Origin of the sequence: Psychrobacter sp. SWN149, assembly GCF_015864565.1 — a bacterium.
GTDB lineage: Bacteria > Pseudomonadota > Gammaproteobacteria > Pseudomonadales > Moraxellaceae > Psychrobacter.
This window is the reverse complement of sequence record NZ_JADYWX010000003.1, coordinates 115344-469082: the sequence shown is the minus strand read 5'-3', so window position 1 is coordinate 469082 and position 353739 is coordinate 115344. Positions and strand designations below refer to the sequence as shown.

Here is a 353739-nt window from a genome sequence, read left to right as displayed (position 1 = left end):
TGAGATGGGCGTAGAGCTTATCCACCCAATCGCTATGGACAAAGGTCTTCGCTTCGCTATTCGTGAAGGCGGCCGTACTGTAGGCGCTGGTGTTGTTGCTAACGTACTAAACTAATCTATCGGTCTCAGTAATGAGCTGTTAAGTTAGTCATAAAAAGGCCACCCTGTTTTGGGTGGCTTTTTTTTGTGTAATGCTAGAACCGATTGAAGTGAGTGTTGTCTTAAACTTCAATAGTCCCTCATAGCTTTAATTGATAAAATCAGCAATTTATTTATGGTATATCGTATTGTAATCTGTGGCATAGCTTGATATATTAGCGCTGCACTTATTGCGAGTCGCTAACCTCAGCGATAGTAGGGGAGTTGTAAACACTACAGCCTTTCTAAATAAGTGTAAAGTCAGGTAAAAATGATAATTTTACCGTCAAAGGCTTGCATTTTATGCTGAATATTGTATAATGCTGTCCTTTACACCCATAGGCGATTGGCTCAATTGGTAGAGCATCGGTCTCCAAAACCGAGGGTTGTAGGTTCGAGTCCTACATCGCCTGCCATCTTCTTATCTCATCTTTGTTGTACCCCACCATCTCCGAAGCGAGTTCTTTATGAGCAATAATCAGGATAGCCTCGAGACTAAGTTATCTGATGCCAAGGCGGTTGCTGGTGGAATGCTGTCTAAAGATAAGCATATCTCAGCGAGCGGTACTTCTGCTGTTGAAGTTGCTAAGACTGGCTCAATAAAAGATGTGATTTTGTGGCTACTTGCTGCAGCTGTTTTAATCGGTGCGACTCTAGTTAATCAATACTTACCAGGCTATTGGCAACCTGCCAACGATGTTTGGGTACGTATTGGTATTATTGTCGCATTTATTGTATTTGCATTAGTATGCTTGGCATTAACGCATCAAGGCCGTGCTTTTAAGATTTTGTTAAAAGATGCCACTGTTGAGTTACGCCGAGTCACATGGCCAAGTAAAGATGAAACCTTTCAATACACATGGCAAGTTATTGTTGTGATTGCGATTGCTGGGTTTTTTGTTTGGTTGTTAGATAACTTTTTTAATTGGTTTGTTGGTATCTTTATCGGTTAATAGCACGTATTAGTGACTAGTAATTTGATATTTTCTGACAACAATTTAATTTATAACGATCAGGAGCGTGATATGCGTTGGTATATTGTCCAAGCGTTTTCAGGATATGAAAAACAAGTACAACGTTCATTAACTGACCGTATCAATCGTAGTGATTTCACTGAGTCATTTGGTGATGTATTGGTCCCTACTGAAGAAGTCGTCGAAATGAGAGACGGCAAAAAGCGTAAGAGTGAGCGTAAATTCTTTCCAGGATACGTATTGATCCAAATGGAAATGAATGACAATACTTGGCATATCGTTAAAGAGTGTCCACGTATTATGGGCTTTATCGGTGGTACGCCTGAGATGCCTGCACCGATTACGCAAGTAGAAGCTGACCGTATTCTAAACCGTTTGAATCAGACTGAAACTGATCCTCGTCCTAAGACTCTATTTGAGCCAGGCGAAGAGTTGTTGGTTATCGACGGTCCATTCACTGACTTTAAGGGAATGGTTGAAAAAGTCGATTACGAGAAATCTAAACTACATCTGACTGTAAACGTATTTAACAGGCCAACTCAGGTTGAGCTTGAGTTTAGTAAAGTTGAGAAGCTAGACTAAACGCACAATAAATTTATCAACCGGGGAGCTGTTAGTTAATCAGATATTTATATATCAGTTTGATTCAGCGTTATTACCCATTTAGGAGAGTATCATGGCTAAGAAGATTGATGGTTACATCAAACTGCAAGTGCCTGCAGGCAAAGCAAATCCTTCACCACCTATTGGTCCAGCTTTGGGTCAAAAAGGCGTTAACATCATGGCGTTCTGTAAAGAATTTAACGCTGCGACCTCAAACCAAGAGCCGGGTCTACCGATTCCTACTGAGATCACTGTATATAGCGATAAGTCTTTTACCTTCATCATGAAATCACCACCAGCTGCGTACTTACTACGTAAAGCTGCTGGCATTGCTAAAGGTTCTGGTACACCGAACACTGCTAAAGTCGGTAAAGTTGACCGTGCACAACTAGAAGATATCGTTAAGACCAAAACTGCAGATTTAACTGCTGCTGATCTTGACGCTGCTGTCCGTACCATCGCTGGTACTGCACGTTCAATGGGTATTACCGTGGAGGGTGTGTAAATGAGCAAGCTAACCAAACGTCAAAAAGAGATTCAAAGCCGTATTGATAACGAAAAACAATACACTCTTGAAGAAGCGGTTCAAATCCTTAACGATTTACCAGCGCTTAAATTCAAAGAGTCTATTGATATCGCAGTAAACTTGGGCGTTGACCCACGTAAATCTGATCAAGTAGTTCGTGGCGCAACCAACCTACCTGCTGGTACTGGTAAAACCAAACGCGTTGCTGTATTCGCTCAAGGCGCTGCTGCTGAAGCCGCTAAAGAAGCTGGTGCAGACATCGTTGGTTTCGAAGACCTAGCAGAGTCAATCAAAGCCGGTAACATGGACTTTGATGTTGTGATCGCAGCTCCTGATGCTATGCGTGTTGTTGGTCAGTTGGGTACTATCCTAGGTCCACGTGGCCTAATGCCTAACCCAAAGGTTGGTACAGTTACACCAAACGTTGCTGAAGCTGTGACTAATGCGAAAGCTGGTCAAGCACAGTACCGTGTTGATAAAGCTGGTATCATCCATGCGACTATCGGTCAAGTTGGTTTCACTGCTGAGCAAGTTATGCAAAATGCTCAAGCACTAATCACAGATCTAAAACGTGCTAAGCCTGCTACGTCTAAAGGTACTTTCATCAAGAAAATCACCTTGTCTAGCACGATGGGTCCAGGTCTGACGATCGATGCAGTTCCTTACCGTACTGCAAAATAATTAAGTACCCACTCTTCAAATATTTTGAATGATGAGTACAAACTATATTTAACAAATTAGGTCAGCGTAGTATTTACTACGCTGTCTAAGACCGTAGGTAGAGAGTGGTTCAGAGTCATAAATAACGATTTTAGAATGGTTAATTATGAGAACGAGTTATTCTTGTTAATCGACGACAGATGAAAATCTTAGTTGTCCTACGCAGACGGTGATCCACCCAGTTGTTGATAAGAGCCGATAGTTCAATCTATCACTTGATGTCATTCTGATAACGGTGCCGTAATCAGTCGTTACTAATAAAATCTATTGCTATAGAGTTTAGAAGTAACGTGTCGTATCAAGTCAATCTAAGTCAGTCGCTTGATCGTTGAGAACTTCGGTTTTTAGTCATTAAGACACTGAGCAGATTGATAAGATTAAAGGAGTCAACTTATGGCATTAACGCTAGAGCAAAAACAACAAGTTGTGGCTGAAGTGTCTGAAGTTGCTGCTAATGCTTACTCAGCAGTAGCTGCCGAATATCACGGTATTGGTGTTGCAAAGCTTACTAAGCTGCGCGAACAAGCCCGTGAAAAAGGCGTTGTTTTGAAAGTGGTAAAAAATACACTAGCAAAACGCGCTTTTGAAGGCACTAAGTTTGAGAGCATGTCAGACCGTATGACTGGTCCACTACTTTTGGCTTTCTCTATGGAAGACTTGGGATCTGCAGCAAGAGTCGTTTTCGACTTTAGCAAAGATAACAAAGCTTTAGAGACCAAATTAGTATCAGTCGGTGGTGTTGTTTATGGTCCAGAAGAGCTAGAGCGCGTATCGAAGCTACCAACTCGCGACGAAGCACTCTCTATCTTGATGGCTACTATGAATGCACCAGTGACCAAGCTTGTCCAGACTATGAACGCTGTTCCTGGCAAGTTAGTTCGCACTGTAGCGGCAATCAAAGACGCAAAAGAAGCTGCTTAATTGCTTGTTTTAACGTAACTTTAACATCGCTATTCTTGGTTGCAATTCATTGCCAACACTACTTAAAACTGTGGCAAGCAATCAAAGCGATATTAGAATCAATTAATTTTTATCAGATAACGGAGAGTTCTCATGGCACTATCTAAAGATGACGTGTTAAACGCAATTGCTGAAATGTCAGTAATGGATATCGTTGAATTAATCAGCGCTATGGAAGAAAAATTCGGCGTAACAGCTGCTGTTGCTGCTGCACCTGCTGCTGCTGGCCCTGCTGCTGCTGCTGCTGAAGAAAAAGACGAGTTTGACGTAGTTCTTGCCAGCTTTGGCGAGAAGAAAGTTGGCGTAATCAAAGCCGTACGTGAAGCTACTGGTCTTGGCTTGAAAGAAGCGAAAGATTTGGTTGAAAGCGCTCCAGCTCCAATCAAAGAAGGCGTTAACAAAGCTGAAGCTGAAGAGTTGAAAAAGAAACTTGAAGAAGCTGGTGCAACTGTTGAACTGAAATAAGTTTAACGCTGTACTAAAAAAAGCTGGTAATGCCTTGCATTGCCAGCTTTTTTTTATTATAATTCGTAGCTTGACCTTTTGTGTCTGCCAACAGTCGTATGCAACAACACGGTGGATACCCATCAAAAGGACACACGATATACATGCAAGTACACATACCAGTTTTTGAAATCAGTTAATATGAGCTAAACGTCCGTAGATGTTTGGCATTTCTTTGTGTCTGCATGCTTTCCTATTAACACTATAGTTTATACTGATTCTAGAAGTTATAGTTACCCCGATTATTATTAATTCTGAAAAGCTTTTGACCTTAGGTTGCTCGCTGAATGTAAATTCACTGTCAGTGATTGGATTGATAGACAGTACATATTTGTAGCGGCTTTGGTTTGATAGTAAATAGTTTAGATGGCAAGTAGCCTAGATGCAATCCTAATAGACGTTATTTTTTATTAGCGTATTTATAAAGTAGGCCTGATAGGCCATGAATTATCGATCAATGTGATATTGAATTTTGTGGTTGCAACAGTCATATAGACTGATTCACCAACCATAAACTTTGGCATTACCGACAAGATTAAGTGAAGTGTGCTAAGCAAGCACTGGTGAGTAAAGTAGTAAGTGACAGAAAAGACAGAACTGAACACGAAGACCCGTTTTATATTATCGTTTACGTCGCCACGTTTGCATCGTATTTATGCATACTGGCCACGCTTTTAATTTGTTTCCACGTTTACTGTAAGGACTCTCGATGGCATATTCTTATACTGAAAAAAAGCGTATTCGCAAAAGTTTTGCTGAATTGCCCACTGTAATGGACATTCCCTATTTACTGTCTATTCAAGTAGATTCTTACGAGCAATTTTTGCAAGAGCACAAAAAGCCAAAAGCTCGTGAGAATACTGGTTTGCAAGCTGCGTATTCCTCTATTTTCCCAATTGAGAGTCACTCTGGTAATGCAGAGCTACAATTTGTTGAGTACTATTTAGGTACGCCTGAATTTGATGAGCGTGAGTGTATCTTACGTGGTTCAACCTTTGCTGCGCCTATGCGTGTCAAAATCCGTTTGATCATCAAAGACAAAGACAGCAAAGACAAAGACAGCAAAGCTGCGATCAAAGATATCCGTGAGCAAAGCGTTTACATGGGCGAGATGCCTTTGATGACGGCTAACGGTACATTCATTATCAATGGTACTGAGCGTGTTATCGTATCTCAGTTACATCGTTCACCTGGTGTGTTCTTTGACCATGATAAAGGTAAGTCGCATTCAAGTGGTAAAGTGCTTTATAACGCCCGTATCATTCCTTACCGTGGTTCATGGTTAGACTTTGAATTTGATGCAAAAGACTTAGTCTTTGCTCGTATTGACCGTCGCCGTAAGCTGTTGGCTTCTATCATTCTACGTGCACTTGGTCTAACGACTTCTGAAATCTTAGATTTATTCTTTGATAAAGTAGCCGTATACAAAGCTGAAGAGACGTTTGAGATTGATCTGGTTGCTGATCGTCTACGTGGCGAGATGGCTCAGTTCGATATCGTATCACCTGAAGGTGATGTGATTGTAGAGCAGGGTAAACGCATCAACGCACGCCGTATCCGTCAGCTTGAAGAAGCTGGTATGACGAAGATTGCTGTGCCTGATGAATACTTATATGAGCGCATTCTAGCCGAAGACATCATTGTTAATGATGAAGTTATCGCTCGTGCTAATACGCCAATCGACCATGAATTATTGGTTAAATTGAGCGCGTTTGAAGCCAGTGAGTCTATCAAAGAATTCAGCATTCTATTCACCAACGATATCGATCAGGGTAGTTATATTGCTGACACGCTACGTGCTGATAGTACCTCAAGCCGTGAAGAAGCATTGATCGAAATCTATAAAGTGATGCGTCCAGGTGAGCCACCAACGGTTGAGACTGCTGAAAAACTGTTTGAAAGCATGTTCTTCAACGCAGATCGTTATGACTTATCAAACGTCGGTCGTATGAAATTCAACCGTCGTCTTGGTTTAGAATTTGACAACACTGATGATCCAGATATCCAACGTGAACGCAGCGTATTGACCAATGATGATATCGTTAACGTTCTAAAAGAGCTTATCGAGATTCGTAACGGTCGCGGTGAAGTTGATGATATCGATCACTTAGGTAACCGCCGTATTCGTTCAGTGGGCGAGATGGCAGAAAACCAATTCCGTGTTGGCTTAGTACGTGTTGAGCGTGCGGTCAAAGAGCGTTTGAGCTCAGCAGAATCTGATAACTTGTCACCACAAGATTTGATTAACTCTAAGCCAGTAGCAGCTGCGGTGAAAGAATTCTTTGGTTCAAGCCAGTTGTCACAGTTTATGGATCAGAACAACCCATTGTCTGAAGTGACTCACAAACGCCGTGTATCAGCGTTAGGACCTGGTGGTCTGACTCGTGAACGTGCAGGCTTTGAAGTACGTGACGTACATGACACCCATTATGGCCGTGTATGCCCGATTGAGACTCCTGAAGGTCCAAACATTGGTCTGATCAACTCATTAGCAACCTTTGCTAAAACCAACAGCTTTGGTTTCCTAGAGACGCCGTATCGCCGTGTGGTTGATGGTAAAGTTACTGACGTTATTGAGTATCTATCAGCGATCGAAGAAGTCGGTACAGTTATTGCTCAGGCTGATTCACCAGTAACCGCAGAAGGCGCGTTATCTGATGAGATGGTCAGTGTGCGTAGCTATGGTGAATTCGTCCGTATGCCGCCAGAGAAAGTGACGCATATGGATGTGTCGCCAAGTCAGGTTGTATCAGTTGCAGCTGGCCTAATTCCGTTCCTAGAGCATGATGATGCTAACCGTGCCTTGATGGGCTCGAACATGCAGCGTCAGGCTGTTCCTACGCTACGTGCTGATAAGCCGTTAGTAGGTACTGGTATGGAGCGTCACGTTGCTCGTGACTCTGGTGTTTGTGTAATCGCTAAGCGTGGCGGTGTGATTGAAGATGTAGATGCCTCACGCATCGTTGTTCGTGTAAACGAAGAAGAAATGGTCGCTGGTGAAGCGGGTATTGATATCTACAACTTGGTCAAATACACGCGCTCTAACCAAAACACTTGTATCAACCAACGCATTATTGTTAACCAAGGTGACGAGATTGCTTTGGGTGATATCTTGGCTGATGGTCCATCGACGGATCTTGGTGAGCTTGCCCTAGGTCAGAACATTCGCATTGCATTTATGCCGTGGAATGGTTACAACTTCGAAGATTCAATCTTGCTGTCTGAAAAAGTGGTTAAAGAAGATCGTTTCACTACGATTCATATTCAAGAATTGACTTGTGTGGCTCGTGATACCAAATTGGGTACAGAAGAAATCACTGCTGATATTCCAAACGTTGGTGAAGCAGCACTATCAAGTCTTGATGAAGCAGGTATCGTCTATATCGGTGCTGAAGTTGACGCTGGTGATATCTTAGTTGGTAAAGTCACACCAAAAGGTGAGACGCAACTAACGCCAGAAGAGAAACTACTCCGGGCTATCTTTGGTGAAAAAGCTGCTGATGTAAAAGACACGTCATTACGTGTTCCAACATCAAGCAAAGGTACGGTCATCGACGTACAAGTATTTACCCGTGATGGCGTTGAAAAAGATGCCCGTGCACGTGCCATCGAAAAGTCGCAACTTGACAGCTATCGTAAAGATTTAAAAGAAGAGCTACGTATCTTTGAAGACGCAGCACGTGGTCGTATTGGTAATCTATTAGATGGCCAAAAAGTCAGTGGCGGTTCTGGTCTGAAAGCTGGTACGGTTATGGCATTGGCTGATATGAAAGATATGAGCCTTGAGACCTTGCTTGATATCCAGCCAGTTGAAGAAGAAATCTCTGAGCGTCTGACGCAAATCGCTGAATACTTGGTTGATAAGCAAAAAGACATCGACGTGAAATTTGCTGAGAAAAAACGCAAACTAACGGCAGGTGATGACTTACAACATGGCGTACAAAAAATCGTTAAAGTATATCTAGCGGTTAAGCGTCGTATTCAGCCTGGTGATAAAATGGCTGGTCGTCATGGTAACAAAGGTGTGGTATCACGCATTATGCCAGTTGAAGACATGCCTTATGATGAAAATGGTAATACCGTTGACATCGTATTGAACCCGCTTGGTGTACCATCTCGTATGAACATCGGTCAGGTTCTAGAGACGCATTTGGGTATGGCAGCCAAAGGTTTGGGTGAGAAGATCGATGGTATGCTCAAATCTCAAGCAGCGATCAAAGAGCTACGTGGTTTCTTAGACAAAATCTATAACCAAGTAGGCGGCGAGCAAGTTGATCTTGATAGCTTGAGTGATGATGACATCATGGCGTTATCAGACAACTTACGCGGCGGTGTACCGATGGGTACCGCAGTGTTTGATGGTGCAAGAGAGAGCCAAGTTAAAGACTTGCTAGAGCTTGCTGGTATGGACCGTGATGGTCAGCAGACATTGTATGATGGTCGTACTGGTCAGAAGTTTGATCGTAAAGTAACGGTCGGTTATATGTACATGCTCAAACTTAACCATTTGGTTGATGACAAAATGCATGCACGTTCTACGGGTTCTTACTCACTAGTGACGCAGCAGCCACTCGGCGGTAAAGCGCAGTTCGGTGGTCAGCGCTTCGGTGAGATGGAAGTCTGGGCACTAGAAGCTTATGGCGCGACTTATACGTTGCAAGAAATGCTGACTGTGAAGTCGGATGACGTTGAAGGTCGTACGCGTATGTACAAAAACATCGTTGATGGTGAGCAGTATATGGATCCAGGCATGCCTGAATCGTTTAACGTACTGACCAAAGAAATCAAATCATTGGGTATTAATATTGAGTTAAAACAAACCCATTAAGCACGGCGGACTGAAGCCACTTTAACATGGCTTCAGTCTATTATTATCCTTAGTGGTCAACCTAAAAGCAGTACGCGCATCGCTGCTGCTTTTAGTGATTTGTCTCAACCCTATTCATTGCCTTCATTCATCTTATTTGCGTCAATAATACGCTATCAGATGATTATAAAGATAACGGAGAAGCAACTTGAAAGATTTACTCGATATCATGCAAAGCCCTACCGGCAACGGTAACCAAGAGTTTGATAGCATCCAAATTACCTTAGCCTCACCTGACGTCATCAAGTCATGGTCACATGGCGAAGTAAAAAAGCCTGAAACCATTAACTATCGTACGTTTAAGCCTGAGCGTGATGGTCTATTTTGTGCCAAAATTTTTGGCCCAGTAAAAGATTTCGAATGTTTATGTGGTAAGTACAAGCGCCGTAAGTTCCAAGGCGTTATCTGTGAAAAATGTGGCGTAGAAGTGACGACCGCTAAAGTTCGTCGTGATCGCATGGGTCACATCGACTTAGCCAGTCCAGTTGCGCATATCTGGTTCCTAAAATCGTTACCAAGCCGCATCGGTCTATTGCTAGACATGACGCTACGTGATATCGAACGTGTTCTATATTTTGAAAGCTACATCGTTACCGAGCCAGGTCTGACTTCTTTAGAGAAGTACCAATTGCTTGATGATGAAGATTATTTCAAAGCCCTTGAAGAATTTGGTGATGAATTCACAGCCAAAATGGGTGCTGAGGCCGTTCAAGATCTATTGAAAGATATCGATATCGATCTTGAAGTTGATGAATTGCGTGAAGCGATTCCACAAACAGGTTCTGAGACTAAGCTTAAAAAGATGTCTAAGCGTCTTAAATTGTTAGAAGCATTCCGTGATTCTAATAATAAGCCTGAGTGGATGGTAATGAACATATTGCCAGTACTACCACCAGATTTGCGTCCGCTAGTACCACTAGAAGGCGGCCGTTTTGCGACGTCAGATCTAAACGATTTGTATCGCCGCGTGATCAACCGTAACAATCGTCTTAAGCGCCTGCTTGAGCTGAGCGCCCCTGATATCATCGTACGTAACGAAAAACGTATGTTGCAAGAATCAGTGGATGCATTGCTTGATAATGGTCGTCGCGGTCGTGCAATCACTGGTAGTAACAAGCGTCCATTGAAATCTTTGGCAGATATGATCAAAGGTAAGCAAGGTCGTTTCCGTCAAAACTTACTTGGTAAGCGTGTCGATTACTCTGGTCGTTCGGTTATCGTTGTAGGTCCAACACTACGTCTACATCAGTGTGGCCTACCTAAGAAAATGGCACTAGAATTATTCAAGCCATTTACTTATAACAAGCTATTGTCTCATGGTTTGGCGACGACAATTAAAGCCGCCAAAAAAATGGTAGAGCGTGAAGAGCCACAAGTGTGGGATATGCTGGCCATGGTTATCCGTGAGCATCCAGTGCTTCTTAACCGTGCACCAACGCTTCACCGTTTGGGCTTGCAAGCATTTGAGCCAGTACTAATCGAAGGTAAAGCAATCCAATTGCATCCGCTCGTTTGTACCGCTTTCAACGCCGATTTTGATGGTGACCAAATGGCCGTTCACGTGCCATTGACGCTAGAAGCTCAGCTTGAATCACGTGCGCTAATGATGTCTACCAACAACATCTTGTCACCTGCGAACGGTGATCCAATCATCGTACCATCACAGGATGTTGTATTGGGCTTGTACTACATCAGTCGCTCGTCTATCAATGCTAAAGGCGAGAGCATGGTTTTTGCTACCGTCAACGAAGCATTGCGTGCGATTGGTTCAAATGATCTACATGTCAACGCCAAGATCAAAGTACGTGTCACTGAGACCCATATTGACGAAGAGGGTAACGAAACCAAAGAAATCAGTATCAAGGATACGGTTGCTGGTCGTTTGCTTATCTGGAACATCATGCCTAAAGGTATGACGTTTGATGAATGTAACCAAGAAATGACGAAGAAAAACATCTCTCGTTTAATCAACTCTTGCTACCGTAAAGTAGGCGTAAAAGAGAGTGTTATGTTTGCTGACCAATTGATGTATCTTGGTTTTGCTCAAGCAACCTTGTCTGGTGTGTCTATCGGTATCGATGACATGGTCATTCCACCACTGAAAAAGCAAATCATCGAAGTGGCAGAAGGCGAAGTTCGCGAAATCGAAGATCAATTCGAGCAAGGTTTTGTGACGGCTGGTGAGCGTTATAACAAAGTGGTTGATATCTGGTCACGTACCAATGACAAAGTCGCTAAGGCGATGATGGATAACTTGGCAACGGATAAGATCTTGAATGCCAAAGGTGAGGAAGAAGAGCAGAAATCATTCAACTCTATCTTTATCATGTCAGATTCTGGTGCTCGTGGTAGTGCGGCACAGATTCGTCAGTTGGCAGGTATGCGTGGTTTGATGGCTAAGCCAGATGGCTCAATCATTGAAACGCCAATTAAAGCCAACTTCCGTGAAGGTTTGACGGTACTACAGTATTTCATCTCAACTCACGGTGCACGTAAAGGTCTAGCGGATACAGCATTGAAGACGGCTAACTCAGGTTACCTGACGCGCCGTTTGGTTGATGTGGCACAGGATTTGGTTATCACTACTGATGACTGTGGTACTGAGCAAGGCTTGCTCATGAAACCACATATCCAAGGTGGCGAGATCATTGAGAAGCTAGGTGAGCTAGTACTTGGTCGTGTGACTGCACGTGATGTTACTTACAATGATGATGCTGATAAAGTATTGGTTCCAGCTGGTACTTTGATCGATGAGTACTGGGTTAACGTCCTTGACAGCAACGCAATTGATGATATCTGGGTACGTTCAGTTATTACTTGTAATGTTGAGCATGGCGTGTGTTCACAGTGTTATGGTCGTGACCTTGCTCGTGGTCATAAAGTGAATATCGGCGAGTCAGTCGGTGTCATGGCTGCACAGTCTATCGGTGAGCCAGGTACTCAGTTAACCATGCGTACGTTCCACGTGGGCGGGGCAGCAAGCTCAGCCTCTGTAGACAATAGCATCTCTGTACGTAATGCTGGTCAAGCGCATTTCGAAAACATGAAAACCGTTCAACATACTGATGGTCACTTAGTCATCGTATCGCGTTCAGCTGAAATCGCATTGACTGATGAACTTGGCCGTGAGCGTGAGCGTTATAAAGTACCTTATGGTTCTAGCGTTCTTGTGAAAAGCGAAGATTATGTTGAAGGCGGCCAGACCATCGCTAAATGGGATCCGCACACGCATCCTATCATCACAGAATTCGCTGGTACAGCACGCTTCAGTGATATCACTGATGGCTTGACAGCTACCGTGAAGGTTGATGACGCGACTGGTATGAGCTCGTTTGAGATTCTTGCGACTCGTGACCGTTCAAGCTCAGCAAAAGATTTACGTCCTGCAATTATCTTGAACACGGACGAAGGTAAAGAAGTGGTTTACTTCTTACCAGCTGAAACCATCATTCGCGTTAGCGATGGTGAAAAAGTAGCAGCCGGTTCGATCCTAGGCCGTGTACCACAAGCATCTTCTGGTACTAAAGATATCACCGGTGGTCTACCACGTGTTGCTGATCTATTCGAAGCACGTCGTCCGAAAGATCACGCCATCATGGCAGAAATGTCTGGTGTGGTGAGCTTTGGTAAAGAGACCAAAGGTAAAAACCGCTTTATTATTACCAATGAAGATGGCGAGATCCATGAAGAGCTAATCCCGAAATGGCGTCAAATCAACGTCTTTGAAAACGAGACGGTAGCTCGTGGTGAAGTGATCGCTGATGGTCCACAGAACCCACATGATATCTTGCGTTTGAAAGGTCAGACTGCACTTGCTGATTATATTGTCAACGAAGTACAGGACGTTTATCGTCTGCAGGGTGTAAAAATCAACGATAAGCACATCGAAGTAATTATTCGTCAGATGCTGCGTAAAGTTGAAATCACCGACGGTGGCGATTCAAACCACTTTAAAGGTGATCAGGTCGAGTATGCTGATATCAAAGCATTGAATGCTAAGCTAGAAGCGGAAGACAAGTTCCCAGTACAGTTTGAGCGTCAGTTGTTAGGTATCACCAAAGCAAGTCTGGCAACAGAAAGCTTTATCTCAGCGGCTTCTTTCCAGGAAACAACCCGCGTCCTAACTGCTGCTGCCGTTACTGGTAAAGTGGATGAGTTACGTGGCCTGAAAGAAAACGTGGTCGTTGGTCGCTTGATTCCTGCAGGTACGGGTCTTGCTTATCATAAAGCACGTAAAGACAAAGCAGATAAGAAGCTACAAGATAAAGATCTTAATGCAGCGTTTGATATGACAGCGAGCACTGATAGTAAAGACTTTGCAAGCTTTGATGAAGCCTTTGCTCAAGAATTAAATCAAGACAACTAAGAGCAGTCAGCGTCTTTGATTCATTTTTAACTTGATAAAAAAGCCAGCCTAAGTTGCTGGCTTTTTTGTGTGTAAAAAAACGGAGAAAGGCATGGTGCTACTATCAAAAAAAATAGTACACTGGAAAATACGCTCAGATTCACTATTTATAAAAGGATAATTAGCAAATGGCAGGTAAAACACGTGTCGCCAAGTATCAAGCAGATCGAACCAATCAAAAACTGTATTTTTGTCGTTTATCCTGCCAAGCAGCAGGAAGTGCCAACGATAAGCAGTTATACCAAGCCCATTGTGAAACGGCTATCTTTCATTTGCATGGTGCATTGCTGGCATTTATCCAAGAACTGGGACATTTTTATAGTTTAAATATGACGGCACCCACGTTGCTAGATATCGAACAAGCATTGAGCGAGCGCACACAGGTATCTCCTGAAATTCAACGCTTGCAGCAATTGCAGCAGCAAGGTTTTGTTGCCAATATAGATCGCGCTTATCAACGCTGTCTCTATGCTGTACCACCAGATACCGTCGTAGACGAGATGCCAAGTAATCCGTCAGCCTCGCCAGATCTCATTGTGAATGTTGTCACTTTATCGAACCAATGGCTGCCTGATGAGGCCACTATACGTGAGTGGCGTCAGCAGCTTTTGGAGCTGATTGAGCAACTCCGTGCTGGAATGGTCGAATTTTAGATATATAGTCAGCGAACTATTAAACCGTTACGGTGTTACCCTCCCTAGAGGTGCGATATGTACAATCTGCGGTCGACTGCCTTGTAGCTATTTTAGAGTTCTTTAACTATAGATAGGTGTCATGTTCATTGTCTAATAAATAGAAGACAAGCTAGTTATAGTGCTTTAGTCAAAGCAAAAGAAAGGCTTATTCGGCGATTGCTGAATAAGCCTTTTTTATTAGATATTGATTATGGCGATGAATCAGGTGTGCCATGATAAGCAGATTACTCTGGCAACGGAGGCATACGCTCAACAGGTGTGACGGATAGTGGATTTTGCGGTACGCTATCATCACTGCGTTTATTGCTAGATATCTGAGGCTCTGAGTTTTTCACATTTTCAGGGGACTTAGGAGTGGGAGCCTGACGCTGCTGAGTTTGGGTTTTGACTGGCTTTGCCGCTTTGCTATTGTCAGCAACATCGTCATCATTAGCGATAAGTCCATCATCAGTCATTTCGATTATTTCTTGCTGCTGTTTCTTAGACTTTGAGCGGTTGTTAATCGATACCCACTGACTCGGCGTATCTTTGAGCTGCGCTTTCATAAAGTCCATCCAAACGGGTAGGGCAGCCACACCGCCGTACTCACGGCGACCCATGGTGGCTGGTTGATCAAATCCCATCCATACGACAGTTGCATTGGTAGGATGAAATCCTGCGAACCAAGCATCTTTAGCCTGGTTGGTTGTGCCTGTTTTACCGCCGATATCGTTACGACCTAATGCTTTTGCTCGTATAGCTGTACCATGCTGTACCACATCACGCAAAATATCTGCCATCTCAAATGCCACTCTAGGTTGCAGTATTCGTGGTGCCTGTTTGGCCACTGCGTATTGTACAGCAGGTGCTTTCAAGCGATCTGACTGAGGGCCAGCATTATAGACAGTCAAATCAGTGCTTTGTTCGGTGTTTTCCTCAGCTTTTAGCACCGATGCATCAGTGTCTGTTTTATCAGTACCTGTTTTATCAATACTATTGCTATCGTTTTCGAGTGACTTATTATATGCCTCGATTGATTGCTTATTACGTTGCTCAAGTTGTTTGTTAAAGCATAGCGCACAAGCTTGACGTGGATTTGCTTGGAACAATAGATCGTTTTTATAATTGTATATTTGTTCAATAAAGTAAGGTTGTACGCGATGACCACCATTGGCAAAGGTTGAATATGCTGTTGCCATTTGTAGTGGCGTGGCTTGTCCTGCGCCAAGTGCTAACGACAATGTGGTGGGCAGCTTTTCTTTGTCTAAACCGAACTCTTCTAATAGATTGCGTGTACTAGAGATCCCGATGGCTTGTAGTAAACGAATAGAAACCAAGTTTCTAGACAAGTAAAGCCCGCGGCGCAAGGTAATATCACCTAAGAAGCGCTCATCAGAGTTTTTGGGTTTCCAGTCACCTACCTGAATCGGTCTATCGGAGACGATGGTGTCTGGACGATAGCCTTTTTCTAGCGCTGCTGTATAAACAAGCGGTTTAATCGTTGAGCCTGGTTGGCGCCAGCCTTGTAATGCACGGTTGAATTTGCTGTGGTTAAAATCAAACCCACCGACCAAGGCATTAACCGCGCCAGTCTCTGGATTTAAGGAAACCAAGCTTCCTTGTATTTTAGGTATTTGACCCAGTTGCCAATTGCCGTTCGCCGTTGGCATAACACGGACAATGTCATTCTTTTTGACAATTTGGCTGGCATTACTCGGATAGTAACCGATACGATCGGCAGAAATGTATTTGCGCGCCCAGCTCATGCCAGACCAGTTAACGGTAATGCTCTCACCAGACTGTAGGGTGGCTTCAAAACTACGCGAATTGACCTTGGTAATTTTGGCAGGAGACATACTGCTATAACGTTGAAAGTTTTCTAGCGGTTCATCATTTGCTTCAGCACCGCGCCAACCGTGACGATGCTCATAGGCAACCAAACCCGTTAGTATGGCCGCCTCTGCATCTATCTGTGCCTGACTGTCTACTGTCAGGCGTACGCGCCAACCACCATGCATAACCTGCTCACCATAGCGTTCCACCAAGGTAGCACGAGTCATTTCTGCCAAATAAGGCATATTGACATCAAGCTTTTCTTTATAAAGGTTGATGCCCACTGGTGCAGCAATGGCTTCGTCTTTTTGCGCTTTGGTGATATAACCAAGCTCATGCATACGCCCGATAATCCAGTTACGACGGGTCAATGCACGCTCAGGATTGGCAACAGGATTATATTTAGAAGGGGCTTTTGGTAAGCCTGCTAGCATTGCCATCTCAGCGATGCTTAAGCTGTCTAGCGACTTACTATAATATTTTTTGGCAGCAGCGCGGATACCGTAAGCACCTTCACCCAAATAAATCTTATTGACATAAAGCGTTAGAATATCGTTTTTGCTGAGTTCATCTTCGATTTTACGTGCTAAAAATAACTCTGTCAGTTTGCGGTTTAGCGTTCTCTCTGAGCTCAAGAAATAGTTTTTGGCAACCTGCATGGTGATGGTCGACCCACCTGTTTGACCGTCATCATCGGTCACGGCCTCAGTAACGGCGCGACCAAGTCCTTTAATACTGATACCACTATGCTGAAAGAACGAGGCATCTTCTGCTGCTAAAAAAGCATGGGTTAAATCTTCAGGAATGTCCTCAAAACTGACTGGTAAAGATAAACGATTGCCATATTGGCCAATCAGTTTGTCATCGCTACTATAAATCTGTAATGGCATCTCTAAACTGGCAGTCTTAATTTCTTGAGTGCTTGGTAAGGTCGGCGATAAATACATTGCCATACCATAAAAACCAATCGGTACAGCAAGCGCTAAAACAACCGCCAATGCTAGGCATGCGATAAAAACACCCACTAAAAAATGAATGAGGCGAGCAGTAGCATTTTTTTTGGCCATAATAAGACTTATTAGTTAGAATTTGTAGCGAACAATATATTATACCTCGAACAAAATCGGCAGGTCATAATAAATGTGTAAGTGTGCTTTAATATATTTTTAAATGCTTGAAACTATCAATTAAGTAAAGTATTGTATCTGATTATTACAAATAACTATCAAATTGTACATTCAATATAAGGTATAGAGTTTGTGAGGCTATTTACTTCTAAAAGTCGACATTTGATTGGTGTGGATATTTGTGCCACCTCAGTAAAGTTGGTTGACATACAGCGCCAACATGGCATGTTTCACCTAAAATCTTATGGTATCGAAAGACTTCCGGAAGGTGTAGTCGTCGACAAACTCTTGGTAGATACAGAAACAGTAGGTACTATCATAACCAGCCTCGCCAGACGCTGCCAAGTATCGGGCAGCAATGTCGCTACAGCAGTTTCGGGCTCTGCTGTTATAACCAAAATCATTGACATGGATATGGCGTTAAATGACGTTGAGCGTGAAGCCCAAATTCGTTTAGATGCGGATCAGTATGTGCCTTACCCGTTAGAAGATGTCAATTTAGACTTTGAAGTTTTGGGTCCCTCTTTGGCGAGCGATAATATGGTGCAGGTATTGCTGGCGGCTTCTCGCTCGGAAAATGTCGACCAACGCGTCGATGCGTTAGCTTTTGGTGGCATGCAAACCAAAGTCATGGATATTGAATCACATGCCATAGAGCGTGCTTTTAAACTGATGGTCGATTATCTGCCAAATATGCCAGAATTGGTTGCTTTAGTGGATATTGGTCATAATCAAACCACTTTATATATCGCCAAAAATGGTGAGTTTATTTATAGTCGTGAGCAATTGTTTGGCGGTGTGCAGTTGACCGAGGCGATACAAAATCGTTACGGATTATCAGCAGAAGAGGCCACATTGAGCAAACGTGAGCGTACCTTACCTGATGACTATTATCCTGAGATATTGACGCCCTTCATAGAAAACACCATTCAGCAAATCACGCGCTCCCTACAGTTTTATTTCTCATCTAGCCAGTATAGCAGTATAGACCACGTGGTGTTAGCAGGTGGTAGCAGCTCGATTGCGGGTCTCTCTGGTATGGCACAGCAAAAACTGGGTGTCCCTGTTAGTGTGGCCAACCCGTTTGCTAATATGACTATCGCACCAAATATTGACAATGAGCAATTGGCTGTTGATGCACCAAGCTTAATGGCTGCATGCGGTCTTGCGTTAAGGAGCTTTGACTGATGGCTCGTATTAACCTTTTACCTTGGCGCCAAGAAGAGCGCGAACGTCGCAATAAAGAATTCTTAACATTGGTGGTTGCTGTCACTTTGCTGACGCTATTGGCTGCATTTGCCTCATGGAGCTATTTCAATAATGAGCTTGCTGACCAGCTCGATGCCAATTCGTTGATCGAACAAGAAAATAAACGCTTAGATACCGCATTGACCGAAATCGATAGTTTAGAGCAGCGCCGTGAAGATATTATATCGCGTATGCAAGTGATTCAAGACTTGCAGGGTCGCCGTCCTGTGCCTGTACGTTTGTGGGATGATTTGGCTAGAGCCATTCCGCCAGCGCTTTATTTAAACAATCTTAAGCGTGAAGGGGATGTCTTAACTTTAACCGGTCTGGCTGATAATCCAAACATTGTGTCGAGTTTGATTCGCAATCTAGACAGTAGTAAGTGGATGGGTAATTCAGCAGTGAGTAATATTCAACAGAATATTAGCGCTTATGAAACGGCACCTGCTCTTAACAATACGGTAACGACTGGTGAGCAGCCTCGCCCTGTGTATCCAGAAGACAGTTATGTACAGTTTGTGGTAACGACGAGAGTACAATCAGAGACGCCTGCCGCTACGGATGCTGTGTTGGGAGGTGAGTTATGAAACTTGTCCGCAAAAAAAGCCTAATCAAGACCAAAAAGAATAACTTAAAACCCAAAAAGCAGTTTGATCTAAACGAATTTCGCCGCAGTTTTGAATCATTAGATTCTGATAACTATGGTAGCTGGCCATTGCCAGTAAAGGTAACTGTGATTGGTCTTATTATTACCTTTATCGCTGCGCTATCATGGGCACTGCCAATCAGTAGCAAAATCGATGAGATCAATGCGGCTGAAAGTCAGCAACAAACATTACTGGACAGTTACCGTGAAAAAGAATCACGTGCGCGTCACCTAAAAGCCTATCAAGAACAAGTCGTCCAGATGGAGACAGAGTTCAATACTTTGCTAGACCAATTGCCAAAAGACACGCGTGTCTCAGAGCTGGTAGAAGGCATCAATATGACAGGGGTGGGTAGTAACATACGCTTCCAAGATATCTCAGTAGAACCTGAAATCGAAAATGAATTCTTCATTGAGCAGCCTATCCGTATAGCTGCTTTGGGTGATTACCATCAGTTTGGTAGCTTTATCAGTGGTCTGGCAGCACTACCTCGGATCATCACGATGCACGATTTTGAAGTCAGTAATCCACAGCCTACTTTGGATGTGTTACCAGAGCTTAATTTGGTTTTACAGACCAAAACGTATCGATCTAAAGAAGCGGCTCCTGAAGGTGATGAAGCGGTTGCCTCAACTGACGCTGCAGCTACAGCAGGAGGCAACTAATGACTATTCAAAGACTGCCGATATTACTTGTTTTGAGCATGGCAACGTTATCGATGACAGGTTGTACAGATCGTATTGGTATGGCAGAGCAATCAATGGCTGACATACGTAATCAGCCTGCCCAACCTATCGAACCACCGCCTAAGGCTGAGCTGGTAGAGGACTTCGTCTATAGTGCCAGTGCCCAGCGCAGTCCGTTTTTGCCGCCAAGTTTGGTCAATGTACAGGGCCCTACAACCTCAATCGATGGTGTGCGACCTGACATTACCAGAACGAAAGAACCGCTTGAGCAGTATGAGCTGTCACAGTTGATTTTCAGAGGTGTTGTGGTTGCTCCAGAAGGCCAGCAGTATGCGTTGATACAACGTCCGGATGGCTCGGTTGCTAGTGTGAAAGTAGGTAATTATCTTGGATTAAATGACGGCCGTATCGTTGAAATCACGCCGACTCAGGTTAACTTGATTGAAATTGTGCCAGACAGTCGTGCCGGGTTCGTTGAAAAACCCCAGTCACTGGTATCCCCTATAAGCTAAGTTGGCAGATTTTTTGAGGAATAAATAATGACAGTACGCAACAACAAGGTGATGATAATGAGCAGTCGTGTGTCTTCCGCTTTTGCCATTTCAGCATTGGCCGTCAGCATGATAGCCGTGAGCAATAGCGCATATGCTGCACAGCGCATCAACAATGTCTCTGTAGTACAAACGGCACCAGCCGTGACTCAAATGCGCTTGGGGTTCACAGGAACGCCAGTATTACCAGCAGCATATCAACTGGATGATCCTAGTCGCTTGGTGTTAGATTTTGAGCAAGTACAAAACGGACTTGCCAGTCGCTTCAATGAATATAATATTGGTGTCGTCAATGATGTCACTACACTGAGCAGCGACAGTACCACGCGTCTTATTGTTGGCCTAAAAGAGTCGGGCAGTTATACGACCGCGATTGAGGGCAACGAGTTATTGCTGACCATCACTGATCCGAGTCGTCCTGTGATTACCAGTGATCCGGTACAGGATGTGCTCAATAACAATAGTAATAACAACATCACGACGACGGCAATTGTTACGCCAATTGTTGAGACCAGTAGTGTTCCAGTTGCTGCTGTTCGTACGAACACGCCTTCTTTGAAACAAGAAGTACCAGCAGATACGATGGTGGTCAGAGTCAATCCACTGCTCAACCCACAGCTTGCTGCCTCACAAGTGAGTAAACAGTATAGTTACGACGGTCTCAGTGCGGTGAATTTTTCGGCAGGCAATGATGGTGGTGGTAATATCAGCGTTGTACTGGCTAATGAAGCTATTCCAGTAGATGTACAGCGTCAAGGCAATCAGTTGGTGGTGCGTTTGACTGGTAGTACAGTGCCAAGAAACTTGCTACGTCGATTGAATATTAATAGCGGTCTTGTCAGTAGTATCGATACTAAAAACCAAGGTCAAAATGGTGTCATCACCATAAACCTGACAGATGATTATGAGTATCAAGCGTATCAGTCTGGTAATCAGTTGAATATCGGTATCAAAAAACCTGAACTACTACGTGAGCCAACGCTTGAAGAAAAAGTCTATAGCGGTGAACCACTGTCTATGGAGTTTCAAGACGTCGAGATTCGTAGTGTATTGGATATTTTGGCACAGTTTACCGAGATGAACATCGTTGCTAACGATTCAGTCGCTGGTAACATCACTCTGCGTCTGATCAATGTGCCTTGGGATCAGGCACTCGATATTATCTTAAAGAGCAAAAATCTAGACAAGCGTGAAAACGGCAATATTATTTTGGTCGCGCCTGCTACAGAGCTTGCTGAGCAAGAAGCACGTGAGCTTGAAGCACAGCAAGCCGTGAAGTCTTATGCACCATTACGGACTGAGTATATCCGTTTGAGCTATGCTATAGCGCAAGATGTATTGACGCTTATCTCTCAAGGTAGCGGTTCATCTGGTGGTGGCACCTCAAGCCGAGCCGATGAAAACAATACGTTGTTGTCTAATCGTGGTACAGTGACCGTTGATGATCGTACCAATACTTTGATCATTAAAGACGTGGCTGAGAGTATCGAAAATATTCACAAATTAATCAGCAAAATTGATATCCCCGTTCGTCAGGTCATGATTGAAGCGCGTATCGTTAGTGCCACAGATAGCTTTAGTAAAGAAATCGGCGTTCGCTGGGGCATCCTATCAAATGGCGCGGCAAACAACCGTAGCTTGTTGGTTGGTGGTAGTAATCAGACATTGGCAGATCTCAAAGACTTTGACATAGAGACCACCACAGTCAATGGTCAAACGGTCTCGTATCCGTCGTATGACATTACCAGTCCTGATAATTTAAACGTTGATTTAGGCGTTTCTAACCCAGCGGGCAGTATTGCCTTTGGCTTACTCAGTATGTCTGATGTGATGCTTGATCTTGAGCTGTCAGCATTACAAGCCGACAATCGCGGTGAAGTCATCTCAACACCAAAGATTTTGACAGCAGACAAGCAAACGGCAAAAGTCTCTTCTGGTACGCAGATTCCTTATCAAGAAGCATCAGCCAGTGGTGCTACAACGACCAGCTTTAGAGAAGCAGCACTGAGCTTAGAAGCCACACCGAATATCACACCTGATGGCAAAATAGGTCTAAAATTGGTCATTACCAATGGTACACCGACTATCATCAACAATCAGGTGGCTATTTCTGAGGACTCTATCTCGACCAATGTTATTATCGAAGATGGGCAGACAGTTGTACTAGGCGGTGTGTTTAAAAACCGTACCAGTAACGGCGTAGATAAAGTACCTTTCTTAGGAGACCTGCCTTATATTGGCCGTGCATTCCGCCGAGATGTACGTAGCAATACTAAGGAAGAGTTACTTATTTTTGTCACGCCAAAACTGATCAATGATGGCACAAGCCGTTTGAATTAATGGGCAGTTGGTTTTTATTAAAAAAAGCAAGCCAACGTGCTTGCTTTTTTATGTGCTAAATTTTACTCACAATAATCATGGCTCATTACTAGCCAGAATATCAATGACGTTGTATCATACCTAATTTAGCTGAGTAAGTACTATGGTGCAGGAATTGCCGTCGGTGTTTTTAGTGGGACCGATGGGAGCAGGGAAGACGACAATCGGTAAATTACTGGCCAAACAATTGGGCCGCACTTTTGTAGATAGTGATTGGTATGTCGAATCGCAAACCGGTGCCGATATTGCTTGGATCTTCGCAAAAGAAGGCGAAGCGGGCTTTCGTGAGCGTGAAACACGTGCTATCGACGAGTTGACCCAAAACCCTCAAATCGTACTGGCAACGGGCGGCGGTGCAGTGATGTGCGCTGAAAACCGCGAGTTTTTACATCAGCGTGGTATCGTCGTTTACCTTAATGCTCCTGTAGATGTGCAAATGGCTCGTACTGCCAAGGACAAATCTCGACCATTATTACAGCAGCCAAATCCTAGAAAAATACTGCAGGATTTGTACAGTGCTCGAGACCCTTTGTATCGGCAGGTGGCACATATCATCATGCCGACGGGCCATACGTATCCACGGCATATGGTCAACCAACTGTTACAGCAGTTAGAAACCTTTTCTGACGCTACCACGGTGACACCAGCCTCAGCCCCTAAAAATGAACAATAGCAGATCGAGCAGCACGGTTGCTGTTTAGATCTGCTTTTTATCTTATTATCAATCTTTAAGGACTCTTTCATGACAATGCCAGTGTTTTATGATGCTCTAACGGTTCACACACAAAGTCATGATTATCCAATTGTCATTACTGAAAACGCCGCGATAGAAAATAGCAGTATGGCACAGCAAGTAGCGCCTTATATTGGTGGTCAGCAGGTATTGATTGTCACCAATGAGACGGTCGCACCTTTGTACTTGAAAGCCTTGGAAGACGAGCTGTCCGTACAATTTACGGTAAGAGTCTGTGTGTTGCCAGATGGTGAGCAATACAAAAACCAAACCAGTATCGATCAAATCTATGATGCCCTAATGGCGGAGCACTTTAATCGTGATGTCACGCTCATCGCGCTCGGCGGCGGTGTGGTCGGTGATATGACAGGGTTTGCCGCAGCTAGCTTTATGCGCGGGGTAAATTTTATCCAAATTCCAACGACGCTGTTATCGCAAGTGGATTCAAGCGTGGGTGGCAAAACAGGTATCAATCATGCACAAGGCAAAAATATGATTGGGGCGTTTTGGCAACCGCAAATGGTCCTTGCCGATATGAGTACTCTTAAGACATTACCGGCACGTGAGCTATCAGCTGGCATCGCTGAAATTATTAAATATGCCCTCATCATGGACGAAACATTTTTGACATGGCTTGAGGCCAATCTGCCTGCGATGATGGCATTGGATTTGGCAGTACTTGGGGAAGCGGTGAAGCGCTGCTGTCAGTATAAGGCTGATGTTGTGGCACAAGACGAAAGAGAGTCAGGTGTGCGAGCACTACTCAACTTCGGTCATACCTTTGGTCATGTGATTGAGACAAATGAAGGCTATGGCAATTGGTTGCATGGTGAGGCAGTAGCAGCTGGCATGGTGCAAGCAGCTGAGCTGTCCCAAAAGATTGGCTGGCTAACCCATGATGAGGTTGCGCGTATTAAGCGTGTCTTAATCCTAGGTAATCTGCCTATCACACCGCCAGTTATCGAGGTAGAGACTGCTTTGAACCTGATGGGGCATGATAAAAAAGTGAAACACGGACAAATCCGCCTGATTTTGTTAAAATCAATAGGCGATGCTGTGTTGACCAATGACTTTGATCACGAGTTGTTGTCTGAAGTATTGTCACAATATAGCGCGTAGCTCATTAAGATCGTGTGCAACTTATCAAAGTTTTAGTAAATGTATAGGGATACCTATACGCTTTAGTGCACTCAAATATGTTTTTATCAAGGACACTCTCATGGCAGCATCAAAACCGACGACACGTACGGCTAGCCAATCATACAGTCGTCAGGCCTTGATTTGGCTGGTAGTGACATTGCTATTGGGCGTTGTCACCGCATTGGTATGGATGCTGAGTCAAACGCCAGCAATGGGTGCCAAGATCGAAAATGCGCCAGTATCCGCACCGCAAATGCTGGCTGATGAGTTTGAACAGCCATTAAAGATAGAGTCGTTGCATGAGCTTGATACGGATGTGCAACCCATTAACTTTGATGCCACGGTTCGTGATTTGCGTGATTATCCTGACGAATTCAAAGACAAGCGTTATCTACTGGCCAATAAAGGCAAGTGGACTGTGCAAGTGATGAATGTGGCCGAAAACGATGTGATCGTTAGCTACTTAGAAAGCCGCAAAGATCGCGAGAAATTTGCTTATTTTCGGTATCTTGATGACGAAAATCAAGTTCGTTATATGTTGACCTATGGGCTGATGAGTAGTCCACAAGAAGCGGTAGGGGCTGCCAAACTGATTGATTTTAAATTGCCTACGGATGTTCGTGTATTGCCAGAAGAGATCAATCGATATGTTGGTATTATTGACAATTATGAGCGCCCTGACCCAGTAAAAGACTTGAGTACAAAGCGTACCCGTGCGGTTAGCTTGAAACCAACCAAACGTGAAATACCTGTTCGCCAAAAAGCGGAGGCGGCGGCGAACGATCAAGCAGCTACTGACAACAGTAGTCGTAATGCTCAAGATACTGCTAGCAGTAAATCTGAGCCAAGTATTCGCCAATCAGCTGATACGTCTGAAACCCTCTCTGTGAGTGAAGAGCGCACGATTGGTAATGACGTACCCTCATCTGAAACCTCGCCCAAAAATGAAGAAAATACAAGCAAGCCGGTGTCTGAGACTAAAAAGCCTGCATCATCAGAAGCGGATAAAACCACCACCAAAAAGCCACCAGTGGTGCCAGCGCCTAAACCGCCGAGCACTACTTCGAACACCAATAACAAGAGTGCCAATGCTAAGAGTGCTAACAACAATGCGCCAAAAGAAAGCAGTGATAGCATAAAAACGTTGATAGAAGATAAGAGCAATTAGTTTTTGCAGATAGCCTCGCTTGCCTGAAGTTCTATTGAGGTTTTATGATGGCACTAACGACCGCTTTGTAAATACTCAATACGACTTAATCAAACCCACTAATGAACTTGTTAGTGGGTTTTTTATGGCTCAAGTGTTTTTTGGCTAAAAAGACAATGAGAAGACAGCGATCAAAATCAGTCGATTACCATAGGCCTACCCAACTATAGTCAGCGAACTACTAAACCGCTACGGTGTTACCCTCCCTAGAGGTACTATATGTACAATCTGCGGTCGGCTGCCTTGTAGCTGTTTTAGACTTCTTTGACTATATGTCACAGATGAGCCGCTCATATTCGAATTTTAATATGATTATTGATTGTCCTATAACCAATAGTAATAAATACTATTACAAATTATGGCTGATGAATCGATAGAAAAGACTAGATTTTTTGTCAATCATTAACTAATATAACTGTGGGCGACGTTCTGTATAGTTATCGTAAAAATGTTTATTTAACAATGACTTAATAGTATATATACTGTTTTTTTGGCGCTTTGCCAGACATTGTTGTCTCAAGCGTGGCACTAATTGATTGCTAGGAAGTGATGGTAAGTGCCACAATTTCTCTTATTGTCACTTTTTTAGGGTGAGTACATCACTTGAATACAGAGCGTCAGATATTCAAGATGAATCAAATGCATTGTTATTAATCTGTCATAGATAAACGTTTACAGCTGAAATATGACAATCAACATAACAATTGATGCTTAAGCAAAAGACATAAGATATCAATAAGCGCGTGACTGGTATTTTGGGAGAGGTTTTAACCCATTACCAAGGGCCGATACTCACAAGCTATTGATACACGAACCACATGTCGAGACTTCACCTAACGATTAAGAAAACCACGGTTTTTCTGTGTTTTAGGGTATAACGTCCAAGCCTTGCACCATTTACTAATTCTAAGACCCGAATATCCTTTATCAGCCCGTTCTGCCTACGGGTACCAGCTTACACTCCGCATTGGAGATATAAGCTGCCCGTCTACTTAAAAGGACAAGCTATGTCGATGATTTCCTCGCAAACAAACCTGGCCACGCCAGATGATTTTTCTGATAATTGCGGTTTTGGTCTGATTGCTCACATTGAGGGTCAAGCCAGCCATGACTTGGTAAGAACTGCCATTCATAGTTTGAGTTGTATGACTCACCGCGGCGGCGTTGCTGCTGATGGTAGAACTGGTGACGGGTGTGGTTTATTATTAGCGACGCCTACTGAGTTTTTCAAACAGATTGCCACTGAGCAACAATTGGTACTGACCGACAACTTTGCGGTCGGTATGGTGTTTGTCAATTTGGATAATGATAAGTCTAAGCATAGTCAGCAAGTGCTCAGCGATGAGATTAAAGCGCAAGGGTTAGCAGTCGCAGGCTGGCGTGATGTGCCGCTTGACTTGAGTATCGTCGGTGAGATTGGCCGTGAGACATTACCAGATTTTAAGCAGATGTTCGTCAATGCACCAGATGAGTTGGCTGCAGATGACTTTAATCGTAAATTGTTTGTCGCACGTAAAAAAGCAGAGCAGCGCCTGACAGATGATGAGCTGTTTTATGTGTGCTCACTCAGCTGTCAGACCATTATTTACAAAGGTCTGGTAATGCCATCAGACTTGCCGGCATTCTTTTTGGATCTACAAGATGAGCGTTTGGCCTCACATATCGTCGTGTTCCATCAGCGTTTTTCTACCAATACATTACCGCGCTGGCCACTGGCACAGCCGTTTCGTTATCTTGCTCACAATGGTGAATTGAACACCATCACGGGTAACCGCAACTGGTCTAAGGCGCGCACGCCAAAATTAAAATCAGACAAGTTGCCAAACTTGAATGAATTGACACCGCTGGTGAACAGTACAGGTTCTGACTCATCAAGCCTAGATAACATGCTTGAAGTACTGATGTCAGGCGGTATGAACCTGTTCCATGCGATGTCGATTTTGGTGCCACCTGCATGGCAGAATGTCGATAGCATGGATATGGATCTGCGTGCGTTTTATGAATTCTATTCGCAGCATATGGAAGCGTGGGATGGCCCTGCTGGTCTCGTCATTCAAGATGGACGCTATGCCGTCTGTATGCTTGATAGAAACGGTCTGCGCCCGTCGCGTTGGGTGACGACTAAGAACGGTTATATCACCGTTGCATCAGAGGTTGGTGTTTGGGATTATGAACCAACCGATGTATTGGCAAAAGGCCGCGTTGGCCCAGGTCAAATGCTGGTCATTGATACATTGACGGGTAAAGTTTTAGATACCACTGCTATCGCAACATTACTTAAAACGGCGCATCCATACCGTAAATGGCTGCGTGAAGAAGCGACACGTATACGTGATGATGAGCGTTTAGAAGAAACCTTAGCAACGCAAGCGTGCCGCGGTGATAAGCTAAAAACCCTACAAAAGATGTATCACATCACCAATGAAGAGCGTACAGAAATCATTCGTCCCAATGCGGAGAATGGTCAAGAGCCAGTCGGCTCGATGGGTGATGATACGCCAATGGCAGTGCTGTCACAGCAAATTCGCCATGTGGGTGACTTTTTCCGTCAGCAGTTCGCACAGGTAACCAATCCGCCAATCGATCCACTACGTGAATCGATTGTGATGTCATTACAGACCTGCTTAGGTGCTGAAACGAACGTATTTGCGCCATCAGCGAGAGATGCACATCGTATTATTTTATCATCGCCTGTGTTGTCAGCCAGCAAAATGCAGCAGCTTGAAACTTTAGATGATCCTGCGTTCAAGATGGCACGCATTGATTTGAACTATGACCGTACTTTAGAGTTATCTGATGCTATCGTCGCTATCTGTGAGCAAGTGGCAGATAACATCCGCTCGGGTAATACACTGATTGTCTTGTCTGATAAAGACATCGATGCAGACAAAGTACCAGCCAATGCCATCATGGTGACGGGTGCTGTGCATCATTATCTTATCGAGCAAGGCATTCGTACCGATGCCAATCTAGTGGTTGAAACGGGTCTGGCTCGTGACTCACATCAAATAGCAGTATTGATTGGCTTTGGTGCGACCTGCGTCTATCCATATTTGGCATATGATGTCATCGATGATTTGGTGGCGACTGGTGAGCTGCTGGGCGATCCGATTCAAGCACGTGTCAATTTCCGCAAAGGCTTGGATAAAGGGTTGTTAAAGATCCTATCAAAGATGGGTATCTCTACCATTGTGTCGTATCGCGGCGCGCAGTTGTTTGAAGCAGTGGGCCTCTCAGAAGAAGTCGTGAGCCTGTGCTTCAAAGGCGTACAAAGCCGTATTAAAGGCGCTACCTTTGCCGATCTTGCTGCTGATCAAGCGCAATTGGCTGCCAACGCATTTAAGCGCCGTGCACCTCTAGATCAAGGTGGTCTGCTGAAGTTCGTCTTCAACAAAGAGTATCATGCCTTTAACCCTGACGTGATCAACAGCCTGCATACAGCTGTACGTACAGGCGATTATGATAACTATCTCAATTATGCCAACCTAGTAAATAGCCGTCCAGTCGCGACTTTACGCGACTTGTTACAGCTAAAAACAGACAACAGCATCGACGTCAATGAGGTGGAAGATATCTCTGAGATCTTAACGCGTTTTGACTCAGCGGGTATGTCGCTAGGTGCGCTGTCTCCAGAAGCACACGAATCAATCGCCATGGCAATGAATACCATCGGTGGTCGCTCAAACTCTGGTGAGGGCGGTGAAGATCCTGCGCGTTATGGCACATTGCGCAATTCAAAGATCAAGCAAGTGGCCTCTGGTCGTTTTGGGGTGACACCTGCGTATCTACGCTCAGCTGAAGTCATGCAGATCAAAGTGGCTCAAGGTGCTAAGCCAGGTGAGGGTGGACAGCTACCAGGTGGTAAGGTCAATGCACTGATTGCACGCTTGCGTTATTCAGTACCGGGTGTGACTTTGATTTCACCGCCGCCGCATCATGATATTTATTCTATCGAAGATTTGGCACAGCTGATTTTTGATTTGAAACAAGTCAATCCAGACGCACTGGTATCCGTTAAATTGGTATCGCGTCCAGGTGTTGGAACGATCGCAACGGGCGTCGCAAAAGCCTATGCCGATTTGATTACTATTTCAGGTTATGATGGCGGTACAGCAGCGTCTCCGCTATCGTCTATCCATCATGCAGGCTCGCCATGGGAGCTAGGTCTGGCTGAAACCCATCAGTCTCTACGAGTAAATGGATTACGTGATAAGGTACGTGTTCAGACCGATGGTGGTTTGAAGACAGGGCTAGATGTAGTCAAGGCAGCCATTCTTGGTGCAGAAAGCTTTGGCTTTGGTACCACGCCGATGATTGCGGTTGGGTGTAAATACCTACGTATCTGCCATTTAAACAACTGTCCAACAGGGGTTGCGACTCAAAAAGCTAAGCTACGTGATGAGCATTTCATTGGCGAAGCAGAGATGTTGATTAACTTCTTCAAGTTTGTGGCGACTGAAACGCGCGAATGGTTAGCGGCACTTGGCGTTCGTAGTATGGAAGATCTGGTCGGCCGTACTGACTTGCTTAATATTTTAGAAGGTAATACTGATAAGCAGCGTCATCTTGATCTAACGCCATTGTTATTTAGTCATCCAGCCAGCGTTGGCAAAGCACAAACCTGTCAGGTAGAGCGCAATGAGCCGTTTGATAAAGGCTTGCTTGCTGAGCAAATGATTAGTGATATGCTGGTGAATATTCGTCAAGGCTCAGGCGGTGATTATAGCTATTTCGTTGGTAACTGTGACCGGTCTATCGGTGCTCGTATCTCAGGTGAGATTGCGCAAGTATGGGGCAACCTTGGCATGAGTGACATGCCAATTAAACTGCGTCTAACGGGTACGGCAGGGCAGAGCTTAGGTGTTTGGAATGCCGGCGGCTTAAACATTGAGCTTGAAGGCGATGCCAATGACTATGTAGGCAAAGGCATGGCAGGCGGTGAGATTGTGATTTATCCCCCAAAAGGCTCAAACTTTATTGCACAAGAGACCGCCATTATCGGTAACACTTGCCTATATGGCGCAACGGGTGGCAAGTTATATGCTGCTGGTACAGCAGGTGAGCGTTTTGGGGTGCGTAACTCCGGTACACATGCCGTCATCGAAGGCACAGGCGATCATTGCTGTGAGTATATGACAGGTGGTATCGTCACGATCCTTGGACGTACGGGTCTCAACTTTGGCGCGGGTATGACTGGCGGCTTCGCTTATGTACTCGATATGGAAGGTGACTTCTTTGATCGCTGCAACCATGAACTGATTGACCTTAACCGCATCTCAAGCGAGCAAACAGAAGAGCATCGTATTCATTTGCAACAAGTGATTGAGACTCATGTAGAGAAAACAGGCAGCGCATGGGGCCAGACGATACTGGATGACTTTGAGCACTATGTTCGTAAGTTCTATTTGGTGAAGCCAAAAGCGGCAAACATTGCAAGCCTTCTTAAAACGACCATGGCCGATCCACAATAGCCGATCTATAACGCTGACTCATCGCTTTATAGTGAGTGATTGAGTCGGTGTTGATTGATGACCATTGAATTAGAGTAGCCAGCGTTCCGTTTTTAGAGACGTTTTAACTCACAGGTTTTTAGCAGGTAAGTGACAGCAGCACGTGATAGCGCTCAGCATTGACCCAAATTGGGTATCAAATAAGCGAGACTCGCTGACTGTCACCACCCACTACAAAAAAACCTCAGATAAAAGAGATAGCACCATGGCAAAACGCTTAGAAAATAATTTTCAGTTTTTAGATGTACCTCGTTTTGACCCAAGCAAAAAAGACATTGCCACACGCTCAACTGAGTTTGTTGAAATTTATAAGCCATTTGAAAATGAAGCCGTCGCACAACAAGCGCATCGCTGTCTTGAGTGCGGTAATCCTTACTGCGAGTGGAAATGCCCCGTACACAACTACATTCCTAACTGGCTAAAAATGGCCACTGAAGGACAAATATTTCAAGCAGCTGAATTGTGTCATCGTACCAATACTTTGCCTGAAGTCTGCGGCCGAGTGTGTCCACAAGATCGTCTGTGTGAAGGCGCTTGTACATTGAATGATGGCTTTGGCGCAGTGACTATCGGCAATGTCGAAAAATACATCAACGATACCGCTTTTGCTCTAGGTTGGCGTCCAGACATGTCTGAAGTTGTTTGGACAGACAAAAAAGTCGCAATTATCGGTGCAGGGCCAGCGGGTCTTGGCTGTGCAGATATTTTGGTTAGAAATGGCGTCAAACCGGTCGTCTTTGACAAACGCCCTGAGATCGGCGGCTTACTGACTTTCGGTATCCCTGAGTTCAAAATGGAAAAAGACGTCATGCGCAATCGCCGCGTGATTTTTGAAGATATGGGTATGGAGTTCCGTCTAGAAACAGAGATTGGTACAGACGTCACCATTGATGAGCTATTGGCTGAATACGATGCCGTGTTCATGGGTATGGGCACATACACCTATATGCGCGGCGGGTTTGCTGGTGAAGAACTGACAGGCGTCTATGATGCACTAGATTACCTGATTGCCAACGTGAACCGTTGTAATGATTGGGAAAAGAATCCCGAAGAATATATCGACTTCAAAGGCAAAAGAGTGGTCGTACTAGGTGGCGGCGATACAGCAATGGACTGTAACCGTACTAGTATTCGTCAAGGTGCTGAGCAAGTGGTCTGTGCCTATCGCCGTGATGAAGAAAATATGCCAGGCTCACGCCGTGAAGTGGTCAATGCTCGTGAAGAAGGCGTTGAGTTTTTATTCAATCGCCAGCCTACTGAGATCATTGGTCTGAACGGTAAGGTCAATGGGGTAAAAGTCGTCACTACTCACTTAGGTGCACCGGACAACCGTGGTCGTCAGCGCCCTGAGCCGATTCCTAATTCAGAAGAGATCATCCCCTGTGATGCAGTGATTATGGCCTTTGGTTTTAGACCGAGTCCTGCTGACTGGTTTGAGTCTCAGCAAGTGGCGATGGACAGCTCTGGCCGCGTGTTGGCCGCAGAGAAGCAAACCTTTAAATTCCAGACCAAAAACCCTAAAATATTTGCCGGTGGTGATATGGTTCGCGGATCTGATTTGGTCGTAACTGCTATTTGGGAAGGTCGTGAAGCCGCTGAAGGTATATTAGATTTCTTGGAAGTATAACGAGATTCGTATAAACCTAGCGATTGATACGCAGGCTTTACCTCAAACGTCTTTTGTCCTTTTATGGGCAAAAGGCGTTTTTTTGATGGTTACTTTGTAAATAGAGGCTCGACTGATAGCCTGTTTATGAGTAACCTGTGCTTTTTATTATCTATCTCGATTATTATTTATCTCACTTATCCACTAAAAAGAGTAGTCTTGCGTGAAACCAACCCTTTACCAACGTGTTACTGCGCCATTTATTGAGCCTTATGTTCGCTATCAGCACGCGGATATTTTGCATGCCATACGTTTGGGTGTGGCGGTGATACTCGCTTTGTTACTCAACGGGGTCACCAATTTTCCACATGGCGAATGGACGACCATCACTGTATTTATTATTTTGGGCTTATTACAGTATCAAGGGGCTATTTATACCAAGGCAAAAGAGCGCGTGCTTGGTACACTATTAGGCATTGGGATTGCTCTTGGGGTATTATGGTTCAACCAAAATGCAGGTGCATGGCTGTGGGTCGATTATGCCTTGATTGGCTTGCTCAGTGGCATCATTGGCTATTTGGCGGTGAGAAATCTTGGCTACACAGGGCTACTGACGGGCATCACCATGTTGATGATTGTCTCTGATTTGGGCAATAACAGCATCGGTCAGGACGGTATTTATCGTGTGCTAAATATTTTGTTAGGTACTGGAGTCGCGGTAGCAGTAACGCTGATTTTACCGCTGAAATCGACCCTAATGTGGCGATTTTTATTGAGTAGTAATCTCGATGCTTGTAGTAGTCTCTATGCTGGCGTGGGTCATCATATTGATGCAACGGATGGCGGAGCAGATGGGATGACCGATGACACTGTCAAGCAGTCAAACACGGTGGCTTTTGCGGTTAATGAGGTGCCTGTTAATAGGACATTGGTAACAGCATTACAGCAGATTAATAAACGCCTGCTGGCCGTGCGTCCACATCTGGCGGCGACAGCAAGTGAATCAGGTATTGAAAAGGAAACGCTAGAGACGATTCAGCGCACACATCGTAATATTATCGGCACAATTGATTTATTGTTAAGTGCAGCCCCGCGTCTGGCGAATATCGATATTGATGAAGAGAATCATGTACTGTTGATACATTATCAGAATGAGCTAACCCAAGCGATGCAGCACATGGCCGCAGTGTTGCGCAGTCCAAGTGATGAAGTGTTTAGGCCTATTACTCGTATCGCGGTTTCAGACTATCCAAGCGTACAGCACTTAGCCTTTGAGTGGCAAGGGTATTTTTGGTTGACACAAACGCTGCAAACCCAGCTTCAGCAATTGAGTGACTTATTGCAAATCTCCAAACCGTATTGGTTTGCTGCCTCTGGTCTGGGTTATCAGCGCCGTGAGCAGCGCCGAATAAAAGAGCAGGGCGGCGAAACGGATTTACATTTGTAACACACAAAAAAACGCTGACCATTTAGGATCAGCGTTTTTATTTTGAAAGACTACTTTATTCTTAAAGTGCTAAATCAAAACCATTAACGCCCAGTCTTTAGCTTGTCCCAATACTGCTGATACACTTGCAACGCCTCATCGCCCACATCTTCTTGGAATTCAGCTTTTGCCAGTACGTCTTTGGCAGGATAAATTGTTGGGTTGTTGCGGACGCTTTCGTCCATCAGCTCACGTGCTGCTATATTTGGTGACGCGTAGCCAATCTCTTCACTCACGATTTTGGCGTTCTCAGGACGCAATAAGTAATCAATAAATTTGTGTGCCGCATCAACTTGCTTGGCGTTTTTTGGAATGACAAAGTTGTCCATCCATAAGATAGCGCCTTCGCTTGGATATTTATAAACCAAGCTGGTCAGACCTTCGTCATTGGCCATGACTGCCTCGCCATTCCATGTCATGCCGAGCGATGTTTCACCTTCGATATACGGCATACGTGTGGCATCAGAATTAAAAGTTTTGACGTTTGGCATCAATGTAGTGAGCTTATCGTAAGCGGCTTTGATTTCGTCAGGATTACTACTGTTACCTGAGTAGCCAAGGGTCAGTAGTGCCATACCAAATACTTCACGCACATCATTGGTGAGCATTACCTGACCTTTATATTTAGGATCCCATAGGTCATTCCAACTATTGACAGTTTTCGGATCGACACTATCGCCATTAATCGCCAGACCAGTGCTGCCCCACATATAAGGGATAGAGTATTTGTTTTCAGGGTCGACTTTGGTATTGGTAAATGAGATATCAAGGTTTTTAAAATTGCTTAATTTAGACTTATCTAACTCTTGCAGTAGTCCTTCTTTCGCCATCTTTTCGACATAATAAGTCGATGGAATGGCTAAATCATATTGGCTAGAGTCATCCAGCAGTTTGAGCTTGGCATACATCGCTTCGTTAGAGTCAAACGTGGTGTAATTAACAGAGATACCAGTCTCTTCTTCAAAACCATCTAGAATCTCTTGCGGCATATATTCTGACCAGTTATACAGGTTCAGTGTCACATTGCTCGCCGCCGCACTACCGTCAGCCGCATTGTCAGAGTTGCTACAACTGGCAAGCACCAAGCCGACAGCCGCTGCTAATAATGCTTTTGGTACTATACGACCAATACTAGCCGAGGTGTTAGTAGTTGGATGGGACGATGATAAATGGGTCAAAATATCTCTCCTAAATAAAGATAGTGCAAATCAGAAAAATTCAATAAAAAGCCAAAAAGATAAAAGCCTGACATGGCCAATAAAACTATTATGGTCATTACTTTGTGCAATTTAAAGGGTTGTTATCAAGGCAATGCTTAGTAATACTAATAAAAGGAGCTGGCTTGGCTAATCAAATGAATAGCGAAAATAACTTAAAGGCAGGTAATTTTGGGTAGAACTGTCAGTGAGTGACATTGGCTCGAGAAAAGATAATATATAACCATGCTATGATTAGCGCAGGCTCAAGCGCCAAATAGCGACAAGCCTTTGGCCTCTAAAATGTTAATTAACCATACCATAATAATAAAGGATGCAACACAATGACTCAAAGCACAATGAATCAAAGTATTTCGACTCATAGCACCTCAACTATTCCAGCACTGCTGACCAATAAAGTCGCCATCGTCACCGGCGCCAGTCGTGGACTGGGTGCAGAGATTGCTCAGCAAATGGCAGCAGCAGGTGCGATCGTCTGCGTCAACTATCTCAATAGTAAAGAGGCAGCTGACACGGTGGTTGCAGATATCGTAGCCGTAGGCGGACAAGCATTTGCATATCAGTCAGATGTCACCGAGCTTGAGCAAGTAAAGGCAATGGCCACTGAAGTTGTTAGCCGTTACGGCCGTATCGATATCTTGGTCAATAATGCTTTACCGAGCTATCAATTTAACCCAAGTGCGGAGTACACCAGTATCGAGACGGTTAAGTGGGCACATTTTTCGCAGCAGATGGATGGTATCGTCAAAGGGGCGGTCAACACTGTACAGGCCGTATTGCCACAGATGAAAGCGCAACAGATGGGCAAAATCATCAATATCTCAACCAATCTTGTCTACAATCCAGTGGTCACTTATTATGATTACACCACGGCTAAATCTGCCTTGATAGGGCTGACACGCAATCTCGCGAACGAGCTTGGTCAATATGGTATTCGGGTCAATTTACTGGCAGGCGGATTACTAAAGACCACCGATGCAAGTAGCCTGACCACTGAAGAGGTATTCGATTATATCGCGACTACAACACCTCTGCGTCAAGCAACATCAGTCGCTGACTTTGCCAATTCAGTACTGCTCATGGCCTCTGATTTGAGCATGGCTATTACTGGTCAGTCCATTGCTGTGGATGGTGGTTTGACGATGCCTTAATGAATATCTAAAACACACGCAAGTTTAGATATTACTTTACGGATGAGGTGGCATAGAACGGTTCAAGCACTGCTTGTATGCCACACTCTTCAATCGTCCCAGTGACGAAATCAGCACGTGCAATCAGCGCGGGCTGAGCGTCTCCCATTGCTACGGCAAACCCAACCAAGTCAAACATCTCTAAATCATTCATACCATCACCAAACGCCATGCACTCGCTTGCGTCTACCGCATAATAGTCGCACACGTCTTTGATACCACGAGCTTTGGACGCATTGGCTGGCAATATATCTGCGCCAATTTGATGCCAGTGCACCAGCTTTAAATCGTGCTGAGCAAAGTCGATGTTCTGCATTTTTTCTTGTTGATTATTAAAAAACACCGAGCATTGATAAACGGTGTTTGACTGGTAGTAGTCAGGGTCAACGATAGAGTTTGGCGTGATGGCATTAAATTCGCGCAGACGCTCGTTTTCACCAGACCATGCGATATGAGTGGCTGAGTCAAACTTATGAATCAACTCGCTCTGTTGGCACAGCTTTACGATCTTATCCGTTTGCTCGGCGGTCAGTGGATAATGGCTGATTTGACCGCTATTATCAAAGCTATACTGTCCATTCATACAAATAATGGCATCGAGCACATTTGCCTCTAGCAACGCTAGGACATCCTCAGGCAGTATGGCTTTTGAGCGTCCGGTCGAAATGACTAGCTTGATATCGGTGTCTGCCAGCTGTTCCAGCATTGCTTTGTTGTGTTCTGCAATAATACCGTTACGGCTCAAGGTATCATCGATGTCAAAAAAAATGATTTTTGGAATAGGCATTTTGGTAGCCAGACTTTCTTTAGCGATTTTATTTTCGATAAACATGATGATCCTATTATTGTAGTCATTTCAATACTGATGACTTCGATACTACTACAACACAGCCAATCAGATAAATACCTATCGCGTAACCTGTGTCTCTATAAACATATCCCTAGCTACTCAGCCAAAGAAGTAACAAAAATCCTAAACGATAGGATTAACCAAGTATGGGTTATTTACTATAAAGTTATGACTAATTATTCAGATCAGTCAATAAGATCAAATCGATTTTTGCCTTCACCAATCTGCCATCCAAAGGAACCATGATGAAAATCTTTACCCTAAAATCAGTGACCGCTTTGACCGCCTTAGTGTTATCTGCCAATGCTTTTGCCATGGATGTTACATTTGACGATGCAGCTTGGAATGGTAAAAAAATCCCTGAAGGGCAGCAGTGTCTAAACTATGAGGGAAAAAGCCCAGCCACACCAAGCATGACGGTCTCAAACATTCCAGCCGGTGCGGAGAGCTTGGTATTCGTTTATAACGATGTGAGTAACAAACGTATGCAACATGGTGGACATGGCATGGTAGAGTTTGCGCTGCCAAAGGGTGCTACGAGTGCTGAGATTCCACGCGTGTTTGGGCATACTTATGAAGTACCAGTCGGTATTGAGATGGTGGCAGAATACCGTAGCCGCAAAGGTGAAGTAGGCGGTGCGTACAAGCCGCCTTGTTCAGGTGGCAAAAATCATTTATATACGGTAGATGTACAGGCATGGCAGGGGGATATGGTACTTTCTGAAACCACGGTTGAGATGGGTCGGTATTAATCAATCAAGCATTTTAGACAGTGTAAACAGCCGTCTATGCAGTATATAGGCGGCTTTTTAGTGAGCGTGAGTTAGGTTCACCTCTCTATAAAATATGCGAGCTTAGTGAATAGGCAATGCTTTGATTGATGTTTGTAACCCTTGAGCACTGAGTAAACACGGGTAAATCGTATGGTATAATTGAGACAGTGCTATAGGAAAATACAGATTAGACTTGTTAATTATTAGAATAATGATATCACAGTAATTATGCCAATTTTTATAGTACAATTGTACTCTGAGAAGTATTGGCATCCTATCTCATCAAACTTCTAAAGCGTATTTTTAGAAATACAATGATGCTAAATAACAAAAAATCATTAAGAAACAAAATGTTATTGATTATACTTTATCTTAAAGTGTATCTTAAATTAGATTAGGTTCTCACAAATAAGGTTTCTTATGACTACAATGACAAGCCAACCTTCAGAAGATAGAAAAAGGCATGGCGAGCATATTCTGATCAACATGACATATATCGCCAAAAATGTCGACTTGGACTCTGGAATTGAGCTGACTCGTGCACTTGAGTACTGGCGCAGATATTTTGAAGAAAACGATATCGTTTCAGCGTTAGTCATTAGTGAAGGCTACTTCGTTCAAAGTTTTCAAGGAACAAGGCCTGCTATCAGTACTGCCTTAGCAAAGATACTTGACGAGCATTCAACCATTTTCCCCAATATTGTCAATATAGGGGAAATAGAATCGCGTCAGTGGAATGGGTTTTTAATCAAACATCTAACCTCAAGCGTTGAAGATGAAGAGTATGCCCTAAAAAGCTTTTCAGCAGGTTCTGACTATAATCCCTATCTAATGACAAGTGCTCAGATTGAAGGCTTTTTGGCAGCAATTTTTGAAGAAGTCGAATCTAGTAAATCTTAAAAGGGTAGTATCCGCTCTCTATAATGGGTGTCTATTCTAACTCGCGTAAAAAAGCCGTCTGTACAATGTGTATAGGCGGCTTTTTGATGAAAGCAAGTTGCCAGTATCGGTATAGGGTGTATTCTTAGCAATTGGACAAAATATTGGTTGATGTTCATAAGTAACTCTCACAATATTTGACTACTAGAAATGCCTTAGTGATTCCTGTTTGTGGATCGAAAATTGGTATATCGGCACATACAGATGAGAATTTCTAACAATTAGAATGATGCTATCACACTGCCTGAGTTACTTTTTGTTGTGTTATTTTAAGGTAGTAAATGATAAGAACTTGGTCAATTTTCAAGAGTTTAATTGATTATACTTTATGATAAAGTGTATATTAATTTATATACCTATTATATAAATGGATTTTCTTATGCATACAATGGCAGGTCAAATTTCAGAAAATAGGAAAAGACATGGCGAGCATCTTCTGATTAGCCTAACGTATATCGGTAAAAACATTGAATTAAAAACAGGTATAGAATTAACCCGTGCTCTTGAACAGTGGCGAAGATACTTTGAGGAAAGTGGGTTGGTCGCAGCGCTTGTGATCAATGACGGTTACTTTGTTCAAAACATTCAAGGCTCAAGACCAGCTGTCAATGCTGCTCTAACGAAGATAATTGATGAGCATTTTAAGATTATCCCTAATGTTGTCAAGGTAGAAGAAATAGAAGTACTTCGATGGGATGGGTTCGTAACCAAACACCTGACGGAAAGTGCTGAAGATGAGGAATATGCCTTGAAAAGTTTCTCAGCAGGTTTTGATTTCAATCCTTATTTAATGAAAAGCACTCAGATTGAAAGCTTTTTGACAACGATATTTGAAGGTGCTGAATCCGATAAATTTTAGATGAATAGCATTTATATATCATAAGCGTTATCTATTTTAATTGGCATAAAAAAGCCGCCTATACATTGTGTATAAGCGGCTTTTTATTAAAAACGTTGTGAGCTTGAGCGATTAGTGCGCAAAGCATAGCTATAACCAACTGCTCAGCCTACCTCAACACTTGTCACATTCTGAAAGCCTCTTGGTAGCTGACCACCGCGATTGCCGCGAACACCCGTATAGTTAGCTAAATCATTTGGCTTGAGTGTCACATGGCGTTTGCCAGCGGTAATAACAAGGCTGTCTTGCTGACTGAGTGGCGTGATAGTAAGTACCTCTTCGCCCTCTTTTAACTTGATAAGTTTATTGCCTTTACCGCGCGCCTGTTCAGGCAAATCATCGAGAGCAAATATCAGTAAATATCCTGCATTGGTCGCGACGGCGACATGGTCAGGAGCTACCTTCGTATTGGTATTTTCACCGTCAGCATTAGCAGTCGCCTCTACTGGCGCATCGATACGTGCGACAGGAAGTAATTGACTATCGGTAGCTAGATTGATGATGTTTTTACCCGCTTTTTGATTACTATCTAGATTACCAATGGTATTGATAAAACCATAACCTGCGGAGCTGGCAAGGATAATACGTTGATCGTCAGCACCCGTTAGTAGCTGCTCAAAGCTAGCACCTGCTGGCGGCTTCAACACACTAGTCAGTGGGTCGCCCTGACCACGCGCAGACGCTAAGTTATGCGCGTCAATGCTGTAGCTGCGGCCAGTGCTGTCGAGCACGTAGATTTTCTCATTGGATTTACCGCGCACGTGTGCTTGATAGCTGTCACCTGAGCGATAACTCATGCCTGCTGCATCGACATCATGACCCTTAGCAGCACGAATCCAGCCCGCTTTCGATAGGATAGCGGTAACAGGCTCGCTCGGTACGAGGTCAGACTCTTTTAATGCTTGCGCTTCTTCACGTTCTGCTAATGGTGATACGCGCTCGTTGCCGTGTTCTTTCATATCGGCTGTCAGCTCGTCAATCATTAGATTGGTCAGACTGTCTGGATTGTCTAAGTACTCTTGAATAATGGCACGTTCGGCAGCCAGTTCGTCTTGCTCGCGGCGCAGCTCAATCTCTTCTAATTTTGCCAACTGACGCAAACGTATATCCAAGATAGCATTGGCCTGAATATCAGTCAGGTCATAGTCTTGCATCAATGTTGCTTTTGGATCGTCCTCTTCACGAATGATGCGAATCACTTCATCAATATTAAGATAAGCAATCAGTAAACCTGCCAAGATGTGCAAGCGCTTATCGATTTTATCGAGACGATATTGCAAGCGACGTGTGACCACCGAGCGGCGACAGACGAGCCATTCTTCCAAGATTTCTTTTAGGTTTTTGACCTGCGGCTTACCGTTTAGGCCAATCATATTCATATTGACGCGGTAATTGCTCTCAAGCTCCGTACTGGCAAACAGATGGCTCATGACGCGAGCGACATCGACTCGAGTTGATTTTAGCTCAAGCACGATACGGCAGGCATTTTCGTGATCTGACTCATCATGGATATCGGTAATCCAAGGCAGCTTTTTATCGGTCATGAGCTTGGCGATTTGCTCTTGGATTTTGTTGCCTGATACTTGGTAAGGCAGCGCATCGATGATGACGAGGTTTTTCTCTTTAGGGTCAACATGGAACGTCGCACGCATTTTATAGCTGCCACGACCAGTCTCGTACATCGCTTGCAAATCTTTTTTACTGGTGATGATTTCAGCTGGCGTTGGCAGATCAGGTGCTGGTATCGATTGGGTAAGCTGCTTGACCGACAGTTCAGGATTTTTGAGCAAACGAATCGCCGCACGTACCACTTCATTTAAATTATGTGGCGGAATATCTGTTGCCATACCGACCGCAATACCTGTCGTGCCGTTGAGTAAAATATTAGGTAGGCGGGCAGGTAGAGTGGTTGGCTCTTGCATCGTGCCATCAAAGTTATCTTGCCAATCGACCGTGCCTTGTCCGAGTTCTGCGAGCAAGGTATTGGCATAAGCAGACATTTTGGCTTCGGTATAGCGCATCGCCGCAAAAGATTTTGGATCATCAGGGCTACCCCAGTTACCTTGACCTGTGATGAGCGGATAGCGATAGCTGAACGGCTGCGCCATCAGTACCATCGCTTCATAACAAGCGCTGTCACCATGCGGATGGTATTTACCTAAGACGTCACCGACGGTACGTGCAGATTTTTTGGCTTTGGCAGTCGATTTTAGCCCCAGTTCACTCATGGCATAGACGATGCGGCGCTGTACTGGTTTTAGACCATCAGCGATATTTGGCAGCGCCCGATCCATGATGACGTACATGGCATAGTTGAGATAGGCCTGCTCAGTGAACTCTGCGACTGAGCGAGTATCCATCGGTTCAGTGGGAATGATTGGGGCAATCGTATTATCAATAACATCAGACATAAAATAGGATTCACTTATCAGTTTTAATAGGTATAGATAATTGGTTCAAGCGTGCAAATAGGATAGTGCTATCGTAAAGGATATTGAGGCAATTAAAAAGACGTATGTCAGAATATACGACAGCTCGTGACGTGCTTGGTAAAGGTGGATTGGTGATTGTATGATTTGAAGTCAAATCTCTCAATGAAGCCTTTTTATACAGTGATCAATATCATAAAGCAGAAAACCAATATAAAAAGCCGCGATGAAGAGTCATTAACTGTGTCAACATTGTTACAGAATATTCAAAATCAACCTCGATAAATATCGATGACTGAATGAAAAATCCAATATAACATTTTGATATTTAATAATTTTTTAGGCGTCAAGGTGATTTGAGAACTCATGCAGCAATCTTTTATATTGAGTAGTTTGTACAAAGTGTGTATGTTAATGAACAAAGGGCTATTTACTGCTATATCGTTCACTCAGCACCATACGATTCAGTCATAGACTTGTTTGCTACCGTTATGTGGCAAGCAATCTCGGATTTTGGTATGTTTATCACACTGTGGTTTGCTTGGGTTGGCGATAATGTACTATTACTAGGAGAACAAAGATTATGGAAAATCAAGTAAACTTAACCCGTCGTGATGATAAGGTTTGGCTAAAAACGTATGAAGAGCTTGGGCTAGAATACGACATTGAACTACCGGCTAATGACACCTCACTCATTGATATTTTTGAGCAAAGCTTTGCTAAAAATAGTGATAAGACGGCCTACATTTGCATGGGTTCATCGTTGAGCTTCCAAGAAGTAGACCTATACAGTCGTCAAATGGCCGCTTACCTACAGTCATTAGGACTGGTCAAAGGTGACAAAGTTGCGGTCATGATGCCCAATATTTTGCAATTGCCAATCTCGGTCATTGCAGTCCTGCGGGCAGGATATACCTTAGTTAACGTCAATCCATTATATACGACCAGAGAGCTTGAGCATCAACTGACTGACTCACAAGCCAAAGTATTGATTATGGTCGAAAACTTTGCCAAGACCTATCAAGATATTGGTCGCAATGTGGTCGATAAGGTCGTGATTACTGGTATGGGCGACTTGATGGGTACGCTCAAAGGCTTTATGGTCAATACGGTCGTGCGCCATGTCAAAAAAATGGTACCAGATTACAGTATTAGCAACAGCATTCCTTTTAAGAGTGCCCTAAAGCAAGTCGCTGCTAGCAAATATAAGCGCCCAACCGATATCACACTTGATGATATTGCCGTCTTACAATATACAGGTGGTACGACAGGTGTGGCAAAAGGCGCGATGCTGACACACAAAAACTTGGTCGCAAACTTAATTCAATCTAATACCTTTTTGGGCACCGCCTTTGATGATTTTGATCAAAGAGGTGAGCAGCCTGTCATTATGACAGCATTGCCGATGTATCATATTTTCTCATTCACTGTCTGCGGTATGTTTGGTCTATATCGCGGTTGTGTGGTGCTACTGGTACCAAACCCACGTGATCTTGATAGCTTGTTAAAGGCATACAAAGCCAATCCACCAGCGTTCTTCCCAGCGGTTAATACATTGTTCAATGCGCTTGCCAATAACGAAGAATTTATCGCGATGGATCATAGCAAGCTGCGTCAATCAATGGGCGGCGGCATGGCAGTACTGAGCCCGACCGCTGAAAAATGGCGTCAAGTAACAGGCAATATCATTATCCAAGGGTATGGCTTGTCAGAAACTGCACCGGTTGCAACCTCGAACCCTAGCAATAGTAAAACATTTACGGGCACCATTGGTGTACCGATGCCAGCGACTGATGTGGCCATCTTAGATGATGCTGGTAACGAAGTGGCACTTGGTGAGCGCGGCGAGATTAGTGTCCGTGGACCACAGGTCATGAAAGGCTACTGGAACCGCGAAGAAGCGACTGCTGAAGTGATGACAGCGGATGGTTTCTTCCGTACGGGCGATATCGGTATCATGGCTGACAACGGATACGTGACGATCGTTGATCGCAAAAAAGATATGATTTTGGTGTCTGGATTTAACGTTTATCCTAACGAAGTCGAAGAGGTCATGGCCGGCCATCCTAAGATTTTAGAGTGCGGTGTCATCGGTATCGAAGACGAGAAGAGCGGTGAGATTCCTAAGATTTACGTCGTACGTAACGATCCTAGTCTGACCACCGAAGAAGTGCTTGAGTACGGTAAAGAGCATTTAACAGGCTATAAGCGTCCTCGCCGTGTTGAGTTTATTGATGAGCTACCAAAGTCTAATGTGGGTAAAATCCTACGTAAAGATCTACGTGTACTCGAAGAGAAAAATCACGGTTGATACGGTGTTTAATATAGGTACGCTCAAGGTAAGCTGAAGTAGAATGCTTGAGCTCTATGAGTGTACTGATGAAGGATAAGCACAGCTGAAACATGAATCAAGATAGGCTGTGATAATCCAAAATGATAAGACTGCAACTATGCTGTCTTATCATTTTTTTGTCTTGATGGTTTTGGGCAGTCTCAAGGTGGATATGACACAGCGACTATTAATAGAGAATGTTTAGCAAAACTGCTATAGTGCCCATCGATGTATTTTTGTATATACCTGAAAAATTGATGATTTTGGTCTGTATGGCTGACACATTATTATGATATATCTAATTCGTGATTTGGTTTTATGTAGGGCGGCCTATCTGGTATGAATCTCACACACCTCTTTGATTAACACTCTGTGAATGATACGCCGGTTTTATTCAACGGCTTCTCATTCACAAGATGTTGCCATCATTGATGAATCATAAAAAATAATGGTGTTTTTATTAAAGTATTCTATGTTTTTAACGGTAACGTTTAGGGAAAATTATGACGGACAATATCAATAAAGAGACGACAGAAAATAATGCAGCGACTGATGGCAAAGCTGATGCAGCCAGCAATGCTTATCAAAGCAATGCATTTCCCACGATGCCAACTATCGCAAGCGACAGTCCGTGGCTGAGTGCTTATGAGCGTTATGACATCGATGCTACTATTGAGATGCCCGAGGATAGTACGTCTTTACTTGATGTGTTCGAGCGTAACTTTAGTCGTTATGGACAAAAAACAGCCTATATCTGTATGGGCGCGTCTATTAGCTTTAAGCAATTAGATCTGTACAGTCGTCAGATTGCCAGCTATCTGCAGTCATTAGGGTTGGTCAAAGGCGATAAAGTTGGGGTCATGATGCCCAACCTTTTGCAGTATCCAATAGTGGCATTGGGGGTTATTCGTGCCGGTATGATACTGGTCAACGTCAATCCGTTGTATACCAGTCGCGAATTGTCACATCAACTGCATGACAGTGGTGCCAAAGCATTGTTCATCGTTGAGAACTTTGCAAAAACGTATCAAGATGCGGAAGACAAAGGTCAAGTTGAGCATGTCATCGTCTGTAAAATTGGCGACATGCTAGGAACGATCAAGGGAGCCGTGGTCAACCTCGTTGCTCGTCATGTCAAAAAAATGATTCCTGCTTATCGCTTACCAAACAGTGTGAGTTTTAAAGACGCATTAAACGAAGCCTCAGCCAGCAAATACCAGCGCCCTGAATTGAATCTAAGCGACGTGGCATTGCTACAATACACAGGCGGTACGACAGGCGTGGCTAAAGGCGCGATGCTGTCTCATGGTAATCTAGTCGCCAACATGCTACAGGTCAGCGCGTTGATGAACAGTGCCTTTGATGATGATATCGATGGCAGAGACGTTATTTTGACTGCATTGCCGCTATATCATGTTTTCTCGTTTATGGTGTGTGGTATGTGCAGCATGTATCAAGGCTATGCAGGGTTGCTCATTCCAAACCCGCGCGATCTTGATGGGCTTATCAAAGAAATGGGCAAATACAAACCTGCTTTTATTCCAGCCGTGAATACCTTGTTCAATGGTTTGGTGCACAAAGACAGTTTTGCCGATTTGGATTTCTCTAATCTAAAAGCGTCTATCGGCGGTGGTATGTCAGTGCTACCTAGCGTGGCAAAAGAGTGGCATAAAATCACTGGTCTGCCAATCGTTGAAGGCTATGGTTTATCTGAAACTTCACCTGTTGTGACCTTTAACCCAATGACCATTGCAGAGTTTACTGGAAAAATCGGTATTCCTGCGCCTAGTACTGACATTGTGCTCATCGATGAAGACGAAAATGTAGTGGCGATGGGCGATCGTGGTGAGATCTGCGTAAAAGGTCCACAGGTCATGATTGGTTACCAAAACCGTCCAGAAGAAACAGCTGAGTCTTTTACAGCTAGCGGTTATCTAAAAACCGGTGACATCGGTATCATGGACGAAAAAGGCTTTATCAAAATTGTCGATCGCAAAAAAGACATGATTTTAGTTTCTGGGTTCAATGTGTATCCAAATGAGATCGAAGAAGCGATGAGCGAGCATCCAGCGGTCGTTGAGTGCGGTGCAATTGGTATTCCTAATGATGATCGCGGTGAAGAGCCAAAATTGTTTGTGGTCAAAAAGGGCGACGTCACAGAACAAGAGCTGCTCGATTATGGCAAAAAACAATTGACTGGCTATAAACGCCCGCGCCATATACAGTTCGTTGACGAATTACCAAAATCGAACGTGGGTAAAATCTTACGTAAAGAATTGCGTAAGATGGAAGGGTTAGAATAAATTTAGTATCAAACTTGACCAACGCAGCGGCGTAATAGCGTGAGTGAATCTTGCTATTGCGCCGCTGTCACGTTAGGATATCTTAAGATTTTAGTCTACTAAATGCCTATTGGTTAATCCTCGGATGAAAAATAGTGTGTTTTTTGACATGGCTTTTATAACACCGTACTAGGAATTTTTATGCGTATTGACAATCGTGAGCTTGACCAACTTCGCTCGATCAGCTTTGAGCGCCATTATACCAAGCATGCTGAAGGTTCAGTATTGGTCAGTTTTGGCGACACCAAAGTGCTATGTACGGCCAGTGTCGAGTCGGGTGTACCACGCTGGCTCAAGGGCAAAGGTAAAGGTTGGATCACTGCCGAATATGGTATGTTGCCACGTGCGACCAATACCCGTAACCAACGTGAAGCGGCCCGTGGTAAGCAGTCCGGCCGTACCCAAGAAATTCAGCGTCTGATCGGGCGTAGTCTGCGTGCCATGATTGACTTGAGTAAGCTTGGCGAAAACACCATCTATCTTGATTGCGATGTCTTGCAAGCGGATGGCGGTACTCGTACTGCGAGTATCACTGGTGCGGCAATTGCGCTGATTGATGCGTTAGAAACCATCCAAAAAAGCAAAAAGCTTAAAGCCGATCCTCTCATTGGATTGGTAGCTGCGGTTTCTGTCGGTATGAAAGATGGCGAGGCGTATTTAGATCTGAACTACGAAGAAGACTCTAGCTGTGATACAGATTTGAACGTAGTCATGACCCAAAAAGGCGAGTTCATTGAGCTTCAGGGTACTGCTGAAGAAAAACCATTTACGCGTGCTCAAGCAGACGCTATGCTCTCAATGGCCGAAAAAGGCATTGCAGAACTCATTAAGATGCAACAAACTGCACTTGGCTGGTAGTCAGTTTTCATTGCACACCGTACTTTGTTTTCAGTTTTAATAACTGCCTGTTGGTTCCTGATAGGCAGTTTTTTCACAGACAATTATCCTCACATCTCGTAATAGGTAAGAATGCATGCTCAAGCTGACTGATGATGGCGCAAAAATCACCTTACAGAGTCAGCCAAACGCTGGTGATAACGGGATGTTTTGGTTTGGGTCTGCCTTATTGATAGGAGCAGTGGCAGTTGCTATGGCCATGAGCCTATTGTCTGAACGTTTGGCCCTTGGTGCCCTTGCGCTTCTTATTATTGGCAGCTTTATTTTTAATAAACAGCGTCAGAAACACAAAAAAGCCATGAGCGGTATGATCAGTAATGGCACATTATGGGTACGGGCAGGTGAGCTGGTGCATGACAATCTGGGCAAACGCGATCACATTTATTTGGCTGATGGTGACAAGGTAGTGCTGATAGGCGATCAATTACAGATTGTCGATAGCAGCGACGTACGTAAATATCATATCAATGGTTTTGAGAGTGCTCAAGAAGCAAAAGCCACCAAAGCAATTCTAGAAGGGCAAGCGCTTAGCAAACGTCATGTCAATATTAAAATGAATAGCGGTCAGTAAGTTCCTCATTCACAGGTTAACATCCAACAGTTAGTGCTATGAAAAATCACATCAACCAATTCATTAACCTGCTCTAATATCCCCAATATTTTCCTGCAAGTCTCCCATATCCTCTATTTGCTTTTACCATTCATCAGTATTTTTATGCCAGTTATCGCCTACATTGGGTGAATAATACTTGCAGATTTGTGCTTAAATGGTTTATAAGTAACAGTGCAACACTTAATCCTCATTATTATTTACACCGTCAGTGAACGTTCATTGACCGGGAGTCAGTCATGTCGCGTTTGCCTATGTCTATGTCTAAATTTATGCCATCAATTGCCGCATCCTGCAGTTTATTATTACTTACTTGTAGCGCGGCAAGCCAAGCCCACGCAGACAGCATGAGCGCACTCATTGCTCAGAAGTCGGCTCAATCTACGATCAGTACTACTTATCGCTATCCGGAGGTACAACGTCAGTATGCATCAGTATTGCCTGCGTTTTTATCAGGGAATTATGACAATGTTGATAGTGAATATCTGCCGCTACTGAGCAGTGCGGAGACACAAAGTAGTCAGGCTGCACGTGAAGTGGTGAGTATGGCGCGTAAAATGGCGCTCAACGAGCGCACCATCATCAAAGGTGGCTGTTGGGACTATCTAAACGCGGTGTTCAATCGGGCGGGGGTATCGCGCGATACCATCCATAAAGGCACCTATGGTCAAGGCCCTTATGCCAATAGTGGCGAGATTGAAGTGGGAGATTGGCTCTATTATATCAATCATGGCTACAATGGTGTCGAGCACAGTGGACTGTTTGTGGGCTGGGTCGATGAACGTGCCAAGCAAGCACTGATACTCAGTTATGCTGGTGAAAACCGCCGTGAGCCAGCTCGTTATCGCGTGTATGATTTGAGCAATGTCTATCAAATCATGCGTCCTAGTGTCTAAGCATCCCCAGCACCCCATAGTGTGATAAAAAAAGCGTCCGTCACTGATAAAGTGGCGGACGCTTTTGCTTTGTAAGTATTAATTATCTTTCTAGCTCTATCGCTAGGTTTAGAAAGGTTTTACCACGACTAAAATGACGATAATCACCAAGGCAAAGACTGGCACTTCATTGAACCAACGCCAAAACTTATGCGATTTATAGTGTGGATTATCAATCAGTTTTTTGCGATACAATCCGCAAGCGCCATGATAGCCGGATAGCAATATCACTAGTAAAAGCTTAACGTGTAGCCAGCCTTGGGTTTTATACACATCCCAACCTAGTCCAACCATCCATAGACCAAATATCCATGTCGCTATCATCGCTGGCGTCATGATACCGCGATATAGCTTACGCTCCATAATGGTAAAGCGCTCTTGGCTGATGGTATCATCACTCATCGCATGATAAACAAACAGACGCGGCAAATAAAATATCGCCGCAAACCAGCAGACCATTGAAATAATATGCGCTGCTTTAATCCAGTTAAAATAATCTGCCATGACTTAATCTCTTGTTATTAGCCCTTTGATATTAGGCTTACTTTCATATGCTTTTTATAAGGGTTAAATGTTGACCAATCAAATGCAGATGATGAATAACTAGTCGCGGCACATCGTCAAACTAGTCAGCCAGTACCACTTGTGTTTGATGACCACTCATCGCGTCCATGACAGGCAATACTTTTGGCGCTCGTGGTGCGGCAAACTGCTTGGTTAAGCCAAGCTCACGCATAAGTCTATCGTCGCCTGACTGGCTTGAGTTTCCAGTTGTCAGCAGTTTATCACCATAGAAGAACGAGTTGGCACCTGCCATAAATGCTAAGGCTTGCTCAGAGTCTGATAGGCTCTCGCGACCAGCAGACAGACGCACATAACTGGTTGGGCAGCAGATACGCGACACGGCAATGGTGCGAATCCATTCAAGTACAGACAGTTGACCTTCGGCCAATACTTTGTCACCAATCGGTGTGCCTTTAATCGGCACGAGCAAATTGACTGGGATAGACTCTGGCGCTTTTGGCATTTTGAGCAGTTCATGTACCCAATCGATGCGGTCATCACGGCTTTCGCCCATACCTACGATGTTACCGCTACAGACATTGATGCCTGAGTCGCGCACGTTTTCTATCGTATCTAAGCGCTCATCATAGCTGCGTGTGCTGACGACTTGTTCATAATAGCTGCGCGAGGTATCTAGATTATGATTGTAATAGTCCAACCCGGCATCCGCCAACTGCGTTGCTTGATTGGTATCTAACATACCAAGCGTCATACAGGTCTCAAGCCCTAGTGCCTTGACTTCTTTGATCAGCTCAACCACATAAGGCATGTCTTTTGCGCTTGGATGTTTCCATGCCGCACCCATGCAGAAGCGTGACGAGCCACTATTCTTGGCACGTTTGGCAGCGGCAATGACTTTGTCTACTTCGATGCGTTTTTCTGCTTGTAGTTTGGTGGTGTCGCGATGGTGACCTGATTGTGAGCAGTAGCCACAATCTTCAGGGCAGTTACCCGTTTTAATCGACAACAACGTACTAATCTGTACTTCATTGGCTGTGAAATGCTCACGGTGAACAGTCTGTGCTTGCAACAACAAATCCATCAATGGCAAATCAAACAGTGCGGCGATTTCTTCGCGGCTATGCTTGTGCGGAGTTGGTTGGTTGGCATCGGTTAAACTGGCCAAAAAATCATCGTTACTGTTTTGATGATTGAGTGTCTGAGCGTGGCTATCGGCATTGGGTTCTGAGATGTTAAGTAATCCTGCCATGAGATAAATCCTTTTATAACGGTATTGGGTACATCTAAATGTTTTTGTGTTTTTAAAATAATAAAAAAGGCTGCGATATAGTATACCGTAACCTTTTTAGAAAATCAGAACACTGCTGGAGAGTATGTGTAAATATCACAGTGGCGTATATAAGTAGTAACTATCCATCTATTGTATCAATGACTACTGATTAACGCACCTCTTGATTCCATTTAATACACCTCTCATCTATAGCGAATTATTTACCCAGTTTATGCTTAGCAACACCAACCCAATGCTCAGCGAATTTCTGTGCTTTATATGCATAAGGCTTGGCTTTATCCAGATACGGTTTGCATTCTTCTGGAATAGTCGGCACGATATGTTTGGCCAATTTATTGAACCACATCATGAGGCTATAATCACCCTCAATGCTTAATTTGCCTTCTTGTACTGCAGTCATAAATGCTGGCAAACTGCCTTTGGTCAACAGCTTGACGCCAGTCATAGAGTCTTTAAAAGTAATCGTAAGGTCTGCTTTTTTTGCATGACCGCTTTGCTGACTAAACTGACCATTATCAAAAATAAAATGACGAGCAATCTCAGATTCAGTGCTGGCAAATTCGATCGTGACTGCACGATCAGCGAATAGCTTTTGGACAGCTTCATCGTTGCTATCAGCTAGCATTGATAAGCGATAGCCAACCACTGCCAATAAAGCGTCTAATGGATCAGATTTGATGTCTAACACAGGAACTGTAAACATAGTAAAACTCCTAAAAAATGACGCATAAAAATAAGGCGTACTTTATACCAATTCTTATGACAAATATATAACCCTATTATAAACCATGCAGTAACCTGAACTCTTTAGGAGTTAAGTAGAGAGTGTTAAGCATCTTGTAACATTTAATATTGTTATGACATGACTCGTTGCTAAGCGTGATATCTCAGCAACGGTATTATAGTGATAGCAGCTATAAAGATAATATGGTGATAAAAGCAATATCGAAAGCAGGATCAGGCAGGATTAATGAAATCGCGGTTTGTAATCGTCGTCATAAACAGGCGTATGCTCAATATAGCGTGCGGCCTCTAGCGCACGCTGCTGCTGCACGGATTGACTCACGTCATCATAGCGTAATGCTCGGTACAGTACCCAGCCCGCTAGCGGTAGCCAGCTCACACCCATCGCGATGACATAGCGATGCCACTCTGACAGCTCAGAGAACATAGTGCTACCTGACAAAACGTTTTGAACGACTTCGACAGCCAACCAGTAGGCCATACCGCCAAACAGATAGAGCAATAGCCAACGCTGCGATGATAGCACGAGCGCGATTATCAATCCTGCCAGCAATCCATAGCCGAGCCATGTTATAACGCCCCACGCCTCAACACCAACAAAAGAAAATATAGTTAATAACATCATTCATCTCGCTATTCATAAGGTGAATTCCAATAGAGTTATTATGAGAGGTTGTTGGACAAAGCTAAAGAGGGGAGAGGCGACTTTGCGACAACCGTTGACGTTTGGTTTTTTGGCTGGTTTTTGCGATTTTTAATGGCTAGGGGATAGGCTAAGCGCCGTAGAGAACGACGCTTACTTTAGAGGGCAGAAGGAGTTTGATTGGGTTTGACAAGATAGTGTCAACTAACAGGAAAAGGCGACAGGTTTGCTGAAGATTTAGACTCGATTGGCACGATTGCCCCACCAAGATAATAACGATACTAAAATCGCCCCGAGTAGCATGAGTCCGATGGTCGTTAGCCAGTGTGCACCAGTAGGATACTGCCATGGCATGACATTATTAATCGCCTCATTATCTAGAGCGCCTAAGGCATCTACTTTCCATGGCCATACCTTTATCAAGGAGCCAGCGATAAAGCCTGTCAGTAAAGCCAAAGTGGCTTGATAGTAACGCGACAGTAACCACTTTAGGGCACGTGTGAATAACAACAGCCCAGTGACCATCCCTGCCATAACGGTAAGAACAATACTCAAATTCATGGTATGGACAGCTTCTAAAACCGTATCATAAGCACCTAACAGCAATAGAATAAATGAGCCTGATATACCGGGTAGAATCATCGCACAAATGGCAATCGCCCCTGCAAAAAACAAATAGGGCAAGCTGGGTGTGGTCGTGAGTAATGGCAAACTGCTAATCACCACTGCAGCGCCCAATCCAGTAGCAAACAATACTGCACGGCCTATAGTCCAGCGCTCAATCTCACTGAGTAAAATAAATACTGTAGCAACCACCAATCCAAAAAAGAACGACCAAATGAGCAGTGGCTCATTGTCCAGTAAGTGCTTAATGATGCCGGCTAAAGTAGCAAAGCTGGTTGCAATACCCAGTACCAAACATAACAAAAAGGTCGCATCAACCTGTCGCCAAACGGCGAGCAAACCTTTGATACCCCCTTCTTGTCGAAATATCTGCCAAAGATTGGGGCCAATACTGCCAAGCGCATTAATCAGACGCTCGTAGATACCAGCAATCAGGGCAATGGTACCACCAGAGACGCCAGGCACGATATCAGCAGCGCCCATGGCCATCCCTTTGACATAAATCCCCAAGAGCTGTTTTGGACTGTCAGTACGAGTCGGAGTAGTGCTCAGGTTTGACGACTGTGACGGATACGATGGTTGCGGAACTGACGGCTGGTTTGGCCGTGGAGATTGTGGTGCCGTCATAAACATTCCTTTATCGTTTAAGAATCTGTGTTATCTAAAAGTGGATTTTATGCATCATGATAAAATATCAAAGCAGTATCACAATGGTAAGACTGCCATACAAAAGCAATATAAAACCATATAAAGCACAAAAGCCAGATCAATGACAAAGCATTAACCCAGCTTATGAGATCGTTTAATGTGGTTAGCAATTACTCAGCATCAGGCTTGATGTCAGACTCAGTATTAGACTCAGTATTAGACTTGCTATCAGACAGCGCAGGATAGCCAAGTGCATAGAGCGTGCCTTCAAGTCCCGTCACGTTGATAGCGGCATCGGCACGTGCTTGTACGATAGGCTTGGCATGATAAGCGACGCCTAGATCGGCAATGGCCATCATTGGCAAGTCATTGGCGCCATCACCAATGCAGACCACTTGTGACATCTCGATACCCAAGCGCTCAGCGGTGTGCTTGACGATGGCGGCTTTTTTGTCACCATTGACGATAGGCCACTGTACATGACCGGTGACTTCACCTTCGTCGATATCTAAGGCGTTGGCATGTACTTCATCAATCCCCAACTGCTCAGCGATATAACGGGCAAAATACGTAAAGCCGCCGGATACTAGCACGGTATGATATCCCAATGCCTTTAGCGCACTGATGGTGGTGCGCGCACCTACCGAGACGGTCAGGCGGCTACAGATATCATCCAGTACGTCAATTGGTGTGCCTTTCAATAATGCCACGCGCTGAGCGAATGACTCATCAAAATCAATTTCACCGCGCATGGCGGCCTCAGTAATGGCTTCGACTTCTTCACCAATGCCTGCGGTTTTTGCCAGCTCTACGATGACTTCTTGTTCAATTAAGGTTGAATCCATATCAAAGCAGGCAAGCTTATGAGTACGTAGCATATGGCCGACAGATAAGATATGGCAGTCAACGACGTTTATGTTGCCGGTGCTGTCTGTACTGCGTGTATTGTTGTACTCTTCAGTCAAATCACGACGCAAGCGTGTGGTTAGCTGATCATCAATGATGTGCGCGGCAGCGGTCTTTTTGCCAGGATGCATCAGCGTGTCATTGACAGGGACTAGCAGGTAACGGAATACTTGAGCATGGGTAAAGGGTAGGCGCTGTGCACCGTCGGCCGTTGGCTCTGTATCAGAAACTGTGATATTGACAAAACTGGCGTCCGTGTCTTCAGCGACCGTCACCAAATGCCAGTTGGGCTGTTCATCGACCCATGACTGAACATATTGATGAATATCTAGCGTAGATACGTGAGTCGGCAATACAACGATGAGCGCAAAAACAGGCAGCGACTGTAGCGCATCAAAATCTTGCAAATTAGTATCTTCAGGTAATAATGCCGCAATAGAGTCGACGGCTTGCTGCCATGCTTTGCTGTCTTTTGGTAACGAATAAGATGTATTTTTTGGCATGGCTCAATTGTCCCTTGTATGCTCGTATAAGATTGGGAATAATAACAGTTTTACTGGGCAGCGCCTATAGATGACACGCAAAGTATCAATGGCGTAAAAAAACCACAATCATGGCGCAAATGACCAGAAAAAAACCATCGCGTCATTGTGATAAATTTATAAAGTGACTCACGCCATCAGGCTTGTTATGGTGATATAGTGGACAAGATAAAAAGTCACGCTTCTATATCCCTTGTACTATAGAAAAATGATTGCGTTGACCTCGCTTTATAGATATCTGATCTATGCAAATTAGCTTTATCAAACCAGCCAAAAAATGAGCGAATGCCTCGTTTTTTAATTTCTTCTCTCCAAAAAAGTTTACTATATCATGACGTATTTAGCGCCGCGGCAAGGGTTGTTTGCCATCATTATTTTGGTTAGTTTTTGTTTGCAGACGCTGCTATTGGTCATCAGTACCGACCAGCAGCTGAGCAACAGTCGTGCGTTGAAAGGCGAGCAGATGGTCGCCCAGCTGATTGATGAAGCAAGGCTATCGTTAGAAAACAAAGATCGTGTCAGTCTTAGTGTCATTGCCAATCGCTATACCAGTGAGCAAGACGTGACACGGATACTGATTAAAGACAATAACGATGAGATATTGGTGCCCGTCGGTAATGCACCGATGCAGCAAGGCGATACCATTAGTCAAATCGCGACCAATGGCGATGCGGTAATCGGTAGCGTGGCATTGACATTGAAAGATATCAGTAAAGGCGAGATTATCGCCATGCAATGGCCGTTTGTTATAGGCACCATGCTGCTGCATTTATTGCTTTGGCTGCTGTATGGCTACTTGGCACGCCCTACCAAAGAGCAGATCAATGCGCTGAGCCATGATATCCAGGAGTTATATATTGAGCAATATACACAAGTCGATCAGCGTGGCTATAATCGAGATGTCGAACGCTCATCTGATGACGCAGCGAATAATCATCCACCTGCTGCTAGTGAGAGCGAAATCGATGACATGGTCACCAGTGCGCGTAAGTTTAATGTACAAAACGAGGTAAACGACTACCTAAGAACGCAGCAAAATACGGAAATCACAGATGCGACTGGCGGCTCGGTAGATGCTGATGCAGATAGTCTATCAGGTGAGGGTAATACCACTGAGACCGATAGTGCAGGGACTGGCCACCAATCATCCAAACTATCAGCGACACGCTCTGTAGATAAAGTGAGAGTACAGATTGTCTTTCATGATGAGTTCAATATGCTTGAGCGTCTTGCACCTGCCCAGCGTTTGCCATATTTGGCGCTATGTACACAGCTCTTTAATCAAGCGGTGACAGAATTGCTCAAACAACCTTTGCTGCTCGGTGTTAGTGCCATGAATGAGGCGCAGTTTGCAGACAATGGTGCTAGTGTGGTGCTAAAAGCTGACAATAGCCATGCTAAAGTGGCGCTGGCAGGGGTGATGCTTGCCAAATTGTACTTGATGCTCAACAAAATCATTCATGATAAGCATATCGAGCTGTCGCGCTTTGCCTTGCCGGCAAAAGCAGGCGTGAGCGATGACGCGCAGTCAGAGGCTATGACTCACTTATTACAGAGCATTGGTAAAAAAGAGCAGTTACTGATTCTATTGCCAAACAATGGCCTCAAACAGATAAGTAATCATATACAAGTACATAGCATCATGCGACCCACCACCGTCTATGAGCGTGAGTGTGCGATATTTGATGGTGGTAATGATTCGATGATTCAGCGTTTGGCAGACGTCCGTAATGCGGTACTGATGATCGAAGAAGATGAGTAGTAGACTAAATATATACTGATCCTTAGACGTATTTTGCGCTCGCTTATTTACAGTACAATTGTCTGCTATATGAGTCATATTGCAGACCCAGTCTGAAAAATGAGATGGGTCATATTGAGAAAAAGGATTGACAACATTCAGTAGAGACTTTATAAGGCATATATATATTACTGTATGTTTAATACCCTTGCCTAAAAATGATAGGAGTTTGTCATGAGTGACGCTGATATTGACGACGATTTTGATGATGATTTTGTCGACGATGATGATGCAAAGATGGTCGAAGAAGCCGAGACGAGTGTACGTACACGTCTAAGCAGTCTCGAAAAGCGCCGACTGATTGATAATTTGTTAGAAGAAAAGCGTCTGGCCAAAGAGTTGAAAGACGATTTGGATGATATCGACAACTTCGATGAAGATGGCGATGATTGGGATGACGACGATTTCTAATTTTTAGACATCATTCGTTTAAGCTGACTAAAGTGCTTTAATCATCGGTGCTCATCTACCCAATCGGATAGACTGGCTTTTGACAGTTGTTTTGAGCGGTTACGATACGAGCGAGCGTTAAAAGCTCATCGGTTCGATGACACTGGATCTAATAGCTTGTTTGGTTTTGGTTATTCAAGCAGCCTTTATGCTCAGATTATCTGCTATCGTGCATTAACCGATCGTTTTTGACGATTGACATACTCTATACTTCAAGGATAACCGAACCATGAGTAATCAACTAAGTTTTGATGAATTACTAGACTATTTGGACAATCAAGAGAGCCAGTTTGTGCTCGATAGCGTCGCCGCTCATGGGTTTTTGACTGCGACAGTCATCGGTCGTCCCTTGCCTAACTGGCTCGACGCCCTGTTTGAAGGTCACGTGAGCGAGATTCCAGAAAACGTCATCGATGGCATCAAGCGCTGGCGCGACTCTATCATGGCAGAGCTAAAAAACGAGACGCCTATTGAGCTGCCATTTAGCGAAGATGCAGGAGACGAAGAGGTCGCTGTTGATTTCTCTGACGAGTCAGATATCGTCGCTTGGTCAATTGGCTTTGTAGATGCCATGTATGGCGATGAAGCAAGCGACTGGTTTGAAGATGAAGATACCGCAGAAGATGTCGCTGTATTGACGCTACCGATGATCGTCCTAAGCGGTATCGATGATGAAGATCCAGAGCTTGCTCAGATGCGTGCTGACGAAGATAAAATGGTACAAATGGCCAATAGCATCGAAGGCAATTTGACTGAGCTGTTTCTGCTATTTCATACCAACGACTAATTGTTTCGTACCAATAATTAGTAACTTCGTACCAATGACTGGCCACGCTCAACACTCGTGATTCTAAAAGACAGTGCTGCCAGTACTGTCTTTTATTTAAGTGGCTGTCACACAGCCTTGCTCATTCTATCAGCTACTCTATAAATCACCGATAAGGTCATACCATGACTGTGCAACTCTCTAATCTTGAACACTTACCTAATTATCAAATTACTGAGCGCTTAGATGTGGTTTATGGCAGTACCGTACGCTCAAAACATGTCGGCAAAGACTTGTTTGCTGGGCTAAAAAACATTGTCGGTGGTGAGCTGACCGCGTATACCGAACTGCTAGAAGAGTCGCGCCAAGAAGCGATAGATCGCATGATTGTCAAGGCTGAAGCGCTCGGCGCTGACGCAGTTGTCGGTCTGCGTTTTTCGACCTCGAGTATCGCCCAAGGTGCCTCTGAGCTTTTTGTTTATGGGACTGCGGTCAAGGTTGCACCGATATCTCAGCAGCCGTATCAAGCCCCACCAAATGGCGGTTACGATCACTCCAATCAAAACACCAGTCAAAACACAAATCCTCAAACCCAAGTCGCACCCGATGATTTACCGCGTTTCAATCCTTTTGGCTAATCCTATAAGCACCAATGCTTTTTATGATGAGAAACGTGCTATGAATGATTCACTCACGCAAATGCTCATCAATTATGGGCCGTTTGTTTTCTTATTCGTCGTTGGTTGGTTTTTTGGGTCGCGTCATGAGCGTCAGCACTTAACGCAGCTACGCGTGGCAGAGCAGGATCTGGGCGATATTACAGTCTCCAGCGAACGTTTATACCGTCCTAAGTTGGCAGCTGGAAGTGAAGGTGAGCTGGTACTTGGTAGCGTGGTGATTGCTCAAGATTACTTTAAAATGATTATCGCTCGTGTACTCAGTATCTTTGGCAAAAACCTAACCACCTACGAGACACTGCTAGATCGCGCTCGCCGTGAAGCCATCGTTCGTATGCGCGCTGATGCAAAAGCCAAAGGCTACACGCATATTTATGGGTTACGCCTTGAAGTCACCAACATCAATCAATTGGGCAGCATGGTAGAAGCCATCGCTTACGGTACTGCCGTCATCAGTATTGACCACCCTCACACTACCTCTGCTATTAATCATCAAACCTCTCTTTAAATTGTTTTGACCTTGTCTTCAAGTATAAAAATCCATAGTTGACTGACGAGTAGTCAAAAAAATCAAATACATACACTTTTACAGCGATATACTAAATTTTGCCGTTCCGTTATTATTTCGGTTCGTATAAACCAGTATCATCAAAGAATTGTCGTTCTAAAACACGATTTTGCGAAAGACGTATCATATAAAAAGCTGACAACGTCGGTGGCTTTTACCCAAGATATCAGCAGGATTGGCTGATTGAGCATTACGAAGTTGTTATAAACTTGCCCGTGTAAGGGCGCTATCTACAAGGATGTAGTTATGGAAGGTGTGGAGTTAGTCACGTTTGTAAATTCAAAAGTCATTCCTATTAGTATCTTTTTGATTATGATGGGAATGGGGCTGTCCTTAGTTACCAATGATTTTAAGAGAGTCATCAAATACCCTAAAGCAGTCGCCATAGGACTAACCAATCAGCTAATATTTTTACCCTTGGTCGGTTTCGCCTTGGCAACCTCCATGTCCCTAGAGCCTGAGTATGCCGTCGGGGTTATGTTACTGGTACTGTGTCCTGGTGGCACGACATCAAATCTATTTACTTATCTGGCCAAAGGCGACGTCGCACTTTCAGTCACGATGACTGCTATTGCCAGTGTCATTACTGTCTTTACCATTCCTATCGTCCTCAGCTTTTCGCTCGTGTACTTCATGGGCGCGGGCAGTGAGTTTCAGTTGCCAGTGGTCAAGACTATGGTTAGCTTGATTGCTCTGACTATTCTGCCCGTTAGTATTGGTATGCTGATCAAACGCTATGCCGCCAATTTTGCAGATAAGGCGCAGGTTATGGTGTCTCGTTTTGGCGTGATATTTTTGAGCTTCTTGGTACTTTTCTTAAGCTATGTGCAACGAGATATTATCGTCGAAGCATTGATCGCGACTGGTCCTGTCTCTTTGATATTGAACGTATCGACGATGGCACTTGGTTATTACACCAGTAAATGGTTCGGCCTAAACCCAGCTCAAAGAAGATCCATTACCATGGAAGTGGGCCTGCAAAACAGTACACTGTCGATGTTTATGGCATTGACCCTATTAGCCAACTACAAAATGTCGTTGACCCCAGCTATTTACACGTTAATTATGTTCTTGACCGCAGGTATTATGGTCAGAGTATTTACCGCTATGCACAATAAAGCCAAAAGAACTGAAGTTGAAAGCAGAGTGTTGGCAGCGCGTAGAATGTAATACACTCAATATATGAGTAGTGCGTTGCTAAAAAAAGCCCATAACACCCTTTAACTGATGAAGGTTGTTGAGGGCTTTTGCGTTTAGCGCTGTTTTTAGCCATTTTCAATCCATTTAGATTACCATCGATTGAATTGAAGACACGCTCTAGAATCGACGCCTATCCAATTTTGCTCTTGCCTCAGCGGCTTGTTCTTTCACTTTTTCAATTTCAAACAAGAAGGTGCGGTTCTTCAGTACTGCGACAAACACCACGCCACCGACCGTATTACCCACTAACACCACTGCTAAAAACACCAAATAGCGCCATAGGCTGACGGTGTTGCCGTACAGTAATGCTGAAAATACCTCGATATTGCCCACGATACTGTGGTGTAAGCCTAAAAATCCGATACTACCAGTAATGATTGTGACTAAGACAATGCGGCTCAGTGTATCGCGTGCTGAGGTCACCAGCCATGCGGCCACGCCCATCATCCAACCTGCCAGTACCGCGCTACCAAATATCACCCACCATTCAAAGCCCAAAATATGCTCGGCATAGACATCGATGGCATGGTCCGTAAACAGATGCATATGTAACCCTAAGCCTACCATTAACGCGGCAAACAGACAGCCGCCAACGATATTGCCCGCAATCACAATGCCCCATAGCCGCAGGAGTTTGTGCAGCGGTTCAATTTTATTTAAGACAGGTAAGCTCAAGAGGGAAGTCTGCTCGGTGAATAATAACGACTGACCAATCACCACGATGATAAAGCCGATCGGATACAGCAGAGATGACAGCACCATGGCGTAGTGACTTGGTATCACCTCATTTAAGAGGGCAAACGCGGATAAAATCATAAAGAAGCTAATACCAATCTCTAGCCCAGCGGTAAAGGCGCTGGTAAATAACGAGCCAAGTGAGCGCTCAAACGTTTCTTTGGCGTGGATGACTTGCTCGACTAAGATACTGGCGTAGCTTTTTGCTTGGCTTAGATTGTCATCACTGGCAACCTTTTTGATGGTTTCCTTATCTTCGTCGCTGATTTCTTCTGGTAGGTCATCGTTTTCTAGCTCTTCGGTGGCCTTGATAGGTTGGTCTTCGTCGCTATCTGAAGTTTCGTTTGCATGACTGTCTGTAGTGTCGTCTGCCTCCTTTTCTACGTCCTTGTCTATTTCACCGCTTTTAGAGGGACTGTCGTTTGCTTCTGGTTTCTCGTTATTTTCATACGCAGGAGTGACGGTATTCGCGCTCAGACGCTCGCTGTCTGATAGATTAGCCTGAGAATCATGGGTATGCTCGTTATCTTGGGACACGGTCAGCTCGCTGGTTATAGGCTAATGGTTTTGCTATATAGGATATGTCTAACGTAGAGACAGAAGCTATATTCTATCGTACGACGATCGCTGATTATGTTTAGCATTGAGCCGATTGCTGTTGTTAATTGTTTAATAATTTGCTCAAAAACTGTCTTCAGGCTTTATAAATTGCCTTACCATCTAACAAAATCTGCCTATCTGCGTTAAAATCACTCTATTCATGATTTTCCTAATTTTTATATTCGCTTTAATTCAATTAACTTTGATCACATTCAATCAATAAAAGATAATGCCATTATGAGTAACCACAACCTAACCGCCTCTATCCAAGCGGCCTTAAGCCAACTTGAAAACGCCTATAATCCTGCGGAAGTCGAAGCAGGCATGTATCAAGGCTGGGAAGAAAGCGGCTATTTTCAGCCGACGTTTGATAAAGATGAGTCGTTCTCTATCGCGCTACCACCACCGAACGTCACTGGCTCGCTGCACATGGGACATGGTTTTAACAACGCAATCATGGATGCGCTCACACGTTACCACCGCATGGATGGTGATAACACGCTGTGGCAGCCAGGTACGGATCATGCAGGTATCGCCACTCAAATGGTTGTTGAGCGTCGCTTAGAAGCACAAGGTATCAAACGCCGTGATATGACGCGTGAAGATTTCATCGATAAAGTGTGGGAATGGAAAGAAGAGTCGGGCGGCAATATCACTAGCCAAATTCGCCGTTTGGGCAGCTCGGTTGACTGGTCACGTGAGCGCTTTACCATGGATGACGGTCTGTCCAATGCGGTAAAAGAAGTGTTCGTTCGTCTGTTCGATGATGGTTTGATTTATCGTGGCAAACGTCTAGTGAATTGGGATCCAAAATTCCAAACCGCATTATCTGACCTAGAAGTAGAAAACCATGATGAAAAAGGCAGCTTGTGGCATTTCCGCTATCATTTCACGGATAAAGATTTAACGACTCAAGATGGCAAAAACTATCTGGTCGTCGCCACCACACGTCCTGAGACTTTGCTTGGTGATACCGCTGTTGCGGTCAATCCTAGCGATGAGCGTTATGCGCACTTAGTCGGCAAAACCATTACCTTGCCAATCACTGGTCGCGTCGTGCCTATCGTCGCTGATGATTATGTCGAAAAAGATTTCGGTACGGGCTGCGTAAAAATTACTCCAGCGCATGATTTTAATGATTATGAGCTAGGTCGTCGTCATAGCTTGCCATTGATTAATATCCTTGATGAGCGCGCCAATATCTTGCCAGCGATGGAAGTTTATCCTGACTTGCAAACACGTGAGCCAGAATTAGAGACCACGCCAAGCGAATATGCAGGACTTGAGCGTTTTGCCGCTCGTAAATTCCTTGTAGAGCAAGCAGGCGAGCAGGGCTGGCTAGAAGATATCGAAGACTACGCACTAAAAGCTCCGCGTGCTGAGCGTGGCGGTACGATCGTTGAGCCGTGGTTGACCGATCAGTGGTATGTCGCTGTCAAAGAGCTTGCCAAGCCTGCGATTGACGCGGTAGAAGACGGCAGCATCGAATTCGTCCCTGCGCAGTACAAAAACATGTATATGTCGTGGATGACTGATCTACAAGATTGGTGTATCAGTCGTCAGTTGTGGTGGGGACATCGTATCCCTGCATGGTATGACGATGCAACGGGTGAAATCTATGTCGCTCGTGACGAAGCGGAAGTACGTAGCAAGTACAATCTAAGCGACGATATCGTATTGCGCCAAGATAATGACGTGCTCGATACGTGGTTCAGCTCTGGTCTGTGGACGTTCAGTACGCTTGACTGGGCAGACGTCAACGCTGATCCACGCGTGATGGATACCTTTCACCCGACCAGCGTGTTGGTGACAGGTTTTGACATTATTTTCTTTTGGGTTGCCCGCATGATAATGATGACCATGCACTTCGTGAAAAACGAAGACGGCACGCCGCAAGTACCATTTAAGACTGTCTATGTGCATGGTCTGGTACGTGATGGCAATGGTCAAAAAATGTCAAAATCGAAAGGTAACGTCTTAGATCCAATTGACCTGATCGACGGTATTGATCTAGAAGCACTGGTAGAAAAACGCACCAGTAATATGATGAATCCAAAAGACGCGGCCAAAATCGAAAAGCAAACGCGTAAAGAGTTCCCAGAAGGCATCCCAGCCTTTGGTACGGATGCACTGCGCTTTACCTTTACCTCCCTTGCCAGTACCGGTCGCGATATCAACTTTGATCTAAAGCGTGTCGAGGGCTATCGTAACTTCTGTAATAAAATCTGGAACGCCAGCCGTTTTGTACTGATGAACTGTGTCGATAGCGAAGGTGCTGCCAAGCCTATCGACCAAGCCGCGAATCCTGATGTATGGGAATTACCAGAAAAATGGATCATGAGTCGCCTGAACTCTACCGTTGCCGATATCCATCAGCATTTCGCCCAGTATCGTCTCGATATGGTCAGCCAAGATATCTATGAGTTCATCTGGAATGAGTACTGTGATTGGTATGTTGAGCTTGCTAAAGCCAGTCTAAATGATGATTCGGTATCGGACGAACGCAAAGCGCAAATCCGCTATGTATTGCTGCACGTGCTAGAGACGGCGCTACGCTTTAGCCATCCAATCATGCCGTATCTGACCGAGCAAATCTGGCAGACGGTTGCGCCGCTATTGAGTCGTAAAAACACGGACAGCATCGTGGTCGCTGACTATCCAAAAACGGATACCGCACAAATCAGTGAGCAGGTAGAGGCGGATATGGCGTGGCTACAGGAGCTAATCGCTAGCGTCCGTAACATCCGTGGTGAGATGAAACTGGGTAACGCGGTACGTCTGCCAGTGCTACTACAAAATATCTCTAGCGATGAAGATGCGCGTCTATCACGTATCAAAAACCAGTTCAAAGCGCTTGCCAAAGTTGAGAGCTTAGAGATCGTCAAAGAAGGCGATGAAGTACCACTATCGTCCTCAAGTATGGTCGGTCAGCTACGTGTACTTGTACCGATGAAAGGTCTGATTGATCCAACGGCTGAGCTGGCGCGTTTAGGTAAGTCATATGATAAGTTGAAGGGTCAATCCGAAGGTATCGCCCGCAAACTAGGCAATGAAGGCTTTGTCAGTAAAGCACCTGTGGAAGTGGTAGAGGCAGAGAAAGCGAAATTGGCTGAGCTAGAAGGGCAGTTGACCGCGATGACAGCGCAGATGGAGCAATTAAAGGCGTTGTAATTGGGTAATTTTATTGCAAATAAACGTACTAAATATATTTGCATAATACCTTTGGGGTAGCTATAATAAATTTACAACTCACCCTTAGTAACTAAAATTAAGTTTTTAGATTGCCTAGGGCAAAAAAACCGTTACAGTGCTATGCTGTAGCGGTTTTTTTATGTCAATAAAATAACTGGGTGGATAAACTTGAAAACCAATGTATATATAGATGGTTATAACCTATTTTATGGCTGTCTAAAGCACAGTAATGATAAATGGCTAGACTTATACCATCTGTTTGCTAAGCGTATTATTCATGGACAAAACCCAAGCGCTGTAGTCAACACTGTATATTTTTTCACTGCAGATATAAAGTCGAAAATATCAACGCAAGGAGAAGCCGCTCAAAACGCTCAGCAGTCCTATCATAGGGCGTTGCTAAAAATGTATCCCGACAATATAGTCATTATAAAAGGATATTATGCGCTAGAGAAGGGTAATTTGCTCAGATACAAACAGCCACCTGATAAAGGTGACCGTGTTGAAGTGTGGCGTCTAGAAGAAAAACAAACTGATGTTAATATCACATTGACTGCTTACCGAGATGCAATACAGAACAAGGCACAGCAAGTTGTATTTGTCACCAATGATACCGATATTGAGCCAGCGCTTAAAGCACTCAGAGAAGATATGGGAGATACCATTGTCATTGGCATCATCATTCCCATACGTTCTAATAGTCGTCGCCCACAGAATGAGAAGCTAAGCAAATATGCAGATTGGACGCGCTCGTATATTACTGATGATGAGCTGGTAGATAGTCACTTGCCTGATAAAGTCCCTACCAAAAAGAAACCAATATTGAAGCCTGAGTATTGGTGAAATAAATTCTGTGATTTTTATAAGTTATTCCATACTTAAAAAAATTGCAAGCTAGGTAATGAAAGTTTTATTAGTAAAGCATCTTCGGAAGTGGTCGATGCTGGAAAGGTTAAACTACCTAAGTTAGAGAGGCAGTTGACGGTGCAGATGGAGCAGATGGAGCAGTTGAGAGCATTGTAACAGCTGGATTTTTGAATGATAAGAAAAGAGACGCTATATAGTGTCTCTTTTTTTATGGAAATCTAGCCAACTATATTTGACTATATTTTTAAAATTGTTACTATATTAATTCTAATGTAAATGATATGTAATAAAACCTAAGTGAGAGCCCATGTATTTTTTTGATAAATCTTCTATAGTCAAGATGATAAGTCTCGTTATTTTATCAACTACAGCACATTCGGCTTTAGCTAAGCCACCTTTAAAAGAAAAGTATGACGTTCTAAAAAAAGCTAGTGGTTATGCACAATCTGTGGCATGTTCTACGACCTTCTCAAAGGATTCATAGCAAAACTTCTTTGCTTTTTAAGTCGTGTTAACTGTATTTGGAAAACCGCTTCCGCACTGGCTTTAGCGGTTTTTTAATGTCAGTAATTAGTCTATTATCTTTAAAAGAATAAAGCTCTCATGTAAGGAACACCATGAACCATCTCACCGTCGGACAACGCGCGCCTTTAAGCAACCTTTCTATTGACGACACCGCACCAATCACGCTCAAGTTCACTCGCCAAAGTCCGATAGAGATGGATATCAGCTGCTTTGCCTTAGATGCAGCGGGCAAACTGATCAATGATGATTACATGGTGTTTTATAATCAGCCAACCTCACCGTGCGGGCAAATCAAGCTCACCCATTACGAGTCACAGCCAACGGCCAGTAAAGGCATCCAAGCCGAGTTTGAGGTTAATTTATCCAAACTGGCGGATAATATAGACAGCTTGTTTTTTGTGTTATCAGCCGACACGCCGCTGAATCAAATTCAATCGTTAGAGATTGGCATTTGGCAGCAATCACAAAAAGCGCAGGCAGCGTATCAAGCAGTAGACTTTGCCCAGCAGCAAGCCAGTATGTTGATGCAGCTGTATCGCAAGGGTGGCGTTTGGCGAGTATCCAACGTCGCACAAGGCTTTAATGGTGGACTGGCCGCCATCGTACAGCATTTTGGTGGTGACGTAGAAGAGGGCAGCCCACAAGCAGCGGATGTAACCGCCACACCAGTGCAAGCAAAACCGTCGTTAGAGAAGGTCATGCTAGACAAAGCGCCAAAACTGGTCAATCTGGCCAAAAAAGCCACCATATCGCTTGAGAAACGCCAATTGCAGCAACTAACCGCAAAAGTGGCGTTGGTGTTAGATGCCTCAGGATCAATGAACAGACAGTACAAAAAAGGCCGCGTGCAAGAAGTGGTCAACCGTATATTGCCATTGGCAGTGAGCTTCGATGATGACCAAGCGTTAGACTGCTGGGCGTTTGCCCGAGATCCGCAGTATTTGGGTGAGATTGGGCTGAGCAACTATGACGGTTTCATTGACAACGCTCATGGTGGCTGGCGCAAATGGGCACTTGGCCCGCGTATCAACAATGAAGCAGAGGTCATGAAAGCCGTGACGGAGTTTTATCAAAAAGACGGCTTGGATGTGCCTGTCTACGTGCTATTTATCAGTGATGGCGGGGTGAATGACAATCGCGGTATCACCAGAGTCATGACGGAAGCGGCGAAACTGCCGATATTTTGGCAGTTTGTGGGCTTGGGTGGTCGTGGTTATGGCATCCTAAAAAAGCTAGACGACATGGCAGGGCGCGTGATTGATAATTGCGACTTTTTTGAACTCGATGACTTAGATGACATTAGCGAAGAAGCCTTGTATGAAAACATGCTAGAAGAGTTTCCAATGTGGCTAAAAGAAGCCAAGCAGCTCGGTATCGTGCAGCAATAACCTATTATTCTAATATCGTTGACTAATTACCACTGACTAAAAAACCGCCATAGCAAACACTATGGCGGTTTTTTATGGTTCAAAATATCTTAACTTCTGAAATGTCTACAGCGCCCACAGCGATTGATACTGCTCATCAGTCAACGTCACGATATCGATCTCTGCCAGCATCTCGCGCAGTTCTTCCCACTTACTTGCATCAGGCTTGATGGGTGTGACCAATCTGCCCAGCGTATTATCAATGATGGCATCCATCAACGCATCTGCTTCGGTCTTGCTATAGTCGTAATACATACGGTGGGCTGTGGCTGGCTCATTTTTGCACAGTTCTGTCATCTGGTTGGTCACTTGAATAAAGGTATCTATCGCGTCTTTTTTCGCGCTATAGATCTCATCAGTCGTGAGGATTTCTAACGCCGAAAAATTCGGATAAGGTGACAGATGCTGATCGATAAATTCAAACTCTAAACCCTCATGAGTTGCTTCAACGCCCTCAAAGTTATAAAAGCACAGCCATGCGCCATCTAGGCTTGAGTCTTCTTGCAGATTTTTTATATGATAAAAGTCTTTTTGCACAAAGCTCACATTATCACGGCTGATACTAAAGCCGTTTTTCTTGGCATAGCGAGTCAATATCTCAAAGCCAATGCGATTGGTTTTTTCTTCAGCAGCAGGGGTACAGATGCGAATCGGTTGATTGTTTTTTAGCTTATCCATGCTAGCGCGCTGCATCAATATGCCACCATCGGTCTCAAAAAAGCAGCCTAGCGCACGTAAGTTCGGCGCGTAATGTTCAAACAGATGGATAGGCTCATTGACATGCAGGTCGATACTTTGGTTCTGTAATTCGGCAAAGCCATCATAGTGGTCGTCCGGCTCGATAATAGTGATATCAAGCCCTGCTTGCTCATATGCGCCCGTGTTCACACCAGCGATAAAGGGCAAGTGATCAGGGTTTAAAAACCATTCGAGGGTCAGAATAAGTTTGGTAGTTGGCTGCATTGTTGTTTCCTTTTTTGAATGTGGGAAACAATCAGACTGATACTATTAAGGTAAAACAAGAAAGGCCAAATAAGAAAGGCGAGGTCTCGATACTAACTTTCAGATGCTTGGCGTTTGATATGGTTATCACCAGTACATCCTCTATAGACTGCTCTTATTTATAGACCTCTGAGGGCGTGTCACGCTTGTTTCCTACGTCAGTGCTAACTGCTTCAGGTTCACGGGTGTGTCTCAGCGATGATGTGGGCTGTATTTACAGCATTAAATCAAAGCACCCCGACAAGATTGATAGGTATTGCATTATTTTTGATTGATACTCGCCATCATAGATTACATATAAGTCATGACGCAAGTCTGTTGATAGTAAGCGCCAACATTTACCCAATGACTAACCAAACATACCTATCAATAGCAAAAACCTCATATAAATAGTCTTGTACAATTTTCGATGATATTGCATGCTTAGCTACTTAAACAGGTAGCTGTTGTATACAGCGTTCAAGGCTACTTACCTCAACCACTGTATCGTCCAACGACATCACCTATATGACTAATAATAAAAAAGCGTTTTATCACAGACCCAAGACCAATCAATCAAAAAGCCCAATGCTGCGTTGGACGTTTTTGACGCTTGGCTGGATATTTTTTATATTAGGGATTATCGGTATATTATTACCCGTGATGCCTACGGCGCCTTTCATTTTATTGGCAGCAGGTTGCTGGGCGCGTAGCTCTCGGCGCTTTCATTTTTGGTTGATCAATCATAAATACTTTGGCAAATTCGTCCGTGATTGGGAAAACAATCATGCCGTTCCGCTATATGCCAAGTGTTTGGCAACCATAATGATGGCAGCATCGACAATTATGTTGTTTTATCGTTTGCCTGCCGATACGATGTGGGTGGCATGGCTGGTAGCCGCTGTCTGTAGTGGGGTAGCGGTGTATTTGTTCCGTTTACCGAATGCCTAAAATCGTTGCAATTTGCGCCAAAATCGGTCAATAAATGGCTTCTGTTACACGAAAAGTCAGATAAGACTTGCGATACTAGGATGTACCCCTTATAATACGCCCAAGCTTAAGAGCAGTTCTGCACCAAATCATTACCTCGTAGTATTAGTTATAATCCTTCGTTTTAATATTTATCGTTCAGTAGCTATTTGCAAGCGTTACCGGTCACTAGGCCATTAATAAATTTAAAAGTAGGATTATCAATATGTCAGATACTCAAAAAGGTACAGTTAAGTGGTTCAACGAAGCTAAAGGCTTTGGTTTTATCGCTCCAGAAACTGGCGCAGACGTTTTTGCTCATTACAGCGAAATCACTGGTTCAGGTTTCAAAACTTTGGCTGAAGGCCAAGAAGTTGAGTTCACTGTAACTCAAGGCCAAAAAGGCCCACAAGCACATAACATTGTTGCTATCTAATTTGTCTTTATAGACAGATAGATTAATAGATGTAAAAAAGCGAACCTTCGGGTTCGTTTTTTTTCGTCTGCGATTTAGTATTTAAGACATTGGTATTAGAATTAGTGACAGCCTTATATAAAAGGCTTAAGCCAATCATACTAGTCAAAATGACAGATAAAAAAACACCTCCGACTATTTGTATAGCCGGAGGTATTTTTTTTATTAAGTAGTGATGTAAGCAGCTAAAAAGGGACAGTCGGTTTATTATATAAAGCTAATGCCAATATTGATCAGACCGCCGCCCAGTATCAACCAACCAAACATAATAGCACCCAAGATAAGCGGTCTAACACCAGCTTGTTTGATCGCGCTTAGATGAGTGGTCAGACCTAGCGCAAACATGGCCATCGTCAGTAACACATCATCCAGCATAACCATACTGTGTACGATACTCTCAGACATCGGCACCCAAGTATGTATCAACACAATGCCGATGAATATAAACGCGAACCATGGCACTTTGACTTGTTTGACGCGGGTCATAAATGAGGCTACATCGCTCTTATTGCTCTCGTCTTCTATAGCGGCATTATTTACGGTGCGATCTTTGGTTAGCGCAAAAGATAACACGAGCAGGAAAGGCGCGAGCATCATGACGCGTATCATCTTGGTCACGACAGCGGTATCGCCAATCTCAGTATTGATTGCATTACCTGCGACTACGACTTGCGCCACTTCATGTACAGTTGAGCCAGTATACATGCCGTACTGCTGGGCGCTTAGCCAAGGCTGTAACCAACCGAGATGATAGAGAAAAGGATATAGCAGCATCGCGATAGTGCCAAACACCACCACGGTTGCCACTGCGATAGTGACTTTATGAGCTTGCGCATTGACGACTGGCTCTGCGGCGATGACGGCAGCAGCACCGCAAATACTTGCCCCTGAGCCAATCAAAATAACCGTTTCTTTATCGACTTTTAACCATCTAGTACCTAACCAATAAGTCAGCATAAAGGTCGATGTCAGTACCAGTGCATCCGTCATAATCGCTGGCATACCGACACTTGCAACTTGAGTCATGGTCAGCTTAAACCCATAAAACATAATCGCAAGTCGCAATATCTGACCCTTTGCAAAGCAAACGCCACCGTTTAAGCGTGCAGCGAATTTGGGATAAATGGTATTGCCCAAGATCATGCCTAGCAAAATCGCTAGCGTTAAAGAGGATAGTCCAACGATACGGCCGTTTGACCATACATCCAGACTACTGTCCAACCATAAGCAAAACAAACTACCAATCAGAACAACTACCAATCCCGCCAAGTGACGGTGATTGGGGGTGTAGTTATGAACGGAGTTGCTGACTGATTGGACGAATGTGTGCATGATGCGGCATCCTATTACTTATATTAAGATAAGCATAAGCTTATGAATAGACAGTATATGCCCGCTACATTTATAATAAAAACAGATTAATAAGATATAAGCTATCGATTTTTTAGGTTAAAATTTATGATAGAAGTCGACATACCGCGTATGAGCATCGAAAAAAAACATGTATAGCGAATAAGACAGGCTAAAAACTGACATAAGGTATTATCGATAACATGAAAAAATCTGTGCAGACAGTGCCAAAGATTACGCTTAAGCAGCTCGCTGTTTTTGTCAGTATTTATCAGACAGGTAGCACCAGTCGCGCCAGTGAGGAGCTGCATTTATCACAATCAGCGGTTAGTAGTGCACTGACAGAGCTAGAGTCTAGACTACAGATGCCGCTATTTGAGCGCGTCGGTCGCAGGCTCAATCAACACCCCAATGCTCATCCTATTTATATACAAGCACAGGCTATCTTGGGGCAGTCGCTCACGCTTGAGCATTATCATCAGTATCAAGCAGGTCAGATTCATATCGGCGCCAGTACCACTATCGGCAACTACGTGCTGCCGTCATTGCTTGGCAAGCTATATGAGGCGCTGCCTGATGCCAATGTCGATATGTATATTGCCAATACGCAAGAAGTGGTGAGCGAGGTTGAGCAATTAAATATTGATATCGCGCTGGTAGAAGGAATGCCGCGTCCGATAGATATGAAAGTTATTGAGCAGCGCGAATGGCGCACTGATACGCTAATGATATTTGCCAAGCGTGATAGCAAGTGGCTAAAGAATGTGGCTACCTATAGCCAAGATAAGGACTGCTATCAGCTGACCATTCATCAACTATCGCAGTTGCCGTTACTGGTGCGTGAAGCAGGGTCGGGCACACGGCAGATTATCGATGAGCAATTGCTTAAGTATCTACCCAATGCAGAAGTGGTAAAGGCGATACATCAGTCCGAGGCCATCAAGCATATGGTGAGTGCAGATATTGGTCTTGGTTGTCTATCACAGCATGTGATTGAGACAGAACTCGCGACAGGGACGTTGGTACAAGTGAACGTGGCGGGAATTGATCTATCGCGTACATGGTGGCTGGTCTGGCATAAAGCCCGTCACCAAAGCCCAATTTGGCAAACCTTTATAGATATTATTCAACAAGGTTAAACGATGAGATTGTATGAACCTAAAGTCTATTAGCCATAAAAAAGCGCAGCGTTGAAATTTACGCTGCGCTTTCTTGTTTAAGACATGCTTGATATCAGATAAGACAATCAAAGCATATTGTTATGCTGAAACAGGTTTATCCAGTCTCACTACAAAGCTATCGCAAGGTACATTGGGCAAGATATTATCCGCAGTTGCGCCACTGATCCATGCAGCGATACCAGTACGTTTATGACGACCGATGACCAATAGGTCGACATCGTGTTTATGACAGTAGCTGACGATACCTTCACTACTAGAGATGGCAGTGGTGACTTCTGACGTTGCTGCATTTAGCTGATTGCGTTCAAGGAATTGCGCCAGCTTTGCACGTGCTTCTTGGCAGCGTTCATCATCAATCTCATCGTATAAGCTGGAGGCTGGCACCAGCTCATAGCCAAAGCCAACCATGGTGTCTTTGACAATATGCAAAACGGATAGCTTAGAGCCTGGACGGTTTTCGACGATGCGCTTGGCCTTTTGTGCGACTATATCTGCATCAGAGAGTAAGTCGGTGACCAGTAAAATATGTTCGTAACTCATAGCGTCTTCCTCATGTCAGATAGTATTTACTATAGCACTACTCTAGGGCGCTGTTAAGTAAAGCTTGTCGTCTTTAGCAGCGGATGAGAGCGATACCAATTATTTTGATACAGGCCGATCAAGCTTAACCACTAAGCTGTCGCAAGGAGCATTTGGCAGGATACTATCAGCAGTCGCACCTACTAACCACGCGGCAATGCCATGGCGCTCATGGCGTCCAATGATAAGTAAATCGACCTCTTTTTCACGGCAATAGTTAATGATACCTTTACTATTAGAGATGGCAGCGGTTACCTCAGAGTTCATTGCTTCTAGATCGTTACGTGCGAGGAATTGCGCCAGTCTAGCCCGTGCTTCTTGCCACTTTTCACTATCGACATCACCCGAGAGACTAGAGGCAGGCACGAGCTCATAACCGAAGCGTACCATATCATCTTCAACAATATGCAAGACGGACAGTCTGGCTTCAGGAGAGCCTGCGAGGATACGCTTGGTTTTTAGCGCCACTGTGTCCGCATCGGATAGTAAGTCAGTGACCAGTAAAACGTGTTGGTAGCTCATAAGGTGTTCCACTCCTGTTAGTAGTTAACTTTATAGTAACAGTGCAAATCACCTTTGTTAAGCGATAAATCCATAATAAAATTGTGGATATAGATGAATTTGTAACTATAAGGCTTTAATGGCTACCCGCGTAGATTACTGTGTGGTGGATTATTACATGGTTGCTGCCTTGACTTATCCATGCCGCAGCCCCACTAATAGCGCTAAGCCAACTCTTTTTTAGCCAATTTATTACTCTATTTTCCCTGATAGTCAGGGCACTATACGCATGATAAGCGATAAGGATAACTATGACGGACACGCCATTTACTGCTGATTTAACGCTGCATCCAGCATTTGAGCTGATTGAGCATCGCCATATTGAGGCGCTATCGATGGATGTGCTGATCAGTCAGCATGTAAAAACAGGAGCGATGCATTATCATCTGGCACACCCAAGTGATGAAAATGCGTTTTTAGTCGGCTTCCGCACCCAGCCAATGGATTCAAAAGGCGAGGCGCATGTCTTAGAGCACGTGGCGTTATGTGGCTCGAACAAGTTTCCAGTACGTGATCCGTTCTTTTCGATGATTAAACGGTCATTAAACACGTTTATGAATGCGATGACTGCAGCCGATTGGACTGCCTATCCGTATGCGACTCAAAACAAAAACGACTATTTCAACTTGCTCGCTGTATATCTAGATGCGTCGTTTTTCCCAAATATTCATCCGCTCGATTTCGCCCAAGAAGGCATTCGTGTTGAGTTAGATGAAAATGATAAGCCGCAGTTTAAAGGTATTGTTTTTAATGAGATGAAAGGTGCAATGAGTGGCGAGATTGACCAGCTATATCATACCGTTGCTCATCATCTGTTCCCAACGACGACCTATCATTATAATTCAGGCGGCGATCCTGTCGATATTCCTGACTTGACGCACACTGAGCTGACCGAGTTTCACCAGAGCCATTATCATCCGTCGAACAGTGTCATCATGAGCTTCGGTAATATTCCTGTTGCTGAGACGCAAGTCAAAATTCATGAAGATGCTTTGGTTCAGTTTGAAGCAGGCAAGAAGCATGTATCGCGTCCAGAACAGCGTTTGTCTGCACCAATCAGCGCAGTCGATACTTATACTGCTGATGAAGCGGGCCCAGATCAGACGCATCATGTGCTTGCTTGGTTATTGCCATCGATTACCGATCCTAAGCAGCGCTTAGCATTACGTTTGTTAGAGGGCGTGTTGATTGAGCATGCAGGCTCGCCATTGCGTGCTTATCTTGACAGTCATCCACTGGGTAAAGCGCCAAGTCCGCTATTGGGTCTTGATGACAGTCATTATGAGATGGTTTTTTATACGGGACTGCGTGGCTCCAACCCTGAACATGCCGAAGCGGTCGAGCAGGGCATTATTGATTTGCTGACTGACGTGGCAAATTCACCAGTCGACGATGAGACAATCGAAACCATCCTACATCAGATTGAGATTGATCAGCGTCACATCGGCGGCGATAGCATTCCTTATGGTCTAAACCTCATGCTAGAGGGCTTTAGTACCGCCATTCATGATGGTAATCCTATCGACGTGTGGGAAGTAGACGAGCATCTACAGTGGCTACGTGAGCAAGTCGTCGATCCGCAGTGGCTACCGAACTTGATTAAAACGCATCTACTGGACAATCAGCATCGTGTACGCGTAACGATGACCCCTGATAGCGAAAAAACAGCACGTTTGGCAGCAGCTGAGCAGACACGTTTAGATACCATCGCAATGGATTTGACTGCTGATGACAAAGCTATTTTGAAGCAACAAGCTTTAGATTTGGCTGCACGTCAAGCTGCGCCAGATGATTTAAGCTTGTTGCCAAAAGTAGGTCTAGAAGATGTCCCAACGGATATTAGCTTTAAAGAAGGCACGCAAAAGCAGGTGCGTTTGAGCGGGCAAGACAGCACGCTATTTGAGTATGAAGCTGGCACCAATGGCATTTATTACTATCAAGTCATCATACCGCTGACTGATGCGATTGGTAATGCGAACGCAGATGCGCTACCAGTCAATGATGTGATCAATCATCCATTGTTGCCTATTTATTTAAGCCTACTGTCTGAGCTAGGTACTGACTCGCTCAGCGCTCATGAGATGCAGGCTAAGCAGGCCGCGCATTCTTCTGGTGTGACCGCTCGTATCAGCCAGCGTACCAACGTCGATGACAGTCAAGCGATTAGCAGTTATTTTGTCGTGGCAACGCGTGCGCTGAATCGCAAGCCTGAAGCGATTGATTTGCTCAAAGAAGTGATGGAGCATAGTATCTTCTCTGAGCATGACCGTATCAAAGAAATTTTGCAACAGCGTCAAGCGGGTTGGCAGTCAAACCTAGCGGGCTCAGGGCATTCTTATGCGATGCAAACGGCTAGTCGTGGTATGAGTCGCCAAGCGCAGCTAGAGTATGTGCGCAGCGGTTTACCAGCATTGAACGCGCTTAAAGACTTCTTAACGCATGCCAGTACAGATGATGCCCAGTGGGATCAATTGGCTACGAGCTTGATGGACTTACATCAACGTCTGATCACCTTGCCTAAGCATGCGGTTATTATCTGTGAAGCAGAGCAAACCGAACGCTTGAGCAGCTTAATCGTTGATAGCTGGAAAGACAGCCAAGTAGCAAAGTCTGCTAGTAACTTAACGAACGCGGAAGCAAATGTCCCAAGTGAATTTGCCAATCTGCAATTAGATACTGCGTTAAACGGTGCGACTGATGCAGTTAAGGCGTTAGAGAGTGGCGATGATGTTAAAAACGACGTGCTCGATGTTGCAGATCTGGCATGGCTAGTACCAACCAACGTCTATCACAATGCCAGTGCTTATACCGTGCCTGCTGCTGATCATCCTGATACCGCTGCACTCATGGTATTAGCGCCTTACTTACGTAACGGCTATTTGCACAGTGCTATTCGTGAGCGCGGCGGTGCCTATGGTGGCGGCGCAGGTTACGATGCCAATGCTTGTGCCTTTAAGTTCTTTAGCTATCGTGATCCACAGTGTGCTGAGACCTTTGCGCACTTTGATGCCAGTATCGAGTGGGTATTGAACGAACCACAAACTGATGAGCAGTTGGAAGAAGCTATCTTAGGTATTATCTCAGGTATGGATAAGCCAGGCTCTCCTGCAGGTGAGGCGATCAAAGCGTGCTTTGCAAATCTGCATCATCGCGGTGTCGACTGGCAGCGTAAAATGCGTGCGTCAATATTGGCCGTGACAATCGATGACTTGCAGCGTGTTGCCAAACAATATCTGCAAGGGCAGGATCACGTACGTGCGGTACTAGCGCCTTACGATAAAGAAGAGGCAGTAAAAGCGTTAGGCTTTGAAGTTTGTAGAATTAAGAGCTAAGACCATTAGATTTGTTTTTGATTAAAAGTTGAACACAAAAAAGCCAAGCATTATGCTTGGCTTTTTGCGGTTAAGTAATTGGCTAATATCGCTTGATACTCAAATCTTTGCCAATTTTATCCTGATGAATCGGGAAGTCAGACAATTCATCAAACTGCTTACGATCAGCAAAATAGCTTTTCAAAGTACGGCGAATGGCTTCAAAGGCCAGCTTGTCCCATGGGATATCTTCTTCACTAAATAGGGCGCATTCGAGGCTTTCTGAGCCAGTACCATAAGCGCCATCTTTTAGATTAGCCAGATAGATAGAGTAGATCTGTCCGATATCTGGTAAGTCATAAATGCAGTACAAGTGCGGGTTTATCACGGTAGCATCGGCTTCTTCGTAGCTCTCGCGTGCGGCACCTTCAGCCATGGTCTCTCCGTTTTCCATAAAGCCTGCAGGTATGGTCCATAGACCGTATTGAGGCTCGATAGCACGGCGGCACAGCAGTACTCTATCCTCGTGTACAACTAACGAACCACAGATAACTTTTGGATTTTCGTAGTGGATATAGTGGCAATTTGGGCACACCAAGCGCGGCATATTGTCTGTAGGTGGGATTTTTCGTTCTGCTTCATGACCGCATTGGAGACAATAGCTCATATCGACTACCTTATTAGAAAAGTGATTATGCATGGTGATTTTTGTAGGCTATAAAGCCCATACTTTGAGATGCTGCTATAGTCAAATCCATATAAATCCGCTACATCGTCATCCTCGCTAAGCATACTAATGTATAACTTGCACTCGGTTTCCTTGTATCGAAATTATACGAACTCAACTATCTATAAGAGATTATTCTAAGAAACAGTTGTAGTCTTAAGATACCACATATTATTGGCATACAGAATCAGGATAACAGTAACGTATCATTATCACTGATAAACTAAATAGGGTCTGTTATAAATAACACTATCCAGCATGGCCAAGTAGTGAGTCAGTCACATAAATAACATGCAGCTAGCATGAGATTACGCTAGTCTAGTGAGACAGGGGCAGCACTCAACTGCCTTGGAGTACTCTTAGACTTCCTTGACTATATACTCATAATAAACAGCCCAAATAAGAGAAAAGGGTGGCCAACCATCTTACTTAGTGTGCGTATATTGGATGAAGGAAAAGCTGTCATCCAAAACTAGATCCGCAAACAGTACTTTTGATAACGCTTGATAACGCTTGATAACGCTTGATAACGCTTGATAACGCTTGATAACGCTTGATAATGACAAAGATATAGGGCAATTACAATGTTACTCCTTCCAGAGGCTGTAAGCTTCGATAACCTATCAGTCGCTGTACCCACTTTTATTCGCCATCCTACGCTCAGAAAATTGGCTGAGCGAGTGCAACATGAAACCTTAAATGCGCTGACGAGTCCTGCGATGTACGAGACCAGTGATACCTCGTACAGCACGCGTATCCTAGATAGTCTGTATCAGACACCGATTGCTGATGCCTCAATACTGGTCGCGATTACCAATGAACGCAGGCCGAAGCTGCTATTGACACGGCGCGCAGCTCACATGAACAGTCATGCTGGTGAAGTCTCTTGTGCAGGCGGTAAGCATGAGGTTGGCGATGGCAATAACGTCGTTACTGCGTTACGTGAAGCTTGTGAGGAGACAGCACTACCACCCAATAAAGTTCAGCTTCTTGGGCAGCTGCCGATTCAAACCTCTAAGAGTGGCATGAGCGTACGCCCAATCGTCGCACTCATTGCCCCAGATCTGGTATTAGTTCCAGAGGCAGGAGAGATATCGCGTATATTTTGGGCAGATTTTGAGTCATTGGTGACGCAGCCAACGGTTGAGTATGAAATTGAATACACAATGCAGGATCAGGCAGCCACCATCTTTACACCGAGCTGGCAAGTCGATGGTGAGACAGTGTGGGGACTAACAGGACGTGTGATTGCTAACCTATTAGAAACAGGGTTTGACCGACAGCTAGAGTGGTACTACCGCGTAGAAAACAAACGCTGATAGATTTTATCTACTTATAATAATCATCGTTCTTTTTCAGCCACCAGTTCATATTGTCTTGGCGCTGAGCACGAAAGGCTTCTAGTTTTTCAGCAATAGTTTTATTGTGCTGCCGTGCGGTATCTAGTGCAAATAAAATAGGCACAGAAGACAGCACGCCAAATCGTATCTTCGATTTTGGCAAATCCAACCCATCACCAATGTCATCACCGACCAAAGTCCGAGTGACACTCGCGTTGACCATCTCGACGAAACGTCCACGCCGATTGTCTTCACCCATCAGTTGACGTGGTAAGTCATGCAAGGCTTTTGCCAGTGGTTGCCCCATCTTAAAATCTAGCTGCTGAATGGATAGGTACGTATATAGCCACTCCCAGCATGCCGCTTCATCTTTTGGCAGACGATCTAAATCAACGCCCATCCAATAACTGGCCAGATTCCAGAGATGCAAGATACCTTCGGCTTCTTCTGTGCTAATACGTGCGCCCAGAAGTCGTAAGCCGCGCATAATCAATAAGGAGAACTGTAAGTGGGTGGCAATCATATCGGTCTGATTAATAGGCACACCCCAATAGTCAGTATTCCAGCTGCCATCAGGATTGTGATGCTGATCAGCGCTTGGTATCACGCCTGTCGCTGCATTACCTTTACCTTTGAGTAAATTCTGCCGTACTAGAGTATGTATCTGACGTACTTTGATGGATTGTCGCCAGCCTTCAGAGCCAATGGCCAATACTTGATCGATAGATTTGCGCTGATTACGCGTGCCCATATCTGAGCGTGTATGCTCAGACACCGCCAATATATAAGCATAAGTACGCATAAGCCGTGGTAGCGCATCGTGCATCAGTGCCCCTGTCTGAATGAGTGGCAGTGACAGGGCAGGGATGCTATAACCGGCCATCAGCGCGACATTACGCAGTAGCCAAATCAGCATGAGTGGATAGCGCCGATAAGCGACTGCACCAATCTGGGCAAGTCTGGGGTCGAACCAATCAGGATGACCGCTAAATTGCTCAGTTAATGCATTAAATGAGGAGTTGTTTGCGAGATCGTTATTTAGACCATCGCCGCTGATGACTTGCTGTAAGGGCTTTGAAAAACGGATATTTTCAGCGGCCAACGCATCTGCGAGCGGGTCACCGATATCGTAGCCTGCGACCATCTCTTCTAGCAGTGCAGGTGAAATAGCAAAGTCTTTTGGCAGCAAATAACGTTTAATCCGCCTCAAAACCTGTAGATCACTGTGGTCATCTATAGCCGTGGTGCGTCCGTGACGCTGATAAGAAGCCAGTAATGGAGGATGGTTATTGCCCGTGGAGGTACTTGCTGTATTGGTGATTTTCTTATCCATCTTATCAAGTACCTTTTTAATTAAACACCTTTATGCTTAGACGCTAGGACAGTATCCGTACTGTGGCTGGGATTTATACTAATTACTGATACGAGCGAATAGATGAATCCAATTGATTTTGAGTAGATTGGATGCGCCGCTTCGTCTGACGAATCTCCTCAGAGAGTGAGAGCAGTCTGGCACGGGCTTCTTTTTCATTAGCGAAGTCTAGCATCGCGCCACCTTCCAGCTTATCAAATTCTGATTGATAAGTGTCTAACAGGCGTTTGTCTTCATCCAATTGACTGTCCAGCTTATAGTAATCGAGACCTTGCTGATTGGCTTGTTGTAGCACATGGGCGTTAGTGACAGGACAGACAGTGTTTAACTGACGGCCTCGCCTGCCAACGTTATAAGCATTATTAACAGTACAGTATTGCTTAAGCCCACTCTGACGACCACGCTCCCATGCTTGATAATCAGGGGCAACGCCGGCTTTGGCACACGCTTTGGTATGAGAGGCCAGACGGTCTGAATGGTAACCTGCGACACCATCGTTGTAGCCAATGGTTTGCCAGTCACCGACCATACATTCTTGTTTAGAGAGCGTGGCACAGCCTGACAGTAGATAGACACTGCTAATAATAGACAGTCCTAAGGCAAGCTGACGTATGACATGATGTACAGAGCGGTACATAGCGATTCCCTATGGCCAATATTATCAATGAATACCAATCAATTTACGCTGATGGTCTGTTCTGATTAAGCTAAGCCTATATTGCCGACCAAATAACTCAGCAGTATTTTTGTAGGTAATAAAAAGCGACTTATAAGCGTCGTGCTCATAAGTCGCTCGTTTTGATATTAATGAGAGCGGGTCAAGTCAACCGATGTGCCACTGGCATTATCTTTCAAGCTCACCTTGAGCATGATGTAACCGGCGATACCTGAAACAATTGAACCCATGATGATACCTAAGCGCTCATCAAACATGGTCGCCTCGCCAGCGAACGCTAAGCCACCAATGAACAAGCTCATGGTAAAACCAACCCCGCACAATAGCGCTGCGCCATATATTTGCTTGTAGTCCATGCCTTTTGGCATGGTTGAGATACCAAGCTTAAAGATTAACCAGCACATGAACATCACGCCCAACTGCTTACCGATGAACAGACCTGCAGCGATACCTAGCGGCACTGAGTGGAATAGCTCAGCCATGCCTGCACCCTCTAAAGAGATGCCCGAGTTGGCAAAGGCAAATAGAGGCAAAATACCAAACGCCACCGAGTTGTGTAAATCGTGCTCTAGCTCCTCAAGCGGAGAGTGCTCAGGATCAGTACGGTCAAACATCGGTATAAACAGCGCTAGCACCACACCGGCTAAGGTGGCATGTATGCCTGACTTGAGCACGGCAATCCACATAATCAGACCAATTAAGAGATAAGGCGTGATATTGGTGACGTTACGGCGATTCAGAACATATAAGAACGGCAAACATAGGCCAGCCACGGCTAATGACTCTAATGACAGCTCGCTGGTATAAAACAAAGCGATGATCAAAATGGCGCCTATATCATCAAAAATCGCAATAGAGACCAAAAATACTTTTAGAGAATTTGGTACACGATTACCGAGTAAGCTTAAGATACCGAGGGCAAAAGCAATGTCCGTTGCGGCAGGGATGGCCCACCCTTTCCAAAACTCGGGCTCATTGTAGTTAAACAGTAGATAAACGACTGCTGGCATGATCATACCGCCGAGTGCTGCACCGGCTGGCAAGATGATTTGTTTGACGTTAGACAGCTCGCCAATCAGCACTTCGCGCTTGAGCTCTAGCCCGACCAAGAAAAAGAAAACGGCCATCAGACCGTCATTGATCCAGTGATGAGCATCTTTGGCAATCGCGAACTCACCGATTTGAATGGAGACAGGCGCGTGAATAAAACCTTCGTACCATACGTTGAGAGGGGAGTTGGCAATGATCATTGCAGCAATGGCAGCCAAGGCTAAAACGATACCACCCGCTGCTTCAAACTCAAAAAACGCCTTAATCCTTCGTATTGCCATATCATCCCCGTTTGCTAAATATAATTCACTAAATCATTCAATAACTTCAAATGTCTATCCCGCTGTTTGTATCACGATAGCAGATAGACCCTAACAGTTTCTCATACTCTTATTAATATAAACAACAAAATACGTTGAGCGAAGACCATCCGCTCGCTTTTTTATATCAATAACAGCAATATTATAAAGGGGATATGAAGGTCAATACAGTTGTAAGTCGTTAAATCTTTTTAAAAAAATATTTTTTGTGCACAAGTGTTAGTATCCTGCTCGATAAATCTGGCAAACTTTATGATGTTTTTGACGCTTTTGTCTTTATAATGACCGAGGCTTGATGCCGTTATATAGTCAAAGAAGTCTAAAATTGGTACAAGGCAGCCGACTGCAGATTGTACAAGTAGTACATCTAAGGAGGGGAACGCCGTAGCGGTTTAGCAGTTCGCTGACTATAGTGGACGTACTGGGCGCTATTTTTTGAGTCTACAACAATTATAATCTGGTCTGAGCAGCATCCTATAATCCAATCAAAAATACCATCGTAGCTTTTTTTCTTATTCTTTTTTTTATCACAACATCTTGCAGGTCAGGGTCATGGACTTATCATTTTCGTTAGAAGTTATTTTAATGCTCACTGCGGTGGCGGCATTGGCAGGGTTTATTGATGCGATTGCTGGCGGCGGCGGATTATTGACCATACCAGCCATGCTATTGGCCAACATCCCGCCCGTATTGACATTGGGTACCAACAAGCTCCAAGCAGCTTCAGGGGCATTAGCGGCATCTATCACTATGATTAGAAAAGGTGTCGTCAAACCGCAACGTATAAAGGTGGCCATTATTGCGGCTTTTATTGGTTCAGTCATAGGTACGATTGCGGTGCAGATGTCGCCACCAGATTTGCTCGAAAGACTGATTCCATTTTTGATCGCAGCGATTGGTCTCTATACGTTATTTGCCCCTAGGCTTGGTGAAGTAGAAGCAGCACCGCGCATCTCAGAGAGCAAGTGGCAAAAAGTAGTGGCACCTTTAATTGGTTTTTATGATGGTTATATTGGCCCAGGTACTGGTATGTTTTTTGCGCTTGGTAATGTGGCATTGCGTGGTCGCCAGATCATTGAAGCGACAGGCGCGGCAAAGGTATTGAACCTATCCACCAATATTGGCTCACTGATATTCTTTATTTTGGGTGGCAATGTACTGTGGAAAGTGGGGCTGGCGATGATGGTGGGACAAACCATCGGTGCATATTTTGGCTCGCATATGGTGGTCAAAGGTGGCAGTAAACTGATTCGTCCAATGATTGTATTGGTGTGTTTTGCCATGCTGACCAAATACGTATTTGGTTAATATAGTCAGCGAACTACGAAAATATTGAAACCCTTGAATACAGACTATATAAATATAAATCATAAAAAATCCCAGTCTTATAAAGTAGACTGGGATTTTTTATGGAACAATGCTACGGATAGACCGTTAGTCATTATTAGTCTTTTTTAACATCATCGTATTCGCTACCCATGATGCCATCACTAAAGACTTCAGAGAACTCACGCTCGTTGTCTTCATCGATATGACCGTCGAACACATCCTTTGCACCAGCATTAGGATCGTTATAAATAGCCAAATCCATTTTGCCTTCTGATTTTGCCACGATAGCAGTCACAGCAGCATCACCACCAACGTTCACAGCAGTACGTAACATATCAAGAATACGATCCACACCTAGGATTAAGCCAATACCTTCGATTGGCAAACCAACTTGAGCAAATACCATCGATAGCATAATCAAGCCAACACCTGGTACACCAGCGGTACCGACAGAGGCCAATACTGACATCAAGATAACGGTTAGGTATTCGGTGATACCCAAATCAATGCCATAGATATTGGCAATGAAGATGGTCGCAGTACCTTGCATGATTGCCGTACCATCCATGTTGATGGTGGCACCAAAAGGAACGGTGAACGAGGCAACAGAGTTATTGACACCCATACGCTTGGTAACGGTACGTAAGGTGATAGGAATCGTCGCGTTCGAGCTTGAAGTACTGAATGCAAAAATCTGTACTTCACGCATTTTTGCCAAAAAGGTTTTGATTGATAAGCCTGAACCGAGTTTTAGGACAATCATCATGGTGATAAAGAAATGGAACGCCAATGAGCCGACCAATACAGCCACATAACCCAACAATGACCAAATCAAATCTAAGCCAAGCTCTGCCATGGCTTTAGTCAATAGTGCAAAGACACCGTAAGGGGCTAGGTTCATAATGATGGTCACCATCTTTAAGATGACTTCATTGATAAGCTCTAAACTTTTAACCAAGCCTTTAGCGGGCTTGCCAACCATCAATATACTAACGCCAATCAAAATCGCAAAGAAAATGATTGATAACATATCGCCGTTTGCCATCGCACTGATGGGGTTCGATGGAATGATGTTAGAAAACACGTCAAGAAGTGGTGGCGCTGACGCGGCTTCAAAGGTCGCATCAGTACCGATGTCCATACCTTTACCGATACCAAACAGAACACCAAGTCCAATCGCTGTCGCAATTGCCAATGCCGTGGTGAACATATAGATCATAAAGGTTTTGGTACCAATACGACCAAGCAGACGAATATCACCAATACCGCAAACACCGCAAATTAATGAGATAAGTACGAGTGGTACGACCAGCATTTTGAGTGAGTTAACAAATAGCTTGCCAATAATGGCGAGGAAGCCGTTTGTAATATAGGTATTAACAAAACTGCCTTCGCCATTCAATCCGGAATAGTTTAAAAACAAACCCAGTATGATACCGAGCGCCATGGCAACCATGATCTTGCCCGTCAGTCCCATATTTTTCCACATAACCTCTATCCTTTTGTGTACAACGTCCAATAGCAGGTATGATAGTAAATCAATGCGTAAATGATTGCTGTTTCTACACCCGATCTTGCTACGTCTGTAAATTTTGATTGGTCACTTTATGTCAGGTTCTCAAACAATATAAAATAATTGTTAAGGTTACTGCAACATTTTTTTATGATTCAGCCAAGATAAACCCAATAATAAATCGGCTTATCAGGCTACCCACGATTTTAAGAGAGCAGATAATACTGCTTTTTTCCACTAATGATAAGCAAAAGTTTTTGTTTGTAACCAAAAAAAAGACTGCCCAAGTTGGACAGTCTTTTTAAATTAAACAATAGTCATGCGGTAGTTGAGACTTTTATATCTCGAATACGGTCACATTTATGTATTGCCGTGTTTACACGTTATCGCTTTTATCGCGACGCAGACCATCTCGCCACTTGCTATCGGATGCAGAGGGTTTTTCTACATTATCTGCTCTTTGTGCGTTTTCAGCACTATCCAGATAATTGGATTTTTGTACACTCTCATTCACGGCTGACAAATTATCAGATTTGTCAGTGTTAGCCACGCTATCAGAACTTTCAGCATGGTCTTTATTGAGACGATGGTTATTACTCATGCGTTCGCTCAAATGTGACTCTGCATCACGGTAACGAGGATCAAGTGCTTCTGTCTCAGGGTCAGAGTCTTCAAAGTCGGTCTGCGCCTGTACCTCTGCTACAGTATCTTGCTCAGCAACCATCTCGACATCACCGTCGATCTCATAACCATGATTGGGGTTGGCATCACCGGTTGGTTCATCGGTATTGGTAGAAATATTATCATTAGTAGGAACGTCATCACTAGCAGAAACATTGTCACTAGCAGGAACATTAGAATCATCAACTAAGGGTTCGCTATCAGTCGCAATACCATGTCTCGCTTGAGCGGCATTTTTTAGTTGCGCATAGTCAGTCAGCTGCTGTACAGCATTGTCGAGGCTGTGTGGATTGGCGCGTTCTTGAACCTGCAATAGATGTTCATCGAATACATCGGTCAATAACGAGTCAAAGCGTATGGCATTATATTGAATAAGCACTTCGGCTTCTTCTTCGGTGATACCGCCATTTTGGCTGGCATGCACGACATGATCTTCAAAGGTCAGACCTTCAAAACTGTCTTGGTGCTCAGCCTTCTTAAACTTCTGCCATAACGGTTCGATGCTGGTCAAGGTCTGATACGCATGCTCCATACGGCCGGTTACGTCATCTGCATCGGTATTGTAATAGACCATAGTTTTAAGATAATCGCGGAATGGATTGGCTGCAAAATCATCCATAAAGGTATCACCCAATTGGCGTTTGAGCTCATCACTGGCAGGCGTAAAGATACGACCACTTGGGAAAGTCACAAAGCTCACGACGTTGGCTGCCAGACGGTTAGGGAAGTTGGCAAAGAAGGAAACAAAGGCTTCTTGAATGGTGTACAAGCTGTTCTGTAGGGCGACTTCGGCATGTAAACGCTCAGACGCTGATTTACTGCCATGTTCATAAAACTGCAAAATAGCCGTCGCAATAAACAAGTGACTATGAATATCTGATAAGCGACCAGAAAGCATCTCTTTACGTTTTAAGTCACCTGCTAGTAGTCCTAGCGCCATATCGGCGGTCAAGGCAAAGCCCGCACTTAAGCGGTTAATGTGTTTGTAGTAGGGACGGGTAAAGCTGTCTGCAAAGCTTGGTGCATTATTACTGCCACCAACATAGCCTGCAATAAATGCTTTGGCACCGCGATTAAAGGTATAACCTAGATGCTTAAAGAACAGAACATCAAACTCTTTGGTGGCTGCTTCCTTGTCTTCGCTTTGTAATAGCTGTAGCTCATCAAATAGATAAGGGTGACAACGCATCGCGCCTTGACCAAAGATCATCAGCGAGCGGGTCAGTATGTTTGCACCCTCGACCGTGATAGACACAGGAATCGCTTGATACGGCGTTGCCAAAAAGTTGCGTGGCCCCATCTGTACCGCTCGACCACCAACCACATCCATACCATCGTTAATCACACTACGCATGGTCTCAGTGGCGTAGTATTTTGCCATCGCCGTCATTACTGATGGTGTGCCGCCTTGGTTCAGTCCACACGTGACAAGATGACGAAATGCTTCTAGCATATAAGTGTTACTGGCCATACGACTGGTCGCGTCTTGTACCCCTTCAAACTTACCAACTGAGATTTTGAATTGTTCACGAACCTTGGCAAATGCCCCAACAGACAGATAAGTCATCTCACTGGCGGACGTGGACAGTGCTGGTAGCGAGATACCGCGACCGACGCCCAAGCATTCCATCAGCATGCGCCAACCGCGGCCTGCGTTTTCGACCCCGCCGATGATGTAATCTAAGGGAATAAAGACATCTTTGCCATCGACCGTACCATTCATGAATGGCGAGCCGATTGGATTGTGGCGTGGGCCTGTCACGACACCCTCATGATTGGCAGGAACCAATGCACAGGTGATGCCATAATCGGTTTTTTTAGGATCGCCTAATAAGCTTTCTGGGTCATGCATTTTAAATGCCAAACCCACAACCGTAGCAACAGGTGCCAAGGTAATCCAACGCTTAGAAAAATTCATGCGTAGACCGAGTACTTGCGCGCCTTCGTGCATACCGTAGCAGACCACACCTGTATCAGGAATCGCGCCTGCATCAGAGCCCGCTTCTGGTCCAGTCAGACCAAAGCAAGGCACTTCCTCGCCTCTGGCCAAACCAGGTAACCAGCGCTGTTTTTGTGCGTCTGTGCCATAGTGCATCAGTAGCTCACCAGGGCCTAGTGAGTTTGGCACCATACAGGTCACAGCAGCAGTGGGTGAGCGCGAGGCAATTTTGCTCATGATACGGCTTTGCGCATATGAGCTAAAATCCAATCCACCAAACTCTTTAGGAATAATCAGACCTAAAAAGCCATTTGCTTTAATGAATTGCCATGCCTCAGGGGATAAGTCTTTATCTTCATGCTGTATTTTCCATTCATCGAGCATGGCGCACAGCACTTCTACTTCATTGTCGATGAAGCTCTGTTCTTCTTCTGATAGCTGTGGATAGGGATAATTGGCAAAGGTCTCCCAGTTAGGCGCACCCATAAATAGCTCTTTTTCCCACCAGCTAGTGCCCGCATCTAATGCTTCGCGTTCAGTATCACTCATACTTGGCATCGCACCGCCTAGCACTTTGTAGACAGGCTTAGTAATTAATGACTGGCGAACAGAGGAGATGAGTAATACTAAGCAGAGCAAGGCCATTGGCAAGCCTAAGATCAGTGACCATGGGCTAATAACTGCGGTGATGACCACAGTGACAAGGGCAGCGATACTGCCAGTCACTCGCGACAGCGACAGCAAAAAAATGGCCAAGACCATGGCTAATTGAATGATGACTGCCAGAATAAACAAGCCAATTGCCATGACTATCTCCTTTATGACGCTCAATAAAAAGCATGAAAAATATGTGAGTAAAACGGTTTAAAAACGATAATTATTATATTTTTTAGGGGTTCACAAAGCATCTAGTGACCAACCAAGTTTTACATTTTAAGGGCTTTGATGCGGTAGTTTATACCCTATCGATGCATCGATAGTGACTGCATGTACAATACAATCCGCTTGCAAAATGAATGACAAAGCCATCCACTAATATGAAACGATTGTTGATAACTATCAATAGCCAAAATGCTACGCTGTGTCGACAATATGTATCAAATAGCATGAATAATGAGGGTATGGAGTAATTACTAGCTATTAAGCCCATGATAATTTATATATTTGACTAATGTACATAACCTTAGCCAAAAGGGCTAAGACCACTTTCGGCATAAGATAAGGTATCGTTACGTCCGACGATGATATGATCAACCAGCGAGATATCCAACAAATCACACGCTTTTTTTAGCTCATGAGTCAGTAGATTGTCTGCGCCTGATGGTGTCGCATCGGTATGAGGGTGATTGTGCGTGATAATGAGCTGGCTAGCAGCATGGCTCAATGCATGTCTGAGGACGTGTTTGATACAGACGGAGCAGGACGAGAGTCCACCAGTAAATAGTATCTCAAAGTTCAACAGATTCAGCGCATTGTCTAAACACAGTACGGCAAACACTTCTCGATGTTCACCGCGCAACTGGGTACTGATATAGTCTTTGACCACTTGTGAGCGCCCAAGTGCTTGACCCATTTTAAGTTTGCTGTCCAGATAGCGGGTACCCATCTCAAGCGATGCCAATATCTGCGCGTACTTGGCAGGGCCGATACCGTGACAGGCAAGCACGGTCTGTTGAGGGGCTGAGAGTAACTCTGCTAAACTGCCAAATTGGTCGATTAGATGGCGAGCCAACTCAATAGCGGACTGTGATTTTGTGCCAGTACGCAAAAATATGGCCAATATCTCAGCATCAGACAAATGAGACGCGCCAAATTTCAATAGTTTTTCTCGTGGTCGGTCATCTTCGTGCCAGTCTTTGATCGCCATCATCACTCCTTGAAAATGGATCGGTAGCTGTTGTGTGAGGTAAATACGGAAAACCTTACCCAATTTATCTCATAGTTGTTACTATAAGCGCAATTTTATCTTTTAATTTTTTGTTGATGATACGCTTATGTCCAATATTGTGCTTGCTATTACTGGCGGTATCGCCGCTTATAAATCTGCTATATTTGCCCGCTTATTGATTAAAGCAGGTTTTGATGTGCGTGTGATCATGACGACAGGTGCACAGGCATTTATCACACCACTGACGCTGCAAGCGCTGACGGGTAATGAGGTGCATATCTCATTACTCGATGAGCGTGCTGAAGCAGGGATGGGGCATATTGAACTGGCAAAATGGGCAGACTTAGTCGTTATTGCGCCAGCCTCTGCCAATACGCTTGCGCGTCTGGCCATGGGTATGGCCGATGATTTGCTGACCACCGTTTGTCTTGCCACCACGGCACCTGTCATCATTGCACCAGCGATGAATCAGCAGATGTGGGCGCACCCAGCAGTCAACCTAAACGTACAGACACTACGTGATATGAACTATCAGATTATTCAACCAGCCAGCGGTGAGCAGGCGTGCGGTGATGTGGGGGCAGGCCGATTACCTGAGCCTGAGCAATTGCTAGAGGAAGTGCTATTGTTTCAAGCGATGCATGTGACGCCGCAGCTACTCTCAGGCAAAAGAGTGGTCATTACAGCTGGTCCAACCGTAGAAGCGATTGATCCGGTACGATATCTGTCCAATCACTCTACCGGTAAGATGGGCTTTGCATTAGCACGAGCTTGTGTGGCAGCTGGTGCAGAGGTGATTTTGATTGCTGGTGGCAAAATAGCTCTGCCGACACCGCTTAATGTCACGCGGATTGATGTCCTATCAGCCAAAGATATGCTCGTTGCAGCGCAGCAATGTGTAGAGGGTACGCATAGCGCGCTTCAGTGGGTCTTGGAAGATGAGCATGACCACGACCACGATCATCATCATGACCATGACCACTCACACGAACATGGTGATTGCGATTGTGGAGACGAGCATGATGTTGTGACGACTAGCACCGATAACAGTGTAAGAGTTGCTGATATCTTTATTGCCACGGCAGCGGTCGCGGACTATCGTACGGAAGAAGCTGCTCCGCAAAAAATCAAAAAAACCCAAGATGCTATGGCGCTAAATTTGGTTAAAAACCCTGATATTCTGGCAACGATTTCTTTGGCTCACCCAGAATTGTTTGTGGTTGGTTTCGCGGCTGAAACGCAAGACGTTGAGCACTATGCACGTGGAAAATTGGTCGCTAAGGGTCTAGACCTCATCGCTTGTAATGATGTCTCACGTGCAGATATTGGGTTTGCAAGTGATGACAATGCCATGCAAGTGTTTTTCTCTGAGCGTCATCAGCGTGAAGCGATCACGCTCGAAAAAACAAGCAAAGATAAAATTGCCGAGCAGCTTGCCAGTATTATTGGTGAGACAATCGTTCAACGTCAAAGTTTCTAATATCAAAATTGCTAACGTTAAAACAGCGCATATGCTAGTTACTAGGTATCGGGCATGGTGTACAAAAAAGTGTGTAAACGATGACGAATATAGTGGATAACGATAGCACGCAGATGCTAGTGCTGATGGCTGTTTTTGCACTGGCATCACTGCTGCATGGTATTAGCGGACTTGGCGCAACGCTCGTGACGACCACCGCGCTTGCTAGTATGTATCCATTGCCACATGCCATTGTGTTAGTAATTTTCCCCTCGCTAGTCGTTAATGCCATGACATGGCTAGCAGGTGGGGAGCGCACCATTTGGCAAAATTTTATCTATTACGGCAGACGCTATTGGCTACTGGCACTGACCAGTTTGCTCGGTAGTATTTTGGGTGCCAAGCTACTACTGTGGGTCGATAGCGCTTATATATTGTTATTGTTAGCGGCTGTGATTGGTTTTTATGTTGTCAGTAGCTTACTGGGCAAGCAGATTCGTCTGCCAGATACCAAGCCTGTATTAATTGCGGTTGGATTTGGCGCGGGGGTTATTGGTGGCTCGACCAATGCCATGTCGACTGTGTTGATGATGTATCTGTTGTCTGCCAGCGACGATAAAAACACCATCGCCAAAGTGGGTAACATGTGCTATTTTTTGGGTAAAATTGCCCAAATCGTCGTATTACGTGAGCCGATTATGGCACTCAGTAGCAGTGAGTGGCAGCTGGTTGCGTGGTTAAGTGTGATATCTGTTGTTACCCTGTTGATTGGGATTCGTCTGCGTCGTTATTTACCGCAATCACGTTTTCGTCAGCTTATTTTAGTGATATTAACTGTGCTTGGCATACGCGTTGGCTGGCAAGGCATTGCTGCGTTATTGTAAACATGTGACGCCCTTTACGCTATTTCACCAAAATAAATCTGCTGTGCCACGCGAAAGGTATTGCAGTGTGCTTCGACCACATCGTCGATGTCTTCTGAATAGCCACCTCCCATCACAATGGCAACCGGTATATTGGCAGCTTTTGCTTGATGCAGCACGTACTCATCACGCGCCTTGCAACCTGCTTGCGTCAATCCAAGCTTGCCCAATTTGTCCGTAGCTAGTACGTCAACCGCCGACTGATAAAAAATCATATCTGGTGCAAAGTCCGCAATCAAATGCGGCAGTGTCTCTTCTAATATCTGTAGATATTCTGCATCACCCGTATCATTGTCCAGCTCGATATCTAGGTCTGATACTTGCTTACGAAATGGATAATTCTTGGCACCATGCATGCTAAAGACAAAGACGCGTGGCTCATCCGCCATGATACTAGCATTACCATTGCCTTGATGAACGTCTAAATCAATGATTAAAATCTTTTGTGCCTGTCCGCGATTTAACAATAGATTGCTGGCGATGCAGACATCATTGAACACGCAAAACCCTTCTCCGTGATCGGCAAACGAGTGATGGGTGCCACCTGCGACATTCATGGCCACGCCGTATTGCTGCGCATACAGCGCGCACTCATAAGTGGCATGCGCAATATAGCGACCACGCTCAACCAACTGCGGCGTCATCTCAAACCCGATGGCGCGCGCCGCCTTGCGCGGTAGTGTTTGGGTTTTTAGTTGATACCAGTACTCTGCGGTATGCGTGGTCAAAATCTCATCTTCACTCAGGCATTCAGGGGCAAAGAAGTTATCTTGGCTGATCGTTCCTTCTGCTAATAAGCGCTCAGGAATCATAATATATTTTTGCATGGGAAAGCGGTGCTTTTCTGGCACGGAATAGCGAAAGACGTCAGAGTAGGCAATTTTTAGCATAAGAATTCTAGCTTAGTATTTTTAGCATCATATTGATGGTGTGGTGGACGAGCGGGCTAAGGTCACGGTGAGAGCGAACGCTAGTCATCACTTTCTGGATAAACTGATTTATCAAAAAGCCGCATGAATAAAAATCGGCTTACTGAACAAACTGAGTCGGCAAGAAGAACGTGCGCGCATCCGATTGTTGACGTAGGTCTGCCAGTAACGACTGCATGTCTTCAGCGGGGTCTTGATTATTAATCAAATTACCAAACAGCTCGCCCGCGACTGTGGTCATTGATACCACGCTTTGTAATAAATGCTCAATAATATCGTTATCGATACCGACCGCTTCGACATCGATCGCATTTTTGTAGCGTATCTCGCCATCATTGACATCCATTTCTAGATTGCCAATCAGCATGTCGTAGTTGATTTGGGTGATGAGTAGCATCGCGGCGCTCTGATGACTCTCGGGTATCAAAAATGGCAAAATGCCATAAATGGCCAGCAGCTTATTTTGTTCTTGAACCCGAAACAGATATCCGAAGTTTAATTGCTTATGCCGCATTCTTAAGGATAAATGATGAGACTGTGGACGGTCATTGGTGCGGTCTTTGGCTTTGGGTCGATAATGCGTATAGTGCCATTGTTTATTATTAAAATACTGCTTTAAACAATCAACGATAGGCGTGTCACTATGGTCTTGTGCTTCAGTGCGTCGCGTGTCTGTATGTAGGTCAGACAGATCTGTTTGCGATTGCTCGCTATTATGACTGCTACTTTGCTCAGAATCGGTAGGTGTATTACGAATGAGATGACTGTCAGGCAGCTGAGTCGAGGGTTTTATAGCGTTATCAAATTCGCTATTAGTGGCATCAACAGATGAGGAGTGTACTGGTGTACTGATCCCATTATGATCAACCACTGACTGCGGTGCTGACGCAGTCAGAAATCGTTTTATTTTTTGCCATAAGCTGAGTTTGTTGCGTTGACTCATAATATTATGCTGACAAGTAAGGGTTATAAGTTAATTTTGATTGAGCGCTAGGCCTTCTTGGATACTCGGCTGCGTATAAAACGCTTCTAGCATCTCACGAATATGAGCGGTCAACCACGGCGTCTCAATCGAATCGTACACGATAGGCAGCAGAGCAGTAATACATTGTTTCATGGCCGCCTCGTCAATGTGCAAACTTGCGGCAATGGTCGCCATCGTGTCAGACTGATGATTGGCATACCAAGTGTCAATGCTCGCTGATACCAAGCTGTGTAGATAAGGTGACAGTCGCAGACGGTTATAGCTTTGCTGAATACTGGCTTCGATATGGTCGATACTGCTATTACCTGGCTCATCGCTCAGATACGTCTGCAGCTCGCTGATAGGCTGATCTTTGATACGATCCCAGCCCATGACCATCAGACGCGCTACTTCTTCATTAGACAGATGTGCTTGGGCATTGGCTTCGGCTTTGCGCGTCAAATCTTTGATATTGCGGTGCAAATAGGTTTGCAGTTTTTCATCAAGATTTCTGTTGGTAGCTTTTTCAAAAGAGCTACGCCCCAGTTTCATCAATTTACCAACGCCACCCGCCTTGTCTAGCGTACTTTCCATAAAGTCGTTGATAGCGTGATGGAGCGTTTGGGTCAATAAATCCGCAAAAGTTTCGTTGCCGACGAGGGTGTGAATCAGGATATTGCGCTGCTGCTCATGACTACCGATATAATTGGCAAGCGTCTTGACTTGGGTATCATCGACCAGCTCAGACAGCGGTACACTATCATTGACGGGATGATAAATAAGGGTGTGCAAAATATCGCGGATATCGGTGCGCATCACCTCAGTCATCGGCTGATTTAACAGCCAGTCTTTCAGCAAATGCTGTAAATGCTCACGGCTGATGTATTTGCTGAATGGCTGTGCACCAAACCATTGCCAAGCTTCCATCGCTAGTGGCTCAGCTTGCTCGTGCAGCCACTGCTGCATAAAACCAACTTGCGCATCGATCAAGCTGTCTATCGTGAAACGACGGGTTGATGGCTCTTTTAACAAGCTGGTGTCATTGGTCATGTTGTTTTGGCTATCTGTTAAAGTCTGCATAGATTTTGAGGTCATATATTTGAAGTTATAGTTTTTAGGTCAATAGTTTTCAGATTACAGTAATCGACAATTTGTTATACTGTGCGGTTGTGTCAGAGATAAGGTATTATGCCACGAACATTGTCTGTATTTGTGATGAATATTGACTGCCGCTTTATAAATAACCAGAGGTTATGATGACGGTTCTAGAGACGTCTATACTTGAACTTGCCGACTTGACGGTTCAACGCGGCGAGATACCGCTGTGCGAAGCGGTCAGCTTGCAGCTACCTGCCGGTAGCATTTGTCATCTGATTGGTGCCAATGGTACGGGGAAGACCACGCTATTGATGCAGCTGGCAGGGTTATTGCCTGTTATGACAGGCACGGTCTCATATCAAGGGCAGGCAGGTTTGCCCATTCAGCCTTTGTATGTCTCACACCAGTTAGGCATTCATCCAGATCTAACGGTAGCACAAAACCTGATATTTTTATTAAATTTATACGGTATCAGCCCAAGCGCTAGCGATATCGATGATGCGCTCACTTGGGTAGGGTTACAAGGATTTGAGACAATCAGTTCAAGTCATCTGTCCGCTGGGCAGACGCGGCGTATCACGCTGGCACGATTGTACTTACTTACCCCTGATGTGACACCGCTGTGGCTACTTGATGAGCCTTTTACGGCGCTAGATGTCGATATGGTGGCACGAATGGAGAGGCGGTTACACGACTTTGCTCATGCAGGCGGTGCAATATTGACGACCAGTCATCAGGCAGTGGGCGTGGCCAATCAAGTACTCGATTTGTCAGATTACATGGTATAAGTTTAATAGGCGCTCATACAATCGGTATAGGTGAAAGGACCAATAATGACAGACAGTCCGATGCAAACCCGCCCAATAGCTGCTGCGGATAATAAACCACGCGTTATCGCAACGATGCCGCGAGCGATTGGGTTTATGCAGCTGTGGCGCCGTGAATGGCAAGTGAAGCAGCAAGGGGCAGTACAATGGCTTTATCCATTGGTATTGTTCTTGGTCATTATTACGCTATTTCCACTCGCTGTGGGTAGCGAGCCTGCACTGTTGCAGCGTCTAGGTGTATCAGCGGTGTGGATTGCCGCATTGCTGTCACTGGTGATGGGTATCGATGGCTTGTTTAAGCCTGCACTTGATAATGGTACGCTTGCGCAATTGGTCGTTGCAAAGGCATCATTACCACTGTGGGTGCTGATTAGGTTGGTGATTCACTGGATATTTAGTAGTGGGATTGTGGCGGCACTCAGCTTACTTGCGGTGCCCTTATTTCAGCTTAGCTGGTTTGAGGCATGGATATTGATGGCATCTATTGTGACAGGCAGTCCAATGTTATTGATGCTATCGGCAGTGGCTAGTAGCTTGACATTGTCGCTAAAAAACGGCGCTGTGCTCGTGCCATTGATTGCTTTGCCGATGCAACTACCTGTATTGATATTTGCCACTGGAGCGGTTGATTTATTTGCGACTGGGCTTAATGGTTTGCCTATTTTGGCGTTATTACTGGCAGGGAGCATACTCTCCGTTTTAGTGATGCCATGGGTGATTGCCTTGACCCTAAAAATGTCATGGTTGAACTAAAACGCGGTCGTCCAAACCCATTGCATTAACATCATGGTGAAAACTGGCAATTTTGCTATAATAGCCCCTCAAATACGTAAACCGCGCATTGTAAATTTTATCCAGTGTTTAACGCCAGTCGGTACGCTGATTTAAGAGCCGCTGTATGCTCTGTCGGTTATCACCAGTAAGCTGTGTAATAGGTTCATTCCCATGCCCAATCTGAACAACGTCTCATCTCCTAGCTTGTGGCAGCGCATTTGGCAGGGCTTCTTGACCACTGTGGGTACCAAGCAGTTTTTTCGAATTTTTAGCCCTTGGGTTAAGTGGCTTGCGATATTGGCCAGTATCTTCTTGCTCATCGGTAGCGTGTGGGGTCTTGCTTTTGCACCGCCTGACTATCTTCAGGGTAATAGCTACCGTATTATTTTTATCCATGTGCCAGCTGCCAGTCTTGCCATCTCTATCTACTTCTCCCTTGCTGTATTGGGGGTGATTTATTTGGTCTGGAAAATCAAGACCGCCAACCTCGTTGCACAGGCGCTTGCCCCAATGGGGTTTTTGCTATGTGTGATCAGTCTGCTGACGGGGTCTATTTGGGCAAAGCCGACGTGGGGTACTTACTGGGTGTGGGATGCGCGTCTCACCTCCATGCTTATTTTGGCGTTTCTGTACGCTGGTGTGATGGCATTGTTTGCCGCATTTGAGCACACGGCCAATCGCGGCAAAGCGGCCGCTATTCTATCTATCGTGGGCGCGGTGAACTTACCTATTATCAAGTACTCCGTGCAATGGTGGAATACCTTGCACCAAGGCTCGACCTTTAGTCTGACAGCCGCACCAAAGATGTCAGCAGACATGTGGCTGCCACTGTTATTGATGATTATTGGCAGTTATTTATTGGTCGCGACCTTGGCAATTTATCGTACCAATACCTTAATTCTGTATCGTGATCAAGGCAAAGCATGGGTCAAAGAATACATTCGTGGTCAACAAAAATAACGACTAGGAACCTATTATGCAGCCTTATTTTTATAGCGTATCTGAGTTCATTGCCATGGGTAAGCATGGGGTGTTTGTGTGGTCGTGTTGGGCGATTACGGTCGGCGTGATGCTGGCTTTTGTTATTTATAGCCGTAGACAAAGGCAAGCTTTGATCAAGCAGCTGACTATCCAGCAAGCACGTCAGGCACAGCGCACGACCAAAACCACGACACCCGCAACCAAGCGCCTCGATTAAAGACTATGCCACCATCAAAATTTTGATTTATCAGATAACACTTATTTAAGGGTAAATGAGTGTTTTCATTTCATGCTTTTATCACTAAGCGATTACAGATTGATTTATCCAAAAAATGCTATCATATAGACATTAGAAGAGTACGATTAGAACGATGTTTTTAAAACGTTTTTCTAATGGTAGTTTCTTTAATATTTTCTATTTTATAGCGTGTGATAGCCTGTTTACGATAATGTATATAAGAGCGGCTAGAGTCTATAAAATAGTGACTCATCAATGAGGTAGTGGTATGAATGCAGTTCGTCGCAAAAAGCTGATGTGGGTTATGTTTACGCTTGCAGGGGCTGCGATAGCCGTGGTGTTGGTTCTTTATGCAATTGGGCAGCAGACTGATTACTACTTTGATGCAACTGCCATCGCTAAAGGTGAAGCGCCGCAAGACAAGCGTATCCGTGCCGGTGGTATGGTCGTCGCTGGCAGTGTGCAGCGTGCCGCAGACAACCCTTTAAATGTAGAGTTTGCGATTACTGATTTTCAATCGACAGTACCAGTGACTTATCAAGGTATCTTGCCAGATTTGTTTGCCGAAAATTCTGGCGTCGTCGCCACGGGTAAGATGCAGGGAGATACTTTTGTGGCTGGTGAAGTGTTGGCAAAGCATGATGAAAACTACATGCCGCCAGAGGTTGCCAAATCAATGAAAGAAAACAATCGTAATAGTGCCACTCCTTCTTCTGAGCAGTACAATCCTGCCCAAAAGATTCATGAGACCGACACGTTACAACAATAGAAACTATGAGTTTTCATACCATATAAAAAAGCCACCGATTATCGGTGGCTTTTTTAGTGGGCTATGTTTAGCTAATCAACTAATCGTTAATGCTATTAGTCATCCCAAACAGGGCTATAGTCAGGATGTGCAATCTTGCGACCATCTGAGCGTGCTAGCTTACCGATTTGTTCTAGCTCATCCGCACTCAGTTTTACATCAATCGCGTCTAAGTTGCCTTGCAAATGATCAGGGTTAGATGTTTTTGGAATCGCGACACGATGTTTGTCCGATAGAATCCATGCCAATGAAATCTGCGCTGGCGTGACGTTATGTGCTTCTGCAATGCCTTTAATGATATCGTTATCAAACACATCACCACGCGCGAGCGGTGAATAGGCTTCTAGCAAAATATGATGATTGCTCAAAAAAGTCTGCAATGTATTTTGCTTGATAAACGGATGAAATTCGACTTGGTTGACCACGATTGGCACATCTGCGTATTTTTCGGCTTCGATAATATTGGCGATATTAAAGTTAGACACACCGATATGACGCGTCAAGCCCTGTTTCTGTAGCTCACAAAGCGCAGGGATAGTCTCGGACAATGGCACACGATCATCAGGCCAATGGAGTAGCAACAGGTCGACATAATCTGTCCCCAAGTCTTCCAAAGAACGTTTCGCTGCTGCCGCCAGTTTTTCTGGCTCAAACTTCATATCATCAGGAAATATCTTAGTAGTCAAAAAGAACTTATCACGAGCCACACCTGACTGTCTGATACCTTCACCAACTTCTTTTTCGTTGCCATAAGCTTGAGCGGTATCGATATGCTCATAACCCATTTGCAACGCTTTTTTGACGACATCTACGCAGTCTTGTCCGGTAGATTGCCACGTACCCAAGCCTAAGATAGGGATATTTGCTTGTTCAGCGGTACGAATATTGTAGTTTTTAGCACTCATATTATTATCCTTGTTACTTATATCTTATAGTTATTCATTCATTTTAAATGTCAGCAATAGCGAGATTTAGCTAGTAAGCCACTATCAATTCATTAACAATTCGCTATCGAGCTTGTCCACTATAAGAAAAACGAAGGCTAAGGGGAAGGGGGAGTGACGGTTTCCTACAAAGTACAAACAGGCTGTAACGTGATTTTGAAGATGAGAGAGGTTTGTACTCGATATTCAAATTGCCTCAATTACCTTAAAACTGAGACCATAAAAAACGCCCATCACTTAGCGCGATGGGCGTCTCTATAATCACAATACCCTTATATTCAGGTATTCATCATTTACAGAAAGTCTTACTGAGCAGCTGCTACAGGCTCGGCAGTCTCAGCTTTAACAGCGGTATCCGTATGCGCGCCTTGATCACCGCCCCAGATTTTTGGATATTTGTAGCCAGGGAACGTCTCATGAGCATACTTTTTAAACGCTTCTGAGTTATAAGCATTGGTTACATCTTCAACCCATTTTTTACCAGTATCGGCAGATTTGATGGCTGACCAGTTCACATAAGAGAAGCTTGGCTCTTGGAATAGAGCTTCAGTCAATTCGATACCAGCGTCAGTGGCGTAGTTACCGTTGATCACAGCAAAGTCAACTTCATCACGGGCGCGTGGTAACTGAGCGGCTTCTAACTCAACGATTTCGATATCGTATTTGCTGTTATCAGCGATATCTGATTTTGATGCTGTCAATGGATCGATGTTGTCTTTTAATTTAATCCAACCAAGATCATTCATCATAACCAAAGCACGTGCAAAGTTACTAGGATCGTTTGGTGCAGAGACACTCATGCCTTTGAACGCCGCATCAAGACTGGTCTTTTTACCTGAGTAAATGCCAAGCGGGGCCGTTGGTACTTGGAATGCTTCTACTAGATCAAGATTGTTTTCTTTTTTGAAATTATCAAGATAAGGCTTGTGCTGGAAGATGTTGATGTCTAAGTCGCCTTCAGCCAATGCAAGGTTAGGACGGACATAATCGGTAAAGGCAATTAGCTCAACTTCGTACCCTTGGGCTTCAAGTGTGCCTTTTACTTGGTTACGTACCATATCAGCGAAATCGCCTTCGGTTGTACCGATGATGATTTTGGTATGGTCAGGATCGATATCGCTAGCGGCAGTTTCTGCAGTTGCGCCTTCGGTTACTGGCTCTTTGGTCGCTTCTGGTGCTGATGAATTGCTGCAACCTACCAAAACTAGGCCTGATACACCAACTGCGGCAAATGCAGTGGCTAACTGACGGCTGATATCTGTTAATTTCATGGAACTTCCTTATTAAGGGTGATGGAACGAAAATGTTTGACCAATAAAAAAGCAACATTAGGGATAGTAATGCTGCTAAGTTAACGGTTGGTTATTTGGTGTCAAAATTAAAGGGTCTCAGTAACAAAGTCAAGCATTTTACTTATGATGAATTGGCGCTAAGATCTACCTATTATTCATATCCTATTAGCAGCGGACTGCTTGCTATGCCATGATGTTCTTAGCGTTTGTCCAAACGGTTGGCGAGCCAATTACCAGAGGCTTGAATCGAGATGACCATGATCGATAGTACAATCACAATAAAAATCATGACCTCAGTTTGATAACGGTAATAGCCATAACGAATGGCCAAGTCACCTAGACCACCGCCGCCAATCATACCAGCGGCTGCCGAGTAAGAAAGCAAGCTAATACAGAGGATGGTCACAGACAACACCAGCCCTGAGCGTGCTTCGTTCAGCAGGACCTTGATAATCGTAAAAGGCCGTGCACCCATCGACTCAGTCGCTTCAATGATACCACGCGGTACTTCACGTAAGTTTTGCTCGACCAGACGGGCAAAATAAAACGAACCCGCGATAGCGAGTACTAATGATGCGGCAATAGGGCCAATACCTGTACCAACGATGGCCTTGGTAAACGGGCTCATGGCAATCATCAAAATGACAAAAGGGAAGGCACGCATAAAGTTGGTAATGCCACCAAGTACACCATATAGGGTCTTGTTCTGTAAAAACTGTCGGTCACTCGATAAAAATAAGAACACGCCAAACAGCCCGCCGATGATGATGGCTACTGTCGTTGAGATGCCAAGCATGATAAACGTATCAATAAAGGCGTTGATAATCTCTTTGCGCAAGACAAACAGTTTATCTATCGAGGCGGATAATCCACTATCAGTTAACATATTTATTTCTCCTGCCTCATTAGTCTTCTTGCACTAAGCCTTGGCCAATCGGGGTATTTGCCTGAATCAGACCATCTCTTACATCAGCAACTTCTAATAGTTGTCCTTGATGCAATAGTGCTGCACGATCACAAAGTCTACGAATAACGCTCATTTCATGGGTCACGATAACGATAGTCACGCCCAGTTTTTCATTGATGTCACGTAAACAGGTGAGTAAGCTGCGCGTGGTTGCAGGATCAAGCGCACTGGTTGGTTCGTCAGCCAGTAGCACTTTGGGACTTGGCGCAATGGCTCGCGCAATACCGACGCGCTGTTTTTGTCCCCCTGATAATTGGGCAGGGTAGTGACCAACGCGATCCGTTAAATCAACAATCTCTAAACACTCCATGACTCGCTTATGAATATCACGACTTGGATAGCCTGCGACTTTGAGATTAAAGGCAACGTTGTCAAAAACGGTCTGATTGGACATCAGATTGAATTGCTGAAAAATCATACCGATATTATGACGGGCAATACGTAGCTCACTGGCTGATAAAGTGGTCAAATCTGTACCGTCTATGACTACTTGTCCCGAATCTGGGCGCTCAAGCATATTGATGAGGCGCAGTAAGGTAGATTTACCCGCACCTGAATAACCCATCAGACCAAAGATTTCGCCTTGCTTAATCGCGAGCGACGTGGGTTCAACAGCTGTAAACCAATGCGGTTTGCCGTTTTTGTCTTTGATTGATCGGTCGCTTAAAAAACTTTTGGTCACATCGTTTAAGACAATCATGTCATTCATGGAGGGCTCAAGATTCAATAATTTTTTTGATGGTCATAAACGTGCTGTTAAGCGCTTACTGCTAGTGGTTAAACTGCGACCAATAGTCAGTGGCCTATTAAACACAACCGTCGATAACCCTATTATAAGGGGCGGTAATATAGCATATTATCCAGCACTTTGGATATGCACATACGTGAAGGGCTTATGATGAATCGTGATTAAGTGAGCGAGGCTTGCGCGGATAGATTAACAGTCACAGAGTATGACGGGTCTAATTTAAAAAATGCCGTGCTGTTAGTCTAAGGACTCATAAACTATTTACTATCATCTAGCGGGAAAAGCACCAAAAACCTTGCCTACGTTTTATCATAAGTGTCGCTGTAAGTATCGCTAGGCCCTATTCATGATAGTTGTAATGAGGGTCGTGTTTGACAGGTATGGTAACCAAAAATCGTGTATGACCGTTGAGCGTATCAGTGATAATACGTCCTTGATGGGCGGTGACAATTTGAGAAACCAAAGACAAACCCAAACCTGAGCCTTTATTCTTCTGCTGCAGGCGCACAAACGGACTAAATACTTCTTCGCGCTTACCCTCAGGAATGCCTGTACCTTCGTCAATCACTGCTAGTACAACATATTTTGGTAATGGTGGCGTGGCATCGTTTTTGGATTTTTTCATGTGCTTAGCAAATAAGCCTTCTTTGCGTGATGTACCTGAGCTGTCACCTTCTGTGGCATTGTTTTTACTAGTAGTATTGTCAGTCGTTGGTTTCGGCGTTTTTTGTGCCATATCGACTGTAGGGATAGGCATGTCCTGATTAACGGCAATGTCTGATGATTCTATCGCTACGCCATCAGTTTTTGAGGTAACTGTAACGTCAGGAACAACACGCCACATGACTTTTTTAATTTTGTCAGCGAGCTCACTGGTATAGTTTTGATAGTTGGCAAACAATGAAGCATCTTTTGCTTTATCTGTGAGCGTACTGTCCAATAGGCTGTGATTGCCTGTCGAGTGTTTGATATTATCTGAGTTTTTATTATTGCTGGTATCATGACCAGACAGAGGTACTGCTAATAAACCCTCATTTGACTCAGAATTACCAACATTATCTAAGCCAGTCTCAATATCCATATCCGTATTAAAAAGGATATTTTCGCCATTCTTGTAAATCGATGGCGCTAATAGCTCTTGATCAGCCGCTATTGATTCCGCTTTGTTTTGATCAGCCAGTGATTGAGATGTATGTGGTTCAGAGAGAGAGGCTAGATTTTTATTGGTATCGATGTCAGTTTGCTCATCATAGGAATCAAAATCCAAGCTGTTGTAATCAGCAAAGCTGCTAGATAGCACAGTCTGCAACAAATAGTCAGGGACAGTCCCTGCCTCATCAAGGGTTTGAATCCCATATAGCAAGACCGTCACAGGCGGTTTACCATGGAGCATCGCATTGGTGAGCAAGTTTCGAATGAGGTGGGTCAACATCGAGGACTGTCCATCTATAACGATGTGCTCCCCAATTAAAGTAGCCTCAGGATAATGTTGGCGCTCTTGATTGACGAGGTCATATAGATCTAGGGTTTCAACTTGCTGCAGCGCGTGACCTGCGTCCATACGGCTGACCAACAATATGCTCTCTACCAAATCATTGAGTCCTGACAGGTCTCGAGTGATGGCGTGCGCGCGTTTGTCGAACTTTGCCTTGGTATCAGAGGGTAACGCAGCAGCCAACATGTCCATCATCTCAATCTGCAAGCGAATACGAGTGATGGGCGTACGTAGCTCATGAGAGGCGTGAGCCAGCAGTAAATTATTGGCATCAACAAGGTGCTCAATCTTTTGGGCAGCTTGGTTAAACCCACGCGCGAGCGAGGCAATTTCGTCATTACCACGAGCATTGACTCGCACTGTGAAATCTCCATCACCCAACTGTGCCATCTGCTGACTCATTTGATCGATACGCCATGTCATCGTGCGAGCGATCAGCCATAAGACGCCTGCCATGATAACGAGTAATAGCAGCGTACCAGTAAACAGATTGAGCGCGGCAGAGAGTACTGGTTTTTTGGGCGTCAGACGAGATTCGTACAGCAAGGTATAACCGGTGCTGCTAGACACTTGAGCTTGTTTGGTCGGTGAGGTCTCTGCAAAAGAAGGGAAAACGCGTGAGAATAAAGAAGGGGTAGGCGGTAGGGCTAATGGTAAATCACTGTTGTCCGTTTGCATGAGCAACCGACCTTCGCTGTCATACAAGCCCATTTTTGCCTGTAGGGACTCATCAAAGATGTCAAAGCTTTTTTTGACAACAGCAAGCATAAACCGTGACTGTAACCGATTGTCTTTGCCAATAGAGATATTGAGCTCATGCAGAAATGGGTCAATTTGTCCCAAGATTTGTGTGGCGAGTATCTCTGATCGTATGCCTGCATCCTTGTCATGGACAAGTTGAGTCAGGAGCACCATGGCAACTGCAAACAAGATAAGTGCCAGCATGACACTGGCAAATAACTTGGCAAAAACGGAACGAAAACCCAATTGCTGCATTAAATAATCTCTATGACCCTATTATTGAATGCTGATATCGACGCATACAATTGGAGTTTACGTAGTTTTTATGCATTATTCCATCATTTAATACGGTTAGACTTGGTCAGTGGCAAACTGATAACCCACACCGCGTACTGTGATGATGCGTTTTGGTTGACGTGGGTTGTCTTCAATCAAAGCGCGCAGACGCGAAATATGGACATCGATAGCACGGTCAATATTGTCTGAGCTGTCGTCATTTGGCATTGCTTGCCATAATTGTTCGCGATTGAGCACTTTGCCAGAATGGGTAGCAAAATAATGCAATAGCTGAAATTGATGCGTCGTCAAGCGCACAGCCTCATCATCGATGGTGACCTCATGGCTATCAGGGAAGACGCTCAAACGCCCAAAAGTTAGGCTATCCGACTGACTGTCTGCTTGATTTGGCTGCTCATGACGACGGATTACAGCGCGAATACGCGCCAATAGCTCACGTGGTTCAAAAGGTTTAGAAATATAATCATCTGCACCCATCTCTAGACCGAGCACGCGATCGGTGGTATCACCTTTTGCTGTCAGCATGATAATCGGTACTTTATTGGTCATGTTGTTCTTGTTGCCACGAATTTTTTGGCACACTTGCATGCCATCCATGTCAGGCAGCATCAGGTCGAGAACGACCAAATCAATACCACGCTCTTTGGTATCTAGTAGTTCAAGACCTTCTTGACCCAGTCCTGCATGATGCACATCATAGTAGTTCATCGTGAGGTAATCACTGATCAACTCTGCCAAATCCGGATCATCTTCAATCAATAAAATTTGCTTACTCATGGGATACCCTCTAGTTGTTGTTATGGTTTGCTAAGGATAGAACGTGCCGTAATATCTAACTATCGGTAAATATACCGAAGAATTGGATGCTTTTAGCCATTAAATCCTTAAGCCTCTATGTTTTCAAATACGTTTTCAAACCTATAAAATATGAAACACGATTGGCTTATCAATAGGAACCGCTCGAAAAAACATAAATCGTTTAAAATACTCGGTTATTGTTATATATGATACCGCCATATTGCCTAATTACGCTGTTACAAAACAAGATAGGCTTTGTTAATGTTTCTACGCAATGTAACTGTCATTATCAATCGCTATGAGACGATGACTTTTTTACCTTTAGAATCAAGGGGTAAGTCAGCCAAGCAAATTAAGCTGTCATTGCTCACACCAGCGATTAAATATTGTTTCGTTGTAGGATCGTACTCGACTACTTCAATGGGTTGGCGTGTCAAAAGTTGATCTTGTCCTATAACCCACACATTTGCGGTAAGCGGACTTAGGGGCATATACGGCGGTGATTGTAATTCTGTCAAATCGACATCATGCAACGCGTGTTTAGGCACGATAGTACCCACCTCTATCTGACCATAATTGATTCGTCCTGTCACCTTCATATTGGGCTGTAATTTATCACGGCTCATCTCATTATCGATGACATTGACATAGACCAAAAGTTTTTTTGGCTGACGGGTGGCTGTCAGTTTGCTCACTTGTCCAGTGAACTGACCTGACAAGCCTTCGGTAGTAAAATTGACTGTCTGACCAACCGACAGTTGCGGCTTTGCTTGAATAGGAAGCGTCGCCATAAAATGCAATTTGGTTTCGTCACTCAGTTGCAGCAGTGTGGTACGAGGGTCTAGCTGGTCATCTTTTTTAACATATAGATTTTCGATACGGCCTGAGAAGCTGGCATGAACGGTGATCAAGTCAAATGAGGGGGAGGATTTTTTGGCATCGTCGATACTGCGAGCAGCATCAGCATCAGCTGTCTTTGGTTTTAATATGATTTTACTGTCAGCAGTCGTGTTTTTGGGAGCAGTGATGTCGCTATCAGGAGCAGCGTTTTGGTTGACACCAATCTTTTGCGGGCTATTAGATGTCACGTCATTACTGTCATTAGTCGCTAAATCTTTCTGAGTCGACGTTTTTACAGTCGCACTGTCATTGGTGGTTTTGTCCACTGCACTCAGTCGTTTGACAATAAATAGGGGCGTTCCTTTTTCTACCCATTGTTCTTTTTTGACCAGCACTTCTTCTACTTTAAGCGGATGTGCAGCAACAAAGCTGGTTTGTCTGATAGGTTCGATATGGCCTTGCAATCCAAGACTTGGCTGATAGCGGGTAGGCTTGATACTCAATATCTGTTCTGATGTCATCGTGACGCTCTCACTCGTAATGACAAGTGGCGTCTCTACGATGGCTTCGTTTTCGATGGTTGAGGGCACATCTTTAGGTGGTGATGGCTGACATGCTGTCAGCAGCAAAGCGATGAATACGCAGAGGCTTTTTCTTTTATTTATATAAGTTCTTATATATGTAGAAGCTGTCATCGCAGTCACCATTATAGTCATCGTTTTATTATATAGTGAATTGAGGTATGACGAAATGTTTATGCACTAGTGCTACAGTCAAGAGAGCTAAAAGCTGATATCAAATAATTGAAACAAACAGTGGTTTTTCCAATAAAGACAGTTATTTATGGTACTTACGAGTTTGAACATTAATTTACTAATAGCTGGAAAATAGACAATAACTGTGCTAAAACAACATAATGAAATACACCACTACATTTTTATTACAAAAGAAAATTATACAGCAAGGTATATATTGGTTCTATATAATGTAAAAACAATAAAAAATAGTATGCCATGCTCACGTTTAGTGCACTGAAAGCAATAGTCTTTGTTTGAATACGGCAAATATTGACCACCAATAAAGGGCATGAATAGCTACAGAGCGCGCACTTATTAAGCTGAATGATGGCAAAGTAGGGGTATAACTGATATTTGTGATTCGTTTGACAGCAATTGCTGATAAACAAGATATTCGCTGTCATAACACTTTATAATACAAACTCAACCGTTCGTATCGATCCAATAATAAGTGATGTCACAAACTAAGATGACTGTTAAAACTTTGTATTGACAGATAGTGTTACGAATAAATAGTCGTTAATAGGACAATGATAATGGAAAATAATTTTGCTGGTTTGAAAGTAATGATTATCGATGACTCAAAAACCATACGCCGTACTGCAGAAACCTTATTACAAAAAGCGGGTTGTGAGGTAGTCACTGCCATAGATGGTTTTGATGCGTTAGCAAAAATTGTCGATAATAACCCAGATATTATTTTCGTCGATATTATGATGCCACGTTTAGATGGTTATCAGACGTGTGCATTGATAAAGAATAACCCTGATTATGCTGGCAAACCAGTGATCATGTTGTCGTCAAAAGACGGTTTATTTGATAAAGCCCGTGGTCGTATTGTCGGGTCTGATGAGTACTTGACCAAGCCATTTAGTAAAGATGAGCTTTTTGATGCCATCAATCAGTACCGTTAGTCGAGTATATATAGCAATCTGTCGATTAATTCATACAATTGATGACGAGTTTTAACTAACGAATGTTAGGGAGCTCATCGTATCAGTCAGTTTTGAGATACTACTTTCAATTGTACTGTCCCAATAATATATGAATATATCCTTATGGATATCTGAAAACAAAGGAAATTTCTATGACTACTGTTTTAGTCATTGACGACTCGCCATCAGAAATGGCGAAATTTCGCGATATGCTTGCCAAGAATCATTTCAAAGTATTGGAAGCCACTAATGGTGAGCAAGGCTGCCAGATGGCGGTTGATCACTTGCCAGATGTTATCTTAATGGATGTGGTTATGCCTGAAATGAATGGTTTTCAGGCAACGCGAAAAATCACCCGAGGCAAAACCACCGCTCATATTCCAGTCATTATGATTAGTACTAAAAATCAAGAGACAGATAGAGTATGGGGCAAGCGTCAAGGTGCCAAAGAATACATGAACAAACCAGTTGATGAAAATAGATTGGTCAATATGATTCGTACAGTGATGGAGTAATTCGTGGCTTCTAGAGGGTTTATTGAGCTTCTGCGTTCAGCAGATTTGGCGCGCGCGCGCAAAGGCGGCCGCCGCGGTGGACAAGCGTTTGATTGGCAAGGCGTGGTGTTTGAGATCGGTGGACAACGACTGGTTGCGCCTATGGGTCAAGTATCAGAAGTCTTGAGCATGCCAGAATATACAAGCTTACCTCTAGTCAAGTCCTGGATGCTCGGTATTGCCAATATCCGAGGTCGTCTATTACCACTCACGGATTTGGCCGATTTTTTGCAGGTTCCGAGCCTAGTGCCACAAATGAGCCAACGCAAAGTGATTGTTGTTGAATATAACAATGTTTTGTCAGGATTGTTGGTTGATCAAGTGCTGGGTATCGAACAGTTCACTCGTGAACAATACCGTGCAGAGGCCATCGATTACGATTCGCCGTTTGCGCCTTACAATCATGGTAAATTTCTTAAAGCAGAACAAGAGTGGTATGTCTTTATGCCAAGCTTGCTCGCACAAGATATACAGTATGCAGATGCAGCAATATAATCATAGACAATAGAATATTTGTCTGCTGAGCAGTGACAGAATAATAGCGACTGATATAAAGCAGTGGCATGTCAGCATTTATACAGGCTTTGCTAATCATTGTTTCGATAACAATAAGATTGTCAAAGTCAGACACGATAAGACTTTGATGATGGTTTGAAAGGAATATGCAAGATGAGTGATGTTATAAGAAAACCTGTAAATGGCATGGCCAACACAGCGGCAGATAACAAAAATTCTGATAATACGTGGAAGCTATTATTGGGTTTTTTTGCCATATTGAGTGTGGCTTGTCTGATTTGGCTGATTAACTCGTTATCATCAGTGAGTCAGTATTTTGGCAACTTTAGCCAATCGGTTATTTTACCAGTTGCTATTTTTACCGTCAGTGCGTTGGGTATTTTGTTTGCCTCATACCGGTTGCTCAGACAACGTGATGGCTCAGAGCGCTTACTGATTGAAAAAGAAACCTTACGCCGCCGTCAAGAAGCCGAAGCAGAGTCTGAGCGTGCTCGTCAGATTCAAGAAGAAAACGAACGTAACCAGATCGCAATCTTACGTCTGCTTGATGAGTTGGGTGATTTGGCAGAAGGTGATTTGACGGTTAATGCGACCGTATCAGAGGACTTTACAGGGGCGATCGCTGACTCGGTAAACTTTGCAATTGACCAATTGCGCCAATTGGTACTAGTTATTAACAGCACGGCCAACCAAGTATCACAGTCCTCAGATCAGACTCAGATGAATGCGGTTGAGCTGGCTGAAGCATCTGAGCATCAAGCACAAGAAATTGCTGGTGTGTCAGCGGCGATCAATGAGATGACGATATCAATTGACCAAGTTTCAAACAATGCGTCAGAGTCTGCAACGGTTGCACAGCGTTCAGTTGCGATCTCTCATAATGGTGCTGAGGTTGTACAGCGTTCTATCGAAGGTATGAACGTGATTCGTGACCAGATTCAAGAAACCTCAAAACGTATTAAACGCTTGGGTGAGTCTTCGCAAGAAATTGGTGACATCGTCGGTTTGATTAACGATATTGCTGATCAGACCAACGTTTTGGCATTGAATGCTGCGATTCAGGCCTCTATGGCAGGTGAAGCAGGGCGAGGCTTTGCGGTTGTTGCTGATGAAGTTCAGCGTCTGGCTGAGCGTTCAGCGAACGCCACCAAACAGATTGAAACACTGGTAAAAACAATTCAGGCAGATACCAACGAAGCCGTCATGTCAATGGAATCAACGACTTCTGAGGTGGTACGCGGAGCCCGTCTAGCAAAAGATGCAGGGGAAGCACTAGAGGAAGTACAGAGTGTTTCTAACACTTTGGCAGACTTGATTCAAAACATCTCAAATGCAGCAATGCAGCAGGCTGAGTCTGCGGGTCATATCTCTCATACGATGAATATTATCCAAGATATTACCTCACAGACATCCTCTGGTACGATGGCAACCGCGCGTTCTATCGGTGAGCTGAGTGAGATGGCTGCAGCACTACAAGAATCAGTGACTGGTTTTAAAGTAACTAATGATGATGATATGTTGGCGCATGATATGCTAGCAGCTGAGAGTGCAATGTCAGCAAGTGTTTAATACAGACAGCAAATCTCCAACAAGTATTTTTGATTTTGAAATTATCTTGATAAATCGTACTGTTTTTTGCTCTTGAAGTCATGATGAGTGTCATAGTTGGTATTAGATAGGCACTCGATTAAGACAGTCGATCTTTCCTTGGATGATACTGTAATGGAAAACGACAGTTTTAATGTAAAACAGTGGCAACGCTATATAGAGCGAGAGATCGGCTTTATCCTGCCGAATATACAGCAGCAGTGGTTCAAAAATGCGATTGAGCATACCGCAGTATCGCATGCATTAACGACCGCGCAGCTGTGGTGCCAATTGTCAGAGAACCATGAACTGCGCCAACACTTGCTAGACAAAGTTTTGATTCATGAAAGCCGTTTTTTTCGTCACAAGCCTTCTATCGATTTTGTTGAAAAATGCGCCTTGCAACATCAAGCGAGTGCCAAGGACACTGACGACGTATTTCGTATTTGGAGTGTTGGTTGTGCAAGTGGTCAAGAGGTTTGGTCTGTGGCCATGAGTTTGGCAGCAGTCCAGCTGCCAAACTATGAAATATTAGGGACGGATGTCAGTGAAGAGGCCATCAGAAACGCCCGCTTGGGTCAATATGATAAAAGGCAGCAGTCTTTAATTCCAGCAGATTGTCAGCAATTTATCCAGCCGTTAGCCGTTGAGAGTGCGATAGAGCGTTCAAATACCAATCACTCATCTACTGTGTCAATGATGGATAATATGCAGCCGCATTGGCAAATTGCCTCTACTTTACAATCACATGTTAGTTTTACTTTGCATAATATTATCGAACACCGACCACCCACAGCGTATCTGCAAAACGTGATTATCTGCCAAAATATGTTGTTGTATTTTAGAAAATTTGATCAGCGTGATATTTTGGTGCGTCTATCAGAGCAGTGTGCGCTAGAGGGGTATATTATATTGGCTCCAGGTGAGGCGCTGTTTTGGCGTCCTTCAAATATGCGCCGTATTGCGCACCCACAGGTTAATGTGTGGCAAAAAATTAGTGCCTAAATAAGTGCTTAGACGAGTTAGGATGACCCTATGAAAAACCAGCCCAATGACATAGTGACGCTTGAGTGGCTACTGCCATTGTTCAATCAGCAATTATCACAGGTATCTAATGGCTGGCAAGTAGATGCTGTCAATGCCAATTATGAGCAGATGGCAGCGAGTTACCATGAGGTTAGTGGTGCACTGACCATGATAAAACTGTCTTCTTTAGCGAGCCTTGCTAACAAGTTGAGTTTGTTAGCAGGATTGGCGTCTAATACCGATTTATCTGTCAAAGACCGCCGCATGGGGCAACATTCTCATAGAGTATTGCAGCATGAGCTCAACCAACATGCACGCATTGGTAGCCATCATATCGCAACAGTAGATAGCGCTGAGGATGAGTTGGTTCAAGCATTGTCCAAACGAGGTCTCTCAGTAGCGTCGTCTATTAGCACCCGTAATGCCCAGCAAGAACATATATATACTGACACCAGTCATGACGCAAGCCTGAGCATTGTCAGCAGCATGGACACGGTCATACCAACCAATGTCGCTGTCACCCATTTAGAGAGTCATCAATATCAGCAGCTGTTATTGGTTTGGCGACAGCAAGTGCAAGCGTTGCTAGTGGCTAATGTCAATACATCGTCTGTGCTAACGATCTTACAAAAAGTCAGCCACTACCTCTGGCAAACGGCAGAAGAGATGGATCTTCAGCGCCTTTGGTATCTCACCGAGCTATGGCTAAATGATCTTGCTGATAACGATACGCCATTGCCGGAATATTATGCACCCTTATTAAGTCAGCTAGATCATGCCATAGAAGCCAGTGCTCAGACAGAAATCTCATTGTCGTCAGAGGATGTACAAGACCTCATCACAGCTGTCTATATTGAACTAAGTTACTTAGCAAATAGCAGTGACCGTACACAGTTAATCTTAGATGAGGTATCAAAGAGCAACACTGCAGCGCCACGCTTTTTGCTTCGATTGTTGAACGAGCTTGATACCCTTATCTTTGAGCTGGATCAGCCAGATACTCTTATCACGCCGTTGCAGCAAATAAAGCATCAGTTTGAGAGTCGTGGCTGGCGCTATTATGAGTCACAAGTTGAATCTATTCTGGCAGATTTGCAGCAGGCACTGTCCTCAGACACAGGGTTTGCACAAGAGCAGTGGCAGATTGAGCGAAAACTCCAAGAGTTGTATAACAGCATCCATAGTACCGAGCAAATCATATCACTCAAGATTGGTGAGTCAGCTTCTTTTTCTACCGTGCCTGATGTGTCTGAGAGCAATGACAGACAAGATGGCGCTATACAGCAGACGATTGCTACTGACCATGACTTGCGTGAGCTACGTATTGCGGTAGAAGAGATAAAGCAAGGCTTCGATGGATATACACAGCGCCAAGATATAAAGCTGTTGCCCGCGGCAGCCGCTTTTTCTCGTCTCGAAGATGCTTTTAATGATATGGGGCTTGCCAGTGTTCGCCAAACTATCAACGATATAGCCAGTGTCTTTGCAACATTGACGATGCATCAGGTGGCAGTATTGAGCTGGGATATGACCCAAGCGTTGGCTGAAAGCTTAACATCGATTGAACTGTTTCTTGATAGGCTAGCACAGCAGGTTTTCGACCAGCAGTTACTCACCTTGGCTAATGAACATACGGCTAGAGCAAACCAGCTCTTGGATATGTATCTTGACTCGCCAGAAGTGCCACATGATACGTGGCTTGTCCAACAAGCCATTACGACTCATAACGTGACGCGCTATGATGATAGTGGCGAGATTGCGCCTGCTATAGGAGTAGACTCTACTATTGATTCAGCAGAAAGTGATGCCCTGAGGCATGCCCGTACACAAGTCAAACCTGACAGCTTTGAAGTGGACGCAGATATTCATAATACTTTCATCAAAGAGGCGACGGAAGTTCTCTCTGATCTAGGGGATTTCTTGCCTATTTGGGAGCAGGACTCACAGGATCTGACGCCACTGACTGAAGTACGTAGAGGTTTCCATACGCTAAAAGGGTCAGGCCGTATGGTCGGTGCTTTTAGTATCAGTGAGATAGCGTGGTCAATCGAACACTTGCTCAATCGTTTGCTAAATAAGGCGTTACCTATCACAGATGACGTCGTAAACTTTGTGATAGAGACGACGAAACGTTTATCGGTACTGGTATTAGATTTTGAGGCGCAGCAACCTGCACGCTTTGACCCTGCGATTACTATCGTGCAAAGTAACAATCTCATGGCGCAGCAGCCTATCAATACTGGATTGACGATATCGGAGTCTGACAACAATGACATCTCAGATGAATCGTTAGAGAGTGCTTTAAGCGAATCACTGACCACCACTGATGATGCCGAACTGTCTTTACCTGATGATGATAAAGCGAGTAACACAGCGGAATTTTTAACCAAGTTAGAGATACCAGAGATATTGCTACCCTTTATTCATGAGTCTGAGCAGTTATCAGCCGATACTAATGATGCAGATCCCGATATTAAAGAGATATTCATAGAAGAGGCCAACGACGTATTAATCGAAATCGTACCTCTGTATGAGCGCTGGCAGCTGTCAGCGACTGACCTAGATGGGTTAAAAGATATCCGCCGTGGCTTTCATACGTTGAAAGGGTCTGGCCGTATGGTAGGGGCTAACTATAGCGCCGAGCTAGCATGGGCCATAGAAAACATGCTGAACCGTGTCCTAGACCGTAGTGTTGAGATGTCGGCTGACATGTATCAGCTGATTACGGATGTGTTGGCAGCATATCCTGCGATACTAACGGCGTTTGAGAGCAACAGCCAAGAGTACCCAGCTATGATGCCCTTATGGGTCATCTGTGCCAATGCGTATAGCAAAAAGTGCGGCGATGAATTCAGCTATGCTGAGTTGTATACGCAAGCAATCTATGAGCTTGAGCCTGCGGCAGTTCAGGATGTACCGCTGCTATCCGATAGTGACGAGACCAATAACGCTGGTGAAAGTAATAGTGAAGAGATAGATACGACGCTGCAAACGATTCATTCTGTGAACGAAAGAATGGCAGAAGCGACTATCGTCCTAACGCCTCAAACTGAAGAAGAAAAAGAGTTTTGTGAGATATTCATTGAGGAAGCAGAGGCGCTTTTAGGTAATATCGACCAGTTTGTCAAAGACAATCAAAACCGCTCATCTATCGAAGTGACAGATGATATTGTACGCGCCTTTCATACCTTGCGAGCTGCATCCGGTTCAAGCGCTCTTGCGGCTATCAGTGATGTTAGCGCAACGATAGAACATAGCTTGGCACTGTTACAGAAGCAAGACACGGCGATGAATACCCAACACTTAGAGGCATTGGCTCAATCGACCAAGCTAATGGAAGGCTATTTAAGCAATTATAAACAAAGTTTGCCGCAGCATAATGGTTCGGTAGAAGATGCACAAAGCCAAAAAGACATCGAGTCGTTGCAAGCGATGTTGGGTGAGCAGTATGTGTCTCAGAATACTAATGTCGACTCTGACCACAAACCAACGATAGAGCAATTATTAGACAATCATATTGACGAATTGTTAGATGCTGAGTGGGACTTAGATGATGCGCTTAATCATGCTGATCCAGCACAGATCAAACATTATGTAGAGCAACAAGTCTCACAAATCGCTGGACTGGCGGCTAAGGCGCAAGCATTTCCAAAATTCACGACCATTCTTAGTGAGCTGGGTAATGCTTATGTCTATCTAAGTGACAATATAGATCAGGCAAGAGACAAAGAAGTTCAATCTATACTACTGGCGGGTCATGCTCAATTGGTTGGATTGTTTGATGCATTGGCTGGTAGCACGTCATTGAAGATAGACCACAACGTCATCGACGAGCTACAAAGTATTTATCAAGCAAAAACTCCTGATGATATTGACTTTACCGTTCGAGCAGTCGCATCACCTGAGCTAAAGCTTGAATCCATTGACACTGATGATGAACTATTAGAGATATTTTTAGAAGAGGCGCAAGAGCTTGATACGGCGCTAGATGAAAGCTTCAATAAGTGGCGCGATGACATTACCAATATGAATGCGCTAAAAGTGTTGCAACGTCATTTGCATACCATTAAAGGTGGTGCGCGAATGGCTGGTATTCGCAGTATTGGCGATTTGACTCATGAAGCCGAAAGCGTTTATGAGTCATTTGTAGAGAGTCGCCGCCTGCCAACACCGCAGTGGCTAGAAGTCATGCAAATGGTGCAGGACACGATGTCATTGCAAATCATGCATATTGTGAGTCATAAAAAATCATTCTTTACGCCAGAACTGATTGAGCAATTAAGAGTACTCGAAAAAGCTAAGATATTGCCAAAGACAATAGAGCTTATTATACCAGCGCCGAAGAAGTATTTTGAGCCAACACCTCAAAGCCCAGCTATTGAGACAATTGAGCATAGAACTGATGGGTTAGATGCGCCACGCTTAGAGGACATGATCAAGCAATCATGGGCAAATGGACTACCTGATCTTGATATCTTGGCTGTGTTCTTAGAAGAAGCAGAAGAGCTGACCAACCGTAATAAATACCTGCATGTGTTCTTAAAAGACACAGCAAACACCACCGCACTACAAGCGCTGCAGCGTGACATGCATACCATCAAAGGTGGTGCGAGAATGGTAGCAGCAACGGGTACTGCTAATCTGGCTCATGCCATGGAGGCTGTGTATACCGACTTTGTGAGTCATCATCGTACAGCAACCAAAAAAGCATTGGAGCTATTGGTCGCCGGTCATGATTGGCTTGCCGATGCGGTATTTATTTTACAACAGCATATCAACCCGCCTACGCCTACATTACTGATTGAGGCATTGGAGCAGTTTAGCAAAAATTCTGATAGCTTAAAGCAAATCCCTAAAGAGTCTCTACAAGCACAGCGCGAAGCCATTTTAATTGCTAAAGAAAATCAAGGCGCTCGTTATCTTGAAAAAGACATCAGCGACATGCCTTCTATGCTCAGAGACACCAATGAGGGAGATCAAAGCGCTAATAGCAATGAGATGATCCGTATCTCTGGTGGTTTGATTGAGCATATGATTAACCTCTCAGGTGAGTCAGCGATTAACCGTGCACGTATCGACATGGGCATCAGTAGCTTAACCAATAGTATTGAAGAGATGGGTACGACGGTACAGCGACTCGCCGATCAGTTACGTCGTATGGAAATTGAGCTTGAAGCCCAGATTCTATCGCAGATAGATGAAGATCTGATCGATAACGAAGACTTTGACCCTCTAGAGATGGATCAATACTCTTCTTTGAATCAGCTGTCCAAGTCTCTGACTGAATCAGCATCGGATTTGGTTGATATCAATCAAACGCTATTGGAAAAAACCCGTGACAGTGAGAGTCTGTTATTGCAGCTATCACGGACCCAAACAGAACTGCAAGATGGTCTGATGAACTCGCGTATGGTGCCATTTACGCGCCTGACACCTCGACTTGAACGTATTGTTCGTCAGACAGCCAATGAGCTTAATAAGTCGGTAGAGTTGACCATCATTAATGCTGATGATGAAATGGATAGAACCATTCTAGAGCGGATAACCTCACCGCTTGAGCATATGCTACGTAACGCTGTCGATCATGGTATTGAAACCACGTCGACACGCTTAAAAGCAGGTAAAGAGCGTAGTGGGCACATTACTCTTGAAGTACAGCGTGAAGGTAGTGAAATTGTCATTCAATTGACAGATGATGGGCGCGGCATCGATGTAGAGGCGGTTCGTCAGCAATCTATCTCTCAAGGCCTTATTGATGTCGACGATGACAGTCTGACCGATCTTGACATCATGCAGTATATTTTCAATGCCGGTTTGAGTACCAGTAAACAGGTGACTCAGATATCTGGACGCGGCGTTGGTATGGATGTCGTTATTAGCGAGATTCGTCAATTAGGTGGTACTGTCTCGGTTGTCTCAGAGCTTGGTAAAGGCTCGCGTTTCACCATGCGATTACCACTGACGGTCGCGGTGTCCGATGCGCTCGTTGTGCGTGCAGCAGATCGTTACTATGCCATACCATTGGTACAGATCGAGCGTGTGGTACGTGTCAGCCCAGAAAAGCTCTATGATTATTATCAATCAAATGATGCGACAATAAACTTTGAAGACACGGATTATCGTGTACGCTATTTAAATGAGATTTTATCGGGCAGTAAGTTAAACGAGCTGGTCGTTAATACCAATACTAGCCTACCGCTGATTATCATTAAAAATCGTACTGGGCAAAATATTGCTTTGCAAGTTGATCAAATTGCAGGATCACGGATTGAAGTGGTTGTAAAACCGTTAGGACATCAGCTATCAAATATTCCAGGGGTTTCAGCGGCCACTATTATGGGTGATGGCTCAGTCATGCTCATTTTGGATCTGATTGCTTTGATGCGTAATGCGCAGTTGGTCAAAAATACTGCCAAAGCGACGAATGTGAGAAAAGGGCGCATTGAATCTAAGTCTACTATCTTGGTTGTCGATGACTCGGTCACAGTACGTAAAGTCACGTCACGTTTCTTAGAGCGTCACGGATTCAACGTTGCACTGGCAAAAGACGGTATCGATGCAATTGAGATATTGCAGGATATGACACCTGATATGATATTGCTAGATATAGAAATGCCTCGTATGGATGGTTTCGAGGTTGCCACGCAAGTCAGATATAATAATCGTTTACATAATATTCCAATCATTATGATTACCTCACGTACTGGTGAAAAACATCGTGAGCGTGCCCTAGACATTGGGGTAAATGACTATATGGGCAAACCATTCCAAGAAAAAGAGTTGCTTGAGAAAATCCAAAAACTACTGGGTAAAGGGGTCAGTCTGACTGATGAAGGATAATGCACGTGTTTTAGCGCTGCGAAAAAAGAGTAAGAGTGACATTAATGTGCTGGTGGTGGCAGAAGACCACCGCCAGCGTATGGCTTTTTCAGACACAGTACGTAGCTGCGGCTTTACTCTGGTTGACTGCGTCTCAAGAGCACAGTGGCAAGAAAAGAGTGAGCTGGCCAATACCACTGTCGATATTTGGTTAATAGACAGTGACTACGATGATGGCATGATAACAGCGACGACCGCCTCTAAGCCAGCAGCTGTGTTGGTCGGTTTCAGTCAAGCACCTTATCTCAATGAATCTCAGCAATATGCCAAATGGCAGCGTAAGTTGCAGCGTAAGTTTGCAGAACTGCTTGCCTTGCCGACATTGGTAAATGCTGCTGCTTACAAGAAAAGTGAGCATGAGACAGACTGGCACTATGTGGTTTTTTTGGGTGCTTCTATGGGTGGGCCTAGTGCGGTAAAGGAGTTTTTAGATAACCTGTCACCCACGCTACCAGTCTGTGTTCTACTGGCGCATCATTTTAATCATACGATGATTGAGACATTGCCGCGTATACTCAATCGCCATAATAAGTGGCGCTGTGAAATTATCGCGTCCTCACAGCGGTTGCGAGCAGGGCATTGCCTGATCGCGCCTATAGATAAGCAAGTTGTGTGTGATTCGACAGGTCGAGTAATACTACTGGATCAAGCTTGGATTGGTGAATACAAGCCTGATATTGGTCATCTTCTCAAAAACACCAGTGATGTGCATGGTAGCGAGCTTATCAATATTATATTTTCAGGCATGGGTAATGATGGCTCTCAGTATCTGGATTTAATTCAAGACAATCATAGTCAACTATGGGCGCAAGACCCGAGCACGAGTGCGTGCCCCAGTCAGCCTCAGGCTATTATTGATTCAGGCTATTGCGATTTTATTGGCAGCCCTACAGATTTGGCACAAAAATTGACTAACTATATCGGTGAAAGGGCGGCAAGCCATTCACGCTAACTTATTGTGAGCGACGTATGAAACAAATTTTGAAGCATTCGTTTGAGGCTGTCAGTCTATTGACCACCACTAATGGTATGTTAGATATCACGATTGTTCCAGCATTTGATCAGCCTGATTGGGTCATTCCCACCGGTCTGATTCTAAGCGTAGACAATCATCAAGAACGTGTATCTACCTATCATTGGCATCAGCAAGACGTGGCTGTATTTCACTTGTTACCACAAGATCAGATACCAGAGAAAATCATCGTATTGGAAGGCAATACGACAGACCATCGATTTGCCCTACAAACGGCAGGTGACTTACGTCAAATGCAAGTACGTATTTCTGACGTCAAAGATGTTGATTTACCTGAACGGTTTGGCAGCACCGATATCGATGCAAGCAATGAGTATTTGGACAAAAATGAGATAGCTTCTTATATCTACCAAGCAGTCATGATTGATGATGTGATATACATGGTCGCAGATTTGGATAAGATTGCTCATCACTTGATTGATTTGGATGACTAGCTTCTAGTCTAGGTTTGGAGTATTCTTCACTTTATAGATACCGACCCAGTAATACTTATGATTTTTACGGTTGCATGAGTCGCTATTTTTTCTATAAAATTGATTGAAAATAACTTCGCACACAGATAATAGAGCCCTTCATGAACAATACTCGCTCGCATGTAGCAAAATGGCCTATCAGTAGCCGTATTTTTCACTGGATTAGCGCCGCTCTACTGCTAGTCACATGGTCAATGATCCTATTGTATGAATACTTAGGTAGCAACTCATACATTGGCTATCACAAAGCATTTGGCATCAGCTTGCTGTGCTGGATGATTGCGCGTGTGATAAATCGCATATTTACTAAGGCGCCACCACCGATACCAATGCCAAAATGGCAGTCACTGGCATCGAAGCTGTCGCACTTCGCTCTGTACGCCATCCTCATTGCAATGCCGATGGCGGGTCTATTAATGTCTGTATATGGTGGTCGACCAGTCGATATTTTTGGCTTGTTCCAAATCCCTGTATTCGTTACGCCTGATCGCACCTTAGCGCGTTTTTATAATGATTTGCATGTGGATATCATTTGGACAATGATTATAGGCTTTACCGTATTACATATCGTAGCCGCGCTATACCATCAGTTCGTTAAAAAAGACAATTTAATAGCACGTATGAAATAGGCAGTTATTGATAAAAACCTTGCTATAATGCCTTTATATGCTATACCAACAGACACATACAAAAAAGCCCTAAGTAATATACTTAGGGCTTTTTTAGGTGAGACCTAAAAGTGTTTATTGATAATATGAGTGTTTACCCATTTACTTTTTATGTTCAGGCAAATTGATATTCATCTCTAACACATCCAAACTGTCCTCAGAACGATGATTGATGTTGACATCATCAATCTGTACACCATTGACGTATTTATTAACCACTTCTAAGATTTCACGCTTCATTTTCTCGATACGATCAGCCGTTAGTCGGTTGTTTAAGCGGTTTTCGCTAGCAACGATAACCTTAAGTCGCTCAGTCGCTAGATTAGCGCTGCCTGTATTATTGTTATCGTCAGTACCAAATAGGCTACTCCAAAATCCTTTTTTCTTAGTCATTATTAACCCCCAAACCAGCGCTGTAGTAGACTCTTTTTCTTCACATCAATGTGACGTAGTGGACGCTCTTCACCTAAAAAACGAGCGACGATATCATCATAGCATTGGCCGGCAACAGAATCGGTATAATGAATAACAGGCTCACCGTGGTTAGAAGCCTCAAGAACAGAATGACTTTCAGGAACAACACCAAGCAATGGTACTTTCAAAATATCATTAGAGATGGTATCAATATCCATCATCTCATTTGCAGCAGCACGTTCAGGATTATAACGAGTGATGATCAGATGCTCACGTACCGTGCCCTGATTCTCTGCCACTTTCTTGGTTTGGCTCTGCAAAATACCGATAATGCGATCCGAGTCACGTACTGATGAAATCTCGGGGTTAGTAACGATAATGGCCTCATCAGCATGATACATCGCCAACTGCGCACCGCGTTCGATACCAGCAGGTGAGTCGCAAATGATATAGTCAAACTGCTTAGAGAGCTCATCCATCACTTCTGATACGCCCTCGTCAGTCAGTGCGTCTTTATCACGGGTTTGACTGGCAGGTAGGATAAACAAGTTTTCAAGCTGTTTGTCTTTGACCAGTGCTTGCGATAAGCGTGCGTTACCAGTAATAACATCCACAAAGTCATACACAATTCGATTTTCACAACCCATGATCAAGTCTAAATTACGTAGACCAACATCAAAATCGATAACAACCGTTTTATAGCCACGTAATGCTAAACCAGCGGCAAAAGACGCACTTGTTGTGGTTTTACCCACACCGCCTTTACCTGAAGTGATTACAACTATCTTCGCCACAATGGCACACTCCTATGAATCAATGGGATATCTTTTATATGAACAGCATAATTGCAGGATATTAGCCTACTAAATTATACTATCTGCGAAGCTAGCCTAGCATAAATAAACAAAGATTTATAGCCAGTCTATACAAAAGCAGAAAAACAACTTATAGACAAGCTATGAAGCCTTTATACTTGATCTTAATAGGCTGATATTAATGATTTTGACGCAATAATAAAGGCACCTATACCTCTTAAATTTTGACAAAAACCAGCCTGTCTTATCGAACAGTCTCTTAATTGAACCGACTCACTACCTGGATAAGGCCATCAGCCTATTAAAGCAGGGCAGTCTTATTCATTATAGGTTCGACGGTCATGCAGTGTAGCCAGTTTGTTTTTCACAAAAATCACCTGATCGTGTATTCTTTTTAATAAGGTGACGGTTCCTCTACATTTAATGGATGGTACGGCATCATCTATGGCTTATTATCTGTATGCCACTATGCCACTATGCCACTATGCCACTATGCTTCATCCATCACCGTAAACACCAAACCTTCGCCTTCGACGAACCTAACCTGAACTGACTTGTCGATGACATGTGGAGGTAAGTTGTCTCGCAAGCAATAAGTCCCTGCAACGGACACCAATGAGGGGTTGAAAACTTGGCAAAAAATTCGAGCATCTTTGTCACCTGTTGCGCCTGCAACCAAACGACCTTGGGCACGGCCATACACGTGTAAGCTATTATCAGTAATGGCTTCAGCACCGCTATTGATACTACTGGTCAAAATCAAGTCACCACCGACGTGATTCAGGCTCTGTCCTGAGCGTAGCATCTGATCGTAGATGAGACTGGTGATGTGCTGAGCGTTCAGCAACATCTCTGTTGGGGCACTAGACAGGGTTGTTTCAGTCTGAGAGGTGCTAGCGGCAGCATCAGCGCTATCGTTATCACTGACACCGTTACTTGATGTGGCTTCTACAATGGGCTTAGCAGCGCTCAAGGGTTTTTTGCTAGGGATAATACGCTCAATACGCTTGCCATCTGCTGGAAAGATAGCCAGACGTTGCTCAATGGCTTGTGAGTCGAGTAAGCCCGTCACCACCCCGATCGGCTGTAACCCCCATGACCACAGAAGCTCTATCAATACGGATAAATCTTGCTCTACCTCACTATCGATCAGAATAGGGATGTTGCTTACTTTATTGCTTAGTGTTTCAGCGAGCTGTGCTTCGATAGCGCCGAGCTCATTTGTACTGAGCTGCAAGCGTGAAAAGGTCAGCATCTTGCCATAGAATGCCAAAGCGGGCGCGGTGCTTTCGGTCTGGGTATCGTTGTTTGAAACTGTCATATATAAACTCTCAAAAATAATGCTGTCGGCTACAGTCACGGTCGTATTTTTATGGTCAAATCAGGGTGTTTGGTAGTCGTGTCACGGATTTAATCCGTTATAGATTTAACATGTCTTGGTGTTTCCACTGCTGCACTTTTACCTGTGCTTCAAACTCAGTCAAACTGTCTTCAATGATACTCGAAATTAAGGCATCTAGTGCTGGAACATTGGTATTTATTTGAGCCACACCGCTGGCAATGGCCACCATCAATGAATCAAGGAGCTTTGGATCGAGTAGGCGCGTGTTCAGCGCATATACTACGTTTTCGCCTATATTGTGCCCAACGTATTGCAGTTGAGACTCAATTAAACTGCCCGCAATAGGTATCATGCGTAGGTAACGGCGTAGCTCAGGTGTGTTTGCCAAACCCTCTTCAATCGCATTGCCGACTTCAGTGGCCAATATACTGCCACCGCCTGACGCTGTGGTTAGCTCTTGTAGCTTGGGCACCAGCTCTGCACGTAATACAGATAATAACGCCGCTTCAATTTCAACACGGTTTTTTGCAATGGTCGACTCGATGAAGGATTTATGAGTGTCTGAATTGGTGAGTTCTTGTCGAAAGTTCTGTATCGTGGTCAAAATAACACGATCCGAAAGCTCTTCTAACAGTAGATCAATATAGAACTTGATACGATTGATCCACGTTTGCGGTAACACTTGATAACCCAGCTGGTATAGACGACGTCCAATAACCACTGCGCGCAGTAACCGCAAGGCGCGTAGCTGCGGAAAACAGCCCAATACTTCATACCAATGTACAAAAGGAAAAAAGAACCAGCGATAGTAGACTTTATCCTTAATAGAGATAGCCCAGCGTAACAACAGCTCAAATACTAAAAATAGCGTAAAAAAGCCGCCAACAGTGCGTAGTGGATCATGCAACGTTGTTTGATACCAGATAAGTGCGTCGCTCATCGTCAGCCACTGCGCAGCATTGGCACTAAAGTTGCTCATCAAAATAGCATCCAGACTGATTAATAATAAATCAATACTGATGGCAATAAGCATGACGATGTCATAAGTCAGTTTTAGGCGGCTTGGTTTTGGGTGGTTTGGCTTCAGTGGCTCACCTTCTGCTAGATGAGGCGAGACAGGCGCTGTTGCTAGAGGCGTGCTAGTAGAGGAGGTGGGCACAGTCATACCTTATAATGATAAATGGCACAAAGCGTAAATGGATTTTGATGGTCGATACAGGTGTCAACGCGCACATATTGCCGTCAATACCGTAACAATCCTCAAAAAACGATGACTAGTGACATTATCAATGAATAAGGCTAAAAAACAACCCATCTCTTACTAAAATATACGTATGGCTTTAACCATTACGATAGCGTGTGCCCTCTGTATAATAGTTAGCTACATAAGAGTTAGCTGCGTAAAGGAATCAAGCATGACTATGGCTTAGGGTTTTCGGAAAAATCTGCGAGCATCTCTGTGATGCGTTGGTCTTTTTGACGCCAGACTTGTTCGACCCAATCAAACATTTGCGCTTTGATGTCTTCATCATATTCGTAGCCGCCTTGCTTGATACCAGCAAACAGAGCGTCTGGTATGTCGATATATCTCAAATCAACGCCCAAACGTTTGATATTGCCTTTCCATAGATCGCCATAGCTTGGCACACCATCAGGGTACACGATCGTCATATCTAATATGCCATCGATATCATCACCTAATGCGCTGATAGCCAATGACAGTCCGCCTGCGCGTGGTTTTAGCAAATGAGTATAAGGAGATTGCTGCTTGGCATGCTTGCCTTTAGTAAATCGCGTGCCTTCTAAATAATTCAACAAGGTAAAGGGTTTGTCCTTTAAGAGCGCGCAGGCACGTTTTGCCTCTTCTATATCTTTACCCTTTAATGCAGGATTTTTTGCGATGGCTTCTTTGGAGTGCCTACGCATCATGGGAAAGTCTAAAAAGTAAAAAGCTTGACCGACAATAGGAATATAAATCAGCTCAAACTTGGTAAAAAATCGCGTCAGTGGTAAGCGCTTTTCACCAATGTATTGCACGATACTGGTGTCTACCCAAGACTGGTGATTGCTGACAAGCAAGTATTTACCATTGATATGCACATCATCAGGTAATGTGATTCGCCAGTCTTTACGTGGCAGCATGTCATCGATCAAAGCACTGTTACTGCTGATCCAATAAGTAGCGATTTTAATTACAGCTTTGTCTGCGATGGGAGCGCCCGTGATAACTTTGCCAACACCCATCAGCCATAATGGAATACTACCGCCAAAGCTATTGGCCGCGATAACGCCTGTGGCTGTGGCAAGTGAGATGGCCTTACTGAGTGTTGGGGCACGCTTGTGCATTTTTCGAATGGCAGAAGTCAATCGCATGCTCAATCCTTTTTGTTCAATCTTATTAAATTGTGTCAGTTGCCGATAGATTTTAGCAAATATTTCATCTAATCTTCATTAGAGCAAGCCTTATTTGGCGGTATAATTTTAGCAGAATTGGGGCAGGCGAGATGAGGGTAAACGTGACTTGTGATAGCAGAAAATACAGAATATCTGTTAAGTCGATAGCGAGTGTCAGTAATATAATCTGCACTTCTCATACATAGGCATGACAAAATATTACACACGTTTAGATTGCAGTTGCCATAATAATGGCGATAAGTACTTAAAAGATTAATGGATAATCTTTATAAAAAAGCACGATTTATATAACTTTTGCACACAAATTTGATACTTGAGAGGAAATATTATGCGTAATACATTAATGATTGCAGCAGTAGCATCAGGTCTAGTTCTTAGCGGTTGTACTACTACTGCTGATGGACAACAACGTCTGAATAAAACCGCTATTGGTAGCTTAGCTGGTGCAGTTGGTGGCGCCGCTATTTCTAAAGCAACTGGTGGCGACAAAACTGGTCGTGACGCAGCGATTGGTGCAGCACTAGGCGCTGGCGTTGGTTACTACATGGAGCGTCAAGCTAAGCAGCTTGAGCAACAGATGGCTGGTACTGGCGTGACTGTTGAGCAGAACCCAACGACTGGTAACATTGATCTTGTTATGCCAGGTAGCATCACGTTCTCATTCAATGATGCAACGCTTAGCCAATCATTCAAGCCTACGCTTGATAAGCTAGCGACTACCATGAACCAGTATAACCAAAACACCATTACTATTGCTGGTCACACTGATAGTGTAGGTTCAGCATCTTATAACATGGGTCTGTCACGTGACCGTGCTTACTCAGTTGCTAACTATTTAACAGCTCGCGGTGTTGCTTCTAACCGTGTTAACGTCGTCGCTTACGGCGAGTCACGTCCAGTTGCAGATAACAACAGTGATTACGGTCGTCAGCAAAACCGCCGTGTTGAGCTAACAGTTAACGCTCCACAGAGCGTAAACTAATCTATATTTTCTTACAGATATCGAGTACGTATCGTCTAGATTGAGATAGATACTCCTAAAAGAGTCAGCAATATGCTGGCTCTTTTTTTTGTGTTTAAGTTGGTGATAGCAGTGGATTTTCGTAGATTAAGTTAATATAAAATTAAATATTGATAATGATTATCAATAACACTATAATTTACCAGTGTTTTTTATCATCACGATATTATAAGTCTTGCTCGCGTCTCATAAATAACGATGGCGTATGGATAAGGCAGCTAACTGTAATTATGGCTTGATTATCAGAATAATTGAGGCTACTTAACCAAAACAAATTTTTGCTATATTTTTGAGGATATGTATGACGATTACCACAGTAAAGAGCCGTAAGATTCTACCAACTACTTTAGCTGTTGCACTGGCAGGACTATTGATGGTGTCGGGCTGTACCAAACAAGCCGATGAGAAAACGACTGCGAGCACAGAAGCGCAGGCAGACGTAGCAAGCACTGAGTCAAGTGATGGCACAGAGATTTCAGCGGCTGAAAAAGCACACATTGATAGATTGGTTATCAGCTATGCAAATATGGCACATGCTGCTTATAAAGACTCGCTCGACACTGCTAAAGCCTTGCAAACGGCAGTAAACACATACGTAACCACGCCAACACAAGAAAATCTAGACGCTGCTAAAGCAGCCTATAAAGCTGCACGTCAGCCGTATTCACAAACCGAAATTTTCCGTTTTGATGAAGGCTTTGTGACAGCAAATGATAAGCGCGCTATCAATAGTATCGATAGCTGGGAAGGTCAGATCAATGCTTGGCCACTGGATGAAGCACTGATTGATTATGTCAGTGATGACTATGAAGGCGAATATAATAGCAAAGACAACATCATCAATAGTGATAGTATCGCTGTGGGTAGTGTCAAGCAAGATACTACTACCATTACGCCTGAGCTACTTGCAGAAATGAACGAGATCGGTGGTAGCGAAGCCAACGTCACGACGGGCTATCATGCCATTGAGTTCATGCTATGGGGTCAAGACACCAACGGCGTCAAAGAAGGTGCTGGCAATCGTCCAGTCACTGATTATGCGACTGAAGCTGGTCAGTGTACCAGTGGCGACACAGTCAACGAAGATGCCAGTATTTGTGAGCGCCGTGGTGAGTTTTTAAAGGCAGCAACTCAATTGCTAGTGGATGATTTGACCGCGATGGAAGCCCAGTGGCAGCCTGAAACTGACAATACCTTGCGTAGTGATCTGATGGCACGTAAGTATGATAATGGTTTGCGCCAAATTATGTATCAAATGGGTAGCCTAGCCTTAGGTGAGCTTGCCTCTGAGCGTATGCAGGTTGCCTTTGTGACAGGCTCTACCGAAGACGAGCATGAGTGCTTTAGTGATTTGACGCATCTAAGCTATGCCAATAATGCCCGCGGTATTCAGAATGTCTTTAATGGTAACTATAAAACCGTCGCTGGCAAAACAGTGGGCGGTTATGGTATCAAAGACTATCTCACGGATAACGGACATACAGAGGCTGCTGATAAATTGGCTGCTGACTTTAACAAAGTAGAAGGTGCATTCAATGTCATCGTAGAAAAAGGCGAAAAAGACGGCATCAAAATTGATCAGATGATCGCAACTGTCGGTCAAGCAAGTAAAGAAGGCATCTCTGCTGAAGAGCAAAATACGCGCCGTGGATGGGTTGAAGCGGGTATCAACAGCTTGCAAGAGCTGACCGCTGGTATCGAAAACGCGGCCAAGGCTGTCGGAATTGATAATCTAGATGCGGACGCGGGTTCACAGTTTTAGGCTCAGCTGTGATGAGTAGAGGCTGTTCATGCTATTTATGATATTGCATCAGTGATGACAATTGAATGAGCATTGGCCTTTATACAGGTAAATTGGATATAGTACATACGTTGTCGACTAGGGTTGGCAACGTATTTTTACGAGCTTTTAGATGATTATGCCTAGGACGAATAAGGGCGTGACTGCTCGAAATTTTCATGGTTCTACTCCAAAACCAAGGCGCTTAATTTTTATGAAAGCCATTTATACCAAATCTTCTGCTTCTCTTTTCCCTTCTAAACGGTCAAATAACCTCCCATCCAAACTTGTGCTCATGATGATGGGTACGATTGCATTGATTGCCTGTCAGCCAGCAGACAACGCCTCTGACAAGGCTTCAGACAATAAAGACAGTGCAAATACTCAACTGCTCACCTCTGAGCATGACAAAAATATCGAAGCATTGGCGGGTGTGCCGATGCAGCAATTGGTCAGTTTTGATCCTCAAGAGATCAAGCAAGGCGGCGACTCTGGTATCAGTATCAGTAGTGCAGAGAGCTACTCTAAACCTTCATCGAACATAGCGGCGTCACGCAAGGGGTCGTTTTTCATCGGCAATGCATTCTTTAAGCAGCCATGGGTCGTGGCCCCTGCCAGTACTGACAGTCGTGATGGACTGGGTGCATTGTTCAATGTGGCAGCTTGTCAGTCCTGTCATGTGAAAGACGGACGAGGCCACGCGCCGATGACCGCCGATGACGATGCAGACAGTTTGTTGATTCGTCTGTCTATGCCTGCGACCACGGACGAGCAACGAGAGCAACTAAAGAACTCGCTCATCGAAAAAGTCGTCCACCCGATGTATGGGGGGCAGCTGCAAGATCGTGGTATTCAAGGTGTGCCTGCTGAGGCGAGAATAGCTGTGCAGTGGACGGATAAGCCTGTGACTTTTGCTGATGGATACGTCGAGACGCTGCGTGCGCCAACGTTTAACTTAACCAATCTAGGTTATGGTGCTTTTGATGATGCGATGATGGTATCACCGCGTGTGGCGCTACCAATGATTGGACTGGGATTACTCGAGCAAATACCTGATAACGATATCAAAAAACAAGCCGTTAATCAGGATAAAAGTGACATCAGTGGCAAGTTCAATTGGGTCATGGATCCGCAAACTGGCAAACAAGCGCTTGGGCGTTTTGGTTGGAAAGCTGGTCAAACTAAACTTATTACTCAGAACCAAAGTGCCTTTAACGAAGACATGGGTCTGACGTCGAACATCCGTCCTAACGAGTCATGTATGCCAACGCAGACCGCTTGCCTAAATGCAGCGACAGGTGCTGATGAGCAGGGTAATGGTAAATCACCTGTCGAAGTGAATGATGAGGTGGCTAAGTTTGTGGAGTTTTATACTCGTAATCTAGCAGTGCCGCATCGCCGTAACGCTGATGATGCGCTCGTACTCGCTGGTAAAAAACGCTTTTATGACATGGGTTGTCAAAGCTGCCATACGCCAAGATATCAGTTGCCAAAAACCGACGATGATCATCTTGAGCAGCATGGACAAGTGATTTATCCTTACACAGATTTGTTATTGCATGACATGGGTGATGATCTTGCCGATCGTACGATCGCAGGTAAATTACCACCGAAAGATTTCCAAGTTGAGTTCTTAGCCAGCTCTTATGAGTGGCGCACACCTGCACTTTGGGGCGTGGGACTGGCTCAAACGGTTGACCCACAAGCGACTTTTTTGCACGATGGTCGTGCTCGTACGCTAATGGAAGCTGTACTGTGGCATGGCGGAGAAGCCAAAAAACAGCAGCAGGAAGTATTGAAATTAGATAAGAAAGGTCGCACTGAGCTAAATGCGTTCTTAAAATCATTATAAAAACAACACGGCCAAATACGGTGTGTGAGCTTTTTTTGATAATGATGTACATACGATATAACTGACTACTTATAATATTACCGAGAAACTTATGAAAATAAACCACGCTTTGGCAATGGCACTATCTGCATTGAGCGCCGGATTGCTTATTAGCTGTGTCAAACCCGCTGACGATAATAAAACGGCAGAGGTGGACAGTCAAAAAGTCGTTCAAGACAGCCCAGCAGACGTTGACGGTGCGAGCGCTGAAAAAATCGTCGCTGTCGATATCAGTCCTGAGACCCAAACGACCTACTTGACGCATGTGGCAGACGAGATTGTGATTCCAGCCTATGCCGATGTGGCCAAGCAAAGTGACCTGCTGAACGAGTTGGCGCAAAAACACTGTCAGCAAGCGCCTGTCAGCGGTGACGAGCTACAGTCACTACGCGCGCAGTGGTTGGTACTAGCACAAGCTTGGGCGAGTGCTGAGATGGTCAATTTTGGCCCTGCGACTGCCAGCATGAGCAATTTATACATCAACTACTACCCCGATGAGCGCGGCTTGGTGCATAGCGGTGTGGCAGATTTGATTGCTGCCAATCCAAAGCTAACGCCAGAGCAGCTCGCTGACGAAAGTGCGATTGTACAAGGCGTGCCAGGATTAGAAGAAGCTCTATATGCCAATGACAGCTTGGACGCAGGCCAATGTGCTTATGTGCTTAGCGCAACGAGTGCGCTTAGCACCCGTCTAAAAGCTATTGAGAAAAACTGGCAACAGAACGCGACCGAATTATTGGCGATTGATAAAACAGCTGAGAGCGATCGAGGCCTAAACCAATGGGTCAACTCTTTGCTATCATTGATTGAGACTATGAAGTCTAACGCGATCGATCAGCCACTTGGTCTGACGGGCAAAGCAAAAGGCCATCTGCCAGCTGCTACTGCTGGTCAAAGCCGCGCTATTATCAATGCCAAATTAGACACTATCAATAAAGCCATGACCGACCCTGTATTGACGGCTATTCTCAACAGCAATGGCGAGAGTAAAGTCACTGACAATCTGTCAACTGCCTTGGCTGATACAACCACGTTGCTGGCGCAGATGCCAGAAGATCTGGCAAAAGCGGACAAAGCTGATCAAAAAGCGCTATATGACCATCTCACGACAGTCACGCGCTTAATCAAGCGTCAATTGATCCCAGCACTTGGCATCCGTGTGGGTTTCAATAGTACTGATGGCGATTAGACAATGTCTATCATCGAAGCGAATGCAGCAGTGCAAGTGCCCACCAACCGTCAATCATCGTCTGGGGTACAGTCAAGAGCACTAAGTTATGAGCTACTGACAACCTCGATGCTGACAGCACTTGGTACAGTAGCTCTAGTCGGCATACATCACCGTTATCGTAAACAGCAGCATCCAGATGCCAGTTTGCAAGACTATGTCAATGGTATTCGTACGCAGTGGCAGACATTACGATCTGTCCCTGATTCTACGCCGACGCTCGCGCGCTTGCGTTATGCTTATCAGCAAGCATCGGCAACGTGGCAGCAGGCTTATCAGCATGATATAGGTAATGATAAGCCTGCTGCACCTGACTTTACTGCTATGCACACGACGACGATGTTGGCGCGACCAGTCAGCTGGGTCAGCGGTGTGGCATCTATGCCAAAAGACCAAACGTCACTGAATCATAATGAGCATGATTTTGGTGTGGTTGGTATCGATGCTGATCGCCAAATCGTCTGGCAGACGACTATGCCAGAGCGTGTCCATGATATCGTTGTACAGCCCCTGTCCAAGCCTAACCGTGAACCTAAGCCTGATGCTCACGATGAGTCTGATGTTCAAGATAAGTCAACTTATGCTACCCAAAAACGCGATGTCGTCGTGATGGGACGACGCCCAAGCGAAAAATTTTGGGTGCTAAAGACCTCTAATGGACAAGTACAATATGCGATAAAATCTGATGAGAATCGACATTTTTATGGTCATGCTTGCTATAGCTTAGATGGCAAATGGCTCTATGTGACTGAGAATGATACAGTCAGTCTGGCAGGTAAAATTGGTATCTATGATGCCAACGATGCTTATAAAAAAATAGCAGAGTTCGACTCGCATGGTATTGGCCCGCATGAGCTGATTATGCATCCTGATGGTCAAACGCTAGTGATTGCAAATGGCGGTATCAAAACTGAGCAAGCATCACGCGAGGAGCTAAATCTAGATACCATGCGCCCATCATTGGTGTATCTGAATCGCCATGATGGCACACTGCTTGAGCAAGTGACTCCCGAGCACAACCAGATGAGTGTGCGCCACTTAGCCATGCACGATGATGGCACTGTCATGATTGGTATTCAGTTCCAAGGTGAAAAGCACGTCAATGTGCCTTTGGTATTGACTCATCAGCGTGGTGATGTCAGTTTGACACCGCTCACGATGCCAAACAATCAATGGCAACGCTTTCATCAGTATATCGCTAGCGTGGCCGTCGATAGTGAGCGCAATCTACTCTGCGTAACCACGCCGATTGGTGGTTGTGCGGCGATCTATGATTTGACGACTCGAGATTTAATCGATGATGTCAGTCTGCCAGACTGTGCAGGGGCTTCGATTTTAGCTAACTCTGATGCATCAGCTTCAGCTAGTAACATCGACGACCGTACTGAGCCTTCAGGATTTATCGTCAGTAATGGGCAAGGACAATTAACAGCGTTAAGGGTAAATGCTTTGCCAAAGGTAACACTGGACGCAAATGATGCTGAACATTCTGAACGTATTATCAAAAGCAGCACGCCACATAAAATGTCTTTTGACAACCATTTGCAAGCATTATGATATGTGACATTTAGCGAGAGCAACAGCTGAATAGGCATGGCGATTAATAATGACTATTACTAGAATCTTAGTAATAGTCATTCAAGGAGATAGGGTATTAGCGTAGACATCAGTTTAGATACTGTCAGGCAGCAGCTTATGCAGGCTGGTATCGAGCTGCATGTTAGCAAAAAGCGTGTCAAAAATATCAACTTTCGCCTAAAACCTTATTCACTGATGGTCTCTGTGCCGATGACTATCAGTGAAGCACAGCTAGTACAGTTTGTGGCCAAGCGCATACCTTGGGCCATGATGCATCACCCGCAAGTATTAGCGCAATACAGACGTAGACAGAGCAAGTCATCAAACTCTTCAACTGCTAATAGTTCAGTCCTACTATGGGGTAAAGAGCAATCAGTTACGCTCAGTCCCGATAAAAAAATCACATACTATCGGCAGCAACTCTCTGATGTTGCACCATCGCTATTCGACAAGTGGCAACCAATCGTTGGCGCTCATGCTAATGAGATTCGTCTGAAAAAAATGCACACACGCTGGGGCAGCTGCAACACTCGTGCAAAGCGAATTTGGCTGTCCGTTTATCTGCCTGCTTATCCTATCGAATGCACAGAATACGTCATTGTCCACGAGCTGTGCCATTTACATCATGCCAATCACAGTCATGCATTTTGGCAGACAGTGGCGACAGCCATGCCAGATTATAAGCAATGGCATAATATGCTGGCGGGCAAAACAGGTCAGTTGGATTAAAGGTATCACCTAACTATCTATTTAACTAACTAACTATCTACCTAATCACCTAACTATCTAGATGGGCCTAGTAAATGCCCTGAGATTATCTACGCTACTGTCCTTGTTTAATGGCAATCTACTGCATTGTCATCATCACTTTTAAAGTGACGACACGCCTTAATAAGCCTGCTATGATAAGAAATAATGGTACGAATCGTGTCGTTTAACTATCGTGTTTGTATACAAGGATGTCATATGGAAAATGTCAGTGAAGCGGATTTTTGGCAGCAGCGCTATGAGAGGGACAGCATCGGCTGGGATATGGGTCAAGTGTCACCGCCGCTCAAAGCTTATATCGATCAGTTACCTGAGGGGGCAAAAGATCAAGCGATATTGGTAGCGGGTGCGGGTAATGCTTATGAGGTGGGTTACTTATATGAGCAAGGGTTTACCAATGTGACGTTGGTTGATTTTGCGCCTGCGCCGATTGAAGCCTTTGCCAAACGCTATCCTGACTTTCCGGCTGAGCATTTAGTCTGCGCAGACTTTTTTGGCTTATCGGATGAGCAGTATCAGTTTGATTGGATACTTGAGCAGACGTTTTTTTGTGCGATCAATCCATCGAGACGTGATGAATACGTGCAACAAATGGCAAAGTTATTAAAGCCACAAGGTAAGCTGATCGGATTGTTGTTTGATACGGATTTTGGACGGGATGAACCACCATTCGGCGGCAGCAAGGACGAGTACCAGCAGCGTTTTGACACTCATTTTGACATCGATATTATGGAGCGCAGTTATAATTCACATCCAGCACGGCAGGGTAGCGAGCTATTTATAAAGCTGCGAGCAAAGTAGCGAATGAATTTCGCTTTTGATGTTATCACGAGCCTGATTTTCTAACAGCTCATAATAATAGTCAGTCAGATACAGTCTTGGGTGCGCCAGTAGTCCCTCCAGTACGGCAGTGCGACCGTCGCGGTACTGTGTATCTAAAACATGCGCATACTCCTGACGTATGGCGTTTGCATACTGCTGATAGGTAAACCACGGCGTACCCAAAACACTTAAATCCATATCTAACAAATACGCTGCATCGTTATATTTGTCACTGTCTATCAACGTATCTATCTGATGATTAGCGGTCATCATGATGAGTGCATAGATATGCTTGCATTGCTCATCGCTTAGATAAGAAGTTAATGCATCGACTGCGTACTCTGCACTTCTCAACTCATTGTCTGAGCGGGTTGGGTCATATATTACATCATGGTAATACACTGCCAACGCAATGATATGTGGCTCAGACAGAACGTGCTGAATACTCTCACACTGTATGAATAACTGCTCAATATGCTCGAGGGTATGATAGGCGCGTTTTGGTTCGCTATAATGCGCTGCGATATCTTGCCAAAGTGCTTGTGCCTGCTCTGGCGTGATATCGCTATTGATAGCAGATAAGTGCAAGTAAAAACGATTGCCCAGCTCAGTATTTATTGGTGACCATTCGCTCATACTCATCCTTGATTGCTTACAACTATTTTGTATCAGCCGCATCTTTGAACGCTTGGTTAAATACGTCTCCAAGCAGACTGACATCGTCAACACGCGCATAGTTCAGACGAGTGACAAAAGCAATATGGCGATGCGGGCCTTCTTCAGCCAATGGAATAGCAACGGCGTTTTGGTTTTGTAGATGCAGCTGATCGAGTGCCATTTCAGGGACTAGTGTCGTACCCATGTTGGCAAGTGCCATCTGAATTAAAGTATTCAGACTGGCATCTGAAAAGCTCGACTTCATTTGAGCACGGTCAAAATGACAGACAGACAGCGTCTGATCGGTCAGGCAATGTCCTTCACCGAGCAGCATCAGATTGGCAGTGGCAAGCTCTTCAGAGTTGATGGTTTCAAGCTTGGCATGGACATCGTCTTTTGGAAATACAGCAAAAAAGTCCTCACTCCAAAACTCAAAACTGTGCAGCCCATCGACCGCATAGGGCAATGCAATGATAGCAGTGTCAATATGACCGTAACGCACTTGTTCGAGCAGACGCTCGGTTTGCTGCTCAACGATATTCATACGGAACTCAGGATATTGAGCACGCAGTGCAGGCAATACTTTTGGCAGCAAATACGGTGCAATCGTTGGAATGATGCCCACGGTCATGGGGTACGCCAGCGGCGTCTGATGGCTGTGCGCGCGCGTGGTCAAATCACTGACCTCAGAAAACACTCGCTGCGCCCGTGTGAGAATGTCCTGACCGATAGGGGTAATCAGTACTTGTTTGTTATTACGCTCAAAAATCTGGGTGTCCAGCTGTTTTTCTAATTCAGCGATACCCAAGCTTAGGGCAGATTGTGAGATATTGCAGTCTTCTGCGGCGCGTTTAAAATGACGATGTTTGGCGACGGCTAGAGCAAACTCAAGTTGTCGTAAAGTAATCATAAAACCTCTCTTTTAGTGGGTTTTTCCTGCAATTTATTATGCTTAGTTAACCTTTATAAGGCAGTAAATTACCAATTGTGAACGGGTGATAAAGTGTAGAGAGAATAGTTTAACAAGTTTAATAAAACAAAACATCACATTAAAAACTTTTAACTGGATTAACCATAGAATTCGCGTATAGTTTGTCGGGTAGCCCAGATTTGTTAAGGGTTAATCTGAAAAACCATATAAATAATTTTCAATTTACTTCACTATAAAGGATCCAATCATGGCGTCTATCATTAACCAAGAAATCCCAGAATTTTCAGCAGATGCGTACGTAAACGGTGAGTTCAAAACCATCACCTCTGACGACGTAAAAGGTAACTGGGCAATTTTCTTATTCTACCCAGCTGATTTTACTTTTGTTTGCCCAACTGAGCTTGAAGACATGGCCGCTCATTACGACGAGCTTAAAGGCCTTGGTGTTGAAGTATACTCAGTATCAACTGACACGCATTTCACGCACAAAGCATGGCATGATTCTTCAGAAGCCATTGGTAAAGTACAATATCCAATGATCGGCGATCCTACTGGTCGTATCACTCGCGGCTTTAACGTGATGATCGAAGAAGCAGGCTTGGCTGAACGCGGTACGTTCCTAGTAGATCCTGATGGCTTGATTCAAGTAGCTGAGATTCATGCTGGTGGTATTGGCCGTAGTGCAAAAGACATGCTACGCAAAGTAAAAGCGGCACAGTATGTTCGTGAAAACGACGGCGAAGTTTGCCCAGCAGCTTGGGAACAAGGCGGCGAGACATTGAAGCCAAGTCTTGACCTAGTTGGTAAAATCTAAGTAGGTATTTCACTGCTTAAGTAAATATAGTATTGGTCGATACCGTTAGGTCAAACCAGTACAACTAAAAAGACCCTATCAGCGATTGTTGATGGGGTCTTTTTTTTGCTTGTATGCTATGTAGTTATATATTTTATAAGTATCAGACTTAACCTGCTTGGTTGGCATCTATGGTTCTATAGATCTCATCTTTGAGATGCAACTTCCGTCGTTTCATTTGTTCTATTTCTTCGTCACGACTGGCATGCTTTACCAAATCTTTTTCGAGATAATTGATCTTTTGATCAAGCTCAGTATGCTCATCGAAAATATTCGCAAAATGACTGTCTTTGAGCTTTAGCTCGGCAATAATATCTTTATTGTCGTGGAAGGTATCTGTTTTTCTCATGTGTTCATCCTTGTCATGAAACGCAAGCTTGTCATAAGCAGTTGCGTATTGTTGTAAAAGGCGGCGTAACGTAAGAACTATTCTCGATTGTAGCGAAAAAACCCTTTAGAAACCACGTCTATTATCTGTCAGTGTATTTATATTTAATCTATTAAATTAAATAATGATTAGTTTTATAAAACATAAGGTTTGAGTTTCTCAGCTTGCCGAATGCACTCAAACACCTGATAATAGGGACATCAAAGGGTACAAGCCCACTACATATTACGTTCTATACAATATTATTAATCCCAGCTATTTTATATTCAGACGCGCAGCATGACAGTTGCCGTTACATATTCAGTCATAATGAGGAACAAACATGATAGACCAGAATTTATTAGATGCCGTTAAGAGCTACAGCAAAAATATGACCCGCCCAATTACCTTCGTATTGGGTACGGGTACACACACAAAGCGTGCAGAATTGGTGGATTTTTTGACCAAGATTGCGGGTACAACGGATAAAATCAATTTCGATGCAGCAGCAACTGATGATAGCCTACCTAGTGCGATTAGTTTCAAAGTAGTGAGTCATGTTGAAGGTGTGTCAGCTGATACTGGTATTGTATTCAGCGGTATCCCAGGTGGTCACGAGTTTACTTCATTAATTTTGGCAATCTTGCAAGCTGGTGGTCATACGCTAAAATTGGATGAAGGTATCCAAAAGCTGGTCAAGCGTTTTAATAAGCCATTACAGTTCCAGACCTATGTGTCGTTGTCATGCCACAGCTGTCCAGAAGTCGTTCAAGCATTGAACCAATTTGCATTACTGAACGATGGTATCAGCAATGAAATGATCGATGGCGCCTTGTTCCAAGAGCAAGTAGAAGCGAACAAAATCCAAGGCGTACCAGCAGTATTTTTAAACGGTAAACCATTCGCTAATGGCTTAATCGATACGGCTAAGTTGATCGGAAAATTACAAGAACAGTTCCCAGACCTACTGTCAGAAGTAGAAGACGATGCTGAGCAATTAGAGCAGCAAGACGTTACTATCATTGGTGCTGGTCCTGCAGGCGTGGCAGCTGCCATCTATACAGCACGTAAAGGTCTGAAAGTAACCATGGTCGCTGATCGTATCGGTGGACAGGTGAAAGACACACAAGATATCGAAAACTTAATCTCTGTACCGCTAACGAATGGCACCGACTTATCGACCAATTTCGTCAAGCATTTGGCCGAATACAACATCACACTGAAAGAGCATGTGAGCGTTAAAGACATCGGTGAGACTGAAGAAGAGAACTACCGTATTCAGTTAAACACGGGCGAGACGTTTGAGACTCGCAGTATCATCCTAGCGACTGGTGCTCAGTGGCGCAAGTTGGGTGTACCGGGCGAAGAAGAAAACATCGGTAAAGGCGTGGCATTCTGTGCGCATTGTGATGGCCCCTTCTTTAAGGGTAAAGACATCTCAGTCATCGGCGGTGGTAACTCAGGTGTCGAGGCAGCACTAGATTTGGCAGGTATTGTCAATCACGTTACTGTGCTTGAGTTCGCTGATGATCTAAAAGCCGATCAGGTACTCATCAACAAAGCCAAAGAAAAAACCAACATTGAGTTCATCACAGGGGTAGCTACCCAAGAGATCAAAGCGACTGACGGTAAAGTGTCATCAATCGTCTATCAAGATCGCAGTACTGGTGAGAACCATGAGCGTGATTTATCAGGAGTATTCGTACAGATTGGTCTGGTACCAAACACTGGATTCATCAAAGGCTTTGTAGATTTAAACCGCTTTGGTGAGATTGAAATTGATGAGCGCTGTCGTACCGATCGCAAAGGTATCTTTGCTTGCGGTGATGTAACGACTGTCCCATTTAAGCAGATTAACATCGCGATGGGTGAGGGTAGTAAAGCGGCATTGTCAGCGTTTGAATATTTGGTTATGCAGTAAGCTGTTTCGGTCTACGCTATGCAGCAGTAAAGTTAGTCTGAGAAGCCACCTCAATTGAGGTGGTTTTTTTGCGCTTGTGTAGGAATTTTTCTATAGAATAGCGCCTAAAGTTTAGAAACCAGTCATTTGGATGAGTGAACAAAGCAATTTCTCTTGAAAAATATTATCATTTACGTTACAAATGCGCCATTTTCGTTACAAATACGGGTCTTAGATGCGATAATAAGCCCAATAAAACCTATCATAGCGTCATGAACTATAAGGAAAATAGCCATGGAATATATAGAATCTTTTTTTGCCCTAGTCGGGGATCTAACGTGGGGCTGGGCACTCGTGCCTATGTTAATTATTTTTGGTTTGTTATTTACCATTGTGGGCAGGTTCGCCCAGTTTACATATTTTAAACGTATGTTCCGTGTGTTTAAGACGGATGAAGTAGGGGATGACGGCATTTCTGCCCGTCAGGCGTTGCTCGTTTCGATCGGTGGGCGTGTTGGCGGTGGTAATATTGCTGGTGTGGCAGTTGCGATCTCTTTAGGTGGCCCCGGTGCGGTCTTCTGGATGTGGGTTGTAGCCTTAGTTGGGATGATGACTAGTATTGTTGAGTGTAGCTTGGCGCAGCTCTACAAGCGCAGAGACAGTGATGGCAATTTTCGCGGCGGCCCTGCAACCTATATCTTACATGGTTTAGGTAAAGATTATCGCTGGCTTGCCGTCATTTATGCTGTTGCTTTACTACTGTCTTTCTCCATTGGGTTTATCGCGTTCCAAGGTAATACAGTGGCAGGTTCTGCGCTTGAAAGTTTCGGCATTGATCGCTGGATATCAGGTGCGGTACTAGTGGTTGCGGGTGGGTTTATCGTCTTTGGCGGTATTCAGCGCATTGCAAAAGTAGCCGACGTTATCATTCCTGTGATGGCATTAATCTATATTGGTATGGCGCTTATTGTTATATTGCTCAATGTCACAGAGCTGCCTGCACTGATGGTGATGATTGTTAAAAATGCATTTGGTATTGAATCTGTCGTGGGCGGTGGTATTGGTGTGGCGATTGAGCAAGGCATGAAGCGTGGCTTATTCTCTAACGAGGCAGGTTTGGGTTCTGCGCCTAACATTGCCGCCACTGCTTATGCCACGCATCCTGTGAGTCAAGGTATCTCACAGTCACTGTCTGTGTTTATTGATACGATAATTGTGTGTAGTGCCACAGCATTCATGATTTTGCTGAGCGGCGTATATCAACCAGGTGCTGAAGTCGATGGTATTGTACTGGCCCAGCAGGCGCTCACGACTCAGCTTGGGAATTGGGCACAGTATGTGTTAACCATATCGCTATTGCTGTTTACACTAAGCTCTATCATGTATAACTACTACATGGGCGAAAACGCCATTAATTTCTTGATCAAAAAGAATATCAAGACGGCGACTTTGGTGTTACGAATTGTCGTGATGGCGATATTGTTCTTGGGAGCAGTAGCACCTACGGCAACTGCAGTGTTCTTCTTTGCTGACCCGTTAATGGGTGTGCTAGCGCTAGCAAACTTATTGGCCTTGATTATGTTATTTCCACGAGCCAAACGTCTACTTGATGACTTTGCAAGTCAATTAAAAGCAGGGGTTAAAGAGCCGTTATTCGATGCAAAAGAGTATGAAAAATTGGATCTCGATCTGAGCGCATGGGGTAAAAAAGCCGTAAAAGAGGCATTAGAGCAAAAGCAGTAAAACGTTATGCTTGAAGTCTTATCAATTAAAAAAAACCACTTTAACATCAGTTAAAGTGGTTTTTTTTAATTGGCTAGTACTCCAACGATAGACAGTATCTCACCCGCCTCATCTTCTTCAATGATACGAGTCTCTGCTAGTGCTGACTGTTGCCACGCTTGTATATGCAGGTTATTCATTATGGTTTGGCAATACTGCTTGGTCAGTGGCTTGAGTTCGATATCAGAGGCATCGGCATAGGTCTGTAATCGCAGTACCACTGGAGCAAAGAAGACATCAGCTGCTGTGACATCTCCAAATAAGAAACTGTTTTTTGAGCGTCCTTTTAAACAATCAGCAAAAATACTCTCAATACGAGCAATATCAGCCAAGCACGCGTCGCTTGGTTGTATCTTAGCGGTTGCTCTGATATTCATAGGCATCTCATTACGAATACCTGTCAATCCTGAATGCATCTCCGCCACGATGCTTTGGCAATAGGCGCTATTTATTCTACTTTGACTGTCATGCTGTGCGCTAGCGTTAGACTTCTTCATGCCTGTCCAAATATCACTATCCGTAAAGTACTCATTAATATGTATCGCAATGGCCAGCGTATCCCAGACGGTTACTTGCTTATCGCCCTCACTATAGACCAGAATGGGTACTTTGTCCGTTGGCGAATGCGCCTCAAGCGTTGGACGTGCTGATGGATGGAACAGCTCGATAAGTTGTTCATCAAAGTCAACATTGAACGCTTTGAGCAATAGCCAAGCTCGTAGCGACCAAGATGAGTAGTTTTTATTGCCAATGATAAGTAGCGGTTTTTGCATCATGCAGTCCTATGAGTCAGGTCAATTTTTTATTATAGTCAAGCCTATATAAATCCGCTACATCGTCATCCTCGCTAAGCATACTAATGTATAACTTGCACTCGGTTTCCTTGTATCGAAATTATATTGAACTGACTATATGTACTCAATATTGAAAGTCTACCAGTCTATAATTTGAGCGATATTTTTGTCATTTATTAAGTGCTATTTCTATCATTTCAATAGATCCTAATATTCCAAGAAAAGCCCGTCCAAAATCTGGACGGGCTTTTCTTGATGTCGACTATAATCAGTTTTTATTTCTGATCAATGCAATAACAGGAATAGCAACCACATACATCAGCACGCCATACAGGGCAGCAGGTAGGGCGATGGCAGGCAGACCTGCTGCCGTTCCCATGATGATGGGTGCTAGGGTGATGGCAGTGGTACTGTTTTGAATACTGGTTTCTATCGACACGGTCTTGGTATCAAACCAACTGAGCTTTAACAGCTTAGACGTCAACATACTCAAAGCAAATAATATGACAATAATAAAGACAAGCTCTAGCCCAATAGCAGTCGCTTGTGATTTGAGTAATGCCCAGTTAGAAGCGACCGCAGCGAAGACAATCAGCACAAAGAAGATACTGGCGATACCATTTAAAATGCTGCTTTTGCTGACCATAAAGTTAGTGAACTTGCGGCGAGCGAGCATACCAAGCGTCACAGGCAACGTGGTCAATAAAAACATCACTAGACCAATCTTTACCGCGCTAATAGAGCCCGCTTGGTCTTTCATGAAATGATCAAACGCTAAGGTGATAAATATTGGCAAGGTGATGACCGATAGCAGACTGACCACGCCGGTCAATGCGACAGACAGGGCGACATTGCCTTTGGCATAAAAGGTCAGCATATTGCTGGTCACGCCGCCTGGGCAAAAACTAATCAGCATAATACCAAAAGCAATGGTTGGCGGCGGTGTGGTGATAAGTACTACTGCTAAGGCCACTAAAGGCACAAAAATAACTTGATTGACGAGACCGACAAAGAAAGCTTTTGGATTATTGGCAATGACTTTGAAATCACTGAGCTTTAAACCTGCTCCTAGGGTAAACATGATGTAGGCAAGTGCCAGTGGGAGTAATGCTAACGCAGTGTTGTTCATCAAACATTCCTTGTAAAACTACAGTGCCATATCAAGATGGCTTTTAAAAAAGAAACAGTAGTAGGCTCATACGCGTATCGCGCAGCTGCTCACAGTCCATGTGTGAAATTTTTTAAGTATCTAATTCTCTAAGTTTCTAAGTATTTGGGGAGTCAACCGTCTACCTATAGTACATCTAAACGGTGAATCCTATTAGAGAGATCACGTGCTTTGATTAATCATAGTGGTATTAAGTGCGTTTGGTAACCCACTGGGTGTGACTATGGAGGTTTTTACCGTGTACATCGGTAGTGAGATTCTACTCATGATAAAAAGCCCACAAGGTGCTGTGGGCCAAACTTTTTGATTATCTAAACAGTTAAGCAGTTCTATTTATCCAAACTAGTCATCTAACAAGTCCATTTGCTTGGCGGCTTCATAGATACCATTTGAGCGGTTACCAGTACGGCAGAATATAAGCATTGGCTGCTCAGCTTGATTAAAGAAATCTGCAAATGCTTCGACGTGGGTTTGATTAAGCTCGTTACCAGCAAATGATATTTCTTTGTACGCCAGTCCTGCTTCTTTAGCTGCCGCTTCAATGTCTGCGCTGGTTGGTTGATTTGGCTCTTCACCATCTGGACGGTTATTGATGATGGTTTTGAAACCATTTTCGGCAATCATTGGTACTTGATCAGGGGTGATTTGGCCGGTAAAGCTAACTTCATGGCTCATGGGAGCTCCTTATTATTGTCTATATAAAGTGGTGTATTGGTTATTTGCATACAGTGCTCAGCCTAATCTGAATCAGAGAATTTCTAAAGACGAGCTATGTAAACATTGAAACGGTTATGTTTTTCATTCACGGTTCTAGGCTGATTATAGTAGACCTTGCATCAAGGCACTTTGATACAGCAGTTTGGCACGTGCGCCAGTACCACAAAACATCAGTATAGGCTTTGGCATTGAGTGATAAAAATCAGCAAACTGCTCTACGGTAAACAGACTCAAGCGCTCATCATCAAAGGGTAGATGATGGTAGGCTAGGTTTGCTGCCTTGGTCGCCGTCGCCAAGTCACAACTATTAGGCTGTGTCTCAATCTCAGCGTCTGGGCGTATGTTGAGTACAGAGCGATAGCCAAGCTCAGCAATCTTCATGCATTGGCTTGGGTATATTTGCTTATAAATCGTTAATTCATCGGTCATAAATGGGATCAATTGTGTTTGTTAAGGGGTTTTTTTTATTAAAATTTATCAAATCGTGTGAGCATACTATTCTGAGCATAACGTGCACCTACTCAGTTGGTCTAGGATAACACAGGCGCTATCATAGCGATATTGTGTTGTAGACGACAATAACATTTGAGGAGTAGCCACTAACATAATATTAGTACTAGATTTTCTTTAAGGCATCGACGGCATCTAACGTACTTAGATAAACCTGCCCTGATAACTCAGTCACCAACGGAGTATGACCGATGATGTCCATGACAGGGCCTTTGATGAAGCTAAAATGTAAGCGCTTATTCTGTAGTGTTAATTCGTGGTTTAAGGTACAAAGCATCTCTTGAGCAGTCAGGTCAATGTGATTGACAGCGGCCATGATGAGAACAATCTCGTGCGCCTGTGGATGCTGCTGCATGGCATTTAGAATACGATGATGTACGGACTCACTATTGCCAAAAAACAAACTCTCATCGATACGTAGCATCAATAAATTATCAAACGTCACAACGTCGTGGCGATTGATATTGCGAAAGTGTCCCGTATTGCCTAACTGCCCAACGATGGCAACGTGGGGTTTACTTGACTGCCAAATTAAACTGGCGAATGACACCATCAGACCGATGACCAGTCCGGTGTTTAGCCCAAATATGAGCACCCCGATGAACGCTGCCAAAAAACTGGCACCATCCAAGCGATCACGCTGCCAAGCTGACTTTAAGGTGGCGATATCTATCAATCCAATGATAGAGGCCATGATGGTGGCACCCAATAGCGCGTAGGGTAGCGGGGCAAGCGCATCGCTAAAGGCGACCAGTGCGGCAATCATGATCAGCACAGTCACGAGGCTGGCAAGCGGTGTCTTTGCGCCTGAGTCGACATTGATAGCGGTACGTGAGAAGCCACCGGCAACGGCAAAACTCTGAAACAGTCCACCAGATAAATTGGCGAGCCCTAGCCCAGTCAGCTCACGATTGGCATCAAATTTTTCGCCACGTAGCCGTGCATAAGTGCTGGCCACTGAGCTGCTCGATACAAAGATAATAAGCGCCATCAGACCCGCTGTTGGTAAGAGCTTGAGCGCTTCTTGTAAGTCTGTCACATGTGGCAGCGTAAAGCTTGGTAACCCACGCGGTATACTACCAATGGTCGCAACGCCACGTAAATCCCAATGTAGCGCCATACTCAGAACGATGGACAAACCTAATAAGATAAGTGGAAATAGGCGTTCAGCCCATTTAGCATAGGACGATGACAGCCACGTCTGCCATACCCACCCGCTCGCGTAGCGGTTGGCAACCAACAGTACAAAAGCTACAACACCGATCAGTAGCGTCAGTGGATGTAGCTGACTCACGTACAATTGCATGGTAGATAAGTAGCCAATTAAGCTACTGCCAGTGATGGGAATCGCCATTAGGTACTTAAGCTGGCTTATAAAAATCAGCACCGCAGCCCCGCTCACAAACCCAGCTGAGACCCCGCGACTGATAAACTGCATAATCCAGCCAAGCTTCAACCGTCCAGCAATCCACAGTAATGCGCCTACCATCAGTGCTAGCAGACTCGCCATCAGGGCATATTGCTCAGTGCCCTGCTCAGCATAAGGCAGTAGCCCACTGGCCGTCATAATCGCGGTGATCGCAACAGGGCCCACGGCTTGTACGTTACTTGAGCCAAGCCAAGCGTAGACGAGCACAGGGACAATGGCTGCATAGAGCCCATACACAGGCGGCAATCCTGCAAGTACGGCATAGCCTAAGCTCTGCGGTATGACCAATACGCCCACCACAAGCCCTGCGACAAGATCGGTCGGTAACGCTGTAAGCTGGTATTGGCGCAGCCAACTGGGAATCAGACGAGCAGCGATAGAAGACATATTAATACATCACCAATATAGAAAGCAGCATAAAATAGTTAGGCGAGTACGGCGTTATTCGGTTTTGGCACAAAATCTCTGATAAAGCAGCTCTAGTACGGCTAACGCATCATCACTTGCGATACTATAGTAGATTTGCTTACCTTCGCGGCGTGTCGTAACCAGCGCATCTTTACGTAAGATACCTAGCTGCTGTGACAAGCTTGGTTGCCCAACACCGACCAAACTCTCAAGTTCACCAACGCAGTACTCACCTTGTGTCAACTGACAGAGCAACAGCAAGCGATCAGGATGTGATAGCGACTTTAGCAATTGGCTGGCTTGCATCGATGCTTGCTGCATTTGTTTGGCCAGATCCATAGGGGCAAAGTCGGCACTATCTGATGACGCATCATCATTAGCGCTGTGGGTAGATATATCTACTGCTGAAGTAGAAGTAGCCAGAATAAGCTCCTTGTATAAACAGGACGATAGACATCGCCGTACTGCTGAACAATATATAGTTGATTATCAAGGATATCAGGCAACATATCAAGTTATCATTATTTACATTATATAAATTGATAAACTATAGAGCGGTTGCTATATTAGATATAACAAATAAATCGTCAACACAAATGTATATTATATACGACTGCCTATCACACTTAAGGTTAATTAGAAATAAAAACTCCTATGGTATGAATGGTCATATATAAATGAAGAGGTAGCCATGCAAATTCATTCTTTTTTAGACAGTGACACAGAAACCTATACCCATGTACTCGCCGATGTTGAGCAGCAGTTATGCGCCATCATTGATCCAGTATTAAACTTTGATGCCAAATCAGGCAGAACGAATACCAGTAGTGTCGATGAAGTCATTGAATTTGTACGCGAGCGAGGCTGGTCGCTTCAGTACATCATTGAGACCCATGCCCACGCAGATCATCTATCGGCTGCGATCCATGTCAAAGAAAGTCTGGGCGGACAATTGGTCATCGGTCAGCACATCACCGAAGTACAAAAAATCTTTAAGCAAATCTTTAACTTTGACACCAGCTTTCGCACCGATGCCAGTCAGTTTGATATTTTGACAGATGAGGGTCAGACACTAGCGCTTGGCAGTATTACCATCACTGCGATGTACGTGCCCGGTCATACCCGTGCTGATATGGCTTATCTGGCTCATGATGATGAGAAGACAGTAGTGTTCGTGGGCGATACCTTGTTTGCCCCAGATGTGGGTACAGCACGCTGTGATTTCCCTGGCGGTGATGCCAAAACTCTGTATCAATCTATCCAAAAGCTACTGGCACTTCCCGAAGATACGACTATGTATCTGTGTCATGACTATCCAGGCGAAGGACGCAAACATTGCCCAACCACGACGGTCGCAGCGCAAAAGCTAGAAAACATCCATGTCAAAGACAGCATCAATGAGGCTGAGTTTGTACAGATGCGTGAGCGCCGTGATGCCACGCTGGATATGCCGCGCTTGATTATTCCAGCAGTGCAAATCAATATCGATGCAGGAAACTTTCCAGAGCCAGAAGACAACGGTACGCGTTATCTAAAAGTACCGATTAATGTACTCGGTGGATAAGTTGAATATAGTGGGTTCAATATAATTTGGATACAAGGAAGCCGAGTGAAAGTACTACAAGTAGTAGACTGAGCGAGATTGACACCGTATCCAATTTATAGAGGATTGACTATAGTGCAATAAGTTAAACTTGTTACCCGATGCAGCTCTACGCAAGTATCGTATGATTAATATCTATAAGAATGCTAATCTATAGACTGTCCGTTTTATAGATGCTGTGTATGACCAACTGCAAGCGCTAAGTGCGGCAATAACTGGAGAGAGCAATGAATCCGTATGAGCGTTATGTATTGCCAAAGCTGATAGATATCACTTGTAGTACAGGTTATGTGATGAAAGCGCGATCTCAAATCGTCCCTCAGGCACTAGGTGAGGTGTTGGAAATTGGCATTGGCAGTGGTCTAAATTTGCAGTTTTATGATGCCAAAAAAGTCTCCTCTATTATCGGTGTCGATCCAGCGGCTCAGATGCAGTCGCTTGCACGCAAACGAGCCGCTGACATTAGCATTCCAGTCGAAGTAATAGCCGTCGATATACAAGGTATTCATGCTGATACGGATCAATTTGATACCATTGTCATGACTTTTACCTTGTGCAGCATTGATGACCCAGTAGCCGCGCTTCGAGAAATGGCGCGCGTATTAAAACCTAACGGACGCTTACTATTTTGTGAACATGGACTGGCACCAGACTCTTCTGTTGAGCGTTGGCAACATCGATTGACGCCATTTTGGAAACCGATGGCGGGCGGTTGTCATCTCAATCGTGATATTCCATCGATTATTAGAGAAGCTGGTTTTGTCATCGATGAGTTGAGCGAAGCATATTTGCCAGGTCCACGACCGATGAGCTACGTATATAGCGGCATTGCGCATTCAGCAGTATAGAGTACTAAGATGAACAATCATGCTAAAATTATTCGTGTAGCCAATCAATGCAAATAGCTTTTAGAGCAAAGCATTAGAGTATTTAAGATAACAAAACGATTAGAATAATTAAAATAGGAATCAAGTAATGAGCGAACAAAGTTTTCATTTAGTGTGCCCACATTGTCAAGCAACCAATCGTATACCTGCTACACGTCTCAGTGCTGATCCGAAATGCGGTAAATGCAGTCAAGCATTGCTGACAGCTAGCCCACGTGAGCTGAATGCGCAGACAGCTAATAAAGTCATTCAAAAAAATGAGGTATTGACCATTGTAGACTTTTGGGCAAGCTGGTGTCAGCCATGTCTCATGATGGCACCAGAGTTTAAGGTTGCTGCCAGTCAACTGCCTCAGGTGGTCTTTGCCAAAATCCAAACCGACAAATACGAGCAAGCAGCAGCGCCCTATAATATTCGCAGCTTACCGACGATGGTCGCTTTTAGGAACGGTAGGGAGGTGGCACGGCAATCAGGCGCATTGCCAAGTCATCAAATCATTCAGTGGGTGCAAAGTTTGCAGTAGTTATGATTGAGTTACATGCTCTTTAATAAGTCTGACTTTATTACATCCAACAAAAAGCCAATACGTTTATCGCGTATTGGCTTTTTTATGGTGTCATAACGATGGCTTTATGATACTAAGTACCAATAGCATATTTTCTATTTAATACTATTCACCATAAATCTTAATGCCATTGGCGAAGCTACAGCGTTGAATACGAGCTGATTGAACGATTGCATCGTTCTCACCATAAAGCCTCGATAGTTTTGCATCGCGCGCTTTGGTATCGTTGCTTTTACCCACCCCAAAGCTGATATTAGGCGAGATGCCCCAACGTCCTGCAGATATACCCACACCCACGCCTGACGCTGACAAAGTAGATTGCTCATTGCGTGCAGCTTCCACGTAGCGGTTGACGCGATTGTATTCTTGGCTGAGTGCTTGGCAATCATAGCTCTGATAAGTGCTAGGAGGCACATACTGCGGTGTTATAGTGCCAGTAGAGGCGCAGCCTGCAAGACCAAACATGCCAACTGTTGCCAGTAGGGTCGCTGTCGTAAACGTTTTCATAATGGCTCCAACGGGCTAAGTGATTGTATATTATCTATTTAAGATAGCAAAAATAGCATCATTAAGATATCGAAAAAATATTACCAGCCGACCGTGCTTTTGTTTTATTCATAGACTGATTAAAGCCGTCAGTCCATCAGTAGTGATCGAGAACGGATGCTATTTAGCAGTTAAATGAATACGATAAGGTACTCTAAAACAAGTTATCCGGCTTGGCAAAGGCAAGAATCACGATACCAATATAACCAACGGCGGCAATAAGAATACCAGTCTTTCGTTGTATTGGGGTCGCATCTGGCTTGAACGCTTTTATGCTAGAACTGATCGCAGCGATGAGTAAGATTATTTTGGCAAATACCCACTGTATCGGTGCATTAGCACCCATTAGTTGCATCAGCATGGTCGCACCCGACACAATAAGTAGGGCATAAATAATATGGGTAGCTATCTTGATTGCACGTGGCGCTTGTCTGTTTGCGCTCAGTACCAAATAGCTCTGGTACAAAAACAGCACAACCGTTAGCAAGGCCATTAGCATATGGAGATGTTTCATCGAATATCGCTTCCTATAGAGTTGTAGTATGTAGACACACGTAGAGCGGGTAGCGGTCTACTTGTTTTGACCAGCACACAATGGACTGTCAGGACTTTGGCCTTGCCATTCTACCGGAGTATAAGCATGGATAGCCAAAGCGTGTACTTGGCCACCTTGTGATGTCAGTAATGAATTGATTAATCCATATACCAGCTGATGGCGAGCGACCAAGCGCTTGCCTTCAAAGACTTTACTAACGATCGTTAGCTTAAAATGGCTTTCTTTGCCTTTAAAATAACCAGCATGATTCATCGACTCATTGACCAGCTCAATATGCTGAGGGTCTAAAGCTTGTAATTCACTGTTAAGCGCATTGGCAGAGGGTGTGGTACTCATAATAATCCTTCAGTATATTGTGCTCAATTTTTCTGAGTCATCTGTAATCTGCTTGTCTGAGTAATCAACAGATAGTATTAACGATTGATTATAACAGACACCGCCAGTGAGACAGAATGCTAAGAGAATCTGATAACTGACTCACCATAAAAAAAGCAAAGCACAATAAATGGTATGTACTTTGCTTTTTTAGAGTCTAAACCATCAACGTAGCGATGCCAGTGTGCAAGAACCGACTAACGGCGTGCCTTTTGATAAAGTGGGGTCACTTTTGGCATCAGTGACTGTAACTCTGCGATACGGCTGCTACTCGTTGGGTGAGTACTGAGGAATTGTGGTGGCTCACCTTGGCTCGCTTTTTGCATTTTTTGCCAAAGCGTAACAGCCGCCTGCGGGTTATAACCTGCACGTGCCATCAGCTCAAGACCGATCTGATCGGCTTCGCTTTCTTGAGTGCGACTGTGAGGTAGGCTCAAGCCTAAATTACCCGCAGTACCTGCTAACTCAGCCTGTCCTTGTGATAAGCCAAATATACTGGCAGCCAGACCAATACCCGTTTGGGTTGCATACTCGCGTGACAGACGCTCGCGTGAATGTTCACGTAATGCATGAGAGATTTCATGACCCATGATGGCAGCAATCTCATCATCAGTGAGGTTCAGACGATCGATGATGCCCGAATAAAACATAATCTTACCACCCGGCACCACAAATGCATTCAGATCGTTAGACTTGATGGTGTGTACTTCCCACTGCCACTTCGCTGCATCTGCACGGTAGACGCCAACTTGACCAACCAAGCGGTTCGCAATATTTTTTAAACGGTTTAGCTGAGCGGTATTGGTATCTAGTACACCTTTTGATTTTGCGTCTTGTAGTGTTTTGGCATAGCTTTGGGCAGATAATGCCAATACTTGCTCACTAGACACCAATAACAACTGCTGACGATCAACACCAACCGCGCCAGTACTGGTCGTACTGGTACAGCCAGTCAAGGTCAGGGCTGACAATGAAGCGGCCATTACCGTCGTACTCAATAATTTTTTCATGAAAAATATCCTCTCTATAAAGTGGAAAAACCTACAAACGAACAAAGGGTAAAGCAGTGTTGTAGATGGCAAAGGGGGCCTTATTGACCTCTTATTAGGGCTTACTCATCTACTCTAATGGTAAAATTCTACCTGAACTGCAATCAGACATAAGTATAATAATGTTAACCAAGCAAAACCAAGAGTGAAAAAGTAACAATAGAATGGTTGATTGTAAATGAATTAAATCAGTCAAACGCATGGCAGCATGGCATTACTCTGCCAAATAAAGAGAGGTTACATGTGATTTATATATCATCTGTCGTATAACAATGAGAACAGCGCTGCAAATTATCCTTCTGACGAAAAAATAACTTATAATTTTTATAAAATTAATTATTTTTTAAATCAATTGCTTATATCTATTTGAGTCATAAAAACAGGCTTAGGCCAAAAATATTGGTCATAAATATTAAAAAAGATGTTGACACACTCAGGATATTTGATAGAATAGCCAGCCTATCGAGACGGAGTTGTTGTTAACAACACTACAATTCGATAATCAGCGGGAATAGCTCAGTGGTAGAGCATAACCTTGCCAAGGTTGGGGTCGAGAGTTCGAATCTCTTTTCCCGCTCCAAATATGGCTTGCAAAAGCACTAAACCCTCACTTCTTATCATAAGAAGTGAGGGTTTTTTTATGCAAAATATCTTCCAAATTAGACAGAACGATAGATATAAACCACTTATAGGGTCTACTCGTTAGCATACCCATACCGCTACAGCGTCTGTCTTGCTAGCCTTACGAATGTATCGTTTGTACTCCATTATTTATATCGGCATTGTTTCGTATTGACGGTATGTTAGTTTCGTTAAAGCTTGATTAGAACTGATCCCAATAGGGCTCGTCACCGAATCGCTCTGCAATAAAATCAATTAGGTAACGGCAGCGCTGAGATAAAAAACGGTTTTTTGGATATACCGCATAAGCATTCAATGTGGTCAATTGATACTGTTGCAAGATAGGCAGCAGCTCACCGCGCGCCAGTTTTTTGTAGGCAAGAAAGGTCGGGATAGCGATGATGCCGTGACCTTTGACAGCGAGATCAATCAAAAATTCCCCATTAGTAGCCTTAATTTTGGCATTCATCACGTGATAATGATGCTGACCATGCGCATCTACTAGCTCTATCTTACCTGTCTGACCAAGACTGTATTCCAAAAAATCATGTCCTGCTAACGCTCCTATTGTCTCAGGCGTGCCCATTTTCTTCAGATAGTCAGGACTGGCGCAAATCACACAACGAATCAACGCCAGCTGCTTGGCTTGATAGCTCGAATCGCGCAGCTCTCCAATCCGAATGGCCAATTCATAGCCTTCTTCAATCAAATCGATACGCCGATCAGAAAAGTCCAGCTCAAATCGTAAGCTAGGATGCTGCTTGGCATATTCATCAATCACATCGGTCAGGTGCATGATGCCAAATGATAGAGGTGCGGTCATCTTGAGCGTGCCTTCAACACGGGTTGGCGCGTCGCTGGTGTCCTCATTGAGCGCATCGACGGCACTCAAGATATGGGTCACTTGTTGATAGTAATGTTCACCGGCCTGTGTCAGTTTTGATTGGCGCGTGGTACGACTGATTAATTGACTGCCTAGACGCGTCTCTAATTCTTTGAGACGGCGGCTGACGGCTGATTTTGCAATGTTGAGTTGCTCTGCAGCTTTGGTGATACTGCCTGCATCGACAACGCGTACAAACATTGCCATGTCTTCTAACTGTCCCATTATCGACACCTTCTGATTGTTCCCATAACGAGAACTAATGATTTTAATTGTTGCTGATTGTAATTGCTACGAGTTTTATAGCACAAGTTAAGGTAGATACTCACATCATTCTATGGATATTTTAATGACAGTTTAATGACAGTTTAATGACGGTATTGAGGTCTTATTGTTCTGATAAGAAGAATAGTTATTTGCATTTATCCTTATTTATCTAGTTATAGTCAACAATTATAATAGGGTTATTGTTTAAACGGGTTAATCGATAATAAGTATATAGAGGATTAATCTGTTGATACCTAAGGATAAATTATGAAAACGATCTATCATGCAGCAGATTCTCGTGGTGATGCCAATCACGGCTGGCTCAAAAGTCGTCATACCTTTAGTTTTGCCAATTACCATAATCCCGAGCGTATGGGCTTTGGAGCCTTACGCGTTATCAACGATGATTTTGTCATTGGTGGTCGCGGGTTTGGTAAACACTCTCACCGCGATATGGAGATTATCAGTATTCCCCTAGCAGGCAAGCTCGCTCATGGTGATAGCATTGGTAATGAAGGTGTGATTGAGACGGGTGAGATTCAAGTCATGTCAGCGGGTACAGGTATTACCCATAGTGAGATGAATGGTGACAACGAAGAGGCCATGAAGTTTTTACAAATTTGGGTCATGCCAAACAAAATGAACGTCACCCCTCGCTATCAGCAAGTAGATATGAACGCACTCATACAGCCTAATGAGTTTAGCCAAGTGTTGTCACTTAATGCCGATGATGCTGGCGTTTGGATTCATCAAAATGCTTGGTTTAGCATGGGTGATTTTGACGAAGGTATATCGCAAACTTATCAGTTAAATGATTCTAACAATGGTGTCTACGTATTTGTCATCAGCGGTGAAGTCGTGATAGAGAGCAATACTTTATCTACTCGTGATGGTCTCGGTATCTGGGATACTAAGAGTTTTACTATGAATGTAGAAGCAGCTACCAGAGTACTGGTGATGGAAGTGCCGCTGTTTATATAGTCATTGGATAGCAAAGAAGTCCATCAATTAGAATGTTTATACTAACAATTACTCATATTAAAAATTATTTTTATTAACAACGATTTTACCAACAACGTGGAGAAACACTATGTCAGACCTAACAACCCTACAGCAGCTTGCAGAAAAACGTCGTTCTATCTATGCGCTAAGCGACCAGCTACCAGTATCTAATGACGAAGTCGTGAAACTGGTTGAGCATGCCATTTTGCACACGCCATCATCATTTAACTCGCAATCAACGCGCATCGTTGTATTGTTCGGTGATGACCATCGTAAGCTATGGGATATGACTAAAGACGCATTGCGCGAAATCGTCGGTGATGAAGAAAAATTCCAAGCGACCAAGGATAAGATTGGTGGGTTCCGCCGCGGTGCTGGTACGGTACTGTTCTTTGAAGATCAGGCAGTCGTGAGAGGCATGCAAGCAGCAGCGCCACTATACGCTGACAATTTCCCAATCTGGGCAACACAGACCAGTGCCATGCATCAATACGTCATCTGGACAGCATTGGCCAGTATCAATGTTGGCGCAAACTTACAGCACTACAATCCAGTAATCGATCAAAAAGTGGCCAGTACTTGGAACATCGATCAGGACTGGGCCCTAAATGCACAGATGGTATTTGGTAAGATTGAGCAGCCAGCAGGGGACAAAGCATTCAAGCCAGTTGATGAGCGTATGAAAGTTTTTGGTGCATAACGCTATACTTCATAAGAAGGCAATGTAAAAAAGTCTGTGTAAAAAAGCCACCTGATGGATCATCAGGTGGCTTTTTATGTATTTAAAAGAACAAGTTTTGATCGGGCGGGGTATTCTAAGTATTTTGCAATTTTGTGACGCTTGTGCGCAAAAATCCTAATAACTACTTACGCTGCATCAAACTGTTGGCCACCCATGCTGGACCGATTAATAAGAACTGTAAGTCTTTAAGAAATGAGGGCTTTTCCCCTTCGATTTTATGACCGATGAATTGTCCAATCCAAGCGACGATAAAGACCGCTGCCCATGCTTTAAATCCCCATGGCATGACGGCCATCACTGACAAACAGATAAGAATAAACATGCCCATCGCTAAAAACAGTGGCGTCGATAAGCGTATATAGAACAACAACACCAAGGCGCTAAGCACCAAGGTAAACCACACAGATAACGACATGCCCATACCCAGCAGACTGACAAAAATAGTCGGCACACATAGCCAATGTATTTTTTTATTCACTAAGTTCTGGTGACTGACAGCGTACTCACTGAGCCACTGCTCTAGCGTACGTTTGGACATTTTTGGTTGACGACGAGACATATTAACCTCCCTGTTAGTAATGAACATCAGTAGCAGATATTCGATAATGCTCTAAGTATTCATAGTATGCTTAGTATCAGTTGTAGCATTAATTGCGCCAGTCCACCATGTCATCTGATAGACGGCTCAGTCAGATACTGTTGTATTACTAGCACTATATCCGCAAGGTTTTATTCAAAATTCGCAAGGGACTTTTTCTATAAGAGATGCGTTATCCTTGTTCGCTACGATGCCATTCATAAAGACCGATAAAGGCGTTTACTTGATACACCATGGTCTGGATAGCAAAAATATAGTTACCAGACATGAGGTTCACGATGAGCCAAACAAAGTTAACGATAATCCATAACCACCAGTTAAATGAATAACGCAGAATCATTGCCGCCTGAGCTGTGATGGATAGTACAAACGCAATCACGTTGATCCAAAAGAAAGAAATAAACCCTAAAAACAGACTGTTATCATCTGCTACCACTGCGTAGCCATAGCTTGTGAGCAAGTCATTTACCGTTGGAAAAAGGGCAAGACCAATGGCAATAAATGCAGCGGTAATCAACCAAACCGCTTTGCTCGCTGACTTGGGGATCATATCGCCATCAGGATCGGTGTGCTTTGACCAATAGAAGATGCCGTAGACGTGGGTAAAAAAGTTAAAAAGTGGTGCAAGCATTAAGCCTACTGCGCCAGACGTTGCCTGTACGATGACTTCGCCTGCGGTTGCCCCCATACCAAAGCCATTGCCCATGACGTTTTTGCGGAATGACAGTGACACTACGCAAACCAAGCCAATAAACGAGACCGCCAAATAAAACCAATCAAGCGTAGTATGGTCTGTCGTGAGCCAAAAACCTGCGGACAAAGCAATAACACCGCAAATAAACCAAATGACAATCCATTGCATTGCCCATTTTCCGGTGATGTTGTCCAATAGCTGAATACGCATTGCTTTTCCCCTAAAGTAAATACTGATATCAATATAGTGCTAACTGTCATGTGCTAGTTGAATAACATGTGCTAGCTGAATAAATTGTTATTATAAATATGCTCAGTGCACGTTATGATTTTTTGCCATAGATATATCGATTAATCAATAGTAACGCTTGTTGATAGCGAGCGTCATAGTCAGGCTGATCAATCATATGCGGCGCAATATCGTGACGTGCAAAAATATCTATCAAACGCTGCTCAAAGCGTCCGCGTGCCTCAGGCGTCCCTAAAGAGCGCATACCATCATCAACCCATGGCGTATTGTTATCTAGCATGATGGTATGGTCTAAACGGAACTCATCAATACAAGCAGCCACAAAAGGCTGCGTACGACCCTCATACTCTTCACAAAAGGCTTGCGTAGTCACAAAGTCAGTATCAACGATAGTGATAGGGGCAGTCGCGCGGGCTTTGGCTTCTCGGATTGCCTCAGCATGGTCGAGACAAATAGGACCATAATCACTGTACTGTAATCCGACCTCGCTACCACCCAAATCGGTGCTGACATATAGGCGTCCCATCTCTAGGGCAAAGCTGGCACCGTAGTAATTAGCAAGCTTATGTACTAGCGTTGTCTTGCCTGAGCTTTCTCCGCCGACGATAGCGACGGTCTTGGTATAATCGGCGCGTGCTTGTGGATGAATCGCTGACCAATGCGCTACCGGATCACGAGCAATCGCATAAGAGTCAAACTCAGGCTGTAGCGGTGTCGTGACCACACGCAAAAGTAACTGGTCTTGTACATCATTTTGCGTGAGTGGATGGTCGTCAGCCATAAACAATACAGTCTCTGCTGATAGTGATAAAGCGTCTATTAAACGTTGCAACTTGGTATTGCTAGCAGCGATATCGATACTGACATACTCACTGGCGCTGACATCCTCATTCGCATTGTAGAGGTGTTCATGAAGCGGCAGCTCGATCTCATGAGTGGTGTGAATATGAATAAAGGGCAAATCTGCACAGGCCATTTGTAGCCAGCGCGCTTTGTCTTGTAAGGTGATAGTAAAGTCTGGATGCGGTGATGGATGCGCCATAATGACGATATGTAAGGTTTTGGCTTGTCCTGCTGCATCCAATATACTGCGCATCTGTCCCAAGTGTAGGGGCTCAAAATGCCCAATCATCAATCCAGTGTCGTACATAGTCATCCTTGTTATTGTTTTATATTTATCTCAGGTTTGATGATAAGTCAGCTAAAACCTAAGCTGTTCATCAGCATGGTATAAAGGTTTTAAGGGATTTACAGGTAGGTTATTGTAAATCTTACTTTTCTACAGATTATTATATTTTCATCAGCAATCTTTCTGCGCATCTAGAAGTAACACGCTAACAGTGATTTTTTGGTAATTAGAGATTTTTAACAGTCATCATCGCTATCAAAATGCCACTTATCTCTTTGATTAAATTAAAAAATAATTAGTTACATAAAGAGCAGTTGTAAGAATTTAGCAACAAAGCTAGTTTTGAAACATTTTGAAATAACTATTTAAAATCAGGGGTTTGCAGGGTGGTACGACAGGTTCGGGCAAGCTTAGGTATCATAAACTCACAAAGTACGTCTATACCTTCAACAGATTAATATCTAATAGTTGATATACTGAATCGTAAGTTAGCAGAGCAAGATTACTTTTAGTTCGAATAAGCAAGATAAGCAGAAAAATAGAATAAATAATAAATAATAAATAATAAACGAGAATAGAAAATAGAGAGGTATTTGATTTGGCTAAGTTAGCAAAATTACATCGCTCGCAAAACAATCGTATGATCGCGGGTGTGATGGGCGGTATCGCAGAGTACGCAGGTTGGTCGCCGACATGGGTGAGATTATTGTTCGTTATCATCTCATCACTGAGCGCAGCAGTACCCGGTATCTTAATCTATATTGTTTTATGGATAGTGATGCCAAAAGCCAACAGTCAGTCTTATCAGTAAAGTTATCCTGATAACTGTCTGTAAAAAGTAGATAAAGAATCGAAGTTGCATTGAAAGAAACGAAACTAAAAAAGCTACGTTAAAAGTAATCAACCGAAAAGCAGTCCTCCAAAAAATAAAAAGCCTGAATAATCAGGATGCCCAAGACACAATTTTCCTCCTGCCCGAATGCTAACGCATTTGGGTATTTTTTTATTTATCATACCAGCACTTTTTCTATGGCGATTTGCTCACAAATCACTCGTATAACTGAGTATTTGTGTCAGCTATGCAAATTTAGTTGACGTAAATATGGATAAAATAGTCAATTTTTAGTAAGGTGAGCAGGCAAATAGAGTCGTTGCCAAATAGGCAGACGAGTGCTATCAGAGATTTATTTAATTATCCTCATTTCACAGTGACTTTACTATGAAAACCGAAACTACAACATCCCAAGCGACAACCTCGATGACACAAGATAAAGATGCTCAACCGATGACGTTTCAAGATTTAATCCTAACCCTACAGAATTATTGGGCTGATAAGGGCTGCGTGATATTGCAGCCTTATGATATGGAGGTCGGTGCAGGTACCTTTCACACCGCGACGTTCTTGCGTTCGCTAGGCCCTGAGCGCTGGAATGCTGCCTATGTTCAGCCATCTCGCCGTCCTACGGATGGGCGTTATGGTGACAATCCAAACCGCTTACAGCATTATTATCAGTTCCAAGTTGTACTAAAACCGAATCCACCTAATATCCAAGAGCTATATTTAGACTCACTACGAGCCATTGGTATTGATCCATTGGTGCATGATGTGCGCTTTGTAGAAGACAACTGGGAGTCGCCAACGCTTGGTGCGTGGGGACTTGGTTGGGAGATTTGGCTAAACGGTATGGAAGTGACGCAGTTTACGTACTTCCAGCAAGTCGGTGGTATAGAGTGTTTCCCAGTCACTGGTGAAATAACATACGGTCTTGAGCGCTTGGCGATGTATGTACAAGGCGTCGATAGCGTCTATGATTTGGTCTGGGCAGATGGTGAGTTTGGCCGTGTCACGTACGGTGATGTCTTCCATCAAAACGAAGTCGAGCAGTCTACCTATAATTTTGAGCACGCTGATGTGCCAATGATGGGGCAGATGTTTGATTTTTATGAGCAACAAGCCGACAAGTTGGTTGAGGCAGGATTGCCACTACCAGCCTATGAGATGGTATTAAAAGCATCTCATGCGTTTAACTTGCTTGATGCACGCGGCGCTATTTCAGTGACTGAGCGTCAGCGTTTTATCCTACGTGTACGTACCCTTGCTCGTAAAGTTGCTTTTGGTTATGTCGAAGCACGCGCCAAATTGGGCTTTCCATTGGCAGATGAAGAACATCGTCAAGCGGCGCTCGATAAGTATTTGCCAAAAGAAGACGTGGCAGCAGAAAGCTTAGCGGTAGACAGCATAGCAAAAGAAAGTACTGACACTAAACAATCTACTAACGATAAATAGGAGCATCCCATGAGTACTATTCTATTTGAACTGGGGTGTGAAGAGCTACCTCCAAAGAGCTTAAAACCATTACGTGATGCGCTACAAACCAGCGTCACCGAGCAGTTGACGGCAGCAGATATTACCTTTGATAGCATTAAAGCATTTGCTGCTCCGCGTCGTTTGGCGATTCAGATTCAAGGTATTAGCGACAAACAGCCAGATCGCACTGAGCAAAAACGTGGCCCTGCGATTAAAGCAGCATTCGATGCAGAGGGTAATCCAACCCGCGCGGCCATAGGTTTCGCTAAAGGTTTGGGTATTGAAGCCAGTGAGCTGACGACTATTAACACTGATAAAGGCGATTATGTTGGCTTTGAACAAACTATTCAGGGTCAAGCAACTACTGAGCTACTGCCTGCTATTTTCCAGATGGCGTTAGATAATTTGCCGATAGCCAAACGTATGCGTTCAGGTGCGAGTCGCAATGAATTTGTGCGTCCCGTCCAGTGGGCGGTATTGATGCAAGATAGTACTGTCATTGATGCGAGCATTCAAGGACACCAGACAGGCACACAAACCCGTGGTCATCGCTTCCATAGCCCTGACTACCATAGTATTGCTCATGCCAACGACTATGAGCAACTGCTCGATGGTCTAAAGGTAGTAGTGGATTTTGATAAGCGTCAAATGCTGATCAAGAACCAAGTCAAAGCATTAGCAGATGAAGTCAATTCAGATGCCATCGTACCGCAGAATTTATTGGATGAAGTCACCGCATTGGTTGATTTCCCCATTGCGCTACGAGCAAGCTTTGAAGCACGCTTTTTACAAGTACCGCAAGAAGCACTTATCTCGACCATGCAAGCGGATCAAAAGTATTTTTGCTTAACCGATAAGGCTGGCAAGTTGCAGCCGTACTTTATTTTTATTACCAATATTGAGTCAAAAGATCCTAATCAGATTATTGAAGGTAATGAAAAAGTCGTGCGTCCACGTTTGGCTGATGCAGAGTTTTTCTTCTTACAAGATCAAAAACAGCCATTATTTGCGTTGACTGAGAGCCTGAAAAATCGTGTATTCCAAGACAAATTGGGTACAATCTGGGAGAAGTCTGAGCGTATTGCTAAGCTTGCAGCGTTCGTTGCTACCTTGATGCAGCAGCAAGGTATTGATATTAATATTGATGAAACCGTACGTGCGGGTATCTTATCCAAAGCAGATTTGGCCAGCTCACTGGTTGGTGAGTATCCTGAATTGCAAGGTATCGCTGGTACGTATTATGCGCGTTTGAATAACGAGCCAGAAGCGGTCGCAGCCAGTTTAGAAGAGCAATATCTGCCGAAATTCAGCGGTGATGTATTACCACAAACACCAATTGGTATTTGCCTAGCATTGGCTGACCGCTTGGACACGCTGGTTGGTATTTTTGCGATTGACCAAGCACCGACGGGTTCAAAAGATCCGTTCAGCCTACGTCGTTCTGCTATCGGTATCTTGCGTATTTTGATTGAAAAGCAGTTGCCAATTAATCTGGTAGCGCTCGTTGAGCAAGCGATTAAAGGCTATAGCGATGCTGAAGGTAGCAAGATTGAAAAAATGGGCGATACTTTTACCCAAGTCATGGCATTCTTGAACTCGCGCTATCGTGCGATGTATACAGAGCAAGGCGTTAGCGTCGATACGATTCAGGCAGTACAAGCGATTAACCCGCATATGCCACTTGATTTTGATCAGCGTATCCGTGCCGTGCAAGCATTTAGCGAGCTGTCACAAGCATCGATGTTGGCTGACTCAAACAAACGTGTTGCCAATATATTGGCCAAATCAGAAGTGAGCGTGGCTGATACAGTCGACGAAGCGCTACTATCTGAGACTGCTGAGCAAAATTTGTATGCGAATGTGAAGCAAGCACAGACAGTGGTACAACCATTACTTGAGCAGGCTGACTATACGCAAGTATTGCAAACGCTTGCTAGCTTAGATGAGCCGTTGACACAGTTCTTTGATCAAGTAATGGTCAATAGTGAAGACGCTGCACTTAAAAGCAATCGCTTGGCATTGCTAAAGCAGGTTCGTGCGTTGTTCTTGACTGTGGCTGATATCAGCGAGCTACAACTGTAGTTCTGCTAAAAGCTGATTGTTATTTTAACCTGATTATTGTTTTTAAAGAAAAACCTGGCTTATCATGGCCAGGTTTTTCTTTTATAAAGCAGCGTCATTAGTTGGTACGGTCATTTATGAGCACAGCCATTTTTTAGAAGTGTCATTCAGTGAATTTATTCGACAATTCAGTGTCATCAGCAATTAAACGGTAAAGGCATTGTATTATCGCTATTATTGACGGTAAAATTTATCTTATTAAAACGTCACGAATAATCAGTTGCTGAGCCGTTTCTATTATTTCTCACGTTTAACCCTCATTGAAGGAGCACTGCCGTGTTTGCCGTTATGATTGTTATCCTCATTATTTGGGCATCGATGTGGGCTTTTTATAAGTTTATGTACCCACGCGCACCCAAAAGCATGATGCCAAAAGAAGGTGATGTGACCACACCGCGCCAGTGTAATTTTTGTTGCAACAACTTGGCTGAATATCGCGGTGTACTCGAAACCGGTAGCGTGGCGATAGATAGCGATAGTAATACTGAAGCTGATGTTAAAAGCAGTCAGGAGTTGTTCTTTTGCAACTATGAACATCAAGCAGACTTTCACGCGGGCAAGACTTACAAACCTTATGCTTAAGTAGATAAGTGACTGACATAAAAAAGCGCTTAGCTTTATTGGCTAGGCGCTTATTGGCTTAATAAAGTACGATGCGTTTACAGAATAGAGTGTGCGTCTTTCATGATTTTATTGAGTAATGCTTCAGATTGTTTGCTTTGCTGCATACGATCTTCGTCACTTCTTTGATTGGCATGGATTTTTTCATACAAATTCAAGCAGCACAGTACCAATAGACTCTCCTGACTGAGGCTAGGCGCTTCTTTTTTTAGATCAAGGGCGTGATTATTGATATAAGAGACCGCTGACATTAGCTCTTCTTGCTCGTGTACTGGGCAATAGATGGGGTAGGTCACACCTGCAATCGCGATATCGACCTTTTTGATTTGTGGCTCAACAGGCTTAGTCGGTTTGATTGTTGCTTGAGATACTGTGCTGGCTGTGCCTGCTCCGGTAGAGTTGGTTTTTTGAGATTGCGCCCTTATATCTTGCGCTTGGTTATTGTTTGGCTGTTTTTCTATCAGTTTTTTTTGGTCATCAGTCATGATTAATCCTAGCGTATGTGGTCAATGAAATAAGTGATATAGTCAAATCTATATAAATCCGCTACGTCGTCATCCTCGCTAAGCATACTAATGTATAACTTGCACTCGGTTCCTTTGTATCGAAATTATATTGAACCGACTATACGAGTATGACAGGTCGTGCTGAGTAGCTAGATGAACGGTTTGTTTGTATCATCCGTTATCGCTAACGATTAACCTTCCGCTTGGTCAATCAGCGTGAGACGTTGTAGCACCACTTGTGTACGTTCAGCTGCCAGCTGGTTTTTCTTTTGCAGCTCACTGTTCTGTTGTTTGATATCACTGTATTGCTGTTTGAGTTCGTTATTATGCTTTTGCAGGTCGCTATTTTGTTGTTGCAATTGGCTGATTTCTTTTTGTTGTTTGTCTTGATCTTCACCAATCATATGATGCGCTTCTGCTAGGCTTTGATAGCGCTTGTCGAGATCATTCAATTGTTTTTTAGCAGCATCACGTTCGCTGTGACTGGTATCAAGCTTGGTTTTTAGGGCGGTGAACTCTTTTGAATCAGTAACAGGATGTTGTTTTAGGCTGCTAAGTTCAGCACTGACAAGCTGATACTGTTTTTTGATGTCGAGTACCATTTTTTCTAATATTCTAAGTTGGTCATACATAGTCAGTTTTTATCCTTAACAAGTAAGCGTGAATGAGTTTTGTTCGCTGCATTTAATAATGCCATAGGTGACCGCATAATATCTATATCAACAAAGTAATTACAAGCATGAGGCTTGGTATTTTTACTTTTATTCGTGGGTGATTTGTCTAAGACATCTTACAGCGACTGTTTTTATTTTATAAGCAAATCAATTACTAGGATCTCTATTATGAATGATAATATCTCTGGCTGGAACACTTGGTTGACTGCGTTTGACGATTGGACCGATGTGTCTATCAGTGAGGTGCATGGCATGATGACAGGGCTGATGACGGCTTGCAATGCCCCTGATGAGGCCGTCTGGGCTAAGGTGTTTGAAGAGCTGAGCTTTTCATCGCTACCTGACGAAGCCTTGACCTTGTTGACAGAAGAAGCTGAAGACACTGTATTCCAGCTCAAAGATAAGGATGATGCGTATTCTTATACACCGCTGGTGCCAGATGATGAACATGACTTATACGAGCGCGTGATGGCATTGAAACAGTGGGCGAACGGCTTTATGACCGGTTTTGGTATCACCGACTGTGGCCTCACCAAAGAAGAAAATGAGATGCTGTCTGATTTGGCCAAAATCGGTGGCATTCGCTTAGAAGACGACGAAGATTTTGAAGGTGGCGAAGAGTCTTATCTTTATATCTATGAATTTGCGCGCATGGTACCAGTCAGTTTTGCCACACGTAAGCGCAAGGCCGTCAAAGACATCGCGCTGATCGCTGGACTGTCTATCGATGCAAAAACCACCAAAGAGCGACAAGCAGAAGGAAAGTTGCCAAAGCCAATGCCACCAGTGGTTGATGCGATGAATCAAAATAATCCATCGTAAGGCGAATTTGACACCTCATAATAAGGATGTTTTATGACTAAGAATGTTAATAGTAATGATGTTCAGCCGAACAGTACGGTGTATCCCAAGCAAAGTCTCGATTGGCTGACGCGCCTTATCGCCTTTGATACGGTCAGTCGCCACTCAAACTTAGCACTCATTGAAGACGTGAAAGCGTATTGTGAGCAATTGGGTTTGACAGTCGATTTGACCTTTAACGATGCTAAAACCAAGGCCAATTTGTTTGTTACAGTACCTGCGGGCAAAAACGCTGATATCGTGAATAATGGTCTGGTCTTGTCTGGTCATACCGACGTTGTACCCGTCGATGGTCAAGACTGGGCGTCAGATCCATTCATTGCGACGATTCGTGGTGACAAGCTATATGGCCGCGGGTCTTGTGACATGAAAGGCTTTATCGCTTGTGCGCTGAGTCTATTGCCACAGGCAGTGCAGCTGTCAAATAGCGGTCAACTGCGTCGCCCGCTGCATTTGGCTTTGTCGTTCGACGAAGAGGTTGGCTGTTTGGGTGCGCCATTGATATTGGCTGACCTAAAGGCACGTGGTATCACGCCTGACTATTGTATCGTGGGTGAGCCGACCAATATGGCAATGGTGGTGGCGCACAAAGGCATCTCCATTTATCGTTGCCGCGTGCATGGCAAGTCAGCACATTCATCGTTGACAGCGCAAGGGGTCAATGCCATTAGCTATGCCAGTCGCTTGGTTGGTTATGTGGATGAATTGGCAGAAACGCTTAGCGCTCGTGATGATGGTGATACGCTGTTCACGGTGCCTTATTCAACATTATCAGTCGGTACGATACAAGGCGGCACAGCGACAAACATCGTGCCCAATTTGTGTGAGTTTACCTTTGATTATCGTAACCTGCCGCACATGACACAAGACGATATCCTAGAGCCAATTCAAATAAAGGTGGCAGAGCTAACGGCACAGATGCAAGCACGCGCGCCAGAGACGGGTATTGAGCTATTACAAGAAGTCAGTGTACCGGCAATGACCGATAACGACAGCGCTGAGTTGCAATTATTGATAGCGGCACTGACAGGGGATGACGAACGCCAAAAAGTGGCTTATGCGACAGAAGGTGGTCAGTTTACCAATGCGGGCATTCCAACGATTATCTGTGGCCCTGGCAGTATTGAGCAGGCTCACAAAGCAGATGAATATGTTGAGCTAAGTGAGATGACACGCTGTGATGCCTTTTTGCAGAAATTGCTAGACAGCTGCACCATTAAATAATGTATTAAAATACTAGGGCATGTCCTCAATTCAATCGACAGTCATCTAAATGGGTTAAAAATGGCTAAATCTTGCCAAACGGCGTCAAATAGCTGACTAATATCTGCGCTATTTTCCTTGTTTGACTACAATTTATCTCATTTTTATCACCATTTTTAAAATGAGGACACGCCCTAGACATAAGTATATAATATGAGTAAGTATAAATAATACCGCCTAAATGGCGGTATTGTTTTTTGGTAATGTAGCAGCTCGTGAGAGAGCTGCTGATATATACATAGTAGGGGTTTGTTGTGACTTGGCATCTGTTTGCATTATTTTTCGCCAGTACGTTTTTTATCTCGGCGACCCCCGGTCCGAACATGCTGCTAGCATTTCAGTACGGTATGAACTATGGCGTCAAGCGAACACTGTGGACGCTAGCAGGGTTAAGTCTTGGGCTATTTATATTACTCCTCTCGACGCTACTTGGACTCGATGTAATCAGTCGCCAGTCACCTTGGCTACTGACGATTATCAAAGCAGTTGGCGCGGCGTATCTAATCTATCTAGGTATCAGCTCATGGCGTGATGCGGGTGATGGCAGTTTAATGAAAGACGCTCGCGAAATGAGTGAAGAAGTCGCAGCGGAATACTCTGCGGTTGACAGTGAAAGTGAAAGCACGGCTAATACACCGCAGCCACGATCGCTCTCTAGCGCGGCAGTCAAAGTATCACCAAGTAATACGACTTTATTTCGTACGGGTGTGTGGGTATCGCTATCCAATCCAAAAGCCATCTTGTTCTTCGCAGCCTTCTTCCCCAAGTTTATAAATTTTAGTGCGCCATTATGGCCGCAGTATGTCTTATTAACTATAGGATTGTTTTTAAGCGAGACAATTTGGCAAATCATTTATACGTTGGGTGGCAAAAAGCTGGCAAGTTGGCTAGATGTTGGTAATCGCCTAGCTTGGCTCAATCGTGGTTGCGGAGTGATATTTATCGTCATTGCTGCGGCTCTATTGGCTGAAGTTATAAACAGCTTTATGGTTTAAATATTTCTAAGTACTATATTTAAAGTGATATTCTCAAAGTAATAATTTAAATTAATAGTTTAGATGAGATGTAATTTTTATAGTATTCTCTATTTAAATAAAATTAATTATTGACTTTATTTTTTAAATCGTTATTATTGCCACATTGATTTATTAGCTTCTATGAAAGCGATAAGTTATTCCAATAATTCTGCTACTATTGTCTACAATAATTAGCCACAACCTATGGAGGAATCATCGTGTCCTATTTAACTATCAAGACGTTTTTAAAGATTGAATGTGTAAACTACCTGACAGCAATGATGACTTCGAACAGGTTTGGCTGAATCTATATACAAGCTATTGAGTGATATCCTATTGAGTGATATCAACGCATAGCCTTCTGTATCTAATCGCTCTATCCTTCTTTTAAGTCTACTGTGCCAAAATTGCTCTGCGATTGTGCTAAGCCATATTGCGCTTGCTGTTACCTGTCTACCTAATATTTTTCTTTACCGTTATTGCTAATGAGGCGATTCACGCTATTGTTTAGCGTATGCCTTTCTGCGCGTATAATATTTATGCTCTCAATTTTGGTATGGTAAAAGCTTTCTTTAAAACGTCCATCATAAATTAACTATGCATTTTTATTGATTTTTTAATTAATAAAAATACGGTATTTTATTGTCTTTATTTTATGATCTATTAACTTATGTGCTTATTAAACGTATCGTTTAATGGAGACGGGTAAGTAATGTCTAAAAATTAGTAAATTAAAAAATATGTATGGTTATAAAAATAATAAAACGGAAATAATAAATCATGAGCATTAAATTAATATTAAACGAAAATCGTAAGCACGGCGTACCCGTCAAGATTTACACCTCAGATGTTGAGCAAGGTGCAATGCAGCAATTGCGCAATCTAGCCCAGCTAGAGTTTGTACACTCACACATTGCGGTGATGCCGGATGTGCACGTTGGAAAAGGCGCCACAGTCGGTAGTGTGATTCCGACCAAGTCCGCCATCATTCCTGCCGCAGTCGGTGTGGATATTGGCTGCGGTATGAATGCGGTACGTCTGTCCCTGACGGCGAGTGATTTGCCTGACAGCTTAAAATCACTGCGATCGATCGTTGAGCAGCAAGTGCCTGTTGGTTTCAACATGCACAAACAAATCCAAGCCAAGAACTCAACGCTTGATCCACTAGGAAAACGCCTAAAACTGATTACTGATAAGCATCCAGGTTTACTCAAAATGCTCAAAGGTTTTGAGCGTACTTGGGCAAAGCAGCTAGGAACACTAGGCGGTGGCAATCATTTCATTGAGCTTTGCTTGGATGAAAACAAAGATGTCTGGGTGATGTTGCACTCTGGTAGCCGCGGCATCGGTAACTGTATCGGCCAGTACTTTATCAATTTAGCCAAAAAAGAACGTCAATCGCGCTTCGGTCATGTGCCAGATCGAGATTTGTCGTACTTTGCTGAAGGGTCTAATAGCTTTGCTGATTATGTTGAAGCAGTGGGCTGGGCGCAGGATTACGCGCTTGAAAACCGCCGTGAGATGATGCGTCTCGTCATTAAGTCATTGCAGTCGCCACAAGTGGGGTTGCCACGATTTCAGCTGACCAAAGAAGCCATTAATTGTCATCATAACTATGTCAATGAAGAGGTGCATTTCGGTGAGCAAGTCTATGTGACGCGTAAAGGTGCTATTAGTGCTTATGCTGGCGAGCTCGGCATTATCCCAGGCTCTATGGGCGCAAAATCCTTTATCGTACGCGGTCTGGGCGCAGCGGAATCGTTTTGCTCATGTTCACATGGGGCAGGGCGACAGATGAGCCGAGGTAAGGCCATGCGAGCATTTACCATCGATGAGCTAAAGGCGCAGACTGATGGCGTCGAGTGTCGCAAAGACAAAGGCGTCATCGATGAGATACCAGGCGCTTATAAAGACATCGATGAAGTGATGGCAAATCAAACGGATTTGGTTGAGGTGGTGCATACGCTGAAGCAGGTCATGTGTATTAAAGGCTAATGAGTAAAAACATAGAGAGTCACGACGTTGTCAATCGAGCTTAATGTACTAAGTGTACTATTTGCGCTCGATTTCCTAGCCGTGGCCTCACTATGCTGTCACTCGAATATATAAAACAGATTTAGAGTTATTGAAAATATAGGTAACAATATGAGCTTAAAAGAAACCTTAAAAAAGGCCAAACAGATTGAACGACAGTTAGAACAGCAAGCTGAGACAGGTGTGCAACACCCGCTAGGCACTGTCAAGCCGCGCAACTATTTAGCACTGGATCCACTATTAAGAAAAGGTGGTATTCACGAAAAAGAAGATATCGATATCGTCCGCAAAAAACGTCGCCGTGAGACCAAGCAGCAGTTACGGAAGACAGATTGGTTATCAGAATAATGAGGATTAACATTCACGCCCAAAAAAGCCGTTCGCTATTATAGTGAACGGCTTTTTTTATTTTTACTTAAACTTATAACTTAACCGTTATGCCAATATTTCGATTAGCTCACCTTTCACCATGTGTGGGCTGACGAAATCAGTAATACGTACGCTTACGAGTTTACCTAACATTTCATCCATTTTCTCGACATCATGAGGGAACATAACGGTACGGGTGTTATCTGCAGTACCGATTAAACAGTCAGGATGACGGTTGGCAACTTGTTCAACCAAGACGCGAGTCGTGGTACCGACCATCTCATGCGTTTTCGCAAGCGTTGAGTCAATGATGACTTTTTGGAATTCAGCCAAGCGTTCTTTTTTAGTTTTGAAACTCACATCATCTGGCAACTCTGCCGCTGGTGTGCCTGGACGTTTAGAGTAGATAAAGCTGTAAGAGTGATCGAAGTTCAATTCTTTTGCTAAGTTCAATGTATCTTGGAAATCTTGATCCGTTTCACCAGGGAAGCCAATGATAAAGTCACTCGACAAGTGAATATCAGGACGAATGGCTTTAAGTTTATTAATCTGATTGATATACACATCAATCGTGTGATTGCGTTTCATCGCTGCCAAGATAGCATTCGAGCCACTCTGAACCGGTAGATGTAAGTGTGATACCAGCTCTGGCAATTGTGCATACGCATCAATGATGTCATCAGTGAATTCAAGCGGATGGCTGGTCGTATAGCGAATACGCTCGACACCATCGACATGCGAGACATAATGTAACAGCTCAGCGAAACGGCAAATACTGCCATCATCTTTTTCGCCGCGATAGCCGTTGACGTTTTGACCCAAGAGGTTGATTTCACGTACGCCTTGCGCTGCCAAGCTATCAATCTCTGCCAATACATCATCGAGTGGACGGGATAACTCTTCGCCGCGAGTATAAGGTACCACGCAGAATGAGCAATATTTTGAGCAGCCTTCCATGATAGAGACAAAGGCTTTAAAGCCTTCTACTCTTGGCTCAGGTAAAAAGTCGAACTTTTCAATACTTGGGAAAGAGACGTCAACTGTGCCGATACGGTTTTTAGGCGCGATTTCACGTTGTTCGTTTGATTGATCATACAATTCTGGCAGACGGTGCAAGGTTTGCGGGCCAAAAACCATATCGACGTAAGGCGCACGTTTTTGAATGTTATCGCCTTCTTGTGAGGCCACGCAACCACCAACACCAATGACAAGGTCAGGGCGTTTTTCTTTGAGCTTGCGCCAGCGCCCCAATTCTGAAAATACTTTTTCTTGCGCTTTTTCGCGGATAGAGCAGGTATTCATTAGCAATACATCGGCCTCATCGATATCATGTGTGACTTCCATGCCATGAGAATCACCGAGCACGTCGAGCATCTTGCCAGAGTCATAGACATTCATCTGACAGCCTTGGGTAGTCACAAAGACTTTTTTGGTGGCTGGTTTGTCGACTGGCGATTGGGCTGAACTTGCTTCTTTGAGTGCAGTGACAGCAGGCGCGCTTGCGGTTGTTTCAGCAGCAGCGTCATGATTGCGGGGATTGAATACAGTAACACTCATAAGGATAAGTCCATGATTGACTAAAAATATAGCGGGGTAGACGATTAACAGGTGGCGTATTTTATCACAACCCTCTACCAATGTGAAAAATTAGCACAGGCTATCTATCCGTCATATTATAAATAATTCATAGTAGTATCAATTATTTACTATCATTGGTCTCTATTTTTATAAAAAACAAGCATCACTATCATTTCTATGTTACACCGTACTGTCCTATTTATTGACAAAAGGTAAAGTGGATGGTTGAAAGCGTGATGAGTATAGTATGATAAGCGCAATAACCTCGGCGATGTTTGGTCAATCGTTGTTCACATATTTGTAGAGACATAATAAAGAGAGTCAATATGACAAAGTTGCGTGTTACTCGTAACATCAAGGATGAAGCGTCTATCAGTCAAAAACACGCGTCAAAGCGAATCACAGTAGGTACGCTACGGATGAGTGCACTGAGCGTCGCAACAGCGGTGAGTGCGCTTGGCATATCGCAAGTGGCCTGTGCAGAGCTGACATGGGGCGATGATGAGAGCTACCAGCAAGAAAGCAATTATCAGCAAGACAGCAGTATTGATTCGTTTATGGGCGCTGCTATCGCTGCTGATCGCGGTGATGTCAGTGCGCTCTATAATTATGAGCAAACGATGAGTGGCAGTTTGTTTGCGATGTATCCTACTTACTGGCGCATGAATCTGGATCTTGATTCACAGAGCTCAGCGGCTGTGTCGCAGTTTGTGCGCCAATATCCAGACACAGTGATGGCTGAGAAGTTAGTGGCTGACTTTGCTGAAACCAAGGCGAGTTCTAATGATTATGCGTCGGTCAGACAGGTGGCTAATCTGATCACCAATGCAGATGCCAGTGAGCGCTGTGCGGTGGCTTTAGGGTTTAATAATGGCGGCGATACCATGCGAGCTATGGCAGCCAAATCTGATGTTTGGTTGAATACCCTAAAACAGCCTGCGCTATGTGATCAGCTAGCGATGGAGATGAATAACAACGCACTGATCAGTAATCAGGATCGTGCCTCGCGCCTCAAGCGTATGCTTCGTAAAGGTAAGACAGGCGATATCATGGCATTGTCATCTCGTTTAGGTACGCCAATTAATTATTCAGCATTGAGTGAGGTTCAGCTCAATCCGTCCGAGTTTTTTAGTCGTTTTGGTCGTGAGCCTGCCAGTCAAACTAATCAACATCTGTATTTATATGCTATTGGTCGCCTAGCTGATAAGTCTTATCGTGAAGCGCAGCAGCAGCTGGATTTTGATATTAGCCAAGACAATCAGCGCTCAGTAAAACTGCTGAATGATGATACCCGTCGTTATGCATATCGTACCCTTGGGGTAAAGCGTATGAATCATAATACTGATGATGGTTTCAATGCTGAAGCAGTGGACTGGTTCCGTAATAGTTTAGATGATGATTTTAACTTCGAAGAAGCAGAAGACTATGCTATGGCGGCGATTCGTTTTGGTCGCTGGGATGATGTGGTCGAAGCCATCTCAAAAATGGAAGCTGAAACCCAAAAAGGCAATCAGTGGCAGTATTGGTTGGCGCGTGCTTATGAGCAATCAAGCAGTAGTAGTAAGCGCAGCACGGCCAAAAAAATGTATCAAAATATTGCAAAGAGTAACGACTACTACGGTTTGATGGCAAAAGACAAAATAGGCCAGCGTTTTGATGCCCGTCAACTGGGCGGTAGTAACTTGCCTAATGTCAGCACCGCTGATCGTGCCCGTGTCATGCAGGATGGTAACTTTGCACGTGCTTTTGCGCTGTATAATTCTGATGCCAGCCGCGCTTATGCCAATCGTGAGTGGAACTGGGCCGTCAAGCAGGCACGTGATAAGCGTGATGATAATCTAATCATCGCTGCAGCTCGCCAAGCGTATGATATGGGCTGGCTCGACCGTGCTATTTATGCTGTCGACAATACAGACAGAGTTGATAGCGTCGCGCTCTCACATCCAATGCCGCACCAAGATGCCGTGGTTCGTTATAGCCAGTCAGCAGGGATCGATCCAGCATGGGCTTATGGTATCATGCGTCAAGAGAGCCGCTTTGTGACATCGGCGCGCTCAAACGTTGGTGCCAGTGGACTGATGCAAGTCATGCCTGACACCGCAAAATATATCGCTCGCAATTTGGGTGAAACTTATAGCGCCAGTCGTGCCAACACGGGTGATACCAATATTCGTTATGGTACATGGTACATGGGTGATATTTTGGGCAAGCTCAATCGTCAGCCTGTCGTTGCCACAGCAGGCTACAATGCTGGACCTAATAATGCCAAGCGTTGGCAGCCTGTGTATGGTTCACTCGAGGCAGATCAGTACGTCGAGTCAATCGCATTTCCTGAGACGCGCAACTATGTTAAACACGTGATGGAAAACGCTACTATCTATAGCAGTCTTTTGGGCGCTCATCAGCCGATCAGTCAGCGTATGGGCACAGTACCTGCTGTCTTTTAATCTGCTTGGTTTTTTATCTGTACCTAGTTTTAGATGCGGCAGCGTATCAATTAGAGTATTAGAGACATAGCCTAATTAAATAGACCACTAACACATCATTGTTAGTGGTCTATTGTTATCAGCTTATAGATTGACCAAGACTTGTCAATTTGTCTAGGGCGTGTGGCGTGTCCTCATTTTAAAAATGGTGATAGAAATGAGATAAGTTGCCGTCAAACAAGGAAAATAGCGCAGATAATATCGAGATATTAGTCAGCAATTTGACACCGTTTGGCAAGATTTAGCCATTTTTAACCCATTTAGATGATTATCGATTGAATTGAGGGCATGCCCTAATAAAGTGTTTGTTTTTACAACATTTCTTGACCATTAAGACAAAGTTTACGTTTTTGCTATAGATTAAAAAAAACGTTTTGTTACCATTAGCTTAACTAGTACCCAAGTTTTTTTAGCTTATAAGTAGAAGGTTATCTCTCCTATACTTGAATACAGCATCTTAAACTATCGCCTATCTTTTATCATTGCTAACGAACTGTCCTCAGCCCTATGATTAAAAAAGCCAAAATAAGTGTAAATACACCGTCACTTCGTTGCTTATACCCATTAGGTACAAGAGTGCTGAACAGTCATGTCACGGGTAAAGTCAATACGGCAGTGGGTTTTGGTGCCTTGCTAATCATGCAAGGCATTATGATGTTATCTGCACAGGCTGCAAATACCGTCAAAACAGGTCAGCGTGTGTTGATGATTGAGATGACGCCAGCACTGTGTAGTCTGCAACCAACGCGCGCACGTATGCGTCAATGCCTAGAAGGATATTCGCTGACGGTATCAGGCTTGGACATGGGATACGGTGAGCGCTGCGGCCGTGGTAGTGAACCACGATTGACCCCATTACAACTAAAAGTGGTCAATCGCATCATGCCAGATACCACGGTACGTAGCCAAACATGGCAACGCTATGGTGCTTGTAGTCCGCTAAGTGCGAGCAGCTACTTTCGTCAAATTACTAACTATGCTGGTGCATTAAAGCTGCCCAATGAGCTCAATACTGGCAACAGTTATACCGTCGCCAAATCGCGATTTATCAGTCAAATGACACGTCTAAACAGTGGTATGTCTACTGCTAGTGTCGATCTTATTTGCCAAGAGGGAAGTCGTCGTCAGTCCATACTGACCGACATACATGTCTGCTATGAAGGCAGCGAGTTTGGCTCCTGCTATGGCAAAACCGACAACTGTGGTAGCAAGTTTATTATCTCAGGTGGTCGTTAGTTTTTAATCAAAACCCTCCATATATCGTCTCTTTAATGATGACTTTCCTGTCATTTATTTCTATTTTTTAGCGAACATAGTCCAATTCTAGCGTCAAATAATGGCTCTCTATCCTGCTATCTTATCTTCTATAAAGCGCTCAAGCGTATAGCCCAAAAGGATTTAAGTGCTATAAGTGTCAGCTTGTATAAAATGTAACAATATAATCTTCAGTAGGTCTCTTGCGGTATCTAGACGGTCAATGTGATGAAGTGCTACACTAGCTCTCGGTTTATAGATGCTGCTACGCAGCTCACCACTCGATATATAAAACGATAATCATCCATTAGCGTTATGAATTATCTAATAATCAATTAGGGAGTATTCCATGTCAATGAAACAGCCTTTACGTGTTGCCGTCACTGGTGCCGCTGGTAATATCAGCTACGCGATGCTATTTCGTATTGCATCTGGCGAGATGCTAGGTAAAGATCAGCCAGTTATTTTGCAATTACTTGAAATCACGCCAGCACTTGACGCCCTAAAGGGTGTGGTCATGGAACTAGAAGATTGCGCATTCCCATTGTTGGCGGGTATCGTTCAAACTGATGATGCTAACGTTGCATTCAAAGATATCGACTATGCTTTGCTAGTTGGCGCACGTCCTCGTGGCCCAGGCATGGAACGTAAAGACTTGCTAGAAGCCAATGCTGCGATTTTCTCAGCGCAAGGTAAAGCATTGAATGACGTTGCTAGCCGTGACGTTAAAGTATTGGTAGTCGGTAACCCTGCTAACACCAATGCCTTGATCGCTCAGCGTAATGCACCAGATCTTGATCCACGCAACTTCACTGCAATGACTCGTCTAGACCACAACCGTGCTATGGCACAGTTGGCTGGTAAGACTGACAGCACTGTCAATGACGTGAAAAAAATGATCATCTGGGGCAACCATTCATCAACTCAGTATCCAGATCTAACGGCTTGTACTGTAAACGGTAAGCCAGCTCTAGATCTAGTTGATCGTACTTGGTACGAAGGCACTTATATCCCAGAAGTACAACAGCGCGGTGCAGCGATTATTAAAGCTCGCGGTGCATCATCTGCGGCTTCTGCTGCCAACGCTGCTATCGCACACATGCGTACATGGGCATTGGGTACTGATGAGAACGATTGGGTATCAATGGGCGTTTACTCAAACGGCGAATACGGTATTGCTGAAGGTTTGATTTACTCATTCCCATGTACTTGTACTAATGGCGACTGGTCTATCGTAGACGGCGTTGATGTATCATCTGATTTCTCAAAAGAGAAAATGGCTGCGACTGAGCAAGAGCTTAGCGAAGAGCGTGATGCAGTAGCACACTTACTACCATAAGTAGATATTTTACTTAAGTGGTAATACCAAAAGTAGCACATAAAAAAGCCCTCTGAAATATGAGGGCTTTTTTGTGTCTGTCTGAACCAGTTTCATGATGTTTTATCGTGAATTAGCTGAATGGATAAAAACGCGCCATTAACACAATTGATAACGTTAGATAAACGTTGATTAACAGCTTTTTAGAGAAAGCTTGCTACAATAATTAAGTCAATTTGAATAATAACTAATTCACAATATTTAAGGAAAAATTATGTTGGGTGAACCAGAATATAATATGAATGAGCTATTTGCTCAATTAGGTCTTGATAACACTGATGAAGCGATTGATAACTTTGTCGAAAACAATCCACTATCAAGCGAAGAAAAGTTAACTGAAGCAAGCGTTTGGACGGACAACCAGCGCATGTTTTTGCAAGAAGAATGGCAAAAAGACGCAGCATGGGTTGAAGTCATCGACGACTTGAACGTGCGTATGCATCCCGATGCCTAAATACGTATAACCAATAACATATAGCTAATAAAAAGCCCCACGATATTGATATTATCGTGGGGCTTTTTTGTGCAGATGATGTGAGGTTAGCTAAACCTTAATCTTGCTCTTTACGCCACTCAAGTAAATCAGTGACATCTTGATGAATACCAGCCTTTAACGCCTCCAAGCCTTCGTAACGGCGCTCGCCATGCAAAAAATGTAAGAAGCGTACTTGCAAATTCAATCCATACAAATCAGCTTGCAGCTCTGGGAAATGGACTTCAAGGCGCCAGTCACTACCTTTATTTACTGAAGGTCTGATACCGACACTGGCAGTGCCAAACAAACTATGTGCTCGCAGCCCTGCTATACCTATCTGGTCATCGGTTGCATGCTTGCTCAAACCATCCGCTATGACATTTCCATCGTCGTCTAGGCTGACCACATCGACGGCAAAGATACCATGCAAAGCCGGTTTTATTCGCTGCAAATCGATATTGGCGGTAGGGAAGTTCATGGTGCGACCTATCTGATCGCCGCGGACAACCACTCCTGTGATGGCATAGTCACGACCAAGCAAGGCATTGGCAGCTTGAATGTCGCCTGCCAATAATAAATCACGAACGCGAGTAGAGCTGATACGTGCAGCGTCGTTATCGATAGTATCGATACTGCCGCTATCAATGCCATCGTTATTAGTATCGCCATCAGTGACTGTATGCAGATTGGTCACATCCAAGCCATAGTGACGCAAAAATTGGCTGTCACCAGTACGGTCATGACCAAAGCGAAAGTCGTCACCCAGCACCAGTGCTTTTACATTCAAACGCTTGGCCAAAATATCTGCAAATGCCTGTGCAGATAGCGAGCGAAAATCGCTATCAAACCCTGCCACGATTAAGGTCTCAACCCCATACTCTGCTAGCAATGCTTGCTTTTCTGCCAAATTGGTCAAACGGGCAGGTGCTTTATCAGGGGCAAAAAACTCACGCGGCTGTGGCTCAAATATCATGACAGCGGCCCCAAGGTTTTGGGCGCGTGCAATGTCACGAACTTGGGTGAGCATTGCTTGATGGCCCAAGTGAACACCATCAAAGTTGCCAATCGTCAGCACGCAGGGCGATAGCGCTACTGGACTGGTGGTTTCAGACAGCGCGCTTGGTGATGCGATCAGTTGCTCAAGAAAATAGGTTTTCATAAATTTCAGCTATGACAAGACCAAATAAAAAAACGAAAAAACACATCTATACTTAACATTGATGTGTCTCAAATCAGCCATTATAAAGTAAAATAGCCACACTAACATCCTATAGTCTGTGTGCAATGATTGTATGACTCATAGGACGGTTATTCTTTATTATCAACGATGCTAATCACAATCCCAACAACGATGGAGATCTTATGACCGATGCTGCCTTGAATACCAACCCAACCGAATTATCGACATATCAGCTCAGCGATCAGTTCTTTGTGCAGCATGCGAGTAAAGAAGATTTAGCAGGCGTTTTAGACGTCTATAACCAAAGCATACCTGGTAAACAGGCAACTGCCAATCTGGCATTGGTCACCATAGATGAGCGTATGGCTTGGTTTGAGGAGCATATAAACAGTACCACGCGTCCCATCTATGTGGTCAAAAAAGTAATAGCGAATAGCGACAGCACAGAGCAGACAGTATCACAGGTAGTGGCGTGGGGCAGCTTTAGCGATTTGTACGCGCGCACCGCCTATCATATCAGTACAGAGATCAGCGTTTATCTAAGTCAAGACTATCATGGGCAAGGACTTGGCAGCTCATTGACACGCTGGATGCTGACCCAAGCGCCACGCTTAGGGATACGCAATATCATCGCGCTAGTATTCGCTCACAATCAGCCAAGCTTAGGACTGTTCCGTAAGCTTGACTTTGAGCAGTGGGGATATATGCCAGAGGTATGCGACATGGATGGATTCATCGCTGATGTCGTGATGCTCGGTAAGGCCGTGACCTCAGATAATACTTCAGAACAAGAGACTGAGATGCGTTAACCCAAGACATCTTAAACTAAGAAGCGTTAGCCTAAGAGATTTAACCTAAGAAGCGTTAGCCTGAGAAAATTCTACCTAAGAAACCTCAACCCAGAATCTTCCATTGATCTTTTATTTTCTGCAGCTGATAGGTCAATGGTGCAGGTTCACTCTGTCCTTTGAGCATCAACTCGCCGGTAATGGTGGCACGGGTTTTGTCATCATTATAGGTGGTATCGGTAATAGTAACGCCTTCGACTGTCTGCTGAAATGCCGACTGAGTGTTGGCAAGTTCTGCTTCAAAATTTGCCATATCTACTTGATAGTAAGCTACCGCGTCTTTTACATCGCCATAATACAAACTGTTTAGCGCTTGCTTTACTGTATCTTCTGGTGTGCCAGCTTGCGTTGGATTGGTCACTAGGCTCTTTTGTTCGGTCGCAGGGGTCACTGGATTGATATTATCACTATCAATCGTTGTCTTATCTTCAGCACCGTCTGTGACTTTGCCTGTTTCGCCACTACTATCAGTGGTCTCTTCTTGATCGGCCATATCATTGTTTAATGTGAAGTCTTCTGAGGTCTCAACGGTCGCTGCGGTATCTTCACTATCGGTGGTAGCTTGAGTGTCCGCAGATTCATTATTGCTGCAACCGCTAAGCAGTAGTCCGGTACTCAGGACACCCGCCGATAGTAGGGTCGGTAGGCGCTGGAAGATTGGCTGTTTTATTGTCATATCAAACCTCAAATTTCATGTATTCATTAGTGGTTCATTATGACAACTATCAGGGGCGAGCATTGTCAATTCTCATAACAGGCTTGTTTTGGTTTCGTAAGCCTATATCTGCCGGTATTGCAGTCTATCCATGCTTGAGCTGGCGAGGACGGAATCCTGTCGCGAGTAATACCACACCATACACAATGGCGCCTACGGCACACATGATAACGAGTGCGATGATACGTTGCCACTGGGCATCATCGGTAGGGAAGTAAGGTAGCATGGCATACAGTATGCCAATCATTGAGCCAGTTGCTATCGCAAATTGTATGAACAGTTTTTTCCAATGAGGGCCAAAACGGAAGATATCGCGCTTGTGTAAGAAGTAATATAACAAACCTGCATTGACGAAAGATGCCCCTGTCGTTGCCAACGCCAAACCACCGTGTAGCGGTATCTCTAAGAAATAAAATATACCAATAAATATCAAACTAAAAACCATATTGGCAATGACGGAGATGATACCAATCTTTACGGGTGTTCTCATGTCTTGACGGGCAAAAAAAGCAGGCGCAAAAATCTTAATGAGCATGAACCCTAGGATACCACCTGCCATACTGCGTAGTGCCAGCGAGCTCATCTGTGCATCACGTAAGGTAAACTCACCACGTAAAAACAGCGCTTGCATCAGTACATCGGCCAATACAAATAGCGCGGCTGAGGCAGGGACACCGACCAAAATAATCAGACGTGCCGCCCAGTCAATGGTCTTTCTAAAACTGACATCGTCTTTTTGAGCATCACTTTTTGACAGACTCGGTAAGATAACCGTACCAATCGCCACACCAATCAGACCCAATGGTAGCTCGCTCATACGTTCAGCCGCATAGAGCCAAGACACCGAACCGCCAATCATCAATGAGGCAAATATCGTATTCAACAATAAATTAATCTGCGTCACAGAGACACCGAAAATAGCAGGGAGCATGAGCTTTAAAATACGACGAACGCCTTCATGCTGAAAGTCAATCTTGGGCGCGACCAACAGTTTCTGTTGCCATAGCTGCGGCAGTTGTATCAAAAACTGTAGTAAGCCTGCGATAGCAACTGCATAGCCAAGCGCCATGATAGGGGTGCCAAACATAGGGGCAAATATCAGCGCCCCACCGATCATACATAGGTTTAATAATACTGGCGCAAAGGCGGGCGCCGCAAACCGACCATAGCTTTGCAGAATACCACTGGCAAAAGCGGTCATGGAAATAAACAGCAAATAGGGAAAGGTCAGGCGTAGCAGCTCAGCGGTAATGGCAAACTTGTCAGGCTGATCGGCAAATCCAGGGGCAAATAGTGTGACCACCCAAGGCGCGATTAAAATGACAACCACCGTCAGCATCGACAAGACCAGTAATAGTGCACCTGAGGTACGGCTGACTAAAATTTGCACTTGCTGTAAGCTGTATTTTTCTTTGTACTCTGACAGTACCGGAACGAATGCTTGGCTAAAAGCACCCTCAGCAAATAGACGTCGCAAAAAGTTTGGGATTTTGAAGGCGACCAAAAAGGCATCCATCAAACCACCAGCCCCAAAAACCCCTAACAATACGACATCACGTACCAGACCTAAAATACGCGACAACATGGTCATACTACTGACGACCATGGTTGAACGAAATAACCGACTTTTTGCCATGAGAACCTATCTTGCTGAGTAATATACTGAGTTGTTTAATAAATGGTTGGCGTAAAAAAACTGACGAATTATAGCACTTTCACAATCGAGATAAATGGATTGGGTGTGGAAATCGCTTTTGCTATGACAATGTGTGATCTGATGATTTTTTGGAGATTAGCTGCCGCAGCTTTGACCACTCAAAATAATCACCAGGGTCGGTCTTCCGTCCTGGTGCGATATCACTATGACCGGTTAAATGACGCCGCGTTTTGGGATAGGCTGTGTATATAGCAGCGACTATTTCTGCCAGTGTCTCATATTGAGAGGCGGTAAAGGACACAAAATCTGACCCTTCAAGTTCGATGCCAATGCTATAATCATTACACTCAGGCCGTCCCAAATAGCTTGACCGACCTGCATGCCATGCGCGCTCATTGAAATTGACAAACTGAGTGATAGCGCCATCACGCTCGATAAATAAATGTGCTGATACCTCTGCACCTTTGATGGTCTGAAAATACGGATGAGCATCCCAGTCTAATTGATTGGTGAATAACGCCTTTACATAATGAGTGCCATCAATGCCGCATGCACCAAATTCATTCGGTGGTAGACTGATATTGTGAATGATAATCGCGTCAATACTCACATGATTCGGTCGTACATTATAGTTTGGTGAGGCAAGCCACGTGGCTGCTGAGAGTAAGCCGTCTGTGATAGTCATCGATGATGTAGAGGACGATAGGGGCAACGAGCTTGATGAAGATGTGGGCATAGTCCTCTCTTTTTATGATAGCGGTGATACGAGTAATGATTATAGTAGTAGTGATAGAGACTCTATCAAAGTAGTTATATGATAATGCACTTTTTATAGTAGTTGATTTTTTGATTCAGCAGACCTTGATAGCGCTGATAGCGTATGAATAATAACGTGCGAGATTTTACCTCATGTCTATGAAACTGACGTCTATATCTATAGATGCTACCTTAGCAAAAATCGGCCCACGAGCATGTTTGTCAGTGGCTGTTGCCGGATTGCTATTCTCTGTACCGGCTTATGCATTCTTACCGACGCCACTCTCAGTCATTGAGCCTGACACCTCATCTGCATCGCCATCTACATCGCTCGCGGAATCACTATCGTCTGAATCATCAACCGACCTATCACCTGCTGATTTTGATTCAGTTGCGTTATCTGAGTCAAATAATAGTCATAGCACGGAACAAAATACTCAAGACAGTCCTGCGGTAGCGTCAAGCATCACTAAAGATAAGTTGCTGTTAAAATGGCGCAAGCAGGTGAGTGCAGACAATCTAGCAAAGCATACAACGTGGCGGCGCTTATTATATTTTTACGATGATAAAAATAATGTATTTGGTAAAAAGAAAACGGAGAGTTTGGTCGATGATTCACGCTTCTTTTTGAGTGAGAACGGCCAGTACGATTCAGGTGCAGAGCTCGATGCCATGCTAGTAGCGCTCGCAAAAGAGCTGACACTACCGCCGACTACCAACAACCAACAGCTTGATGCCCACCCGAACAGTAACGACTCTGTACTATGCCGTTTTCCAGCACGTGCTGCATGGTTAACCCAGCAGTTAAACATCGGTGATGTAAGTCTATCAACTGAGTGCCCAAAGCTCGACGAATGGATGTCGACATTGGCACCTGAGCAGCTATCTATTGTATTTGCTCAAGAGTATTTGGACAATCCGCTCTCAGCGTTCGCTCATACTCTGCTGCGTATCGATTCAAAAGAAAGTGTGGCTGACCCTAGCCGAATCCAGCACGCTCATGCACTCAATTATACGGTAGACGGCGATCCAGACGATAGCTTTCCGATATACTCCGTCAAATCAATGATTGGTGCTTACGGCAGTCTTATTGAGATTGATCCTTATCCAGAAAAGCTGGCAAAGTATCTACAAGATGACGAGCGTGACACGTGGACATATCGATTGAATCTGACCCCAAGTGAGGTGCAGCAGATTATGCGACATGTTTGGGAGACTAAGTCGCTCAAAATGCCGTATTACTTCACCACGGACAATTGTGCCTCTGAGATTCTACGACTTATCGATGTTGTTCGTCCGCAGCAAAGTTTATTAAGCAAATTACCTTATGCCGTCATCCCCTCTGATGTGATTCAGCTATTAAGCAGTAAAAACCTTTTGGCAAGTACTGCTTATACCCCTGCCGATAACACGTTACGTCAAGCTCAGCTGAATGAGATTAAGCAACAGCGTCAGCAGTTGGGTTATCACAATAGCGCCAAGCAGACCGTTAGCGAGATAAAGTCTGCACAGCTCAATCCTATATCTAGCCTGTCAGCCGATAGCCAGACATTACTTAAGCGTCAAATAAACGTATCGGATAATAATCCAACAGACAGGCACCCACTACAGCTAGGGACTATAGGTATAGGGCAGCGCGGTGATAATGACTATATAGATATTGGGGTAAGAGCAGGGTTTCATGATACGCTTGACCACGCTTCAGGATATCCGCAGTTTTTTAACCTAGAAGGTTTGGCTGCGACCCTGCGTCTGTATGACACAGATGATAATAAGCCCAATCAACCAGACAGCGTAGTATTACAGAACCTCACTGTGATTCGTGGTCGCTCTTTCAACCCTGTCAACTCTGCCAAAAAAGGCAAAACGTGGGGCGCAAGTATCGAAGCGACGCGTGTCAATGATGGTTCGCAAAAAGACGGCACAGACCATTTAGTGGGTAGCGTAGGTTATGAGACGGGTTGGTCATGGGCATTTGGAACCCCTAATGCAGGTACGGGTGAGATGCCACCACAACTTTGCTATACCTTTTTGGCAGGCACGACTCAAGCGGGTCGCGGTATCAATAAAGGCTTTCGTGTTGGTGCAGGTGTCAATGCAGGCTGTCGTTATCAGATTAACAATCAGTTACGCGCGCAGGCTGAATTGCAACTGCCATATTGGTATCATGGCAGCAGCGATGAGTCGAACGTCCGTGGTCACTATTGGCAACCGATATCGACGCTAGGTCTGCAATACGATATCGATAAAAAACAAGCACTACGTATCAATGCCAACTATGACTGGCAAGAGCGCGTTGATACCAACGATGACATACAGCTGTCATACAGGCGTTATTTTTAAGCACATCATTTATAGATTTGGTTATTTTTTGGCGTTGTAGTAATTGTATTAAAGGAAAGAGCTTTATGAGTATGCAAAATTTACTGATTATTGGCCAAGGGGATATCGGCCTGCCACTCACCAATAAGCTGGCCTCTGAAGGTTATGATGTGACGGGACTTGCTCGTAGTGAGCGCCATCAGTATGATTTAGTAAACGACGCTAACTTCCTACAAGCGGATGCGTTAACTTTGACAGCAGAGCAGCTGCAACCGTTTACTCATATTGCCATTATCGTGACGCCTGATGAGTATTCGACCAGCGGTTATCACAACAGTTATCTAGCCATTAGCCAGCATTTGGCAACGCTTGCTCCACAGCTCACCAAACTTGAGCGTGTGGTATTCATTTCTTCTACTGGTGTTTACGGTCAGGACAATGGTGAGTGGATTGATGAGCATGCTGCACCTGTGACACCTGCACGCGCTGCGTCAAAGGTCATATTACAAGCAGAACAAGCATTGCAACAAGGCTTTGGCAAAAAAGCCATTATCATTCGTCCGAGCGGCATTTATGGGCGCGAGCGTCTGATGCAATTACGCAAAGCCCGCGAGCCACAAAAAGAACCAGTGGCAGCTAGCCACTGGAGCAATCGTATTATGGATCGTGACTTAGTGACGATTATTGCCAATGTTCTGACCACAGAGACACCCAAGTCTCTTTATATTGCGACAGATTATAGACCGGTTACCACGCTTGAGCTTGGTGTTTGGCTCAGTGAGCAAGTAGGTGAAGCACCGCCAGCTATTGATGATAAAAAAACCTCAGTGACAGGAAAACGCTTACACAGCAATATTCCGTTAGCTTGGCTTGATTATGCTGATTGGCAAGTAGGTTACCGTGATATTTTGGATTATCAGGCTTCGGGTCATTAAAATCCGGGTCATTAAGCCGTGGCTTCTCAGGCTTAGAATCATTAACAGCAAGATGGCTGTTTGGTTTTATCGCTCTCATTCGTTTTATGTTTTATAGTAACCGCTTCTGGAGATTTCATGACTCAGCCTTCAACTTCTGATGACCACCTATCTAATACCAAGCAGGTAGCAGAAGGCGATGACAATGCAGAAGTTCAGGGCAGAGATAAGGCTGAGCAATCCTCTGCCTTGCCCGTCAGTCAACAGCCTGCGATTGTACATCCTAATTTTGATCCAATGCAGTCACCCCTTGACCCTGCACGGTCATTGAGTGATATTCCAGAGCCTGCTCGGCGCTTAAATGGCCAATTACAGCGACTTTATGGTCACTCCTCGCGCTTTTATCAGCCTACTGAAGCCAGCTCGTCGAAATGGTCACTGATGGCATCAGATACTTTGGGTGAGCACTTGTCACTTCTCAGCGCTGCACAGTTAATTGAACTACCCGATAGCTTTTATCAGACGCATAGTGAGCCGCCCTTATTGTCTCCTTTAGCGGATATGATATTGTTAGATATGTCGGACATTCAGCAAGCCATTCGTGCCTATCCACAACTGAGCCGTTATGGATTTGAGGCGATTGATCATCCAGCTGCTATCGAGCCTAGAAATGATAAGGCTGCGCATAAAAGTGCAAATGAATCGGCAGCGTCTTTGCAAGTATTGACCAAGCGTTATAATCCTGACGAACTACTCAGCAGTGTCTACGCTGATGACTGGCAAGTGACATTACAACCGCAGCAATTTGAGACTGGTGAGGGCAGTTTGGCGACGGATATTCTGGCTTGTAGTGTGGCTGTCCATGCGCTAAAACAATGCAGCACTCGCAAAAGTATCAATCATAGTTATAGTGCCACCCAAATCTGTCAACATATCCGCAGTTATTTGCTCAGTCAGATTGTTCGTGAGCCGAGTCAGCGGCATGCCTATCGTCAAATGCGCATATTCAGTGGCCATGTCATCGTGGCGGCATATCATTTGGGCTGGCAAGTGCAGCAGCGAGAAGATGGTCAGAGCTATTTTAATCTCTCATCACGCAGTGGTTTATTGACTCGCTATGCCAATATGCAAGAGTACGATATCAATGGCTGGTTGAGTTAATGATTGGTCAAGTGGATCAATAATACGTACAATAACGCAAATTTTCTGCCCCTCCTTTTGCCGATAGGAATGCCATCATGTCTCAAGTACAACGCGCTCAAGATTCATCATTTTCATCTCATCAGTTCATTCAACTGGCCTTAGACAATCAAGTGCTTAAATTTGGCGAATTCGTCCTAAAATCTGGTCGAATCAGTCCGTACTTTTTTAATGCAGGGCTGCTTGCGACAGGTGAAATGCTATCGTTGCTCGCGCGCGGTTATGCAGATGCTTTAGCTGAACAGATGGCTGAACAAATGGCAGCCGCAAATGATGGCGCTGATCAGCAAGAGCTGGTCATATTTGGTGCCGCTTATAAAGGTATTCCATTTGTGGCAGCGACGGCGCAGGCGTTATGGCATCATCATGGTATCAATGCCCAATGGGGTTATAACCGCAAAGAAGCCAAAACCCATGGTGAAGGCGGCAATTTGGTCGGTGCTGATGTGAGTGGCAAGGCAGTGTGGGTGCTAGATGATGTCATTACCGCTGGTACAGCCATGCGTGAAGTGGTGGAGATTTTAGAGCAAGCAGGTGCCAGTGTGGCAGGTATTATCGTGGCGCTTGATCGCAAAGAAAAAGGCCAAGCAGAGCACTCTGCTATCCAAGAGCTGGCGTCGACACTACAAGTACCTGTACGTGCTCTGGTCGATATCGATGATTTGATCAGCTATTTGGCAGAGCAAGATAGCCAGTATAAAGATGCGACTCAGCTAGCCAAGATGCAGCATTACCGTGAACAATATGGCGTATAGTTGCGCACTAAATTTTCATACCGCTTGAATCTGTTTTATATTAATAAAATAACATAAGTGAGCTTTATTATGAGCCAAGAAAAATCGTTAAAAATACTTGTTATCATGGACCCCATCGAGCGCGTCAATTATAAAAAAGACACTAGCCTCGCTATGATGTGGGCTGCTCAAGATCGTGGGCATCAGCTTGGCTATTGTCAGATTCATGACTTATGGTTAAACCGTGGTCAGTTGATGGTTGATACTCAGCCGCTCACGGTTAAGCGTGATCCAGCAGATTTTTATACCTTGGGTGATAAAGTCACTGGTTCAGTCAGTGATTATGACGTGATTTTAATGCGTAAAGATCCTCCTTTTGATATGCGCTTTATTTATGCCACTTATATGCTTGACCATGCAAAGGCGGCAGGCGTACTAGTGGTCAATGACCCACAAGCGATCCGTGACTGTAATGAAAAATTATTTGCGACATGGTTCAGTGATTATATGAGCCCAACGATTGTGACTAGCAAACAGGCACATATCCGTCAGTTTATCGCTGAGCAACAAGACGTGATCGTCAAGCCATTAGACGGTATGGGCGGTACTGGTATCTTTCGTTTGACCACTGATAGCCCAAATATTGGGGTGACACTAGAAGTATTAACTGAGCTTGAGACTTTGCCAATCATGGCGCAGCGTTACCTACCAGAGATTAAAGAAGGCGATAAGCGTGTGTTAATCGTTGATGGCACCGTGGTAGATTATAGCTTGGCCCGTATTCCAACCAAAGGTGAGACCCGTGGTAATCTAGCGGCCGGCGGTAGCGGCGTCGCCATGGCATTGACTGACATTGAGCGTCAAGTAGCAGAAGTAGTGGCACCGATCGTCAAAGAAAAAGGCCTCATGTTCGTAGGTTTAGATTTAATCGGTGGCCGCATCACTGAGATCAACGTCACCAGTCCGACTTGTGTACGTGAGATTGATGATCAATGTGGTACAGATATCGCGACAGATTTTATCATCGCAATTGAGTTCAAATTTTCGGCATAAAGATGGCTATGTTTATCCGTATTTTGACGAGGTGAACCAGCTGTTTTAAGATATCGTTAACCATGGCACTGTTTTATGTACCATCAGTGCCGCACAAGACCAAGTCGTAACCAATTTGAGATCAAGTACGGCTTGGAAATTTGTGTCTTTCGCTGCATAAAGTACTGTATATAAGACAATGATTTACTCTATACTATGCGGACTTTTGCCGTGTCATTATTTTTCATCAGTGGCATCATAGCGGTAGGATAAACCTTTCATACCAATAAAATAAAAGATAGGCAGGCGTTCATGAAAACACCGCATATATTGATGATGGCAGCTGGTACGGGCGGGCATGTTTTTCCAGCGCTTGCCGTGAGCGACGAGCTGACCCAGCGCGGTGCGGTCATCCATTGGTTGGGAACGCCAAATGGTATGGAGAACGGTCTGGTTGAGCCGACTGGCTATTCTTTTCATGCTATTAATATGCAGGGGCTGCGTGGTAAAGGGGTAGGGCGATTATTGAAGCTGCCTGTGACTTTGCTATCAGCGACGATGGCTGCCGTAAAGGTGATTCGTAGCAATCAGATTGATGTGGTCGTCGGGTTCGGTGGCTATGTGTCTGCGCCTGGTGGTATCGCTGCCCGTCTGACCAATACACCATTGATTATCCATGAACAAAACGCCATCGCTGGTATGAGCAACCGCTATTTGTCCAAGCTCTCTACCAAGACACTACAGGCATTCGAGAATACTTTTGCCAATAGCGCGCAAGATGCCAAGCTTGAGACCGTGGGTAATCCTGTGCGTAATGCTATCACTGGTGTCGCAGCGCCAATGGTACGCTACGATATGAATGATAGCTCACCGCTGAAGCTACTAGTAGTGGGCGGCTCACTTGGCGCTCAAGTGTTAAATGACACCGTGCCAAAAGCATTGGCCTTACTCGATCAGCCATTTGAAGTCATGCACCAGTGTGGCCGCAATAATGAAGTCGCGACCCAAGCGGCTTATGGCGAACAGACATTAGATAAGCATCAGTTCACCGTACAGCCGTTTATTAATGATATGGCGGCAGCTTATAATTGGGCAGATATCATCGTTTGCCGCGCAGGTGCATTGACAGTGACCGAAATTCAAAATGTCGGAATAGCTGCTATTTTTGTACCGCTACCGCATGCGGTTGATGACCATCAAACGGCTAATGCACGTACATTGACGTCACATGATGCCGCCATATTGTTACCGCAGTCTGAGCTGACAGCCCAGCGTTTAAGTGATGAGCTTAAGGTGCTTGATCGAGAGAAGTGCCTAGCGATGGCTAAAAAAGGCCACGCCCTTGCCAACCGTAGTGCGACTAAGCAAGTTGCTGATATTGTTTGGCAGGCATTGTAGTCTGCACGGTTACTACCGCTCGTTTTTATTCATCAAATTTTACTGTCTTTTAATTTTATTGACCTCTAATAAAGAGAAATTCTTATGCCTAATTCTGCAAAAGCTCTACCTAAGCGTTTAATTGAAATACCAGAGATGCGCCGTATTCAGCATTTGCATTTTGTTGGTATTGGCGGTTCAGGCATGTGCGGTATTGCGGAAGTGATGAACAATCAAGGCTATCAAGTCAGCGGTTCTGACATCGCAGAAAGTCTGGTCACTAAGCGTCTACAGCAGATTGGCATCGAGATATCGATCGGTCATGACTCTAAAAACATCGCCAATGCTGATGTTATCGTTGTATCCTCAGCGATTGATCGCAGTAACCCTGAAGTTAAAGCGGCGCTTGAAGCTCGCCTGCCAGTGGTACGCCGTGCCGATATGCTTGGTGAATTGATGCGCTATCGTCATGGTATTGCGGTTGCGGGTGCGCATGGCAAGACGACCACGACCAGTTTGCTCACCACGATGATGGCCGAAGGACAATTAGATCCAACGTATGTGATCGGCGGTAAGCTAAATGCGTCGGGTAAAAACGCGGCACTCGGCAGCAGCCGTTTCTTGGTAGCAGAAGCCGATGAGTCTGACGCGTCGTTTTTATCCTTGCATCCAATGGCCGCGATTGTGACCAATATCGATCAAGACCATATGGAAACCTATGAAAACAGTTTTGACAAATTAAAAGCGGCCTACATTCAGTTTCTACAAAACATGCCGTTTTATGGTCTAGCAGTGGTCTGCGGTGATGATCCTGAACTGTATGCGATGATTGATGATATTGGTCGTCCTGTATTGACCTTTGGTCTTGAGCCTTTTAACGACGTACAAGCCATTGATTTGGTCACCGAAGGGACTAAAACCCACTTTACGGTATTGCGCCGTGACCGTGAGCCGTTACGTCTGACGTTGAACATTCCTGGTACGCACAATGTCTATAATGCACTAGCTGCTATTACGATGGCGACCGATGAAGGCGTAGATGATGCCGCGATCGTACGTGCCCTACAGAAATTTGAAGGCGTGGGTCGTCGTTTTGAGCAGCATGCCTCGGTCGATATCGATGATGGCAATGTCTTATTGATTGACGATTACGGTCATCATCCAAAAGAAGTCGATGCAACCATCAAAGCTGCTCGTCAGAGCTTTCCAGATCGCCGCTTAGTGATGTTATTCCAGCCGCATCGTTATAGCCGTACCCGTGATTGCTATGATGATTTTGTGGAGGTGCTATCAAGCGTTGATGAGCTACTACTATTGGATGTATATTCAGCAGGTGAGAGTCCAATCACTGGGGCTGATACCAAGTCGCTAGCCCGCAGTATTCGTTTGCGCGGTGAAGTTGAACCGACCATTATTGACAAAGACAATCTTGCACCTGTCATGCAGCGTTTATTGAAAGCCAATGATATGTTGATTACCCAAGGCGCTGGTAATGTGGGACAGATCGCGGTCGATTTGGCTGCCAATAACCTTTATATTAAGTAAAATAACAATACTAAATAAGCCAAAACTCAGGGATTATCTTCATGACGACCAATAATAAAGACAACATAAGCACTCAGGATGCTGCTGTTAGTGATGTGTCTGTAGACACCATGACTACTCACACAAAAGATGCCAGTCAGTTTGGTAAAGTAGCGGTTATCTATGGCGGCACCAGCAATGAGCGTAGTGTCTCTCTAGACAGTGGTGCTGCTGTGTTGCAAGCGCTACAAAATCAAGGCGTCGATGCCACACATTTTGACCCAAAGCACCAAGATATTACTGAGCTACGTGAGTATGATCGCGTGTTTAATGTCTTGCATGGTCGCGGCGGCGAAGACGGTTTATTACAAGGTGTGCTGCAGTGGTTTGATATCCCGCAAACAGGCTCAGGTATTTTGGCATCGGCGCTGGGTATGGATAAAGTACGCACCAAGCAGCTATGGCAAGGTTGCGGCTTGGCCACCGCACCATTTTCATTATTGACCGCTGAGACCGATTGGCAGCAAGTCGTGAATACATTAGGATTGCCGCTGATTATTAAGCCCGTTCATGAAGGCTCAAGCATTGGTATGACCAAGGTCAATACGCTTGATGAATTGCCAGCAGCCTATGCTACTGCTGTAGAGTGCGGTGATGCAGTGATGGCTGAGCGCTGGATTACTGGCCGTGAGTTTACGATTGTCATCATTGACGACGAAGCCTATCCTATCATTCGCCTTGAGCCTGCTGATATTACCAACTTCTATGATTTTGAGGCCAAGTATAATCGTAATGATACCAGCTACTATATTCCTTGTGGATTGAGTGCTGCTGAAGAGACGCATCTACAAGAATTGAGTCTGGCAGCCTTTCGTGCCGTCGATGCAAAAGGCTGGGGCCGTATCGATGCCATGCAAGATGAAGCAGGCAATTTTTGGTTGCTTGAAATCAATACCGTACCAGGTATGACCAGTCATAGTTTGGTACCGATGGCCGCAAAAGCGAAAGGAATGGACTTTGATTCATTGTGCTGGCACATACTAGCACAGACGTTGTAGCCCGCTATTAAGGCTATTGAATGTATCACTAGAGCTGCTATAGCACAACTTCATGTAAACTTGTGTAAATTCCTTGCTCCTAGTAGGTGTTAGGCTATTGTTTAATCATAAAATACGTTAATATTGTAATAATAGGTCTGTTTCAGTAATATTTATGTTTTTTTATGAATATTCATGATAAGTGATTCATAAATTAAGAAAAATGTTACGTTTAAATGAGACGAATCGCTGCATATACATAGTTTTCTTGACAGACTTTGATAATATAGCGAATTACCAAGCATCTGCAAAACATATGCAGAGAGACATCAATAAATAGCATGATCAGTTTTATGCAAATATAGGGACACAGGTCGTTATGGCTCAAACTGTCAACGAGGTAACTGACTTGATGAGTGATACAGCTGGTCGCCCAAAATCTAAAATCCAATTACCGCCTTTTGTCAAGTACCTCTTTATGGTGTTGGTATTAGGATTATTGGTGCTGATATTGGTGATGGGTGGTAAAGCATTACGTGATGCACCGCCTGCTGAGATCCATGTTAGTAATAAAGATTTGTCCGTTGGTCAATACCATGCCTTACAAGACGTGATGGATCAGCAGCAGGTAAGCAGCTTTTTTACCTCTGATTTGCAGGCACTAAGAGATATTACGATGGGTCTGGCTTGGGTCGACCAAGTGAGCATCTCTCGTGATTGGCAACGCGGTATTGTTGTGACGGCATTGCCCAAACAAGCTGTTGCCAATTTTGGCACAGAGCGTTTGGTTGATGCAAAAGGCTCAGTATTCGTCCCTGTTGATAGTCAAGATTTGACGCAGCAGCGCTTTGCGACCTTACAAGGTGAGATGAATCAAGCACCCGTTATTATGCAGCAAATGCAGCAAGTCAATGACTGGTACGCACCTCTTGGTATGCAGGTTGATGATATTATCCTATCACCTAGAATGACATGGTTGATACGGTTTGATAATGGGCTGCGTGTGATTGTCGATAATGAGAACACGGCACAAAAACTATTGAACCTCAGTCAGTTGCTTGGTCATCAGTTAAGTACCCGCCGAGATGAGATGCAGTCTGTAGACTTGCGCTACAAGAATGGTTTTACGATCGCTTGGAACGTAACAGCACCTGCTGATGAGTCAAAATAAAGAATATATGTAAAACATCATAGCGTTTTGATAACGCTTTTTTTAATGAATGAATAGGGGAGTGTTACGATCTCTCCTGTTTCGCGATAATTTGTCTGGTACCATGAAAAATAATGAAAATCTGGTTGTTGTCCATTTAAGTGCCACGGCGGTTTACGTCGTCATTGGCAATGTTGTCTCTGCAAGAGACATTCGCATTTTGGGTGTGGGACAAGCAAAGAACAGCGATTTTTATCAAGGCCGAATAAAGCATCGTGAACGCTTGCAGGGTGCGATTAAACAAGCTATCCAAGAAGCAGAAGACATGGCTAACTGCCGTGTACACAGTGTTTGGCTAACGCTGGCAACCCCTGAGCTTTCTAGTAAAAACAGCGCTGGGGACGTTAAGGTAGAAGATGACGTCGTTCGTGCCAAAGACATGGTGCAAGCATTGGCCAACGCCAAATCGCGAGATTTATCATCAGATTATTATTTGATGCATTGCTGTCAGCAAGGTATCTATGTCGATGACCAAGAGCATATGGTTGACGATGTTATTGAGATGATGGCGCATAACATTACGGTCATGTATCACATGATGATGATGCCCGTGGCCAGTCGCCAAAACATTCAGAAACTACTACAAAGTTGTGATGTTGGTATTGATCATATCGTGTTTGATGCGGTCACCAGTGCCGAATACAGCTTGATGAGTGATGAGCGTCAGCAAGGCGTTTGCTTGGTAGACATTGGTGCCAGTACCACTAGCATTTGTGTGTATAAAGAAAACAAACTCATCTTTACCCATTGTATTGCCACTGGCAGCCATGAAGTAACGATGGATATTTCAGCTGATTTTGGTATCTCCATGATTGAAGCTGAAAAGCTCAAAAAGAGTCATGGTACCGCTGATGTCAATAGTGTGGATCCAAGCTCGTTTTTCTTGTTCAAACCGCAAGGATCAGGCGATGAGATGAATATTGGCATTTATAACTTAGCCCGTATTGTCGAGGCTCGTTATGTGCAAATATTCACTGAAGTGGCTCGTCAATTACACGAAGCAGGTTTGATCGGTTATATTGACAAAGGTATCGTGTTGACGGGTGGCGGTAGTACCATTAAAGGTATGGTACCTTTTGCTAAAAAACTGCTCAAAATGCCAGTGGTAATGACAAACACGCATCCAGCCATTAGTGCTTACAACCATTTTGATAACGATGAGTCATTTAAGCAGCTCAATAGCCAAGTAAATAGTCGTCATTATCAAACGGCTTTTGGCACACTATTATATAGTCAGAGCGAGCAGTTTCGCCGTAGCGAAAAAAGTGAACCTGAAGCGATTCAAAAAAATCGAATGACGGGTGTTTTTCAAAGTGCAGGACAGCGTTTTGCTAATGTATTGAAAAAAATACTGTAGCGCTGTTTGCTGAAAAAATCAAAACATGCCATTTGCCCATATAATTTTCGAATTATTCAAGGATATAAAATGAGCGATGTTAAAAAACATATTTTAAGTAATAATAGCAACACTCTAAGCGATAGACATATTACTGTCTAGCTAGACTATTTACACCATACTCTGTCTTATTTAAATACATTTATATATAGTATGTCGATAGCGCGCCATATGAGTGCGTTACTTCGTATCGACCTACACGCTATCTGCAACTGGAGAATCTTTTTTATGTCAAAATACACCATGCCAGATGATAATCAGCTTCAAAATAACGGCCAAGCGAGCTTCACTGTATTCGGTGTTGGCGGCGGCGGCGGTAATGCAGTTGAACATATGGTACAACAAGGTATTAGAGGTGTAACGTTTGTCTGTGCTAATACAGATAAGCAAGCGCTTGATCGTCTAACTGCCCCTCATAAACTGCAACTTGGCGCAAAGACGAACCGTGGCCTTGGTGCAGGTGCAAATCCAGAAGTGGGCCGTGAAGCAGCAGAAAGCGAAGAAGAAGCCATCCGTGCATTGCTTGAGCATGCAGATATGGTATTCATTACCGCTGGAATGGGCGGTGGTACAGGCACGGGCGCTGCACCTGTTGTAGCACGTATCGCTAAAGAGATGGAAGTGCTGACCGTGGCTGTTGTGACCACACCATTTAAGTTCGAAGGCGGCAAGCGTATCAAAGCGGCTAAAGCAGGTATTGAGCAGCTAACTAACTTTGTTGATTCAATTATCACCATTCCAAATGATAAATTGATGAGTGTATACGGCAATATCTCTATGCAAGATGCCTTTAAAAAGGCAGATGATGTGCTATTGCATGCTGTGCAAGGTATTGCTGAGACCATCGCTAGCGAAGGTATGATCAATATCGATTTCAACGATATCCGTACTGCTATGACTGCTAAAGGTCATGCGATGATGGGTATTGGTCGCGCCAGCGGTGATGATCGTGCGCGTCAAGCCACTGAAAAAGCCATCAGATCACCACTACTCGATGACTTGCGTCTAGAGAATGCCAAAGGTCTATTGGTCAATGTGATCTCTTCTGAGTCACTATCATTGGACGAGATGAGCAAAATCAGCGCCATCGTTGAAGAAATCACTGACATCGATGACGCTCATATTTTCTATGGTTCTGTCATCGATGAAAAAATGGGTGAAGACTTGCACGTGACCGTTATTGCAACGGGTCTAACGTTAGACGAAAATGCAGGACAAGAGCCAGAAGTGGTAGAGCAGCCAGTACCTTCTGTTAATAGCACACAGCCTGTTGATCCTAATGTACATACCAGTGCATTAAATAGCCAAAAGCAGTCACAAGCGAAAATGCAGCAAGACAATGTGGTACGTCCAAGTGCTTCTCAAGAGAAGCCACAGACCAAAACAAACAGTATTCAAGATTACCTGAAGCGTCAACAAAACAAATAATTTTCGATATGTTTTGAGCTTAGGTACTTCTTAGAAAAAGCCAGCGTCCATCGCTGGCTTTTTTGTGTTTGACAGTAAAGTATTCTGTCGATGTAAAAGCACTCAGGTAAAAGAAGTATGAATAAAAGTGTTACAAATGATGGGTCAACTCGGTCTGATAGTAGCCGTCAAACACGCCATATAAGCGCAAAAGTAACCGATGAGTCAAGTACGATAAGTGTTATCAATCAAGGAGATAAGGAAATTAGCCATTTTTATCTATAGCGAATAAGGGCTAGGTAATGGTACACTGTGTCAATTGTAACAAAATATGTGAGAAGACAGCCATGAACCAAAGAACCATAAAAACAGCAATAGCCGTTACGGGTACTGGTCTCCATAGTGGTCAGCCTGTGGATTTAGAGTTTCACCCGCAGCCGATTGACACAGGTATTGTTTTTGAGCGCTCTGATATTGTAGGTAGTAAGCCAATCCCAGCGAGTGCTTTTTTAGTGCAAGATACGATGATGTCATCAAACCTAGTATTTGGTGGTACGAGAGTCGGCACGGTTGAGCATTTACTCAGTGCCATTGCTGGACTTGGTGTGGATAACCTTTTGGTTCGAGTCTCTGCATCAGAGATACCTATTATGGATGGTAGTGCAGCTCCTTTTGTGGCGCTGTTACTTGATGCAGGATTTTGTGAGCAAGAAGCCGCCAAAAAATTCATTAAAATTATACGTCCAGTACGAGTAAAAATAGAAGACAAGTGGGCAGAACTGCGTCCTTACGACGGATATGAATTAAACTTTGAGATCGATTTTGACCATCCTGCTATCGACAAAAACTTTCAACATGCACAGCTGCAGTTTTCTACTCAAAACTTCATTGAGCAATTGAGTACTGCGCGTACTTTTGGGTTTTTACGTGACATAGAGGCATTACGTCAAAACAATCTAGCGTTGGGTGGCAGTATGGACAATGCTATCGTAATTGATGATGTTAATATCTTAAATGTAGAAGGATTACGTTTTAACGATGAGTTCGTCCGTCATAAGATTTTGGATGCTCTAGGGGATTTATATTTGATAGGTTATCCGATTTTGGGTCGTTTTAATGCCTATAAGTCTGGTCATGCATTAAACAATTTGCTGGTGCGTGAGATATTATCTGATGATGATAACTTTGAAATTGTAACTTTTGATGACAATGTAACGTGTCCTATCGAATATTTGCCATTGAATAGCATGGTCGTTGAAGGATAAATACAGGAACACACACGAAGTATCGAAACATTTACGCAATATTACATAGAATGGTCATAATTACATTTATATAATATTTGATATTTTGAATATACGTTCGATATTTAATGGTTGGTTTTTCTGTAGGATAGAGTGTACAAAAGCTGAGAGTGTTTTTTATATCATTTAATGGTCGTATTCTGATTATGAATATAACCATTGAATGATTTTTTTTGTTTGTGGTATTACAAAAATACAGCGTCGACACCGTTATTTTACTTCTATGCTTACACAACTTTACATTTAAGGGATGAGATTTTTAGTCATTTATCAGTCGCAAAAGCGCATTTTTGAGGTTTTTATCAGTGGTGACATGCTCTGCGGCCTGTGATATAGTCCTTTTTGTGTTTTGGCTAAGCGTCTGATTTTCATTGGCTTTATAAGACTTTGATGAAGTTGCTGATGATGACTGAGATAGCTTACGATCAGCAGATGTTTTGGCCACAATGACGCGGATTTGTTTGAGTTGTTTAAATGTAATCGACTGCTCTGTTAATACCTGTAGATAAGCACTCTGTAAATAGCGAATGTGATTTGCAGCGGTCATCGAGCCGACACTGAGTACTAGTTGCTCAGAGGTTAGGCCGACAACCCAGCAGGTATCTAGGATTTCCTCAGGTAGACAGTCTATTAATAGCTCTTTTATCTCATTGGTTACTTCTATATATAGCCGCATATTAGTTGCAAGGGTTTGTGGTAGTGCGCTACCAGCAAAAGCTTGATGGTCTATAAGCTGGGCAAGCCGATTAGGCTGTTTCTTTGACATCGTAATGACTCATCTAATAGGTGACAAACTCGATACTCACAGCAGATATGCTCAACGCAATATATAGCAATTGATTCATGAAGTAGTTGACTGGACTGGCCGTAAAACTGGCATTGGTCACTACTTAAAAAAAGCGAACTGTTCTAATAGGGATTTTATCACGTCTATTTGCTGATTATATCCTCTAAATTAATTGATGCTTCGTCACGGATGACGAGCAGACTTGTATTAACAATAGGTAGTAAATTTATGAAACAAGCTTTATTAATTTTGTCAGTCTTGGGAATGGGTATCGCACAGACGAGTGGTGCTGCTGAAACAACCTTTCAACCAAATAATACCTTGAGTCATACCATCACAAATATCTCTACTTCTGCGAACTACGGTTCTAGTCGTAATATCTATAGCACTAGTAGTGGCGCTCATGTCTATAGTAACGATGAAATTAGTCAAGCGATTGACAACCTAAGCGCTCATGCTCAGCAAAAAGAATACAAGCTCGCTTCATTGACCAGTCGTTTGTCATATGAGCAGCGTCAACAGCAAGCCAGCCGTGTCCCTGATCGCAACTCAGCTCCTGCGATTGCAGCAGCAAATGCGTCACGCGTGGCCTTATCTAGAAGCTCTGGATACTGTGCTCGCTATGTGCGTAAAGCGCTACAATCAGCAGGTTACGAATTTACGCCTAATGCTTCAGCTTATCAGTACGCCTCTCGTGGCACGCTGGCTCAAGCAGGCTTTACTAAGATCAGTAACGACATGTCGCCACAAGTCGGTGATGTCGTGGTCTACAATCGCACTTCAAGTCGTCCACACGGCCACATTCAGATCTTTGATGGCAATGACTGGGTATCTGATTTCCGTCAAAACAGCATTAGCCCATATAGCGGCAATTATAGCTATACGACATGGCGCGATTCGCAGTATGTTGATGATGCATCAGACCGTGGTATTTACCTTGCAATGGCTGACAAATAAATATCAGTTAGATATTGCCTGAGCGATAATAAGTATTCTCCAAAACCAGTAATGTTATCTATAACATTACTGGTTTTTTCGATTAAAATATCGCAGGCTAAAGGCTAAAGGCTAAAGGCTAAAGGCTAAAGGCTAAAGGCTAAAGGCTAAAGGCTAAAGGCTAAAGGCTAAAGGCTAAAGGCTAAAGGCTAAATGTAGACCAGTGCTGGCGATTATGAAAATCAGCTGGTGACGCATGACTTGAGGCAAAATACAAAGCAGTCTCACCAAATTGTAAGATGACACAAGGATGTATCTGCTCGATTGGCAGGTTTTGGATGGCGTATTGCTGATTGGACAGTTGATTCAAATGTATAGTAAAAATTCGCTCATAATCACAATGCTCGTTCATGACGGTCGACGCGTTATTTGAGGCCTCTTTGAATGACATCATTAACGGTTCTGTATGATCAACCCAATCAATAGATACAGGTGTGCATCCATCGTCTTTATATAAGGGGATTGGTGGTAATGTGGCAGGGTTACGATAGCTTTTAAAATTGTAAAGCGCATAACGACCATCAGGGCTGGCATTGATTTCTATATAAGGGACTGTTTGCTGAATCTCTGTCGTGTGTCTGTCAATCAGCGAATCACCAGCAATGAAGCATTCTAGGCAAGTCTCTTCCCACAAGTAATCAGAAAATCCCGCTCGCTTTGACTGCCATACTGGCCAATGTAGCTTATGTACCAATATTTGGTTGGGCACAGTGATTTGATAGGTCAGTTGCAAGCACAATGCAGGCTGCTGGATAACCTGAGCACTGACGTTAATACCAATATGTTTTAAGTCGTCTACGCTGACGCCCAGTTGCTTTACATCGTTTGCGATATTGTCTGTGGACAGACAGAGGTCAAAGGTCTGCTTCATGGTTTAGCCAGCTCCACAATCAAGATAAAAAAGTCGTAATGGGTAAAAGACAGTGCGTTACACGTCTCGCTAAATCACTATTTTAGATAAATAACATACTCTAAATAGCATAAAAGCCGCGAGCAAGATGCATCGCGGCTTTTATGTTCTACCGTCGTCATCACTTGGTTATTGTATCAATGGATACGGCATCTCATTGCTCAAACCAAGCTTGTCCTCACATTTACTGTGCATGACGAGATAGGTTAGAAAGCTTAGGGTTAGCATTTGGGTTTTTACGCAATAACAATGCCATGCGGCCAATTGAATGAACTAAAGATGCCTTGGCTGCTTTAGCAAGCTGCTCTCCAATAACATCACGTTCTTCTTTTGTGCCAGCAGGCAGTTTTACTTTAATAAGCTCATGATCTGATAGAGCGCGATCAATCTCTTCGCTAATAGTCGGGGTGATACCTTTGTTGCCAATCATAACGATAGGCTTTAGCTCGTGACCGATGCCTCTTAGGCGTTTGATGGTAGCGTTATCGAGTTGCATAGAATTCCTAGGTGTTGGTAAAAATAAAAAAGGTGCTGTCAAAAACAGTTATGGATCATTATAGATAATCTGTGACTATCTTGCATGAGATCAGCAGGATTTTGCACGATTTTACGTGACGAAAATGTTAAACTAAATGTTTGGTCACATTATAAACGCTACTGCCTTATAAAACAGTGTTTTAACCAAGAGAATTTGGTCAGTTGAATGATCAATCACGAATAAATAGCATTATTAAAGGCACTCTCTAGTAATCGCCACATAATTGAGTTCAATTCGTAAGTAATCGAAGAGATTGTATGTAGTTTTTGTAAAGTAATAGGAGCAGGTATTTTGGCCACACGTATTGAAAACAACAAACTGTCAAAGAGTAGTAGTGCTTGGATGAAAGAGCACATTGACGATCATTATGTGAAAAAGGCTCAACAAGATGGCTATCGTGCCCGTGCTGCTTATAAGTTATTAGAAATCAACGAAAAAACCAGTCTTATTAAAAAAGGTATGACGGTTGTCGATTTGGGTAGTGCACCCGGTAGTTGGTCACAAGTAGCAGGTCAACTGGTCGGCGAAAAAGGTATCTTGATTGCCTCTGATATTTTGCCGATGGATACCTTACCTGATGTCACCTTTATCCAAGGCGATTTTCGGGAAGCTGAAGTGTTTGACGCCATCATGGCAGAAGTAGGTGATAGGCAAGTCGACGTCGTATTGTCTGATATGGCACCCAATACTGCGGGTAATAGTGCTATCGATCAGCCGCGTATGATGTACTTGTGCGAGTTGGCAGTGGAATTTGCACTTGCAACCTTACCAGAAGGTGGCGCACTTATTATGAAAGTGTTTCAAGGCGAGGGTACACAAGAATTACGCAAGCAGATGCAGCAGGATTTTAGTAAGATTCGTAGTATCAAGCCAGGTGCATCACGACCACGCTCAAAAGAGATGTTTTGGATAGCGATTAAATAGTTTTAATATCAATGGGTTGTTGGTATTGCAAGTAAGACAATGAGTCACCATAAAATGTCATTATCAAAATATAAAAACCACTACAATCGTTAACTGAATAATCGTGAAACCTGCTTGAATTATGCGGGTTAGCACCACATATCATGGTATATTACCTTTGTTTTTAGCATACGTTTTAGGCAAAGTCGTCTGGGAATAAATGTTTTATCAGCTTAATAACAATGGATTTGTGTTTATCTGATACTGATTGCTTATAAAAACAGCCTTTATGCTATCTGTTGATCATAGAAGTCTGAGCGAGAAGTTTTTGATATTAGGAAATCCACCAAAAATGAGCAATACATTTATAGACGTCACGTGTTTAGTAAACACACCAATAAGTAAGGGATGGGAATAACTAGTGAGCGACATGGTAAAAAATACCTTATTGTGGCTGGTGGTAATCGGCGTTTTGGTACTGGTGTTTAGCGGCTTTGATCAATCATCTGAGCCGGATAACCTTAACTACTCTGAGTTTGTGACCGCCGTGTCAGAGAGTCAGGTAGCCAGTGTCGAAATCGACGGCGAACAGATCACCGGCGAAAAGAAAAATGGCTCATCTTTTGAGACTATTAGACCAGCTGTGTCCGATGACCAGTTAATGCCAATGCTACGTGAGAACCAAGTCGAAGTTCAAGGAACGGCACCAAAGCGCCAAAGCGTATTGATGCAATTACTAATAGCCAGTTTCCCAATCTTACTGATTATTGGTTTATTCTTATTCTTTATGCGTAATATGCAAGGCGGTGCTGGCGGCAAAGGCGGCGGTCCTATGAGCTTTGGTAAATCTAAAGCCAAAATGCTGACCGAAGACCAAATCAACGTGAACTTTGAAGATGTGGCTGGTTGTGAAGAAGCCAAAGAAGAAGTGGTTGAAGTGGTTGAGTTCTTACGTGATCCTGATAAATTTACTAAGCTCGGTGCGACGATTCCTCGTGGTATCTTGATGGTAGGGCCGCCAGGTACGGGTAAGACGCTACTAGCAAGAGCCATTGCTGGTGAAGCTAAAGTACCGTTCTTCTCTATCTCAGGTTCTGATTTCGTTGAGATGTTTGTCGGTGTCGGTGCATCTCGTGTCCGTGATATGTTCGAACAAGCGAAGAAAAGTGCTCCTTGTATCATCTTTATCGATGAGATTGATGCAGTCGGTCGTCATCGTGGCTCTGGTATGGGCGGCGGCAACGACGAGCGCGAGCAGACACTGAACCAGTTATTGGTTGAGATGGATGGGTTTGAGGGCAATGAAGGCGTTATCGTTATTGCTGCAACCAACCGTGCTGATGTACTTGATAAAGCATTACTGCGTCCAGGTCGTTTTGACCGTCAGGTACAAGTAGGCTTGCCGGATATCAAAGGTCGCGAGCAAATCTTAAAAGTGCATTTGAAGAAACTGCCAAACACGATCAGTGTAGACGCAAGTTCTCTTGCTCGTGGTACACCAGGTTTCAGTGGTGCACAGCTTGCTAACCTTGTAAACGAAGCGGCACTATTTGCAGCACGTCGTAACAAGACCAGCGTCGATATGAATGACTTTGAAGATGCCAAAGACAAGCTGTATATGGGTCCTGAACGTAAGTCCATGGTGATACGTGAAGAAGAACGCCGTGCGACTGCGTATCATGAAGCAGGTCATGCGTTAGTAGCTGAGCTATTACCAGGTACCGATCCTGTACATAAGGTCACTATTATGCCTCGTGGTTTTGCCCTCGGTGTGACTTGGCAGCTACCAGAACACGACCAGACCAGTATGTATAAGTCGAAAATGCTGAGCGATATTGCTATTTTGTTCGGTGGTCGTATCGCCGAAGAAGTCTTTATCAATCAAATGTCGACGGGTGCTTCAAACGACTTTGAACGTGCTACCAAAATGGCACGGGCGATGGTAACGAAATACGGTATGTCTGATGCACTTGGTATCATGGTGTACGAAGATGACGACAACTCTCAAGGGTATTTCGGCGGAGGTGGTCGTACTATCTCTGAAGCCACTCAGCAAAAGGTCGATGAAGAAGTACGCCGCATGCTAGAGGAGCAGTATGATATCGCTCGTGAATTGATTGAAGGTAATCAAGAGAAAATGCATGCCATGGTTGACGCTCTCATGAAATGGGAAACCATTGACCGTGATCAATTGCAAGATATTCTAGCAGGTGAGGCCCCGCGTCCACCAAGAGTGTATCAGTATAACGAAGTTAATTTGTCAAAAAACGACATCAAAACAACGGGTACTACGCCGCCACCATTACCAGCGATGTAGGCTCTAACTGATTCATGTTTAATAAGAAGCCCTTTATAATAAAGGGCTTTTTTATTGTCATCATTTTATACAGGGCTTAGGATAGCCTAAGATTTACTGGTATCATAAGCATAGACAATAAGAATAAACGCTATATTACAAATTTTAATTATGATGGATTGCTCATGTCATTATTTCAACCTTTACCCAATTATAAAATATCTAGCCGTGATAAAACCTTGGATTTATCTCAGCCGCATATCATGGGCATTCTTAATGTGACACCTGACTCGTTTTCAGATGGTGGGCAATTTAGCGAAGTGGATAAAGCGGTCGCTCATTGTCAGCAAATGATAAATGAAGGCGCCACTATTATTGATATTGGCGGTGAATCTACTCGCCCAAACGCTGATACTGTGGCGACTGCCGAAGAGTTACAGCGTGTGGTGCCAGTCGTACAAGCCATACGTCAGCATTGCGGTGATGATATCTGGTTATCTATTGATACCAGCAATCCAGAGGTCATGCAGGCAGCATTTGATGCAGGTGCTGATATTTGGAATGATGTTCGAGCACTAAAACGTACGGGTGCAGCAGAATTGGCTGCTAGGTTGGACATACCAGTCATGCTGATGCACATGCGCGGTGAGCCAACCACGATGAACAATCTGGCTCAGTATGAGGATGTGGTTAATGACGTGATCACAGAGTTGACGACGCGTATTGAGGAAGTAACGCAGCTTGGTGTTAAACGAGATAAAATAATTCTAGACCCAGGCTTTGGTTTTGCAAAAAACCATGAGCATCATTGTGCCCTATTAAGTCAGTTTGATAAGTTACAAGCATTGGATTTACCCTTGATGTTTGGTATTTCACGTAAGCGTTTTTTAGCAGAAGTATTGACCAATAGTGGCGTACAAACGGTGAAGATAACGCAAGCAGTAGAGCGAGATGCAGTGGGTACTGCTGCCGGGTTGTTTGCACTACAGCAGGGCGCCAGTATCATACGTACGCATAATGTGGCGATGATGCAGCAAGCAGTTGCGTTATGGCATCAGCTGTCTGAATATAACCAGTGTTAGGCGCACACACACTATAGTCAGAGAACTAATAAACGGCTACAGCGTTACTCTCCCTAGATGTACTATTTGTACAGTCTTCAGTCGGCTGACTTGACCCCATTTTAGATTTCTTCGGCTATACCTATAATATGAAAAACCCTCTTAATCAATAAAGGTAGCATTATGACCATTCAGCCAGAACCAACCAATGAGCAGCGCCGTATTATTTATCAAGCACGTCGCGGACTAAAAGAGTTAGATTTTTATATTGATCCTTATATTAAAGAGCTGTATCTGACAGCAAGCGCTGAAGAGCAAGCGGCCTTTGCTGAAATGCTCACTCATGAGGATCCTGATTTATTGGATTATTTTACCAATCAAAATCGTCCAGAATCAGAGGCTATATGGGCGTTGGTCAATAAGATAAAGACATGGCGTCATACCAAAGATTTGGCCTAGTCTCTAACGCTTATTTTGGTATTCATATATGGCACTATTAACTTCTTTGCGTATTGATACGGCCATTCAGTCTATGAGCTATATACGCGTGTTGCTATATATTAGTGTGATGAGTGCTATGCTGATATTGGCATATTTTGCCTCTTTAGCTTTGTGGCAGTATGGACTGATCTTAGTCGTCTTGGTGGCCACTGATATTTATGTAGCGATGTCACGACCGAGTCTATTGCATCTGAGCCAACCACCACTTAACCAACGCGTGGATAAACAGTGGCAATTGTTGATGCGGCTGGGTCGCGGTGAGCAATTGTGGCAAGCTCATTTGAAGGCTGTCCACCGATACCAATGGGCCATACACTTTGAGTTCAATGTGATTGAGCCTTACCATCGTTCCTTATCAGCAACGGTCTTTCGCGATCAAGTGAGCGCTGAGCAATGGCGAGAGTTGAGTATTTTGGCCAATATGATGAATCATTAGGTGTAAGAGAAAAGTACGGTTCTTGGTTTTGCCTTTGTAAAAAGGCTTACGAATACCTACATGTCTCAACAAAATAGGTATCTTGATGATGACAAAAATTTGCTATATTAATGGATGCTATTACGAGGTCTTATTCTGCAAGTTTATTGTTTAGAGGGGTGTTTTCAGGATAAGACAGTCGTTATTCATAATGAATAAGATGACAACAATAGGAATAGACTATGAGCTTATTAGGGAATTTAATCAGTCAGGTCGCACGTAGCGCAATGAATCCAGAGGACGCTCAGCGTAATCCAGTCAATCAACGTACCGACACACGGCAGACGGGTGGACTAGGGGATATATTAGGTAGCGTATTGGGCGGCAATGGTCAGGCAGGTGGTTATAATCCACAGCAACAGAACCGTCAAGCAGATAATGGGTTTGGCTTGGATGATATCATTGGTGGGTTGACAGGCGGTGGTCTTACAGGTGGCAATCAACGTGGGGGCGTGAGCTCAGGCACTGGCGGCCTGGGAGACATCTTAGGCAGTGTATTAGGTGGTCAGCGTGCTGGTAGTAGTTTCGGTGGTAAAGGCATGCTAATCGCTGCATTGATGCCGATGGTACTGAGCTGGATCAAACGCAATGGCGGCCTAAGCAGTGCATTATCGAAAATTACTGGCATGGGTCATGGCGACAAAGCACGCTCTTGGATGAGTAGCGATGAGGCCAACGACAATTTAGATCCAAACGAGATAAGCCGTCTATTTGACGAAAGCGAAATTCAGCAAGTGGCAGCGCATACTGGTGCTAATGAGACGGAAGTACGTCAAGGACTTGCTGAGCTTTTACCTGAGGTGATGAATCAATTAACTCCTCATGGCAATCTAGATGATGAGAATGAGGCCAATACAGAGATTGATGACATTATTAATCAGCTGTCTAGCCGTCTTGATACTTTAAAGTAATTCAGTATTTTAGATGAGTTAAGCTGGAATGACTGCAAGTATTAACTAAGGAGCACATTAAGTAACGTGCTCTTTTTTATATTTGTCGCAATAGTATAATCTATTGATAGGGTCTCTTTTTCTGCGAACCTATTTTAGCTCCGTATATTATGAAGTGTACTAACCATGAGAAAATAAGATAAGGAACAGCAACAGCTAGAAAATAACCGAGACCCATAGCAATTAGAATTAGAGTATCATCTTCAAAATATGTCTCACCTTTTTTAATAACATTATTGAACGTTGCTTCATCTTCTGAATTAATAAACTCCATTCGCCCATTTGAGGTAATGAAGGAAAGAAGAGGGGTTTCACATACAAGGTCTCTTTCTTCCAAAATACAACCATTCATTTCTAATGTTTTACCATTTACTAAACTGCTCACATCTAGCATCGCACCGTTATCAATATTCTCAAAATAGACATTAATTGGAACATCAAGGTCATATAACCCTAAAGTGTGATCTGAGGATAAGGCGTTGTATCTTATAAAGAATTTATCTTTAACTACATCATTAAGTCCACTAGTTGTTAATCGCATAAGGTAGCAATCACCTCTACTTATACTACATTGTACAAGTTGCTTCCTTGGATTATCAAAGTCCTGTTGCGGTAGCCAAAAACTAATAACTAGAGCTGGAATTGCTAAGACTATTGATAACCTAATATACTGTTGTTTATTCAAATTAACCTCGTTGATATTATTGTATTTATCACTAAACAAGGAACAGTAAGCGTTTATTTCAAACGTCTTGATATTGGCAGCGACAGTAAGGCCTTAAAATCGCTCATCTAACGTCTCTGGTGTGTAGTTAAGCGCGGCAAAACAGATGTCCGTATTAAACCCTCTATATTGCAAAAACCGTAACTGGCGTGCTTTGTCTTTTTGTTCGATAGGTATGCCATCGCCGTACTTCTTAGTGCGTGCTACCACAGCCAATTTTAGCCAGTCTACGCCATCGACCAGATTGTCTGCACTATCATCTACAAACTCGCTAAATTCATCAGACTCTGCATTTGCCATATCAATCAGCTCATCAACATTACTGGGCATGGCAACCTTTTTGCGATAGAACTCTTGCTTGATACGTCCGCGTCCACGGCCTTTGCGGATATTTTCACGTATGAGCATCAAAGTCGTTCGGTAATCACTTTGATAGCCTTTTTCTTCAAACTCATCGAGCAGCGCATCAACTTTATCTGGATCTTGCTCTTTATCAATGAGCTTTTGCTTGAGCTCTGCTTTGCCATATTCGCGGCGTGATAAATAATAAAAAGCCAACCACCGTAATCGGCTTTCGGCCTTGATAGCATCTACCTCAGCTTGTCTTTGTTCAGGCGTGCGTAGATAAGCTTTAAGGGCAGCAGGAAGGTTGTCAGTTTGGTTGTTTTGTGCATGATCACTGGATGTCATTGGCGCAGATATTGGTTCTGACGTCTCAGTATAATGCTCAATATTATCGTCAGTAGTAGCGCTTCTATCGTCTTCATTATGATGAACATTGTGCTTTACCTCTGCGAGCATCTCTTTAATGCTCTGTGCTCTTGGTTGCTCATAAGCAGGCACATCGCTAGGTTCAGGTTTGAAATTGGCCGCTGGATGAAAACGTTTTTCACGTTTCTGACGCTTTTTGGGTTTGTTTTTTTTTGAGTTAACAGAGGAGGGTGAGTCAGTCGACTCTATATCAGTTATAGCACCACTAGTAGCTGAGTCGCTATGTGGCGAACGATTATTTGTTGGTCTATGATTCTCTGATGAACTGATTTCTGATGTATTGGTTTTTAAGTGGCTTCTATCTGAAGGTATAAAGCGTTTGCCAGTTTTTCTGGGCTTTTTTGATGTGTCTTTATATGAGTGTTTATAGATTTTTTTTGGTTTGGCATCAGCAATACTGGCTGAGTCGGATTCCGACTCAGCCAGTATTTCAGCCAACGTTTTAATTTCCATTATAAGTCATGATTGCAAATATGAATGATAAACCCATTATTGTACCGGTTCAGGTGCTGTGCCTTTATTAGCCACTTCTTTTTCTTCAGCTTTGGCTTCTTTTTTAGACCCGAGCTTTTCGTCACGAATCTTATCTTCGATTTCTTGAGCAATAGCAGGGTTCTCTTTTAAGAACAGCACTGAATTGGCTTTACCTTGACCGATTTTTTCGTCGCCATAGCTGTACCAAGAGCCTGCTTTGCCAACGGCTCCAATCTCAACGCCTAAGTCGATAACTTCGGCTAAATGGTTAGTACCTTCACCATAAGTAATTTCGAACTCAGCTTGGCGGAAAGGTGGTGCCATTTTATTTTTGATGACTTTAACACGGGTTTGGTTACCGATGATTTCATCACCGTTTTTGACCGCACCGATACGGCGAATATCCATACGTACCGAGGCATAGAACTTCAGCGCATTACCACCAGTGGTGGTTTCAGGACTACCGAACATAACACCGATTTTCATACGGATTTGGTTAATAAACACCACCATACAGTTAGAGCGTTTGGCATTACCTGTGATTTTACGCAATGCTTGGCTCATCAGACGTGCTTGTAGACCCATATGAGAGTCACCCATCTCACCCTCAATCTCAGCACGCGGTGTCAAAGCAGCGACTGAGTCAATGACGATCATATCGATAGCACCTGAGCGTACCAACATATCGGTGATTTCTAGCGCTTGTTCACCGTTGTCAGGCTGTGAGAGTAGTAGCTCATCAGTATTTACACCCAGTTTGCGTGCATAGACTGGATCAAGTGCATGCTCAGCATCGATAAAAGCACAGGTACCGCCTTGCTTTTGGCATTCTGCAATGGCTTGCAGAGTCATCGTCGTCTTACCTGAGCTCTCTGGGCCATAAATTTCAACGATACGGCCCTTTGGTAGACCGCCAATACCAAGCGCAATGTCCAACCCAAGAGAGCCTGTAGAGACCACATCGACATCCATAATGGCCGAGTCATCGCCTAGATGCATGATGGTATTTTTACCAAACTGCTTTTCGATTTGGCCTAGTGCCGCTTTGAGGGCTTTGGCTTTGTTGTCGTCCATATTGGATTCCTTGATTATGATGATTAAATTGATGCTACAAGTACAATATTTATAACGTTGGAGTTTTTGGCAAACGCATATTGACTGTTATTAAGCAGATAATTCTTGTTTGACTATTTTATTTAAAAATAGGTTGTCACATAAAGGGTATCGGTAGTAGTATCGAAGATATCGCTTTACTATACAGTAAAATTAAATAGCGAGAGCAGTAAAAATAAGTTCGTTATTAGCTATAGTGATAGGTTTCTCAGGTCATATTATGGGTGCTAGTTATTTAGCACGGCTTATTAAGATGGCTGATTTGATAGAGTAATTATAACAAAATCTAAGTGTTAAATTAGGGTCATAAACACACTAAGCGACACTAGATGTCGTATGATATAAAGCTGAAATTTACAAAGATGGCGACTAATGTGGATATGATTTAAGACCTGATAATGACTACGTTTGTCAATAGATTCAGGAGTTGTCCACAACAAATAATGTGTTTAATTTTATGGTTTGTGAAACATTATCGATACCCAAATTATTTTAAAAAATATTTAAAATAATTTCTTATGGTTATGTATTTAAGGTAAGTAATTGATTTTGAAGGTTTTTTAAATTGTACAAAAAATGAACGATTTTACCTTAACCTTTAAGTTACCTAGTCATATAGTTGTCAAGTGCTGACTTATACACAGGGTTATCCACAGCTTATGGGGAGAACTCTGCAAGCCCTTATAGTACCTATGTTTGCGCGGACAAGCGATATACTAGAAGCCTCTCATACTGTGTGTTTAATACTGATAAAGACAATATTTAATCAATAAATGCGGCTATGAGAGCGATGTTTCACATAATGATAATTTAGACTATTCCACGTATTACCATACTATAGACCTTTAAAGTCAGGGGTATGACCACAGAATGGTGATTAAAATCTCGTTAAGCATATTAATAGGTGCAATAGCAAGACTATATATAGATATAAAAAATAAGCACAAAAAAGCGGCTATATCAGATAGCCGCTTTATCAAAATTATCGAGAGTTAAAGAGTCTCTATCAGTCTTTAATATAGATTAAGTCCCAAACGCCATGACCACGGTCGAGACCACGACGCTCAAACTTAGTCATTGGACGAAAGTCAGGACGGTCAGTGAAATTGCCAGCGCCCGCTTTGTTGGTCAATCCAGCAAAACTATCTAATACGTCAACCATCCAAAATGCATAATGCTCCCAGTCAGTCGCCGCATGGAACCAACCGCCTTGTTTTAGACTACGCGTCAAGATAGTCATACGCTCAGGACTGACAAAGCGACGTTTGTAGTGACGTTTTTTCTGCCATGGATCAGGGAAATAAAGCTGAATACGGTCAATATGGTTTTCTGGCAATTGTTTGAGCAATTGAATGGCATCACCATTGATGATTTTGACATTGCTTAATTCTTGTGTACCCGCCATATAAGCGCATTTGCCAATACCAGGTTCATGCACTTCGACCCCGACAAAGTTACGGCTAGGCTCAGCGGCTGCCATCTCAATAAATGAAACGCCTAAGCCAAAACCAATCTCTAAAGTAAGTGGGGCCTCAGAGCCGTTAGGGCTATCAGCGAACAGTACGCGCAGATCGTCAATACCACTAAGGTCGCCATCACCGAAACTATTATTGACCAGATACTCAGAGAACTCTGGCGCAGTCAGTGCCAGCTCAGCGTTTTTGTTCATGTGTGTACGGCGCTTCATAAACGTATTGACGATGCGAATGTGCTTGTCAGAGTTAGGCTCTATCTCTTGGCTCTCGCTGGTGTCCGTATCGATAGGCTCATTAGCGCTATTGAGAGTGTGCTCATCAGTAGTGTTAGTACTATTGATGCTGTCATTGATATCAGTAGGTTGACTCATAGGATTCGTAAGGCTTAATTAGGTGAGTGATGTTTGCTTATTATAAGTTAAATCCATACAACTGTGAATGTACAATCCGCTTTTAGCGTGTTTGCTGGTTAGTGTGATGGTTTCTGTATACTACACATGAGTTTTGGCGTTATCATATAACGATATAGTCAATCCTCTATAAATGAGTGACAGTTTTAACCTCACTTGACGTATCACATATGCGTCTGTGCTCGGTTGCCTTGACCCTCTTTTAAACTGAATTAACTATAGTTTATAGATACTTTTTTAAGAATCAGTAGAGCGTATTGCCATGCTATTTATTGAGACGGACTCACCGCCACCTTTTTATCAAGAATCATTAACGCCTGCCAAGCGTCAGCAGCTGGATGAATGGTTCATCGGTAATCGTACCCAACGTTATTATCTTAAACGCTTTGAGCAGTTTGATCGGCAGGGATACCTATCACCGAAATGGCACTGGGCAGCATTTTTTATCACTTTTCCTTGGTTGTTATACCGCAAGCGCTATATGGATGCCATTGTCTATAGTGTCGCAGGGTGGTCATTCATCCAGCTAAATATCGCGCTGGTGCTCGTAGCTTTTGAGTTTGTCGCGATGTCCTATGTGCCAGATGCTTATCAGATGGCCACCCGTATCGGCATCGCTGCTATGATTTGGCTATTTTGGTCTGCTATGGTGGCACGCTGGACGGATGCGTATTATTATCGAATGGCGCGACGTGAGATCGCTGATGCTATCAATGACCATCCGCGAGACGAGGCAAAACAGAAGTCGCATCTGCAAAGAGAGGGCGGCGTCAGCTTATTTGGATTGGCATTAGGGTTTGGACTCTTTGCTTTTTCGCTATTGGTCATCAAGGTGCAGTTTTTACCTATCATTGCCAAGCCAAAAGAAAATGCAGTACTGTTCGATACTTATGATATTGCCAAAAACGCACAAAACCGAGTGGTACTCATCTATCAGCAGACAGGGCAGTGCCCAGTAAATCTACCCCTTAGTACCGAACAGCAGCAACTACGTATGTATGTCGATACCCAAGCTGCTGGGGTGGTCAACACCGACTGTGCGGTGGTGGCAACGATTCAAAATGTGACGTTCCCCATACGTTATCTAAACGATCAGACGCTTGTTTTTTATCACATTCCAGACAGTGATGACTGGCGCTGTACAAGCTCGCTGAACAAGAAACAAGCGCCCCCAAACTGTATCGCTGACTGAGGGCTGTAGCTACTTATTTTTTGCTAGGGCGTGTCCTCAGTTAAAGGACTATCGTTTGAATTGAGGACATGCCCTAATGTTTAGCATCTTTTGCGGTGCTATCAGGCTCATCCACTGGTGTTGCCTGACTCTTTAATGCCTCATAAAAATCGGTCAAATCCATTTTACGTGCCTTACCAATATCCTCGTCAAACAAGCTTTCAAGCTCTGCCATCGCGGACTGTGCGGACTCAATCATACTGGCTTCGTCATCATAAATAGCTTGCTGACGCTCGATCAAATCATCATCATAATCACGGAAAGTTTGCACCGTTTCGCGTGCTTTTTCAGGAGAGATACCGAGCAGTTGTAGCGACTCACGTGACATATCTAAAGAGGACAAATACGTCTCACGCCAAATATGACGGACCCCAACTTCGCGCAGACGATAGTAATGTTGACGATCCCGTGCTCTTGCCAATACAATCAACTCAGGATAGTTTTTACGTAAGTACTGAGCAGTAGTGATGGAGCGCTCTAAATCATCGATGGCGAGAATAAACACCCGTGCCTTCTGAATGCCTGCCGCTCGTAAAATCTCAGGGTTTTTCGGATCGCCATAATAGACTTGGTTACCAAATTTACGTACAAAATCTACTCGGTTTGCAGAGCGTTCGATGGCGGTAAATTCGATATTATGCATGCGCAGTACACGGCCGATAATCTGACCGACACGGCCAAAGCCCGCGATAATCACCTGATGCTCGTGGTCGGGAATTGTATCGTATTCTCGGCTCGGTTTGCTCTTAGCAAATAACGGCTCACCCACTTTTTCTAGCAACAAGAATGCTAGTGGTGTCAGTGCCATCGAGATGGTAACGACTAAGTTAAGGGTATTGGCAAGCTCAGGACGTAAGACATTTTGGGCAGTGGCGACACTGAATAGGACAAAGGCAAACTCACCACCTTGGGCTAAGGTTACGCCCAATCTGATACTGGTCGGCCAGCGATTGCCTGATACTTTTGCGATACCTGCAATCACTGCAAACTTGATAAACATCAAGGCGAGGGCGCAGCCAATAATAAAGATGGGCTCTGCCAAAATGAGTTTGACGTCAGTGAGCATACCGACCGACATAAAGAATAGACCTAATAGTAAGCCTTTAAATGGCTCGATACTGGCTTCTAACTCGTGGCGATACTCGGAATCTGCTAACAATACACCTGTTAAGAATGCGCCTAATGCCATCGATAGACCGATTTGCCCCATCAAGATAGATACACCCATCACGATAAATAGCGCCACGGCGGTCAGCAACTCTGACGCACCACTTGAAGCCACAAACTTAAAGAACGGCCTAACCACGTAGCGACTGGCAAAAATAAGTCCAGCAAAAACGGCAAATACTTTACCAAAATAAATCAAATCGTAGCTTTGTTCACGCACCCCTGACAAGAACGGAATGACGGCCAGTAAAGGAATAACGGCAATATCTTGAAATAACAGGATAGTAAATGCTTCTCGACCATGCGTGCTTGAAAGCTGCTGTTTTTCGGTCAGTATCTGTAGCACAAACGCAGTAGAGGAGAGCGCCAAACCAAAACCCACGATAAAAGCGGTATCTAGTTGTAAGGAGAAAAACTGATGCAACAGCCACATGAGCAGCGTACCAGTCAGACCAACTTGCAAACCGCCCAATACAAATATAGAGCGGCGCAGCGCCCAAAGCCGTGAAGGTTGCAGTTCAAGCCCGATAATGAACAGCAGCATGACCACGCCAAACTCTGAAAAATGCAATAGGCTCTCTGCGTCGCCTGCCACATCCAATCCACTTGGACCCAATATGAGGCCGGTGATGAGATAGCCCAAGACGGTTGCAATACCAAAGCGTTTGCCAAGGGGGACGAAGAGCAGCGCTGCTCCCAAAAAGATAGTGGCTTGCAACATGAGATTTGGTGAGCCAGCGGCAGCAGCAAACATTTGGGCTCCTTAAAAATTGAAATAAAGTAAACAATATAAAATAGAGAGTACTAAAAACAGTAGGTCTGAAAAATATCGTGCTAATAGTTATTATTTTTTGCGATAAATTTTCCAAACACCATTGTCCGCAAGTGGGTTGTTATAGGCGTCATTACGACGTTTACGCGGTGTCTGCCTGCTATCGACAATCTTAAAGTCAGGCAGCGCATGTACGATGAGTCCAGTACGATAGAAACGTACGCGCTCAGGCTCTAACATCTCACCCTTAGTATCACGACAAAAAACGTAAGCACGCAAATCGATAAACTCACGATGAGCCACCAAACGCGCCTCATCATCGTTATCGAGTACCGCTGTCATGCGCGCAATCTCGTCATCAGTATAGTGGCCACACTTATCAGTCAATGCACCTACTGAGCCAAAGCTTTTGGATTCTTTGGCGTGCGTTTTTGTCAGATGCAAACGCTGAACATGATAGATAAACTGTGGTATCTCTAGGCTGGCTGGCAGTGGTAGATACTCAGGTGGCAGATTGGCCGCTGGGTAAAAGGTGTTTGCACGCTCAAGCAGGCTATTCCACTGCTGCTGATAGGTCTGCACTTCAGCCAGATTGCCCTCATAGATTGGCATATCGCGAACCTGCCGTAGGATATCAGGCGGGAATTGCTCATTACGAAAATTGGCAATGTCTTCTTGCAAGGTTGATAGCAACGCTTTGGCATATTTTTTGCCAGCTGTCGACGTAGGGTCATCGTTACCATCAATATGGCTGGGGGCAACAAAGGGAGCTGAGCGTCTAGACATAGTAGGAATTCATTAAGTAAACGTTAATAAGTTATTTAAATATACAGCAATTATCGTGACAATATGCCAGTCGCGCTGACTTTTTCGATATTTTAACATGCTAGAACAGCGTTCGTGTTTAGGGCGTGTTTGATAATTGACAAATAGGCACTGCAATATCTGCTTAATGTGAGTGCCCCATATGGCCACCTGCTGTTTTTGTTGGGCGCTCTGATATGTCACAAACTAAAGTATCGCTATGAAGGTTGTTTTGTGGATGCGATGAGCTTTCAACTTGGATGGTGGCATGATGAATGCCTAATTTTAATAGGCTTTTTTCAAGATTGGTAATCAGAATACTTGACTCATGAATACTCATTTCACCATCCACTACCACGTGACAAGAGAGGGCATTGAGTCCGCTAGTAATACTCCAGACATGGAGGTCATGTACTTTTTGTACTTGAGAGTCTTCGAGTAATTTTTGCTCCACATCGACTAGCGATAGATTGGCAGGCGTGCCTTCCATCAATATATGCACAGAATCACGTACGACACGGTAGCCGCTAACTAAAATAAGCACGGCAACGATGACAGAGGCTGATGCATCTGCCCATACCCAACCAAACCCTATCATCAGTAAAGCTGCGATAATGGCAGCAACAGAACCTAATAAGTCACTCAATACATGCAAGTAAGCACTTTGCATATTGAGATTGACAGGCTCTTTATTCTTGACAGATTTGGCATCATCCGTACCATCACTGTGCTCGTGTGACTCTCCGTCTTTGCTGCCTCGGTGCATAAGCCATGCGACCAAGATATTAACCAACATGCCGACAGTGGCAACGATTAGCATACCTTGGGTCGCAATGTCTGGCGGCGCGTTGAAGCGTTTGATCGCTTCATAAAAAATCATCAGAGCGATAATGACAAGTGTCGCACCATTGAGCATAGCGACCAGTATCTCAAAACGCTTGTAGCCAAAGGTTTTCTGATGGGTGGCGGCTTTTTCGCCAATTTTAAATGCAATGAGAGTTGCGCCAAGCGCTATCGCATCGCTGAGCATATGTCCTGCATCTGACAGCAGTGCCAAGCTTCCTGTTAGCCAGCCACCAATCGCCTCGATGAACATATAACCTGTGATGATGACGAAGCTAAATAGTAAGGTGCGTTGATACCCTCTGGTATCTTGCGCTGCTATCGTCTGCTCTAAATGCTCATCGTGATTGTCGTGGTTGTCTTGAGCATTAGGGGTGTAATGATGCTCAGTATTATCTTTTAGATGTTCAGGCATAGCAGTGCCCTTATTCTGATGAGTATGAGAATGCGCTTTGGCGTTTGAGTTTTTTCGATTCATAACGACACTCAAGTCTGCTGATTGATGTGCTGATTAACCAATACTCAAAAAAGTGTAGGGGATTTATCATGTAATATTTGGCTACAGCTATAAATTTAACATAGCCAAGTATCATACGCTGTAACGACGAAGTAAATATGCAGGTGATATCGGCTATTTGATGTATGTATTCGATTTATATATCAGAGCTACCAACCGATAGGATCGATGTCCAAGGTCAGTTTGAGATACTTAGCACTTGGTAAGGCCAAAACGGGTTGCCACCATTGACTCAATACATGGTGCAGCTGCCGCCGGTCTTTGGCTAAGAGCAATAGCTGGGCATGATAGCGGCTGTTCTTCTTGCTCATTGGTGCATCAATAGGACCGAGGACAGCGAGATTATGGGCATTTGGCAAATGAGCAATGGCATCTTTGAGTGCTTGCGTGGTGGCTGCTAATGTTTTGCCTTCACAGCGTATGAGTGCCGCATGGCTATGAGGCGGTAAACCCATCATTTTGCGCTCTTGCAACAGCTCGCGAGCAAATGACAAATAACCGTCTTTGACCAGTTTTAACAGCAGCTCGTTATCAGGCTGCAGGGTCTGGATTAAGACGCGCCCAGCTTTGTCACCGCGTCCTGCACGGCCTGCTACCTGAATCATGAGCTGCGCGGTATGCTCTGGTGAGCGAAAGTCTGCTGATAAAAATCCGCGATCGGCATTGGGCAGGCAAACCAACGTAACATTGGGAAAATGATGACCTTTAGCGACCATTTGTGTGCCGACCAATATGGCAGGATTGCCTCGGTTAATTTGCTGATAGATATTCTCCCAGCTGTGTTTACGCCTTGTGGTATCACGGTCGATTTGAATAATCGGGTAGAGCTCTTTGCTGGTTTGGGGATTGGCAAAGATGGCATGCAGGTTTTCGCTGAGCCTTGTGGTTCCCATGCCCTTAGCATCTAAGTTTTGACTGCCGCAGTCAGAGCAAACGGTAGGAATGTAGGCTTGCCAATCGCAGTGATGGCATTTCAAATAAGAGTTGGCTGAATAGTTGCTGTGCTGAGATCCGCTGTTGTAGTGGACGGTCAGATGAGCGTCGCAGCGCGGGCAATCTGCCTGCCAGCCGCACGCTTCGCACAATAAGACAGGCGCATAGCCACGACGATTCAAAAATATTAATACCTGATCGCCTGCTTCTAGCGTTTGCTTAATTGCCCCAATCAAGGCGTCTGTCAGTCCTGTATCGTAGCGCGCACCATCATCTTGTGCTTGCTGGTGAGTGCTTTGCAAGCGCGCATCGATCAGTTGCATGGGCGCAGGCTTGGCATTGCCGGGGCGAGTCAGCAGTTGACACTCTACCAGCTTGCCATCATCGACCAGTTTTAAGTGTTCTAAAGAGGGCGTTGCCGTACCCAGCACGACTGGGATTTTGTACTGTAGGCCACGATAAAGTGCGACATCAGCGGCATGGTAACGCAGTGTGTCTTGCTGCTTATACGAGCCATCATGGGCTTCATCCACGACGATGAGTCCCAGATTAGCAAAGGGATATAGCACCGCTGAGCGCGTACCAATAACGATTTGAGCATGTCCCGTACGGCAGTCCTGCCAACCTTGCAAGCGATGGGTGTTGGTCATCCCAGAATGTAATAAGACAATATGGGCGGCGAAGCGACTAGCGAACCGTGCACGCGTTTGCGGTGTCAGCCCAATCTCTGGTACCAAAATCAGCACCTGTTTGCCAGCTTCTAGTACCGCTTGCATCGCCTGCAGATAGACCTCAGTTTTGCCACTGCCAGTGATGCCATTTAGCAGAAAGCCAGTATAATTATCGGATTCATGTGCAGCAATAATCGCGTCGACAGCAAGCTTTTGCTCATCATTGAGATCAAGTGGCATTTTTGCCAGTTTAACGGGAGCAGGTGCTTGTTTGTGTTCGATATAGCGCTCGATAAGACCTTTGTCTTCGAGCGTCTTTAGGAAGGTTCGCTGCATACCTTCTAGTAGCAGGACATCTTCACTCGCGCCATGCTGACCATGTAGTTTTAGCATATCGAACTGCTGCTTTTGCTTTTTTGCGTTGGCACGAAAATCATCATCAGTGATATGAGGCAAAATGCGCCAATGCGTAATCAGCAAGTCTAATGGTTTGCCTTGACGAACAAGGCTCGGCAGAATAACGGATAAGACATCACCAAGCGGATAGTGATAGTAACGCGCCAGCCAATAGGCAAGCTTTAGCATGCTAGGCTCTAGTATAGGCTCAGCATCTAGACAGGTATTAATGGGTTTTATTTTATTGATGGGTACGCTGCTGTCTTTTTGATCGACATGAGCGATTACGATGCCAATCAATGTCTGACGACCAAATGAAACCTCAACACGGCTACCAATCTGTGGTAGTGAGGCATTTGGCAAACCCTTCATATTGGCCGGTAGGCTATAGTCAAATACTCGATAAAGGGGAACAGGCAGGGCAACTTGTACCAACATAAACGGCTTCACAGGTTTATTAGAGTAATCTTGTTTTAAAATAAAAGGGTAGAGAGCAATAAGCTTAGCATGATGCTAAGCTTATGATGGATCGACTTATAGAATAGTACTGACTATCGGTCTTATTCAATATATAGGATAGACTCGATTTCGACCACACCGCCTTTAGGGAGAGCAGCTACTTGTACAGCAGCGCGGGCAGGGTATGGCTCGCTCAAATTGGCAACGAATACTTCGTTTAATACCGCAAAATCACTTAAGTCAGTCAAAGACACATTGAACTTAACCACGTCATTTAGACTGCCACCAGCGGCTTCACAGATTGCTTTGATGTTTTCAAATACTTGCTCAGCTTGTGCTTTAAATCCTTCTCTCAATTCCATGGTCTCAGGATCAAAACCTAGCTGACCTGAAATATAAACAGTATTACCGACTTTAACGGCTTGAGAGTAAGTACCGACTGCTGCAGGTGCTTTATCCGTTTGGATGGTTTGACGAGTCATATGATGTCCTTTTGGTATTTTATTGGTTGGTTTGCTACTGAAAGATAGCAATGATAGGTATCAGTACTGCCGAGAATATCAATATCTCGACAGTATGTATTTTGGTCTGACGAAGTAAGTACCTTGTAGTTAATCTCGCTAGACAGACAATATTATAATTGATATAGCCGTATGATGTTAGGGAACCCTAACAATGAACGTAGTTCACGAATACCTTGCGCCAAATGATTGCGGCTACGGACAATGATATGCAGAATGGTATCCGTGCTGCGTACATCGACGGTTTCTACCCCCATATTCAACTGGCGTAAATGATAGATAACCTCACTGATTTGCTCGTCGCTAAGCGCGATAGACAGCTTAAGATAAGCTGGAAAGCGAATTTTACCACTGTTTTTTATATCGAGCTCACTGATATCACCTTGCTTCACAGCATTGTCGCTACGCCAGCGGAGTTGGATAACTTGATAAGGGTTGTCTTTACGAATGTCATCTAGCGAGAAGCATTTGTGTCGATGGACGACCAGACCATGGCGTGATAAATGTCCAACGATCGGATCACCATAAATCGGATGACAGCAATTGGCAAAATCAAGCTCAACCCCAGAGGCATTGGCAATCAACTGCTGCGGCTGTGTCATGTCATCGCTATATACTTTTGCATTTAGATCACTGACTTCATCATTAAATAATCGCGTGACGACCAGTTGCGGCAAGAGTGTGCCCGAGCTTATCTGTTCAAACAACGCGTCTTTTTCAGTCAATCCGCGCCATTCGGTCAGGTCTTTCCAATCGCTGTCTGTTAAGACATCGAGACTTTTTTGATAGGTTTTGAGTGCCCGATCCAATGCTTGACGTCCATGATGCTGTTTGTCAGCAGCAGATAGGTCTTTGAACCAACGCAAAATCTCTTCCCGCGCTTTATTGGTGACCACAAACCCTAACCATTCCGCTTTTGGTTCCGAATGGCTATTGACCTCAATCTCGACCGTTTGGCCATTTTGGACTACTGTACCGAGCTTTGCAGGCTTGTCATCGATATTGGCACCGACGGCGACGTTGCCAATCATAGGCCCAACGGCATAAGCGAAGTCTAACGCTGTGGCACCTTGTGGTAGCTCATAAGCGCGACCTTTTGGGCTATAACAAATAATTTTGCTAGAGTGCAGATAGTCCATCAGCTCATTGATAGTAGAAACTGCTGCCGAAAAATCAGGGTTATTCTGATTTAAATTGTCTTCATCGACCAAGTCTTTCATATTACGTAGCGATGCTTGGATAACGGATTGACTGACATCGGAGGCATGTTCTGCACCAATGACACCCAGTCTCGCAGCACTCTGCATTTGCTTGGTCAAGATAGTCACTTTGACAACATCATTGTCACGCTCATAAATCAGCGTCAGTGATTGATTGCCACCTGGCAGTGGCCTGCGGATATTATCCGCGATGTGCGTATCAGCAATTTGATACTTTTTAATCAGGTAATACGCAAGCTTGTCACACGACTCGATATTATCAAGGACAATCTCAAACGCATAATGGCGCAGTAAGGTGTTTATTTCACCGCGGTTTCGAAAAAACTGGCGATAGATAACAACCTGATTGTCTAGGACTTTGACCAGTCCATTGAGATCCAAATTATTAAGGACAATGCTCAAATAACGATGAATAGACTCTCTTTGAAAGTTGCGCCCAAGTCCATGCTGTAGCAACTTATCAGATAGCTTGCTATACATCTCAGAATCAAGGTTGCGGTAGCAAAGCACTTCGATATAATCAGCGATATCGTTCAGACCCATGAGACGGGCAAAGGGCACATAAAAGTCCAAGGTCTCCTGAGCAGTGGTACGCTGTTTTTCAGGACGTACCGCATCAAGCGTCGACATATTATGCAGGCGATCAGCCAGTTTGATAATCAAGACACGCGGATCAGCCAGTGTGGCGGTCAGAATCTTATGAAAAGTAGCGGCTTTGTTTTGCTGTTTATTGTGTGCCGAAGATTTTAATTTGGTCACACCATCGACCAGTCTTGCGACGATTTTGCCATAGCGCTGCTCGATTTGCTCGTCACTGACATCAGTGTCTTCGACCGTGTCATGCAAAATGGCAGCGATAATAGTGTTTCGATCCAAGCGAAAGCCAGCCAGTATCTCAGCAACTGCAATCGGATGCGTGATATAAGGTTCCCCTGACTTACGCTTGTCTTTGATATGCGCAATATCGCCGAACTCACAGGCATCAACAATATCACGGCGTTCAGCAGCAGTCAGATAGCCCACCGAGCGTAGCAGATTATATTGAGCATCATCGACAAGGTGATGACTGAGTTTGGGTAAGGTTTGACTCATAAAGTGATGATCCTGTTTCCACTACCTACTTAGCTTAATCATTTATCAACGTAAATGATGACGGACTGCTGGCCTACCAGACAAAACCTAAAAACAAATAGGCTATTCTCTAATTAATCGCAAATTGTTGTCAATGTCAACTGATAAGCGAGCGTGCGCTATAAAAATATAAAAATTCTAACACAATGGGCTATATTGTACGGCAAGCGGTTGCCGTAATAGCCAATGCAATACAGACACAACCAAAAAACCACAGCTTATGCTGTGGTCTCTATGGTCGATCAAGGCTTGTGTCCATTTTATAGAGCTATTGTTCACTCTATAGCCTGCACAAAATTTACCTTATCAAAACAGCTTTTTAGAAGCTGTGATCGCCTGACAATGCTAAATCTAATGAGCTGGTCGCAAAATTATGCTCTGGCTGATTTAGAATGTCGCGTGTGATTTTGCCAGCGGCAATTTCACGTAGTGCTAATACGGTAGGCTTGTCGTTATCAACATCAACCAACGGCTCAGCAATGCCTTTTGCCAATTGACGCGCGCGCTTGCTTGCGACCAAAATTAGCTCAAAGCGATTATCAACATTATCCAAACAATCTTCAATCGTCACTCGTGCCATAAATAGCTACCTCGGTTGTTTTTATTAGTGATGGACTTTGCCCGCCACTCAATAAAAATAATATCAAAAATATAAAGGGGGATAGCTAAATATTATAGCATTTTTTGCTAACTCGCGTAGTTGCTTTTTATATCTACTTATCAGATAAGCGACATTGTCCAGTTTACTCCTCTACTTGATCATTTAGCAAGTTACTAATCGTGCGACGATAACGCTGCTGCTGGCGAGCGAGTGTCTGTCTATCTGCCACGATAATCGCCTTTAGCTCAGTCAGCGCCACTTCAAAGTTGTCATTGATAATTACAAAGTCAGCATGCACATACTGTGACATCTCATTCACTGACCCTGCTAGACGCTGCTCGATCACTTCTAAGCTGTCTTGTGCACGAGTCGATAAGCGCTGACGTAAGGTGGCGAGGCTAGGCGGCAAGATAAAAACCATCGTCGCTTCAGTAAATATTTTTTTCACTTGCAACGCGCCTTGCCAATCAATCTCTAAGATGACATCAACGCCTGCCTCTAGCTGCGTACGCACGCTTTGCTCTGACGTCCCATAATAGTTGCCAAATACTTCTGCATGTTCTAGGAACTTGTTTTCGTCGATGGCTTTAGTGAAGCTATCCACGTCGGTGAAATGATAATGATGACCATCGAGCTCGCCAGGGCGCGGAGTGCGTGTGGTATGAGACACACTGACCGTCAAGTCGTTGGTGGTAGCAAGCAGTTGCTTAACCAGTGAGGTTTTGCCCGTACCTGAGGCGGCAGTGATAATAAATAATGAACCTGTCATACAGTCTGTCCTAGTAAGATATGTGCTAGTAAAGTATGTCCGAATAAAACACCAAAAGATGTGGTCTTGGTTGTCTAAAACTGGAAAAAAGAAAAAATGCCATCATGTATGGCGATAGAAATCATAATTGATGCCTCATTATAAACTGCTATGTACGTTGAAGCAGGTTTTGTACGACAATTTAGCGTATTTTTATTGATGCTTTCAAATGAATGTCTCTGAAATGAGGCCACGTGCTCGTAGCAAAATTATTAAAGATTGTGCTGAGCATGTCGCTATTTTCAAGGGCAATAAAAGCAAATTATGCTAAAGTAGCAGAATGAATTCATCTCAATATTTGAATTGACGCTTTTAAAATAAGCGTTAACTATAAATTATCCAATGATAGGCCTTCTTATGCAAATTTATCTTGCCAATCCACGCGGTTTTTGTGCTGGTGTAGACCGCGCGATTGCGATTGTTAACGAAGCATTGACACGTTTTGAGCCACCTATTTATGTCCGTCACGAAGTCGTACATAACAAGTTTGTGGTGTCAGACTTGGCCAATCGCGGTGCGGTATTTGTCGAGGAGTTGCATGAAGTACCTGATGGTTCTATTGTTATCTTCTCCGCGCATGGCGTCTCAAAAGCCGTCGAAGATGAGGCTGAGCGTCGTGATTTGACCGTGTTTGATGCTACGTGTCCTTTGGTGACCAAAGTACATATCGAAGTGGCTAAGTTTGCACAAGATGGCATGGATGCGGTGTTAATCGGACATGCAGGACATCCAGAAGTAGAAGGCACCATGGGGCGCTTTAATCGTCGCCATGGTGGGCAGATTCATCTGGTCGAAGATGAGAGTGATGTGGCCGCATTGAGTGTGCAAGATGCTGAGCGTTTGGCGTTTGTGACTCAAACTACTTTATCGATGGATGACACCGCTCGTGTGATCGATGCGCTACGTGAAAAGTTCCCTAGTATCCAAGGCCCACGCAAAGACGACATTTGCTATGCCACCCAAAACCGCCAAGATGCGGTCAAAGATTTGGCCAGTCGCTGTGAGGTTGTGCTAGTCGTTGGCTCACCAAATTCATCAAACTCTAACCGCTTGCGTGAGCTAGCAGAGCGCATGGACTGCCGTGCCTACTTAATTGACAATGCCGGTGAGATGAACAGCAGTTGGTTTGAGGGTGTGCAGAGTATTGGGGTGACGGCGGGCGCGTCAGCCCCCGAAGTGCTTATCCAAGAAGTATTGCAACAGCTGCAAGACTGGGGTGGGGATTTGCCAAGTGAGCTGTCAGGTATTGAGGAAAACGTGACATTTAGCCTACCAAAAGCCCTGCGAATTCCAGTGACCCAAGTGGGCAAATAACACCTATTTATATGAGCAGGTTAGGATGAAAAAGCAAAACAGTAAATTTGTATTGGCAAGTGCCACGCTCGCTGAGGTTAATACACAGCTAAAGCTCAATATGTTTGCGACGGTGGCCGTGGTATTTGTACTGATTATGAATATCATGAAGTTTATGGCGGACAAAACGGCTTTGTATGCCGTACTGACCATGGTCATGATTGTGTTATTATTTTTTATCAGAAAGACTCGTGCCATTCTCATGCTAAGAAAACACGAGCTGACTCAATAAATAAACCGTACAACATATAGGACAGTCATGACCGCTTATTACAAGTTTATCAAACGCGAACAGCCATCAGAGGGCGTCAGTGTGGCGCACTACCAGCCAACCTTTCATGCACAGGGTGCTTGGAATGAGCATGAGCAGCACATGGCACCAGCTACCGGTTTGCTGACTGCTGAGCTAAGTGGTTTTGCCCCGCAAGCCAATATGCGTATTGCACGAGTGAGTTTGGATATCTTGGGGCTCATACCGCTTGGTGATTTTACGATTACCACGCGCTGTATTCGTCCAGGCAAAACCATTGAGCTTATTGAGTCAGTCATGAGTAGCCGTGGCCGTGATGCGATTATTGCGAGAGCGTGGCGTCTGATGACCCAAGACACGAGTGAGATTGCAGGTCTTGAAGACCAAACCGCACAGCACAAGCCTGAAGACTTGCCTGTCTGGGATGATATGAAAGGCTGGCCAGGCGGTTTTATCAAAAGCGTGCGTCTGGTGGCTGAACCCGATCGTCGCCCTGGCCGCGGTATGGTATGGATTACCAATGATGTCGACATGATAGAAGGCGTACCAACAGATGACGTCGTGCATCTACTGGGAATGGTGGATACTGCCAATGGTGTCGTACCAAGATTGGGTCTGGGATTATCCAAACTAGAGTGGATGTTCCCTAATACGGACTTGCAGATTCACATGCACCGCGCGCCAAAAGGTCGTTGGCTGGGTCTTGAAGCAGTACAGCAATACGGTGATGATGGCATAGGGCTGACCAGTGCGGTATTGCACGATGTGTATGGGCCTTTTGGACGTAGTGAGCAAATCCTCACCATTCGTCCGATGCCGCGCTAACCATTAATTGCAATAACCAATAAGTATTTAGGTGTTGCACGAACCAGAGTTAACCATATTGTTTTGCAAAACAAAACAATATGGTTAAATTAATTAATTATACGAATGACTGGTAATGGGGTTTAATAGTAATCAACAAGATAAAGTAGATTGATTTAGAAGTTTGCTGATGTATTGGAGAATACTATGAAATCAAAAGTTACTATGAAAACGGACAGCCATTTTTCAAGTAAGTTGACGACCATTTGGGATTTATTGATAGAAGCTTACTCAGAATAAAGTTTAATATAGTCAGTTCAATATAATTTCGATACAAGGAAACCGAGTGCAAGTTATACATTAGTATGCTTAGTGAGGATGACGATGTAGCGGATTTATATAGACTTGACTATATGCCTTTTTAAATGATTATGTGAGTATATGGCTCACAAAAAACACCGCCTTAGCGAACTAAGGCGGTGTTTTTTATGGAATAACCCTTTTGCGCTTGAAATTTTCTTTGCTGCCCCTATTAGTATAGACAGTTTAACGATATTACATCCGGCAAGTCTTCTCATATTAAGAGGGCTGTCTTGGCAAATGTATCGTTATCTGATAATAGGTCTTTCATAGAATTTAAAGGAGTTTTTATGAGTGAAGCAACTCAAGCTGAAGGTCTGAATCCAGAACTAAAAAAACATACGTTTGAAGCAGAAGTGGCGCAATTGCTGCATTTGGTCACGCATTCGCTATATTCTAATGCTGATATTTTTGTCCGTGAGCTAGTATCTAACGCCTCTGATGCTTGTGATAAATTGCGTTTTGAAGGTACCAATGATGACAGTCTTTATGAAGATGATGGTGAGCTAAAAATTCGCATTGCCGTCGATGAAGATGCTAAGACCATTACCTTTACCGATAATGGTATTGGTATGAATGAAGCGGATGCCATCGAAAACTTAGGAACGATTGCTAAGTCTGGCACCAAAGCATTTTTGGACAAATTGTCTGAATCACAAAAGCAAGAAGGCCAATTAATTGGTCAGTTTGGGGTGGGTTTTTACTCAGGCTTTATCGTGGCTGACACGATCAGTGTCGAATCACGCAAAGCGGGCGAACCTGCGGATACAGGCGTACGCTGGGTATCGGATGGCACAGGTAGCTTTACCGTTGAGCCTATCACGAAAGCCACGCGCGGCACGGCCATCACTTTGCATCTCAAAGAAGAGTATTCTGAAGGCGAAGACAGCTATCTAGACCGCGCTAAAATCAAGCAATTGGTCAATAAGTACTCAGATCACATCAGTTTGCCGATTCAGATGCGTAAAGAAATCTGGCAGGAAGACGTAGCTGAAGACGACAATGCTGATGAACAAGCGCCAGTAGGCGGTGAAATGGTGCTGACTGATGAGTGGGAAACCATCAATAAAGCCAGTGCCTTGTGGACGCGCTCAGGCTCTGAGATTGAAGATGATGAGTATGTCGACTTTTATAAAAATATCTCATATGACATGGATGCGCCGCTGACTTGGACGCATAACCGCGTTGAGGGCCGTGTACAGTACACGCAGCTGCTATACATCCCTAAAAAAGCACCAGTAGACTTATATACTCGCGATCAGCAGCACGGTCTAAAGCTGTATGTGAAGCGCGTCTTTATTATGGATGAAGCGGAGCAATTGCTACCGATGTATCTGCGTTTTGTGAAAGGGGTGATTGACTCAGCCGACTTGCCACTCAACGTCAGCCGTGAGCTATTACAAGAGTCACGTGATGTAAAATCTATCCGTGATGGTAACGCACGCCGTATCTTGACGTTGCTGGCTAGTCTTGCCAACAGCGAAGACGCTGACAAGCAAGAAAAATTTGCTCAGTTCTATGCAGAGTTTGGTGACGTTATCAAAGAAGGTGTGGGCGAAGATGCGGGCAATAAAGAACGTATTGCCAAGCTACTACGCTATGCAACCAGCACACAAGATGGACTGGTTACCAGCTTTGAAGACTATAAAGCACGTATGAAGGAAGGCCAAAAAGCCATCTATTATCTCACTGCCGATAATCTAGCAGCGGCAAAAAACAGTCCACAACTTGAGCTATTCAAGAAAAAAGGCATCGAAGTTATTTTGATGACTGGTCGTGTTGATGAGTGGGCGATGAACTTCTTAACTTCATTTGATGAGACGCCACTACAAAACATCGCAAAAGGCGCTGTAGATTTAGGCGACTTGCAGGATGAAGCAGAAAAAGCGGAAGCAGAGAAAGCACAAGCAACGCTAAAGCCGATAGTCGATAAGCTAAAAGTGGCACTTGGCGAGCGTGCTAAAGATGTCAAAGTATCAACACGTTTGGTTGATAGTCCAGCTTGCTTGGTGGTTGGTGAAGGGGAGCTGTCACCACAAATGATTCAGATGCTACAGCAAATGGGTCAGGATGTGCCCGCGAGCAAGCCAACGTTAGAGGTGAACCCTGATCATCCGCTCATCAAAAAGCTTGAGACTAGCGAGCAATTTGATGATTTGGCGCAAGTGATTTTTGATCAAGCATTATTGGCAGACGGCGGTCAATTAGAAGATCCAGCCGCTTACCTAAAACGCGTCAATGAGCTATTGATGAGATAATGTTTGGTAATTGATGTAAGAGGAGGTCTTGTACGCAAGACCTCCTTTTTTTATTCGAATTTTTGAGCGAATTTTACAAATCAGCCTTATCCTCTTAACCGACAATCCGTTACAATCGCGATAGATTAGCGCGCTAAAATATTAAGGGTAGCTAGTAGTCTTCTATAAATATTCCATCGTGAATTCAATATAAATAGATGTCTATAAAGCCATGCACAATATTACAAGTCGATTGCTGCAAACGGTGGTTATATTAGGACAGTTATCATTGGGTTATTTTATTTTTCTCGACTGGCTAGAGGTCTAAGTCTTTGTCACTTACGTCGTTAAAAACCGTGTCACTTCAGCGCTTTTCGCTCAATTTCGCTGCCAATATTATTGCAACCTTATGGATGCTGGTTGGCTCCACACGTGCCTTTTCTTGGGTCAAACCCACTTTTATACAGTTTGCCGTATTTGCGCTATTGGCTCTCGGTAGCAATGTCTTGTTTTCTTGGTTGGCTGCTGAAACGGGCAGTATGTTTAATGAGCAGGGTCTGGTCAGTTATCTGATTTGGCCGATGATTATTTTATTGAGCGGTATCATTTTGGCTCGGCGAGCCAGCAATCAAACGTTGGTATTTGTACCTGTTGTGCTGTGGCTAGTGGCTGATACATTATCAGCGCTACTACAGAGCTTGGTGCAGTTCTTTGGTAGCTATGGGTGGTTACCAGAGTGGAGTTACTCGTTTTTGCCAGTACTGTTTTTGGTATTGTTCTTATGGCAAACGCTGGCGCTATTATGGATTTTTTCGCGCCGTCTACGGATACCATGGTGGGAGCGCGTTATTATATTGGTTGGTGCTGTGGCACTATTGACTATCTGGCAACGCAATGTCGCTGATCAACCGATATTTAAGCAAATACCAGTAGAGCCTGTCTTAGAGGAAGCTGCATTATACGAGCAGCCGCGTTTATTGCAGCAAGCATTAAATAGTATAGACCCTAGTATCGATGGCAAGACCGACTGGTACTTCATGGGCGTGGCTGGGTTTTCTGATCAAAACGTCTTTCGTTCTGAGATTAATAAAGTACGTGAGCTGTTCGATGTGCGCTTTGGCACCAGTGGGCATTCACTGTCATTGATTAATAATACCTATAGCTGGCTAGATGAGCCGATTGCGACCAAAACCAGCATCTTGCGCGGCCTAAAGAAGATTGGTCAGCAGATGAATCCTGATGAAGACGTGTTGTTTTTGACACTGTCCTCCCACGGCAATGAAGATATCGTACAGCTAGAAAATCCACCGCTTGCGATGGACAATATCGAGGCGTCATGGTTGCGTGAAGCACTTGATGCTTCGGGGATTCGCTGGCGTGTCATCGTTGTTTCTGCCTGCTATTCAGGCTCATTCATTGACGATTTGGCATCGCCGACCACCGTGGTGATTACCGCATCTGCTGCTGATAAAGCCTCATTTGGCTGTACCAACAGCGCTGAGATGACATATTTTGGTCAAGCATTTTTTGCCGAAAGCCTACGTGAAAACACCAGCTTTGAGGCCGCATTTAAGGATGCGTCATATCGAGTACAAGAGCGTGAGCTGTATATGGGCTTTGAGCCATCAGAGCCGCAAATGGCAGTAGGTAGTTTAATGGAGACAGCGTTGCCTGCATTTGAGCAAGTGTTGTTTGACAAAGCCCGTCCATCGGTTGCCAGTATCACAAGCGATGGCGTCTCTACGACCAATGCGTCATCTGACAATTCGGATAATAGGACTGATGTATCACTAAACAGTATAGAGGTAGTTGCTCCATAGAATGTATGTGAGTCTTACAAGCAGTGCTTTAGGTAATAGAGCTATCAATAAACACTATCAGTAACAGCTATCAATAACCGCTGATCTTATTTTGGATAAAGAGGACATCATTCATGCATACATCTTATAGTCATAGTTTGATTACCAATAAACAGCTTACACAAAAAAGTGTGAATCGCTGCTTTAACGGCGAGCAGCATTATTATAGTCATGAGTCGACATCGACCAAGACATCAATGACGTTTAGTATTTATCTACCTGATGAAGCATTGGCTGGGCGACGCTGTCCTGCGATATTATATCTTTCGGGTTTGACCTGTAACGCTGACAACGTCACTCACAAGGCGCATTTCCAGCAAAAATGTAGCGAGCTTGGCATGATATTGATCGCACCTGATACCTCGCCTCGCAGCAGTGAAGAAAACGATCTTCCAAACGACGATCGCTATTTTGTTGGTCAAGGTGCCAGCTATTACGTCGATGCGACCCAAGCACCTTGGTCGGATAATTTTAATATGCAAAGCTATATCGTTGATGAGCTATATGACTTATTGCGCTCGGAGTTTCCTATCCACAGCATTGGTGTCACAGGGCACTCGATGGGTGGTCATGGTGCGTTATTACTTGGATTTAAATTCCCAAGTAAATTCGTCAGCGTATCCGCGTTATCGCCTGTGTGTGCGGCCAGTGAGTCGGCATGGGGGCAAGCCGCTTATACCGAGTATTTCGGTGATGATGAGTCGCTATGGGCGCAAGCAGACGCCTCAAAGATGATTGAAAAGGTTGGCCAGCAGTACTCAAGTATATTGGTGGATCAAGGCGGCGCTGATAATTTCTTGGCAGAAGGTCAGCTGCAGACATCCAAACTACAAGAGGCTTGTACAAAAGCCAATCAGCCCCTAACATTACGTTATCAGGCGGGTCATGATCACAGCTATTACTTTATTCAAACAGTGATTAATGATCATATCGAACATCATTGGCACATGGCTCAATTGAGCTAAGCTGCTAAATAGACAACCGTAATACGTGTTTTCGATATCCTATTTCATGCTCAAAAGGTGATTTTTATGGCAAGTTATCAAGATTTGACAGCTTCTAATTCAAAGAATAAGTCAGCAGATACTAGTTCTACAAAAGCGACTATGCAAGCTGATATGGATGCAGCGCTAAAAGACAAACAGCGTAATAATGCTGCTAGCAGCAGCGACGCATTGCCTCAGCCCAAGTCAGATGAGTTTATTGCAAAAACGTTCGACGATGCGGGTGATAGAGTGCTTGATGAGACACAAATATCGCGCGTGATAGAGATGGCGTGGGAAGACAGAACGCCATTTGGTGCGATAGAGCATAGCTACGGTCTCGATGAGACGAGTGTCATTAAGCTCATGCGTCAGACGCTAAAGCCATCGTCTTTTCGCTTATGGCGTCAGCGCGTGAGCAATCGTGCGACCAAGCACGAGTCAAAGCGCTCCTTTGAGGTAGGTCGCGCCTATTGTAAGACCCAGTACAAGCAGCGTTAGTCAGTCAAAATTTTTAATTTATCAATATTTTATATAAACATGAATTAGGTAGCTCAATTATGATCAGTCCTGCTAAGCCTTATCTTATTGCACCATCAATCCTTTCAGCTGATTTCGCGCGGTTGGGCGAAGAAGTTGAGAAAGTATTAGAGTCGGGTGCCGATGTGATTCATTTTGATGTGATGGACAACCATTACGTACCCAATTTGACGTTTGGTAGCATGATTTGTAAAGCGCTGCGTGATTATGGGGTTGACGCGCCAATCGATGTACATCTAATGGTCTCACCTGTTGATAGTATGATTGAGCAGTTTTTGGAAGCGGGTGCGAGTATCATTACCTTTCATCCAGAGGCCAGCGCTCATATCGATCGCTCCCTTCAACTGATCAAAGATGGTGGTGCAGAGTGCGGTCTAGTACTGAACCCAGCGACGCCGCTACATTATCTAGACTATGTCATGGATAAAGTGGATCAAATTCTACTCATGAGTGTCAACCCAGGCTACGGTGGCCAGTCATTCATAGAGGGTACTTTAGATAAAGTTCGCCAAGTCCGTCAGCGTATCATTACCAGTGGCCGCGATATTAGATTAGAAGTCGATGGCGGTATCAAAGCCAGCAACATCCGCGCCATTGCTGAAGCGGGTGCTGATATGTTCGTTGCTGGTTCTGCGATATTTAACCAACCAGATTATAAAGCGGCCATTGATGCCATGCGTGCAGAGCTAGCATTGGCTAATAACTGTTAATAATTGCTAATAGCTGTCAATCACTGCCATATGGTGTAATAACAAAACAGCCCCAATGCTATTAGATCAAAAAAGTCTTAAAATGTGCTGTATAACTTATAACGATGCTTAACAGCAAGTTACGTAAAGGTAGGTAGAATATGGACACGCAAAAATTGACCAAATCATCAATACCGTCTGACCCTGTGATAGGCAACGAGCAGCAGTCGTCAGCCAACGGTGAAGAAAAACATCGCAGCTTGGTACCTAGAGGGATTACGATTGGGCTAGCTACATTTGCGCTTGTACTTAGTCTAGCAGGCTACGGCTTTCGTCTGATGGTAGGGGATGATATGGGTATGGTGCTGCGGCATGCTGCGGTTATCGTGCCTGCCTTTATGTTAGGTATTCCGCTTTTCTTTTGGGTGGGTTCTCGTATACTCAATAAGGTTAAAGGCTTGCATATCGAGAGTTGGAATGCCATCAGCTTGGGCTATTTGACGTCTTGTATCTCAATGCTATGGTTGATGGGCACTTATAGTTAACTGCTTTTGCTGTAAATAGAGTGCGCCTTCATACATATAGCGTTGTAGTGTTTTTTATATAAATTTTTAATCATTAAGCCATGCTTGATAAGTATGGCTGGAATTTCATATGCGAATCGTACCGGCCAGTATTGCCAACATTATTTACCCAAAAGACTTACCAAATGGTTTGTTTACCAGCTTAATCATCGCTTGCTTACTCATGGGACTGGCTTCACTTCGCCATGGCACCGACCTGCAAGGTTGGTTAAATGTCATTGAAAACTGGCTACTGATGCTGTTGATACTACCTACCGCGACGGCCACTGTAGCATTACCCTTTAAGTATCGGGATCCAACTCTTGAGCTAAAGCTGGTTTATTACCTTGGGATGTTTGTGGCTTTCTTATTTACGTTAGGAAAGTTACGTTATTGGCACTAATTTCATGCCAGTTACATCGGATTCAAGCTTTGATTGTGTCAAAGACTTATATCACAGCCCTTGAATTACCATGTCAAAGCGTCCATTGTATGAGTAAGACAGATTTACCCGCGTTACTGTAAGATGATAGGTTTGCCAAATGCAATTTCTATAATGAATAGCTTCTTTGCAATGACTGGTTTGTTTGCACGTGATGAACGGGACAATAAGGAATACATTAATGCCATATGATATCGATAACGAGATAGAAGTAGACAACGAGAATAGCGATCAATTTGCAGGATTTGCCAAAGAGACCACATTAGAGCTGGTGGAAGCGGATGACGGTAGATTGCTACTGCGTGACGCTGAGCAAGACGAAGCACCACTGATGACCATTGATTTTTCTGAAAAGCTGAAAGAGCTACTTGGCAGTGATACGCAGGCGATTGGTCAGCATATGATTCATGCCGCTATTCAGGTCATTATGCAAAAGCAGATGAGCCAGTGGCATGCGCATGTCTATGATAAAGAACCAACACATTATAGCTAGTCTCAAATACTGCTATTTTTAGATATTTTGGGGCTTGTTAGTACAAGCTATAAATATTCAGATAATGACAGCCACAAAAAAAGGGTTTATCAATTGATAAACCCTTTTTTTGTTCAAATAAAACCATTGGTTAAAATGGTAATTACTTGATTTTAGCTTCTTTAAAGATCACATGCTGGCGTACTTTTGGATCAAACTTTTTGATTTCCATTTTACCAGGCATAGTGCGCTTGTTTTTGGTAGTGGTGTAATAATAGCCAGTACCAGCTGTTGATACTAATTTAATTTTATCTCTCATGATAGCTTTCCTGTAAATGAGGGGTCTTCAAACGATAGGTATGTGTCTAAAAGAGCAAGTTGCTACAGTGAATGTAGCAAAACAGCAGCCAAAACGATGAGAGTCATCACTCAGCTGCTATTCTTAACTTAAACTTTTTGACCTTGTGCGCGCATATCTGCTAGCACTTTATCGATACCAAGTTTGTCAATGGTGCGCATACCTTTGGTAGACACACGTAGACGTACAAAGCGGTTTTCAGACTCTACCCAAAAACGATGGTGGTGAAGGTTTGGTAGAAAGCGACGACGGGTTTTGTTGTTTGCATGCGAAACATTATTACCCACCATAGGGCGCTTTCCAGTCACTTGGCAAACTCGAGACATGGCGAACTCCTAATCTATGAGGTATGAGTTTTTCTCATACCAGTCTGGGCAAATTGCACGTTTTTGCGGCATGGACACAGCAAGCGGCAGCTTTGCACCAAACAAAACTATATGAAGGTTGAGCTGGTATTACTGTTATCTAAAGGCAAATAACAGGCTGACCAATTCAGAAAATTTTAAAGCCGACATTTATACCATAAAACAGATGAATACTCAAATATTTTTATAATTATTGTCGATTTAAAGGAGAGCTATTATACCCTGAAATGAACGCTCTATGTTGTTGATTGTTTAATAGTAAAGATTAATTTTTAGTTGTAACTTATAACAAAAGTCAGTAAAGTTGCTGTTATATATTTAATACAATCTGTTAATACATCTAGCATTAATGTAAATCTATGTATCATTATCAGTCTCCCTTGATTCTGTGTAATGGTTTTTGCCTATTTGCTCGAATAAATTACTGCTCATGCGGAGTTAAAAAATGTCATATAGCTCACTACCCCTTACTTCTAAGTTTTTTCAACTTACTTCTTTGACTTGCGCACTAGCATTAGCAGGTTGCGGCGGTGGTGGCGATAGTGACACCGTAGATTCTATTGCACCAGCACCTGATTTGGGTGTTACCCAGCCGGGGACAGATGATAGTGATAATGGTGGCGAACAAGTACCCGAGGTTGAGGCTGATTTCTTTTTACAGAAACTTAGCACAGCGCCTACCATTATCGAGCTATCTGACGAGCAAGCGACTTTTACAGTCACTGTAAAAGCAGCTGAAGTAAGCTCTGGCGGTGCAATGGTTGGCAAAGCAGTTACGTTAAAGGTAGTGGGTTCTGAAACTAATGGTGTCACTATCGAAGGTCAGAGTACTCAAACGACCAATGATGATGGTAATGCAACCTATAATTTGAAGCTCAATCCGCAAGCCGTTGTTGATAAAGATGCATTAATCGCAAATGGCTTTACATTAATAGCCACTGCTAATAAAGCAGATGGTACAGCTGTTGCACCGCAAGAATTGAAAGTCTCCGTTAGTAGAGAAGGTAGTGGCGATGGTACTCAAGTTGTCGAGAGTGAGCTTGATATCGTATCTCTACTAAGTACAGGTTCGGTCTCCAATAATGTTTTAAACCCTTACGGTGATACTGCTCAATTGACTGTCACTGCTAAAAATAGCAATGGTGCTCGTGTTCAGAATGTAAAAGTTGGATTGGGTATTGCTAGTATTAAAGGTATCTCCATTGTAGGCGGTAATAGTAAAGACACAAATGCAGATGGCATCGCAATTTTCAATATCAACATAGATGAAAACCTTTCAAAAGCTGAGCGTGATGCTTTATTAAAAGGTGAAGGTATCGCATATGCTATTAGCATCCAAGAGCAAAGTGGTGCTACTAAGCAGGAGACTGGAAATCTATCTATAGAGTTGCCTGTCTCTGATTATGTATTGGATGTAAAAGGTAGGGATGAAGTACTCAATGCTTATGGAGATGAGCAACCGCTAACTGTTACAGCTACTGCCAAAAACTCTAAAGTGCCGACGAATATCGACGGTGCGAAAGCCACTATCAAACTTAACAATTCGATAGCTGGAGTCAAGCTTAGTACAGAGGCTCTTACCTTTGATGCGACTGGCAAAGCAGTGGTCAATCTAATCATAGCCTCTACATTGACTGCAGATCAGCGTAAAGAAATTGTAGAGAAAGGTGTGAGTTACACTGTGGTTCTATCAGAGCCTAACCGCGCAGTAACTGCGGATACCTATGGTAATGAAGCGTATATCCCTGATTCCCAGTATCAAATACAGTTTGCGACAAAAAATAAAAATAGAATCTCTAGTTTTGGCAGCGAAGCTGTTATTAGCTTCCGTGTCAATGACAAAAATGGTGGAGCAATTGCCAATCAAAAAGTAAACGCCAGCCTGCCTCAAGAGCTTGTGAATACTGGTCTGTTAATTTTAGACAGTGCTGCTGCCCAAGTAACTGATAGCAAGGGTGTGGTTAGTTACAATGTCAGTGTGCCAGCCAATTTAAGTGCTGCACAAAGAACCAAGCTGGAAGGTATTGGTGGCTTTATCTTAACAGCCAAAGTTACTGAGACATCAGGAGCCAGTAGCAGTATCAACAGTGAGCGTATCCAAGTAACGGCTGAAAGTGAAACGATCCTAACTGTGAAAAATATTCCTAGTGCGGTCAATATATTGAAGGATCAATTCCAAATACAAGTTGCAGGTAAGCGTCCGGATGGTAGTGCTGCATCTGAGAAAGAAGTGAAGTTGACAATCACCAATGTAGCGGGTGTGAGTATTCAAGGTAACCAGCAGACTACAGATGCATCAGGCAATGTAGTATTCACCGTTAATTTAAGCCAAGATCTAACAACAGCCCAGCGCGAAGCGTTAGTGAAGTCTGGTATTCCTTATACGATCACGTTAACAGATGAAGATGGCGTAGCCACCGAGCAATACAAAGCACCAGTTATTATTCCAGTGGCTGAATATAAGTTAAACTTTGGAAGCAGTAGTAGTGAAAAACTGTTGAGCACTGGTGGTGTCACCACTTTAAGCTTCCGCGTTAATGATAAAAATGGTGGCGTCATTGCTAACCAAACCGTAACAGCCAGTCTACCTAGTAGCTTGACGCAAAAGGGTTTGATAACGCTTGAGAGTGCTGCAAGTCAAGTAACTGATGCTCAGGGTAACGTAAGTTACATGGTGCGCATTCCTGCAGGTCTGTCTGCCACACAAAGAGCAGAGCTCGAAAAAGCAGGTGAGTTTGTACTAACTGCTCGTCTGGTTGAGTCATCAGGTGCCAGTATCAATACTAGCAGTAATCGCGTCTCAGTGACTGCTGACCCTAGTAAGAGCAAGACTATCCTGACAGCAAAAACCACACCTAGCGTCGTAAACGTTTTAAAAGACCAGTTTACGATTCAGGTGTCTGCCAAGCGTCCAGACGGTAGTGCGGCCGCCAGTAAAACCGTGAAGCTTGCCATTAATAATGTAAAAGGCATTAGTATTGAAGGTGGGGAACAAACCACGAACAGTGCTGGTAATGCAGTCTTTACTGTGAATATAGACCAAGCATTGACCTTAGATCAGCGCAAAGCACTTGCAAAAACAGGTATTGCTTATACAGCTACATTGACTGATGACGATGGTATTGCCACTGAAAACTACAGTGTAAAAGCCTCTGTCCCGAGTGCCGAGTACCAAATCAACTTTGGCAGTAATAGTAATACACAACTATCAAGCTCAGGTGGTAGTACTATTGTGAGCTTCCGAGTGAATGATAAAGACGGCGGCGTTATAAGTAATCAAAAAGTCACAGTCAGTCTACCAAAATATTTAGTTGACTCTGGGTTATTGACTTTAGATAGTGCGGCCGCGCAGACAACAGATGACAAAGGTATCGTAAGTTATACCATTCGTATCCCTACTGGATTAGAGGCTACACAAAAAGCAGCTTTAGAAAAAGCCAGTGGATTTTTCCTGACAGCCAACTTAGTTGAGACTTCAGGCGCTAGTACTAGTGCTCTTAGTACGCCTATCAGTATAAGTAACAAAGTTCAGTCAAGTTTGACGGTCTTAACTTCAGAGACCAATTCTAAGGTAGTGAATGTTCTAAAAGACCAGTTCACGATCAGCGTATCAGGTAAGCGTAAAGATGGCAGCGCTGCAGCTGATAAAGTCGTTAAGCTAGCGCTTAATAACGTATCAGGCATGACTATTAAAGATAACGAACAAAAAACAGATGCGTCAGGCAATGTGACATTCACTGTAGAGATAAGTCAAGATTTGACTCAAGCTCAACGTGAAGCATTGGTGAAGTCAGGTATCAATTATACAGTGAGCTTGACGGATACTGATGGTGTAGTGACCAGTGGATACAATGCCTCTGTCATTATTCCAGCAGCACAGTATCAGATCAACTTTGGTACTAGTGATAAAGTTCAGTTATCAAGCTCAGGTGGCAGCGCTATCATTAGCTTCCGTGTCAATGACAAAAACGGTGGTGCTATTACAGGTCAAAAAGTAACAGCAAGCTTACCTAGTGCTTTAACCCAACAAGGTCTACTGAGTATCGAAGGCAGCTCTGAGCAAGTGACTGATAGTAAAGGTATGGTGAGCTATACCGTTCGGGTTCCAGCAGGCTTGACGCAGAAACAAAAAGACGCGCTAGAAGTGATCAAAGATTTTGTACTAACTGCTAAGGCAATCGAAGATTCAGGTGCGAGCAGCAGTATTAGCAGCTCACTTGTAAAAATTACCTCGGCTGTAGAAAAGAGCGATATTAAATTGACGTCTATCAGTTCACCTAAAGTGGTCACTGTCACAGACAAGCAGTTTACGATTCAAGTATCTGCGAAACTGACTAACGGTAGTGTTGCAGCTGGCAAAAACGTCAAGCTTGTGATTAAGGATGTGGCAGGCGTTAGTATTCAAGGTAATGAACAAACAACCAATGAAGCTGGCAATGCTGTATTCACCGTAAATCTAAGCCAAGATCTCAATGAGGACGAGCGTGCGTCGTTGGTGGCGTCGGATATTGCTTATACCGCTACCTTGACGGATAGCGATGGTACAGAAGCAAAAATTGAAAACAAAATTGATGTCGTACAGCCGGTTACTAGCTTAGAATTTAGCGAGATCATCACGCCTTCTATTAGTGAGCTTGGTGGTCAAGGCACTATTAGCATTAAGCTATCAAATAAAGCCAATCAAACAGCAGTTAAAGGGCAAGCAGTTGCTATTCAATTGGGTAAAGCCGCACTCGATTATGGCGTTACAGTCAATCAAACGACAGCGACTACTGATTTTAGTGGTGAGACGACATTTATCGTTACTATTCCAAAAGGGCTAACCGCAGCAGAGCGTACCGAACTGAAGCGTGTAGGTATTAACTACCAGCTGTCGTATGTCGAAAAAGAGGAAACTTATACTTCTACTATCACAAAAGTAGATGTACTAACGCCAGCAGTTGATCTGACAGTACTAAATCCACCAAACCTTATTAATAATCGTCCTTTTTATACATTGAATGGGGAAGGTGATACGGCTGTGGTGAACGCTGGATTAAGTACTCGGAATACCAATATAAGCATCAGTGGTCAGCCTATCCAGTTAGAATTTGCGAATAAAGAGTTAGCAGCATTATTAACTGTAAATGGTAAGCCAGGTGTAAATAACAATATCGTCGAAACCGGCGCTACGGGTGCAGCAAGTTTTACGGTTATTGTGCCAAGCAACTTAACTACAGAGCAAAAAGCGACACTCAAAAACCAAAAGTTAACGGCTACCTTGACTGAGACATTGACGGGTAAAAAACAAGATATTCAGTTCAATATACAGTCAACCAAAGCGGCTATTGATTTAATAGCTATCACACCAAATGCACTAAATCTAAATGGTGGTGAGACTCAGGTTGAGGTAATAGCCCAAGACAGCAAGGACAATGTTATTGCGGATAAACAGGTTTATTTAGCGCTTCCTGCTGCTGTTGCAGCTCAAGGGGTTAGGTTGGTAACCAGTGGTACGCAAACCACGAATGATTCAGGTAAAGCGAGCTTCACACTTGCTGTGCCAGCTGGCCTAACGGATGCGCAAAAATCAGCCATTGGTAGTAGCTTCAAAGTCGTATTTTCAGCTACTGATGAGAATGATAATATTGCTACAAAAACCAGTACTGTTAAGACACTAACTCCTGATCCAAGCGGTACACAAGAAAACATTACTGTTGGTGCAAACAAAGTCGTCAATACCAAAGGAGATACTTTCAAAGTATTCGTGCGCGTTGCTAATGCTGACAGTAGTATTGCAAGCCGTACCGTAACGTTGAAAGTGAACGATCCAATTGGTACTGGCGTGACAGTCAGTCAAGGTACTGCTACTACCAACAGTGATGGCGTGGCTACCTTTAACCTAACCCTCGAAGATGGTGCTAATGTTAATCAAGCAATTCTAGAAGCGGGTATTCGATTAACAGCGACCACGACCACTGCTGAAAATGTCAAGTTGGAGCAAAACTATATCGTCGCAGTAGATACTGCTACGATTGATAGCTATCAGATATTGGCATCATCTGATAAGCCAACATTGACCACTGGTGGTGATCAAACCAATGCTACATTCCGAGTCACAGATAGTAATGGCGGTGTATTAACAGGGGTGCCAGTACAATTAAGCATCGAAAACCTAGAAGCCAGTGGCGCCGCACTAACCACAGCAAGCACTGTCACAACGGATGCAAGTGGCAAGGTGGATGTTGGTATTTTATTGGCAGCTAATAGCATCAATGCCCGACTGAACCATAGCATTGTCGTTAATGCTAAAATCGTCACGCCGCAATATGATGCAAATGGTAATGTCAGTATGCAAGTGCGTGAAGAGAAGTCTCTAAGCTTGTCAGCGACAGGTACAGAGATCACGCTTGCGGCCTCAGAGACTAACTTGAAAGATGGCGAAACGACCACTATCACGTCAACGCTGATAGATGGTACAGGGCGCGCTATCGCGAATGCCAATCTAGAGTTAGTAGATGCTGAAGGCAATCTTATTACCACCAATGCCAGTACAACTACCGATGCAGATGGTAACGCAAGCTTTGCTATTAGTGAAAGCGACTTAACCTTTGATAATAACGGTAATTTACGTATTTTTGCCAGAGCCACTGGTGAGCGTGCACTAGTTGCGCAGCGTAGTACCAGCAGTCTTGATTTGGTTAAAGTATCACAAGCGGGTATTAGCTTCATTGATATTGAAGATGTTTACGATGTTAATGTGGCACAGAATATCAATGTACAAATTCGTACCGATTCTCCAGCACAAGCTACCGCACTCATTGGTAAGGTAGTAGAAGTACAAACGACGATTGGTACGTTTGCCAACAATAATGTGATTGTTACTCAAGCAATCACTGCAGGCAATATTCAAGGCAACATTGTTACTGTCCCAGTAGTACTAACGTCTACGCTTGCTGGTACAACGGTATTGCAGGCAACAGTGCTGGGTGAAATGACGAATGGCACGCTAAAGTATCAAACCACAGTTGATACCCGTTTTAGAGCGACTACACCTGCGAAGATGCTGTTCCAAGCAGTGAACTCAGTTATCACACCAGGCAGTAGTACAGAAGTTGTTGCCACAGTTAAAGACAAGAACGATGTACCAGTAGAAGGGCAAACGGTTGTATTCAGTCGTGCTGCAGATTCATCAGCAGGCCGCTTATCTGCTGCTACCGCAGTGACAAACAGCAAAGGCGAGGCGCGTGTGGTGTATCAAGCCAATGCCAGCTCACCTATAGGTGGCGTGGTTATTAATGCCCGCTTATTAAACGACAATGCAAGCATTGGTACCAAAATGACCAATATTACAGTATCAAAAGAAGCGGTTTATACGACCTTAGCGTTTAGTAATGTCTTATCTACTGATGATATTTATTACACGGTTCGCGGTTCAATATCTGTCATGGATGGCTCAGGGCGCGCGGTACCAAATAAAGAAGTATCGATCAAGTCTTATGCTATTGAATATGCGCAAGGTAAGGTTTGTCTGCTTGATAGCAATGTGACTTATCAAGCGGCCAATACTACAGATATAGATGGCAATGTAAATACACCTGAACCTATAACTTTTGCAGAATTGGTTCCTGTATTGCAAAAGACAGATTGGATCATTAGTGAAGACAGTCCTGAATACAACTATACTTTAGATAGTGATGAAGATGTGAATAGCAACAATAGTCTTGATGCTATCAATCCGGTTGCCATTATTGGTGGCACACTATCTGATGACGGTTATTCATTCGTGACTGATGAAGAAGGTCGTGCAGACTTCGAGATTCGCTATCCGATTCGTTATTCAAGCTGGGTGAAAGTGCGTTTTGAGGCTTCTACTTTCTTGAATGGCAGTGAAAATACTCAAAGTATTAACTATTCACTACCATATTTGGCAAGTGATTTGAGAGTAGAAGATCCAAACTTATTCTCTCCTTGGATTGGTGATACCAGCCCGTTTGGCGATGCTGGTGTGGTATGTGTAAACAGTTTGAGTGTTAATATTAATGCAGAGAAAAACACATCTAAAGTAGTGTTATCTCCTTATCAAGCCAGTTACTCTGTGTCTATTAACGGCATAAGTCCAACGACAACAGCCCAAGGCTATAACAGCTTTATTGTAGACTTCAATCAAGCATTTGATTTGGGTTCTACCGTAGGTGTTAACAGTAACGGTTCAGGATTCTCTAGAAACATTACAGTTGAATAAACCACACCCAAGTAGGTAATTTACTCAGTCACGTACTACTAGAGCGCAAAAACCCCCACCCCTACGTTGGGGGTTTTTGCGTCAGCCTTCTAAACAACCAAATCAGCCGAAATAACCAAAAACAACCAACTCGCTCAGCAAAATATCGTAAAAAAGATTAAAATAACCGGTTTACTATGCTGTCAGCATTTTTTCAGCAACCAGTCATCATTTAATACCGGGCGAATTATGTCAGACAATATCAGAACCTCTCCATCATCTACCGCTTCTCAAAGCAAACAGCTCCCTAGCACTATTGATACTGCCACGCTTTCGATCAAATGCAAGGATCAGGCAGGTATTGTACAAGCCGTGTCAGAATTTATTCACCGCTATGGCGCTAATATCATCACCCTTGACCAATACTCAACGGCTCACGAAGGTGGTCAATACTTCATGCGTTTAGAGTTTGCTTTAGCAGATCTGAGCGATATTATTGATAACTTTGAGGCGAGTTTCGCCCATACAGTAGCCAAACGTCACAATATGGCTTGGCATCTACACAACAATGCAACCAAGACCAAAGTTGGTATTTTGGTTTCAAAGTTTGATCATGCGTTGCTCGACTTGTTATGGCGCCATCAGCGTGGCTTGCTTGATTGCGAGATTACCTGTGTGGTCAGCAATCATAATGATCTGCGTCAAGCGGTAGAAAACTTTGGTATCACCTTTCATCACGTACCAGTGACCAAGGACAACAAAGTAGAGGCAGAAGAGCAGATTCATAAGATTATGGCGGGCAATGACTTACTGGTATTGGCGCGCTATATGCAGATTCTGTCGTCTGATTTTGTTAAACGTTGGCCGATGCAAATAATTAATATTCACCACTCATTTTTGCCGGCGTTTGTTGGTGCAGATCCTTATCGTCAAGCTTATGACAAAGGCGTAAAGCTAATCGGCGCAACCGCGCATTATGTCACCGCTGATTTGGATCAAGGGCCTATCATTGAGCAGGATGTGCATCGTGTGACGCATCGTCAGGGTGTGGTAGAACTACGTGCTATTGGCCGTGACATCGAGCGTAACGTACTGGCACGTGCTGTGAACTGGCATGTACAAAACCGTGTGATCGTGGCAGGTAATAAGACCGTAGTCTTTAACTAAAAAAGTCAGTAGAAAGTTAAACAAAAAATGCGGTCGGTAACTATTGCTACCGACCGCATTTTTATGATGTTGTATCTAGCTTAGATGGGATTGACTATAGCAGCATCTCTAGCACAAACTTGCTACCCACAAAACCAATGGCCAGTAGGATAAAAGCATAAATGGTGATATTAGCGGCACGTTTGCCGCGCCATCCAGCACGCCAGTTGCCAAGTAATAGCGCGCCGAATAATAGCCACGACAGCAGACTAAACACTGTCTTATGAACGATATGCTGTGTCATCAAGTCATCTACATAAATGAAGCCAATGCCCAGTGCGACACTCAGCAAGACAAAACCTACCAAGATCATATCGAACAACAGACCTTCCATGCTCTGCAATGACGGTAGTTTATTGACCCAAAATCGATGGATGGTATGATGTTTAAGCTCACGGATCTGTAGACGCAAAAACAGCGCTTGTACGGCAGCCATTAGCAAGACGCAATAGGCCGCCAGTGACAGCAGAATATGGGTTTCAAGCCCGATACTGATATTGGTAATTGGCTGATAAGGGGCGCGGCCGATATAACCGATGGTCATACCTATGAGTGCGGTCGGTGCTGCTAAGATGCCGAGGCTAATGATAGGGCGGTATAAACTAAACAACACGTAAAACAATAAGAAGAATAAGCTGATCAGGCTAATCACATTGAACAGATTGAAGTTCAGACCATATAGCGTAACGACATAGGGATACAATAAGGCGGCATGTGCGAGCATCCCTACCAGTAACAAGCCCAAACTGCCGCTTTTGTAGATAGGTTTATCCCGAACGAGCGCCCAACCAATGTAAACGCTGACTAATATGTAAATCAGGCTAGCAAGTAAGAATGTAAGGTGCACAGGTATAAAACCTCATCTTTACGGAGCGCAAAATAGCCGCTCAATGTAACGCTAAAGTGGTATTATCGGAATGATTAGAATAATTGTCCAATTTATCATAAAATGGGTATCAATTGAGTGTCATCTTACGTATTCCTGATAAATGCTTGACGCGTGTAATCTAGAAAAAATCTATAACGTGCGCGTGTTATCGATAAAAAAGCGCAAATAAATCCAACGCCTTTTATCAAACGACTATCAATTTTGAATCGCGATAATGCTATAGTGTTGATAACACGATGTTTATCATCATCTATAGACGCGCAATCTACTACTTCATCACATACCCAATACTATATATAAGCCATTTAACTGGTTTAGCTAAGAATTATTTTAACCAAGAATTATTTTAACTGAGAGCTATCTATGTTTGACACCTTAACAGAACGCTTATCGTCGAGCCTGCGTAATATCGTGGGGAGCGGGCAACTGACTGAAGACAATATCAAAGATACCCTGCGTGAAGTACGTATGGCGCTACTAGAAGCCGATGTAGCACTACCGGTCACTCGCGACTTTGTAAAGCGCGTTAAAGAGCAAGCGCTTGGTGCTGAAGTGCTCAAAGAGTTGGCACCAGGCCAAGCGTTTGTCAAAATCGTCCATGACGAGCTGACCGAAATGATGGGCAGTGCCAACCAGCAGTTGGAAATGACAGGTAAGCCGCCAGTGGTTTATCTATTGGCAGGTTTGCAAGGGGCGGGTAAAACCACCACAGCGGGTAAGCTAGCAAAATTTTTACAAGAGCGTCATAAGAAAAAAGTCATGCTGGTATCTGCTGACGTTTATCGTCCAGCGGCCATCAAGCAGCTTGAGCAAGTAGCCGGTCAAGTGAATGCCAAGTTTGTGAATTCTAGCGCTGACGAAAACCCGATTGATATCGCGCGCCGTGCCATCGAAGAGGCCAAAATTCAGTATCAAGACATCTTGATTATTGATACGGCAGGTCGTTTGCATATTGACGATGCCATGATGGATGAGATCAAAGCGCTAACGGCTGCGGTCAATCCATCTGAGACGCTGTTTGTCGTCGATGCGATGACAGGTCAAGATGCGGCCAATACCGCAAAAGCCTTCAATGATGCCTTGCCATTAACAGGTGTCATCCTGACCAAAACAGACGGCGATGCTCGTGGCGGTGCGGCGCTGTCTGTACGTGCCATCACTGGTAAGCCCATTAAGTTCTTGGGTCGCGGTGAAAAACTAGACGAGTTAGAGCTGTTCCACCCTGAGCGTATCGCCCAGCGCATCCTTGGTATGGGTGACGTACTGAGTTTGGTGGAAGAAGTCGAGCAAAAGATTGACCGTGATAAAGCCGAGAAAATGGCGAAGAAGATGCAAAAAGGCGGTGAGTTCGACCTTGAGGATCTCTTGACGCAGTTCCAGCAAATGAAAAGCATGGGCGGCATGGCAGGTTTCTTGGATAAGATGCCAGGTATGGGCGGCTCTGACATGCAAAAAGCTGTCGAAGATGCCAAGCCAGAAGAAAAAGTACGTGAAATGGAAGCGTTGATCAATTCAATGACACCATTTGAGCGTAAAAACCCTGACAAGATCAACCCAAGCCGTAAGCGCCGTATCGCTGCAGGTTCTGGTCGTGATATTCAAGACGTCAACCGTTTGCTCAAGCAGCACAAGCAAATGGCAAAAATGATGAAAATGATCTCAAAACCTGAAGGCATCAGTAAGATGATGAAGTCTATGCAAGGGTTGATGGGCGGTGGCGGCGGTGCAGGTGGTGGCGGTCCTTTATTCGGTGGCGGTGGTCAAAAAGGCAACCCAAAAGATGTGAACCCACAGCAAATGGCGAAGCAAATGGGACTTGACCCAAACAACATGCCGAGCACCGAAGAGATGCAAAAGCAAATGCAAGAGATGCAAAACCAAGCACCAAAAAAGTTTAAAACACGCTTTTAAGCAATAGTAGATCGACAGTCGTAGATTGGGTGGCCTATTACTTTTTGATATGAACTTGTTGATCGTCACTTTTTAAGAAAAACCTCAAAACTGATATGGTTTTGAGGTTTTTTTATATGGCCTGTTACCCTAAGCGCTCATGGATAAAGTATGAAAAAAGTAGAAAGTGATAAAATCTGTTTATCCTAAATGCTATGATAGGCGCTGTTTTATGCTGCTGGTATTTTTTGTCATACCAACCATTTTTAGCATACCCAGACGATAAGACGAGGTTATGATGTTTTTAGCTATGGATACTGTGTTTGACCAGTGCTCGATTGCCATTTTGGATTCGAGTGGTCAGGTATTATCGAGTCATACTGAGACAGGTAAACGTCAGCAAACGCAGCAGATACTGCCAATGATTGATGCCGCGTTGTCAGAGGCCGGAATACGCCTGACTGATATAAGTGCACTCATATTTAATCGAGGGCCTGGTGCTTTTAGTGGTATCAGAATCAACACGGCGGTGGTACAGGCATTGTCTGTGGCGCATGACATTCCTTGTGTGGACGTCTCAAGCTTGCAAGCAATTGCGCAGTGCGCGTATCAGAAATACGGCCTGACGCAAGTATATAGTGCACTAGATGCCCGTATGCAGCAGGTGTATTTTGGACAGTATGCAGTAATCGATAGTGAATCAGCCATTATGCAGCCAGTGCTGATTGCTGATAGTGATAGCACTGAGCAACTGCTCGATTATGACAGCCAAACTGAGTCGGATTTTCCAATTGTCGGTAATGGCGCAAGCTTGTTAACTTTAAACGAAGGACAAGTCTGCCATGATGATGTTTGGCCAGATGCTGTTGTTATAGGGCAGATCGGCATTGCTCAGTTTATGGCCATAGGCGGGACAGAAGCGGCGCAGGCTTTACCAAAATACTTGCGTAATCAAGCGTGGAAAACGCTTAAGGAGCAAGGTAAAGCCTAGGGTATGTGGTCACTCAATCGATATTCCTTTAAATATACTAGCCGTTCGAGTCATTCGTAGCATCATATAACACATAACAATATACGAAGACCTGTATCAATCAACAGGTCTGTGTTTAGGAAAACCATCGTGGATATTATCTTATTAATTCAAGCTGTTATCATGGGTATCGTTGAAGGTATCACTGAGTTTTTGCCTATTTCTAGTACCGGTTACTTAATTCTATCAGCAGATATGATGGGTTTTTGGACCAAAGAAAAAGTGGATTTGTTTGTGGTGGTGGTGCAGCTTGGCGCGATTTTGGCCGTTATCTATGACTATTGGGGTAGATTGTGGCAAGCTCTAATGGGCCTGCTAACGGGCAAAGCAGAAGGTATGAGTAATCCAAGACAGCTCGGGCTGAGTTTAATTGTGTCTACTATCCCTGTGATGATCGTGGGCTTTACTTTTGCTGATGAGATTAAAAATTACTTGTTTAACCCTATCGTTGTAGCGATTATGCTCATCATCGGTGGTCTGCTGATATTTTATGTCGAGAGCCGACCTAAAACGGTCGTCGCTGAAGAGGCAGAGGATGTTAGCTTAAAGACAGCATTGATGATTGGTTTGTTTCAATGTTTAGCCTTAATACCAGGCACCTCACGCTCAGGCGCGACTATCATCGGTGCATTATGGCTTGGGGTCTCGCGTAAAGCGTCTGCGGAGTTTTCATTCTTTTTAGGTATTCCTGTCATTGTGGGCGCGGCACTATTAGATCTAATCAAACATGGTGATGTCCTGACCAATAGCGAGGATTGGTTGGTACTTGGCGTTGGTACTGTCGTCTCATTTATCGTCGCCTTACTTTGTATTCGCTTGCTGGTGGCATGGGTGAGTCGCCGTGACTTTACGATCTTTGCTTGGTTGCGTATTATTACAGGCGTTGTTGTATTGATAGCCGCTTGGGGCTTTGGTTATCAAATGGCGGGTTAAGCTGCAATCATGTTAAAAATATTCTGAAGTACAAAGGTTATTAAGCCTATCTAAATTTGACCATAGATACTAAAGGGCATGTCAGTGACGAGTAATTTGCCTCCAGCATCTAAAGAGAGTATTAACACTATGCATGACCTTACACACTGTCAGCTGATCTACGTCAATGAGTCGCAGCAGCATCAAGTAGAGTCGTTGCAAGCGCTGATAGAGAAAAATCAATTGTCAATCGTGTTAAATGCTGAGTTATCGGTAGATAAATTAACGCAAAAATATCGTCAAAATCTGAGTCAGACAGCGTCTCAACCAGTGTTATTATTGGATGGTAAAGACAAGCTATCGTGGCTCAGTGATGGTCTGAGCGTGGCGCCAGAATGGGATAAACTGCAACGCCGAGTGGTGAGTGCTGGCCGTAAGTCAGAGCTGCTATTGCAAGCTGCCAAGATTACAGCCGATAGCAGCGTCATAGATGCGACCGCGGGTTTCGGTCATGACAGTCTCATATTAGGCAGCACCGGCGCTCAGGTCATCATGCTAGAGCAACAACCAATCATGGCGCTGCTATTACTGGTAGAGCAGCTGCGTATGAGCGCATTGCCAAATTGGCAAAAGCTGATGGCACGTTTGCATATTATCAATATCGATGCGCTGAGTTATTTTGAAAGGCGTATAGCGGAGTCAGCAACCAGTGACAGTCGCGCTATTGATGTCGTGTATCTGGACCCTATGTTTCCAGAGGACAGCTATCAAGACAGTAAGACTGGCAAGGGTGCTAAAGTCGGCAAGCATATGCAAGCGTTGCATCAACTTGCAAGACCGCCAACGTTGGACGAGGAAGGCCAATTGCTAACCTCTGCACAAACTGTCGTCAGCAAAAATGCACTGCACTCTGGGCGCGTGGTCGTGAAGCGTCCGCAGCATGCGCCGACATTGGCAAACCAGCAACCTACTGAGAGCTGGCATAATGAAGCCGTGCGCTTCGATGGGTATTTTGCCTAATAACCATGATTACCAGCTGGTTAGGATAACTATGCTAATGAACCATGCCAATGCTATTGGGTATATGAGATCCATGCAGCTTATTGCCAAATCCATTCAATATAAAAAATTCTATCAGTGATAATGGCAGTGTTATGACATTTAAAGACAAACTACAAGCTTACATCCAACTGACACGCTTTGACAAACCTGTGGGCATTGAGCTGCTCCTATGGCCAACCCTGTGGGGCGTGTTACTGGCCGCAATGGGTCAAGCACAGCAGCAAGGACTGACGGCCGCGCTGCCCAGTCTCCAGATATTTGTGCTATTTGCACTCGGGGCCATCTTCATGCGTGCCGCAGGTTGTGCCATTAACGACTTCGCGGATCGTAAGGTTGATGGTCATGTCACCCGCACCAAAGGACGTCCACTAGCCGATGGGCGCTTATCAGGTAAGGAGGCGGTTGTAGCATTTTTAGTGCTGGTGTTATTAAGTGCCAGTCTGCTGTTTTTCTTACCCATTGCTGTGTTTTATTGGTCGCTTGGCGCTGTGATGCTGGCATTCATTTATCCCTTTATGAAGCGTTATACCCATCTGCCACAAGTGTTTTTGGCAGCGGCTTTTGGCTGGGCGATACCGATGGCTTATGTGGCCATACAGGGCACACCGGATATCTGGTGCTGGCTGTTATTTATCGCTTATATGTGCTGGACAGTAGCCTACGATACCCAGTACGCCATGGCTGACCGCGATGATGATATCAAGATTGGCGTCAAATCAACGGCGATGCTGTTTGGTCGTTATGATGTGATTATCATCTCAATATTACAAATGCTATTCTTGCTTATTATGGGCGCGGTTATGTGGCATTATTTTGCCCCGACTGCCGTAGGCGTGACGCCCGTATTTGGCTTGGCATTGGTGGCGATGATGTTTGCCAAGCAAAACAGTGCTTGTGCCAGTCGTGACCCATTGGCTTGCTTTCAGGCATTCTTGGCCAATATCTGGGTCGGACGTTATGTCTTTGTGCTCATCGCTATCGCCTGTATATGGACGACGCTCAATGGATAAGCTTAATAAGCTATGGAATCGAAAGGTAAAGGGTGCTTCTGATACTGATGGGTCTGTCATCGACTATCAAGCAAGAATGGCTGAACACGGCCTGACGCGCGAGCAAGTTATCGCCACCGAGCGTAAGCTGGCCAAGTTTGCCAATACCATGGATTCGCTCGTACGGATACCCTTTACCAAACAGGGTATGGGTGCTGATGCCGCGCTGTCGACCATTCCGCTAGCAGGTGATTTGGCAGGCTTGGCATTGACCAGTTATGCGTTTATATTGGGTCGTCAACTGGGTGTACCAGCTCATAAAATGACGCCTGCTGTCAGATTGGCACTGATTGATATGGTCGTGGGTATCGTGCCGGGCATTGGGACGTTATTAGATATCTTTATTCGTCCCAGTCGCAAAACACTGGGTATCGTGCATGAGCATCTACAAGATGAGTATGGTATTACCGATACCATGCATATTGATCGACCGTTTTTGCATCAGTCACTAGAGGACAAGCAGCGAAGCAGTCGTTTTGGTTTCTTTTGGCGAAACCCCATTGTAGAGTGGCTATACTTGCATATTCCTGACATGCTAGGGCTGATTGTTCTAGTAGTTATTGGATGGGGTTTATGGTCATTGATTGGCTGGCTAGTGGGCTTATTTGGTAATACAACAGGCTTTAGCTGAGTAATAGGGTGTTGCTAAATGCCAGTTTAGCTAACAAGCGATTGGATCAAACAGCACGAGAGAAAAGTAATAAAAAAGGTCAGCAACGATAGTATCGTTGCTGACCTTTTTGTGGCTGACAATAATAAGGGACTATATTTAAACTTTATTCGGTGACGACTTCCGCTTCTGCGCTGACCGCATCAAAGCTGGTGACTTTGTTGTTTTGAATCAGATCGATAGTGCCACCACCTGCATGACTGACCAGTTGGATAGCGCCATTATTTGATTGATAAGTGGGGTTATTACCTTGGCCTTCTGGTGCACTGAGGGTCATTTTTGGTTTGTTTGGCAACGTGACAATGGCGTTGAGCATGCCTGCTGCTGACGTTTCAAAGACGACGGATAATGACTCGCCTGTGGCGCTTTTATAGCGGACATCCGTGATTTGTGCGCCTTTGATCGCTTGGTGTGGGTCAGGTGTCACCGCTTTAGTGTTTGCCATCTCCTTGGTGCTGCCCAGATTATCGTCTAACTGACTTAAGCTAACATCGTGCTCTGAGTCGGTTTGTGCAGTGCTGTTCGCCTCATTGTTTGCAGCGTCATCAGCAGCATTGGTATTTATATTGGAAGTGACTGGGGTTGTCTGATTCGCAGTCTCAGCAGATGTCTCACTGGCAATTTCAGGATCTGGGTCTTTCTGACAAGCAGTCAGCAGCAACATGCTAAGAAAAATGGCAGAAGCTTTAAGGTGGTAGGGCTTAGATTTTGCAAAGCTTGGTGGTTTTGAGGCAGAGATGGGCATCATCAGGTCATCCAATAAAAATATTTTGTATAAGCGAAAAAACACAGGTGTTAGTTTTACGATTGAGTACCGACTGCAGTGAATGCTGTACTCATAATACATAGCAGAGGGAAGGTTTGGTAATAAGTGATAAAACGCTCATTTTATCTTTAAACTATCGGCTGTCACACCGTTCTCTTTACCGCTCTCTCTATAGACATCATCTAAATATCGGCGGCTAGCCAGTAGTTTGTTCACAACACCACTTTGGCTTTGTGTATTGAGCTTTTGTGAAAAATCTAAAATCGAGTTCAATTGCTCCAACACGATGTCATAACTGCTGTTTTGTTTATCGATATCAATCACGACGGTTTTTGCATAGTGTTGATCGAGGCTCAAATAATCGGTAATCAATTCGGGTATACGTGTGGTAATGAGTTTGTTCAACGTGAAGAGCTGCGACTCAGTGATTTGAGCGTGATGCGTGGACTCGTACTGCTGCCCGATACTATCCATCGTCACTCGGAATGCTTTGGGTACGTGCTCGTCATACAGCCATTGAACGAATGGATGCTGAGCGGAAAAATGAATCACGCTGAGTCCTGTCATCGGTTCATTGCTTGTCTTATCTGTCGCTACCTGCTTTATTTGAGACTGTCTTGCCGCACGATCTGCCGCTGCTAGATAGGCTTGATGCTGCTGTATCGACGCGCGCTGCGTGTGTTTAGACTTCTCTTTCATCATAAAAAAGATCGGTACGATAATGATGAGGCTGAGTAAAATAAGCAAGGTATAAAAAGACATGTCGGACTCTGTCCTTAAGGCATGTATGGCAAAAATAATTTTGTATTACAATATAACATGCTTGTGTTATGTTAAAGCAAAATAGCGTTCGATAAAAATTGTCTCTCGCTACTGAATATTTGGCTATATTTAATTAAGGATGATGATGAATAATGACATGATTACCAAAAGTCAGCTGGCAGCTTACAAACCGACCACCGCTTATGTAGGCACTTCTTGGGCAGTCATGCTGGTGGGTGTGCTGGCCTATTTACTGGGACTATGGAATGCGCAAAGCATGTTGCTAAACGAGAAAGGCTACTATATAGCAGTGTTGGCGCTTGGTTTGTATTCAGCGATTAGTCTACAAAAGACGCTCCGTGATCGCAGCGAAGGTATTCCAACGACCAATATGTATTATCTGATTAGCTGGGCGGCTTTAGGGTTATCTATTGTGCTGATTGCACTCGGTCTTATGAACGCAGAAGAATTAAGCCTAAGTGAAAAAGGTTTTTATATGATGGCATTTACCATGAGCTTATTCGCTGCTGTGACTATCCAAAAAAACACCCGTGATGAAGCACAAATTCGAGCATTGACCGTACCGATGATTACGGAGAATACAGATCACGCCAAACTGGATCATCACGCAACAGGCGAGGCTGATACGGGAAAATCGCTCTTTGGCACCGTCAAATCTAGAATGGAGCGCGACGATTAAGACATTTACTCATCCATTTATTTTTGATCATTGATCATATGGTAAGTAAGCGTATGTCTAGGTGAGCGGGGTCTGCAAACGTGTGCGATTGGGTGATAGACGTGCGAGCATGGCCTCTGACAATGGTAAAAATGACCCTAGCATCATATCGGCTAATGCTTCAGCACAAATAGGCGCCAACGCATAGCCTTTTGCGCCCATCGCACTCATCACCCACAGTCGTTTACTATCTGCTAGCTGTCCTACGATTGGATGATAGTCAGGCGTCTGGGTACGAATACCTGCGCGTCCTTGCCACGAGCTTGTATCTATTGGAATCACTGATGCCATCTCAGGGATAGCCATCATCAACTTGTCACGGCTGATCTGATGCTCTTCCACTCTAACATCCGTACTGATGTCATTACGTATAAAACTGGCACCCAGCAATAAATAAGGCGTATTTGCCGTGACGGTATTAATCGTCTCATCATCTGCTTGAGCAGTGAACGGCGCACAGTAACCGCTATATTTAAGCGGTATTTTGGGTAAATTTGCGCGTTGCTCTGTAGTGGGCGTAAACCACGAGAGCTGACCACGAATTTTACGACAATCAAAAATACGGGTGTCTAGCTGATGACTCTCAAAAGCGGCACAAATCACCACGTTATCAGCAGTCATAGAGACAACATCCTGATTCTGATTACGGCCTTTTACACACACATGCTGATCTGTCTCGTCAATACTATCAACGTCTAATGGCTGAAAGTGGATCAGCGGATGTGACAGTATGATGGCTTTTAATGCTTGCGGATTGACCAGTCCTGACTGCGGTAGATAGAGATTTTCTGATAAATCCTGCTCTAGTAGTCCACTGCTGCTTTTTGCCTGTGTGTCCGATAGCGTGGTTGCCATCTCATTAGGGTACTCTGCGATTTGCTCGGTACCAATATTGGCTTTTATGAGCAAATCAAGCGCACCAGTAATCTCTAGTACGGGAGGCATATTGAGTAATGAGGTGTGCTGATTAAGCGCTCGGTACAACCTGCTGCTATACAAGTAGCCAATAGTATGTAGATGCTCATCGACGTGGTGAATCGGGGTCATTTTGGGTGCTAGCAATGCACGCGGGTTACCTGATGCACCCGCTAAAGGGGCTGATTTATCTAGCATCGTGACTGTGATACCGCGATTGGCAAGCGACCAAGCCGTTAATAAGCCTGAGACCCCTGCACCTATGACGATAGTATGGTCGACAGTGCTAGAGTGCGCTTCAGGATTTTGATTAGTTTTCTCATCATGCTTTTCATGACCGTTACTAATATCACGATTCTCTGCACCTGTCATGACAGCCGTTAGCATTTGGCGTTTCATGCCAAACCCTCTGACCTTTTTAATCTCAAAACCATACTCTGGTAGTATGCGCTTAACCGTACCGGCACTGCTATAGGTAGCAGCAGTTGTTTTTGGATGAGATAAGCGCTGCACTTGTGCAAAGATGTCTCTGGACCATAATGTCTCGTTGCAAGACGGCGCAAAGCCGTCTAAAAACCAAGCATCAACGTGGGGCGCAGGTTGGTTAACATGCTCTAATGCAAGCTTAGACAAGCTCTCAGCAGCATCGCCAAACCACATATCCACGGTCAAATTATCGTCAGAAAAATTCAGACGATGACAGCCTGCGATGAGGGGTGGATATTCGGCTAACAATGACTTGATAGGTGCTGTCAGCTCAGGCGCGCGCTGTGACCACAATGTCAATATATGAGTCAAATCCGCCAGTGGTATGGGAAATTTTTCAGTCGTAATAAAATGCAGACGAGCATCTCTCAAATGCGGATGCGTATCGCGCAGCTGTCGCCATAACTGCCAAGTCGCCAATAAATTAAGCCCCGTACCAAAACCTAATTCAGCGATGGTAAAACACTGTGTTGGGGCAAGGTCTGCCAAGCGCTCTGGTAGTTGATTGTGCGTCAAAAACACATGGCGTGACTCAGCCAAACCATCCGCATGAGAGAAGTAAACATCCCCAAAATGCCCTGATACTGGCACGCTATTGCCAGTATCATCCATTTGCCAATCAATTTTAGCTGGCGTAATGATGTTTGAGGGTTTGGCACTTTTATTTTGGGTAATAGACATGTGGTTGTTTCTTAGGTGCAGGTTTATTCAGCGAATGGTTTTTCAGCGTAAAGAAAGGCTCTTCGGTGCACAGCTCTTAAATGCATGGCTCTTAAAAGTAAGACTTTTAAGCGAATCAACAGCTACTGTCAGTATTATGGATGCTCGATTGAGCAAAAGCGACCTGAAGACAATCTACCAGCGCTCGCGGCGCACAAACACCAGCCAAGAGATAAAGATACCGACCAATAGACTGATCAATACCGTAAATGCCCCATACAAGAAAATCTGACCTTTGCTCTCATAGACTAGGACATTGGCTTGGGTTTGCAAATCATTCACTTGACGCTGCAACTGTGCATTACGGCTGAGCAGTTGTTGATTGGCATCTGACAGCGCCTTACTAGAGGGCTGCAATTGCGCCGCTAAGGTACTATTGATATCTAGTGCTGAGTTTTTTGTTGCAGCAGATACAGGTGCAGGAGCGCCAGTCGCCAGTGGCGCTGCTACTGGGGCAGCACCATCGACAGCCGTGACTAGAGGTGCTGCGTTCACTGAGACTGCCATCATTAGCATGAGGCTAGCTGCTAGGCTGTTTTTATACCGCCCGGTATTTAAAAAGTAGAAACGCTGACTCACGATGCAGCTACTTTATCAGTGTTGTCCGTTGGCGCTGGCAATGCTTGAATAAATGGCTTGATATCTACATGGCTATAGACGCCATCACGTAGGTAAGGCTCATCGTTCGCCCATGCCTGTGCGGCTGCAATAGAGTCAAACTCCGCAATGATTAAGCTGCCTGACATATCGGTCTTGCCATGTTCGATGGGCGTTGGACCTGCGATGACGAGTCGCTGCTCATTGTTCAATACTTTAAGGCGTTCAAGATGTTCGATACGGGTAATCTGACGTTGGGCGCTACTATTGGCCACGTCATGACCGATTATGACAAATAAAGACATGAGACTTCCTTAATTGATAATAAAGCGTGATGATTGATGTAAGGGTATTTCATAATGCTGATGCTTTATCGCTATAATAAAATAGCGATAGGATAACAAATATTATTTAGTGGCTTTATCTGTCAGCGCAGGGTTTAGATGTTTTTTTAGTACAGCAAACTGAGCCACCACAAAGACCAGCATAATCGGAATCCAGCCATAAGTTTTGAAGTTGATCCATGCCTCATCTGACATCGTAAATGCTGTGATATAATGTAGGACGGCCATCAAAGCAAAAAACAATGCCCATACAACGGTGAGCTTTTTCCAGCCACTGAGCGTTAGGGTAAAGACATCTTTCATGGCAAGTTGCATCAAAGGTTTATTGATAACCGCGCTGACGAGTAATGTCAAAGCAAAAATACCGTTGATAATCGGTGATTTCCAGCGCAGATAGATATCATCACGCAGCAGTAGTGTGCCACCGCAGAACAAAATGGTTAATAATAAGACAACCCATTGCTGCTTATCGAACTTGCCTTTTTGACGAATAAAATGAATGGCATAAACGATGATAGTGGCGATGAGTAGAGCACCTGCCGCTGCCAAAATACCACTGTAACGAGCAGTCAGAAAAAAGGCGATTAACGGGATAAAGTCTAATAATGCTTTCATAGCAAGTGTGATGTCCAACAAAAAACGTATGGGGTAGTTTACACGTCTACTGCCCCAAAAAAAAGCAATCAACACGATAATCCTATGATATAGCTAATCCATCTCAAAAAGCGTATAAGCTTGCTGGAATGGATATCGCGATACTTCTGCCATACTCCCAAATAGTCAGTAAAACCAATTGATATCATTCAAATATAGCCATTGAACCAAATATAACCACTTAACATAGCTGCTTAGTATGGTCGCGGCATTCAGTCATTAAAAACGACAGGAAACCGCGACCAAAATGCTATTACCTTTATACTCATTTTATCTAAACACAGCTTATCTAAATACAGCTTATCTAAACACATTAAGGCACATTTTATGAAAATAGACCTACATTGTCACAGCACTTTTTCAGATGGCACCTACGCACCCACTGAGGTGGTAGCACGCGCTCACGCAGCAGGTATCAATGTACTTGCGTTGACAGATCATGACACGATGGCTGGCATCGATGAGGCAAGGGCTGCTGCCAATATCCATGATATGCAAATCATTAACGGCGTGGAAATCAGCTGTGAGCATACATTGAGTGGCGGTTATGGCAAAAATAAGTCTGCCAATAAAATCATCCATGTGCTTGGACTGGACTTTACGGATCGTGAAAAAATGCACGCCACTCTCAAGCAATTGCAGGATAGCCGTGCTACACGTGGCCAGCGCATCACCGAAAAACTCAGTGAATTACTCAATATCAGCTATGATGAGCTATGGCAAGCTGTCCTTGTGAAAGCAGGCGGCAATCCACAAGCCGTTGGCCGTGCTCATATTGGGCAAGTATTGTTTGAGCGCGGCGACGTCAAAACCGTTCAAAAGGCCTTTGATAAATACTTAGCGGATAATAAACCTGCCTACGTGGCGATTGAGGCATTGACGATGCAGCATGGCATTGAATTGATTCATGCTTGCGGCGGTAAGGCGGTGCTCGCACATCCAACACGCTATCAATTATCAGCGACCCGCGTGCGCAAACTGATCGAAGAGTTTGCTCTGTTGGGCGGTGATGCTTGTGAGTTGCCAGCCACTAGCGAGCCTATTAGCACTCGTAAAATGGTTGATCGCAGTATCGCTGAGCACAACCTAGTGACCTCAATTGGTAGTGATTTTCATGGGAGTAATATGCCATGGCGACGTTTGGGTGATGTGCCTGTATTGACGGCTGAGCAAAAAGGCATTTGGGAGTCTTTTAAAGCGCTTGCTTAGTTTAAAACAGCGTATTTATACCATGACAGCATGCCTAGTAGAATATGGTCTTGGTATGCAAAAAGTCTTGTTGTATCAAAACAATTATTGATAAATAAATGTGGAAAACAGATTGCTAGTTCAGGTATAAATTGCCACACTGAATAGACCCTAATCGTGGCTCACGGTTCACTATTTTAACTCTATAAATTTGACTATCTGCGGTAGCACATTATGGCTGTATATAAGTTCTATCTAGGCCACAGAGAGCTTTCTAAAGCGGTTTTTGAGTGGGAGGCTGCTGATAGGACGGCCCTACTAGCAGCATTTATGGTGATGGAGGTTTTTTCACATTGGTTATGGTGCTTATTTGTTTGGTATCACCGCGATACTTATAGTGCTTACGTTGATATAAATCTGCTCTATTCATTATGGATTAGCGTGACCATGGTCGGTGTTTTTTTACTATGGGTGTCCAGTCGTTTTTCACCAGTTAGAAGCGCCCATAGCAATCTGAATATATGGCAAGCTCTACTCATCACTGTTTATAGTGTCTATATTACCTTTGTTGTCGCCATATTAGGGCATAGTAGTCTGGTAACGGGTGTATCACTCGTGGGCGGTGCGATGCTATGCATGATGCTCATTAACCGGAAGTATGTTTGGCGAGCATTTATAGGGCAAATTATTGCGATCTTAGCAGTATCGTTGCTCCCTTATTTCGGTATTACGATACCCAATCTACGCCAACTTACAGCCACCACGCTGCCTTCTACTATTCATAGTTATATGACTCATAGTGATATGATTGTCATGAAAAATGAGGCGTTGACTTGGGAGGGTCTTAATCACCTGCGCCAATCTTCCAATATTTTGTGGCGCTCTACCCATATTTATATGTCGCTACCAAAAGCTATTTTTATCATTTATATGTTTCGTATTTTGTTAGTGTCATTAGATGACAGTCGGAGAGAAACCCTACAACATGCCAATCAAGATGAATTGACCCAGCTGAAAAACCGTCGTTATGGTCTGAAAAAGATGAAGTATGCGCTATCACAGGTACAAGAAGATCAAGACCTGAGTGTGATACTGTTGGATTTGGATTGGTTCAAGGACATCAATGACACTTATGGTCATGATGTGGGTGATCAGGTGCTGATAAAGGTGTCACAGACGCTATCGCAATCATTATCAGATGAGACCGTCATCAGCCGCTATGGTGGTGAGGAGTTTTTGATCGTGCTACCACATACGAAACACGATAGCGCTATGGTGATTGCTGAGCACCTGCGCTCAAGCATTGCTGAACAGGTTATCACGGTTGAGGGTATGTTAGATTTCAATGTGACAGCGAGCTTTGGACTGTATACATTGACACAGAATGAACGAGACTGTATTGCGCAAAAGTATAAAACTATTTTGCAGAAAAGATCGCCGATACAATCCAAGTCACAGCCCTTTATCAAACCAATTGCCTCCCAGCGGGCCGAGAGCCAGATGGCTTCGGCACAAGAGCTGCCCAGTGATATCTGTCAACGTTTGATCACCACAGCAGACAAAGCCTTATATGAAGCCAAGCACCGTGGTCGCAATCAGGTCGTGAGTGCGAATGAGATGATGGCAGCCGAAACAACGGGCGCTCAGTCACTTTATAACAGTTAGCACTTATTATTTAATACTGACTACTGGATGATTCCAACCTAACCATAAATAACTAAGATTCGTCGATGTTATTTTCTAAGATGTTATTTTCTAAGTGCGCTATGCATGATTTAACTGCTGTACTACGCTTGCCAATACACTGGTGGCAAAGCTGCCCGTGGTCAAGGTGAAGCTCAAAACCAGTGTGCAATCGTCTGACCACTCCCAATGCATCTCTTCAATAGGCAGACGTAGCGCTCGCCGTTGTGCCTTGATATCACGCTGTTCTAAACCAGTCGCTAACTGCGTTAATAGTGGGCTATGTTGTACAACATTGCTTTCAATAGCTGCCGCGGTACTGCTGACTTTATCGTTGCCTGTGCCCCACATCACGGCCGTTGGATGGATATCACCGCTATCAAGACGAGCGCGCAAGGTGTCGTCTAGGGTTTCACTGGTAAATATAGACCCTGAACCATCCAGATTAAACACTTCACCTGACAAACCTGTATTCCAGCTGTCATCGCGTACACGTGCTGCCAATATCTCATTGAATATCAAGCTACGGGCGGCAGACAACTCCATCGTATTTTGCTCTCGCGGTGCACGCTTGCTTTTGCTTTTCTTAGACGATGGGCGAGGCGCTCGCGGTGGACGGGCAAACAGTGACAGTGCCTCTCTGACGTTATTGCCTTGACGGCCAAAGCGCTGTGGACCAAAGTAATTGGGCACGCCAGTTTGACCAATACTCGCTAGGTGCTGTTCGACAGACTGTTTGGTAGATAACGACGGCTCAGATGGTTTAACATCAGAATTATCATCGGCAAACTGCACATCACGCAAGGTGATGATAAATTGATTGGCTCGGTGCGTACCACGATTGAGCTTTTTGTTATGCCAATGCTGAGCGAGAATAGTGACTGACTCTGTCTCTCCTATATCTATCGGTGCAAACTCAGTTTCCGGTAACTGCTTCTTTGGTATTCGTAGGCTAAACCACTGTGTCGTTAGCGCATGACGGTCTTTCAGTCCTGAATAGCCAACATCACGTAACGGAATCTCTGCCCACTCTGACAGCAGATTTGCCAAGTAAGCCGTATTCATGCCTAGCTTTTCGATGTGCAACCACAAATGCTCCCCTTCACCCGTAAAATCCAGCGGCAATAATTCATTAACGATGAAATCAGTTGCATGAGCTTTATAAGTGGCTTGCTGTATTGGCGGCAGGCTAGGCTGCGGTAGTTTTGCAGTGTCGGTGATGGCAGTGACATCTACACTATTTATATCAAAGTGGGCAGTATCTAAATCGTGCATCTCGCCATTTGATACAGGTGACGTCAGCGGCGTGATCGTAGCATCAATAGCCGTGTTTTTTTGAGACATATTTTCGTGAGAAGTCATAAAAGGGTCTTTTATTTTGTTATTAAAGATAAAGATAAGTGCTGAGTGTTATTAAGGATAGATGAGAAGGACCGCGCAGACAAAATTGATGAAAGCGCCGAAACCACGCTGCAATTACGTTTTGCAACGCAGCAAACATACAAAACAACATTGCATGTGAAGCCGTCTTGCTACTATCAATATAGAGTCTATTTGAAAATTTAAAAAACAGCGTAAGTTGAAAGTGCTAGGTTTATGGTGGTCATTTTCAACCTGCTGCTATCAGGATATTATTATAACGGTTAAGGACGCATTATGACTAAGGCAATGATCAATACAGTGACTATTAGTAAAGCTGACATCCCAAATGGCGGCATGAAATCATATAAGCAAGAAGACGATAGTATCATTTTAATCACTCGTGATGACGACGAGTTTCACGCGTTTGATGGTAAGTGTCCGCATGCGGGCGCAGATTTGGGCAATGGGTTACGCTGTGGTCATCGAGTGGTCTGCCCCTGGCATCATGCGACTTTTGACAGTCGTGATGGCACATTGTTAGAGCCGATAGCGATAGAGGGTTTGACACAGTATGAGCTTACCGATGATGGCGACGATGTAACGGTCGACATTTCAGCTAAAATAAACGCTGCTATCGAAAAAGATAAATTGACTGACACCCATACCATCATTGTGGGCGGCGGCGCTGCTGGTTTTATGACGGCCAATCAATTGCGTCATACCGGCTATGGTGGCAAGATTACTTTGATCAGTGCGGATGATAAAGCTCCTTACAACCGTCCATTGGTATCCAAAGCCTTTTTGGCAGGTAATATGGGCGAGGATAAACTGCTGTTAGGCGGTAGCGACTGGGCGGACAACAACGATATCGAGCTGCGTCTCAATCAGACAGTGAGCGAAATATTGCCCAATGAGGCGACCGTTGTCATAGAGGATAATGGTGGCAACAGTGAGCGACAGACTGCTGACTTCTTAGTGGTAGCGACGGGTGCTGAGCCAAATATTCCGCCAATTAAAGGGGCAGACTTGGATGGCGTATATACGCTACGTAGTATGGATGATGCCAAGCTGATCAAGGCAGCCAGTCATGATCAGAGGGTAGTGATTATTGGTACAGGATTTATTGGTATGGAGGTGGCTTCAGCCTTGGCACAGGCAGGCACGACAGCTTCGATTACGGTAATTGGACAAGACCAGCGGGTGATGGGCAATATCGTCTCAGTAACCGTAAGCAATGCATTGATTAAACTGCATAAAGACAATGGCATTAACTTTGTATTTGATGCCACGGTCAATGCAATCACTGAAGTTAAGAGGGTTGTTAATCCGTCTGAGAATGAAGAACAGAACCAAACCTTTTCACAAGTGGGCGGTGTAACGCTTGATAATGGCGAGCACATCGATGCTGATATTGTAATTTTAGGGACGGGCGTCTCACCGCGTACAGCGTTATTGAATGAGGTCAATGACCCAGATGGCGTGCAAGTCGATGATCATCTACAGCTGCGCGATGGGGTCTATGCATTGGGTGATATTGCAAAGGCATCTGGGCAGATGGGACGCATGCGTATCGAACATTGGCGTGTGGCTATGCAACACGGCATGGTCACGGCAGCTGCGATATTGAATGACGACAGTGTCGACTCACTAGAAGCGCGGATTCCTTTTTTCTGGACGATGCAGTATGGCAAGAGCCTACGCTATAGTGGTCATGCAGCAACACCCGAGCACAGTGTTCTATTTGGGACTCCCGACACGCTGAATTATATCGAGTACTATTTCGATGACACAGGTGAGGACAGTCGTGCCACTGCTGCTAGCACACTTGGACGTGACAAGGAGTTGGTCGCTTTCTCTGAGCTACTTCGCCGTGGTCATGCCCCGACGCGTGCACAGCTTGATGCAGGTTTTGATATTATTAAACAAGCGCAAGCATTGTCGCGCTAGTACTATCAAGCAATAAGTATTAGTATCTTGGGCATGTCATCAATTAGCACATTAATACATTTAGTGGTCTTAAAATGGCTAAATTTTGATAAATATCGTCAGAAGTTTTGTCAATATATTTATACTAACGGCAATTTCTTCCTCATTTATTTACAATTTTTCTCATTTTAAGCCTCACAATCTAATTGATGACATGCCCTAGGCTGGCTTAGGGATCTAAGCCAGTTTTTTTATACATGAACAAAAAGGAAAATTATAATATGAGCGAAAATACTATAAATAAGAGTACTATAAATGAAAACTATTTGAGTAAAGAGTCGGTGTTTCTACGTGAAGCGACATTAGACGATATTAGCGCACTTGAGCAGCTATTGAATTGCTGCTATCGCGAGACGGCAGGTTGGACCAATGAGGCCGATTTGATAGGTGGTATTCGAACCACTTCAGCAGAGCTTGCTGCCGTGATTAATGACCCGAATCACTATTACTTTGTCTATCCGAAAACCACAACGGGCGATCGTGATGGAGAAGAAACAGGTGAGATACTAGGCTGTATCGCTGTCGATATTAAAACTGATGCTGACTCAAATAAAAAAGCCTATATCGGCATGTTTGCAGTACATCCTATACTGCAAGGGCAGGGAGTTGGTAATGTGATACTACAAGCGGCTGAGACTTTTGCAGATCGTCACTTACAGTCACAGAATCAGCCGAGCCGTCTGACCATGTCTATCTTGAGTCATCGTCCTGAGCTATTGGCTTATTATGAGCGCCGTGGCTATCAGCTGAATGGTAATAAAATGCCGTTTCCAAATGATGGCAATAATGGCGAGCCAAAGCGTGAAGACTTAGAGCTATTAGAGTTAGAAAAAATGGTTGGCTAATAATGTAGGTCTAGTAAAAAGACACTCAGAACGACACTGTCTAATTTAACCCCAAAAATGCCCAAAAGTCATAAACAGACCCACACTCAATAATAAAAATGCCACAATAATTAAGCGCTTGAACCAGTTAAATGCTAGCAAGCGCGTGGCATTATCATCAGACATCAAGTAAGCAAACAAACAGAGCAAACTCGCTGCCAAGGTCATTATCCCAAGACCAATCGGTAATATAAAAAGGTACACCTGCCACACAGTCATCTCTCAACGGTCATTATTAAATGCATGATAGCAGCATCGTGATTGCGCTGTCTGTATGACTGTTTATATCAGGGATTGCTTAAGTGACTCTGACGGTTATGACGAGCGCTTCTCATGTCATGATTGTGATACGCTCTAATAGCTGCTTCTCCTTTTCTATAGTTTTTGGCGCTAAGGATATCTATATGAATACTGCTCTTATACCTAGCAAGAGACGTAAATCAATCGCATTACTAGCTGTACTGCTAGTTTCACAATTATTGTCCTATTCAGCCTTAGCGCAAACCTATCAAATCCAAGATTTTTCGGACGATTACTATGCAACTATTGAGACCGTAAATAATGAGGATGGCACGTTAAGCACTGAAGCAAGCAATGAGACAAATAGCGTCATAAAGATTATAGAGTCAAAGACTAAAAAAGCCCTTATCAGTCAGCCATCTGATATCGATATTGACTATGAGCTGGATAACAGTGAAGAGCATCAATTAGGTGGAAAAATCAGTGCCAATATCGTCAATCTTCCCTATGGCGAGCATAGTGTATTGATTTATGATGATTTTAATTTTGATGGACAAAAAGACGTGGCACTACGCGATGGCAACTATAGCTGCTATGGAGGGCCGTCTTATCAAGTCTATTTAAAGAAAGGTAATGCCTTTGTGCATAGCGATGCGTTTACTGAGTTGGCACAAAACTACTGCGGATTTTTTGGGTTTAATAAAACCACCACAACCTTAGATACCATGAGTAAGAGTGGCGCAGGGTGGCATCAGTATTCAGAGTATAAAGTGATCGATAATAAACCGGTGGCGGTACATGTGGTTATAGAGGAATATAATTCAAAAGGATTTATTTCTATTACCGAGAGCACAAGAGTGAATGGCAAAATGGTAGAAGATAGCTATGAGATGCTACCTGAGTACGATGACGAAAACCATGATGGTACATTGCCTTTCATTTATAAGTTAGATTTAGAAAACGGTAAAAAAATGGTTTTAAATAAGACTTATAACGAGGAAGGTGAGCAGCTGTATTATGCCTTTGCCGATAGAAATGACAGAATTGAGCTGTATTATGATGGGCCATTTGTCTATGACACGGCTAAAAAAACACTTAGCTTTTTCAATAAGCCTGTGGTTTATCAGATCAATCAGCAAGGTATTACAGTGAAGCAATCTAACAAGAACGTCTTAATCAAGTCAGTGTCACAGAGCGAGCAGGGAAGTCTGGAAGATCTGGCGCAGTTTAACAATGTGAGCGTTAGATAAAAACATTTATTCTAGGACGAGACATTCCAAACGAAAAGGCCACTCGATTAAGAGTGGCCTTTTACTTTTAACTAAGATAATAAGTTTAGCGCATTGCCAACTAACGCATCGTCACAAACTCTTCTGAGCCCGTTGGGTGAATGGCGACGGTATTATCAAAGTCCGCTTTAGTCGCACCCATTTTAATCGCAACGGCAAAGCCTTGAATCATCTCATCGACACCAAAGCCAATACCGTGCAGGCCAATGACTTTTTCGTCATCACCTAAGCATACTAGCTTCATGGTGCATTTTTGGCGATGTTGAGTGACCGCACTATACATATCGGTAAACGTTGAGGTATAGCACTTGATGTTTTCTTTACCATGAAGATTGATCGCGTCGATTTCAGACAACCCAATCGTGCCGATAGCCGGATGGGTAAAAATCACCGTCGGTATCAGCGTATAGTCTAAATGCTCATTGGGCTTATTGTTAAACAGACGCTCAGATAAGCGGCGACCAGCGGCAATCGCTACAGGCGTTAGATCTACGCTGTTTTCGATAATATCGCCAACTGCATAAATACCATCGACATTGGTATTTTGGAACTGATCGACTTTGATTTTACCCGTCTCGGTTGTCTCGACCCCTGTCACTTGCAGATTGATTCCATCAGTCGATGGCGCGCGACCAATCGCCCAGATCAAGCAGTCAACAGTATCGATACAGTCTTCACCGCCATCATTGGTGGTTAAATCGAGACTGTCATCGTCATTTTTATTGACTTCATTGATCACCGTGTTAGTGTGTAATTTGATGCCAGCTTGTTCCATCTCTATCAGCAAAGTCTCTACGATAGTATGGTCAAACGTACGTAGTGGTGAGTGTTTGCGCACATACAAATGCACCTCTGCACCCAGACTGTTCAGTACGCCTGCGATTTCGACAGCGATATAGCCTGCGCCCACAATTGCCACACGTTTTGGCAGATGGTTTAAGGCAAAGAAACCATCAGAATCAATACCGTATTCTGCGCCTTTGATATCAGGCTGAATCGGGTGACCACCTGTGGCAATCAAAATATGGTCCGCGGTAATATGTTCGCCATTCACTTCGACCGTATTAGTATCGACGAATTTGGCAAAGCCTTTAATCACTTCGACGCCATTTTTGGCCAAGTTATTGTCATAGGCGCGGTGAATGTTTTCGATGTATTGTTGACGGCTCTGTACCAGCTTTTGGAAGTCAAAACTTTTTAACTCAACATCAAAACCATAATCTGGCGCGTATTTATGGATGGCTTCAGCGACTTGCGCGCCATACCACATGACCTTTTTAGGTACGCAGCCCAAATTCACACAAGTACCACCCAACTGGTTGGCTTCGATAATGGCGCATTTTTTGCCATAGTTTGCTGCACGGTTGAGTGAAGCAATGCCGCCGCTACCGCCACCAATGGCGATATAATCATAATGTTTGGTCATATTAAGTCTCTTTATTGAATTGTTATGGGTGCTATTTCCGACTCTACTGTAATGGGTCTTATCGTCCATCTTACAAGTTTTTTATGGTTAAGATGTGTTGAATCGCTTGAGTATCGACAGGGCATGGTTAAGAATGGCTGCGCATTTAGATATTTAAGATCATCTATACAATAGGACGACGTCTATAAAATAACAGCCCCGGAATGGACAAACCGAGCACCAATCCTGAGGTGACAAACAACGCTTCGAACAAGTACACCATCATTTGGCTAAATAACTCATCTGAAAAGCCAAAATAACCAATCTGCACCATACTGACCATCGCCTTATAAGCAGCGATACCAGGCATCATACAGATAACACTGGGTGAGATGAGGGCTTTGGGCGGCAGGGTATATTTTTTAGAAAAATACACACCCAAAAAGCTGGCAAGCATCGCCCCAAAAAAGCTGGCAACCACAATATGTATGTTCTGATGGACAAGAGCAGTCTTTAATCCAAAGCCAAAAGCGGTCATCAGCAAACACGGCAAGATATAGCGTTTGGGTACGCTAAACATCAGTGTCCAACCGAGGGTAATGATACAAGCCAGCACGACGGTTTCAATAAACCACATTTTAAAACCCCCAGTGCTGTATGCGAAGTAAAACCAGCGCCATCACGATACCAACGCACGCAGATAAGGTCAGCATATAGGTAAAAACAGCACGCCCAACCCCAATATTGACATAGCCCTTTAGGATATCTGAGAACGAGTTAATCAAAGGAAAGCTCGGCACCAGTAGCAACACACTAGAGGCCACGGCAATATCAGCATTGTTACCAATATCAAAATAATAGGTCGTCGCCCCAATAAGCGAGGCAATAAAAGCCGTCACAATGACAGTGATAAAGGGATTGAAATGATGCTTGGATAGATAAATACGAGTGAGCATCGCAACCATACCAGCGATGAAGGTCACCGCTGTAATCGACCAACTACCGCCATTCAGATATGCAAACGCCGCACAAGACGCACCCACAAATAGACTGACGAGCCACGTTGGATATACAGTCTTATCCAACTCATCAAAGGCAAGGGTGGTGCGGTCAATCAAATCGGTACTGTCGACAGTGGCTTCAGTTTTATTGATGATTTGTTGGATCTGCACCAGCAGATTGACATTGATGCTTTGATTAATCGTGTCTCTGGTGGTTGTAATACAGCGCTCGTCACAGATAGTCGTCAGGGTAATGGCATTAAAGTTCAGTGAACATTCGACGCTGTTCATCCCCAAGGCAAGCCCCAAGCGTTTGGATAAGTCCACCACCACGGCAGACTCAGCGCCATACTGCATAAGGAGTAATCCGCAGCGCACGCATAGTCGGGTAATGCGCTGCTGCTTTACGTAGCTGATAGAGGTCATGAGTTAGATACGCGTGTTGGTTGATATTGATACGCTATTATAAAGGGTCTGGATGCTGACGCGCAGAGATTATCAGACATTATCGGATATTATATTTGCTACTATTATAAAGCGTAAACCCTTATCGCAAGGAGCATAAAATGCATATCGCTATTTTGACACTGACGTTTTCATTACCCGGCTGTGGCTCGTTGAAAGAGAAACGCCACCGTATGGGCGGCTTGCACGCGCGCTTTGGAAATACGCCAAGCGTCGCGGTATGTGAGAGCGGTGAGCGTGATCGGCATGATGCTAGCGAGTGGACGTTTGTGATCGTTTGCCTGTCTAAACGTGAGGTCGAGTCGCAGTGCAGCCAAATTGAGGAGAGGCTAGAGCGTACGGTGGATGCGCGGGTGATGAATGTTGAGAGGGAATTTGTTTAGTTGAGGAAAGTTTATTACAGGGGGCCAATCCCACTTTCCGCTCTAATAGCCAACCAAGGACAACAGCTGTAATCAGGGCTAAATTGCATCATAAATTAGCTATTCAGTATTACTGTCAAATATTCTCTAAATTATTCGTAAGTTCTAAAAGATGTTCGACAGCTGCGCTACTGTTTGGTTTTTCTGAAACTCTCTCTTGAAGTAACTCTAGAGTCCATCGCTTAACTTCATTCAATTTTTTTTCAACAATAAATGGTTGATAAGGAGAAGGGCGTTTTGGAGTATCTATAAGTTTTTTATAATGCCAAAATGCTGCATCAATTCTGTCTCCATTGTTAAACTTAGCAATATCTATATTGAAAGCAGGGTGTTCTAGCAATTCCCGAATATATCTAATTCTATCTATTCCATCAAGCGGTTGCCAAAAAATAGAGCTAAACTTTTCTTTATTAATATTTTGTATAGCTTCAAAAAAATTCTTACTAACGTTTCCACGTTTACAAAATCGCATAAAAACTGCGGACATAGCGCTAGCGTCAGCATTTAAAGCTAATACCTTCTTTTGGTTACTAATGGTCTGTACAAGGAAATCATAAAAAATATCAGGATTTACTGGAGTTCTAAGATAATAGTCTCCTATAAGCCACTCTTCTGGTCCTTTCCTAATTCTCTCTTCTATATATTGTTTCACTAGCTCTTCAAATTTTTTGGCTAAATCAGGAGAGTCATTCTTTTCGAGTATATTATAATAGAAACTTAAATTAGGGAATGCTTCTCTGTCTATCCTATCCTTAACATTGTCAAACAGTCTCTGATTGAAGCTTTGATCTGAGTTTAAATTACGATATTCAGCCATTAAGCCTTTCTTTTCTCTATCACTTTCCAAAGCTTCTTCATTGATTAAGTCTTGGTTTAGCAGTCTTTCAAATTTTTCACTATCTATATCAATATTCGTAATCAGTTCGATAACAACTATACTCCAACCATGCATACGGAAGTTAGGATAGAATTTTGAAAGCTTTTCCTCTACGAATTCTTTCTTAGTTCTCACAGTTGCTTTTAACGCGTCATCATCACTTTTTAAAAAGATATCTAATCGGTCATCGAGACCATCTTCGGAAAAATACATTTCTAACTCTTTCATATCGACATAAAGAACTTTAGGAATGTCATTAACAAGCTTGATAATAAGAATTTGTCTTAGGATTTCTTCCTTGCTCAGATTTGATAAAGATGATGAGTGTTTTATTATCTCCTGATAGATTCTCTGAACGCGCTGATAAAATCTAAGATTTCTAACACCCATAGTTTGATAGAATTTTTCGTAGATAGGAAATGTCTCAATGTCACTAATTTTATCTTTAATAATTGACAATGATTCGTCTAAAATCAGGACTTCATCAAACACTTTTTCTTTATGCTTATCAAAATATTCTTTATCGTCTGATTCTTCATCATGCATTATCATTAATACTTGGCACTTGCGTTCATTTTTAAGGTAATTTACTAATCCCATGATCTCCGACATCGGTAAGCCATTTGATTTTCTTTCTATATCATCTAAGCAAACTAATGTATTTTTGAGATGTGAAAAAACAATACTCGTAATAAGGTTATTACCAAGATTCAGTCCTATGCGGACATCAGAAGTAGTTCCAATGTTGCTACCTGTCAGGGAAGATAGAAACTTTTTAATAGGTTTGAGGATATCTTTTTTCCATATACTGTCGTTAACCCCAACTGATTTATGAACTTCTATAGCAATTGCAGATTTTAGGCTTGCTAATGAATCCAAACCGAACAAAGAAACGTAGGCATACTTTTTACCAGAAAACACTTCTTCATTTTTATCACGAAGTTCGTCCCATAGATGTGTCTTGCCAACACCCCATTCGCCTGTGAGGGCAATAGCAAAAGCATCCTCATTTCCGACAGTTTCTAAAATTCGCTGTTCAAGATTTTCTACATTTGCCATCGCTTATTGCCTTACATATGTTCTTAAAATAACCATTATATTAACACCAAAATAAAACTCCCAACCAACAAAAAAGGCCACTCCTTAAAGAGTGGCCTTTTATCACCGATTATCTAAAAAATACCAATTATTGCGGACGGCCTTGACCATGTCCTTCAGGTTTTTTATACCCTTTAGCCGTCATACAGGCTTCTAGTTTTTTCATATCACTTTGGCTTGGACGACTTTCTTTAGACATTTTCACGCCAGCTCGTTGAGCACAATCATCCATGGCTTGTTTCATATCAGCGGACATCGCAGGTCTTTGATGATTGCGATCGCTTGTGCCATTTGATGTGCCGCTTGATGCGCAGGCGCTAACGCCAACAGTAGATGCCAAGATAATGAACAGTAATTTTTTCATAAAAACTCCTTAGGAGTGTTGGTGGTATAGGGGTAAGCAGTGTAAATTCGTACGTGCTATCACTTGCTGCAAGGTTGTTAACCAGTTATTTCTATATCGTATGCGTCTACGTATCATATCTAACTACTTAAATATTAATACATTCAATGTTTAAGTATCTTTAATAAATATTAAGAAAGGTAACACAACGCGCTATAAGTCTTGATATATATCAATCAAGACCTACAGTGTGCAGGCCGGACATAGCCTTATTCCGCTCAATAAAAAAGGCCACCCTATAAAGAGTGGCCTTTTATCAATCATGACTAATAGTATTAGCTAACTTCTTTCATGCCTTGCTCTAGCATCGGCTTTAAGAATATACCCGTGTAGGATTCTTTGACTTCGGCTACTTGTTCAGGCGTGCCTTCAGCGATGATTAGTCCGCCACCTTTACCACCTTCAGGGCCCAGATCAATCACCCAGTCTGCCGTTTTGATGACATCCAAGTTATGCTCGATGACCACGATGGTATTACCTTTATCACGTAGGGCATGCAAGATAGTAAGCAGCTTATCGATATCATGGAAATGCAAACCAGTGGTTGGCTCATCCAAGATGTAGAGCGTCTGTCCCGTATCACGCTTGGCAAGCTCACGCGCCAGTTTGACACGTTGCGCTTCACCGCCAGATAGCGTTGGTGCAGACTGACCCAAACGAATATAGCCAAGACCCACATCCATCAATGCTTGTAGACGACGATAGATCGCAGGTATCGCTGAGAAGAACTCAGTCGCGTCCTCGACTGTCATATCAAGCACATCAGCAATGCTCTTGCCTTTATAGTGAATCTCTAAAGTCTCGCGGTTATAGCGCTTGCCCTCACAGGTATCACACGGCACATACATATCAGGCAAGAAATGCATCTCAACTTTGATAAGGCCATCACCTTGGCACATCTCACAGCGTCCGCCTTTGACGTTGAAGCTAAAACGACCCGGCTTATAACCACGAGCACGCGCTTCTTGCGTCTGTGCAAACATCTCACGCACAGGGGTAAACACACCCGTATAAGTCGCAGGGTTTGAACGCGGTGTACGACCAATTGGGCTTTGATCGATATCGACCATTTTGTCCAGATGCTCAAGACCACTGATGCTTTCAAACTTATCGGCAATCAGGGTAGAGGCATTATTTAACTGAGTCGCGGCTAATGGCATAAGGGTACGGTTAATCAAAGTTGATTTGCCTGAACCTGAGACGCCCGTGATACAAGTCATGATACCAACGGGAATGGTCAAATCCACATCATGCAGGTTATTGCCTGATGCGCCTTTTAGCTCGATCGTCATCGGAACTTTCTTAGGTTTGGCCTTACCTGTGACTTCGACGTCCATAGTCTTGGCAGTATGACGCACTTTTGGAATCTCGATTCTTTTCTTACCAGACATATATTGTCCAGTCAGTGATTCTTTGTTTGCCATGATGTCATCAACCGTACCCTGAGCGATGACATGGCCGCCATGCACACCGGCACCGATACCGATATCGATCACGTGATCCGCTTGGCGAATCGCATCTTCATCATGCTCAACGACCAGTACCGTATTGCCCAAATCACGTAAGCGCGTTAGGGTTTTTAGCAGACGGTCATTGTCACGCTGATGCAGACCGATTGACGGCTCATCAAGTACATACATGACGCCCATTAGACCTGCACCGATTTGGCTGGCCAGACGAATACGCTGCGCTTCACCGCCCGATAACGTCTCGGCAGAGCGGGCGAGTGTTAGATAATCAAGCCCGACGCTCACGAGGAAGTTTAAGCGCTCATTAATCTCTTTAAAGATTTTTTCCGCGACTTCACCTTTGTGACCGCCAATCTTTAGCGTTTTATAATAGTCAGCAGCGTCACCGATAGAGAGCTTAACGATTTGAGCGATGGTTTGGTCATCGACACGGACATTGCGTGAGATTTCATTCAAACGCGCGCCATCACAGACATTACAAGTGGTATCTGCTAGGTATTTAGCTAGCTCGTCACGAACGAGGTTACTTTGCGTCTTAGCATAACGACGCTCTAAATAAGGCAATACGCCTTCGAACGGTACTGTCTTATTAGTTTTACGACCGCGCTCATCGGTAAAGTTAAAGGTAAGTTTTTCTTTGCCAGAGCCTTGCATGATGAGGTCTTGCTGTACTTTGGTCAGATCTTGCCACGGTGCATCCATATCGATTTTAAAATGCTTACAAACAGTGCTGAGCAAACCGAAATAATACGCATGACGCTTGTCCCAACCATTGATTGCGCCTTGATTAAGCGATTTCTCATGATGGGTAATCAGTTTTTCAGCGGCGAAATATTGGCGTTTACCGAGACCGTCACAGCTTGGGCACGCGCCATATGGGTTGTTAAAACTGAACATACGTGGTTCAAGCTCAGGCACCGCGCGATCACAGACAGGGCATGAGTGCTTGGCTGACATGACTTGATTGTCATCACCGCCTTCTTTTGGATTGCCATCCATAAAGTGTAGCGTGACCAGCCCTTGACCCAGACGTAACGCTGTCTCTAAGCTCTCAGCGACACGGTTGCCCAAGTCGTCACGAACTTTAAAGCGATCGACCACCACTTCGATGGTGTGCTTTTTCTTCTTATCTAGCGTTGGTAGCTCGTCAGTGTCATATACATCACCATCGACGCGCACACGGACAAACCCTTGACCGATGAGCTGCTCAAGCAAAACGGTATGCTCACCTTTACGCTCACGAATCACCGGTGCCAAGATCATAATCTTGGTGTCGTCTGGCAATGCCATGACTTGATCGACCATTTCGGTGACCGACTGTGCAACCATCGGCTCACCATGCTCAGGGCAAAACGGCGTACCAATGCGTGCATAGAGCAGACGCAGATAGTCATAAATCTCGGTAATCGTACCGACGGTCGAGCGTGGGTTATGGTTGGTGGACTTTTGCTCGATAGCAATCGCAGGGGATAGACCCTCGATACTATCGACGTCAGGTTTTTCCATCTGTGAGAGGAACTGACGCGCATAAGCGGACAAGCTCTCGACATAACGACGTTGTCCTTCGGCATACAGCGTGTCAAATGCCAATGAAGATTTACCAGAGCCAGATAGACCAGTGATGACCACGAATTTATCTCGTGGAATGTCTATGTCGACGTTTTTTAGATTGTGTGTACGTGCGCCGCGTATTGCGATATGGTCATGTGCCATCGGTTACAGGTTTCCTATTTGCTAAAAGGGGATTGAAAAATATCTCAATGTAAAAGGTAAATATGAATCAATTAAATGGTCGGTTAAACGGGAATGATTTATAAATTTATAGTGTGGTTATATTTATATACAGTGTGGTTATAAATCGCTTTCTTATATCTAGCGCTATATTGTTTGGTTTTCTTACGACTGTTTTTACAAGACTATGTTTTATACGACTAAGCAAATCTAAATCAAATCAATGTTAAGTAACAGGTATGGTTTGTTATGGTTTTGACCAAAAGTGTCATGTTGTGGTGATAGTGATAAGCGGAATTGTTATTTGAGCGGTCACTCGATCTCATCAGTAATAGTGCTGATAACGTTTTACTTTATTGTCATGGTGACGGCATTATTCAAGGTGTAATAGCGCATCAGATGTACTTGGTAACAAAATAATCGCGTAATATGAATGGCTTGGGTTGAGGCGGCATTCAACACTGGGCCAGTAAGACAAAAGTCTCGGCAACCAAAGAGTGAATGTCTTATACTAGAGGGCTTGATTTATAGGCTAATGCCTTGATAAAGCAGTAGTGAAAATCATGGTACAGCGCGGCGTGTTAGCAGTGAAAAACCAGTAATGATCAACCAGTGAGGCAAGTATGAATAGCGTAGAAAAACGGGCAATCCTCGGGGTCGGTGGCATCTTTGCCTTGCGTATGATTGGCTTGTTTATGATCGTGCCTGTGTTCTCTGTCTACGGTAATGATTATACACACGCGACGCCGTTTTTGATTGGTCTGGCAGTGGGCGTCTATGGGCTTGGGCAGGCGATATTTCAGATACCTATGAGTCTGGCTGCTGACAAATTCCCGCGCAAACCCATCATATTTTTGGGCTTGATACTGTTTGCCATCGGCGGCATGATTGCGGCCAATGCGACGGATATCTATGAAGTTATCATTGGTCGGGCGCTGGCGGGGAGTGGTGCGGTCTCTGCAGTGCTCATGGCGCTATTGGCAGATGTGACGCGTGAGGAAATGCGGACTAAGGCCATGGCGACGATGGGTCTGACCATTGCGACCTCTATTATGCTTGCGTTTGCTTTTGGTCCATTGTTAGTCGGCTCGCTGGGTATCTCTGGGCTGTTTTGGTTGACATCAGGGTTCGCTATTTTAGCGATGCTGCTACTGGTGTTTGTACCAACGCCTCTGCGCGTGCTCAAGCACAATCTCGATAATAAGACCATTGGTCAGCAACTGGCAACGGTCCTCAAGATTGGCGACCTTAACCGCTTGCATATCGGTATCTTTGCTTTGCATTTGACTATGACGGCGATATTTGTGATTCTACCGCATCAGCTCTCAGATGTTATGGACTTGTCGGTACGCCAGCAGGGTATGGTGTATTTGCCATTGCTATTTATTGGTTTTGCCGTGGCCATTCCTTTTATTATCATTGCCGAAAAGAAACGCAAAATGCGTCAAGTTTTCTTAGGCGCAATCGCATTGATGACGGCATCCTTAGCGGTGTTGGCACTGGGTAGTAATTATGGTGTCGGTATCATTCTAGGGTTGTTGCTGTATTTTATGGGCTTTAACTTGATTGAAGCGACGATTCCTTCATGGATATCCAAGCGCGCGCCAGTGGCCAATAAAGCAACAGCCATGGGGATAAGCTCATCTAGCCAGTTTTTTGGTGCGTTCGTCGGTGGGGCAATGGGCGGGCTGTTATTGAGTCAGCCTAGCCTCTTGGCATGGGGTATATTGGCGGTCATTATGGGCATCGCTTTGCTGCTTATTATACCGATTGCGCAGCCGCCTTATCTATCGAGTACCACGGTGACCATCCCTAAAGACATTGATATCCAAGACTGGTCACGCCAAATGCTGGCAGTAGACGGCGTGGATGAACTGGTCGTAATGGCAAAAGAGCAAGTCGCCTATCTCAAACTAGACAAGACACAACTGACAGATGACTCGCGGCTGCAGCTATCGAGTTTGGCACAGAGCCCACTAGATATTTAACGGATGGTATAGACAACGACTAGATAGACCGCCATTATTAATAAATAAAAATTAACGATTTATCTCTATTTAAAAGGAATTGATATGAGTAAATTTAAGATATTATCTGGTGATATTAGGAAAAATATTGCGCCTCGAGTAATGGCCAAGCTGGCAGTAGGCGCTGGTCTATCAGCCATGTTGCTATTATCAGGCTGCGCCACACAAAATATTCAGACCTATCAGAACAGCACACCGACGCTCGATATGCATGAGTTCTTCTCAGGTCAAATCGATGGCTGGGGTATGTTCCAAGGTCGAAATGGCGAGGTCAAAAAACGTTTTTATGTCGATATCGATGCTACTCACGAAGGCGATAATGTCATCGTCTTAGATGAAAAGTTCTCATGGGCAGATGGGTCAAAATCTCAGCGTATCTGGCGATTGACCAAGCAAGCAGACGGTAGTTGGAAAGGCACGGCAGGCGATGTCATCGGTGAGGCTACTGGAGAAGTGGTTGGCAATACCTTACATTGGAACTATCTACTAGAATTGCCAGTTGAGGGCAAAACTTATAACGTTAAGTTTGACGACTGGATGTATCTGGTTGATAAAGATGTCATGCTCAATCGCTCAGTCATGAAAAAGTTTGGCGTAGAGCTGGGTAGCGTCACTTTAAGCATGCATCGCAATGGTACTGATGCCCAGTAGCATGACAAATGACAATGTTGTTCTGATGGTTAATGAAAGCTTGCGGTGTTCATCGGCTTATTATAATGGCAAAATAGCAGCACCTTTATCTATTAAACTTTAAAATATCGACCGATATACTAAGATAGACTATCTAAGCGACATAGAATGACGTGCGGCATCGGTCGCCTGTAGATATTTTGATAAAAATTGGTTAAAGTAAAATTATACAATTGATAGTGCCAAATGACGCTATCAGATAACGATTAAAACTGTTTGTTAAATTATTCATAAGTAAAAGGACGGTATCATGCGCGGAGTTAATAAAGTTATCATCATTGGTAACCTTGGAGCAGACCCTGAGGCACGTCAATTCAATAATGGCGGGAGCGTGACCAATATCTCGGTTGCGACATCAGAGCAGTGGACAGACAAACAAAGTGGTGAAAAAAGAGAAGCGACGGAATGGCATCGTATTTCGCTGTTTAACCGCTTGGGTGAAATCGCGGCACAGTATCTGCGTAAAGGCAGTAAAGTCTATATTGAAGGCAGTCTGCGCACGCGTAAATATCAAGATCCCAATGGGCAAGATCGTTATATCACCGAGATTCGTGCTGAGCAGATGCAGATGCTAGATGGCCAAACTGGCGGTGGTCAAGGTGGAGATAGCTTTGGTGGTCAGAACCAAGGCAATAGCGGTAGTTATGGCAATCAAGGTGGCTCAAATCAGGGTTATAACAATCAGAATGGCCAAAACAACTTTGGTCAGCAAGGCAATAATCAGCCAGCCCAACAAGGTGGCTACAACAATCAACCAAGTGGTGGTCAGAACAGCTTTAACAATCAGAATGCTCCTGCACCGCAAAATCAGTTCAATCCATCAGCACAAAAACCTGCACAGTCTAAGCCTACAGCCATGCCAGATGGCCCAGTAGATGACGATATTCCATTTTGATGAATACGTAATCCAATAGTGTTGATTAAGTTAGATAGAGCCCTGCTAATTGTGGGGCTTTTTAATGCCCAATTGTAAATCAATGAGTGTAAGAGAGATGAGTATTGAAAGTAATCTAATTTCAATATTCATAAACTTTTAGCATGCCATTAAATCAATTATTAAGTACGAGTATATTTAATATAAGTGAATTTTTGTTTATATTAAATATGGCTGTATATTTTTATTATTATCGCTTCTATACGCTCAACAGTTTAACGCTATTAAATAAAAAAACCTTTCATACTCTGTATTGACCGTTCATACTATCTGAATTAGTTAACGATGACAGTTATATTAATAAGTTGATATAATATTATTAATATAACTGTTATTGAAGTATCAGATATTGTCATCAAGGCCTGTGCCTATGATTATAAACATACTCATGATTGATAATAATGCTTTCCCAGTCATTAACGGTATGGTTTACGCACCTATGCCCATTGGCTTCAATGTGCTTCTAAATTGAATCAGTTGTATATTTTGCACCAAGAGCTATTTTTGATATATAACGACGTGAAAAATTTTTGATAGCATCACGAAAAGCTGTTTAATAGAAATTTTGTTTAGTTTTCTATTAAATGTTTAAGTTTATGATTATTGTAATAAATAGCGATATATTCAATACCTGTTATTATTGATTGGTTTTAATAGTATAAGATATAATAAATTAACCTATCTATAGTCATTCCACTATAAAATTATTACTGCGTTAACTTCGCTTGAAGTATTTAATATACATCTACGCTCGGTTGCCTTGTACTACTTTTAAATTGAATCGACTATAATAATAAATGATTAGTTTACCCACGTTCATAATGAACACTAATACCTCTATAGAGGTGATACTTTCATCACACAATTGGATCGACTATGAGTAAAAATAACGCAATTGATTTAGAAAACCTAAATGTAGACGAGTTACGTGCCATCACTGAAAATGCTCAGCAACTGATTGAGAAAAAGCAACATCAGCGCCTGTATGATGCCTACATGCAGTTCGAAAAAATTGCAGAAGACAGCAATGCAAGCATCGAAGAGATTTTGAAAGCGGGTGAAACGCTAGAGAAAAAACGCAATATCAAATATCGTAACACTGATGATAACAACGAAACGTGGACTGGCCGTGGCCGCAAACCTACTTGGTTAGTAGAAGCGCTTGCTGCAGGACGCAATATTGAAGATTTTGCTATCTAATAAGATAGATTGTTGTAGCACAGCCACAGCACGCGACACCGCTCATCAACTTTATGATAATGGTTAATTTACAATCATTTAGCGATAAACGATGACGATGGTCAGCCAATCAAAGCCAGTATCTATATTGCCAATATTTTGGTAAAAAGATACTGGCTTTTTTTCTGTCATCTATAGGCCATTGTTTGTTATGATAATGACGTTTTTGACTTATATAAGAGTTGTGCCACCGTGCCCCAAGTATCTGAGTTGTCTCATAAACGCCCTCGCAAGCTCTGGTGGCTAATAGGGTTTGTATTGTTTGCGCTATTTGCACTATTGCAGATGCCAGCAGCATGGCTACTTGAGAAATATGCACCCAACACGCCCTATGTACAGCATGTGTCTGGTAATGTATGGCAAGGCTCAGCCATCTGGCAGCTTCCTGTATCGTCGACGCCGCTCACGGGGATGGCTGAATGGACGTGGCAGCCATGGCAGCTGCTCACAGGTAAGCTTGGCGCAGATGTCAATATTAACTCTGAACAAACTAGGTTAGAGGGACAAGTAAAACTGGGGCTTAGCTCGTGGCAAGTGGATAATATGAGCGGCAAAATCGCACCTGAGACGCTAGCGAATGTGGTTGATTGGCAATTGCCCAATACACCCATTCAGGTCAATGCCGTGTCACTAAAACGTCAGTCTGGCGACAATGAAGCGGCTAATAGTGATTCTGCCAAAACAACAGCAGGCTTCAGTGATGTCGATGGTCAGCTGACATGGGTAGGTGGGGAAGTGGGTTATCCTAGTGGTGGTAAGGTTTTTTATATCACCATGCCTGCGCTGCGCGCTGAGTTGAGTGCTGAGCAAAAGAACAATAAAAACCTGCTACATATTAATTTGCTAAACAATCAAGACAAGCGTTTGGGTGATTTGTATCTCGATGGTGACAATATGCTCGATGTTAGCCTGACCCAGCGCCTACTAGAGAATATGCCTGAGTATAAAGGTCAAGCGCCGCAAGATACCCCAGTGGTGAGTGTGCGTCAGCCACTGCTCACTGGGTTGGGGGTGAACTAGATGGCTGATATCACCGCAAGTTTAAAGCCTATTGTCAATACTCTCAATCGTTTCTCAGGTTGGCTGCTATTATTAGCCATTGCTTGGCTCTGCTGGACTGCTGCGCGATTATTATGGTTATTGCTAGCAGCACCACTAGCTCCGACACTGCCACTAGCACCTTTGCAAAACAATATAAAATCAACCAACGATTCTAGCGGCTTGTTTGCAATATTTGCCGACCCTGATCCGATTGCAGCGGCAGTACAGCCTCCGCCCAATGTAGAGCTTAAAGGCGTGCTACTAGCAATGCCTGAGAGCATGTCCTCAGCCTTATTGAATATTAATGGTGAGGTAAAAAACTATCGAATTGGTGACGGTCTCAAAGACACAGGCTATATATTGGTCGCGGTCGATTGGAATTCAGTTATTATCGCTGATGCTAATGACAAAGAAATGGTCATAAAAATGCCAGATGCTATGGTACTAGACCAAAGCGATATGATGATGGGTGCTATTAGCAATCAGCGTTTGCCAAACAATAGCATGCTACCCGCAGCGCCTCAGCCAGTACAGGATACACCACCTGAAGCAACAGAGCCGACTGGTGAGACAAGCCCGCAGTCTGCTATCGAAAAAGCGGTCACCGCGTTGCAAGAAAACCCTGCCAGCTATCTAAGTAGAATGGGGGTGATGGCATCCGGTGAAAGCTATCAAGTCACGGCGGCAATGCCCTCAAAGCTGCGTAACCGTCTAGGGCTTGAGCCAGGTGACAAAGTGCTGACCGTTAACGGGCAAAGCGTGGGTAATAACCCTGCTCAAGATGCAGGTGTCTTACAGCAAGTGCAACAAGCGGGCGAGGCACAAATAGAGGTTCAGCGCGGTGATCAGGTCATTACGATTCGCCAGCAGTTTTAAAAAATGGATTTTTAGCAACGTGTGCTCGTCAATCACTCAGTTGCTACTAAGCTCATTAAATACTAAGCTCCGTACACATCAGACTCAGCACATACTAAGCAATATCACTGTAGGTAATCATCAATATGGTAAGTGTTCATAAGTTTTCAGCCACGCCTTTACACCTTGTCATACAGCGCCTCATGCGCTTGTGCCGTCCTCTTTGCCTAGCGATACCCTTGTGGGCGGCCAGTACAGGCCTTGCGAGTGCTGAGAGCTGGAAGGTCAACTTACAAGATGCTGATATTAAAGCCTTCATCAACGAAGTGGCCACCATCACTGACCAGAACTTTGTACTTGATCCACGTATCAACGGCAATGTAACGGTCATCTCTAACAAAGCTTTATCTCGTGATGAGATTTATCAGCTGTTTTTGAGTGTGATGCAGGTCAACGGTATCGCTGCGATTGAGTCGGGGACGACGACTAAACTGGTTCCAGACAATGTGGCCAAGCAGTCTGGCGTGGCAGTCGATCTGCGCGGTGATAGTGTCGGTGAGGCCCTAGCAACTCGAGTTATCTATCTGACCAATACCCAAGCAGCAGAAGTGTTGGGTGTCATCAGACCACTGATGCCGCAGTCTGCTCATGCAGCGGCTGTGCCTGGGGTCAACGCGCTGGTATTGTCTGATCGCGCTGATAGCCTCAATCAATTGACCGCCCTCATCCGTGATTTGGACAGCAATGTCAATGACAGCTTGCAAGTGATTCCCTTACGTCACGTCGATGCTGAACGTATGATGGAGTTGATCAGCGCATTGGTTGCAAGTGCTGGTAGCGGACAAGCACAAGGTGGCAATAATCAACTCAAAGTCATCGCTGACACATCGAGCGACAGACTGCTGGTCAAAGGCAGTCCTGAGATGATTGCTAAAGTTCAGGAGATGGTCAACCAGTTAGACACGACGCCAACGAGACGTTTGAGTGGTTTGAGAGTGTTTCGATTGAAATATGCGAGCGCCAGTCATATTGCCGATATGCTACGAGGATTATTGGCTAATCAATCTATTAATAGTGCGGGCGCAACGTCAACGTTAGAGACCGCTTCGTTAAATAATGCCAGTAGTACAGCCGCTCCGATCAGTAATACGGCGAGTAGCAGTGTCGGCAGTGCCAGTACGGCAACGGTACCAGCCAGTAGTACTGGTGGTTCAAGCACAGGTATTGGCGGACGCCCGTTTAGCATCATCGCGGATGAGACGCAAAACTCAGTCATCGTCAATGCTGCGCCTGAATTGATGTTTGAGATTGAAGATGCTGTCAATCAATTGGACAACCGCCGTGCCCAAGTATTGATTCAAGCTGCTATCGTCGAAGTCTCAGGTGATGATGCCACGCAGCTTGGTGTGCAGTGGGCACTTGGTAATGCCAACAGTGGCTATGGCGTGGTGAATTTTAATAATGTGGGTACCAGTGCGACAACGATTGCCGCCGCTGCCTTAGCCGGTAGTAGTACAGGGATTAGCGCTGCTGCCAGCTCTATTGCTGGTGCGTTGATTGGCATCGGTGACAGCCGAAAAGATAGCCAAGGCAACACTGCGTTTTATGGTGCTATCTTGCAGGCGCTTGATTCGTCGACCAGTGCCAACCTGTTATCTATGCCGTCTATTTTGACCTTGGATAATGAAAAAGCGAGCATTTTGGTGGGTCAAAACGTACCGTTTGTCACAGGCTCATTTACGACCAGCGGCAATGATTCTAGCAATCCGTTTCAGACCATTGATCGTCAGGACATTGGTATCAATCTAAACGTGATTCCGCATATTGGTGACAATGGCACGGTACGTCTAGAGGTGTCACAAGAGGTATCGTCAGTGGTACCGGGTAGTACTGGCAATGCAAGTGGCTTAATTACCAATAAGAGCCTCATCAATACGACTATCTTGGCTGATGATCAGCAGACCATTGCGTTGGGCGGCTTGATGCGCGATAACAGCACGACAATCCAACAAAAAGTCCCAGGGCTTGGTAATGTTCCGCTGATCGGTAGGTTGTTTCGCTCTGATAATGACAGCACCCAAAAGAGCAACTTGATCATATTTTTGCAGCCGACTATTTTGCGCGATGGCGGTGCGGTCGCAAGCATCACTGAACGTAAATTCAATCAAATGCGGGTATTGCAATTGGTTATTGATAAAAACGGCACAATCAAACAATTGCCACTGAGCGGTACAGAAGGTTGGAACGGCGATGTCAGCGCAGATTATGAATTGATGCCGCTCAACCCGCTGGTTCCTAAGCGTAACCAAGTCCCAAAACCTGCTACTCAAGGTTTTACGAAAGTACAGAGTCCAGATAGTAGTATCACTACCTATCCTCTGAATCGTTAGAATATCGATGGTTTGGTATTCCCATTCATTAATAGTTCATATTCTAAGTAAGTCAATGTACGAGGTAATAAAAATTACTTCGTACATTAGCTTGCGTATTCATAACACAGATAAACACAGTGGTAGTTATATTGACGTATATTGGGCATTACTGGACTATAATAGGGTAGTAATGCCCAATATACGTTAAGCCGAGTCAAAAAATGACAAATCAAATGATAACTCGTAAGTATTCGCGTAAATGGCTCGTTTTGAGTGCAGTTGCCACCGCTTTATTAATCATACCGAGACGCAGTAGCCGAAAATCTGGTACCTCTATGCCCAATAATCAGATATCTAATAATCATATACCCGATAAACAGGGCATAAAAATAGACGATGTCGATACGGATGGTTCGGTTGAGAGTAGTGATATGAGTGATCACAGCAAACCTAGTGAAAACAGAGCTATTATTGATTGAAGACAGCAACCGAGGTTTTCGATACATCACAAGTTTTTTAGATACCTACTTTTTTAACCGTTATAGGGTTAATTTATAGATTGCTGAGTAGCATAAGAGCAACAAACGTATGAACGAGAAATTGTTGTAAGCACCGATTTTGGAGTAGATTTATGGCTGATATTAATTCGTCCCTTGAGATCAAGCAACTCGTAAAGGCCGAAAAAGAACAGATCAATAGTCATGCTTTTATCGATACCCATACCCACTTTGACGCACCTGTATTTGATATCGACCGAGCACAGCAAGTGCAGCAGGCATATATGCAGGGTGTGCGTCATCTAGTGCTGGTCGGTTATCTATATCGATATTTTGAGCGGATGTATGACACCAAACAAGCAATCAGTCAGCTTTTTAGTACTAAGTTTGAAAGCCAAGACAATGACAATGACAATGACAATGACAATGACAATGCTTATCTTCACACCCATATTGCATTAGGTCTACATCCTTTTTATATTGACCAGCATACAGAGGAGCATCTAACCCAGTTAGAACAGCTGATTGTTGAGCGTCGACCATTGGCCATTGGTGAGATTGGATTGGATACCTTTAATCATGAGATGAAAGCGCCTGACATATTTGCCAAGCAAAAGCGATTTTTTGAGGCGCAGCTAGACATGGCAGTGCGCCATCAGCTACCCGTGATGCTACATATTCGTAAGGCACACGCTGAGGCATTGGCTATATTGAAAGCAAATGTCTATGATGCCCATAAACTAGGCGGTATTGCGCACAGTTTTAGTGGTGGTACGCAAGAAGCCAAGGCTTTTGTGAAGCTGGGATTTAAGCTTGGTGTGACGGGTCAAATCACCAACCCCAATGCCAAAAAGCTACGTCGTGCTATTGCAGCAGCGGTTAATAGTTATGGTATTGAGTGCTTGGTAATAGAGACTGATTGTCCAGATATGACGCCGATTATGTGTCAAACTCCAGACCACTCTTATGACCTATCGGAACGAAACTTAGGCGTTAAGTCTGATCACGGGGTGACACATGATCGGAATGTACCAGCCAATTTACCCTGGGTATTGTCCAGCTTAAGTGAGCTATTAGGGATATCCCATGCTAGACTTGTCAGACAATTATGGCAAAACAGCTGTGATGCTCTAAAGGTCGAATGGAGCTATCCAATTAATAGCCCAGAGTAAGTGTTTAAAATGACAGTCCAGAGCAATGGTTATCTTTTAATTCTCTATAATGACTCTCTAAGACCATGGTCTAAGCAGTTGATTACCTAGATACTCAGCCGTTTTGATATCTTATACTTAGCCAGATACATACAGCAACACCAGTCGCCACGAGCCTATTTAAAATCTGAAAAGAGCACTTGATGCATTATGAATGAAACCACACAATTTGAGTCGTTAGTGATTGACGACACTGATACGGTAAAAGATGAGTCAAATCAAAACAGTGAGCAATTCGACCGCCGTTTTCAAGGAACACGAACGCTCTATGGGTCAGAGTCTGTAGATGTGTTTGCTGCCGCTCACGTCTATATTATCGGGGTGGGCGGTGTTGGTTCTTGGGCAGCTGAGGCATTGGCTCGTACTGCAGTAGGGACCATCACCTTAGTGGACTTGGATGTATTGGTCGCCTCCAATGTCAATCGGCAACTGCCTGCATTGGACAGTACTTTTGGTCAAAGCAAAATCGAGGCGATGGCGGATCGTATGGCTGAGATTAATCCCACCCTCACCTTAAATCTAATTGATGACTTTTTGACCGTAGATAACGTGGCAACGCTACTACCCAGTCGCGATGAGGCTAAAGCTGCTGCTGATCAAGGTAGACCAATTGTTATCTTAGATTGTGTCGATGATATGAATGCCAAGTTAGCAATTGCCTTGCATTGCCGATTTAACAAATTGAAGCTAATCTGTGCAGGCGGGGCAGGTGGCAAAACAGACCCCAGCCAAATCAGAGTCAGTGACTTACGCGACAGCTATCAAGATCCATTGCTTGCTAAATTGCGTAACAAGCTGCGTCACGAAAAAGGGATTAATAGTGCCCTCAAAGACAAGTTCGGTATCAAGTGTGTTTACTCTACAGAGCCACCCAAGGTAGACAAAAGCTGCCAAGCAGGCGGGTTACAGTGCGGTGGTTATGGTTCAGCAGTTGTTGTCACATCGGTCGTCGCGATGGTGATGGTGAGTGAAGCGTTACAATTATTGATAAAGCAGGCGATGCGTAAACCAATCGCCTGATATTATTTAATGGAGTCTACTTTGTCTATATCTAATGCACCCAAGCACAGCTATCCAGTGACGGCAGATGAACCAGAACGTGTCCATAAACTGAGAAAATATGATGTGCTCAACAATAATGAAGAGCCTGCATTTGAGCGCCTCATTGATCTTGCCAAGCTGTTTTTTGATGTGCCAGTCGTCACGATCAGCTTTATGGATGAGGAGACACAGTATCTAAAATCAGGCCGTGAACCCGATAGCGTGTTTGGTGATACCTGTCAAACGCCACGTCATATTGCCTTTTGTAATTATACGGTACTGACAAATGATGTCTTCGTCGTACCAAATGCATCAGAAGACAGCCGCTTTAGTCAAAACCCACTTGTCATAGAGCCTCCTTATATACGGTTTTATGCAGGCGCGCCCATTATTTTGTATGAAGACAATAAAAGCTATCGACTGGGTTCCTTATGTTTGATGGATATCAAGCCTAACTATGATTTTGATGAGCAGCAGGCAGAAGTATTGGCTCAGTTTGCGATGATGGCGGCAGATGCTTTGCAGCTACAAGATAAGCAGCGTGATGCAAAATATGCCAACGAGATGAAATCGAGCTTTTTGGCCAATATGAGTCATGAGATTCGTACACCGATGAATGGCATCATTGGGATGGTTGAGATGCTAGGTGACACGGATCTCAGTCACGAGCAAAAAGAGTATGTGGAGAATATCAAAATCTCTAATGAGCATTTGATGGTCATCATCAATGGGATTTTGGACTTGTCAAAGGTTGAGTCTGGGAAAATGACCATCGACTCTATTCCATTGAATCTATCTACCTTATGTAATGAGGTGGTCAGTCTTTTTGCGATCAAAGCCCGTCAACGAGGATTGGCGTTAGATTATCATTACACCGAAGCGTTATCACCGTATGTGAAAGGCGATCCGGTACGCTTAAAGCAAATCATTGCTAACCTTGTCAATAATGCGGTCAAGTTCACCAGAGAAGGTGGCCGCGTTATGATTGATGTGAAGCACATGAATAACTGCTATTGTCCTGATAGCTTTGATAGTAGTAAACATGAAATCGCTCAAAAAACTGACCAAAGCCATCATTCAGTTCATGAATCTGAACAAAACATGACGTTGTGTATAGAGGTGAGAGATACTGGGGTCGGTATTAGAGCAGAGTCATTAGAGGCGATATTTGACGCCTATGATCAGGCGAATAAATTCACGCATCGTCTGTATGGTGGGACAGGGTTAGGGCTTTCTGTATGCAAGTCTTTGGTGAGTTTGATGGGTGGTCATATCCATGTGAGTAGTGAAGTGGGTGTTGGTACGACGTTTAGCGTTTTATTACCGCTCGCCACTATCGAAGAAGAGCAGTATGAGGCCTGGCAACAATCTAATGATATGTCCATGATTGAGCCTAGTCATGAGCTGGTTGGGCACATATTGTTGGTCGAAGACGATACTGTCAATGCGATTATCGCCAAAAAAGCACTGACCAAAAGTGGCCATATGGTCACACATGTCTCTGATGGACAGCAAGCAATCGAGGTTTTTGCGTTATCTCCTGAACGCTATGATGTTATCTTAATGGATCATCACATGCCAATTTTGGATGGTGTACAGGCGACCATCAAGCTGCATGAGCTCTATGAGCCTCAAAGACTGCCTCCTATTATTGCGCTCACGGCCAATGCCATGGACGGAGAACGCGAAAAGTATTTAAAAGTGGGTATGCAAGACTATTGTACCAAGCCTTTTAAGCAAGAGCAGCTCAATGCGTTGGTACAATATTGGTTGATACAAGAGCAATCGCCAGAAGAAGAGTAGATGAAGAGATGACATAATGTGGCCACCAGATATGCCATGTCACTGAGCATATCCATAGCGTTGTAGACACAAAAAAAGCTTAACCATTGAGATAATGGTTAAGCTTTTTGTTTGATACTAGCAAGATCTGATATGGGCAAGGTTTGATATTACCAAGACAGTAATCAGCCATCAGCACTATTATCGGTTAATAGTGCTGATTGGTGAACATGCCTATCAGCCAACACTACTATGCATCAACACTGTTATGCATCAACATTACTATGCGCTAACGCGAGTTTGATAGTCACCTGTGCGCGTATCAACACGAACGATTTCGTTTTGTTGTACAAACAGGGGTACACGTACGACAGCACCAGTCTCTAGTTTTGCAGGTTTGCCACCACCGCCTGAAGTATCACCGCGTACACCAGGATCTGTTTCTACGATTTCTAACTCAACGAAGTTAGGCGGCGTGACTGACAGAGGGGCACCGTTAAATAAGGTAATGGTACATAGTGCATTGCTGTTTTCTTTTAACCACTTGATTGAGTCACCCATTGCGTTTTTGTCCGCTTGAATCTGCTCAAAACTCTCTGGATGCATAAAGTGCCAAAACTCACCATCGTTATAGAGATAGTTCATTTCTGTATCCATGACGTCAGCTGCTTCTAAGCTATCGCCTGATTTAAAGGTTTGCTCCAACACTTTGCCACTACGAAGATTGCGTAGTTTGACGCGATTGAAAGCTTGGCCTTTGCCTGGTTTAACAAACTCATTTTCTAGGATGGCACAAGGGTTGCCATCGAGCATGACTTTTAAACCAGCTTTAAATTCATTAGTAGAAAAATTTGCCACAAGAAACTCCTAAAAGTTATAAATATGATAATACATAGTGAGATATAGGGCTGACTGTACCAAAATTTGCTGTTATGCCAAGTATAGTCAAAGCATTGGTAAGTTATTACGGCATTACCCACGCGCTCTGTATATCGTGATTTATCCTTTATATGTTGTACAAGGATGATATCGGCACTCAGATGCCTCGCACCAACGTTACGCTGCATAGACATATGTACGGATTAACGGATATACTTTGATAGGGTAGACGCTAAGGGCGTATAATATCGGATTTTGAGCACAGGTAATAGGTTGTCATGATAAACCATTTAATCACACAAAAAAACTGGCAAACGCAATTATCGGAGGCCATTACCTCGGTTGATGAGTTACTCAGCATCCTAAAGCTTGAATCATTACGCGCAACTGTCTATATCCCTGAGCATTTTGAGCTACGTGTGCCGCGTGATTTTGTGGCAAAAATGACCATTGGTGACAGCAATGACCCTTTATTAAGACAAGTATTACCAGACCAACAGGAACAAGTGAGTGTCACAGGTTACGTGACTGACCCCTTGAGCGAAAATACCCAAAACCCGATTAAAGGTTTGCTCCATAAGTACCAATCAAGAGTGTTATTGACGATTACGGGCGCCTGTGCCATCCATTGTCGTTACTGCTTTCGCCAGCATTTTGATTATAGTGCCAACATGCCTACGGCAGATGCAAAAGAACATATCATCCATTATATCAGTGAGCATCCTGAGATTAATGAGGTGATTTTGAGCGGAGGTGATCCACTGAACGTCACTAATAGGCGTCTGTTTGCTTGGTTGGACACGCTCGAATCTATCCCGCAATTGACCACCATACGTCTGCATACTCGTCTACCGGTGGTGATGCCGGCGCGTTTGGATACTGATCTACTAGAGAGGCTGTCTCAGAGCCGCTGCCGCATCGTCATGGTGATTCATTGTAACCATGCCAATGAGATTGATGCCACCACTGCGGAGTATCTGCAACGTGCTCGAGCAGCAGGGGTCACACTGCTAAACCAAGCAGTACTCTTAAAAGGCATCAATGATGATGTCGAGACCCAAGTACAATTGAGCGAGCATTTGTTTGCTAGTGGCGTGTTGCCTTACTATTTACATGTACTGGATAAAGTGGCTGGCGCGGCACATTTTGACCATGACTTACAGGCATCCATTCGCCTTTATTGGTCATTATTGGCACAATTGCCAGGATATTTGGTCCCAAAACTGGTGAGAGAATTGCCAGATAAGCCTTTTAAAATGCCAATTGATATTTACAATAATGCGTAATATAGGCACTATGTTACTTTGAATAATTAGTAAACAAATAGTGGCTGTTAATAAGTAAATATTGACAGTAAATAAATATTAATAGTAAGTGGCGACTGATGAGTAGGTAGGCTGACTGCTCATAACAGATATTATCAACCCTTTATAACGGTTTTTGATGTGTATTTTTTGCCTGATATTACGCAGTCGCCTATTTTCTTTGCGTTAATTTAATCAATAGTGAGTAGCAATACTGATGATAACTTTATCGATGTTTCAAGAGTACCTGTCTTCTACAGCAGCACTGCCAACATCCTCAAGTCGATTAGTGAATGGTCAAGAGCGCTATTTGCTTAAATCACTAGGCACGCTAACGTCACAAACCCAAGAGCAGCAAGCGGAGTATCTAGAAACCGTTCTGATCGCATTGCGTGATGCCAATATAGAGGAGTCGCAACGCCTCAAATTATCGATGACAGTGATTGAAGCCTCAGACCGGTTAATTGCTACTTTTCGGCAGCACTACATCTATGAGACAGGGGCGCTTAGTGAAGAACAAATTGGCTATGTGGCGCAGATAAAATCGCTCAATTACCTCATTATTATGCTCTATGATAGAGTCATACGTCATGAAAGCTCACTATTAGATGATAAAGTAGAAAAGCCTTTAATTAAACGGTGGCAGCGTTATTTTGGTGTGGACAGCCAACCCTCACCCACACTTGCTGTTGCGATTTTCCAGTCGTTATTGAGGTATCAAAAGCTATTGGATGAAGATGCGCTTTGCTATCAGAAACCATCGAGATATTTTTGGTCTCAAATCAATCAATTGTATTATCTTGCACAGCAGCAGCGCATTGCTGAGCTTGATGTGAGTAATCACACAGTCGTACCGTATGCCAGTAATCTTCATCAGATATATGGCCAAATTTGTTTGCATCATTTATTAAATGTACGTGCCATGCGTCGTCCGAATATTTTGCTGGTGCAGCGCCTGTTACCCGAATGGGCAAATCACATCGTTGCAACGGTAGAGCCAACCACTGAGACGAGAGTATTCGTTGATCTGCAGAGCAGTAATCCGCCAAGTTACCTGACAGCCAACTCTAACATCAATCCATATGAAGAAGGACGCGCTTGTTTATTTATTGAGCTGACACCGCTGGTTCAGTACTTTGACTCACGCAAGCAGGCTTTTGTCGTGGATGGTAGTATAGGTATGGAATATAGCCTGCTGAGTAATATAGCGATGATCATTCGCTATCGCTATTTGCAGCCGCCGCTCACGCCACTTACCCAATATAGTAATCGTCAAAAAGCAGTGCTGATAACCAGCTATAACAAGATTCACTATCGCGTGAGTCATTCACAGAGTTTTAGCAATTTAATTGCGATTCACAACCTATCAGAGGAAGAGAGGCCGCTATATGACACCTTTGGTAAAGAGAAAAGCCGTCATTATGAATTAGAGATTGAGACTTTTGATAATAATGATAGCTTTGATAGTCAGGGTAGGGCATCGATATTTCATACCCTAAGACGGCCGTCACAAAAAAATGATAGTGCGCTCATCAGCAAAGAGCAGTCTCATGGACAAGAGAGTCGCATTGGCGACACTTTTATAAATGATAAGGACAGCATCCAAGATAAAAACCCTTTGAAGATAAAAATAAACAAGCAAGAAGGTATCGATATAGAGACGCAGGATATTGATTTGTCGACCACTGCGCCGCCAAGATTACACATCATGAGCCTACTACTGGTCTGTTATCCTACAATAGATGGGCAATCTGATTGGGCAATGGGCATCGCGCGTTGGCGCAATTTTGACACTGAAAATCCAGAAGTTGAGTGGCAGCTGCTTGGACGCAGGTTGGTGGCCTGTGGTCTACGTTTGGAAGGTGACGCAACCCGAGGACGTCATTTTGTGCCGGCATTTATCCTTGGTAAGGACAGTCAATTACAAACGACTAGTACCTTGATTGTGCCGTCCTCTTATTTTCAGACCAATGATAGAGTGGTCATGCGTATTAATAGTAAACAAACTGCTTTGCGTTTAGGGAATAGAGTGCTGATGACTGATGAATTTAGTCAGTATGAAGTGATACAGTTATAGTTTTTATTAATTATTACAAGACAGATAGAGGGTGTGTAGCAGAAAATAGGTGAGGGTTTTTGGGTAATATATTAATCAATAGCCTACTTAAGTTAATCTGCAGTTGGTAAAGTTATTGTCTATAATGACAGATATTGTTACTCTGACTTATAAAGTGCCTTTACTGTCTAAATACAACCCCAACAAGTATCCTAGTCGAATATTCCACACGCCCTAACGCTATTAAAATAAAAGACAACACACGACTATAAGGTTCAAAGGCTTCCTATGCGTACTCAGTCCATCTTAAACTTATTGGTAATCAACGACGATCAGCTGTATGCCGAACGTCTTGTACAGTTGCTCAATAGTTATTACGACACAATAAATTTGGGCTTTTTGGATGATAAAGAAGAGCTGCTAAAATCGCTGCGCCAGCCGTGGGATGCTTTAGTGTTTGGTACGGCTTATGACATGAGTTTTACGGATGTGGTCGGTATCGTACAAGAGCAAGACATTGACTTACCCATCATTTGCCTGACGAATACAGAGATAGCAGCCACTGCCTGTAATGAGGATGGGTTGCCGATGGTTATCAGTGGCACTATGGTAAAAGCACTGGATGCCGATCAAGACATGGCTGCAGTGATGGCTATTCGCCTGCAGCATGATAGTTTGGTCTGTCGTCGTGAGCTAAAGGACTTGCGTCAAATTCTGTTGGACGCAGAGCAACGTGCCAATGTATTGATCAAAAACTCAAAGAGTGCTGTTGCTTATATAGATGAAGGGGTGCACATATTTGCCAATGACCCTTATCTTCAGCTATTTGGCTTTAAGTCGATGAATGACGCCATTGGCGTACCGATCATCGATCTGATTTCAGGCGTTGATGACGTCAAGGGTTTTAAGCAGTTTTTGCGTCAGTTTGATAAAGGCAATCGCCAAGAAGTTGAGTTCAACTTTGAGAGCGTACGTACAGATGGTAGTACGTTTGCCGCAAAATTACAGCTTGCCTCTGCGACATTAGAGGGTGAGCCTGTTACCCAAATCATTATCCAACAGAATAATAATAGTAGTAATAGTGCAGAGGTGGCAAAACGCTTGGCCAGAGCTGAGCGTACAGACAACTTGACAGGGCTTGATAACCGCCGCGGATTTGAAGAGCAAATGGCGCTAGTACACCAACAAGCGACTCAAGGTGAGCTAAAAGCAGGGCTGTTATATGTCCAGCTCGATAACGTTGGAAAAATCAGAAGCAGCTTGGGATTACAAGGGATAGATGAGACTGTCAAGCAGATTGCCAATACCTTGAATGAGCTGGCAGCTGATGCCCATGTGAGCCGTTTTAGCGATACGGCGTTTATGATATTGGTAAAAGACAAAACGACCGCAGCGCTAAAAACGCTCGCCGAACATATCGGCTCCCGTGTCAAAGATATGTTTATTGAAGTGGAAAATCGTACGACAAATACCACTGTCAGTATTGCTATCGTCAAAATTGAAAAAAATTCAGCAGAGCCTGCCGTTATATTAGAGCGGGCGATGGATGCAATCAGTCAAATCATGGTACAAACCTCCAATCAGGGCGGCACGTATCATCTGTATGATCCAAGTGAACATGCTAATGATGATGATCATGCACTGGCAGAGTCGTTGGTTAATGCCATTACCAACAATCGCTTTGAGCTGTCATTCCAGCCTATCTATGATATCAGTCAAGACCGCAGTGATTTTTTTGAGGTATATCTACGACTGCCATTGGCAGATGCTGACAATACCGTATTGACGCCTGATCAATTTATGACCGTTGCCAGAACCCATAAATTACTCGAAAAAATAGATCGCTGGGTACTCATTAATGCCTGTAAAAAAATAAATGATGTGCGTAAGTCTCACCCTGACGCGAGATTGCTGGTGCAATTGACCAGTGCGTCATTGATTGATAAGAAGTTGCCCAACGTGGCAAGCCAGTTAATCAAAGCCGTAGGCGGAGCTGCTGGCGTGTTGACGCTACAGTTCAATGAAAAAGACGTATCAGAACACTTAACCGTGGCAAAGTCTCAGTTTTCAGCGCTCAGCGCAGTCAACTGTCAAATGGGTATCAATAATTTTGGATCTTCTGCTAAATCGGTTGAAATTGCTAATTTTGTGCAGCCTGACATGGTGCGCTTGCCTCATAGCTACATAAAAGACATCCATTCAGCAGATAATTTAGACACGGTTAAATCAATTATCCTGCGTACCAATGATCTGAAAGTCGATGTGCTCATGCCTTATATTGAAGATGCCGCCACCATGTCTGTCGCATGGAGCGTGGGTGCACGCTACTTACAAGGCTATTATTTAGAAGAGCCTAGCCAAACGATAAAAATTGCCGTTTAATGGGTTAAGATGTTTTGAGTATTGGTGTACGCTATCGCTTTAATAAGAGTATGATTTGCTCTTTTAAAAGTAACTTGCGCCTTGCTTGTAGGCCTACTCACCAATACGTAGCGATTCGTTCTGCGAGTCCATATAATGTCATTGCAGTGGTAATGACGCCTCTTACTTGTCGCTGATACGCTTCAGCTAAAGATTGCCAAAATGTCTATCATCACTAAATATAAAATGAGCAGTCTACTCACTGCTGCTCTATTGCTCACTGCCTGTAACCATACGCCGCCTGATTATCGTGAGACTGTGACACTGCCACCATATACCGAAGGCGACGCGGATAACGGTTCAATCATTTATAAAGATGCCTGCGGACAATGTCATCAGCTCAATCCAGGTCTCAACAAAAAAGGCCCGCAATTGATGAACATCTATGGCGCATCTGCTGCAACGTTGAAAGATTACACTTACAGTAAAGGGCTAACGGCATCGGGATGGGTGTGGGATGCAAAAACGCTTGACCCGTATATTGCGGATGCACAAAAAGCCATACCAGATTCTAAAATGCTATCAGACCCGATGCCAGACGCCAAAGAGCGTGCTGATATCATTGCCTATCTATCGACACTGCGTGCTGATGCACCAACACCATCAGATGACAAAAAATAATGTCTGATTACTGATTTTCCTAAGCCAAAACCTGAGCCAACAACTGACTATGACCCATACTGCTAACGATATATCCTCCTCTATACATCAGAAAACAGCGAATACGCTCAGCCAACTCATGCCTAGCGCTGCCGATTTTCAAGACAATCAGCAGAAAATTGCACAGCTGATGGCGCAGTTGAACCAAATCGTATTGGATAAGCCGCAAGCCATTAAGTTAGCACTCAGTGGCATACTGGCAGGCGGGCATTTATTGCTACAGGACTTGCCTGGCATGGGTAAAACAACGCTGGCTCAAGGGTTAGCTGAGCTGTTAGGGTTGAGCTTTAGCCGAGTGCAGTTCACCAATGACATGCTGCCAGCGGATATCTTAGGGATGAGTATCTACGACCAGAGTAAGCAGCAATTTGAGTTTCGTCCTGGTCCTATTTTTACTCAGTTATTACTCGCAGATGAAATCAATCGCTCTAGTCCCAAAACGCAAAGCGCGTTGCTAGAAGCGATGGAAGAACGACAAGTCACTCAAGACGGTCAAACTTACCCTTTGCCGCAGCCATTCTTTGTTATCGCCACCCAAAACCCACTACAACAAGCAGGTGTCTATCCGCTCCCTGAATCACAGCTCGATAGATTTTTGCTGTGTCTGTCGTTGGGCTACCCGTCACCGGCGGCAGAGCGTGAGCTACTAAAAGGGCAGGATCGTCGCGAGTTGCTAAAGGGAATGAATGCGGTGCTCGATACGGCTGCAGTACTACTCGCTCAGCAAGGTGTCAAACAGGTCTATGTGGCAGACGTGGTACTGGATTATCTACAAAGACTGGTTGCAAAAACTCGCGCGAGCCAAGAGTATCATGGTCTGTCACCGCGTGGTGTGTTATCACTACAGCGTGCCGCTCAGGCTCATGCTTATGTGTCAGGTCATATGGAGGTGACGCCTGAAGATATCCAAGCTGTGTTTGCTGCAGTCACTGATCATCGTCTTGGTCAACGCTTTGTGCCTGCGCATGTGACTGGTGGACAGGCAACAAAAACTATCGCACAGCGTATCTTATCAGACGTACCAGTCACCCTTTAGTTGTCATTTTCGTAGTTTAAAGCGTGGTCTCATATAAAGGTATATTACCGAACCGGTTAATCGAATATAGTCAGTTCAATATAATTTCGATACAAGGAAACCGAGTGCAAGTTATACATTAGTATGCTTAGCGAGGATGACGATGTAGCGGATTTATATAGACTTACTATACCGATCGCACAGTCAATCATATGGCAAGAATAGGGTAGTCATGAGCTTTTTACCAAAGGCCTTAACCGTACCAATCAGGTCAGCACTTAGCCGTTGGTTTGCCTCGCGTGCGCCCAGAAATGACAGTGCCACTCTCAATTTGCGTAACGTCTATATTTTTTTTAGTCGTGAAGGCATGCTATTCGCAGTGTTATTAGTGATTACTTTTATCGCGGGTATCAACTATGGCAATAATCTGGTACTTGGCCTGTGTTTTTATTTGGTCAGTGTCTGGCTGATTAGTTTTCATGTGACTTTTGCACATATATCTGGCCTGCAAGTGCGTCTATTAGAGGTCACGATGGCAGAGGCAGGCGCACCGCTTTGGGTGACGCTACAACTGAACAATGAGGGTCGTCAACCACGGCGACAGTTGCTGGTTGAGTTTGAGCAACCAATTGCGCACAAGGGTAATGCTGGCACGAATGGACAAAACGCCATACTCGTCACGAGATTACAAAACGAGCAAATCATACGACTACCTGTCGAGACTTACAATCGTGGTCAACTTGAGCTGCCACGGCTAAAAATAAAAACGGTTTATCCTCTAGGTATCATGCGTGCATGGTCTTACGTCTATTTTGCGCGAAAGGCGTGGGTGTATCCCAAGCCTGACACATTTGATTGGCAAGCGCAGTATTCAGTGGCAAGCTTGGAGGATTTACCGATAGGTGGCCAGTATCGCCAAGGTCAAGATGATTTTGAGCGGCTAGATAACTATGTCGAAGGTGAGTCATTGGCACGGGTCTCTTGGGGCCATGTGGCACGAGGACAAGGGATGCTGACCAAGCACTTTGCCGATCCTGTCGGTCATGAGCAAACGCTCGACTATGCAGATATGCCAGCTGGTCATCATGAGCAGAAGCTTGCGCAGTTGGCTCACGGCGCATTAATACTGGGTCAACTTGGGGTACCGTTTCAAATGCGCTTGCCTAGTGATCATCCTGCTGCCCCAATCATAGGTGAGGGTGATACCTTTGCGCAAGCGTGCTTGCTAAGACTGGCAAAAGCCCCATGACTGAATTCAAATACTCCTCGACAATCGATGCGCCAAAAACAGCTGGCTTTGAACAGCTGGCTTTAGGTCAAAAAGTGACAGTTCGCACTGAGCGTAATACGTCTAAGTGGTATCGCAAGCTACTGGCATTGCCAGCGTACTATTGGGTCATGATGGCTCAAGTAGTCGTCGTGTTGCCGCATGCTGCTCATCTACCACTGTGGTTGATGGGATTCGCTGTGGTTAGTATCATCGCTCAATTGCCAAGCGTTAAGTCGCGATTCAAAAAACAGTCGCACTTAAAGCGTGTCTATCAAGGCATGCAAATGCTTGGGTTTTTATTTGGTCTGCTCGGTCTGTGGCTGACTTATAACACAGCGTTTGGGCTGGATATGGGCGTGGCGTTTTTGGTGCTATGTCTGGTGAGTAAGCTTTGGGAGATGTACAAGCGCCGAGATGCTTATGTAGTGCTAAACTTGTCATTGTTTGTATTGGCCGCGCTGTTTTTGATGGATCAAGGCTTAGTCACGACGCTGGAGGTTATCGTAGGTGCGGTAGTGGTACTGCTGGCTTTCATCGCGCTCAATGATGACAGTAACGCTCGCGGTGATGGGCGTCTGCGTACATTGGGTGTGCTAGGGGTTGGCGCATTACCGTTATTAGTAGTGCTATTTTTATTCTTCCCGAGACTGCCGCCGTTATGGTCAGTGCAGCTGTCTGGTCAGCAGGTGACTACGGGTGTCTCTGATAGCATGTCTCCTGGTGATTTTGCCAATTTAGGTCAGTCCACTGAGCTTGCTTTTCGGGTGGAGTTTGCAGAGGGTCAGCCGCCGCAGCAAGACCTATATTGGCGCGGCTTGGTATTTAGTGATTTTGATGGCGTCACATGGCGTCCAAGTCCCAAAAAAAGCCAATGGGTAGCCGGGTCACCACTACCTGCTTGGGTTCAAAACGCCTTTGCTACCGTTCCTGACGATGTGAGGTCTGCACCCAATAACTATCGAATGATCCTAGAGCCAACGCAGCAAAACTGGTTGTTTGGACTCGATTATCCTTTTTCGCAGCAGCACGATATCACGACCACATCAGATTTCACGTTATTAAACAATCAGCCTGTCACCCAGCAGCTAAGCTATGAGGTGGCGCAGTTTTCGCCAATGAATATCGATCCTGTTTTGACAGAAGCTTCTCGGCGCGAGAATTTGGCCTTGCCAAATGAGGGCAATCCCCAATCACGCGCGCTGGCCAAACAGCTATTTGCACAGTCAGGATCAGACCCAGTCCGCTACATCGCGGCCATTGAGGACTGGATCAATCAGACAGATTTTCGCTATACCTTGTCACCACCGCGATTGAACAACAACCGTATCGATGAGTTTTTATTCAATACCAAAGCGGGATTTTGTGAGCATTACGCGTCGAGTTTTACCTTTATGTTGCGGGCAGCGGGTATCCCTGCACGAGTGGTTGCAGGCTATCAGGGCGGGAAGCCCAGTCGCAATGGCAATGTATGGGAAGTGCGCCAGATGGATGCGCATGCATGGACTGAGGTGTGGCTTGAGGGTCAAGGCTGGGTACGTGTGGATCCCACGGCTTTTGTAGCGCCTGAACGGGTAGAGCAAGGCATGAATGCGATGACGCAGCAGCAAGGCTCAGCGATGTTTGGCGATGGCGCAAGTGCGCAAATCAGCTATCAGCAGTATCAAATGCTCCAAACGCTACGTCGCCTCTCTGACCAAGCGAGCTACTATTGGCAAAAAGATGTGGTCGGCTATGATCAGGACACACAGGCAGACTCGCTACTAAAATGGTTCAATATCCGCTCCATCATGCAGCAGATTATTTGGTTGGCCGCCAGTACGGTTATCGTCATGGCTTTTTTGATATTCATCATTTGGCAGCGTCGCCGCAAGCATTGGCATCCTGTAGACTTGCCATTGGTACAGCTCTCACAGCGTATTGGTAAGCGTGATAAATTATTAGCCCGCGATGATAATGAAGGGCAATTGGCATGGCTTGAGCGTTTGGCATCCGCTATTGATAGCCGCCATGAAGATGATACTCGTCATACAGCAAGTCAGTTGACAGACAGTGATGATCCGGTAGCAATTCATGCAAAGCTTCTTGAAATCAGGCAAGACTACCGTCAGTTACGTTATGGACGCTTGAGTACGTTTAATCATAACCACTTAGAATATAAAGCGCGGCTACATCAACTCAAAAAGAATGTGCGCGAACTATTGTGAAGGTTTCCTTCAGATATCATCTCATTAATTGTGGTTAGGGTGCGTCTGATAACAACCATAAGAGACTGTGTTGAGCGTGGCGGTAAATGAAACTGAGGGGCTAAGATATGGCAATATATGTAGATTTTGTGCAGATAAAATTCAAAGGCTATAAATGGTGCCATATGTTGGCGGACAGTTTAGAGGAGCTGCATGATTTTGCGGCACTGATTGAGGTAGATGCGCGCTTATTCCACCGTGATGCTAGCTATCCTCATTATGATGTCACAGTACAAATGAGAGAGACGGCGATTGAGTATGGCGCCATACCTGCGGATCGCAAAAAAATCATCGAATGTGCAAAGAAGCTCAAAGTAGAGCTACATTATCAAATGGCGTTGTCTGATAGTTCTGTATGAAAATTTTATAAATCACGGTTTTAAATATATAAAAAAGTGGGTGATGCTTTTGCTACCCACTTTTTTTTTTGCTCAGATCATGCTTTTCTAGTTTGGTATTATTTGGCAACCGCCGCTGTACTGACAGCATTCAGTGCTTTTGAGATATTATCAATGACGGTATCACAACCTTTGATATTATGACGGGTTTTTAGGTACTCAGGATTGTTGTAAGACAGCCATACTTTTTTATCAGCATCTTCGCTGATTAGAATCTTTTGCGGCAAATCAATCGCGACGGTTTGTTCACAGTTCATCAAGGGTGTGCCTGCTTTTGGGTTACCAAACATAATGACTTGCGTTGGACGCAATGACAAATCGACACTTTGTGCATTTTTTTGATGATCGACACGCGCAAATACTTTCATGCCTTTACTTTCGATCACTGAGACCAGTTTATCGGCAGTGTCTTGCACGGAATGATTGCTCTGCATAGTCACCAAGCCTTTGTCAGCATTGATAGACGTCATGGTTTTGCTCATTGAGCCTGTGTTATCGGTTTTGGTCAAAAGCGTGTCGATACTGGCGCAGGATGACACGGCCAATGCTAGTGCCGCGACAGAGACAAGTTTTATCATAATCATATCCTTTGATTGTTTGTGATAGTTGGTAATATCGAATACTCATTGTGCGTAATCAGGCTGGTTATTGCAATATATCGGAATAGATTGCTACACCAAATGCTCAGACAAATAATCTACCAAAAGCCGAATCTTCGGTGAGAGATGACGGTTGTGAGGGTAGATGGCCCAGATGCTTTCTTCAGGCTCTCTATAATCATCGAGCAAACTGACCAGCTCACCTGACGTGAGGTACTTTTGCACATAATAATCAGGCAATTGCACGATGCCTAAGCCTTTGAGAGCGGCGTCGACTAGACTGTAGCCACTGTTGTATTGAATGCTCCCAGAGACACGTAGGTTTCTTTCGACACTGGATTTCTGGCCAGTTGCTTTACCACTAATATTAGGGTTTTCTTTTATTTTACCAACATCTATAAAATGCCAATAGTCGCGAGTGCCAAGCAAACAGTTGTGTTGACCCAGCTCGCCAAGGTTTTGCGGGGTGCCGTGTATGTCTAGATAAGAGGGCGCTGCACAAATAAAGTTGGTACGCTGACTGAGCTTTTTTGCCATCATCGTCGAGTCGCTCAACTTGCCGATACGAATGGCCAAATCATAGCCACCTTCAATTAGGTCAATCTTTTGATTACTCAAAAACGCCGTCACTTCGATATCATGATATTGCCCCATAAAATCATTAATTAGCGGCAACAGTTGCTGCTCGCCATAGGTCACAGGGGCGGTCAGTTTGATTCGGCCTTGGGGTTTGGATTGTAAATTGCTCACGGCTTGTTCAGCTGCATCCAAGCCATCGAGTACACTGCGGCAGTGCTGATAAAACACGCGGCCCTCCTCAGTCAGTGAGACCTTGCGGGTGGTGCGATAGAGCAGTTTGATGTTCAATCGCTTCTCAAGCGCGCTTATCTGGCGACTGACTTGAGCCGTCGAGATACCAAGCACCTTTGCCCCTCTGGTGAAGCTCTCAGATTCTGCCACACTGACAAACTCGCTAATCCCTTCCCAGCGCATGATTATTACCAATATGTAAAAGATATTTGCAAATATAGCATATTGTTATCAGATCAGAAATAAATATAATGGTTGGTATCGATTCAAATAAACAACACGCTACGATCATTGAAACTTGCCTACGGTGAATAAGCAAGATAAGCTCAGTTTGTATCGATATGTTTTTGCCACGAGTATGAATACAAACGGACAGACAGCGTTCAATTGAAAATGACTGGGCTTTTACTTATAACGAAAGACGTTGTATCAGATCCTTGAGATAACAATCAATTAAAAAGAGAGATAACTATGTCAGACAAATTTATCAAATCAAAAGCCGCCATCGCATGGGGCCCGAACGAGCCATTATCTATCGAAGAAGTGGATGTCATGCTGCCGCGTAAAGGCGAAGTATTGGTAAAAATCGTCGCCAGTGGCGTTTGTCATACCGATGCATTTACTTTATCTGGTGAAGACCCAGAAGGCGTGTTCCCTGCGATTTTGGGTCATGAAGGCGGCGGTATCGTTGAGCAAGTTGGCGAAGGCGTAACTAGCGTTCAGGTCGGCGACCATGTCATTCCGCTATATACCGCAGAGTGCGGTGTTTGCAAAATGTGTACCTCTGGCAAGACCAACCTGTGCTCGGCAGTACGTGAGACCCAAGGTAAAGGCTTGATGCCAGATGGCACCACGCGTTTTTATAAAGACGGCGAGCCTATTTATCATTACATGGGCTGTTCGACTTTTTCTGAATATACCGTGTTGCCAGAGATTTCTTTGGCAAAAGTCAATAAAGAAGCCCCACTAGAAGAAGTCTGCTTACTTGGTTGCGGCGTGACCACAGGTATGGGCGCAGTCATGAATACTGCAAAAGTCGAAGAGGGCGCGACTGTTGCTATCTTTGGTCTGGGCGGTATTGGTCTGTCAGCAGTGATTGGTGCTGCCATGGCAAAAGCCAGTCGTATCATTGCCATCGATATCAATGAGAGCAAGTTTGAACTGGCCAAAAAATTGGGCGCAACCGACTGCATCAATCCGAAAGACTACGACAAACCTATTCAAGAAGTCATCGTTGAATTAACGGATGGCGGTGTTGATTATTCGTTTGAATGTATCGGTAACGTCGATGTCATGCGTTCAGCACTAGAGTGCTGTCATAAAGGCTGGGGCGAATCGGTCATCATCGGTGTCGCTGGTGCTGGACAAGAAATCTCTACTCGTCCATTCCAGCTAGTGACTGGTCGAGTCTGGCGTGGATCGGCATTCGGCGGTGTTAAAGGTCGTAGCGAGTTGCCAGGTTATGTTGAGCGTTATTTGGCAGGCGAGATTCCATTGCAGGATTTCATTACTCACACCATGCCACTAGAAGACATCAACGAAGCGTTTGACTTGATGCACAAGGGCGAAAGTATCCGTACGGTCATTCATTTCTAAGAAATATCGTGCAAAAGCAATATCTGACGGTAACGTTAGAATGATTGTTTTAAAAATACTGTTCTAACAATACTTTTTTAAAAAAGAAAAGGCTGCTTCGATATCGAAGCAGCCTTTTTTAACGTTATTTTTACACATAGCTTAGTGATTGAAAGTCTCAAGCACCTTTTTTGCTAATGATTAGATCCGCTAGTGTCGATAAATCTGATGCGGTCAAATCTGGTACTGGCACATTGCGCGCGCTCAACATCGCATTATACGGTCGCGTGAGAAAAGCCGCGCGACAACCTGCCGCTTGTGCGCCTATAGTATCCCAGAGATGACAGGCAACAAGGCATAAGTCTGACGTATCAACGGCTAGCGTATCAGCCACCAGTTGATAGGTTTCAGGCGCCGGCTTGAATTTTTCGACTGTCTCAACGCTAAAATGCTGTTCAAAAAACTGGCTGAGACCTGCTTTTTCTAGTGGCGTTGGAGACGCACTGCTTGCTGAATTGGTCAGTGTGACCAGTCGAAACCCTGCATCGCGCAAACGAGTCAGTGCTGGCACGGCGTCAGGATGAGCAGGCAACGCACTCATTCTTTCTTTGAACTCAGTGATATCATGCTCTGTCAAAGTTACTTGTCTGATATCAGCAACCATTTGCAATGCCCCAACCCCAAGCTCACCAAAAGGTGTATAAAGGCCAGACAACGTCATGGTTTGCGAGTACAGTACTAGCTGAGCGAACCATTCTCTTAGCACTCTTTGCTTACCAAAGACGCGCGTAAAGAAAGGCGTGAGTGTGTCGATATCAAGTAATGTCTCATTGACATCGAACACAATAATCGAAGGAAAACGTTCAGAAGACATAAAGTGTCCTTTTATAGAATGACATTTTTATAATGACAAAGGGTTTACTCAGTCATATTAGCCAACTGCTCTAAAATACTGATGTAATTCTCGACCCCTTGCGCACCGCTGACAAGATGACGCTCATTGAAGATAATCGCTGGTACACTTTGGATGCCTTGCTGTTGCCAATGCTGCTCTTCTGTTCGTACTTCTTTCGCAAAAAACTGACCTTCCAACACCGCCAATGCTTCACTACGATCAAGCCCAATCTCCGCTGCAATATCAGCAAGTACGTTGATATCTGAGATATCTCTGTTGTTGGTAAAATGCGCGGCAAACAACGCTTGTTTTAAGTCATGCATACGGCCTTGCTGATCAGCGAAATGTAGCAGCTGATGCAAATTAAAGGTGTTGTGCATGCGCGTGTCATCATTAAAATTAAACTCAAAGCCAACCTCAGAGCCCGCTTCAGTCATTCTGATTCGACTAGCATCTGACTCTTGCTTGGTAGAGCCGTACTTTTCAATGATGTGCTCACGTAAGTTTTGACCCTCGCTTGGCATGTTTGGGTTTAGCTCAAACGGGTGCCAATGGATAGTGTGAGCCGTGTTGGTTTGCTCAAGTGCTGCTGCCAATTGGCGATAGCCAATGACGCACCAAGGGCATACGACGTCTGAAACGATGTCTATTCGGAGTGGTTTTTCTGATGTGCTCATATTTCCTCGCAGGAATTGTTATTTGTATTTTATTTAAGGCTTCTAATTGCTCATATATCTCATCTAAATGTGTTCGCTTAGATATAGTCATCGACCAAGAAGCCTCACTAATAATCATGCTTTAAACATTAAGCGTTAATGAACATTCAAAGCATAATCAGTTGAATACAATGCGCTCTGAGTGACTCATTTACTCGCTAGATTGCTATTGTTCATAGCTGCTTTTTTGCGATAAGGCAGTCAAAAATCAACCTCTGATAACAAAACGTATGAATATTTAACCAATCTGTCATGGCTATGAAATGGGATTTTCTCTACAGTAGCTTTGCCGACATGGGTAGTCATAACTTATAACCCACGCTAACACCAAGTATTTAGCAAATAATAAAAACTTAATATTCGATACAGGATACAAAAATGAAAATTATTACTGAAGCGATGAACTGGCGTTACAGCACAAAAGCATTTGATACCAATAAAAAAATCTCAGCAGAAGATTTCCAGAGCCTAAAAGATATCTTGCGTCTCAGTCCTTCGAGCACCAATATCCAACCTTGGCATTTTGTGATTGCTGATGATGAGGCCGGTAAAGCTCGTATCGCTAAAGGCACAGATGGCATGTATGAATTTAATACTGCAAAAGTAAAAGACGCCTCACATGTCATCGTATTTTGTAGTCGTGTCTATGCTGATGATGAGTTCTTGAATGAAATACTAGACAAAGAGGACGCTGATGGTCGTTTTGCCGAACCAAAATTTAAAGAGCAGATGCATCAAGTGCGTAAGATGTTTTTGGACATTCGCCGTTATGAGCAAAAAGACGAGCCGCACTGGTTGATAGAGCAGCTATATCTCAATATGGGCGCTTTGCTACTAGGAGCTGCAACCTTGGGTATTGATGCTGTGCCGATGGAAGGGGCGGATTTGAAAGCACTTGATGAAGAGTTTGACTTACGTAGCAAGGGCTACACGGCTGTTGCGGTCGTATCGCTTGGTTATCGTAGTGAGGATGACTTTAACGCTGAGTTACCAAAATCACGCTTTGATGAACAGACAATCATCACGAAAGCCTAATTAAGCAATTGCTAAGAAGACTTTAGTAAGTTCTAATGCGTGGTTACTATATTTAAAGCATTTATAAAAAAGCCCCATAGACATTCGTCTGTGGGGCTTTTTTACATTAAAAACTTATCTACCGTACTTGTAAGGAGACTTGATCTGATAAGTGACTATGTCAAGTTATAGTCAAATTATAGAAATGGTCTTGAAGAATTTACGGGATAAATTCGGTAGTTATCAGCTAAAGGCGAGTGGTGAGGCTTGCTAACGTAAATGATTATCAATTACTCTACAGCTATTGGTAGCACTCACTTTCAGATACTGTCTTGGATTAAAAACTACACTGCAATCACTACAAAGTAAAAACAAAACAACCGTTTTCATCCGTCATAATAAATTTATTGACGCTGTATTTACGAGGCGTTTTCATCACCCCATTATATTCATCTGCCAGCGAGAAGCCAGCATGTCTACTTTGACGTTAATAATCAATAAGCAGGATTATCAGCTCGAGAATCTTGACGCCCGTACGACACTGCTCGACGTCTGCCGTCAGCACTTACAAATCACCGGACCCAAAAAAGGCTGCGACCATGGCCAATGCGGGGCATGTACCATGCTTATTAATGGACGACGGGTTAATTCTTGTTTGACACTCGCCGTTATGCATGATGGTGATGACATCACAACAATTGAAGGCATCGGAATGCCAGACTCATTATCGGCATTGCAGCAAGCTTTTAAGGACAATGACGCTTTTCAGTGCGGATATTGTACACCTGGTCAGATTTGCTCAGCAACTGCATTGATAGAAGAAGTAAAGCAGAATTGGCCAAGCCATGTGAGCATAGATTTGCAAAATCCTGATGGTCGCCTTGTACAAGAAATTGCTGAGCGTATGAGCGGTAACATCTGCCGCTGCTCAGCTTATCCAAATATCATCAAAGCAATTTCACAAGTGCTTGAGAGCCAGGTTTCAGATAGTCAAGTATCGGACTCTAGTACTCAAACACCTGACAACGCAGTGCAAAGCTCAAGCGTGACAGGTATCTGGTCTCCACCACCGAGCGAGGCGCAACTCGGCAAAGCCTCAGCAAATAATAAGATAGCAACTGCTACGACAGGAGGCCGCTCATGAAACGCTTTGAATATAGTCGTGCTGATGCACCAGAGCAAGCGGCAATATCCGCCAGTACCAAAGATTCATCTTTCATCGCAGGTGGTACTAACTTACTAGACTTAATGAAATTGGAGATTGAGACCCCAATTAAATTGGTCGATATCACTCGTCTTGACTTAGAACAAGTCGAAACCACTGCTGATGGTGGTCTACGTATTGGCACGCTTGTGACCAATAGTGATTTGGCAGCGCATCCTGAAGTTATTGCCAATTACCCAGTATTATCCCGAGCGATTTTGGCAGGGGCGACTGGCCAGCTGCGTAATAAAGCAACGACTGGCGGTAACTTCTTACAGCGTACTCGTTGTTACTATTTTTATCAGACAGACAGCGCCTGCAATAAGCGCGAACCGGGCACAGGTTGTCCTGCTATCAATGGTGAAAACCGTACGCTGGCTATTCTAGGTACGAGCGACGCGTGTATTGCTCAGCATCCCTCTGATATGGCAGTGGCAATGCGCTTGCTGGATGCCACTATCGAGACAGTTAAGGCGGATGGCTCGACTCGCGCTATCGATGTGAAAGATTTTTATTGCTTACCCAAAGATACGCCGCATATCGAAAACGTATTAGAGGCAGGCGAGTTAATCACTCATGTTGTATTACCTGCGCCTATCAAAGGTATGCACACCTATGACAAAGTGCGTGATCGCGCCTCTTATGCATTTGCGCTTGTGTCCTGTGCCGCAGTGATAGACGCTGATGATAGTGGCAATCTGAGAACGGTACGATTGGCATTTGGTGGTATCGGTACTGAGCCATGGCGTAATGAAGCGGTTGAGGCACTATTAACGGATACCGATGGCAATAATGACGTTATCACGCAAGCCGCTGATCTGTTATTGAATGATGCTAAAGGTAATGGTCAGAACGACTTTAAGATACCGCTCACGCGTCGCCTACTAAAACAAGTCATTCAGCGCGCACTAGCGGGCGAGGGAGCATAATCATGTCATTATTTGAATCAATCACTCAGTCAGAACCGACCAAAAAAATGACTATGGATGAACCTGTTGAGTCTTTGTTTAGCACAACAGCGAGCAAACTGGTTGGTAAGCCAATCAACCGTGTTGACGGCTCGCTCAAGGTTAGCGGTCAAGCGCCTTACAGTGCCGAAATCCATTTAGACAATAAAGCTTACGGTGTCTTAGTCGGTGCGACCATTGCTAAAGGACAAGTCGAAAAGATCGATAGTAGTTCTTTAGATGGCATTCCTAATATCATCAAGGTCGTGACAGATCCCAAGCACTTTTTGCGTAATTCTCAGCAAGGTGGATTAAAAAAAGCGCCAAAGCAGGGAGCGACTGAGATTTTTTATCATGGTCAGCCTATTGCGGTGGTCATCGCTGAAACCTTTGAAGCAGCAACAGAGGGCGCAAAGGCGCTCAAAGTTACTTATAAAAATGAGACTGACCAGGCGGCATTGGACTTTACCAAAGAGTTGTCTAACGCCCATGAAGTTGATGAGAAAAAAGGCTCTGATAAAAATTATGTCCAAGGCAATCCTGAGCAAGGTCTAACTGATGCTGAGGTAACACTTGATCGCTTTTATCATACGCCCAGTCAAAACAGCTCGGCGATGGAGCCACATGCGACATTGGCACATTGGGAAGGTGACAAGCTCGTTCTTTATACGGCCAATCAAATGCTTGCGTCTTGCAAGCAGCAAGTGATGGATGCGCTAGACTTAAACAAAGATCAAGTTCAATTAATCGCGCACTATGTGGGTGGTGGATTTGGTAGCAAGCTCGGTATTGCGCCTGAATCTATTGCCGCTGCGATTGCTGCAAAAGAGCTTGGTCGTCCGGTATTAATTACGATGACGCGTCCACAAGTAATGGAAGCGACAGTCAGACGCTCAAATACTCGTCAGCGCATTGCGATTGGCTGTGATAAGGATGGCGTTATCGATACGTTAATTCACGATACCGTTTCTAGTAATTTGCCAGATGAAGCGTTCTTTGAGCCAACTGCCTTGTCTACCCATTACTTATATCGCGGTAAAAACCGCCGTGTAAATTATGAAATGGTTGACATGAACCAAGTGCTATCAGGCTCGATGCGGGCACCTGGTGAAGCAGTTGGTATGATTGCCGTTGAATGTGCAATGGATGAATTGGCTACACAATTAGATATTGATCCTATCGAGCTGCGCCGCCGTAATGAACCTGAGAAAGACCCTAGCAAAGATATTCCATTTTCGACGCGCCAGTTAATTGCCTGTATGGAGCAAGGTGCTGAGCAGTTTGGTTGGAGTAAGCGAAACGCAAAGCCTGCTAGTCAATTAGAAGGCGACTGGTGGATAGGAACGGGCATGGCTGCTGCGGCACGTGGTAACCAACTTCAGTCTTCTGAAGCACGTGCAACTCTGCAAATCGATAATTCAAAAGAACTCGGTGTGAAAGCGGTCATTGAGACAGATATGACGGATATCGGTACTGGATCTTATACTGTATTTTCTCAAGTAGCAGCAGATTTATTAGGACTACCTATCGACCATATCGAGATGAAATTAGGTGATAGTGCTTTGCCGCCTGCATCAGGTTCTGGTGGTAGCTGGGGCGCAGCGAGTGCAGGTAGTGGCGTCTACCTCGCTTGTGAGCAGTTGCGTGAGATGCTAGCAGAAAAAGTGGGTCTATACCCTGATACGATTCAGCTAGATAATGGTCAAATTAAGCAAGTAGGTAAGCATGATCTGACTGCGGTAGAGGCAGCCAAAGAGAACGGTCAAGCGTTCGCTGATAGTACTATTGATAAAATATCTGAAACTACAGGAGTCTCATTTTCAGAGAATGTATTAGAAGAACAGACGGCATCAGAAAAATATGATTTTGACAATACAGACTCATATGCGCTTGCTGACGTGATCGCTGGATATGATGAGCAAAAGCTCAGCGCCAAAGGTCAGATAAAACCAGGTAAAAACGGCAAGAAATATCGTCAATCTTCTTTTGGTGCGAATTTCGCTGAAGTAGCCGTACATAAATTTACGGGCGAGATTCGAGTGAAACGTATGACAGGCGCATTTGCCGCTGGCCGCATTCTCAACCACAAAACAGCAACTTCGCAGTGCTATGGCGGCATGGTGTTTGGTATTGGCTCAGCGTTGATGGAAGAGGTTATCCATGATAAACGTGATGGTCGCCTATGCAATCATGACCTTGCTGAGTACCATGTTCCCGTCAATGCAGATGTCCCGCAGTTGGATGTGATATTGGTCGAAGAGGATGATCCTTATACCAACCCGATGCATATTAAAGGTATTGGTGAGACGGCTATTGCCGGTGCTGCTGCTGCGATTGCTAATGCTGTCTATAATGCCGTCGGCGTACGTGTTTATGATTTTCCAATTACGCTCGATAAGCTGCTCTACGAGATGCCAGAGTAATTTTTTAAGCCATATGTACGACAGGAACCCGCTTAATGAGCGGGTTTTTATAACTCAATCAGCAGTATATTTCGTCATTATCAAGAAAATAAATACCAAATAAGAGGTGTTATGAATCAGGTAGCTGACATTCTTAAGCTGGCAAGCAAAGCTCAGCAACAAGGTATTGATGCTGTATTGGCAACGGTCGTACGTACTGAAGGCTCGGCGTATCGCCGTGCTGGCGCGATGATGCTTATCTGTGAGGATGGTCACTCAGTTGGGATGATTAGTGGTGGTTGCTTGGAGCCGCATATTATCAAACGTGCCTTTTGGCTTACTCGTAATGGTGCCAATGTACAAGTCTATCAGACGGGTGATGACATTAAATATGCTGACGATGGCCAAGTGCAAGCAGGTGTTAAGCAAACTAAGTCTGATATACATAATGAGCCAGATAGCGATTTAGATGACGCAGACTTTGATGAATTAAATTTCGGATTAGGCTGTAATGGGCGAGTGCATGTATTATTTGAGCGGTTGGCAACGGCTGAAACATTGTTAGAGGTAATCTGTAATGTTCGACGTACTCAGCAGCCGATCACAGTGGCGACTTTGATTCGTGCTAACGGTTATCAGAATGCTGAGCTTCAAATAGGCATGCGCATCAATTTAGATGAATATCATAATTCGGGAGACTTACCAGAACAAGAGACAACAGATTCTTCGAATATAATTGCCGATACCGTAGAAGAGTTAGCACAATATAAGCTGTCTGATAAACATGCCGAATATGTGATAGTGGAAAACGGTGAGGTAAATACAGAGTGGCTTGTGCAACGATTGCAACCACAAGTGCGTTTATTGATTTGCGGGGCGGGTAACGATGTGATGCCACTGGTGACCATGGCCAAGCTACAGGACTGGCATGTGACAGTTATAGATAGTCGCGCGCAATATGCGACGCGCATGCGTTTTCCTCAAGCGGATGCTGTGATGTCGCTACCTTTAAATGACAGTGGGGCTTTGCTTGAGCTAAGCAATAACGCAGCAGTCGCTCTGATGTCACACAGCTTGAGTCAAGATCGTGCTCGTCTAGCAATACTGCTCGAGCATGCAAACAATTATAAATACTTAGGGCAATTGGGGCCGCGCTATCGTACTGAAAGCTTGATTGATGAAATCAGCATGAATATTAGCAATTCTACTATTTTAAAAGCTGGTATCCGTAAATTGCATTATCCGATTGGTTATAAGCTTGGTGGAGACGGTCCTGAAGCATTGGCACTTGGTATCATGGCACAGATAAATGCGGTCATGCACAGTCAAACTGCATTATTAGGTGGCTCACAAAATAACTTTCCAAGTATCCTAGCGATGAGTAGTGATACGGATGCCAATACTGTCCAGAGTGGCGTATGAGTAAGCGTGCATTTACAGAAGGTACTGAACATACAGAAAGTACTGAAAAGCAGAGCCAAAATCATACGGTCATCATCTTGGCAAGTGGCCTCAGTCAGCGTCTCGGTCAACCAAAACAACTACTCGTTAAGAATGGCGAGCCGTTGATTACTTATATGACCCGACTGGCATTGACCACCAATCCGCAAGCCATCGTCGTTGTCATTCCTGATAGTCATTGTTTGATTGCTAGTGCGATTACAGAGTTGGCTAATCAATATCCAACGGTTCAAATAGTAGTGAACCCGAAACCTGAAACGGGTATGGCGCATAGTTTACATTTGGGTATTGAGACAATTGCTGCTTTTGAATTGATTTCAATCGATCGAGTGCTCATCATGGGAGTGGATCAAGTATTATTAGATGAGCCACATTTAACGGCTTTGTTAGCGGGCAAGCAGACGGTAGTGGCCAGTCGCTATCACAGTTGGCAAGGTTTAGAGAAACACCAAAATCGAGATGAAATGGCACTTAATATCATAGGTCTGCCTTTAGCAATTAACTATAAAATGCTTAGACATTGGCAGTCAGAATTGATAGGCGACAAAGGGTTTCGTCACCTAATTAGAGGACTGCCTGCCGAACAAATAGGTAGGGTTGATAATGACCAACTTAGCTACGACATTGATACGCCTGAGCAGCTAACATTTGCCATAAGACAGGGTTGGCTTGATAGCTAGCCTGATTAACCTGATTTATTTTGAATAGTATTCATTTTGAACAACGAAATGCGAGAGAATAAAATCATAAATATAATAGAAACAGAACGCTTATATCTTAGACAGTGGCGAGCAAGTGATTTTGCGATATTCGCTGAAATGAATGCTGATCTTGACGTGATGAAATATTTCCCTAAGCCGTTATCACCAAAAGTGAGCGATGCGATAGCTAATAAATGCTCGCAGCTCATTGAAGATAAAGGTTGGGGGTTTTGGGCGGTCAGTCTAAAAGAGACAGACACCTTTATCGGTATGGTTGGCTTAAATGAAGCGCATGCGGATATGCCATTTGCACCTGCTTTTGAGATTGCTTGGCGACTACACAAAGATTATTGGGGACAAGGTTATGCCACAGAAGCTGCGCGTGCATCACTGCACTATGCCTTCACTGAGCTGGCGCTTGAAGAGGTGGTTTCATTTACAGCGGTTATCAATAAACGATCGCAACTGATCATGCAGCGTATTGGCATGACTGATACAGGCAAGAATTTTTATCACCCAATGCTTGAGGCTGACCATCGGCTTGCCGAGCACGTGTTATATAAAATAACTCGGCAGCAGTGGCAAGATATCAATGGTGGTTAGAGTTACCATACTGAGGACCTAAATGGACTGTACGAGACGGCTGACATATTTTGCTTCATCACACACTAAATGATAGAGGCTTTTTGAGTGTGAATAAATAAAGAATCACTATGTCGTTTCACGCCATTGTCCTTGAACCATAATGCCTTGGATAGGGTTTAGCCCCATCTGATAAGCCAAATCCGCAGGACGGGTGATATCCCATAGCGCTAAATCAGCATCAAAGCCCACTTCTACTTTTCCTTTATTAGGTAATCCTAAAGCTTGTGCTGCATAGAGGGTCGCGCCTGCCAGTACTTCTTCTGGGGTCAGGTAAAACAACGTACAGCCCATGTTCATCGTTAACAAAAGCGACGTTAACGGTGAGGTGCCAGGATTACAGTCGGTTGAAATAGCCATAGGGACGTGATGTTTGCGCAGTGCATCAATCGGTGGCAGCTTAGTGTCACGTAGCGTATAAAAAGCCCCTGGCAATATCACGGCAACGGTATTGCTAGCCGCCATTTTTTTGATGTCTGCTTCTGACAAGTGCTCTAGATGGTCGCTCGATAGCCCTTTATATTCAGCAACTAAAGCACTACCACCTATATCAGATAATTGCTCAGAGTGCAGTTTGACTGGTAGATCTAATGAGCGAGCCACTTCAAACACTCGTCTAATTTGCTCAGTACTAAAAGCGATATTTTCGCAAAAGCCATCTACTGCATCAACTAAGCCTTCTGAATGCAGAATTGGCAGCCACTCGCAAACTTGCTCAATATAGTCGTCCGCATGGTCCTGCATGTGAGACTTGTATTCAGGGGGTAAGGCGTGCGCCGCGAGGTAGGTGGTACTTACATGGATTCCGTGCTTTTCACCAAGCTGGCGGGCGACGGTAAGCATTTTGCGTTCAGTGTCTAAATCCAAGCCATAGCCAGACTTGATTTCGATACTGGTGACACCTTCTTTCATAAGTGCGATTAAGCGTTTTTCACTTTGTGTAAATAGCGATTCAATACTGGCGGCACGGGTAGCACTGACCGTCGCGACAATACCGCCGCCTTGTGCAGCAATCTCTTGATAACTAACGCCTTGCAATCGCGCTTCGAACTCATTGCTGCGGTTGCCGCCATAGACAATGTGCGTATGACAATCGATAAGCCCTGGGGTTATCCATTTACCATCTACATCTGTGATTTGGCTAGCTTGATATTTAGGCAGATGAGCAGTGATTTGATCCTGTGTACCAACCCAAGCGACTTTGCCACTTTTAATACCGATAGCCGCGTTTAGTAGTTGTCCGTATGGGATGCTATCAGCGTGTTCATTTCCATCATCACTTGTCTCAATATCAAATCCGTATTGCGCTGAAAAAGTGGCGATATTGGCGTTAGTAATGATGTGGTCAAATGATGTCATAGTAGATTCGTCGAGCGTCTGTTCTGTAGGGTTTTTCAATACGGAGTTCTTTGATTCATTCATAATATGCTCCTGATTATTGTGAAGTCGGTGATCTTTGTTGGTAAGAACTAGGCGACAAGTAAATGCTGCTCTACAATAGTGGCTAGTAGTCTAGCAGCGACTTTGCAGCTACGACTGTCAATATCAAAAGTAGGACTGATCTCAGCAATATCTGCCATTTTTACTTTGCCTGATGCCATGATGGTTTTGACCATACGCTCAACGAAACCCAGTTCAATGCCGAAGGCAGCAGGTGCGCTCACTCCTGGAACGACACTAGATGGCAAGCAGTCCATATCGATGGTTAAATACACGATATCGACTTGATCTACAAAGATTTTGACCCGCTTAGCAAGTGTGTCCCAAGGCTGATAATGGCAGTCTTCATCACTAATAACCTGTACGCCCAATTGCTCAGCGCGATCAAAGAGCGCCGCCGTATTAGAGAATCGACTGACGCCGATACAGCAATAATGAAAGGGTTGATTGTGTGAATCAAGGTGCTCGGCAATTTGGCGAAAAGGTGTACCAGAGGTTGCTACATTAGACTGACGAATATCAAGATGAGCATCAAAATTAATAATCCCGATAGTAGGCGCTGTGTTTGTGCTGATAGTTGCTTCGCTTGTATTCTCTAATGCCTGCCATAATCCTAAAAAGCTACCATAAGCAATGGCATGACCACCGCCAAGCCCGATGGGTAATCCACCTTGCTTGACGATAGCGCTCACTTCATCAGCATATTTAATCTGAGCTTGCTCAAGAGTGCTCTCGGCAAAGCCATCATTATCATCACAATGAATGTCACCAGCATCACCCAATAAGGTTGATAATTGACCATCAAAACGTTGTTGCAATTCAGCGATGACTGGCAGCGTACCAAATGCTCGACGAATCAATGGCGGGGCGGCTCTAGCACCCACGCGGCCCTGATTGCGTCTAACACCTTGATCACAGGCAAAGCCAACTAGCCCAATATATTGATTCTCGTAAGGCTGAGCAAGCTGATACCAATAGCGGGCACGCGCAGTCTCAAAAGGCTCAGCACGGCCTGTCCACTGGGTCATATCAGCAGGTGTATGGCTAATGTGAGTGGTAGTCGTTGCTGTTGTTCTCGCTATTGTCATCGCTGCTCTCCGCACATTAATATTTATTTAGACTCGTACCAATCGCTGCGTAGTGACTGCCAATGTTCAGCAAGCGTACCGTCTAATACCAACTGCTTAGCTGCTTCAATATCAGGGGCGAGGTAGCGATCTTTGTCATAGAAAGTCACTTGCTCACGTAGTTTTTTATGTGCCACAGTCAACGGCTCTGACGTATCTAGTCCACGATGGAAGTCGACACCTTGACCAGCAGCCAATAGCTCAATACCTATGATAGTCGCAGTGTTTTGCGCCATCTCATATAGGCGGCGTGCGCAATAGGTAGCCATTGAGACATGATCTTCTTGGTTGGCAGAAGTTGGAATACTATCGACGCTACCAGGATGGGCGATAGATTTGTTTTCTGACGCCAGTGCTGCGGCGGTCACATGAGCAATCATAAAGCCTGAGTTTACCCCAGCATTATCAACTAAGAATGGCGGTAGACCACCTGATAGCGTCGCATCGATTAGCAAAGCGACACGGCGCTCAGACATAGAGCCAATCTCGGCGATTGCCAAGGCTAAAATATCAGCGGCAAAAGCAACTGGCTCAGCATGGAAGTTGCCACCTGATATGGCGACAGGGCCATCCTCGTTATTAAAAATAAGTGGGTTGTCGGTCACCGCATTGGATTCGATTAATAAGGTTTTGCCTGCTTGGTTGATGATATCAAGACAGGCACCCATGACCTGTGGCTGGCAGCGTAAGCAGTAAGGATCTTGAACTCTGTCATCTTGCTCACCGTCATGTGAGGCACGAATGGCACTGCCTTTGATTAATTGACGGTGTGCTTTGGCAATTTCAATCTGGCCGTGATGACCACGCACTTCGTGAATACGCGCATCAAATGGTGAGTCTGATCCTTTGGCAGCATCAATCGACATCGAGCCGACAATGGTCGCAGTCTCAAGTAAATCACGCGCTAAGAAATAACCACGTAATGCCAATGCAGTTGATACTTGCGTACCGTTGATAAGCGCAAGGCCTTCTTTGGCTGCAAGAGTAATTGGTTCAAGTCCATGCTGGGCTAGCGCATCAGCGGCAAGGACTTTTTTGCCATCGACATAGACGTGACCTTCGCCCATCATGGCTAGTGTCATATGTGATAAAGGGGCTAAGTCACCAGAGGCACCAACAGAGCCTTTGGCCGGAATGTTTGGCGTGATTTGATTATTGATTAAGGCAAGTAAGCTGTCTACTACTTCGCGGCGTACGCCAGAGACACCTTGTGCTAGGCTGGCCACTTTCATGACCATAATCAGTCGTACCACGCCAGCAGGAAGTGCGTCACCAGTGCCTACTGAGTGAGAAACGATCAAGTTGTGCTGAAGTAGCTCAAGTTGGTCGTCACTGATACGCGTCTTTGCCAATAGGCCAAAACCAGTATTGATGCCATAAGCGCTTTTATCTCGTGCAATGATGGTTCGTACATCTTCGTGCGAGGCATCTATCGCCTCATAAGCACTCTCAGGTAGTGTCAATATGACAGGTTGCTCATAGATATCACGTAGCATTTTAAAGCTAAGTTGGCGAGGATGTAGGGTTAGTTGTTTGATGTCGTTCATAGGGGTCATCCTAGTTGCATAGTTATCTGGCTATTTATTTTTATAAAGTAAAATGATTTCGAATTATTTAACCATCGGCAGATTCAGACCATAATCTTTCGCTGTTTTAATCGCCAGCTCATAACCTGCATCAGCATGACGCATAACGCCTGAGCCGCAGTCATTGACCAGTACTCGCGATAAGCGTTTGGCAGCCGCATCGGTACCATCTGCGACGATGACCATGCCTGAATGCTGCGAGTAACCCATGCCAACGCCGCCGCCATGATGAAGTGATACCCAAGTCGCACCGCCCGCCACGTTGAGCATACCGTTCAATAGTGCCCAATCAGATACCGCGTCTGAACCATCTTTCATGCTCTCTGTTTCGCGGTTTGGACTGGCGACAGAACCCGTGTCTAAGTGGTCACGACCAATGACGATTGGGCCTTTTAGCTCGCCGTTTTTGACCATTTCATTAAATGCCAAACCTGCTTTATCACGCTCACCAAGACCTAGCCAGCAGATACGAGCAGGCAAGCCTTGGAACTGAATACGCTCTTTTGCCATATCTAACCAGCGATGGATGTGGGTGTTTTCTGGGAACAGCTCTTTGATTTTTTGATCGGTTTTGTAGATATCTTCTGGATCGCCTGATAGTGCTACCCAGCGGAAAGGGCCTTTACCTTGGCAAAATAGCGGACGAATATACGCAGGGACAAAACCTGGGAAATTAAAGGCATCTTTGACCCCTTCATCAAAAGCGACCTGACGGATATTGTTGCCATAATCGGTCGTTGGAATATCCATCTCTTGTAGATCTAGCATCGCCTGTACGTGTACGGAGCAAGATTTAGCGGCTGCTTTGGTCAATGCTGCATGTTGCTCTGAATCTTCTTGGGCAGCTTTCCATTCTTCTACGGTCCAGCCACTTGGCAGATAGCCATTAATCAAATCATGCGCCGAGGTTTGATCGGTGACTAAGTCAGGCTTCATGCCACCAGCATTAGCACGCTTGACCATCTCAGGTAGGATATCTGCGGCATTGCCAAGTAGGGCGATAGAGACCGCTTCGCCCGCATCGGTATGTTGTTTGATTAGCTCATAAGCATGGTCGAGATCATCTGCTTGCTTGTCGACATAACCCGTGCGCAAACGGAAGTCGATACTAGACTGCTGACACTCGATGTTTAATGAAGTTGCACCTGCAAAAGTTGCGGCTAGTGGCTGTGCGCCGCCCATACCACCAAGACCAGCGGTCAAAATCCAACGACCTGCCCAGCTGCCATCATAATGCTGACGACCTGCTTCGACGAAAGTTTCATACGTACCTTGGACGATGCCTTGAGTACCGATATAGATCCAACTGCCAGCAGTCATTTGACCGTACATCATTAGATCTTTACGATCCAGCTCGTTGAAGTGCTCCCACGTTGCCCAGCGTGGCACAAGGTTTGAGTTGGCAATCAAAACGCGCGGGGCATTTTCATGTGTCTGAAACACGCCCACAGGTTTGCCAGATTGCACGAGCAACGTCTCATCGTCTTCTAACTCTTTTAGCGATTCTAGGATTTGATCATAGCTTTCCCAGTTGCGTGCTGCGCGTCCAATACCACCGTACACGACTAGGCTTTTTGGGTTTTCCGCGACATCTGGGTGCAAGTTGTTTTGCAGCATGCGATAAGGGGCTTCGGTCAGCCAGCTTTTGCAATGTAGCCTAGAACCAGTAGGTGCAGCGATATTACGGCTTTCGTCACGGCGGCTAGGTTTGTTGCTATTGATATCAGTAGTCATGGTCAAATCCTTGTGAAATATTTTGAGGCGATTGGGCAATTAAAATAAGTGGTTTACGTTCAGTTTAAGCGTTCACCTAGCTGCTTGCTAAATGTGCTGAATTATTAATACTGTCGTAAAGTTGTATATACAAATTATCAAAGATACTTTTTTCATGCAAGGTTTTTTTTCATGAGCTGATCATTTTTATTATTAACTCAGCCGATTTAGATAGCATCGAGTGAGTTGAAAAACGCCTTAGTCAATACTGAACGCTCAGACATTTTGACTAAGGCTTGTATGATGGTCTCGTGATATTATGTGGTCATTCTTATTAGTAAAAATGATGGTTAAAGACGGATATGACAAAGACGATTCCGGCGTATCAACGCATAAAAAACGCCATACTAGACAATATTCATTCTGGTAAATGGCAAGCGGGTAACGCGATTTCGACAGAGATGGCATTGGCTGAAGAATTTGGCGTGTCACGAATGACGGTCAATCGCGCGCTAAAAGAGCTGAGCGAGGAGCGGGTATTAGAGCGTCGGCAGGGGTCAGGCACATTTGTGGCGCAGCAGCAGTTCAATCATACCTTTGTTGAGGTGCGCAACATCGCTGAGGATTTAAAGTCTGCCAATCGTGATTATGAGGCACAAGTCGTGAGTAAGCGTGCTATTACGGCTGATATGCTCGATGATGAATTGCGTCGTAAGTTTGGCATTGATGAAGGGTCTGCACCTATACTCGCTCATGCAAACGATAGTGATACAGCTGTCCTATATGAAGTAAAAATTATTCACTTTGCCGATGGTCAGCCAATACAGTTTGAAGAACGTTGGGTCGATGCCAAAAAAGTGCCGAAGTTTATCGATCAGGATTTTAGTGTAGTCAATACCAGTGATTATCTCATTGCCAAAAGCCCGCTCGAGCGTGGTAGCTATACTATTCGAGCCTTGGCAGCCCCTGATGAGATTGCTAGATTTTTGCAAATTGCGCCGCAGTCACCAACGCTCGTACTGCGTCGACAGACCTACTCAGCCGGTCAGGTCGTTACCTTCGTAAAAATGTGGCATGCGGGTGATCGTTATCAGTTCTCAGGTGAGTTGTAGCAGATATAGTCAAGCCTATATAAATCCGCTACATCGTCATCCTCGCTAAGCATACTAATGTATAACTTGCACTCAGTTTCCTTGTATCGAAATTATATTGAACTGACTATACCTTACGTATGCTCACTGATTGTGTACGTTTTTTCTGTCTAAAGTGAGATATTATATCCATAAGCTGCTATCTAATGGACAGCAATTGTCATTGACTGAATGCGCTATAATAATTGAACAATCGTTAAAAATTAAAATATAATATAGAAACAGTATTGAAAAATAGCTCAAATAGCCTCAAATCGGGCAACCAAAGCCGAACATCGCAGGGCAGTTATTAACTACTGCCTTCACATGTCGGCTTTTCCCTATTTATTGGCATTATACGTTTTATTAGTATTCATCATTTTCACTCTATTCATTTACTCTTATAAGGACGTCTTATGAAACGTCGTACGCTTTTAGCCCTTGCCGCTAGCACTATGTTTCTTGCCGCTTGTGGCCAATCTACTACCAATGAAGCCGATACTGGTGCGACTGACAGCGCTGCCACAGGCGGTTCTGATTTGCTACAACGTATCAATAATGGCGGTACTATCAACGTCGGTACAGAGGGTACTTATCCTCCGTTCACGTATCATGATGAGAGTGGCAAGCTGACAGGTTACGATGTCGAAGTCACGCGTGCAGTGGCGGATAAGTTAGGCGTAGACGTTGAGTTCAAAGAAACCCAGTGGGATGCGATGCTGGCAGGTTTGGATTCAAAACGCTTTGATATGGTGGCCAACCAAGTTAGCTTGACCACGCCTGAGCGTCAAGCGAAATACGACAAAGCCACGGCTTATAGCTGGTCAGGTGCAGTGGCGTTGGCATCAACTGATGACAATCGTTATAGCTCTTGGGATAACTTAAAAGGTCTACGTACCGCACAATCACTCAGCAGTAACTATGGTGAGTTGGCAGAGCGTTATGGCGCAGAAATCGTCCCTGTTGATGGTATGGCACAAGCGATTCAGCTAGTGAAGCAAGACCGTGCTGACTTTACAATGAACGATAATCTGGCGGTACTTGATTACCTTAAGAAGTTCCCAGATTCTGATCTTGAGATCAAACTGACAGCCCCTGCGAGTGAACAAACTGGTTCAGGTCTAGTGCTCATCAAAGGTGATGACGCTGTGTTGGCAAAACTGAATGAAGCGATGGCGGCATTGGCTGCTGACGGCACACTCACCAAGCTTAGCGAAGAGTTCTTTGGTGCTGATATAAGTCAGCAAAAATAATGTTAGCCTCTATAACCTCAATGCTGGCTGAATTATTGGCAATACTGCCATTTATGAGTCCTGATCGGGCGCAGATCGTCATCTCGTCGTTTTGGCCAATGCTCAAAGGCGGTATCTATTATTCGATACCGCTGGCACTGATCTCGTTTGTGATTGGTATGGCCATTGCGTTAGCGGTAGCATTGATTCGTATCATTCCGCGTGCCAGTTGGTACCATGAGGTCATTTATAGATTAGCCCGTGTCTATGTCTCTGCGATTCGCGGTACACCGATGCTGGTGCAGTTGTTTATTATCTTCTATGGTCTGCCAAGTGTTGGGCTCAAGCTTGATCCCTTTCCCTCAGCGATTATTGCATTTTCACTGAACATCGGTGCGTATGCATCGGAGACGGTGCGTGCCTCGATTTTATCGATTCCAAAAGGGCAGTGGGAAGCAGGCTCAACGGTTGGCTTGACGTATCTACAGACTTTTCGTCATGTGATTTTGCCGCAGGCGCTTAGAGTGTCGGTGCCGCCGTTGTCTAATACCTTTATCAGTCTGGTAAAAGATACCTCACTGGCGTCACTGGTACTCGTCACTGAGCTATTTAAACAAGCACAGATCATCACGGCTCGTAACTATGAATTTATGCTGGTATATACTGAAGCCGCGATTATCTATTGGGGTATCTGTCTGTTCTTGACCTTTATCCAAGGCAAGCTTGAAACTAGGCTTGATCGTTATGTGGCAAAATAGACCGTTGCTATTGGCACAACAGGCATCAGCACAACTAAGACTAGAAATACAGAGACCAGCACAACAGGAATTTTTATGATCAGAGTCACTAATATTCATAAAGCTTTTGGTGGCAACCAAGTGCTCAAAGGCATCGACTTGACCATTAATAAAGGCAAAGTGGTGGTAATATTAGGGCCTTCAGGATCTGGTAAAACCACGTTTTTGCGTTGTCTTAATGCGCTAGAGATTCCTGATCAAGGTGTGATTGCTTTTGATGATGACAGCTTGAGCGTCGACTTTGCGACCAAGCCCAATAAAAAAACGTTATTGGCCTTACAGCGTAAATCAGGCATGGTATTTCAGTCTTATAATTTGTTTCCGCACAAGACGGCTATCGAAAATCTAATGCTTGGACCGACAGTGGTACAAGGTCAAACCAAAGCGCAAGCCCGTGAACAGGCTTTAGTTTTACTAGAGAAAGTGGGTTTGTCAGATAAAGCGGATCTCTATCCGTTTCAGCTATCTGGTGGTCAGCAGCAGCGTATCGGTATTGCCCGTGCGCTTGCTATCGAGCCGTCGCTGTTACTATTTGATGAGCCAACCTCTGCGCTTGATCCAGAGCTGGTGCAAGACGTATTGGAAACCATGAAGCAGTTGGCATCTGAAGGCTGGACCATGGTCGTTGTGACGCACGAAATTAATTTTGCTCGTGATGTCGCAGACCATGTCGTCTTAATCGAAGATGGTCATGTGGTCGAAGAAGGCAGCGCTAAGCAGATGTTTGAGCTATCAACGCATCCACGTACGCAGGCATTTTTACAGCGTATCGAGAAGCAATAAAGCTGAGAGATGTGCTTCTATTGTAAATTGAAGGTCTGAGCCATATAAAGCCCTAAGCAATACATAGCTCTGAGTGTTAAAAAGCCCCAATCATGTTGTCATGGTTGGGGCTTTTTTTATAAAAATATCAAGAGTTTTATCCATTACAACAGAGTTTTATATCTTTTGCCGTTTTTTTCGCCAGCGTGGTACGCGAGTCGCAGTACCGTTTAACATGGCATTAAATAAAGCAGCCAATAGAATAAGTACTACGCCCACATACTGAATCAATGACAGGGATTGATGTAGCAATATGGTCGCAAGGGCAATGGCTGTCAAGGGCTCAAAAATCGTAAATACGGAGGCGCGAGAGGCAGGCAGCTTTTCTAATGCTTTCATATATAGCGCAAATGGTACGACGGTTCCTAGCAATGACAGCCCTAATACATAGCCCCAAGTCATTAGCGGTAGGGTTAGCAGTTTTTCATATGTATGATAAGTCTCAGGTAAGAGTAGCAGAACACCTGCACTGATGATAATAGAGGTAAAAAACACCAAAGGAGCAGGGTGAGCATCGTGCATCGCACGTTTGCCTAACACGCCATACAATGAGTAGCACATTCCCGCTAATAGCCCTAATAGAATGCCCCAGTTGACTTGAGCCTGCTCACCTAACATCGTCAATCCAACGCCAAACACCGCCATTAGTGCCAGTAGGGCTGATTGACGAGTAATAGATTCATTGAGCAAGAGTGCCGAAAATAATAAGCTAAATACTGGCGCAGTATAGAGCAGAGCGACAGCGGGGCCTGCACCCACGTAAGCCACCGCAAAAAAATAGCATAACGACATACCAAGCACACCTACCAAAGACTGGAATGCCAGTCCAAGCCATTGCTTGGGTCGCAATTTAACAAGATGTGGCCATAGTTTTGGGAGCATGGCTAGAATAATAAAAGCAGCCGTGACGATCCGTAATATGGTCACTTGCCAGCCGCTAAAGCCGATTTGATTGAGATAGGTAGAAAATATACCCAACGTGCCCCAGCAGATAGCTGCCGTAATGATTTGAATGATGCCTATCCATGACTTTGGTGATGGCACTGCGGTATCCATGTTCGCCATATCGTTTTCTTATTATTATCTGAATGATACAATCTTTTGCAAGATTACCCGTGGTTCAAACGCGCTAAGCAATACTGAACAAACAAAAGACAGCCTTATTATAGGCTGTCTTTTGTTTGTTATTTGAGTCTATCATGAAAATATGACTGAGTCGCTTAAAAATGCTCAGTCGTGTTGAAAATAGGCGATAGGATATGTTGAAAGTATGCGATAGGCAAGACTGATATAGGCTTTAGCAGAATAACGCATCTAGATCGTAAAGTTTAAAAAAGTCTAGGACACGGCCTAATCAATCCACAAAAACCATGCTTGCTCTCGGGTATCGTTTTGCTGGATAAAGCACACTTTTTCAGCTTGGGTTCTGGGCTGATGTGAGACATCTGCGCCGCAGTCTCTTGAGCGCTGCTTTATCCACGCTTGCTGCTCTAGCTTTAAGTCGTCTGCCATCTGTTTACCATAGAGGCGTCTGACTTCCTGCCGTGTATTATTGTAGCCACTATTTAACGTTTGGTCGGAGGTTTTATACATCGTATCAATCAGTTTGGCTTGCGAGGCCAATGGCAAATACGTGCTGTTTTCTGTGTAGAGAAAAGTATCGCTATCGGTTGTCCAGTTACTGGTTATGTATAGCTCATTATTTAAGGCATCTATAAATCCATTGAAGTCTTTACCCTTGAACGTATAGCCCTGAAACCCACAAGGGGTCACGCCATCGTTACACACACTGTGCTTGGTTTCGGCAGGATAAAGCTTGACGGGATAAGGCGTGTTACCGAGTCTTTTGCCCGCCAGCTTTGTTTGAAGTAATAGCCCTACGTCGGGTGCGACCAGTAGCATATTGTCACAAGTCACGCTGCCTTCTGCACAGTCTTCATAGAGATTCAGGCGCTGACCTTGAACGTCCATCCCCAATATAAAATTTGCCTCGATAGGTGCCACTGCTGAGCTCATAACAGCTACTAGCATCAGGCTAGCAAACACCGTCATACGTGTGACTGAGCGCTTTATATCTGGGAGTGTGATAAACATGATGGGCTTATACCTGTTTTATACCTGCAACAAGAAGTTAGTGAGCAAACGCTTGGCGCCTTCGGTAGCAAATGACTCTGGATGAAACTGTACGCCTTGAATCGGGTAGTCCTTATGCTGTAGTCCCATGATTTCATCGCCTGCTAGCGCTGATTCCGTTAGGCTATGCTCACTATGTTGCTCGTTATCCACGACGGCAGTGACAGCCAAGCAATCAGGTAGTGTATCGGCTTTCACCATTAATGAATGATAGCGCATGATTTCAATGGCTTGTGGCAATCCTTGATAGACACCCGCACCATCGTGACGAATCGCTGAGACTTTGCCATGCATTGGAACATTGGCACGTATCACATCACCACCAAATACATGAGCAATGCCTTGCATACCTAGGCAAACACCCAATAGCGGCGTCGTCTTGCCCATTACTTCGATGACCTCTGCACAAATACCGAAGTAGGCAGGATCATCAGGTGCACCAGGGCCTGGTGATATAATGATTCGGTCAAGATTCATCGCTTGCACGTCAGCCAGCGTAATTTCATTGTTACGCTTAACGATGACGTTTGCTTCTTCATCACCGTCCATGGTTTGCAAAATCTCACCAATATATTGGTAGAGATTAAAGGTAAACGAGTCGTAGTTATCGATAATTAAAACATTCATGGGTCATAAACTCTTTTGTAAAATATGGTCAATGTACGAGTTACGGTTAGTACAAATTACGTCTGGTACAAATTAGGACTGCATAAAGCTGCCTAACACGACTTTCATCGCAGACAGTTTGCGCTGAATTTCTAAGTATTCATCTGCTGGATTGGAGTCATATACGTTGCCACCACAGGTTTGCGAATAGGCTGCCTCGCCATTCATAAACAAGCTGCGAATAGGAATGGCAAAGATACAGTCACCATTGAAATTAAACGATCCTAGCGCGCCGCCATAAGCGCCGCGCCCATCAGGCTCTAGCTCATTGATGACTTTGATGGCTTCGACTTTTGGTGCGCCTGACAGTGTGCCAGCGGGGAAGTTGCTGGCAAGGGCACTAAACATATCTTCATTGGGATGTAAGATACCGACGATTTCAGAGGATATGTGTTGTACGTGTGAGAAGCGTTTGATGTCCATTAGGCTACGTACTTTTACGGTACCAAACCGTGCGACGCGGCCAATATCGTTACGATGCAAGTCGACCAACATGTTATGTTCGGCAATCTCTTTATGGTCATTGAGCAGTGCGCGGGCCAGCTTACGATCCTCTATCACGTCAGCGCCGCGTTTGGCTGTGCCTGCAAGTGGATAGGTTTCCATCTCACCCTGACGCAAGCGAAACAGCAGCTCAGGTGAGGCACCGATAATGCACTGCTGAGCAAATTTCATAAAGTACATATGCGGTGAAGGATTGACGCTACGTAGCTTTTCATAAATGGGCATCTTGTCACCAGCGATACGATACTTAGATTTAAACCCTACCTCACACTGAAAGATACGCCCAGAGATGATGTCTTCTTTGACTTGCATAACTGTCTTAGCATGTTCCTCTTGGCTCATGCCATCACCCAAAAACTCAACCGTCGGTGCCTTATAGGTCGGAGTCGGTGTGTCAAGTAAGGCTTTGATTTGCTCGATACGGTTTTCTTGCTGATCGGTTGGATAATAAAAATAGAAAATCTCACCCGTCATTTTATCAAGTGTTAACCCATCTAAATACACGCCAAATTTAAACGGTTCAAAATCGTCGCTAGATTTGGCATTTAGACTTGGCTCAAAGAAATTCACACTGTCATAGCCCAAATAGCCGACCAGACCACCACTTTGATCGCGAGCGATGACATGCTGCGGTGTAATCTCACGTAATAACTGATAGGGGTTTTCAGTTTGATATTGCTGAGTTTTAGCCGTTTTATTATCAGTGATGGCAAGGGTAGTGCGGTCGATGGCAGTGATGGTCATGGTTGGGTCAAACCCAATGGCATGATGGCGTGAGATATGGCTGTCTTCACCCAAAGATTCGAGTAAGTAGCACGTATCGAACGCATTTTCGATACGCTTAAATAACGCAAAAAAATCAATATCCTGCGTAAGTTTGATACGTTTTGGTTTACTGGGAATATCAATAGGCGTAGGTAAGTTAGGCTGTAGCGTAAGAGATGTCATAACGAGGTCCGAAATAGTTCAAATAGGTATTTTTTAAAAATAAAAGTTGATAGTGTTGTTTAATCAATTAATCATCTTGTCTAAGTGTCGCTAGCAGCGCACTGACATCATGACTTTGTATGGCTTTAGCACCGCGAGAGACAGTTGCGATACCAACACCTAGCTTCTCAGATATTTCACGTTGGGTGATACCACGATCTAAAGCGTCAAAGATACGAATACGATTGGCGATGTCGTGCTGCTCTTTATCGGTCAGCAGGGCACTGAGTAGCTTTTCGATATCTGCGCCATTAGTACAGTTCGTCAAATGTTTCACTAAGCTCTGATAAGGATCGGTAGTCATAATAGGTAATCTTAGCCAAAGAAAGTAGATAAGTCGCTCATCGAGCAATTTTTCGCTGAGAATTATCTTGTTTCAGTATTCTAGTACAGTAGTACAAGAAAAACAAGTACCAGACGTCATCACTATTATTTATCAAAATATTTTCTATTTTCTTTCTTTAATCAAATCTAAGCTGGTCGTCGTTTTAACGGTCAAGAACCCCGTATTGACAGTCACCAAGATGCTTCATTTTATATTGACGGTTAGCCTGCAGCACTCGTGCAATTTTTTTATATTAATTATTGCCAAATTGTTAATACTTCGTTATGATGCCTCACTAATTAAATGCTAATCATTATCATTAACATTAATAATGTTATTCGCGTAGCGGGCTTGGACATATCAAAACCAAGTCGCTTAAAGGGTAGTGTTATAAGAGACCGTTTATCGACGGCTTTAAAAATTCTAATAGTAAATAAAGTGAGTGTGTTATGCGCGAAGTAAAGTTATCTAGTCAGTTGACCGTATTGTCTCTAGGGGTAGCCGCCGTATTGTGGACGCAGGCTGCCAGTGCTGCGACGGCAGCAGATATGCCAAATGCAACGTTGCAGACCATTACTGTGACTGCTAATAGCTCTGTACGTAATAATGTACAAGAAGATTCTGTCTATATAGATGACTATACGCCAGCGGCTCAAGCGAGCCATTTGAGTGACTTTTTAAACGTGGTACCAGGCGTAGGTGTGGGCGGTACGTCATCGGTCAATCAACGCATCCGTGTGCGTGGACTTGATGATACCAACCTAAAAGTAACGATTGATGGTGCCCGTCAAGAAGGCGCGTTGTTCTACCATATGGGTGATGTCACTATTGATCCCGACCTGCTAAAACAAGCTGAAGTATCAGTGGGTAATAATTCAGTGACGCTAGGCAACGATGCCATCGGCGGCGCGGTTGCTTTTGAAACGGTCGATGCAGCTGATTTACTCAAGCCGGGTCAAAAAGTAGGTGCCAAGCTGCATACAGGTTATGCTAGCAACAATGATGAACTGCTAACCTCAGCCACTGTCTATGGCGCACCGGCAGAAAATGTGGATCTATTGGCTTATTATAGCAAGCGTGATGCCAATGCTGGCGAAGATGGCAAAGGCCGTGATATTCAAACACAAGATAGTGAAGGCGAAAACTTCCTATTGAAAGCGGGCGCTTATATAGCTGATGACCATCATGTAGGCGCAAGCTTTAGCCGTACTGAAAACAAAGGGTTATTCCCACTACGTCCAGATTTCCCAGCAGATGCTGGCTGGAACCCAATCATTCCGCAGGAAGTTAAACGCGATACTTACGCGCTTGACTATAGTTACAAACCTACCAACCAGTTGGTCAATGTAGATGCCAATGTCTATCAGACAAGCACGCAGATTTTGCGTAACTCTGATGGTGTACCTGGGTTTGAGTTTGATGCAGAAGTCAAAACCACAGGCGGTAAAGTACAAAACACCAGTGTTATCGATAGCAGCATCATTAATGGCGTATCAGGCAGCCATAAGCTAATCGCTGGCGTTGAGCATTACAAAAAAGAATCTGAGATGACGCGTGACTTTGGTGCGACCAGTACCGATGAGGCAACCAATACCTCAGTCTATCTAGAAGACCAATGGCAAATGGGCAAGCTTAGCTTAACGCCGGGCGTTCGTTATGACCGCTACGAGTCTCCTGAGTATGTGTCAGCGGGCAAAACGTATGACAATGTCGTTGGCGCACTAGCGGCCAGCTATGAGATTGCACCGCGCACCCAATTATTTGCAAGCTATACGCAACTGTTTAATGGTCCAGATCTTAGCCAAACTATCTTTAATACCGATGGCGCTGGTACGTATGTCAATGACGACCTAAAAGCAGAAGAAGGTGACAACGCTGAAGTGGGTATTGCCACAACGCTGCGCGGTCTGACCATGGCAGACGACTCTCTTAAGTTAAGCGGTAAGTACTTTGAAACCAATATCGAAAACTACATTGAGTTTGTCCGTGCCGGTAGTGGCCGAGTCGGTTTGGATTGTGCAACAGGAGAGCTCAATGGCAGCTGTCAGGGTGTCATTAATAATGACGAAGATTTCAAGATTAAAGGTATAGAGCTGTCAGCTGATTATCGAGCAGATAAGTTTAACATGGGTCTAAGCTATGCTCGTGCACGTAGCAAAGGCGAAGACACGGGCTATAACATATCTTCAGTTAGTGGTAGTAGCTCTGAGTCTGGTGACAAGTATATGGTCAACCTTGGCTATGCGCCAACTGAAACCACGGAACTTGGCTGGCGCAGTACTTATGTGGCCGCTGTGACACCGAATACCGCTAGTGATGACAACGAAAAACCAAGTTATGATGTGCATGATGTCTTTATGACCTACACGCCAACGCAAGTTGAAGGTATAAAAGCCACGCTAGGTGTATACAATATCTTTGATGAGACGTATGCGAGCCATGCGTCACGCAACTCTATTGATGATGCCTATACTGATTTTGAAATGGGACGTAATATCAAAACGTCTTTAACTTATCAGTTCTAATTTAGCTTATCTAGTTTAAGTCTAATCGTATTTATAAAGTCAGCTGTCTTTACATGAGAGCTGGCTTTTTATTGCCTATTAGCTTTTAAAGTGGCTATAACAACGATGAAATGCCAACGTATAAGCACCTACTAAAACAACATATGACAAAGAACCAAGACTAATGATTTCATTCAATCCTCGTCAAACCTGCCTATGGATTCACCGTTATACAGGGCTTGCTATGGCAGCCTTTTTAATCATTGCCAGTATTACAGGTACTTTACTGGCTTTTCATGATGAACTCGATGATATGTTCAATCATAAGCTGGCCCATATAGAATCACAAAACACGCCGGTACTCTCCATCGCTGAGCTTCATGACAAGGTGATGACGACCTATCCAGAGCACAAGTTCTCAAGTATGCCAACGTCGATCGTAGCGGATAAATCCGTTGTGTTTTCGGTTGACCGAAGTCGAGGCGATGATAAGAATACCGCCAAACCATCCTTTCAAGAGGTGTATGTCAATCCCCATACCAGTGCCATCATCGGTACTCGTGATAAGGAAGCGTGGGCATGGCACAACACGATGTGGAAAGTATTTTGGTTACATCGTGAGTTATTGCTCGGGGATATTGGTAAATGGATATTGGGCATTGTTTCAGTGGTCTGGACGATCAATTGTTTCATTGGCTTTTATCTAACCTTCCCGCGAGCAGTCAAACTAAATAAAACCAAGATAGCCTCTGGTAAAAAGCGCGCCTCGTTTTTGAAGCGTTGGCAGCCTGCATGGAAAATCCGCCGCACAACCAATCTCTTTAAGCTCAACTATGATCTGCATCATGCCTTTGGGCTATGGTTATGGCTCATACTGTTTGTCATTGCGTGGTCGAGTGTCGGGTTTAACTTGCAAGCGGTCTATCAGCCAGTGATGCAAGCGGTGGTCGGACTGACACCAAGAGAGGGAAAACCTGCCAAACCTGAGTCAGATAACGCTTCAAAACGAGAAGGTCGAGCAGATAGGACGGCCCATTCAAATGTGCCCGCTAATGACCGCTCAAATGATGCAGATGTAAGTACTCAAGTAGTCAATAAAACCAATAGCATTGCCTATCTAAGCGCGCAAGCCGATAATGCTGCACAGCAGAATGGCGTGTCGGTGCAGCAGCTATTGGGTATCCGCTGGGTCGAAGAAGACAAGCAATGGCAGATGCGTTTCAAAACAAACAGAGATATTGGCAAAAAAGGCGGTGCTTCTTCTATCACTGTTGATGCGGCAACAGGCACTGTCGAGCGGGTTAATTTTGGTCATCAAGCTGGCTTTGGTAATAAAGCAGACCAATGGCTCTCCACCTTGCATATGGGGCATATCAGCCAAGGGTTGGGGCATCGTTTGTATCAAATATTTTTAGCAATGATTGGACTGGCGGTGGCGGTACTATCAGGGACGGGCGTCTATCTATGGTGGAAAGGTCGACAGCAGCGTTTAAAGGCGTTGCAAAAGGGCAGGTGATATAGCCGTATTCTTAGGGTGTGTTTTCATTTAAATATAGTCATTCCACTATAACAGTATTACTGCGTTAACCTTGCTTGAAGTATTTGATATACATCTACACTCGGTTGCCTTGTACTACTTTTAAGTTGAATCGACTATGGCTATCTACTGAATTAAAAGCATGCCCTAGCTATAAATTTAATTGCAAAAATAGGCTGTAGGCTATACCAACGGTAAGGAGCAAGGAGGCAAATAGCTCACCTAGCATGACATTTCTATGCCAGCTATTATTTTCGTCATAGTTTTTTGTATAATCTACTGAAGCAATATCTTGAGTAAAATCCATAGGAATAACGACTAATCTTAGAGCATACAAATTGAAACCTAACCAAGTTAGGGTATTTGCTATGTCTTTATCTACAGCAGAAGACAGGCACAGACAAAAGCTCACGATTAAAAACAATATCGATAGATTTTTGTAGTTTATCCATCGATGATTCAATAGAATTTTATGCATCAAAAATTCCTTTTTTCGTTTGCGAAATTCTGTACTTAAACCGCATCAACAATCACAGGGCGGCCTTGATGACTTAGGACAGTGACATCGACGTTGTACAGATCTTTCATTGTCTCTTTAGTGATGACATCAGCAGGACGACCTACAGCGGTCACTTCTCCTGCTTTCATCGTGACCACTGTATCCGCAAACTGTGCCGCTTGGTTGATATCATGCAGGACTATCACCACGGTTTTTTGCTGACTATGGCTGAGCTCTCGTAGCTCACGCATCAGTCGACCAGCATGATACATATCTAGATTGTTCAGTGGTTCATCGAGCAATAGATAGGGCGTATCTTGGCAGACAATCATAGCGATCAGCACGCGTTGACGCTGTCCACCTGATAGCGTTGATAAGAAACGCTCAGCAAGTGGTTCAAGCTCAAAGCGTTCGAGGATTTCTTGTACTTTTTGCTGATCGTCTGCCGTTGGTTGCCCTTGATGATAAGGATAACGCCCAAACATCAGCAGCTCATGTACGCGCAGTCGCCCTTGTACTTGGTTGTCTTGTCCGAGCATAGCGACCGTCTTGGCGAGCGTGCGCGCTTGACAGCTGACAATATCACGCTCCTCATTATCTACAGCGAAGCTCACTTGCCCAGATTGTAGCGGCTGCAGGCGAGCCATGACTGAAAACAACGTGGATTTGCCCGCACCATTAGGCCCAATCAACGCAATCACTTGGGCAGGTGGCAGAGACAATGTGATGTCATGCAAGATTTTTTGTTTACCAATATGATGCGAGATGTTGTTCAATGTAATCATAGGGAGTCTTATCTCAAAAGTCTGATCTTAAAAATCTTATAAATGACGCAAAGCAGCTTTCATCTAAGCGATAGTTTTTTTAGCAGTGACACTCAGTTATAAAGAGCGACGTTGAGACATAAAAATCAATACCAAGAACATCAATCCGCCTGCTAACTCTATCACCACGGACAGTACACCTGCCATGTCGAGCACTTGCTCAAAGATCGTCTGACCGAGCACTAAGCAGATCATAGCGACCAAGCTGACCAATATCAGTCGTTCACTATGATACATATGGCGAGCCATACGATTGGTCAAGGCGCAGACCAATAGACCAAAGAAGGTTACTGGCCCAACCAATGCAGTGGCCGTAGCGACCAACACCGCAATAACGGTCAATAAGCCAAATGCCAGTCGCTGATAGTTAATGCCAAGGTTGATCGCTTGCGCTTGACCGAGCATCAATACATCGCACTGGTAACGCCAGCGCCACACAAATATCGCAGTGATAGCACAGATAAATAAGCTGATGCCTAGCAGCTGCGGGTTGACTGTGTTGAACTGTGCGTAGCTGGCAGATTGCACCACCACAAAATCATCAGGATTAATCAGCCGTGCAATGAGTGCGGATAAACTGCGAAACAGCACGCCAAAGATCACACCTACCAGTATCAAGCGCGTCAAATCCTGACTGCTTTTAGAAAATAGTAGCTTAAACAATAATAGAGATGCCCCAAACATTAAGGCAATCTCTAGCGTGAATTTGGCAATAGGATCGAGACTGGTAAAGCTAATCGCACCCAAGAAGAAAACCAGTAAGCTCTGCAACAGAACATAGAGCGAATCAAACCCAAGTAAGGAGGGGGTGAGAATCGGGTTGTGAGTCAACGTCTGAAACAGTAAGGTCGATACACCAATTGCATAGCCAACCACCATCAGTGCCAGCAGTTTTTTGCCGCGCAGTGGCAGCGCAAAGTCCCAATAACCATTGACGTTGAGTGTCAAAAACAAGGTCATCGAGATAAGTAGAATGATGGCTGCGATAGATTTTGGATGATTAGCGATGAATGACCACAGTTTTGCTAGGCGACTCTGAGCAGCGGTTGAATATTGGCTATCTGGCGAAGATGAGTTACCTATCGCTGTGCTGGTTTTGGGAGCACCAGATTTTGTGGCAATAAGCTTAGTTGATGAGAACATACAAAAATCCTATGGTGCCAAGCTTATCTAATAAGGCAAAAAATGAACGACGGTACATGAGTACCAAAAGTGATCACATAGTTGGTGAACATAGTGCTACTGCTCAGAGGGCGCTCGCAATAACAGCCATAAAAACAGCACCGTACCGACCACGCCAAAGACCGTGGCGACAGGCACTTCAAAGGGGTAGCGAATCGAGCGACCAATGATATCGCAGAGTAGGACGGCCGATGCGCCCAGTAGTGCGACTGCAGGCAAGCTACGGCGTAACTTATCCCCCATCAGTCGGCTCACGATATTGGGCACGACCAAACCGATAAAAGGAATCATGCCAACAGTCACAACCACGACCGCACTCATCATAGCGACCATTCCTACGCCAATCCAAGTGACCTGACGCTTACTGATACCTAGGTTCAATGCGATATTGTCACCTAATCCGACGATGGTCAGCTTGTCGGCAATGATATAGGCCAATACGCACAGCGCGCCCGTCAGCCATAACAGCTCATAGCGCCCTGCCAATACGCCCGAAAAATCCCCAAACTGCCAAACACTCAGCATCTGCAGTGATTCAGTTTGATAGGCGATAAAGGTAGTGACTGCTTCGATAATGCCGCCAAAAACAATGCCAATCAGTGGAATCATCAAAAAATCAGTAGGCGGTATGCGGTGAATCAGTAGCATAAATAGCATCATACCGAACACGGCAGCGATGGTTGCCACGCCCATTTTAACAATGAGCGCACTGGCAGGAAACAGCAGACTGACCACCAGCAAACCAAGTGCAGCGCTTTGAGTCGCACCAACCATGGATGGCTCTACAAAGCGGTTTTTGAGTACCACCTGAATAATCATCCCAGCTACTGCCATCGCAATGCCAGTTAGGATAATAGCGATGGTGCGCGGTATGCGGCTAACCAATAGCAATGAGCTATCGGAATTGGCACTCTGAGTCAGAAGGCTCTGCAGGATACCTGACCATGAAAAGTCAGCCACACCAATAGATAAACTCAATAACACCAAAAGCCCCATAAGAATGAGGCTTGCTGTATTAATGAACCACGGTGGTATGACAGTACATCGATATTTATGGTCTAGAGACTTGCTGGGGTTGATCCCAGCATGAGCACGGTGTGAAAATAACGACATAATCTCTACTGGCTTAAAAATGAGCAGTGTTAAAGGTAGTAATATTTACTAGTGTAACAATCGACTGTATAGCAAACGACATTATTTAGCGTTAGTAAATGCGCCCTTAATCGTTGTCAAATCCTGCATCCATTGATAGTAGCCGCCAAATGCTAAGTAAGAGTCTGGGCTAAGATAAACCACTTGCTGCTTGCTCCATGCATTGGTCTGAGCAACCAATGGATTGTCTAATACTGCTTTGGCACCGATACCGTCTTCACCAATCGCGGCACTGCGGTCAATGACAAATAACCAATCCGGATTTGCTTTTTGGATGTACTCAAAAGAGATCGGCTGACCATGAGGCGCATCGGCAATTTTGTCATCTGCCATTGGTACGCCCAGCACAGTATGGATAAAGCCATAGCGAGACTTGTCACCATAGGCTGACATTTTATTGCCATTGACCATGACGACTAGGCCAGTACCTTTATTGTCTTTCGTCAGACTTTTGGTTTCAGTGATGAGTCCATCAATATTCTGTTGTAGCTTAGCTGCTTGATCGCTTTTACCGAACAGCGCACCTAGGTCATGCAAACGCTGTTTACTTGACTCATAGATGTTTGCCGTATCAATGCTCATGTCTAATGTCGGGGCGATACTTGATAGCTCATTGTATTTTTCTGCCATACGCGAACCGACCAAGATAGCTTGTGGCTGCATGGCATTCAACGCTTCAAGATCTGGCTCAAACACAGTACCTACTTCTTTCGGATCAGGCTGTGTTTCTGAGTGTAGATTCTTTAGTAGTAGGCCACCAGGCATGCCATCGACCGCCACATCAAGCGCTGCCAAATCTTGCATCAAGCTCATATCATAAACCACGAGTGGCGATGGATTGATTGCGAGATCGACATCTCCTTTTACTGTATCAATCGTGATTTTTTCAGCAGAGACGGCATCGTTATTAGCCACGTTCACGGACTCATTAGCCGTTGGATTTTCGGTTTTGGCGTCTGCTGGCTCAGAGTCATTAGAAGCAGGAGCGCTACAGCCTGCCAAGCCGGCAGTTGCTATCATCGCTGTCATAACAACAGTCAATAATGGGCGTTTGAAAAAAGGCGTAGTAGGTTGGCTAGATGATAGGGTAGTAGGCATAGTAAACTCGGTGTATCGAAAAATGTGTGAGCAATATTTTATGGCGTGTCTTCAATTTGAAAATAGTCATAAAAATGGCAATTAACTTTGGATTTTTTATGCTGCGTATTTTTAGCAGAACCGCATGAGCAGATCAGACAGCCGTCATGATAAAGTAGTTGAGACTCATTATCAATATAAATGATAATGGTTTTTATTAACAGTACTTGTTATATTGAGCACAACGTATCATTTGATGAAAAAATAAGGTTTATAGTAGTGAAATATAAAAGTAGGTAACGTCCATAGAAATGAGCGTTGCGATAGACAAAACTACTAAGCAATATCACTTGTCAGAGGTGTATTAAGTAGAGAAATATTATAAATTATTATTGATAATAATTATCGTTTGCATTATTATCTACGCCATTCTACTCTGAGTAATAAACATTAGGCTGTTATGAGTTCAACGGATTTAGACGCGCCACCACTTAGCTCAATACTGCTCGCTGTGATAGTCGTCATAGGACTACATGTGCTTACAGCGGTTGCCTTGGTGGCGATCAAAACACCTAAGCCAATACCTGAACCCCCAAAAAATACGCCACCTGTTGAGATACAGTTTGTGACGCTACCTGCTAAGACTGAGTCGCCTAAAGCCCAAGTACAGGTAGAAAAACTACCAGCACCTGCCAAAAAAGAAGCACCACCACCGGTAAAGTCTCAACCAAAACAGCCACAAAAAACAGAGCCCGAACCTAAAAAACCTACTAAGACGCCCAAGACACTAGAAAAACCGGCAGAGTCTGTCGTAAAAAAACCAAAACCTAAAACGCTGCCTGTAATAGCCAAAGAACAGACACCGTCTGAAACCAAGCAAAAACCAATATTGCCCAAACCAGAGGCCGATACGTCAGCCGCTGATGAGCAGCGCAGACTCACTGAGGCACAAGCCAGAAAATCAGAACTAGAAGCGCATGCGAAAGCCGCTCAAGAAGCGAAAAGAGTGGCGGATGCCAAAGCAGAAGCAGAAGCAGAAGCCCAAGCTAAAGCTGCTAGAGAAGCAGCGGCATCCAAGGCGAAAAAAGAAGCTGCGGTAGCCGCACAGGCTAAAGCCGCCGCTGAGGCAGCAGCGCAAAGTGACGAGCCAGTAAGTTTCACTGCCACTTCGGCCAACTGGGCCTCTGCGCCAAACCTTAGCTTCCCTGATCGTGCTGCCCGTCGTGCACGCTCAGGTGATACGCTCAACGTGGTATTGGTATTACGAGTCAACAAGCAAGGCGGTATCGATAGTGTGCGAATGGCCACCTCTTCGGGTAATCCATTACTAGATAAAGAAGCCCAGCGTCAAGTGCGGTCAGGCAAGTTCAAACCTTTTACTAATAAGAATGGTGCACCTGTGGTAGGCAACGTGACCCTGCCTATCAGCTATACCGTTCCTTAAGTAGTTATATTTTATAACAACGTATGTACCAATAATCTTTCATAATCAGTCTAGACATGATGCTCGCTACGGTAGCATTTGATTGTACAAAACATTAAGGAGTCTGAAATGGACTTTATGCAATACTGGCAGATCAGCGACATGGTGACAAAAACGTTGTTCTTTTTGTTGCTTGCGTTATCTATTCTATCTTGGGTGACAGGTATCGTCCGCGTATTGCAAAGCCGTAAACTGGCGGCTAACGTGGCAGATGATTTAAGACATCAGCTGCAGGCTAGACAGCAGGATTTGATAGGTTCTGATGCGGCCACTCGTCGTTTGGTGACTGAGCAGACTTTACTCAAGCACATCGGTCGCTATCGTTTTGCTAGTGAGCGCGGTCTGCCAATTCTTGGTACGACGGCCGCGATTGCACCGTTCATCGGCTTGTTTGGTACGGTATGGGGTATTTTCCATGCCTTGCACAACATCGGTATGAGTGGTCAGGCAGGTTTGGGGCAGGTTGCAGGGCCAGTCGGTGAAGCATTGATTATGACCGGACTCGGTATTGCTGTTGCCATTCCAGCCGTGGTTTTTTATAACCTCGCTGTACGTATCAACCGCCGCATCATGTATCAAGCCAATGACAGAGCGCACGATTTGCTCGCTCAATCGACTGGCCTAGCGGGCACAGCACCATCTGCGGTCAATAATTCTGCTAACGCTGCACCAGTATCTGCTGCAAAATCTATGAGCTCATCGGCGACAGATACTCAAAACACGAGCCATTATAGTAACGCCGTATCAAAGCAGCTGTAACAAGCACTGATAAGTATAGCTACACGCGCTAAAGTAGTGAATCGATAGATAAGCCAATGTATCAGTCAGCGTATGAGTATAACTGAGCTATTTTGGCTATATAAAAAGAACCAACAGCATTGAGAGTAATTATGGCATTTCAACTGGGCGATGATGATGTACGCAGCATGGATGAGATGAATCTCATTCCGCTGATCGATATCATGTTGGTATTGATGATTATCTTTTTATTGACAGCAACCGTGCTGAATCCAACAGTACCTTTAGATCTGCCAGAGACCAGTGCGTCGGTGAACGAGACACCGCCAGAAGCCATTCAGATCAGTATTGATAAAGATGCAGGGATATTTTGGGACAGTGATCCCATCAGTATGGAGGAGCTTGAGACGCGCTTGCAACAGCAAGGGGCTGCTGGCAAAGACCCTTCTGTACAACTGCGTGCGGATAAAGAAGGTAAGTACGACACGGTGGCTCAAGTGTTGGCAGCAGCCAGTCAAGCGGGACTGAGCAAGATAGCCTTTGTCAATGAGTAGCCTTTGTCAATGAGTAATACGGCTCTATAAAAGGTATGGTTTTTGACATGATTGCCATCAGGCAGTTGCTAGATAGCCAACCACCGAGATGGTAGCTAATATAACGATAAAATAAAAACAATAAAATATTTTTATAGCCTCACTGAGTACTTAAACCTCAAATTAAGTACTCAGTGGGGTTTTCTTTTTACCAGCCATATCGATATGGACGATAGCCCAAACCTAGGTGCCCGTAGCCAAAGGGGTAAGGCGAGCGCAAGTAATCGAGATCGCGCTGACGGATATAATAGTAGCGTCCTTGAGAGTACGCTTCTTCTAATCTCTCGATACCTTCTAGTGGGCAAACAGGCTGCCATTCATATCCTTCACGGCCTATTTTATAGGCATTGAGCTCGGTGCAGTAGTTTTTGAGCCCTAGCTGACGACCTTGTTCCCACTGGATGCGATTGGGTGTTGCACCGCCTATACTAGCGCAGCTGTTGGCATAGTGACCAAAATACGCGCCTGAGCGACCGATACTACCATCTGCATGACCGACTTCTTGCCAGTTACTACTTTGACACTGCTGCGGAGTGAGGCTTTGAGTAGTAGCACAGCCCGAGATTGCCAGCACGATTAAGCCCATTAATGACAGACTTAAGCTGGATTTACTCATGAGCTTGCTTGTTAGCTTGCGAGCGTTATGATTGCTCGATGAGTTTGGCTTGGTAAGATAATTCATAATAAACCTGCGCGCGTTTAAAATTATGGTTTATCATAGCATTTTTTTGAGTAGACAAGTTTTTGTCAGCTTTTATCACAGGGTTGCTTATATGCGTTAACTATATGATTTAACAGTATAACGAATGAGTTTATAGTGAGTCGCAGCGCCAGTTATTGGGTGCTTATTAATAAGGACTGCTTGATTTTTAAAGGTTTGCGCTCATTATAAGTCTTTATGGATATAGAGGCGGCAGTTATAAGTCGCGACATTGTATAGTCAATCCTCTATAAAAGAGTAACAGCGTTAACCTCGGTCGAAGTATCACAGTTACCTCTGCACTCGGTTGACCTGACGCTCTTTTAAACTGAGTTAACCATATTTGTGCTGTGTAGCATCATTTTCATTTCGTCAAAAGGTCAGACCGTTATGGGCACGTTGATTGGCATTATCATTGTACTATTTGTATTAGGGAGTATGATGGCGCTCAAACCTAACGGTATCGATCAGCGTTTGGATAAGCTGCGTATGACCGCGCGCCGTCTACAGCTCAATCCAAAGCTGGTCGGTTGTCCTGATTGGATAAAAGGTCGGGACAATGAATATGGCCGCGGCATGCTGGGTCAGTATTGCCTCGTGTTGGATGATATCAAACTGCCGCACACACGTTATCAGGTCATCGATGGCCAATGGCGACCGGACAGCAGTTTTGTGGATACAAGCTCAGAGGACAAGACGCTAACCATTCCAAGCGCCATTCGCTCAAGTCATATCACTACCACAGCAGCGATCAATAAGACCCAATTTATCTTGGATAAAACCCCTCTTGATCTGCCTGTGAGTATTGAGCCATTTGTCAAAGGCATGTTGACCAAGGCCAATAGCATTATTATTTATTGGGAAGACATCGCTTATGTTCGCCCACTGAGCAACCCTGCCTATCATCATACATTGATTGAAAGGGATCTACTGGCGCTAAAAGCCAATTTGGAAAAATGGGCGTTAGAGATGCAGCAGCAATCATAACGTTGCCCATGCATTTTCTATCTGCATTGAACGGCAATAACTCAGCGCTTGGTCATATGTTAATTATTTAAAGTTGACATTTTCACGCTTAGCAGTGTAACTTCTTTATAACTATATCTTTATTTTATGGTTATTATTTGTTTTATAACCTTTTTTATCAGTAACTATTACTACTATAAATCACTGAACCAAGAGTATCAGTATTCATAAATTGCCACATTGCTCTATTTTTAATTTACTTATATCTTTTAATCTACTTATATTATGGTGTCGTCAACTATGGCAAAAACCACAACCAAAAAAAGTCCAGCAGCAGCTGTTGACAGCCCAAAGGGCAAGTCTTTGGTGATTGTAGAATCACCAGCCAAGGCAAAAACGATTAATAAATACCTTGGTGATGACTTTATTGTACGCTCAAGTATTGGTCATGTCCGTGACCTACCGGTCAGTGCGAGCAAAAGCGCAAAGAAAGCAACGAATGCTAAAAAAGATGAGACCCTGAGCAAAGAAGAAAAGGCTCAGCAGGCATTGGTGCGCCGCATGGGCGTGGATCCAGAGCATGACTGGGCGGCAGTCTATGAAGTACTGCCAAATAAAACCAAAGTCATCAAAGAACTTAAAGCTTTAGCAAAAGACGCTGACAAAATCTATCTGGCAACGGATATGGATAGAGAAGGGGAAGCGATTGCTTGGCATTTAAAAGAAGTCATTGGCGGCGCCGATAGTAAGTATGAGCGTGTGGTCTTTAACGAAATCACCAAATCCGCCATTCAAAATGCCTTCAAGCAGCCATCAAAGCTCGATATCGACCGAGTCAATGCCCAGCAAGCCCGTCGTTTTTTGGATCGCGTGGTTGGCTTTATGGTATCGCCATTATTGTGGCAAAAGATTGCCCGTGGACTGTCTGCAGGTCGCGTGCAGTCGGTTGCTATGCGATTGGTAGTCGAGCGTGAGCATGAAATCCGTGCCTTTATCCCAGAAGAGTACTGGCAGATTCATGCAGACACGCATATCGCCACTAGCCAAAAAGACGCTGAGCAAATCGGCATCCGTCTAGAGGCGACCAAACAAGGCGGTAAAACCCTCAAGCTGGTCAATAAAGAACAGACTGATAAAGTCTTAGAGATACTGAATACCAGCGATTTTATCGTCAAAGAGCGTGAAGAAAAGCCAACGCAATCACGCCCAAGCGCGCCGTTTATTACCTCGACTTTGCAGCAGGCTGCTAGTACGCGTTTAGGCTTTTCTGTCAAGAAAACCATGATTTTGGCGCAGCGTTTATATGAAGCCGGTCATATTACTTATATGCGTACCGACTCGACGTTTTTGTCTGGTGACGCGCTTGCGGCAGTTCGTGGTCACATCGAAGACAGCTATGGCGCAAAATATGTACCAGAAAAGCCAAACTTCTATGGCAATAAGCAAGGCGCGCAAGAGGCGCATGAAGCCATTCGTCCATCTAATGTCACTATGAAGTCAACCCAGCTGAAAGGGGTTGAGCGTGATGCGATACGTCTGTATGAGCTGATCTGGCGTCAATTCGTGGCCTGTCAGATGCTGCCTGCCAAATACTTATCCGTGAACCTATTCGTTGGTGCCAATGATGTAGAGCTAAAAGCCCGTGGTCGTACCTTGGTGTTTGATGGCTATACCAGAGTGATGCCACCTGCCAAGACCGACGATACATTGTTGCCCGATGTCAAAAAGGGCGACCAGCTAATTTTAGACAAGCTAGATCCAAGCCAGCATTTTACCAAGCCTGCACCTCGTTTCACCGAAGCCAGTCTGGTCAAGGAGCTTGAGAAAAAAGGTATCGGCCGTCCATCGACCTATGCCTCTATCATCTCAACTATTCAAGATCGTGGTTATGTGAAGCTTGAGAACAAGCGTTTATTTGCTGAAAAAATGGGTGATATTGTCACCGACAGACTGACTGCCAGTTTCCCAGATTTGATGGATTATACCTTTACCGCGGCGCTCGAGGACAAGCTCGATCACGTGGCAGAGGGTGAGCAGAACTGGAAAGATGTGCTCGATGACTTTTATGGTGAGTTCAAGACCACTCTAGATCGTGCTAAAGAAAAAGACGGCATGCGTCCGAATGATCCAACTGATGTGCCAGATGTCCATTGCGATATTTGCGATCGTCCGATGCAGTTACGTACTGGCTCAACCGGTGTGTTCCTCGGCTGTACTGGCTATAACTTACCACCGAAAGAGCGCTGTAAAGGCACTAAAAATCTAATGCCAGTCGAAGCGTTTGCCAATCTGGATGATCCAGAAGGCGATGACGAAGCGGCAGAAGTCAAAGATTTGATGGAGAAAAAGCGCTGTCCGAAATGTGGTACAGCGATGAACGGCTATATCGTGGATGGTGGTCTGAAGCTGCACATCTGCGGTAACAACCCTGACTGCGACGGCTATATCCTAGAAGAAGGTAAGTTCGAAGTACCGGGTTCAGATGCACCTACCATTGATTGTAATAAGTGTGATGGGCAGATGGAGCTGAAGACGGGACGTTTCGGTCCTTACTTCGCTTGTCAAAAATGTGACAACACTCGCAAAGTACTAAAAACAGGCGAAGCAGCACCACCGCGCATGGATCCTATTCACTTGCCAGAGCTAAAATCGGTCAAGCATGAAGACTATTTCATCTTGCGTGAAGGCGCGGCTGGCATGTTCTTGGCAGCGTCTAAGTTCCCGAAAGTACGTGAGACACGTCCGCCAAAGCTGGCTGAACTGCGAGAAATCAAAGATAAAATGGAAGACAAGTTCCAGTATCTGTTTGCAGGGCCAGATGAAGATCCTGAGGGCAATGCAACGATTTTGCGCTGGTCTCGTAAGAAAAAAGAGCAATATATCGGCTCTGAGAAAAACGGCAAAGCCACACGTTGGGGTGTGTACTGGCGTAAAGGCGAGTGGGTAGAAGAATAAATGTTTTTCTATCGATAATAAAAAACCTCTTAACCATATACAATAGTTAAGAGGTTTTTTTTGATATCAATAATAGCCAAGTTCAGACACTATTAAATCTTTTCGATGATACCGCAAGCAACACGGTCGCCTGCATTGCCCGCTGGCTGACTGGTGTAGTCATCAGTACCACCATGTACGATAAATGCTAAACGGTTCACGCTGTATTTACCTGCTTCATCAGCAGAGATTTTCTTGTTTACATAGTTGATGGTCGCTACGCCGTTTTCATTGGCGGTTAGGTTAGGCAAGTCACCTGCATGACCATTTATATCGTCTGGGTTAGAATGTGGCTTATTGTCTGGGTTAAAGTGACCACCTGCTGCTTTACCCATATCGGCACAGCTGCCTGTTTCATGAATATGCAATGCCACTGTTTGACCTGGCTGTAGATTCATCAGCTTACCGTATACTTGTACGCCGTCATCCACTGGGCGTAAGAATACTTGACCAACTTCTTTTTTATCACCACTGACGGTGTGTATCGTTGATTTAAGAGCAGGCTGGTTTAGTGGATTGCCTGTCTGCATTTGGCCTTCTACCGTCTGGCAACCAGTTATTACTAACGCTGAACCACATAATAGGGCACTTGCAAGCATTGTCTTATTCATTATTTTCTCACTTATATTTGATTGTTATGATAAATTTGTTTTTAGGTGTTATCTGGTTCTATCTAATGTCAGAGTTAGTATAGCCAAGTGCCGAAATAGTTATTCACCAAAAGCGCAACAATCCGTTAATAAATGTAAGTATCGTATGATTTTGAAAATTGGTATAAATACGTGTTTGGTTGAATTAAGAACATAGAAAAGCCGCCCATCATATGATGAGCGGCTTTTTAGCATTTGTCAGATTTAGCTAACAACAGAACACTTATTAACTGTGCAATGCTTTACCTTTGGTTTTATCGACCGTCACTTTAGTAGGCTTGATTGGAATTGGCATACTGACCAACGCAACTTTCAATATCTCTTCAATCGTGGCGACTGGTTGAATGGTTAGACCTTCTTTCACGTTATCAGGGATATCGGCCAAATCACGCTCATTGGTCGCTGGAATCAAGACATGCTTGATACCACCGCGATGCGCTGCGAGTAGCTTCTCTTTAAGACCACCGATGCGTAGGATTTTGCCGCGTAAGGTAATCTCACCTGTCATCGCGATATCTGGACGAATGGCAATACCCGTTAATGCAGAGACTAGCGCTGTGGTCAGTGCACCACCAGCTGATGGGCCATCTTTTGGCGTGGCACCTTCAGGCATATGCACATGGACATCTGTTGTTTTAAACGTCTCATAGTCGATGCCCAAGCTATCACCGCGAGCACGAACCACACTCATCGCCGCGCGAATTGACTCTTTCATCACATCACCAAGTGATCCTGTAAAGCTAAGCTCACCTTTGCCCTTCATTGCGACTGCTTCGATGGTCAGTAACTCACCACCGACTTGTGTCCAAGCCAGACCAGTGATACGACCAATTTCAGGCTCTTCTTCAGCCAGACCGTAGTCATACTGATGCACACCTAGATAGTCATCGATGTTTTTGTCATCGACTGTCACTAGCTGGCGTTCAGCTTTTTTCGGAGCACGTGCGCCATGAGTTTCAACCGAACCGCGTACCACTTTACGGCAGATTTTATTCACTTCACGCTCAAGGTTACGCACACCTGCTTCACGCGTATAGCTACGCACGATGCTGTGCAACGCCGCTTCAACAATCTCAATCTCGCCTTCTTTGAGACCGTTATTTTTGATCGCTTTTGGCACCAGATACTTCTGTGCGATATTCACTTTTTCTTCTTCGGTATAACCCGGTAAGCGAATAACTTCCATCCGATCAAGGAGGGCCGCTGGAATATCCATGCTGTTTGCCGTACAGATAAACATCACTTGCGATAAGTCTAAGTCCATATCTAAATAATGGTCGTTAAACGTGTCGTTCTGTGAGGGATCTAACACTTCAAGCAATGCTGATGCTGGATCACCGCGGAAATCTTGCGCCATCTTATCGATTTCATCCAATAAGAATAGCGGGTTTTTGACTTCGACTTTGGCCAATGATTGAACGATTTTACCCGGCATCGCACCGATATAGGTACGGCGATGACCACGAATCTCCGCTTCATCACGCACGCCGCCAAGCGCCATACGTACAAACTTGCGACCAGTGGCACGGGCAATCGATTCGCCTAATGAGGTTTTACCGACACCTGGAGGACCGACGAGACATAAAATCGGACCACGAAGTTTTTTCACACGTGATTGCACGGCGAGGTATTCTAAGATGCGGTCTTTTACATCTTGCAGGCCATAATGATCTTCGTCTAATACGGTTTTAGCTTTGTCTAAATTGATAGATACTTTAGTCGTCGCATTCCACGGCGTGTCCAAAATCCATTCAATATAGTTGCGTACAACTGACGATTCACTCGATGCAGGCGGCATCATCTTGAGCTTTTTGAATTCTTGCTCCGCTTTTTTGCGGACATCTTCTGGCAGGTCAGCATCTTCTAAGCGCTGCTCTAGCTCAGCCACATCATCTTCACCATCAAACGCACCGTCATTCATATCTGACAGCTCGTTTTTGATGGCTTTCATTTTTTCATTCAAGAAATATTCGCGCTGATTGTCTTCCATCTGCTGACGAACCGCTTCTTGGATATCTTGTTCGATATTTTGCTCAGCACTTTGCTTGACCAGATACTCAGTCAAGGTATTGATGTGCGTTTTGATATCGTCTTTTTCTAAGAAAGATTGTTTGATATCAAGGTCCATCGACACACGAGTTGAGATGAAATACACAAGCTCAAGCAAGTCATCAATACGCTTGGCCACACGAGTCAGCTCACGAGCATTGCGCAGGCGCGCATCTGCATAGCTTTCGAATAGAGCTGTTAACGCTTGAATCGTGTTTTTCTGTTGACTCTCATCCATGCTGACATCAAGATCAGCACGCTCAAATCTCGCCATCAATAGCTCGTCATGACTTTCGATATTATCGACACGGGCACGGTACTGACCTTCGATTAATACTTTGATGCAGTTCTCATCACTGTCATGCGGCATGGTGCTGACGATTCGGCACACCGTACCGTACTGATACAAGTTGTCTTGATCAATGTCTTCGGTCAGTGAGTCTTTTTGAGCGACGACCAGTACTTTATTGCCATACTCAGCCTGTGCCAGCTCAACGGCTTTTACCGATGGCGCGCGTCCCACAAACAATGCAATTTGCATGTGTGGATAGACGACGACGTCGCGTAATGCCAGCAGTGGTAAATAGCTTTCATCTTCGTCATCTTTGACAGTGTCAGACGAGGCAGTCAGTTCATCCGTGGATGAGCTCTCTGTCTCATTATCCGCGTCAGCACTGATATTAGCGTCAGTGCCAGTCGTTGTGTCAGTTTCAACGTTAAGGGCAGATGATACATCGATGTCGATGTTGTCTTTATCAATATTATGTTCACTCATGTATTTTTCCTCGTTCCCCAGACTTGTAAAGTCAAGTTCGTGGTTCATCTTTAGATAAATGGTGTTCACACAAAAAATTGCAAGGCTGATTGGTAAAGTCGCCTGCTTATCTTTGTTAAATAGTTATCTGCGTGTCCAGTTGCTAATGCCATTAATCTCATCAATGATGTGTCTTCAGTGATGGCATTGGTCTATGAAGGATACGACAGTCAGCAAATATAAAGAGGATTTGGTCGATGTAGATGAAACTTGCTTGTGTGGATATCTACTCGGTTCTATACGTAGGCTTTATACCTAAAATAAGGTAAACTGGCGCGCGTCTAAAACAGGCTCTGATATTGAGAGGTTTTAGACAATCGAGCGCTATTCATCAGTTGCAATATTCATAGGTCTCAATAAGACCAAAGTATAAAGAACAAGGGGCAACACATGGCCATCAATGCAGTATTGCTAGCCGTTATTATTATGCTAGGGCTGTCACTTTCGCGAGTGCACGTGGTGCTCAGTTTATTAATCGGGGCGCTGGCAGGTGGACTGCTAGCCGGTCTCGGTATTACCGATACGCTAAATGCCTTTCAAGAAGGCATTCGTAATGGCGCAGAGATTGCACTGTCGTATGCACTGCTTGGGGCGTTTGCGGTCGCGATTGCCCATTCGGGTTTGCCGCAATCATTGGCAGGTGCTGTGATTAGGCGTATAGATACTGCTGGCACGAGTGGCATGATTAAGTACATGCTGTTTGCAGGCCTCATCACCATGAGCTGCTTTAGCCAGAACTTAATCCCTATTCATATCGCTTTTATCCCGCTACTGGTACCGCCACTATTATTGGCATTTAATCGCATGCACATCGATAGACGCCTGATTGCCTGTTTGATTACTTTTGGACTGGTCACCACCTATATGTTTATTCCTTATGGGTTTGGTGATATCTACCTCAATCAGATTATGCTAAAAAACGTGGGTGAAGCGGGCATTGATGTTAGTAATATCTCTGTGGTGCAAGCCATGGCGATTCCTGCATTAGGTATGCTAATTGGTTTGCTGGTTGCTGTATTTATCAGCTACCGTAAGCCACGCGCATATCAGCAGATTGCGATAGATCAGCAAGCGCATGATGCTGTAGTAGAAGGCGATGCATTAAGCAAAACTGCCGCTGGTGCACAGTCGCAAAGCAAGTTAAAGACGCTGGTTGCACTGGCTGCTATTGTTACGGCTTTTGTGGTGCAGCTATATACTGATTCGCTACTACTTGGCTCGATGTTTGGCTTTGGTGTGTTTATGGCGACCGGCGTGGTCAAGTGGCGTGATGCTGATGGCGTCTTTAATGACGGTATCAAGCTGATGGCGATGATTGGCTTTATTATGATTACCGCGCAGGGCTTCGCGGAAGTCATGAAAGCGACTGAGCAGATTCAGCCATTGGTCGATGGGGCAGCGTCACTGTTCGCTGGTAACAAAGCAATGGCCGCATTTATCATGCTATTGATTGGTTTGATTGTGACCATGGGTATCGGCTCGTCATTCTCAACCATTCCTATTTTGGCCGCGATTTATGTACCGCTATGTATCTCGTTAGGGTTTTCTCCATTAGCAACTGTAGCGATTATCGGTACGGCAGGCGCTCTGGGTGATGCGGGTTCGCCTGCGTCAGATTCGACATTGGGGCCAACTTCTGGTCTAAACATCGATGGTCAGCATGACCATATCAAAGACAGTGTGATACCCACTTTTATTCACTATAATATTCCTTTGTTAGTGTTTGGTTGGATTGCCGCGATGGTGTTGTAGGTTTTGATATTTGTAAAATGCTCAGTAGCTTTGTAAGGTGTGCCGTGCGCACCTTACAGCTTCTATTAGTATTTAATTGATGCTAACCTTTAAACAATCTAATCTATTATATGCAGGCTAGACATCATGGACAGTCAAGGTTTTAGTCAAAATGAAGTAGAGTTATTGTTAAAAGGGCTTAGAGTTTTATTATCTGAAAAAGCAAAGAGCGATCCTGAATTAATACAATGGTCGTATGTGAGGAGTGATCCTTACATGGAAGTATTTGCTGTAGATAAGGCGAAATATGAAGAAGACCGCAATCATATAATAGATTTAATTCGTAAATTAGAAAAAGGCTAGCTCAGTAATAAAGTGATATTAAATTAACTAGTAAATCACTCATCAAAATCTCTTATCTCACCGTTCAAACTACTCAAAAACGCATCGCTTTGGGCCATCAGTTTATTTAGACGCTCTTCATTGACTAGCCTTGTCATCTCCTCAGAGCTAAAAGGCTGCTCTTGACTGTAGTAACGTAGTTCTCTAGCGTCCTCATTGCCTAATGTCTGCAAATACTCATCCACACTGTCTGCACTGGAATCAGCAGCGCTAGAGTCTTTTTCAAACTGTTTATCGTCTTTCATTAAAACCACCTTATGCCGCTTGGCGTAATTAAGCCATCTAATGGCACATCCCACGGTTGCCGCGCCAATTGTTCAACCACTTGAAAATCATAGCACCAGCCTATTTTTAATGGATTTTTCGCACCTGACCGATAGATTTTCCCAAGCGTCGTATCATAGAACCCACCACCCATGCCCATACGGTTGCCGTTTAGGTCGACCGCCACCAGCGGACAGATAATGACATCCAATTCTCGCGCCCAAAGTAGCCAACGATGATGGTTTTGCTTCATACCTAACCGATGGATACGTGTCGGTATGTTGAGTAGTTTTGAATGATAAACAGGTACGAATCGTAGATGTTTATCATCATTGCCATTGCTAGCATGACCAAGCGAGCCGACGACTGGTAAATAAGGTAAATAGCCTAAGCGTTGACACCAGTCCAATATTGGCTGAGTGGGTAGCTCACCAAAGCCATCGTAATATAAACCAATACGCGCATGTGCTGGCAATCGCTGCTGTAACTTCGTCAAATGCACACTCGCTGCTTGTCCCATATTCCTACGCGCGCCATCACTTAACTGTCGACGCTGGCGAGTAAAGTGTCGTCTAGGTGGGTTACTAACTTGTGATTCCTCTGACGCTACGTTTTTTGGTTCAGGATACATATCTATACTATCCGATAATTTATTAAGTTGATGGTGACTGGTG

288 protein-coding genes, 2 tRNA genes, 5 pseudogenes and 1 riboswitch are annotated in these 353739 nt (G+C 44.2%); of the genes and pseudogenes, 179 read left to right on the top strand and 116 right to left on the bottom strand.

Annotated elements, in window-relative coordinates; genetic code table 11:
• The 11 genes and pseudogenes from I6E86_RS07450 to I6E86_RS07400 form a co-directional block, all read left to right on the top strand.
• Positions 1–115: pseudogene (locus I6E86_RS07450) on the top strand (elongation factor Tu); the annotation flags it as partial.
• A 363-nt stretch (positions 116–478) separates the two neighbouring features.
• Positions 479–554, top strand: a tRNA-Trp gene (locus I6E86_RS07445).
• Positions 555–605: 51 nt separating this feature from the next.
• Positions 606–1091 carry a preprotein translocase subunit SecE gene (secE, locus tag I6E86_RS07440; RefSeq protein ID WP_194364537.1) on the top strand — a complete coding sequence of 162 codons (486 nt, stop codon included), beginning with the start codon at positions 606–608 and terminating at the stop codon, positions 1089–1091.
• Positions 1092–1163: 72 nt separating this feature from the next.
• Positions 1164–1694, top strand: coding sequence for a transcription termination/antitermination protein NusG (gene nusG, locus I6E86_RS07435; RefSeq protein WP_194364538.1), 531 nt, complete (start codon positions 1164–1166; stop codon positions 1692–1694).
• 94 nt (positions 1695–1788) lie between these two features.
• Positions 1789–2220, top strand: coding sequence for a 50S ribosomal protein L11 (rplK, locus tag I6E86_RS07430; protein ID WP_194364539.1), 432 nt, complete (start codon positions 1789–1791; stop codon positions 2218–2220).
• Positions 2221–2922: a 50S ribosomal protein L1 gene (gene rplA / locus I6E86_RS07425; protein ID WP_194364540.1), complete on the top strand. Its 702-nt coding sequence runs from the start codon at positions 2221–2223 to the stop codon at positions 2920–2922.
• A gap of 432 nt (positions 2923–3354) precedes the next feature.
• Positions 3355–3882, top strand: coding sequence for a 50S ribosomal protein L10 (gene rplJ, locus I6E86_RS07420; protein ID WP_194364541.1), 528 nt, complete (start codon positions 3355–3357; stop codon positions 3880–3882).
• A 132-nt stretch (positions 3883–4014) separates the two neighbouring features.
• Entirely contained in the window at positions 4015–4386 is a 372-nt protein-coding gene (rplL, locus tag I6E86_RS07415) for a 50S ribosomal protein L7/L12 (protein WP_011514491.1), read from the top strand.
• Between the two features lie 748 nt (positions 4387–5134).
• A complete protein-coding gene (gene rpoB / locus I6E86_RS07410; protein WP_194364542.1) occupies positions 5135–9253 on the top strand; it encodes a DNA-directed RNA polymerase subunit beta in 4119 nt (1372 codons plus the stop codon).
• Between the two features lie 187 nt (positions 9254–9440).
• Positions 9441–13658, top strand: a complete 4218-nt coding sequence (rpoC, locus tag I6E86_RS07405; protein WP_197176574.1) for a DNA-directed RNA polymerase subunit beta' — start codon at positions 9441–9443, stop codon at positions 13656–13658.
• Between the two features lie 167 nt (positions 13659–13825).
• Positions 13826–14350: a DUF6586 family protein gene (locus I6E86_RS07400; protein ID WP_197176573.1), complete on the top strand. Its 525-nt coding sequence runs from the start codon at positions 13826–13828 to the stop codon at positions 14348–14350.
• 266 nt (positions 14351–14616) lie between these two features.
• Here the strand turns inward: I6E86_RS07400 and I6E86_RS07395 are convergent, their stop codons facing one another.
• A complete protein-coding gene (locus tag I6E86_RS07395) occupies positions 14617–17271 on the bottom strand; it encodes a penicillin-binding protein 1A (RefSeq protein ID WP_197176572.1) in 2655 nt (884 codons plus the stop codon).
• A gap of 192 nt (positions 17272–17463) precedes the next feature.
• Here I6E86_RS07395 and pilM point away from each other — a divergent pair, with 192 nt between their 5' ends.
• From pilM to I6E86_RS07340, 11 genes are all read left to right on the top strand, one after another.
• Positions 17464–18519 (top strand): type IV pilus assembly protein PilM, encoded by a 1056-nt coding sequence (gene pilM, locus I6E86_RS07390; RefSeq protein WP_194364546.1) that lies wholly within the window; start codon positions 17464–17466, stop codon positions 18517–18519.
• Entirely contained in the window at positions 18519–19166 is a 648-nt protein-coding gene (locus tag I6E86_RS07385; protein WP_197176571.1) for a PilN domain-containing protein, read from the top strand. The genes pilM and I6E86_RS07385 overlap by 1 nt, the downstream gene beginning before the upstream one ends.
• Complete coding sequence (locus I6E86_RS07380) at positions 19163–19891, top strand: type 4a pilus biogenesis protein PilO (RefSeq protein WP_194364548.1); 729 nt, start codon at positions 19163–19165, stop codon at positions 19889–19891. Before I6E86_RS07385 ends, I6E86_RS07380 begins: the two co-directional genes overlap by 4 nt.
• Complete coding sequence (locus tag I6E86_RS07375) at positions 19891–20424, top strand: pilus assembly protein PilP (protein WP_197176570.1); 534 nt, start codon at positions 19891–19893, stop codon at positions 20422–20424. Before I6E86_RS07380 ends, I6E86_RS07375 begins: the two co-directional genes overlap by 1 nt.
• A gap of 27 nt (positions 20425–20451) precedes the next feature.
• Positions 20452–22803 (top strand): type IV pilus secretin PilQ, encoded by a 2352-nt coding sequence (gene pilQ, locus I6E86_RS07370; protein WP_197176569.1) that lies wholly within the window; start codon positions 20452–20454, stop codon positions 22801–22803.
• Between the two features lie 142 nt (positions 22804–22945).
• Positions 22946–23515, top strand: coding sequence for a shikimate kinase AroK (aroK, locus tag I6E86_RS07365; protein ID WP_197176567.1), 570 nt, complete (start codon positions 22946–22948; stop codon positions 23513–23515).
• Positions 23516–23584: 69 nt separating this feature from the next.
• Positions 23585–24694 carry a 3-dehydroquinate synthase gene (aroB, locus tag I6E86_RS07360; protein ID WP_197176558.1) on the top strand — a complete coding sequence of 370 codons (1110 nt, stop codon included), beginning with the start codon at positions 23585–23587 and terminating at the stop codon, positions 24692–24694.
• Positions 24695–24794: 100 nt separating this feature from the next.
• Positions 24795–25883, top strand: a complete 1089-nt coding sequence (locus I6E86_RS07355; RefSeq protein ID WP_197176548.1) for a hypothetical protein — start codon at positions 24795–24797, stop codon at positions 25881–25883.
• A gap of 1046 nt (positions 25884–26929) precedes the next feature.
• On the top strand, positions 26930–31393 hold the full coding sequence (gene gltB, locus I6E86_RS07350; protein ID WP_197176546.1) for a glutamate synthase large subunit: 4464 nt from the start codon (positions 26930–26932) through the stop codon (positions 31391–31393).
• A 244-nt stretch (positions 31394–31637) separates the two neighbouring features.
• Entirely contained in the window at positions 31638–33059 is a 1422-nt protein-coding gene (locus I6E86_RS07345) for an FAD-dependent oxidoreductase (protein ID WP_194364555.1), read from the top strand.
• A gap of 202 nt (positions 33060–33261) precedes the next feature.
• On the top strand, positions 33262–34485 hold the full coding sequence (locus I6E86_RS07340) for an FUSC family protein (protein ID WP_197176544.1): 1224 nt from the start codon (positions 33262–33264) through the stop codon (positions 34483–34485).
• Between the two features lie 83 nt (positions 34486–34568).
• On the opposite strand, the gene I6E86_RS07335 is transcribed toward I6E86_RS07340, so the two are convergent.
• Entirely contained in the window at positions 34569–35702 is a 1134-nt protein-coding gene (locus I6E86_RS07335) for an ABC transporter substrate-binding protein (RefSeq protein ID WP_197176540.1), read from the bottom strand.
• Between the two features lie 362 nt (positions 35703–36064).
• Between I6E86_RS07335 and I6E86_RS07330 the strand changes: the two genes are divergently transcribed.
• Positions 36065–36892, top strand: a complete 828-nt coding sequence (locus I6E86_RS07330; protein WP_265090677.1) for a 3-oxoacyl-ACP reductase — start codon at positions 36065–36067, stop codon at positions 36890–36892.
• A 31-nt stretch (positions 36893–36923) separates the two neighbouring features.
• Here the strand turns inward: I6E86_RS07330 and I6E86_RS07325 are convergent, their stop codons facing one another.
• Positions 36924–37763: an HAD family hydrolase gene (locus tag I6E86_RS07325; protein WP_197176538.1), complete on the bottom strand. Its 840-nt coding sequence runs from the start codon at positions 37761–37763 to the stop codon at positions 36924–36926.
• Between the two features lie 263 nt (positions 37764–38026).
• Here I6E86_RS07325 and I6E86_RS07320 point away from each other — a divergent pair, with 263 nt between their 5' ends.
• The 3 genes and pseudogenes from I6E86_RS07320 to I6E86_RS07310 all read left to right on the top strand — a co-directional run bounded on the left by I6E86_RS07320 (position 38027) and on the right by I6E86_RS07310 (position 40352).
• On the top strand, positions 38027–38533 hold the full coding sequence (locus I6E86_RS07320; protein ID WP_197176536.1) for a hypothetical protein: 507 nt from the start codon (positions 38027–38029) through the stop codon (positions 38531–38533).
• A 441-nt stretch (positions 38534–38974) separates the two neighbouring features.
• Positions 38975–39283 (top strand): annotated as a pseudogene (locus I6E86_RS13885) (BLUF domain-containing protein); the annotation flags it as partial.
• A 589-nt stretch (positions 39284–39872) separates the two neighbouring features.
• Positions 39873–40352 (top strand): hypothetical protein, encoded by a 480-nt coding sequence (locus I6E86_RS07310; protein ID WP_197176532.1) that lies wholly within the window; start codon positions 39873–39875, stop codon positions 40350–40352.
• 143 nt (positions 40353–40495) lie between these two features.
• Here I6E86_RS07310 and parC read toward each other — a convergent pair whose 3' ends face one another.
• Entirely contained in the window at positions 40496–42802 is a 2307-nt protein-coding gene (gene parC / locus I6E86_RS07305; protein ID WP_197176530.1) for a DNA topoisomerase IV subunit A, read from the bottom strand.
• A gap of 601 nt (positions 42803–43403) precedes the next feature.
• Between parC and I6E86_RS07300 the strand changes: the two genes are divergently transcribed.
• From I6E86_RS07300 to I6E86_RS07280, 5 genes are all read left to right on the top strand, one after another.
• Positions 43404–45131 (top strand): AMP-binding protein, encoded by a 1728-nt coding sequence (locus tag I6E86_RS07300; RefSeq protein WP_197176529.1) that lies wholly within the window; start codon positions 43404–43406, stop codon positions 45129–45131.
• Between the two features lie 524 nt (positions 45132–45655).
• Positions 45656–47455: an AMP-binding protein gene (locus tag I6E86_RS07295; protein WP_197176527.1), complete on the top strand. Its 1800-nt coding sequence runs from the start codon at positions 45656–45658 to the stop codon at positions 47453–47455.
• Between the two features lie 180 nt (positions 47456–47635).
• Positions 47636–48352: a ribonuclease PH gene (gene rph, locus I6E86_RS07290; protein WP_194364566.1), complete on the top strand. Its 717-nt coding sequence runs from the start codon at positions 47636–47638 to the stop codon at positions 48350–48352.
• A gap of 115 nt (positions 48353–48467) precedes the next feature.
• A complete protein-coding gene (locus tag I6E86_RS07285) occupies positions 48468–48962 on the top strand; it encodes a hypothetical protein (protein WP_197176525.1) in 495 nt (164 codons plus the stop codon).
• 278 nt (positions 48963–49240) lie between these two features.
• Complete coding sequence (locus tag I6E86_RS07280; protein ID WP_197176523.1) at positions 49241–49897, top strand: hypothetical protein; 657 nt, start codon at positions 49241–49243, stop codon at positions 49895–49897.
• Between the two features lie 108 nt (positions 49898–50005).
• Here the strand turns inward: I6E86_RS07280 and hemJ are convergent, their stop codons facing one another.
• The 6 genes from hemJ to serB form a co-directional block, all read right to left on the bottom strand.
• Complete coding sequence (hemJ, locus tag I6E86_RS07275; protein ID WP_197176521.1) at positions 50006–50440, bottom strand: protoporphyrinogen oxidase HemJ; 435 nt, start codon at positions 50438–50440, stop codon at positions 50006–50008.
• A gap of 121 nt (positions 50441–50561) precedes the next feature.
• The gene (bioB, locus tag I6E86_RS07270) at positions 50562–51710 is read right to left on the bottom strand and encodes a biotin synthase BioB (RefSeq protein WP_197176519.1); all 1149 of its coding nucleotides are present in this window, start codon (positions 51708–51710) and stop codon (positions 50562–50564) included.
• A 238-nt stretch (positions 51711–51948) separates the two neighbouring features.
• On the bottom strand, positions 51949–52455 hold the full coding sequence (locus I6E86_RS07265) for an SCP2 sterol-binding domain-containing protein (RefSeq protein WP_197176517.1): 507 nt from the start codon (positions 52453–52455) through the stop codon (positions 51949–51951).
• Positions 52456–52719: 264 nt separating this feature from the next.
• Positions 52720–53121 (bottom strand): AciT family ciprofloxacin tolerance protein, encoded by a 402-nt coding sequence (gene aciT, locus I6E86_RS07260; protein WP_227680576.1) that lies wholly within the window; start codon positions 53119–53121, stop codon positions 52720–52722.
• Positions 53122–53376: 255 nt separating this feature from the next.
• Positions 53377–54390 carry a DUF368 domain-containing protein gene (locus tag I6E86_RS07255; RefSeq protein WP_197176515.1) on the bottom strand — a complete coding sequence of 338 codons (1014 nt, stop codon included), beginning with the start codon at positions 54388–54390 and terminating at the stop codon, positions 53377–53379.
• Between the two features lie 191 nt (positions 54391–54581).
• A complete protein-coding gene (gene serB / locus I6E86_RS07250) occupies positions 54582–55820 on the bottom strand; it encodes a phosphoserine phosphatase SerB (RefSeq protein WP_197176513.1) in 1239 nt (412 codons plus the stop codon).
• Between the two features lie 370 nt (positions 55821–56190).
• Here serB and I6E86_RS07245 point away from each other — a divergent pair, with 370 nt between their 5' ends.
• The 6 genes from I6E86_RS07245 (at position 56191) to I6E86_RS07220 (ending at position 61291) form a co-directional block, all read left to right on the top strand.
• Positions 56191–57621 carry a hypothetical protein gene (locus I6E86_RS07245; RefSeq protein ID WP_197176511.1) on the top strand — a complete coding sequence of 477 codons (1431 nt, stop codon included), beginning with the start codon at positions 56191–56193 and terminating at the stop codon, positions 57619–57621.
• A 213-nt stretch (positions 57622–57834) separates the two neighbouring features.
• On the top strand, positions 57835–58071 hold the full coding sequence (locus I6E86_RS07240; RefSeq protein ID WP_057761656.1) for a PA3496 family putative envelope integrity protein: 237 nt from the start codon (positions 57835–57837) through the stop codon (positions 58069–58071).
• Positions 58072–58339: 268 nt separating this feature from the next.
• Entirely contained in the window at positions 58340–58897 is a 558-nt protein-coding gene (locus tag I6E86_RS07235; protein WP_194364575.1) for a UPF0149 family protein, read from the top strand.
• A gap of 164 nt (positions 58898–59061) precedes the next feature.
• Complete coding sequence (locus I6E86_RS07230) at positions 59062–59514, top strand: YbjQ family protein (RefSeq protein WP_197176510.1); 453 nt, start codon at positions 59062–59064, stop codon at positions 59512–59514.
• Between the two features lie 40 nt (positions 59515–59554).
• Complete coding sequence (locus I6E86_RS07225; RefSeq protein ID WP_197176509.1) at positions 59555–60061, top strand: YbjQ family protein; 507 nt, start codon at positions 59555–59557, stop codon at positions 60059–60061.
• A gap of 306 nt (positions 60062–60367) precedes the next feature.
• A complete protein-coding gene (locus I6E86_RS07220) occupies positions 60368–61291 on the top strand; it encodes a bile acid:sodium symporter family protein (protein WP_197176508.1) in 924 nt (307 codons plus the stop codon).
• 147 nt (positions 61292–61438) lie between these two features.
• On the opposite strand, the gene I6E86_RS07215 is transcribed toward I6E86_RS07220, so the two are convergent.
• Positions 61439–62593: a formate/nitrite transporter family protein gene (locus I6E86_RS07215; protein WP_320158525.1), complete on the bottom strand. Its 1155-nt coding sequence runs from the start codon at positions 62591–62593 to the stop codon at positions 61439–61441.
• 300 nt (positions 62594–62893) lie between these two features.
• On the opposite strand from I6E86_RS07215, the gene I6E86_RS07210 reads away from it, so the two are divergent.
• The 4 genes and pseudogenes from I6E86_RS07210 (at position 62894) to I6E86_RS07195 (ending at position 68628) form a co-directional block, all read left to right on the top strand.
• Positions 62894–65827: a valine--tRNA ligase gene (locus I6E86_RS07210; RefSeq protein WP_197176507.1), complete on the top strand. Its 2934-nt coding sequence runs from the start codon at positions 62894–62896 to the stop codon at positions 65825–65827.
• Between the two features lie 189 nt (positions 65828–66016).
• On the top strand, positions 66017–66691 hold the full coding sequence (locus tag I6E86_RS07205; protein ID WP_197176503.1) for an NYN domain-containing protein: 675 nt from the start codon (positions 66017–66019) through the stop codon (positions 66689–66691).
• A gap of 57 nt (positions 66692–66748) precedes the next feature.
• A pseudogene (locus I6E86_RS13880) lies at positions 66749–66871 on the top strand (hypothetical protein); the annotation flags it as partial.
• Between the two features lie 461 nt (positions 66872–67332).
• Positions 67333–68628: a VWA domain-containing protein gene (locus I6E86_RS07195; protein WP_197176501.1), complete on the top strand. Its 1296-nt coding sequence runs from the start codon at positions 67333–67335 to the stop codon at positions 68626–68628.
• Positions 68629–68733: 105 nt separating this feature from the next.
• Here the strand turns inward: I6E86_RS07195 and I6E86_RS07190 are convergent, their stop codons facing one another.
• Entirely contained in the window at positions 68734–69630 is an 897-nt protein-coding gene (locus I6E86_RS07190; RefSeq protein WP_197176500.1) for an ABC transporter substrate-binding protein, read from the bottom strand.
• A 172-nt stretch (positions 69631–69802) separates the two neighbouring features.
• Positions 69803–69919: riboswitch (TPP riboswitch) on the bottom strand.
• Positions 69920–70176: 257 nt separating this feature from the next.
• On the opposite strand from I6E86_RS07190, the gene I6E86_RS07185 reads away from it, so the two are divergent.
• Positions 70177–70599, top strand: a complete 423-nt coding sequence (locus I6E86_RS07185) for a YbaN family protein (RefSeq protein ID WP_197176498.1) — start codon at positions 70177–70179, stop codon at positions 70597–70599.
• Positions 70600–70843: 244 nt separating this feature from the next.
• On the top strand, positions 70844–71053 hold the full coding sequence (locus I6E86_RS07180) for a cold-shock protein (RefSeq protein ID WP_010201661.1): 210 nt from the start codon (positions 70844–70846) through the stop codon (positions 71051–71053).
• Positions 71054–71299: 246 nt separating this feature from the next.
• Here the strand turns inward: I6E86_RS07180 and I6E86_RS07175 are convergent, their stop codons facing one another.
• Positions 71300–72424 (bottom strand): YeiH family protein, encoded by a 1125-nt coding sequence (locus I6E86_RS07175; protein ID WP_197176496.1) that lies wholly within the window; start codon positions 72422–72424, stop codon positions 71300–71302.
• A gap of 221 nt (positions 72425–72645) precedes the next feature.
• Here I6E86_RS07175 and I6E86_RS07170 point away from each other — a divergent pair, with 221 nt between their 5' ends.
• A complete protein-coding gene (locus I6E86_RS07170) occupies positions 72646–73581 on the top strand; it encodes a LysR substrate-binding domain-containing protein (RefSeq protein WP_197176495.1) in 936 nt (311 codons plus the stop codon).
• A 120-nt stretch (positions 73582–73701) separates the two neighbouring features.
• Here the strand turns inward: I6E86_RS07170 and I6E86_RS07165 are convergent, their stop codons facing one another.
• Both I6E86_RS07165 and I6E86_RS07160 read right to left on the bottom strand, forming a co-directional pair.
• Positions 73702–74163 (bottom strand): universal stress protein, encoded by a 462-nt coding sequence (locus I6E86_RS07165; RefSeq protein ID WP_057761630.1) that lies wholly within the window; start codon positions 74161–74163, stop codon positions 73702–73704.
• A gap of 99 nt (positions 74164–74262) precedes the next feature.
• The gene (locus tag I6E86_RS07160; RefSeq protein ID WP_197176493.1) at positions 74263–74724 is read right to left on the bottom strand and encodes a universal stress protein; all 462 of its coding nucleotides are present in this window, start codon (positions 74722–74724) and stop codon (positions 74263–74265) included.
• A gap of 290 nt (positions 74725–75014) precedes the next feature.
• Here I6E86_RS07160 and I6E86_RS07155 point away from each other — a divergent pair, with 290 nt between their 5' ends.
• Positions 75015–78095: an insulinase family protein gene (locus tag I6E86_RS07155; protein ID WP_197176491.1), complete on the top strand. Its 3081-nt coding sequence runs from the start codon at positions 75015–75017 to the stop codon at positions 78093–78095.
• 82 nt (positions 78096–78177) lie between these two features.
• Here I6E86_RS07155 and I6E86_RS07150 read toward each other — a convergent pair whose 3' ends face one another.
• The gene (locus I6E86_RS07150; RefSeq protein ID WP_197176489.1) at positions 78178–78741 is read right to left on the bottom strand and encodes an NUDIX hydrolase; all 564 of its coding nucleotides are present in this window, start codon (positions 78739–78741) and stop codon (positions 78178–78180) included.
• A 779-nt stretch (positions 78742–79520) separates the two neighbouring features.
• Here I6E86_RS07150 and I6E86_RS07145 point away from each other — a divergent pair.
• Entirely contained in the window at positions 79521–80120 is a 600-nt protein-coding gene (locus I6E86_RS07145; protein WP_413786993.1) for an NUDIX hydrolase, read from the top strand.
• Positions 80121–80130: 10 nt separating this feature from the next.
• Here the strand turns inward: I6E86_RS07145 and I6E86_RS07140 are convergent, their stop codons facing one another.
• The 3 genes from I6E86_RS07140 to nhaA form a co-directional block, all read right to left on the bottom strand.
• Positions 80131–81474 carry an oxygenase MpaB family protein gene (locus I6E86_RS07140; protein ID WP_197176485.1) on the bottom strand — a complete coding sequence of 448 codons (1344 nt, stop codon included), beginning with the start codon at positions 81472–81474 and terminating at the stop codon, positions 80131–80133.
• Positions 81475–81556: 82 nt separating this feature from the next.
• Positions 81557–82150: a DUF2799 domain-containing protein gene (locus I6E86_RS07135; protein ID WP_197176483.1), complete on the bottom strand. Its 594-nt coding sequence runs from the start codon at positions 82148–82150 to the stop codon at positions 81557–81559.
• 167 nt (positions 82151–82317) lie between these two features.
• A complete protein-coding gene (gene nhaA / locus I6E86_RS07130; protein WP_194364592.1) occupies positions 82318–83520 on the bottom strand; it encodes a Na+/H+ antiporter NhaA in 1203 nt (400 codons plus the stop codon).
• Positions 83521–84111: 591 nt separating this feature from the next.
• On the opposite strand from nhaA, the gene I6E86_RS07125 reads away from it, so the two are divergent.
• On the top strand, positions 84112–84867 hold the full coding sequence (locus I6E86_RS07125) for a TSUP family transporter (protein ID WP_197176481.1): 756 nt from the start codon (positions 84112–84114) through the stop codon (positions 84865–84867).
• Positions 84868–85003: 136 nt separating this feature from the next.
• Here I6E86_RS07125 and I6E86_RS07120 read toward each other — a convergent pair whose 3' ends face one another.
• From I6E86_RS07120 to radC, 3 genes and pseudogenes are all read right to left on the bottom strand, one after another.
• Complete coding sequence (locus tag I6E86_RS07120) at positions 85004–86377, bottom strand: dicarboxylate/amino acid:cation symporter (protein ID WP_197176472.1); 1374 nt, start codon at positions 86375–86377, stop codon at positions 85004–85006.
• A gap of 588 nt (positions 86378–86965) precedes the next feature.
• Positions 86966–89828: pseudogene (locus I6E86_RS07115) on the bottom strand (acyl-CoA dehydrogenase); the annotation flags it as partial.
• Between the two features lie 376 nt (positions 89829–90204).
• Positions 90205–90888, bottom strand: coding sequence for a RadC family protein (radC, locus tag I6E86_RS07110; RefSeq protein WP_197176470.1), 684 nt, complete (start codon positions 90886–90888; stop codon positions 90205–90207).
• Positions 90889–91015: 127 nt separating this feature from the next.
• On the opposite strand from radC, the gene coaBC reads away from it, so the two are divergent.
• Positions 91016–92389 (top strand): bifunctional phosphopantothenoylcysteine decarboxylase/phosphopantothenate--cysteine ligase CoaBC, encoded by a 1374-nt coding sequence (gene coaBC, locus I6E86_RS07105; RefSeq protein ID WP_197176468.1) that lies wholly within the window; start codon positions 91016–91018, stop codon positions 92387–92389.
• Positions 92390–92469: 80 nt separating this feature from the next.
• Entirely contained in the window at positions 92470–93252 is a 783-nt protein-coding gene (locus I6E86_RS07100) for a sulfite exporter TauE/SafE family protein (protein WP_197176465.1), read from the top strand.
• Positions 93253–93266: 14 nt separating this feature from the next.
• Here the strand turns inward: I6E86_RS07100 and I6E86_RS07095 are convergent, their stop codons facing one another.
• The 3 genes from I6E86_RS07095 to I6E86_RS07085 all read right to left on the bottom strand — a co-directional run bounded on the left by I6E86_RS07095 (position 93267) and on the right by I6E86_RS07085 (position 96264).
• Positions 93267–94181, bottom strand: a complete 915-nt coding sequence (locus tag I6E86_RS07095) for a histone deacetylase (protein WP_197176463.1) — start codon at positions 94179–94181, stop codon at positions 93267–93269.
• Between the two features lie 139 nt (positions 94182–94320).
• The gene (locus tag I6E86_RS07090) at positions 94321–95163 is read right to left on the bottom strand and encodes a YbjN domain-containing protein (RefSeq protein ID WP_197176462.1); all 843 of its coding nucleotides are present in this window, start codon (positions 95161–95163) and stop codon (positions 94321–94323) included.
• A 30-nt stretch (positions 95164–95193) separates the two neighbouring features.
• Positions 95194–96264 carry a hypothetical protein gene (locus I6E86_RS07085; protein WP_227680575.1) on the bottom strand — a complete coding sequence of 357 codons (1071 nt, stop codon included), beginning with the start codon at positions 96262–96264 and terminating at the stop codon, positions 95194–95196.
• Between the two features lie 176 nt (positions 96265–96440).
• On the opposite strand from I6E86_RS07085, the gene ccmA reads away from it, so the two are divergent.
• From ccmA to ccmE, 5 genes are all read left to right on the top strand, one after another.
• Complete coding sequence (gene ccmA, locus I6E86_RS07080; RefSeq protein ID WP_197176632.1) at positions 96441–97070, top strand: heme ABC exporter ATP-binding protein CcmA; 630 nt, start codon at positions 96441–96443, stop codon at positions 97068–97070.
• Positions 97071–97184: 114 nt separating this feature from the next.
• Positions 97185–97862 carry a heme exporter protein CcmB gene (locus I6E86_RS07075; RefSeq protein ID WP_197176630.1) on the top strand — a complete coding sequence of 226 codons (678 nt, stop codon included), beginning with the start codon at positions 97185–97187 and terminating at the stop codon, positions 97860–97862.
• Between the two features lie 192 nt (positions 97863–98054).
• Complete coding sequence (gene ccmC, locus I6E86_RS07070) at positions 98055–98843, top strand: heme ABC transporter permease CcmC (RefSeq protein ID WP_197176460.1); 789 nt, start codon at positions 98055–98057, stop codon at positions 98841–98843.
• A 16-nt stretch (positions 98844–98859) separates the two neighbouring features.
• On the top strand, positions 98860–99081 hold the full coding sequence (gene ccmD / locus I6E86_RS07065) for a heme exporter protein CcmD (RefSeq protein ID WP_197176455.1): 222 nt from the start codon (positions 98860–98862) through the stop codon (positions 99079–99081).
• A 289-nt stretch (positions 99082–99370) separates the two neighbouring features.
• Positions 99371–99871 (top strand): cytochrome c maturation protein CcmE, encoded by a 501-nt coding sequence (ccmE, locus tag I6E86_RS07060; RefSeq protein WP_197176454.1) that lies wholly within the window; start codon positions 99371–99373, stop codon positions 99869–99871.
• A 95-nt stretch (positions 99872–99966) separates the two neighbouring features.
• On the opposite strand, the gene I6E86_RS07055 is transcribed toward ccmE, so the two are convergent.
• The 7 genes from I6E86_RS07055 to I6E86_RS07025 form a co-directional block, all read right to left on the bottom strand.
• Positions 99967–100815 carry an aldo/keto reductase gene (locus tag I6E86_RS07055; RefSeq protein ID WP_197176453.1) on the bottom strand — a complete coding sequence of 283 codons (849 nt, stop codon included), beginning with the start codon at positions 100813–100815 and terminating at the stop codon, positions 99967–99969.
• A 344-nt stretch (positions 100816–101159) separates the two neighbouring features.
• Positions 101160–102125 (bottom strand): MetQ/NlpA family ABC transporter substrate-binding protein, encoded by a 966-nt coding sequence (locus I6E86_RS07050; protein WP_197176449.1) that lies wholly within the window; start codon positions 102123–102125, stop codon positions 101160–101162.
• A 220-nt stretch (positions 102126–102345) separates the two neighbouring features.
• Positions 102346–103032 carry a methionine ABC transporter permease gene (locus tag I6E86_RS07045; RefSeq protein ID WP_197176447.1) on the bottom strand — a complete coding sequence of 229 codons (687 nt, stop codon included), beginning with the start codon at positions 103030–103032 and terminating at the stop codon, positions 102346–102348.
• 19 nt (positions 103033–103051) lie between these two features.
• Positions 103052–103822: a methionine ABC transporter ATP-binding protein gene (locus I6E86_RS07040; RefSeq protein ID WP_197176445.1), complete on the bottom strand. Its 771-nt coding sequence runs from the start codon at positions 103820–103822 to the stop codon at positions 103052–103054.
• 379 nt (positions 103823–104201) lie between these two features.
• On the bottom strand, positions 104202–106352 hold the full coding sequence (locus I6E86_RS07035; RefSeq protein ID WP_197176443.1) for a sensor histidine kinase: 2151 nt from the start codon (positions 106350–106352) through the stop codon (positions 104202–104204).
• Between the two features lie 96 nt (positions 106353–106448).
• On the bottom strand, positions 106449–107171 hold the full coding sequence (locus tag I6E86_RS07030) for a response regulator transcription factor (RefSeq protein WP_194364609.1): 723 nt from the start codon (positions 107169–107171) through the stop codon (positions 106449–106451).
• Positions 107172–107488: 317 nt separating this feature from the next.
• Positions 107489–108727 carry an efflux RND transporter periplasmic adaptor subunit gene (locus I6E86_RS07025; RefSeq protein ID WP_227680574.1) on the bottom strand — a complete coding sequence of 413 codons (1239 nt, stop codon included), beginning with the start codon at positions 108725–108727 and terminating at the stop codon, positions 107489–107491.
• 638 nt (positions 108728–109365) lie between these two features.
• Between I6E86_RS07025 and pilG the strand changes: the two genes are divergently transcribed.
• The 9 genes and pseudogenes from pilG to I6E86_RS06980 all read left to right on the top strand — a co-directional run bounded on the left by pilG (position 109366) and on the right by I6E86_RS06980 (position 122461).
• Positions 109366–109743: a twitching motility response regulator PilG gene (pilG, locus tag I6E86_RS07020; protein ID WP_194364611.1), complete on the top strand. Its 378-nt coding sequence runs from the start codon at positions 109366–109368 to the stop codon at positions 109741–109743.
• A gap of 173 nt (positions 109744–109916) precedes the next feature.
• The gene (locus tag I6E86_RS07015) at positions 109917–110279 is read left to right on the top strand and encodes a response regulator (RefSeq protein WP_194364612.1); all 363 of its coding nucleotides are present in this window, start codon (positions 109917–109919) and stop codon (positions 110277–110279) included.
• 3 nt (positions 110280–110282) lie between these two features.
• Entirely contained in the window at positions 110283–110813 is a 531-nt protein-coding gene (locus I6E86_RS07010) for a chemotaxis protein CheW (protein WP_197176441.1), read from the top strand.
• Positions 110814–111329: 516 nt separating this feature from the next.
• Positions 111330–112403: pseudogene (locus I6E86_RS07005) on the top strand (methyl-accepting chemotaxis protein); the annotation flags it as partial.
• A gap of 153 nt (positions 112404–112556) precedes the next feature.
• Positions 112557–113426 carry a CheR family methyltransferase gene (locus tag I6E86_RS07000; protein ID WP_197176437.1) on the top strand — a complete coding sequence of 290 codons (870 nt, stop codon included), beginning with the start codon at positions 112557–112559 and terminating at the stop codon, positions 113424–113426.
• 30 nt (positions 113427–113456) lie between these two features.
• The gene (locus I6E86_RS06995) at positions 113457–120287 is read left to right on the top strand and encodes an Hpt domain-containing protein (RefSeq protein ID WP_197176435.1); all 6831 of its coding nucleotides are present in this window, start codon (positions 113457–113459) and stop codon (positions 120285–120287) included.
• Positions 120277–121278, top strand: a complete 1002-nt coding sequence (locus tag I6E86_RS06990; RefSeq protein ID WP_197176426.1) for a chemotaxis protein CheB — start codon at positions 120277–120279, stop codon at positions 121276–121278. The genes I6E86_RS06995 and I6E86_RS06990 overlap by 11 nt, the downstream gene beginning before the upstream one ends.
• 17 nt (positions 121279–121295) lie before the next feature.
• The gene (locus I6E86_RS06985; protein ID WP_197176424.1) at positions 121296–121793 is read left to right on the top strand and encodes a hypothetical protein; all 498 of its coding nucleotides are present in this window, start codon (positions 121296–121298) and stop codon (positions 121791–121793) included.
• 140 nt (positions 121794–121933) lie between these two features.
• On the top strand, positions 121934–122461 hold the full coding sequence (locus I6E86_RS06980) for a cytochrome b (protein ID WP_197176422.1): 528 nt from the start codon (positions 121934–121936) through the stop codon (positions 122459–122461).
• Between the two features lie 141 nt (positions 122462–122602).
• On the opposite strand, the gene minE is transcribed toward I6E86_RS06980, so the two are convergent.
• The 5 genes from minE to I6E86_RS06955 all read right to left on the bottom strand — a co-directional run bounded on the left by minE (position 122603) and on the right by I6E86_RS06955 (position 127444).
• Positions 122603–122893: a cell division topological specificity factor MinE gene (gene minE / locus I6E86_RS06975; protein WP_194364620.1), complete on the bottom strand. Its 291-nt coding sequence runs from the start codon at positions 122891–122893 to the stop codon at positions 122603–122605.
• Positions 122894–122895: 2 nt separating this feature from the next.
• Positions 122896–123708 (bottom strand): septum site-determining protein MinD, encoded by an 813-nt coding sequence (minD, locus tag I6E86_RS06970; RefSeq protein WP_194364621.1) that lies wholly within the window; start codon positions 123706–123708, stop codon positions 122896–122898.
• A gap of 511 nt (positions 123709–124219) precedes the next feature.
• Entirely contained in the window at positions 124220–125050 is an 831-nt protein-coding gene (minC, locus tag I6E86_RS06965) for a septum site-determining protein MinC (protein ID WP_197176421.1), read from the bottom strand.
• A 97-nt stretch (positions 125051–125147) separates the two neighbouring features.
• Positions 125148–126236, bottom strand: a complete 1089-nt coding sequence (locus I6E86_RS06960; RefSeq protein ID WP_197176419.1) for a hypothetical protein — start codon at positions 126234–126236, stop codon at positions 125148–125150.
• Between the two features lie 254 nt (positions 126237–126490).
• Entirely contained in the window at positions 126491–127444 is a 954-nt protein-coding gene (locus I6E86_RS06955) for an acyltransferase (RefSeq protein ID WP_197176418.1), read from the bottom strand.
• A gap of 370 nt (positions 127445–127814) precedes the next feature.
• On the opposite strand from I6E86_RS06955, the gene I6E86_RS06950 reads away from it, so the two are divergent.
• The 7 genes from I6E86_RS06950 (at position 127815) to I6E86_RS06920 (ending at position 136553) form a co-directional block, all read left to right on the top strand.
• The gene (locus tag I6E86_RS06950) at positions 127815–128468 is read left to right on the top strand and encodes an OmpA family protein (RefSeq protein WP_194364625.1); all 654 of its coding nucleotides are present in this window, start codon (positions 127815–127817) and stop codon (positions 128466–128468) included.
• Positions 128469–128808: 340 nt separating this feature from the next.
• The gene (locus tag I6E86_RS06945) at positions 128809–130269 is read left to right on the top strand and encodes an imelysin family protein (RefSeq protein ID WP_197176417.1); all 1461 of its coding nucleotides are present in this window, start codon (positions 128809–128811) and stop codon (positions 130267–130269) included.
• Positions 130270–130582: 313 nt separating this feature from the next.
• Positions 130583–132139 carry a di-heme oxidoredictase family protein gene (locus tag I6E86_RS06940; protein ID WP_197176626.1) on the top strand — a complete coding sequence of 519 codons (1557 nt, stop codon included), beginning with the start codon at positions 130583–130585 and terminating at the stop codon, positions 132137–132139.
• Between the two features lie 91 nt (positions 132140–132230).
• Positions 132231–133367, top strand: coding sequence for an imelysin family protein (locus I6E86_RS06935; protein ID WP_197176416.1), 1137 nt, complete (start codon positions 132231–132233; stop codon positions 133365–133367).
• 3 nt (positions 133368–133370) lie between these two features.
• Positions 133371–134963 carry a DUF1513 domain-containing protein gene (locus I6E86_RS06930; protein WP_197176415.1) on the top strand — a complete coding sequence of 531 codons (1593 nt, stop codon included), beginning with the start codon at positions 133371–133373 and terminating at the stop codon, positions 134961–134963.
• 138 nt (positions 134964–135101) lie between these two features.
• On the top strand, positions 135102–135713 hold the full coding sequence (locus tag I6E86_RS06925; protein WP_197176414.1) for a M48 family metallopeptidase: 612 nt from the start codon (positions 135102–135104) through the stop codon (positions 135711–135713).
• A gap of 237 nt (positions 135714–135950) precedes the next feature.
• Positions 135951–136553: a methyltransferase domain-containing protein gene (locus I6E86_RS06920; protein WP_197176413.1), complete on the top strand. Its 603-nt coding sequence runs from the start codon at positions 135951–135953 to the stop codon at positions 136551–136553.
• Here the strand turns inward: I6E86_RS06920 and I6E86_RS06915 are convergent.
• Together I6E86_RS06915 and I6E86_RS06910 are read right to left on the bottom strand one after the other, a co-directional pair.
• Positions 136527–137210 (bottom strand): hypothetical protein, encoded by a 684-nt coding sequence (locus tag I6E86_RS06915; RefSeq protein ID WP_197176412.1) that lies wholly within the window; start codon positions 137208–137210, stop codon positions 136527–136529. The two genes, I6E86_RS06920 and I6E86_RS06915, sit on opposite strands and share 27 nt — an antisense overlap.
• Positions 137211–137232: 22 nt before the next feature.
• Entirely contained in the window at positions 137233–138141 is a 909-nt protein-coding gene (locus I6E86_RS06910) for a hydrogen peroxide-inducible genes activator (protein WP_197176411.1), read from the bottom strand.
• A gap of 268 nt (positions 138142–138409) precedes the next feature.
• Here I6E86_RS06910 and ahpC point away from each other — a divergent pair, with 268 nt between their 5' ends.
• Positions 138410–138976: an alkyl hydroperoxide reductase subunit C gene (gene ahpC, locus I6E86_RS06905; protein WP_194364633.1), complete on the top strand. Its 567-nt coding sequence runs from the start codon at positions 138410–138412 to the stop codon at positions 138974–138976.
• 148 nt (positions 138977–139124) lie between these two features.
• Here ahpC and I6E86_RS06900 read toward each other — a convergent pair whose 3' ends face one another.
• Positions 139125–139364: a YdcH family protein gene (locus tag I6E86_RS06900; protein ID WP_197176410.1), complete on the bottom strand. Its 240-nt coding sequence runs from the start codon at positions 139362–139364 to the stop codon at positions 139125–139127.
• A 361-nt stretch (positions 139365–139725) separates the two neighbouring features.
• On the opposite strand from I6E86_RS06900, the gene ahpF reads away from it, so the two are divergent.
• Positions 139726–141303, top strand: a complete 1578-nt coding sequence (gene ahpF, locus I6E86_RS06895; RefSeq protein WP_197176407.1) for an alkyl hydroperoxide reductase subunit F — start codon at positions 139726–139728, stop codon at positions 141301–141303.
• Between the two features lie 273 nt (positions 141304–141576).
• Positions 141577–143025, top strand: a complete 1449-nt coding sequence (locus I6E86_RS06890) for an alanine/glycine:cation symporter family protein (RefSeq protein ID WP_197176405.1) — start codon at positions 141577–141579, stop codon at positions 143023–143025.
• 65 nt (positions 143026–143090) lie between these two features.
• Here I6E86_RS06890 and I6E86_RS06885 read toward each other — a convergent pair whose 3' ends face one another.
• From I6E86_RS06885 to I6E86_RS06860, 6 genes are all read right to left on the bottom strand, one after another.
• Positions 143091–143837 carry a glutathione S-transferase family protein gene (locus I6E86_RS06885; RefSeq protein ID WP_197176403.1) on the bottom strand — a complete coding sequence of 249 codons (747 nt, stop codon included), beginning with the start codon at positions 143835–143837 and terminating at the stop codon, positions 143091–143093.
• 289 nt (positions 143838–144126) lie between these two features.
• Positions 144127–144987 (bottom strand): bile acid:sodium symporter family protein, encoded by an 861-nt coding sequence (locus I6E86_RS06880; protein ID WP_197176400.1) that lies wholly within the window; start codon positions 144985–144987, stop codon positions 144127–144129.
• Between the two features lie 381 nt (positions 144988–145368).
• Entirely contained in the window at positions 145369–145701 is a 333-nt protein-coding gene (locus I6E86_RS06875; protein ID WP_194364639.1) for a TIGR01244 family sulfur transferase, read from the bottom strand.
• 144 nt (positions 145702–145845) lie between these two features.
• The gene (locus I6E86_RS06870; protein ID WP_194364640.1) at positions 145846–146172 is read right to left on the bottom strand and encodes a beta-lactamase hydrolase domain-containing protein; all 327 of its coding nucleotides are present in this window, start codon (positions 146170–146172) and stop codon (positions 145846–145848) included.
• Between the two features lie 187 nt (positions 146173–146359).
• On the bottom strand, positions 146360–148069 hold the full coding sequence (locus I6E86_RS06865) for a SulP family inorganic anion transporter (RefSeq protein WP_197176398.1): 1710 nt from the start codon (positions 148067–148069) through the stop codon (positions 146360–146362).
• A gap of 54 nt (positions 148070–148123) precedes the next feature.
• Positions 148124–148429, bottom strand: coding sequence for an ArsR/SmtB family transcription factor (locus tag I6E86_RS06860; RefSeq protein ID WP_265087587.1), 306 nt, complete (start codon positions 148427–148429; stop codon positions 148124–148126).
• Between the two features lie 352 nt (positions 148430–148781).
• On the opposite strand from I6E86_RS06860, the gene I6E86_RS06855 reads away from it, so the two are divergent.
• From I6E86_RS06855 to trxC, 3 genes are all read left to right on the top strand, one after another.
• Positions 148782–149654 (top strand): MBL fold metallo-hydrolase, encoded by an 873-nt coding sequence (locus tag I6E86_RS06855; protein ID WP_197176396.1) that lies wholly within the window; start codon positions 148782–148784, stop codon positions 149652–149654.
• A 266-nt stretch (positions 149655–149920) separates the two neighbouring features.
• Positions 149921–150541 (top strand): class I SAM-dependent methyltransferase, encoded by a 621-nt coding sequence (locus I6E86_RS06850; RefSeq protein ID WP_197176395.1) that lies wholly within the window; start codon positions 149921–149923, stop codon positions 150539–150541.
• Positions 150542–150668: 127 nt separating this feature from the next.
• The gene (gene trxC / locus I6E86_RS06845; protein ID WP_197176394.1) at positions 150669–151103 is read left to right on the top strand and encodes a thioredoxin TrxC; all 435 of its coding nucleotides are present in this window, start codon (positions 150669–150671) and stop codon (positions 151101–151103) included.
• 147 nt (positions 151104–151250) lie between these two features.
• Here the strand turns inward: trxC and I6E86_RS06840 are convergent, their stop codons facing one another.
• The 4 genes from I6E86_RS06840 to I6E86_RS06825 form a co-directional block, all read right to left on the bottom strand.
• Entirely contained in the window at positions 151251–151652 is a 402-nt protein-coding gene (locus tag I6E86_RS06840; RefSeq protein ID WP_197176393.1) for a hypothetical protein, read from the bottom strand.
• 193 nt (positions 151653–151845) lie between these two features.
• Positions 151846–152205 (bottom strand): SirB2 family protein, encoded by a 360-nt coding sequence (locus tag I6E86_RS06835; RefSeq protein WP_197176392.1) that lies wholly within the window; start codon positions 152203–152205, stop codon positions 151846–151848.
• 57 nt (positions 152206–152262) lie between these two features.
• Positions 152263–152583 (bottom strand): BolA family protein, encoded by a 321-nt coding sequence (locus I6E86_RS06830; protein ID WP_197176391.1) that lies wholly within the window; start codon positions 152581–152583, stop codon positions 152263–152265.
• Between the two features lie 236 nt (positions 152584–152819).
• Complete coding sequence (locus I6E86_RS06825; protein ID WP_197176390.1) at positions 152820–153632, bottom strand: M48 family metallopeptidase; 813 nt, start codon at positions 153630–153632, stop codon at positions 152820–152822.
• Positions 153633–154176: 544 nt separating this feature from the next.
• Here I6E86_RS06825 and I6E86_RS06820 point away from each other — a divergent pair.
• A tRNA-Gly gene (locus I6E86_RS06820) sits at positions 154177–154251 on the top strand.
• Between the two features lie 243 nt (positions 154252–154494).
• On the opposite strand, the gene I6E86_RS06815 is transcribed toward I6E86_RS06820, so the two are convergent.
• Entirely contained in the window at positions 154495–155400 is a 906-nt protein-coding gene (locus tag I6E86_RS06815) for a LysR family transcriptional regulator (RefSeq protein ID WP_197176388.1), read from the bottom strand.
• Between the two features lie 309 nt (positions 155401–155709).
• Between I6E86_RS06815 and I6E86_RS06810 the strand changes: the two genes are divergently transcribed.
• Complete coding sequence (locus tag I6E86_RS06810) at positions 155710–156423, top strand: pirin family protein (RefSeq protein ID WP_197176386.1); 714 nt, start codon at positions 155710–155712, stop codon at positions 156421–156423.
• 109 nt (positions 156424–156532) lie between these two features.
• Positions 156533–157144, top strand: coding sequence for a nitroreductase family protein (locus I6E86_RS06805; protein WP_197176385.1), 612 nt, complete (start codon positions 156533–156535; stop codon positions 157142–157144).
• Positions 157145–157307: 163 nt separating this feature from the next.
• Here I6E86_RS06805 and I6E86_RS06800 read toward each other — a convergent pair whose 3' ends face one another.
• From I6E86_RS06800 to nadR, 3 genes are all read right to left on the bottom strand, one after another.
• On the bottom strand, positions 157308–157745 hold the full coding sequence (locus I6E86_RS06800) for a DUF962 domain-containing protein (protein WP_197176384.1): 438 nt from the start codon (positions 157743–157745) through the stop codon (positions 157308–157310).
• A 211-nt stretch (positions 157746–157956) separates the two neighbouring features.
• Entirely contained in the window at positions 157957–158688 is a 732-nt protein-coding gene (gene pnuC / locus I6E86_RS06795; protein WP_197176383.1) for a nicotinamide riboside transporter PnuC, read from the bottom strand.
• Between the two features lie 112 nt (positions 158689–158800).
• Positions 158801–159877, bottom strand: coding sequence for a multifunctional transcriptional regulator/nicotinamide-nucleotide adenylyltransferase/ribosylnicotinamide kinase NadR (gene nadR, locus I6E86_RS06790; RefSeq protein WP_197176382.1), 1077 nt, complete (start codon positions 159875–159877; stop codon positions 158801–158803).
• 577 nt (positions 159878–160454) lie between these two features.
• Between nadR and I6E86_RS06785 the strand changes: the two genes are divergently transcribed.
• The 4 genes from I6E86_RS06785 (at position 160455) to I6E86_RS06770 (ending at position 164867) form a co-directional block, all read left to right on the top strand.
• Positions 160455–160667, top strand: a complete 213-nt coding sequence (locus I6E86_RS06785) for a PspC domain-containing protein (RefSeq protein WP_194364655.1) — start codon at positions 160455–160457, stop codon at positions 160665–160667.
• Between the two features lie 474 nt (positions 160668–161141).
• Positions 161142–162143, top strand: a complete 1002-nt coding sequence (gene glyQ, locus I6E86_RS06780; protein ID WP_197176624.1) for a glycine--tRNA ligase subunit alpha — start codon at positions 161142–161144, stop codon at positions 162141–162143.
• A gap of 9 nt (positions 162144–162152) precedes the next feature.
• Positions 162153–164246, top strand: a complete 2094-nt coding sequence (glyS, locus tag I6E86_RS06775; protein ID WP_197176381.1) for a glycine--tRNA ligase subunit beta — start codon at positions 162153–162155, stop codon at positions 164244–164246.
• Between the two features lie 357 nt (positions 164247–164603).
• Complete coding sequence (locus I6E86_RS06770; RefSeq protein ID WP_197176622.1) at positions 164604–164867, top strand: hypothetical protein; 264 nt, start codon at positions 164604–164606, stop codon at positions 164865–164867.
• Positions 164868–164944: 77 nt separating this feature from the next.
• Here the strand turns inward: I6E86_RS06770 and I6E86_RS06765 are convergent, their stop codons facing one another.
• A complete protein-coding gene (locus I6E86_RS06765) occupies positions 164945–165391 on the bottom strand; it encodes a cell division protein ZapA (protein WP_197176380.1) in 447 nt (148 codons plus the stop codon).
• 212 nt (positions 165392–165603) lie between these two features.
• Positions 165604–166044: a hypothetical protein gene (locus tag I6E86_RS06760; RefSeq protein ID WP_194364658.1), complete on the bottom strand. Its 441-nt coding sequence runs from the start codon at positions 166042–166044 to the stop codon at positions 165604–165606.
• Between the two features lie 210 nt (positions 166045–166254).
• Here I6E86_RS06760 and I6E86_RS06755 point away from each other — a divergent pair, with 210 nt between their 5' ends.
• From I6E86_RS06755 to I6E86_RS06735, 5 genes are all read left to right on the top strand, one after another.
• Positions 166255–166908, top strand: coding sequence for a UPF0149 family protein (locus I6E86_RS06755; RefSeq protein ID WP_197176379.1), 654 nt, complete (start codon positions 166255–166257; stop codon positions 166906–166908).
• A gap of 33 nt (positions 166909–166941) precedes the next feature.
• The gene (gene argE / locus I6E86_RS06750) at positions 166942–168171 is read left to right on the top strand and encodes an acetylornithine deacetylase (RefSeq protein ID WP_197176377.1); all 1230 of its coding nucleotides are present in this window, start codon (positions 166942–166944) and stop codon (positions 168169–168171) included.
• A gap of 293 nt (positions 168172–168464) precedes the next feature.
• A complete protein-coding gene (locus I6E86_RS06745; protein ID WP_197176375.1) occupies positions 168465–169205 on the top strand; it encodes a LysE family translocator in 741 nt (246 codons plus the stop codon).
• Between the two features lie 801 nt (positions 169206–170006).
• Complete coding sequence (locus I6E86_RS06740) at positions 170007–171221, top strand: RtcB family protein (protein ID WP_197176373.1); 1215 nt, start codon at positions 170007–170009, stop codon at positions 171219–171221.
• A gap of 150 nt (positions 171222–171371) precedes the next feature.
• Positions 171372–171608: a hypothetical protein gene (locus tag I6E86_RS06735; RefSeq protein ID WP_197176642.1), complete on the top strand. Its 237-nt coding sequence runs from the start codon at positions 171372–171374 to the stop codon at positions 171606–171608.
• A gap of 87 nt (positions 171609–171695) precedes the next feature.
• On the opposite strand, the gene miaB is transcribed toward I6E86_RS06735, so the two are convergent.
• On the bottom strand, positions 171696–173186 hold the full coding sequence (miaB, locus tag I6E86_RS06730; RefSeq protein WP_197176370.1) for a tRNA (N6-isopentenyl adenosine(37)-C2)-methylthiotransferase MiaB: 1491 nt from the start codon (positions 173184–173186) through the stop codon (positions 171696–171698).
• Between the two features lie 440 nt (positions 173187–173626).
• On the opposite strand from miaB, the gene I6E86_RS06725 reads away from it, so the two are divergent.
• The 4 genes from I6E86_RS06725 to I6E86_RS06710 all read left to right on the top strand — a co-directional run bounded on the left by I6E86_RS06725 (position 173627) and on the right by I6E86_RS06710 (position 178779).
• Entirely contained in the window at positions 173627–175654 is a 2028-nt protein-coding gene (locus I6E86_RS06725; RefSeq protein WP_413786992.1) for a transglycosylase SLT domain-containing protein, read from the top strand.
• A gap of 615 nt (positions 175655–176269) precedes the next feature.
• Positions 176270–176929 carry a hypothetical protein gene (locus tag I6E86_RS06720; protein ID WP_194364665.1) on the top strand — a complete coding sequence of 220 codons (660 nt, stop codon included), beginning with the start codon at positions 176270–176272 and terminating at the stop codon, positions 176927–176929.
• Between the two features lie 373 nt (positions 176930–177302).
• The gene (locus I6E86_RS06715; protein WP_240215757.1) at positions 177303–178286 is read left to right on the top strand and encodes a malate dehydrogenase; all 984 of its coding nucleotides are present in this window, start codon (positions 177303–177305) and stop codon (positions 178284–178286) included.
• A 253-nt stretch (positions 178287–178539) separates the two neighbouring features.
• On the top strand, positions 178540–178779 hold the full coding sequence (locus I6E86_RS06710) for a DUF2789 family protein (protein WP_101205760.1): 240 nt from the start codon (positions 178540–178542) through the stop codon (positions 178777–178779).
• Between the two features lie 97 nt (positions 178780–178876).
• Here I6E86_RS06710 and ribF read toward each other — a convergent pair whose 3' ends face one another.
• The gene (ribF, locus tag I6E86_RS06705; protein ID WP_197176366.1) at positions 178877–179959 is read right to left on the bottom strand and encodes a riboflavin biosynthesis protein RibF; all 1083 of its coding nucleotides are present in this window, start codon (positions 179957–179959) and stop codon (positions 178877–178879) included.
• Positions 179960–180162: 203 nt separating this feature from the next.
• Between ribF and I6E86_RS06700 the strand changes: the two genes are divergently transcribed.
• On the top strand, positions 180163–180789 hold the full coding sequence (locus tag I6E86_RS06700; RefSeq protein WP_197176364.1) for a GNAT family N-acetyltransferase: 627 nt from the start codon (positions 180163–180165) through the stop codon (positions 180787–180789).
• 85 nt (positions 180790–180874) lie between these two features.
• Here the strand turns inward: I6E86_RS06700 and I6E86_RS06695 are convergent, their stop codons facing one another.
• The 3 genes from I6E86_RS06695 to ampD form a co-directional block, all read right to left on the bottom strand.
• Entirely contained in the window at positions 180875–181504 is a 630-nt protein-coding gene (locus I6E86_RS06695; protein WP_197176363.1) for a hypothetical protein, read from the bottom strand.
• A gap of 124 nt (positions 181505–181628) precedes the next feature.
• Positions 181629–183179, bottom strand: coding sequence for a murein biosynthesis integral membrane protein MurJ (gene murJ, locus I6E86_RS06690; RefSeq protein ID WP_197176360.1), 1551 nt, complete (start codon positions 183177–183179; stop codon positions 181629–181631).
• 121 nt (positions 183180–183300) lie between these two features.
• Complete coding sequence (ampD, locus tag I6E86_RS06685; protein ID WP_197176358.1) at positions 183301–183936, bottom strand: 1,6-anhydro-N-acetylmuramyl-L-alanine amidase AmpD; 636 nt, start codon at positions 183934–183936, stop codon at positions 183301–183303.
• Positions 183937–184109: 173 nt separating this feature from the next.
• On the opposite strand from ampD, the gene I6E86_RS06680 reads away from it, so the two are divergent.
• From I6E86_RS06680 to lpxC, 12 genes are all read left to right on the top strand, one after another.
• Positions 184110–186299 carry a DUF4105 domain-containing protein gene (locus I6E86_RS06680; protein WP_227680573.1) on the top strand — a complete coding sequence of 730 codons (2190 nt, stop codon included), beginning with the start codon at positions 184110–184112 and terminating at the stop codon, positions 186297–186299.
• 65 nt (positions 186300–186364) lie between these two features.
• Positions 186365–187213: an SDR family oxidoreductase gene (locus tag I6E86_RS06675; RefSeq protein ID WP_197176356.1), complete on the top strand. Its 849-nt coding sequence runs from the start codon at positions 186365–186367 to the stop codon at positions 187211–187213.
• A 117-nt stretch (positions 187214–187330) separates the two neighbouring features.
• Entirely contained in the window at positions 187331–188353 is a 1023-nt protein-coding gene (locus I6E86_RS06670) for a hypothetical protein (RefSeq protein WP_197176354.1), read from the top strand.
• A 77-nt stretch (positions 188354–188430) separates the two neighbouring features.
• Entirely contained in the window at positions 188431–189147 is a 717-nt protein-coding gene (gene pyrE / locus I6E86_RS06665; protein WP_197176351.1) for an orotate phosphoribosyltransferase, read from the top strand.
• Between the two features lie 69 nt (positions 189148–189216).
• Positions 189217–190179 (top strand): glutathione synthase, encoded by a 963-nt coding sequence (gshB, locus tag I6E86_RS06660; protein ID WP_197176350.1) that lies wholly within the window; start codon positions 189217–189219, stop codon positions 190177–190179.
• A gap of 291 nt (positions 190180–190470) precedes the next feature.
• Positions 190471–191556: an undecaprenyldiphospho-muramoylpentapeptide beta-N-acetylglucosaminyltransferase gene (gene murG / locus I6E86_RS06655; protein WP_197176348.1), complete on the top strand. Its 1086-nt coding sequence runs from the start codon at positions 190471–190473 to the stop codon at positions 191554–191556.
• Between the two features lie 84 nt (positions 191557–191640).
• Entirely contained in the window at positions 191641–193080 is a 1440-nt protein-coding gene (gene murC / locus I6E86_RS06650) for a UDP-N-acetylmuramate--L-alanine ligase (protein WP_197176346.1), read from the top strand.
• Positions 193081–193190: 110 nt separating this feature from the next.
• Positions 193191–194117: a D-alanine--D-alanine ligase gene (locus tag I6E86_RS06645; protein ID WP_197176618.1), complete on the top strand. Its 927-nt coding sequence runs from the start codon at positions 193191–193193 to the stop codon at positions 194115–194117.
• A 358-nt stretch (positions 194118–194475) separates the two neighbouring features.
• A complete protein-coding gene (locus I6E86_RS06640) occupies positions 194476–195267 on the top strand; it encodes a cell division protein FtsQ/DivIB (RefSeq protein WP_197176344.1) in 792 nt (263 codons plus the stop codon).
• A 103-nt stretch (positions 195268–195370) separates the two neighbouring features.
• Positions 195371–196663: a cell division protein FtsA gene (ftsA, locus tag I6E86_RS06635; RefSeq protein ID WP_197176342.1), complete on the top strand. Its 1293-nt coding sequence runs from the start codon at positions 195371–195373 to the stop codon at positions 196661–196663.
• A gap of 267 nt (positions 196664–196930) precedes the next feature.
• On the top strand, positions 196931–198130 hold the full coding sequence (ftsZ, locus tag I6E86_RS06630; protein WP_194364690.1) for a cell division protein FtsZ: 1200 nt from the start codon (positions 196931–196933) through the stop codon (positions 198128–198130).
• 326 nt (positions 198131–198456) lie between these two features.
• Positions 198457–199374 carry a UDP-3-O-acyl-N-acetylglucosamine deacetylase gene (gene lpxC / locus I6E86_RS06625; protein WP_197176340.1) on the top strand — a complete coding sequence of 306 codons (918 nt, stop codon included), beginning with the start codon at positions 198457–198459 and terminating at the stop codon, positions 199372–199374.
• Positions 199375–199672: 298 nt separating this feature from the next.
• Here the strand turns inward: lpxC and I6E86_RS06620 are convergent, their stop codons facing one another.
• Positions 199673–200179: a hypothetical protein gene (locus tag I6E86_RS06620; protein ID WP_194364693.1), complete on the bottom strand. Its 507-nt coding sequence runs from the start codon at positions 200177–200179 to the stop codon at positions 199673–199675.
• A gap of 249 nt (positions 200180–200428) precedes the next feature.
• On the opposite strand from I6E86_RS06620, the gene I6E86_RS06615 reads away from it, so the two are divergent.
• Entirely contained in the window at positions 200429–201157 is a 729-nt protein-coding gene (locus I6E86_RS06615; RefSeq protein WP_194364695.1) for a CHAP domain-containing protein, read from the top strand.
• Between the two features lie 181 nt (positions 201158–201338).
• Here I6E86_RS06615 and I6E86_RS06610 read toward each other — a convergent pair whose 3' ends face one another.
• Both I6E86_RS06610 and I6E86_RS06605 read right to left on the bottom strand, forming a co-directional pair.
• Entirely contained in the window at positions 201339–202067 is a 729-nt protein-coding gene (locus I6E86_RS06610) for a hypothetical protein (protein ID WP_197176338.1), read from the bottom strand.
• A 223-nt stretch (positions 202068–202290) separates the two neighbouring features.
• Positions 202291–202602, bottom strand: coding sequence for a YhbY family RNA-binding protein (locus I6E86_RS06605; RefSeq protein ID WP_194364699.1), 312 nt, complete (start codon positions 202600–202602; stop codon positions 202291–202293).
• A 333-nt stretch (positions 202603–202935) separates the two neighbouring features.
• Here I6E86_RS06605 and I6E86_RS06600 point away from each other — a divergent pair, with 333 nt between their 5' ends.
• The 6 genes from I6E86_RS06600 to I6E86_RS06575 all read left to right on the top strand — a co-directional run bounded on the left by I6E86_RS06600 (position 202936) and on the right by I6E86_RS06575 (position 208791).
• Positions 202936–203568 carry an RlmE family RNA methyltransferase gene (locus I6E86_RS06600; RefSeq protein ID WP_197176336.1) on the top strand — a complete coding sequence of 211 codons (633 nt, stop codon included), beginning with the start codon at positions 202936–202938 and terminating at the stop codon, positions 203566–203568.
• 400 nt (positions 203569–203968) lie between these two features.
• Entirely contained in the window at positions 203969–205864 is a 1896-nt protein-coding gene (gene ftsH, locus I6E86_RS06595) for an ATP-dependent zinc metalloprotease FtsH (RefSeq protein ID WP_320158523.1), read from the top strand.
• Between the two features lie 164 nt (positions 205865–206028).
• Positions 206029–206925 (top strand): dihydropteroate synthase, encoded by an 897-nt coding sequence (gene folP, locus I6E86_RS06590; protein WP_197176334.1) that lies wholly within the window; start codon positions 206029–206031, stop codon positions 206923–206925.
• A 162-nt stretch (positions 206926–207087) separates the two neighbouring features.
• Positions 207088–207363, top strand: coding sequence for a succinate dehydrogenase assembly factor 2 (locus I6E86_RS06585; RefSeq protein WP_194364706.1), 276 nt, complete (start codon positions 207088–207090; stop codon positions 207361–207363).
• 28 nt (positions 207364–207391) lie between these two features.
• Entirely contained in the window at positions 207392–207841 is a 450-nt protein-coding gene (locus I6E86_RS06580) for a hypothetical protein (RefSeq protein WP_197176332.1), read from the top strand.
• Between the two features lie 221 nt (positions 207842–208062).
• Positions 208063–208791 (top strand): YidB family protein, encoded by a 729-nt coding sequence (locus I6E86_RS06575; protein ID WP_197176330.1) that lies wholly within the window; start codon positions 208063–208065, stop codon positions 208789–208791.
• A gap of 100 nt (positions 208792–208891) precedes the next feature.
• Here the strand turns inward: I6E86_RS06575 and I6E86_RS06570 are convergent, their stop codons facing one another.
• The 4 genes from I6E86_RS06570 to trmB all read right to left on the bottom strand — a co-directional run bounded on the left by I6E86_RS06570 (position 208892) and on the right by trmB (position 213758).
• Positions 208892–209515 carry a hypothetical protein gene (locus I6E86_RS06570; RefSeq protein ID WP_197176328.1) on the bottom strand — a complete coding sequence of 208 codons (624 nt, stop codon included), beginning with the start codon at positions 209513–209515 and terminating at the stop codon, positions 208892–208894.
• A 93-nt stretch (positions 209516–209608) separates the two neighbouring features.
• Positions 209609–210778 carry a regulatory protein RecX gene (locus I6E86_RS06565; protein WP_197176326.1) on the bottom strand — a complete coding sequence of 390 codons (1170 nt, stop codon included), beginning with the start codon at positions 210776–210778 and terminating at the stop codon, positions 209609–209611.
• 36 nt (positions 210779–210814) lie between these two features.
• Positions 210815–211873: a recombinase RecA gene (gene recA / locus I6E86_RS06560; RefSeq protein ID WP_194364715.1), complete on the bottom strand. Its 1059-nt coding sequence runs from the start codon at positions 211871–211873 to the stop codon at positions 210815–210817.
• A 1045-nt stretch (positions 211874–212918) separates the two neighbouring features.
• Entirely contained in the window at positions 212919–213758 is an 840-nt protein-coding gene (gene trmB, locus I6E86_RS06555) for a tRNA (guanosine(46)-N7)-methyltransferase TrmB (protein WP_197176324.1), read from the bottom strand.
• Between the two features lie 301 nt (positions 213759–214059).
• On the opposite strand from trmB, the gene I6E86_RS06550 reads away from it, so the two are divergent.
• Entirely contained in the window at positions 214060–214989 is a 930-nt protein-coding gene (locus I6E86_RS06550; protein WP_197176322.1) for a DUF2628 domain-containing protein, read from the top strand.
• A gap of 73 nt (positions 214990–215062) precedes the next feature.
• Here the strand turns inward: I6E86_RS06550 and I6E86_RS06545 are convergent, their stop codons facing one another.
• From I6E86_RS06545 to gmk, 8 genes are all read right to left on the bottom strand, one after another.
• Positions 215063–216949, bottom strand: a complete 1887-nt coding sequence (locus I6E86_RS06545; protein ID WP_197176320.1) for a monovalent cation:proton antiporter-2 (CPA2) family protein — start codon at positions 216947–216949, stop codon at positions 215063–215065.
• A gap of 90 nt (positions 216950–217039) precedes the next feature.
• The gene (locus I6E86_RS06540; RefSeq protein ID WP_197176316.1) at positions 217040–217753 is read right to left on the bottom strand and encodes a hypothetical protein; all 714 of its coding nucleotides are present in this window, start codon (positions 217751–217753) and stop codon (positions 217040–217042) included.
• Positions 217754–217916: 163 nt separating this feature from the next.
• Positions 217917–219092 carry a cation diffusion facilitator family transporter gene (locus I6E86_RS06535; RefSeq protein WP_227680572.1) on the bottom strand — a complete coding sequence of 392 codons (1176 nt, stop codon included), beginning with the start codon at positions 219090–219092 and terminating at the stop codon, positions 217917–217919.
• Between the two features lie 188 nt (positions 219093–219280).
• The gene (locus I6E86_RS06530) at positions 219281–221569 is read right to left on the bottom strand and encodes a primosomal protein N' (RefSeq protein WP_197176315.1); all 2289 of its coding nucleotides are present in this window, start codon (positions 221567–221569) and stop codon (positions 219281–219283) included.
• A gap of 122 nt (positions 221570–221691) precedes the next feature.
• The gene (locus I6E86_RS06525; RefSeq protein WP_010201437.1) at positions 221692–222072 is read right to left on the bottom strand and encodes a RidA family protein; all 381 of its coding nucleotides are present in this window, start codon (positions 222070–222072) and stop codon (positions 221692–221694) included.
• Positions 222073–222224: 152 nt separating this feature from the next.
• Positions 222225–224423, bottom strand: coding sequence for a RelA/SpoT family protein (locus tag I6E86_RS06520; protein ID WP_197176313.1), 2199 nt, complete (start codon positions 224421–224423; stop codon positions 222225–222227).
• Between the two features lie 358 nt (positions 224424–224781).
• The gene (rpoZ, locus tag I6E86_RS06515; protein WP_057761396.1) at positions 224782–225042 is read right to left on the bottom strand and encodes a DNA-directed RNA polymerase subunit omega; all 261 of its coding nucleotides are present in this window, start codon (positions 225040–225042) and stop codon (positions 224782–224784) included.
• Positions 225043–225205: 163 nt separating this feature from the next.
• Complete coding sequence (gene gmk, locus I6E86_RS06510) at positions 225206–225832, bottom strand: guanylate kinase (protein WP_197176311.1); 627 nt, start codon at positions 225830–225832, stop codon at positions 225206–225208.
• A 396-nt stretch (positions 225833–226228) separates the two neighbouring features.
• Here gmk and ispH point away from each other — a divergent pair, with 396 nt between their 5' ends.
• The 11 genes from ispH to I6E86_RS06455 all read left to right on the top strand — a co-directional run bounded on the left by ispH (position 226229) and on the right by I6E86_RS06455 (position 236444).
• A complete protein-coding gene (gene ispH / locus I6E86_RS06505) occupies positions 226229–227185 on the top strand; it encodes a 4-hydroxy-3-methylbut-2-enyl diphosphate reductase (RefSeq protein WP_197176309.1) in 957 nt (318 codons plus the stop codon).
• A 25-nt stretch (positions 227186–227210) separates the two neighbouring features.
• Positions 227211–227456: a hypothetical protein gene (locus I6E86_RS06500; RefSeq protein WP_194364732.1), complete on the top strand. Its 246-nt coding sequence runs from the start codon at positions 227211–227213 to the stop codon at positions 227454–227456.
• A gap of 27 nt (positions 227457–227483) precedes the next feature.
• A complete protein-coding gene (locus I6E86_RS06495) occupies positions 227484–228299 on the top strand; it encodes a thioesterase family protein (RefSeq protein ID WP_197176307.1) in 816 nt (271 codons plus the stop codon).
• A 629-nt stretch (positions 228300–228928) separates the two neighbouring features.
• Positions 228929–230896: a molecular chaperone HtpG gene (gene htpG, locus I6E86_RS06490; protein ID WP_197176305.1), complete on the top strand. Its 1968-nt coding sequence runs from the start codon at positions 228929–228931 to the stop codon at positions 230894–230896.
• 311 nt (positions 230897–231207) lie between these two features.
• Positions 231208–232695 (top strand): C13 family peptidase, encoded by a 1488-nt coding sequence (locus I6E86_RS06485; RefSeq protein WP_227680571.1) that lies wholly within the window; start codon positions 231208–231210, stop codon positions 232693–232695.
• A 113-nt stretch (positions 232696–232808) separates the two neighbouring features.
• Positions 232809–233699: an S-formylglutathione hydrolase gene (fghA, locus tag I6E86_RS06480; RefSeq protein WP_197176303.1), complete on the top strand. Its 891-nt coding sequence runs from the start codon at positions 232809–232811 to the stop codon at positions 233697–233699.
• Positions 233700–233969: 270 nt separating this feature from the next.
• On the top strand, positions 233970–234218 hold the full coding sequence (locus I6E86_RS13830; protein ID WP_320158526.1) for a TIGR03643 family protein: 249 nt from the start codon (positions 233970–233972) through the stop codon (positions 234216–234218).
• Between the two features lie 59 nt (positions 234219–234277).
• A complete protein-coding gene (rpe, locus tag I6E86_RS06470; RefSeq protein WP_194364739.1) occupies positions 234278–234967 on the top strand; it encodes a ribulose-phosphate 3-epimerase in 690 nt (229 codons plus the stop codon).
• Positions 234968–235107: 140 nt separating this feature from the next.
• Complete coding sequence (locus I6E86_RS06465) at positions 235108–235491, top strand: hypothetical protein (RefSeq protein ID WP_227680570.1); 384 nt, start codon at positions 235108–235110, stop codon at positions 235489–235491.
• A 109-nt stretch (positions 235492–235600) separates the two neighbouring features.
• Complete coding sequence (locus tag I6E86_RS06460) at positions 235601–235912, top strand: hypothetical protein (protein WP_197176300.1); 312 nt, start codon at positions 235601–235603, stop codon at positions 235910–235912.
• 220 nt (positions 235913–236132) lie between these two features.
• Positions 236133–236444, top strand: coding sequence for a hypothetical protein (locus I6E86_RS06455; RefSeq protein ID WP_197176298.1), 312 nt, complete (start codon positions 236133–236135; stop codon positions 236442–236444).
• A gap of 142 nt (positions 236445–236586) precedes the next feature.
• On the opposite strand, the gene rpmG is transcribed toward I6E86_RS06455, so the two are convergent.
• Both rpmG and rpmB read right to left on the bottom strand, forming a co-directional pair.
• On the bottom strand, positions 236587–236742 hold the full coding sequence (gene rpmG / locus I6E86_RS06450; RefSeq protein WP_010201403.1) for a 50S ribosomal protein L33: 156 nt from the start codon (positions 236740–236742) through the stop codon (positions 236587–236589).
• Positions 236743–236870: 128 nt separating this feature from the next.
• Entirely contained in the window at positions 236871–237107 is a 237-nt protein-coding gene (rpmB, locus tag I6E86_RS06445) for a 50S ribosomal protein L28 (protein WP_194364745.1), read from the bottom strand.
• 484 nt (positions 237108–237591) lie between these two features.
• Here rpmB and I6E86_RS06440 point away from each other — a divergent pair, with 484 nt between their 5' ends.
• Positions 237592–245370, top strand: a complete 7779-nt coding sequence (locus I6E86_RS06440; RefSeq protein WP_197176296.1) for a beta strand repeat-containing protein — start codon at positions 237592–237594, stop codon at positions 245368–245370.
• 228 nt (positions 245371–245598) lie between these two features.
• Positions 245599–246516, top strand: a complete 918-nt coding sequence (purU, locus tag I6E86_RS06435; protein WP_197176294.1) for a formyltetrahydrofolate deformylase — start codon at positions 245599–245601, stop codon at positions 246514–246516.
• Between the two features lie 94 nt (positions 246517–246610).
• Here purU and I6E86_RS06430 read toward each other — a convergent pair whose 3' ends face one another.
• Entirely contained in the window at positions 246611–247402 is a 792-nt protein-coding gene (locus tag I6E86_RS06430; protein ID WP_194364754.1) for an inner membrane protein YpjD, read from the bottom strand.
• A 405-nt stretch (positions 247403–247807) separates the two neighbouring features.
• Between I6E86_RS06430 and ffh the strand changes: the two genes are divergently transcribed.
• The 6 genes from ffh to I6E86_RS06400 all read left to right on the top strand — a co-directional run bounded on the left by ffh (position 247808) and on the right by I6E86_RS06400 (position 254018).
• A complete protein-coding gene (gene ffh / locus I6E86_RS06425) occupies positions 247808–249355 on the top strand; it encodes a signal recognition particle protein (RefSeq protein ID WP_197176290.1) in 1548 nt (515 codons plus the stop codon).
• A 277-nt stretch (positions 249356–249632) separates the two neighbouring features.
• Positions 249633–250325, top strand: coding sequence for a tRNA (adenosine(37)-N6)-threonylcarbamoyltransferase complex dimerization subunit type 1 TsaB (gene tsaB, locus I6E86_RS06420; RefSeq protein ID WP_197176612.1), 693 nt, complete (start codon positions 249633–249635; stop codon positions 250323–250325).
• A gap of 129 nt (positions 250326–250454) precedes the next feature.
• On the top strand, positions 250455–251297 hold the full coding sequence (locus I6E86_RS06415; protein WP_194364758.1) for an undecaprenyl-diphosphate phosphatase: 843 nt from the start codon (positions 250455–250457) through the stop codon (positions 251295–251297).
• A gap of 129 nt (positions 251298–251426) precedes the next feature.
• Entirely contained in the window at positions 251427–252296 is an 870-nt protein-coding gene (locus I6E86_RS06410) for a class I SAM-dependent methyltransferase (RefSeq protein ID WP_197176288.1), read from the top strand.
• Positions 252297–252430: 134 nt separating this feature from the next.
• Positions 252431–253348, top strand: coding sequence for a 4-hydroxybenzoate octaprenyltransferase (ubiA, locus tag I6E86_RS06405; protein ID WP_227680569.1), 918 nt, complete (start codon positions 252431–252433; stop codon positions 253346–253348).
• Entirely contained in the window at positions 253341–254018 is a 678-nt protein-coding gene (locus tag I6E86_RS06400; protein WP_197176287.1) for a DUF4112 domain-containing protein, read from the top strand. The genes ubiA and I6E86_RS06400 overlap by 8 nt, the downstream gene beginning before the upstream one ends.
• Before the next feature lie 145 nt (positions 254019–254163).
• On the opposite strand, the gene I6E86_RS06395 is transcribed toward I6E86_RS06400, so the two are convergent.
• On the bottom strand, positions 254164–254805 hold the full coding sequence (locus I6E86_RS06395) for a hypothetical protein (RefSeq protein ID WP_227680568.1): 642 nt from the start codon (positions 254803–254805) through the stop codon (positions 254164–254166).
• A 135-nt stretch (positions 254806–254940) separates the two neighbouring features.
• Positions 254941–255585, bottom strand: coding sequence for a hypothetical protein (locus I6E86_RS06390; protein WP_197176286.1), 645 nt, complete (start codon positions 255583–255585; stop codon positions 254941–254943).
• A 145-nt stretch (positions 255586–255730) separates the two neighbouring features.
• Between I6E86_RS06390 and yiaA the strand changes: the two genes are divergently transcribed.
• Positions 255731–256285, top strand: coding sequence for an inner membrane protein YiaA (yiaA, locus tag I6E86_RS06385; RefSeq protein ID WP_227680567.1), 555 nt, complete (start codon positions 255731–255733; stop codon positions 256283–256285).
• A 57-nt stretch (positions 256286–256342) separates the two neighbouring features.
• Here yiaA and mnmC read toward each other — a convergent pair whose 3' ends face one another.
• The 4 genes from mnmC to ispZ all read right to left on the bottom strand — a co-directional run bounded on the left by mnmC (position 256343) and on the right by ispZ (position 260001).
• Positions 256343–258406 (bottom strand): FAD-dependent 5-carboxymethylaminomethyl-2-thiouridine(34) oxidoreductase MnmC, encoded by a 2064-nt coding sequence (gene mnmC, locus I6E86_RS06380; RefSeq protein WP_197176285.1) that lies wholly within the window; start codon positions 258404–258406, stop codon positions 256343–256345.
• Positions 258407–258580: 174 nt separating this feature from the next.
• A complete protein-coding gene (locus I6E86_RS06375) occupies positions 258581–258961 on the bottom strand; it encodes a hypothetical protein (protein WP_227680566.1) in 381 nt (126 codons plus the stop codon).
• A gap of 59 nt (positions 258962–259020) precedes the next feature.
• The gene (locus I6E86_RS06370) at positions 259021–259347 is read right to left on the bottom strand and encodes a YciI family protein (RefSeq protein WP_197176280.1); all 327 of its coding nucleotides are present in this window, start codon (positions 259345–259347) and stop codon (positions 259021–259023) included.
• Between the two features lie 102 nt (positions 259348–259449).
• Positions 259450–260001 (bottom strand): septation protein IspZ, encoded by a 552-nt coding sequence (gene ispZ, locus I6E86_RS06365; RefSeq protein ID WP_197176279.1) that lies wholly within the window; start codon positions 259999–260001, stop codon positions 259450–259452.
• Positions 260002–260367: 366 nt separating this feature from the next.
• Between ispZ and I6E86_RS06360 the strand changes: the two genes are divergently transcribed.
• The gene (locus tag I6E86_RS06360; protein WP_197176278.1) at positions 260368–261249 is read left to right on the top strand and encodes a PHP domain-containing protein; all 882 of its coding nucleotides are present in this window, start codon (positions 260368–260370) and stop codon (positions 261247–261249) included.
• Positions 261250–261462: 213 nt separating this feature from the next.
• A complete protein-coding gene (locus tag I6E86_RS06355) occupies positions 261463–262893 on the top strand; it encodes a sensor domain-containing diguanylate cyclase (protein ID WP_227680565.1) in 1431 nt (476 codons plus the stop codon).
• A 99-nt stretch (positions 262894–262992) separates the two neighbouring features.
• On the opposite strand, the gene truD is transcribed toward I6E86_RS06355, so the two are convergent.
• Positions 262993–264186 (bottom strand): tRNA pseudouridine(13) synthase TruD, encoded by a 1194-nt coding sequence (truD, locus tag I6E86_RS06350; RefSeq protein WP_227680586.1) that lies wholly within the window; start codon positions 264184–264186, stop codon positions 262993–262995.
• A gap of 381 nt (positions 264187–264567) precedes the next feature.
• Here truD and I6E86_RS06345 point away from each other — a divergent pair, with 381 nt between their 5' ends.
• Complete coding sequence (locus I6E86_RS06345; protein WP_197176277.1) at positions 264568–266220, top strand: FAD-dependent oxidoreductase; 1653 nt, start codon at positions 264568–264570, stop codon at positions 266218–266220.
• A gap of 260 nt (positions 266221–266480) precedes the next feature.
• Positions 266481–267104 (top strand): GNAT family N-acetyltransferase, encoded by a 624-nt coding sequence (locus I6E86_RS06340; RefSeq protein WP_197176268.1) that lies wholly within the window; start codon positions 266481–266483, stop codon positions 267102–267104.
• A 45-nt stretch (positions 267105–267149) separates the two neighbouring features.
• On the opposite strand, the gene I6E86_RS06335 is transcribed toward I6E86_RS06340, so the two are convergent.
• Positions 267150–267311, bottom strand: a complete 162-nt coding sequence (locus tag I6E86_RS06335; protein WP_227680564.1) for a hypothetical protein — start codon at positions 267309–267311, stop codon at positions 267150–267152.
• A 236-nt stretch (positions 267312–267547) separates the two neighbouring features.
• Between I6E86_RS06335 and I6E86_RS06330 the strand changes: the two genes are divergently transcribed.
• Positions 267548–268633: an XAC2610-related protein gene (locus I6E86_RS06330; protein WP_197176262.1), complete on the top strand. Its 1086-nt coding sequence runs from the start codon at positions 267548–267550 to the stop codon at positions 268631–268633.
• A 100-nt stretch (positions 268634–268733) separates the two neighbouring features.
• On the opposite strand, the gene gorA is transcribed toward I6E86_RS06330, so the two are convergent.
• The 3 genes from gorA to I6E86_RS06315 form a co-directional block, all read right to left on the bottom strand.
• A complete protein-coding gene (gene gorA / locus I6E86_RS06325; protein ID WP_197176261.1) occupies positions 268734–270098 on the bottom strand; it encodes a glutathione-disulfide reductase in 1365 nt (454 codons plus the stop codon).
• Between the two features lie 163 nt (positions 270099–270261).
• Positions 270262–270714, bottom strand: a complete 453-nt coding sequence (locus I6E86_RS06320; RefSeq protein WP_197176260.1) for a threonine/serine exporter family protein — start codon at positions 270712–270714, stop codon at positions 270262–270264.
• 1 nt (position 270715) lies between these two features.
• On the bottom strand, positions 270716–271504 hold the full coding sequence (locus I6E86_RS06315) for a threonine/serine ThrE exporter family protein (RefSeq protein ID WP_197176252.1): 789 nt from the start codon (positions 271502–271504) through the stop codon (positions 270716–270718).
• Positions 271505–271644: 140 nt separating this feature from the next.
• On the opposite strand from I6E86_RS06315, the gene I6E86_RS06310 reads away from it, so the two are divergent.
• Complete coding sequence (locus I6E86_RS06310) at positions 271645–271926, top strand: DUF503 domain-containing protein (RefSeq protein ID WP_197176251.1); 282 nt, start codon at positions 271645–271647, stop codon at positions 271924–271926.
• A gap of 115 nt (positions 271927–272041) precedes the next feature.
• Here I6E86_RS06310 and I6E86_RS06305 read toward each other — a convergent pair whose 3' ends face one another.
• From I6E86_RS06305 to uvrA, 3 genes are all read right to left on the bottom strand, one after another.
• Complete coding sequence (locus tag I6E86_RS06305; RefSeq protein ID WP_197176250.1) at positions 272042–273901, bottom strand: P-loop NTPase fold protein; 1860 nt, start codon at positions 273899–273901, stop codon at positions 272042–272044.
• A 127-nt stretch (positions 273902–274028) separates the two neighbouring features.
• Complete coding sequence (locus tag I6E86_RS06300; protein WP_194364791.1) at positions 274029–274304, bottom strand: hypothetical protein; 276 nt, start codon at positions 274302–274304, stop codon at positions 274029–274031.
• A gap of 314 nt (positions 274305–274618) precedes the next feature.
• On the bottom strand, positions 274619–277525 hold the full coding sequence (gene uvrA, locus I6E86_RS06295; RefSeq protein ID WP_197176249.1) for an excinuclease ABC subunit UvrA: 2907 nt from the start codon (positions 277523–277525) through the stop codon (positions 274619–274621).
• A gap of 641 nt (positions 277526–278166) precedes the next feature.
• On the opposite strand from uvrA, the gene I6E86_RS06290 reads away from it, so the two are divergent.
• From I6E86_RS06290 to I6E86_RS06240, 11 genes are all read left to right on the top strand, one after another.
• Complete coding sequence (locus tag I6E86_RS06290) at positions 278167–279531, top strand: MFS transporter (RefSeq protein WP_197176239.1); 1365 nt, start codon at positions 278167–278169, stop codon at positions 279529–279531.
• A gap of 84 nt (positions 279532–279615) precedes the next feature.
• Positions 279616–280221 carry a DUF3833 domain-containing protein gene (locus tag I6E86_RS06285; protein WP_197176237.1) on the top strand — a complete coding sequence of 202 codons (606 nt, stop codon included), beginning with the start codon at positions 279616–279618 and terminating at the stop codon, positions 280219–280221.
• Positions 280222–280510: 289 nt separating this feature from the next.
• Positions 280511–281155 carry a single-stranded DNA-binding protein gene (gene ssb, locus I6E86_RS06280; protein WP_197176235.1) on the top strand — a complete coding sequence of 215 codons (645 nt, stop codon included), beginning with the start codon at positions 280511–280513 and terminating at the stop codon, positions 281153–281155.
• A gap of 915 nt (positions 281156–282070) precedes the next feature.
• Positions 282071–282394: an H-NS family nucleoid-associated regulatory protein gene (locus tag I6E86_RS06275; protein WP_197176233.1), complete on the top strand. Its 324-nt coding sequence runs from the start codon at positions 282071–282073 to the stop codon at positions 282392–282394.
• 231 nt (positions 282395–282625) lie between these two features.
• On the top strand, positions 282626–283453 hold the full coding sequence (gene gspN, locus I6E86_RS06270; RefSeq protein WP_197176231.1) for a type II secretion system protein N: 828 nt from the start codon (positions 282626–282628) through the stop codon (positions 283451–283453).
• Complete coding sequence (locus I6E86_RS06265; RefSeq protein WP_197176222.1) at positions 283454–284350, top strand: type II secretion system protein N; 897 nt, start codon at positions 283454–283456, stop codon at positions 284348–284350.
• Between the two features lie 125 nt (positions 284351–284475).
• Positions 284476–286719 (top strand): type II secretion system secretin GspD, encoded by a 2244-nt coding sequence (gene gspD, locus I6E86_RS06260; RefSeq protein WP_197176220.1) that lies wholly within the window; start codon positions 284476–284478, stop codon positions 286717–286719.
• A 215-nt stretch (positions 286720–286934) separates the two neighbouring features.
• A complete protein-coding gene (locus I6E86_RS06255; RefSeq protein WP_194364806.1) occupies positions 286935–287180 on the top strand; it encodes a hypothetical protein in 246 nt (81 codons plus the stop codon).
• Positions 287181–287332: 152 nt separating this feature from the next.
• The gene (locus I6E86_RS06250; RefSeq protein WP_197176210.1) at positions 287333–288370 is read left to right on the top strand and encodes a TatD family hydrolase; all 1038 of its coding nucleotides are present in this window, start codon (positions 287333–287335) and stop codon (positions 288368–288370) included.
• A 189-nt stretch (positions 288371–288559) separates the two neighbouring features.
• Positions 288560–289429, top strand: a complete 870-nt coding sequence (locus I6E86_RS06245) for a ThiF family adenylyltransferase (protein ID WP_197176208.1) — start codon at positions 288560–288562, stop codon at positions 289427–289429.
• A 21-nt stretch (positions 289430–289450) separates the two neighbouring features.
• Positions 289451–291253 (top strand): ATP-binding protein, encoded by a 1803-nt coding sequence (locus I6E86_RS06240; RefSeq protein ID WP_227680563.1) that lies wholly within the window; start codon positions 289451–289453, stop codon positions 291251–291253.
• Between the two features lie 261 nt (positions 291254–291514).
• Here I6E86_RS06240 and efp read toward each other — a convergent pair whose 3' ends face one another.
• Positions 291515–292090, bottom strand: coding sequence for an elongation factor P (gene efp / locus I6E86_RS06235; protein ID WP_194364811.1), 576 nt, complete (start codon positions 292088–292090; stop codon positions 291515–291517).
• A gap of 299 nt (positions 292091–292389) precedes the next feature.
• Between efp and epmB the strand changes: the two genes are divergently transcribed.
• The 8 genes from epmB (at position 292390) to I6E86_RS06195 (ending at position 303439) form a co-directional block, all read left to right on the top strand.
• A complete protein-coding gene (gene epmB, locus I6E86_RS06230; RefSeq protein ID WP_197176205.1) occupies positions 292390–293397 on the top strand; it encodes an EF-P beta-lysylation protein EpmB in 1008 nt (335 codons plus the stop codon).
• 235 nt (positions 293398–293632) lie between these two features.
• Positions 293633–295492: a hypothetical protein gene (locus I6E86_RS06225; RefSeq protein ID WP_197176204.1), complete on the top strand. Its 1860-nt coding sequence runs from the start codon at positions 293633–293635 to the stop codon at positions 295490–295492.
• 267 nt (positions 295493–295759) lie between these two features.
• Positions 295760–297853 carry an EAL domain-containing protein gene (locus tag I6E86_RS06220; RefSeq protein ID WP_197176202.1) on the top strand — a complete coding sequence of 698 codons (2094 nt, stop codon included), beginning with the start codon at positions 295760–295762 and terminating at the stop codon, positions 297851–297853.
• Positions 297854–298054: 201 nt separating this feature from the next.
• Entirely contained in the window at positions 298055–298513 is a 459-nt protein-coding gene (locus tag I6E86_RS06215) for a c-type cytochrome (protein ID WP_197176201.1), read from the top strand.
• 118 nt (positions 298514–298631) lie between these two features.
• Positions 298632–299588: an AAA family ATPase gene (locus I6E86_RS06210; protein WP_197176602.1), complete on the top strand. Its 957-nt coding sequence runs from the start codon at positions 298632–298634 to the stop codon at positions 299586–299588.
• Positions 299589–299799: 211 nt separating this feature from the next.
• The gene (locus I6E86_RS06205) at positions 299800–300816 is read left to right on the top strand and encodes a DUF58 domain-containing protein (protein ID WP_197176199.1); all 1017 of its coding nucleotides are present in this window, start codon (positions 299800–299802) and stop codon (positions 300814–300816) included.
• Positions 300813–303041, top strand: a complete 2229-nt coding sequence (locus I6E86_RS06200) for a transglutaminaseTgpA domain-containing protein (RefSeq protein ID WP_197176190.1) — start codon at positions 300813–300815, stop codon at positions 303039–303041. The genes I6E86_RS06205 and I6E86_RS06200 overlap by 4 nt, the downstream gene beginning before the upstream one ends.
• Positions 303042–303148: 107 nt before the next feature.
• Entirely contained in the window at positions 303149–303439 is a 291-nt protein-coding gene (locus tag I6E86_RS06195) for a DUF4031 domain-containing protein (protein WP_197176188.1), read from the top strand.
• Between the two features lie 98 nt (positions 303440–303537).
• On the opposite strand, the gene I6E86_RS06190 is transcribed toward I6E86_RS06195, so the two are convergent.
• Complete coding sequence (locus I6E86_RS06190; RefSeq protein WP_197176186.1) at positions 303538–304056, bottom strand: DUF302 domain-containing protein; 519 nt, start codon at positions 304054–304056, stop codon at positions 303538–303540.
• 93 nt (positions 304057–304149) lie between these two features.
• A complete protein-coding gene (locus I6E86_RS06185; RefSeq protein ID WP_227680562.1) occupies positions 304150–305070 on the bottom strand; it encodes a LysR family transcriptional regulator in 921 nt (306 codons plus the stop codon).
• A 288-nt stretch (positions 305071–305358) separates the two neighbouring features.
• On the opposite strand from I6E86_RS06185, the gene I6E86_RS06180 reads away from it, so the two are divergent.
• On the top strand, positions 305359–306483 hold the full coding sequence (locus I6E86_RS06180) for an S-(hydroxymethyl)glutathione dehydrogenase/class III alcohol dehydrogenase (protein WP_197176184.1): 1125 nt from the start codon (positions 305359–305361) through the stop codon (positions 306481–306483).
• Positions 306484–306640: 157 nt separating this feature from the next.
• On the opposite strand, the gene I6E86_RS06175 is transcribed toward I6E86_RS06180, so the two are convergent.
• Complete coding sequence (locus I6E86_RS06175) at positions 306641–307336, bottom strand: haloacid dehalogenase type II (RefSeq protein ID WP_197176182.1); 696 nt, start codon at positions 307334–307336, stop codon at positions 306641–306643.
• 44 nt (positions 307337–307380) lie between these two features.
• Positions 307381–308034 carry a DsbA family protein gene (locus tag I6E86_RS06170; RefSeq protein ID WP_197176175.1) on the bottom strand — a complete coding sequence of 218 codons (654 nt, stop codon included), beginning with the start codon at positions 308032–308034 and terminating at the stop codon, positions 307381–307383.
• 417 nt (positions 308035–308451) lie between these two features.
• Between I6E86_RS06170 and nfsB the strand changes: the two genes are divergently transcribed.
• The 7 genes from nfsB (at position 308452) to I6E86_RS06135 (ending at position 316405) form a co-directional block, all read left to right on the top strand.
• Positions 308452–309108 (top strand): oxygen-insensitive NAD(P)H nitroreductase, encoded by a 657-nt coding sequence (nfsB, locus tag I6E86_RS06165; RefSeq protein ID WP_197176173.1) that lies wholly within the window; start codon positions 308452–308454, stop codon positions 309106–309108.
• Between the two features lie 451 nt (positions 309109–309559).
• Positions 309560–310231: a 2Fe-2S iron-sulfur cluster-binding protein gene (locus I6E86_RS06160; RefSeq protein ID WP_197176171.1), complete on the top strand. Its 672-nt coding sequence runs from the start codon at positions 309560–309562 to the stop codon at positions 310229–310231.
• Positions 310228–311220 carry an FAD binding domain-containing protein gene (locus I6E86_RS06155; protein WP_197176168.1) on the top strand — a complete coding sequence of 331 codons (993 nt, stop codon included), beginning with the start codon at positions 310228–310230 and terminating at the stop codon, positions 311218–311220. The genes I6E86_RS06160 and I6E86_RS06155 overlap by 4 nt, the downstream gene beginning before the upstream one ends.
• A 2-nt stretch (positions 311221–311222) precedes the next feature.
• Positions 311223–313661 (top strand): xanthine dehydrogenase family protein molybdopterin-binding subunit, encoded by a 2439-nt coding sequence (locus I6E86_RS06150; RefSeq protein WP_197176167.1) that lies wholly within the window; start codon positions 311223–311225, stop codon positions 313659–313661.
• A 111-nt stretch (positions 313662–313772) separates the two neighbouring features.
• Complete coding sequence (locus I6E86_RS06145; protein ID WP_197176164.1) at positions 313773–315062, top strand: XdhC family protein; 1290 nt, start codon at positions 313773–313775, stop codon at positions 315060–315062.
• Positions 315059–315781: a nucleotidyltransferase family protein gene (locus tag I6E86_RS06140; RefSeq protein ID WP_197176162.1), complete on the top strand. Its 723-nt coding sequence runs from the start codon at positions 315059–315061 to the stop codon at positions 315779–315781. Before I6E86_RS06145 ends, I6E86_RS06140 begins: the two co-directional genes overlap by 4 nt.
• Before the next feature lie 48 nt (positions 315782–315829).
• The gene (locus I6E86_RS06135; RefSeq protein ID WP_197176160.1) at positions 315830–316405 is read left to right on the top strand and encodes a GNAT family N-acetyltransferase; all 576 of its coding nucleotides are present in this window, start codon (positions 315830–315832) and stop codon (positions 316403–316405) included.
• Between the two features lie 108 nt (positions 316406–316513).
• On the opposite strand, the gene hutI is transcribed toward I6E86_RS06135, so the two are convergent.
• From hutI to hutU, 4 genes are all read right to left on the bottom strand, one after another.
• A complete protein-coding gene (gene hutI / locus I6E86_RS06130; protein ID WP_413786991.1) occupies positions 316514–317803 on the bottom strand; it encodes an imidazolonepropionase in 1290 nt (429 codons plus the stop codon).
• 110 nt (positions 317804–317913) lie between these two features.
• Positions 317914–318972: a formimidoylglutamase gene (gene hutG / locus I6E86_RS06125; protein ID WP_197176158.1), complete on the bottom strand. Its 1059-nt coding sequence runs from the start codon at positions 318970–318972 to the stop codon at positions 317914–317916.
• Positions 318973–318995: 23 nt separating this feature from the next.
• On the bottom strand, positions 318996–320558 hold the full coding sequence (gene hutH / locus I6E86_RS06120; RefSeq protein WP_197176157.1) for a histidine ammonia-lyase: 1563 nt from the start codon (positions 320556–320558) through the stop codon (positions 318996–318998).
• A 63-nt stretch (positions 320559–320621) separates the two neighbouring features.
• Positions 320622–322331 (bottom strand): urocanate hydratase, encoded by a 1710-nt coding sequence (gene hutU / locus I6E86_RS06115; protein ID WP_197176156.1) that lies wholly within the window; start codon positions 322329–322331, stop codon positions 320622–320624.
• 341 nt (positions 322332–322672) lie between these two features.
• Between hutU and I6E86_RS06110 the strand changes: the two genes are divergently transcribed.
• The 4 genes from I6E86_RS06110 to I6E86_RS06095 all read left to right on the top strand — a co-directional run bounded on the left by I6E86_RS06110 (position 322673) and on the right by I6E86_RS06095 (position 326252).
• Entirely contained in the window at positions 322673–323422 is a 750-nt protein-coding gene (locus tag I6E86_RS06110) for a UTRA domain-containing protein (protein ID WP_197176155.1), read from the top strand.
• Between the two features lie 434 nt (positions 323423–323856).
• On the top strand, positions 323857–324693 hold the full coding sequence (locus I6E86_RS06105) for an amino acid ABC transporter substrate-binding protein (protein WP_197176154.1): 837 nt from the start codon (positions 323857–323859) through the stop codon (positions 324691–324693).
• Positions 324694–324746: 53 nt separating this feature from the next.
• Positions 324747–325430, top strand: a complete 684-nt coding sequence (locus tag I6E86_RS06100; protein ID WP_197176596.1) for an amino acid ABC transporter permease — start codon at positions 324747–324749, stop codon at positions 325428–325430.
• 75 nt (positions 325431–325505) lie between these two features.
• The gene (locus I6E86_RS06095; RefSeq protein WP_197176153.1) at positions 325506–326252 is read left to right on the top strand and encodes an amino acid ABC transporter ATP-binding protein; all 747 of its coding nucleotides are present in this window, start codon (positions 325506–325508) and stop codon (positions 326250–326252) included.
• Between the two features lie 156 nt (positions 326253–326408).
• Here the strand turns inward: I6E86_RS06095 and I6E86_RS06090 are convergent, their stop codons facing one another.
• The 5 genes from I6E86_RS06090 to I6E86_RS06070 form a co-directional block, all read right to left on the bottom strand.
• Positions 326409–327356, bottom strand: a complete 948-nt coding sequence (locus tag I6E86_RS06090) for a DMT family transporter (protein ID WP_197176152.1) — start codon at positions 327354–327356, stop codon at positions 326409–326411.
• 285 nt (positions 327357–327641) lie between these two features.
• Complete coding sequence (locus I6E86_RS06085; protein ID WP_197176151.1) at positions 327642–328385, bottom strand: lysozyme inhibitor LprI family protein; 744 nt, start codon at positions 328383–328385, stop codon at positions 327642–327644.
• An 18-nt stretch (positions 328386–328403) separates the two neighbouring features.
• Positions 328404–329051, bottom strand: a complete 648-nt coding sequence (locus I6E86_RS06080; RefSeq protein WP_197176149.1) for an anthranilate synthase component II — start codon at positions 329049–329051, stop codon at positions 328404–328406.
• Positions 329052–329123: 72 nt separating this feature from the next.
• Positions 329124–330542 carry an anthranilate synthase component I family protein gene (locus I6E86_RS06075; protein ID WP_197176148.1) on the bottom strand — a complete coding sequence of 473 codons (1419 nt, stop codon included), beginning with the start codon at positions 330540–330542 and terminating at the stop codon, positions 329124–329126.
• Between the two features lie 67 nt (positions 330543–330609).
• A complete protein-coding gene (locus I6E86_RS06070; RefSeq protein WP_197176146.1) occupies positions 330610–330885 on the bottom strand; it encodes a Trp family transcriptional regulator in 276 nt (91 codons plus the stop codon).
• 470 nt (positions 330886–331355) lie between these two features.
• Between I6E86_RS06070 and I6E86_RS06065 the strand changes: the two genes are divergently transcribed.
• Together I6E86_RS06065 and I6E86_RS06060 are read left to right on the top strand one after the other, a co-directional pair.
• A complete protein-coding gene (locus tag I6E86_RS06065) occupies positions 331356–333431 on the top strand; it encodes a TonB-dependent receptor domain-containing protein (protein WP_197176145.1) in 2076 nt (691 codons plus the stop codon).
• Between the two features lie 163 nt (positions 333432–333594).
• Positions 333595–334926 carry a PepSY-associated TM helix domain-containing protein gene (locus tag I6E86_RS06060; protein ID WP_197176144.1) on the top strand — a complete coding sequence of 444 codons (1332 nt, stop codon included), beginning with the start codon at positions 333595–333597 and terminating at the stop codon, positions 334924–334926.
• Positions 334927–335460: 534 nt separating this feature from the next.
• On the opposite strand, the gene I6E86_RS06055 is transcribed toward I6E86_RS06060, so the two are convergent.
• From I6E86_RS06055 to I6E86_RS06040, 4 genes are all read right to left on the bottom strand, one after another.
• A complete protein-coding gene (locus I6E86_RS06055; protein ID WP_197176143.1) occupies positions 335461–336231 on the bottom strand; it encodes an ABC transporter ATP-binding protein in 771 nt (256 codons plus the stop codon).
• Between the two features lie 96 nt (positions 336232–336327).
• On the bottom strand, positions 336328–337413 hold the full coding sequence (locus I6E86_RS06050; protein ID WP_197176141.1) for an iron chelate uptake ABC transporter family permease subunit: 1086 nt from the start codon (positions 337411–337413) through the stop codon (positions 336328–336330).
• Positions 337414–337509: 96 nt separating this feature from the next.
• Positions 337510–338565, bottom strand: a complete 1056-nt coding sequence (locus I6E86_RS06045) for an ABC transporter permease (RefSeq protein ID WP_265090674.1) — start codon at positions 338563–338565, stop codon at positions 337510–337512.
• Between the two features lie 81 nt (positions 338566–338646).
• Positions 338647–339702, bottom strand: coding sequence for a siderophore ABC transporter substrate-binding protein (locus I6E86_RS06040; protein ID WP_197176140.1), 1056 nt, complete (start codon positions 339700–339702; stop codon positions 338647–338649).
• Positions 339703–340141: 439 nt separating this feature from the next.
• Here I6E86_RS06040 and I6E86_RS06035 point away from each other — a divergent pair, with 439 nt between their 5' ends.
• The 3 genes from I6E86_RS06035 (at position 340142) to I6E86_RS06025 (ending at position 342456) form a co-directional block, all read left to right on the top strand.
• Positions 340142–341125 (top strand): energy transducer TonB, encoded by a 984-nt coding sequence (locus I6E86_RS06035; RefSeq protein ID WP_197176139.1) that lies wholly within the window; start codon positions 340142–340144, stop codon positions 341123–341125.
• Between the two features lie 108 nt (positions 341126–341233).
• On the top strand, positions 341234–341923 hold the full coding sequence (locus I6E86_RS06030; RefSeq protein WP_197176138.1) for a MotA/TolQ/ExbB proton channel family protein: 690 nt from the start codon (positions 341234–341236) through the stop codon (positions 341921–341923).
• A gap of 131 nt (positions 341924–342054) precedes the next feature.
• Positions 342055–342456 carry an ExbD/TolR family protein gene (locus tag I6E86_RS06025; protein ID WP_197176137.1) on the top strand — a complete coding sequence of 134 codons (402 nt, stop codon included), beginning with the start codon at positions 342055–342057 and terminating at the stop codon, positions 342454–342456.
• A 187-nt stretch (positions 342457–342643) separates the two neighbouring features.
• Here I6E86_RS06025 and I6E86_RS06020 read toward each other — a convergent pair whose 3' ends face one another.
• Entirely contained in the window at positions 342644–343177 is a 534-nt protein-coding gene (locus I6E86_RS06020; RefSeq protein ID WP_227680560.1) for a DUF2799 domain-containing protein, read from the bottom strand.
• A 408-nt stretch (positions 343178–343585) separates the two neighbouring features.
• Between I6E86_RS06020 and I6E86_RS06015 the strand changes: the two genes are divergently transcribed.
• Complete coding sequence (locus tag I6E86_RS06015; protein ID WP_197176136.1) at positions 343586–344182, top strand: hypothetical protein; 597 nt, start codon at positions 343586–343588, stop codon at positions 344180–344182.
• Positions 344183–344461: 279 nt separating this feature from the next.
• The gene (topA, locus tag I6E86_RS06010; protein ID WP_197176134.1) at positions 344462–347116 is read left to right on the top strand and encodes a type I DNA topoisomerase; all 2655 of its coding nucleotides are present in this window, start codon (positions 344462–344464) and stop codon (positions 347114–347116) included.
• A gap of 92 nt (positions 347117–347208) precedes the next feature.
• On the opposite strand, the gene I6E86_RS06005 is transcribed toward topA, so the two are convergent.
• On the bottom strand, positions 347209–347766 hold the full coding sequence (locus I6E86_RS06005; RefSeq protein WP_197176132.1) for a superoxide dismutase family protein: 558 nt from the start codon (positions 347764–347766) through the stop codon (positions 347209–347211).
• A 265-nt stretch (positions 347767–348031) separates the two neighbouring features.
• A complete protein-coding gene (gene lon / locus I6E86_RS06000) occupies positions 348032–350629 on the bottom strand; it encodes an endopeptidase La (protein WP_227680559.1) in 2598 nt (865 codons plus the stop codon).
• A 429-nt stretch (positions 350630–351058) separates the two neighbouring features.
• Here lon and I6E86_RS05995 point away from each other — a divergent pair, with 429 nt between their 5' ends.
• Positions 351059–352420 carry a Na+/H+ antiporter family protein gene (locus I6E86_RS05995; RefSeq protein WP_227680558.1) on the top strand — a complete coding sequence of 454 codons (1362 nt, stop codon included), beginning with the start codon at positions 351059–351061 and terminating at the stop codon, positions 352418–352420.
• A 126-nt stretch (positions 352421–352546) separates the two neighbouring features.
• Positions 352547–352762 carry a hypothetical protein gene (locus I6E86_RS05990; protein ID WP_197176127.1) on the top strand — a complete coding sequence of 72 codons (216 nt, stop codon included), beginning with the start codon at positions 352547–352549 and terminating at the stop codon, positions 352760–352762.
• A gap of 35 nt (positions 352763–352797) precedes the next feature.
• Here the strand turns inward: I6E86_RS05990 and I6E86_RS05985 are convergent, their stop codons facing one another.
• Positions 352798–353046, bottom strand: a complete 249-nt coding sequence (locus I6E86_RS05985) for a hypothetical protein (RefSeq protein WP_197176126.1) — start codon at positions 353044–353046, stop codon at positions 352798–352800.
• Positions 353046–353696: a 5-formyltetrahydrofolate cyclo-ligase gene (locus I6E86_RS05980; RefSeq protein ID WP_197176125.1), complete on the bottom strand. Its 651-nt coding sequence runs from the start codon at positions 353694–353696 to the stop codon at positions 353046–353048. The genes I6E86_RS05985 and I6E86_RS05980 overlap by 1 nt, the downstream gene beginning before the upstream one ends.
• Positions 353697–353739 lie beyond the last annotated feature (43 nt).

What these genes read in the sequence shown, in the direction of transcription:
- I6E86_RS06050 (WP_197176141.1), bottom strand. Translation starts at nt 337,413, where the DNA reads ATGTTCTCATCAACTAAGCTTATTGCCACAAAATCTGGTGCTCCCAAA.
- ahpC (WP_194364633.1), top strand. Translation starts at nt 138,410, where the DNA reads ATGGCGTCTATCATTAACCAAGAAATCCCAGAATTTTCAGCAGATGCG.
- I6E86_RS07095 (WP_197176463.1), bottom strand. Translation starts at nt 94,181, where the DNA reads ATGCTAAAAATTGCCTACTCTGACGTCTTTCGCTATTCCGTGCCAGAA.
- I6E86_RS06160 (WP_197176171.1), top strand. Translation starts at nt 309,560, where the DNA reads ATGTCTACTTTGACGTTAATAATCAATAAGCAGGATTATCAGCTCGAG.
- pilG (WP_194364611.1), top strand. Translation starts at nt 109,366, where the DNA reads ATGGAAAATAATTTTGCTGGTTTGAAAGTAATGATTATCGATGACTCA.
- rpe (WP_194364739.1), top strand. Translation starts at nt 234,278, where the DNA reads ATGATCAGTCCTGCTAAGCCTTATCTTATTGCACCATCAATCCTTTCA.
- I6E86_RS07385 (WP_197176571.1), top strand. Translation starts at nt 18,519, where the DNA reads ATGGCTCGTATTAACCTTTTACCTTGGCGCCAAGAAGAGCGCGAACGT.
- I6E86_RS06185 (WP_227680562.1), bottom strand. Translation starts at nt 305,070, where the DNA reads ATGCGCTGGGAAGGGATTAGCGAGTTTGTCAGTGTGGCAGAATCTGAG.
- I6E86_RS07310 (WP_197176532.1), top strand. Translation starts at nt 39,873, where the DNA reads ATGCATACAATGGCAGGTCAAATTTCAGAAAATAGGAAAAGACATGGC.
- I6E86_RS06055 (WP_197176143.1), bottom strand. Translation starts at nt 336,231, where the DNA reads ATGATTACATTGAACAACATCTCGCATCATATTGGTAAACAAAAAATC.
- I6E86_RS06320 (WP_197176260.1), bottom strand. Translation starts at nt 270,714, where the DNA reads ATGTGGTTTATTGAAACCGTCGTGCTGGCTTGTATCATTACCCTCGGT.
- I6E86_RS06915 (WP_197176412.1), bottom strand. Translation starts at nt 137,210, where the DNA reads ATGAGCGAATGGTCACCAATAAATACTGAGCTGGGCAATCGTTTTTAC.
- I6E86_RS06290 (WP_197176239.1), top strand. Translation starts at nt 278,167, where the DNA reads ATGAATAGCGTAGAAAAACGGGCAATCCTCGGGGTCGGTGGCATCTTT.
- ssb (WP_197176235.1), top strand. Translation starts at nt 280,511, where the DNA reads ATGCGCGGAGTTAATAAAGTTATCATCATTGGTAACCTTGGAGCAGAC.
- I6E86_RS06930 (WP_197176415.1), top strand. Translation starts at nt 133,371, where the DNA reads ATGTCTATCATCGAAGCGAATGCAGCAGTGCAAGTGCCCACCAACCGT.
- I6E86_RS06675 (WP_197176356.1), top strand. Translation starts at nt 186,365, where the DNA reads ATGAGTATGCAAAATTTACTGATTATTGGCCAAGGGGATATCGGCCTG.
- I6E86_RS06220 (WP_197176202.1), top strand. Translation starts at nt 295,760, where the DNA reads ATGCGTACTCAGTCCATCTTAAACTTATTGGTAATCAACGACGATCAG.
- I6E86_RS07075 (WP_197176630.1), top strand. Translation starts at nt 97,185, where the DNA reads ATGCCGCGAGCGATTGGGTTTATGCAGCTGTGGCGCCGTGAATGGCAA.
- I6E86_RS06395 (WP_227680568.1), bottom strand. Translation starts at nt 254,805, where the DNA reads ATGATGCCCATCTCTGCCTCAAAACCACCAAGCTTTGCAAAATCTAAG.
- I6E86_RS06245 (WP_197176208.1), top strand. Translation starts at nt 288,560, where the DNA reads ATGAATGAAACCACACAATTTGAGTCGTTAGTGATTGACGACACTGAT.
- I6E86_RS06715 (WP_240215757.1), top strand. Translation starts at nt 177,303, where the DNA reads ATGAAACAGCCTTTACGTGTTGCCGTCACTGGTGCCGCTGGTAATATC.
- I6E86_RS06440 (WP_197176296.1), top strand. Translation starts at nt 237,592, where the DNA reads ATGTCATATAGCTCACTACCCCTTACTTCTAAGTTTTTTCAACTTACT.
- I6E86_RS06465 (WP_227680570.1), top strand. Translation starts at nt 235,108, where the DNA reads ATGGACACGCAAAAATTGACCAAATCATCAATACCGTCTGACCCTGTG.
- I6E86_RS07295 (WP_197176527.1), top strand. Translation starts at nt 45,656, where the DNA reads ATGACGGACAATATCAATAAAGAGACGACAGAAAATAATGCAGCGACT.
- gspD (WP_197176220.1), top strand. Translation starts at nt 284,476, where the DNA reads ATGGTAAGTGTTCATAAGTTTTCAGCCACGCCTTTACACCTTGTCATA.
- I6E86_RS06920 (WP_197176413.1), top strand. Translation starts at nt 135,951, where the DNA reads ATGGAAAATGTCAGTGAAGCGGATTTTTGGCAGCAGCGCTATGAGAGG.
- I6E86_RS06100 (WP_197176596.1), top strand. Translation starts at nt 324,747, where the DNA reads ATGAGTCCTGATCGGGCGCAGATCGTCATCTCGTCGTTTTGGCCAATG.
- I6E86_RS06340 (WP_197176268.1), top strand. Translation starts at nt 266,481, where the DNA reads ATGAGCGAAAATACTATAAATAAGAGTACTATAAATGAAAACTATTTG.
- I6E86_RS06940 (WP_197176626.1), top strand. Translation starts at nt 130,583, where the DNA reads ATGATGATGGGTACGATTGCATTGATTGCCTGTCAGCCAGCAGACAAC.
- I6E86_RS07160 (WP_197176493.1), bottom strand. Translation starts at nt 74,724, where the DNA reads ATGAGCTACCAACACGTTTTACTGGTCACTGACTTACTATCCGATGCG.
- I6E86_RS06215 (WP_197176201.1), top strand. Translation starts at nt 298,055, where the DNA reads ATGTCTATCATCACTAAATATAAAATGAGCAGTCTACTCACTGCTGCT.
- ccmE (WP_197176454.1), top strand. Translation starts at nt 99,371, where the DNA reads ATGAATGCAGTTCGTCGCAAAAAGCTGATGTGGGTTATGTTTACGCTT.
- trmB (WP_197176324.1), bottom strand. Translation starts at nt 213,758, where the DNA reads ATGAGTCAACCTACTGATATCAATGACAGCATCAATAGTACTAACACT.
- I6E86_RS06735 (WP_197176642.1), top strand. Translation starts at nt 171,372, where the DNA reads ATGAGCTTAAAAGAAACCTTAAAAAAGGCCAAACAGATTGAACGACAG.
- I6E86_RS06645 (WP_197176618.1), top strand. Translation starts at nt 193,191, where the DNA reads ATGACTACTCACACAAAAGATGCCAGTCAGTTTGGTAAAGTAGCGGTT.
- I6E86_RS06890 (WP_197176405.1), top strand. Translation starts at nt 141,577, where the DNA reads ATGGAATATATAGAATCTTTTTTTGCCCTAGTCGGGGATCTAACGTGG.
- I6E86_RS06085 (WP_197176151.1), bottom strand. Translation starts at nt 328,385, where the DNA reads ATGTTTATCACACTCCCAGATATAAAGCGCTCAGTCACACGTATGACG.
- pnuC (WP_197176383.1), bottom strand. Translation starts at nt 158,688, where the DNA reads ATGCGTATTCAGCTATTGGACAACATCACCGGAAAATGGGCAATGCAA.
- ccmD (WP_197176455.1), top strand. Translation starts at nt 98,860, where the DNA reads ATGCAGCCTTATTTTTATAGCGTATCTGAGTTCATTGCCATGGGTAAG.
- ispZ (WP_197176279.1), bottom strand. Translation starts at nt 260,001, where the DNA reads ATGAAAGCATTATTAGACTTTATCCCGTTAATCGCCTTTTTTCTGACT.
- I6E86_RS07180 (WP_010201661.1), top strand. Translation starts at nt 70,844, where the DNA reads ATGTCAGATACTCAAAAAGGTACAGTTAAGTGGTTCAACGAAGCTAAA.
- parC (WP_197176530.1), bottom strand. Translation starts at nt 42,802, where the DNA reads ATGTCTGATGTTATTGATAATACGATTGCCCCAATCATTCCCACTGAA.
- I6E86_RS06045 (WP_265090674.1), bottom strand. Translation starts at nt 338,565, where the DNA reads ATGTCGTTATTTTCACACCGTGCTCATGCTGGGATCAACCCCAGCAAG.
- htpG (WP_197176305.1), top strand. Translation starts at nt 228,929, where the DNA reads ATGAGTGAAGCAACTCAAGCTGAAGGTCTGAATCCAGAACTAAAAAAA.
- I6E86_RS07015 (WP_194364612.1), top strand. Translation starts at nt 109,917, where the DNA reads ATGACTACTGTTTTAGTCATTGACGACTCGCCATCAGAAATGGCGAAA.
- I6E86_RS07320 (WP_197176536.1), top strand. Translation starts at nt 38,027, where the DNA reads ATGAAAATCTTTACCCTAAAATCAGTGACCGCTTTGACCGCCTTAGTG.
- I6E86_RS06695 (WP_197176363.1), bottom strand. Translation starts at nt 181,504, where the DNA reads ATGACAATAAAACAGCCAATCTTCCAGCGCCTACCGACCCTACTATCG.
- I6E86_RS06265 (WP_197176222.1), top strand. Translation starts at nt 283,454, where the DNA reads ATGGCTGATATCACCGCAAGTTTAAAGCCTATTGTCAATACTCTCAAT.
- I6E86_RS07030 (WP_194364609.1), bottom strand. Translation starts at nt 107,171, where the DNA reads ATGAGTAAGCAAATTTTATTGATTGAAGATGATCCGGATTTGGCAGAG.
- I6E86_RS06985 (WP_197176424.1), top strand. Translation starts at nt 121,296, where the DNA reads ATGAAACAAATTTTGAAGCATTCGTTTGAGGCTGTCAGTCTATTGACC.
- I6E86_RS06980 (WP_197176422.1), top strand. Translation starts at nt 121,934, where the DNA reads ATGAACAATACTCGCTCGCATGTAGCAAAATGGCCTATCAGTAGCCGT.
- I6E86_RS06410 (WP_197176288.1), top strand. Translation starts at nt 251,427, where the DNA reads ATGCATGACCTTACACACTGTCAGCTGATCTACGTCAATGAGTCGCAG.
- I6E86_RS06345 (WP_197176277.1), top strand. Translation starts at nt 264,568, where the DNA reads ATGACTAAGGCAATGATCAATACAGTGACTATTAGTAAAGCTGACATC.
- rpoZ (WP_057761396.1), bottom strand. Translation starts at nt 225,042, where the DNA reads ATGGCACGAGTGACGATTGAAGATTGTTTGGATAATGTTGATAATCGC.
- I6E86_RS06455 (WP_197176298.1), top strand. Translation starts at nt 236,133, where the DNA reads ATGCCATATGATATCGATAACGAGATAGAAGTAGACAACGAGAATAGC.
- purU (WP_197176294.1), top strand. Translation starts at nt 245,599, where the DNA reads ATGTCAGACAATATCAGAACCTCTCCATCATCTACCGCTTCTCAAAGC.
- rplA (WP_194364540.1), top strand. Translation starts at nt 2,221, where the DNA reads ATGAGCAAGCTAACCAAACGTCAAAAAGAGATTCAAAGCCGTATTGAT.
- I6E86_RS05995 (WP_227680558.1), top strand. Translation starts at nt 351,059, where the DNA reads ATGGCCATCAATGCAGTATTGCTAGCCGTTATTATTATGCTAGGGCTG.
- I6E86_RS07090 (WP_197176462.1), bottom strand. Translation starts at nt 95,163, where the DNA reads ATGAGTCAACGCAACAAACTCAGCTTATGGCAAAAAATAAAACGATTT.
- rplK (WP_194364539.1), top strand. Translation starts at nt 1,789, where the DNA reads ATGGCTAAGAAGATTGATGGTTACATCAAACTGCAAGTGCCTGCAGGC.
- mnmC (WP_197176285.1), bottom strand. Translation starts at nt 258,406, where the DNA reads ATGTCTATTACCCAAAATAAAAGTGCCAAACCCTCAAACATCATTACG.
- secE (WP_194364537.1), top strand. Translation starts at nt 606, where the DNA reads ATGAGCAATAATCAGGATAGCCTCGAGACTAAGTTATCTGATGCCAAG.
- tsaB (WP_197176612.1), top strand. Translation starts at nt 249,633, where the DNA reads ATGTTTTTAGCTATGGATACTGTGTTTGACCAGTGCTCGATTGCCATT.
- I6E86_RS05980 (WP_197176125.1), bottom strand. Translation starts at nt 353,696, where the DNA reads ATGTATCCTGAACCAAAAAACGTAGCGTCAGAGGAATCACAAGTTAGT.
- I6E86_RS07345 (WP_194364555.1), top strand. Translation starts at nt 31,638, where the DNA reads ATGGCAAAACGCTTAGAAAATAATTTTCAGTTTTTAGATGTACCTCGT.
- I6E86_RS06950 (WP_194364625.1), top strand. Translation starts at nt 127,815, where the DNA reads ATGCGTAATACATTAATGATTGCAGCAGTAGCATCAGGTCTAGTTCTT.
- I6E86_RS07035 (WP_197176443.1), bottom strand. Translation starts at nt 106,352, where the DNA reads ATGCAGCAATTGGGTTTTCGTTCCGTTTTTGCCAAGTTATTTGCCAGT.
- nhaA (WP_194364592.1), bottom strand. Translation starts at nt 83,520, where the DNA reads ATGGCAATACGAAGGATTAAGGCGTTTTTTGAGTTTGAAGCAGCGGGT.
- yiaA (WP_227680567.1), top strand. Translation starts at nt 255,731, where the DNA reads ATGAATAATGACATGATTACCAAAAGTCAGCTGGCAGCTTACAAACCG.
- nusG (WP_194364538.1), top strand. Translation starts at nt 1,164, where the DNA reads ATGCGTTGGTATATTGTCCAAGCGTTTTCAGGATATGAAAAACAAGTA.
- serB (WP_197176513.1), bottom strand. Translation starts at nt 55,820, where the DNA reads ATGCCAAAAAATACATCTTATTCGTTACCAAAAGACAGCAAAGCATGG.
- I6E86_RS06065 (WP_197176145.1), top strand. Translation starts at nt 331,356, where the DNA reads ATGCGCGAAGTAAAGTTATCTAGTCAGTTGACCGTATTGTCTCTAGGG.
- I6E86_RS06205 (WP_197176199.1), top strand. Translation starts at nt 299,800, where the DNA reads ATGAGCTTTTTACCAAAGGCCTTAACCGTACCAATCAGGTCAGCACTT.
- I6E86_RS06310 (WP_197176251.1), top strand. Translation starts at nt 271,645, where the DNA reads ATGCATATCGCTATTTTGACACTGACGTTTTCATTACCCGGCTGTGGC.
- recA (WP_194364715.1), bottom strand. Translation starts at nt 211,873, where the DNA reads ATGGACGACAACAAAGCCAAAGCCCTCAAAGCGGCACTAGGCCAAATC.
- I6E86_RS06700 (WP_197176364.1), top strand. Translation starts at nt 180,163, where the DNA reads ATGACCGATGCTGCCTTGAATACCAACCCAACCGAATTATCGACATAT.
- I6E86_RS07225 (WP_197176509.1), top strand. Translation starts at nt 59,555, where the DNA reads ATGAATGATTCACTCACGCAAATGCTCATCAATTATGGGCCGTTTGTT.
- I6E86_RS07145 (WP_413786993.1), top strand. Translation starts at nt 79,521, where the DNA reads ATGTACGAGACCAGTGATACCTCGTACAGCACGCGTATCCTAGATAGT.
- I6E86_RS06060 (WP_197176144.1), top strand. Translation starts at nt 333,595, where the DNA reads ATGATTTCATTCAATCCTCGTCAAACCTGCCTATGGATTCACCGTTAT.
- I6E86_RS06140 (WP_197176162.1), top strand. Translation starts at nt 315,059, where the DNA reads ATGAGTAAGCGTGCATTTACAGAAGGTACTGAACATACAGAAAGTACT.
- gmk (WP_197176311.1), bottom strand. Translation starts at nt 225,832, where the DNA reads ATGACAGGTTCATTATTTATTATCACTGCCGCCTCAGGTACGGGCAAA.
- I6E86_RS06810 (WP_197176386.1), top strand. Translation starts at nt 155,710, where the DNA reads ATGAAAACGATCTATCATGCAGCAGATTCTCGTGGTGATGCCAATCAC.
- I6E86_RS06670 (WP_197176354.1), top strand. Translation starts at nt 187,331, where the DNA reads ATGACTCAGCCTTCAACTTCTGATGACCACCTATCTAATACCAAGCAG.
- I6E86_RS06400 (WP_197176287.1), top strand. Translation starts at nt 253,341, where the DNA reads ATGGATAAGCTTAATAAGCTATGGAATCGAAAGGTAAAGGGTGCTTCT.
- nfsB (WP_197176173.1), top strand. Translation starts at nt 308,452, where the DNA reads ATGAAAATTATTACTGAAGCGATGAACTGGCGTTACAGCACAAAAGCA.
- I6E86_RS06075 (WP_197176148.1), bottom strand. Translation starts at nt 330,542, where the DNA reads ATGACATCTCTTACGCTACAGCCTAACTTACCTACGCCTATTGATATT.
- murG (WP_197176348.1), top strand. Translation starts at nt 190,471, where the DNA reads ATGAAAACACCGCATATATTGATGATGGCAGCTGGTACGGGCGGGCAT.
- I6E86_RS06565 (WP_197176326.1), bottom strand. Translation starts at nt 210,778, where the DNA reads ATGGAAATTAAAACGTTGGCTGAAATACTGGCTGAGTCGGAATCCGAC.
- murJ (WP_197176360.1), bottom strand. Translation starts at nt 183,179, where the DNA reads ATGGCAAAAAGTCGGTTATTTCGTTCAACCATGGTCGTCAGTAGTATG.
- I6E86_RS06530 (WP_197176315.1), bottom strand. Translation starts at nt 221,569, where the DNA reads ATGTTGGTACAAGTTGCCCTGCCTGTTCCCCTTTATCGAGTATTTGAC.
- I6E86_RS07285 (WP_197176525.1), top strand. Translation starts at nt 48,468, where the DNA reads ATGCTCAAGCTGACTGATGATGGCGCAAAAATCACCTTACAGAGTCAG.
- bioB (WP_197176519.1), bottom strand. Translation starts at nt 51,710, where the DNA reads ATGGCAGGATTACTTAACATCTCAGAACCCAATGCCGATAGCCACGCT.
- trxC (WP_197176394.1), top strand. Translation starts at nt 150,669, where the DNA reads ATGAGCGAACAAAGTTTTCATTTAGTGTGCCCACATTGTCAAGCAACC.
- I6E86_RS06805 (WP_197176385.1), top strand. Translation starts at nt 156,533, where the DNA reads ATGTCAGACCTAACAACCCTACAGCAGCTTGCAGAAAAACGTCGTTCT.
- folP (WP_197176334.1), top strand. Translation starts at nt 206,029, where the DNA reads ATGTCATTATTTCAACCTTTACCCAATTATAAAATATCTAGCCGTGAT.
- I6E86_RS06605 (WP_194364699.1), bottom strand. Translation starts at nt 202,602, where the DNA reads ATGCAACTCGATAACGCTACCATCAAACGCCTAAGAGGCATCGGTCAC.
- I6E86_RS07135 (WP_197176483.1), bottom strand. Translation starts at nt 82,150, where the DNA reads ATGTACCGCTCTGTACATCATGTCATACGTCAGCTTGCCTTAGGACTG.
- I6E86_RS07265 (WP_197176517.1), bottom strand. Translation starts at nt 52,455, where the DNA reads ATGTTTACAGTTCCTGTGTTAGACATCAAATCTGATCCATTAGACGCT.
- I6E86_RS07150 (WP_197176489.1), bottom strand. Translation starts at nt 78,741, where the DNA reads ATGAGCTATTGTCTCCAATGCGGTCATGAAGCAGAACGAAAAATCCCA.
- I6E86_RS07220 (WP_197176508.1), top strand. Translation starts at nt 60,368, where the DNA reads ATGGAAGGTGTGGAGTTAGTCACGTTTGTAAATTCAAAAGTCATTCCT.
- I6E86_RS06040 (WP_197176140.1), bottom strand. Translation starts at nt 339,702, where the DNA reads ATGCCTACTACCCTATCATCTAGCCAACCTACTACGCCTTTTTTCAAA.
- I6E86_RS06135 (WP_197176160.1), top strand. Translation starts at nt 315,830, where the DNA reads ATGCGAGAGAATAAAATCATAAATATAATAGAAACAGAACGCTTATAT.
- I6E86_RS07190 (WP_197176500.1), bottom strand. Translation starts at nt 69,630, where the DNA reads ATGCAGCCAACTACCAAACTTATTCTGACCCTCGAATGGTTTTTAAAC.
- I6E86_RS05990 (WP_197176127.1), top strand. Translation starts at nt 352,547, where the DNA reads ATGGACAGTCAAGGTTTTAGTCAAAATGAAGTAGAGTTATTGTTAAAA.
- I6E86_RS06725 (WP_413786992.1), top strand. Translation starts at nt 173,627, where the DNA reads ATGAGTGCACTGAGCGTCGCAACAGCGGTGAGTGCGCTTGGCATATCG.
- I6E86_RS06875 (WP_194364639.1), bottom strand. Translation starts at nt 145,701, where the DNA reads ATGAGCCATGAAGTTAGCTTTACCGGCCAAATCACCCCTGATCAAGTA.
- I6E86_RS07355 (WP_197176548.1), top strand. Translation starts at nt 24,795, where the DNA reads ATGGCAGCATCAAAACCGACGACACGTACGGCTAGCCAATCATACAGT.
- I6E86_RS06070 (WP_197176146.1), bottom strand. Translation starts at nt 330,885, where the DNA reads ATGACTACCGATCCTTATCAGAGCTTAGTGAAACATTTGACGAACTGT.
- fghA (WP_197176303.1), top strand. Translation starts at nt 232,809, where the DNA reads ATGCATACATCTTATAGTCATAGTTTGATTACCAATAAACAGCTTACA.
- I6E86_RS06195 (WP_197176188.1), top strand. Translation starts at nt 303,149, where the DNA reads ATGGCAATATATGTAGATTTTGTGCAGATAAAATTCAAAGGCTATAAA.
- I6E86_RS06860 (WP_265087587.1), bottom strand. Translation starts at nt 148,429, where the DNA reads ATGGATCTGGCCAAACAAATGCAGCAAGCATCGATGCAAGCCAGCCAA.
- I6E86_RS06255 (WP_194364806.1), top strand. Translation starts at nt 286,935, where the DNA reads ATGATAACTCGTAAGTATTCGCGTAAATGGCTCGTTTTGAGTGCAGTT.
- I6E86_RS07195 (WP_197176501.1), top strand. Translation starts at nt 67,333, where the DNA reads ATGAACCATCTCACCGTCGGACAACGCGCGCCTTTAAGCAACCTTTCT.
- I6E86_RS07300 (WP_197176529.1), top strand. Translation starts at nt 43,404, where the DNA reads ATGGAAAATCAAGTAAACTTAACCCGTCGTGATGATAAGGTTTGGCTA.
- topA (WP_197176134.1), top strand. Translation starts at nt 344,462, where the DNA reads ATGGCAAAAACCACAACCAAAAAAAGTCCAGCAGCAGCTGTTGACAGC.
- I6E86_RS07380 (WP_194364548.1), top strand. Translation starts at nt 19,163, where the DNA reads ATGAAACTTGTCCGCAAAAAAAGCCTAATCAAGACCAAAAAGAATAAC.
- I6E86_RS06535 (WP_227680572.1), bottom strand. Translation starts at nt 219,092, where the DNA reads ATGAATCGAAAAAACTCAAACGCCAAAGCGCATTCTCATACTCATCAG.
- I6E86_RS07040 (WP_197176445.1), bottom strand. Translation starts at nt 103,822, where the DNA reads ATGAATGACATGATTGTCTTAAACGATGTGACCAAAAGTTTTTTAAGC.
- gltB (WP_197176546.1), top strand. Translation starts at nt 26,930, where the DNA reads ATGTCGATGATTTCCTCGCAAACAAACCTGGCCACGCCAGATGATTTT.
- I6E86_RS06900 (WP_197176410.1), bottom strand. Translation starts at nt 139,364, where the DNA reads ATGAGAAAAACAGATACCTTCCACGACAATAAAGATATTATTGCCGAG.
- ubiA (WP_227680569.1), top strand. Translation starts at nt 252,431, where the DNA reads ATGACATTTAAAGACAAACTACAAGCTTACATCCAACTGACACGCTTT.
- I6E86_RS06855 (WP_197176396.1), top strand. Translation starts at nt 148,782, where the DNA reads ATGCAAATTCATTCTTTTTTAGACAGTGACACAGAAACCTATACCCAT.
- I6E86_RS07395 (WP_197176572.1), bottom strand. Translation starts at nt 17,271, where the DNA reads ATGGCCAAAAAAAATGCTACTGCTCGCCTCATTCATTTTTTAGTGGGT.
- I6E86_RS06360 (WP_197176278.1), top strand. Translation starts at nt 260,368, where the DNA reads ATGAAAATAGACCTACATTGTCACAGCACTTTTTCAGATGGCACCTAC.
- I6E86_RS07140 (WP_197176485.1), bottom strand. Translation starts at nt 81,474, where the DNA reads ATGGATAAGAAAATCACCAATACAGCAAGTACCTCCACGGGCAATAAC.
- ccmA (WP_197176632.1), top strand. Translation starts at nt 96,441, where the DNA reads ATGACGGTTCTAGAGACGTCTATACTTGAACTTGCCGACTTGACGGTT.
- I6E86_RS06840 (WP_197176393.1), bottom strand. Translation starts at nt 151,652, where the DNA reads ATGAAAACGTTTACGACAGCGACCCTACTGGCAACAGTTGGCATGTTT.
- ampD (WP_197176358.1), bottom strand. Translation starts at nt 183,936, where the DNA reads ATGCCCACATCTTCATCAAGCTCGTTGCCCCTATCGTCCTCTACATCA.
- I6E86_RS06520 (WP_197176313.1), bottom strand. Translation starts at nt 224,423, where the DNA reads ATGAGTCAAACCTTACCCAAACTCAGTCATCACCTTGTCGATGATGCT.
- I6E86_RS06525 (WP_010201437.1), bottom strand. Translation starts at nt 222,072, where the DNA reads ATGACTCGTCAAACCATCCAAACGGATAAAGCACCTGCAGCAGTCGGT.
- lon (WP_227680559.1), bottom strand. Translation starts at nt 350,629, where the DNA reads ATGAGTGAACATAATATTGATAAAGACAACATCGACATCGATGTATCA.
- I6E86_RS06110 (WP_197176155.1), top strand. Translation starts at nt 322,673, where the DNA reads ATGACAAAGACGATTCCGGCGTATCAACGCATAAAAAACGCCATACTA.
- I6E86_RS06910 (WP_197176411.1), bottom strand. Translation starts at nt 138,141, where the DNA reads ATGATTACTTTACGACAACTTGAGTTTGCTCTAGCCGTCGCCAAACAT.
- ispH (WP_197176309.1), top strand. Translation starts at nt 226,229, where the DNA reads ATGCAAATTTATCTTGCCAATCCACGCGGTTTTTGTGCTGGTGTAGAC.
- I6E86_RS07120 (WP_197176472.1), bottom strand. Translation starts at nt 86,377, where the DNA reads ATGTGGAAAAATATGGGACTGACGGGCAAGATCATGGTTGCCATGGCG.
- I6E86_RS06880 (WP_197176400.1), bottom strand. Translation starts at nt 144,987, where the DNA reads ATGAACAACACTGCGTTAGCATTACTCCCACTGGCACTTGCCTACATC.
- I6E86_RS06575 (WP_197176330.1), top strand. Translation starts at nt 208,063, where the DNA reads ATGAGCTTATTAGGGAATTTAATCAGTCAGGTCGCACGTAGCGCAATG.
- glyQ (WP_197176624.1), top strand. Translation starts at nt 161,142, where the DNA reads ATGACGTTTCAAGATTTAATCCTAACCCTACAGAATTATTGGGCTGAT.
- I6E86_RS06990 (WP_197176426.1), top strand. Translation starts at nt 120,277, where the DNA reads ATGAAGGATAATGCACGTGTTTTAGCGCTGCGAAAAAAGAGTAAGAGT.
- I6E86_RS07050 (WP_197176449.1), bottom strand. Translation starts at nt 102,125, where the DNA reads ATGAAATTAACAGATATCAGCCGTCAGTTAGCCACTGCATTTGCCGCA.
- I6E86_RS06175 (WP_197176182.1), bottom strand. Translation starts at nt 307,336, where the DNA reads ATGTCTTCTGAACGTTTTCCTTCGATTATTGTGTTCGATGTCAATGAG.
- I6E86_RS06610 (WP_197176338.1), bottom strand. Translation starts at nt 202,067, where the DNA reads ATGAAGCAGACCTTTGACCTCTGTCTGTCCACAGACAATATCGCAAAC.
- I6E86_RS06955 (WP_197176418.1), bottom strand. Translation starts at nt 127,444, where the DNA reads ATGCGATTGACTTCTGCCATTCGAAAAATGCACAAGCGTGCCCCAACA.
- I6E86_RS06355 (WP_227680565.1), top strand. Translation starts at nt 261,463, where the DNA reads ATGGCTGTATATAAGTTCTATCTAGGCCACAGAGAGCTTTCTAAAGCG.
- I6E86_RS06210 (WP_197176602.1), top strand. Translation starts at nt 298,632, where the DNA reads ATGCCTAGCGCTGCCGATTTTCAAGACAATCAGCAGAAAATTGCACAG.
- miaB (WP_197176370.1), bottom strand. Translation starts at nt 173,186, where the DNA reads ATGAGTGTTACTGTATTCAATCCCCGCAATCATGACGCTGCTGCTGAA.
- I6E86_RS07185 (WP_197176498.1), top strand. Translation starts at nt 70,177, where the DNA reads ATGACTAATAATAAAAAAGCGTTTTATCACAGACCCAAGACCAATCAA.
- nadR (WP_197176382.1), bottom strand. Translation starts at nt 159,877, where the DNA reads ATGTACGACACTGGATTGATGATTGGGCATTTTGAGCCCCTACACTTG.
- I6E86_RS06170 (WP_197176175.1), bottom strand. Translation starts at nt 308,034, where the DNA reads ATGAGCACATCAGAAAAACCACTCCGAATAGACATCGTTTCAGACGTC.
- I6E86_RS06850 (WP_197176395.1), top strand. Translation starts at nt 149,921, where the DNA reads ATGAATCCGTATGAGCGTTATGTATTGCCAAAGCTGATAGATATCACT.
- I6E86_RS06545 (WP_197176320.1), bottom strand. Translation starts at nt 216,949, where the DNA reads ATGTTTGCTGCTGCCGCTGGCTCACCAAATCTCATGTTGCAAGCCACT.
- I6E86_RS06580 (WP_197176332.1), top strand. Translation starts at nt 207,392, where the DNA reads ATGGCACTATTAACTTCTTTGCGTATTGATACGGCCATTCAGTCTATG.
- hutU (WP_197176156.1), bottom strand. Translation starts at nt 322,331, where the DNA reads ATGACTACTGATATCAATAGCAACAAACCTAGCCGCCGTGACGAAAGC.
- I6E86_RS06155 (WP_197176168.1), top strand. Translation starts at nt 310,228, where the DNA reads ATGAAACGCTTTGAATATAGTCGTGCTGATGCACCAGAGCAAGCGGCA.
- I6E86_RS06640 (WP_197176344.1), top strand. Translation starts at nt 194,476, where the DNA reads ATGGCTCAAACTGTCAACGAGGTAACTGACTTGATGAGTGATACAGCT.
- I6E86_RS06305 (WP_197176250.1), bottom strand. Translation starts at nt 273,901, where the DNA reads ATGGCAAATGTAGAAAATCTTGAACAGCGAATTTTAGAAACTGTCGGA.
- I6E86_RS05985 (WP_197176126.1), bottom strand. Translation starts at nt 353,046, where the DNA reads ATGAAAGACGATAAACAGTTTGAAAAAGACTCTAGCGCTGCTGATTCC.
- I6E86_RS06300 (WP_194364791.1), bottom strand. Translation starts at nt 274,304, where the DNA reads ATGAAAAAATTACTGTTCATTATCTTGGCATCTACTGTTGGCGTTAGC.
- coaBC (WP_197176468.1), top strand. Translation starts at nt 91,016, where the DNA reads ATGTCCAATATTGTGCTTGCTATTACTGGCGGTATCGCCGCTTATAAA.
- I6E86_RS07125 (WP_197176481.1), top strand. Translation starts at nt 84,112, where the DNA reads ATGGACTTATCATTTTCGTTAGAAGTTATTTTAATGCTCACTGCGGTG.
- ribF (WP_197176366.1), bottom strand. Translation starts at nt 179,959, where the DNA reads ATGAAAACCTATTTTCTTGAGCAACTGATCGCATCACCAAGCGCGCTG.
- I6E86_RS06190 (WP_197176186.1), bottom strand. Translation starts at nt 304,056, where the DNA reads ATGATAAAACTTGTCTCTGTCGCGGCACTAGCATTGGCCGTGTCATCC.
- uvrA (WP_197176249.1), bottom strand. Translation starts at nt 277,525, where the DNA reads ATGGCACATGACCATATCGCAATACGCGGCGCACGTACACACAATCTA.
- I6E86_RS06150 (WP_197176167.1), top strand. Translation starts at nt 311,223, where the DNA reads ATGTCATTATTTGAATCAATCACTCAGTCAGAACCGACCAAAAAAATG.
- I6E86_RS06335 (WP_227680564.1), bottom strand. Translation starts at nt 267,311, where the DNA reads ATGACCTTGGCAGCGAGTTTGCTCTGTTTGTTTGCTTACTTGATGTCT.
- I6E86_RS06080 (WP_197176149.1), bottom strand. Translation starts at nt 329,051, where the DNA reads ATGAATGTTTTAATTATCGATAACTACGACTCGTTTACCTTTAATCTC.
- I6E86_RS07240 (WP_057761656.1), top strand. Translation starts at nt 57,835, where the DNA reads ATGAGTGACGCTGATATTGACGACGATTTTGATGATGATTTTGTCGAC.
- ftsA (WP_197176342.1), top strand. Translation starts at nt 195,371, where the DNA reads ATGAAAAATAATGAAAATCTGGTTGTTGTCCATTTAAGTGCCACGGCG.
- I6E86_RS06865 (WP_197176398.1), bottom strand. Translation starts at nt 148,069, where the DNA reads ATGTCTTCTATCGCTGCTCGTCTGATTCCCAGTTGGCTGCGCCAATAC.
- I6E86_RS06815 (WP_197176388.1), bottom strand. Translation starts at nt 155,400, where the DNA reads ATGGGACAGTTAGAAGACATGGCAATGTTTGTACGCGTTGTCGATGCA.
- ftsZ (WP_194364690.1), top strand. Translation starts at nt 196,931, where the DNA reads ATGTCAAAATACACCATGCCAGATGATAATCAGCTTCAAAATAACGGC.
- I6E86_RS06105 (WP_197176154.1), top strand. Translation starts at nt 323,857, where the DNA reads ATGAAACGTCGTACGCTTTTAGCCCTTGCCGCTAGCACTATGTTTCTT.
- I6E86_RS06090 (WP_197176152.1), bottom strand. Translation starts at nt 327,356, where the DNA reads ATGGCGAACATGGATACCGCAGTGCCATCACCAAAGTCATGGATAGGC.
- I6E86_RS07175 (WP_197176496.1), bottom strand. Translation starts at nt 72,424, where the DNA reads ATGCACACATTCGTCCAATCAGTCAGCAACTCCGTTCATAACTACACC.
- I6E86_RS06825 (WP_197176390.1), bottom strand. Translation starts at nt 153,632, where the DNA reads ATGAAAAAATTATTGAGTACGACGGTAATGGCCGCTTCATTGTCAGCC.
- I6E86_RS06960 (WP_197176419.1), bottom strand. Translation starts at nt 126,236, where the DNA reads ATGACTGTGCCCACCTCCTCTACTAGCACGCCTCTAGCAACAGCGCCT.
- I6E86_RS06095 (WP_197176153.1), top strand. Translation starts at nt 325,506, where the DNA reads ATGATCAGAGTCACTAATATTCATAAAGCTTTTGGTGGCAACCAAGTG.
- I6E86_RS06015 (WP_197176136.1), top strand. Translation starts at nt 343,586, where the DNA reads ATGGGCACGTTGATTGGCATTATCATTGTACTATTTGTATTAGGGAGT.
- I6E86_RS06995 (WP_197176435.1), top strand. Translation starts at nt 113,457, where the DNA reads ATGAAAAACCAGCCCAATGACATAGTGACGCTTGAGTGGCTACTGCCA.
- I6E86_RS07245 (WP_197176511.1), top strand. Translation starts at nt 56,191, where the DNA reads ATGACGTATTTAGCGCCGCGGCAAGGGTTGTTTGCCATCATTATTTTG.
- I6E86_RS06200 (WP_197176190.1), top strand. Translation starts at nt 300,813, where the DNA reads ATGACTGAATTCAAATACTCCTCGACAATCGATGCGCCAAAAACAGCT.
- hemJ (WP_197176521.1), bottom strand. Translation starts at nt 50,440, where the DNA reads ATGGCAGATTATTTTAACTGGATTAAAGCAGCGCATATTATTTCAATG.
- I6E86_RS06390 (WP_197176286.1), bottom strand. Translation starts at nt 255,585, where the DNA reads ATGTCTTTTTATACCTTGCTTATTTTACTCAGCCTCATCATTATCGTA.
- I6E86_RS06710 (WP_101205760.1), top strand. Translation starts at nt 178,540, where the DNA reads ATGTTGGGTGAACCAGAATATAATATGAATGAGCTATTTGCTCAATTA.
- I6E86_RS07325 (WP_197176538.1), bottom strand. Translation starts at nt 37,763, where the DNA reads ATGTTTATCGAAAATAAAATCGCTAAAGAAAGTCTGGCTACCAAAATG.
- I6E86_RS06760 (WP_194364658.1), bottom strand. Translation starts at nt 166,044, where the DNA reads ATGTATGACCAACTTAGAATATTAGAAAAAATGGTACTCGACATCAAA.
- truD (WP_227680586.1), bottom strand. Translation starts at nt 264,186, where the DNA reads ATGCACGATTTAGATACTGCCCACTTTGATATAAATAGTGTAGATGTC.
- I6E86_RS07000 (WP_197176437.1), top strand. Translation starts at nt 112,557, where the DNA reads ATGGAAAACGACAGTTTTAATGTAAAACAGTGGCAACGCTATATAGAG.
- I6E86_RS06770 (WP_197176622.1), top strand. Translation starts at nt 164,604, where the DNA reads ATGTGGGCTTTTTATAAGTTTATGTACCCACGCGCACCCAAAAGCATG.
- aciT (WP_227680576.1), bottom strand. Translation starts at nt 53,121, where the DNA reads ATGATGTTATTAACTATATTTTCTTTTGTTGGTGTTGAGGCGTGGGGC.
- I6E86_RS06035 (WP_197176139.1), top strand. Translation starts at nt 340,142, where the DNA reads ATGAGTTCAACGGATTTAGACGCGCCACCACTTAGCTCAATACTGCTC.
- I6E86_RS07280 (WP_197176523.1), top strand. Translation starts at nt 49,241, where the DNA reads ATGTCGCGTTTGCCTATGTCTATGTCTAAATTTATGCCATCAATTGCC.
- I6E86_RS06315 (WP_197176252.1), bottom strand. Translation starts at nt 271,504, where the DNA reads ATGACCTCTATCAGCTACGTAAAGCAGCAGCGCATTACCCGACTATGC.
- gorA (WP_197176261.1), bottom strand. Translation starts at nt 270,098, where the DNA reads ATGACCAAACATTATGATTATATCGCCATTGGTGGCGGTAGCGGCGGC.
- hutI (WP_413786991.1), bottom strand. Translation starts at nt 317,803, where the DNA reads ATGACATCATTTGACCACATCATTACTAACGCCAATATCGCCACTTTT.
- pilQ (WP_197176569.1), top strand. Translation starts at nt 20,452, where the DNA reads ATGACAGTACGCAACAACAAGGTGATGATAATGAGCAGTCGTGTGTCT.
- I6E86_RS06145 (WP_197176164.1), top strand. Translation starts at nt 313,773, where the DNA reads ATGAATCAGGTAGCTGACATTCTTAAGCTGGCAAGCAAAGCTCAGCAA.
- I6E86_RS06020 (WP_227680560.1), bottom strand. Translation starts at nt 343,177, where the DNA reads ATGAATTATCTTACCAAGCCAAACTCATCGAGCAATCATAACGCTCGC.
- I6E86_RS06740 (WP_197176373.1), top strand. Translation starts at nt 170,007, where the DNA reads ATGAGCATTAAATTAATATTAAACGAAAATCGTAAGCACGGCGTACCC.
- I6E86_RS06830 (WP_197176391.1), bottom strand. Translation starts at nt 152,583, where the DNA reads ATGAGTACCACACCCTCTGCCAATGCGCTTAACAGTGAATTACAAGCT.
- I6E86_RS07170 (WP_197176495.1), top strand. Translation starts at nt 72,646, where the DNA reads ATGAAAAAATCTGTGCAGACAGTGCCAAAGATTACGCTTAAGCAGCTC.
- I6E86_RS06330 (WP_197176262.1), top strand. Translation starts at nt 267,548, where the DNA reads ATGAATACTGCTCTTATACCTAGCAAGAGACGTAAATCAATCGCATTA.
- I6E86_RS07330 (WP_265090677.1), top strand. Translation starts at nt 36,065, where the DNA reads ATGACTCAAAGCACAATGAATCAAAGTATTTCGACTCATAGCACCTCA.
- argE (WP_197176377.1), top strand. Translation starts at nt 166,942, where the DNA reads ATGACTAAGAATGTTAATAGTAATGATGTTCAGCCGAACAGTACGGTG.
- I6E86_RS06835 (WP_197176392.1), bottom strand. Translation starts at nt 152,205, where the DNA reads ATGAAACATCTCCATATGCTAATGGCCTTGCTAACGGTTGTGCTGTTT.
- I6E86_RS07155 (WP_197176491.1), top strand. Translation starts at nt 75,015, where the DNA reads ATGACGGACACGCCATTTACTGCTGATTTAACGCTGCATCCAGCATTT.
- I6E86_RS06935 (WP_197176416.1), top strand. Translation starts at nt 132,231, where the DNA reads ATGAAAATAAACCACGCTTTGGCAATGGCACTATCTGCATTGAGCGCC.
- I6E86_RS07165 (WP_057761630.1), bottom strand. Translation starts at nt 74,163, where the DNA reads ATGAGTTACGAACATATTTTACTGGTCACCGACTTACTCTCTGATGCA.
- I6E86_RS06275 (WP_197176233.1), top strand. Translation starts at nt 282,071, where the DNA reads ATGAGTAAAAATAACGCAATTGATTTAGAAAACCTAAATGTAGACGAG.
- rpmB (WP_194364745.1), bottom strand. Translation starts at nt 237,107, where the DNA reads ATGTCTCGAGTTTGCCAAGTGACTGGAAAGCGCCCTATGGTGGGTAAT.
- I6E86_RS06250 (WP_197176210.1), top strand. Translation starts at nt 287,333, where the DNA reads ATGGCTGATATTAATTCGTCCCTTGAGATCAAGCAACTCGTAAAGGCC.
- aroK (WP_197176567.1), top strand. Translation starts at nt 22,946, where the DNA reads ATGGTGCAGGAATTGCCGTCGGTGTTTTTAGTGGGACCGATGGGAGCA.
- I6E86_RS07085 (WP_227680575.1), bottom strand. Translation starts at nt 96,264, where the DNA reads ATGCAGACTTTAACAGATAGCCAAAACAACATGACCAATGACACCAGC.
- rpoB (WP_194364542.1), top strand. Translation starts at nt 5,135, where the DNA reads ATGGCATATTCTTATACTGAAAAAAAGCGTATTCGCAAAAGTTTTGCT.
- ahpF (WP_197176407.1), top strand. Translation starts at nt 139,726, where the DNA reads ATGATAGACCAGAATTTATTAGATGCCGTTAAGAGCTACAGCAAAAAT.
- hutH (WP_197176157.1), bottom strand. Translation starts at nt 320,558, where the DNA reads ATGAACGACATCAAACAACTAACCCTACATCCTCGCCAACTTAGCTTT.
- epmB (WP_197176205.1), top strand. Translation starts at nt 292,390, where the DNA reads ATGATAAACCATTTAATCACACAAAAAAACTGGCAAACGCAATTATCG.
- I6E86_RS06800 (WP_197176384.1), bottom strand. Translation starts at nt 157,745, where the DNA reads ATGTCTCGTCGTCAACCAAAAATGTCCAAACGTACGCTAGAGCAGTGG.
- I6E86_RS07025 (WP_227680574.1), bottom strand. Translation starts at nt 108,727, where the DNA reads ATGACAGCTTCTACATATATAAGAACTTATATAAATAAAAGAAAAAGC.
- minE (WP_194364620.1), bottom strand. Translation starts at nt 122,893, where the DNA reads ATGACTAAGAAAAAAGGATTTTGGAGTAGCCTATTTGGTACTGACGAT.
- I6E86_RS06180 (WP_197176184.1), top strand. Translation starts at nt 305,359, where the DNA reads ATGTCAGACAAATTTATCAAATCAAAAGCCGCCATCGCATGGGGCCCG.
- I6E86_RS07230 (WP_197176510.1), top strand. Translation starts at nt 59,062, where the DNA reads ATGACTGTGCAACTCTCTAATCTTGAACACTTACCTAATTATCAAATT.
- I6E86_RS07375 (WP_197176570.1), top strand. Translation starts at nt 19,891, where the DNA reads ATGACTATTCAAAGACTGCCGATATTACTTGTTTTGAGCATGGCAACG.
- hutG (WP_197176158.1), bottom strand. Translation starts at nt 318,972, where the DNA reads ATGACAATAGCGAGAACAACAGCAACGACTACCACTCACATTAGCCAT.
- I6E86_RS06925 (WP_197176414.1), top strand. Translation starts at nt 135,102, where the DNA reads ATGCAGGCTGGTATCGAGCTGCATGTTAGCAAAAAGCGTGTCAAAAAT.
- I6E86_RS06030 (WP_197176138.1), top strand. Translation starts at nt 341,234, where the DNA reads ATGGACTTTATGCAATACTGGCAGATCAGCGACATGGTGACAAAAACG.
- I6E86_RS06680 (WP_227680573.1), top strand. Translation starts at nt 184,110, where the DNA reads ATGTCTATGAAACTGACGTCTATATCTATAGATGCTACCTTAGCAAAA.
- I6E86_RS06370 (WP_197176280.1), bottom strand. Translation starts at nt 259,347, where the DNA reads ATGTCTTTATTTGTCATAATCGGTCATGACGTGGCCAATAGTAGCGCC.
- I6E86_RS06460 (WP_197176300.1), top strand. Translation starts at nt 235,601, where the DNA reads ATGCGAATCGTACCGGCCAGTATTGCCAACATTATTTACCCAAAAGAC.
- I6E86_RS06550 (WP_197176322.1), top strand. Translation starts at nt 214,060, where the DNA reads ATGCTATTTATTGAGACGGACTCACCGCCACCTTTTTATCAAGAATCA.
- radC (WP_197176470.1), bottom strand. Translation starts at nt 90,888, where the DNA reads ATGGCGATCAAAGACTGGCACGAAGATGACCGACCACGAGAAAAACTA.
- glyS (WP_197176381.1), top strand. Translation starts at nt 162,153, where the DNA reads ATGAGTACTATTCTATTTGAACTGGGGTGTGAAGAGCTACCTCCAAAG.
- I6E86_RS06615 (WP_194364695.1), top strand. Translation starts at nt 200,429, where the DNA reads ATGAAACAAGCTTTATTAATTTTGTCAGTCTTGGGAATGGGTATCGCA.
- I6E86_RS06495 (WP_197176307.1), top strand. Translation starts at nt 227,484, where the DNA reads ATGACCGCTTATTACAAGTTTATCAAACGCGAACAGCCATCAGAGGGC.
- I6E86_RS06945 (WP_197176417.1), top strand. Translation starts at nt 128,809, where the DNA reads ATGACGATTACCACAGTAAAGAGCCGTAAGATTCTACCAACTACTTTA.
- I6E86_RS06540 (WP_197176316.1), bottom strand. Translation starts at nt 217,753, where the DNA reads ATGTCTAGACGCTCAGCTCCCTTTGTTGCCCCCAGCCATATTGATGGT.
- ffh (WP_197176290.1), top strand. Translation starts at nt 247,808, where the DNA reads ATGTTTGACACCTTAACAGAACGCTTATCGTCGAGCCTGCGTAATATC.
- gshB (WP_197176350.1), top strand. Translation starts at nt 189,217, where the DNA reads ATGAGCCAAGAAAAATCGTTAAAAATACTTGTTATCATGGACCCCATC.
- rplL (WP_011514491.1), top strand. Translation starts at nt 4,015, where the DNA reads ATGGCACTATCTAAAGATGACGTGTTAAACGCAATTGCTGAAATGTCA.
- I6E86_RS07255 (WP_197176515.1), bottom strand. Translation starts at nt 54,390, where the DNA reads ATGACGGCACCACAATCTCCACGGCCAAACCAGCCGTCAGTTCCGCAA.
- I6E86_RS06285 (WP_197176237.1), top strand. Translation starts at nt 279,616, where the DNA reads ATGAGTAAATTTAAGATATTATCTGGTGATATTAGGAAAAATATTGCG.
- I6E86_RS06870 (WP_194364640.1), bottom strand. Translation starts at nt 146,172, where the DNA reads ATGACCGATGAATTAACGATTTATAAGCAAATATACCCAAGCCAATGC.
- I6E86_RS06225 (WP_197176204.1), top strand. Translation starts at nt 293,633, where the DNA reads ATGATAACTTTATCGATGTTTCAAGAGTACCTGTCTTCTACAGCAGCA.
- I6E86_RS06375 (WP_227680566.1), bottom strand. Translation starts at nt 258,961, where the DNA reads ATGCTAATGATGGCAGTCTCAGTGAACGCAGCACCTCTAGTCACGGCT.
- ccmC (WP_197176460.1), top strand. Translation starts at nt 98,055, where the DNA reads ATGCCCAATCTGAACAACGTCTCATCTCCTAGCTTGTGGCAGCGCATT.
- I6E86_RS07400 (WP_197176573.1), top strand. Translation starts at nt 13,826, where the DNA reads ATGGCAGGTAAAACACGTGTCGCCAAGTATCAAGCAGATCGAACCAAT.
- I6E86_RS07210 (WP_197176507.1), top strand. Translation starts at nt 62,894, where the DNA reads ATGAGTAACCACAACCTAACCGCCTCTATCCAAGCGGCCTTAAGCCAA.
- lpxC (WP_197176340.1), top strand. Translation starts at nt 198,457, where the DNA reads ATGAACCAAAGAACCATAAAAACAGCAATAGCCGTTACGGGTACTGGT.
- I6E86_RS06620 (WP_194364693.1), bottom strand. Translation starts at nt 200,179, where the DNA reads ATGTCAAAGAAACAGCCTAATCGGCTTGCCCAGCTTATAGACCATCAA.
- I6E86_RS07055 (WP_197176453.1), bottom strand. Translation starts at nt 100,815, where the DNA reads ATGAGTGCTAAAAACTACAATATTCGTACCGCTGAACAAGCAAATATC.
- I6E86_RS06765 (WP_197176380.1), bottom strand. Translation starts at nt 165,391, where the DNA reads ATGACTGATGACCAAAAAAAACTGATAGAAAAACAGCCAAACAATAAC.
- I6E86_RS06885 (WP_197176403.1), bottom strand. Translation starts at nt 143,837, where the DNA reads ATGCAAAAACCGCTACTTATCATTGGCAATAAAAACTACTCATCTTGG.
- I6E86_RS06025 (WP_197176137.1), top strand. Translation starts at nt 342,055, where the DNA reads ATGGCATTTCAACTGGGCGATGATGATGTACGCAGCATGGATGAGATG.
- rpmG (WP_010201403.1), bottom strand. Translation starts at nt 236,742, where the DNA reads ATGAGAGATAAAATTAAATTAGTATCAACAGCTGGTACTGGCTATTAT.
- I6E86_RS07045 (WP_197176447.1), bottom strand. Translation starts at nt 103,032, where the DNA reads ATGTTAACTGATAGTGGATTATCCGCCTCGATAGATAAACTGTTTGTC.
- I6E86_RS06500 (WP_194364732.1), top strand. Translation starts at nt 227,211, where the DNA reads ATGAAAAAGCAAAACAGTAAATTTGTATTGGCAAGTGCCACGCTCGCT.
- I6E86_RS06585 (WP_194364706.1), top strand. Translation starts at nt 207,088, where the DNA reads ATGACCATTCAGCCAGAACCAACCAATGAGCAGCGCCGTATTATTTAT.
- I6E86_RS06005 (WP_197176132.1), bottom strand. Translation starts at nt 347,766, where the DNA reads ATGAATAAGACAATGCTTGCAAGTGCCCTATTATGTGGTTCAGCGTTA.
- I6E86_RS07235 (WP_194364575.1), top strand. Translation starts at nt 58,340, where the DNA reads ATGAGTAATCAACTAAGTTTTGATGAATTACTAGACTATTTGGACAAT.
- pyrE (WP_197176351.1), top strand. Translation starts at nt 188,431, where the DNA reads ATGTCTCAAGTACAACGCGCTCAAGATTCATCATTTTCATCTCATCAG.
- I6E86_RS07100 (WP_197176465.1), top strand. Translation starts at nt 92,470, where the DNA reads ATGACGAATATAGTGGATAACGATAGCACGCAGATGCTAGTGCTGATG.
- rplJ (WP_194364541.1), top strand. Translation starts at nt 3,355, where the DNA reads ATGGCATTAACGCTAGAGCAAAAACAACAAGTTGTGGCTGAAGTGTCT.
- minC (WP_197176421.1), bottom strand. Translation starts at nt 125,050, where the DNA reads ATGACAGTTTCAAACAACGATACCCAGACCGAAAGCACCGCGCCCGCT.
- murC (WP_197176346.1), top strand. Translation starts at nt 191,641, where the DNA reads ATGCCTAATTCTGCAAAAGCTCTACCTAAGCGTTTAATTGAAATACCA.
- rph (WP_194364566.1), top strand. Translation starts at nt 47,636, where the DNA reads ATGCGTATTGACAATCGTGAGCTTGACCAACTTCGCTCGATCAGCTTT.
- I6E86_RS06755 (WP_197176379.1), top strand. Translation starts at nt 166,255, where the DNA reads ATGAATGATAATATCTCTGGCTGGAACACTTGGTTGACTGCGTTTGAC.
- aroB (WP_197176558.1), top strand. Translation starts at nt 23,585, where the DNA reads ATGACAATGCCAGTGTTTTATGATGCTCTAACGGTTCACACACAAAGT.